This is a genomic window from Streptomyces sp. NPDC024687, from assembly GCF_055559055.1.
Map to the genome: position 1 here is coordinate 399214 of NZ_JBVHLJ010000001.1, position 459580 is coordinate 858793.

The 459580-nt window shown below is 70.7% G+C and carries 390 protein-coding genes, 4 tRNA genes, 1 other RNA gene and 12 pseudogenes (2 of these 407 running past the window's edge); 184 read left to right on the plus strand and 223 right to left on the minus strand.

Features of this window, described 5'->3' with window-relative positions; genetic code table 11:
- The 3 genes in view from ACZ39I_RS01780 to ACZ39I_RS01790 are tightly spaced (at most 58 nt apart) and all read right to left on the minus strand, a layout consistent with a single transcriptional unit that may run on beyond the window.
- Positions 1–227, minus strand: partial view of a GH1 family beta-glucosidase gene (locus ACZ39I_RS01780; protein ID WP_467241715.1) — the 5' end (the start) only. Its footprint begins 1096 nt before the window's first position; the window shows 227 of its 1323 coding nt (coding positions 1–227); the start codon lies at positions 225–227; its stop codon lies beyond the left edge, outside the window.
- 58 nt (positions 228–285) lie between these two features.
- Positions 286–552: a protealysin inhibitor emfourin gene (locus ACZ39I_RS01785; protein ID WP_352383775.1), complete on the minus strand. Its 267-nt coding sequence runs from the start codon at positions 550–552 to the stop codon at positions 286–288.
- A gap of 21 nt (positions 553–573) precedes the next feature.
- Positions 574–1641: a M4 family metallopeptidase gene (locus tag ACZ39I_RS01790; protein ID WP_467241718.1), complete on the minus strand. Its 1068-nt coding sequence runs from the start codon at positions 1639–1641 to the stop codon at positions 574–576.
- Between the two features lie 329 nt (positions 1642–1970).
- Here ACZ39I_RS01790 and leuA point away from each other — a divergent pair, with 329 nt between their 5' ends.
- From leuA to ACZ39I_RS01815, 5 genes are all read left to right on the plus strand, one after another.
- Positions 1971–3692 carry a 2-isopropylmalate synthase gene (gene leuA / locus ACZ39I_RS01795; RefSeq protein WP_352383771.1) on the plus strand — a complete coding sequence of 574 codons (1722 nt, stop codon included), beginning with the start codon at positions 1971–1973 and terminating at the stop codon, positions 3690–3692.
- Between the two features lie 186 nt (positions 3693–3878).
- Positions 3879–4574: a TerB family tellurite resistance protein gene (locus ACZ39I_RS01800; RefSeq protein WP_467241721.1), complete on the plus strand. Its 696-nt coding sequence runs from the start codon at positions 3879–3881 to the stop codon at positions 4572–4574.
- 474 nt (positions 4575–5048) lie between these two features.
- Complete coding sequence (locus tag ACZ39I_RS01805; RefSeq protein WP_467241723.1) at positions 5049–7124, plus strand: MMPL family transporter; 2076 nt, start codon at positions 5049–5051, stop codon at positions 7122–7124.
- Positions 7121–8413, plus strand: a complete 1293-nt coding sequence (locus ACZ39I_RS01810) for a sensor histidine kinase (RefSeq protein WP_467241726.1) — start codon at positions 7121–7123, stop codon at positions 8411–8413. The genes ACZ39I_RS01805 and ACZ39I_RS01810 overlap by 4 nt, the downstream gene beginning before the upstream one ends.
- Positions 8410–9081, plus strand: coding sequence for a response regulator transcription factor (locus tag ACZ39I_RS01815; RefSeq protein ID WP_467241727.1), 672 nt, complete (start codon positions 8410–8412; stop codon positions 9079–9081). Before ACZ39I_RS01810 ends, ACZ39I_RS01815 begins: the two co-directional genes overlap by 4 nt.
- Here ACZ39I_RS01815 and ACZ39I_RS01820 read toward each other — a convergent pair.
- From ACZ39I_RS01820 to ACZ39I_RS01880, 13 genes and pseudogenes are all read right to left on the minus strand, one after another.
- Positions 9075–13187, minus strand: a complete 4113-nt coding sequence (locus tag ACZ39I_RS01820; RefSeq protein WP_467241729.1) for a tetratricopeptide repeat protein — start codon at positions 13185–13187, stop codon at positions 9075–9077. The genes ACZ39I_RS01815 and ACZ39I_RS01820 overlap by 7 nt on opposite strands.
- Positions 13184–14899, minus strand: coding sequence for a toll/interleukin-1 receptor domain-containing protein (locus ACZ39I_RS01825; protein WP_467241730.1), 1716 nt, complete (start codon positions 14897–14899; stop codon positions 13184–13186). Before ACZ39I_RS01825 ends, ACZ39I_RS01820 begins: the two co-directional genes overlap by 4 nt.
- Positions 14896–16530 (minus strand): tetratricopeptide repeat protein, encoded by a 1635-nt coding sequence (locus ACZ39I_RS01830; protein WP_467241732.1) that lies wholly within the window; start codon positions 16528–16530, stop codon positions 14896–14898. Before ACZ39I_RS01830 ends, ACZ39I_RS01825 begins: the two co-directional genes overlap by 4 nt.
- A gap of 54 nt (positions 16531–16584) precedes the next feature.
- Entirely contained in the window at positions 16585–16842 is a 258-nt protein-coding gene (locus ACZ39I_RS01835; protein WP_467241734.1) for a hypothetical protein, read from the minus strand.
- Positions 16839–16985 (minus strand): hypothetical protein, encoded by a 147-nt coding sequence (locus ACZ39I_RS01840; RefSeq protein ID WP_467241735.1) that lies wholly within the window; start codon positions 16983–16985, stop codon positions 16839–16841. Before ACZ39I_RS01840 ends, ACZ39I_RS01835 begins: the two co-directional genes overlap by 4 nt.
- A complete protein-coding gene (locus ACZ39I_RS01845; RefSeq protein ID WP_467241737.1) occupies positions 16982–18523 on the minus strand; it encodes a hypothetical protein in 1542 nt (513 codons plus the stop codon). The genes ACZ39I_RS01840 and ACZ39I_RS01845 overlap by 4 nt, the downstream gene beginning before the upstream one ends.
- A complete protein-coding gene (locus tag ACZ39I_RS01850) occupies positions 18520–20004 on the minus strand; it encodes a hypothetical protein (RefSeq protein WP_467241739.1) in 1485 nt (494 codons plus the stop codon). The genes ACZ39I_RS01845 and ACZ39I_RS01850 overlap by 4 nt, the downstream gene beginning before the upstream one ends.
- A complete protein-coding gene (locus ACZ39I_RS01855; RefSeq protein ID WP_467241741.1) occupies positions 20001–21962 on the minus strand; it encodes an Hsp70 family protein in 1962 nt (653 codons plus the stop codon). Before ACZ39I_RS01855 ends, ACZ39I_RS01850 begins: the two co-directional genes overlap by 4 nt.
- Before the next feature lie 17 nt (positions 21963–21979).
- Positions 21980–22426, minus strand: a complete 447-nt coding sequence (locus ACZ39I_RS01860; protein WP_062043154.1) for a J domain-containing protein — start codon at positions 22424–22426, stop codon at positions 21980–21982.
- A gap of 205 nt (positions 22427–22631) precedes the next feature.
- Positions 22632–23144: a RipA family octameric membrane protein gene (locus tag ACZ39I_RS01865; protein WP_467241744.1), complete on the minus strand. Its 513-nt coding sequence runs from the start codon at positions 23142–23144 to the stop codon at positions 22632–22634.
- Positions 23145–23217: 73 nt separating this feature from the next.
- Positions 23218–23421, minus strand: a pseudogene (locus ACZ39I_RS01870) (dihydrodipicolinate synthase family protein); the annotation flags it as partial.
- A gap of 88 nt (positions 23422–23509) precedes the next feature.
- Positions 23510–24439: a hypothetical protein gene (locus ACZ39I_RS01875; RefSeq protein ID WP_467241746.1), complete on the minus strand. Its 930-nt coding sequence runs from the start codon at positions 24437–24439 to the stop codon at positions 23510–23512.
- Positions 24436–24963, minus strand: coding sequence for a SigE family RNA polymerase sigma factor (locus tag ACZ39I_RS01880; protein ID WP_467241747.1), 528 nt, complete (start codon positions 24961–24963; stop codon positions 24436–24438). The genes ACZ39I_RS01875 and ACZ39I_RS01880 overlap by 4 nt, the downstream gene beginning before the upstream one ends.
- Before the next feature lie 84 nt (positions 24964–25047).
- Between ACZ39I_RS01880 and ACZ39I_RS01885 the strand changes: the two genes are divergently transcribed.
- Positions 25048–25497, plus strand: a complete 450-nt coding sequence (locus ACZ39I_RS01885; protein ID WP_467241750.1) for a protein-tyrosine phosphatase family protein — start codon at positions 25048–25050, stop codon at positions 25495–25497.
- Positions 25498–25501: 4 nt separating this feature from the next.
- Here the strand turns inward: ACZ39I_RS01885 and bla are convergent, their stop codons facing one another.
- Entirely contained in the window at positions 25502–26416 is a 915-nt protein-coding gene (gene bla / locus ACZ39I_RS01890) for a class A beta-lactamase (protein ID WP_467243291.1), read from the minus strand.
- 96 nt (positions 26417–26512) lie between these two features.
- On the opposite strand from bla, the gene ACZ39I_RS01895 reads away from it, so the two are divergent.
- Positions 26513–27628, plus strand: coding sequence for an abortive phage infection protein (locus ACZ39I_RS01895; RefSeq protein WP_467241752.1), 1116 nt, complete (start codon positions 26513–26515; stop codon positions 27626–27628).
- Here the strand turns inward: ACZ39I_RS01895 and ACZ39I_RS01900 are convergent.
- Positions 27616–29088 carry an alpha/beta hydrolase gene (locus ACZ39I_RS01900; RefSeq protein ID WP_467241753.1) on the minus strand — a complete coding sequence of 491 codons (1473 nt, stop codon included), beginning with the start codon at positions 29086–29088 and terminating at the stop codon, positions 27616–27618. The genes ACZ39I_RS01895 and ACZ39I_RS01900 overlap by 13 nt on opposite strands.
- A gap of 192 nt (positions 29089–29280) precedes the next feature.
- Between ACZ39I_RS01900 and recO the strand changes: the two genes are divergently transcribed.
- On the plus strand, positions 29281–30030 hold the full coding sequence (gene recO, locus ACZ39I_RS01905) for a DNA repair protein RecO (RefSeq protein ID WP_020116258.1): 750 nt from the start codon (positions 29281–29283) through the stop codon (positions 30028–30030).
- A 61-nt stretch (positions 30031–30091) separates the two neighbouring features.
- Positions 30092–30940: an isoprenyl transferase gene (locus ACZ39I_RS01910; protein WP_352383751.1), complete on the plus strand. Its 849-nt coding sequence runs from the start codon at positions 30092–30094 to the stop codon at positions 30938–30940.
- Positions 30941–30974: 34 nt separating this feature from the next.
- Here the strand turns inward: ACZ39I_RS01910 and ACZ39I_RS01915 are convergent, their stop codons facing one another.
- The 5 genes from ACZ39I_RS01915 to ACZ39I_RS01935 all read right to left on the minus strand — a co-directional run bounded on the left by ACZ39I_RS01915 (position 30975) and on the right by ACZ39I_RS01935 (position 36622).
- Positions 30975–33374, minus strand: a complete 2400-nt coding sequence (locus ACZ39I_RS01915) for a M4 family metallopeptidase (RefSeq protein ID WP_467241756.1) — start codon at positions 33372–33374, stop codon at positions 30975–30977.
- A 150-nt stretch (positions 33375–33524) separates the two neighbouring features.
- On the minus strand, positions 33525–33941 hold the full coding sequence (locus ACZ39I_RS01920) for a Fur family transcriptional regulator (protein WP_062043125.1): 417 nt from the start codon (positions 33939–33941) through the stop codon (positions 33525–33527).
- Between the two features lie 58 nt (positions 33942–33999).
- Positions 34000–34902, minus strand: a complete 903-nt coding sequence (locus tag ACZ39I_RS01925; protein WP_467241757.1) for a metal ABC transporter permease — start codon at positions 34900–34902, stop codon at positions 34000–34002.
- On the minus strand, positions 34902–35678 hold the full coding sequence (locus ACZ39I_RS01930; RefSeq protein WP_467241759.1) for a metal ABC transporter ATP-binding protein: 777 nt from the start codon (positions 35676–35678) through the stop codon (positions 34902–34904). The genes ACZ39I_RS01925 and ACZ39I_RS01930 overlap by 1 nt, the downstream gene beginning before the upstream one ends.
- A complete protein-coding gene (locus tag ACZ39I_RS01935) occupies positions 35675–36622 on the minus strand; it encodes a metal ABC transporter substrate-binding protein (RefSeq protein WP_467241761.1) in 948 nt (315 codons plus the stop codon). The genes ACZ39I_RS01930 and ACZ39I_RS01935 overlap by 4 nt, the downstream gene beginning before the upstream one ends.
- 128 nt (positions 36623–36750) lie before the next feature.
- On the opposite strand from ACZ39I_RS01935, the gene ACZ39I_RS01940 reads away from it, so the two are divergent.
- The 4 genes from ACZ39I_RS01940 (at position 36751) to ACZ39I_RS01955 (ending at position 40650) form a co-directional block, all read left to right on the plus strand.
- Positions 36751–38133, plus strand: a complete 1383-nt coding sequence (locus ACZ39I_RS01940; RefSeq protein WP_467241763.1) for a glycine--tRNA ligase — start codon at positions 36751–36753, stop codon at positions 38131–38133.
- Positions 38134–38331: 198 nt separating this feature from the next.
- Entirely contained in the window at positions 38332–38943 is a 612-nt protein-coding gene (locus ACZ39I_RS01945; RefSeq protein WP_467241765.1) for a LysE family translocator, read from the plus strand.
- 62 nt (positions 38944–39005) lie between these two features.
- Positions 39006–40016 carry an aldo/keto reductase gene (locus tag ACZ39I_RS01950; RefSeq protein ID WP_467241767.1) on the plus strand — a complete coding sequence of 337 codons (1011 nt, stop codon included), beginning with the start codon at positions 39006–39008 and terminating at the stop codon, positions 40014–40016.
- Positions 40017–40062: 46 nt separating this feature from the next.
- On the plus strand, positions 40063–40650 hold the full coding sequence (locus tag ACZ39I_RS01955) for a TetR/AcrR family transcriptional regulator (RefSeq protein WP_467241769.1): 588 nt from the start codon (positions 40063–40065) through the stop codon (positions 40648–40650).
- A gap of 21 nt (positions 40651–40671) precedes the next feature.
- Here ACZ39I_RS01955 and ACZ39I_RS01960 read toward each other — a convergent pair whose 3' ends face one another.
- Complete coding sequence (locus ACZ39I_RS01960) at positions 40672–40887, minus strand: hypothetical protein (protein WP_451471381.1); 216 nt, start codon at positions 40885–40887, stop codon at positions 40672–40674.
- 109 nt (positions 40888–40996) lie between these two features.
- Positions 40997–42430 (minus strand): MFS transporter, encoded by a 1434-nt coding sequence (locus tag ACZ39I_RS01965; RefSeq protein ID WP_467241772.1) that lies wholly within the window; start codon positions 42428–42430, stop codon positions 40997–40999.
- 95 nt (positions 42431–42525) lie between these two features.
- Here ACZ39I_RS01965 and ACZ39I_RS01970 point away from each other — a divergent pair, with 95 nt between their 5' ends.
- From ACZ39I_RS01970 to ACZ39I_RS01980, 3 genes are all read left to right on the plus strand, one after another.
- The gene (locus tag ACZ39I_RS01970; protein ID WP_467241775.1) at positions 42526–43440 is read left to right on the plus strand and encodes an MmyB family transcriptional regulator; all 915 of its coding nucleotides are present in this window, start codon (positions 42526–42528) and stop codon (positions 43438–43440) included.
- Between the two features lie 137 nt (positions 43441–43577).
- Entirely contained in the window at positions 43578–44081 is a 504-nt protein-coding gene (locus ACZ39I_RS01975) for a hypothetical protein (protein WP_467241777.1), read from the plus strand.
- Positions 44082–44090: 9 nt separating this feature from the next.
- A complete protein-coding gene (locus ACZ39I_RS01980; protein WP_467241779.1) occupies positions 44091–48395 on the plus strand; it encodes an HAD-IC family P-type ATPase in 4305 nt (1434 codons plus the stop codon).
- 89 nt (positions 48396–48484) lie between these two features.
- Here ACZ39I_RS01980 and ACZ39I_RS01985 read toward each other — a convergent pair whose 3' ends face one another.
- Positions 48485–49930 (minus strand): MFS transporter, encoded by a 1446-nt coding sequence (locus ACZ39I_RS01985; protein WP_467241782.1) that lies wholly within the window; start codon positions 49928–49930, stop codon positions 48485–48487.
- A gap of 96 nt (positions 49931–50026) precedes the next feature.
- Here ACZ39I_RS01985 and dusB point away from each other — a divergent pair, with 96 nt between their 5' ends.
- Positions 50027–51181: a tRNA dihydrouridine synthase DusB gene (gene dusB, locus ACZ39I_RS01990; RefSeq protein WP_467241784.1), complete on the plus strand. Its 1155-nt coding sequence runs from the start codon at positions 50027–50029 to the stop codon at positions 51179–51181.
- A 301-nt stretch (positions 51182–51482) separates the two neighbouring features.
- On the opposite strand, the gene ACZ39I_RS01995 is transcribed toward dusB, so the two are convergent.
- The 3 genes from ACZ39I_RS01995 to ACZ39I_RS02005 all read right to left on the minus strand — a co-directional run bounded on the left by ACZ39I_RS01995 (position 51483) and on the right by ACZ39I_RS02005 (position 56767).
- Positions 51483–53213 (minus strand): LTA synthase family protein, encoded by a 1731-nt coding sequence (locus tag ACZ39I_RS01995; RefSeq protein ID WP_467241786.1) that lies wholly within the window; start codon positions 53211–53213, stop codon positions 51483–51485.
- Positions 53214–53381: 168 nt separating this feature from the next.
- Positions 53382–55319 (minus strand): amylo-alpha-1,6-glucosidase, encoded by a 1938-nt coding sequence (locus ACZ39I_RS02000; RefSeq protein WP_467241789.1) that lies wholly within the window; start codon positions 55317–55319, stop codon positions 53382–53384.
- Positions 55316–56767 (minus strand): MGH1-like glycoside hydrolase domain-containing protein, encoded by a 1452-nt coding sequence (locus ACZ39I_RS02005; protein WP_467241791.1) that lies wholly within the window; start codon positions 56765–56767, stop codon positions 55316–55318. Before ACZ39I_RS02005 ends, ACZ39I_RS02000 begins: the two co-directional genes overlap by 4 nt.
- A gap of 120 nt (positions 56768–56887) precedes the next feature.
- On the opposite strand from ACZ39I_RS02005, the gene ACZ39I_RS02010 reads away from it, so the two are divergent.
- Together ACZ39I_RS02010 and ppdK are read left to right on the plus strand one after the other, a co-directional pair.
- Positions 56888–58090 (plus strand): ROK family transcriptional regulator, encoded by a 1203-nt coding sequence (locus ACZ39I_RS02010; RefSeq protein ID WP_467241792.1) that lies wholly within the window; start codon positions 56888–56890, stop codon positions 58088–58090.
- A 405-nt stretch (positions 58091–58495) separates the two neighbouring features.
- Positions 58496–61216, plus strand: a complete 2721-nt coding sequence (gene ppdK, locus ACZ39I_RS02015; RefSeq protein WP_467241794.1) for a pyruvate, phosphate dikinase — start codon at positions 58496–58498, stop codon at positions 61214–61216.
- A gap of 139 nt (positions 61217–61355) precedes the next feature.
- Here ppdK and ACZ39I_RS02020 read toward each other — a convergent pair whose 3' ends face one another.
- Positions 61356–61751: an excalibur calcium-binding domain-containing protein gene (locus ACZ39I_RS02020; protein WP_467241796.1), complete on the minus strand. Its 396-nt coding sequence runs from the start codon at positions 61749–61751 to the stop codon at positions 61356–61358.
- Between the two features lie 177 nt (positions 61752–61928).
- Positions 61929–62420 carry an excalibur calcium-binding domain-containing protein gene (locus tag ACZ39I_RS02025; protein WP_467241797.1) on the minus strand — a complete coding sequence of 164 codons (492 nt, stop codon included), beginning with the start codon at positions 62418–62420 and terminating at the stop codon, positions 61929–61931.
- Positions 62421–62570: 150 nt separating this feature from the next.
- Between ACZ39I_RS02025 and ACZ39I_RS02030 the strand changes: the two genes are divergently transcribed.
- Complete coding sequence (locus ACZ39I_RS02030; protein ID WP_467241799.1) at positions 62571–63497, plus strand: oxidoreductase; 927 nt, start codon at positions 62571–62573, stop codon at positions 63495–63497.
- A gap of 4 nt (positions 63498–63501) precedes the next feature.
- Here ACZ39I_RS02030 and ACZ39I_RS02035 read toward each other — a convergent pair whose 3' ends face one another.
- The 4 genes from ACZ39I_RS02035 to ACZ39I_RS02050 all read right to left on the minus strand — a co-directional run bounded on the left by ACZ39I_RS02035 (position 63502) and on the right by ACZ39I_RS02050 (position 68490).
- Complete coding sequence (locus ACZ39I_RS02035; RefSeq protein WP_467241801.1) at positions 63502–64155, minus strand: LysE family translocator; 654 nt, start codon at positions 64153–64155, stop codon at positions 63502–63504.
- Between the two features lie 170 nt (positions 64156–64325).
- Positions 64326–64676: a nitrite reductase small subunit NirD gene (nirD, locus tag ACZ39I_RS02040; protein ID WP_352383697.1), complete on the minus strand. Its 351-nt coding sequence runs from the start codon at positions 64674–64676 to the stop codon at positions 64326–64328.
- Positions 64673–67276 carry a nitrite reductase large subunit NirB gene (gene nirB, locus ACZ39I_RS02045; protein WP_467241804.1) on the minus strand — a complete coding sequence of 868 codons (2604 nt, stop codon included), beginning with the start codon at positions 67274–67276 and terminating at the stop codon, positions 64673–64675. The genes nirD and nirB overlap by 4 nt, the downstream gene beginning before the upstream one ends.
- Positions 67276–68490: an NAD(P)/FAD-dependent oxidoreductase gene (locus ACZ39I_RS02050; protein ID WP_467241806.1), complete on the minus strand. Its 1215-nt coding sequence runs from the start codon at positions 68488–68490 to the stop codon at positions 67276–67278. Before ACZ39I_RS02050 ends, nirB begins: the two co-directional genes overlap by 1 nt.
- Before the next feature lie 419 nt (positions 68491–68909).
- On the opposite strand from ACZ39I_RS02050, the gene cpt reads away from it, so the two are divergent.
- Positions 68910–69455: a chloramphenicol phosphotransferase CPT gene (gene cpt, locus ACZ39I_RS02055; protein WP_467241808.1), complete on the plus strand. Its 546-nt coding sequence runs from the start codon at positions 68910–68912 to the stop codon at positions 69453–69455.
- On the opposite strand, the gene ACZ39I_RS02060 is transcribed toward cpt, so the two are convergent.
- Together ACZ39I_RS02060 and ACZ39I_RS02065 are read right to left on the minus strand one after the other, a co-directional pair.
- On the minus strand, positions 69439–70065 hold the full coding sequence (locus ACZ39I_RS02060; RefSeq protein ID WP_467241810.1) for a class F sortase: 627 nt from the start codon (positions 70063–70065) through the stop codon (positions 69439–69441). The genes cpt and ACZ39I_RS02060 overlap by 17 nt on opposite strands.
- Positions 70066–70177: 112 nt before the next feature.
- Positions 70178–70699, minus strand: coding sequence for a hypothetical protein (locus ACZ39I_RS02065; protein WP_467241811.1), 522 nt, complete (start codon positions 70697–70699; stop codon positions 70178–70180).
- A 276-nt stretch (positions 70700–70975) separates the two neighbouring features.
- Here ACZ39I_RS02065 and ACZ39I_RS02070 point away from each other — a divergent pair, with 276 nt between their 5' ends.
- Positions 70976–71557: an NADPH-dependent FMN reductase gene (locus ACZ39I_RS02070; protein WP_467241813.1), complete on the plus strand. Its 582-nt coding sequence runs from the start codon at positions 70976–70978 to the stop codon at positions 71555–71557.
- A 67-nt stretch (positions 71558–71624) separates the two neighbouring features.
- Here ACZ39I_RS02070 and ACZ39I_RS02075 read toward each other — a convergent pair whose 3' ends face one another.
- Entirely contained in the window at positions 71625–73280 is a 1656-nt protein-coding gene (locus ACZ39I_RS02075) for a M4 family metallopeptidase (protein WP_467241816.1), read from the minus strand.
- A 153-nt stretch (positions 73281–73433) separates the two neighbouring features.
- Between ACZ39I_RS02075 and ACZ39I_RS02080 the strand changes: the two genes are divergently transcribed.
- Complete coding sequence (locus tag ACZ39I_RS02080) at positions 73434–73856, plus strand: gamma-glutamylcyclotransferase family protein (protein ID WP_467241818.1); 423 nt, start codon at positions 73434–73436, stop codon at positions 73854–73856.
- A gap of 229 nt (positions 73857–74085) precedes the next feature.
- On the opposite strand, the gene ACZ39I_RS02085 is transcribed toward ACZ39I_RS02080, so the two are convergent.
- Together ACZ39I_RS02085 and ACZ39I_RS02090 are read right to left on the minus strand one after the other, a co-directional pair.
- Positions 74086–76167, minus strand: a complete 2082-nt coding sequence (locus ACZ39I_RS02085) for a molybdopterin oxidoreductase family protein (RefSeq protein WP_467241820.1) — start codon at positions 76165–76167, stop codon at positions 74086–74088.
- A gap of 114 nt (positions 76168–76281) precedes the next feature.
- The gene (locus ACZ39I_RS02090) at positions 76282–76968 is read right to left on the minus strand and encodes a SanA/YdcF family protein (RefSeq protein WP_467241822.1); all 687 of its coding nucleotides are present in this window, start codon (positions 76966–76968) and stop codon (positions 76282–76284) included.
- A 235-nt stretch (positions 76969–77203) separates the two neighbouring features.
- Between ACZ39I_RS02090 and ACZ39I_RS02095 the strand changes: the two genes are divergently transcribed.
- The 5 genes from ACZ39I_RS02095 (at position 77204) to ACZ39I_RS02115 (ending at position 84054) form a co-directional block, all read left to right on the plus strand.
- A complete protein-coding gene (locus ACZ39I_RS02095) occupies positions 77204–77977 on the plus strand; it encodes a sirohydrochlorin chelatase (protein ID WP_467241824.1) in 774 nt (257 codons plus the stop codon).
- Positions 77978–78019: 42 nt separating this feature from the next.
- Complete coding sequence (locus ACZ39I_RS02100; RefSeq protein WP_467241826.1) at positions 78020–79261, plus strand: deoxyguanosinetriphosphate triphosphohydrolase; 1242 nt, start codon at positions 78020–78022, stop codon at positions 79259–79261.
- Positions 79262–79417: 156 nt separating this feature from the next.
- Complete coding sequence (locus ACZ39I_RS02105; protein ID WP_467241828.1) at positions 79418–80683, plus strand: NAD(P)/FAD-dependent oxidoreductase; 1266 nt, start codon at positions 79418–79420, stop codon at positions 80681–80683.
- 29 nt (positions 80684–80712) lie between these two features.
- Entirely contained in the window at positions 80713–82617 is a 1905-nt protein-coding gene (gene dnaG / locus ACZ39I_RS02110; RefSeq protein WP_467241830.1) for a DNA primase, read from the plus strand.
- 147 nt (positions 82618–82764) lie between these two features.
- On the plus strand, positions 82765–84054 hold the full coding sequence (locus ACZ39I_RS02115) for an RNA polymerase sigma factor (RefSeq protein ID WP_467241832.1): 1290 nt from the start codon (positions 82765–82767) through the stop codon (positions 84052–84054).
- Between the two features lie 34 nt (positions 84055–84088).
- On the opposite strand, the gene ACZ39I_RS02120 is transcribed toward ACZ39I_RS02115, so the two are convergent.
- From ACZ39I_RS02120 to ACZ39I_RS02135, 4 genes are all read right to left on the minus strand, one after another.
- Positions 84089–86017, minus strand: a complete 1929-nt coding sequence (locus tag ACZ39I_RS02120; protein ID WP_467241834.1) for an ABC transporter ATP-binding protein — start codon at positions 86015–86017, stop codon at positions 84089–84091.
- Complete coding sequence (locus ACZ39I_RS02125; RefSeq protein ID WP_467241838.1) at positions 86017–87750, minus strand: ABC transporter ATP-binding protein; 1734 nt, start codon at positions 87748–87750, stop codon at positions 86017–86019. The genes ACZ39I_RS02120 and ACZ39I_RS02125 overlap by 1 nt, the downstream gene beginning before the upstream one ends.
- 165 nt (positions 87751–87915) lie before the next feature.
- Positions 87916–89352 carry an FGGY family carbohydrate kinase gene (locus ACZ39I_RS02130; protein ID WP_467241840.1) on the minus strand — a complete coding sequence of 479 codons (1437 nt, stop codon included), beginning with the start codon at positions 89350–89352 and terminating at the stop codon, positions 87916–87918.
- 102 nt (positions 89353–89454) lie between these two features.
- On the minus strand, positions 89455–89760 hold the full coding sequence (locus ACZ39I_RS02135; protein ID WP_352383661.1) for a YtxH domain-containing protein: 306 nt from the start codon (positions 89758–89760) through the stop codon (positions 89455–89457).
- A 192-nt stretch (positions 89761–89952) separates the two neighbouring features.
- Here ACZ39I_RS02135 and ACZ39I_RS02140 point away from each other — a divergent pair.
- The 3 genes from ACZ39I_RS02140 to ACZ39I_RS02150 all read left to right on the plus strand — a co-directional run bounded on the left by ACZ39I_RS02140 (position 89953) and on the right by ACZ39I_RS02150 (position 90347).
- A tRNA-Asn gene (locus ACZ39I_RS02140) sits at positions 89953–90025 on the plus strand.
- 6 nt (positions 90026–90031) lie between these two features.
- Positions 90032–90104, plus strand: a tRNA-Asn gene (locus tag ACZ39I_RS02145).
- A 169-nt stretch (positions 90105–90273) separates the two neighbouring features.
- A tRNA-Ile gene (locus ACZ39I_RS02150) sits at positions 90274–90347 on the plus strand.
- A gap of 346 nt (positions 90348–90693) precedes the next feature.
- Here ACZ39I_RS02150 and ACZ39I_RS02155 read toward each other — a convergent pair.
- The 10 genes and pseudogenes from ACZ39I_RS02155 to ACZ39I_RS02200 form a co-directional block, all read right to left on the minus strand.
- Positions 90694–90966: pseudogene (locus ACZ39I_RS02155) on the minus strand (LutC/YkgG family protein); the annotation flags it as partial.
- A 54-nt stretch (positions 90967–91020) separates the two neighbouring features.
- Positions 91021–91962, minus strand: coding sequence for an amidohydrolase family protein (locus ACZ39I_RS02160; RefSeq protein ID WP_467243292.1), 942 nt, complete (start codon positions 91960–91962; stop codon positions 91021–91023).
- Complete coding sequence (locus tag ACZ39I_RS02165) at positions 91937–93010, minus strand: aldo/keto reductase (RefSeq protein WP_467241843.1); 1074 nt, start codon at positions 93008–93010, stop codon at positions 91937–91939. The genes ACZ39I_RS02160 and ACZ39I_RS02165 overlap by 26 nt, the downstream gene beginning before the upstream one ends.
- Positions 93007–93765, minus strand: a complete 759-nt coding sequence (locus tag ACZ39I_RS02170; protein WP_467241845.1) for an SDR family NAD(P)-dependent oxidoreductase — start codon at positions 93763–93765, stop codon at positions 93007–93009. Before ACZ39I_RS02170 ends, ACZ39I_RS02165 begins: the two co-directional genes overlap by 4 nt.
- A gap of 29 nt (positions 93766–93794) precedes the next feature.
- Positions 93795–94646 (minus strand): fumarylacetoacetate hydrolase family protein, encoded by an 852-nt coding sequence (locus tag ACZ39I_RS02175; RefSeq protein ID WP_467241850.1) that lies wholly within the window; start codon positions 94644–94646, stop codon positions 93795–93797.
- Between the two features lie 26 nt (positions 94647–94672).
- A complete protein-coding gene (locus ACZ39I_RS02180) occupies positions 94673–95014 on the minus strand; it encodes an L-rhamnose mutarotase (protein ID WP_467241853.1) in 342 nt (113 codons plus the stop codon).
- Positions 95015–95116: 102 nt separating this feature from the next.
- On the minus strand, positions 95117–96001 hold the full coding sequence (locus ACZ39I_RS02185) for a carbohydrate ABC transporter permease (RefSeq protein WP_467243293.1): 885 nt from the start codon (positions 95999–96001) through the stop codon (positions 95117–95119).
- Between the two features lie 77 nt (positions 96002–96078).
- Positions 96079–96999 (minus strand): carbohydrate ABC transporter permease, encoded by a 921-nt coding sequence (locus ACZ39I_RS02190; RefSeq protein WP_467241855.1) that lies wholly within the window; start codon positions 96997–96999, stop codon positions 96079–96081.
- 12 nt (positions 97000–97011) lie between these two features.
- Entirely contained in the window at positions 97012–98376 is a 1365-nt protein-coding gene (locus ACZ39I_RS02195) for an ABC transporter substrate-binding protein (RefSeq protein WP_467241857.1), read from the minus strand.
- Between the two features lie 94 nt (positions 98377–98470).
- A complete protein-coding gene (locus ACZ39I_RS02200; RefSeq protein WP_467241859.1) occupies positions 98471–99586 on the minus strand; it encodes an enolase C-terminal domain-like protein in 1116 nt (371 codons plus the stop codon).
- A gap of 128 nt (positions 99587–99714) precedes the next feature.
- Between ACZ39I_RS02200 and ACZ39I_RS02205 the strand changes: the two genes are divergently transcribed.
- Positions 99715–100482, plus strand: coding sequence for a FadR/GntR family transcriptional regulator (locus ACZ39I_RS02205; protein WP_467241860.1), 768 nt, complete (start codon positions 99715–99717; stop codon positions 100480–100482).
- 281 nt (positions 100483–100763) lie between these two features.
- Positions 100764–103922 carry a DUF1349 domain-containing protein gene (locus ACZ39I_RS02210; RefSeq protein ID WP_467241862.1) on the plus strand — a complete coding sequence of 1053 codons (3159 nt, stop codon included), beginning with the start codon at positions 100764–100766 and terminating at the stop codon, positions 103920–103922.
- A 109-nt stretch (positions 103923–104031) separates the two neighbouring features.
- Here the strand turns inward: ACZ39I_RS02210 and ACZ39I_RS02215 are convergent, their stop codons facing one another.
- Positions 104032–104913, minus strand: a complete 882-nt coding sequence (locus ACZ39I_RS02215) for a radical SAM protein (protein WP_467241863.1) — start codon at positions 104911–104913, stop codon at positions 104032–104034.
- Positions 104914–105295: 382 nt separating this feature from the next.
- Between ACZ39I_RS02215 and ACZ39I_RS02220 the strand changes: the two genes are divergently transcribed.
- Entirely contained in the window at positions 105296–105688 is a 393-nt protein-coding gene (locus tag ACZ39I_RS02220; protein ID WP_467241865.1) for a nuclear transport factor 2 family protein, read from the plus strand.
- A gap of 73 nt (positions 105689–105761) precedes the next feature.
- Positions 105762–106187: a PPOX class F420-dependent oxidoreductase gene (locus tag ACZ39I_RS02225; protein ID WP_467241867.1), complete on the plus strand. Its 426-nt coding sequence runs from the start codon at positions 105762–105764 to the stop codon at positions 106185–106187.
- Between the two features lie 79 nt (positions 106188–106266).
- Here the strand turns inward: ACZ39I_RS02225 and ACZ39I_RS02230 are convergent, their stop codons facing one another.
- The 4 genes from ACZ39I_RS02230 to ACZ39I_RS02245 all read right to left on the minus strand — a co-directional run bounded on the left by ACZ39I_RS02230 (position 106267) and on the right by ACZ39I_RS02245 (position 112168).
- Complete coding sequence (locus ACZ39I_RS02230; protein ID WP_467241868.1) at positions 106267–106782, minus strand: MarR family winged helix-turn-helix transcriptional regulator; 516 nt, start codon at positions 106780–106782, stop codon at positions 106267–106269.
- A gap of 545 nt (positions 106783–107327) precedes the next feature.
- Positions 107328–109235: an RICIN domain-containing protein gene (locus tag ACZ39I_RS02235; protein WP_467243294.1), complete on the minus strand. Its 1908-nt coding sequence runs from the start codon at positions 109233–109235 to the stop codon at positions 107328–107330.
- Complete coding sequence (locus ACZ39I_RS02240) at positions 109124–110326, minus strand: MGH1-like glycoside hydrolase domain-containing protein (protein WP_467241871.1); 1203 nt, start codon at positions 110324–110326, stop codon at positions 109124–109126. The genes ACZ39I_RS02235 and ACZ39I_RS02240 overlap by 112 nt, the downstream gene beginning before the upstream one ends.
- A gap of 411 nt (positions 110327–110737) precedes the next feature.
- Entirely contained in the window at positions 110738–112168 is a 1431-nt protein-coding gene (locus ACZ39I_RS02245) for a glycoside hydrolase family 43 protein (protein WP_467241873.1), read from the minus strand.
- 313 nt (positions 112169–112481) lie between these two features.
- On the opposite strand from ACZ39I_RS02245, the gene ACZ39I_RS02250 reads away from it, so the two are divergent.
- The 3 genes from ACZ39I_RS02250 to ACZ39I_RS02260 all read left to right on the plus strand — a co-directional run bounded on the left by ACZ39I_RS02250 (position 112482) and on the right by ACZ39I_RS02260 (position 115502).
- Complete coding sequence (locus tag ACZ39I_RS02250; protein ID WP_467241875.1) at positions 112482–112622, plus strand: hypothetical protein; 141 nt, start codon at positions 112482–112484, stop codon at positions 112620–112622.
- Between the two features lie 357 nt (positions 112623–112979).
- Positions 112980–114416, plus strand: a complete 1437-nt coding sequence (locus ACZ39I_RS02255; RefSeq protein ID WP_467241877.1) for a carboxylesterase family protein — start codon at positions 112980–112982, stop codon at positions 114414–114416.
- Positions 114417–114479: 63 nt separating this feature from the next.
- Positions 114480–115502 (plus strand): alcohol dehydrogenase catalytic domain-containing protein, encoded by a 1023-nt coding sequence (locus tag ACZ39I_RS02260; protein WP_467241879.1) that lies wholly within the window; start codon positions 114480–114482, stop codon positions 115500–115502.
- Positions 115503–115550: 48 nt separating this feature from the next.
- Here the strand turns inward: ACZ39I_RS02260 and ACZ39I_RS02265 are convergent, their stop codons facing one another.
- Complete coding sequence (locus ACZ39I_RS02265) at positions 115551–116387, minus strand: helix-turn-helix domain-containing protein (RefSeq protein WP_467241881.1); 837 nt, start codon at positions 116385–116387, stop codon at positions 115551–115553.
- Positions 116388–116592: 205 nt separating this feature from the next.
- Positions 116593–119037, minus strand: coding sequence for a SpoIIE family protein phosphatase (locus ACZ39I_RS02270; protein ID WP_467241883.1), 2445 nt, complete (start codon positions 119035–119037; stop codon positions 116593–116595).
- 136 nt (positions 119038–119173) lie between these two features.
- On the opposite strand from ACZ39I_RS02270, the gene ACZ39I_RS02275 reads away from it, so the two are divergent.
- Positions 119174–120637 carry an aldehyde dehydrogenase family protein gene (locus ACZ39I_RS02275; protein ID WP_467241886.1) on the plus strand — a complete coding sequence of 488 codons (1464 nt, stop codon included), beginning with the start codon at positions 119174–119176 and terminating at the stop codon, positions 120635–120637.
- A gap of 674 nt (positions 120638–121311) precedes the next feature.
- Here the strand turns inward: ACZ39I_RS02275 and ACZ39I_RS02280 are convergent.
- Both ACZ39I_RS02280 and ACZ39I_RS02285 read right to left on the minus strand, forming a co-directional pair.
- On the minus strand, positions 121312–121734 hold the full coding sequence (locus ACZ39I_RS02280; protein ID WP_467241890.1) for a hypothetical protein: 423 nt from the start codon (positions 121732–121734) through the stop codon (positions 121312–121314).
- Positions 121735–121754: 20 nt separating this feature from the next.
- Positions 121755–121916 carry a hypothetical protein gene (locus ACZ39I_RS02285; protein ID WP_467241893.1) on the minus strand — a complete coding sequence of 54 codons (162 nt, stop codon included), beginning with the start codon at positions 121914–121916 and terminating at the stop codon, positions 121755–121757.
- Here ACZ39I_RS02285 and ACZ39I_RS02290 point away from each other — a divergent pair.
- From ACZ39I_RS02290 to ACZ39I_RS02300, 3 genes and pseudogenes are all read left to right on the plus strand, one after another.
- Complete coding sequence (locus ACZ39I_RS02290) at positions 121915–122622, plus strand: phosphotransferase (protein WP_467241896.1); 708 nt, start codon at positions 121915–121917, stop codon at positions 122620–122622. The two genes, ACZ39I_RS02285 and ACZ39I_RS02290, sit on opposite strands and share 2 nt — an antisense overlap.
- A 180-nt stretch (positions 122623–122802) precedes the next feature.
- On the plus strand, positions 122803–123762 hold the full coding sequence (locus tag ACZ39I_RS02295; protein ID WP_467241899.1) for a DUF1152 domain-containing protein: 960 nt from the start codon (positions 122803–122805) through the stop codon (positions 123760–123762).
- A 57-nt stretch (positions 123763–123819) separates the two neighbouring features.
- A pseudogene (locus ACZ39I_RS02300) lies at positions 123820–124088 on the plus strand (IS5/IS1182 family transposase); the annotation flags it as partial.
- Between the two features lie 44 nt (positions 124089–124132).
- On the opposite strand, the gene ACZ39I_RS02305 reads toward ACZ39I_RS02300, so the two are convergent.
- Both ACZ39I_RS02305 and ACZ39I_RS02310 read right to left on the minus strand, forming a co-directional pair.
- Complete coding sequence (locus ACZ39I_RS02305; RefSeq protein ID WP_467241901.1) at positions 124133–124873, minus strand: DUF4232 domain-containing protein; 741 nt, start codon at positions 124871–124873, stop codon at positions 124133–124135.
- 232 nt (positions 124874–125105) lie between these two features.
- Complete coding sequence (locus ACZ39I_RS02310) at positions 125106–126284, minus strand: aminotransferase class I/II-fold pyridoxal phosphate-dependent enzyme (protein WP_467241904.1); 1179 nt, start codon at positions 126282–126284, stop codon at positions 125106–125108.
- A gap of 184 nt (positions 126285–126468) precedes the next feature.
- Between ACZ39I_RS02310 and ACZ39I_RS02315 the strand changes: the two genes are divergently transcribed.
- Together ACZ39I_RS02315 and ACZ39I_RS02320 are read left to right on the plus strand one after the other, a co-directional pair.
- Positions 126469–126687, plus strand: a complete 219-nt coding sequence (locus tag ACZ39I_RS02315) for an acyl carrier protein (protein WP_467241908.1) — start codon at positions 126469–126471, stop codon at positions 126685–126687.
- A 23-nt stretch (positions 126688–126710) separates the two neighbouring features.
- A complete protein-coding gene (locus tag ACZ39I_RS02320) occupies positions 126711–127907 on the plus strand; it encodes a beta-ketoacyl-[acyl-carrier-protein] synthase family protein (RefSeq protein ID WP_467241912.1) in 1197 nt (398 codons plus the stop codon).
- Here the strand turns inward: ACZ39I_RS02320 and ACZ39I_RS02325 are convergent.
- Positions 127836–128714 carry an SDR family NAD(P)-dependent oxidoreductase gene (locus ACZ39I_RS02325; protein ID WP_467241914.1) on the minus strand — a complete coding sequence of 293 codons (879 nt, stop codon included), beginning with the start codon at positions 128712–128714 and terminating at the stop codon, positions 127836–127838. The two genes, ACZ39I_RS02320 and ACZ39I_RS02325, sit on opposite strands and share 72 nt — an antisense overlap.
- 90 nt (positions 128715–128804) lie before the next feature.
- Positions 128805–130109 carry a wax ester/triacylglycerol synthase domain-containing protein gene (locus ACZ39I_RS02330; RefSeq protein ID WP_467241918.1) on the minus strand — a complete coding sequence of 435 codons (1305 nt, stop codon included), beginning with the start codon at positions 130107–130109 and terminating at the stop codon, positions 128805–128807.
- Positions 130110–130520: 411 nt separating this feature from the next.
- On the opposite strand from ACZ39I_RS02330, the gene ACZ39I_RS02335 reads away from it, so the two are divergent.
- From ACZ39I_RS02335 to ACZ39I_RS02360, 6 genes are all read left to right on the plus strand, one after another.
- Positions 130521–131831 (plus strand): cytochrome P450, encoded by a 1311-nt coding sequence (locus ACZ39I_RS02335; RefSeq protein WP_467241921.1) that lies wholly within the window; start codon positions 130521–130523, stop codon positions 131829–131831.
- A 474-nt stretch (positions 131832–132305) separates the two neighbouring features.
- Complete coding sequence (locus tag ACZ39I_RS02340; RefSeq protein ID WP_467241924.1) at positions 132306–134684, plus strand: MMPL family transporter; 2379 nt, start codon at positions 132306–132308, stop codon at positions 134682–134684.
- 70 nt (positions 134685–134754) lie between these two features.
- Complete coding sequence (locus ACZ39I_RS02345; protein ID WP_467243332.1) at positions 134755–134925, plus strand: hypothetical protein; 171 nt, start codon at positions 134755–134757, stop codon at positions 134923–134925.
- A gap of 253 nt (positions 134926–135178) precedes the next feature.
- Positions 135179–135835: an SGNH/GDSL hydrolase family protein gene (locus tag ACZ39I_RS02350; protein ID WP_467243295.1), complete on the plus strand. Its 657-nt coding sequence runs from the start codon at positions 135179–135181 to the stop codon at positions 135833–135835.
- Positions 135836–135968: 133 nt separating this feature from the next.
- On the plus strand, positions 135969–137288 hold the full coding sequence (locus ACZ39I_RS02355; RefSeq protein ID WP_467241926.1) for a sensor histidine kinase: 1320 nt from the start codon (positions 135969–135971) through the stop codon (positions 137286–137288).
- Positions 137285–137941, plus strand: a complete 657-nt coding sequence (locus ACZ39I_RS02360) for a response regulator (protein ID WP_467241929.1) — start codon at positions 137285–137287, stop codon at positions 137939–137941. The genes ACZ39I_RS02355 and ACZ39I_RS02360 overlap by 4 nt, the downstream gene beginning before the upstream one ends.
- Here the strand turns inward: ACZ39I_RS02360 and ACZ39I_RS02365 are convergent.
- Together ACZ39I_RS02365 and ACZ39I_RS02370 are read right to left on the minus strand one after the other, a co-directional pair.
- Positions 137846–138526, minus strand: a complete 681-nt coding sequence (locus ACZ39I_RS02365) for a DedA family protein (protein WP_467241932.1) — start codon at positions 138524–138526, stop codon at positions 137846–137848. The two genes, ACZ39I_RS02360 and ACZ39I_RS02365, sit on opposite strands and share 96 nt — an antisense overlap.
- The gene (locus tag ACZ39I_RS02370; protein ID WP_467241935.1) at positions 138523–139248 is read right to left on the minus strand and encodes a class I SAM-dependent methyltransferase; all 726 of its coding nucleotides are present in this window, start codon (positions 139246–139248) and stop codon (positions 138523–138525) included. Before ACZ39I_RS02370 ends, ACZ39I_RS02365 begins: the two co-directional genes overlap by 4 nt.
- A gap of 123 nt (positions 139249–139371) precedes the next feature.
- Between ACZ39I_RS02370 and ACZ39I_RS02375 the strand changes: the two genes are divergently transcribed.
- Together ACZ39I_RS02375 and ACZ39I_RS02380 are read left to right on the plus strand one after the other, a co-directional pair.
- On the plus strand, positions 139372–140526 hold the full coding sequence (locus ACZ39I_RS02375) for a sensor histidine kinase (protein WP_467243296.1): 1155 nt from the start codon (positions 139372–139374) through the stop codon (positions 140524–140526).
- The gene (locus ACZ39I_RS02380; protein ID WP_467241938.1) at positions 140523–141173 is read left to right on the plus strand and encodes a response regulator; all 651 of its coding nucleotides are present in this window, start codon (positions 140523–140525) and stop codon (positions 141171–141173) included. Before ACZ39I_RS02375 ends, ACZ39I_RS02380 begins: the two co-directional genes overlap by 4 nt.
- Positions 141174–141194: 21 nt before the next feature.
- Here ACZ39I_RS02380 and ACZ39I_RS02385 read toward each other — a convergent pair whose 3' ends face one another.
- From ACZ39I_RS02385 to ACZ39I_RS02405, 5 genes are all read right to left on the minus strand, one after another.
- Positions 141195–142127, minus strand: coding sequence for an SDR family oxidoreductase (locus ACZ39I_RS02385; RefSeq protein WP_467241940.1), 933 nt, complete (start codon positions 142125–142127; stop codon positions 141195–141197).
- Positions 142128–142523: 396 nt separating this feature from the next.
- Complete coding sequence (locus ACZ39I_RS02390) at positions 142524–143003, minus strand: MarR family winged helix-turn-helix transcriptional regulator (RefSeq protein WP_467241944.1); 480 nt, start codon at positions 143001–143003, stop codon at positions 142524–142526.
- Between the two features lie 10 nt (positions 143004–143013).
- Positions 143014–144075, minus strand: coding sequence for an alkene reductase (locus tag ACZ39I_RS02395; RefSeq protein ID WP_467241946.1), 1062 nt, complete (start codon positions 144073–144075; stop codon positions 143014–143016).
- A gap of 60 nt (positions 144076–144135) precedes the next feature.
- The gene (locus tag ACZ39I_RS02400; RefSeq protein WP_467241947.1) at positions 144136–145041 is read right to left on the minus strand and encodes an NADP-dependent oxidoreductase; all 906 of its coding nucleotides are present in this window, start codon (positions 145039–145041) and stop codon (positions 144136–144138) included.
- Between the two features lie 230 nt (positions 145042–145271).
- A complete protein-coding gene (locus ACZ39I_RS02405) occupies positions 145272–147281 on the minus strand; it encodes an RICIN domain-containing protein (RefSeq protein WP_467243297.1) in 2010 nt (669 codons plus the stop codon).
- Between the two features lie 642 nt (positions 147282–147923).
- Between ACZ39I_RS02405 and ACZ39I_RS02410 the strand changes: the two genes are divergently transcribed.
- Positions 147924–148997: a LacI family DNA-binding transcriptional regulator gene (locus ACZ39I_RS02410; protein WP_467241951.1), complete on the plus strand. Its 1074-nt coding sequence runs from the start codon at positions 147924–147926 to the stop codon at positions 148995–148997.
- Between the two features lie 379 nt (positions 148998–149376).
- Entirely contained in the window at positions 149377–150870 is a 1494-nt protein-coding gene (locus ACZ39I_RS02415; RefSeq protein WP_467241954.1) for a ricin-type beta-trefoil lectin domain protein, read from the plus strand.
- A gap of 116 nt (positions 150871–150986) precedes the next feature.
- Here the strand turns inward: ACZ39I_RS02415 and ACZ39I_RS02420 are convergent, their stop codons facing one another.
- Positions 150987–151940: a L,D-transpeptidase gene (locus ACZ39I_RS02420; RefSeq protein ID WP_467241957.1), complete on the minus strand. Its 954-nt coding sequence runs from the start codon at positions 151938–151940 to the stop codon at positions 150987–150989.
- Between the two features lie 101 nt (positions 151941–152041).
- Here ACZ39I_RS02420 and ACZ39I_RS02425 point away from each other — a divergent pair, with 101 nt between their 5' ends.
- The 3 genes from ACZ39I_RS02425 to ACZ39I_RS02435 all read left to right on the plus strand — a co-directional run bounded on the left by ACZ39I_RS02425 (position 152042) and on the right by ACZ39I_RS02435 (position 154600).
- On the plus strand, positions 152042–152533 hold the full coding sequence (locus ACZ39I_RS02425) for a SigE family RNA polymerase sigma factor (RefSeq protein WP_467241960.1): 492 nt from the start codon (positions 152042–152044) through the stop codon (positions 152531–152533).
- Positions 152523–153140 (plus strand): L,D-transpeptidase, encoded by a 618-nt coding sequence (locus ACZ39I_RS02430; protein ID WP_467241963.1) that lies wholly within the window; start codon positions 152523–152525, stop codon positions 153138–153140. Before ACZ39I_RS02425 ends, ACZ39I_RS02430 begins: the two co-directional genes overlap by 11 nt.
- A 212-nt stretch (positions 153141–153352) precedes the next feature.
- Positions 153353–154600, plus strand: a complete 1248-nt coding sequence (locus ACZ39I_RS02435; RefSeq protein WP_467241965.1) for a SigE family RNA polymerase sigma factor — start codon at positions 153353–153355, stop codon at positions 154598–154600.
- Positions 154601–154621: 21 nt separating this feature from the next.
- Here ACZ39I_RS02435 and ACZ39I_RS02440 read toward each other — a convergent pair whose 3' ends face one another.
- From ACZ39I_RS02440 to ACZ39I_RS02450, 3 genes are all read right to left on the minus strand, one after another.
- A complete protein-coding gene (locus ACZ39I_RS02440) occupies positions 154622–156148 on the minus strand; it encodes an APC family permease (RefSeq protein ID WP_467241969.1) in 1527 nt (508 codons plus the stop codon).
- A gap of 114 nt (positions 156149–156262) precedes the next feature.
- Positions 156263–156856, minus strand: a complete 594-nt coding sequence (locus ACZ39I_RS02445; protein WP_467241971.1) for a hypothetical protein — start codon at positions 156854–156856, stop codon at positions 156263–156265.
- A 453-nt stretch (positions 156857–157309) separates the two neighbouring features.
- A complete protein-coding gene (locus ACZ39I_RS02450; protein WP_467241973.1) occupies positions 157310–157981 on the minus strand; it encodes an STAS domain-containing protein in 672 nt (223 codons plus the stop codon).
- 343 nt (positions 157982–158324) lie between these two features.
- Between ACZ39I_RS02450 and ACZ39I_RS02455 the strand changes: the two genes are divergently transcribed.
- Both ACZ39I_RS02455 and ACZ39I_RS02460 read left to right on the plus strand, forming a co-directional pair.
- A complete protein-coding gene (locus tag ACZ39I_RS02455) occupies positions 158325–159254 on the plus strand; it encodes an anti-sigma factor RsbA family regulatory protein (protein ID WP_467241977.1) in 930 nt (309 codons plus the stop codon).
- A gap of 157 nt (positions 159255–159411) precedes the next feature.
- Positions 159412–160290 carry an alpha/beta fold hydrolase gene (locus ACZ39I_RS02460; protein WP_467241980.1) on the plus strand — a complete coding sequence of 293 codons (879 nt, stop codon included), beginning with the start codon at positions 159412–159414 and terminating at the stop codon, positions 160288–160290.
- Between the two features lie 543 nt (positions 160291–160833).
- Here the strand turns inward: ACZ39I_RS02460 and fxsT are convergent.
- The 5 genes from fxsT to ACZ39I_RS02485 all read right to left on the minus strand — a co-directional run bounded on the left by fxsT (position 160834) and on the right by ACZ39I_RS02485 (position 169450).
- Entirely contained in the window at positions 160834–164754 is a 3921-nt protein-coding gene (fxsT, locus tag ACZ39I_RS02465) for an FxSxx-COOH system tetratricopeptide repeat protein (RefSeq protein ID WP_467241983.1), read from the minus strand.
- On the minus strand, positions 164751–166079 hold the full coding sequence (locus ACZ39I_RS02470; RefSeq protein WP_467241985.1) for a TIR-like protein FxsC: 1329 nt from the start codon (positions 166077–166079) through the stop codon (positions 164751–164753). Before ACZ39I_RS02470 ends, fxsT begins: the two co-directional genes overlap by 4 nt.
- Positions 166080–166168: 89 nt before the next feature.
- Positions 166169–166882 (minus strand): AAC(3) family N-acetyltransferase, encoded by a 714-nt coding sequence (locus ACZ39I_RS02475; protein WP_467243298.1) that lies wholly within the window; start codon positions 166880–166882, stop codon positions 166169–166171.
- 56 nt (positions 166883–166938) lie between these two features.
- Complete coding sequence (fxsBH, locus tag ACZ39I_RS02480) at positions 166939–169128, minus strand: radical SAM/SPASM protein FxsBH, inactivated beta-hydroxylase extension form (RefSeq protein WP_467241987.1); 2190 nt, start codon at positions 169126–169128, stop codon at positions 166939–166941.
- 157 nt (positions 169129–169285) lie between these two features.
- Positions 169286–169450, minus strand: a complete 165-nt coding sequence (locus tag ACZ39I_RS02485; RefSeq protein WP_467241990.1) for a hypothetical protein — start codon at positions 169448–169450, stop codon at positions 169286–169288.
- A 202-nt stretch (positions 169451–169652) separates the two neighbouring features.
- Between ACZ39I_RS02485 and ACZ39I_RS02490 the strand changes: the two genes are divergently transcribed.
- Positions 169653–170567 carry a DUF4231 domain-containing protein gene (locus tag ACZ39I_RS02490; RefSeq protein WP_467241992.1) on the plus strand — a complete coding sequence of 305 codons (915 nt, stop codon included), beginning with the start codon at positions 169653–169655 and terminating at the stop codon, positions 170565–170567.
- A 22-nt stretch (positions 170568–170589) separates the two neighbouring features.
- Here ACZ39I_RS02490 and ACZ39I_RS02495 read toward each other — a convergent pair whose 3' ends face one another.
- Positions 170590–171090 (minus strand): hypothetical protein, encoded by a 501-nt coding sequence (locus ACZ39I_RS02495; protein WP_467241995.1) that lies wholly within the window; start codon positions 171088–171090, stop codon positions 170590–170592.
- 315 nt (positions 171091–171405) lie between these two features.
- Here ACZ39I_RS02495 and ACZ39I_RS02500 point away from each other — a divergent pair, with 315 nt between their 5' ends.
- Positions 171406–172035 (plus strand): ScbR family autoregulator-binding transcription factor, encoded by a 630-nt coding sequence (locus tag ACZ39I_RS02500; RefSeq protein ID WP_467241997.1) that lies wholly within the window; start codon positions 171406–171408, stop codon positions 172033–172035.
- Between the two features lie 67 nt (positions 172036–172102).
- On the opposite strand, the gene ACZ39I_RS02505 is transcribed toward ACZ39I_RS02500, so the two are convergent.
- The 4 genes from ACZ39I_RS02505 to ACZ39I_RS02520 form a co-directional block, all read right to left on the minus strand.
- Positions 172103–173140, minus strand: a complete 1038-nt coding sequence (locus ACZ39I_RS02505; protein ID WP_352383545.1) for a rod shape-determining protein — start codon at positions 173138–173140, stop codon at positions 172103–172105.
- 176 nt (positions 173141–173316) lie between these two features.
- A complete protein-coding gene (locus ACZ39I_RS02510; protein WP_467242001.1) occupies positions 173317–175092 on the minus strand; it encodes a carboxyl transferase domain-containing protein in 1776 nt (591 codons plus the stop codon).
- Positions 175085–176530: an acyl-CoA synthetase gene (locus tag ACZ39I_RS02515; protein WP_467242005.1), complete on the minus strand. Its 1446-nt coding sequence runs from the start codon at positions 176528–176530 to the stop codon at positions 175085–175087. The genes ACZ39I_RS02510 and ACZ39I_RS02515 overlap by 8 nt, the downstream gene beginning before the upstream one ends.
- Positions 176531–176587: 57 nt before the next feature.
- Entirely contained in the window at positions 176588–177460 is an 873-nt protein-coding gene (locus ACZ39I_RS02520) for an ATP-grasp domain-containing protein (protein WP_467243299.1), read from the minus strand.
- Between the two features lie 125 nt (positions 177461–177585).
- Here ACZ39I_RS02520 and ACZ39I_RS02525 point away from each other — a divergent pair, with 125 nt between their 5' ends.
- Positions 177586–178644: a MerR family transcriptional regulator gene (locus tag ACZ39I_RS02525; protein WP_467242009.1), complete on the plus strand. Its 1059-nt coding sequence runs from the start codon at positions 177586–177588 to the stop codon at positions 178642–178644.
- Positions 178645–178770: 126 nt separating this feature from the next.
- Here ACZ39I_RS02525 and ACZ39I_RS02530 read toward each other — a convergent pair whose 3' ends face one another.
- From ACZ39I_RS02530 to pgfA, 10 genes are all read right to left on the minus strand, one after another.
- Positions 178771–179370 (minus strand): hypothetical protein, encoded by a 600-nt coding sequence (locus ACZ39I_RS02530; RefSeq protein ID WP_467242012.1) that lies wholly within the window; start codon positions 179368–179370, stop codon positions 178771–178773.
- On the minus strand, positions 179336–180169 hold the full coding sequence (locus tag ACZ39I_RS02535) for an FkbM family methyltransferase (RefSeq protein WP_467242015.1): 834 nt from the start codon (positions 180167–180169) through the stop codon (positions 179336–179338). The genes ACZ39I_RS02530 and ACZ39I_RS02535 overlap by 35 nt, the downstream gene beginning before the upstream one ends.
- A complete protein-coding gene (locus ACZ39I_RS02540; RefSeq protein WP_467242017.1) occupies positions 180166–180375 on the minus strand; it encodes a Trm112 family protein in 210 nt (69 codons plus the stop codon). The genes ACZ39I_RS02535 and ACZ39I_RS02540 overlap by 4 nt, the downstream gene beginning before the upstream one ends.
- Entirely contained in the window at positions 180372–181277 is a 906-nt protein-coding gene (locus ACZ39I_RS02545) for a hypothetical protein (RefSeq protein WP_352384349.1), read from the minus strand. Before ACZ39I_RS02545 ends, ACZ39I_RS02540 begins: the two co-directional genes overlap by 4 nt.
- A gap of 24 nt (positions 181278–181301) precedes the next feature.
- Positions 181302–182036 (minus strand): class I SAM-dependent methyltransferase, encoded by a 735-nt coding sequence (locus ACZ39I_RS02550; protein WP_467242020.1) that lies wholly within the window; start codon positions 182034–182036, stop codon positions 181302–181304.
- Positions 182033–183421, minus strand: a complete 1389-nt coding sequence (locus ACZ39I_RS02555) for a condensation protein (protein WP_467242023.1) — start codon at positions 183419–183421, stop codon at positions 182033–182035. Before ACZ39I_RS02555 ends, ACZ39I_RS02550 begins: the two co-directional genes overlap by 4 nt.
- Positions 183418–187611: a DUF3367 domain-containing protein gene (locus ACZ39I_RS02560; RefSeq protein ID WP_467243300.1), complete on the minus strand. Its 4194-nt coding sequence runs from the start codon at positions 187609–187611 to the stop codon at positions 183418–183420. The genes ACZ39I_RS02555 and ACZ39I_RS02560 overlap by 4 nt, the downstream gene beginning before the upstream one ends.
- A complete protein-coding gene (locus ACZ39I_RS02565; RefSeq protein WP_467242026.1) occupies positions 187608–188348 on the minus strand; it encodes a class I SAM-dependent methyltransferase in 741 nt (246 codons plus the stop codon). Before ACZ39I_RS02565 ends, ACZ39I_RS02560 begins: the two co-directional genes overlap by 4 nt.
- On the minus strand, positions 188345–189529 hold the full coding sequence (locus ACZ39I_RS02570; protein ID WP_467242029.1) for a glycosyltransferase family 4 protein: 1185 nt from the start codon (positions 189527–189529) through the stop codon (positions 188345–188347). Before ACZ39I_RS02570 ends, ACZ39I_RS02565 begins: the two co-directional genes overlap by 4 nt.
- Positions 189530–189722: 193 nt before the next feature.
- Complete coding sequence (gene pgfA, locus ACZ39I_RS02575; protein ID WP_467242031.1) at positions 189723–190712, minus strand: cell envelope lipid trafficking protein PgfA; 990 nt, start codon at positions 190710–190712, stop codon at positions 189723–189725.
- Between the two features lie 223 nt (positions 190713–190935).
- Between pgfA and ACZ39I_RS02580 the strand changes: the two genes are divergently transcribed.
- Positions 190936–191088, plus strand: a complete 153-nt coding sequence (locus ACZ39I_RS02580) for a hypothetical protein (protein ID WP_020116177.1) — start codon at positions 190936–190938, stop codon at positions 191086–191088.
- A 3-nt stretch (positions 191089–191091) separates the two neighbouring features.
- Entirely contained in the window at positions 191092–192315 is a 1224-nt protein-coding gene (locus tag ACZ39I_RS02585) for a PucR family transcriptional regulator (RefSeq protein ID WP_467242035.1), read from the plus strand.
- 25 nt (positions 192316–192340) lie between these two features.
- Here the strand turns inward: ACZ39I_RS02585 and ACZ39I_RS02590 are convergent.
- Positions 192341–193030: pseudogene (locus tag ACZ39I_RS02590) on the minus strand (TerD family protein); the annotation flags it as partial.
- 283 nt (positions 193031–193313) lie between these two features.
- Here ACZ39I_RS02590 and ACZ39I_RS02595 point away from each other — a divergent pair.
- Complete coding sequence (locus ACZ39I_RS02595) at positions 193314–194087, plus strand: IclR family transcriptional regulator (protein ID WP_467242037.1); 774 nt, start codon at positions 193314–193316, stop codon at positions 194085–194087.
- The gene (locus ACZ39I_RS02600) at positions 194084–194932 is read left to right on the plus strand and encodes an SMP-30/gluconolactonase/LRE family protein (RefSeq protein WP_467242038.1); all 849 of its coding nucleotides are present in this window, start codon (positions 194084–194086) and stop codon (positions 194930–194932) included. The genes ACZ39I_RS02595 and ACZ39I_RS02600 overlap by 4 nt, the downstream gene beginning before the upstream one ends.
- A gap of 20 nt (positions 194933–194952) precedes the next feature.
- On the opposite strand, the gene ACZ39I_RS02605 is transcribed toward ACZ39I_RS02600, so the two are convergent.
- Genes ACZ39I_RS02605 through ACZ39I_RS02615 form a run of 3 tightly spaced genes read right to left on the minus strand, consistent with a single transcriptional unit; the run spans position 194953 to position 198165 of the window.
- Positions 194953–196353 carry an NAD(P)/FAD-dependent oxidoreductase gene (locus ACZ39I_RS02605; protein ID WP_467242040.1) on the minus strand — a complete coding sequence of 467 codons (1401 nt, stop codon included), beginning with the start codon at positions 196351–196353 and terminating at the stop codon, positions 194953–194955.
- Positions 196346–197578 carry an MAB_1171c family putative transporter gene (locus tag ACZ39I_RS02610; RefSeq protein WP_467242043.1) on the minus strand — a complete coding sequence of 411 codons (1233 nt, stop codon included), beginning with the start codon at positions 197576–197578 and terminating at the stop codon, positions 196346–196348. Before ACZ39I_RS02610 ends, ACZ39I_RS02605 begins: the two co-directional genes overlap by 8 nt.
- The gene (locus ACZ39I_RS02615) at positions 197575–198165 is read right to left on the minus strand and encodes a toxin-antitoxin system, toxin component family protein (protein ID WP_467242045.1); all 591 of its coding nucleotides are present in this window, start codon (positions 198163–198165) and stop codon (positions 197575–197577) included. The genes ACZ39I_RS02610 and ACZ39I_RS02615 overlap by 4 nt, the downstream gene beginning before the upstream one ends.
- A 180-nt stretch (positions 198166–198345) precedes the next feature.
- Here ACZ39I_RS02615 and ACZ39I_RS02620 point away from each other — a divergent pair, with 180 nt between their 5' ends.
- From ACZ39I_RS02620 to arfA, 5 genes are read left to right on the plus strand one after another with little or no spacing between them, the layout of a single operon-like run.
- Positions 198346–199695 carry an extracellular solute-binding protein gene (locus tag ACZ39I_RS02620; RefSeq protein ID WP_467242048.1) on the plus strand — a complete coding sequence of 450 codons (1350 nt, stop codon included), beginning with the start codon at positions 198346–198348 and terminating at the stop codon, positions 199693–199695.
- On the plus strand, positions 199692–200642 hold the full coding sequence (locus ACZ39I_RS02625; protein ID WP_467242050.1) for a carbohydrate ABC transporter permease: 951 nt from the start codon (positions 199692–199694) through the stop codon (positions 200640–200642). Before ACZ39I_RS02620 ends, ACZ39I_RS02625 begins: the two co-directional genes overlap by 4 nt.
- Positions 200639–201499: a carbohydrate ABC transporter permease gene (locus ACZ39I_RS02630; protein WP_403666995.1), complete on the plus strand. Its 861-nt coding sequence runs from the start codon at positions 200639–200641 to the stop codon at positions 201497–201499. The genes ACZ39I_RS02625 and ACZ39I_RS02630 overlap by 4 nt, the downstream gene beginning before the upstream one ends.
- A gap of 11 nt (positions 201500–201510) precedes the next feature.
- A complete protein-coding gene (locus ACZ39I_RS02635; protein WP_467242054.1) occupies positions 201511–202476 on the plus strand; it encodes an arabinan endo-1,5-alpha-L-arabinosidase in 966 nt (321 codons plus the stop codon).
- 21 nt (positions 202477–202497) lie between these two features.
- Positions 202498–204015 carry an arabinosylfuranosidase ArfA gene (arfA, locus tag ACZ39I_RS02640; RefSeq protein WP_467242056.1) on the plus strand — a complete coding sequence of 506 codons (1518 nt, stop codon included), beginning with the start codon at positions 202498–202500 and terminating at the stop codon, positions 204013–204015.
- Between the two features lie 9 nt (positions 204016–204024).
- Here the strand turns inward: arfA and ACZ39I_RS02645 are convergent, their stop codons facing one another.
- On the minus strand, positions 204025–207012 hold the full coding sequence (locus tag ACZ39I_RS02645) for a glycoside hydrolase family 35 protein (protein WP_467242059.1): 2988 nt from the start codon (positions 207010–207012) through the stop codon (positions 204025–204027).
- A 110-nt stretch (positions 207013–207122) separates the two neighbouring features.
- Between ACZ39I_RS02645 and ACZ39I_RS02650 the strand changes: the two genes are divergently transcribed.
- The 7 genes from ACZ39I_RS02650 (at position 207123) to ACZ39I_RS02680 (ending at position 212674) form a co-directional block, all read left to right on the plus strand.
- Positions 207123–207581 (plus strand): RrF2 family transcriptional regulator, encoded by a 459-nt coding sequence (locus ACZ39I_RS02650; RefSeq protein WP_355737358.1) that lies wholly within the window; start codon positions 207123–207125, stop codon positions 207579–207581.
- Between the two features lie 122 nt (positions 207582–207703).
- On the plus strand, positions 207704–208234 hold the full coding sequence (locus ACZ39I_RS02655; RefSeq protein WP_467242063.1) for an RNA polymerase sigma factor: 531 nt from the start codon (positions 207704–207706) through the stop codon (positions 208232–208234).
- Complete coding sequence (locus tag ACZ39I_RS02660) at positions 208231–209049, plus strand: zf-HC2 domain-containing protein (RefSeq protein WP_467242066.1); 819 nt, start codon at positions 208231–208233, stop codon at positions 209047–209049. The genes ACZ39I_RS02655 and ACZ39I_RS02660 overlap by 4 nt, the downstream gene beginning before the upstream one ends.
- Before the next feature lie 32 nt (positions 209050–209081).
- A complete protein-coding gene (locus ACZ39I_RS02665) occupies positions 209082–209891 on the plus strand; it encodes an ABC transporter ATP-binding protein (protein WP_467242071.1) in 810 nt (269 codons plus the stop codon).
- Positions 209888–211285 (plus strand): hypothetical protein, encoded by a 1398-nt coding sequence (locus tag ACZ39I_RS02670; protein ID WP_467242074.1) that lies wholly within the window; start codon positions 209888–209890, stop codon positions 211283–211285. The genes ACZ39I_RS02665 and ACZ39I_RS02670 overlap by 4 nt, the downstream gene beginning before the upstream one ends.
- Positions 211282–211857 (plus strand): hypothetical protein, encoded by a 576-nt coding sequence (locus tag ACZ39I_RS02675; protein WP_467242077.1) that lies wholly within the window; start codon positions 211282–211284, stop codon positions 211855–211857. Before ACZ39I_RS02670 ends, ACZ39I_RS02675 begins: the two co-directional genes overlap by 4 nt.
- Before the next feature lie 166 nt (positions 211858–212023).
- Entirely contained in the window at positions 212024–212674 is a 651-nt protein-coding gene (locus tag ACZ39I_RS02680; protein WP_467242079.1) for a DUF4360 domain-containing protein, read from the plus strand.
- A gap of 45 nt (positions 212675–212719) precedes the next feature.
- Here the strand turns inward: ACZ39I_RS02680 and ACZ39I_RS02685 are convergent, their stop codons facing one another.
- Positions 212720–213490, minus strand: coding sequence for an intradiol ring-cleavage dioxygenase (locus tag ACZ39I_RS02685; protein ID WP_467242083.1), 771 nt, complete (start codon positions 213488–213490; stop codon positions 212720–212722).
- A 158-nt stretch (positions 213491–213648) separates the two neighbouring features.
- Here ACZ39I_RS02685 and ACZ39I_RS02690 point away from each other — a divergent pair, with 158 nt between their 5' ends.
- On the plus strand, positions 213649–213954 hold the full coding sequence (locus tag ACZ39I_RS02690) for a hypothetical protein (protein ID WP_020116160.1): 306 nt from the start codon (positions 213649–213651) through the stop codon (positions 213952–213954).
- A 179-nt stretch (positions 213955–214133) separates the two neighbouring features.
- On the opposite strand, the pseudogene ACZ39I_RS02695 reads toward ACZ39I_RS02690, so the two are convergent.
- Both ACZ39I_RS02695 and ACZ39I_RS02700 read right to left on the minus strand, forming a co-directional pair.
- Positions 214134–214226 (minus strand): annotated as a pseudogene (locus tag ACZ39I_RS02695) (nitroreductase/quinone reductase family protein); the annotation flags it as partial.
- Positions 214227–214246: 20 nt separating this feature from the next.
- Positions 214247–215092, minus strand: a complete 846-nt coding sequence (locus ACZ39I_RS02700; RefSeq protein WP_467242086.1) for an SDR family oxidoreductase — start codon at positions 215090–215092, stop codon at positions 214247–214249.
- 155 nt (positions 215093–215247) lie between these two features.
- Between ACZ39I_RS02700 and ACZ39I_RS02705 the strand changes: the two genes are divergently transcribed.
- From ACZ39I_RS02705 to ACZ39I_RS02735, 7 genes and pseudogenes are all read left to right on the plus strand, one after another.
- Complete coding sequence (locus ACZ39I_RS02705) at positions 215248–216198, plus strand: helix-turn-helix domain-containing protein (RefSeq protein WP_467242088.1); 951 nt, start codon at positions 215248–215250, stop codon at positions 216196–216198.
- Positions 216199–216301: 103 nt separating this feature from the next.
- Positions 216302–216646, plus strand: coding sequence for a DUF1330 domain-containing protein (locus ACZ39I_RS02710; protein ID WP_393599551.1), 345 nt, complete (start codon positions 216302–216304; stop codon positions 216644–216646).
- Between the two features lie 46 nt (positions 216647–216692).
- Positions 216693–216821: a hypothetical protein gene (locus ACZ39I_RS02715; RefSeq protein ID WP_467242092.1), complete on the plus strand. Its 129-nt coding sequence runs from the start codon at positions 216693–216695 to the stop codon at positions 216819–216821.
- Complete coding sequence (locus tag ACZ39I_RS02720; protein WP_467242093.1) at positions 216818–217339, plus strand: hypothetical protein; 522 nt, start codon at positions 216818–216820, stop codon at positions 217337–217339. The genes ACZ39I_RS02715 and ACZ39I_RS02720 overlap by 4 nt, the downstream gene beginning before the upstream one ends.
- Positions 217340–217407: 68 nt before the next feature.
- Entirely contained in the window at positions 217408–217938 is a 531-nt protein-coding gene (locus tag ACZ39I_RS02725; RefSeq protein ID WP_467242094.1) for an SUKH-4 family immunity protein, read from the plus strand.
- A 57-nt stretch (positions 217939–217995) separates the two neighbouring features.
- Positions 217996–218223 (plus strand): annotated as a pseudogene (locus tag ACZ39I_RS02730) (DUF3500 domain-containing protein); the annotation flags it as partial.
- A 118-nt stretch (positions 218224–218341) separates the two neighbouring features.
- Positions 218342–219298, plus strand: a complete 957-nt coding sequence (locus ACZ39I_RS02735; protein WP_403667041.1) for an arabinan endo-1,5-alpha-L-arabinosidase — start codon at positions 218342–218344, stop codon at positions 219296–219298.
- Between the two features lie 24 nt (positions 219299–219322).
- On the opposite strand, the gene ACZ39I_RS02740 is transcribed toward ACZ39I_RS02735, so the two are convergent.
- The 8 genes and pseudogenes from ACZ39I_RS02740 to ACZ39I_RS02775 form a co-directional block, all read right to left on the minus strand.
- Positions 219323–220990: a pyridoxal phosphate-dependent aminotransferase gene (locus tag ACZ39I_RS02740; RefSeq protein ID WP_467242097.1), complete on the minus strand. Its 1668-nt coding sequence runs from the start codon at positions 220988–220990 to the stop codon at positions 219323–219325.
- 175 nt (positions 220991–221165) lie between these two features.
- Positions 221166–222221, minus strand: a pseudogene (locus tag ACZ39I_RS02745) (aldose epimerase family protein); the annotation flags it as partial.
- Between the two features lie 58 nt (positions 222222–222279).
- Positions 222280–223524, minus strand: a complete 1245-nt coding sequence (mmsB, locus tag ACZ39I_RS02750; RefSeq protein ID WP_467242100.1) for a multiple monosaccharide ABC transporter permease — start codon at positions 223522–223524, stop codon at positions 222280–222282.
- The gene (mmsA, locus tag ACZ39I_RS02755) at positions 223521–225071 is read right to left on the minus strand and encodes a multiple monosaccharide ABC transporter ATP-binding protein (RefSeq protein WP_451474589.1); all 1551 of its coding nucleotides are present in this window, start codon (positions 225069–225071) and stop codon (positions 223521–223523) included. Before mmsA ends, mmsB begins: the two co-directional genes overlap by 4 nt.
- 41 nt (positions 225072–225112) lie before the next feature.
- On the minus strand, positions 225113–226219 hold the full coding sequence (gene chvE, locus ACZ39I_RS02760) for a multiple monosaccharide ABC transporter substrate-binding protein (RefSeq protein WP_467242104.1): 1107 nt from the start codon (positions 226217–226219) through the stop codon (positions 225113–225115).
- Between the two features lie 152 nt (positions 226220–226371).
- Positions 226372–227340 carry a hypothetical protein gene (locus ACZ39I_RS02765; protein WP_467242106.1) on the minus strand — a complete coding sequence of 323 codons (969 nt, stop codon included), beginning with the start codon at positions 227338–227340 and terminating at the stop codon, positions 226372–226374.
- A gap of 121 nt (positions 227341–227461) precedes the next feature.
- The gene (locus ACZ39I_RS02770) at positions 227462–228466 is read right to left on the minus strand and encodes a zinc-dependent alcohol dehydrogenase (protein WP_467242107.1); all 1005 of its coding nucleotides are present in this window, start codon (positions 228464–228466) and stop codon (positions 227462–227464) included.
- A complete protein-coding gene (locus ACZ39I_RS02775; protein WP_467242108.1) occupies positions 228463–229623 on the minus strand; it encodes a mandelate racemase/muconate lactonizing enzyme family protein in 1161 nt (386 codons plus the stop codon). Before ACZ39I_RS02775 ends, ACZ39I_RS02770 begins: the two co-directional genes overlap by 4 nt.
- A gap of 422 nt (positions 229624–230045) precedes the next feature.
- Between ACZ39I_RS02775 and ACZ39I_RS02780 the strand changes: the two genes are divergently transcribed.
- From ACZ39I_RS02780 to ACZ39I_RS02805, 6 genes are all read left to right on the plus strand, one after another.
- Positions 230046–231065 carry a LacI family DNA-binding transcriptional regulator gene (locus ACZ39I_RS02780; protein WP_467242110.1) on the plus strand — a complete coding sequence of 340 codons (1020 nt, stop codon included), beginning with the start codon at positions 230046–230048 and terminating at the stop codon, positions 231063–231065.
- A gap of 117 nt (positions 231066–231182) precedes the next feature.
- The gene (locus ACZ39I_RS02785) at positions 231183–232184 is read left to right on the plus strand and encodes an ABC transporter substrate-binding protein (RefSeq protein WP_467242112.1); all 1002 of its coding nucleotides are present in this window, start codon (positions 231183–231185) and stop codon (positions 232182–232184) included.
- 126 nt (positions 232185–232310) lie between these two features.
- Positions 232311–233849 carry a sugar ABC transporter ATP-binding protein gene (locus ACZ39I_RS02790; RefSeq protein WP_352383459.1) on the plus strand — a complete coding sequence of 513 codons (1539 nt, stop codon included), beginning with the start codon at positions 232311–232313 and terminating at the stop codon, positions 233847–233849.
- Positions 233846–234931 (plus strand): ABC transporter permease, encoded by a 1086-nt coding sequence (locus tag ACZ39I_RS02795; protein WP_467242117.1) that lies wholly within the window; start codon positions 233846–233848, stop codon positions 234929–234931. The genes ACZ39I_RS02790 and ACZ39I_RS02795 overlap by 4 nt, the downstream gene beginning before the upstream one ends.
- On the plus strand, positions 234931–235962 hold the full coding sequence (gene yjfF, locus ACZ39I_RS02800; RefSeq protein ID WP_467242121.1) for a galactofuranose ABC transporter, permease protein YjfF: 1032 nt from the start codon (positions 234931–234933) through the stop codon (positions 235960–235962). Before ACZ39I_RS02795 ends, yjfF begins: the two co-directional genes overlap by 1 nt.
- Before the next feature lie 144 nt (positions 235963–236106).
- Positions 236107–237012 carry an SCO2400 family protein gene (locus tag ACZ39I_RS02805; RefSeq protein ID WP_467242125.1) on the plus strand — a complete coding sequence of 302 codons (906 nt, stop codon included), beginning with the start codon at positions 236107–236109 and terminating at the stop codon, positions 237010–237012.
- A gap of 259 nt (positions 237013–237271) precedes the next feature.
- Here ACZ39I_RS02805 and ACZ39I_RS02810 read toward each other — a convergent pair whose 3' ends face one another.
- Positions 237272–237706 (minus strand): MarR family winged helix-turn-helix transcriptional regulator, encoded by a 435-nt coding sequence (locus tag ACZ39I_RS02810; RefSeq protein WP_467242127.1) that lies wholly within the window; start codon positions 237704–237706, stop codon positions 237272–237274.
- 92 nt (positions 237707–237798) lie between these two features.
- Between ACZ39I_RS02810 and ACZ39I_RS02815 the strand changes: the two genes are divergently transcribed.
- Both ACZ39I_RS02815 and ACZ39I_RS02820 read left to right on the plus strand, forming a co-directional pair.
- Positions 237799–238797 (plus strand): NADP-dependent oxidoreductase, encoded by a 999-nt coding sequence (locus ACZ39I_RS02815; protein ID WP_467242130.1) that lies wholly within the window; start codon positions 237799–237801, stop codon positions 238795–238797.
- Positions 238798–238904: 107 nt separating this feature from the next.
- A pseudogene (locus ACZ39I_RS02820) lies at positions 238905–239346 on the plus strand (organic hydroperoxide resistance protein).
- Between the two features lie 85 nt (positions 239347–239431).
- Here the strand turns inward: ACZ39I_RS02820 and ACZ39I_RS02825 are convergent.
- Both ACZ39I_RS02825 and ACZ39I_RS02830 read right to left on the minus strand, forming a co-directional pair.
- The gene (locus tag ACZ39I_RS02825) at positions 239432–240583 is read right to left on the minus strand and encodes a serine hydrolase domain-containing protein (protein ID WP_467242132.1); all 1152 of its coding nucleotides are present in this window, start codon (positions 240581–240583) and stop codon (positions 239432–239434) included.
- Positions 240584–240598: 15 nt separating this feature from the next.
- Complete coding sequence (locus tag ACZ39I_RS02830; protein WP_467242136.1) at positions 240599–243130, minus strand: M14 family zinc carboxypeptidase; 2532 nt, start codon at positions 243128–243130, stop codon at positions 240599–240601.
- Between the two features lie 172 nt (positions 243131–243302).
- On the opposite strand from ACZ39I_RS02830, the gene ACZ39I_RS02835 reads away from it, so the two are divergent.
- Positions 243303–244124: an EI24 domain-containing protein gene (locus ACZ39I_RS02835; RefSeq protein ID WP_467242137.1), complete on the plus strand. Its 822-nt coding sequence runs from the start codon at positions 243303–243305 to the stop codon at positions 244122–244124.
- Positions 244108–244590, plus strand: a complete 483-nt coding sequence (locus tag ACZ39I_RS02840; protein WP_467242140.1) for a GNAT family N-acetyltransferase — start codon at positions 244108–244110, stop codon at positions 244588–244590. Before ACZ39I_RS02835 ends, ACZ39I_RS02840 begins: the two co-directional genes overlap by 17 nt.
- On the opposite strand, the gene ACZ39I_RS02845 is transcribed toward ACZ39I_RS02840, so the two are convergent.
- Together ACZ39I_RS02845 and ACZ39I_RS02850 are read right to left on the minus strand one after the other, a co-directional pair.
- A complete protein-coding gene (locus ACZ39I_RS02845) occupies positions 244538–245785 on the minus strand; it encodes a pyroglutamyl-peptidase I (RefSeq protein ID WP_467242144.1) in 1248 nt (415 codons plus the stop codon). The two genes, ACZ39I_RS02840 and ACZ39I_RS02845, sit on opposite strands and share 53 nt — an antisense overlap.
- Before the next feature lie 75 nt (positions 245786–245860).
- Positions 245861–246820: a LysR family transcriptional regulator gene (locus tag ACZ39I_RS02850; protein ID WP_467242147.1), complete on the minus strand. Its 960-nt coding sequence runs from the start codon at positions 246818–246820 to the stop codon at positions 245861–245863.
- A gap of 49 nt (positions 246821–246869) precedes the next feature.
- On the opposite strand from ACZ39I_RS02850, the gene ACZ39I_RS02855 reads away from it, so the two are divergent.
- A complete protein-coding gene (locus ACZ39I_RS02855; RefSeq protein ID WP_467242151.1) occupies positions 246870–247259 on the plus strand; it encodes a RidA family protein in 390 nt (129 codons plus the stop codon).
- A gap of 24 nt (positions 247260–247283) precedes the next feature.
- On the opposite strand, the gene ACZ39I_RS02860 is transcribed toward ACZ39I_RS02855, so the two are convergent.
- Entirely contained in the window at positions 247284–247865 is a 582-nt protein-coding gene (locus tag ACZ39I_RS02860) for a TetR/AcrR family transcriptional regulator (RefSeq protein ID WP_467242155.1), read from the minus strand.
- 103 nt (positions 247866–247968) lie between these two features.
- Here ACZ39I_RS02860 and ACZ39I_RS02865 point away from each other — a divergent pair, with 103 nt between their 5' ends.
- On the plus strand, positions 247969–250401 hold the full coding sequence (locus ACZ39I_RS02865; RefSeq protein WP_467242157.1) for a beta-glucosidase: 2433 nt from the start codon (positions 247969–247971) through the stop codon (positions 250399–250401).
- A gap of 73 nt (positions 250402–250474) precedes the next feature.
- Here the strand turns inward: ACZ39I_RS02865 and ACZ39I_RS02870 are convergent, their stop codons facing one another.
- A complete protein-coding gene (locus ACZ39I_RS02870; protein ID WP_467242161.1) occupies positions 250475–251446 on the minus strand; it encodes an aldose epimerase family protein in 972 nt (323 codons plus the stop codon).
- Positions 251447–251456: 10 nt separating this feature from the next.
- On the minus strand, positions 251457–252341 hold the full coding sequence (locus ACZ39I_RS02875; RefSeq protein WP_467243301.1) for an SGNH/GDSL hydrolase family protein: 885 nt from the start codon (positions 252339–252341) through the stop codon (positions 251457–251459).
- 250 nt (positions 252342–252591) lie between these two features.
- On the opposite strand from ACZ39I_RS02875, the gene ACZ39I_RS02880 reads away from it, so the two are divergent.
- Positions 252592–253086 carry a DUF3145 domain-containing protein gene (locus tag ACZ39I_RS02880; RefSeq protein ID WP_352383431.1) on the plus strand — a complete coding sequence of 165 codons (495 nt, stop codon included), beginning with the start codon at positions 252592–252594 and terminating at the stop codon, positions 253084–253086.
- Positions 253087–253165: 79 nt separating this feature from the next.
- Here ACZ39I_RS02880 and fabF read toward each other — a convergent pair whose 3' ends face one another.
- The 5 genes from fabF to ACZ39I_RS02905 all read right to left on the minus strand — a co-directional run bounded on the left by fabF (position 253166) and on the right by ACZ39I_RS02905 (position 258092).
- The gene (fabF, locus tag ACZ39I_RS02885; protein WP_031055970.1) at positions 253166–254446 is read right to left on the minus strand and encodes a beta-ketoacyl-ACP synthase II; all 1281 of its coding nucleotides are present in this window, start codon (positions 254444–254446) and stop codon (positions 253166–253168) included.
- 85 nt (positions 254447–254531) lie between these two features.
- The gene (locus ACZ39I_RS02890; protein ID WP_062042561.1) at positions 254532–254780 is read right to left on the minus strand and encodes an acyl carrier protein; all 249 of its coding nucleotides are present in this window, start codon (positions 254778–254780) and stop codon (positions 254532–254534) included.
- Positions 254781–254858: 78 nt separating this feature from the next.
- Positions 254859–255854 (minus strand): beta-ketoacyl-ACP synthase 3, encoded by a 996-nt coding sequence (locus ACZ39I_RS02895; protein ID WP_467242171.1) that lies wholly within the window; start codon positions 255852–255854, stop codon positions 254859–254861.
- A 16-nt stretch (positions 255855–255870) separates the two neighbouring features.
- Positions 255871–256794, minus strand: a complete 924-nt coding sequence (locus ACZ39I_RS02900) for an ACP S-malonyltransferase (protein WP_467242174.1) — start codon at positions 256792–256794, stop codon at positions 255871–255873.
- Between the two features lie 89 nt (positions 256795–256883).
- Positions 256884–258092: a PucR family transcriptional regulator gene (locus ACZ39I_RS02905; RefSeq protein ID WP_352383423.1), complete on the minus strand. Its 1209-nt coding sequence runs from the start codon at positions 258090–258092 to the stop codon at positions 256884–256886.
- Between the two features lie 92 nt (positions 258093–258184).
- Between ACZ39I_RS02905 and ACZ39I_RS02910 the strand changes: the two genes are divergently transcribed.
- On the plus strand, positions 258185–258838 hold the full coding sequence (locus ACZ39I_RS02910; RefSeq protein ID WP_467242180.1) for a pirin family protein: 654 nt from the start codon (positions 258185–258187) through the stop codon (positions 258836–258838).
- Here ACZ39I_RS02910 and ACZ39I_RS02915 read toward each other — a convergent pair.
- Both ACZ39I_RS02915 and ACZ39I_RS02920 read right to left on the minus strand, forming a co-directional pair.
- The gene (locus tag ACZ39I_RS02915) at positions 258835–259650 is read right to left on the minus strand and encodes a serine hydrolase domain-containing protein (RefSeq protein ID WP_467242184.1); all 816 of its coding nucleotides are present in this window, start codon (positions 259648–259650) and stop codon (positions 258835–258837) included. The genes ACZ39I_RS02910 and ACZ39I_RS02915 overlap by 4 nt on opposite strands.
- Positions 259651–259669: 19 nt before the next feature.
- A pseudogene (locus ACZ39I_RS02920) lies at positions 259670–260138 on the minus strand (GNAT family N-acetyltransferase).
- 97 nt (positions 260139–260235) lie between these two features.
- Here ACZ39I_RS02920 and ACZ39I_RS02925 point away from each other — a divergent pair.
- The gene (locus tag ACZ39I_RS02925; protein ID WP_125191391.1) at positions 260236–260700 is read left to right on the plus strand and encodes a MerR family transcriptional regulator; all 465 of its coding nucleotides are present in this window, start codon (positions 260236–260238) and stop codon (positions 260698–260700) included.
- Entirely contained in the window at positions 260697–261713 is a 1017-nt protein-coding gene (locus ACZ39I_RS02930) for an aldo/keto reductase (protein ID WP_467242188.1), read from the plus strand. Before ACZ39I_RS02925 ends, ACZ39I_RS02930 begins: the two co-directional genes overlap by 4 nt.
- Before the next feature lies 1 nt (position 261714).
- Here the strand turns inward: ACZ39I_RS02930 and ACZ39I_RS02935 are convergent, their stop codons facing one another.
- The 3 genes from ACZ39I_RS02935 to ACZ39I_RS02945 are packed head-to-tail and all read right to left on the minus strand — an operon-like array spanning position 261715 to position 264538.
- Complete coding sequence (locus ACZ39I_RS02935) at positions 261715–262572, minus strand: DUF4429 domain-containing protein (RefSeq protein WP_467243302.1); 858 nt, start codon at positions 262570–262572, stop codon at positions 261715–261717.
- 58 nt (positions 262573–262630) lie between these two features.
- Entirely contained in the window at positions 262631–263848 is a 1218-nt protein-coding gene (locus tag ACZ39I_RS02940; protein WP_467242191.1) for an alpha/beta hydrolase, read from the minus strand.
- Positions 263849–263902: 54 nt separating this feature from the next.
- Positions 263903–264538: a TetR family transcriptional regulator gene (locus tag ACZ39I_RS02945; protein ID WP_467242195.1), complete on the minus strand. Its 636-nt coding sequence runs from the start codon at positions 264536–264538 to the stop codon at positions 263903–263905.
- A gap of 66 nt (positions 264539–264604) precedes the next feature.
- Between ACZ39I_RS02945 and ACZ39I_RS02950 the strand changes: the two genes are divergently transcribed.
- On the plus strand, positions 264605–266224 hold the full coding sequence (locus ACZ39I_RS02950) for an MFS transporter (RefSeq protein WP_467242198.1): 1620 nt from the start codon (positions 264605–264607) through the stop codon (positions 266222–266224).
- 252 nt (positions 266225–266476) lie between these two features.
- A complete protein-coding gene (locus ACZ39I_RS02955; RefSeq protein WP_352384341.1) occupies positions 266477–266788 on the plus strand; it encodes a small hydrophobic protein in 312 nt (103 codons plus the stop codon).
- 74 nt (positions 266789–266862) lie between these two features.
- Here ACZ39I_RS02955 and ACZ39I_RS02960 read toward each other — a convergent pair whose 3' ends face one another.
- A complete protein-coding gene (locus ACZ39I_RS02960; RefSeq protein ID WP_467242201.1) occupies positions 266863–267600 on the minus strand; it encodes a potassium channel family protein in 738 nt (245 codons plus the stop codon).
- A 79-nt stretch (positions 267601–267679) separates the two neighbouring features.
- On the minus strand, positions 267680–270427 hold the full coding sequence (gene aceE / locus ACZ39I_RS02965; RefSeq protein WP_467242204.1) for a pyruvate dehydrogenase (acetyl-transferring), homodimeric type: 2748 nt from the start codon (positions 270425–270427) through the stop codon (positions 267680–267682).
- Between the two features lie 372 nt (positions 270428–270799).
- On the opposite strand from aceE, the gene ACZ39I_RS02970 reads away from it, so the two are divergent.
- The 6 genes from ACZ39I_RS02970 (at position 270800) to ACZ39I_RS02995 (ending at position 275301) form a co-directional block, all read left to right on the plus strand.
- The gene (locus ACZ39I_RS02970) at positions 270800–271231 is read left to right on the plus strand and encodes a DUF3052 domain-containing protein (protein ID WP_020116104.1); all 432 of its coding nucleotides are present in this window, start codon (positions 270800–270802) and stop codon (positions 271229–271231) included.
- A 110-nt stretch (positions 271232–271341) separates the two neighbouring features.
- Complete coding sequence (locus ACZ39I_RS02975; RefSeq protein WP_467242208.1) at positions 271342–271800, plus strand: peroxiredoxin; 459 nt, start codon at positions 271342–271344, stop codon at positions 271798–271800.
- 126 nt (positions 271801–271926) lie between these two features.
- Positions 271927–272502, plus strand: a complete 576-nt coding sequence (locus tag ACZ39I_RS02980; protein WP_007381726.1) for a calcium homeostasis/redox stress adaptation protein — start codon at positions 271927–271929, stop codon at positions 272500–272502.
- Positions 272503–272626: 124 nt separating this feature from the next.
- Entirely contained in the window at positions 272627–273202 is a 576-nt protein-coding gene (locus ACZ39I_RS02985; RefSeq protein WP_352383402.1) for a TerD family protein, read from the plus strand.
- Positions 273203–273327: 125 nt separating this feature from the next.
- A complete protein-coding gene (locus tag ACZ39I_RS02990; RefSeq protein WP_467242213.1) occupies positions 273328–274476 on the plus strand; it encodes a DUF475 domain-containing protein in 1149 nt (382 codons plus the stop codon).
- 87 nt (positions 274477–274563) lie between these two features.
- Complete coding sequence (locus tag ACZ39I_RS02995) at positions 274564–275301, plus strand: TerD family protein (protein WP_280851750.1); 738 nt, start codon at positions 274564–274566, stop codon at positions 275299–275301.
- 6 nt (positions 275302–275307) lie between these two features.
- Here ACZ39I_RS02995 and ACZ39I_RS03000 read toward each other — a convergent pair whose 3' ends face one another.
- Positions 275308–276105: a TerD family protein gene (locus tag ACZ39I_RS03000; RefSeq protein WP_467242217.1), complete on the minus strand. Its 798-nt coding sequence runs from the start codon at positions 276103–276105 to the stop codon at positions 275308–275310.
- Positions 276106–276311: 206 nt separating this feature from the next.
- On the opposite strand from ACZ39I_RS03000, the gene ACZ39I_RS03005 reads away from it, so the two are divergent.
- The 3 genes from ACZ39I_RS03005 to ACZ39I_RS03015 are packed head-to-tail and all read left to right on the plus strand — an operon-like array spanning position 276312 to position 280792.
- Positions 276312–277475 carry an HpcH/HpaI aldolase/citrate lyase family protein gene (locus ACZ39I_RS03005; RefSeq protein ID WP_352383397.1) on the plus strand — a complete coding sequence of 388 codons (1164 nt, stop codon included), beginning with the start codon at positions 276312–276314 and terminating at the stop codon, positions 277473–277475.
- A 24-nt stretch (positions 277476–277499) separates the two neighbouring features.
- Positions 277500–279968 carry a phosphoribosyltransferase domain-containing protein gene (locus ACZ39I_RS03010; protein ID WP_467242221.1) on the plus strand — a complete coding sequence of 823 codons (2469 nt, stop codon included), beginning with the start codon at positions 277500–277502 and terminating at the stop codon, positions 279966–279968.
- On the plus strand, positions 279968–280792 hold the full coding sequence (locus ACZ39I_RS03015) for an HAD family hydrolase (RefSeq protein ID WP_467242223.1): 825 nt from the start codon (positions 279968–279970) through the stop codon (positions 280790–280792). Before ACZ39I_RS03010 ends, ACZ39I_RS03015 begins: the two co-directional genes overlap by 1 nt.
- Here ACZ39I_RS03015 and ACZ39I_RS03020 read toward each other — a convergent pair.
- Positions 280767–281393, minus strand: coding sequence for a DedA family protein (locus ACZ39I_RS03020; protein ID WP_467242225.1), 627 nt, complete (start codon positions 281391–281393; stop codon positions 280767–280769). The genes ACZ39I_RS03015 and ACZ39I_RS03020 overlap by 26 nt on opposite strands.
- 71 nt (positions 281394–281464) lie before the next feature.
- The gene (locus tag ACZ39I_RS03025) at positions 281465–281683 is read right to left on the minus strand and encodes an FmdB family zinc ribbon protein (RefSeq protein WP_467242227.1); all 219 of its coding nucleotides are present in this window, start codon (positions 281681–281683) and stop codon (positions 281465–281467) included.
- An 80-nt stretch (positions 281684–281763) separates the two neighbouring features.
- On the opposite strand from ACZ39I_RS03025, the gene ACZ39I_RS03030 reads away from it, so the two are divergent.
- Entirely contained in the window at positions 281764–283413 is a 1650-nt protein-coding gene (locus ACZ39I_RS03030) for an alkaline phosphatase D family protein (protein ID WP_467242230.1), read from the plus strand.
- A gap of 160 nt (positions 283414–283573) precedes the next feature.
- A complete protein-coding gene (locus ACZ39I_RS03035; RefSeq protein ID WP_467242233.1) occupies positions 283574–284938 on the plus strand; it encodes a carbohydrate-binding protein in 1365 nt (454 codons plus the stop codon).
- A 40-nt stretch (positions 284939–284978) separates the two neighbouring features.
- On the opposite strand, the gene ACZ39I_RS03040 is transcribed toward ACZ39I_RS03035, so the two are convergent.
- From ACZ39I_RS03040 to ACZ39I_RS03070, 7 genes are all read right to left on the minus strand, one after another.
- Positions 284979–286052, minus strand: a complete 1074-nt coding sequence (locus tag ACZ39I_RS03040) for a serine hydrolase domain-containing protein (RefSeq protein ID WP_467242235.1) — start codon at positions 286050–286052, stop codon at positions 284979–284981.
- Entirely contained in the window at positions 286049–286969 is a 921-nt protein-coding gene (locus ACZ39I_RS03045; RefSeq protein ID WP_467242237.1) for a DUF6895 family protein, read from the minus strand. Before ACZ39I_RS03045 ends, ACZ39I_RS03040 begins: the two co-directional genes overlap by 4 nt.
- Complete coding sequence (locus tag ACZ39I_RS03050; protein WP_467243303.1) at positions 286966–287904, minus strand: DUF6895 family protein; 939 nt, start codon at positions 287902–287904, stop codon at positions 286966–286968. Before ACZ39I_RS03050 ends, ACZ39I_RS03045 begins: the two co-directional genes overlap by 4 nt.
- Before the next feature lie 68 nt (positions 287905–287972).
- On the minus strand, positions 287973–288686 hold the full coding sequence (locus tag ACZ39I_RS03055; RefSeq protein ID WP_467242239.1) for a hypothetical protein: 714 nt from the start codon (positions 288684–288686) through the stop codon (positions 287973–287975).
- Positions 288687–288699: 13 nt separating this feature from the next.
- The gene (locus ACZ39I_RS03060; protein ID WP_467242241.1) at positions 288700–288888 is read right to left on the minus strand and encodes a hypothetical protein; all 189 of its coding nucleotides are present in this window, start codon (positions 288886–288888) and stop codon (positions 288700–288702) included.
- A gap of 141 nt (positions 288889–289029) precedes the next feature.
- Positions 289030–290490 carry a hypothetical protein gene (locus ACZ39I_RS03065; RefSeq protein WP_467242244.1) on the minus strand — a complete coding sequence of 487 codons (1461 nt, stop codon included), beginning with the start codon at positions 290488–290490 and terminating at the stop codon, positions 289030–289032.
- A gap of 80 nt (positions 290491–290570) precedes the next feature.
- On the minus strand, positions 290571–291341 hold the full coding sequence (locus ACZ39I_RS03070) for a DUF4097 family beta strand repeat-containing protein (RefSeq protein ID WP_467242247.1): 771 nt from the start codon (positions 291339–291341) through the stop codon (positions 290571–290573).
- A 234-nt stretch (positions 291342–291575) separates the two neighbouring features.
- Between ACZ39I_RS03070 and ACZ39I_RS03075 the strand changes: the two genes are divergently transcribed.
- A tRNA-Val gene (locus tag ACZ39I_RS03075) sits at positions 291576–291647 on the plus strand.
- A 49-nt stretch (positions 291648–291696) separates the two neighbouring features.
- Here ACZ39I_RS03075 and ACZ39I_RS03080 read toward each other — a convergent pair.
- Both ACZ39I_RS03080 and ACZ39I_RS03085 read right to left on the minus strand, forming a co-directional pair.
- Positions 291697–292035, minus strand: coding sequence for a hypothetical protein (locus ACZ39I_RS03080; protein ID WP_467242250.1), 339 nt, complete (start codon positions 292033–292035; stop codon positions 291697–291699).
- A gap of 541 nt (positions 292036–292576) precedes the next feature.
- Complete coding sequence (locus ACZ39I_RS03085) at positions 292577–293884, minus strand: MFS transporter (protein WP_467243304.1); 1308 nt, start codon at positions 293882–293884, stop codon at positions 292577–292579.
- A 203-nt stretch (positions 293885–294087) separates the two neighbouring features.
- Here ACZ39I_RS03085 and ACZ39I_RS03090 point away from each other — a divergent pair, with 203 nt between their 5' ends.
- Positions 294088–294513 (plus strand): DUF6003 family protein, encoded by a 426-nt coding sequence (locus ACZ39I_RS03090; protein ID WP_467242253.1) that lies wholly within the window; start codon positions 294088–294090, stop codon positions 294511–294513.
- A gap of 183 nt (positions 294514–294696) precedes the next feature.
- On the opposite strand, the gene ACZ39I_RS03095 is transcribed toward ACZ39I_RS03090, so the two are convergent.
- Positions 294697–295662 (minus strand): YihY/virulence factor BrkB family protein, encoded by a 966-nt coding sequence (locus ACZ39I_RS03095; RefSeq protein WP_467242255.1) that lies wholly within the window; start codon positions 295660–295662, stop codon positions 294697–294699.
- A gap of 60 nt (positions 295663–295722) precedes the next feature.
- Positions 295723–296271 (minus strand): YciI family protein, encoded by a 549-nt coding sequence (locus ACZ39I_RS03100; RefSeq protein ID WP_467243305.1) that lies wholly within the window; start codon positions 296269–296271, stop codon positions 295723–295725.
- Positions 296272–296413: 142 nt separating this feature from the next.
- On the opposite strand from ACZ39I_RS03100, the gene ACZ39I_RS03105 reads away from it, so the two are divergent.
- Positions 296414–297562, plus strand: coding sequence for an MFS transporter (locus tag ACZ39I_RS03105; protein ID WP_467242257.1), 1149 nt, complete (start codon positions 296414–296416; stop codon positions 297560–297562).
- 90 nt (positions 297563–297652) lie between these two features.
- Positions 297653–298165, plus strand: coding sequence for a GNAT family N-acetyltransferase (locus tag ACZ39I_RS03110; protein WP_467242259.1), 513 nt, complete (start codon positions 297653–297655; stop codon positions 298163–298165).
- Between the two features lie 26 nt (positions 298166–298191).
- Here ACZ39I_RS03110 and ACZ39I_RS03115 read toward each other — a convergent pair whose 3' ends face one another.
- Complete coding sequence (locus ACZ39I_RS03115; RefSeq protein ID WP_467242261.1) at positions 298192–299106, minus strand: ketopantoate reductase family protein; 915 nt, start codon at positions 299104–299106, stop codon at positions 298192–298194.
- A 117-nt stretch (positions 299107–299223) separates the two neighbouring features.
- Between ACZ39I_RS03115 and ACZ39I_RS03120 the strand changes: the two genes are divergently transcribed.
- Complete coding sequence (locus tag ACZ39I_RS03120; protein WP_467243306.1) at positions 299224–299454, plus strand: DUF2277 domain-containing protein; 231 nt, start codon at positions 299224–299226, stop codon at positions 299452–299454.
- A gap of 660 nt (positions 299455–300114) precedes the next feature.
- Here the strand turns inward: ACZ39I_RS03120 and ACZ39I_RS03125 are convergent.
- From ACZ39I_RS03125 to ACZ39I_RS03140, 4 genes are all read right to left on the minus strand, one after another.
- A complete protein-coding gene (locus ACZ39I_RS03125; RefSeq protein ID WP_467242263.1) occupies positions 300115–300678 on the minus strand; it encodes a DedA family protein in 564 nt (187 codons plus the stop codon).
- 163 nt (positions 300679–300841) lie between these two features.
- Positions 300842–301291 (minus strand): DoxX family protein, encoded by a 450-nt coding sequence (locus ACZ39I_RS03130; protein WP_467242264.1) that lies wholly within the window; start codon positions 301289–301291, stop codon positions 300842–300844.
- Between the two features lie 245 nt (positions 301292–301536).
- Entirely contained in the window at positions 301537–303207 is a 1671-nt protein-coding gene (locus tag ACZ39I_RS03135; protein WP_467242265.1) for an alkaline phosphatase D family protein, read from the minus strand.
- Positions 303208–303279: 72 nt separating this feature from the next.
- Complete coding sequence (locus tag ACZ39I_RS03140) at positions 303280–303924, minus strand: HNH endonuclease family protein (protein WP_007381691.1); 645 nt, start codon at positions 303922–303924, stop codon at positions 303280–303282.
- Between the two features lie 345 nt (positions 303925–304269).
- On the opposite strand from ACZ39I_RS03140, the gene ACZ39I_RS03145 reads away from it, so the two are divergent.
- Together ACZ39I_RS03145 and ACZ39I_RS03150 are read left to right on the plus strand one after the other, a co-directional pair.
- Positions 304270–304851 carry a TMEM165/GDT1 family protein gene (locus ACZ39I_RS03145; RefSeq protein WP_467242267.1) on the plus strand — a complete coding sequence of 194 codons (582 nt, stop codon included), beginning with the start codon at positions 304270–304272 and terminating at the stop codon, positions 304849–304851.
- Between the two features lie 190 nt (positions 304852–305041).
- On the plus strand, positions 305042–305710 hold the full coding sequence (locus tag ACZ39I_RS03150; RefSeq protein ID WP_467242270.1) for an HAD-IA family hydrolase: 669 nt from the start codon (positions 305042–305044) through the stop codon (positions 305708–305710).
- Here ACZ39I_RS03150 and ACZ39I_RS03155 read toward each other — a convergent pair.
- Positions 305698–305907: a hypothetical protein gene (locus ACZ39I_RS03155; RefSeq protein ID WP_467242272.1), complete on the minus strand. Its 210-nt coding sequence runs from the start codon at positions 305905–305907 to the stop codon at positions 305698–305700. The two genes, ACZ39I_RS03150 and ACZ39I_RS03155, sit on opposite strands and share 13 nt — an antisense overlap.
- 344 nt (positions 305908–306251) lie before the next feature.
- Entirely contained in the window at positions 306252–307196 is a 945-nt protein-coding gene (locus tag ACZ39I_RS03160; protein ID WP_467242275.1) for a peptidoglycan-binding domain-containing protein, read from the minus strand.
- A 161-nt stretch (positions 307197–307357) separates the two neighbouring features.
- Between ACZ39I_RS03160 and ACZ39I_RS03165 the strand changes: the two genes are divergently transcribed.
- Entirely contained in the window at positions 307358–309391 is a 2034-nt protein-coding gene (locus tag ACZ39I_RS03165) for an MFS transporter (RefSeq protein WP_467242277.1), read from the plus strand.
- 187 nt (positions 309392–309578) lie between these two features.
- On the opposite strand, the gene ACZ39I_RS03170 is transcribed toward ACZ39I_RS03165, so the two are convergent.
- On the minus strand, positions 309579–310067 hold the full coding sequence (locus tag ACZ39I_RS03170; protein WP_467242280.1) for a GNAT family N-acetyltransferase: 489 nt from the start codon (positions 310065–310067) through the stop codon (positions 309579–309581).
- 67 nt (positions 310068–310134) lie between these two features.
- Here ACZ39I_RS03170 and ACZ39I_RS03175 point away from each other — a divergent pair, with 67 nt between their 5' ends.
- The 3 genes from ACZ39I_RS03175 to ACZ39I_RS03185 all read left to right on the plus strand — a co-directional run bounded on the left by ACZ39I_RS03175 (position 310135) and on the right by ACZ39I_RS03185 (position 312058).
- A complete protein-coding gene (locus ACZ39I_RS03175) occupies positions 310135–310830 on the plus strand; it encodes a hypothetical protein (protein ID WP_467242282.1) in 696 nt (231 codons plus the stop codon).
- A 5-nt stretch (positions 310831–310835) separates the two neighbouring features.
- Complete coding sequence (locus ACZ39I_RS03180) at positions 310836–311489, plus strand: hypothetical protein (protein ID WP_467242285.1); 654 nt, start codon at positions 310836–310838, stop codon at positions 311487–311489.
- Between the two features lie 176 nt (positions 311490–311665).
- The gene (locus ACZ39I_RS03185) at positions 311666–312058 is read left to right on the plus strand and encodes a hypothetical protein (protein ID WP_467242288.1); all 393 of its coding nucleotides are present in this window, start codon (positions 311666–311668) and stop codon (positions 312056–312058) included.
- 26 nt (positions 312059–312084) lie between these two features.
- On the opposite strand, the gene ACZ39I_RS03190 is transcribed toward ACZ39I_RS03185, so the two are convergent.
- On the minus strand, positions 312085–312756 hold the full coding sequence (locus tag ACZ39I_RS03190; RefSeq protein WP_467242290.1) for an O-methyltransferase: 672 nt from the start codon (positions 312754–312756) through the stop codon (positions 312085–312087).
- Between the two features lie 86 nt (positions 312757–312842).
- On the minus strand, positions 312843–314207 hold the full coding sequence (gene proP, locus ACZ39I_RS03195) for a glycine betaine/L-proline transporter ProP (RefSeq protein WP_467242293.1): 1365 nt from the start codon (positions 314205–314207) through the stop codon (positions 312843–312845).
- Positions 314208–314516: 309 nt separating this feature from the next.
- Here proP and ACZ39I_RS03200 point away from each other — a divergent pair, with 309 nt between their 5' ends.
- Entirely contained in the window at positions 314517–316523 is a 2007-nt protein-coding gene (locus ACZ39I_RS03200) for a bifunctional glycosyltransferase 87/phosphatase PAP2 family protein (protein WP_467242296.1), read from the plus strand.
- Positions 316524–316758: 235 nt separating this feature from the next.
- On the opposite strand, the gene ACZ39I_RS03205 is transcribed toward ACZ39I_RS03200, so the two are convergent.
- Positions 316759–317997: a cytochrome P450 gene (locus tag ACZ39I_RS03205; RefSeq protein WP_467242299.1), complete on the minus strand. Its 1239-nt coding sequence runs from the start codon at positions 317995–317997 to the stop codon at positions 316759–316761.
- A gap of 265 nt (positions 317998–318262) precedes the next feature.
- Here ACZ39I_RS03205 and ACZ39I_RS03210 point away from each other — a divergent pair, with 265 nt between their 5' ends.
- Positions 318263–319432, plus strand: a complete 1170-nt coding sequence (locus ACZ39I_RS03210; RefSeq protein ID WP_467242302.1) for a steroid 3-ketoacyl-CoA thiolase — start codon at positions 318263–318265, stop codon at positions 319430–319432.
- A 35-nt stretch (positions 319433–319467) separates the two neighbouring features.
- Here ACZ39I_RS03210 and ACZ39I_RS03215 read toward each other — a convergent pair whose 3' ends face one another.
- A complete protein-coding gene (locus ACZ39I_RS03215) occupies positions 319468–319953 on the minus strand; it encodes a hypothetical protein (protein ID WP_467242305.1) in 486 nt (161 codons plus the stop codon).
- A 184-nt stretch (positions 319954–320137) separates the two neighbouring features.
- Between ACZ39I_RS03215 and ACZ39I_RS03220 the strand changes: the two genes are divergently transcribed.
- Together ACZ39I_RS03220 and ACZ39I_RS03225 are read left to right on the plus strand one after the other, a co-directional pair.
- Positions 320138–320593: a hypothetical protein gene (locus ACZ39I_RS03220; RefSeq protein ID WP_467242307.1), complete on the plus strand. Its 456-nt coding sequence runs from the start codon at positions 320138–320140 to the stop codon at positions 320591–320593.
- Between the two features lies 1 nt (position 320594).
- Positions 320595–321053, plus strand: coding sequence for a pyridoxamine 5'-phosphate oxidase family protein (locus ACZ39I_RS03225; protein ID WP_467242311.1), 459 nt, complete (start codon positions 320595–320597; stop codon positions 321051–321053).
- A 197-nt stretch (positions 321054–321250) separates the two neighbouring features.
- Here the strand turns inward: ACZ39I_RS03225 and ACZ39I_RS03230 are convergent, their stop codons facing one another.
- The 3 genes from ACZ39I_RS03230 to ACZ39I_RS03240 all read right to left on the minus strand — a co-directional run bounded on the left by ACZ39I_RS03230 (position 321251) and on the right by ACZ39I_RS03240 (position 325914).
- Complete coding sequence (locus ACZ39I_RS03230) at positions 321251–322147, minus strand: RNA polymerase sigma-70 factor (RefSeq protein ID WP_467242314.1); 897 nt, start codon at positions 322145–322147, stop codon at positions 321251–321253.
- A 73-nt stretch (positions 322148–322220) separates the two neighbouring features.
- Positions 322221–323450, minus strand: a complete 1230-nt coding sequence (locus tag ACZ39I_RS03235; RefSeq protein ID WP_467242317.1) for an NAD(P)/FAD-dependent oxidoreductase — start codon at positions 323448–323450, stop codon at positions 322221–322223.
- A gap of 223 nt (positions 323451–323673) precedes the next feature.
- Positions 323674–325914 carry a helix-turn-helix domain-containing protein gene (locus tag ACZ39I_RS03240; RefSeq protein ID WP_467242319.1) on the minus strand — a complete coding sequence of 747 codons (2241 nt, stop codon included), beginning with the start codon at positions 325912–325914 and terminating at the stop codon, positions 323674–323676.
- Positions 325915–326020: 106 nt separating this feature from the next.
- Between ACZ39I_RS03240 and ACZ39I_RS03245 the strand changes: the two genes are divergently transcribed.
- A complete protein-coding gene (locus ACZ39I_RS03245; RefSeq protein ID WP_403667271.1) occupies positions 326021–326854 on the plus strand; it encodes an alpha/beta fold hydrolase in 834 nt (277 codons plus the stop codon).
- Positions 326855–326881: 27 nt separating this feature from the next.
- Here ACZ39I_RS03245 and ACZ39I_RS03250 read toward each other — a convergent pair whose 3' ends face one another.
- The gene (locus ACZ39I_RS03250; protein WP_467242323.1) at positions 326882–327580 is read right to left on the minus strand and encodes a YoaK family protein; all 699 of its coding nucleotides are present in this window, start codon (positions 327578–327580) and stop codon (positions 326882–326884) included.
- A gap of 103 nt (positions 327581–327683) precedes the next feature.
- Here ACZ39I_RS03250 and ACZ39I_RS03255 point away from each other — a divergent pair, with 103 nt between their 5' ends.
- Entirely contained in the window at positions 327684–328952 is a 1269-nt protein-coding gene (locus ACZ39I_RS03255; protein WP_467242326.1) for an alpha/beta hydrolase family protein, read from the plus strand.
- 11 nt (positions 328953–328963) lie between these two features.
- On the opposite strand, the gene ACZ39I_RS03260 is transcribed toward ACZ39I_RS03255, so the two are convergent.
- From ACZ39I_RS03260 to ACZ39I_RS03290, 7 genes are all read right to left on the minus strand, one after another.
- Positions 328964–329383 (minus strand): aggregation-promoting factor C-terminal-like domain-containing protein, encoded by a 420-nt coding sequence (locus tag ACZ39I_RS03260; RefSeq protein ID WP_467242329.1) that lies wholly within the window; start codon positions 329381–329383, stop codon positions 328964–328966.
- 285 nt (positions 329384–329668) lie between these two features.
- On the minus strand, positions 329669–330511 hold the full coding sequence (locus ACZ39I_RS03265; RefSeq protein WP_467242331.1) for an ECF transporter S component: 843 nt from the start codon (positions 330509–330511) through the stop codon (positions 329669–329671).
- Positions 330508–332169, minus strand: a complete 1662-nt coding sequence (locus ACZ39I_RS03270) for an ABC transporter ATP-binding protein (RefSeq protein ID WP_467242333.1) — start codon at positions 332167–332169, stop codon at positions 330508–330510. Before ACZ39I_RS03270 ends, ACZ39I_RS03265 begins: the two co-directional genes overlap by 4 nt.
- Positions 332166–333266 carry a CbiQ family ECF transporter T component gene (locus ACZ39I_RS03275; RefSeq protein WP_467242336.1) on the minus strand — a complete coding sequence of 367 codons (1101 nt, stop codon included), beginning with the start codon at positions 333264–333266 and terminating at the stop codon, positions 332166–332168. The genes ACZ39I_RS03270 and ACZ39I_RS03275 overlap by 4 nt, the downstream gene beginning before the upstream one ends.
- Positions 333256–333900 carry an SCO2322 family protein gene (locus ACZ39I_RS03280; protein ID WP_467242339.1) on the minus strand — a complete coding sequence of 215 codons (645 nt, stop codon included), beginning with the start codon at positions 333898–333900 and terminating at the stop codon, positions 333256–333258. The genes ACZ39I_RS03275 and ACZ39I_RS03280 overlap by 11 nt, the downstream gene beginning before the upstream one ends.
- A complete protein-coding gene (locus tag ACZ39I_RS03285; protein ID WP_467242342.1) occupies positions 333897–335072 on the minus strand; it encodes a prenyltransferase/squalene oxidase repeat-containing protein in 1176 nt (391 codons plus the stop codon). Before ACZ39I_RS03285 ends, ACZ39I_RS03280 begins: the two co-directional genes overlap by 4 nt.
- A gap of 241 nt (positions 335073–335313) precedes the next feature.
- Positions 335314–336339, minus strand: coding sequence for an MBL fold metallo-hydrolase (locus ACZ39I_RS03290; RefSeq protein WP_467242344.1), 1026 nt, complete (start codon positions 336337–336339; stop codon positions 335314–335316).
- Positions 336340–336507: 168 nt separating this feature from the next.
- On the opposite strand from ACZ39I_RS03290, the gene ACZ39I_RS03295 reads away from it, so the two are divergent.
- The 3 genes from ACZ39I_RS03295 to ACZ39I_RS03305 all read left to right on the plus strand — a co-directional run bounded on the left by ACZ39I_RS03295 (position 336508) and on the right by ACZ39I_RS03305 (position 339387).
- Entirely contained in the window at positions 336508–337965 is a 1458-nt protein-coding gene (locus ACZ39I_RS03295; protein ID WP_467242346.1) for an aldehyde dehydrogenase, read from the plus strand.
- Positions 337966–337971: 6 nt separating this feature from the next.
- Entirely contained in the window at positions 337972–338205 is a 234-nt protein-coding gene (locus ACZ39I_RS03300) for a ferredoxin (RefSeq protein WP_467242349.1), read from the plus strand.
- 318 nt (positions 338206–338523) lie between these two features.
- Entirely contained in the window at positions 338524–339387 is an 864-nt protein-coding gene (locus tag ACZ39I_RS03305) for a tetratricopeptide repeat protein (protein WP_467242352.1), read from the plus strand.
- A gap of 100 nt (positions 339388–339487) precedes the next feature.
- Here ACZ39I_RS03305 and ACZ39I_RS03310 read toward each other — a convergent pair whose 3' ends face one another.
- Positions 339488–340111 carry a TetR family transcriptional regulator gene (locus tag ACZ39I_RS03310; RefSeq protein WP_467243307.1) on the minus strand — a complete coding sequence of 208 codons (624 nt, stop codon included), beginning with the start codon at positions 340109–340111 and terminating at the stop codon, positions 339488–339490.
- 254 nt (positions 340112–340365) lie between these two features.
- Between ACZ39I_RS03310 and ACZ39I_RS03315 the strand changes: the two genes are divergently transcribed.
- From ACZ39I_RS03315 to ACZ39I_RS03325, 3 genes are read left to right on the plus strand one after another with little or no spacing between them, the layout of a single operon-like run.
- A complete protein-coding gene (locus ACZ39I_RS03315; protein WP_467242355.1) occupies positions 340366–341766 on the plus strand; it encodes a glycosyltransferase family 4 protein in 1401 nt (466 codons plus the stop codon).
- A complete protein-coding gene (locus ACZ39I_RS03320; protein ID WP_020116038.1) occupies positions 341760–342494 on the plus strand; it encodes a class I SAM-dependent methyltransferase in 735 nt (244 codons plus the stop codon). Before ACZ39I_RS03315 ends, ACZ39I_RS03320 begins: the two co-directional genes overlap by 7 nt.
- Positions 342491–343561, plus strand: coding sequence for a prenyltransferase/squalene oxidase repeat-containing protein (locus tag ACZ39I_RS03325; protein WP_467242360.1), 1071 nt, complete (start codon positions 342491–342493; stop codon positions 343559–343561). The genes ACZ39I_RS03320 and ACZ39I_RS03325 overlap by 4 nt, the downstream gene beginning before the upstream one ends.
- A gap of 43 nt (positions 343562–343604) precedes the next feature.
- Here the strand turns inward: ACZ39I_RS03325 and ACZ39I_RS03330 are convergent, their stop codons facing one another.
- The 6 genes from ACZ39I_RS03330 to ACZ39I_RS03355 all read right to left on the minus strand — a co-directional run bounded on the left by ACZ39I_RS03330 (position 343605) and on the right by ACZ39I_RS03355 (position 349719).
- Complete coding sequence (locus tag ACZ39I_RS03330) at positions 343605–343898, minus strand: hypothetical protein (protein ID WP_028807437.1); 294 nt, start codon at positions 343896–343898, stop codon at positions 343605–343607.
- 40 nt (positions 343899–343938) lie between these two features.
- Positions 343939–344949: an LLM class F420-dependent oxidoreductase gene (locus ACZ39I_RS03335; protein ID WP_467242363.1), complete on the minus strand. Its 1011-nt coding sequence runs from the start codon at positions 344947–344949 to the stop codon at positions 343939–343941.
- Between the two features lie 114 nt (positions 344950–345063).
- Positions 345064–345936: a DUF5336 domain-containing protein gene (locus ACZ39I_RS03340; RefSeq protein WP_467242366.1), complete on the minus strand. Its 873-nt coding sequence runs from the start codon at positions 345934–345936 to the stop codon at positions 345064–345066.
- Between the two features lie 85 nt (positions 345937–346021).
- Entirely contained in the window at positions 346022–346915 is an 894-nt protein-coding gene (locus ACZ39I_RS03345; RefSeq protein ID WP_467242368.1) for an N-acetylmuramoyl-L-alanine amidase, read from the minus strand.
- A 36-nt stretch (positions 346916–346951) separates the two neighbouring features.
- Positions 346952–347602: a class I SAM-dependent methyltransferase gene (locus ACZ39I_RS03350; RefSeq protein WP_467242371.1), complete on the minus strand. Its 651-nt coding sequence runs from the start codon at positions 347600–347602 to the stop codon at positions 346952–346954.
- Between the two features lie 377 nt (positions 347603–347979).
- Positions 347980–349719, minus strand: coding sequence for an MFS transporter (locus ACZ39I_RS03355; RefSeq protein ID WP_467242375.1), 1740 nt, complete (start codon positions 349717–349719; stop codon positions 347980–347982).
- Between the two features lie 137 nt (positions 349720–349856).
- Here ACZ39I_RS03355 and ACZ39I_RS03360 point away from each other — a divergent pair, with 137 nt between their 5' ends.
- From ACZ39I_RS03360 to ACZ39I_RS03370, 3 genes are read left to right on the plus strand one after another with little or no spacing between them, the layout of a single operon-like run.
- On the plus strand, positions 349857–351290 hold the full coding sequence (locus tag ACZ39I_RS03360) for an MFS transporter (protein ID WP_467242378.1): 1434 nt from the start codon (positions 349857–349859) through the stop codon (positions 351288–351290).
- Between the two features lie 51 nt (positions 351291–351341).
- A complete protein-coding gene (locus tag ACZ39I_RS03365; RefSeq protein WP_467242382.1) occupies positions 351342–351881 on the plus strand; it encodes a SigE family RNA polymerase sigma factor in 540 nt (179 codons plus the stop codon).
- 29 nt (positions 351882–351910) lie between these two features.
- A complete protein-coding gene (locus tag ACZ39I_RS03370) occupies positions 351911–352681 on the plus strand; it encodes a hypothetical protein (protein WP_467242385.1) in 771 nt (256 codons plus the stop codon).
- Between the two features lie 13 nt (positions 352682–352694).
- Here the strand turns inward: ACZ39I_RS03370 and ACZ39I_RS03375 are convergent, their stop codons facing one another.
- Together ACZ39I_RS03375 and ACZ39I_RS03380 are read right to left on the minus strand one after the other, a co-directional pair.
- The gene (locus ACZ39I_RS03375; RefSeq protein ID WP_352384329.1) at positions 352695–353327 is read right to left on the minus strand and encodes a response regulator transcription factor; all 633 of its coding nucleotides are present in this window, start codon (positions 353325–353327) and stop codon (positions 352695–352697) included.
- Positions 353328–353427: 100 nt separating this feature from the next.
- Positions 353428–354795 carry a sensor histidine kinase gene (locus ACZ39I_RS03380; protein ID WP_467243308.1) on the minus strand — a complete coding sequence of 456 codons (1368 nt, stop codon included), beginning with the start codon at positions 354793–354795 and terminating at the stop codon, positions 353428–353430.
- Positions 354796–355112: 317 nt separating this feature from the next.
- Here ACZ39I_RS03380 and ACZ39I_RS03385 point away from each other — a divergent pair, with 317 nt between their 5' ends.
- From ACZ39I_RS03385 to ACZ39I_RS03395, 3 genes are read left to right on the plus strand one after another with little or no spacing between them, the layout of a single operon-like run.
- Positions 355113–355985 carry a MaoC/PaaZ C-terminal domain-containing protein gene (locus ACZ39I_RS03385; RefSeq protein ID WP_467242387.1) on the plus strand — a complete coding sequence of 291 codons (873 nt, stop codon included), beginning with the start codon at positions 355113–355115 and terminating at the stop codon, positions 355983–355985.
- A gap of 44 nt (positions 355986–356029) precedes the next feature.
- Positions 356030–357106 carry a Zn-dependent alcohol dehydrogenase gene (locus tag ACZ39I_RS03390; RefSeq protein ID WP_467242390.1) on the plus strand — a complete coding sequence of 359 codons (1077 nt, stop codon included), beginning with the start codon at positions 356030–356032 and terminating at the stop codon, positions 357104–357106.
- A 15-nt stretch (positions 357107–357121) separates the two neighbouring features.
- Positions 357122–358066 (plus strand): 3-oxoacyl-ACP reductase, encoded by a 945-nt coding sequence (locus tag ACZ39I_RS03395; protein WP_467243309.1) that lies wholly within the window; start codon positions 357122–357124, stop codon positions 358064–358066.
- 81 nt (positions 358067–358147) lie between these two features.
- On the opposite strand, the gene ACZ39I_RS03400 is transcribed toward ACZ39I_RS03395, so the two are convergent.
- Both ACZ39I_RS03400 and ACZ39I_RS03405 read right to left on the minus strand, forming a co-directional pair.
- The gene (locus ACZ39I_RS03400; protein ID WP_467242393.1) at positions 358148–358300 is read right to left on the minus strand and encodes a hypothetical protein; all 153 of its coding nucleotides are present in this window, start codon (positions 358298–358300) and stop codon (positions 358148–358150) included.
- A gap of 96 nt (positions 358301–358396) precedes the next feature.
- Positions 358397–359836 carry a hypothetical protein gene (locus tag ACZ39I_RS03405; RefSeq protein WP_467242396.1) on the minus strand — a complete coding sequence of 480 codons (1440 nt, stop codon included), beginning with the start codon at positions 359834–359836 and terminating at the stop codon, positions 358397–358399.
- A 187-nt stretch (positions 359837–360023) separates the two neighbouring features.
- Here ACZ39I_RS03405 and ACZ39I_RS03410 point away from each other — a divergent pair, with 187 nt between their 5' ends.
- Genes ACZ39I_RS03410 through ACZ39I_RS03420 form a run of 3 tightly spaced genes read left to right on the plus strand, consistent with a single transcriptional unit; the run spans position 360024 to position 362791 of the window.
- Positions 360024–360863: a Nif3-like dinuclear metal center hexameric protein gene (locus tag ACZ39I_RS03410; RefSeq protein WP_467242399.1), complete on the plus strand. Its 840-nt coding sequence runs from the start codon at positions 360024–360026 to the stop codon at positions 360861–360863.
- On the plus strand, positions 360860–361603 hold the full coding sequence (locus tag ACZ39I_RS03415) for a zinc ribbon domain-containing protein (RefSeq protein ID WP_352384323.1): 744 nt from the start codon (positions 360860–360862) through the stop codon (positions 361601–361603). The genes ACZ39I_RS03410 and ACZ39I_RS03415 overlap by 4 nt, the downstream gene beginning before the upstream one ends.
- Before the next feature lie 12 nt (positions 361604–361615).
- Positions 361616–362791 carry a bifunctional RNase H/acid phosphatase gene (locus ACZ39I_RS03420; protein WP_467242402.1) on the plus strand — a complete coding sequence of 392 codons (1176 nt, stop codon included), beginning with the start codon at positions 361616–361618 and terminating at the stop codon, positions 362789–362791.
- On the opposite strand, the gene ACZ39I_RS03425 is transcribed toward ACZ39I_RS03420, so the two are convergent.
- A complete protein-coding gene (locus ACZ39I_RS03425) occupies positions 362774–363400 on the minus strand; it encodes a bifunctional 4-hydroxy-2-oxoglutarate aldolase/2-dehydro-3-deoxy-phosphogluconate aldolase (protein WP_467242404.1) in 627 nt (208 codons plus the stop codon). The genes ACZ39I_RS03420 and ACZ39I_RS03425 overlap by 18 nt on opposite strands.
- A 74-nt stretch (positions 363401–363474) precedes the next feature.
- Positions 363475–364257, minus strand: a complete 783-nt coding sequence (gene yaaA, locus ACZ39I_RS03430; protein ID WP_467242408.1) for a peroxide stress protein YaaA — start codon at positions 364255–364257, stop codon at positions 363475–363477.
- A 64-nt stretch (positions 364258–364321) separates the two neighbouring features.
- Between yaaA and ACZ39I_RS03435 the strand changes: the two genes are divergently transcribed.
- From ACZ39I_RS03435 to ACZ39I_RS03465, 7 genes and pseudogenes are all read left to right on the plus strand, one after another.
- On the plus strand, positions 364322–365749 hold the full coding sequence (locus tag ACZ39I_RS03435; protein WP_467242411.1) for an RNB domain-containing ribonuclease: 1428 nt from the start codon (positions 364322–364324) through the stop codon (positions 365747–365749).
- A 153-nt stretch (positions 365750–365902) separates the two neighbouring features.
- Positions 365903–366481 (plus strand): Uma2 family endonuclease, encoded by a 579-nt coding sequence (locus tag ACZ39I_RS03440; protein ID WP_467242414.1) that lies wholly within the window; start codon positions 365903–365905, stop codon positions 366479–366481.
- Between the two features lie 48 nt (positions 366482–366529).
- Positions 366530–367357 (plus strand): helix-turn-helix domain-containing protein, encoded by an 828-nt coding sequence (locus ACZ39I_RS03445; protein WP_467242417.1) that lies wholly within the window; start codon positions 366530–366532, stop codon positions 367355–367357.
- A 51-nt stretch (positions 367358–367408) separates the two neighbouring features.
- Positions 367409–368158: pseudogene (locus ACZ39I_RS03450) on the plus strand (DMT family transporter); the annotation flags it as partial.
- Positions 368159–368336: 178 nt separating this feature from the next.
- Positions 368337–368754, plus strand: an RNA gene (rnpB, locus tag ACZ39I_RS03455) — RNase P RNA component class A.
- A 1011-nt stretch (positions 368755–369765) separates the two neighbouring features.
- Complete coding sequence (locus ACZ39I_RS03460; RefSeq protein WP_467242420.1) at positions 369766–370827, plus strand: protein NO VEIN domain-containing protein; 1062 nt, start codon at positions 369766–369768, stop codon at positions 370825–370827.
- A gap of 56 nt (positions 370828–370883) precedes the next feature.
- Entirely contained in the window at positions 370884–372743 is a 1860-nt protein-coding gene (locus tag ACZ39I_RS03465; RefSeq protein ID WP_467243310.1) for a DNA/RNA helicase domain-containing protein, read from the plus strand.
- 136 nt (positions 372744–372879) lie between these two features.
- On the opposite strand, the pseudogene ACZ39I_RS03470 reads toward ACZ39I_RS03465, so the two are convergent.
- Positions 372880–373164, minus strand: a pseudogene (locus ACZ39I_RS03470) (transposase family protein); the annotation flags it as partial.
- 199 nt (positions 373165–373363) lie between these two features.
- Positions 373364–373756, minus strand: a complete 393-nt coding sequence (locus tag ACZ39I_RS03475; protein ID WP_467242423.1) for a DUF6221 family protein — start codon at positions 373754–373756, stop codon at positions 373364–373366.
- Positions 373757–374139: 383 nt separating this feature from the next.
- On the opposite strand from ACZ39I_RS03475, the gene pglW reads away from it, so the two are divergent.
- The gene (pglW, locus tag ACZ39I_RS03480) at positions 374140–378528 is read left to right on the plus strand and encodes a BREX system serine/threonine kinase PglW (protein WP_467242426.1); all 4389 of its coding nucleotides are present in this window, start codon (positions 374140–374142) and stop codon (positions 378526–378528) included.
- Positions 378529–378570: 42 nt separating this feature from the next.
- Here pglW and ACZ39I_RS03485 read toward each other — a convergent pair whose 3' ends face one another.
- The 3 genes from ACZ39I_RS03485 to ACZ39I_RS03495 are packed head-to-tail and all read right to left on the minus strand — an operon-like array spanning position 378571 to position 381910.
- Positions 378571–380043: a hypothetical protein gene (locus ACZ39I_RS03485; protein WP_467242429.1), complete on the minus strand. Its 1473-nt coding sequence runs from the start codon at positions 380041–380043 to the stop codon at positions 378571–378573.
- Entirely contained in the window at positions 380040–381392 is a 1353-nt protein-coding gene (locus ACZ39I_RS03490) for a KGGVGR-motif variant AAA ATPase (RefSeq protein ID WP_467242433.1), read from the minus strand. Before ACZ39I_RS03490 ends, ACZ39I_RS03485 begins: the two co-directional genes overlap by 4 nt.
- Before the next feature lie 59 nt (positions 381393–381451).
- Complete coding sequence (locus ACZ39I_RS03495; protein ID WP_467242436.1) at positions 381452–381910, minus strand: hypothetical protein; 459 nt, start codon at positions 381908–381910, stop codon at positions 381452–381454.
- A 245-nt stretch (positions 381911–382155) separates the two neighbouring features.
- Between ACZ39I_RS03495 and pglX the strand changes: the two genes are divergently transcribed.
- Positions 382156–385917 (plus strand): BREX-2 system adenine-specific DNA-methyltransferase PglX, encoded by a 3762-nt coding sequence (gene pglX / locus ACZ39I_RS03500; protein ID WP_467242440.1) that lies wholly within the window; start codon positions 382156–382158, stop codon positions 385915–385917.
- A gap of 69 nt (positions 385918–385986) precedes the next feature.
- Here pglX and ACZ39I_RS03505 read toward each other — a convergent pair whose 3' ends face one another.
- Both ACZ39I_RS03505 and ACZ39I_RS03510 read right to left on the minus strand, forming a co-directional pair.
- On the minus strand, positions 385987–386178 hold the full coding sequence (locus ACZ39I_RS03505; RefSeq protein WP_467242444.1) for a DUF397 domain-containing protein: 192 nt from the start codon (positions 386176–386178) through the stop codon (positions 385987–385989).
- Positions 386175–387005: a helix-turn-helix domain-containing protein gene (locus ACZ39I_RS03510; protein ID WP_467242447.1), complete on the minus strand. Its 831-nt coding sequence runs from the start codon at positions 387003–387005 to the stop codon at positions 386175–386177. Before ACZ39I_RS03510 ends, ACZ39I_RS03505 begins: the two co-directional genes overlap by 4 nt.
- Before the next feature lie 192 nt (positions 387006–387197).
- On the opposite strand from ACZ39I_RS03510, the gene ACZ39I_RS03515 reads away from it, so the two are divergent.
- Positions 387198–387608, plus strand: coding sequence for an ATP-binding protein (locus ACZ39I_RS03515; RefSeq protein ID WP_467243311.1), 411 nt, complete (start codon positions 387198–387200; stop codon positions 387606–387608).
- Positions 387609–387625: 17 nt separating this feature from the next.
- On the opposite strand, the gene ACZ39I_RS03520 is transcribed toward ACZ39I_RS03515, so the two are convergent.
- Positions 387626–388732 (minus strand): hypothetical protein, encoded by a 1107-nt coding sequence (locus ACZ39I_RS03520; RefSeq protein ID WP_467242451.1) that lies wholly within the window; start codon positions 388730–388732, stop codon positions 387626–387628.
- Between the two features lie 324 nt (positions 388733–389056).
- Between ACZ39I_RS03520 and ACZ39I_RS03525 the strand changes: the two genes are divergently transcribed.
- The 4 genes from ACZ39I_RS03525 to ACZ39I_RS03540 are packed head-to-tail and all read left to right on the plus strand — an operon-like array spanning position 389057 to position 399178.
- Positions 389057–392962 (plus strand): BREX-2 system ATPase PglY family protein, encoded by a 3906-nt coding sequence (locus ACZ39I_RS03525; RefSeq protein WP_467242454.1) that lies wholly within the window; start codon positions 389057–389059, stop codon positions 392960–392962.
- Complete coding sequence (pglZ, locus tag ACZ39I_RS03530; protein ID WP_467242457.1) at positions 392962–395724, plus strand: BREX-2 system phosphatase PglZ; 2763 nt, start codon at positions 392962–392964, stop codon at positions 395722–395724. Before ACZ39I_RS03525 ends, pglZ begins: the two co-directional genes overlap by 1 nt.
- The gene (gene brxD / locus ACZ39I_RS03535; protein ID WP_020115996.1) at positions 395721–397052 is read left to right on the plus strand and encodes a BREX system ATP-binding protein BrxD; all 1332 of its coding nucleotides are present in this window, start codon (positions 395721–395723) and stop codon (positions 397050–397052) included. The genes pglZ and brxD overlap by 4 nt, the downstream gene beginning before the upstream one ends.
- Complete coding sequence (locus ACZ39I_RS03540; protein WP_467242465.1) at positions 397049–399178, plus strand: DEAD/DEAH box helicase; 2130 nt, start codon at positions 397049–397051, stop codon at positions 399176–399178. The genes brxD and ACZ39I_RS03540 overlap by 4 nt, the downstream gene beginning before the upstream one ends.
- Positions 399179–399440: 262 nt before the next feature.
- Here ACZ39I_RS03540 and ACZ39I_RS03545 read toward each other — a convergent pair whose 3' ends face one another.
- Together ACZ39I_RS03545 and ACZ39I_RS03550 are read right to left on the minus strand one after the other, a co-directional pair.
- A complete protein-coding gene (locus tag ACZ39I_RS03545; RefSeq protein ID WP_467242469.1) occupies positions 399441–401381 on the minus strand; it encodes a DNA/RNA helicase domain-containing protein in 1941 nt (646 codons plus the stop codon).
- A gap of 68 nt (positions 401382–401449) precedes the next feature.
- The gene (locus tag ACZ39I_RS03550; protein ID WP_467242474.1) at positions 401450–402013 is read right to left on the minus strand and encodes an ATP-binding protein; all 564 of its coding nucleotides are present in this window, start codon (positions 402011–402013) and stop codon (positions 401450–401452) included.
- Positions 402014–402289: 276 nt separating this feature from the next.
- On the opposite strand from ACZ39I_RS03550, the gene ACZ39I_RS03555 reads away from it, so the two are divergent.
- From ACZ39I_RS03555 to ACZ39I_RS03580, 6 genes are all read left to right on the plus strand, one after another.
- Entirely contained in the window at positions 402290–403576 is a 1287-nt protein-coding gene (locus ACZ39I_RS03555; RefSeq protein ID WP_467242477.1) for an ABC transporter substrate-binding protein, read from the plus strand.
- A 6-nt stretch (positions 403577–403582) separates the two neighbouring features.
- Positions 403583–404488 carry a carbohydrate ABC transporter permease gene (locus ACZ39I_RS03560; RefSeq protein ID WP_467242480.1) on the plus strand — a complete coding sequence of 302 codons (906 nt, stop codon included), beginning with the start codon at positions 403583–403585 and terminating at the stop codon, positions 404486–404488.
- Positions 404488–405420 carry a carbohydrate ABC transporter permease gene (locus ACZ39I_RS03565; protein WP_392665385.1) on the plus strand — a complete coding sequence of 311 codons (933 nt, stop codon included), beginning with the start codon at positions 404488–404490 and terminating at the stop codon, positions 405418–405420. The genes ACZ39I_RS03560 and ACZ39I_RS03565 overlap by 1 nt, the downstream gene beginning before the upstream one ends.
- A complete protein-coding gene (locus tag ACZ39I_RS03570; protein WP_467242485.1) occupies positions 405417–407051 on the plus strand; it encodes a beta-galactosidase in 1635 nt (544 codons plus the stop codon). Before ACZ39I_RS03565 ends, ACZ39I_RS03570 begins: the two co-directional genes overlap by 4 nt.
- A 65-nt stretch (positions 407052–407116) precedes the next feature.
- Complete coding sequence (locus tag ACZ39I_RS03575) at positions 407117–408043, plus strand: hypothetical protein (RefSeq protein ID WP_467242488.1); 927 nt, start codon at positions 407117–407119, stop codon at positions 408041–408043.
- A gap of 9 nt (positions 408044–408052) precedes the next feature.
- Positions 408053–409291 carry an ROK family transcriptional regulator gene (locus ACZ39I_RS03580; RefSeq protein ID WP_467242490.1) on the plus strand — a complete coding sequence of 413 codons (1239 nt, stop codon included), beginning with the start codon at positions 408053–408055 and terminating at the stop codon, positions 409289–409291.
- 168 nt (positions 409292–409459) lie between these two features.
- Here the strand turns inward: ACZ39I_RS03580 and ACZ39I_RS03585 are convergent, their stop codons facing one another.
- The 4 genes from ACZ39I_RS03585 to ACZ39I_RS03600 form a co-directional block, all read right to left on the minus strand.
- Positions 409460–410038, minus strand: coding sequence for a hypothetical protein (locus ACZ39I_RS03585; protein WP_467242493.1), 579 nt, complete (start codon positions 410036–410038; stop codon positions 409460–409462).
- Between the two features lie 248 nt (positions 410039–410286).
- Complete coding sequence (locus ACZ39I_RS03590; protein WP_467242496.1) at positions 410287–411219, minus strand: hypothetical protein; 933 nt, start codon at positions 411217–411219, stop codon at positions 410287–410289.
- A gap of 591 nt (positions 411220–411810) precedes the next feature.
- Positions 411811–412155, minus strand: coding sequence for a MazG-like family protein (locus tag ACZ39I_RS03595; RefSeq protein ID WP_467242499.1), 345 nt, complete (start codon positions 412153–412155; stop codon positions 411811–411813).
- A gap of 36 nt (positions 412156–412191) precedes the next feature.
- Positions 412192–412767, minus strand: coding sequence for a DoxX family protein (locus ACZ39I_RS03600; RefSeq protein ID WP_467242501.1), 576 nt, complete (start codon positions 412765–412767; stop codon positions 412192–412194).
- A gap of 128 nt (positions 412768–412895) precedes the next feature.
- On the opposite strand from ACZ39I_RS03600, the gene ACZ39I_RS03605 reads away from it, so the two are divergent.
- Both ACZ39I_RS03605 and ACZ39I_RS03610 read left to right on the plus strand, forming a co-directional pair.
- The gene (locus ACZ39I_RS03605) at positions 412896–413222 is read left to right on the plus strand and encodes a nuclear transport factor 2 family protein (protein WP_467242504.1); all 327 of its coding nucleotides are present in this window, start codon (positions 412896–412898) and stop codon (positions 413220–413222) included.
- 65 nt (positions 413223–413287) lie between these two features.
- Positions 413288–414268: an aldo/keto reductase gene (locus ACZ39I_RS03610; RefSeq protein ID WP_467242506.1), complete on the plus strand. Its 981-nt coding sequence runs from the start codon at positions 413288–413290 to the stop codon at positions 414266–414268.
- Positions 414269–414293: 25 nt separating this feature from the next.
- Here the strand turns inward: ACZ39I_RS03610 and ACZ39I_RS03615 are convergent, their stop codons facing one another.
- The 4 genes from ACZ39I_RS03615 to ACZ39I_RS03630 form a co-directional block, all read right to left on the minus strand.
- The gene (locus ACZ39I_RS03615) at positions 414294–414983 is read right to left on the minus strand and encodes an ABC transporter ATP-binding protein (protein ID WP_467242509.1); all 690 of its coding nucleotides are present in this window, start codon (positions 414981–414983) and stop codon (positions 414294–414296) included.
- Between the two features lie 43 nt (positions 414984–415026).
- The gene (locus tag ACZ39I_RS03620; RefSeq protein WP_467242512.1) at positions 415027–416490 is read right to left on the minus strand and encodes an ABC transporter permease; all 1464 of its coding nucleotides are present in this window, start codon (positions 416488–416490) and stop codon (positions 415027–415029) included.
- 343 nt (positions 416491–416833) lie between these two features.
- Positions 416834–417592, minus strand: a complete 759-nt coding sequence (locus ACZ39I_RS03625; RefSeq protein ID WP_467243312.1) for an SDR family oxidoreductase — start codon at positions 417590–417592, stop codon at positions 416834–416836.
- 45 nt (positions 417593–417637) lie between these two features.
- Positions 417638–418657 (minus strand): Gfo/Idh/MocA family protein, encoded by a 1020-nt coding sequence (locus tag ACZ39I_RS03630; RefSeq protein ID WP_467242515.1) that lies wholly within the window; start codon positions 418655–418657, stop codon positions 417638–417640.
- An 87-nt stretch (positions 418658–418744) separates the two neighbouring features.
- Here ACZ39I_RS03630 and ACZ39I_RS03635 point away from each other — a divergent pair, with 87 nt between their 5' ends.
- The 3 genes from ACZ39I_RS03635 to ACZ39I_RS03645 all read left to right on the plus strand — a co-directional run bounded on the left by ACZ39I_RS03635 (position 418745) and on the right by ACZ39I_RS03645 (position 422420).
- A complete protein-coding gene (locus ACZ39I_RS03635) occupies positions 418745–420046 on the plus strand; it encodes a multidrug effflux MFS transporter (RefSeq protein WP_467242519.1) in 1302 nt (433 codons plus the stop codon).
- A complete protein-coding gene (locus ACZ39I_RS03640; RefSeq protein ID WP_467242522.1) occupies positions 419998–421173 on the plus strand; it encodes a serine hydrolase domain-containing protein in 1176 nt (391 codons plus the stop codon). Before ACZ39I_RS03635 ends, ACZ39I_RS03640 begins: the two co-directional genes overlap by 49 nt.
- Before the next feature lie 254 nt (positions 421174–421427).
- Positions 421428–422420, plus strand: a complete 993-nt coding sequence (locus ACZ39I_RS03645; RefSeq protein WP_467242524.1) for a small ribosomal subunit Rsm22 family protein — start codon at positions 421428–421430, stop codon at positions 422418–422420.
- A 37-nt stretch (positions 422421–422457) separates the two neighbouring features.
- Here the strand turns inward: ACZ39I_RS03645 and ACZ39I_RS03650 are convergent, their stop codons facing one another.
- Positions 422458–422652, minus strand: a complete 195-nt coding sequence (locus tag ACZ39I_RS03650) for a DUF6243 family protein (RefSeq protein ID WP_467242526.1) — start codon at positions 422650–422652, stop codon at positions 422458–422460.
- A 107-nt stretch (positions 422653–422759) separates the two neighbouring features.
- Here ACZ39I_RS03650 and ACZ39I_RS03655 point away from each other — a divergent pair, with 107 nt between their 5' ends.
- Together ACZ39I_RS03655 and ACZ39I_RS03660 are read left to right on the plus strand one after the other, a co-directional pair.
- A complete protein-coding gene (locus ACZ39I_RS03655) occupies positions 422760–423389 on the plus strand; it encodes a TetR/AcrR family transcriptional regulator (RefSeq protein ID WP_467242530.1) in 630 nt (209 codons plus the stop codon).
- A 90-nt stretch (positions 423390–423479) separates the two neighbouring features.
- On the plus strand, positions 423480–424217 hold the full coding sequence (locus ACZ39I_RS03660) for a bifunctional DNA primase/polymerase (protein WP_467242533.1): 738 nt from the start codon (positions 423480–423482) through the stop codon (positions 424215–424217).
- 11 nt (positions 424218–424228) lie between these two features.
- Here ACZ39I_RS03660 and ACZ39I_RS03665 read toward each other — a convergent pair whose 3' ends face one another.
- The 4 genes from ACZ39I_RS03665 to efeO are packed head-to-tail and all read right to left on the minus strand — an operon-like array spanning position 424229 to position 428487.
- Positions 424229–425233: an SCO2278 family lipoprotein gene (locus ACZ39I_RS03665; protein ID WP_467242536.1), complete on the minus strand. Its 1005-nt coding sequence runs from the start codon at positions 425231–425233 to the stop codon at positions 424229–424231.
- Complete coding sequence (efeU, locus tag ACZ39I_RS03670; RefSeq protein WP_352383194.1) at positions 425193–426065, minus strand: iron uptake transporter permease EfeU; 873 nt, start codon at positions 426063–426065, stop codon at positions 425193–425195. The genes ACZ39I_RS03665 and efeU overlap by 41 nt, the downstream gene beginning before the upstream one ends.
- A gap of 3 nt (positions 426066–426068) precedes the next feature.
- Positions 426069–427325: an iron uptake transporter deferrochelatase/peroxidase subunit gene (efeB, locus tag ACZ39I_RS03675; protein WP_467242540.1), complete on the minus strand. Its 1257-nt coding sequence runs from the start codon at positions 427323–427325 to the stop codon at positions 426069–426071.
- 10 nt (positions 427326–427335) lie between these two features.
- Entirely contained in the window at positions 427336–428487 is a 1152-nt protein-coding gene (gene efeO / locus ACZ39I_RS03680; protein WP_467242543.1) for an iron uptake system protein EfeO, read from the minus strand.
- A gap of 157 nt (positions 428488–428644) precedes the next feature.
- Here efeO and ACZ39I_RS03685 point away from each other — a divergent pair, with 157 nt between their 5' ends.
- Positions 428645–429289 (plus strand): PhzF family phenazine biosynthesis protein, encoded by a 645-nt coding sequence (locus ACZ39I_RS03685; RefSeq protein ID WP_467242546.1) that lies wholly within the window; start codon positions 428645–428647, stop codon positions 429287–429289.
- A 228-nt stretch (positions 429290–429517) separates the two neighbouring features.
- Here the strand turns inward: ACZ39I_RS03685 and map are convergent, their stop codons facing one another.
- Positions 429518–430375, minus strand: a complete 858-nt coding sequence (gene map / locus ACZ39I_RS03690) for a type I methionyl aminopeptidase (RefSeq protein WP_467242549.1) — start codon at positions 430373–430375, stop codon at positions 429518–429520.
- 58 nt (positions 430376–430433) lie between these two features.
- Here map and ACZ39I_RS03695 point away from each other — a divergent pair, with 58 nt between their 5' ends.
- Positions 430434–430664: a hypothetical protein gene (locus ACZ39I_RS03695; protein WP_467242553.1), complete on the plus strand. Its 231-nt coding sequence runs from the start codon at positions 430434–430436 to the stop codon at positions 430662–430664.
- Here the strand turns inward: ACZ39I_RS03695 and ACZ39I_RS03700 are convergent, their stop codons facing one another.
- Together ACZ39I_RS03700 and ACZ39I_RS03705 are read right to left on the minus strand one after the other, a co-directional pair.
- Positions 430665–431963 carry an MFS transporter gene (locus tag ACZ39I_RS03700; RefSeq protein ID WP_467242556.1) on the minus strand — a complete coding sequence of 433 codons (1299 nt, stop codon included), beginning with the start codon at positions 431961–431963 and terminating at the stop codon, positions 430665–430667. It lies immediately after the preceding gene.
- 51 nt (positions 431964–432014) lie between these two features.
- On the minus strand, positions 432015–432617 hold the full coding sequence (locus ACZ39I_RS03705; protein ID WP_467242559.1) for a hypothetical protein: 603 nt from the start codon (positions 432615–432617) through the stop codon (positions 432015–432017).
- A gap of 315 nt (positions 432618–432932) precedes the next feature.
- Here ACZ39I_RS03705 and npdG point away from each other — a divergent pair, with 315 nt between their 5' ends.
- The gene (gene npdG, locus ACZ39I_RS03710; protein WP_059205912.1) at positions 432933–433640 is read left to right on the plus strand and encodes an NADPH-dependent F420 reductase; all 708 of its coding nucleotides are present in this window, start codon (positions 432933–432935) and stop codon (positions 433638–433640) included.
- 4 nt (positions 433641–433644) lie between these two features.
- Positions 433645–433880, plus strand: a pseudogene (locus ACZ39I_RS03715) (hypothetical protein).
- On the opposite strand, the gene ACZ39I_RS03720 reads toward ACZ39I_RS03715, so the two are convergent.
- Positions 433865–434632 (minus strand): site-2 protease family protein, encoded by a 768-nt coding sequence (locus ACZ39I_RS03720; protein ID WP_467242563.1) that lies wholly within the window; start codon positions 434630–434632, stop codon positions 433865–433867. The pseudogene ACZ39I_RS03715 and the gene ACZ39I_RS03720 sit on opposite strands and share 16 nt — an antisense overlap.
- A gap of 550 nt (positions 434633–435182) precedes the next feature.
- On the opposite strand from ACZ39I_RS03720, the gene ACZ39I_RS03725 reads away from it, so the two are divergent.
- On the plus strand, positions 435183–438560 hold the full coding sequence (locus tag ACZ39I_RS03725; protein WP_467242565.1) for an AfsR/SARP family transcriptional regulator: 3378 nt from the start codon (positions 435183–435185) through the stop codon (positions 438558–438560).
- Positions 438561–438579: 19 nt separating this feature from the next.
- Here the strand turns inward: ACZ39I_RS03725 and ACZ39I_RS03730 are convergent, their stop codons facing one another.
- The 6 genes from ACZ39I_RS03730 to ACZ39I_RS03755 all read right to left on the minus strand — a co-directional run bounded on the left by ACZ39I_RS03730 (position 438580) and on the right by ACZ39I_RS03755 (position 445944).
- Entirely contained in the window at positions 438580–439395 is an 816-nt protein-coding gene (locus ACZ39I_RS03730) for an ABC transporter permease (RefSeq protein WP_467242568.1), read from the minus strand.
- A complete protein-coding gene (locus ACZ39I_RS03735) occupies positions 439392–440417 on the minus strand; it encodes an ATP-binding cassette domain-containing protein (protein ID WP_467242571.1) in 1026 nt (341 codons plus the stop codon). Before ACZ39I_RS03735 ends, ACZ39I_RS03730 begins: the two co-directional genes overlap by 4 nt.
- A gap of 132 nt (positions 440418–440549) precedes the next feature.
- Positions 440550–441770, minus strand: coding sequence for an MFS transporter (locus tag ACZ39I_RS03740; protein WP_467242574.1), 1221 nt, complete (start codon positions 441768–441770; stop codon positions 440550–440552).
- A 103-nt stretch (positions 441771–441873) separates the two neighbouring features.
- Entirely contained in the window at positions 441874–442923 is a 1050-nt protein-coding gene (locus ACZ39I_RS03745) for an endonuclease/exonuclease/phosphatase family protein (RefSeq protein ID WP_467242577.1), read from the minus strand.
- Positions 442924–443120: 197 nt separating this feature from the next.
- Complete coding sequence (locus tag ACZ39I_RS03750) at positions 443121–443744, minus strand: TetR/AcrR family transcriptional regulator (protein WP_467242580.1); 624 nt, start codon at positions 443742–443744, stop codon at positions 443121–443123.
- A gap of 613 nt (positions 443745–444357) precedes the next feature.
- Positions 444358–445944, minus strand: a complete 1587-nt coding sequence (locus ACZ39I_RS03755; protein WP_467242582.1) for an MFS transporter — start codon at positions 445942–445944, stop codon at positions 444358–444360.
- A 205-nt stretch (positions 445945–446149) separates the two neighbouring features.
- On the opposite strand from ACZ39I_RS03755, the gene panB reads away from it, so the two are divergent.
- Together panB and ACZ39I_RS03765 are read left to right on the plus strand one after the other, a co-directional pair.
- Positions 446150–447016, plus strand: a complete 867-nt coding sequence (panB, locus tag ACZ39I_RS03760) for a 3-methyl-2-oxobutanoate hydroxymethyltransferase (protein ID WP_393599326.1) — start codon at positions 446150–446152, stop codon at positions 447014–447016.
- Positions 447017–447174: 158 nt separating this feature from the next.
- A complete protein-coding gene (locus tag ACZ39I_RS03765; RefSeq protein ID WP_467242586.1) occupies positions 447175–447708 on the plus strand; it encodes a VOC family protein in 534 nt (177 codons plus the stop codon).
- Between the two features lie 29 nt (positions 447709–447737).
- Here ACZ39I_RS03765 and ACZ39I_RS03770 read toward each other — a convergent pair whose 3' ends face one another.
- A complete protein-coding gene (locus tag ACZ39I_RS03770) occupies positions 447738–449780 on the minus strand; it encodes an NAD(+) synthase (RefSeq protein WP_467242589.1) in 2043 nt (680 codons plus the stop codon).
- Between the two features lie 146 nt (positions 449781–449926).
- Between ACZ39I_RS03770 and ACZ39I_RS03775 the strand changes: the two genes are divergently transcribed.
- Complete coding sequence (locus tag ACZ39I_RS03775; protein ID WP_467242592.1) at positions 449927–450355, plus strand: hypothetical protein; 429 nt, start codon at positions 449927–449929, stop codon at positions 450353–450355.
- 243 nt (positions 450356–450598) lie between these two features.
- Here the strand turns inward: ACZ39I_RS03775 and ACZ39I_RS03780 are convergent, their stop codons facing one another.
- The 3 genes from ACZ39I_RS03780 to ACZ39I_RS03790 form a co-directional block, all read right to left on the minus strand.
- Complete coding sequence (locus tag ACZ39I_RS03780) at positions 450599–452539, minus strand: S53 family peptidase (RefSeq protein ID WP_467242596.1); 1941 nt, start codon at positions 452537–452539, stop codon at positions 450599–450601.
- Positions 452540–452682: 143 nt separating this feature from the next.
- On the minus strand, positions 452683–453285 hold the full coding sequence (locus ACZ39I_RS03785; protein ID WP_467242599.1) for a DUF305 domain-containing protein: 603 nt from the start codon (positions 453283–453285) through the stop codon (positions 452683–452685).
- A gap of 11 nt (positions 453286–453296) precedes the next feature.
- Positions 453297–453959 carry a DUF3105 domain-containing protein gene (locus tag ACZ39I_RS03790; RefSeq protein ID WP_467242602.1) on the minus strand — a complete coding sequence of 221 codons (663 nt, stop codon included), beginning with the start codon at positions 453957–453959 and terminating at the stop codon, positions 453297–453299.
- Positions 453960–454298: 339 nt separating this feature from the next.
- Between ACZ39I_RS03790 and glnA the strand changes: the two genes are divergently transcribed.
- On the plus strand, positions 454299–455660 hold the full coding sequence (glnA, locus tag ACZ39I_RS03795) for a type I glutamate--ammonia ligase (protein WP_352383150.1): 1362 nt from the start codon (positions 454299–454301) through the stop codon (positions 455658–455660).
- A gap of 57 nt (positions 455661–455717) precedes the next feature.
- Here glnA and ACZ39I_RS03800 read toward each other — a convergent pair whose 3' ends face one another.
- On the minus strand, positions 455718–456152 hold the full coding sequence (locus ACZ39I_RS03800; protein WP_467242606.1) for a VOC family protein: 435 nt from the start codon (positions 456150–456152) through the stop codon (positions 455718–455720).
- Between the two features lie 40 nt (positions 456153–456192).
- Complete coding sequence (locus tag ACZ39I_RS03805) at positions 456193–456702, minus strand: pyridoxamine 5'-phosphate oxidase family protein (protein ID WP_403666532.1); 510 nt, start codon at positions 456700–456702, stop codon at positions 456193–456195.
- 167 nt (positions 456703–456869) lie between these two features.
- On the opposite strand from ACZ39I_RS03805, the gene ACZ39I_RS03810 reads away from it, so the two are divergent.
- Positions 456870–459580 carry the 5' portion of a bifunctional [glutamine synthetase] adenylyltransferase/[glutamine synthetase]-adenylyl-L-tyrosine phosphorylase gene (locus tag ACZ39I_RS03810; RefSeq protein WP_467242610.1) on the plus strand. 277 nt of this gene lie beyond the right edge of the window, so 2711 of the gene's 2988 nt are visible here — the first part of the coding sequence; the start codon lies at positions 456870–456872; the stop codon falls past the right edge of the window.

Below are 459580 nucleotides of genomic sequence, written 5' to 3' on the forward strand. Positions count from 1 at the left end.
ACGCCCAGGTCGGCCAGGAGGGAGACGTCCTCGCGGTAGCGGTGGTAGTGGTCGCAGGCCACCTCCGCCGTCGAGCCGTCCTTCACCCGTCCCGGTTCGGCCGTGAAGGTGTCCCACACGGACCGCTCGCGCTTGTCCGCCGCGCCCTCGACCTGATGGGCCGAGGTGGAGACGCCCCACAGGAAGCCGGCCGGGAACTGGGGGAGGGGATGCTCTTGAGTCGCCATGCGCCGGATCATCCGTACCGGCGGGTAGGGAAGTCAACGGGCAGGCGGGAACAAGCAGTTACGCGCCCTCTTTGAGTACTTTCGAGATCAGCTGCCGCTGCTCCTCCGTCAGCCGGGGATCGGCCGCGTAGACCGTCCTGCCGTCCACGGTGATCTCGTAGCTGAAGCCGTCCGGAACCCCGATGGGCCGGGTGCCCCGGCCGGCGGCGAGAGCCTTCTCGGCCAGGGCCTGCCATTCGTGGGCATCGGGCCGCCCGGAGGTGTCGACCTCCTTGTGCCGCTCGATGCCCGCGAACCCGCCCGTGCGCCGCACCTGAATACGCATGGGTCCCTGTCTAGTACGGACTCACAGGATCCGCACCCCGACCTGCTCCCAGGCCTTCGACACGGCCTGGAGTTCGTCGCCCTCGTTGAAGCGGGCCTTCGCCGCCGCGACCGTGAGCTTCGCGAAGTCGGTGAACAGGGCCCGCTCGGAGAGCTCGCCGCCGGTCAGGACGTCGTACCAGATCTGTCCCGCCTTCTCCCAGGCGTGCCCGCCGAGGGCGTTCGCGACCAGGTAGAACGCGTGGTTGGGGATGCCGGAGTTGATGTGCACGCCGCCGTTGTCGCGGCCGGTGCGGACGTAGTCGTCCATCGTCGCCGGCTGCGGGTCCTTGCCGAGCACGTCGTCGTCGTACGCCGTGCCCGGCGCCTTCATCGAGCGCAGTGCCTTGCCGGAGACGCTGGGCGCGAGCAGGCCCGCGCCGATCAGCCAGTCGGCCTCCGCGGCGGTCTGGCCGAGCGTGTACTGCTTGATGAGCGAGCCGAAGACGTCGGACATCGACTCGTTGAGGGCGCCCGGCTGCCCGTAGTACGTGAGGTTCGCCGTGTGCTGCGTGACGCCGTGGGTGAGTTCGTGGCCGATGACGTCGATCGGGATGGTGAAGTCGAGGAAGATCTCGCCGTCGCCGTCGCCGAACACCATCTGCTCGCCGTTCCAGAAGGCGTTGTTGTAGTTCTCGTCGAAGTGCACGGTGGCGTCGAGCGGGAGGCCGTCGCCGTCGATGGAGTGGCGCGCGTAGGCCTTCAGGTAGAGGTCGAAGGTGGCGCCGAGACCGGCGTAGGCGCGGTTGACCGTGGCGTCCTGGCCGGGCTCGGAGCCCTCGGCGCGGACCTTGCTGCCCGGCAGGCCGGTCCGGTGGCCGGCGTCGTACACGGTCCGCAGCGGCTGGTCCGACGGGGCCTTCGCCGTCGGCGCGGCCGCGAGGCTGAACTCGGTCGTCACGCGGCGGCGCCCGCGCAGCTCGCTGTCGCGCATCAGGGTGCGCCGGGCGGGACCGGAGAGTGCGGGGTCGTCGTTGCGGGCCAGCTTGTCCAGGACGTGTGGCGGTACGACGGTGCAGAAGACGGGCTCGAAGCCCCCGTGGGTCGTCATGCCCGGCACCCTTGCACTGAGTCATGACGGTGTCACTAGCCGCAACCATGATTGGTGAAATATGCGGACAGGGAAGCACACGCTCCGTGACGAAGTGGTATGGCGCACTTTTTGTCCGCTTCACTCCCTTTCGATTCCCTGGTCCCGCATACTGATACAGCACCCCGCACCGAGAGCGGCTCCGCTAGCATTCTGCGCATCATGCGTTTCGGGCTGCTTCTTCTTAGCTGCCGCGGCGAGGGCCTGTAGTCCAGGTCGACTCCCTCCCCGCGGAGCTTCGCGTTGCGTGTCGGCCGTCCTTCCCGGACATCCTGAGGAGCCCCGCAATCATGGCGAACCGCCAGCAGCCCACCACCATGCCGATCCACAAGTACGGCCAGTACGAGCAGGTCGACATCCCGGACCGCACCTGGCCGAACAAGCGGATCACCGTCGCCCCCCGCTGGCTCTCCACCGACCTGCGCGACGGCAACCAGGCACTGATCGACCCGATGTCGCCCGAGCGCAAGCGCCGGATGTTCGACCAGCTGGTCAAGATGGGCTACAAGGAGATCGAGGTCGGCTTCCCGGCCTCCGGCCAGACCGACTTCGACTTCGTACGCTCCATCGTCGAGGAGCCGGGCGCGATCCCCGACGACGTCACGATCTCCGTACTGACCCAGGCCCGCGAGGACCTGATCGAGCGGACCGTCGAGTCGCTGAAGGGCGCCAAGCGCGCCACCGTCCACCTGTACAACGCCACCGCGCCCGTCTTCCGCCGCGTGGTCTTCCGCGGCTCCAGGGACGACATCAAGCAGATCGCCGTCGACGGCACCCGCCTGGTGATGGAGTACGCGGAGAAGCTGCTGGGCCCGGAGACGGAGTTCGGCTACCAGTACAGCCCCGAGATCTTCACCGACACCGAGCTGGACTTCGCTCTGGAGGTCTGCGAGGCGGTGATGGACGTCTACCAGCCGGGTCCGGGCCGCGAGATCATCCTCAACCTGCCCGCCACGGTGGAGCGTTCGACCCCCTCCACGCACGCGGACCGCTTCGAGTGGATGCACCGCAACCTCTCCCGCCGCGAGTACGTGTGCATCTCGATCCACCCGCACAACGACCGCGGCACCGCCGTCGCCGCCGCCGAGCTGGCGCTGATGGCCGGCGCCGACCGCGTCGAGGGCTGTCTGTTCGGGCAGGGCGAGCGCACCGGCAACGTCGACCTGGTCACCCTGGGCATGAACCTGTTCTCGCAGGGCGTCGACCCGCAGATCGACTTCTCCGACATCGACGAGATCCGTCGTACGTGGGAGTACTGCAACCAGATGGAGGTCCACCCGCGCCACCCGTACGTGGGAGACCTGGTCTACACGTCCTTCTCCGGCTCCCACCAGGACGCCATCAAGAAGGGCTTCGACGCCATGGAGGCCGACGCGGCCGCCAAGGGCGTCACCGTCGACGACATCGAGTGGGCGGTGCCGTACCTGCCGATCGACCCCAAGGACGTCGGCCGCTCCTACGAGGCCGTCATCCGCGTCAACTCGCAGTCCGGCAAGGGCGGTATCGCGTACGTCCTGAAGAACGACCACAAGCTGGACCTGCCGCGCCGGATGCAGATCGAGTTCTCGAAGCTCATCCAGGCCAAGACGGACGCCGAGGGCGGCGAGGTCAAGGGCTCCGACATCTGGGCGGTCTTCCAGGACGAGTACCTGCCGAACCCCGAGAACCCGTGGGGCCGTATCCAGGTCAAGAACGGGCAGTCGACGACCGACACGGACGGCGTGGACACGCTGAAGGTGGAGGCCACCGTCGACGGCGTCGACACCGTCCTGACCGGCTCGGGCAACGGCCCGATCTCGGCCTTCTTCGACGCGCTGGCCAAGGTCGGCATCGACGCCCGGCTGCTGGACTACCAGGAGCACACGATGAGCGAGGGCGCCTCCGCGCAGGCCGCCTCCTACATCGAATGCGCGATCGACGGCAAGGTTCTGTGGGGAATCGGGATCGACGCGAACACGACGCGTGCGTCGCTGAAGGCGGTCGTCTCCGCCGTCAACCGAGCCGCTCGATAATCACTCTGACCGGCGGTTTCGGGGCCTTGGTCGCTGTATACGGCGATCAAGGCCCCGTCGTTTATCGGCCATCGGCGCGTGGAGGTCACGGGTAGGTCTCGTCGGGGGTGCTGACTCCGCCTCACTCATGTGGCTAACATCACGCAAGCGCGGCGATGTTGCCGCGGGGTTACGCGGAGGTGCGACGTGCTGCCAGAACGGGGACGAAACGGCCGTGCCACCAGGCCTGCGCGCCTCCTGGGTACCCGTACCGCGTGGACGACCGTCGGCGACGGCGAGTTCTTCTGCCCGGGCTGCGGGGGCGACCGCAACTTCCGGCGGCTGACGGGCCGTCGCCGCCTCGTGCTGCTGGGCGTGCCGGTGCTGCCGCGCGGCGACACAGGGCCGGTGGTGGAATGCGCGGCCTGCGGGCGCCACTTCGGCACCGACGTCCTCGACCACCCGACCACGACCCGTTTCTCGGCCATGCTCCGCGACGCCGTCCACACCGTCGCGCTCGCGGTCCTGGCGGCGGGCGGCACCTGCTCGCGCACCTCGCTGGAGACCGCGGCCGCCACCGTCCGCGCGGCGGGCTTCGACGACTGCACCGAGGGCCAGCTGGAGGCCCTGGTCGAGGCCCTCGCCGAGGACACCGGCCGGGTCTACGACCGCCCGTGCGGGGCCGGCCTGGCCATAGAGCTCCACGAGGCCCTCGACCCGCTCGCCCCCCACCTCGCCCCGGCGGGCCGCGAGTCGATCCTCCTCCAGGCGGCCCGCATCGCCCTCGCGGACGGCCCGTACACCCCGGCGGAACGGGACGTCCTCACGACGGTGGGCTCGGCCCTGACGATCTGCGCGGACGACGTGGCGAGGCTGTTGGCGGCGGCGCGGACGCCGTCCTGATACTCCAGTGCCGGGGCCCGCGAGTGGGGGCCTGCTGCGGACGGCCCGTGGGACCTCCTCACCACCGTGAGCTCGGTTTCGGCGACCCGGACGACGTGGCACGGCTCCTGGCAGCGGCGCGGACGCCGTCCTGATACGCCCGTGCCGGGGCCGCGAGTCGGGCGCCCGTTTCAGGCGGCCCATGGGGCCTCTTCACCGCCGTGGGCTCGGCCCTGGAGGCCCGGACGACGTGGCACGGCTCCTGGCAGCGGCGCGGACGCCGTCCTGACGCTTTTGCCGTGGGCTCGGCCCTGACGACGCACCCAGGCTGCTCGTGACGGGCCCGGACGCCCTTCTGATACTCCCCGGGGAGTAGTCCGCGCCTCGGGTCACCCGTGGCAGTAGCCCCCGACTCGCCCTCCCGCCCGACGAACCGCGGGCCTTGCGCCGGGAGTCTGGAAGCGATTCAGACGTCCGACCGGAGGGAGGCCCGTCATGGGGGCCGCAAAGATGAGCGCACGGCGGCGACGTGCCGTGCCCTGGCTCGTGCTGGGGCTGTGGATCGTCGTGCTGGCGGCCGTGTCGCCGTTCGCGTCGAAGCTCGCGGACGTGCAGCGGGACCGGGCCGTGGACTATCTGCCGGCGAGCGCGGACTCGACGCAGGTCGCGAAGATCCAGGAGCGGCTGCCCGGGGGCGAGGCCACGCAGATGGTCGTCGTCTATCACCGGGACGGTGGGCTGACGGCGGCCGACAGGGCGACCGCGGCCGGGCAGATCGGGCGGATCGCGGACGCGCACCCGCTCGCCGCCGAGCCGCAGGGCATTCCGTCCAAGGACGGGACCACCGTGATGTATCCCGTCGCCAGCACCGAGCCGGGCACCGACGAGAAGGCCCGCGACCTCCTCGTCAACGACGTGCGCGACATCGCGAAGGGCGGGAACGGGCTCGGCGTCGAGGTCGGCGGGGAAGGAGCCCTCGCCACCGATGCAGGCGAGGTCTACGACTCGCTCGGCGGCCCGCTGCTCTACACCACCGCCGCGGTGGTCGCCCTGCTGCTGATCGTCATCTACCGCAGCCCGCTGCTGTGGCTGGTGCCGCTCGGGGTCGCGGGCATGTCGGAGTTCCTGGCGCGGGCCGTCGCCTACGGCCTCCACCAGGGGTTCGGGACCGCCGTCACCGGTCAGAGCGGCGGCATCATGACGATCCTCGTGTTCGGCGCCGGCACCGACTACGCGCTGCTGCTCGTCTCCCGGTACCGCGAGGAGCTACGGCGCACCGAGCGGCCGTACGACGCCATGGCGGCCGCGCTGAAGGGTTGCGGGCCCGCCGTGCTCGCCTCCTCCGGGACCGTGGCCGCGGGACTGCTGTGCCTGCTCGCCGCCGACCTCAACAGCAGCCGCGGAATGGGCCCGTTGGGGACGGTCGGCGTGCTGGTCGCGCTCGCCGCGATGATGACGCTGCTGCCCGCGGTCCTGGTCCTGCTGGGGCGGGGCGTCTTCTGGCCGCTCGTGCCCCGCTACGGCAGCACCCCCAAGGTCCGCCGGTCGCTGTTCGCCGCGATGGGCAGCTCGGCCGGCCGGCGGCCGCTCACCGTGCTGGCCGGCGGGGCCGTGCTGCTCGGAGCGCTCGCGCTGGGCGTGCTGAACCTGCCCGGCAGCCTCAAGCAGGAGGACTCCTTCACCAGCAGGCCCGACGCCGTCGCCGCCATGGAGACACTCGCCGAGGCCTATCCGGAGCGGGGCACCCAGCCCATCACCGTCATCGCCCCGGCCGACCGCGCCGACGCGGCCCTCGCCGCGGCCCGCGGCACCGAGGGCGTCGACAGCGCGCGCAAGGGCCGTACCGGAGACGGCTGGACCGAGATCTCCGTCACCGCGAAGAACGCTCCCCAGTCCGCCGGGGAGACCGCGACCATCAAGGCCCTGCGGGACGGACTCGACGGCTCCTACGTCGGCGGGCCCAGCGCCGAGCAACTCGACCTGAAGGACACCAACGCCCGGGACCGGACGATCGTCGTGCCGATCGTCCTCGTCTCCGTGCTGCTCATCCTGATCGTCCTGCTGCGGTCCCTCGTCGCGCCGCTGCTCCTCGTGGCCGCCGTGGTCGCCGTGTGGGCCGCGGCCCTCGGCATCGGCGGACTGGTCTTCGGGCCGGTGTTCGGGTTCGAGGGCACCGATCCCGGGCTCGGGCTGCTGTCCTTCGTGTTCCTGGTCGCCCTCGGCGTCGACTACGGCATCTTCCTGATGCACCGCATGCGCGAGGAGTCCCTGGCCGGCGCCGAACCGGTCACCGCCGCCCTCACCGCGCTGCGGACCACGGGCGGGGTCATCGCCTCCGCCGGACTCGTCCTCGCGGCCACCTTCGCGGTGCTCACCAACATGCCGCTGGTCCAACTCGTCGAGCTGGGCTTCGTGATCGCGGTGGGCGTGCTCCTCGACACCTTCCTCGTCCGCACCTACCTGGTCACCAGCGCGGCCGTCGCGCTGCGGCGGAAAGTGTGGTGGCCGGGGGCACTGTCCCGGGCGCCCGAGCCGCCGGTCCGGACCGAGCCTCAGCCGGAACGCGTGTGACGAGGTCACTCCTGGGCGCCCTTCCCTCCCGGAAGGGCGCCTTCCGGCCCGACGTCCCGGAAGATGACACCGTGCAGGAGACCACGAGACCCCGGCTGGGCGAGCGGATCATGGCGGCCGTCAACCGCGACCCGCGGACCGCCCCGCACGGCACCCGCAACGACGCGCTGCTCGCCGTCGTGCTGGCGGTGGTCGCCGTGTGCTTCGGCCTGTTCATCGACGACGGCCGCCGCCCGGACGCCCTCGGCTGGGCGTTGTTGTTCGCCGCCCATGTGCCCCTGGTGTGGCGCCGCCGCCGCCCGCTGCTGGTGCTGGCCGCGATGGTGGCGCTGGTCGTGCCGTACCACGCCCTCGACAACAACCACGCCGCCCCGACTCCGGCCGCGTTCGTCGCCCTCTACACGGTCGCCGTCACCGGCCGCCCCCTGCGGACGGTACTGACGGGCGCCGTCGTCCTCGCCGTCGCCACGAGCGTCATGCTCACCGTCAGCGCCCATCAGGCCGTCGAACTGCTGCGGACCTCCGGCTGGATCATCGCGGTCCTCTTCTGCGGCATCGACGTCCGCTACTACCGCCAGTACGTCGCCTCCATCGTCGAGCGCGCCGTTCGCGCCGAACGCACCCGCGAGGAGGAGGCCCGCCGCCGGGTCGCCGAGGAACGGCTGCGCATCGCCCGCGACCTGCACGACCTGCTCGCCCACAGCATCACCCTGATCGGCGTGCAGACCTCCGTCGCCGCGCACGTCCTGGCCGCCGACCCCGAGCGCCTGGACCGGGAGGCGGTCGCCACCGCACTCGACGACATCTCCGAGACCTGCCGCACCGCGCGCGGTGAACTCCGTACGACGCTGGAGGTGCTGCGCGACCACGGCCCCGCGGACACCCGTGGCCCGCTGCCCGGCCTCGACGGTCTGCCCGACCTCGTCGCGGCGGCACGCCTCGCGGGCGCCCGCGTCGAACAGGACCTGAGCATCCGCGCGGACCCACCGCCCGCCGTCGGCGCCGCCGCCTACCGGATCGTCCAGGAGGCGCTCACCAACGCGGTCCGGCACGCGGGCCCCACCCCCGCCGTACGCCTGAGGCTGTACGACGAACCGGGCGCCCTGCGGGTGTCGGTGACCGACGACGGCACCGGGCCCGTCCCGGGCGGCAGCCCCGGCTTCGGACTGGTCGGCATGCGGGAGCGGGCCCGCAGCGTCGGTGGCACACTCGACGCCGGACCACGCCCGGACGGCGGGTTCGAGGTGACGGCGGCGCTGCCGCTCACCGTGGGGGAGGGAACCGTATGACCATCCGCGTGCTGCTCGCCGACGACCAGACCCTGGTGCGGGCCGCGTTCGCCATGCTCGTCGAGTCGGCGCGGGACATGGAGGTCGTCGCACAGGCGGGCAGCGGACGGGAGGCCGTGGAGGCGGTCCGCGCGGTGCGGCCCGACCTGGTGGTCATGGACATCCGCATGCCCGACCTCGACGGCATCGAGGCGACCCGGCTCATCGCGGCCGACGAGGAGCTCGCCGGGGTGCGGGTGCTCGTCCTGACCACCTACGACACCGACGAGAACATCGTCGAGGCGCTGCGCGCGGGGGCCTCCGGCTTCCTGGTGAAGGACACCCGGCCGGCCGAACTCCTCGACGCCATCCGCACGGTGGCGGCCGGCGAGGCGCTGCTGTCCCCGGGACCGACAGGGCGGCTGATCGAGCGGTTCCTGCGCAGCCCGTCGGTACCGATGGCGGGCGGGGGGCCCGAGTGCCTCTCCGACCGGGAGTGCGAGGTGTTGGCCCTGGTCGCGCGGGGCCTCAACAACACCGAGATCGCGGGCGCACTGGGCCTGAGCCCCCTCACCGCGAAGACCCACGTCAGCCGGATCATGGGGAAGCTGGGGGCGCGGGACCGGGCCCAACTGGTCATCGTGGCATACGAGTCGGGCGTGGTGACTCCGGGGACCCCGGGTCACTGAGGGCGCACGGTACGGAGGATCTCCGACAGCGCGGCCCGCTGCCCCTCGTCCAGGCCGGTGCCGCCCAGAACGTCACGCGCCTCGTCCGCGCACTCCGTCATGACCGTCTCGAACTCCGCGCGCAGGGTCCTGCGCCGGTGGCCGGAAGCGCTCTGCAACTGTTTGCGGAGCTCCCAGGCATGCCGGTACAGGGCGTTGACCAGCTGGTAGCGCGCCTCGGAGTTGTCGGGGTCCTCGGTGCACAGCTGCCGCAGGTCGGTGACGAGCGGACCGAACCCGTCCCGCTCGGCGCGGGACGCGTGCGCGGTCACCGTCGTGCTCACGACCAGCCTCCGGCGCAGCGCGACGGTCTCGTCGTCCGTCCAGCGGGCGAGGTCCTCGGCGACGGCCCGCGCCGACGGGACGTCCTTTCCGGAGTTGGTCCAGCGGATGTACGCGTCGATCATCAGCTCGCGCAGCCGCTCGTCGTCGGGGTCGGCCTCCAGCAGCGCGCGGATGCCCCGCACGGCATGGCTGTGGCGGCCGCGGTCGATGTCGATGCGGATGAACGACATCGCGAGCTTCTGCCGGCCACGCTCACCGAACGCCTCGTCCCGCGCCCTCGCCAGCACCTCCTCGGCCTCCTCGTACCGGTCGAGGCTGCTCAGGAGCCGGGCCAGCACGACGGCGGGACCGGTGGCCCCGGGCAGCCGGGCCACCCAGCGCTCCAGCGCCGTCACGGCGGCCGTCACGACGTCCCGATCCCGCTCGTCGGCCGGGGCACCGGACCTGTTCAGGATGTCGAACGCCGACCTGACGGAGGGGAAGTACAGCGCCTGCGGATCGTCCAGGAGGTCGACGTAGCGGTCGGGCACGGTGTTGCGGCCCCAGGACCGGCCGATGCGCCGGAAACGGTCGGCGAAGAGATCGGACGAGGACCGGGACGCGGCCTCCTCGACCGCCTCCAAGACACGGCTCACCGCGCGCTCGCAGGCGAGTTCGGTGAGCCTGTTGTTCTGCTCCACGAACGCCACCGGGTCGCCCGCGTAGCCCAGTTGCCGGACACCGGTCAGCACTGCCTCGTCCGCCGGGTCCAGGGCCAGCGCGTCGATGAGGCGCAGGTTCCCGATCACGTCGCCCGAGTACGCGGTGAGCGCCCATTCGGCCTCCGGGTCCTGCACGACGGCCTTGTTGACCGCCAGCTTCCACAGCACCCGGCGCCGCGCCCACTCCGTGTGCGTCTGCTCCTCGGCCTCGTCCCCGGGCCTGCGGGTGCGTCCCGTCGCCCGGGACGCCTCGTCGTACGCCTCCTCGACAAGCGTCACGCTCAGCCGCTCGAAGGGACCCCGCACCCGGGCCGGGAGCGCCGCCACGGCCGCGGTGACAGCGGCCGTACGGCGGTCCCGGGCGGCGGCGAGTTCCGCCTCCCCCACGGAGCGGCCCACGCCGAGCAGGAGCGTGGGGCTGCGGTGGGTCAGGAGGTGGTTCAGCTCCTCCAGGCGCAGATGCGCGGTGGCCGTCTCGACCTTGCCCCGGCCGGCCAGGACGGGCGGGATCAGCCGGGGGTCCTCGTCCAGTTCGCTGTTCGGTGTCATGCCCTGGAGCAGCGGCGCGGTGCCGAAGGAACCGGCCAGGACCCGGTGCACCTCGGCCCGTTCCGCGGCGCCGTGGCGGACGTCCCCGTGGAGCAGGGCCCGCAGATAGAGCGCTTCGAGACACTGCCGCCAGGCCTGGGCGGCATGGGCCAGATCGCCCGCCGAGGTGTGGGCCACCGCGAGGTTGCGCAGGACGGCCGGGTCCACCGGGTCGTCGGCGAGCATGGTGTTCCAGTGCCGTCGGGCCGCGGTCGTCCGCCCCAGCCGCAGCTCCGCCTCGGCCTGCTGTCCGCCGACATAGGAGCGCAGCAGGGTGACCGCCTCCCGGCGCCGCAGCTGGGGCGGATACGCCTCCAGCGTCGCCCAGGCCTCGGTGAAGTTGGCACGGAGGCGGTCCTCGGCCAGGGTGAGGGCGTGGGCGACCCGTTCGCGGGGGCCGGCGTTCTCCGGCGGCGGCGGAGGGGCGGTGGGCGTCTTCGCGGGCGCCGGGGCTTCGGCGTCCGCGGTCTCCTCGGCCGGCGGCTCCAGTTCTGCCAGCCGTGTCTGAAGTGCCCGCACCGCTTCGGACGGCGTGGGCCGCACCGTGGCGAACGCGCCCTGCACCGAGGCCAGTTTGCGTCCGACCCGCTTGGTGAGGATGTTCCGCAGACTGCCCGGTGACTGCTGAAGTCCCGTCTCGCAGTCCTCGAGCCGCTTCTGGAACTCCTCGAACGGCATGACGAGCCCGGCCGGTTCGACGGCCTTGAACATTCGGAGATCCTCCAGGCGGGCCAGCCGTACCCGCTCCCAGCGCTCCGCCAGGGCCATCAGGCCGCCGTGATCGCCCAGGACGCGGGCGAAGTCGGCCTCCTCCTCGACCGTCTTCCGCTGGAGGCCCTTGGCGTGACGGACGGCCTCCTCCAGAAGCCCGGTCAGCCGGGCCGCCTCCTCCTCGAACACCGCGAGCCGCTCGTCGGGGCCGGACGGATCCAAGGCGTCCAGCGGGGCGTCCACCGAGGCACGGCCCGCCAGCTCGGTCAGGCGCGCGTCGAGAGCCAGTGCCGCCGCGGAGGGTGCCGGTTCCACGCCCGCGAACTCGTCGCGGTGCCGACCGAGTGTGCGGGCCACCCGCTTGGTGAGGATGTTCCGCACGCTGCCCAGCGGCTCCTGGAACTCCGACTCGCACGCCTCCAGTTGCCCCTGGAACTCCTCGAACGGCATGACCAGACCTGCCGGTTCGGTCCCTTTGAAGCGGCCCAGCTCCTCCAGCCAGGACAGCCGTACGGTCTCCAGGCGGTCCATGAGGGCGGTCAGGAGTCCGTGGTCCCCGGAGATCCGCGCGTAGGCGGACCCGTCGGCGACCGCCCCTCGGGCCAGCTCCTTCGCATGGGCCTGGGTGTCCTTGCGGAGGTCCTGCAGCGCGTCCGCGAGGTTCGTGAAGTACGCCAGTCGCTCGTCGGGACCGACCGTCCGGGTCTCCTCGGGACCGGCCTGCGGCGGGGCGTCCGCCAGGGGAGCCGGGGGGCCTTCGCCCAGCGCCCGCCAGGCCGCCGCCAGAGCCTTCTCGTGCCGGTCCGGCTCGCCGTCGGTGAACGCCCTGGCCGCCGCGTGCGCGCCGAGGTCGGGGAGGCGCAGTGGCCGCCACAGCAGCCGCTGCCGGTGGATCAACGCGACCAGGACGTCAGGGAGGGAACGCTCCGCGAGACAGCTCGCGAGCCGGGCCGGGAGCTCGGCGAGGTCCGACTCGAAGAGGTCGCAGACCAGATGCAGCAGGCGGGTCGCGGGACCCTCGTCGGGCGGCAGGCGCTTCGCCAGCCGGCGTACGGTCGCGGGCGGGTAGCCGTACACCATCCACTGCACGGCGAGGACGGTGAACGAGGCCGTCCCGCCCGTGCGGCGGTCCGCCATGGCGCAGACGGCCTCCAGCTCGGCGTGGAGTGCGTCCCTGGTCCGCTCGGCGGTACGGCCGCGCAGTCGGCCGTCGGCCGTCATGTCGTGGACGCCGCTCCAGCGGCACTCCCCGGGCCGCAGCAGCGGCAGCGCGGGCTGTCCGTCCTCGTTACCGAAGTCGGCCAAGTCGCCCACGTCGGCCAAGTCGCCGAAGTCGTCCCGTCCTGTGCGGATCCGGTCGGCGATGTCGTCGGCCCGGACCCGGTGTTCGTCGGTGTAGCCGGGCGTGCCCGACCGCTCCTCGTCCAAGCCCCGGTACGCGAGGCCGAGATGGGCCCAGACACGGTGGTTGACGGGGGAGAGGGCGGCGGCGGCCGTCAGCCAGCGGACGGCTGGCCCGGGGAGGCCGTGGCGGAGGTAGAGCAGCCCCACGTGGTACGGATGCTTGGGGTTGGTGCTGTCCAGTCGGTGCGCGCGGGCCAGTAGGGTCAGGGCGGTCGCCGGGTCCGTGGCGGGGTGGACGCCGATCCGGAAGCTCGCCTCGACGACTGCGTCCAGCTGGCCCTGGGTGACGGGCCTGCCCTGTGCGATCTCGGACCACCAGTGCCCGGCGTTGCGCCACAGCACGTCGGGCCGGTGCTCCAGCCTCTTGTGCGCGGTCATGCCGGGGTACCCTCTCCGCCCAGTTCCGCCACCGGCAGCATCAGCAGACGCCGGCCGTCCGACACCACCGCCCGATCGCCGTCCGGGGACACGGCCAGAGGGTGGGGGCGGACGTAGGTGGTACGGCCGTCACGGACCAGGGCGTGGGAGCCGTCGGGATGCTCCACGACCAGCAGCCGCCCGCCCAGCGCGGAGCTCGCCAACTCCGCCCCCGGCACCGTGCGGAACCCGACCCGCACCGCCAACTCCACGTCGAAACAGACACCCTGGCCCTTGGCGTCGACGATCGCGGTCAGCTCCCCGCCCGGCAGGGCCCCGGTGACCGCTGTCACCGGCTGGGTCACCTGAAGCAGCTGGCGGCGGGACAGGTCCAGCCGGTGGACGCGTTGTTCGCCGACGACCAGGGCGAAGTCCCCCACCCGCGCGATGCCGAGCAGCACGGACTCCAGGGTGTGCGCCGCCACGCTCCGGCCCGCCACGTAGTCGGTGAGCTGCCCGTCGAGCCCGCCGACCAGCAGCCGCTCGCCGTCGGCCGCCAGCACCTGCACCCCGGCGGGATGGTGCAGCACCTGCTCGGGAGCGCCGAAGGCCCACACGGAACCCGACCACATGCCGATGTGCAGGGTGTCCCCGTCGAAGGAGAGGGCTCCGGGAACGTTCAGCCGCGTCCCCTCCGCCGGGGGGAGGTCCCGGATCTGCGTCCGCCCGTCCGGCCACGCCAGCACCACCCGCCCCGACCAGTCGGCCACGGCCAGACAGTCCCGCCCGCGCGCCCACAGCCGCGGCCGGTCCCTCAACTCGGCGGTGCCGCCGCTCTCGTACGACGATCCCGTCCAGGTGTGCACCGACAGCCGCCGCCCGTCCAGGACGGCCAGGGTCCGCCCGTCCGGGAAGAACACCGGCCGGCCGCGGACCTCCAGCACCGGCCGGTCCGCCGCGTCCCACGACGGCTGCTCGCGCGGGGCCCGCACCTGGAAGGGCGCCGACGTGGCCGGGGTGCAGCCTGGGGCGGTCGCGACCAGCCGTACCTCCGCCGCCGCGGCCGGGAAGGCGAGGTCGCCGAAGACGGCCGCACCGTCGGTGAGGGGCACGGTGAGCGTGCCGGTGAGTTCGGTCTCGGACGGCTGGGCGGCGAGGGTGACCGTGCCCTGGGCGGGCCCGGCCGCTGCGCCCGCCGGGGCGGCCGTCACGGTCAGCGGCGGCAGGGTGTGACCGGTGACCACGTCCCCCGCCGGGGTGTCGAAGCGCAGGTCGGGCCGGGCGACAGCGGTGCTCAGACCCAGGGCCTCGCGGACCTCGTCGATCCAGCGCGGTCGTGACGTGGGGATCCAGTTGATCCGGTTCAGGCCGTACGGCACCTTCTTGGCCGCGTTCGGATCCATCAGCAGCGGGACGAGTCCGATGTTCCTGGTCAGCCGCAGCTTGTACGCCTCGTGCAGTTCCCACTGGCAGACGTCCTTGTCGAAGTACGTCGGCGAGTACAGCGCCACGACATGGCGGGTGTTCTCCAGCGCGTCCTCCAGGAAGTTCTGCCAGTCCGCCCCCACGGGTGTGCCGGTGCGGGACACGTCGAGGTAGATGCGCGGTGCCCGGCCGTCCGCCGTCACGCATTCCAGCAGCGCGTCGTGCAGGTCCTTGGCCTGGATGTAGTCCTCGCGGGCGTAGCTGATGAACACGTCCCACTGATCGGTGGCGCGGTCCGTCGTCGTCATGCCAGCGTCCTCGAGATCAGCTCGATCAACTGATCGAGAGTGTGCCGTGCCTCCTGGGGCAGACCGCGCTCGCGGCGCAGCCGTCGCGCCTCCTGGAGGATCGCGCCGAGCTCGGCGCGCATCCGGTGACGATCGGTGCGACCCACCCGGTCCGGCAGCTCGTTGAAGCGCCGCACGAGATCGGAGACGGCCATCGACCGCTCGACCTGATCCAGTTCCGCGAGCCGTGCCGCGATCGCCTCGTCGAGCTGTTGGACGACCTCCGTGCCGACCTCGGAGCGGGTCTTGCCGCGCAGCTCGGGAATCCTTCGCCGAAGGTCGGTCAACCGGGCCCGCAGGGTGTCCAGATCCGCGGCCGTCACGCCGCCCCGCACGGCCTCCATGGTGTCCACGTAGGCCTTCACCGCGGGGTTGACGACCGAGGCCTCCTGCCAGTTGCGGACGGCCTCCAGCAGTTCGGGGGCCTGGGCGATGGTGGGGTCGCGCAGGGCGGTCTCGGCGCAGACGACAGCCCGGTCGGGGTTGTGGCCGAGGCGCAGAAGACAGGCGGCATAGAGGAAGTTGAGCCAACGGAAGCCCGGGACGAGGGACAGCAGGTGCGCCATCAGCCGCTCCGCCTCCTCGAGCCGGCCCACGCCCATCAGGCCTGCGGCGTGCTGGGCGTCGGACTCGGCGACCAGGGTGTAGAGGTCCTCGGCGCGCTCCTCCGGCAGGGTCTCGGCGTAGGACGGGCCGCGGGTGCCGCTGAGCAGGCGGCGGACGTGCTCGTCGAGGTCGTCGAGGACGCGGGTGCGGCGCCAGTGGGGGTCCATCGCGGCCAGCTCCTCGAGGGCCCGGCGCAGTGCGCCGGTCCGGAACGCCGTCAGCGCCGGCTCGGCGTGCGGGATCAGCAGCGCGAGTCTCAGCCTGCGGGCGTAGGCCGCGACCCGTTCCCTGTCGGTGTCCGCCTCCGCGGCTCCCCGCTCGGCGGTGTCCAGCGCCTCCTCCAGCTGTCCGGCGCGGGCCTGTCCCAGAGCGAGCAGGTAGGAGAGGGTGCCCTCCTCCGGGGCCAGCTCCAAAAACGCCGCGACCCGGTCGAGGGCGCCCTCGGGGTCGGAGTCGGCGGCCCCGGCGTACGCGGTGATCTCCGCCGGGGTCAGCAGACGGCGCAGTTCCCCGCGCAGCTCCCGCACCCGCTCGCGCAGGTCGTCCGGGAGCGGTTCGTCCCGCAGCGGGCGCAGGACGCGCAGAGCCTGCACGCGTTGGTCCCCGCCCAGGTGGAAGAGACAGAACGCCCGCAGATAGCGGGCCTCCTGGTGCTCCGGGGCGATCTCCAGATACTCCTGGAGCAGCTCCAGCGCGGTCGGGTAGTTGCCGTTGCCGACATTGGCGCGGGCGTCCTCCAACAGGTCCTCGCCGTCGTCGCCGAGCTGCAGCGTGATCTCGGTGAGGGCGGCCACGGGAACCGCCAGCAGCTGCGGGGTGCCGGAGGGCCGGGCCTTCTCCGCTTCACGGGCCAGCTCCGCCAGCCGACGGTCGTGGTCGTCGACGAGGTCCCCGTGCCCCCTGACCTCCTTGAGCTCGAAGGGCGGGGTGCGCAGTGCCTGTACGGGGCGCAGCTCCTGGAACGAGTGATCGCCGGTGGCGGACACGGTGCCCCTTCCGGGTGGGTGGACTTGGTCGGCACGGTGGATACGGCGGTGGTCTCAGCCCGACTCGCCCGGTTCGGGCACGCTGCCCAGGGCGTGTTCGGCCAGCTCTCGGCAGAGCCGGTACACGGCCTCCTGGTCGGCCCGCACCATCAGCAGCAACACCCGGGCGATCGAGGCCTGTTCGAAGAGCTGGTCCGCGTCCGGCGCGGGCTTGTGCTCCACGGGCGGAAGCCGGTCGAGGAGCGCCGCGTGGTCCACCGTGGGACGTCGTCGGGCGCGGAACCCGCGGGCGGGAAGAACGCTGGGGGTCATGGGCTGTCCTCGGGGAGGAGGGTCTGGGTGGTTCTGGTGGGGTCGGTGGTCCGGGTGTGGTGCGGGGGTGGGGCGGTCCTGCGCGTTGTGGTGGTGGGCGGGCCGTGGGGGGTGTGCCGGGCGGGGAGGTCACTGCTCGTCACGGGCTCTCCTCCGGCAGGAGTGTCTGGGCGGTCCTGGTGATGACGGCGATCTCGGCGCGGTGCAGACCCGCGGCGCCCTCGGCCGCTGTGACGGCGGCGTCGTCGAGTTCGGCGAGCAGATGGCGCAGGGCCCGCTTCGCGGGGGCGTCGTCGGGCAGGTCGCGGATCCTGGGCCAGACGATCAACTCGATCCGCCGGCGCAGGGCCTCCGCCTGGCGCTTGACGTCGTCCAGCGGCGCCCGCTGGTGCGGCACGGCCTCCTCGTCCAGGTCGTCCGCGGGCACGAACCGCTGGAACTTCTCCTTCAGACGCAGGAGTTGGGACCGGTCCTCGGCCGGGCGATCGGGCTCGGCCAGAAATTCCCCGAGCAGGATGAGGTAGCGGGACAGGGCGTTGCCCTCCCCGCCGAGCTCCCGCTCGCGTTCCATGAGGTTCAGCACCTCGGGCAGCATGACGGCCTTGGCCTTCAGCCGACCCGCCTCCAGGACGGCGAGTGCCTGTTCACGTTCCGGCTGGTTCAGGGCGAAGTAGTAGCGGATCAGCCCCTCGACGAGGTCGGCGTCCCCGAGCTCGGGATCGGCTTCGCGTACGGCGGTCAGCCGTCGGTCCAGTTCCCCGAAGTCGTACTGCGAGGGCGCCCCGGACAGCGCGGGCCGGGCCCGCCACTCCCGCACCAGGGCGAGCAGCCGCAGCAGGGCGACGCCGGTGCGCAGCCGGGCCGCGGTGTCGTCGTCCGCCGGGGGCTGCCGTTCCAGCTGGTGGCCCAACTCGGCCAGCCACTCGCCCAGTTCCACGGGATCGGCGTCCTGCCAGTCGCAGGCGAGCAGGCCCAGGTCCGCCTCCACGGTGGACAGCTGCTGCTCCGCGAAGCGTGTGCGTGCCGCCGCGAAGGCCTCGCGGGCTTCTTCCGTCCGCCCGTCGAACACCGCCTGGACGCCCTTGGCGAGCCGGAGGTCGTTCAGTTCGGTCGGGATCCGGTCGGTCAGTTCGCCGAGCTCGCGCACCCGGTCGAAGTGGTGCAGCGCACCGTCGGTCTCCCGGCGCCGCCAGTGGCTCGCGGCCAGCTGGAGGTGCGAGCCGGCGGTGATGCGGCGGCTGTCGGGGCGGGCGTCGAGCAGGTCCCGGTGCTCGGCGTACAGGTCGGTGACCCGGTCGTGGTTCTCCAGGCGGGCCTGGAGCCACAGCTCCAGGTAGGCGGAGTGCTCGGTGCGCCGGCCCTCCGCGCTGATCAGTTCGTCGAGGACGGTCGCGGCGGCGCCGAAACGGGACGGGTCGTAGGCTCCCAGCATCGCCCGCACATGCGCCTGCGCGAACCGCACCCGGTTCAGCGCCCGTCCCCGCGGCCCGGCGTTGACGGCCTGCCCGAGCAGCCCCTCGGCCCGCTCCAGTTCGTCCCGGTCGTCGCTGTCCAGCAGCGCGAGGGCTTCCTGGTAGGGCCTGCGCCAGCGCCCCGGCAGCACGACGAGGAAGTACGCGCCGCTCGCCGCTGTCGTCAGGAACAGCACCGGCAGGACGACCGCCAGCAGAATCGTGGTCATGCGCCGCCCTCCAGAAGCCGTCGGTCGAGTGCGGCCAGCCGCATGCCGTGCTCGTGGATCTCGCCCGCCGCCATCTCGCGGTTCTCCCGCACTCTGCGCAGCCCGGCCCTGACCTGCTCGGCGACCTGGACGGCGGCGTCACGGCGGCCGAGCAGCAGGAAGGTCTCGGCGTAGTCGAGCATGAGGTCGAAGCGCCACCACATCAGGGTGCCCTCGTCGTGCAGCCAGGTGTGCACGTGGACGTTGGCCTCGGCGTGGGCGCCCTGACCGATGAGACACCGGGCCATCTCGTGGGCGTACTCGCGCCGTTGCCGCTGCGGGAGTCGCCGGAAGGCCCTGCGTGCCGTGTCGTTCAGGCGCTGGGTGAAGGAGTCGTCGGCGGCCCGGGCGAGGCTGCCCTGAAGGACCGACCAGAGCCCGCCGATGATCGACAGCTGAGCCGTGTACGCCTCGGGCCGTCCCTCGTCCGCCTGGACCGCCCGCTCCAGCAGCGACAGTGCCTCCAGCGGCTCGCGCAGATCCTCGCGGGCGATGTCGGCGGCCAGAAGCAGGAGTTCGTAGCTGGGACGGTCGATCAGCGCGGCGTGGGCGAGACCGACGGCCATCCGCGGGTGGCCGGCGGTGCGCAGGGAACGTACGGCCGTGACGGGGTCCATCGCGTCACGGGCCACGTCGAGGGCGTCGGCGAGACGACGGGACTCCTCGACGCCGAGGTGCCCGGCGCCCGGTCCGGTGAGCTCGCGCAGCCGGTCGCGTACCGCCCGCACCGGTTCCACCCGGCGCATCCAGGGCGGCAGGCGCTCCTCGTCGGTGAACACCGCGGCGCACGCGGCGCGGTGGAGCAGTCGTTCGGGGGCCGCCTCGGGCAGGTTGCCGAAGCAGCGCTGGGCCGCGACCGCCAGGGCGTACAGCCCCGGGTCCCGGGCGAGGGCCGGCCGGCCGGCGGCCGCCTCGGGCGTGAGGTGGGCGATCCGGGCCGGATCTTCCGTCAACTGTTCCAGGGCCGGGGCACCCCAGGGTGGCAGGGGGAGCAGCAGGGGCCCGCGGTCCTCGGTCAGCACGATGTCCGCGGGCATCGGCACCAACCCCGCGCCGATCGCCTCGCGCCAGCCGGGGTACGCCCGCAGCGCGGACGCCACGGCCGCGACCCGGTTCGCCGGATCGGGGGCGTCGAGGGCGTCGGCGAGGCTGCGCCCCGCGTCGGTCTCGTAACTGACGACCTGATACCAGTGGCCGCCGATCTGCCGCTGCTCGCCCCGCTCCCCGGGCACCACGGGAACCAGGTCGCGGCGGCGCGGCCGGGTCTGCCAGCCGACCAGCTCCGACCGCTGTTCGCCGTTGATCTCCCCGGCCGGGACGATCCGGTACCAGCGTCGCCGCCGGGGCGCGCGATAGACCGAGCCCCACCATCCGACCCCCGCGTACTCGGCGTCGATCTCCTTCTCGACGGCCTTCGTACGCTCGTCGACCGCTGTCGTCACAGTTCGTCTTCGAGCCGGTCGGCCAGCTCGTCCAGGGTGTCCTCGTCCGCGCCCGCGCGCACCGCCGTCACGAAGGCGCCGAGGGCCTCGGTGAGCGACGGTCGTGGCTGCCCGTCACGAGCCGCACGCAGTGCCTTCTTGAACAGGCGGCGGTACTCGGCGGGGACGTCGGCGGGATCGAGGTCCGGGAGTGGGGCCGACACGGGGGCCGGGACGCTCACGGGGTCCGGCACGGAGACGGGGTCCGGCACGGAGACGGCCACCGGTTCGGGGACCGTGAACTCCGGTGTCGGTCCGCCGGGTTGGCGGGGCGTCGCCCGCGGCGTGGAGCCGTTGGTGAACAACTCGACCAGTGCCAGCCGCCGTTCGTCCAGCTCGTCGACCTTTCCGATGGTCGTGCTCTGGTCGAAGGTCGCCTGGTACTCCCGGCCGGTGTTGGTGTGGGTCACCTGCACCCCGAGCAGTCCGTTCACATCGAGTGAGAACTCGACCTCGAACTGGTGGTAACCCTCGGGCCGGGGCTCGATGTCATCGAGGTGGATCGTGCCGATCAGGGTGTTGTCGTAGACGTAGTCGCCCTCGCCCTGGTAGATCGCCGCCTCGATGCGGTCGGCCTGCTCCGGATTCGTGTACGTCTTCACCTGGCGGGCCGGGATCTTGGTTCCCCGCTCGATCAGCTGGTTGAACCGGCCCTGCTGGACGCCGACACCGAGGGTGTGCTCCGTGATCAGGGTGACGGTGTAGTCCTGCTCGTCGGCGGACCGCTCGGCGGTGGGCCGGGTGGTGATGTCGAAGGCGGGGGAGGGCTCGAAGCGGTTGGCGACGAGGGCCGCGCCCCGGGCGACCAGGGTGTCGGGGTTGGCGTCGCCGCGGACGAAGCCCTCGTCCTGGTCGAAGTGGTCGAGCAGCATCTGCCGCACCCGCGGGATCCGGGTCGAACCGCCCACCAGGAGCACCGCGTGGACGTCCTCGGGCTGGACGCCCTTCTTCTCCCGCGCGAACCGCAGCGCCTCGTCGACCTGGTGCAGGGAGCGCTGCAGGATCGGCTGGATCTCACGCTCGAACGTGGCCCGGTCCAGCTCCAGGGTGGGGATGCCGTCGCCGATGTCGACGGTGGTCGTGGAGCGCAGGGACAGTTCACGCTTGGCGGCCTCCGCCGCCGCCTTGATCCGCAGCCGCTCGGTGTCCTTGGGCAGGGCCTCGCCGAGCTCCCCGACGATCCACTGGGCGATCGCGTCGTCGAAGTCACCGCCGCCCAGGCGCTGGTCTCCGGCGGTGGCGATGACCTCGATCTGGTCGTCCCGGGTCTCGATGATCGACACGTCGAAGGTGCCGCCGCCGAGGTCGAAGACCAGGTAGACCTGCCGTTCGGACTCGGCGCGGTCGACCCCGTAGGCGATGGCCGCGGCGGTGGGCTCGGGGATCAGCTGGCGAGGGTAGAGGCCGGCCAGCAGAGCCGCCTCCTCGGTGGCCTTCTTCTGCCGTTCCATGAAGTACGCCGGAACGGTCACGACCGCGTCGTGGATCTCTCCGCCCAGCGACCGCTCGGCGATCCGTTTCATCTGCATCAGCACCAGGGCACTGATCTCCTGGGGGCGCAGCCAGTCGCCGCCGAGTCTGGCCCGTACCGGTTCGCCCTCCTTGTGGACGCCGGTCGCGCCGAAGCGCTCCAGCAGCTCCGCGGTGAACACCGCGCCCATCTCCCGCTTGATCTCCACGATGGTGTCGTCCGCGCCCCGGCCGCCGGTGCGGATCGCGTTCTTGGCGTCGTGCCCGACGACGAGCGCGCCGGTGGCCGTATCGAGGCGGACGACCGAGGGAGTGGCGACGGCGGCGTTCCCCTCACGTTCGGGGTCGGCGAGGATCTGGGGGGCGAGGTCGTCGGGGTGGTAGGCGGCGACGGCCGAGTAGGTCGTGCCGAGGTCGATGCCGACGACCCGGTGCAGCTGGTCATCCATGTGAGCTCCTCCGGGGATCACTCGTCGGCGAAGCCGTCGAGCAGATGGGTGCGGGTGAAGTCGCCGGTGAAATCGGTCCGGGTGGTGTCCGTGGGATGGTGCACGTCCTCGCCGGACGCCTTCAGGAAGGCCTCGATCTCCCGGCGCAGCACGGTCAGCCCGACGGCCCTGTCATCGAGCACGGGCTCCCAGGTCGGTTGCAGGCGCAGCAGAGGCAGCGGGGGGTGCCGGGCGTCGTGCGCGGCGCGGGCCTCGGCGCTCTCCAGGTTGACGGCGTGCGCGGCGGCGATCTCCTCGTCGCTCGCTCCCCGTGCCTGGAGCAGCGCGTCGTAGCGGGCGGCGGCCGCGCGGATCTCGTCCGGCGTGGCCTCCGGCGGAACACCGAGGCGGGCGTACTCCGTCGAGCGGGGCACGACCAGCGGCAGCCCGAAAAGCGCCCCGCCGTCATGGTCGACACCGGGCATGAGTAGAGCCCCCCGTTCACGAATGCGGCGTACTGGGGGCTGGTGGCCGCCCTGTTCCGACGCGGTACTCCAGTGACGCAACACGGCGGTGGAACGGCCATGATGTGGTGGCGACTAGGAGCCGGGATTGCGGTCGGTATCTCAACTCTTTGTAGTTACCCGTGAGTTGAAACCGTGACCCACGATTTTGGCCGAATCGGTGGGGTCAGAGGGCCAGCGAGGCGAATCCCAGCAGATAGGTCACCGCGAAGGTGACGGGGATCCACTGCTCGACATGGGTCAGCGGCAGGTAGACCCGCCAGTCGCGCCCCTCGGCCAGCGCCTTCCACTCGGCGGCCGAGAAGGCGCGGGCGGGCAACCGCTGCTCCATTGCCGCGATCACCTTGAACTTCCCCTCGTTCAGTTGCCGGTACGACCGGACGGTGACCCACCAGGTCGCGCATATCGCCAGCAGCACCAACAGGCCGGCCAGGAGCATCAGCACCGAGAGGTCGCCCTGGCGCGGCCGGGACAGCCAGACGCCCAGGAAGGTGACCAGACCGCTGTTGAGCGTCAGGAAGAAGGTGTTGGCCAGGTTGCGGCGCCCGCTGACCCGGTCGGCCATCTCCACACACAACCGGTACTGCTCGAACACCGTCGCCTGGTAGGGCGCGGGTGCCTCACGGAGGCCGGGTCCGGTGACGTCGTCGTTCCACAGCGAGTTGGCGATCTCCGTCATGTCGGCATCATTCCCCAGCGGTCACCGCCGCGACCGCGAATCCCGGAGATCGACCAAAACCCCGACCCCCCTGCTACAGCAGCCCGGTCCGGGCCAGAAACGCCCCCACCCGCTCCACCTCCGCCGCCGACAACGGCACCTGCGGCTCCGCCGTCGCCGGGCAGTCGATCACGCCGCGCAGATGCAGGGCCGCGTCCCGGTCGCCCGCGCGGCACAGGCGGTCGAGACGGACGTAGCCTTCGGGGTCGACGTTGGCGAGACCGGGCACCGCCCCGTTTCGGGGAGTGCAGACGGGCGGGACGGCTCCGGTCAGGGTGAGGGGGCGCCGACCTCTGTACGGCGCCCCCCTGTCCCGAGCCGTCCGGCTACTGCACTTGCTGGTACGACGTGTCCTCGGCGGAGTCGTAGATCAGCCGGCCGGCCTTGTCGTAGCCCTTGATGTGCGGGTTCCTGGTGACCTGTTCGGTCAGGGTGCCGGAGGCGACGAACCAGCCGTGGTCGAGGACGGCTTCGCTACTGGCGCCGCCGTAGGAGACGGTCACCTTGGCCACGCTCGGTTCGACCGTGCCGATGAAGCCCCAGCCGAACGGCAGCTTCCAGTTGCCCTTGTCCAGGAACGACTGCTGGTAGAGCTTGTTGCCGTTGATGTCGGCCAGCACGGGTGGGGAGTCCGGCTGCCGGTCGTTGCCGACGCTGGTGTTCAGTCCGGAGGCCTCGCCGTCCTTGATGTTGCAGATCAGCCGGGTCTGCGTCGGCTGCTCCTTCACGGCGACCACGAAGATGCCGTCACCGGGCGAGTTGGAGTCACCGGTGCTGTTCAGCGCCAGGATGATCCGGTACTCCTCGGGCTTGCCCAGGTCCGAGGAGGTGGCCAGGCCGCCGTGGGCCGCACGGTCCCGGTCATAGGCGAGGCACTTGTCGAGCCCCGCCGCTGCCTGCTCCAGCGTGATCCCGTCCCTGAGCTGCCCCGCCGTGGCCGGTCCCGCCGGACCGCTGGGCGTGGGGGAGGGGGTGGGTGTCGGTGTGGCGCTCGCCGACGCCGTGGGTGTCGTCGCCGTGTCGGCCGTCCCCGTTCCTGCGCCGCCCACCGCGAACGCCCCCACCGGCACCGCGGCCAGGGCCACCAGGGCCGCCCCGGTCACCGCCACCCGCCGCCGTCGCTCGACCACGCCCTGGCGGCGGATCCGCGGATACGGCACCGGCGAGGGCCGGATCGTGTACGCGTCCTCGGAGAGCAGCTCCCGCAGTCGCTCCTCGAAGTCCTGCTCCTCGAAGTCCCGCTCCTCTTCGCTCATTTGGTGCCTCCCTGCGGTGCGCGGTCCATGACCTGCGCGAGCCCCGGATACGTACGCAACTTCGCCAGTCCCTTGGACGCCTGACTCTTGACGGTGCCCTGTGAGCAGCCGAGCACCTCGGCGGCCTCCGCCTCCGACAGGTCCTCCCAGTAGCGCATCACGACCACCGCCCGCTGCCTGGGCGGCAGTTGGGCCAGGGCGGCCATCAGCACCCCGCGTTCGTCGACCCGGGCCACGGCCTCGTCGCGGCCCGCCAGCTCCGGTGGCGTGTCGGTCAGCGACTCCTTGACGCGCCGCTTGCGGAAGCGGTCGCTGTTGCAGGTGACGAGCATCCGGCGGACGTACGCCTCCGGGTTGTCGCTGCCCGCCACGCGCCGCCAGGAGCGGTACGCCTTCGCCAGCGCCGTCTGCGTCAGGTCCTCGGCGAGATGGGCGTCGCCGGTGAGCAGATAGGCGGTCCGCACGAGGTGCGACCACCTGGCTCTGACGAATTCCTGGAACCGGTCCTCTTGTTCGGCCTGCATCTTCTGGCACCCTCCCTCGCCCACCAGACCACGGAGGAGGCGGATTCGGTTGCCCGGCCCTCGATGACGGGTTCGAATGGGGTCATGAAGGGGTGGGACGAGAAGTGGGACCAGGAGTGGGACGAACACGACCCGGGCGTCCTGCGGCTGCCGTCCGGACGCCTGGTGCGCGGCCGCGGCCTGAGGCACCCGCTGGATCCGGCCGCGCCGGCACCGTCGTACGGCGTCTATCTGCTCGGTGGCACTCCGCCGGAGGTCCCCTGGGCCTCCCGCTGGGTCCGCTGGCCGGACTTCCGCCTGCCGGCGGACCACAGGGAGGCCCGCGACGTCCTGGTCGACGCCTGGGAACGGTCGGCCGCCGAACGGGTCGAGATCGCCTGCGGTGGCGGCCGCGGCCGCACCGGAACGGCCCTGGCCTGTCTGGCGGTGCTGGACGGGGTGCCCCCGGAGGAGGCGGTCGCGTACGTGCGCGAGCACTACGACCGCCGCGCGGTGGAGACACCCTGGCAGCGGCGGTACGTCCGGCGGTTCTGACCGGTCAGCCCAGGGTGCCGGCGACCACCGCGGCCGCGTCGGCGATCAGCGCGTCGACCCGTACGGCGTCCTGCGCGGGCATCGTCGACAGCACGGACAGGACGATCGGGTCACCGGCCTCCGTCCAGACGACACCGACGTCGTTGTTGGTGCCGTAGGAGCCGCCGCCCGTCTTGTCGGCGATGGTCCACGTCTTCGGCAGGCCTGCGTGGAAGCGGTCGACGCTGGTCGTGTTGCTCAGCAGCCAGTGCGTGAGCAGTTCCCGGTCCCGCCGGTCCAGCGCGTCGCCGAGGACCAGCCGGCCGTAGGTGCGGCCGATGGCGTACGGGCTCGTCGTGTCCGTGCGCCGCCACGGCTCGGCGGTGTTGAGCTCGGGCTCCCAGCGGTCGAGGCGGGTGATCCGGTCGCCGAGGGAGCGGGCGAAACGGGTGATCGCGGTGGGGCCGCCGAGTTCGCGCAGGAGGAGGTTGCCGGCCGTGTTGTCGCTGTAGGTGATGGCCACTTCGGCGAGCTCGGCGATCGTCATGCCCTCGGCGAGGTGTGCCTTGGTCTGGTCCGAGCCCGGGATCACCAGGTCGTCCGCGGTGTAGTGGATCCGCCGGGCGAGCACCTCGCCGTCGCGGTCGAGGTCGCGCAGGACGGCGGCGGCCGCGAGGGCCTTGAACACGGAGCACATCGGGAAGCGCTCGTCGGCGCGGTACCGGACGGACCGCCTGGCCGTGAGGTGGTGCGCGAAGACGCCGAGCCGGGCGTCGTACCGCTCCTCCAGGGCGCGCAGCCGGGTGGCGACGGCGTCCTCGGCGGCGTACGCGGTCGTGCCGGTCAGGACGGTGGCCGTGCCGGCGGCCAGGAGGGCGCGGCGGGACAGTTTTCCGGAGCCTAAGATCTTTCTCTCCTTCGCTCGGGGACGGAAGCCGATCTCTTCAGTGATCGACGCCCGCGGTCATCCCTTGGTTGCACCGCCGTAGACCATCGGCCGACGGACAGGCCCGCCCGCGGCCGACACAGTGGCGGCATGGAGAAGACAACGGGGATCAGCCGGGCACAGTTCCTGACGGGAGCGGCGGCGCTGGGGGCGGCGGCGGTGCTGCCGGCCGGCCGCGCGGAGGCGACCGGGCGCGGACTGGAGCGCCACGGCGTCGTCTACACCGTCGGCGCGGGCGAGACGTCCGCCACCGCCTGGAGCGCCGCCCGGATGCGCCGGGACATCCGGGCCATCCGCGAGGACCTGCACGCCGACACCGTCGACGTCACCGGCGACGGTGTCGAACGCCTCACCGCCACCGCCGCCGAGGTGGCCGAACGCGGACTGCACGTCTGGCTCCAGCCGACCCTCGGGGACGTCCCGCAGCGGGACATCCTCGACCACCTGGCGGAGTGCGGCCGGTTCGCGGAGCGGCTGCGCCGGCAGGGCGCGAGCGTCGAGCTCAGCGTGGGCTGCGAGTTCTGGCTGTTCGTGCCGGGGATCCTGCCGGGGGACACGGCCCTGGAGCGGATCGAGAACCTGAGGAACGGCACCTACGACCGGGTGCGGATGCAGCGCGAACTGGCCCGCTTCACCGCGAGGGCGGCCAAGGTGGGCCGCTCGGTCTTCCAGGGCCGCCTCAGCTACGCCGCCGCCCAGGACGACGAGGTCGACTGGAACCTGTTCGACGTGGTCGGCATCGACTACTACTCGTCCTTCCGCCGACCACAGGACTACGTACGCGAGTTGCGGCAGTACCAGCGCTTCGGCAAGCCCGTCGCCATCACCGAGTTCGGCACCTGCACCTTCGTCGGCGCCCCCGAGGCCGGCGGCATGGGCTGGGACATCGTCGACTACGACAAGGACCCGCCGGAGATCAAGGGGAACGTCGTCCGCAGCGAGCACACCCAGGCCGTCTACCTCACCCAACTCCTCGACGTCTTCCAGTCGATGGGCCTCTACGCCGCGATGGCCTTCGAGTTCCTCACCGCCGACGCCCCGCACCGCCCCGACGATCCGCTTCACGACCTCGACATGGCGAGCTACGGCATCGCCAAGGCGATCAAGGACCGCCCCGACGACCCGCGTTCACCCTGGCACTGGGAACCGAAGGAGGCGTTCCACGCGCTGGCCCGCCGGTACCGAGGGTGCGGTCAGCGGCAGTAGAGGTCCTTCGCGGGCCGTTTGCCGGTGGCCAGGAAGCGGGACACCGTGGCGTCGCCGCACGCGGTGCCGTTGTCGAGGTAGGCGTCATGGCCGGTGGAGTCGTTGGTGACCATGACGGCCCGCCGGCCGAGCGCCTCGCGGAGCTTGAGGGCACCGCTGAGCGGGGTGGCCACGTCCCGTGCGTTCTGCACCATCAGGATGTTGGACGGTCCGCGGTCGCCGACGTGCACGGGTGCCTCCCTCGGCTCCCACGGCCAGGCGGTGCACGGCATGGCGTTCCTCGGCATGCCCCCGGTCAGCGGGAACTCGGCCCGGCTCCTGGCCACGCCCTCGCGGTAGAGCGCCGGGTCGCCCGGCCAGTCGACGTCGTTGCAGATGGTGGCGGCGCCGACCGCGGCGACGTTCTGGAGGACGGCCTCGGGCGGGCCCGCCGGCGCGGGCGGCACCGTGCCCTTTTGGGCGGCGAGGATCAGCTTGGCGAGGGCCGGGTAGTCGTCGGGGTCGTAGAAGGAGTCGAGCATCGTCTGGCGCAGGACGTTGCCGTTCAGCTCCTCGGGGTTGGCGCCCGGCCAGGGGATCGGCTCGCGGTCCAGGCGGGCGGCGAGCTTCAGGAACAGGGGGCGGACCTCGGCGGCCGTGTCGGCGAGGCGGTCCGGGTTGCTCGGTGCCGAGGCCCACTCGGCGAATTCGGGGAAGTTGTCCTCGGCACCCCGCTCGAACGCGGCGAGCCAGGCGCGCTCCCCCAGCACCGGGTCCGGGTTGTCGTTGCTGTCCAGGACGACACGGTCGGTGCGCCGCGGGAACAGCTGGAGGTAGGCGTCGGTGACATAGGTGCCGTAGGACACGCCCCATATGGACACCTTGCGCTCGCCGAGCGCGGTGCGGACGCGGTCGAGGTCACGGGCCTCGTTGAGGGTGCTGATGTGCCGGACGAGCTCGCCGCCGTTGCGGGCGCAGGCCTCGGCGACGCGCTTCCCCGCGGCCAAGTTCGCGTCGACCGAGCCGTCCGGGGCGGCCCAGGGCAGCAGGGTCGTCCGGGCCAGGTCCCGGTGTTCGAGCCCGCAGTCGACGGCCGTCGAGGGCGCCATCCCGCGCGGCGCGAACCCGATCAGGTCGTAGGCCTCCCGCACCTTCTCCGGCAGCTTCTGCCCCTTCCCCGAGGGGTCGTTCATGCTGTCGCCGCCGGGCCCGCCGGGGACGAGCAGCAGGGCACCGCGCCGGGCCTCCGGGTTCTCGGCGGGAATGCGGGAGACGGCGATCTCGATCTTCGGTCCGTCCGGGTCGGCGTAGTCCATGGGCACGGAGACGGTCGCGCACCGCTGGCGCGGATCGAGGCCGCCGCCCTCGCACTCGGTCCACCGGAGACCACTGGTGGCGGACGCGCTGAGCGGTGTCAGGACGCCGAGGACGACACCGGAGGCGGCGGCGATCAGGGCGAGGCTCTTCGTCATCTGCTTCATGCCAGGAGCCTCGCGGATCACCGGCCCCGGCCCCATCCGGGCAACTGCCGTATTCCCAGGGGGGTTTACCCCAGGACGGCCACCCGTCGTCGCGGACTTCGACGACCACGGTTCCCGCGTAGGGGAGAATGGGTCCATGAGTCTGTTCCGCCACGACGGCGTCGCGCCGCGCACCCGGTGCGGAGGCGTGCGATGAGTCTCTTCCGGGACGACGGGGTCGTGCTGCGGACGCAGAAGCTCGGCGAGGCGGACCGGATCATCACGCTGCTCACGCGCGGGCACGGAAGGGTGCGGGCCGTGGCCAGGGGCGTGCGGCGGACCAAGTCGAAGTTCGGGGCGCGCCTTGAGCCCTTCTCCCACGTCGACGTGCAGTTCTTCGCGCGGGGCAGCGAGCTGATCGGCCGCGGCCTGCCGCTGTGCACGCAGAGCGAGACCATCGCGCCGTACGGTGGCGGCATCGTCTCCGACTATGCCCGGTACACCGCCGGGACGGCCATGCTGGAGACCGCCGAGCGGTTCACCGACCATGAGGGCGAGCCGGCCGTGCAGCAGTACCTGCTGCTCGTCGGCGCCCTGCGCACCCTCGCCCGGGGCGAGCACGCGCCCCACCTCGTCCTCGACGCCTTCCTGCTGCGCTCCCTCGCCGTCAACGGCTACGCGCCCAGCTTCAGCGACTGCGCGCGATGCGGCATGACCGGCCCGAACCGCTTCTTCTCCGTGGCCGCCGGCGGCTCGGTCTGCGTGGACTGCCGGGTGCCCGGCAGCGTCGTACCGTCACCGCAGACCCTGGAGCTCCTCGCCGCGCTGCTTACGGGAGACTGGGAGACCGCGGACGCGAGCGAGCCGCGGTACGTCCGGGAGGGCAGCGGGCTGGTGTCCGCCTACCTGCACTGGCACATGGAGCGCGGGCTGCGCTCCCTTCGGTACGTGGAAAAGTCGTAGAGCACCACAGTCGTAGAGCACCCCACAGTCGTAGAGCACCACTGAGGAGACGAGAAGCACCATGGCCGTAAACGGGATCCTGGGGCGCCGGCGGCGCGAGTACCGGGCGCCGGAGCCGCACCCCTCCGGTGCCCGCGCGCCCAAGCTCCCCGGTGAGCTGATCCCCGAGCATGTGGCGATCGTCATGGACGGGAACGGGCGGTGGGCCAAGGAGCGCGGGCTGCCCAGGACGGAAGGGCACAAGGTCGGCGCCGAGCGGGTCCTCGACGTGCTCCAGGGCGCGATCGAGGCCGGCGTGAAGAACATCTCGCTGTACGCCTTCTCCACCGAGAACTGGAAGCGCTCGCCCGACGAGGTCCGCTTCCTCATGAACTTCAACCGCGACTTCATCCGCAAGACCCGTGACCAGCTCGACGAGCTGGGCATTCGCGTCCGCTGGGTGGGCCGGATGCCCAAGCTGTGGAAGTCCGTCGCCAAGGAGCTCCAGGTCGCCCAGGAGCAGACCAAGGGCAACGACAAGCTCACCCTGTACTTCTGCATGAACTACGGAGGCCGGGCCGAGATCGCCGATGCCGCCCAGGCCCTCGCCGAGGACGTGAAGGCGGGCCGTCTCGACCCGTCCAAGGTCAACGAGAAGACCCTCGCGAAGTACCTGTACTACCCGGACATGCCCGACGTGGACCTGTTCCTGCGGCCCAGCGGCGAACAGCGCACCTCCAACTACCTGCTCTGGCAGAGCGCGTACGCCGAGATGGTCTTCCAGGACGTCCTGTGGCCCGACTTCGACCGCCGCGACCTGTGGCGGGCCTGTGTCGAGTTCGCCTCCCGGGACCGCCGCTTCGGCGGGGCCGTCCCGAACGAGGAGCTCCTCAAGATGGAGGAAGCGATGAAGGGCGAGCCGGAGGACTGACCTCCGACCCGCCCCGTTGTCGTCGTTCAGGGGATCAGCCCGTCGTCACCGCGGTGTCGTCGATCACGAAGCTGGTCTGGAGCGAGGAGTCCTCGACGCCCGTGAACTTCAGGGCGACCGTCTGACCGGCGAAGGCCGACAGGCTGAAGGACTTCTGGACGTACCCGGAGGCCGCGTTCAGGTTGGAGTACGTGGCCAGGGTCGTCGACCCGGCGGTCACGGTCAGCTTGTCGTACTGCGTGCTGGTGCCGGTCTCCGCCGTGTCGACGTGCAGGTAGAAGGTGAACTTCGTCCCCGTGCAGGCGCTCGGGACCGTCACCGACTGGGAGAGCGTGTCGGTGTGGGTGGAGCCGTAGCCGTCCAGCCAGGCCTTGTAGGAGCCGGTGCGGGCGGCCTGGCTGGTGGAGTTGGTGATCACTCCGCTGCTCGCGGTCCAGGTGGTGCTGCCCGACTCGAAGCCCTGGTTGCCGAGGAGCTGGCTCGAGGTGCAGCTGCCGCCGCCCGACGAGTTCACCGTCCAGATGAAGGACGCGGTACCGGTGGCTCCGGTGCTGTCGGTCACCGTGACGGTGCTGCTGTAGCTGCCGGCCGTGGTCGGGGTGCCGGAGATCACGCCGGTGGAGCTGCTGATCGACAGACCGGTGGGCAGTCCGGAGGCCGCGTAGGTCAGTGAGCCGCTGTTGGTGCTGCTCGCGCTGACCTGGAGGCTCACGGCCGTCCCGACCGTGGTGGTCTGGCTGCCCGGGTTGGTCACCGTCACACCGGTCGACGGCACGGTGATGTGGCTGCCGACGTTGATGCCCGCGAAGGCGTTGCCGACCCCGGCGTACTGCGCGGAGCTGGTGCCGTAGAGGGCGGCGGCCGCGTTCAGGGCGGCGGTGCGGGCGCCGGCGTAGTTGGTGCTGGACGTCATGTACGTCGTCAGCGCCTTGTACCAGATCTGCAGGGCGGCGGCCCGGCCGATCCCGGCGACGGCGACACCGTCGGAGGTCGTGCTGTTGTACGTGACCCCGTTGATGGTCTTGGTGCCGCTGCCCTCGGAGAGCAGGTAGAACATGTGGTTCGCGGGACCGGACGAGTAGTGCACGTCGAGGTTGCCGACCCCGGAGTACCAGCTGTCCGCCGAGCCGCCGTCCTTGCTCGGCTTGTCCATGTACCGCAGCGGCGTGCCGTCGCCGTTGATGTCGATCTTCTCGCCGATGAGGTAGTCGCCCACGTCGGAGGAGTTGTTGGCGTAGAACTCCACGCCGGTGCCGAAGATGTCGGAGGTGGCTTCATTGAGGCCCCCCGACTCACCGGTGTAGTTGAGCCCCGCCGTGTTGGAGGTGACACCGTGGCTCATCTCGTGACCGGCCACGTCCAGCGAGGTCAGCGCGTGGGTGCTGCTGGTGCCGTCGCCGTAGGTCATGCAGAAGCAGTCGTCGTCCCAGAAGGCGTTGACGTACGCCGAGCTGTAGTGGACGCGGCTGTAGGCGGCGACCCCGTCGTTCTTGATGCCGCTGCGGCCGAAGGTGTTCTTGTAGAAGTCCCAGGTGGTCTGGGCCCCGTAGTGGGCGTCCACCCCGGCGGTCTGGGTGTTGGAGCCGGAGCCGGTGCCCCAGACGTCGTCGGCGTCGGTCATCAGGGTGCCGGTGCCCGAGGTGCCGTTGTTGAGGCTGTACGTCTTGTGGCCGCCGCGCGAGGTGTCGTACAGCTGGTACGTCGAACCGGAGAGCGTGGTGCCCATGGTGACCGTGCCGCTGTACTGGCTGTTGCCGGTGCCGGTCTCGACGCCCTCGTAGCGGGAGAGCTCGGCGCCGGTCGTGGCGTCGGTGATCACGTGCAGCTTGCTGGGCGTGCCGTCGTCCTGGAAGCCGGAGACCACCGTCTCCCAGGCGAGCTTCGGGGTGCCCGAGCCGGCCCAGATCACCTTGCGGGCGCTCTGCGCGGCGGGCTTGTCGGCGTCGAGCGCCTTGGCCGTCCTGAGGGCCTTCGTCTCGGCGGCCGCCTTGCCGAAGGTGGCGGTGGTGGACTTCACCGAGACGGTACGGCGGTTGTTGTTGAAGGTCGCGCCGAGCGTGCCCGTCGCCTGTGCGGCCGGCGGCGTGTGCACGACCAGGTCGCCGCCGAGGACGGGCAGCCCGTCGTAGGTGCGCTCGTAGCGGGTGTGGACGGTGCCGTCGTTGTCCTTGACGACGTCCTTGACGACCAGTTTCTCCTTGGCGCCGAGGCCGAGGGAGTCGGCGGTCGTCCCGGCTTTGCCGGACGCGCTCTTGATCAGTGCGGTGCGCTGGGCGGGGGAGAGCTTGGCTTCCAGACCTCCGGTGCGCAGCGGACCGAGGTGGGGGGAGGAGGGCCCGGCGGCGGCGGGGACCGTCTGGACGCCTACGGCGAGGAGGGAGGCCGCGGCCACCAGGGACGCGGCGGCGGCTGATCTTCGTGGGGAGGGTCTCACTCGTACTCCTACTGCTACGACGGGGTGGAGGTGCCGTGCGGGAACTGCGTGAGAGCTGGGGGGAGCGTGGCACTGTTGACCCGTCCATGTCATGCAAAGGAGGCCGAGACAAGGGTTAACCCTCGACTCGGCTGTGAGACCCCTGTGGGGTCAGGCCTGGGCGGCCGCGCAGTCCGCGCAGGTGCCGAAGATCTCCACGGTGTGCGCCACGTTGACGTATCCGTGCTCGGCGGCGATGGCGTCGGCCCACTTCTCGACGGCCGGGCCCTCGACCTCCACCGCTTTGCCGCAGACCCGGCAGACCAGGTGGTGATGGTGCTCGCCGCTGGAGCAGCGGCGGTAGACGGACTCGCCGTCGGAGGTGCGCAGGACGTCGACCTCGCCCGCGTCGGCGAGGTTCTGGAGGGTGCGGTAGACCGTGGTCAGACCGACGGCGTCGCCCTTGTGCTTGAGCATGTCGTGCAGTTCCTGCGCGCTTCGGAACTCGTCGACCTCGTCGAGGGCCGCCGCCACGGCGGCCCGCTGCCGGGTGGCGCGACCCTTCACGGGCGGTCCTGCGGTCGTCACGGGTTCCTCCTTCGTTCGGCACCTGCCGGGCCATTGTGCCAGCCCGGCCTGTGCCCGGTCAGACGCCGACCGGGCCGTCCGCCTCCCGACTGGCCGGAATCACACACTCCGCGGGGTCCGGGGCGGGCTGCGCGGCGGCGGCCGCCCGGGCCCGTCGCCTGGCCAGCGGGGTCGCGAGACCCGTCAGCACGACGAAGGCTCCGATGGTCAGCAGCACGATCGTCGCGCCGGGCGGGACGTCCTGGTAGTACGAGGTCACAGTGCCGCCGATCGTCACCGTCACGCCGATCGCCACCGCGATCGCGAAGGTGGCCGCGAAGCTCCGGGTGAGCTGCTGCGCCGCCGCCACCGGCACCACCATCAGCGCGCTGACCAGCAGCAGGCCGACCACGCGCATCGCGACGGTCACCGTCACCGCGGCTGTGACCGCGGTCAGCAGGTTGAGCGCGCGCACCGGGAGACCGGTGACCCGGGCGAACTCCTCGTCCTGGCTGACCGCGAAGAGCTGCCGGCGCAGCCCCAGGGTGACGAGCACCACGAACGCGGCCAGCACACAGATCGCCGTCACGTCCGATGCGGAGACCGTGGACAGCGAACCGAACAGGTACGACGTGAGGTTGGCGTTCGAGCCGCCGGGCGCGAGGTTGATGAACATCACGCCGCCGGCCATGCCGCCGTAGAAGAGCATCGCGAGGGCGATGTCGCCCCGGGTCCTGCCGTACCAGCGGATCAGCTCCATGAGGACTGCGCCGAGGACCGAGACCAGGGTCGCCATCCACACCGGCGACCAGGAGAGCAGGAAGCCGAGGCCGACGCCGGTCATGGCGACATGGCCGATGCCGTCGCCCATCAGGGCCTGGCGGCGCTGGACGAGGTAGATGCCGACGGCGGGGGCGGTGATGCCGACCAGGACGGCGGCGAGCAGGGCCCGCTGCATGAAGGCGTAGTCGAGGAAGTCCATCAGCTCAGCAGTCCCGTACGGATCGGCTCGTGGTCGTGGGGGTGGACGTGGTCGTGGCCCGGCAGGGCGTGCTGGCCGACCGCGCGCGGGGGCGGGCCGTCGTGCTGGACACACCCGTCGCGCAGGACGACAGCCCGGTCGATAAGGGGCTCCAGCGGGCCCAGTTCGTGCAGTACGAGCAGGACCGTGGTGCCCTGGGCGACCTGCTCCCCGAGCGTGCGCGCCAGCACCTCCTGGCTGGCCAGGTCCACGCCCGCCATCGGCTCGTCCATGATCAGCAGTTCGGGTTCGGCGGCGAGCGCGCGGGCGATCAGCACCCGCTGGTGCTGGCCCCCGGAGAGGGCGTTGACGGAGTCCTTCGCGCGGTCCGCCATGCCGACCAGCTCCAGGGCACGGCGCACGGCTTCCTTGTCGGCCTTGCGGAGCACGCCGAAACGGGCGCGGGACAGGCGCCCGGAGGAGACGATCTCGGTGACGGTCGCGGGGACGCCGCCCGCGGCGGTGGTGCGCTGCGGGACGTACCCGACCCGGGCCCAGTCCCTGAACCGCCCGCGCGGGGTGCCGAAGAGCTCGATCTCCCCGGCGGACGCGGGGACTTGGCCGATGATCGTGCGGATCGCGGTCGACTTGCCGGAGCCGTTGGCGCCGAGCAGCGCGACGACCTCACCGCGGTGCACGGTGAGGTCGATGCCGCGCAGGACGGGCCGCGAGCCCAGGTCGGCGCGGACCCCGCGCAGCGCGATGACGGGCTCGCTCATGCCGTCCTCCGGTGTCATTTCGCTCCCAGGGCGCTCTGCAGCGCCTTGAGGTTGGCTTCCTGTACCGCGAAGTAGTCCTTGCCGCGGGACTTCTTGGTGATGCCCTCGATCGGGTCGAGGACGTCCGTCTTCAGCCCGGCGTCGGAGGCGATGGTCTTCGCGGTCCTGTCGCTGACGAGCGTCTCGTAGAACACGGTCGTGACGCCGTCGGCCTTCGCCATCTTCTCAAGGTCCCTGACGCGGTTGGCGCTCGGCTCCGACTCCGGGTCGAGGCCGTTGATGGCCTCCTCGGTGAGGCCGTAGCGCTCGGCGAGGTAGCCGAAGGCGGCGTGGGTGGTGATGAAGACCTTGGTGCCGGTGTTCTCGAGCCCGGTCTCGAACTTCGTGTTCAGGGCGTCGAGCTTCTTCACCAGTGCCGCGGTGTTGGCCTTGTAGTCGGCCGCGTGGTCCGGGTCCGCCTTCTCGAAGGCATTGCCGACGCCCTCGGCGACCTGGGAGTAGCGCACCGGGTCGAGCCAGATGTGCGGGTCGAGGCCGCTCAGTTCCTCGTCGGCGTGGTCGTCGTGCTCGGCCGCGTGGCCGCCGACCTCGTTGCCGTGCTTCTCCAGCTCGGTGAGGGAGGAGGCGTCGATCTTGGTGGTGATCCCGGACTGGTCCACCGCCTTGTCGACGGCGGGCTGGAGGTTCTTGAGGTAGAGCACCGCGTCGGACTTCTCCAGCGCCACGGTCTGCTTGGCGCTGATCTCCAGGTCGTGCGGCTCCTGGCCGGGCTGGGTGAGACTGGTGACGCTCACATGGTCCCCGCCGATCTGCTCGGCGAGGAAGGCCATCGGGTAGAAGGACGCGACGACGTCGAACTTGCCGGTGTTGCCGACGGCGGTGCTGTCGGTGGAGCACGCGGAGAGGGCGGCGAGGGCACCGGCGGCAGCGACCATGGGTATGAGGCGACGTCGTACGTTCATGACAGTCATTTTCATCAAATATGGAAACGGTTGTCAACAAAGTCCGGGGCGCGAACCGATTTGATACGAGGGGTGGCCGCGCCGGTAACCTGAGGCATTCGCTGCCGTCCCGTAATGAAGAGAGCACCGTGGCCGCCGACAAGATCGACACCATCGTCAGCCTGAGCAAGCGCCGTGGCTTCGTATTCCCCTGCAGTGAGATCTACGGTGGTCAGAAGGCCGCCTGGGACTACGGACCGCTGGGTGTCGAGCTCAAGGAGAACCTGAAGCGTCAGTGGTGGCGCTACATGGTGACGTCGCGCGAGGACGTGGTCGGTCTCGACTCGTCCGTCATCCTGGCCCCCGAGGTCTGGGTCGCCTCCGGTCACGTCGCCACCTTCTCCGACCCGCTCACCGAGTGCACCTCCTGCCACAAGCGGTACCGCGCGGACCACCTGGAGGAGGCCTACGAGGCCAAGAAGGGGCACGCCCCGGAGAACGGCCTCGCCGACGTGAACTGCCCCAACTGCGGCAACAAGGGCCAGTTCACCGAGCCCAAGCAGTTCTCGGGTCTGCTCTCCACCCACCTCGGCCCGACCCAGGACACCGGCTCCGTCGCCTACCTGCGTCCCGAGACCGCGCAGGGAATCTTCACCAACTTCGCCCAGGTGCAGACCGCTGCGCGCAAGAAGCCGCCGTTCGGCATCGCGCAGATGGGCAAGTCCTTCCGCAACGAGATCACGCCCGGCAACTTCATCTTCCGCACCCGCGAGTTCGAGCAGATGGAGATGGAGTTCTTCGTCAAGCCGGGCGAGGACGAGAAGTGGCAGGAGTACTGGATGGAGCAGCGCTGGAACTGGTACACCGGCCTCGGTCTCCGCGAGGAGAACATGCGCTGGTACGACCACCCGGCGGAGAAGCTCTCCCACTACTCCAAGCGCACCGCCGACATCGAGTACCGCTTCCAGTTCGGCGGCAACGAGTGGGGTGAGCTGGAGGGCGTGGCCAACCGCACCGACTACGACCTCACCGCCCACTCCAAGGCCTCCGGCCAGGACCTCTTCTTCTACGACCAGGAGGCCGGCGAGCGCTGGACGCCGTACGTCATCGAGCCCGCTGCCGGTGTCGGCCGCGCGATGCTGGCGTTCCTGCTCGACGCCTACGTCGAGGACGAGGCGCCCAACGCCAAGGGCAAGCTGGAGAAGCGCACGGTGCTGCGCCTCGACCACCGCCTGGCCCCGGTGAAGGTCGCGGTGCTGCCGCTGTCCCGCAACCCGGAGCTGTCCCCGAAGGCCAAGGGCCTCGCCCAGACGCTGCGCCAGAACTGGAACATCGAGTTCGACGACGCCGGCGCGATCGGCCGCCGCTACCGGCGCCAGGACGAGATCGGTACGCCGTACTGCGTGACGGTCGACTTCGACACCCTCGAGGACAACGCGGTGACGGTCCGCGAGCGGGACTCCATGAAGCAGGAGCGCGTGTCCCTCGACCAGATCGAGGGCTACCTGGCCGGGCGTCTCGTCGGCTGCTAGGTCCGCCGCCCGGGAGGTCCGGCGGCTGTGAGGTCCAGCGGCGGTCGGTGCGTCGTCGTCTGCGGACGCGTCGTGGCCGGCCGCGCAGTTCCCCGCGCCCCCAACGGGGCGCGCCGAGGGCGCCCCTGACGAGTGGCCCCCGATGCAGGTGCCGGTGTGGACCTGTATCGGGGGCCTTTCCGTGTTCAGGCTGGCCCCATGAGCCTCGCCTTCCTCCTCATCACGCTTGTCGTGGTCGCCACTCCCGGCACCGGCGTCGTCTACACGCTCGCCGCCGGGCTCTCCCGCGGCCGGCGCGCGAGTGTCGTCGCCGCGTTCGCCTGCACCCTCGGGATCGTGCCGCACGTCCTGGCCACGGTCACCGGACTCGCCGCGCTGCTGAACGCCAGTGCCGCGGCCTTCCAGGCGGTCAAGTACGCCGGGGTCGCCTACCTCCTGTACATGGCCTGGGCGACCGTGCGGGACGAAAATGTGATCGACGTCGACCACGACGGCGCGCCCCGGTCCGCGGGCCGCGTGATCGTCAAAGGGGTGCTGATCAACCTCCTCAACCCGAAGCTGACGATCTTCTTCTTCGCGTTCCTGCCCCAGTTCGTGAACCCGGCCCAGCCGCATGCCGTGCCGCGCATGCTGGCGCTGAGCGGGATCTTCATGCTGGCGACCTTCGTGGTCTTCGCCGGGTACGGGGTGCTCGCCGCCTCGGTCCGCATTCATGTGATCTCGCAGCCTCGGGTGCTGGCCTGGCTGCGGCGGAGTTTCGCGGCGTCCTTCGTGCTGCTCGGAGCCAAGCTGGCCACGACCGACGCATGAGGCTGACATATGACAGCTGACAGATATTGAAATCTGTCAGCTGTCATGGCAGGGTGGTCGCCATGACGATGCGAACCCGAACTCTCGGCACCACCGGTCCCCAGGTCTCCGCCCTCGGCCTCGGCTGCATGGGCATGTCCGGTATGTACGGCGAGGCGGACCGTGCCGAGTCGATCGCCACCATCCACGCCGCTCTGGAGGCCGGCGTCACCCTGCTGGACACCGGCGACTTCTACGGCATGGGCCACAACGAACTGCTGATCAGCGAGGCGCTGCGCACCGCTCCGGCCGCCCTGCGCGAGAACGCGCTGCTCAGTGTGAAGTTCGGCGCCCAGCGCGACCCGGACGGCGCGTGGCACGGCTACGACGCCCGCCCGGCCGCCGTGAAGACCTGGGCCGCGTACTCCCTCCAGCGCCTCGGCGTCGACCACATCGACGTCTACCGCCCCGCCCGGCTCGACCCGCAGGTGCCGATCGAGGAGACCGTCGGGGCGATCGCGGAACTCGTCGAGAAGGGGTACGTCCGCCACATCGGGCTGAGCGAGGTCGGACCGGAGACCATCCGCCGGGCCGCCGCCACCGCCCCGATCGCCGACCTCCAGATCGAGTACGCGCTCATCTCCCGCGGCCCCGAGCGGGAGATCCTCCCCGTCCTGCGCGAGCTCGGCATCTCCGTCACCGCGTACGGAGTGCTCTCCCGCGGGCTGATCTCCGGCCACCTCACGGCAGAGCGGCAACTCGCCACGAACGACTTCCGCGCCCACTCGCCCCGCTTCCAGGGCGAGAACCTCCAGCACAACCTCGCCCTGGTCGAGTCCCTGCGCAAGATCGCCGAACAGAAGGGCATCACGGTCGCGCAGATCGCCATCGCCTGGGTGGCCTCCCGGGGCGACGACATCGTGCCGCTGGTCGGCGCGCGGACCCGCGAGCGGCTCGGCGAGGCGCTGGGCGCCCTGGACGTGACCCTGGACGCCGCCGACCTGGCCGCCATCGAGGACGCCGTACCGGCGGACGCGGCGGCCGGCGAGCGGTACCCGACGCCGCAGATGGCCATGCTCGACAGCGAGCGATGAGCGGTGAGCGGCGAACGATGAACACCGTGCCGGGTACGGTCTAGGCATGCCCCCGACCACCGAGATCCTGACCGCCGAGCGCATCCTCGAAGCCACCGAGGAGGTGCTGCGCCGCCACGGCCCGGCCAAGGCCACCGTGGTCGACGTGGCACGCGCGCTCGGCGTCAGCCATGGCAGCGTCTACCGGCACTTCCGGACGAAGGCGGCGCTGCGGGAGGCCGTGACGAAGCGGTGGCTGGACCGGGCGACGGGCGTACTGGCCGCGATCACCGACGAGGACCGTGCCCCGGAGGCCCGGCTGCGGGACTGGCTCGCCGCGCTCTTCGAGGCCAAGCGCCGCAAGGCGGGCGACGATCCGGAACTCTTCGCCACGTACTCGGTCCTGGCCGGTGAGAACGGCGTGGCGGTCACCGAGCACCTCACCGAGCTGACCGACCAGCTGACCCGCATCGTCCAGGACGGCATCGACGCGGGCACCTTCACCGTCACCGCCCCGGCCACCACGGCCCGGGCCCTCTTCCAGGCCACGGCCCGCTTCCACGACCCCGGCTATGCCGGTGAGTGGGAAAAGCCGGGCGCCGAAGGGGAGTTCACGGCGCTGGTGGACCTGCTGGTACGGGGCCTCAAGGCCTGACCGCCACCACCGCCGCCCTCTTTACGTCTTCGACGGGTCCACCGTCGCCTGGTGGGCCTCCGCCAGATGCTCCTCCGCCTTCAGCCAGGGCAGGAACTGGGCCGCCTTGCGCCAACCACAGGTGTCACATCTGACCGTGCGCTGCGCGCCCTTGCGCTGCACCTGGACGACGTGCTCGCGGCCGTGCTGGTCCCAGCGGCTCACCTTGCTCGTGTTGCTCGTGCCGATCTGCGCCATGTGCCTCGCCTCCGGCTAGGAGTGTGCAGCAAGAACAACATCAACAGCAGTGGCAACAGCAGTATCTTCACGGGGCGTTCGCCAGGACCGAGCGCGGTCGGTGGCCCGGTCAGGCGACCGTCCGCGGCAGCCGCAGGCTCAGTACGCCGGTCAGCGCCACCCCGGCCAGCTGGACGAGGAGCGTCGTCACCAGGGCGTCCCGCATGCCCATGCCCGGCACCAGGGCCAGGAAGAGACTGCCCAGCGTGGCCACGCCCAGGGCCAGGGCGGACTGCTGGGTGGTGACCATCACGCCACTGCCCACACCGGCCCGCGCGGGCGGCACCTCGGACAGGACGATCCTGAAGATGACGGGCAGTTGGAGGGCCTGGCCGACTCCGGCGATCGCGCCGCCCGGCAGGAGAGGCAGCAGACCGAGGTCCGGCCACGAGGAGCGGGCCGCCAGGATCATCAGGCCCAGGCCGACCGCCTGGATCAGCGCGCCCGCGGTCACCACCCGGGTGCCGTAGCGGGAGATCAGGCGTGGCCCGGCGATCGACGTGCACAGGAACGTCACCGCGAGCGGCACCAGCGCGAGGCCCGCCTGCACGGGGCTGCGGCCCGCTCCCTCCTGGAGGGCGACCGCGATCACGAACATGAAGCCGGCGAAGCCCATGGAGAAGGGCAGGATCAGCAGCAGGCCGCGGCGCAGGGACACCAGCTCGAACAGGCTCGGGGGGACGAGCGGCGTACGGCCCTGGCGGTCCGCCCTGCGCTCCACCGCGAAGAACGCCCCCGCCAACAACGGGAACGCCGCCAGCGACAGCCACGTCCACAGCGGCCAGCCCGCCGCCCTGCCCTCGGTCAGCGGGGCGAGCAGCGAAAGCAGGGTCGCGGCCAGCAGGACCGTGCCCGGGCCGTCCACCGGCTCCGGGCGGGGAGAGCGGGTCTCGGGGACCGTACGGGCCGCGAGAACCAGGCCGGCCAGGACGACCGGGACGTTCACCAGGAACGCCGCCCGCCAGCTCGTGCCCGCGATGTCGGCCGCCACCAGGACTCCGCCGAGGATCTGCCCCGCCACCATCGCGAGGCCGGCGGTGGCGCCGTAGAGGCCCATCGCCCGTGCCCGGCGGGGCCCGGCCGTTGCCGACTGAATGGTGGCGAGGACCTGCGGCAGCATCGCGGCCGACGCGGCGCCCTGCGCGACGCGCGCCGCGACCAGCGTCCACGCGGTCGGTGCGAGCCCGCACGCCAGGGAGGTCAGCCCGAACGCCAGCATGCCGCCAAGGAACAGCCGACGCCGCCCGAAGAGGTCGCCGAGCCGGCCGCCGAGGACGAGCAGGACGGCGTACGCCAACCCGTAACCCGCCACGACGAGTTCGAGGACCGACTCGCTCGCGGACAGGTCGGCGCCGATGCTGGGCAGGGCGACGTTGACGATGAAGAAGTCGATGAGGGGCAGTGCCGCGGCGAGCAGCACCGTGAACAGTCCGAGGCCGCCCAGCTCGGACGGCGCTGCGGCACGGACGGGGTGTGGAGTGGTGGTTTCGGTCGTCACACCCATGAGCCTGCGCCCGCTCCCAGACGGGTACCAGAGTCTTCTTATCCTGGTAGAAGAACCACCTGGCAACAGGGTCCCGGTGCGGGCAGGCTGGAGGCATGACCACCATGGCCCAGGAGACAGCCGTACCGGAGACCGCATCCCTGTCGTCCTTCTCGTCCCTCTCGTCGATCCGGCGCCATGAGCTCGCCGCCTTCCTGCGCCACCGGCGTGAGCACATCACCCCCGAGCAGGTCGGACTGCCCCGCGGCCGCAGGCGGCGCACCCCTGGCCTGCGCCGGGAGGAGGTCGCCCAGCTCTCCGCGGTCGGCGTCACCTGGTACACCTGGCTGGAGCAGGCCCGGGACATCCAGGTCTCCGTGCAGGTCCTGGACGCCCTCGCCCGCGCGCTGCTGCTGGACCCGAGTGAGCGCTCGCACCTCTTCCAGCTCGCCGGGGCGGTCGATCCGACCCCGGCCACGGTCTGCCCGTCCATCACACCGGGATTGCGGGAGATCCTGGAGCAGCTGGAGCCGCTCCCGGCCTGTGTGCAGAACAGCCGGTACGACATCCTCGCCCACAACCGCACCTACGGCCTGCTGCTGTGCGACCTGGACGCCGTGCCGCCCGAGGACCGCAACTGCATGATCCTCTCCTACACCAACGACGACTGGCGCTCCTCGATCGTCCACCTGCCGGAGGTGCAGCGGCTGATGGCCGCCCGCTTCCGCGCCACCATGGCCGGCCACCTCGCCGAGCCCGGCTGTCAGATGCTCCTGAAGCGGCTGCGCACGGAGTCCCAGGAGTTCCGCGAGGTCTGGGACCGGCACGAGGTCATCGAACACCGAAGCCGCCGCAAGGAATTCATGAATCGCTACGTCGGCCATGTCAGCGTCGACCACACCGACCTCTGGCTCGGCCCCGAGGCCGGCCCGCGCCTGGTGACCTACGCCCCGGCGGACGAGGAGTCCCGGCGGCGGCTGGAGAGGCTGCACGCGATCGCCCTGGAGCGGAACCCCGCCCGCACGGCGTGAGCGCGATCTCGGCGCGACCTCTCCTATGACGCCGCCGAACCCCGCGCCTGACCTGTTGTCGCCGGTGGGGATGACCGTCCGAAGTGCGGGAACTCGGTCGGTCGGAAGTGAAAGACCCCCCACAGGCGAGGCGAGTCATGGCCGAGCAGAAGTCGTCGCAGCAGGCAGCAGAGTCAGGGTCACCGGCACCGGCACAGCAGCTTCCGCAGCCGCTGCGGGCGGCCGTGTCGGTACTGGGAAAGGTTCCCGGCGCCGGGACGGTGGGCCGGGTGGCAGAGGGAGCGCTGGACCGCGTCGGCGCGGTGTCGCCGCGTGGCCGACGGCTCGCGGTATACGCCGGGGCCGGGGTGCTCGGTGTCGCGGGCATCGTCGAGTGGCCCGTCGCGGTCACCGGGGCGGCGGTGGCGTGGCTGACACAGCCCAGGCAGGGGGAGGGGGCGGAGCCGGAGGACGCCGGCCGGCCCACACCACGGGTACTGGCGTCGTCCCACGGCACACCGCGCACCTCACCGGGCAGGCGGCCGGTCTCGTCCCCGGCAACGCCCTCCGACCGGCTCCCTCCCCATGAGACGACGGCGGAGCCACCCGGCCGACGCGGCCCCGGGGGCTCCACGGCAGGCCGTATCCGTTCCGGCGACTGAGGACGTGCGATGAACCGAGGACTCACGACGGCCGCCGCGGGCCTCGTCATGGCCGGCCCCCGCCTGCTCGCCCGGGGCACCCCCGCCGCGGTCGGCGTGGCCGCGGGGGCGGTGGCCGGAACGGCCCGGGCCGGCGTACGCACCGCGGACTTCGCGGCCCGCGCGACGAGGGCCGCCCGAGCGGCCCTGCCCGGCGCGCCCCAGCACTGGCGGGCGGGCCAACGGGTCCATGTGCCGCTGCGTACGGAGGCGGACGCGGGACACGGAGCACAGGGTGCCGCCACCGAACCGGCCACCGAACACGCCACCGGACACCGCGCCCGCCGCCTCGCCGTCGCGCTCGCCGAGCATCCCGACGTCGCTCTCGCCTACTGGGACCAGGGCCTCGGGCGGCTCGTCGTGACCGCGGTGGAGGAAGCGGCCACCGAGCGGGTCACGGAGCGGGTATCGGCACTCGCCGAGCGGTACGGCCTGGTGGCGGACGGCCAGGATGTCGAGGAGCTCGCCCACCCCGGTGACCCCGGCTCCATACGCACCGCCGCCCTCGCGCTCGCCGCCGACGCCGTCGGAGTCGCCGCCGCGTTCACCGGGTCCGCGGTGCGGCTGCCCGCCTCACCGCGGCCGGTGACCGCGGTCGCGACCCTGCTGCGGGAGAACCCCCGCTTCAGGGGCTGGCTGCGGGGACGGCTCGGGAGCGCCCGCATGGACGTGGCGCTGGCCGTCGCGAACGCCGCCGTGCACGGCGCCGGCCAGAGCCCCACCTCCCTGCTGCTCGACGGAACCCTGCGCACCTGCCAGCTGACGGAGGCGGTCGTACGGACGGCCACCTTCGAAGCCGTCCACGACGACCTGTGCGTCCCGGACCGGGACAGCCTGCCCGCCGACCTCGCCCTGCGCCCGCCCCCGCGCCCCTCACCCGCCCAGGAGTACGCGGGCAACGCCGCTGCCGGCAGCATCGCGGGCGCCGTCGCCGCGCTCCTCGTCAAACACGACGTGACCGAGGCCGCGGAGGCCGTCCTCGCGGGTTCCCCCAAGGCCGCGCGCTACGGCCCCGCCGCCTTCCACGCCGTACTGAGCACAGCCCTGTCCCGCTCCGGCGTCCTGGTGCGCGACCCGGACCGGCTGCGGCAGCTGGAGACCGTCGGCACCGTCCTGCTGCACCCGAGCGCCCTGCGCACCCCGGGCGCGGGCGCCGACCCCTGGGCCGAACCCGTGCTGGACGCGGCCCGGCGCGCCGGACTCCGCGTCGTCGTCGTGGACGACCCCGCCCTGGCCGACTTCACCGGCCTCGCCGACCAAGTCGTGGACGCCGGGCGGCCGTTGCGGGACATCGTCGACCAACTCCGCGACGACGACAGCGAAGACGAGGATGACGGGAACGGCGGTGGGGTTCTCACGATCGCCCGCCCCCAGGACGCCGACGTCGTCGCCGGACTCCTGCGCGGTGACGTGGCGGTCTCGCTCACCGACGGCGGCTGCGCGGTCGCCTGGGGCGCCGACGTGCTCGCCCCGCACGGACTCCCCGACGTCTGGCGGCTGTTGACCGCCGTACCGGAGGCCCGCGCGGTCGGCCACCGCTCCCAGACCCTGGCCCGCTCGGGCGCCGCCCTGTCCGGACTCCTCGTCGCCGTCGGCGAGTCCGGCCGCGGCCGACGCCGTACGCCACTCCCCGGCCTCCGGCACGCACCCGTCGACGCCGCCGCGGCCGCCGCCCTCTTCTCCGGCACCCGCGCCGCCCTCCGCGTGGCCACCGCGAGCCCCCCGCACCCGCGTCCCCGGGTCGCCTGGCACGCCCTGGACCCGGACGACGTACGCGACCGGCTCGAACAGGAGGCACCCCCGGAGCCGACGCTCGTCGAGCAGACGACCGAACGGGTCCGCGCCGCCGCCGTCACCGTCGTACGACTGCCCGTGCTGGCCCCCGTCAGGTGGTCGGCGCAGCTCGCCCGTGCCGTGCGCGGGGAGCTGGACGACCCGCTCACCCCCGTCCTGGCGGTCGGCTCGGCCGCGTCCGCGATCCTCGGGTCCGCGATGGACGCCCTGCTGGTGGTCGGTGCCCTCGACCTGAACGCCCTCGTCGGCGGACTCCAGCGGCTGCGCGCCGAGCGGGCCCTGTCCGGGCTGCTCGCCCAGCAGAAGCAGAAGGCCCGGGTCACGCAGGAGGACGCGGAACCGCAGGTCGTCGACGCCGCCAGGCTGAGCCCGGGTGACGTCATCGAACTCACGCTGGACGACGTCGTGCCCGCCGACGCCCGGCTGCTGTGGGAGGACGGCCTGGAGGTCGACGAGTCCGCGCTGACCGGCGAGTCCCTCCCGGTGGACAAGTGCACCGACCCGAGCCCGCGCGCCCCCGTCGCCGAACGGCACTGCATGGTCTTCGAGGGGACGACCGTGGTGGCCGGAAACGCCCGCGCGGTCGTCGTGGACACCGGCGACCGCACCGAGGCCGCCCGCGCCGTCACGCTCGCGGCGCGTACCCCGGCCGCCGCCGGAGTCCAGGCCCGGCTCCAGGAACTGACCCGCAAGGCACTGCCGTTGACGATGGCGGGCGGCGCCGCGGTCACCGGGCTCGCCCTGGTGCGCGGCACGCCCCTGCGGCAGGCGGTCAGCGGCGGGGTCGCGGTCGCGGTGGCCGCCGTACCGGAAGGGCTGCCGCTGGTGGCCACGGTCGCGCAGCTGGCGGCGGCCCGCCGGCTCAGCGCGCACGGCGTCCTGGTCCGCGCCCCGCGCACCCTGGAGGCGCTGGGCCGCATGGACACCATCTGCTTCGACAAGACCGGCACGCTCACCGAGAACCGGCTGCGCCTGGTCCGGGTCGCCGACGCGGAGGGCACGGTCCACCGCCTCGACGAGCCCGGCGCGGACGGCCCGCTGCGGATCGCGGCCCGCGCCTGCCCCCAGCTCGACGGCGACTCCGGGCAGCGCCCGGCCCACGCCACCGACGAGGCCGTCCTGGACGCGGCCGGCCCCGACGAGGAGTGGACCCAGCTGGAGGGCCTGCCCTTCGAGGCCGGCCGCGGTTACGCCGCCGCGGTCGGACATCCGGGCGACGGCTCCCCGGTCCTGGTGCTCAAGGGGGCCCCGGAGACCGTCCTGCCCGCCTGTGCCGACCTGCCCGCCGACGCCTCGGACCTGGCCCACTCCCTGGCGGCCGACGGCCTGCGCGTCCTGGCGGTGGCCCGGCGTCCGCTCGACGGTGACGGCGACGAGAAGGCCGTACTCGAAGAGCCTTTGCAGGACCTGGAGTTCGTGGGTCTCCTCGCCCTCGCCGACGTCGCCCGGGAGACCTCCCCGGCCCTCGTGCGCGGGCTGCGCGAGGCCGGCGTACGGCCCGTCGTGCTGACCGGCGACCACCCGCAGACCGCCCGCGCCATCGCCACCGACCTGGGCTGGCCCGAGGACGCCACGGTCGTCACCGGCGACGAACTGGCCGCCGCCGACCGCTCGGCCCGCTCCCGGATGCTGCGCGACGCCGATGTCGTGGCCCGGGTCGCGCCCGAGCAGAAACTCCAGGTCGTGGAGGCGCTCAGGGACGCGGGCCGGGTCGTCGGCATGGTCGGCGACGGCGCCAACGACGCGGCCGCCATCCGCGCCGCCGACATCGGCGTCGGCATCAGCGCCCGCGGCTCGGCCGCCGCCCGCAACGCCGCCGACCTCGTCCTGACCGGCGACGACCTCACCGTCCTCATCGAGGCCGTCCGCGAGGGCCGCGCCCTGTGGCACAGCGTCGCCGACGCCATCGCGATCCTGATCGGCGGCAACGCGGGCGAGGTGGGCTTCGGCATCCTCGGCACCCTCCTGTCGGGCGCCGCGCCCCTGTCCACCCGCCAGATGCTCCTGGTGAACCTCTTCACCGACCTGTTCCCGGCGATGGCCGTGGCGGTGACGCCGACGGAGAAACCGACGGAGGACGAGCCCTCGGTCGACACGATCCTGGGCGCCGCTCTGACCCGCCAGATCCGTGAGCGCGCGATCACCACCTGCCTGGGCGCCACCGTGGCCTGGTTGATCGGCCGCTTCACCCCGGGCACGGCCCGCCGCTCGACGACGATGGCACTGTGCGCGGTGGTGGGCACACAGCTGGCCCAGACCCTGGCCGACCGCCGGGAGAGCCCCTTGGTCCGCTTCACGTCCCTGGGCTCGGCGGTGGCGTTGTTCGCCGTAGTGGAAATCCCGGGCGTGAGCCAGCTGTTCGGCTGCACACCGCTGGGGCCGCTGGCGTGGGCGGGGGTGGCGGCGGCGATCGTGCTGGCGCTGGCGGGCCAGAGGTTTGTACCCGCTGTGGAGCGAACGGTACTGAATCAGCTGCGCTGAGTTGACGCACTGAGGGGCGCGGGGCTGGGTCGATGTGCGGCTACCGCCGCGTGGGCGCGAGCAACCCCCACCGGCTAGCAGCCGCCAAACTAGGCGCTGACCCCCGCCGCCTCGCGAACCTCAACCGACTCCAGCCGCTCAGCCGTCCGCTCAGCAGAACGCCGGGCCCACGGCCCAGTAGTCACCGCCCCGAGCACCAGCACAGAAAGCCCGCACCCGGCCAGAATCCACCACCCCGGCACCGCGGCGGACACGAACTTCTCCTTGTACGACGAGGAGCTCACCCCGGAAGCCAGCACCGCCCCGACCACCGCGACCCCGAGGGTCTGTCCCAGCTGACGGCTCGTGGACGCGACCGCGGCGGCAACCCCCGCCTGGGCCCGCGGCATCCCCGACACCGCCGTGTTCGTGATCGGCGCGTTGACGAACCCGAACCCGATGCCGAACAACAGGTACCCGAGGAACAGCGTCACATCGGACGTCTCCGCGTCGAACGCCGCGAAGAGCACCCCGCTCACCGTCATGGCGATCCCGGCGACCACCAACGGCAGCCGCGGCCCCCGGCTCCCCACCAGCCTCCCGGCGAGGGGCGCGCACAGGAACATCGGCACCGCCATCGGCAGCATCCACAGGCCGGCGTGCAGCGCGTCCAGCCCCCGTACGTTCTGCAGATACAGCGTCGACAGGAACAGGAACCCGCCGAGACCCGCGAACGCGCTGATCGCGATCACGGTGGCCCCGCTGAACGGCGCGGACCGGAAGAACCGCAGGTCGATGAGGGGCTCGTCACGCCGGGGCTCGTACCAGAGCAGCCCCGCCAGCGCGGCGACGGCGACGACGGCGAAGGGCAGGACGTACGAGAACCCCGAGGACGGCGCCTCGATGATCGCGTACGTCAGCGAGCCGAACAGCGCGATCACCAGGAGCTGTCCGACCGGGTCGGGGCGGCGGGCCCTGGGCGCCCGGGACTCGGGGACGTACCGCAGGGTGAGCAGCAGGGCCGCGAGCCCCACCGGCAGGTTGACCCAGAAGATCGAGCGCCAGCCGACCGAGTCCACGAGCACCCCGCCGACCAGCGGCCCCGCGGCCATGGAGATGCCGACGACAGCGCCCCACACGCCGATCGCCCGCGCCCGCTCGCGCGGGTCCGTGAACGTGTTGGTGATGATCGACATCGCGACCGGGTTGAGCATCGAACCGCCCACCGCCTGCACCATCCGGAAGGCGACCAGCGCCTCCAGGTTCGGCGCGGCCGAGCACAGCGCGGAGCCGATCGTGAAGACGATCAGGCCCGCCATGAAGACCCGCTTGCGGCCGATCCGGTCTCCCGTGGAGCCGGCCAGCATCAGCAGTGAGGCGAGGACCAGCGTGTACGCGTCGATCGTCCACTGGAGACCCGCCGTGCTCGCGTCCAGGCCGCGCTGCATGGCGGGGAGGGCGACGTTGAGGGCGGTGGTGTCGAGGCTCACGATCAGGAGGCTCATGCAGCAGATCGCGAGCACCAGCATGCGTCGGCGAGGACTGAGCTCGGGCATGCGCTCCATCGTACGCCGGTATCAATAGTGCGTCTAACTAATGGTCGCTACATGATCGATGTACGAGGCGTTCGCGCGGTGCGTGACAATGGGGGAATGTCCACGACCGCGCTCACCGAGAAGACGCCCCTGCGGATCGGCCCGCACACCGCCCAACCGCCCGTGGTTCTGGCCCCGATGGCCGGGATCACGAATGCTCCCTTCCGCACCCTGTGCCGGGAGTTCAGCGGGGGCAAGGGGCTGTTCGTCAGCGAGATGATCACGACCCGGGCGCTGGTCGAGCGCAACGAGAAGACCATGCAGCTGATCCACTTCGACGAGAGCGAGAAGCCTCGTTCGATCCAGCTGTACGGCGTCGACCCCGCCACCGTCGGCAAGGCCGTCCGCATGATCGCGGAGGAGGGTCTCGCCGACCACATCGACCTGAACTTCGGGTGCCCGGTGCCGAAGGTGACGCGCAAGGGCGGCGGATCCGCGCTGCCCTTCAAGCGGCCGCTGCTCCGGGCGATCCTGCGGGAGGCCGTGAGCGGGGCGGGGGATCTGCCGGTCACGATGAAGATGCGCAAGGGGATCGACGACGATCACCTCACCTATCTGGACGCCGGGCGGATCGCGGTCGAGGAGGGCGTGACGGCGATCGCGCTGCACGGTCGTACCGCCGCCCAGCACTACGGCGGCACCGCCGACTGGGACGCGATCGCCCGCCTGAAGGAACACGTGCCGGAGATTCCCGTCCTCGGCAACGGGGACATCTGGTCGGCGTCGGACGCGCTGCGGATGGTGGCGTCCACCGGCTGCGACGGGGTCGTCGTCGGGCGGGGGTGTCTGGGGCGGCCGTGGCTGTTCGCGGACCTGGTGGCGGCGTTCGAGGGGCGTAGGGAGGACATCGCGCGGCCTTCGCTGCGCGAGGTGGCGGATGTCATGGTCCGCCACGCCACGCTCCTCGGCGAGTGGATCGGTGACGAGTCCCGCGGTGTCATCGACTTCCGCAAGCACGTGGCCTGGTACCTGAAGGGCTTCGCGGTCGGCAGCGAGATGCGCAAGCGGCTGGCGATCACGTCCTCGCTGTCGGAACTGCGGTCCGGTCTGGACGAGCTGGACCTCGACCAGCCGTGGCCGACGGGCGCGGACGGGCCGCGTGGCCGTACGTCGGGCAACAACAGGGTGGTACTCCCGGACGGTTGGCTGAAGGACCCGTACGACTGCGCGGGGGTCGGCGAGGATGCGGAGCTGGACACGTCGGGGGGCTGAGCGGCTTTCGGCTGCGGGTTCGGCGGGGGCGGACGTCGTGCGCAGTTCCCCGCGCCCCTGAATGCCTGCGGCGGCCCGTGCGGCGCGTGGGGGCGGGTGTGTTCGCCCCCCACCCCGATCCCGTCCTGGCGCAGGTGACTGCAACCCCTTAGGGGCGCGGGGAACTGCGCGACCAGCCCCCACGGCCCCGCACTCGCCCGACAACCTGACCCGGCACCTCCTCAGGCGCCCCGTCCAAGCCCAGCGCAGCGGCACCGCGGGGAACTGCGCGACCAGCCCCGACCGGCCAACCCCTGAAGCGTCACCCCTTGGACGGATGCCGCGTCGAGCCGTACGCCGTCAGGAAGCGGTCTCGGAAGGAGCTCATCTTCCAGACCGGGGCGTTGTGCGCCGGCTTCAACCCGTCCGTCCAGTTCCAGGACGCGATCCTGTCGAGCACCTTCGGGTCCTTGGCGACGATCGAGATCGGTACGTCACGGCTGGCGTTCTCGCCGCTGACCCGGGCGATCGGCTGGTGGTCGCCGAGGAAGACGAGGACCGTGTCGTCGCTGCCGTAGCGCTCCAGCCACTGGGTCAGTGAGGTGACCGAGTACGAGATGGACTTGCCGTACTCCTGCTTGGAACGGGTGGAGTCGGCGATGATGTCGGACGGTTTGTTGCCCGCCTTCTGGATGGCTTTGAAGACCGAGCCGTCGCCCAAGTCGTTCCAGTCGACCATCTTCGGGATGGGCGCCCACGGCTGGTGGCTGGAGGTCAGGATGATCTCGGACATCAGCGGCTTGTCGCGCTTCTTGCCGTGGACCTGGCGCTGGTAGGCCTCCAGGGCGTACTGGTCGGGCATCGTCGACCAGCTGAACTTGGGCCCCCTGTAGCCGAGTTGGAAGGCGTTGTAGACCTTGTCGAGGTCGTAGTACTTCTGCTCGGGCCAGCCCTTCTGGACGCCCGGCATCACGCCGACCGTGTCCCAGGCGCCGGTCTTCTTGAAGGCCTTGGTGAGGCTGAGGTGGTCGCTGGCCATGACCGTGCGGTAGCGCTGCTGGTTGTCGATCCAGAGGCCGGAGAGGGTCGTCGAGTGGCCGAGCCAGCTGCTGCCGCCGTACGTCGCCGAGGTCAGCCAGCCGCTCTTCGCGTGGAAGCCGGCCTTCGCGAGGGCCGCGGTGCTGGCGCTGAGGGTCTTGTCGACGCCGGGCGCGATGGCCGGGTCCTCGACGGCGCTGCGGCCGTAGCTCTCGATGAAGGTGAAGATCATGTCCTTGCCCCGCAGGTAGGGCACCAGCTGGGAGCCCGGCGTGTTCCCGAAGGCGTCGACCTCGGCCACCTTCGCGAAGGCCGCCTCGTCCCGCACGGTCTGCAGCACCTGTTGGCCCTCGCGCGCGGTGAGCGCGGCGGTGTGCTGGGAGGCCAGCGGGACGCCGGCGATCTGGAGGCCGAGAGCGGAGCAGGTGACCCAGACGGTAGCGGCGAGGAGGGTTCCGCGGGTCGCGGTCCGGCGGTCCAGGACCAGCAGGCCGCTCAGTCTGACCATCGCCAGCGTCATGAGGGACAGCAGCAGGAGCACGAGGACGATGACGCCGATCACGGCTCCGACCGCCACGGCCCGGCCCATCGAGTCCGCGACGTACGACTGCGCGTCGTCGAGCAACTCCCAGTCGAGGACGGGATTGAAGGGCCGCCCGAGGTAGTCGTTGAACCCCATGTCGAGCAGGTTCAGGATCGTCATCACGCCGAGCGCCGCGCCGGACACGGCGGCCACCACCAGCCGGGGCCGACGCGGGAGCGCGAGCGCCACGGCCGCCCCGAGGATCGCCTCCGCCGGAATCCGCACGAACTCCCGCAGATGCAGATGGGTGAGCTTGTTCGGCAGGAGCAGGGCCCCGAGGACGAGAAGGGCGGCGAGGATGTTGAGGGCCCAGCGGATATTGCGTACGGCGGTGGGGTGCGCGGCCCGCCAGGAAGCCTTCCCGGCCGGCGGACCGTCCGTACCCGTCGCCTCGGCCTCGGGTGACGTGCTCTCTGCAAGGGTCTCGGACACCCGAGGGTCCTTCCGTACGGGTCCTGGGAGAAGGCGGATGCGATATGGGGTCTCGGATCCGCCACCGTCCCGTACGGAGGGCTCAGGTCCGGAGTTCACCGGTCAGGGCAAACACCGGGCCAACGCTTGGTCAACGGTCGGGTTCCGGCCTGCGGCCCATCCCTTCGCTCACGCGCCTCCCACCGCCGTCAGCAGGGCCAGCGGGGCCGCGGCGGACCGGGACTCCCGCACGCACGCGTGCGGGTACGGCACCGGCTCGCCGTGGGTGTCCCGCCCGTACCCCGCCAGCACCTCCGGCAAGCGGTGGCCGGTCGCCGTCGCCGCGTCCACCAGCCCGTGCGCCACCGCCCGCGCCTCGTCGTGCAGGCCGTAGCGGGCGAGCCCCAGCGTGATCAGCGCGTTGTCGTGCGGCCACACCGATCCCCGGTGGTACGACAACGGGTGGTACGCCGCCTGTCCGGCCGCCAGTGTCCGCACCCCCCACCCGGAGAAGAAGTCCGGCGCCAGCAGCCGCCGCCCCACCAGCTCGCCGTACTCCTTGTCGAGCAGGCCCGACCACAGCAGATGCCCCGCGTCGGAGGCCAGCGCGTCGACCTGCCGGCCCTCCCCGTCCAGGGCGAGCGCCGGGAACGAGCGGTCCGGCATCCAGAAGTCCCGCTGGAACCGGTCCCGCAGATCCGCCGCGGCCTGTTCGAGGAGCGCCGCGTACGTCTCGTCGCCCCACACCGTGCGCGCGACCGACGCGGTCCGGCGCAGCGCGTCGTACGCGTAGCCCTGGGCGCCCGCCGCCATCACCGGCCCGCCGGCCCGCGTTCCGTCGGCGCCGCAGATCGCGCCGGGGGAGTCCTTCCAGTTCTGGTTGGCGAGGCCGCCCTGGTCGGAGCGGTAGACGAGGTAGCCGCGCGAGGTGAGGCCGCCGTGGTCGAGCATCCAGCCGATCGCGGCGCGGGCGTGGGGCTCCAGGCGCCGGGCGAGCGAGACGTCCCCGGTGTGCTCCACATACGCGCCGAGCAGGACGAGGAACAGGGGAGTGGCGTCGACCGAGCCGTAGTAGCGGCCGTACGGCACCTGCTCGAAGTGCGCGAGCTCCCCGTGCCGTACCTCGTGCACGATCTTGCCGGGCTGGGCCACGGAGGCCGCGCCGGTCTCGGTGGCCTGGGTCGCGGCGAGCGCGGGGAGGGTCGCGGCGGCGAGCTGGGGACGGTAGGGCAGGGCGAAGAGCGCGGTGAGAAGGGCGTCACGGCCGAGGAGGGTGAGGAACCAGGGGGCACCGGCGGCCGGGACGCGCAGTTCCTCGCCGTCCGGGCCGGTCGCCGGGACCTGGAGCGAGGCGAGGTCCGCGAGACCGCGGGCACAGGCGGCCGCCAGCTCCGGCCAGCCGGTCGGGAAGGCGACCCCCTCCACGAACTCGCCCTCCATCGCGAGGAGTTCGCGGTTCAGGGCGGCGGGGGAACTCGGCACCCGGCGGGCCCGCCGGTCGCCGTGCGGGCGGGCCATCACCCGCAGGGTCAGCTCGGCCGTGCCGTGCGGCTCCAGGTCCAGCGTCCAGACCAGCCGCCTGGCCCCGGTGCCGGTCTCCTCGACACCGGCCGGGACGGGCTCGGCCGTCACCGTCGTGGAGGACCGCCATTCGCGGCGCTGGTAGCTGAACTCCACGCCGTCCTCGCGGACTTCGCGGAAGCGGGTCGCGCCGGTCTTCGGGTAGGTGCGGTGGTCGGAGCGGAGTTCGAACTGGTCGGTGAAGTCGGCGTCCGCGGTGACCGCGAGCCGGACCGTCGTCGGGACCGGGCGGTTGCTGGTGACCCGGAGGGATTCGACGAACGAGCCGTCCCCCACCGCCTGTTCGCGGAAGAGGGTGTGCGCCGGGGGTTCCTGACGGCCGCCCCGCGGGACCAGGACACAGCGCGCGGTGTCCCCGTCGGCGACCGGCGACAGGGTCTCCGGGACCGCCCCGTCGACGGTCAGCTGCCAGCGGCTCAGGTGCCGGGCGTCCCGTACGAACAACCCGTCCGGTGAGCTGCCGTTCCGGACACCGCTGATGTCCCCGCCGTCACCCACGGCAGCGAACGTCCCACCGTGCACAAGCAGATGATGCCGGTCCGTCATCGCCGGTCCCCTCCCTTGAGTCCCTTGAGTTCCATGTCTGCCGTGACCGTGGTGCCGAGCGTGACCGCGGTGTCGCTGTGCAGCAGGTCGAGCGCGAGCGCGGCGGTCCAGCTGAAGCCGGTCGCCCCGCAGGCCTCGCCGGTGTACGGGTCGACGTACTCCGCGAAGTCGGTGGCCCCGGCGAGTTCGAGGACCGACTCCCGCAGCGCGTCGGCCTGTCGGCGCCTGCCGTGGGTGCGCAGCCCCCGCTCCAGCAGCCAGGCGGTGTTGAACCAGGCCGGGCCGCGCCAGTAGCGGTGCGGGTCGAAGGCCTCGCCGAGGAGGTCGTAGCTGGGGAGCAGGCGGGTGCTGGTGCCCAGCCCGAAGTGGGGGCCGCAGACCGTCCGCACGAGCGTCGCGACGAGGTCCCGCGGGAGGTCGGGGAGCAGGAGCGGGATCAGGCCGGAGACCGTGCGCTCGGGGATGAGGGCGCCACGCCCGTCCGCGGCGGGCGCCCGCAGGTCCCGGCACAGGAACATCCCGCTCGCCGGGTCCCACAGCCGCTCGACCAGCGCCGCCGTGAGCCGCTCCGCGCGCGCGTGCCGGGCCGTGCCGGGAGCGCCCAGCTCGGCGGCGATCCGGGCGAGGGCGTGCTCGGAGGCGATGAGCAGGGCGTTGAACGCGGGGTCCTCGACGGCGAACTCGCCGCCGCCGTCGGCGTATCCGGCGTCCCGGTAGTCCGTCGCCAGTCGCACGTACCGTCCGTAGTCCAGGTCCGTGGGCCGGTCCTCGGCCGCCCCGTGGTCCAGGTCGGCGCGGCGGAAGGAGCGGGCCGGCGCCGGGGTGACGCGGGAGAGCGGGAGGTCCCAGGCGGGGCTGTTGTCCATACCCTGTTCCCAGGGGTGCACGACGGACGCGAGGCCCCCTCCGCCCAGGTCCCGGCGGTGCAGGAGATAGCGGTGCCAGGCGGCCAGGCGCGGGTACACCCGGGCGAGGAAGCCGCGCGCCCGCGACAGGCCGGGGTCGGCGCGGTGCACCAGCCACGCGGCCAGGGCGTGGACCGGTGGCTGCACGATGCCGGACGTCTGTACGGTGCGCGGGGCGCCCGCGGTGTGCCCCGCGGTCGAGGAGCGCCAGAAGTCGGGGCTCGGGAAGTACGCGTCGAGCGGCACGGAGGGGTTGAAGACGATGTGCGGGATCCGTCCGTCGCCCCACTGGGCCGCCAGCAGGGTCTCCAGCTCGGTCTGCGCCCGCAGCGGCGAGAGGTGGCGCAGGCCGATCGCGATGAACGCGGAGTCCCAGGACCACTGGTGCGGGTACAGACCGCGCGAGGGGACCGTGGAGGCGCCGGTCCAGTTGCCGTTCAGCACCCTCGCCGCCCCGACGTGCAGCGGATGTGACGAACCCGGCGGATCGTATGCGATCGAGCGTTCCGCGGAACGGGTGATGAGCTGGGCAGTGCGATCCACTCGGGGCTCCCCGAAAGACGTATGGCTGACCGGTTCGGTCAGGGCTACCGTAGGGTTACGTCTATTTAACACGCAAAACCCAGAATGTAATGCAGAGTTGAGAAACACAAGGGGGCGCGCATGACCGGACGGAGTCAGACCGGAGCCGGAGATCTGCTCGAGCTGGTCCGCAGCGGGCGAGCCGTCACGCGCGGAGCGCTCCAGCAGGCCACCGGACTGTCCCGGGCGACCGTCGGCCAGCGCCTGGACCGGCTCTTCCGCGCAGGCTGGCTGCGCGAGGGTGCCGGGGGCCCGGTGGACTCCCCGCTGGGCGGCCGCCCCTCCATCACGCTGGAGTTCGACGACGACCACGCGGTCGTCCTCGCCGCCGACCTGGAGACCCGGCACGCCCGCGCGGCCGTGCTGTCCCTGACCGGCGAGATATTCGCCGAGCACAGCGGCACCCTGGTCATCGAGGACGGCCCGGACGCCGTGCTCGGCGAGCTGGGCCGCTGGTTCGCCGAACTGGTGGAGAAGGCGGGGCACCGTGCGGAGGAGGTCTGCGGGATCGGGCTCGCCGTGCCGGGCCCGGTCGACCTGGAGAGCGGCCGGGTGGTCCAGCCGCCGATCATGCCCGGCTGGGACGGCTACGACATAAGAGGCCGCCTGGCCGGAGCCTTCAGCGAGCACACCGGGGCGGGCCCCCTCCCCGTGCTCGTCGACAACGACGCCAACCTCATGGCCTACGGCGAACAGCGCACGGCCTATCCCGACTGCTCGGCGTTCGTGCTGGTCAAGGTCTCGACCGGCATCGGCGCCGGAGTCGTGGTCGACGGCTCGGTCTACCGGGGCATCGACGGCGGCGCCGGCGACCTGGGCCACATCCGGGTGCCGGCGGGCGCGGAGGCGCTGTGCCGGTGCGGCTCCTACGGCTGCCTCGCCGCCGTCGCGAGCGGCGGTGCCGTGGCCCGCCGGCTGGCGGCGGCCGGGGTGCCGGCGGCCTCCGGATCGGACGTGCGGGACCTGCTGGCGTCCGGGCATCCCGAGGCGGCGGCGTTCGCGCGGGAGGCGGGGCGGCAGGTCGGGGACGTCCTGGCGACGGTCGTGACCCTGCTGAACCCCGGGGTTCTGATGATCGCCGGTGACCTGGCCGGAACCCCCTTCCTCACGGGGGTCCGGGAGCTGCTGTACCAGCGGGCGCTGCCGCGCTCCACCGCCCGCCTGGAGGTCGTCACCTCACGGCTCGGGGAGCGGGCCGGGCTGGTGGGGGCGGGCGCCCTGGTCGTGGAGCATCTGTACGCACCCGAGCGGGTCGAGGAGCGGTTGCTGGCCATGGGCGTATGACGTCCGTGTTTCTGTCCGCAGAGCCGTCCGCATGGTGAAATCCGCGCGTCTGTGGCAGCGTGATTCTCGCCACCCTTGAGAAGGCGTGCGCTCGGATGAGCGGATCATGAGCGAATGCACTTCTCCAAGGGGTGGCACTGAGTGCCACCCCTTGATCGTTCATCGATCGAAATCAAGCGTGCGAATCCTCGCTCAGGTGAGCGCCTCAACGGGGTTGTGAGGGTTGGCGTGTTCAAGAAGTGAAAACACTCGGGCCTCGTCGCTTGCCAAGCTTTGACTTTCGATCCGCTGGCAGACGACTGGTTACGGGCGTATGACGCCCGAGCAGACGTACCCAGAAGCCTTCGATCTGGGTATGTTCCTCGCCGTCAGGGCAGCCACCGCGTCCTCGAGGGAGTCGGACCCGTGTCGGAAAACAAAGAACCCCACGTAGCGAAGTTCGTTTACGACTTCACCGAGGGAAACAAGGACCTCAAGGACCTCCTGGGTGGCAAGGGCGCGAACCTCGCCGAGATGACCAACCTGGGACTCCCCGTTCCCCCCGGCTTCACCATCACGACCGAAGCCTGCAAGGTCTACCTCGACAGCGGCGACGAGCCGGCGGCACTGCGTGACGAGGTGAGTGCGCACCTCGACGCGCTGGAGCAGCGCATGGGCAAGAAGCTCGGCCAGGCCGACGACCCCCTCCTGGTCTCGGTCCGCTCCGGCGCGAAGTTCTCCATGCCGGGAATGATGGACACGGTCCTCAACATCGGGCTCTCCGACAAGTCGGTCCAGGGCCTCGCCCAGCAGGCCGGCGACGACCGCTTCGCCTGGGACTCCTACCGGCGCCTCATCCAGATGTTCGGCAAGACCGTCCTCGGCGTCGACGGCGACCTCTTCGAGGAGGCCCTCGAGAAGGCCAAGGAGGCCAAGAAGGTCACGGTCGACACCGACCTGGAGGCCGCCGACCTCAAGAAGCTGGTCACCGCCTTCAAGAAGATCGTCAAGAAGGAGGCGGGCCGGGACTTCCCGCAGGACCCGCGCGAGCAGATGGACCTCGCCATCCACGCGGTCTTCGACTCCTGGAACACCGACCGCGCCAAGCTCTACCGCCGTCAGGAGCGCATCCCGCACGACCTGGGCACGGCCGTCAACGTCTGCTCGATGGTCTTCGGCAACCTCGGCCCGGACTCCGGCACCGGTGTCGCCTTCACCCGTGACCCCGCCTCCGGCCATCAGGGCGTCTACGGCGACTACCTCCAGAACGCCCAGGGCGAGGACGTCGTCGCGGGCATCCGCAACACCGTCCCGCTCGCGGAGCTGGAGCAGATCGACAAGAAGTCGTACGACCAGCTGATGCAGATCATGGCCACGCTGGAGAACCACTACAAGGACCTCTGCGACATCGAGTTCACCATCGAGCGCGGTCAGCTGTGGATGCTCCAGACCCGGGTCGGCAAGCGCACGGCGGGCGCCGCCTTCCGGATCGCCACCCAGCTGGTGGACCAGGGCCTGATCGACGAGGCCGAGGCGCTCCAGCGGGTCACCGGCGCCCAGCTCGCCCAGCTGATGTTCCCGCGCTTCGACGAGAACACCAAGGTCGCGCAGGTCGGCCGGGGCATCGCGGCCTCGCCGGGCGCGGCCGTCGGCAAGGCGGTCTTCGACTCGTACACCGCCGTCAAGTGGTCGCGTTCGGGCGAGAAGGTCATCCTGGTCCGCCGGGAGACCAACCCCGACGACCTGGACGGCATGATCGCGGCCGAGGGCATCCTGACCTCACGCGGCGGCAAGACCTCCCACGCGGCCGTCGTCGCGCGCGGCATGGGCAAGACCTGTGTCTGCGGCGCCGAGGAGCTGGAGGTCGACACCAAGCGGCGCCGGATGACCGTGCCGGGCGGGCATGTGGTGGAGGAGGGCGACCTGATCTCCATCGACGGCTCCAGCGGCAAGGTGTACCTCGGTGAGGTCCCGGTCGTGCCCTCTCCCGTCGTGGAGTACTTCGAGGGCCGGATGCACGCCGGTGCCAACGACGCCGACGAGCTGGTGGAGGCGGTCCACCGGATCATGGCGTTCGCGGACCGCAAGCGCCGCCTCAGGGTCCGGGCCAACGCGGACAACGCCGAGGACGCGATGCGCGCCCGTCGCTTCGGAGCGCAGGGCATCGGCCTCTGCCGTACCGAGCACATGTTCCTCGGGGACCGCCGTGAGCTGGTCGAGCGCCTCATCCTGGCCGACACGGAGGCCGAGCGCGAGGAGTCGCTGAAGGCGCTGCTCCCCCTGCAGAAGCAGGACTTCGTCGAGCTGTTCTCGGCGATGGACGGGCTGCCGGTGACGGTACGGCTCCTCGACCCGCCGCTGCACGAGTTCCTCCCGGACATCACCGAGCTGTCGGTCCGCGTGGCCCTCGCGGAGTCCCGTCAGGAGCCGCACGAGAACGAACTGCGCCTGCTCCAGGCGGTGCACCGCCTGCACGAGCAGAACCCGATGCTGGGCCTGCGCGGCGTACGCCTCGGTCTGGTCATCCCCGGCCTGTTCACCATGCAGGTCCGGGCGATCGCGGAGGCGGCGGCCGAACGCAAGAACGCCAAGGGGGACCCGCGCGCGGAGATCATGATCCCGCTGGTGGGCACGGTCCAGGAGCTGGAGATCGTCCGCGAGGAGGCCGACCAGGTCGTCGCGGAGGTCGAGGCGGCGACGGGTGTGGAGCTGAAGCTGTCGATCGGCACGATGATCGAGCTCCCGCGCGCCGCCCTGACCGCCGGTCAGATCGCGGAGGCGGCGGAGTTCTTCTCCTTCGGCACGAACGACCTCACCCAGACGGTGTGGGGCTTCAGCCGGGACGACGTGGAGGCGAGCTTCTTCACGGCGTACCTGGAGAAGGGCATCTTCGGCGTCAGCCCCTTCGAGACGATCGACAAGGACGGCGTCGGTTCCCTGGTCAAGCTGGCCGCCGAGGCGGGCCGCAAGACCCGGCCCGACCTCAAGCTCGGCGTCTGCGGTGAGCACGGCGGTGACCCGGAGTCGGTCCACTTCTTCCACGAGGTGGGTCTGGACTACGTCTCCTGCTCGCCGTTCCGTATCCCGGTCGCCCGCCTGGAGGCGGGACGCGCGGCGATCACGGCGAACGGAAGCGACCACCGGTAGGCCGCCGGCCGCCTCCGACGGCCACTGGACCCCGGATCCGCCGCCCGTCCCCGACCCTCATCCGATGGGCGGCGGTTCCGGATCACGAAGAGAGGGGGGCGCCCTGTGCGGGGGTGCCCCCCTCTCCCGTGTCCGCGCCTCAGCGGGTGGCGCGGCGCCTGCGGGCCGACGACACCAGCGCACCGCCGGTGAGCAGGACGGCCGAGCCCGCGGCGGCGAGGTACACGGTGGTGTCGCCCCCGCTGCCGGTCTCGGCGAGGTGCGTGCCCTTCTTGCCGGTGTCCTCGGCCGCCGCCTTGTCGTCGTGGGCCTTGAAGCCCGCCGGCGGCCGGTCGCAGGCGATGCCGTCGCCGTCCCGGTCGAGATGGCTGCCGTAGTGCTCGTCGCCCTCCGGGATGTTCGCGTAGCCGGCGGCGTACGCCTCGGAGCAGTTCTCGAACGGGTGGTCACCGTCGTGTGCCGAGGCGGCGCCCGGCAGCACGGCCAGCGCCAGCGCGGCGACGACGACGGCGCCGGGCTTGCGGAGCAGGTTCACAGCAGGTCCTTCCGGGTTCATGGTGATATCCGCGCACATGATCAAGAAGTGACGATCAGCCGGATATGAGGTGACGAACCTAGTGAGGAGCGGATGCGGTGTCGGCGACATGAGAAACCCGTGATGCGAACGTGACGTGACCGGAAGGTAACTCTCCGCAAGATCGACGCCCATGGTTCAGCTGTCGCAGGCCACCCCGTCGTTGTCCCGGTCCAGGTGGGAGGCGTACCCCGGCTCACCGCGGTGGATGGGGGCGGCGCCGGCGGCGCGGGCCTCGGAGCAGTTGGCGTAGGAGACGCTGTCCGAGCCCTGGTCGGACCCGGAGTCGGGGTCCGCCTCGGCCTGTGCCGTGACCGTCCGGGTGACCTTGACCGTCTTGGTGGCGGTCACGGTCGGTGCCGGTTCCGGCTCGGGGGTCGCCGTGGCCGTTGCGGTCGTCGTCACGGTCACCGTCGGCTGCGGTTTGGCGGCGGCCGGCTTCGCGTCACTCGCCGTCTTGTTCTGGTCGTCGCCGCCGCCGCCGCTGCCTATGCCGACGCCGAGGAAGAGGGTGAGCGCGAGGGCGGGCAGGACGTACCGCTTGCGGGCCCACTTGGGGGCGGGTCGGGAAGTGGACGGAGGTGCCGGCTGCCACTGCGGTGCGGGCTGGGTGTCGTACGGGTTGGCCATGTCGTCCCCCTGGAGGCGTTACGTGAGGGGATGACCGTATTCCGGGTGTGGCATTTGTGGAGACGAAGTGTTCATTCCGTGACCATTGCATGTCAGGCGGTGGTGACGGAACGGATTACATCCGGTGCGCCGGGCTCGTAGGGTGGGGTCATGTCAGGCTGGAGCGCCGAGGATGTCCCCGAACAGGGCGGACGCGTGGCCGTCGTCACCGGGGCCAACAGTGGTATCGGGTACGTCACCGCCCGGGAGCTCGCCCGCAGGGGCGCCCACGTGGTGCTCGCGTGCCGCAGCGAGAGGCGGGGCACCGAGGCCCGGGGCCGGCTGCTCAGTGAAGTCCCGGGCGCGGACGTGGGGTTCGGCCGCCTGGACCTCGGGGACCTGGCCTGTGTGCGGCGGTTCGCGGCGGACCTGCCCCACGACCGCCTCGACCTGCTGATCAACAATGCCGGCGTGATGGCACTGCCGTACGGCACGACGGCGGACGGCTTCGAGACCCAGTTCGGCACCAACCACCTGGGCCACTTCGCGCTGACCGGCCTGCTGCTGCCGACGCTTCTCACGACACCGGCCGCGCGCGTCGTGACCGTCTCCAGCACGGCGCACGTGCTGGCCAACATCGACATCGACGACCTCAACAGCGAGCGCCGCTACCGGCGTTGGGTCGCCTACGCCCGCTCCAAGACCGCCAACCTGCTCTTCGTCCACGAACTGGCCCGCAGGCTGGGGGCTCACGGCTCGGACGTGATCGCCGCGGCGGCGCACCCGGGGTACGCGGCCACCAATCTCCAGACGGCGGGCCCGAAGATGGCCGGCCGCAGGGCGGCGGAACGCTTCATGCGGGTCGGCAACCGCTTCTTCGCCCAGTCCGCCGACGCCGGGGCCCTGCCCACCCTCTACGCCGCCACCGCCCCCGGCGTCCTCCCGGACTCCTTCACCGGCCCGTCGTGGGCCGGGTGGCGCGGTGCCCCGGTCCCCTCCTGGCGGGCCCCCTGGACCCGCGACGACCAGGCGGCCCAACGCCTTTGGACCGCCTCGGAGGAGCTCACCAGGGTGACGTACGACGCCCTGAAAGCCTGAGTCCTCAGTCCTTGCGGCCGGTCACCGCCACCGTCACACCCAGCCCGATCATGGTCAGCCCGCCGACCCCGCCCACCAGGGACAGGCGGCGCGGCGAGCGGGCGAACCAGCCCCGCGCGGTCGCCGCGACCAGCCCCCACACGGCGTCGGAGATCAGCGCGATGACGTTGAACACCAGCCCGAGCAGCAGCATCTGTGCGGTCACATGTCCCTGGCCGCGGTCCACGAACTGCGGCAGTACGGCGGCGAAGAACACGATGGTCTTGGGGTTGGTCACCCCGACCGCGAACCCCTCCCCGAACGTGCGCAGACCACCGTGCCCCGCCGCCGCGGCCGCCGTCACGTCCTCGGCGAACGCTGCGCGCAGCGAGCCGCGTCCGCGCCACGCCTTGACGCCCAGGTACACGAGGTAGGCGGCACCGGCGAGCTTGAGCGTGGTGAAGACCAGCACCGAGCGCTCCACGACCGAGCCGACCCCGAACGCCACGGCGAGCACCAGCACGTACGCGCCGACCGTGTTCCCGGCCACCGTGGTCAGGGCGGCCCGCCGGCCCTGCGCGAGCGCCCGGCCGATCACGAACAGCACGCTGGGTCCGGGCACCACGATCAGCAGGCAGGACATGGCCGCGAAGGCGAGAAGACGGTCGGTGGGCACCATGCCGTCCATGCAAGCACGGGGGCCCGGCGCCCTCCAGGGGATTTCCGCCGACGGTTCACCGTGTGCCGCTTCTCGGAGGCATCGGAGCCCTCGGCGGACACGGGGAAGGCCCCCGCCGGAGCAGGGGCCCAGCCTCGGCCGTGGGCCGTGAAACGGCCGTCGTGACCCCGTTACGCCGCCCGCACCTCGTACGTCGTGATCCTGACCGACTCGTCGTCCAGGCACTGCCCGGTCTCCAGGTCGAACCGCTGCTTCAGCAGCGGTGAGGCCACGAACGGGCGGCCCTGGTGGGTGCCGGTCAGGCCGCGGGAGAGGACCGCCGCGCCGCCGAAGGGGTCGCGGTTGTCGATGGCGTACAGATTGCCCGCGCGGTCGCGGAACAGGGCCGCCTGCCGACCGTCGGGCAGCAGGGCCGCCACCCCCCGGCCGGGGAGCAGGCGGGCCAGCTCGCAGACCGCGAACCAGTCGCCGTTCAGCTGGAGTTCGACCTTGAGGTCGGTGGTCTCGAGTGCCAGGGTCATCGCTGGGCGCTTCCTTCCAGGGGACGGTGGCCGATGGTCAGCAGCGGCAGGTCGGGCTTGATCTGCTCGCGCTCGGGGACGAAGCCGACGACCGGGTCGGGGGTGTCCGGGGCGTTCACGAAGGACACGAACCGGGCGAGCTTCTCGGGGTCGTTGATGGTGGTCGCCCACTCGTCGGCGTAGTGCGCCACGTGGGCCGCCATCAGGGACTCCAGCTCCTCGCAGATGCCGAGGGAGTCCTCCACGACCACGTCACGGACGTGGTCCAGGCCGCCGGGGATGCGCTCCAGCCAGGTCGAGGTGCGCTCCAGCCGGTCCGCGGTGCGGATGTAGAACATCAGGAACCGGTCGATCAGCTTGATCAGTTCGGCGTCGGTGAGGTCCTGGGCCAGCAGGTCCGCGTGGCGCGGGGTCGCGCCGCCGTTGCCGCCGACGTAGAGGTTCCAGCCGTTGGAGGTGGCGATCACGCCGAAGTCCTTCGACTGGGCCTCGGCGCACTCGCGGGCGCAGCCGGAGACCGCCGACTTGAGCTTGTGCGGGGAGCGCAGACCGCGGTAGCGCAGCTCCAGGTCGATCGCCATGCGGACCGAGTCCTGGACGCCGTAGCGGCACCAGGTCTGGCCGACACAGGACTTCACCGTACGCAGCGACTTGCCGTAGGCGTGTCCGGACTCGAAGCCCGCGTCCACCAACCGGGTCCAGATGAGGGGGAGTTGCTCGACGCGCGCGCCGAACATGTCGATCCGCTGACCGCCGGTGATCTTCGTGTAGAGGCCGAAGTCGCGGGCGATCTCACCGATCACGATGAGGCCCTCGGGGGTGATCTCACCGCCGGGGATGCGGGGGACGACCGAGTAGGAGCCGTTCTTCTGGATGTTGGCGAGGAAGTGGTCGTTGGAGTCCTGGAGGGAGGCCTGCTCGCCGTCCAGGACGTAGTTGCTCGCGCCGATCGTCGGGGCGAGGGAGGCGATGATCGAGCCGACCGCCGGCTTGCAGATCTCGCAGCCGTCGCCGCCCTTGGCACCGTCGCGGCCGTAGCGGTCCAGCAGGTCCTGGTAGGTGTTGATGCGCAGGGCGAGGACGATCTCGTAGAGCTCCTCGCGGGTCTGCGAGAAGCAGCCGCACAGGCCCTTGTCGACCTCGACGCCGGACGCCTCCAGCTCCGCGGTGACCAGCTGGCCGAGCACCTTGACGCAACTGCCGCAGGTCGTACCGGCCTTGGTGCACTTCTTCACCTCGGGCACGGTGGTGCAGTTGTGCTCGGTGACCGCGCCGCGGATCGTGCCCTTGGTGACGTTGTTGCAGGAGCAGATGATCGCGTCGTCCGGCAGCGCGGTCGGGCCGAGCTGGACGGACTCCCCGGCCCCGGCCGGCAGGACCAGCGACTCGGGCTTGACCGGCGGGACCGAACCGGTGAACGCCTTCAGCGTGCCGTACGCCTCCGCGTCGCCGACCAGGATGCCGCCGAGCAGCGTGCCGTCGCGGCCGATGACGAGCTTCTTGTACAGGCCCGCGCGGGAGTCGGAGTAGACGACGTCCAGGCAGTCCGCGGTCGCGCCGTGCGCGTCACCGAAGGACGCCACGTCCACGCCGAGCAGCTTCAGCTTGGTGGAGAGGTCGGCGCCCAGGAAGGCGGCCTCGTCGGAGGCGATGGTCGCCGCCGCCGTCTCGGCCTGCTCGTAACCGGGGGCCACCAGGCCGTACACCCGGCCGTCGGCGGCCAGCGCGCACTCGCCGATCGCGAAGACGTGCGGGTCGGCGACCGTACGGCACTGCTCGTCGACCGCGATGCCGCCGCGCTCGCCGACCGTGAGGCCGCAGTCGCGGGCCAGCTGGTCGCGGGGGCGGACACCGGCGCTGAACACCACCAGCTCGGTGGCGAGTTCGCTGCCGTCGGAGAGCTTCATGCCGGTGACGGCACCGGCCTCGTCGACCACGATCTCCTGCGTGCCCACTCCGGTGTGGACGCTCAGGCCCATCTCCTCGATGGTGCGCAGCAGCGCCGCGCCACCGCCCTCGTCGACCTGCACCGGCATCAGCCGCGGCGCGAACTCCACGATGTGGGAGGTCAGTCCGAGACCCTTCAGTGCGCCGGCCGCCTCCAGGCCGAGCAGACCGCCGCCGACCACGGCACCGGTGGTGCGGGTCTTCGCGTACTCCTCGATGGCGAGGAGGTCCTCGATCGTGCGGTAGACGAAGCAGCCCTTGGCGTCCTTGTTCGGGACCGGCGGCACGAACGGGTACGAGCCGGTGGCCAGGACGAGGGTCTCGTACGCGAAGACCTGCCCGGACTTCGCGGTGACCTTCTTCGCCTCGCGGTCGACCGCGACGGCCGGGTCACCGACGTACAGCTCGATGCCGTGCGTCTCGATGAACTCCATGTCCGTCACGGACAGTTCCTCGGGCGTCTTGCCCGAGAAGTACGAGGTGAGCGCGACGCGGTCGTACGCGGGACGCGGCTCCTCGCACAGCACGACCACGCGGTGCGTGGCGGTCATGCCGCGCTCGGCGAGCGCTTCGAGGAAGCGCTGGCCGACCATGCCGTGGCCGACGAGCACGATCGTGGGGGTGGCCTCCATGGCCTCCAGGTTGGCGGTCATCAGGAGCCTCCATCGTTGGTGAGCAGGTGGAGCAGCGGTCCGCCGGCGGAGGGCAGCGGCTCTGCTCCCTCCCAGGCGCGGGCGAGCGCGCCGACGGTGCCGAGTTCGCCGACGAGGACCCCGCCGACCAGGCGGTCGTCGCGGACGACGACCTTGCGGTAGGTGCCGCGGGTGGCGTCCGTGAGCTGGACGACGTCGTCGCCCGGGAGCGCCTCGGTCTCGCCGAACGCGGCCAGGTCGAAGGCGGTCTGTCCGGCGAGCGTGAGCCGGGTCAGCGAACGGGTACCGGTGTAGCGGGCGTTCGTTCGGCCGGAGAGCAACTCGGCCAGTGCGTCGGCCTGTTCCAGGGCCGGGGTGGCGAGGCCGTAGACGTTGCCGTCGTGCTGGGCGCAGTCGCCGATCGCGTGGATGTGCGGGTCGGAGGTGCGCAGTTCGTCATCGACGACGATCCCCTTGCGGACGTCGAGGCCCGCGGTCTGCGCCAGACCGATACGGGGGTGGACCCCGCAGGCCAGGACCACGATCTCGGCGTCCAGGGCGTATCCGTCGGCCATCTCGACCGAGCGGACCGCGCCGCCGACACAGCGCACGTCACGCACGCGCAGATCGGTGTGGACCTCGACGCCGAGGTCCCCGAGGTGGCGCCGGACGAGCTTGGACGCGCTCGGGTCGAGCTGGCGCTCCATCAGCCGCTCGGACTGCTGGGCCAGGATGACCTGGGCGCCGCGCTGGGCGAGCGCGCGGGCCGCGGAGACCCCGAGGAGCCCGCCGCCGATCACGACCGCCTTCACTCCCGGCCGGACCGCCTCGGACAGACCCAGGCAGTCGTCCATGGTGCGGAAGGCGTGGACGCCCCGCGGCAGCTCGTGGTCGGCGGTGAACAGGCCGCGCAGCGGCGGCAGTACCGGGTTCGAGCCGGTGGCCAGAACCAGCCGGTCGTATGCGATCTTCGAACCGTCCGCGCACTCGACGGTCCGTGCCCCGCGGTCGATGCAGGTGACCCGGGCACGGGTCAGCGCGGCCGGCGTCGGGAGCGCGATCACGTCGGGGGTGTACCGTCCGGCCAGCACCTCGGCGAGGAGCACCCGGTTGTACGGGCGGTGCTCCTCCTCGCCGATCAGCGTCACGGGCGTGCCGAGCTCGCCGAGCCGCCGGGCGAGCCGGACGCCCGCGAGCCCGGCGCCGATCACCACCACACGCGTATTCGAGGTCATGTCCACGAGCGTGCGTTGCGGGTGTTACCCGACCGCATCACCTCTGTTTCCCGCGAGGAACGCTGCCCTCAGCTGGGGCCGGGGGCGGGTGTGAGGGTTCGGGGCGCGCGGCGGGGGTGCGCTGTGAGGACGTCGTCCCCCGGGCGGGCCGGGTGGGTGGGACCTGCATGTATCCCGCAGCCCGGGGCCGCGATCACGCCCGACGGGCCGCTGACCGCGATCCGGTCCCGCTGCCCGGCCTCCCGGCCGCCGGGGTCGTCGGCTGCCGCACCGGCGCGGGAGCACCGGCGAGGTCCGCTCGACCGGGCGCCGTCCGGTCGCAGCCGGCCGCCGCGCCGGCCGCCCCGAGGGCCCTCGTCCTCGCACAAGTCGCGGATATTGCGTACGAACAACGGCTCCCCCGGCGCTACCGTGACGCCGTGACGACTCAGGTGATCGTGCTCAACGGCGGCTCCAGTGCGGGCAAGACAGCCATCGCCCGCTCCCTACAGGCCGTGCTGCCCGAGCCGTGGCTGGCCTTCAGCATCGACGACTTCGTCGACTCGATGCCCCCCGCCCTGCAGGAGTCGGACGCGGGCCTGGAGATCACGGCGGACGGCGGGGTGAGCGTGGGGGCGGACTTCACGCGGCTGGAGGCGGCCTGGATGGCGGGCCTCGCCGCGACCGCCCGCGCGGGTGCCCGGGTCGTCGTCGACGACGTCTTCCTCGGCGGTCCGCACTCCCAGGAACGCTGGCGACACGCCCTGGCCGGACTGGAGGTCCTGTGGGTCGGCGTGCGCTGCGAGGCCGCCGTCGCCGCGGGCCGCGAGCTCGCGCGGGGCAACCGGGTCCCGGGGATGGCCGAGAAGCAGGCGGAGAGCGTCCACCAGGGCGTGGTCTACGACATCGAGGTCGACACCAGCCGCACCGGGTCCCAGGACTGCGCGCGCATCATCGCCGAGGCGGTCGTCAGCGGCTCCCCGTGAGGTGCGCGAACACCACCACGTTCCCCCGGTAACCGGTCGAGCGCGAGTAGCCCCCGCCGCAGGTGATCACCCGCAGCTCGGGCCGCTTCGCGGCGCCGTACACCTTCTCGTCGGGGAAGTCCTTCGCGTCGTACACCTCGACCGCGTCCACCGTGAACACCGCGACGCTTCCGTCGCGCCGGTCCACCTCGATCGCGCTGCCCCGGCGCAGGGCACCGAGGTCGTAGAAGACGGCGGGTCCTTCGGCGTTGTCGACGTGCCCGGCGACGATCGCGGTGCCCGTCTCACCGGGGGCGGTGCCGGCCTCGTACCAGCCGGCGAGGTTCTTCTTCGCGGCGGGCGGCACGTCGAGGCTGCCGCTCGCCGTCAGGGCCAGGGCCGTCAGCGGCGCGTCCACACGGATCGCGGGGATACGGACACGGTCGGGCGGGGACGGCGGCAGGGCGGGCGCGGCGGACCGCCCGCTGTCCCCGCCCGCGTGCGCCTCGGCGGCCGACGGCTGCGGCGGGGGGTGCGTTTCGGCGCCGCTGCGCAGCAGCCACGCCCCGCTGCACAGGGCCATCACGGTGACGCCCGCTATGGCGGTGTTGCCGAAGCTGCGGTTGCGCACAGGAGCCTCCTCTACGGCTGGCCTGCCCGTCCCCCTCCGGGCCGCGAGGGGCGTCGGACCCGGAGGGGGAGGGGACATGCGGTACCGGCGGACGGACAGCGGAGGGTGTCCGTCAGATCCCGTCGCCTCTCGCCCGGCGATGCAGGAGCCAGGTACCGCCCGCGGCGGCGACGGCGAGAGCCGCCACGCCGGCCGCGGTCTGCACGGGATCGGGGCCCAGAGCGCCACCGACCCCCGTCTTCACACTTCCCCTGGGATACACCGGCTGACGCTGGGACGTCAGCGTGACCATCAGGTCACCGGTCACCCGCCGGTCGCCCTGCGCACAGGTCGCGACGATCTCGTACGTCCCCGGCTGCGCGCTCGGCGGCACCCGGAACTGCCCGATCGCGTCACCCTCGTGCGTGCCGGGCGCCAGCGTGAAAGTGCCCGCGCCCACCGCGCTGGCGTCCCCCGCCGCCGTACCGCCGTCCCCGCACGCCGCCGTGTTCACGGTGACCTGCCCGCCCGGCACCACGGAGGACGGGAACACCTCGAGCCCGCCCGTGTCCCCGGCGTACGCGGGCGCACAGACGAGGCCCGCGGCGGCGACGGCGAGCGCGCTGCCGGTCAGCAGGCGGGTGGTGCGGCGCATGGTGCTCCTTCGAGCTCTCGGAGGGTCCCTGTGCCTTCGAGGTAAGTGGCAGTGGGCCGAGTCCGCTCCCTGAGAGCACGTCAGAAATGCGGTGAATGGGTGTCAGATCGCTGTGCCCCGGGCCGGGTCGGCCGGAGTTTCAGCAGGTCATCGCCGTGCGGCGGGCAGGTCGCGGAAGAGAACCCGAAGGGCGCAGGGTGCGCGTGTGAACGGGTGACCCATCGGCCGCGGTCCGCGCTTGACCTCAACTTTGGTCGAGGTATCAGGCTGTCCCTCATGCAGACAGACACCGCACCTCTCCGCGTCACCCTGGTCATCGGCAGCAACCGCCACGGCCGCTTCGGTCCCGTGGTCGCCGACTGGCTCCTCGACCGACTCCGCGACCGCGACGACCTGGTCGCGGACGTCGTGGACGTGGCCGAGGCCGACCTGCCCATGTCCATGGCCCCGACCCCCGGGGCGGCCGCCGCACTCGCCTCGGTGACCCCCAAGCTCGCCTCGGCGGACGCCTTCGTCGTCCTCACCCCCGAGTACAACCACAGCTACCCGGCCGGCCTGAAGAACCTGATCGACTGGCACTTCACGGAGTGGCAGGCCAAGCCGGTGGCCCTCGTCTCCTACGGCGGCATCTCGGGCGGCCTGCGAGCCGTCGAGCACCTGCGCCAGGTCTTCGCCGAACTGCACGCGGTGACGGTCAGGGACACGGTGAGCTTCCACAACGCGGGGGGCGCCTTCACCGACGGCCGCCCGAAGGACCCGTCGGGCCCGGACGCGGCAGCCAAGACGATGCTGGACCAGCTGGTGTGGTGGGGGAGGGTGCTGAGGGCGGGGAGGGCCGACCAGCCCTACGGCAAGTGACGCTTTCCGGGTCCGACGGGAACGGCCGCCCCGGAATCCGGGGCGGCCGTGTCTCACGCGAGGGCTCTCAGTTCACGTTCACCGCGCTCCAGGCCGCCGCCACCGCGTTGTACTCCGTGCTGCCCGCGCCGTACAGGTCCTTCGCCGCGTTCAGGGTGGCCGTCCGTGCCCCCGCGTAGTTCGTCGAGGACGTCATGTAGACCGTCAGCGCCCGGTACCAGATGGCGCCCAGCTTGTCGCGGCCGATGCCGGTGACCGTGGAGCCGTTGGAGGTGGGGGAGTTGTAGCTGACGCCGTTGATGGTCTTGGGTCCGCTGCCCTCCGCCAGCAGGTACGCGAAGTGGTTCGCGACGCCGGAGGAGTAGTGGACGTCGAGGTTGCCGACCGAGCTGCTCCAGGAGTCCGCGGAGCTGCCGTCCTTGGAGGGCTTGTCCATGTAGCGCAGGGCGTCCCGTCCGAAGCCGGAGCGGACGATCTTCTCACCGATCAGATAGTCGCCGGCGTCCGAGGAGTTGGCCGCGTAGAACTCCACCAGCGTGCCGAAGATGTCGGAGGTCGCCTCGTTCAGCCCGCCCGACTCGCCCGAGTACGTCAGCGCCGCCGTCTTCGAGGTCACGCCGTGCGACATCTCGTGGCCGGCCACGTCCAGCGACACCAGCGGACCGAGCTGCGTCCCGTCACCGTCGCCGTACGTCATGCAGAAGCAACTGTCGTCCCAGAACGCGTTGTTGTAGTTGTTGCCGTAGTGGACGCGGTTGTAGGAGCCCTTGCCGTCCCCGCCGATCCCGTTCCGCCCGTGGACCTTCTTGTAGTAGTCCCAGGTGACGTCGGTCCCGTACTGCGCGTCCACCGCCGCCGTGGCGCGGTCGGACGTCGCCCCCGTGCCCCAGTGGTTGTCCGCGTCGGTGAACAGCGTCGCGGGCGCCCGGCTGAAGCAGATGTTCAGGAAGCACAGGTCGGTCTTGTTGGCCGCGTCGCCGGTGTACGTGTTCCCGCGCGTCGCGTCCTTGAGCTGGTACGACGACCCCGACTGCGTCGTCTCCACCGCGACCGTGCCGCTGTACAGCGACTTCCCGTCCCCGGCGGCCTGCTCGATGCTGTCCCAGGCGTCGATCTGCGCACCCGTGCGGGCGTCCGTGAGGACGGTGCGCGCGACCGGGTTGCCGAGGGAGTCCTGTGCGACGGCGTCGGTCCGCCAGGCCAGCTTCGGCGCCCCGTGCAGCGCGTCGACGACCAGCTGCGGCTTGGCGGTCAGCTTCTTCAGCGTCTCGCCGAGGTTGGCCGCCTTCAGCGCGTTCGCCGCGAGGTCGGCCGCCTTCGGGGCGGACAGGGCCGGAGTGACGCTCGACAGGGAGATCGCGCTCCTCGTGGCGCGCGAGGAGCTCTTGTACGCCCCGTCCGGCGCCAGGTGGACCACGAAGTCGCCGCCCAGCACGGGGAGTTGGCGGTACGTACGGTCGTAGCGGACGTGCTGTGTGCCGTCGGCGTCGACGATCACGTCCCGGACCTTGGTGCCCTGGGCGGAGGTGAGCCCCAGCGCCGGGGCCCGGTCGGCCAGGACGGAGGCGGCGTTCTCGAGCGCGGTGGCCCTGGTCGGCCTGTCTGCCGCACCGGCGGCGGGGGAGAGGGCGGCGGCCAGCAGGGTGGCGGCGGTGGCGGCCACTCCGGCGGTGGCGAGACGACGGGAACGGGCACCTCGGACGTACGGCCGTATCCGACTCATCGGTCTCCTCTGAAAGGCGCCAACGGGGCGCGTGGGGGTGGCGCGGACGTTGTCGAAGATTTAAGAGGTCATGACAAGCCGTGTCCATACCGCGTCACGTGCAGATGTGAGGGAGGAGAAAAGGGGGAGAGAAGGGAGGAGAGAATCATTTCTGTGACCCCTGCGAGACTCCCGTTCTTCGTCTACGGCACCCTCCGCCCCGGCGAGGCCAACCACGACCTCTTCCTGCGCGGCCGTATCAGCTCCGAGGAACCGGGCCGCCTCACCGGCGCGCTGCTGTACGACGGGCCCGGCTATCCGTACGCCGTCGAGGGGGCCGGGGGAGAGGTCATGGGGGAACTCGTCACCCCGCGGGCCGACGCCTACGCCGAACTCCTGGCCGTCCTCGACGAGTTGGAGGAGTACACCCCGGGCGACCCGCGCAACCTGTACGAACGGGTCGCACGCGAGGTGACCAGGACGGCCGACGGCAGGGCCGTGCGCGCGTGGGTGTACGTGGCCGCGCCCTGCGTCGCCGCCCGTCTGCGCACCCGCGGCAGACTCATCGAGAGCGGCGACTGGCTGTCCCGCCGCTGAGCGGTGCGAGCCGTGCGGGCTGAGTGCGTGAGCGGCCCGCACGGGGGCCACGGCCGGCCTCGACCGTCGCCGTCGGCCCTGACGAGAGGGCGCCGCCCCGGCGCACGGGCTCGGTGTCCACCCTGGCCCACCGGCTCGGCGTCCACCCCGGCGCACAGCCCCCGTGCACCACCGCAGCCCACGCCCAGCGGCTCACCTCCACCCCCGCGAGCCAACAGCCGCACACCGCCTACGACTTGACCGCCTCCACCCGCACCGCGCACGCCTTGAACTCCGGCATTCGGGATGTCGGGTCCAGTGCCGGGTTGGTGAGGGTGTTGGCGCGGCCCTCGCCGTACCAGTGGAAGGGCATGAAGACCGTGTCGGGCCGGATGCCGAGCGTGATGCGGGCCGGTGCCACGGCCCGTCCGCGCCGCGAGACGACGGCCACCGGGTCGCCCTCGGCCGCCCCGAGCCGCTCCGCGAGCCGCGGGTGCAGCTCCACGAACGGGCCCGGCGCCGCGGCGTTCAGCTCGTCCACGCGGCGGGTCTGCGCGCCGGACTGGTACTGGGCCACGACCCGCCCGGTCGTCAGCAGCACCGGGTACTCCGCGTCGGGCTCTTCCGCGATCGCCCGGTGCGAGACGGGGACGAAGCGGGCCCGGCCGTCGGGGTGGGCGAAGCGGTCCAGGAAGAGGCGGGGGGTGCCGGGGTGCACCGCCGTGTCCTCGGTCGGGCACGGCCAGAACACCCCGTTCTCCTCCGCCAGCCGCCGGTAGGTGATCCCGGAGTAGTCGGCCGGGCCGCCCGCGCTCGCCCGGCGCAGTTCCTCGAAGACCTCCTCGGGGTCGGTCGGGAAGCCCTTCTCCACCCCGAGCCGGTCGGCGAGTTCGTGCATGACGTCCAGGTCGCTGCGGATGCCGTCCGGCGGCGTGATCGCCTGCCGGCGCAGCAGCACCCGCCCCTCCAGGTTGGTCGTCGTGCCCGTCTCCTCGGCCCACTGCGTGACCGGCAGGACCACGTCCGCGAGGGCCGCCGTCTCCGACAGCACGACGTCACAGACGGCCAGGAAGTCCAGGGACTTGATGCGCTCCTCGATGTGCGCGGCGTGCGGCGCCGACACCACCGGGTTGGAACCCATCAGCAGCAGCGACTTGATGTCCGTGCCGAGCGCGTCGAGCAACTCGTAGGCGCTGCGCCCCGGTCCGGGCAGCGAGTCGGGGTCCACGCCCCACACCTCGGCGACATGAGCCCGCGCCGCCGGGTCGTCCAGCTTGCGGTAGCCGGGCAACTGGTCGGCCTTCTGGCCGTGTTCGCGCCCGCCCTGTCCGTTGCCCTGCCCGGTGAGACAGCCGTAGCCGCTGTACGGTCGTCCCGCCCGCCCGGTCGCCAGGCACAGGTTGATCCAAGCGCTCACGGTGTCGGTGCCCTTGGACTGCTGCTCGGGCCCGCGCGCGGTGAGCACCATCGCGGACTCCGGCTCGCAGAACATCCGTACCGTCTCCCGGAGTTGGGGCACCGGCACGCCGGTGATCCGCTCCACGTACTCCGGCCAGTGGGCCATCGCGGCGGCCCGCGCGTCCTCCCAGCCGGCCGTGCGCTCGCTGACGTACTCCTCGTCGACCAGGCCGTCCGCCACCACCAGGTGCAGCAGCCCGAGCGCGAGGGCGAGGTCCGTGCCGGGCCGGGGCATCAGATGCAGGTCGGCCTGCTCGGCGGTCTTGGTGCGGCGCGGGTCGATGACGATCAACGTGCCGCCGTTCTCCCGCAGTTCGGTGAAGAACCGCAAGGACGGCGGCATGGTCTCGGCGAGGTTCGAGCCGACGAGGATCACACAGCCGGACTTCGGGATGTCCTCCAGCGGGAAGGGCAGCCCGCGGTCCAGGCCGAACGCCTTCATACCGCCGGCCGCCGCGGACGACATGCAGAAGCGCCCGTTGTAGTCGATCTGCGAGGTGCCGAGGACGACTCGCGCGAACTTGCCGAGCGTGTACGCCTTCTCGTTGGTGAGGCCGCCCCCGCCGAAGACCCCGCACGCGTCCGGGCCATGCTCCGTGCGCGTGCGGGACAACTCCTCGGCGATCCGGTCCAGTGCCTCGTCCCAGGTGGCGGGCACGAGTGTGCCCCCGGAGCGCACCAACGGGGAGGTCAGACGCACCCGGGACGAGAGCACCGCGGCCGCGGTGCGGCCCTTGCCGCACAGCGCCCCCCGGTTCACCGGGAAGTCCCCGCGCTCGCTCACCTCGACGGTCCCGTCCGGAACGGGGGTCAGGTTCATGCCGCACTGCAGGGCGCAGTACGGGCAGTGCGTGGGCGTCACGGAGTTCTGCATGTATTTCAGCGTGCGTCGGCCGTGTTACGCCGGGGGAGGCTCCGTGTTACGCGCCCAAGACGGCGACCTCCCCCGTGACACCCCCGTGCGGTGAGGAACACGGCCCGCCCGAGGTCAGTGCGCCGAGGCCAGCGCGTTCGCCACGCCCGGTTCCTTCGGTCCCAGGAACCGCGGGTCCGGCCGGAACACCACGTCCACGGCCGCCTTGCCGGCCGCGAAGAGCTCCCGCGTACCGCCGTAGTACCAGGTGGCGTTGTGCTTGCCGGCCACGGCGACGCCGTACGACGTGATGCCCGCCGCCTGGCACAGCGCGACCGCGCGCCGGATGTGGAACCCCTGACTGATGAGGACCGCCCTGTCCACGCCGAAGATCTTCTTGGCGCGGACGCACGAGTCCCAGGTGTCGAAGCCGGCGTAGTCGCTGACGATCCGGGTGTCCGGGACGCCGTGCCGCGTCAGATAGGCGCGCATGGCGTCGGGCTCGTCGTAGTCCTCGCGGCTGTTGTCACCGGTGACGAGGACGACGTTGATCCGCCCGTCCCGGTACAGCGTCGCCGCCGCGTCGAGCCGGTGGGCGAGATACGGCGAGGGCTCGCCGTCCCACAGCCCGGCACCGAAGACCACGGCCACCTCGGTGCGGGGCGCGTCGGCCGTCGTCCGCAGCCGGCCGTCCGTCGCGACGTACATCCAGGTGGATGGCAGCAGCGCCAGCACACACCCCGCCATCACGGCCTGCACGAGCCTGCGCCGCCCGGTACGCGTGCGTGGCAGACGCGGTCCGCGTACCCTCGGCAGTCGCATCGGACGGCCCCTCCCGGTCGGTTGTTCGACAAGCAGAGACGTGTCGGCAGGCCGATCGGTTCGTCCGCCGGCGCGTGACCACGCTCACTCCTGAGAGCGAACCCCCAGGTCATGGCACGGGTCATGGCACAGGTCATGACGCCTCACATCCTGCCGCCCGCCCGCGTGAACCGTTGGAAAGGACGCGTCATTGCCAGGAAACGGGGAGGCAATCTCCGGCCGCGACCATCGATCCATGAACCGGATCAGCAGCCAGCCCAGTCTCGTCTCCCTCGACGACAGGCGCCGCGCCGAGCCGCCCGCGCTCGTCCTGGTGGCCCACGGCAGCCGTGACCCGCGCACCCTGAAGACGGTTCACGAACTCCTCGACCAGGTCCGCGAGCAGCGCCCCGGCCTGCCGGTGCACCTGGGCCACATCGAACTCAACGAGCCGCTGCTCCCGGACACGCTGGCGTCCCTGGGCACGGCGGAGGCGGTCCTGGTCCCGCTCCTGCTCTCCCGCGGCTACCACGTGAAGCGCGACATCCCGGAGATGGCGACGGCCTCCGCGGCACGCACCCGCGTGGCCGCCCCGCTGGGCCCGCACCCGCTGCTGGTGGAGACCCTGCACGCCCGCCTGACCGAGGCGGGCTGGAGCACGGACGAGGAGACTCGCCGTACCAGTGCGGTGGTCCTCGCGGCGGCGGGCTCCCGCGACCCGGACTCGGCCGTGGACACCCGCCGCACCGCTCACCTCCTGTCGGACCGCCTGGGCGTCCCCGTAATCCCGGCCTACGCCTCCGCGGCGACCCCGACGGTCGACACCGCGATCCGCGCACTGGCGGCGCGAGGCCGCGACAGGGTGGCGGTGGCGTCGTACTTCACGGCGCCGGGCCTGTTCGCGACCCAGTGCGCGCAGAAGGCGCCGTGGATCGCCTCGGCCCCCCTGGGCACGCACCCCGCGATGGCGGACCTGGTCCTGCACCGCTACGACCGGGCATGGGCGCGGCAGGCGACCGCGGCTGCCTGAGGGAGCAGGCGAATTGTCAGTCCGTGCCCGTACTGTCGAGGCATGCCGTACGACCTGCAGTCAACCGAACGCTGGGCCCCAGAACCCGACAAGCGCCCCGGCCGCACCGCCTTCCAACGCGACCGCGCCCGCATCCTCCACTCCGCCGCGCTCAGAAGGCTCGCCGGCAAGACCCAGGTCGTCACCCCGGGAACCCTCAGCCAGGCGTGGGACGCCAGCCCCCGCACCCGTCTCACCCACTCCCTGGAATGCGCCCAGGTGGGCCGGGAACTCGGCTCGGCCCTCGGCTGCGACCCCGACCTGGTGGAGGCCGCCTGTCTCGCCCACGACCTCGGCCACCCTCCCTTCGGCCACAACGGCGAACAGGCACTCAACGAATTCGCCGACGACTGCGGCGGCTTCGAGGGCAACGCCCAGTCCCTGCGGCTCCTGACCCGCATCGAGCCCAAGCGCTTCACCGAGGAGGGGTCGGTGGGGCTGAACCTCACCAGGGCCACCCTCGACGCGGCCACCAAATACCCCTGGCCCCGCGGAGGGCACCCGTCCCGCAAGTTCGGCGTCTACGAGGACGACCGCCCCGTCTTCGACTGGATCCGCAAGGACGCCCCCGGCGCCCTCACGACCTTCGAGGCCCAGGTCATGGACTGGTCCGACGACGTGGCCTACTCGGTCCACGACGTCGAGGACGGTCTGCACGCGGGCCACATCGACCCCAACTGCCTGCACGCCGAACCGGAACGCCGGGCGGTCTTCGAGGTCGCTCTCGGCAGGTACGTCCCCGAGGACACCGACCCCGCCGAACTCGCCGCGGCACTGGACCGCCTCCAGGAGCAGCCGTGGTGGCCGCACGGCTACGACGGCTCGGCCGTGGCCCAGGCCCGCCTCAAGGACGCCACCAGTCAGCTCATCGGCCGCTTCTGCCTGTCCGCCGAGGCCGCCACGCGCGAGCGGTACGGCACCGGAAGACTCACGAGGTACGGCGCCGAACTCGTCGTACCGCACGAGACCCGCCTGGAGTGCGCGGTCCTCAAGGCCGTCGCCGACCGGTACGTCATGCAGCGAGCCGAGCAGGAGCGGCTGCGGGCCGACCAGCGGATCGTGGTCGCCGAACTCGCCGAGGCGCTCACCGCCCGCGCCCCGGACGGCCTCGACCCGCAGTTCCGCGCGCTGTTCGACCGGGCGTCCGACGACCGCGCGCGCAAGCGGGTGATCGTCGACCAGATCGCGTCCCTCACCGACGCGTCGGCGCGTTCGCTTCACGCCCGTCTCACGGACCGCCTGTGATGCTTGCGGGACAGAAGTCATGCGGAGAAGTCCGGAGTGACATGAATCGTGCCCGAATGTGACCCTCCGTGGCCTGATCGGGCCACTCCCCCTTCCCCCATCACGCTCCGTGCGGGAGGCTCCCATGGGGGCGGCACCCTTACGAGGAGGAACCAAGTGGTCGACGCGGATCAGACTTTTGTCATCGTGGGAGGAGGTCTCGCCGGCGCCAAGGCGGCCGAGACACTCCGGACGGAGGGCTTCACCGGCCGCGTGATACTGATCTGCGACGAACGCGACCACCCCTACGAGCGCCCGCCGCTCTCCAAGGGCTACCTCCTCGGCAAGGAGGAGCGCGACAGCGTCTTCGTCCACGAACCCGCCTGGTACGCGCAGCACGACATCGAGCTGCACCTCGGCGAGACCGTGGACGCCATCGACCGTGCGGCGAAGACCGTCCGCTTCGGCGCGGACGGCACCGCCGTCCGCTACGACAAGCTGCTGCTGGCGACCGGCGCGGAGCCGCGCCGGCTGGACATCCCGGGGACCGACCTCGCGGGCGTCCACCATCTGCGCCGCCTCGCCCACGCCGAGCGCCTCAAGGGCGTCCTGGCCACCCTGGGCAGGGACAACGGCCACCTCGTGATCGCCGGCGCCGGCTGGATCGGCCTGGAGGTCGCGGCGGCGGCCCGGGAGTACGGCGCCGAGGTCACCGTCGTCGAGCCCCTGTCGACCCCGCTGCACTCCGTCCTCGGCCCCGAGCTCGGCAACCTCTTCGCCGAGCTGCACCGCGAGCACGGCGTCCGCTTCCATTTCGGGGCGAGGCTGACGGAGATCGTCGGGCAGGACGGCATGGTCCTCGCGGCCCGGACCGACGACGGCGAGGAGCACCCCGCGCACGACGTCCTCGCGGCGGTCGGCGCGGCCCCGCGCGTGGCCCTCGCCGAGGCGGCCGGGCTGGAGCTGGCGGACCGGGCGCACGGCGGCGGCATCGCCGTGGACGCACAACTGCGCACCTCCGACCCGGACATCTACGCGGCGGGCGACGTGGCCTCCTTCCACCACGCCCTCCTCGGCAACCGGCTGCGCGTCGAGCACTGGGCCAACGCGCTCAACGGCGGCCCGGCGGCGGCGCGCGCGATGCTGGGCCGCCAGGTGACGTACGACCGGGTGCCCTACTTCTTCTCCGACCAGTACGACCTGGGCATGGAGTACAGCGGCTGGGCGCCCCCCGGCTCGTACGACGAAGTGGTGATCCGGGGAGACGCCGGGAAGCGGGAGTTCATCGCCTTCTGGGTGCAGCAGGGCCGTGTGCTGGCCGGGATGAACGTCAACGTGTGGGACGTCACGGAGCCGATCCAGAACCTGATCCGATCCGGGGCTCAGGTGGACACGGAGGCGCTGGCGGACCCGCACGTTCCCCTCGTCAGCCTCGTCCCGTAGGTGTCAGTACCTCCCCGTAGACTTCACGCGTGGCAGGACGGATCAACGACGAGGACGTGAAGGCGGTACGGGACGCGGTCCCGATCGACGCCGTGGTGTCCGAGTACCTCCAGCTGCGCAACGCGGGCGGTGGCAACCTCAAGGGCCTGTGTCCCTTCCACGACGAGAAGTCGCCGTCCTTCCAGGTCAGTCCGAGCAAGGGCCTCTTCCACTGCTTCGGCTGCCAGGAGGGCGGCGACACCATCACGTTCGTGATGAAGGTCGACCACCTCACCTTCTCGGAGTCGGTCGAGCGCCTGGCCGCCCAGGCCGGCATCACCCTGCGCTACGAGGAGGGCGGCTACAACCCCTCCCACCAGCGCGGCGAGCGCATCCGCCTGGTCGAGGCGCACAAGATCGCCGCCGACTGGTACATGGAGCAGCTGGCCACCAGCCCGGAGGCCGACACCGGCCGCCAGTTCCTCGCCGAGCGCGGCTTCGACCAGGACGCGGCGCGGCACTTCTCCGTCGGCTACAGCCCCCAGGGCTGGGACCACCTCACCCGCTACCTGCGCGGCAAGGGCTTCACCGACAAGGAGATCCTCCTGTCCGGTCTGGCCCAGGAAGGCCGCCGCGGCCCCATCGACCGCTTCCGCGGTCGTCTCATGTGGCCCATCCGCGACATCGGCGGGGACGTCGTCGGCTTCGGCGCGAGAAAGCTCTACGAGGCGGACAACGGACCCAAGTACCTCAACACACCCGACACCGCGATCTACCGGAAGTCCCAGGTCCTCTACGGCATCGACCTCGCGAAGAAGGACATCGCCAAGTCCTCCCGCGCGGTCGTCGTCGAAGGCTACACCGACGTCATGGCCTGCCACCTCGCCGGCGTCACCACCGCCATCGCCACCTGCGGCACCGCCTTCGGCACCGACCACATCAAGATCCTGCGCCGGCTCCTCATGGACAACGGCTCGGCCCGCGTGATCTTCACCTTCGACGGCGACTCGGCCGGCCAGAAGGCCGCCCTGCGCGCCTTCGAGGACGACCAGAAGTTCGCCGCCGAGACCTACATCGCGATCGCCCCGGACGGCATGGACCCCTGCGACCTGCGCCTCGCCAAGGGCGACGACGCCGTCGCCGACCTGGTCGAACCCCGCACCCCGCTCTTCGAGTTCGCGCTGCGCCAGATCGTCGTCCGCTACGACCTCGACACCCCCGCCGGCCGCGCCGCCGCCCTGGACGAGGCCGCCCCGATCGTCGCCCGCATCAAGAACAGCGGCGCCCAGCACGAGGTCGCCGTCCAGCTCGCCGGCATGCTCGGCATCCTCGACACCCAGTTCGTGGTCAAGCGGGTGGCCCAGCTGGCCCGGTGGGCCCGCGACCGTGGCGGCAAGGGACCGGCCCCCTCGGGACGCGGCCCGCAGCAGCGGCAGTACGACACCGTCCACCGGCCCGCCGTCTCAGGCCCGGCCCTCACCCTGCGCAACCCCGTCTACGCCACCGAGCGCGAGCTGCTCAAACTCGCCCTGCAGCGCCCCGAACTGGTCTCCCCGGCCTTCGACGCGTACGGCATCGACGAGTTCACCGCCCCGCCCTACGCCGCCGTACGCCAGGCCATCATGGACGCCGGCGGCGCGGAGTACGGCGTCCAGGACTCCCAGGACTATCTCGTCCGGGTCCGCGAGGCCGCCCCCGACGACGCGGTCCGCGCGATGGTCACGGAGCTGGCCGTCGAGGCGATCATGCGGCGCACGGTCGACGAGAACTACGCCGGCGAACAACTGGTCACGGTCCGCCGCAGGGCCGTCGCCCGTCGGCTCACCGAACTCCAGGGCGTCCTGACCCGGCTCGGCCACATGGATCCGGCCCAGTCGGCCGCCGTCCAGAACGAGATGATGATCCTGACCCGCTACGACCGCGCCCTCCAGGACGAGGGCCCCTCCGCCCTCTGAGCCGTGCGCCACCCCTGATCAGCGGTTTCGCGTCCCGCAGGGCTGAGCACGCGCAGGGTGTAGTAACCACCCGGTCACGGACCGGACTCAAAAAGTCACCGCACGCCCCTCGTGGCGGTGATGTGTCGTACTCCACACTGGGTTCCGGTGCCTGAGTCCTCGGAGCGCGGCCGATCCGTCCCCAACGGGTCCCAGACCCCCGCGGTTCCGCTCATCGCGTACGGGACGGACAGCGGCGAGGCCGCCGACTCCGCCCCCGAAGTACCGCTGCCGCCCTCCTTGGCAGCGATCATCCTGGAGGTCGCCCCCGTGCAGACCCAGACCCTCACACAGACCCAGAACAGTACGGACGACACGACAGAGCAGGACGCCGAACCCGACGTTCTCGTCGCGGTGCCCCCGCAGAACCGTGTCGCGCACCACCCCGAGGCGGAACCGGACACCCCGCCCGCCGAAGTCCTCGCGAACGTGGAGACCGAACCGGTCGAACCGCCCGAGCCGCCCCGCGGCCGCGTAGACACCGGCGGCCCGTCCTCGGACCTGTTCCGCCAGTACCTGCGGGAGATCGGCCGCATCCCGCTGCTCACCGCGGCCGAGGAGGTCGACCTCGCCCGCCGGGTCGAGGCCGGTCTGTTCGCCGAGGAGAAACTGACCAACACCCCCGACCTGGACAGCCAGTTGGCGCTCGACCTGGACCGGCTGGTCGTGCTGGGCAGGATGGCCAAGCGCCGCCTCATCGAGGCGAACCTGCGGCTCGTCGTGTCCGTCGCGAAACGGTACGTCGGCCGCGGCCTGACCATGCTCGACCTGGTACAGGAAGGCAACCTGGGCCTGATCCGCGCGGTCGAGAAGTTCGACTACGCCCGCGGCTACAAGTTCTCCACCTACGCCACCTGGTGGATCCGCCAGGCCATGTCCCGGGCCCTCGCCGACCAGGCCCGCACGATCCGGGTCCCGGTCCACGTCGTCGAGTTGATCAACCGGGTCGTCCGCGTCCAGCGCCGCATGCTCCAGGAGCGCGGCTACGAACCGACCCCGGAAGAGGTCGCGAACCAGCTCGACCTCGCCCCGGAACGGGTCAGCGAGGTCCTGCGCCTGGCCCAGGAACCGGTGTCCCTGCACGCCCCCGTGGGCGAGGAGGACGACGTCGCCCTCGGTGACCTCATCGAGGACGGCGACGCGGCCTCACCGGTCGAGTCGGCGGCCTTCCTGCTGCTCAGGGAGCACCTGGAGGCGGTGCTGTCGACCCTGGGCGAGCGTGAGCGCAAGGTGGTCCAACTCCGGTACGGCCTGGCCGACGGGCGGGCGCGTACGTTGGAGGAGATCGGGCGGATCTTCGGAGTGACCCGGGAGCGGATACGGCAGATCGAGTCGAAGACTCTGAACAAGCTGCGGGATCACGCTTTCGCGGATCAGCTGCGGGGCTATCTGGACTGAGGAAAGGGGGCCGTTTCCCAACGGCCCCCTTCAGCTAGTCCACCTCCGCCACCGCCTGCGCGAACTGCGCCTTGTACAGGCGCGCGTACGCCCCGCCGGCCTCCAACAGGTCGGTGTGCGTGCCCTGTTCGACGATCGAGCCGTTCTCCATCACCAGGATGGTGTCCGCGTCGCGGATCGTCGACAGACGGTGCGCGATGACGAACGACGTGCGGCCGTGCGCCAGTTTGGCCATCGCCTTCTGGATCAGGACCTCGGTGCGGGTGTCCACCGAACTCGTCGCCTCGTCGAGGACCAGGATCACCGGGTCCGACAGGAACGCCCGGGCGATGGTGATGAGCTGCTTCTCACCCGCGCTCACCCCGCTGCCCTCGTCGTCGATCACGGTGTCGTAGCCCTCGGGCAGGGTCCGGACGAACCGGTCCGCGTGGGCCGCCCGGGCCGCCTCCTCGATCTCGCCCCGGGTGACCTCGCGCGAGGCGCCGTACGCGATGTTCTCCGCGATCGTGCCGCCGAACAGCCAGGTGTCCTGGAGGACCATGCCGATCCCGGCGCGCAGGTCGTCCCGGGACATCGTCGCGATGTCCACGCCGTCGAGCGTGATCCGGCCGCCCGAGACGTCGTAGAACCGCATGAGGAGGTTGACCAGGGTGGTCTTGCCGGCTCCCGTGGGGCCGACGATCGCGACCGTGTGTCCGGGTTCGACCTTCAGCGAGAGGTCCTCGATGAGCGGCTTCTCGGGCTCGTAGCGGAAGGAGACATGCTCCAGGGCGACCCGCCCGCGCAGTTCCTCGGGCTTCGCGCTCGGCATCGGGTCCGCCTCTTGCTCCTCCGCGTCCAGGAGTTCGAAGATCCGCTCGGCCGAGGCGACACCCGACTGCACGAGGTTCGCCATCGACGCCACCTGCGTCAGCGGCATCGAGAACTGCCGGGAGTACTGGATGAAGGCCTGCACGTCACCGATGGACAGCGAGCCGGAGGCGACCCGCAGCCCGCCGACGACCGCCACCAGCACGTAGTTGAGGTTCGAGACGAACATCATCAGCGGCTGCATGACCCCGCTGTTGAACTGCGCCTTGAACCCGGCCTCGTACAGCGCCTCGTTCTGCTCGGCGAACTGCGCCGCCGACTCCTCCTGGCGGCCGAACACCTTCACCAGGTTGTGCCCGGTGTACATCTCCTCGATGTGGGCGTTGAGCTTGCCCGTGGTGCGCCACTGCTGCACGAAGTGCGGCTGCGAACGCTTGCCCACGCGCGTGGCGACGACGAACGACAGCGGCACGGTGACCAGCGCGACCAGGGCCAGCAGCCAGGACACCCAGAACATCATCGCGAGCACGCCGATGATGGTGAGCAGCGAGTTGATCAGCTGGCCCATCGACTGCTGCAGGGTCTGGCCGATGTTGTCGATGTCGTTCGTGGCCCGGGACAGGACCTCGCCGCGCTGGCGCTTGTCGAAGTACGACAGCGGCAGCCGCGACATCTTCGTCTGCACGTCCTCGCGCATCCGGAACATCGTGCGGTTGACGGTCCGGTTGACCAGCCGCGTCGCCACGGCCATCAGCAGCCCCGCGACGAGGAACACCCCGACCGCGAACAGCAGGACATGGCCCACGGCGGTGAAGTCGATGCCCTCGCCGGGCGTGAAGTCGGTGCTGCGGAGCATGTCGGCGACCTGACCGTCGCCGCGCGCCCGCATCTGCGCGAGAACCTCTTCCTTGCTCGCGCCGGCCGGCATCTCCCGTCCGACGATGCCCGCGAAGACCAGGTCGGTGGCCTCGCCGAGGATCTTGGGCCCGACCACGTTCAGGCCGACGCTCAGCACGACGCAGAACAGCATCGCGTACAGGGTCAGCCGCTCCGGCTTGAACTGGGAGAGCAGCCGCCTGCCCGACACCTTGAAGTCGATCGACCGGTTCTCGGGACCGCCGCCCGCCATCATGCGCCCCATGGGCCCGGCCATCAGGCAGCCTCCGCTTCCGTGAGCTGGGAGAGCACGATCTCCCGGTAGGTCTCGTTGTCCGCCATCAGTTCGCGGTGGGTGCCGGTGCCGACGACCCGGCCCTCGTCGAGGACGACGATCCGGTCGGCCTCGCGGATGGTGGCCACCCGCTGCGCGACGATCACGACGGTCGCCTCCGAGGTCTCCTCGGCGAGCGCCGCGCGAAGGGCCGCGTCGGTCGCGTAGTCGAGGGCGGAGAAGGAGTCGTCGAAGAGGTAGATCTCCGGCCGCTGCACCAGCGTGCGCGCGATGGCGAGCCGCTGCCGCTGACCACCGGAGACGTTGGTGCCGCCCTGCGCGATGGGGGAGTCGAGGCCGTTCTCCAGTCCCTCGACGAAGCCCTTGGCCTGCGCCACCTCCAGCGCGTGCCACAGCTCCTCGTCCGTGGCGTCCGGATTGCCGTAGCGGAGATTGGTCGCCACGGTCCCCGCGAAGAGATACGGCTTCTGCGGCACGAGCCCGACGGTCTCGGCCAGCAGCACCGGCTCGATCTCGGCGACGGCCACCCCGTCGACGAGGACCTCGCCGTCGGTCGCGTCGAACAGCCGGGGGACGAGCCCCAGCAGGGTGGACTTGCCGCTGCCGGTCGAGCCGATCACGGCCGTCACCTCGCCGGGCCGGGCCACCAGGTCGATCGCCTTGAGCACCGGCTCCTCGGCGCCCGGATAGCGGAAGCCGGCGCCCCGGATCTCCAGATGTCCGTGCCGCCGCAGCTCGCGGACGGGGGCCAGGGGAGGCACCACGCTGGAGGAGGTGTCGAGGACCTCCTGGATGCGCTCGGCACAGACCTCCGCGCGCGGCACCATCATGAACATGAAGGTGGCCATCATCACGGACATGACGATCTGCATCAGATAGGCGAGGAACGCGGTCAGATCACCGATCTGCATCCCGCCGCTGTCGATCCGGTGGGCCCCGAACCACACCACCGCGATCGAGGACAGGTTCACCGTCGTCATGACCACGGGGAACATCAGCGCGAGCAGGTTGCCCGTCTTGAGGGAGATCTCCGTCAGATCGCTGTTCGCCTTCCGGAAGCGCTCCTCCTCGTACGAGTCGCGCACGAACGCCCGGATGACCCGGTTGCCGGTGATCTGCTCGCGCAGCACCCGGTTCACCGTGTCGAGACGCACCTGCATGGACCGGAACAGCGGTCGCAGCCGCCGTACGATCAACGTCACGCAGATGCCCAGCGTCGGCACCACGGCCACCAGCACCGCGGACAGCGGCACGTCCAGGCCGAGGGCCAGCACGATGCCGCCCACGCACATGATGGGCGCCGACACCAGCAGGGTGAACGTCATCAGGGCCAGCATCTGGACCTGCTGCACGTCATTGGTCGTACGGGTGATCAGCGTGGGCGCACCGAACTGGCCGACCTCGCGCGCCGAGAACGACTGCACCCGGTCGAAGACCGCCGCCCGCAGGTCCCGGCCGAGCGCGGCGGCGGTCCGGGCGCCGTAGAACACGGCCCCGATGTTGCACACCACCTGCGCCAGCGAGATGCCGATCATGAGAGCGCCGAAGCTGAGGATGTAGCCGGTGTCTCCGGTCACGACGCCGTGGTCGATGATGTCCGCGTTCAGCGTGGGCAGGTAGAGGGTGGCGCAGGTCTGCAGGAACTGCAGCAGCACCAGGATGGTGATGGGTTTCTTGTAGGGCCTGAGATAGGTCCGCAGAAGTCGTATGAGCACGCTACGTCTCTCGGAGTCGGCGACGGGGCGAGTGGTTGCCCCTGGCCCCTATCGTCGGACACTCCACCCGTGTTACCTCAACCGATTAAGCCGACAGCAGTGCTCCGTACGGCCTTCCGGGTCCTCGCGGCCCTCCGCTCCTACCGGAGTCTTACCTTCCGAGGTCTAGCGGAACGCCCCCGGATACGTCTGCTCCCGCACCGACACGTACTGCTGCCGCACCGCCTGCCCCACCGCCAGCTCCTCGCCCGGCTCCAGGACCTGCCCGGCCGGACCCTGCCACATCGGCGGGGTGCGCGGGTCGAGTGTGCCCTGCGACACCCCGAGCGCCCAGGCCGCCTGCCGGGCGGCACCGATCGCCGCGTAGTCCGCGGGCTGCGGCACGACGACCTGCGCACCGAACAGCGCGGGCGCGGCGGCCTGTACCGCGGACAGCTCGGCGGCCGCCCCCAGCAGGAAGACCCGCCGCACCTCGACCCCCCGGCCGCGCAGCACGTCGAGCGCGTCGGCGAGCCCGCACAGCATGCCCTCGAACGCGGCCCGCGCCAGATGCTCCGGCTTCATCGACTCGCGCCTGAGGCCGGTCAGCGTCCCCGCGGTGTGCGGCAGGTTCGGCGTCCGCTCACCTTCCAGATAGGGCAGCAGTACGAGGCCGTGGGCGCCCGGCGTCGACTTCATCGCCAGGTCGGACAGGCTCTCCAGGTCACCGAGGCTCAGCATCTCGGCGGCCCCGCGCAGGGTCCGTACGGCGTTCAGGGTGGTGACGACCGGCAGGTGCATCCCGGTCGCGTCGGCCAGGGAGGTGATCATCCCGGTGTTGTCGACGAGCGCCTCGGGGTGCACGGCCATCACGGACCCGGACGCGCCCAGCGAGACGACTGCGTCCCCGAGCCCGATCCCGAGACCGAAGGCGGCGGCCATGGTCTCCCCGGTGCCGGCGGAGATCAGCAGCCCCTCCGGGGTCGTACCGGCGGCGTCCGAGGGGCCGATCACCTCGGGGAGCATCGCCGGGTGGCCGAGGGCCATCTCGACGAGGTCGGAGCGGTAGGCGCCGGTGGCGGCGGACCAGTAGCCGGTCCCGGAGGCGCCGCCGCGGTCGGTGGTCCTTCGCACCGGCCGGCCGAGCAGCTGCCACACCAGCCAGTCGTGCGCCTGGAGGAGCACGGCGGTGCGCAGGGCGGCGTCGGGCTCGGTCTTGTTCAGCCAGCGCAGCTTGGTGACGGGCTGCGCGGCCTGTGGCACACATCCCACCGACTGCGCCCACGCCTCGCGCCCGCCGAGCGCGTCGACCAGGTCGGCCGCGGCGACCTGCGCGCGCTTGTCGCCGCCGACCATGGCGGGCCGCACGGTGTTGCCCTGGGCGTCCAGCGGCACCACGGCGTTCTGCTGGGCCGAAACACCGATGGCCTGCACGCCCTCCAGAAGACCGCCCCCGGCGGCCTCGCCGAGGGACAGGAGCCAGGCCTGGGGGTCGACGTCGGACGGGCGGCCTTCGATCGGGTGCGGCGCGTACCCCTGTTTGAGCACGGCACCCGTGTCCGCGTCGCAGACGACGATGCGAGTGAATTCGGGTGAGCTGTCCAACCCGGCGACTATCCCCATGGCGGAAATTCTATGGGCGTAGCGTCGCGATGGTGCGCGCGACCGCGGGGGCGGGACCGGCACTGCCGGTCCCGCCCCCGCGGAGGGGTCGCGTCACCGTGGTCAAGTGGTGCTCGTGCCCCAGTCGTCCTGTGCGGTGCCGTTCGGGTTGCGGTCCCGCAGCGAGCGCACCCGCTGGGTCACGGACTCCGGCACCCGGTCGCCCACCTTGTCGCTGACCGCGTGGTACGCCTTGCCGGCGAACTGGCGGCCCTGCTGGGCCGCCGTCTCAGCGGTGTTGCGGACGGCGGGGTTCTGGGCGACCTGACGGGCGGATTTCTTCAACTGTTCGTAGCGCTCGCGCCCGGCACGGGTGCCCAGCACGTAGCCCAGAGTCAGTCCGACCACGAACGTGAGCTTGTAACGCATGGCGGCCACCCTTCCTTGCGTAGGTATCCGGTGCGACGTCGGTGTCGGTATCGCTGTCGGTATCGGTCTCGGTCTCGGTCTCGGGGGAACCGATTGGCGGAGCACCCCCCTGCTTGCGCTAATGTATGTGTCGCAGCGAGCGCCCGCCCTCTGGCGAATACCCAGGGAGCTACGTTCGATGCAACGAGGCGATCCTCCGTAGCTCAATTGGCAGAGCAGCCGGCTGTTAACCGGCAGGTTACTGGTTCGAGTCCAGTCGGGGGAGCTTCGATCTTCCGTAGCTCAATTGGCAGAGCAGCCGGCTGTTAACCGGCAGGTTACTGGTTCGAGTCCAGTCGGGAGAGCAGGACGAGGAAGGACCCCCGATGGGGTCCTTTTTCATGTCCGACGGAACTGCCCAGGTCACAGCCGAGTCCTTGCGGGCAGGCGAAGTCGCCCCTGCGGAGCAGGAGATCGTATGAGCGGCTATGCTGCGGCAGACGGCGCGCACACATGTACGCGACACGCCGCTATGGGGCGGTAGCTCAGCCGGTTAGAGCAGCGGACTCATAATCCGTCGGCCGTGGGTTCGAGTCCCACCCGCCCCACTGCGCAGGCTTCTGACCTGCGGAAACGTTCTTTTTTGGGTGTCGGATCGTCAACTTTGCCTGGACGGACTGAATCCGCTGCGCGTGAGTTCAACGGTGTTGCCGCCACCTGGGAAGTTGTCGCATCCGGCCTCTGTGAGCGGCTGGGCGCCGTATTCGGGACGCCGGCAGGACGCAGGGAATCGGAAGGGGCTGCTCCGGTGCCATTCATCCCGAGACCGCAGAGGTGGGTGACGGAGTGCCGCCGACCGATCAAGGTGCCGTGCGGAGCCTTGGATCGTGGGCCAGGCGTCGACTGCGGTGCGGGAGAAACTGCCCGTACTGGAAACTGACCGAAGGAACGCTGCACGCCCTCCACCCGGTCCAGTTCGATGTCGCTGGTGGCTGAGGGACCGGAGATCAAGGTCAGCGGGCGGCGCGGGTGGAGCAGACTCAACGCCTCGGGTACTTCAGCGACGATCCGGCTCGCCCTGACCACGCAGACGTGCTGATCCGGGAGCAAGGTCAGCACAGGGCGTCCTTGTCCCGGTCCGCTGTCGAGGACGACGGTGCCGGTGCGGGCGATCGCTGCGGTGACGGTGGTGCGCACGGCGTCCGCCGCGTCTGGCTGTCGGACCGTGTGGCCGAGCCGTTCCAGTAGTTCCGTCACCGCGCGGCCGGTGCAGGGGGAACATCATGTCGTCGAAACAGGTGATGAAGAGAGCTGTGCGCATGGTGCGTCCTGGGCGGCCGGGGAGCCGGTGACGGTCAGGCCGTAGGTCCGCAGGGCCGTTCCGGTGAAGACCTCGTGGCGTTCGGCAGGATGGAGGGCGGCCGTCAACTCCCCTGCGGTGGCGGCGACTTCGGCGTAGGTGGCAGCCAGTCGGCAGACCGGCCAGTCGGAGCCGAACATCAGCCGTCGCGGTCCGAAGGCGTCCAGCACGGTGTCCGCGTAAGGCCGTAGGTCCTCGACGCTCCACTCGCCCCAGTCGGCCTCGGTCACCATGCCGGAGAGCTTGCAGACGGTGTTGGGCAACGAGGCCAGCAGGCGCACCGCGTCCGCCCACGGCCGCAGCTCGCCCGAGGCGATGGGGGGCTTGCCCGCGTGATCGAGTACGAAGGTGAGGCCGGGAAGCAGTCGGGCGGCCTCGTGCGCGGCCGCGAGCTGGTGGGGCCGGACGACCAGGTCGTACGCGAGTCCTGCCTCGGCCACCGCGGCCAGCCCGCGCAGTACGTCCGGCCGCATCAGCCAGCGAGGGTCGGGCTCGCCCTGCACCTGGTGTCGGATGCCCACCAGGTACTCGCCACCCGGCCTCTCCCGCAGCGCCGCGAGCGCGCGGGCGACATCCGGGGAGGTCAGGTCGGTCCAACCCACGACGCCGGCCACCAGGTCGCTGTCCTGGGCCAACGCCAGGAACTCGGGCGTCTCCTCCGGCACGTCGATCGTCTGGACCAGGACCGTTGCGGTGACGCCGCCGGCGGCCCGGGCCACGGGCTCCAGGTCGGCGAGCAGGAAGTCGCTGCGCAGCGGGGCGAGTTCCGGTCCGGTGATCCAGTTCTGGTCGCGGACGGAGAGGTCCCACACATGGTGGTGTGCGTCGATGACGCCCTCAGCCGTGTTCGCCTGCATGCCCATGGCGGTCACCTCCGCGACTCCTCGACTTCTCCATCGGCCGATCGGCTTCGTCGACCGGCGCGGCGGCAGGAACGGGGACGTGCGGGGGCAGCAGACCCTCGGCTCGGAGTCCGTCCCAGAGCTCGGCCGGTACCGTTCGCCGCAGCTGATCCACCGTGTCCCGGACCTCCTCGGCCGAACGCGCACCGGACAGTACGCTCGCGACCGCGGGATGGCCGAGCGGGAAGCGCAGAGCGGCTGCGCGCAGCGGTACCCCGTGGCGTTCGGCGACCGCCTTCATGCGCAGGGCCCGGTCGAGCACATGTGGTGGGGTGGGCGCGTAGTCGTACATGGCCCCGGGCTTGGGGTCGGTGAGCAGACCCGAGTTGAACACCCCTCCGACGACGACACTCCTGCCGCGGGCGGCGGCCTCCGGCAGTACCTCCGCCAGCCCTTCCTGCTCCAGCAGGGTGTAGCGGCCGGCGAGCAGCACCACGTCGATGTCGGTCTCGCGCAGGAAGCGGGCGGGGAGCGCGCACTGGTTCACGCCGATGCCGATCGCCTTGACGACGCCTTCGCCGCGCAGCCGTTCCAGCGCCGGGTAGGCCTCGGTGAGGGCCTGCTCGGCGTGGTGGTCCGGGTCGTGCAGCAGGGCGATGTCCACCCGGTCCAGGCCGAGGCGGTCCAGGCTCGATTCCAGGGAGCGCATGACTCCGTCGGAACTGAAGTCCCAGACTCGCCGGTGGGTGGCGGGCACGGCGAAGCCGTGTGCGAGATCGTCGCCGCGGCCACCCTCCGGGGTGGGTTCGAGCAGCCGCCCGACCTTGGTGGAGACGGTGTACGTGGCGCGGTCGCGTTCGCGCAGCGCGGCACCCAGGCGGCGCTCGGACAGCCCGAGTCCGTAATGCGGGGCGGTGTCGAAGGCGCGGATGCCCTCGTCCCAGGCCGCTTCCACCGCGGCGAACGCGGCCTCGTCGGTGACCGGGCGGAAGAGGTTGCCGATGCCGGCGGCCCCGAACGACAGCTCGGTGACCTTGACGTCGGTGGTGCCCAGCGTGGCCGTTCTCATGAGCCGGCCGCCGGGCGCAGCCGGAGTCCCTGCATGCCACCGTCGACGGCGAGGGCGATGCCGGTGACGGAGGCCGCGGTGGGGCTCGCCAGGTAGACCACGGCCGCCGCCACCTCGTCCGCGGTGACCAGGCGGCCCAGGGGCTGGCGTGCGTCGAGGGCGGCGCGTTCCGCCTCCGGGTCGTCGGCGGCATCCAGGAGCCGGGTCACCCAGGGGGTGTCGGCGGTGCCGGGGTTGACGCAGTTGACGCGGATGCCCTCACGGACGTGGTCGGCGGCCATCGCCAGGGTCAGCGACAGCACCGCGCCCTTGCTCGCGGAGTACAGGGCGCGTTGGGGCAGGCCCGCGGTGGCCGCGACGGAACAGGTGTTGACGAGCGCCGCGTGCGACGAGCGCCGCAGATACGGCAGTGCGGCCCGGGTGGTGCGCACCGTCCCGAGGAGGTTGACGTCGAGGACGCGGTGCCACTCGTCGTCGGGGTTGTCCTCGACGGTACCGATGGCGCCGATGCCCGCGTTGTTGACCAGGATGTCCAGGCCACCGAGTTGCTCGGCAGCGGCGTCCACGGCGATACGTACCGAGGCGTCGTCGGCGAGGTCGGCCTTGATGGCGATCAGCGGCTCGGGGGCGCCGGAGGGGTCGAGGTCGAGGACGGCCACCGTGGCGCCGTGCTCGGCCAGCATCCGGGACGTGGCCAGCCCGATCCCGGACGCGCCGCCGGTGACGACGGCCTTGAGCCCTGACAGGCCGCTCAAGCTGCTCAAGCTGTTCAAAGGGGCGCCTTTCACGCTTGGGCGAAGGTTTGGCGCTGGGCGCCGAGGCCGTCGATGGCGAGCTCGACGGTGTCGCCGGGGCGGAGGTAGGGGGTACCGGGAAGGCCCAGGGCCACGCCTGCGGGAGTACCGGTGTTGATCACGTCGCCCGGTTCCAGGACCATGTACTGGCTCAGGTAGGACACGAGGTGGTCGACCGGGAAGATCATGTCGCCGGTGTGGCCCTGTTGCCGTTTCACGCCGTTGACGCTCAGTTGCAGCGCGAGGTTCTGTGGGTCGCCGACCTCGTCGGCGGTGATGAGCCAGGGGCCGAGCGGGTTGAAGGTCTCGCAGGACTTGCCCAGGTCCCACTGCGACGAGTACTCGAGCTGGAACTCGCGCTCGGAGACGTCGTGGCTGATCGCGTATCCCGCGATCACAGCCCTCGCGGCCCCGGGGCCCTCGAGGTAGCGGGCCCGGCGTCCGATGACGACCGCGAGTTCGACCTCCCAGTCGGTCCTGGTCGAGCCGCGGGGGATCAACACCTCGTCGTACGGTCCGACGACCGTGCCCGGGTCCTTCATGAACACCACAGGCCGCGTGGGAATCGCCGCGCCGGTCTCGGCGGCGTGGTCGCGGTAGTTCAGACCGACACAGACGATCTTGCCGGGACGGGCTACGGGTGCTCCGATGCGCAGCCCGGCCGGGTCCAGCTCGGGCAGTTCAGCCGCCGTGACGGCCACCCGGGCCCGGTCGACTCCGCCCGAAGCCAGGAAGACGCCGTCGATGTCCGGCGTCACGGACGACAGGTCGAGCAGTCGGCCGTCGTCGGTGCGGACGGCGGGCCGCTCCTCGCCGGACGCGCCGACTCGTACGAGTCTCACTGGCTTCTCCTTGCCATGAGTGGTGGTCAGTCGGATGTCGCCGGGGAAGTCAGATGCCAGATCTCGGTCAGGTCCGACCAGCTGCCCCCGGTACCGGTATCGGCCCAGGGCTCCTGGCAGGGGCCGGTGAGCTCCCACCAGGCGCGAGTGGCCGCGTCCGCGCCGACAGCGGCCATGTCCGCCTCGAAGTCGTCGCCGTGGTACTCGAAGTAGCCGAACAGCGTGTCCTCGCGCAGAAAGATGCTGTAGTTGCGGATGTGCGCGGAGCGCAGCGCGGCCTCGACGCCCGGCCAGACCGCGGAGTGCAGGCGCAGATACAGGTCACGGTGCTCGGGCCGCAGGCGGATCGTCTGGGCAACCCGTTTCATCGGGGTCCTTCCGGTGAGGGTGGGCGGCGTAGCCAACAAGGCGGCGTAGCCACTACGGCGGTGTCGCCCCTACGGCGCGGCGCCGAGGGTGCGGCTGCTGCCTCACTCCTTTGTCGCGCCGGCGAGCATGCCGGCCACCAGAGCGCGTTGGGAGAAGAGGAAGACGATCAGGACCGGCACGATGGTCACCAGGGTGGCCAGCGCCAGTTCGGGTCGCATGATCTGGTTGCCCGTGCCGCTGGAGGTGTTGAACAGCGGCGAGGCGGCGAGCAGATTGTTCAGCCCCACTTGCGCCGGATACTGGGAGCTGTCGGGCAGCATCACGAACGGCAGGAAGAAGTTGTTCCAGTTGCCGACGAAGTTGAAGAAGCCGACCAGGGCGATCACGGGCTTGGCGAGCGGCATCGCGACGAGACGGAAGACCTGCCACTCCGAGCACCCGTCGATCCGTGCCGCGGACAGCAGGTCGGAGGGGACGTTGGAGGAGAAGTAGATGTAGGTGAGGTAGACCCCGAACGGGAAGAAGGAGAACGGCAGGATCACCGACCAGATCGTGCCGTCCAGGTGCACGGCGTTCATCCCCAGGTACAGGGGAAGCACCATTGCGGCCGTCGGCATGAGCATCACCAGCATGGTGATGGTCAGCAGCATCCGGCGCCCGATGAACTGGGTGAGCGCCAGCGCGTACCCGGCGGGGATCGATGTCACGAGGGTGATGGCCAGTGCGCCGAAGGTGTAGAGCGCCGAGTTCTTCAGCCAGGTGAGGATGGCGCCTTCCTGGAAGGCGTAGAGGTGGCGCCAGGCGTCGGCGATCGCGGTGAGGGAGCCGAAGGAGAACGGGTTGTCCCGCACGATCTGACCGTCGGTCTTGGTCGTGGCCAGCAGGAGCCACACCACCGGCACACAGAAGAACAGCACGGCCAGACCCATGACGATGAGCCAGGCCAGCCGGGCGGCCAGTGAGCTTGGGCGGCGCTTGTGGCGCATGGGCTTCCTCGGGCTGGTGCGGGCGCCGGCGGTACGGGGCGGCGGGTTTCGGCGGGCCGCGGTCGTGGGAGCTGCGGTCATCTTTCGTCCCTGTCGAACAGGCCGGTGCGGAAGACGACGAGCGCCGCGCACGCGAGGCCCAGGATGAGGAGGTCGACGGAGAGAGCCGCCGCGCCGTTGAAGTCGCCTGCCTGGAAGGCGTACTGGTAGGAGAGCTGGTTCGGTGACCAGCTGTCGGGGATCATGCCCCAGCTGGCGAGGGAGACCAGTTGCGGCTCGACGAAGAGCTGGGTGCCGGCCGCGAAGGCCAGGATCAGCATGTACGCGATCCACTTGGTGATCATCGGGATCTGGATGCGCAGGGCGATCTGGAGCGTACTGGCGCCGTCGATGCGGGCGGCCTCCAGGATCTCGTCCGGGATGCTGTTGAGCGCTCCGTACATGACCACGATCCAGCCGCCGGCCCCGGTCCAGAAGGCGATGACGGTGAAGAGCACCGGCAAGTGCCCGGGGGCGTTGACCTGGGCGAGGGTGTTCCAGCCGAAGCTCTTCAGCAGCCAGCCGACGGGACTGGCAGCCGGGTCGAGGAGGATCAGGAAGAGCAGTACGCTCGCCACCCCGGCGAGGGCACCCGGCAGGTAGAAGAGGAACCGCAGGCTGGTGGAGGCCCTGCGCATGCGGCCGTGCAGCATCAGGGAGAGCAGCACCACCAGGATCATCAGGCCGGCCAGCCAGACCACCAGGTACAGGCCGATGTGGAGGAAGGCCGGTCCGAAGCGGTAGTCGCTGAACGTGCGGGTGAAGTTGCCGATCCCGACGAGCTGGTTGCGGGAGTTGGACAGTGCCAGCCACACCGCGTAACCGGTGGGCAGGACGCCGAAGGCGAGCAGGAGGACGACGTAGCCGGAGACGAAGACGTATCCGGCGCGTCCGACCGGGTTGCGGACCGAACGGCCGCGTCGGCGGCCCCTGGGCTCCGTTGCGAGGTGGGTGGTCATTGGTCCGCTTCGCTAGTTGACGGTGTATCCGAGGGACTTGGCCTTGTCGGTGATGGCCGTCTGCCAGGTGCCCAGGGTGTCCGTGAGGGTCTTGCCGGAGTTCAGGGCCGGGATCACGGTGGAGGAGTAGATCGCCTCCTGGCTGTACTGGGTGGCGGACCAGCCGGGCCAGATGAGTTCCGCCGCCTCCTGGAAGACCGGGCCGACGTCCTCGGCGAAGTAGCCGGTCCTCTTCTGGCCGGCGAGCCAGGCGACGGCTGCCTTCTTGTACGCGGGGTAGGTGGCCGCGGTGGCCTGGTAGTCGTCGGAGGTCGTCATCCAGCTGACCAGGTCGGAGGCCGCCTTGAGGTTCTTGCTGTGGGAGGAGACGAACCACAGGCCACCGCCGACGTTGCCGGTGTAGTTCTTGTCGTCGCCCTCGAACTTCAGCGGTGAGGCGGCGGCGATCTGCCCCTTGGGGATCTTGAACGTCGAGTTGAAGAGCACCTGTCCGTACCAGGACGGGCCGGGGAGCATGAGGACCTTGCTCGCCTGGTTCTTGATGAAGCCGGCGCTGAAGACGGTGTCCTTGGAGACCGAGCCCTTGGCGATCAGGCCGTCGAGCAGCTTCGCCATCCGGGTGCACTTGGAATCCCGCAGGTCGACCTTGACCTTCTTGGCACCGGTCGCCGTGCCGGCCGGGCACTGGCTCGCCCAGAAGTACACCTCGGGGCTCCAGGCGTCCCCAGCGGTGCCGACCAGGTACCCGGGGTGCTCCTTGGCGACCTTCTCGCCGAGTGCCTGGTACTCCTCCCAGGTGGTCGGGACCTTGTACCCGAACTTGTCCATGAGGGACTTGTTGTACCAGAGCACGTTCTGGGCCAGGTCGTTCCGGAGGCAGTAGGTGTTGCCGTTGAAGGTGCAGGGATTCAGCGCGCCGTCCGCGAAGCCCTGCAGCGTGGACGGGGAGATCACGTCCTGGTTGACGGGCGCGGCGTAGGGCGTCCTGCCCTGGGAGGCCCAGGTGCCGTCGTTGACGTTGGCGCTGAAGGCGACGTCGGGCCACCCGCTGCCGGTCCGGTCGAACAGCTGCACCTTGGTCTGCAGGTCGTTGGCCCCGTTGGCGTCGCCGCTGTACGTGACGATCTTCAGCTTCACGTCGGGGTGCGCCTTCTGGTACGCCTGCACGCCGGGCACACGGGCGGCGTCCGCCCAGACCGTGATCTCGCTGCCTTCCTGCTGCGCGACAGGCTTGAAGGCGGCGGGGGAGGAAGTCGCCGTGGGCGTGGGGTCCGCGCTGCCGCAGGCGGCGAGTGCGAGCAGGGAGAAGGCGCCCAGGACGGCGACTGCCGTGTGTCTGAGCTGGCGGCGGGAGGAAACCGGAACGTCGTTGTTCATGTCTGACCTCGGATCTTGGGAAATGGCGCACAACAGGGAGAGGCGCCGCGTTCGGGGTGTTCGAGTCAGGCGGTCGGGCCTGCGGCTCCGGTCGTCAGGCCCGGGGCGGAGTAACGGTCTCCTTGTCGACAAATCCCTGAAGTGCGGGAGGGTAGTCCAAGCCCGCCGGAAGGGCGACGCCCGGACCGGTGGGGGCATGAACGAGGCCGTGGGCGTCGATGCCGCTTTCGCGACTGATGGGATTGCCCATGACCAGCGACTCGTAATACGTGGTGTTCGAGATGGCCATGCACAGGTGCCGGTTGGGGATCTCCGGCCCGTGCACCTCGGCGCGCAGCCGGTAGGCGTCGGCGAGGTGGGCGGTGCGCATCGCGCCGGTGAAGCCGCCGCGCAGTTGGGTGGAGGCGCGGACTCCGAAGGTGGCGGCGCCGGCCTGGATGAAGTCGGCCGAGTTCATGTGCGCCCCGTCGGAGGTCTCGGCCACGAGGAGGGGCACGGCCACCGCGTCGGCCAGGCGCTTGTACGCGGTGACACTGAACTCCCTCATCGGCTCCTCGTACCAGAGGTAGTCGGCGTCCGAGAGGGCGTGCCCGAGATGGATCGCGTCGGGGAGGTCGAAGCCCGCCGACCCGTCGAACATCAGCGGGATGTCGTCCCCCACGTGTTCACGCAGGGCCACCGACAGACGGGCGTCACGGCGGGCGTCACCCCAGGCGTGGAGCTTGATGGCGGGGTAGCCGAGCTCCAGGGCCTGGTCGGCGATGTCCAGGTACTCCTCGATGGAGGAGTAGGTGACAGTGGAGGCGTAGGCGGGTATCGAGGTGCGGTATCCGCCGAGCATCTGCCAGGTGGGCCGGTCGGCGAGGCGTCCGGCCAGGTCCCACAGCGCGGTGTCGACCAGCCCCAGCAGATAGAGCGGCAGCTCCTCCGTGCGGTCCAGCTCCCACATGCGGTGCCAGAGCCATTCCCGCTGCAGGGGGTCCTGTCCCACCAACTCCTTGCGCAGCACGCGGTCCAGCAGGTCCCTGAGGATGACCCCGCTGCCACGGCGGGGGGACATCGCCACCCCCTCGACCCCTTCGTCCGTGCGGATGCGCAGCACCGCGGCCTCGCCCTCGGACGGGCTGCCCAGGAGTCCGTCCCGCCAGACGAAGGGCGGACTGACTCCCGGCACCCGGACCGGATGGCACTCGACTTCGGTAACGCGCACGGCTTGCACCCCTTGGAGCGGGAAGTGATGCTGCGAAATTTTCGTGTAACGTAAGTCGTCATACGAATGCTGTCAAGAAGTCCGGCGCAGTAGAATCGCCGTCATCCGCACCAGCAAGGGGGACACACATGGCCCAGGACAGCGCCGGCAGAGCAGGAGAGCCGCCCGTTCTCAAGCCCTGGCCCAAGCGTCCGGCCCGACTGGCGCAGGCCGTCATGGAGAGCCTGACCGACACGATCGTGTCGGGCGCCATTCCTCCGGGATCGACCCTGCCCGTGGAACCCGAGCTCTGCGAGACGTTCGGCGTCAGCCGCATCACCATCCGCGAGGCCGTCAAGTCCCTGGAGGCCAAGGGGCTGGTCCTCGCCCGGCAGGGCTACGGCACCACCGTCACCCCGCCGGAGGAATGGAACCTCCTCGACCCTGTCGTGCTCGCTGCGACCGTCCAGCACGACGACCAGCTCGTCGTCCTCGACCAACTGGTCGACATCCGGTCGACGCTGGAGGCTCAGATGACGGCTCAGGCCGCGGAGCTGGCCACCGACGACGACCTACGGGACATCGAGCGGCTGCTCGCCCGGCTCGACGAGGAGACCGCCGTCCCGGCACGCTTCATCGAGACCGATGTGGCCTTCCACGACCGGATCCTGCAGGCGTCCCACAACAGGCTCGGCCGTTCCATCATCCGCATCCTCCATGCCCAGGCGCGCACGACGTACCTGTACAACGGCACACCGGACGCGACCGCGTGCGAGCGGGCCAACGTGGAGCACCGCGCAGTCGCCGAGCGGCTGCTGGCCCGGGACTCCGACGGGGCCGCGCAGGCCATGGCGGCTCACATCCAGACCGCGTGGAGCCGCCGCCGCCTGCCGAACGTGAGCTCCCCGGCCTCCTGAGTCCCCACGCCTCCTGACTTCCCAGGCCTCGTGAGTCGCCACGCCTCCTGAGAGCGCCCGCGCCGAACCTGCCCCCGAGCCGACAGGCCGGGGGCGTTCGCATGCCGGGCCGCCCACGCCCAACTCCGCCCGGGTCGGCAGGCGCGATCTCTTGACGAAATTCATATGACGTCTAATGTTACAGCCCTATTTCCCTTCCCCTCCTGTGCCTCTGGGCTCTCTCCTGCCCGCCACGGGCACCGCAGGTCCCAGGTCCCTCTGAACCACCCGGAAGGTGTCACGTGCGAACAGCCCGCATCCGTCCCGCGGTTCCCGAACGGCTCAGAACATGGCTGGCCACAGCCGCGGTGCTCACCGCCTCGACCGCCGCAGTCCTCGTCCAGGCGGGCCCCGCCTTCGCTGCCGGCACGACGCTCTACGCCTCGCCGAGCGGCTCCGGCACCACCTGCTCCGCGAGCCAGCCGTGCTCCATCACCCAGGCCAAGACCAACGTGCGGGCGCTCAACAGCTCCATGACGGCCGACATCACCGTCCAGCTCGCCGACGGCACCTACCGACTCTCCGCGCCGCTCACGTTCACGTCGGCGGACTCCGGCACCGGCGGTCACACGGTGAACTGGAAGGCCGCGCTGGGAGCCCATCCCGTTGTCACCGGAGCACAGAAGGCCACCGGCTGGACCGTGCAGGATCCGGCCAAGAACATCTGGAAGAGCAACGTCGGCACGGGCTTCGACACGCGCCACCTCTCCGTCGACGGCGTCCTGGCCACCAGGGCCCGCACCGCGGTCAACCGCTCGGACCTGACCGCGACCACCAGCGGCTACACCTTCACCAACAGCTCGCTGAGCTACCTCAACAGCCTCGCGCAGCCCGGCCGGACCGAGATCCACGGCATCGGATCCTTCACCGACCGCTACGCCCCGGTGACCGGCATCAGCAGCGGCACCATCACCATGGCCCAGCCCTCGTGGAACAACAACACGTTCGGCTACGACACCCTGACCAGCCCCTTCCGGGCCGGCCCCCTCTACATAGAGAACGCCTACGAGTTCCTCGACACGGCCGGTGAGTGGTACCTCGACACCGCTACCGGCACCCTGTACTACAAGCCGCTCTCCGGGCAGGACATGAGCACGGCCGACGTCGAGGTGCCGAAGCTGCAGTCGCTCGTCAACGTCGGAGGGACCTACCCCTCACCCGCCACCCACATCGCCTTCTCGGGCCTGCAGTTCTCGGGTACCAGTTGGCTGGACCCCACCACCGGCGGCTACGCCAGCCAGCAGACCGGCGCCTACCTCACCGGCACCTGGGACCGTCCGTCGGACGCGCTGACCTCCTGCCAGAGCGGCTGCCCGCTCTTCGAGGCGACACGCCCGCACTGGGAGCAGATGCCCTCCGCCGTCCAGGTCTCGGCCGCCGACCACATCACGTTCACCGGTAACCGGTTCACCCAGCTCGGACAGAGCGCCCTCGGTATCGGCAACGACGCCAACGCCCACACCACCGGTGTGGGACTCGGCGCCGACACCATCACCGCGACCGGCAACGTCTTCACCCAGGACGCGGGCGGCGGCATCGCCGTCGGCGGTCTTCAGGCGGACGCGCACCACCCCGGTGACAGCCGGATGACCAACCGGAACATCGCGCTGAGCAACAACCTCATCCACGACGTGGCGCTGGAATACCGTGACATGTCGGCCATCCTCGTCACCTACGTGAACGGCGCGACCGTCTCGCACAACGAGGCGTACAACCTGCCCTACTCCGGCCTCACCATCGGCTACGGCTGGGGCGCCAACGACATCGGCGGCAGCCAGGACTACGTCAACCGGGGCCTGTACAACTACCAGCCCACCTACACGACCGCGACCACCGCCGCCGACAACCACGTCACCGACAACTACATCCACGACCTCATGCAGCAGATGACGGACGGCGGCTGCATGTACACCCTGTCGGCGTCACCGGGCAGCACCTTCGAACGCAACTACTGCCACAGCAACGGCGGTTGGTTCGGCTTTTACCACGACGAGGGGTCCCGGAACTTCACGGACACCAACAACGTCTTCCGCAACACCGGCAGTTGGGGCCACGAGAACAGCAGCTCGACCAACAACACCGGCGCCCTGACCCTCACCGACAACTGGACGAACAACAGTTCCGCGAACATCACCAACACCAACGGCCGCGGCGACGTGGTCAGCGGCACCGTCGTCGTCGGCAACGGCAACTGGCCCTCGGGCGCCAGGACGATCATGGACAGTGCCGGCATCCAGCCGCTGTACCGCCCGCTGACCACCGACCCGGTCAGCTCGCCCTACAGTGCCTACTCCTCCACTCCGGCCAACACCGGTCAGGGCGGCGGCCGCTTCACCATCACCGACGCGGGCGCTGACATCTGGGGCGCCGGAGGACAGACCGACGACGCCTACGGCACCGTCTACCAAGCCGATGCGGCCGTCAGCGGTACCTCGGTGACCGCCCGGGTCGACAACGTGGACAACACCAACGGCTGGGCCAAGGCCGGGGTCGTCCTGCGCAACGACCTCACGGGCAGCGGCTCCTCCGCCGGATACGCGGCTGTGGTGGCAACCCCGAGCAACGGCGTCAGCTTCCAACGGGACTCCAACGCCGACGGCTACCTCGACCAGCTCACGTCCACCGCCGCCACCGTCAAGGCACCGGTCTGGTTGCGGCTCACCCGCACCGCCACCCAGGTGTCCGCCTACTACTCCACCGACGGATCCACCTTCACCCAGGTCGGCTCGACGGTGACCCTGCCGTCCATGGCGGCCACCCAGGACGCCGGCGTCATCCACACCGCTCACAGCACCACCACCGGCAGCGCGACCTTCAGCAACCTGCAGATCGTCACCTCTCCGTACAAGGCCTACAGTTCCACTCCGGCCGCGGTCGGGCAGCACGGTGGAGTGACCTCCCTGACCAGCGCGGGCATCGACGTGTGGCGCTCCGGCACGCAGTACGACGACGAGTACGCCGCCGCCTACCGGGCGGGGGCCGCAGGAACGTCCTCGACCGTCACCGTCCACCTCGACAGCCAGGACAAGACCAACAGTTGGGCCAAAGCCGGTCTGATGCTGCGCAACAACATCGCCGCCGCCTGCTCGTCCACCGGGTACCTCGTCCTCGCCGGCACCCCCGGCAACGGAATCGCCCTGTCGTCGGACTCAAACGGTGACGGCTACCTCGACACCAACACCCTCAAGACCGGAAGCGCCACCGTCGCCCCGGTCTGGCTCCGCCTGGTCCGGAGCGGCACGTCGGTCACCGGCTCCTACTCCGCCGACGGCACCACCTGGACCACCGTCGGCACCGCAACACTGACCGGCGCGAACAGCACACTGGACGCGGGCATGTTCTCCACGGCCCACGCCGGAAATATGGGCACCGCGAACTTCAGCCAGTTCTCCGTCAGCTGACGAAGCGGTTCGGGTCACGGTCTCCGGGCGGTGGTGCGGCTTCCGCGCCACCGTCCCCTCCCCAGCCGCGTGCCGACCACAAGCCCGGTCGGCCGCAGCAGCGTCGCCCTCACGCCTGGCCGGCCAGCCTCTGCCGCAGGGCGTCGTTGTCGTCGTGGTGGACGACCTCGTCGAAGCGCAGCCGCAGTCCGTGCTCGGCCAGCAGGCCGGTCACGATTGCGTCGAGTTGCTCGCGGTGTTCCCTGGTGCGGGCTTGTATATACGCCTCGCGCACCCCGTCGGGTTCGTCGGCGAGAACCTGGTCCATGCGCTCGCGGATGTATTGCTTGAGGTTGATGTGTTCCATGAACACCTCGGTGATGCCCGCTTCGACGAGCTGCCCGAAGAGGTGGTCCAGGAGTTCCGGCTGGGTGGCGAAGTGGGGCAGGAGCGGGCCGACGAAGGCGAAGGTGGGGATGCCGGCCTCGCGTAGTTCCGTGAGGGTGCGCAGGCGGCGGGAGGCGAGCGGGGCGCGGACCTCCAGCCAGCGGCTGACCTTGTCGTCAGCGGTGGTCACGGTCATGCCGACCTCGGCGCGGGGCAGGCTGGTGAGCAGGTCGATGTCGCGGGCGACGACCGGCGACTTGGTCAGGATGCGGACCAGGCCCGGGTACTCGACGGCCTTCAGCTCGCGCAGGATGCCGCGGGTGAGCCGGTACTTCGTCTCGTGGCCCTGGTAGGGGTCGGTGACCGAGCTGAGCAGCATCGTGCCGTGGCGCTTGCGCTCGGGCATCCTGGCCAGCTCCTTGCGGGCCAGCTCGACGGCGTTCTTCTTCACGTACAGGTAGTCGCCCCACTCCTTGGCCGACCGGCCGAACTGCCGCCCCGCGAAGGAGGCGAAGCAGTACGCGCAGCCCAGTACGCAGCCGGTGTAGGGGTTGATCACGTAGTCGTTCGACGGGGTCTTCGACTTCTGGATCAGGGTCTTCGCCTCGATCTCGACCGGTTTCATGACGGGCTTTCCTCTCTGCTGTCGGCAACCTGCATCACATGGAACAATAATCCCTGGAAGTTGATTCCATGGAATCTAAATGGTTTGCTGGGTCACCTGCCTCCGGCAGGTAGACCCCTGCTCTTGTCCCGATATGCCGGACTCTCAAGGAGTGAGTGCCATGACGTGCTCATGGAGCCGGTTTCCGACTCCGCCGGCTTCACCTTCGCCCGGCTGCGGGACGCGGCCGGCAACCCCTTCGGCGTCTTCTCCGTACCCACCCCCTGAACCGGACGCGCGGTCCGCCGCACGACACCGCCGCGTTCACCGAAGCCGGCCTCGCCGACCACCTCGACTTCGTCCGAGAGCCACACCCCGCACAAGAACCCAAGGAGCAAACGACATGACCAACTCGAACATCGACATCGCCCGCACCTACTTCCAGGCTGTCCAGACCGGAGACATGGCCGCTCTCGGGGAACTCCTCGACGCCGACATCGTCTGGCACCAGCCCGGCGCCAACCGGTTCTCCGGCGAGCACAAGGGCCAGGGCGCCGTCTTCCAGATGCTCGGCAGCATGATGGGGGCCAGCCGGGGCACCTTCGCCATCGACAAGATCCACTCCCTCATGGGCAACGGCGACCTGGTCGCCGCCACCATCCACTTCACCGGCAGCCGTGACGACGCGTCGATGGGCATGGACGGCGTCGACCTCCTGCGCATCGAGGACGGCAAGATCACTGAGATGTGGCTCTTCTCCGCCGACCCGGCCGCCGAAGACGCCTTCTGGGGCTAGAGCCCGTGGTGCCCGGGGCCTCCCGGCCCCGGGCACCCGCGAGTCGGTCCGTACGCACACGAAAGGCACCCACATGCGCAAGATGACCGAGCAGCAGTGGCGGGCGTTCGCCACGTACGGAACCCGTACCGGCAAGCTCTCCACTGTCCGCGCCGACGGCAGCCCCCACGTCACACCGGTCTGGTTCCTCCTCGACGGCGACGACATCGTGCTCACCACCGAGAAGAGCGGGGTCAAGGGCCGCAACCTCGCCCGCGACGGACGGTTCGCCCTCTGCGTCGACGAGGACCGGCCCCCGTACGCCTTCGTACTCCTTCAAGGCCGCGCGACGGTCTCCGAGGACCCGGAAGGCATGCTGCGCTGGGGAGGTCTCCTCGGTGCCCGCTACATGGGCGACGACCGTATGGAGGAGTACGCCGCACGCAACGGCGGCCCCGGCAACGTCCTCGTCCGGGGCCGTATCGACAAGGTCATCGCCTTCGCCGGCATCGCCGAGTGAATCGTGGGCTGACGGGCCGGGAGCTGTGCTCAACCGGCCCCGGCTGATCAATCCACGGGCACTGCCGAGCCGTCGCGGCTCACGATGCCGGTCGGCCGGGCTGCTTCCGCGCCCACACAACCGGCGCCGGCGTCTGCGCGGCGGCCTTCCGCTCCGCGGCCAAGGCGCGCCCGGCCGCCCGCAGCGTCCTGAGGACCGCGGTCACCTCACGCACGGACCGCTCGGGAATCACCGACCCGATACGCAGCTCAAGCTCCTCTTCGAACACCTTCAACGCCCCGTCCACCAACTTCCGCCCCTCGGGCGTCAGTTCGACGATCGAGGAACGGCGGTCGTTCGGATTGGCGCGCCGCTCGCACAGGCCCGCCGCCTCCAGGCGGTCGACCACCTTGCTCGTGCCGCCCACCGTGATCGAGAACTCCTCCGCGATGTCCTGGATCCGCCGCCCGGGCTGCTGCTGGAGCAGGTGCAGCACCTCGAACGAGGTCAGCGGCAGGTCGTACTCCGCCCTCAATCGCCCCTCAATGCCGTCCCACAGCTCGATCTCCAGCGAGACCAGCTCCCGGTACAGCAGTTTCAGGTCGGCGTCAGCCATCACTCATCTTCCGAAGAATTATCTTCCGTGGACAGTTAAATTGTAGGCTGCCGTTCCAGTCCTGTGGACCGGAACTGTGCCCTCCATGCGGCCTATCTGAGGTGAGCGTGCGGAGGGCGTCCTCGCCGCGAGCTGTCAGGAGCGCTCGCAGATGTGTATCGCGGTGGCGGGGGAGTGAGGGCAGGGGGCGATCTCTACGCAGTCCCCGCCCCCCCCGTCGAGGGTGTCACCAAAACCGTCGACCTGCTGCGCCGCGTCATACGCCTCGGACACGAGCGATGCGGAGTGGGCCTTGGTGCGGGATCTGCTGCCGTTCCCGGATGGTTGGCGGGCCGCAGGCCTGAGGGCTACTCGGCATGTCGGCGACTCCGACCTGTGCCGTGCCTCCCCGAGGCCGTCTGCCGCCTGCGCGCCTCGGGACGTCCGGATGAGAGCCGGCTCGGCATCCGGCCCGAAGTAACGGGATGTGCCCCAATGGCGACAACGTCGGCCGGGACCCGGAATTCCGGACCCCGGCCGACGGCCGTACCGCGGCGGACGGGCGGTCAGGAGTTGAACGGTGTGGATCCGTCGGCTGCGGCGATGCGCCACAGGTGGTCGGCGGTGCCGTTGTCGTCCCACTGGACGGCCTGGGCCCCGGTTGCGGTGGACATGTCCTGGATGCCCAGGGTCATGCCGCTGTTCTTGTTGATGATCTTGCAGTAGCCGCCGCCCGCGTCCACCACGGACCAGAGGTGGTCGGCGGTGAGCGTGTCACCCCACTGCAGTGCGGTGGCGCCGGCCGTCTTGGAGGCGTCCTTGATGCCGAGCACCTGCCCGCTGTTGGCGTTGAATATCTTGTAGTAGCCGTTCTCGGCGGGAACGATCTTCCACTGGTGGTTGGCCGTGGCGTTGGCCGTCTGCTGCTGGGCGGCGCCTCCCGCGGCGATCGAGGAGCCGGAGATGCCGAGCTCCAGGTTGCTGTTCTTGTTGACGATCTTCACGGCCGGTGTCTCCGGGTACCAGGACTCCAGCTCGGTGACGCCGACGAACTTCCCGGCCTGGGGGGTGAAGACGACCCGGAACTGGGAGGTCGTGATCGTCGGGAAGGTCACCTCGTTGGCGTTGTCGGCGACCGGGGTGGCAGGGCTCTTGGTCTGGTTCGGGACGTTCACCCACGAGCCGTTGCTGAGGTACTGGACGGTGTAGCTCGCCGGGACGCGGATGTTCGCGCCGTCGTCGTAGGTGTAGAACTTCACCTCGTTGATCTTCCGAGGGGCGCCGAAGTCGACGCCGAGGTGGTCGGTGGCGTTCGGCGAGCCGGAGTTGGCCCACCGGTCGTCGGGGATCTTGTCGTAGCGGATCCAGCCGTCGGTGGCCCGCAGCGGGGCGTCGAAGGTGGTGGGCTTGCAGGTCTGCCCGCTGTGGCAGTGCGGGCCGTTGGAGACGGTGTTGGTGTAGGAGGCGAAGGCCTTCGGGTAGGGCTGGGTGATGGTCCGGCCGAGCCAGTCCTGCTCGGCGGTCAGCGGGTTGGCCGCCACGTTCATCAGCCGGGTGGCCGGTGCCGGGGTGACGGGGGCGGCCACGTTCACGGTGGTGTTGGCGAGCGTCGACGACTGCTGGATGCGCTGGCCGTCCTGGAAGATCTGCAGGCCGCTGCCCTTGCCGTAGTGCGTGCCGTCACGGTCCCAGCGGATCGAGTAGGTGTGCCCGTGGTAGGGCAGGGACTCCACCGCGAACCAGTCCCAGGTGGACGGGACCAGCGGCTTCAGCACCAGCGTGTTGTTCGCCTGCGGCTTGATGCCCAGCAGACCGGTGAGCACCAGGTCGTTGAAGCTGGAGTGGTTGTAGTTCTCGCTGAAGTTGAAGCCGTCGTAGATCCACGCGCCGGTGTCGCCGTCGGCGGCCTCGGCGATGTAGGGCTTGCCGTCCTTGTGCTGGAGGTCGGCGAACTGGGCGAGCATGGTCGCGTAGTCGGCCTTGGTGACGTAGCTCTGCGCAGGGTAGTCCTGGAGCAGGTTCGCCATGCCGGTCAGGACCTGGCTCGTCTGGTACGGCCAGCTCGGGCCGTTCCAGTGGCAGCAGTTGGCGTCATCACGCTGCTGCGTGGCGGGGATCGCCTGGTAGTCGAAGTACGGGTTCGCCGTGATCCGGTCGAGTTCGGCGAAGCCGGTGCCCTTGGCGAACTTCAGCGTGTTGGCGCCGGCCTTCATCGGGACCTGCACGGTGACGGACTGCGACTCCGAGAACTTCTGCCAGGCCCCGGTGGGCGCGTAGCTGACCGTGATCGGGTTGGCGGTGTCGTCGTTCACGATGAGCTTGTGGGTCGACGTGCCGGTGGTGCCGTTGGCGTAGTGCACGGTCACCGGGTACGTCCCGGCGCCGGGCGCGTCCACGGTGAAGGTGACGTAGCTGTCGTCGAAGTCGATCTGCCCGACGTAATGCCCGTTGGAGGCGGTCGACGAGCTGAACAGGTTGGCGTGGTTGCGGGTGGCCTGCTCCGCCTCGTGGGTCCGAACGGTGCCTTGAACCGCTTGGAGTCGGTCAGGTACTTCCACGCCGACGAGTACTGCGCGTCGGGCAGGTTGAACGCCCACGGGGCGTAGCCCATCAGCTCCCGCCAGGTGGTCCTGGTCTGCTTCAGGGTGCCGTTGGTGGTGTCCGTGTTGTAGACCTGCATGAAGAAGTTGCGCTGCGGGTCCCACAGCGAGTTCTGCACGGCCGACTTGAGCTGCGCGGCCTTGGCGTCGTAATCGTTCGCGGTCGCCGTGTCGCCGTTCAGCGTGGCGATCTTGCTGATGGCCTGGGCGGCACTGAACATGTACGCGTTGATCGTGGGCCGGTAGCCGCGGCCGCCGCCGAACCAGTCGCTGCTGTGCATCGACGTCTCGGTGTACTCCGTGGCGTCGGACAGCGGGGTCTGGTGGTACAGATCGCTGGTGGACTGCGTGCCGTTCACCGTGACGTCGGTGGTGAAGTTCGAGTCCCAGCGCTTGTACAGCGCGATGAGGTGGGGGAGCGCGGACTTGATCTGGGCGGCGTCCCCCGTGACGAGATAACGCTGGTACGCGGCGCTCGTGATCCACTCGCTGAAGTTGCGGGCGCCCGAGTTGCCCGCCCCGCGCAGCCAGAAGTCCAGGTAGTCACCGGCGTAGTCCCGGTTGCGCAGCCAGCGCCCGTCCAGCAGGTGGTAGCCGGCGGCGTCCGGAAGGGCGGTGTACGGGTTCCCGGCATAGCCGATCGGCACGTCGTACTCGGTCGACACATAACCCGTGCCCGGCACCGTGTAGCGGAGCGCACGCTTGTAGGTGCTCCACCGGTAGTAGTAGACATCGTCGATGTCGTTGTCGGGGGTGTCGAGGAACGGGATGTTGTCCTTGTACCACTGCGGCTCGTCGAGCTGGTTGGCGGCGACGATCGCGTCCTTGTCGAGGGCGATCGCGTTGGGGTCGTCGGCCGCCTGGGCGGGGGTCGCCCCGGGTCCGCCGGTCAACAGGGCCATGGACAGCGTCGAGCCGCACAGGGCGGCCACCAGGCGGGTGCCGGGTCTGGGTCGATGACGCATAGAGGTGTCCTCCATTGGGCACTCATGCGAGATATTCGCTGTTCGAGATATCGAACAGCGTTCGAAATTCTGCCAGACGGTAATGACGGACGGGAGAGCAAGTCAATAGATCCGGCACAGCGAGCCGACAGCCCGGGGAAGGAATCGGCGCGGTCGTACCGCTGGTCGCGGTGCTGGCCACCACCTTCGCGCCCGACGCGCTCCCCGCTACGCGGAGTTCTTCACCTCGTGGATCGACCTCGCCATCCTGCGCAACACCCTGGTGTTCGGTGTGGAGCACGGCATCTACGGCCTCGACGGGCTGGTGTTCGTGCTGTCGCTGTCGCTCGGAGGCGGCCGTGTTGACCCGTAGTGCGACCAGAGGGGGGTGCCGGCGCTCTCCCCTGGAGGCGCCGGCATCCCGGTCTCAGGTCAGTTCGTCACGCGGAAGGTGGCGTCGCTGCGTGCTGTCGCGGTGGTGATCGGGTCGAGCTTCAGGTAGTAGGCGTAGTGGCGGATGTACCGGTCGGGGTGGTTGTAGGACTGGAACGACGACCAGCTCGAGTCGGCGAGGCCGGCGACCTGGCGGAAGGTCGCGTCCGCGGCGAACTGGGTGGTGCCGTCGTTGTAGGCGAGCCGGAAGTCGTAGTCGGAGTGCCGCAGGAAGTGTCCGGGGTAGTTCACCGACTCGAAGGAGACGGTGCCGGAGCCCGCCAGGCCGGGCCGCAGCCGGAACTGTGCGTCCGGGCCGGTGATGTTCTGATCGATGCGCACGTCGAAGTTGGTGTGCCGTACGTACCGGTCCTGGAAGTTGTACGACTGGAGCCGGTTGGCCGCGGTGTTGGGCCAGCGTGTGAGCACACGGCTCTCCTCGGCGGCCGTCAGGTTCATGATCCAGCCGTGGCGCTTCTTCGTGCCGCCCATGTTGTAGCTTCCCGACGCCGGCTTCTGGTAGGTCGCGGGGTTGGACGGGTCGGTCGTCACGACCGGCATGTAACCGCCGCTGGTGGCGTACTGGTCGAGGTAGAGCGCCCACTTGTTGGTGCCGTTGAACTTCATCCACATCGGGCCCTCGACCATCGACCCGGTCAGACCGATGCCGGAGAGGTTGCCCAGGTTCGTCCACGTCCCCAGGATCGAGTTGCTGCCCTCGAGGGTGATCTGCCCGTCGCCGGAGGCCCGCACGTAACGGTAGTTACCCACTCCGGAGGGCATCTCGATGATCTGGGTGTCGATGATTTCCTGGCTGCCGGGGCGGTCGATGTAGAGCTGCGGGGTGGTGATGGTGCGGAAGTCGCTGGTGCGGGCGTAGAAGATGCGGTGCTTCGTTGCGCCGTTGAGGGGCACGTTCGTCGCCCAGTACAGGACGTAGTCGTTGGTCTCGGGGTCCCAGATCGCCTCGGGCGCCCAGGCGTTGCGTCCGTCGGGGATCGCGCCGGCGACGTTGAGCAATCGCGGCTGCGACCAGGTGACCAGGTCCGTCGACTCCCACACCACCAGGTTGCGGCTGCCGTCGTTGATGGACTGACTCCACGTCTGCCCGCAGTCGATGCACAGGTCGGTCGCGATGATCCAGTACTTGCTGCCGTCGGGGGATCTCACGAATGCGGGGTCACGCACCCCCTGCGTGCCGACCGTGGAGCGCAGGACCATGCCGCCGCCGTTGAGGTCGTTCCAGTGCAGGCCGTCCGTGCTGTGCGAGAGGTACATCTGCTGGTTGGTCGCCCCCTCGCCGGTGAAGTGCACCATCAGGTAGCCGGGGTCGGCGGCGGCTGCCCGCTGAGGTGTGATCAGGGACTGGGAGGTGAAGAAGAGGCCGACGGCGACCAGTATCGCCGCGACCCGGGTGAGAACCCTTGCCATGTGCGTTTCCTGTCTTTCTGCGGGTGCCGGAACGGGGTGAAGGCGGAGTGTCAGGCGCGTGACCACTGGAGTCGGCGGACGGCCTGTTCCACACCGGCAGATGCGGGAGCAATGCTCATGACAGAAACATCCTTGTTATGTGCCGCGGAGCGGGAGCGGAGGCGAGCCAGAAGGTCCGGCGAGCACGCACATGGTTCGAAATCCCGGACACTGTTCGTAATTTTGGCGAAAAGTTAGGGCGCGGTAAGAGCGGGTGTCAAGAGGGAGAGCCGAGAGGAGCGGTGTTGGTCCGCTGCCCAGGGGCGCCGAGCGCGTGCTGCTGGTGTTCGCCGGTGATGTGACGTGGCTCGACGAGGCCGACGCGGCCGTCTTCGGGTTCGTCGTACGGCGCGTCACGGATGCTCCGATCGAGCAGGACCTTGCCCGACAGGGGCGGCGTAAAAGCTCCCGGTAGGGAGCCGGCGGGATGCTCGCCACGACCCGGTCACCGGCGCGGGCCGCCTCCTCGGGTGTCGCGGCGCGGGCTCGCCGGCCGCGGCGACAGCCATCCGGGCCAGGGGTGCCGCCTCCTGCGCATCTCCCTCGACTGCCAGGGAGTACAGCTCCGTAGCTCTCACCGCATGCGCTGTTGGAGGAGGAGCCCATCGCCTGCACCGAGATCTTGTTGCCGAAGTGTCACCTGGTGACCACTGGGTGACCGCCACCGGCCGGGCGTTTTGTCGGATCCGGGGAAACGATGGGGGACGTCACCGCGAGCAACCAGCCGCCGAAGTACCGCGCGAACGCCCGAACCGCGCTGGAAGGAGATGTCATGACCGCTACCGCTCCCAAGGCGCCGACTGCACCAGGGGTGCGGTCCTGGTGGGGGATCCCCTACGCCACCGCCGAGCGGTATTGCCGCCCCGTGGTCGCGGACTTCGATCCGGACCGACCCTATGACCGCAAGGGCGTCGTCTCCGTCCAGCCCGACAGCGGCGACTGGCTCGAAGCGGACAGCGGGATGGGCGAGGACTGTCTGAACCTGAACGTGTGGGCCCCTGAGCAGCCGGCCGACAAGGCGCTCCCGGTGACCGTGTACATCCACGGCGGCGGATTCGAGTACGGCGCGAACACCCAGATCACCTCCAACGCCGCCGGTCTCGCCGCGACGGGGCGCGTGGTGAGCGTGTCGGTCAACTACCGGCTCGGCGCCCTGGGCGCGCTCTCCCTCTCGCAATACGGCGGGCGACTCGCCGAGGCAAGCAACCTTTTCCTCCAGGACGTCATCGCCGCACTCACCTGGGTCAAGCGGAACATCGCCCACTTCGGCGGCGACCCCGACCAGGTCACTGTCTACGGCCACAGTGCCGGCGCCTACTCCACCTTCGGTCTGCTCGGCGCCTCCTCCGCCGACGGCCTGTACCGGCGACTGGCCGGGTTCTCCGGCGGGCCCGCTCGTAGCGTCCCGGCCTGGTGGGCCGAGGACCTCGCGCACCTGTTCGTCACCGAACTCGGCGTGGCGGACAATCCGGAGAAGCTGCTCGACCTCGACGCGGTCTTGCTGAGGGACGCCCTGCGCAAGGTCGCCCCGACGGATCTCGGAGTCCGCGGCGGGGTGGACAACAAGGCCACCGGCGTCGTCCTGGATATCGGGCAGCCCGGCGCGGTGGTGCACGCCCACCCCATGGACGTCCTCGCCTCGGGCGCGCACCGCGATGTCGACGTGCTGCTGAGCATGGCGAGCGACGACATGGGGTGGTGGGTGGCGAACGACCTCGACCGCTTCGACCCGCACACCCTCGACCGCGTCGTCGACGAGGTGGCGGGGTGGCGTATTTCCCGCTCCCGCGCGAAGAAGATCGTCGATGCCTACGACCAGGGCGGCCGTACCCCGGCCGAGGTCCGCGCCGCGGTCATGGCGGACTACCTTTTCGCGCTCCCGGCCGCCCGCGGCGCCCTGGCGCACGCCGCCGCGGGCGGCAACGCCCATCTCCTGATGATCGGGCCCGCCGAGGGCGCGCCCGCGGTGCACGGCACCGAAATGTACGCCCTGGTCGGCCAGGAACAGCCGGGCCGCAGCGCCGAACAGGCCGAGCGTGACACGCGGATCCGCGACATCGTGCTCGACTTCGCCACCGGTGAGCAGTCCCGTCTGTGGCCCGCCGTCACGGACGAACCCACCTCGGGCAGCGTCGGCAACCCGCCCTTCGAGGCGGCCGCCCACTACCAGAAGGTCCTCGGCCTGTGGGAGGGCATCGACCGTCCCTGACGGCTGGCGGGACACCATCCGGAAGAGTGCACCAAGGGGGCGAAACAGAGTGAGGAACTCGGTATGAGCCGACCGACAGCAGCCGGCGACGGCGCGCCGGCGACGATGCGGGCCGTCGTCGTCACCCGGCCCGGCGGCCTGGACGCACTTCAGATCAAGGACCTGCCGGTGCCGGTACGCAAGCCCGGCTGGGTGCGGATCAGGGTGAAGGCGTTCGGCGTCAACGAGTCCGAGGTCACCACCCGCAAGGGCGAGTCGGACGCGGTGGTCACCTACCCGCGGGTTCCCGGCATCGAGGGCGTCGGCCTGGTCGATGAGGCCGACGAGGACAGCGGACTGCGCCCGGGCCGGCAGGTGGCCACCATGATGGGCAACATGGGCCGCTCGTACGACGGCGCGTACGCCCAGTACGTCACCGTCCCCGCGGCACAGATCATCCCGTTCGAGACCACCCTGCCGTGGGACGTGGTCGGCGCCCTGCCCGAGATGTTCCAGACCGCTTACGGCTCCCTGACCCGCGGCCTGGACCTCAAGGCCGGACAGACGCTGCTGATCCGCGGCGGCACCTCCACGGTCGGGTTGAGCGCGGCGGCGATGGCCAAGGACATCGGCGCCACCGTCATCTCCACCACGCGTCACGCAGGGCGTGCCGACGAACTGCGGGCCATGGGCGTCGACCATCCGATCGTGGACGACGGACACATCGCCGAGAAGGTCCGGGACCTCGCACCACAGGGCGTGGACGCCGCGCTGGAACTGGTGGGCTGCACGGCCCTGCCGGACACCTTCGGATGCGTGCGCGTGCACGGCACCGTCTGCTTCACCGGTGCCCTGGGCGGCGCGTGGGCCATCCCCGACTTCACCCCGTTCATGATCCCCAGCGGGGTGCGGCTGACCAGCTACGCGGGCGAGGCCGCCGACCTCCCGGCCGACGTCTTCGCCGATCAGCTCCAGGCCATCGCGGAGGGACACCTCAAGGTCCCGATTGCGAAGGTCTACCAGGGCCTGGAGCAGGTCCGGGACGCCCAGGCCGACCTCGAATCCGGCACCACGCCGGGCAAGCACGTCGTCGTCCTGGACGACTGAGAACTGATGGCGGGAAGCGCCAAGGCCATCGCCGCGAGACCGCTGCCGTCAAGCGTCGGACCTCGCTTCGCGGGCCGCGAAGGCGGCCGGGGTGAGACCGGTGCGGTCGCGGAAGAAGCGGCCGAAGTTCGCGGGATCGGTGAAGCCGAGGTGGACGGCCACAGCCCGGGCATCCCATCGGGCACCTCCCAGCAGGCGCCGGGCTTCCAGGAGACGCCGCTCGTCGATCAGTTCACGTACCCCCTTGCCGGTGGCGTCCCGGGCGGCACGACTCAGGGTGCGGACCGAACAGCCCAGCAACTCGGCGTAATCCGCGGCTTGGTGCAGCTCGCGAAAGCGCAGCTCCAAGGCGTCCAGGAAGCGCCCGTACCTCTCGGCACGGCCCGCGCCGGCCGTGGCCGCGGCCGTGCCGATGGGGGCGATGCCCGGGGAGTTGGCCAGGCGCAGCAGCAGCGATTCGAGCAGGCTGCGCCGCAGGGCGTGGTGGATGTCGAGGGGGCGGCGCCCCAGTGCGCGGTGTTCGTCCAGGAGCTGGAGCGCCGTCTGCTGGAGCCAGGCGGCGTCGTCGGGGTGCGGGCTCAGCACGGCAGGGGCCTCGTGCGCGGTGAGCGGGGCCAGGAGACGGGCGACGTCGGGCCGCAGCACGTCCGGTTCGAACAGGACGAACGGGCCGCGAGCCACGCTCGGCGGATGCCAGCACTGCGCATGCCCGGGACGCACCCACAGCCACTGGCCGGGGGCGACCGTCCGCGTGACGTAGTCGACGTCATGCCGCAACTCACCCTCGGTGACCCCGATGAGGTAGTGGAAGGTGGCACGGCCCGGACGGGGCGGGTTCCACGGCCAGTCGCCGTGCTGGACGAAGAAATCCTCGACGGTACTCACCTCGAGGCCGTACGGAGTACCGACCGGGGGCTGGAAACCGTACAGCGGAACCGGAGCCGGTCCGGCCTGCTCGCTCAACCCCGAGTGTCGCTTCTCGACCATCACGTGTCCGCAGCCTACCCGCAACGGCTACGAAGCCCAGATCAGCGAACGGCTACGCCACTGGAACGCCCTGCGTGCCCGCCGACGCAGCGGCTGATGTCATTCAGGCCGTGGGGAGTGCCTGTTCGGCCCAGATGGTCTTGCCGTCGTAGGTCTGGCGGGTGCCCCAGCCCTGGGTGAGCTGGGCTACGAGGAGCAGGCCGCGGCCGCCTTCGTCGAAGGTGCGGGCACGGCGCAGGTGGGGGGCGGTGTTGCTGGCGTCGGAGACTTCGCAGATGAGGTTGCGGTCCCGGATGAGCCGGAGCTGGATGGGGGCGCCGCCGTAGCGGATGGCGTTGGTGACGAGTTCGCTGACGACCAGTTCGGTGACGAAGGCGGCCTCGTCCAGGCCCCAGGTGGCCAGCTGCCGACGCGTGTTCTTACGGGTCTCGGCGACCGCTGCGGGATCCGCCGGCACGTCCCAGGTGGCGACATGTGCAGCGTCCAGGGCGCGGGTGCGGGCTATCAGCAGCGCCACGTCGTCGGCGGGGCGGTCGGGGAGAAGCCTCCGGATCACGGTGTCGCAGGTGTCCTCCAAGGACGCGGCCGGCCGGGCCAGCACCTCGCGCAGCGCGTCGAGGCCTTCGTCGATGTCGCGGCCACGCTCCTCGACGAGACCGTCGGTGTACAGCGCGAGAAGGCTGCCTTCGGGCAGTTCGATCTCGGTGGCTTCGAAGGGCAGGCCGCCGAGCCCCAGCGGCGGACCCGCGGGGAGGTCGGGAAACTCCACGGTGCCGTCCGGCGTCGCCACCGCGGGTGCGGGGTGGCCCGCGCGAGCCATGGTGCAGCGTCGGGAGACCGGGTCGTAGACGGCGTACAGACAGGTCGCGCCGATGTCGCCGACGGTGTCGGCTGCGGTTTCGGCCTCGGCGGACAGGCGGATGACCAGGTCGTCCAGGTGGGTCAGCAGCTCGTCGGGCGGGAGGTCGACATCGGCGAGGGTGCGTACGGCGGTGCGCAGCCGCCCCATGGTGGCCGAGGCATGAATGCCGTGGCCGACGACGTCGCCGACGACGAGCGCGACCCGGGCGCCGGACAACGGGATCACATCGAACCAGTCGCCGCCGACGCCGGCCTGCGCGCTGGTGGGCAGGTAGCGGGAGGCGGCGTCGACGGCGGCCTGCGGGGGCAGCCGTTGCGGCAGGAGACTGCTCTGCAGGGTGAGGGAGGTGCGGCGCTCACGGTCGTAGCGGCGGGCGTTGTCGATGCAGACGGCGGCCCTGGCGGTGATCTCCTCGCCGAGGAGCAGGTCGTCCCGCTCGAAGGGTTCGGGGCGCCGGTGGCGGGAGAACGTCGCCACGCCGAGAGTGATGCCGCGGGCGCGCATCGGCACGGCCAGCACCGAGTGGAAGCCGTAACGCCGCATCCGTTCGGCCCGGTCCGGGGCCTGGGTCGCCACCTGGTCCATCGCGGGCGCGGTCACGTTCTCGATCAGCGGTCGCCCGGTGCTCAGGCACCTGGCCGCAGTCGACTCGTCCGGGTAGGCGGCCACTGTTCCGCGCTCCACCACGACCTCGGGGCAGCCCTCCAGCACCGACTGGTAGGCGACACGCCGCAGCATGACCGGGCTGGGCGGGGAGCTGGCGCGTGGGTCGTCGCCGCCTTCGATGGCGGGCAGCAGGTCGACGGTGACGAAGTCCGCGAGGTGCGGGATGGCGACGTCGGCCAGTTCCTGCGCGGTCCGGGCCAGGTCCAGGGTGCTGCCGATGCGGATACTGGCCTCGTTGAGCAGGGCCAGGCGCCGTCGGGCCAGGTGCTCCTCGGTCACGTCGGAGGCGGAAAGGAGCACGCCCCGTACCGTTCCCCCGGCGTCCTTCACGGGGGTGAGCGACGTCGACCAGATGCTCTCGCTCCTGTGGCCCGCCAGGCGCAGGACCTGCTGCAGATGCTGCTGCTCTCCGGTCTCCAGCGCCCGCCGCATGCACTGCTCCGTCCGGTCGCCCTCCGAGTCGACCACGATCTCCGACACCCGAAGCCCCTGCATCGCCGCTTCGGGCAGGCCGATCACCCGCTCCATGTCCGCGTTCGCCCGCCGCAGCCGCAGACCGGTGTCGTAGAGCGCCGACGTGGCCGGGGACTGGGTGAACGCCCACCTCAGCAGCGCGTTGTCCTGGAGGGGTGACGGCGGCCGGGCCAGGGGGGAGACCAGGAGCCACTCGTCGCCCCCGTCGTCCTCGGAGTGGGGTTCCCGGCGGTGGGCCAGCAGGTTCACTGTGAGGTGGTGGCCGTCCGAGTGCAGGAGAGTCGCCGCCCCGTTCCACCTCGGCAGCGTGTGCAGGGAGCGCAGCGCCTCGGCGGGCGGCTCCCCGGCGAGCAACGGCGCCGCGGGCCGGCCGATGACCTCCGCGGACCGGTATCCGAGCAGCCGCCGTGCGCCCTCGCTCCACCCGGTCACGACGCCGTGGGGATCCACCGTGGCTCTGGCCGTGGCGGACTCGTCGACGGGGTCCCCCGGCCGCCACGCCGCCCGGTCGTCGTCGGCGGCTTCAGAACCCGTCATCACGTTCATCCGCCCTCACCTCGGTCTTTCCACCGTGCGTCCCGGCCCGGCCACGAGCAAACCGACGGGGAAATGATTGAACATATAAGCTTATAAGGTCATAAGCCCCAAAAGGCTACCAATCCATCGATGATGGGGTCCTGCCATGACTGCCACCAGCGAGGGGACATGGCCGGACGCGGCCGATTGGACCGGGAAGATCTACAGCGGCGGCTGGCGGCAGTCCGGGGGCGGGACCCAGCCCGTGACCGAACCGGCGACGGGGGAGCGGCTGGCGGAGGTGGGTGTGGCGGCGCCCGCGGATGTCGCCCGGGCCGGTGCCCTGGCCGCCCGGGCTCAGCGGGCCTGGGCCGAGACGGCACCTCAGGAACGCGCCGAGGTGCTGCTCCGTACCGCCCGGGCACTGCGCGACCACAGCGGGGACGTCCGCCAGTGGATCGTCAGGGAGTCCGGAGGCGTCCCGGCGAAGGGCGACTACGAGATCGCGGCCGGACTCAGTCAGCTGTCGCAGGCCGCCGGGCTCGCCGCGCTGCCCCACGGCGAGATCCTGAGCCCGCCGACACCCGGCCCGGCCAGCTACGCGTGGCGGGTACCGCTGGGTGTGGTCGGCGTCATCAACCCCTGGAACGCCCCCCTGCTGTTCGCCATGCGGGCCCTCGCGCCCGCCCTTGTGCTGGGCAACGCCGTCCTGCTCAAACCCGATCCCCACACGCCGGTGTCCGGCGGCATCGTCGTGGCGCGGCTGTTCGAGGAGGCCGGACTGCCCGAGGGGCTGCTGCACGTTCTGCCCGGAGGCCCCGGCACCGGTGAGGCGGTCGTGGCCGATCCGCACGTCGCCATGGTCGTGTTCACCGGGTCCACCCGGGCGGGACGGGCGGTGGCCCGGGCCGCGGGCGACGGGCTCAAGCGGGTGGCCCTGGAACTGGGCGGCAAGAACTCGATCGTCGTGCTCGACGACGCGGACATCGAGGCCGCCGCGGCGGCCGGGGCGATGAGTTCCTTCGGCTATCAGGGGCAGGCCTGCGTCGCCGCCGGACGTCATCTGGTGCACGCCGACATCGTGGAGCCGTACACCGAGGCACTGATCGGACAGGCCGACGCGCTGCGGGTCGGCGACCCCCGCGAGGAGGGTGTGGCCCTCGGCCCCGTGATCAGTGAGCGTCAGGCGGCGAACATCGAACGCATCGTGGACGAGAGCGTGGCCGCCGGGGCACGGGTGCTGGCCGGCGGACGCCGCGACGGGCTGTTCTACCCGCCCACCGTCCTGGACCACGTCGCGCGGACCATGCCCGCCTTCACCGAGGAGATCTTCGGGCCGGTCGCCCCTGTCGTCGCCTTCCGTACCGACACGGAGGCCGTCGAGATCGCCAACGACACCGTGTACGGCCTCACAGCGGCCGTGCACTCCCGTTCGGTGTCGCGGGCCGCGGCCATCGCCGAGCAGTTGCGCACCGGCATGGTGCACCTCAACGACGTCTCCGCCAAGGACGCCGCGAACGCCCCCTTCGGCGGAATGGGAGCATCGGGCAACGGCTCCCGCATCGGCGGCACCGCCAATCTGGAGCAGTTCACCCAGTGGCGCTGGATGACGGTGGCCGAGGGGGTCTGACGGGCCGCTCGTTCGGCGGTCGGTGGCGGCGGCAGGGCTTGTGCCTGTAGGCCCAGAGGAGGCGGTCTCGTCGTCACGCGTCGGTAGGCGGCTTCCCGGCCGAGGCGGCGGTGGCCGGTTCGCAGAGACTCACCGATCACCGCCGAGGGCACCTTGACCAGGCTCAGTCCTTGCTCCGCGCGAGCGTCCCCGAAACGGCTGCCGGTGCGGTGACGGGCCATCAGCGTGGCCGGGGCGGTACGTGAGGAGACCCCGGTCTTGCGGAAAACGCGGAGACAGGGGTCTCCACGAGTTCGGCCATCTCCCGTTCCCGGGCGGTCAGGGTGGTCGGCCGCCGGGTGAGTTCGGCGCGCTCGGGTGACCTTACGGAGCTTTACGGAGCCTCGAAACCGCCACCGGGCGGACGGGTGGCGTCGGCGAGGCCGACCAGCACGCCGCGGCGCCCGCCTTCGCGCGCCGCGGCCCCCTGAGCCAGGCACGCACGGCGCCCCGGCCATGGCCCGCCGCCGCTTCCAATGGGGTGCCGAACAGCAGGGAGTTGACCTTCCAGAAGACCGCGCCGCAGCGGGCGCCTCGGAGCCTGTCTCTCAATTGCAAGGACGGGCGTTGCGGTAGCTGAAGTGATGTGCACGGTGACTTCGGCCTGCCGCAGCAGTCTCCCCCGGGCCCTTCCTTCAGCGACGCGGCGAGCCGGTGGACCTGGGGCATCCCGGCCGACCGCGGCCGGAGGCCCGGGCAGGCCGGGATCTCTGGACCCGGGCCTGCCCCCGCGGATATTTCCAGAGGTGTGTGCTCGCTCGTCGCTTTCTGAGTGCTCTGAGCACCCGCCAGACCAGGAGGACTTGGACGATGCCCGCGATCGCCTGCACGGAGGGTGCATAGGTGTCCGGACCGGGGCTGTGATCGCCGATGCCGAAGACCACCGTGGCGAGGAGAAACAGGACCGTCGTCACGACGCCCGAGGGAAAGGTGATGACGGAGAGGACGACGGCCGCGGCGTCCTTGCCCTGTTCGACGCTCAGGTAGTCGAGGGCGAACACCACCACCAGGTAGGCCAGGGCGAGCAGCACGACAGTTCTTGGGGACGGAAGGTTCACGGTTCTCTTTCTCGGGCCCGTCACGCGTCGCCCACGCTGTTGATGGAGGGGGTCAGGTCCTTGAGGCTACTGATGAGTTTGTCCCAGGTGCTCTTCGCCTTCTTCCGACAGTTGTCCTCGCCGACGAACCAGACGTCCACCCCGAGTGGGAGGTCGCCCTGCGACGGATACGGTCCCTGCATGCAGACGGGTGGGTTACTCGGCTCCGGCCGCAGCGCGGACGTGTTCGCCATCGATGATCACTGGGTCCTTCGCCGATACCGCGACGGCGGCGACGTCACCGCCGAAGCCGCTGTGATGGACTACCTCGCGGAACACGGATATCCGGTGCCCCGCCTCCACAACCCGGCGAGCGCCGGAGGCAGTACGGCGCCGCGAACCGACCTGGTGATGCAGCGGCTGCACGGCCCGTCCATGCTTCAGGCGCTGTTGCAGGGCATGATCACGGCCGAGGAAGCAGGAGCGGGGCTCGCCGATCTGCTGCACCGCCTGCACGCGGTTCCCGCGCGGGTCTCCGACGATCCCGCCAATCGGATCCTCCACCTCGACCTGCACCCGGACAACGTGATGCTCACCTCGGACAGGCCCGTGGTGATCGATTGGCGCAACACCCAGGAAGGGCCACCCGGACTGGACTGGGGAATGTCGGCCCTGATCCTGGCGCAGGTCGCTGTCGGCAACACGGCTCTGGCAGCGCCGGCCCGGGCAGTACTCGCCTCACTGCTGACACACCTCGGCCCCGCGATCAGCCTGGGCAGCACCGACTCCGGATGCCTCGCGGAAGCCAAAAAGAAACGGGCGGCCGACCCGTCAATGAGCGAGAGCGAGACGCGCCTTCTCGATGAAGCCATGGGGTTGACACTTGAGCTGACGCCCGCCCGACCTTGAACGACAAGCTCGGACCAAGCCCCTTGCCGGCATCCCTGCTCTCTCACCACGCAGAGCACTTCGATGCCCTCCCGCAAGCAGCGGTCGAGCCTGGAGGCCTTCGCCCTGTTGCTCTGCGGCTCCGTCGTCGCGTCGAGAACTCGGGAGCGCCCGGTGCCGGGTCCCGGGAGAATGATCGGTATGACGTCTCTCCACTCCAACCCGCTTTTCACTCGGCTTGCCGACGCCGAACGGATCCTCGTCTCGGGGGCGGGTGGAGGCTTCGACATCTACTCCGGCCTGCCATTGGCTCTTTCCCTCTTGCATCAGGGCAAGCAGGTGTATCTCGCCAACCTTTCCTTCAGCGCACTCGAGGGTCTTCCGATCGATGACTGGGTCGCCCCCGACCTGGCCGCTGTCACTCCCGACTCCGCTCTGCACCAGAGCTACTTCCCGGAGCGGACCCTCGCTCAGTGGCTGCACCGGCACGGCTACCCGTCCACCGTGTACGCCTTCCCCCAGACCGGGGTGCGTCCGCTGCGCGCCGCCTACCAAGCACTCGCCGAGCTGCACGGTGTCGATGCTGTGGTACTGGTCGACGGCGGTACGGACATTTTGATGCGCGGTGACGAAGCCGGGCTCGGCACTCCGGAAGAGGACTTGACCAGCGTGGCAGCACTGGCCGCGCTGGACGACATACCAACCCGCCTCGTCGTTTCAGTCGGCTTCGGTGTGGACGCGTACCACGGCGTAAACCATGTGCAGGTATTGGAGAACATCGCCGCGCTGGAGCGCGACGGCGCATACCTCGGTGCGTTCTCGATACCGCGTGCCACCCGTGAGGGCGCTCTCTACCTTGACGCGGTGACGCACGCTCAGCATCACACCCCGGAGTACCCCAGCATCGTGAACGGTTCCATTGCGGCAGCCGTGCGCGGCTCGTTCGGCGATGTCCGGTTCACCGACCGCACTCGGGGCAGCGAGTTGTTCGTGAACCCGCTGATGTCCCTGTACTTCGCCTTCGACCTCCCGGGCCTGGCAGCCCGCTGCCTCTACCTGGACCGGATCGAGGACACCCACCTGATGCGCCAAGTCCATTCACGGATTGCCGAGTTCCGCGAATCCACAGTGACTCGCCCGCCCCGCGGATTCCCGCACTGATGACCGGGCCGACAATGCGCTGCCCGCTCGGTCCGTGTCCTCCGGTACCGCGTCGAAGCGGTGGATCAGCACCCAGCGACCGTAGTCGATCGCCTCACCGCCGGACGGGCCGGTGACGCGCCCGCCTTCACCGACCTCATGGCCCGCCTGCGCTTCCCTCGTCGGGCGAGGCCGGCCCCGCACCAGGCCTGACCTGGTCCTGCCGATAGCGCGGACACCGGCTACGTCGGGGCAGCCGCGGCGGCAGGCCACCGGCCTTCGACCGCGACACGTACAAGCAGCGGAACACCGTCGAACGGTGCATCAACCACCTGAAGCAGTGGCGCCGCCGCACCACCTGAGGGCGTACGGCGGTCCCCCGCGCCACTGCTCAGAGCTGGATGATCGGGCGCATCGCCAGTCCCTCGGTGCCGGCCCAGCCGTTGACCCGCGCCGCGTCGTCGACGGAGACCGTGTCGAGACCGTCGGGCAGGTCGAAGATGAGCGTGCCGCTCAGTTCGGTGCCCTCGCCGGCGACCAGGGTGGCGGTGAAACGGTCGGACTGGTCGTACTGCGCCTCGCCGCCCTCGTCGTTGCCGAAGACGTACAGGCCTGCGTACGCCTTGCCGCCTCCCTCGACGACGACGGGTTCGGTGTCCGGTTCTCCGAGCGTATCGACGATCGGGGCGTCGTTGCCGGCCGTGAGCCGCACCTGCGGCGCGTCATTGAGGACGCACGGCGTCCTGGTGCTGTTGGTGACGGTCAGCAGGAAGTGGCGGGGGGTCTCCCCTGAACCGTCCTGAAGCTCGACCGCGGTGTTGAGCCCGGTGACCTGGCAGTCGGCGTACGCGGTGCCGTTGCCGCCGCCGGTCTCGCCGCCGTCCCCGGTCCCCGCGCCCGTCGTGCTGCTGCCGGTCCCGGAGTCGCCCGTGGGCTCGGTGCTCTCCGACGTACTCCCCCCGGCCGAGGCGGAGCCCGAGCGGGCGGCGGTCGGCGATGCGGCTGCCTTGTCGTCACCCCCGGAGGGCTGGCAGGCGGTGGTCGTCAACAGAGCCGCGACCATGGTCGCGCCCAGGACGACGCCCCGCAGGCCCCGACGCGATGAGCCTGCTCCGACCGTTTTCGCGTTCATGCCGTTTCCTCTTCCCCCGTGACCGACCGAAGTCGGCCGATGTGTACGCGACATGGCTAGTCTTGCCACTCGGGGAAGCCGGATGACCGTCGGCCCGCGTTTGTTACAGCCCTCGCACGAACCAGCAGCCGTGACGTGACCATGACTCCGAGAGCCGCTGCTGAAGATGAGAGTTGATCTGCCCGCACTCGGGCTGCGTGGCCATGGCAATGCTGCCCGGCGCACCCCCGCATCATTGAGGATGCCGTGCTTCGTTTCGCCCCACCGCCTCGAACGCGGCCAGTACCCGCATCAGTTGCTCGTCGGTGTGCGCGGCCGTCAGCGTGACGCGCAGTACCTCCCGGCCCGCCCTGACGGCGGGATAGGTCATCGGGGTGGTGAACACTCCCGCTCGGCACAACTCTCGCCACATGCGCAGGCACCGTTCACGCCCCTTGACGAGGACAGGCACGATGGGGGTGGCTGACCTGGGGGTGTCGTAGCCGAGCGCCCGCAGGCCGTTGTGGAGTTGTTCGGCAAGGTTGAGCACCCGTACGCGGCGCTCCGGTTCGCTCTGGAGGATGTCGAGTGCAGCCAGTGCCGCGGCGACGTTGGCCGGCGATGAGGCTGCGGTGAACATCGACGTCCGGGCGTGGAAGCGGAGGTAGTAAATGATTTCGGCGGGCCCGGCGATGACGCCGCCGACGGAGGCCAGGCTCTTGGAGAGGGCGCTGGTGACCAGCAGGGGCCGCAGTCCGAAGTGATCACCGGCACCCGCGCCGTTGGGGCCGAGCACCCCGAGATCGTGGGAGCTGTCCACCACGACGTGCGCGCCGTGACTGTCGGCCAGTTTCATCATGTCCGGGAGTTTGCAGAGGTCTCCGTCGACGGAGAAGATGCCGTCGGTGAAGATGAGTTTTCCGGCGTCTTCGGTTACAGACGCCAGCAGTTCTTCCAGATGGACCATGTGGCCGTGCAGGAATGTGCGTTCGTTTGCATCACCCAGACGGATTGCCTCATCCAGCGAGGCATGGTTCGAAGAGTCGCTGAAGACGTAACAGTCTTCCGCCAGCAGCGGAGCCAGCATCAGATTCGCCTGGAAGCCGGACGGCAGAACAGCAGCTGCCTCCTGCCCCAGGAAGCCGGCCAGTCGGCCCTCCAGTTCCTCGTGCAGGTCCAAGGAGCCGCAGGCCGCGCGTGATCCCCCCAACGAGGTGCCGAAACGCCGCACTGCATCGACGGCTGCTTCCCGTACCCGAGGGTCGGCTGAGAGACCGAGGTAGTCGTGGGAAGCGGCCATGATCACCCTGGCGCCCCGGAACTCGACCTCGGTGCCACCGGACGGACCACTGACGGTCTGGTAGTAGCAATCAGCGCCCGAATCACGCAGATGGCCGACCGCCCAAGAGCGGCATTTCTCCTGCACGTCCATCCGAATGATCTCCAGTTTCGGTCGAAGCGATACGGGCCGGCTCGGCAGGCAGATTTCTGCGCCCGTCGGCAATATGTCATCTCGGCGCTTCGGTGCACCAGTTCAGCTCTGGAGGAAGATGTGGAGGGGGGAAGCGGTGATATCTTGGCGCGCCTTGTTCCTGATTCCAGCCCATGGAGAATTCATGTCATTCGATGAACTGAAAAATATTATGATTTCTCTTGGGATTCCCGAGTCGGATATCAGGCTGGATGCCGGACGGGAGGACGCGGGCCTCGACTCCATCGGCGTGGTGGAACTGGCCTTGGTACTGCGCCGGGAGAAAGGTCTGTCGGTGACGGAGGATGAGATCAAAGCCGCCGACACGATCGCGGACATCGCGGCGCTCGTGGCGGCGCGGTGAGCTTGCGCAGAACCGTCCAGGACGTGTGCGTCACCGGCCTCGGCGTGGTGTCACCGGCCGGCGACGGCTGGCACGCCACCTGGGACCGGGTGTGCGAGGGAGCGCCCACTGCGGCACTGGGGCCGCCGACGCCGGTCCCGCACCTGGCCTGCTCCGTCCCGGACTTCGACGCGGCGCGCCTCGGCCAGGCCCGTTACCGTAGGCCCGATCGGTGCACTCAGTTGGCACTCCTCGCCGCACACGAGGCGCTGAGCGATGCCGGTCTGGATCCAGCGCGCTGGGACGGGGCTCGCGTCGCGGTGATCGTGGGATCGACCTACGGCGGAGCCGGGACGCTGGAGACCGAGCACCGCGTGCTGCTGGAAGCGGGCGCACAGGAGTTGTCGCCGTATGCGGTGCCGGCCTCCTTGGGCAACTCCGTCTCGGCGCAGCTGGCGATCGAATTCGGTGCCAGGGGGCCGAGCCATACGGTCAACACCGCGTGTGCGTCGGGGGCGACCGCCATCGGTGCGGCGCTGGACCTTCTGGCCCTGGGGCGCTGTGACGTCGCTCTGGTCGGTGGCGCCGATGCCATGATCCCGCCTTACTATGTCGCCGGTCTCGACCGGGTCGGTGCGCTGTCACATCGTTTCGACGACCCTGCGGGCGCTTTGCGTCCCTTCGACCTACGGCGTGACGGCCTCGTCATGGGTGAGGGTGCCGGGATGCTGGTCCTCGAGCGCGATCCCGACGCACGGGCTCGCGGAGCGAGGACGCGGGCCCGCATCAGGGGGTTCGGTGCCTCTTCGGACGCTCACCATGTGATGAAGCCCCACCCCGACGGTGCCGGTCTCGCGGCAGCCATGCGCGAGGCACTCGCCCGGGCCGGCGCATCGGCGGAAGACGTCTCGCACGTCAACGCCCACGGCACTGGTACGCGGCTGGGCGACAGGGTGGAAGCGGCCGTGCTGGCCGAGCTGTTTCCCCACCGTCCTTTGGTGACATCCACCAAGGCGGTGACCGGGCATCTGATGGGGGCGGCAGGTGCGGTGGAAGCGGCCCTCACCGTGCTGGCGGTCGAGCAGGGCCTCGTGCCGCCGACCGCCAATCTGGACGAGCTCGATCCGGCGGTAGCCCTGAACATCCCCACCAAGTGTCGGGAGAAGCCGCTACAGCTGGCACTCTCCGTGTCCGCGGGCTTCGGAGGCCAGAACGCCGTGCTCGCCATCACTCCCTGCTGACTCCGGCACTCGGGCACCCGGGCCGGCGTCTCCGAGTGCCACGGTCGTGAAGTCGTCGGCCAGGCCGGGCAGCGTCAGGATTCGTCGCGGAAGGTGCCGCAACAGACCGGTGATCAGTTTGTAGCGCAGGCTCGGCACGCAGACGACGGGCGGGCGGCGCCGGTGGAGGACCCGCACCACCCGCTCCGCGACGTACGGCGACGCGAGGGTCAGCAGCGGCGGCGAGGGAGCGATCCCCGCCAGTTCGTGGAACCGTGAAGTGGTGTGTCCCAGCACCAGAGCGGTCAGAGCGACCGGCGAAGTGCGCAGGCGGCGGGAGTAGGCCAGCGACTCGGTCAGTGCCAGGCCGAACGCCTTCGACGCCCCGTAGGTCGTCCCCTGCCAGACAGGACCGGTAGCGGCCACCGACGAGACGTTCAGGACCCGCCCGCGGCCTCGATCCAACATCCCTGGCAGCGCGGCGTGCAACAGGCGTACGGGTGCGACGACATTGAGCGTCAGCATCCGCTGCTCCTGGGTCCAGGCGGTGCGTTCGAAGGACGTTCCCAATCCGGAGCCGGCGTTGTTGACCAGGATGTCGACGTCGCGCACCGCCTCGGCCACCCGCTCAATATCGGCTTCGACTGCCAGGTCGGCATGCAGGGTACGCACCGTGACCCCGTGCGCGGACTCCAGGTCGGCGGCGAGCCGGTCGAGGGAATCCCCGCTGCGTGCGGCAAGGACGAGATCGTGTCCGCGTCCGGCGAGCGCGCGGGCGATGTCCGCGCCGATCCCGTAACTTGCGCCGGTGACCAGAGCCTTCGGCATTCCTGTCTCCCTCCGGCCACGGCCCGCACAGCGGCCGGCTCGCGGCAGTTCCCCTCATGGTGTGTGCGTGTCCTGGCGGGCGGGGTGGCGTCACGGTGAGGGCACGGTCGTCCGCCTCGGCTCATCGCGGCTGAGGGTGATGTCGTGGTGCAGGCGCTCCACCGCATCCGACCACAGGGCGACGAGGTGGCCGACCTCTTCCATGGCGCGATCAAAGGTGACGCTGACGACGACCTGGCCCTTGTGGGCGAGGAATGCCATCTCGAAGAGATCCTTGTGCACGAACGCGGTCGGCACCGCCGTCTCGATCGGGTCGTCCCCCATGGCGAGCCGGCCTGGGAGACGCATGAGACCGGACGTGGCGAGGCTGTCCTCGCTCTTCGCGGCGAGACTTCGGAAGATCCGGTAGACAAGCCACTCCGGCAGGCCCACCTGTGCACGCAGTGCGCGGCGCATGCCGTCGGTCGTGACCGAGCGAGTCGCCCGGGCGATGGCAGTGACACGGGCAGTCGGGGACTCCTCCCAGAACGACAGGGGGATACGGACGGCCGAGAGCCTGTTGCCCACGGTGAACCGTTCTTCCGGTGTGCGCGTGGAGACGGGCAGATGCACGTACAGTTCGCGGCTGCGCTGTTCGGGCGCGATCCGGCCCGCCGGCAGCCAGGTACGCAGAGCCTGCGCCAAAGCTGCCAGGCAGACGTCATTGGAGGTGCCCCCCAGCGCCCGTCCGGTGGCCCGCAGCCACGCCTCGGGCACAGCTGCCGATACGACGCGAGCCTCGCCGCTCGGAGTGTGCGGTGAGGACCACTTCACCGGAGCACGCAGGCTCTTCACCGCATCGGCCAGCATCCAGGCGACGGCGCGCACCGGGATCCGGCGCCTCCAGAACCGACCTGCCGGCGGTACGGCGAGGGACGCACGTTCCGGGGAGACGGGCGGCTCCGTTCCGAACAATGCTCTCAGCGCGTCCATCACCGCCTGCCCGTCCTGGGCGCCGTGGTGAGCGCGGTAGAAGAGCACGTACTCGCTGTCGGAATAGTCGTGGATCAGCCACACTCCCCAGCGCGGCACCTTCTCGTCCAGAGGGGAGCCGAGGAGCGCGTCCACCGCCTCGTCCAGGGCAGTCGGGCCCTTCGGGGTCCTGACCTCGTGAACGTGGTCGTACGGTGCGAAGGCCGGATCGGTCTCCCACACCGTCCGGCGTCCGCGCCTGACGACCCTGCACGCGAGCGTCGGCATCCGCTCGATGCGGGACGCGATCTGCTCCTGCACCCGGCTCAGTTGCGGTGCTCGGCCCTTGGCGTGCAGGACCATTCCGATGTCGGGGTGGAAGCCGCTCTGCTCTCGCTCATATCTGATGAAACATCCGTCGACAGCATTCGGACGCTGAATCACCGGTCCACCAAGAAGTAAGGCGACGGCGTACTGCAACACCCCCGCGACGGCACGAAATAACCCCAGGGGCTACGCAGGGCTAACAGCCCGCCCGGAGCAAAGGACACGATCCGATCGCTGATCCCCTACCTGCACAGGGACAGTCCCCGACAGGCCCACCGGCGCTCTGCGGTTCGTGCGTGTGACGTCAGGCCGCGGGGCGTGACATACGCGACGCCACCGCGTTGGCCAACACACCAGATCCCATGCGCCGACGCGCCACGGCCACGGCCGTCAAGCCCCCAGCACACGACGCCGTCGCGGCCCGTGTCCCAGCGGAGAGCCACCCGTATGCGAAGCGAAACCGACCCCGCGGCAGCTCGCTGCGGATCCGAGCCGGAGGCGACGAAAGTCCCGTCGCCCTCCTACACGATGACAGCCCTCCCAAGAGCACTGCCTCTGCTCGGCCATGCACCATGGTTCGCTCTCAAACCGCTCGACTTCCTGAAGTCGCTGTCCAGCCACGGTGATCTCGTGCGCGTCCGGCTGGGCACACTCACGGCGTACGTGGTGTGTCATCCCACGCTGGTCCACCAACTCCTGCTCAAAGACCGCACCTTCGACAAAGGCGGCCCTCTCTACGACAAGCTGCGGGAAATCGGGGGAAATGGCGTGGGAACCTGCCCCGCCTCGGCGCACCGGCGGCAGCGTCGACGGGTGCAGCCTGCATTCCACCGAGACAGGATGCCAGGCCACACCCAGGTGATGGCCGAGGAACTCGCAGCACTCACGGCGCCCTGGGAGAACGGTCAGACTCTCGACGTGCCCGACGCGATGCACCGGCTCACCACAGCGGTCCTCGTCCGGTGTCTGTTCGACCCCAGTGCCGACAACTCCGACGTCCCGGCACTGCCGTCGAGCATCGACGCCCTCGTCGACGGCATCACCCGCCGTATGACATGGCCGATGCCACTGCTCCACAGGCTCCCTACGCCGGGCAATCGCCGATACGAGCGTGCCCGCCTTCACGTGCGCCACCTCACGGACGCCCTGTTGTCGAACCTCCGTGCCACGGGGGCCCCTCCCGAGAATCTGATGTCCCTGCTGGTGGGCCCCGACGCGGAGGGTGTGTGCCTGAGCGATGCCGAGGTCCACGACCAGGTCATCACGTTCCTCCTCGCCGGAGTGGGCAGCACCGCCATCACCCTGAGCTGGGCCTGGCACCTGATCGGCACCCACCCCGACATCCGGACACGGCTGCACAGCGAGGTCGACTCGGTGCTCGCCGGCCGTCCTGCCCAGTTCACCGACCTGGGCGCCCTTGAGCTGACGAGCCACATCGTCACCGAAACGCTGCGCCTGTACCCACCGGACTCGCTCCTGCTCACCCGGACTACCGCCACTGACACGGAGCTCGGCGGACACCCGCTACCAGCCGGCACCACCGTTGTCTTCAGCCCCTACCAACTCCACCGACGTCCCGACAGCTACGTCGCCCCCGACGTCTTCGCCCCGGACCGCTGGGACGCCATCGAAAAGCCCGCACCCGGCACCTTCGTGCCCTTCGGGGCCGGACCGCGCAAATGCATCGCCGACACATTCGTCCGAACCCAGGCCACGCTCACCCTCGCCACCCTGGCAGCCCGCTGGCAGCTCCGCCCCGTCCCGGGCCAGACCATCCGCCCCGTCGGCCAAGCGGTCCGCGCACCGCACAAGCTCTCCATGCAACTGAACCAACGCTGATCTCCGCCCGACAGGGCAACCGAGGGTTGAGGCTGAGGCGTGGGCAGCACTTGATCACCGGATACCGCGGGACACCTCCCGTCGGCTGCCACGCCCCGGAAACCGGGTCGCATCCGGCGCTTCCAGGGGCTCCCGTCGGCCACCTGGTGTGTGCGTGACCGGACCCGCGCTCGTCGACACCGCCCGTCGTGAGCCGGTCGCGGCGACCCCGATCCGGGTGCCGGAGTGAGTTCCCGCTCGGCGCTGAGGTTGCCGTCGCGCTCTTGATCCACCAGGACCGCGCGGTGACGCAGGCGCGGCTGCCGCTCTTGCAGGCGTCGACCGGAACACGCTCCTAGTACTGGGGTACTAACCGGCCCCGCCGGATTCGGTTCCCCAGTACGGGATGGTCGCCCGATACCGCTCCTACGTTGAGGTCGCGGGTCAGTCAGGACCGGCTCACCCAATGATCTCTTCTCCTGGTGGGAGTACTCCGTGGCCACCTTCCTCTATCGGCTCGGCCGGCTGGCGTTCCGGCGACGACGGGTCGTCGTGATGCTGTGGGTCGCCGTCCTGGCCGCCATCGGCATCGGCGCCATGACCGCGCCCGGCACCTCCTCAGGGGCCCTGAGCGTTCCCGGCACCCAGTCGCAGCGGGCGATCGACCTACTGCGGAAGGAGTTCCCGCAGGCCTCCGCCGACGGCGCCACCGCGCGTGTGGTGTTCGAGGCGCCCAGCGGGCAGAAGCTCACCTCCGCCGCCAACAGGGCCGAGGTCGAGTCCCTGGTGGCGAGGCTGGAGAAGTCGCCGCAGGTGTCGGGCGTCACCGACCCCTTCAGCAGCGGCCTGGTCAGCAGGTCCGGAACCATCGCCTACACCCAGGTGTCCTACAAGGTCGCCCAGTCCGACGTCAGCGGGGCGGCACACGCCGTCCAGACCGAGATCGTCGCCCAGGGCGGGAAGGCGGGACTGAAGGTGAGCCTGGGCGGCAACGCCGTCGAGAACAAGGCCACCAGCAAGGCGGCCGAGCTGATCGGCGTCGGGGTCGCCGCCGTCGTCCTGGTGATCACCTTCGGCTCGATGATCGCGGCCGGACTGCCCCTGCTCACCGCGATCCTCGGGGTGGCCGCGGCCGTCCTGTCGGTCACGCTCGCCACGCACTTCTTCGACCTGGCCTCGTCCTCCACGACCCTCGCCCTGATGCTGGGCCTGGCCGTCGCCATCGACTACGCCCTGTTCATCGTCTCCCGCTACCGCAACGAGATCCGCGACGGCCGCGAACCCGAGGAAGCGTGCGGACGTGCCCTGGGCACGGCGGGGTCGGCGGTCGTCTTCGCCGGCCTGACCGTGATCGTCGCGCTCAGCGGCCTGAGCGTCATCGGCATCGGCATGCTCACCTCCATGGGCCTGGCCTCCGCCTTCGCCGTGGCCGTCGCTGTGATCATCGCGCTGACCCTGCTGCCCGCCGTCCTCGGCTTCGCCGGCCCGCGGATCATGAAGGGCAGGCTGCACACCCGCCGTATGAAGGCGCTGGAGCGCGGCGAGGGCGAGTCGATGGGTGTGCGCTGGGCGAAGTTCGTCACCCGCAACCCGGTCAAGGTGCTCGCGGTCTCGGTGGCCGCCCTGGCCCTGCTGGCCATCCCCACGATGTCCCTGAAGATGGCCCTGAACGACGACTCCGGAAAGCCCCCCGGCACCACCCAGCGCATCGCCTACGACACCCTCAGCAAGGGCTTCGGGCCGGGCTTCAACGGCCCGCTCACGGTGGTCGTCGACGCCCGGGGCAGCGACGATCCCAAGGCGGCCGCCCAGGACGCGTACACCATGCTGAGCAAGCTGGACGATGTCGCGGCCGTCCGTCCTCCCTCCTTCAACCAGGCCGGCGACGTGGCCCTGCTCGGCGCCGTCCCCAAGAGCGCCCCCACCAGCGAGGCCACCAAGGACCTCGTGGGCGAGATCCGCGACCACGGCACCACCCTGCACCAGGAATCCGGTGCCGACCTGATGGTCACCGGCCTGACCGCCGTCAACATCGACGTCAGCACCAAGCTCTCCGACGCCCTCGTCCCCTACCTGGCCATCGTCGTAGGGCTGGCCCTGATCCTGCTCCTGCTGGTCTTCCGGTCGATCGTGATCCCGCTCAAGGCCGCCCTCGGCTTCCTGCTCAGCGTGGTCTCGACCCTCGGTGTCCTGGTCGCGGTCTTCCAGTGGGGCTGGCTGAAGGACGTCTTCGGCGTCGACCAGACCGGACCCATCGTCAGCCTGCTGCCGATCGTGCTGATCGGCGTGGTGTTCGGACTCGCCATGGACTACGAGGTCTTCCTCGTCTCCCGGATGCGCGAGGAGTACGTCCACGGCGCCGAACCCACGCAGGCCGTCGTGGGAGGGTTCCGGCACAGCGGCCGGGTGGTCACCGCCGCCGCGGTCATCATGGTCTCCGTCTTCTCCGGGTTCCTCCTCGACGACGAGGTACTGATCAAGTCGATCGGGCTGGGGCTCGCCGCCGCCGTGTTCTTCGACGCCTTCGTCGTCCGGATGACCATCGTCCCCGCGGTGATGGCCCTGCTCGGCCACCGCTCCTGGACCCTGCCGACGTGGCTGGACCGCGTCCTGCCGAACGTGGACGTCGAGGGCGAGAAGCTGCGCCACGCGCTCGAAGTCGAGCAGCCGGACTCCGCGCCTGAACCCGTACTCACCGGTGTCGCCGCCGGGGTCCACGCGGGCTCGGACGACCACGGCACCTCCCACGCCTCCACCGGCGTCCGCGGTTCCGACGACACGGAGACGCAGGCACCCGCCCAGCAGGCCGGCTCGACGCAGTCGCAGGCACCGGCCCGCAGGAAGCTGCTGAAGAACCCCTTGCGCAGGAGTTGACGAGAGCGAGCCGCAGCACCGGCTTGTGCACCCCACGTGCCCGACCGGTGGTGGCCGGGGCCTGGTCGGCATGCGCGAGCGCGCCGCCCCCTACCGGGGCGAGGTCACCGCCGGCCCCAACCCGCACGGCGGCTGGACCGTCCACGTCGTCCTCCACGTGCTCGCCCCGTCCAGCACCGCCCCGACGACAGGAGAAAACCCATGGGAGCCTACGCACGCGCGGCTCTGGCCGGACTCGTGAGCTGCGGCGTTCTGCTCACCGCCGTCCTCGTCGGACGGCCGGACGGCAACCGGGACGGCTTCCGAGACGAGCGACCCCGGCCGGGGCCCTACGTCGCGCTGGGCGACTCCTACACCTCCGGCCCGAAGATCCCCCGACAGTCCGGGACACCGGCCGGCTGCGACCGCTCCGACCACAACTACCCCGCCCTGGTGGCACGCCAACTCGGCGTGCCGCCGCCGACTTCCATGACGTCAGTTGCAGCGGCGCCACCATCACGGCGCTCACCGCGCCGCAGAAGACGTCCGACGGCACCAACCCCGCCCAGCTCGCGGCCCTCTCGACACGGACGCGACTGGTCACCCTGGGCATCGGCGGCAACGACATCGGCTTCGGCTCGGCGGTCACGAAATGCGTCACGATGGGCGCGATGTACCGCGCGGCCGGCAGCGGTCGTCTCTTCTCCGACGACGCGCCCTGCGAGAAGCAGTACGTGGACGGCGGCACCGACGAAGTGACACAGAGGATCCGGGCAACCGGCCGAAGGCTTTCCGCGGCGCTGGCCGCCATCGAACGGCGCGCGCCGAAGGCCCGGGTCTACGTCGTCGGCTATCCGTCGATCCTGCCCGCCGAAGGGAAGGGCTGCGGCAGGGAGCTTCCCCTCGCACCCGGCGACGCGAACTACCTGCACGACAAGGGGGAGCAGCTCAACACCATGCTGCACGAGCAGGCCGAGGCCGCGGGAGCGACGTACGTCGACACCTACGCCCCGTCCGTCGGTCACGACGCCTGCTCCGCGCAGAAAACCCGCTGGACAGAGCCCCTCCAGCCCTCCAGCCCGGCCGCCGCCGTCCACCCGAACGCGCGCGGCGAGCAGGGCATGGCCGCTGCCGTGCTCTACAGGATCGCCTCATGGCAGCCGCGAAAATGACGCAACCCCGTACCGAAGTCCGGGCCCGGCAGGCCCGTCCACGCAGGACCTCTTACGATCACGGAAGAGGGATCGGTCCCGGTCGGCGCTCCGCCCAAGGCGCCGCCCGCCCGCACCGCGAAGGGCACAGACCTTGACCCCCACGCCGCCGCACGATTCCCGGCCCGAGCTGCCCGAGGCGCTGACGAACGACGCCGAGCAGCGTGTCATCGTGTCGATCATCGCGTGGCTGTCGTCCTGGCGGTGGGCGGACCGGGCCCACCCCCGGGTCCGGAGGTGGGGCGTACCGCTGTTCTGCGCCGCCCTGGGACTGCCGTCCGTGCTCCGTCCCGTCGGCGGATCCGGGGTCGCCGAAGAGCTGGTCCTCACCGTCGCCGTGGCCGTTCCGCTGCTGTGGCGGGAGCGCAGGCCCATGCTGGTCTTCGCGCTCGTCACCGCCGGCGCCGTGCTGACGGAGACCACCGGATCCCTGCACGGCGCCAACGCCAGTGCCGACGTCGCCCGCATGGTGGCCCTGTTCAACGTCGGCCGCTTCGCCACCCCCGGCCGGCTGCTCATCGCCGTCGCCGTCTCCCTGACACAGCTCGTCGCCTGGGCTGCCACGCTCTGGCGCGACGGGCGGCTGCAGTACGCCGCACGGCCGGAAATCCTCATCCTCCTGGGGGTGGTGACCGTGACGGCCATCGCCGGCCTCGGCCTCGCCACCCGCCTGGTCAACGTCGTCATCGCCGCCCTGCAGAAGGAGAAGGACCAGCAGGCCCGCCTCGCCGTCGCCCAGGAACGCGCCCGCGTCTCCAAGGAGATGCACGACATCCTCGGCCACACCCTCGCCGTGATCGTCGGTCTGGCCGACGGCGCCGCGGGCCTGACCGAGGCGAAGCCGCACCGCGGTGCCGAGACCCTGCGGATCATCGCCGGCAGCGGACGCAGCGCCCTCGCCGAACTGCGCCGCCTCCTCGCCGTCATCGGCGACGAGAGCGACCGGCCGCACGAGGCCCCGCTCGCCCCGCAGCCCGGCCTGGCCGACCTCGATCCGCTGATCGAACGGGTCCGCGCGGCCGGTACGGCCGTCACCCTCAGCACCGACGGCGACCTCACCGCACCGGCCCCCGGTCTCCAGCTCGCCGTCTACCGCATCGTCCAGGAAGCCCTCACCAACACCCTCAAGTACGCCGCCGCCGACACCTCCGTCAGCGTCCGGGTGGCCGTCGGTTCCGACACGGTCGAGGTCGATGTCGAGGACAGCGGCCCCCCGCGGACGCCCCGGTCCCGCAGACGGGGCACCGGAAGCGGCCGCGGTCTGGTCGGGATGCGCGAGCGCGCGGCCATCTACCAGGGCCGGGTCACCGCCGGGCCCAACCGCGAGGGCGGCTGGAGCGTCCACGCCCGCCTCCTGACCGCCCCGCCTGTCAACACGACCCCTACGACAACAACGGAGCACCCCCGCACATGACCACCGTGCTCATCGTCGACGACCAGGCACTGCAACGCCTCGGCTTCAGCATGCTCCTGGAACAGCACCCCGACCTCACCCTCATCGGTGAGGCCACCCACGGCGCCGAAGCCGTCCGCAAGGCCGCCGAGCTCAAGCCCGACGTCGTCCTCATGGACGTCCGTATGCCCGGCATGGACGGCATCGAGGCCACCAGACGCATCGTCGAGTCCGGCGGCCGCTCCCGCATCCTGGTCCTGACCACCTTCGACCTCGACGAATACGCCTACGACGCCCTGCGCGCCGGGGCCTCCGGGTTCCTGCTGAAGGACGCCATGCCCGACGAACTCGTCGCCGGCATCCGCGCGGTGGCCGCCGGGGACGCCGTCATCTCGCCCGGTCTGACCCGCAAGCTCATCGATGCCTTCGGCAGCCGGCTGCCGGGCCACACGCCCGAACAGCAACGTCAGCTGGCCCGTCTCACCAACCGCGAACGCGAGGTGCTCACCGCCATGGCGACCGGCTGGAGCAACACCGAGATCGCCGAACACCTGTCCCTCGCCGAGTCCACCGTCAAGTCACACGTGAGCAGCATTCTCACCAAGATCGGGGTCCGGGACCGGGTCCAAGCGGTGATCTTCGCCTTCGACACCGGCCTCGTCCGGCCTGCCTGACCATGTCCGCCACAGCAGGACGCCCCCGATCACCACCAGCGCGGCCAGGGCGAGGGCAGGGCCGCCCAGGGTGAGGACGCGCTGGAGAGAGGTCGCGGCGGCATATCCGACACCGGCTTCCGCCGTGGCCCATACACACGCGGCGACGACGCTGTACGGGGCGATGCGGCGGTAAGGCAGGCCGATGACGCCTGCGGAGTGCGGGGCGAGGGTGCGCACCACCGGCAGGAAGCGGGCCAGGAAGACCGCCCGGCCGCCGTGGCGCGTCATCAGCGTCTCGGCCCGGTGCCAGGCGGCGCCCGGTATTCGACGGCCCATCGGGCCCTGGCGCAGCCGGTCGCCGAGGAACCTGCCGGTGCGGTGGGCGAGGAGGTCGCCCGCCACCACGGCTCCGGCCGCGGCGGCGATGACGAGGGGAAGGCTGAAAGAGCCGGTGCGGGCCAGTGCGCCGGCTGTCAGGAGCAGGGCCAGCGTGGGGATGAAAGCGCCGACGAGAAGGACCGACTCGGCCAGGACGGCGGCGGCCACCACCGCGTACGCCGCGGTCGGCGGGAGGTCGCCGAGGAGGTCGGACAGCGCGTTCACGGCTTCGCCCCGTCGCGCTGCGGCTCGGGGCGCTCCGCGGAGAGGAGGGGACGTTGCAGGTGCCAGACCCAGGCCGGGGGCAGGTTGGCCCATACCGTCCAGCGGCCCGTGGCGTACGTCCGCTGGTAGGCGGCCATGATCTCGTCGACGGCGGCGTGCCTGCGGGCCTCGGCTCGCGATGCCGTCAGGGCGCGGGCCCTGCGGGTGCCGAGGTAGGCGAAGTAGGTCAGGGTGCCGCCGGGGTGGAGGAGCTCCAGGTAGCGGGCCATGATCCGCTCGACCTGCGCGGGCGTGAAGTTGGTCAGCGGGAGCCCCGACACGATGACGTCGTACCGCTGGTCGGTGTCGAGCTGCTCGACGTAGGTCTGATGCACGGTCACCTGCGCCGGACTGGCAGCCAGGTGCGGGTGCGTGGCGACGAGATGGCGCAGTCGCGCGGCGAAACGGGGGTTGGTCTCGACGATGTCCAGGCGGCTGCCGCGGGAGAGCCGCGGGATCAGGGCGCGGGTGACCGGACCGGTGCCGGCACCGGCCTCCAGCACCGCCAGCGGGCGGGGCGCCTGAGCCCGTACCGGCTCGGTGAGCGCGCGGGCCAGGGCCGTACCGCTGGGGGCTATGGCACCCGTGGTGCGCAGATCACGGGCCGCTTCGATCAGGAACATCCAGCCTTCGGCGTTGCGCTGCGCCAGGACACGGTCGTGGGAGGTGGTCCAGTCGTTCATGGAATCGACGCTAGAAAGCCGGGTCCGGCATCGGATCCGCAGTTCTGCGACGGCGTGCCCCTACGAAAGTAGGGGGTGAGCATCGTCGATCGCCGGACGGAACGGCACACCGGCCTGCCTAGCATGGGCCCGGTGAGCAGCAGAGAAGGCCACAGGTGGGCGGCCTACGGGCGGGGCGCACTCGTTGCGCTGTGCGTAGTGGCCGCCGCGCTGAACGACATGTCGTTCGACGGGCGCCACCTGGCCCCCGTCGTCACCGCGGCGCTGGTGTGCGGAACGGCCCTGCTCGTGCCCCGGCTGCGCTGGCCCGTCGCACCGCTGCTGGTCACCGTGGCCACGGCATGGTGGGGATGGCCGTTACTGCCGCTGCTGACGGTCGCCCTGTTCGACCTGGCCATGGATCGCCGGGCGCGGGTGGCGGTGGGATGTGCCGTCGCCGCCCTGGGCGCCAACCTGCTCAGCTACCGGGCCACCTCCCTGTGGACGGCACAGTCCTACGCGTCCACCCTGCTTCTTCCGGTGCTGGCCGTGCTCGTCGGGCTGTGGCGGGGTGGCCGGCGCCGCCTGGTCCAGGCACTGGCGGCCGACGTCGAGCACCTGCGCGTCGAGTCCCAGCTGCGCGAGGAAGCGGCCCGCATCGCGGAACGGTCCCGTATCGCCGCCGAGATGCACGACGTCCTCGCCCACCGCCTGAGCCTGATCGCCCTGCACACCGGCGTGCTGGCCACCAAGGGCGACACGCTGCCCGCCCCGGTCGTCGAACGACTCGGCCTGCTGCGCACGGCGTCCGTCGAAGCCCTCACCGATCTGCGCGACGTACTCGGTGTGCTGCGCGACCCCGACGCCACGCCGGCCGGAGCCGCGCTCCCGCCGGTGATGAGGGAGGTGGGGGAACTGGCGGACGAGGCCCGCGCCGCCGGCCAGCACGTCGAGCTGACCACCGACGGCCGTCCCGAACAGGCGCCCACCACCCACCGCCTGGCCGTGCACCGCGTCGTCCAGGAAGCACTGACCAACGCCCGCAAGCACGCCGACGGCGCTCCGGTGACCGTACGCGTCGACTACCGGCCGCCCGCCACCCTCGTCGAGGTCACCAACCCCGCCGGCACTCCCCGCACGGACACCGTCGGCAGCGGTTACGGACTCGTCGGCCTGCGTGAACGCGTCACCGCCCTCGGCGGCCATCTGAACGCCGGGCCGGCCGGCGCGGGCGCGTGGCGCGTGGCCGCGCGCATCCCCCACCCCCTCGGCACCGAGCAGAACGGCACCCCCACATGATCCGCGCCATGATCGTCGACGATGACGCCCTGGTCCGCCTCGGCCTGACCGACCTCCTCGAAGGCGATCCCGGCATCGAGGTCGTGGCCCAGGCCGCCGACGGACTGCAGGCCTTCGAGCTGGCCGTGGCACACCGCATCGACGTGGCCCTCGTCGACGTACGGATGCCCCGCATGGACGGCATCACGGCCACCACCCGGCTACGGGCCCTCCCGCACTCCCCGAAAGTGATCACACTGACCACCTTCGACCTTGACGAATACGTCTACGACGCCCTCGCCGCCGGAGCCGACGGGTTCCTCCTCAAGGACACCGACCCCACCGAGATCCTGCGGGCCGTCCACCTGGTGGCCGCCGGGTCGGCCATGCTCCACCCCACCGCTGCCCGGCGCCTCATCGACCGCTACCACGCCACGAAACAGCCCCAAGTCGCAGCCGCCCAGGCCCGGTTGGAGCGGCTCACACCCCGCGAACGGGACGTGCTCGCGCTGCTCGCCCAGGGCGACACCAACGCCGACATCGCCACCCGGCTCGCCATGCGCGAGAGCACCGTCAAGGCACACGTGAGCCGCATCCTGACCGCGCTGGAGGTCACCAACCGCGTCCAGGCCGCCCTCGTGGCCCGCGACGCCGGCCTCACCACCTGACCGCAACGGCATGCGGGCCCGTCACCGCTGCCGTGCCGTGCCCAGCTCGTCGGTGTACCGGGCGAGGGCGTCCTCGGCCGTGGGCACGGGGCCGAACAGCTGCTCCTGGCGGCGGGTGTCGGCGACGTAGCGGCCGGTGTCGAACCAGCTGAACATCGCGGCCATGTCCTTGACCAGGGGCAGGAAGCGGCCGGCGACGGCACCCGCGGCACGGGCGACGACCGAGGGCACGGCCCACACCTTGATCTTCTTCCCGGCCCGCCTGCCCATCAGGTCGGCCATCTCGCGCATGCTGACCGGACGGTCCCAGCCGATGTCGACGCGCTCACCGTCGGCGGCCTCGGCGTCGACTGCGGCGGCCAGGTACGCCGCGAGCTCGGAGGTGTGGACGAAGGTCAGCGGGACGGTGGCCTTGCCGATCCACGTCAGACGGCCCTTGACGATCGGGTCGCCCGCCATGGTCGCGATCTGGTCGAGGAACGCTCCCGGCCGCAGTGCGACGAAGGGGACGCCGAGCTGTTCGAGCCTGTCCTCGGCGAGCTTCTTGTGCCAGAAGTGCGGGACCTGGGGCGTCTGGTCGCTGGTGAGGATGCTGGTCAGGACGAACCGTCGGATGCCGGAGCGGTGGGCGGCCTCGGCGAGGTTGGCGTTGCCGACGGTGTCGATGTCGTTGGCGTTCTTGCCGCCGCGGGTGTAGCCGGCGGCGGTGGTGACGACGGCGTCGGCGCCGTTCATGGCGGCGACGAGGGAGTCGAGGTCGAGCATGTCGCCGCGGGCGATCTCGACACCCCGCTTTTCGAGCCTGCTCGCGTCGGTGGTCGGCCGGACCAGGGCGCGGACGTTCTTGCCGCGCCCCAGGAGTTCGTCGACGACCTTGCCGCCGAGGGATCCGGTCGCGCCGACGACGAGGACGGGGAGGGGGAGGGGGAGGGGGGTAGAGCCGGTGGTGGCCATGGATGCCTCATTTCCATCAGGTCAGTGGGGGGATGGGTGGGCGGGGCGGGGAGCCGCGGGCGTGGATGCCGTCGCCCGGGGTGCTCAGGGGGCGGGCCTGTGGTGGGCGGATCCGCGGTGGGGGTCACGGCCGGCCCGCAGCTTGGGGGGCCGGGGGGGGGCGAAGGCGCCCGGGACGCGGGTGATGCGGTTGTCCTCGATGTGAGGCCCGACCGCGGCGGGGAAGAGCCGCGGCCCCGCGGGGGGCGTTGCCCTGCCCCGTCATTCCGCCGGGACAGCTCGCGTCTGCCCCTGGCGCTGAGGCTCCGACCCCCGCGCTCCCGGCGTACGGGGGAGTTGGGGCGCGTGGCTCCGTTCAGCACGGGCCATCGTCAACTGCCGCACTGTCCGGTGGAGTTACTCGGGCTTTTCCGCCGCAGGGCCGCTGCTGTTGATCGCGTCCGTGATGGCGTAGGCGATGCGGACGAAGGACTCCGCCTGCTCCGCCGACAGGTCCCGTGCGGAGGCGACCTCCAGGGTCCGCCACATGGCTGCCAGGGGTTCGCGCAGGGCACGGCCCTTGTCGGTGAGGTGGACGACCATGACGCGCCGGTCGTGCGCGGCCGGCTCGCGCACGAGCAGGCCCGCCTCCTGCATGCGGCGCAGGGACTTGGAGACCGTGGAGTGGTCCAGGCCGACGCTGTCGAGCAGTTCGGACTGGGTCTGGCCGTCCCGGTCGAGGAGCTGCATCAGCAGCAGCTCCTGTCCGGGATGCAGGTCCATCTCGCGGAGCATGGCGGCGGCGCGGGCGCGGTGGGCGCGGGCGAGCTTGAAGATCGCGTAGCTCATCGGTCCCTCGCCGGCCGTCGTGGGAGTGCGGGGTGTCGGGGCGGCCATGGTTGGTTCCTCAGACGGTGTGGGTGGGGTAGTCGGTGTAGCCGGCCACTCCGCCGCCGTAGAAGGTCGACGGGTCGGGGGTGTTCAGCGGCGCGTCAGAGCGTAGCCGCTCGACCAGGTCGGGGTTGGCGAGCGCGAGGGCGCCGACGGAGACGAGGTCGGCCCTTCCGTGGTCGATGTCCCTGGCGCGGGTGGGCAGGTCGGTGCCCGCCCGGTTGAGGATCAGCGTGGTGGGCCAGAGGGCGCGCAGGGTGCCCAGCAGCTCCTCGTCGCCGGAGTGGAGGACGTGGAGGTAGGCGAGGCCGAGCGGGCTGAGGGCGCGCAGGAGTGCCGGGTACAGCTCGGCGGTGTCGGACTCGGCGACGTCGTTGTAGGGGTTGCCGGGGGAGATGCGCAGGCCGGTGCGGTCGGCGCCGATCTCGTCGGCCACGGCGGCGGCCACCTCTACGGCGAAGCGGATGCGGTTGTCGAGGGAGCCGCCGTACTGGTCGGTGCGCTGGTTGGTGTTGTCGGCGAGGAACTGGTGCACGAGGTAGCCGTTGGCGCCGTGGATCTCCACACCGTCGGCGCCTGCCGCGACGGCGGCCGCTGCGGCGCGGCGGAAGTCGTCGACGGTCGACTCGACCTCCTGCGTCGACAGGGCACGGGGTGTCGGCATCTCCTGGGGCCCGGACGCGGTGAACATCACGCCCTGCGGCTGGACCGCCGAAGGGGCGACCGGCTGACGGCCGTGAGGGGTGTTGTCGGGGTGGGAGATACGACCGGTGTGCATCAGCTGGATGACGATCCGGCCGTCGGCCGCGTGCACGGCGTCGGTGACCTTGCGCCAGCCGGCGATCTGCTCGTCGTTGTGGATGCCGGGGGTCAGGAGGTAGCCCTGGCCGTCGGCGTTGGGCTGGGTTCCCTCGGTGATGATGAGCGCGTGCGAGGCCCGCTGGGCGTAGTACTCGGCGTTGAGCTCGGTGGGGACACCTTCGGGCGTGGAGCGGTCACGGGTCATGGGGGCCATGACCAGGCGGTGCGAGAGGGAGATGGCGCCGACGGTGGTCGGTGTCCACAGGGCGTTCAGCATGAGTGGTCCTTGGGGGTGGTGAGGGTGGTCGGTGGGGTGCGGGTGTGGTGTCGGATGTGATCAGTCGACGGTGAGGACGAGCTTGCCGCGGCCGTGGCCGGCGTCGCTGACCTGCTGGGCCGTGGCCGCCTCGGCGAGGGGGTAGGCGGTGACGGTGGTGACGACCTTGCCGGTCGCGGCGTCCTGCGCCAGGGCGGCCAGGCGGGCGGCCGAGCGTTCCTGGCCACCGGTGGAGAAGGTGATGCCGAGCTGGTGCGCGCGGAAGTCGGCGATGGTGACGATGCGCTCGGTGCCGCCGCGCAGGGCGATGGAATCCTCCAAAGCTCCCTTCCCGGCCAGGTCGAACACCGCGTCCACGCCCTCGGGGGCGAGCGCCCGGACCCGCTCGACCAGGCCCTCGCCGTAGAGGGTCGCGGTGGCGCCGAGCGAGGTGAGGTAGTCCTGGTTGGCGGGGCCCGCGGTGGCGATGACGCGCGCTCCGCGGGCCGTGGCGAGCTGGACCGCCAGGGTTCCGACCGCGCCGGCCGCGCCGTGCATCAGCACGGTCTCCCCGGCGGTGACGCCGAGCAGGTTCAGCACCCGCTCGGCCGTCTCGCCCGCCACCGGCAGGGCGACGGCGTGCTGCCAGTCGAGGCCGGCGGGCTTGGGGGCCACGGTGGTGGCCAGCGCGTACTCGGCGTACGAGCCGGTGTCCGACCAGCCCAGGACCTCGTCACCGACCTGCACGTCCTGCACGCCCTCACCCAGGGCGTCCACCACGCCGGCGAGTTCGGCACCGGGGACGGCGGGGAGCGGGGTGGGGAACGCGGCCTCCATCGCACCGGAGCGGATCTTGCCGTCCAGCGCGTTCAGCCCGGCCGCCCTGACGCGGACGCGGATCTGCCCGGGGCCGGGCTGCGGGACTTCGATCTCCGCCTCGTGCAGCACGTCCGTGCTTCCGAAACGGTCGAACAGGATGGCCTTCATGACGACTCCTCCCGTGCCGCCGCCCATTTAGGTGGCTGGACACATAACTAACGTAACAGCAAACATGTGGCTAGCCAAGTATTTGCTGTCGTGGGTTGCGTCAGAGGGGTCGCGGGTGGCGTCGGTGTCCTGCTCGCGGGCGGAGCCTCGTGGTCGGCCGGCATGCGTCGGCGGACGGGCCGGCGAATCCGGTCCGTCCGCCGATCGGGGTCGGGCGGCGCGTCAGTCCGTCAGTTGAGCGTCCACTGCTGGTTGCTCCCGCTGTTGCACGTCCACAGGTCGATCTTCGTCCCGTTGGCGGTGCCGCTGCCGGAGGCGTCGAGGCAGAGCCCGGACTGGTTGTTGGTGAGGGTGCCGTTGGCGTTGACGGTCCACTTCTGGTTGGTGCCGCCGGTGCAGTCCCAGATGATGACCTTCGTGCCGTTGGTGGTGCCGCTGTTGTCGGCGTCGAGGCACTTGTTGCCGTAGACCACGATTTCGCCGCGAGACGCGGACGTGAAGGTCTGGTTGTGTCCGCCGACGCAGTCCCAGAGGGCGGCCTGGGTGCCGTTGGTGATCGAGTTCTTGGCGAGGTCGAGGCACCGGCCGGAGCCGGCTCCGACGATCTCGTTGCCGTTGGTGCCCGCGATGCCCTGAAGAAGGACGGCGTCGAGGTTGGGCGACCAGCCGCCGCTGTTGGAGAACTTCATGGTGTTGGCGCCCTTGGCCATACCGACCTGCACGGAGACGGTGCCGGGAGTGGTCCAGGAGCCGGTCGGCGGGAACGAGACCACCGTGGGCTGCTGGCCGTTGACCTGGAGCGTCGCCGTACGGGCGGTGCTGTCACCGTTGACGTAGGCGATGGTGGCGAGCTTCACGCCGGACGTCGAGGCGTTGACGTTCCTGAACGTCAGGGTGTTGGCGGAGCCGTTGCCGATCCAGCCGACCAGCGAGCCGCCCGAGCAGTTCGCGCAGGTGGCGTCGGCGGCGGTACCGGCAAGGGTGTTGGACGAGGACTCCGCCTCGTAGGTGGTGCCCGAGGCCTCGGTGCCGGAGACCGTGAGGAGTACCGCTTCGCCGGCCGGGACGCCGGTGGTGTAGCCGGTCCCGAAGATGCCCGCGTCGGTCCCGGTCCATACGTCGCGTACGGCGGCGGAGGCCGAGGTCAGGCCCAGATCGGTCCAGCGGGCCGTGACGGAGGCGGCGGCGGAGGTGCGGTTGAGCAGCAGCACCGCCCGCTTGCCGGTGCCCGACAGGACCTTGCTGTAGACCTGCAGGCCCTTGGTGTCCTCGGCGACCTTGACGCCCTGAAGGCCCCGGGCGTCCTGGTCGATGGCGATGACCTCGGGGTTCTTGAGGATCGACGCGGTCGTGGAGCTCATGGTGGCGAGGTTGTTGCCGGCCACCAGCGGGGCGCCGGAGATCGCCCACAGTCCCATGTGCGTGCGGTTCTGGGCGGCGCTGAAGCCGTTCATGCCGACCATCAGCATGTCGGGGTCGTTGTAGTACCCGGTGTGCTGGGACGAGGGGTGCAGCGTCTTGTCGAAGTTGGCCAGCATGTTGGCCGTGGACGGGCTGTTGCCCCAGAAGATCACGTCGGTGCTGGTGCGCCACATCGGGGCCGTGCCCGCGCCCCAGTTCCAGGGGTTGCCGGTGCCCCACTCGCAGAGCGACAGGACCAGTTTGCGGCCGGTGACCGCGGCGGCGGCGTCGTTGGCGGCGCTGATCGCCTTGTACGTCGTCTCCTGGTCGAGGCCCTCGGCGTTGCCGCCGCACCAGTCGATCTTGACGAAGTCGTAGCCCCACTCCTGGAACGTCTGCATGTCCTGCTGGTAGTGGCCCTCGCTGCCGGTGTTGGGCGCCGCGGGCCTGGTGGTCGGGTAGTAGTAGCCGCAGCCCTGCTTGCCGGCGTCGGTGTAGATGCCCGCCTTCAGGCCCTTGCTGTGGATGTAGTCCGCCATGGCCTTCATGCCACCGGGAAACAGGCTCTCGTCGGTGACGATCCTGCCGTTGCTGTCGCGGGCGCCCTGCCACCAGCCGTCGTCGATGTTGACGTACTTGTAGCCGGCGGCCGCCATGCCCGACGAGACGAGGGCGTCGGCCTGGGCCTTGATGGTGGCGTAGTCGATGCTGCTGGCGAAGCTGTTCCAGGAGGCCCAGCCCATCGGTGCCGACGGAACCGCGACCTGGTTGGTCGTCACCGCGAGCGGCTCGGTCCGGCCCAGGTCCGCCGACGCCGTCCGGCCACCGCCCATGACCATCAGCCCGGCGAAAGCCAGGCCGAGGACCGATGCCTGGACGGCCACACGTCGTGCCCAGTGGGACACGACGGTTCTCCCTGATGACACGGGATCAACCCTTTCCTCATGCGAATGAACGGTGGCAGCTGCGGATGTAAGGGCAACGCCTTGTCCAGGCGTGTGCCGTGAGCCGGCGCGGAGGGGAAGGTGGAGATTCGCCCGGTCCGGGCCCAGGGGGCCCACGGAACCTGACGACCGGAGCGCTCTCCGGGGCCCAGAAATGTTACCGTTCACAATTTTGGGCTCCGGGAGGGCTCGACGGCGGACGATGCGGCGGGAGGAGGTGATGCGGGAGGTGATGCGGGAGATGGCGGAGAGCTGCAGCAAGGCTGCTGCATCAGGGCGGCCACGAGGCGGACTCGGGGAACAGGGGACCCCGTCGGCCCCCGTCGTCGCCTGTGACGCGTCGGTGATGCAGGGGTAGTGTGAGCGGTAACATTTGCCCTCCGCAATACTCCTCGCGAACTTTCCTCTCGAGGACCGCCGTCGGCTACGGTCGGCTACCCGTTGACCACCTCGTCGTCCACACGCAGAGTGAAGGTCCTTGTCCGTTCAGGCAGTCGGTCCGGTTCGGGTGACAGGCATACGAGGAGCCCTCTCCACATGCACGAAGTGACCCCCGCCCCCCGGTCGGCCGGGGGACCGCAGACGTCGAAGGCCGTCAGCATCCGGGACGTCGCCAAAGAGGCGGGCGTGTCGCACCAGACCGTTTCCCGGGTCGTCAACGGTGACCCCAAGGTCAAGGTGTCGACCCGGGCCCGAGTCCTGGATGTCATCGCCGAGTTGGGCTACACGCCCAACCGGATGGCCCGGGCGCTGGCCGGCGGTGCGGTGCGTTCGGTGACCGTGCTGACCTCCGACACGTCCTTGTACGGTGCCTCGGCGACCCTGAAGGGCATCGAGGAGGCGGCGAGGGCGGCCGGCTTCGCGGTCGGGATCAGCGTGCTCGACGCAGGCTCGGCCCAGCAGCCCGCGGATGTCGCGGCCCGGATCAGCCGGCCGGGGGAGGCGGTGCTGGTGATCGCCTTCGACGCACCCGGCGTATCGGCATGGCAGGCACTGCCCGCGGCGTTCCCGGCAGCGGCGGCCGTGGAACGGCCCGAGGGCGGCCGCCCCGGCGACCGGCCCGAGCTCTGGCTGGACGACCGGGCGGCCGCGGCCCAGGCCACCCGTTATCTCCTCGGCCTCGGCCACGAGACCGTGCACTACCTGGCGATCCCGTCCTCCACCACCCGCATCGGCCAGCGTGGCGAGGGCTGGCGCGACGCCCTGAGGGCGGCAGGCAAGCCCGTCCCCGAACCCCTGGCCGCCGGCTGGAGCCCTCGCTCCGGCTACCTCGTCGCCCGCTCGCTGCTGGCCGACCCGTCGGTCACGGCCGTACTGTGCGGCAACGACGACCTGGCACTCGGCGTCCTCCGCGCGGCCAGGGAGGCGGGCCGTGATGTGCCGGGCGACCTGAGCGTGGTGGGCTTCGACGACGCCCCGCATTCCGCGTACGCCCACCCCGCCCTGACCACCGTCCGCCTCGACTTCGAAGGCCTCGGCCGGGGCTGCTTCGGCCTGCTCCACCGGCTCCTCGAGCCTGATACGGCCCCGGCCCTGCCCCTGTGGGCCGAGCCGGAACTGATCGTGCGGGAGAGCAGCGGCCCGGCTCCGTCCCGGCGGGACCGCGGTTGAGGGGTCGGGCCCGTTGGGCCCAGGTGACGGCCCTGTATGTCGTGGTCGTCGCCCGGGGCGAGGGAAGGCGGCCACCGGCAGGTGCGGGACGGCCCGTAGCGGAACCGGGTCGTCGGCGAGCGCGGCCCGTCAGATGGCCCCTGTAAGTGGAGCCGTGGCCACCGCCGCACCCCTGGATCAAGAAGTCCGTGGCATTTCGGAAGCGTCACATCTCTTGTCACCGGGGTCGGCACCGTGTCAGTGTCCGGCCATGGTTACGTAACCATGGCCGGTTTACACGGGTCCGAGTGGCTGTATCCGGACCCTGGTTCCTCACTGACGCGGCTCAGGTGACGAACCCGCACTCCGCCCTCCGCGCTTCCCGTCACTGGAGAACGACATGACCAAGACCCCGACGAGGTCGAGACGACTGGCCAGTGTGCTCATGGCCGGCTTCGGCGCGACCCTCATGGTGCTGACCGCCCCCGGCCCCGCCCTCGCCCAGCAGGCCCCCGAGACGCAGGCCGCCGCGCCCGCCTCTTATGTGTCGGGGAAGCCCGCGTCGAAGGGCGGTACCAGTGACTTCCGTGGCGTGAACTGGGCGGACCCGCGCGACAACTACGCCAGTGACGCGGTGGTGCCGAGCGGGCTTTCCGTGAAGGACAGCTACCGCACCGTGTACCGCACCACGAACAAGATGGTGCGCGGCTTCAAGAAGAACCTGGGCGCCAACACGCTGCGACTGCCGATCAACCCGGCGTCCGTGGGCACCGCTTGGTGGAAGTCGTACCGGGCGACGATCGACGCGGCCACGGCGAGCGGTGACAAGGTCATCGTCAGCTACTGGGAGGCCGACACCAGCAAGGACGGCCTGGTCGACGACACGGCCGCCTGGACGAAGATGTGGAACACCGTGGTGCGGGAGTACAAGCACAACCCGCGGGTCTACTTCGAGCCCATGAACGAGCCGCACGGCTACACCCTGGACCAGTGGGTGTCCGTCACCAGCGGCTGGCTGGCTCAGCACAAGGACGTCCCGCGCGGCCGTGTCGTGATCAGCGGTACCGGCTACAACGACAACGTCACCGGCGTCGGCGCGGCACCCGCACTGCGCGGAACGCTGCTGTCGCTGCACTTCTACGGCTTCTGGAACAGCTACACCAAGCAGTCGGACTGGACCGCCGACCTCGAGGCCCGCCTCGGCAAGTACACCGGCCGGACCATCATCGACGAGGCCGGCTCCCCGATGACCATCGGTCTGAACTACGGCGCCTGGAACGGCAACATCTACACCTCGTACCTCGCTTCCGTGGCCAACACCGCCCGCAGCAAGGGGATGGGGCTCGTGTACTGGCCGGGCCTGCGCTTCGGCGACTCCTACTCGATCGAGTCGCTGGACGCCGACGGCAACATGGTGGACAACAGCGCCACCGGCGTCGCCCTGCTGCGCTGGGGCTACGGCTTCGGCAAGACCCCGCCCGTCAACGACCTGCCGCCCGCGCCTCCCGGTGAGGTCCTGCGCGGAGTGGCCTCCGGTCGCTGCGTCGACGTACCCGGCTTCAGCACCACCAACGGCACCCAGCTCGACCTCTGGGACTGCAACGCCGGCGGCAACCAGACCTGGAACTGGAACGCGGACAAGCAGCTCACCGTCTACGGCAACAAGTGCATGACGGTGGGAGGCACCGGAACCACGGCGGGAGACCCCGTGGTCATCAGCGACTGCACCGGCGCGGCGGCTCAGCAGTGGAACGTGAACGCGGACCTCTCCGTGACCAGTGTCGCCAACCCGGCGCTCTGCCTGGACGCGTCCGGAGCGGGCACCGGCAACGGCACGTCGGTCGACGTCTGGTACTGCAACGGCGGCACCAACCAGCAGTGGGCCAGGAGCTGACGCCGGCTCCGATCCGAACCGCAGGCGCCGCCGCGCTTCGCTTCAGGGCGAGGCCGGCGGCGCTTCGGTGCTCGGGCGGCTCCGGTGGGTTCGCCGGGTTCGTCCGGCTCCCGGTTTCAGGACCGGCGCGACGAACTGCCCGCGAGCCACTGGTCCCAGGGGATGTTCCAGTCGCCGTAGCCGTTGCCGGGGGCGACAGTGTCCTCGGAGTGGACGACGCGGACGATGTCCCCGGGGATGACCTCGTCGAAGAACCGCCGGGCGGTGCCGTCGGTGGCGAGACCGACGCAGCCGTGGGTGACGTTCTGGAGGCCGGCGTAGCGGTCGGCCTTGGGATTCTCGTGGAGGTAGGTGCCGGAGGTGGTGAGGTGGACGGCGTAGCTGTAGTAGCCCTGGTAGGCGTCGCCGTAGCCGACGGTGCGCGAGTCCATGAAGACGCGGCGCTGTTTGTCGGCGACGACCATGGTGCCGTTCCAGGTGTCCATTCCCGGGGCGCCCGCGGTGATGGGGACGCGGCGGGTGACGCCGTCCTTGACCACGGTCATGGTGTGGGCGGCGACGTCCACGGTGGCGACCAGTGAACGGCCGATCGTGAAGTGGCGGGCAGCGGCCGAGCCCGCTCGGAGGGTGACGGCGGTGCCGGGGGCCCAGGGGGCGCGGGGACGGTAGTCGAGGCGCTGGCCGTCCAGGAGGTTGCGGTCCTTGATCCAGCTCCAGGCGCCCGTGACCCGCGGGGCGGTGGTCACGGTCAAGGACCGTTCCACGGCGGCCCGTTCTGCGCTCGGGACGGGACGGTCGAAGGTGAGCGATATCGGCATGCCGACGCCGACCGTCCGGCCGTCGGCGATGTTGACGTGCATGCCCTTGAGAGCCGCGGGCTCCGGTGCGGGTGCCGGCGTGGCCGTACGGGCGGACGGTGGCGCCGGTGTGGAGGTGGCCGGCGCCGGGCTCACGCCCGCCACCGGTCTCGCGCAGGCCGCGAGCGCGAGCGCGCAGGCGGCCGCCGCCGTCCAGGCCCGGGCCGCGCGACGAATCCTGGCCCCTGTGATCCCTGTGGTCCCCGTGGTCATCGGGTCTCCCCCTCGTTGTGCTTCGATGTACGCGACCTGTACGCACGGCGGGTCAGGTCGGGTTGCATGCGACGGCGGGAATCTTTCGGGGGCTGCGGGACATGACGGAGGACGAGTTCGACGTGTTCTACGCGTCGGCGTTCCCGCGGCTCGTGGGCCAGTTGTTCGCGATGACCGGTGACCACGGCGAGGCGCAGGACGTCGTGCAGGAGGCGTTCGTACGCGCCTGGGACCGGCGCGGCGACTTCCTCGCCGACCAGGCGCCGGAGGCGTGGATCCGTACGGTGGCCACCCGGCTGGCCGTGAGCCGCTGGCGTCGGGCGCGGCGCTGGCTGGAGCTCGTACGGCGTACCCCGCCGGAGGCGCACATGCCCGGGCCCGGGCCGGAACACGCCGCGCTGGTCGAGGCGTTGCGGCAACTGCCCGACGCGCAGCGGATCGCGATCGTGCTGCACCACCTGTGCGACCTGAGCGTCGAGCAGGTAGCCTCCGAAACCGGCGCCCCCGCCGGGACGGTCAAGGCCCGGCTGGCGCGCGGCCGGGCGGCGCTCGCCGGGCACCTGGTGGAGAAGGAGGACGGCCGTGTCCGATGACCGCGACCTCACCACCGCGCTGCGGGACGTCGCCGACGCCCACCAGACGCCCCCGCAGGTCTCCGGCACCGAGATCCGTCGCCGTGCGACCCGGCGCAGGCGTCGACGGCACGGGGCCCTGGCCGGAACCGCCGTCGCCGCCGCCGTGGCAGCGGTCGTCCTCGCCTTCACCACCGGCCTCGGCGGCGGCACCGAGCAGCGTCCGGCCACGGCGGCTTCGGCCACGCCCTCGCCCCGGCCCGCCGCCACGGTCGACCTCTCCCGGCGGCTGCTGACCATCGCCGGCCGCGAGCTCGCCGTCTCGTCGGGCACCGCCCGGCACCCCACGCCGACCGGGCTGATGACCGTGACGGCCAAGTTCCCCACGAAGACCATGGACAGCGCGGCGCTCGGCCTCGGCAAAGGGGACGGATACGAGATCACGCTGCCGTGGGTCGTCGAACTGCGCACGGCCGACGGGCGTACGAACTACGTCGTCGCTCTCAACTGGAACGAGAAGGCGCCCGGCAGGAGCGATGCCACGCAGGGCTGGATCGGGCTGCGGACGGCCGAGGCCAAGTGGCTGTACGCGAAGCTGAAACCCGGCATGGTGCTCAGCGTCGGCTAGAACGTATCCCTGGGAGGACTCCGGGTCGGGTGACCCCGCCGGGCCGGCCACGCGCCCCGTTGAACCGGACGCTAAAAATCCAAAACGTTTTGCACAACCCCGTCCCACGAGTCCCCGTCGTCCGGACCGGACGGGGGCCGAAAAAGTTGGACGGCTAAGGCAGTCGAACCTCCCTCCGCACCCGTCTCTACGGGGGAACGAGGGAGGGCGCATTGAACGCCGACGAGGAACGCCAGTTCCGCGAGTTCGTGGCGGCGCGGTCGAGATCGCTGCTGCACACGGCCTACCTGCTCACCGGCGACTGGGAACAGGGCCGGGATCTGCTCCAGACCGCGCTTGCCGCGACCGCTCGGCGCTGGTCGAAGCTGCGCGACCGGGAGCAGCCGGAGATCTATGTGCGCCGGGCGCTCTACCACGCCCAGGTGGACCGCTTCCGGCTGCTCAGCTGGGGACGGGAGACGGTCACCGACACCGTGCCGGACCGGCCGTCCGCGCAGGGCACCGACTGGGCCGAGACCGTGGTCCAGCGGCAGGACATCATGGCCGCGCTGCGGCGGCTGCCCAAGCGCCAGCGCGCGGTGGTGGTGCTGCGCTACTTCGAGGACCGGCCGGACGCGGAGATCGCCACGATTCTGGGGGTCGCCCAGGGGACGGTCCGCAGCCAGACCCACAAGGCCCTCGCCTCTCTCCGTGCCGCCCTGGCCGAGGCGGGGCCGTCGGCCGCCTCCTCCTCCACCGCCTCCGGAAGGGGGCTTCGTCGCATGAACGACTCGACCGAACACCCGCTGCACGACGCCCTGCACGCCCATGTCCGGGAGAACGGCGCTGACGCCGGTGTCCAGCTGGCCGGCCTCGCCGACGGCGCGCTGCGGATCGCCCGGCGCCGTCAGCGGCTGGCCCGCGCCGGGGTCGGCATCGTCGCAGCCGCGGCGGTGGCCACCGCCTGGGTGGCCGTCGCGGACGACGCGCCCCCGCGCGCGAACGTGATCCGGCCCGCGGGGGGCGACAGCACCGGGAACACCGGGAAGACGGCCCTGCTCTCCCTCCTGCCGATCACCTCAGCCACCGAGCAGGCCTGCAAGCAGGGCAGCGGCGGCTACCCCGTGCAGGCGAGCGCGAATCACCCGCCGTACTGCGTCCAGGCCGACCGGGCCAAGGGCATGACGGACATTCAGGTCGCCTCCGCGAAGGCCGACAAGAGCGGCGTGGACGGTACCTGGCAGGTCGAGGTGACCCTCGACTCCACCGACCGGGCCCGCTTCGCCGCCCTCACCGGCTCCATCGCGCCGGCCTCGTTTCCGCGCAACGGGATCGCCATCGTCATCGACGGCAAGCTCTGGGGCATGCCCTACGTAAGCGCCTCGATCACCGGGGGCCGTCTCGAGATCGTCGGGCCCGCCATCGGAGAGCTCACCGGCGCCACCGCCCAGGACCTCGCCACCCGCCTGGACCCGCACTGACAGCCGGTGCGGAACAGGCGGCTACGCGCCCGTCGCCGCCCTGCGCGTCGGCCTGCCCAGCGCCCAGAACAGGACGCCGAGGAGCATGAACCCGAGCAGCGGGAGCGCCTCGGTGAGGAGGTACTTCACCCGCTCGCCGTGATGCCAGCCGTCCGGTGCGTAACCCTCGCCGAACCAGTGGTCGCCGAGGCCCGGCGCGACCAGCTGCACACTCGCGAAGAGGACGAGTGCGGTGAGGACCACGCTGATGGCGAGGGGCGCGGGTGCTTTGTACGGGCGGGGCACGCCCGGGGCCTTGTACCGCAGTACCGCGAGCGCCGGGAAGATGCCCAGGTAGCTGACCAGGGTGGTGGAGATCGCCAGGCCCAGGACCGCGCCGAAGAGCTTCGCCGCGCTGCCCGAGGTGAGTTCGTGGGCCAGGACCAGCACGGCCGTGGAGACCAGACCGCTGAGGATGTTGACGCGGACCGGGGTGCCGAAGCGGCTGGAAATGACCCCCAGGAAGCGGGGGGCCGCGCCGTCGTAGCCGGAGACGGCGAGGGCGCGGTCGGAGCCCATCACCCAGGTCACACCCGAGGAGAGCACCGTGAGGATGAACAGGATCGCGGCCAGGTCCCCGAGCGCGCTGCCGGCGCCGCTGAGGGTGGCGGTGCCGTCGCCGGCGACATGGCCGCCGTAGACCGTGAAGACCTGGCGGATGGCGTCGATGAAGCCACCGAGACCGGTGATCGCCTTGACGGGCAGCACGAGCAGGATGCCGAGGATCGGCAGGGCGTACAGGAGTACGGAGAGGGCGGCGCTGCGGAAGACGGCGTACGGCACGTCCTTCTGGGCGTCGGTCATCTCGTCGCCCGCCGTGCTGGGCAGTTCGAAGCCGACGTAGTTGAACATCAGGACGGGCACCAGGGCGACGAAGCCCGCGTACGTCGGGGAGAAGTCACCGAGTCCGAATCCGTGCAGGCCGTGCCGGACGCCGTAGACGACGACCGTGGCGGTGAACAGGCCCAGCAGGAGGAAGCGGCTCCACGCGCCGATGGTGGGGATCCACTTGCCGACGTCGAAGGAGAGGATCGCGGCGAGGACCCCGATCCACACGAAGGCGAGCGTGAAGACGTAGAAGGCCGGGGTGCTCAGGTCCTTGCCGTCGTGGAAGAAGGTCGTGTACGCCGTGACGGCGGAGACGGAGAGGGTGCCGCCGAGCCAGACCGGATTGGTGATCCAGTAGAGGAAGTTGTTGACCGCGCCGGCCAGGCGGCCGAAGGCCCGGCTGGTCCAGATGTAGGGGCCGCCCTCGTCGGGGAACGCGGCGCCGAGTTCGGCGGTCAGCAGGGCCGAGGGGACGAAGAACACGGCGGCCAGCACGATGAGCCAGGTGAACGCCTCCGCGCCGGAGGAGGCCACCGTGCCGATGGTGTCCACGCCGACGATCGTGCACAGCAGGAAGAACAGGATGTCGAAGCGGCCGAAGTGCTTGCGCAGCTTCTCGCGTTCCGACCGGGCTGCCGACGGCGCGTCGGCCGGCTCTGAGGTGATGGGGCCAGCGGTCACCGGGGGCTCCTGCGGATGAGCGGGACAGGCGGAATTCGGCCAATGATCGGCGCCGCCCCACACACTCACAAGCGTTCATTGGGAAGTCTTGACCGGGTTTACCGAAAGAGGGCCCTAACCGTCCCGGAGCTCCGCGCGCAGGGTGTCGCGCAGTCGCCGCAGGTCGTCCGCGGGGCGGCCCAGGCCGTTGAGGCGCAGGCGGGCCGTCTCGGTGCGGTCGACGGGGCGGACGGTGAAGGCCAGGTTCATCGAGGCGCGCAGCATCCACAGGTCGTAGGCGAGCAGCCGGGCCGCGCGGGCCTGTGCGGCCACCAGGTCCGGGTCGGTGGTGCGCAGGTCCTGGAGGCGGGTGCGCAGCCGGTGCACGGTGATGCTCTGCAGCCCGCAGTCGCGTGCCGTCCCCCGTGATACCGGGCCCGGCTCGCCGCACGCGGCCACCGCCTCGTCGGCCGGACTCTGCGCGGCCACCGCCTCGTCCAGCACGGCGACGAGCGCCCGCAACTGGTCGGGGCGCGAGGGGCCGACGGGGGCGGGGCGCCGACGGGGGCGCAGAAGCGGGCCCAGGCGTGCCCCTACGGCGGAGAACTGCCGTACGGCCGAGAACTGCCGTACGGCGGCGAGCAGTCGGACGGCGGCGAGCCACCGTGGGACACCGGGCCCCCGCGCCGCTCGGGGCGCGGGCCGGTCCGGAGCTGTGCCTGTGCGCATGGCCCCTCCTGGCGTCCCTGGCGGCCCGGGCTCCCCCGGCAGGCCCTCGCGCGAACCGGCTTCCGGGCGCCGCGTCCCTCCAGTGTGCGCCTCGTGCGCGGCCCGGTGTTCCTGCGCTTCCTGCCGGACAAGGCGTGATCGGGCCTTCTCAGGGGTAGTTGTCCTCCCCCGGGAGTAGCGGAAGGCGGTGCGGTCGTCCCGGAGAGGCAGGGCAGGTGCCTCCGTGGGCACGATGTGCGGGCGGGTCTCGCAGACGAGGCTGGTCCGTGTCGGGGAACATGAATCCAGGCCCGAGGAGGGCGCCATGAACCGCCAGATCCGCGTTCGCGTCACCCGTCAACCCTCGTCCTCCCGTGACACCCGGCAGCCCGAGATCGACCGCCGGACCCCCTCGGGACGCCTGCTGCCGTACTGACGCCGCTCGGGACCCGGCGCTCCGGACCCGGCCGCCGGTCAGTTCAGACAGCGGTCGATCGCCCTCCGCAGCGCCTCGCGCAGCTCGGGCGGAGGCTGCGGGCCACCGCCCCCGGCGCCGGCCGTGACCACCGCGGCGACCTTGCGCAGCTTGGTGTTGGAGAGCTGTGACGCCTCCCGCAGGACGTTCCACGCCTCGTCCGGGGAACAGGCGTGGGTGGCCATCAGGACCCCGCGCGCCTGGTCGATGACCGGGCGGGTGAGGATCGCCTGCCGGAGCTGCTCGACCTCCGTGCGCAGCCGGTCCAGCTGCCGGGTGCGCTCCAGGACCACCGTGGAGGGCACCGGCTCGCGGCGCGTTGCGGGGCCGTGCAGCGGATCGTCGGGATCCAGACCGGCCATCTCCAGGACGCGGCGCGGCTGGTCGTTCCAGCCGGTCGCCGACACCCGTGTGCCACGGCGGCGGGCGTAGGTGTCGAGGACCTCCAGGAACTGCAGTCCCGTCGTGTCCATGAAGGTCACGCCGGTCATGTCCAGGTCGACCCGGTCGGTGTCGTCCGGCAGCCCGGCCAGGGTCCTGGCCAGGGTGTCCGCGCAGCCGTGGATCAGATCGCCGCGGGGGACGAGCACGGCCCTGCCCCCCTCCACGCTGCTGTCGATGGCCAGGGTGTCCAGCCGTCCTGCGAGCGATGTGTGTGTGGCTGAGCTCATGTCCGCCTCGCTGCTCCCCACAGTCGTCACGACGTTGAGTCACCGATCGCCGCCTGGATCCCGGCCCCGGCCGTGGGTGTGGCGGTGCGGGATCCGGCGGTGCTGGGATGCGCCTGCCCGGCGGGTCGGGGAGTACACCCGGCCCGCCGGGGCGTGGGGGCGCACTCCGGGGGTAAACGCGGTCTGGACCAGGTATCGACACGAGACGTTTCGGGAGGGGAGACGTATCGGAGGGTACGGAGTGGGTTCAGCAGTGGGGAGTCGGCGTGAGGACTGGGTACGAGGCACCACGGCGCCGTCGCCCTCGGGCGGGCGGCAACCCGGTGCGGCCGCTGTGAACGCCGTGGCCGAAGCCGCGGATCCGTTCGTGCATCCGGCGCTCTTCTACCGCGACGAGCGGGAGTACCTGGCCGCGGTCGTGCCGTTCGTGCACGAGGCGCTCGACGCCGGGGAACCTGTGGCCGTGGCCGTGCCGACCGAGAACCTGCGGCTGCTGAAGGCGGAGATCGGCGCCGAGAAGGCCGTACGGTTCCTCGACATGCGCGAGGCCGGGCGCAACCCCGGCCGGATCATCCCGGGGGTGCTGCGCGCCTTCGCCGACGCCCAGCCGCCCGGCACCCGGGTGCGGATCGTCGGCGAACCGATCTGGGCCGGCCGCTCGGCCACCGAGTACCCCGCGTGCGTCCAGCACGAGGCGCTGATCAACGCCGCCTTCCAGGGCCGTGCGGTCACCATCCTGTGCCCGTACGACACCCGGCGCCTGGATCCGCAGGTCGTCGCCGACGCCCACGCCACCCACCCCGTGGTCCTCGACGCCGGCTCCGGGCGCCGGGAGGAGAGCGGGCGGTACGACTTAGAGGGCGTGCACGCCCGCTACAACGCCCCGCTGCCCCCGGCCCCGGACGCGGCCGCCCACGCCTTCGTCTCCGATGTGCTCGGCGAGATCCGGCACTTCGCGTCCGACGCCGCCGAGCGGTTCGGGCTCGTGCGGCCCCGGCTCGACGACCTGGCGCTGGCCGTCGCCGAGCTGACCACCAACAGCGTGGTGCACGGCGGCGGTTCGGGTCTGCTGCGGGTGTGGGCCGAGGACGGGCACGTGGTGTGCGAGGTCCGTGACCGGGGACACCTCACCGACCCGCTGGCCGGGCGCCGGCCGCCCGCCCGGGACCAGCTCGGCGGCCGCGGCCTCCTCATGGTCAACCTCGTCGCCGACCTGGTGCGGGTGCACACCGGTCCGGACGGCACGACGGTCCGCTGCTGGTTCGCCTTCTGACGGCCCGCGCACCACGGTCACCGCAATGGCCGAACTGCGCCGGTCCTGTCGCCCCCACCCCTCCCTTGACCTGCGATTTCGTTTCGCCGTACGCCCGCGTGGGCAGGGTTCGGGCAGCGTGGCCCGGTCAAGGCCTCTGGTGGGGGGGAGCGCGACGGTGCCCGACCAAGTGTGTACGGCGGACGGACGACGGTTACGGGTGGAGGTCTCGGGGGATCCGCACGGACGCCCCGTGTTCCTCCTGCACGGCATGCCGGGCAGCCGGGTGGGACCCAAACCCCGCTCGATGTTCCTCCACCAGCGCGGCGCGCGTCTCATCAGCTACGACCGGCCGGGGTACGGCGGTTCGGACCGCATGCCGCGCCGCCGGGTGGCGGACGTGGCCCAGGACGTCGCGGACGTCGCCGACGCCCTTGAGCTGGACCGGTTCGCGGTCGCCGGCCGGTCCGCCGGCGCCCCGCACGCCCTGGCCTGCGCCGCGCTGCTGCCCGACCGGGTCACCAGGGCGGCGGCGATGGTGGGCTGGGCACCGCGCGACGCCGAGGGACTGGACTGGTACGCCGGAATGGCGCCGTCCAACGTCGCCGCCCTGAGCGCGGCCGCCACCGACCCCGAGCGTTTCGCCGCCGGGATCATCCCGCGCTCCGCCGCCATCCGCAGCGACCCCGCGCGCCTGCTGGAGGAACTGCGCGAGGACCTCACCGCCGACGACCGGCTGATCGTCTCGGACAACACCATCCGCTCGATGCTGCTGCGCAACTACCGCGAGGCGCTGCGCACTTCACCGTACGGCTGGATCGACGACGCCCTCGCCCTGACCGCGTCCTGGGGTTTCGACCCGGCGCGGATCAAGGTGCCGGTGCTGCTGTGGCACGGCAAGGACGACGTCTTCTCCCCGGCCTCCCACGCCTCCTGGCTCGCCGACCGCATCCCCCGCGCCACGGCCGTCCTGGAACCCACATCGGCCCACTTCGCCGCACTGAGAGCCCTGCCGGCCGTCCTGGACTGGCTCCTCACCGACACCCGAACGCGCTGAGGGCGGGGGCGTGGATGCATGCCTGCCCGGGTGCGCTGAGGGTGGGTACGTGGGCGTACGCGGGTGTGTTGCCCGGCCGAGTGCGTGCCCCTGCGGGTGCGCTGACGGGCGGGCCGTCACGCCGCACATGGCGGGCGGGGGGCGGAGGGGGCACGGTCACACGGGTGCATTGCCCCGCCGGGTGCGTGTTCGCGCGGGTCTGCTGACGGGGGGCGCGGCTACATGGGTGCATTGCCACGCGTGGCGCATGCCCCGGGGGGGGCTCCTCGGGCGCATGCCCGCGCGGACGCACTGAGGGTGGTTGTTGGCCCCTGCGGGTGTGTTGCCCGGCCGGGTGCGTTCCCGCGCGGAACGCTGCCGGGCCGGTGGGCCGCCACGCCGTGCGTGTTCGCGTACGGGCGCGCGGCTACACGGGTGCATTGCCCCGCCGGGCCCATGCCCAGGCCGGTGAGCCGACCGGCGGGGTGCCGTCACCCCCCCGTGGGGCCGGTGTGTCGGCGTTGTGGGCCCGGCGACCGGCGGTGCCGCCGCACCCGCGCTGGGTCACACCGACAGGGGCTCCAGGTCCCGGTAGATCCGTCGTTCGCGGCTTGCCAGCAGGGTGATGCCGTTGTCCTCTCCGAGCAGCAGGCGCAGTTCCGCCATCGCCTCCTCCCGTAGGGCCCGGGCCTCGCTGTCGCGGCCCAGGGCCCGCAGGGTGAGCCCCAGGTTGGTGACCACGGCGAGGGTCTCGGGGTGATGGCCGCCGAGGGCCTCGCGCAGCACCGGCAGCGCCGCCTCGTCCCGTTCCCGTGCCTCCTCGAAACGGCCCTGGTCGTACAGAACGTTGGCGTAGTTCACACTGGCGAACACGGCGTGCGGATGGTGCGCGCCCAGCACCTCCGCCATACGGGGCAGCACCTTCAGGAACACCGCCTCCGCCTCGTCCAGGTCTCCGCAGCCCCAGTGGAAGATCCCCAGGTTGTTCAACGCCGCCTGGGTGTACGGGTGGGCCTCGCCCGGCACCTTCATGTACTCGGCGAGCACCTCCCTGGCCACCTCGCGCGCCCGGTCCCGTTCGTCGGCCGCGAACAGGTCCGCCGCCAGGTTCAGTTCGCAGGCCAGCGAGTCGGGGGTCGGGGCCGTGTACTGGTCCTTGTACTGCTTGCGGGTCGCCTCGGTCAGCCGGCGGGCGTCCTCCAGCTGGCCGTTGCGGCGCAGCGACACCGCCAGGGACTTGGCGCAGCGCAGGGTGCCGGGAAACTCCTTGGTCAGGATCCGTTTGTGGGCCGCGTACGTGCGCGACAGGATCGACACCGACTCCGCGTACCGCCCGACCTCCCGCAGGTCGCGGCCGAGGCGTTCGGCCGAGGCCAGCGTGTACGGGTGGTCGGGACCGAGGACGGCCATGCGCCGGTCGAGCGTGTCCTGGTTGATGCCGCGTGCCTCGCCGTATTTGCCCACCATCTGCAGGGCGAGGGCAAGGTTGTTGGCCGCGCTGAGGGTGCGTCGGTGCGACTCGTGGAAGATCTCGCTGAAGCCGGCGTGCGCCTCCTTGGCCAGCTCGACCGCCTTGGTGTACTCGCCGAGCGCCGCCAGGTCGCTGGAGAGCCCGGACATGGTGGCGTAGGTGTGCGGGTGCTGCTCGCCCAGCTCCCGGCGCTGGCGCTCCAGCAGGTCCTCGCCGATCTCCCGGGCCTCCACGTAACGCCCTTGCGAGCGCAGCACGTTGGCGAGGTGGAAGCGCAGGTAGAGATAGTAGACGTCGTCCTCCCCGAGCACCGGCTTCCAGTCCTGGAGCAGGTCCTCCGCGAGGCGCCTCGCGGCCAGGAAGTCACCGCGTTTCCACTGGTAGCGGACCCGGTCGATGAGCAGCCTGCGGGTGTCGGGCTCACGGCAGTTGCGGGCGTCGGAGGCGGCCAGGTGCGGCCAGATGACGGCGAAGCGGGGCCAGGTGGTCGGGTCGTCTATGGGTTCGTCGCCGTCGGGCCGGGTGCCCGCCAGGACGGTGTGCACGGCGTGCCGGGCCTCCCGCTGCTTCTCCTCGGGCATCTGGGAGCGGATCACCGCCTGCACCAGCCGGTGCACCTGGAGGCTGTTGGTCTTCTGGTCGACCTTGGCGAGCGCGAACCGGCCGATCTCCCGGATGACCCGGCCGAGCAGCAGACTCTCCTGGAGCGAGGGGTCGTACGGCTTGAGTGCCGTGATCATCTCCTTGCTGTAGAGCAGTTGCTGGGAGATCGGCTCGGGCGCGAGGAAGGCGCACAGCTGCAGCAGCCGTACCGCCGCGGGTGATCGTTTCTCCAGCTGTTCGATCGAGACGTTCCAGGTCGCCGCGACCGTCCGCGGGTAGTCGGGCGGCTGGTTGAGGTCCAGGACCTCGGTGGTCTGGCGGGCCAGCTGCCGCAGGTAGTCCTCGATCGGCGTGGCGGTCTCGGCCAGCCAGGCCGCCGCCTGTTCGACCGCCAGCGGCAGATCGCCGACGGCCTCCGCCACCCGGTCGGCGTCCTCGGCCGTCAGGCCGCCCTCGGTGCGCCGGGTCAGGTGCTCGATGCTCTCCTGGCGCTCGAAGACGTCGATCTGCTGGGACGCCCCGTGCTGGGACCAGGCCTGGTTGCGGGAGGTGACGAGGATGTGCCCGCCGTCCCCGGTGGGGAAGTAGCGGGCCAGCTCCGCGGGATCGCCGGCGTTGTCGAAGACCAGGATCCAGCGCTTGGTCGGTAACCCCCGGGACAGCCGCTGCACGGCTTCCTGGCCGGCCTTCGTCATGTCCTCCTCGGTGCCCGTCGCGCCTATCAGCGGGGCGAGTTCGGCGAGCGAGGCGACGACGTCGTCGGTGTGCTCGGCGGACATCCACCAGACCAGGTCGTAGTCGGCCATGAACCGGTGCACGTACTCGATGGCCAGCTGGGTCTTGCCCACGCCGCCCAGTCCGAACAGCGCCTGCGGCTGCGGCGGCCCGGACAGCTCGCCCAGCTGGGTGCGGATCCGGTCCATGATCGGGGCCCGGCCGGTGAACGTCGTGTTGCGCTGCGGCGCGTTCCAGATGCCGGGGGTGATGCCGGGGAAGCGGGGGGCCGTCGGGCTGCTCTCCGCCTGCTGCAAAGGGAGTTCCAGCGCGCGCTGGAGCGCGGCCACGCACTCCGTCTCGTCGAGCCGGTGCAGGTCGGTGCACGGCTCCGGGAGCGGGACCTCCTCGACGCGCAGCGGCACCACCGAACCGCGGGCGCCGTCCGGGCTCCGCTCGCCGATGGCGCGCCAGACGGAGTCGGCGTACCGGGACTCCTGGAAGGTCTTCGACAGCAGCACCACGGTGTGGGCGGTGGTCTCCGCCGGCTCGACCGGGCCGGTGGAGATCTCGTGCAGCGTGACCTCGCAGCCCGCCCGCTTCAGGAGGTGCTCGACCCAGTCGGCCCACATCCGCTTCTCCGCCGCATACGCGACCACGACGTCGGCCACGCTGGTCAGTGGACGGCGCCTGAGGTACGCGTCCCGGCAGCGCAGCCGGAGCGGCTCGGGGATCTGCGGCAGCGAGGTGACCTCGCGGTCGGAGATGACGGCGGTGAGCCGCTCGAAGGCGGACAGCAGCGAGTTGGCGATGCCGCTCTCGTCGCCGACGGTGGCGAGCGTCTCCTCGTAGGCGTAGTAGGGGCGGTACGGGATCTCGACGCTGCCCCAGTAGGCGCTGAGTTCCTCCTGGCTCAGCGGCCGGCCGTCCGCCCCCTTGGGCAGCCCCTCGAACCGCATCCGGGCCAGCGCGCGACCGGCGTCGACCTTCTCCTTCTCGCCCTCGTCGATGCGCATCGGCACCGGCAGCACCCGTATCCGGCGCGGCCGGTAGCCCTCCTCGACACTGCGGGCGACGACCGCCGCGCCCTCCAGCGCCTGGTCGCTCAGGGTGAAGCAGTCCACCAGGACGTCGGGCATCTCCATGGTGCAGATGTCGGCGTTGTCCGACAGACCGGTGCGGCTGTCGATCAGCACGTAGTCGTACGTCGCCTTCATGCTGGCCCTGAGCGCCCTGAGGAAGGTGCCGCCGCCGAGGCGCTCGTAGAAGTTGTCCCACTCGAACGAGGTGACCGCCGCCGAGTAGGCCCGGTCCTGGCGGCCCGCGGAGAGGAAGTCCAGGGAGCCGCCCTCGGGGAAGTGCAGGTCGAAGCGCTCGGGGCGGATGGACACGGCGTGCTGCTCGACCTGGGCGTAGGGCAGGTGCCAGTCGTCGGGGCGCTGGGTTCCGGTGGTCGCGGCCCAGGCGTAGTCCTGGATGATGTTGATGACGCCCGGGGTCGCGGACAGCGCCTTGGGGTCGAGGAAAGGGTGGAAGAAGCGGTGCAGCCCCGGTGCCTCCAGGTCCCAGTCGACGGCGAGGACCCGTTTGCCGTTGGCGGCCAGGATCCAGGCGGTGTTGGCCAGCGCCATGGTGCGGCCCGTACCGCCTTTGTAGGAATAGAAAGTGATGACACGTCCGTCGCGCGGGCCCGTCATGCTTCTCCTCCGTGGTCGGGTCCGCCTTCCGGGTACGGCGGCTGGATGGGGCCCAGCAGACGGGGCCTGGGCACGAGCGGACCCGGCGGCGGATGGGCCTCCGCGTGTTTCAGGTACTGCCGGGTGGTGTGCGCCACGACGGTGGGCAGCACGTCGGTGAACGCCTTGAGCGTGGGGACGCCGTTGACCGCGCTACGGCAGTCGGTGCGTCTGCCGCGCTCGAGGAGCACGGGCAGCGTGCGCTCGAACTCCATGGTCAGGCGCTCTGCCTCGTCGCTGTGACACTGCACGTCGGCGCGGTTCCAGGGCACGACCGCGCTCACCCACGGCTGGGCCTGGGCGTCGAACGCCCTTAATCGGTGCCGCTGTTCCTCGTTCATCAGCGTCCAGCGGTCGACCAGCAGGATGCGCGGGCGGCCCGTCTTGCCGCCCTCCGCTCCGGGGTCGGCGGTGAGGGGGCCCTCGGTGTCCTCGTCGTCGAAGGAGGAGACCGTGGGCCGGTAGTCCAGCGAGCGGATCAGCTCCTCCGCCAGGGCGGGCAGCGGGCGCGTCGACTCGGAGTGGTACGGGTTCCAGTCCAGGGGGTCCTCGCCGTACGGGCGCGAGTCCCGGTCCGCGGGGACGCTGTCGAGGGTGGGGGCTGCCACCGTCAGATGGATGTGCCGGGGTTCCTCGCCGCGCGGCCGGAACGCGCTCGGGGTGGACTCGTAGTCGCGCAGCCGGCCCGGCGGCAGGGGTGACTCCTCGGCCACCTGGACGATGCGCTGGGCGAGGGTGAGGACGGTCTCCTCGTACTCGTCGCGCAGTCTGCTGAGCTTGATGAGCCCGTAGAAGCCGTTGGTCGCGTAACGGTCGCCGAAGGTCGTGCGGTCGAGGTGGATGTGACGTATGGAGTCCGGCAGTTGGTGGAAGTCGACGCGCGTCCACAGGGCCGGGACGATGGCGGACACCTCGCGTCCGCCGGCGGCCCTGGTGTGCAGGATGCGTTCGTTGAACGCGAACAGTTCCCGGCCGCACATCTCGCTGGTGAAGTAGCGCGGTGACAGCAGGGGTACGAAGACCCGGCAGCGGGCCAGGTTCTCGCTGAGCTTCCTCGGCCAGCCCACGCCGGAGCCCATCTCCCGGTCGATGAAGCCGACTTCGGCACCGGCGGGCAGGTCGGTCAGCGCCATGATGTGGTTGCACAGGTCCCGGTAGAGCTGGTGCACCCAGTGGTCGGGGTCGCCGCCGCCCGACCCCCAGGGCGGGGTGTGGGCGTAACTGAGGAAGAAATAGGGCTGCCCCGCGGCCGGGGCCTGCCCCCACTCCCCGTCAGGTATGTCCAACACGCCCCCCTGCGCGTCGATGACCCCGTGGCCCGAGCCACCTGGAACCGGAAGAACAATGTGCCCGACCGAGGGCCCGGGCGGTTCACTTAATTCAGGTCATTCCGGGAGCGATATCTGGACAGTTGATCGCATACGTCGTCGACGGCGGCCCTCATGTCGAAAAGCGTGACCGGCTTTTTGGCCCATTCCCGCCGTACGAGGAGTTCCTCCGGAAGCCGCGCGCCCGCCTTGGCGAAGTCGCTGTCGTCCAGGGTCAGATCCTCGTACGTGAACCAGTTTCCCTTGGTGCCCACCACACAGCGGTACCGCCGCCGGGGCGGTCTCGGGGTCATGCGGTACTCGGCGAGATGGAAGGCACTGCACACCTCGAACCCCACGCGCAGCAACAGCACTTGGGCGTCGGCGGCGTACAGCCGGGCGAGCGGTGAGCGCTCGCCGAGATGGCAGCGCGGGTCGTGCCCGGCGAGCAGCTCGCCCGCCCGCGGACCGATCGCGGCCAGCGAGGTCTGCGGGTGGTCACTGCGCACGGCCCCCGCAGTGGTCCGCACGCACTCGGCCAGCGCGCCCATCGACGGGCAGGGGGTGGCGTCCGGCACGAACGGAGGCATCGACGCACGGAACGCCTCGGCCTCCGCCGCACTCAGGTGCGCGACGAGGGCCCGGTGAGCACGGGAGGTGTCCGAGTTCTCGGGCGTGAAGGCGGGCACGACGAGCGTGCCGCGCGGCCCGAGGGCGTCGAGCAGGGCGTCACGGACCCGGGTGGGGGACAGGCCGGTACCGCTCAGGGAGGCGTGCACCATGAGGGGGGTGCCGGGGCGGACGGGCAACTCCGCCAGCAGGTCCTCCAGTTGGTTCGTCACGACCGCCCCGCGATCGCCGTCCACTCCTCGCGCAGCTCCGCGGCCAGTACCTCTCCGCTCTCGGTGAGGTCGTGGGACGGCAGTTCGGTCAGGGCGGCCAGGGCGCGTCCGGCCCGGGCCAGGGACTGCAGTCCCTCAGGGGTCTCAGGGCCCCAGTAGGCCACGCCTCCCAGGGCGTCGACGGCCTCGGTGAGCAACCGCCCTGCCTGGTTGCCCGGCACATGCAGATCGGTCGTCGCGCGCAGGGCGGCCAGCCGGGCCCGGCGCCCGAGGCGCGGCAACTCCCTGACGAACATGGTGGGTTCGAAGTCGACGGCCACACCGAGCCCGCCCAGACCGTCGACGGCGAGCCGCACCCCGGCTCCGGCGACGAGCGGGGTGACGGTGTCGACGCGCAGGGCGTTGCGGTCGTCGTCGGCCGCGGACCCCTGCTCCGCGCGGAGCTCGTAGGCCGTCCGCAACCGCTCGCGGAACGCGGCGAGCTCGTCCGGGTCCAGCGGGGCGGTGACGGGGGCCGGGTAGACCGCACGGCGGGGGTCGGCGTCGTCGATGAGCAGCGGCTCGGTGGCCGCCACCTTGAGAACCGTCAACGGTCGCCAGGCGTCGGTGGGTTGGTCACCGACGGTGAGGAGGGCCCCGTCGGCGGTGCGGACGTCGAGACCCCGCGCGCTCACCACGGCCTCCACCCGCCCCGGTGCGGGCAGGGTCAGGGTGCCCAGGGTCGGCAGGTCCAGCTCGCGGTCCGGCTGCTCCCAGGCGAGTCGCAACGGGGCGTGCGCGTGGACGGCGGCGGCCACGGCGGCGCGGGCGAAACGGGCGGCGGTGTTGTGTGCCGCCTCGGCATCGCGCAGGGCGGCCCGTAGGTAGGGGTGGGACAGCACCCGGTTGAGGTGCTCCGCGGTGCTCCGGTCCGCGTCCAGCCGGAGCAGTGCCAGCCAGGCCGCGTCCCAGTCGGGGTGTCCGGCCAGCCGCTCGTTGGCGTAGGCGAGGAGGGTCCGGTCCAGCGCCTGCCGGACGAACCGCAGGGCTTCGGGGTCCAGGACGGCGGGCGAGAGGGCGCGGTCGGTGATCCGCTCGGCGATCCCGTCGACCAGGGCGCGAAGATCGTGACAGAAAACCGACGGATTATCGAACTCACGTTCGCTGCTGTAGCGGTGGGCGTAGAGACCGCCACCGCAGGACTGCACGACCGGGCACTCGCGGCAGGTCTTCGACAGCCCGAGCAGACCGCGTTGCCGGGCCTGTACGCCGGGATGCCGGGCCACCTGCTCGAAGGTGTGCTCGTTGACGTGGTAGCCCGTGGCGGGGGCGCCGTCATAGGCCGTCTTGAGTGAGTCCACCTGCTCGAAGGAGCCGTCCGTCTCCACGACCGCCAGATCGGACGGGGCCAGGCCCATGGCCTCGGTCAGGCTGGGCCCGCCCCGCAGGGTGCTGAGCACCGAGTCGAAGGTCCGCACCCGCACCTTGCGGCCCTGTTCCGTCCAGCGGTCGAACACGGCGAGCAGCCAGTCGGCGTACGGGGTCGCCGAACCGGACGAGCCGCGCGGCGGCGGGGTGTCCCAGGTGGAATGGGGCAGCAGGTAGTCGATCCGGGGCGGCGACAGAGCGGACAGCGTGTCGTGCACGACGACGGGATCGTTCGCCACGTCCACCGTGCAGAGCAGTCCGCCGAAGAGGTGCCGGTACTCCTCGGTGCGCAGCAGGTCGATCGCGCGCAGGACGCGGTGGTAGCTGCTCCGGTACCTGCGGTCGAGCCGGTGCCGGTCGTTGGCCGCCTGGTCGCCGTCGAGCGAGACGCTCACGAGGACGCCGTACTCCCGGAAGACGTCCAGGTGACGGCGGCTCAGCTGCAAGCCGTTGGTGTGGATCTTCAGCTCGAGCTCGGTGACGCCGGCCAGTGCGGAACTGAATTCGGCGCAGATGGACCGCAGTCGGGCGGGACCGGCCAGCAGGGGCTCACCGCCGTGCAGGATGACGGTGACGGAGGCGAGGTCGTGCTCGCGTGCGTACGTGGCGAACCGTGCCGCGGTCCGACGGACCGTGTCCTGATCGATGACGACCGGGCGGGTCTTCCAGCTCTTGTCCGCGTGCTCGTACACATAGCAGTGGTCGCACGCCAGATCACAGCGACTGTGGATCTTCAGGACGAGTTGCTGGAGTGGGTGGTCCCCCGGAGAAACGGTCACTTAGCACACGCTACCGCGCGCCGTCACCCCCGCACGCCCTGAATCGGCCAATTGGGCTACCGCACACGTGTGTTGTGGTATCAGGGACCCGAATCCCGGGCGGATCGACCGCGCGCCGTCGTGGACGGAGCGCGCGGTCGCGGCCGGACTGTCCGCCCTACAGTGCGGAGTTGAAGGGTGTGGGACGCCTTCCCGGGCCACCCGTGACCCGGTCGGCGGCCTTCGTCGTGGCAGAGGAGTCGATCGCACCCAGCGGGGTGTGCTGACCGTGGGGGGCGGAACCGGCGGCCGTCGCGCGTTCCGTGACCGTCTGAGCCTTCATCTGTCTGATGTCTCCTTCCAGGGGGCCGGCATGTCCCCGGCCCACTGGGACCAGAGGCCCACTGTCGGATGCGCACCATGAGACAGAGACAACCCGGTTTTAGGCGGACGATACCTCAGCTGTCGGGCTCCGGAGCATGGCTGGGGGGCGCGTGCGCCCGCATACTCGGATGTCCGGGGGAGCCTGTTGTCGGGGGTGGGCCATGAGGGTCGGTATTCCGGGGCCGGGTGGCACGTGGAACGACGACGACCTCCCCCCGCTGTTCCGCGTTAACGATCAACTGGCGATCACCCATCAGGGTGAATCCTTCCGCGCCGTCCGTGCCCAGTTGGTCGTCCTGCTGGCGGCCACGACCTCGGCCATGCTGGCCGAGCGCCTGGACAGCCATGTCCCGGCGCTCCTGGCCGCGCTGCTGTACGCCCTGACCATCGGCATCGGTCTGCACACCACGCGCCGCCGTGCCCGCGCACGCTGGCAGGCCCATCGTGCCGTCGCCGAGATGCTGAAGTCCCTGGCGTGGCAGTACATGGTGCACGGGGGCATCTTCCACTCCCAAGTGGCCAACGCCGACGCGCTGTTCGCGGAGCGGGTCGAGGAACGGCTCAGGGAGATGCGCAAGGTGGGCTGGGAGGACTCCAGGAACGGCGCCCACGCCCGTGGCGAGGGCCAGATCACGCCGGTGATGCGGCGGGTGCGGGCGAAGCCCTTCGCGGTGCGGCGCGACGTCTATCTGCGCGAGCGGCTCATGGAACAGCACGCCTGGTACCGGCGTCGTGCCGCGCAGGCCCACCGCGCCTCCGTGCAGTGGTCGTCGGTGACCGCCGTACTGACCCTGCTGGCCCTGCTCGCCGCCGTGCTCAGGGCGGCCAGGATGCTCGGCGGATGGGACCTGACCGGGGTGTTCAGCGCGTCCGCGGCGGCCGGGGTGGCCTGGCAGGAGGTGCGCAGGCACCGGCCCTTGACCTACGCGCACTCGCTCGTCGAGCAGGATCTGGAGACCCTGCGGGTCGAGATGAGCACGACCGTGACCGAGGACCGGTGGGCCCTGGCGGTGGCGGAGGCGGAGCGGCTGGTGTCACCGCAGCACTCGGACTGGCTGGGCCGGTTCGGTAGTTGACGGGCAGTCAGGAAACGTGCCGTCAGGGCTCGCGGCGCACGTCCGGCTCCCACAGGACGGTCACCGGGACGCCCGTCCGGCGCGCGTAGGCCACCACGTCACCGGTGCCTCCCGGGCCCCGGGCCGGGAGCCCGTCCCACACGGCGATCAGACGGTCGCAGTGGTCGACGATCCAGCGGCCCGCCGCGAAGTACGCCTCCTCGTGCGTCGGCTCGGGCGGCAGCTGGACGCGGTGCGCGCAGGCGCCGAGGATCCTGCGGTACCCGGCGCGTGCCGCGTCGTCGTCGAGGTGGGCCTCGTAGTCCATGCCCGGGATCACCGCCGTCACCGGGACACCGCTCTCCATGGCGATGTCCGCGAAGATCTGGTCGGCGCCGGCCGCGAGACAGGTGAAGGCATCCAGGGCGCCGCCACCGAGCTGTCTGCGCATCTCCGCCCGTACGCCCGGCAGGACCGGTCCGGGGATGGAGCGGTGGCCGGTCACGCCGATCCGGGTGACGGAGACAGGAGCCGGCGCGGTCACGCTGGGACGCCTTGCGGCCTGTCGGGTCGTCGCGGTTCCGCTCGTCACAAGAGAGCCTCCCCCAGCCGTCGGAAACTACACCGTAGCGCCACCGGCGGGGAGCATGCAGGGGCGCACCTGCTCACACCGGGCTCGTCGGACGCGGTCCGCCGAAAATCGTTTGGCGCCGTGAGTGCCGGGAGAGGGATGGTGCGACCCCGTCCCGCCCGGCGTGCGCGCCGACGACTCCCCAGTACCAGTCGGTTGGTTTCCCGTGGAGCCGGGAAGACAAACTGATCACCAGAGCTCGTCGTGACACAGGCAGGGGTGGGACGCATGGCCAGACAGGAACGCGCGGAGGTCACTCGGTCGGCCATCCTCGACGCGGCGGCCCGTGCCTTCGACGCCGACGGGTACCACGGGACATCGCTGGGGGACATCGTGAAGGAGGCCGGGGTGACGAAGGGTGCGCTGTACTTCCACTTCGGCTCGAAGGAGGAGCTCGCCCAGGCCCTCGTCGACGAGCAGTTCTCCGCCCTGGAGTCCGTCACGGACACGGGCAGGCCCGGGGTGCAGACCGTCATCGACATCGTGCACTCCATGGCCCGGCGGCTGGTGGCGGACGTCCGGGTGCGGGCCGGCATCCGGCTGGTCGTCGACCAGAGCTCCAGGTCGGGCATCGTCAGCGAGCCGTACACCCGGTGGATCGAGCTCTTCCGGGAGTGCCTCGTCCAGGCCCAGCAGCGCGGGGACGTCAAGGCGGACCTCGACCCCGGGCGGGTGGCCCGGCTGATCGTCGGCTCCTGGACCGGACTGCAGCTCAGCTCCCAGGTCCTCAGCGGGCGGGCCGGCCTGACCGAGGAGACCACCCACATGTGGGAGATGCTGCTGCCGAGCATCGTGCCGCCGCGCCGGCTGGAACGGTTCCGCCCCGAGGGCACGGCGCTGGTGCCCGAAATGGTCTGACGGAGTCTGGCGGGGTCTCATGGGGGCGCGTGAAGATCTCCGTGGCGGCTGTCGCGCCCGTCGTGCCTCAGGTGGCCAGCGGGTCGAGCGACATCGGCTCGATCCGGCCCTCCAGCATGTACCCCAGTCCCTGTACGGCGCAGACGTCGGGCCGCTCGGCGATGTGCACCGGCATCCCGGTGGCCTGCCGCAGCATCTGGTCGAGCCCGGGGAGCAGGGCGGAGCCGCCGACCATCATGATCCCGCGGTCGGCGAGGTCGGCCACGAGGTCGGGCGGGCAGTTGCGCAGCACCCGGCCGATGCCGTCGAGCACGGCGGTCAGCGGGGTCTCGATCGCGTCCCGTACGGCGGCGGTGTCGACCCGCACGGAACGGGCCAGGCCGGTGGCGACGTCCCGGCCGTGGATCTCGGTGGAGGCGGGGCCCTGCGGGGTGAGGCCGTTGCCGGAGAGGGCGAGCTGAAGCGGTCGTACGGACTGACTGGGCAGCATCAACTCGTGCTCGTGACGCAGGTGCTGGACGATCGCGTGATCGACGGCCTCGCCGCCCACCGGGACGCGCTCTGCGGTCACGATCGACCCGAGCGAGAGCACGGCGACCTGCGTGGCGGCGGCCCCGCACACCATGATCATGGTGGCCTCGGGGCGCTCGACGGGCAGTCCGCAGCCGACGGCGGCGGCGATGAGGGTGTCCACGAGCTCCACGCGCCGCGCCCCGAGTCCCACCAGGGTCTCGATCGCCGCGCGCTGGGCCAGCGGGTCGGCGTCGTGCGGGGTGCAGGCGGCGGCCCGCAGGCGGGGCTTGCGGCGCAGATTGCGGCGGATCTTGTCGCCGAGGAGGTGGCGCAGCATCCGCTGGGCCATCTCGATGTCCACGACGGTGCCGCCGGAGACGGGCCGTACGACGCGGATGTAGTCGGGGGTGCGGCCCGTCATCTTCTCGGCGAACTCACCGACCGCGATCAGCGCGCCGGTACGGGTGTTCACGGCGGCGGCCGACGGCTGGTCGACGACGAGTCCGGCCCCCTTCACGTACACCCGCGTCCGCGCCGCGCCCAGGTCGACGGCGAAGTGGCAGCGGCGCAGCTGCTCCAGACTGGCGGTCATGGAGGTCCTCCCGAGAGCACAGACCGTGGGCCCCGCCGGGTGGCGGGGCTTAGTGGCATCGTGCGGGGGTGGGGGAGGGGGCGCCTTTATTAGGGGGCCGGGTGGGGTGCGGCTGAATGGGGGTTTCTGTCGTTTATGTCTTATGCAAGCTCCCCGTAAAGGCGGGTGATGTGAAGTCAGGGGGCCGGGGGTCTCTCATGACCGAGGTCTTTCTCGGGTAGCGCGACCACCCCGAGCTCCGCCAGATCCTGCGGCCGGATCCGCAACTGGTCCGCCGTCGACTCGGCCTCCTCCGGTGCTCGCTTCAGGATCGCCGCGGCCAGTTCCGGTGCGATGACGGAGAAGTAGCTGTCCGGTGTGGCGTACGTGGCCTCGGGTGCCGCCAGGGCGAGGGCGCCGCCGGAGCCGCCCTCGCCGATGAGGAGGGTGGTGATCGGGACCCGGGCGGAGGCGACCGTGGTGAACAGGTCGGCGATGGCCGCACCCGCGCCCTGGCGTTCGGCCTGCGCGTCGTTGGCCGCGCCCGGGGTGTCCACCAGGGTGAGCACCGGGATGCCGAGCCGGTCCGCGAGGCGGATCAGACGGGCGGCGGTGCGGTAGCCGGCGGGCCGGGTCGCCGTGCCGGTCTGGGCGGCGTAGGCGATGGTGCGGCCCTCGCGCTCACCGAAGCCGCACAGCATGCCCCGGTCGGTACCGCCGCAACGGTCACCGGACACGGCCGCGCGGTAGGTGAAGTAGGCGTCCAGGTACGCCTCCGCGCGCGGGCGCTCGGCGGAACGGGCCCGACGGACCGCGTCCCACCCGGTGAGGGGAAGGTCGGTCGCGCCGAGCGGGTCCGGGACGGGGGCAGGCTCGACGGGCAGCGCGGGGGGCGCCACGCGGGATGCGTACGGGGGCGCGGGGGCGGTGCCACCGGGCACCGACCACTCGGGGACGGGCGCCGCGTCGGCGGTACGACTGTGTGCGGTGCCGTCGCCGGGTGTGCTCGGCGGGGTGGCGGTACTGCTGTCCGCGGTGCCGTCGTTGGGTGTGCTCGGCGGAGTGGCGATGTGACCGTGCGCGGCTCTGTCGCCGGGTTCGCTCGATGGCGTGGTCGTGTGACCGTGCGCAGTGCAGTCGCCGGGTCCGCCCGACGCCGTGGCGGTGCGACTGTCCGCGGCCCTGTCGCCGGGGCGGCCCGATGGCGCGGCGGTGCGACTGTCTGCGGTGCCGTCCCCGGGGCGGCCCGATGGCGTGGCCGTGCGACCCTCCACCGTCCCGTCGCCGGGGCCTCCGCTCGACGGTCGCGCCAGCAGGCGCAGCCACCTGCCCAGCGTCTCCCGCAGTGCTTCCGGCCGTACGACCGCGTCCGCCGCGCCCGCCGCCACCTGTGCCTCCGCCGTGTACGCCGTCGGGTCCGCGTCCGGAGGCCGGACCCGGGAGCCCGCGAAGCCGACCTGGGCGCCGGGGAGGGCGAGGATCACGTCGGCGCCCGCGCCCAGGGTGGCCCAGCCGCCGCCCGTGGTCGGGTCGCGCAGTACCGCGATCTGGGGGAGGCCCGCCGCCCGGGTGAGAGCCGACTCGCGGGCCACGCGCTGGAGTTGGGTCAGGGCGAGCATGCCCTCCTGCATACGGCTGCCCCCCGTGGCCACCAACGGGACGACCGGCAGGCGGTGTTCGCGGGCGTACCGGTACGCCGCCTCCAGCCGGTCACCGGTGCGTTCGCCCAGCGAACCGCCGAGGAAGCCGAACTCGAAGGCGATCAGGACGGCCCGGGTGCCCTCGACGCGCGCGGTGCCGCAGATGACCGACTCCTGCTCGCCGGTACGTTCGGCGGCGCGGGCGCGCGAGGCGTCGTAGCCCTGCCAGGCGAGCGGCCCGTTGGGCCTCGACTGCCGTGCGGGGTAAGGGATTTCGGAGAAGTCGTCGGTGAGCAGCGCGACCGTCTCGCGGGCGGACAGACGCTCAGCCATGAAGGGCCCGCTTCATGATCTTCCCCATGTCGTTGCGGGGGAGGGAGTCGAGGTGGTGGACGACCCGGGGCCGCTTGTGCGGGGCCAGGCGGCGGGCCACATGGTCCGCCAATTCGTCGAGCGACGGCGGCGCTTGAGGGTCCGCCGCGACGATCCACGCCACGATCCGCTCGCCCAGGTCCGGGTCCGGCTCCCCGGTCACCGCCGCCTCCCGCACCCCCGGGTGCTCAAGGAGCGCGTTCTCGATCTCGCCCGCCCCGATCTTGTAACCGCCGCTCTTGATCAGGTCAGTGGCCTTCCGGCCGACGATCCGCACGTACCCGTCCGCGTCCCGCACCGCCATGTCCCCCGTACGGAACCAGCCGTCCGCCGTGAACGCGGCCGCCGTCGCGTCCGGCCGGTTGAGGTACTCGGTGAACAGGTTCGCCCCGCGCACCTGGATCTCGCCCACCGTCTCACCGTCGTACGACGTGATCGGCGCCCCGTCCTCCTCCACCAGCCGCAGCTCCACACCCGGCAGCGGTACGCCCACGGTCCCGGCGCGCGGCTCGCCGTCCGCACGCACACTCGTGTTCATCAGGGTCTCCGTCATGCCGTAGCGCTCGACCACCCGGCGCCCGGTCGCGGCCGCGATGCGCTCGTGGTCGTGCACCGGGAGCGCCGCCGAGCCGGAGACGAGGAGACGGGCACCGGCCAGGGCCCGCACCAACTCCGGTTCCTCCGCCAGGGTTTCGGCGATGCGGTGGTACATCGTGGGGACGCCGAAGAGCATGGTCGCGCCGTCGTTCAGCTCACGGGCGACCCCGTCCGTGCTGAAACGGCCCAGGTGACGGACCGAACCGCCGCGCCGGAGCGGGCCGAGGACGCCCAGCACCAGGCCGTGCACATGGAACAGGGGCAGGCCGTGCACGAGGGTGTCGTCCGACGTCCACTGCCAGGCGTCGGCCAGGGCGTCCAAGGTGGTGGCGACGGCCCGGCGGGGGAGTACGGCGCCCTTCGGGGGGCCGGTGGTGCCGGAGGTGTAGACGACCAGGGCGGGGTCGCCGTCCTGCGCCGAATTGCCGGGGGCGGGCTCGCCCGTGGCGTGCACGTCGATGTCGATGCGCGCCAAGTCGCCGAGGGCAGAAGGGAGTTCGGCGCCCGGCGCGGCGAGCAGAAGGCCCGGCGCGCTGTCGCCCAGGATGTGCCCCAGCTCCTGCTCGCCGGACTTCGGGTTGAGCGGCACCGCCGCGACACCGGCCTCCAGCGCCGCCACCACGGCCACCGCGGTCTCCAGCTCGGCGGTCGCCCAGACGGCCACCCGGTCGTACCGGGCGAGGCGGCCGGCCAGGGCACCGGTCGCGGCGGAGAGTTCCGCGTACGTCAGGGAGCGGTCACCGAACCGCAGGGCGGGACGGTCCGCCGCGGCACCGGTCAGGGCCGGGAAGAGAGAGGACACGCGTCGTACTCCTTGACTGTCGTTGCTGCTCGGGGTGCGGTCGGGAGCCTGCCCGGTCTACCGCCGGGCGGCCGCCAGCACCGCATCCACCACCGGCCGCAGCGACTCCGGGTGCAGGAACAGGAAGAGGTTCGGCTCGACCAGCTCGAGTTCCATCACCCGCGGCTGCCCGTCCTCCCCGTCGACGAGGTCCACGCGCGCGTACAGCAGCTCCGGCGCGTCCGGTACGGCGGCCAGGGCGCGCTCGGCGACGGCGCGTTCGGCCGGGGTCGGCGTCCAGGGCTCCAGACCCGGATGGGCGACCTTCGTGGCGTCGAAGGCCGTACCGGGAGCGAGGACGGCGCGCTTGCGGCTGGCGTGCAGCAGCCGGCCCCCGAAGAACTGCAGCGCCCGCTCACCGCCCGCGTCGATCGCCCGCATGTACGGCTGCACCATCGCGGTCAGCCCCTCCGCGTGCATGCGCTCCAGCTGCCGTACGGCACTGTCGTGCTGGTCCGGCGTGTAGCGCGCGGCGTACCGCGCGCCCGCCCCGGACGTGGGCTTGACGACGTACTCGTGGTCGCCGGGCAGGTCGACCGGGTCGCCGGGCGCGAGATAGCGGGTCGGCACCACCGGCACCCCCGCCTCCGCGAGCTCCCCGAGGTAGCGCTTGTCGGTGTTCCAGCGCACGACCTGCGCCGGATTGGCGAGCCGTGTCACCTTGCCGCACCGCTCCGCCCACGCCACGAACTCGGCCGCCCGCCAGGTGTAGTCCCAGGTGGACCGGATGACGGCCAGGTCGTAGCCGGCCCAGTCGACGTCACCGTCGTCCCAGAACACGGCATCCGCCTCCGCTCCGGCCTCGCGCAGCGCCGCCACCAGCACGGGCAGGTCGGCGTCCTTGCTGGGCTCCGGGTGGGGGTCGTAGGTGACGAGGGCGACTCGGGGCACGGCGGGGTCCTTTCCCATGGAGGCTCGTTCCGCAGGCTAACCGCAGCGGGGGAAACCGCGGCAACCTGTTTACCTTCCCCCTCGGTGAAGCCCCACCATCAGGAGCGAGGAACGGAGGAGGCCGTATGGAGTGGCTGACGATCGGGGCCTTCGCGCGGGCGTGCCGTCTGTCGCCGAAGGCGCTGCGGCTCTACGACGAGCTGGAGCTGCTGCGCCCGGCACGCGTCGACGCGGAGACGGGCTACCGCTACTACACCCCGGCCCAGCTCGAACAGGCCCGGCTGGTGGCGTGGCTGCGGCGGCTCGGCATGCCGCTGGCCCGCATCCGCACGGTGTGCGCGCTGCCGTCCACTGCCGCCGCCGGCGAGATCCGCGCGTACTGGGCGCAGGTCGAGGCGGAGACGGCCGTACGGCGGGACCTCGCCGCGTTCCTCGCCGACGAGCTGACGGCGACGCCGAGGAAGGACACCACCATGCTCGAACTGCGCTACTGCGCCCACTCGGACCCCGGCCGGGTCCGCCCCGCCAACCAGGACACCGCCTACGCGGGCGCCCGCCTCCTCGCGGTCGCCGACGGTTACGGCCCGGCGGGCGCCCCCGCCAGCAGCGCGGCCGTGGCGGCGCTGCGGTTCCTGGACAGCGCGGAACTCCCGGCCGGCAACGTTTTGAACCTCCTGGCGGATGCCGTGCACGGGGCGAGCGAGGCGGTGCGGGACGTGGCCGCGGGCACCGACGAGAACGGCACGACCCTGACCGCCCTGCTGTGGACCGGCTCCCGGCTCGCCCTGGTCCACATCGGCGACTCGCGCGCCTACCTCCTGCGCGGCGGCGCCCTCTTCCGCATCACCCACGACCACACGGTGGTCCAGTCCCTGGTCGACGAGGGCCGGCTGACGGCGGAGGAGGCCGTCACCCACCCCCGGCGCGCCCTGCTCCTCAAGGCACTCACGACCGCCGGAGGCACCCCCGACCTGAAACTGCACGACGCCGAACCCGGCGACCGCTACCTCCTGTGCTCCGACGGCCTCTCGGCCGTCGTCCCCGACACCACCATCCGCGACCTGCTCACCATGGCCCCCGCCCCCGACACGGCCGTCCACACCCTGATCGACGCGGCGAACACCGCGGGCGGCCCGGACAACGTCAGCTGCGTGGTGGCGGACGTGGTGGAGACGACGACCTGACTCGCCCGTTCCCGGGCACAGGCTGTGGGGTGGGTCTGACGTGGCGGGCCTCGGGGGGACCGGCCACCCTGGCGCGACGGCCGTATGGACCGCCCCGCCCTGGACACAGTTGCCCTGAGGGCACGATCAGCGCACCGCGAGCCTCTGCAGCAAGCCCCACGTGAACTCCGCCACCACCTCCCGGTGCACGCCCTTCCCGTCCGGGGCCGTGAATGTCAGGCCCCAGCGGGTCGGGGCCGTGCCCTCCAGGGGGCGGGCCGGGGGGAAGGCCCGGGCCGCCTCGTCCACCGTGCAGGACCAGGGGGTGAGGTCTTCCAGGGTGCGCAGGTCGGGGCCCTTGGATTCCGGCGCCCTGGCCAGCCACTCGTTCCACACCGTCGAGCCGTTCGGAGCCAGCAGGATCTCGAAGCGCAGATCGGGCCATAGCGGCACGGGCCAGAGCCAGGCCTCGCACTCCAGGTCGCCGACCTTGCGGGTGAGGACGGTCCCGGGGGTGCCGAGGACCGAGCGGTACCGGGACGCGGCGGCACGGGCCCGCGGGGAGCGGACCATCGCCTGCCAGCGTTTGTTCGCCTCCCGCATGTCCGCGATCGACACGCCCAGGGTGTGTCTGGCCTCCTCCACCAGGTCGGGGTTGTGGTCGGCCATGCGGCGCAGCAGGACCAGCTGGAAGTCGTGGACGGTGAAGGGGCTAGCCGGGGGCTTTCCGGAGGGCATGTTCTCCATCGTCCCCCACCGCACTGACACCCGGGCGGCGCCCGTCGGGCAGGAACAGCACCGAGTTGATGTACCGCGGGCGCTGGACGAAGGGCAGGACCCGGCGCAACAGCCCCTGGTTGACGACGTACGAGGCCGTCTCCTGGTGGGCCTCCAGGGGGAAGCCGGACAGCGGGACCCAGGTGGCGCGGGGCAGCACCCAGCCGTCGTAGCCGAGGAGGGACAAGTACGTCACCACCGGCGCGATCGGCTGGATCCGGGACTCCAGTTCGACGAAGAGCGCGGGCCGGTCGCGCGCGAGGATTCCCGTCGCCCCGCGCAGCACCGCCAGCTCGCTCCCGTCCACGTCGATCTTGATGAAACCGACGTCCTTCAGGCCCAGTTCGTCCAGCGTGACGCAGCGGACGTCCACCGCCCGGCCGTGGATGTCCCGTCGGACCAGGGAGGACACCCCGCGGTCGCCCGCGTCGCCGGGCGGCAGCCACAGCCGTGCGGTGCCCGGGCGGTCCGTGGCGGCGGCCTGGACGACCTGGACGTTCGCCGGGGCCGCCGAGGTCAGCAGCCGGGCCAGATGCGGGACCGGCTCCACGGTCACCACCTGCCGCGCCCGCCCGGCCAGCCGGCGCGTCCACGGCCCGTACCAGCCGCCCACGTCCACCGCCGTCCGGCAGTCCGCCGGGCACAGCTCGGCCAGGCGTGCCAGCTCCGGCTCGAAGCGCGGATACACCGCCCGGGCCGCCGCCGCGACGAGCCGGGTGGGCAGATAGGGGGCCACTCTCGCCGCCAAGGTACGGGCCGTTGCGGTCATGGAGTCATCCGTTTCAGGAAGTCTTCGTGTTCGTCGTCCGTCACCTGCTCACCGGAGGCCGGCAGCAGCTGCGGGATGCCGTCGACGATCGGGTAACGGCGGTGCAGCCGGGGGTTGTAGAGGACGTCGTCGGGCGGTACGAGGTGCAGGGGGCCCTTGTCGAGCGGGCACGCCAGGATCCGCAGCAGCGGGTCGTCGGGGTTCATGGGGGCGTCAACTCCTTGGCACCGATGGGCGGTTGGGGCGCCGGATCGTGCTTGGGCATGCTCAGCAGTACGCCGACCGCGAGCACCGTGCCCGCGAGCCGCAACGTGAGCCGCAGCGGATCGTGGGGCAGGGACTCACCGAACGAGAGCGTGCCGAGCACCGCGGTGTACAGGCAGGTCACCGTCGTGCACACCGGCACGATCAGCGAGGCCCGGCAGCGCTGCAGCGCCGCCTGCGACATCACCAGACCGAACGCCCCGGTGAACAACAGGAGATACGGATACGGAGAGGCCAACAGCTCAACTACCGCGCCGCCGAGCCCACTTGAGGTCAGATAACTCGACACGCCCTTGATCGCGAGCGAGCTGACCCCGTACAGCAGACCCACCGCCACGCCGTACTCGACACCGGTCGTCGGCATCCGGTGCCGGTGTCTCGTGCGCCGCTCGGCGGACCCGTACAGCCACACGCCCGCCGCCAGCGACGGCACGCACACCAGCAGGATCAGCTGGTACGGGGCGTCCCGGCTGACGTGTTCGGAGCCCTCCTTCAGGGACAGCACGACCATGAGCAGCGCGGCGAGGATCGCGCCCAGGGCGTACCGCTCCCGCCCGGTCGTCTCCTCGCCCAGCAGCCGCGCCGACAGCAGCACCAGCAGCACCAGGCCGGAGACGAAGATGCCCTGCGCGGCCGCGATCGGCAGGGTCCGGTACACCGCGAGCTGCGCCCCGAACCCGGCCGCCAGCGAGAGCGAGCCGCCGATCCACAGAGGGCTGCGGAGCACCAGTCCCAGCAACTTGACGGGTTGCCGGATCGTCACCTCCGGCAGGGAGGTGAGCGCCCGTTTCTCCAGCACGAATCCGACGCTGTACAGGGTGTTCGCCAACAGGGCCGCCGCCACTCCCCACCACATGGTCCACGCCCCCTAGGTCTTGCGCGCGTGCAGCAGCAGGATCGACGCGAGCGACGGTCTGGCACACGCCAGCCGGTCCAGGGCGCGCAGCGGACGCGGCACACCGTGGAAGGGCGCCCCCTCCAGCCGTACGACCTCGAAGCCGGCCGCCGCGACGAACTCCCGCAGCGCGCGGGCCGTGTACAGCCGCAGATGCCCTACGATCTCCCGCCCCGGCCGCCCGTGGATCGCCCGCAGGCTCACCTCCGAGAACACCGGCTGGACCCCGGCCAGCAGGAGTCCGCGGTTGTACCAGGCGGCCAGGTTCGGCGTGGACAGCATGAGATGGCCTCCCGGGCGCAGAATGCGGCGGATCTCGTCCAGTGCCGAGTCCGGGTCGACGAGATGCTCGACGACCTCGCTGAACAGCACGGCGTCGACCGAGGCGTCCTTGAACGGCAGCCCGGAGCCGCTGAGTTCACCGCGCACGGCGTACGGCAGCCTGGTACGGGCCCGCTTGAGGGCGTCCTGGGACCAGTCGACGCCGACGATGCGGTGGCCGGTGAGGAGCGGGGCCGCGGTGGCGGCCGCGGTGCCGTCGCCGCAGCCGATGTCCAGGACGGTGCGCGCGGCGGTTCCGGCCGTGCCGAGGGCCCCGGCCAGCATGCGGGCCTGGCGCAGGGAGCGGGGGGTGCCGGAGGCGACCGGGACGGCCGGGTCCTCGTAGAAGTCCCTGAGGCTGCGGCGCGGGGGTGCGGTGGTGTTCACGGGGCCACCTCCGTGGTGTGCAGGTAGTGCTCGAACAGGTCCCGCAGGTGGGCGCCGTCGCCGTGGCTGAGCAGGGCCCGTGACCAGCGCAGGGCGAGGTGCAGCCGGCCCGCGGTCGAGGCGGTCGTGACGGTCAGGCCGCGGGGCATCCTCGCCGGTGCCGAGAACCACACGGCGTGCGCGCGCCCGGCCTCCTCACCGAAGTCCAAGGGGTACGGGATGCGGCCGATGTTGCTGAGGAGCGTGGTGGAGGTCCAGGGGGCGGCGGCTCTGCGCAGGCCCCGGGTGAGGGCCGCCCGCCAGGCCACCGGGGTGACCGGGGCGGTCAGCAGGCCTGCGCCGTGGCCGAGTTGGGGGCGGGTGAGGGACTTGAGGGCGCGGGTGCGTTGTGCCGTGCGGTGCAGGAACGCGGGCATGTCGTCGGGGCCTTGCTGCAACTCGTCGGGCGCGAAGGGGACTTCCACCAGGCGGGTGCCGTTTCCTATCGGCATCGTCGTGTCCCTGGGGCGGTCGTCGACGGGCATCGTGATGCGGAGGGGGCGGGGGGATTGTCCGTGTTCCTTGTTCCAGTGGGCGATCGTCAGGGCCGTGGTGACCATGAGCTGGTCGTTGACCGTGTAGGGGGAGCCCTTGGGGCGGTGGGGGAGGGCGAGTTCGGTGACGAGGAGGCCGTTGCCGGGGGAGTTCTCGGGAGTGCCCTGCGCTACGCGGGCGGGGCGGGACCAGTTGGAGGGGGTCTCCGGTTGCTGGGGGGCGTCCGGGGCGCGCAGGGGTGGGGCGGCGGGGGAGTTGTCCTTGCCGCCGTAGATTTCGGCTGCCGTGGCGAGGATGCGGAGGCAGGCGGGGCCGTCGAGGGCGGTGTGGTTGATGGTGAGGAAGAGGACGGTCGTATTTCGGGCGCGGGCCGGTGGGGGCTGGTCGCGCTCCGCGGCGGAGCCGCTAATAGATGCAGCCCCGCGCCCCTTTATAGGTGGGTGCAGTCCGACTAGGTCTGTTGCTTCGCTGCCCTCCGCCGGGCCCGCCCCCTCCACCACCTCCAGTCGTATCGGTGGAGACAGCGACAGCGGGGGTGCCTCCACCAGGGCCCTCGTCCGCGCGTCCCGCAATGCGTCTCGCCCCGGCTCCGGGAAGGTCACCACCTCCACGTCCGGCTCCGTCGTCAGCTCCCACTCGTAGCGGCGGCGGTACCGACCCCCCGGGGCCTCCCGCATCAGGATCCGGGGGTGCCGGTGCAAGGCCTCCAGGAACGCCTTCCGGAGCCGTGACCGGTCCAGCCGTCCCGGCAGGTGCACCTCGATGTGGACCGTCTCCGGTTCCTCCTCCTGGAGGCAGTGGCGGGAGACCTCGTCGACCACCGGGAACGGGATGCGTGTCGGTGGGGTCATGTCGGTTCCGTCCTCCCCTTGCTCGCCTCGACCGGCGGCAGCTGCTGTGTCGGCGCCTCGGACCCGGGGGCTGTCTCACGCTCACCCACGCTCACCAGCGCCGCGAACAGGCCGATCAGCGCCAGCAGTTGGGCCACGTGGCCGAACGCCCCGTGCGCCGCGCCCACCGGCTCTCCCGCGCCCACCGCCGCGGCGATGCCCGCCCCCGCCAGGGCCGCGAAGGCGATCGGCACCAGGAACCCGTGCCGTCGGGAGGCGAGCAGCGCCAAGGCCGGCACCAGCAGCGCGAACCACCCGGCGATCACCACGCCCACCAGCGTGAGCGCCACCACCCCGAGCCACACCCCCGGCGCCGGAGGCACCGGCTGCGGCTCGTCGGGGTTCGGGGAGCGCCTGCGCCACAGCACCAGGCCCACCAGCGCCACCAGTGCGACCCCGCTGCCGATCAGCGCGCCGTCGTACGTCGTCGCGGGCTCGTACGACAGCTTCACCGTGCCGCCCGCCCCCGCGGGGATGCGCCAGCCCTGCTGCCAGCCGTCGAGCCGCAGCGGGGTGAGCGACTTGCCGTTCAGCGTGGCCTTCCAGCCGTCGTTGTAGTTCTCGTACGTCGTGAGGTAGGAGGCGGCGCCCGAGCCCACGCTCACCTCGCGCCGGTCGCCCAGCCAGTCCCGTATCCGCAACTCCCTGGCCAGGGAGGTCGGTTCGGCGATCGTGCCGCGGGTCAGGGTGATGTCGGTCAGGGCGAGCGGGCCGGCGTCGCCGCCCTCGACGACGTGCTCACCGGAGGGGAGGGACACCTCGGCGCCGGAACGGCCCGACTGGCAGAGCGTCACCGTCAGTTCCCGCCGTTCCGTCAGGTCGCGGATCCGGCCCGACACGCCCGTCTGGTAGAGCTTCCCGTCGATGGCCATCACCGGGCCCTTGCCGCACGGCAGGGAGAACGTCCGGTCGGCCTTCGGCTGCGGGGTCCGGTACTGGTCGAGGGCCGGGAGGTAGGCCTCCGTCAGTCCCACCGGCAGCTGGAGGTCCTCGTCGGCGACCGGGTTGTGCAGGACCAGCGGGGCCGTCTTGGTGATCGTGATGTCGAGACGGTCGGTCGTGATCGCGGGGAAGCGCACCGCGCCGTTCTCGTCGACCCCGGCCACCGTCGCGCCGTCGGGCGAGGTGATGTCCACCTCGGTGGGCCGGGTGGAGAGGCCGCCCGCGGCCGCCAGCACCACCTCGGATATGGGCTGTTTGCCGTTCCAGCTGAGGTGGATGGTGGGGCGGTCGCCCGCGATCCAGGCCGTCGTGAGGTCGCCGTCGGTGAGGTTGCGGGCGGACAGGCCGGTACCGAGGGTCGCCGTGGAGTCGGCGGTCGCGGTGATGCGGTTGCGCTGGTCGGGGGCGACCTCGTACAGCAGCCTGTCGAGCTCCTCCCCGGAGATCGGCACCGCGCCGGCCTTCACCGAGTACGTGCCCGAGGCCGCCGTGGTGAAGCGGCGGTGCAGGCCGGCCTCGGTGCCGGTCGGGGAGATCCCGGCCGGGTCGGGGACCCGGTGCAGGGAGACCACCTCGGCGGCGGAGTCCGCGCCGTCGGCATCGGTCGGCAGCCGCAGCAGCCGGGTCACCTGCACGTCCGGCAGGTCGATCTCGGAGAACCCGGCCCCGGCGAGCCCGGTCCGCCGCGCGACCGAGTCGACGATCGTCAGCTTCATCCAACCCGTCGTACCCGGAGGGGCCTTGACGCTCTGAGTCGACCCGTCGGCCCGCAGGAGGCTGGTGCGCGAGCCGTTCTCCGTCTCCACCCGCACCTTGGTCGCCGCCGACCGCACACTGTCCTGCGGCAACGGCGTCACCTTGAACGACGAGGGCATGTCGTACGCCGGATCGGAGAACCCGATCCGCAGCCACTGCCCGTCCGGCGAGCCGGCGACACCCTCAGCCCAGGCGGTGTCCGGGTTGCCGTCGAAGGCGTTGACCGGGTCGAACTGCGGGAGATGGAACAGCCAGTTGCCGTACGAGGAAGCCGTCACCGAGCGGGCGCCGCGCAGTTCCGCCACCGTCTGGTGGTCCTGGCCCGTCGTCGGCAGGATCTGGTGCGGTTTCTCACCGGCGTCCTGGGCGGCCCCGGAGGCGTTGCGCTCGTCGCTGGTGTACGTGTACGACGTGTTCGCGTTGACGAGCCCGAAGCGGGTGTCCGCGCGCCGCAGTCCGTCACCGACGATCTGGAGCGCCGGGGTGCCGAGCCCGGGGTGGTTGTCGCCGGTCAACACCGTGGCCCTGCCGCGCAGTTCGGCCGACAGTGGGAGCAGTGACTCGGGGCCGCCGGACACCTGGGCCGTGTCGGCGACGGGCAGCAGGCCGGCCTGTCCGGGCCGCGGCACGTCCTCGCTCGCCGGACGGTAGATCTCCACCGCCCGCTGCCTCGGGTACAGCCCCTCGATCTGGAGCGGGGTGTCGTTGGCGATCTTCCCGCCCGTCATGAGCGGCCCGAGGCCCGTCACCCGCTCGTAGCCGGACTGTTCGAGGGCCCGCTTGACGACCGAGGACGACACGGTGCCGATCTGGTCCGGGTCGAGGTCGTTGCGGACGACGACGTAGTAGACGCCGGCCCGGCTCAGGTAGTCGCCGAGGCCCGGGATCTCACCGCCGGTCAGCAGCGCCTGCTCGACCGCGTCCGTCGCGCGCCGGTTGCCGGGGGTGCCGAAGGGGACGTAGTCACGCTGCGCCCAGCGGGACTCGGCGAGGACGTCGAGGGGCTGGTCGATGGGGGAGCCCCAGGTGTAGATGCCGTGCGCGGTCGCGGGGACCACGAGAGCGCGCGAGTCGGGAGAGTACTTCTCCAGCCAGTCGGCCGTGGTGTGCCAGTACTTGGGCAGCTCCTGGAAGGAACCGGGGTTCAGGATCGAGCCGTTGAGGTACGGCCACATCAGGCCGGGCAGGACGAGGACCGCCGCGATCAGCGGGGCGTACCGGCGGCCCCTGACCGCTCTCGCCCCGCGCGGCTCGGAGGCCACCCCCACCAGATGGGCGAGGCCGAGCACCAAGGCGAGCGCCAGCCCCGGCTGGAACTTGTAGATGTTGCGGAAGGGCGCGAGACCGCCGTTCAGCCAGTCCTGCACCACCCCGTGGAAGGGGGCGCCGAACGCGCCGCCGTACCCGGCGAGCAGCACCAGGACGGCCGTCAGCGCGGTCAGCACCAGCCACCGCCGCTCCGGCAGGTCCCGCCGGGCCAGCCCCGCGAGACCGAGCCCGGCCGCGAACGCCGAGCCGAGGATCACGATCACCGAGGAGGCCACGGTCCAGCCGGCCGGCAGCCACGCCTCCCCCAGGTGCAGATACGCGACCCAGTTCCCGGCCCCGCGCAGGGCCTCCGTCGCCGACATCGTCTCCGTCGTGGTCCGCGCGCTCTCGACGTACGGCAGGAAGTTCTCGCCGTAGAGGCCGAGCAGCAGCAGCGGGATCACCCACCAGGCCGTCGCCAGGATCACGCCCGGCACCCACCAGGCGATCAGCTTGCGCTGCCGGGGTCCGGGTGGCCGGGAGAGGAGATACAGCCCGACGGGTAGCAGAGAGGCCAGGGTGGAGGCCGCGTTCACCCCGCCCATGAACGGGATGATCAGCGCCGAGCGCAGGGCCGCGATCCGGGCGCTGTGGCGCTCGCTCGTCAGCGGCAGCAGCACCCAGGGCAGGAAGGCGCCGGGCAGCGCGGCGGCGGAGGTCGAGCCGATGACGATGGTGAAGGTCGGCCACAGCGCGTACGCGACGGCGGCCAGCAGCCTTCCAGGACCGTTGCCGATGCGCAGCCGTTCGGCCAGCCTGAGCGCGCCCCAGAAGGCGACCGACACGATCAGCGACAGCCACAGCCGCTCCACCAGCCACACCGGCAACTGCAGGGCGTGGCCCAGCCAGTAGAACGGCAGCATCGGCCACAGATAGCCGACGTACTGGTCCTGGATGCCGCCGAAGGAGCCCTGGTCGTGCCACAGCTGCCCCAGGTCGGCGAGGAACCGCCCGGGGTCCGTGGTGACGCCCAGCTTGGTGTCGAAGGTCTGCCGGCCCGGGTGCACCGCGAGGAACAGCACGAAGACCACGGCCCAGAACCCCAGCAGCCAGCTCCGCGACCGCGGGCCCTCGGGAGGACCCGACATGACCGCGGTGCTGGGCACGGCTGCCGGAGGAGGGGCCTGGACCGTGGACGTCGTCATGGTGGACACCGCCGGAGGATGAGGAGGAGGTTCCAGGTGGCGATCTCGCGGATGCCGGGAGCCCGTACGACGGTCTCCGCGAGGAAGGGCCAGTAGCGGGAGCGCGCCGAGACGACCGTGACGTCGTCCCGGGCACGCACCAGCCGCAGGGTCGGGCCGATGTGCACGGCGAACAGGTTCTCGCCGAGGATGTGCTTGGCGGCCTTTCCGGTACGGCGCCGGTAGCGGGCGCGGGCCCGCTCGGCACCCAGGTAGTGCCAGGGCGCCCACTCGTGACCGCCCCACGGGGACAGCCAGTTGGTGAACGACACGTAGATGAGCCCACCGGGCCGGGTCACCCGGACGAGCTCGCTCAGGAAGATCTCCGGATCGGCCACGTGCTCGAGGACGTTGGAGGAGAAGGTGACGTCGGCGGCGCCGTCCCGCAGGGGGAGCAGGTAGCCGTCGGCGATCACGGTGGAGTCGGGCGGTTTCTCACCCAGTTCGCGGGCGTCCGGCTCGAAGAGGAACGCGTCGGCACCCCGGCTGCGGAACTCCTCGGTGAAGTACCCGCTCCCGCCGCCGACGTCCACGACGGTGCGGCCGGCGACGGGGCCGTCGTAGGCCTCGACCTGGTCGACGGCGTCGCGGGCGAGCAGCGCGTAGCAGGACTCGGGGTCGTCCTGCTCATGGAGGAAGGCCCGGAAGAGAGTGAGGGAACGCCGAAGGGAGGGGTCCTTCGCCCGAGGCCGTGTCACGGTCCCCAGCCCCTCACCGCCTCGGCGGCAACGGCCCGGAACTGTCTGACGGTCCGGTCCCAGCGATACCGGGCCGCCCGGTCCCGGGCAGCCTTGCCCATCAGCTCGCGGCGGTGCCCCGACAGGGCGAGGGTGCACCAGGCGGCGGCGAACGAGGACTCACCCCGCGCGAGCACTCCCGTCTCCCCGTCCACGACGGAGTCCCGCAGTCCGGGAACGTCGAAGGCGATGGTCGGCGTCTCGCGGGTGGCGGCCTCGGTGACCACCAGGCCCCACCCCTCGACGGCGGAGGGATGGAGCAGCAGCCACGCCTCGCACAGCAGCCGGTGCTTCTCGGCCTCCGTGACGTGCCCGGTGAACTCGACGCCGGGACCGGCGAGTTGCTCCAGCCGAGACCGCTCGGGGCCGTCCCCGACGATCACGAGCCGGCCGCCGGTGACCGGCCGCACCCGTTCCCAGAGTCTCAGCAGCAGGTCGATCCGCTTGTACTCGACGAGCCGGCCCACGGCCACGAACAGCGGTTCCGGCGAGCGGCGGACCAGGGGTTCCGGTTCCTCGACGCCGTTGTGCACGACCCGGATGCGGTCGCGCTCGACGCCGATCGCCCGCAGGGCGTGTGCCGTCGAGGGAGACACGGCGACCAGCAGACTCCGGTGCCGGGCCGCCGCACCGGCCAGCGCCCAGTGTTCGAGTCTTCGGCCGATCCGGGCGGCCGGCGCCAGAGGCCCGCCGAACCGCATCTTCCACAGGTCGGTGTGTACGTGGTTGACCAGGCACAGCGTGGGGCCGTGGTGCCACAGGGGCGCGAGATACGGCATGCCGTTGCAGACCTCGACCAGCAGGTCCGTCTCGCCGACCTGGCGGGCGAAGGCCGTACGGGCGCGCAGGTAGTGGCCGAACTCGCCACCCGCCGACACGACCCGGTAGTCCCGGTAGGAGGCCGGGCCGCCGCACAGCAGGGTCACCTGGTGGCCCAGGCGGGTCAGGCCGTCGGCGAGCCGGTCGACGAGGAGCTCGGAGCCGCCGGCGGCCGGATTGTCGAGGTCACGATGGGCGAGAAAAACGATTCGGCGCGGAGGTGGGGGGAGCGCCGAAGAGTGGTGCGGGCCGTGCGAAGAGGGTTGCAGCTGCGACGCCTGGGGAAGCGCGCTGTGCAGCTGGTGGGGCACGTGCTGGGGCATGGGTGCTCCAACTCGTCTCAGGGTGCGGAACTCAGCAGTGTCTTTCAGGCTGGTTGTGGGGGGACTGAGTGCTTCCTAGGAGGAGGGTGTGGACGGGTTGTGCTTGGGTGGGGTGGCACAGTTTTCGCCCACCCGTACGCCGTGGCTACTCACGTACGTGACAATTTCCGGGCTTATTAGAGCTGACGTCCAGTCACTTCGTGAGGACGGGCTCGGGCGTACCGCTCATATCGGTGGACTCGGGGCGCCTGCGTCCCCGTACCACCAAAACGCCCCCCACAGCAGCCAGTACGAATCCAGCCACAGCAGTCCCGATCGGCAACGTCTCGCCCACCGCGCGCAGTTGGCCGCTGTCCCGCTTGGCCAGCCGTACCGCTTCCTTCTGGGTCGCGGTGGTGAACGCGATCTTCGGGCTGTCCAGCAGGACCACGGCGTCCTTCTTCGCGCCGGGCGCCCGCAGGGTGCGCTTGGGGCCCACCTGTGCGTAGACCACCCGGCCGGTGCGCTGGTCGACGACCAGCTCGATGCCGTGGTTGGAGTACCACTCCTCGGCCAGCACCTGCGGCCGTCCGGGCTCGTCCACGATCGTGCCCGGCACGAGCCGTGTCCCGACCTTCGCCGGGGCGACCGTGCCGGTGAACCGGTAACCCGTGTACCCCTGAACCTTCTTCGTACCCTGGTAACGCAAAGTCACCGTCGAACCCAGGGAGTTGTCCCACCACTGGTAGGAGCGTCGCTGCACGTCGAAGGGGAACTTCAGGTAGGCCTCGCCCTCGATGTACGGCTTCTCGCCGCAGCAGTGCACCGGCTTGTTGGTCTTGCGGTCCATGACCCAGCGGTGCGGGACGAACTCCAGCGCGTCGTGCGGGTCGGAGGCCGGCAGCGACTTGTCCGTGTCGACGGTGGTGGTGACGTCCCACACCGCGGCTCCGTCGCTGCGTTCACTGTCCTCGACGTCGGCGCGCACCCGCTGCGTGACGGTGATCCGCTGGTCGGGAACCGTCTTCACTTTCTCGGTGTCGAAGACGCTGCCCGTCCCGCGGTAGACCGCGGTCTGGTCGATGTTGATCGGATTCACGGCCGCCCGCGGTGCCACGTACCACGCGAGCAACGGCGCCAGTACCAGCAAGAACGTGCCGAGTCCCAGCAGAATCAGGGAGATTGGAGAGGCTGTACGGCGCATCCGGACACTCCAGGGGCGTGAGATGACGGAGTTCGGGCCGCTCTATGGGCCGGAGACCGTATGGCGTTCTGACGCGGGCTGTCAATCTCTTGACGGATTGTCAGTCTCTTGTCGAGACTGGGCCGACAGGCAGGGTGGGTGCCGGGTCGGGGAACCCGATGGGTTCCGCGTTCCGGGTGGGGACGTACGCCGGATCGAGCCGCTCGAGAGAGGCGCCCCTGCGATGTCCAGACTGCTCGCCGCCGCACTGACCGTGGTGGTCGCCGCTTTGCTCGCCCTCGGTGCCGCGCTCGGCATCGTCGCGCTGCTGGAGGCGACGCCCGAGCAGCCCAACACACCCTTGATCACCTACGAGCAGACGGACCAGGGGAGTTGACCCGTGGCCGCCCGCCCGGCAGCCGTGAACGCCCGCTCGGCCTGGCATGACGTCCCGCGCCTCCAGGTCCGCCGTTTCGCGGCCATCGCCATGTCCGAGGCGCCGGCCCTCGCGGAGGAGATCCTGCGCGAGATCCGCCGCGAGTACCCGCATCTGCCGGTGGTCCTCGACGAGTCCGGCGAACCGATGGCGCTGGTCGGCATCCGCCGTGCGATCGAGGTCTTCGTCCAGCACCTGGAGACGGCGGAGGGCCGTCCGACGGTCCCTCCGGGTGTCTTCCAGGAGTTCGGCCGCGGCGAGGGCCTGAACGGCCGCAGCCTGGACTCGCTCCAGGCGATCTACCGCATGGGCGTACGCCTGGCCTGGCGCCGTTTCGCCGACATCGGCCAGCGCGTGGAGATCCCGCCGCCGGCGATGTACGAGCTGGTGGACGCGGGCTACGAGTACCTGGACGGCCTGGTCGACCAGTCGGTCCGGGGCTACGCGGAGGCGGCGGCACGCCAGGCGGGCGAGCGCCTGCGTCTCCAGCGCCGCCTGATGGAGTTACTCCTGGCCGAACGTCACCGGGGCGATCCGGCGGACGCGCTGACGGAACGCGCGGCCCGCATCGGCTGGCCCCTCCCGAAGAAGGTGGCGGTCGGCGTCCTCCTGCGTCCGGCGCGCGAGGCGGTCCCTCCCGCGGTGGGCCAGGGAGTCCTCCTGGACATGGACTACGAACAGCCCCGCATGGTCGTCCCGGAACCGGCCGCGGCGGGCCGCCCCGAACTCCTGCACCGGGCCCTGACCGGCTGGGCCGGCGCGATCGGCCCTCCGGTCGCGCTGGTGGACGCGGCGAAATCCCTCCGCTGGGCCGAGGCCGCCGTACGCCTCATGGAACGCGACTTGCTCCCCGCCGGGGACGTCCTCTACTGCACCGAACACACCGAGGCCCTGGTCCTGCTCCAGCCGGAGGAATTGATCGACGACCTCGCCCTGCGCTGCCTGGCCCCCCTCCGCCACTGCGGCCCCACCCACGGCCGCCGGCTCGCCGAAACCCTGCTCGCCTGGTTGGAGACCCGCGGCGGAGCCCCGGAGGTGGCGGCCCGTCTGGGCGTCCACCCCCAGACGGTCCGCTACCGCCTCCGCCAGATCCGCGAACTCTGGGGCGACGAGATAGACGACCCGGACCGCCGCTTCGAACTGGAGCTGGTACTGAGGGCTCGGCGGTTGCGGGGGGAGCTGGCGTGAAGGGCGGACCGCCGCCGCCCGTGGCTCACACCCTGGCCCGCTCCCTCACCCCCGTCCGCCGGGGCGCAGGACCGTCCAGGTGGACCATCACCGTGGAGTAGAAGCGGTGTACGGCGTCGTCGACGCTGCGGATGAAACTGGACTCGGCGTTGCCACGGCTGTTCCCCATGGTCTTGAGAAGGGACAGACGGAAACCGGTGATGGCCGCGCCGCCCTTCGGCAGCATGTCCGCCGGTTCGGGGCGCAGCCGCTCCAGCGTGCCCCGCGGGCCTCCCGCCTGGCCTTCCACCAGCGTCTCGACGTGCAAATCCGCCGGTGCCTCGGCGAGGCGGCGGACCAGACGCTTGGCCCAGGCCAGGGGGTAGCCCTGCTCGGGCGCGGGAATCTCGATGGAAGTGCGCAGTCTGCCGGTGCGCAGATCGGCGCCGATGGTGAGCAGGCCGGGCGCCTGCTCGACGCGCAGTTCCGCTTGAAGCCTGCCTTCCACGCAGAGCCGGTCGGCGAGCTGCAACCGGCGGGCCTCGGGATCGGTGCCTCGCCGGGCGCGCTGGGCCGGCAGCACCTTCTGCCCGAGTTCGCCGCCGAGCCTGAGACACACCTGGCGGACGAGCCGCTCCCAGCTCTGGACCACTTCGAGGGCACGCGGATCGCCCTGGCACAGGGTCTCGTCGCTGATGCCGTTGCGCACCGGCACCCAGGCCGAGCCCATGTTCTTCGACAGGGCAGTGTTCGACCCCTTGGTCATTTCAAGCACGAGATCCCCCCTGGAATCACATCCCCCAGAACACACCACGCAATGTGACGTGTCGCACACGAACACAGTAGTACCGGCGGCCCGCACCCGTGTCCATCCTGCGGAAACAGCTCCGATGAGGACTTCGTGACCCGCATGGCCATTGCCGGAGGAAACAGCCTGTCGCTAGCCTGTGTTCGTCATTCCGATCGTCTGTTGAGATTTCGAACACAGACGCCTTAGACGTAAAGGGAGGTGGCCGGTTGTGGGACGCCTCGTACCTGCCGTGACCCGGGCTCTCGACATTCTCGAGCTCTTCCTCGACGGAGACGGGACGCTCTCCGCCCCCGACATCGTGCGCAGGCTCCAGCTGCCGCGCACCACCGTGCACGAGCTGGTGACCACTCTCGCCGCCCGGTCGTACATCGTCCAGGTCCCCGGCCAGCCGGGACGCTACCGGCTCGGGGTGCGGCCGTACCAGCTCGGCAGCCGGTACGCCGAGCAGCTCGACCTCGCCGCCGAGGGGCAGCAGGTCGCCCGGTCCGTCGCCGAGACCTGTGACGAGACCGTGCACGTGGCGATCCTGGAGGGCACCGACGTCATCTACATCGCCAAGGTCGACTCGACGCACGCGGTGCGGATGGTGTCGGCCGCCGGCCGGCGCCTGCCCGCGCACTGCACCTCTGTCGGCAAGATGCTCCTCGCCTCCCTCCCCGAGCCGCAGCTCGCCTCCCGTATCCCGGAGGGCACTCCGCTCGTCGGCATGACGCCCAACAGCATCACCGACCCCGGCGCCCTGCGCGAGGCCCTCGACGAGATCCGGCAGCGCGGGGTCGCCGTCGAGAACCGCGAGTCCAACCCGGACGTGTCCTGCATCGCCGCCCCGGTCCGCGACCGCACCGGGCAGGTCGTCGCCGCGCTCTCCATCTCCGTGCCGATGATCCGCTGGAGCGAGGACCGCCGCGGCGAGCTGGAGGAGCTGGCCGTCAAGGGTGCCGCCGAGCTGTCCGAGCGCCTCGGTCACCGGAGCGTGGGATGACCCGCATGACCAAGTACGAGGTCGCGGTACGTGCCGAGGCCACCCTCGGCGAGGGGCCCACGTGGGACGGCGAGCGGCTGCTGTGGATCGACATCCTGGGCGCCCGGCTCCACAGCTACGACCCCGTCTCCGGCCACCGCACGGTCCGCGTCCTCGACCAGCACATCGGTGCCGTCAAGCCGCGCGCCGGGGGCGGACTCGTCCTCAACCTGCGGGACGGCGTGGCCCTGCTCGACCTCGACGACTCCTTGCGCTGGCTCCACCACGAGCCCGTCCCCGGCCGCCGGGCCAACGACGCCGCCGTGGCCCCCGACGGTTCGCTGTGGGCCGGCACCATGCGCTACGACGAGGCACCGGGCGGCGGCACCCTGTCCCGGATCACCGGTGACGGCACGCACCACACCGTCCTCGACGACGTGGCCGTCAGCAACGGCACCGGCTGGAGCCCGGACGGCCGGCTCATGTACTACATCGACTCGCCCACCCGCCGCGTCGACGTCTTCGACCACCACGACGGCCACATCGGAAAACGCCGGACCCTCGTCGAGATCGAGGACGGCGCCGGTTTTCCCGACGGCCTCACCGTCGACGCCGACGGGTGCGTGTGGGTCGCCCTGTGGGACGGGGGAGCGGTACGGCGGTACACGCCCGGCGGCGAGCTGGACCGGGTGATCACCCTCCCGACCTCACGCGTCACCGCGTGCGCCTTCGGCGGACCCGATCTCAGCGACCTGTACATCACCACGGCCCGGGTGGGACTGGACGCCCCGCACCCCGTGGCGGGCTCCCTGCTGGTGGTGCCGGGGGCCGGGAAGGGCGTACGGCAACAGCCGTTCGCGGGCTGAGCGGGGCTGAGCCGGGCCGGCTACTCGAGCCCCGCCTGCTTCAACTCCTCGGCGGTCAGCGGCGGTTCGGCCAACGCAGGTTTCAACGGCCCCACCGCCGCCGCCAGCAGGACACCCGGCGTCAGCAGCACCTCCGCCCGCCGCTCCAACGACGTGACATCGGTGACGCGGCGGGCGATCCGCCCGTTCCCGGTGGCGGTGTACATCAACCGGTCGACGTACGCGGCCACCACACGGTCCCGCAGCGTCGGTCCGTCCTGCGTGGCGCCCGGGTAGAACACGTCCTGCCCGATCGCCAGGTCCCACGCGGCCGAGACCGGCCGGGCGACCGCCTTCTGGATACGGCGGGACAGACCGGGCGCGCCCCAGCCGTGCCGTCGTACCACCGCCCGCAGGGCCACCGCGCCCTGCGCCGCCACCGACATGCCGTGCCCGTACACCGGGTTGAACGCGGCGACGGCGTCGCCCAGCACGGCGAAGTTCTCGGGCCACGCCGGCATCCGCTCGTAGAAGTGCCGGCGATTGGCCGTCGTACGCGTGAGGGCCACCTCCGTCAGCGGCTCGGCCCGGTCGACGAGGTCGGCGAGGACGGGGTGGCGCAGCTCGTTACGGGCGTACCGGGTGAAGTCGGCGGTGTCGGCGGTGGGTTCGCCGCCCCGGGTGCCGTACAGCGTCACCAGCCACTGCCCGTCCTCGATCGGCAGCAGCACACCGCCGCGCCCGGGCCGGCCGGAGCGCGCGTCGGGCTGGACGCTGACGACGGGGTAGCCTTCGCGGGCGGGTTCGGGGGCTCGGTAGCGGCGGCTGGCGTAGGTGAGGCCGGAGTCCACGGTCCGGCTCCGGGGGGCGGGCAGGCCGAGCTCGGTCAGCCACTGCGGGGTCCGTGAGGCGCGGCCCGTCGCGTCGACGACCAGGTCCGCGCGCAGGGTGCGTTCGGCACCGTCCACCCGGACCCGGACGCCGGTGACCGCCGCGCCGGTGCCGTCGAGCCCCAGCACCTCGGCGTCCTGCAGCAGCTCGATCCGGTCATCTGCCAGCACCTGGGCCCGCACCGTGGCGTCCAGCAGATCCCTGCTGGACAGCAGCATGAAGTGCGACTCGGTCCAGCGGCGGAACCAGCCCCGCGGGGACAGCGCCACCATGTCGGTGGTCACCGGCAGCCGGTGCGCCCCCGCCGCCCGCAGTCCTTGCGTGACCCCCGGCAGCAGTTCCTCCAGCGCGAGCGCCCCGCCGGACCAGAGCTGGTGGACATGGCGGGCCTGCGGAAGTCCCTTGCGGGGCGCGGGTCCGGCGGGCAGCGCATCGCGTTCCACGACGACGACCCGGTCGGCGAGCCCGGCCAGGGCGGCTGCCGCGAGCATGCCGGTGTGGGACCCCCCGAGGACGACGGCGACTCTGGCGGGGGAGGGGCTTTCAGTCATGCGCGGACATGCTCTCTGCCGGGACGGCCGCGCGGGCGCGCACCGCCGTGATCTCGTCGGGACTGCGCAGGGCCGCGGAGACGGCGTGGATCTCCTGCAGCAGGTAGGCGGTGTCAGGAGCCGTCGTGTCGTCGCCGTCCCCGGCGTGCCGCCCGGTCTCCACGGCGTCCAGGATCGTCACCGCGGCGGCGAGGGCCCGGGCCCGGCCGGGGTCGGCGCCGAGGGCGAGGGCGGCGTCGTGGGAGCGCCGCCGCAGGTCCTCGTCGAGGTGGCGGGAGAGCTGGAGGAGCGCGTCGCGGATGTAGGTCTCGCGGCGGATCAGGCGGATCTCGGGGGTGGCCTGCAGGGCGAGGGGCTCACGGCGGCCCGGCACGGCCCGCAGGAGGCGGGCCAGCGGCCTGAGGTTCCGGCGTCGGCGGCGGACCAGCCAGCGCTCCTGCAGGTACTGCCCGGCGTGCGGGACGATGACGCCGGTCGCGACCATGGTGGCGCCGATACAGGCGGCGGACGGCGCGATGTTGGTGTTGAGCCAGTCCAGGTCGTGTCCGGTCCACCGGGCCACGATGGCGGTGAACTTGGACACGCTGAACAGGAGGTTGGTGACATAGCCGACGGTCAGGAACCTGAGGCCCCAGCGCAGCCAGCCGTCGAGTCCCTCGGTGCGGATCCAGGTCCAGATGAGCCGGGCGGTGATCAGACAGGCCGCCGTGTGCACGATCAGATAGAGGAGGATCTCCTCGCGCATGAAGGGCGTGGTGGCGTAGTACGTGTCCAGGTCCCGGATCTGTTCCACCGGCACGTCGGCGAGGGCGAACAGGACCCACAGCGCGACCACCACGGCCGTGTAGACGCCGACCACCCAGCGGGTCGCACGCCGTGTCTGCGCACGGCGGTCGGTGTGGCCGTTGCGCCAGTGCACGACCAGCAGCAGCCAGGACGCGGACAGCGCGGTGATCAGGGAGTACACCCAGGGGGCCGCGATGTTCGGGACGCCGGTGACCCGGTTGGTCCAGGCGATGGTGCTCGGGGCCGCGAAGACGAACACCGCGCAGGCGAGCAGCAGCACACCGCCGACGGCACGCAGCAGGGGGTCACGCCACAGCTTGACGATGCTGGGCAGTTTGATCGCCAGGGCCGCGCCCAGGACCAGGCCCGGCAGCCAGAAGGAGATGTACAGGCCGGTGAAGAACGCGGTCGGTCCCTCGGCCAGTTGCTGAGGTGTCACAGCGTCCCGCCTCCGCGTCCGCGGTAGCCGAGCGACCTCTGGAGGGGGTCGGGGGAGGCCGTGTCGCCTCGCCCCACCTGCAGGAAGGCGGCCGCGAGCCGGTGCCCGAAGTCGTCGGCCTCGGCCTCGTCCACCTCCCGGGAGCCGTTGCGGGCGGCCACGGTCAGGGCGACGGAGTCCCAGCCGGGCCGTCCGGCGAGCGCGTCCGCCGCGGCCGCGTGATGGTGGGCGTGACCCGCGTGCAGATGCCACAACTCATGGCCCAGGATGACCAGTTGCTGCATCTCCTCGGCCCGCTCCTCGACGATGACGAGGTCGAAGTCCTCGAACTCCACCCACAGTCCGGTCACCGCGATCTCGTCGGGGAACCGCTCGAAACGCAGGTCGACGAGGCGGCCGCCGCGGCGCGCGCTCATCTCCTGGCACAGCATCCGGCACAGCTCGGGCACGTCGGCCGGGGGGCGGGGCCGGGCCCGGACCGCGTCGGTGAGGTCGGAGACCAGATCGCGCATGGCCGGGGTCGCACGGGTGCGTCGTAGCGCCGAGGCGATCCGGGCCGCACTCCTGCGCGCGCCCGCGATGTCCATCCCACCCCCTGAGCTCTCCCGCCGCCGTAGGACGGGCTGTTCGAGACTACGCGCCCCGAACTGTCCCGTCACGCGATCCGATTTTGCCTGCGCACCCCATTGACTAGAAAGCGCTTCCTGCCTACGGTCCCGTTCGAAGTTACGAGCGCAATTCGAGATCTCGAACAGATGGGGCAGGGAATGGGACGACCTGACCTGAGCCGCCGGCATCTTCTCGCCGCGGCGGGCGGCCTGACCGTCGCCGCGAGCTTCGGCTTCGCGGCCCTCGGCACCGGGGCCGACGCGCTCGCCTCCGGCGCGGACACCCGGGTGCGCTACTGGAACCTCTTCAGCGGCGGCGACGGCGCCAACATGATCGCGATGCTGGACGCCTTCCGTAAGGCGCATCCGGACATCGACGTGAAGGACTCCACCCTCCAGTGGGGCAACCCCTTCTACACCAAGCTCGCCATGGCGGCCGCGGGCAACCGCGCCCCCGACCTCGGCGTCATGCACATGGGCCGGGTCACCGGCTTCTCGCCGGGCCGCCTCCTCGACCCGTGGGACGTCGACCTGCTCGCCAAGTACGGCGTCCGCGAACAGGACTACAACCCCGCGCTGTGGAAGCGCGGCGTCATCGACGGCAAGCTCTACGCCCTCCCGCTCGACATCCACGTCCAGCTCTGCTTCTACCGCAAGGACGTACTGGGCAAGGCGGGCCTGCTCGGCGACGACGGCCGGATGATCCCGGTCACCTCCACCGACGAGTGGTTCGACGTCCTGAAGAAGGCCAAGGCCGCCCAGAAGAAGGGCCTCCAGACGATCGGCCTGTGGACCAACGACCAGAACTTCCAGTGGTGGTTCTTCGTCGCCTTCTACACCCAGCTCGGCGGCAAGTGGTTCAACCCCGACAACACCGAGGTCCTCTTCGACCCCGACAAGGCCACCCGGGTACTGGAGTTCCTCCGCAAGCACGTCACCGACGGGTACGTCATCCCCGGCGCCCCCACCGGCGAACAGTTCATCAACGGCGCCCCCTTCACCTGGGAGGGCAACTGGTCCGTGCCGGTCTTCTCCGGCGCGAAGCTCGACTACGGGGCGACCCCGCTGCCGCCCGTCTTCGGCAGGCAGGCCACCCACGCCGAGTCGCACGCCTTCGTCCTGCCGCACCAGGCCGGCCGCGGCGGCGCCACCAACGAGGGCGCCCACGAACTCGCCGCGTACGTCGTCACGCACGCCCTCCAGTGGGCGGCCGGCGGTCACATCCCCGCGTACACGCCGACGCTCTCCACGGCCGCGTACAAGAAGCTCACCCCGCAGAACGAGTACGCCGGCGCCATGGACCACCAGGCCACCGAGCCGAAGGTGTGGTTCGCGGGCTCCACCGGCGTGCTCGCCCAGGACCTCGGCCCGGTCGTCGTCTCCTCGACGATGGGCTCCGCCAAACCGGACAAGGTCGCGCAGACGATGAAGAGCCATCTCACCAAGCTCCTCGCCTCGAAGAACCCGATGGACGGCAGGACCGCCGCGCAGGGAGGTGCGGTCGCATGACGACCAGCGCTCACATGACGACCGGAGCCGTCGCCGCACCGGCCCGCGCCAGGACCGCGGCCGCGACGGCCACCGTCCGCCGCAAGCAGGGCTTCCAGCACGGGGGTTGGTTCGTCGCCCCGTTCCTGGCGCTCTTCGTGCTGTTCGTGATCTGGCCGCTGCTGCGCGGCGTCTGGCTCAGCTTCACGGACGCCAACATCTCCGGCGACGGCGCGAACTTCGTCGGCCTCGACAACTACCGCGAGGCCCTGGGCGACTCGGCGATGTGGGACGCGCTCGGCCACAGCGCGTACTTCACGCTGCTGGTCGTCCCCTGCATCACCGTCCTCGCCTTCCTGCTGGCGATGCTCGCCCACCACATCGAGCGCGGCAAGTGGCTGTGGCGGCTGTGCTTCTTCGTGCCGTTCCTGCTGCCCTCGACGGTCGCCGCCAACATGTTCCAGTGGCTGTTCACCCAGGGCATCGGCCTGATCAACGAGACCTTCGGGCTCGACACGCCCTGGCTGACCGACAAGTCGTACGCGATGCTCGCCATCGTCATCGAGACCCTGTGGTGGACCGTCGGCTTCAGCTTCCTGCTCTACCTCGCCGCCCTCCAGGGCATCCCCGACCACCTCTACGAGGCCGCGAAGCTGGACGGCGCGAACGCCTGGCACCGCATGGTCCACATCACGCTGCCGATGCTGCGCCACATCACCGGCCTGGTGATCGCGCTCCAGATCCTCGCCTCGCTGCAGCTCTTCGACCAGGCGGTCGTGATGATGGACTTCGGGCCGGGACCGGAGGTCAGCACGCGCTCCTTCGTGCAGTACACCCTCGAACAGGGCTTCACCAGCTACCGCGTGGGCTACGCCTCCGCGATGTCCATCATCTTCTTCGTGATCATCGCAGTCGTCGCCCTGTCGCGGATGTGGCTGCTGCGCAACCCTGAGGAGGGCGGCCGATGACCACCGCCGTACCGGCCCGCAAGAGCCCCCGTAAGCCCTGGACACCCAGCCAGATCGTCCTCACCCTCCTCGGCGTCGCCGTGTCCGCCGTGTTCGTGGCACCGATCGCCGCGGCCCTGTTCACCTCCCTCAAGTCCGAGGCGGAGGCGGCCGAGATCCCGCCGCACTGGCTGCCGAAGGTCTGGACGGTCCAGGCGTGGAAGGCGCTGTGGGAGACCGGCAACATCACCAACTGGTTCGTCAACTCCCTGGTGGTGTCGGTCTGCGTCACCTCCGTGGTCCTGACCGTCAGCGCCCTCGCCGGATACGGCTTCGCCCGCACGGAGTTCCGCGGCAAGAACGTGCTCATGGGCATCGTGATGTCGGGGCTGATGATCTCCCCGGCGGTCCTCGGCGTACCCCTGTTCACCACGGTCCAGCAGATGGGGATGGTCGACACGTACTGGGGCATGATCCTCCCGCAGTGCGCACCGGCCGCGATGGTCTACATCCTCTACAAGTTCTTCCAGGGCGTCCCGCGGGAACTGGAGGAGGCGGCCTTCATCGACGGCGCGGGCCGCTGGCGGGTCTTCTTCACGATCGTGGTCCCGCTGGCCCGTCCCTCCCTGGCGGCGGTCGGCATCTTCACCTTCATCGCCTCCTGGAACAACTTCCTGTGGCCCTACATGGTGACCAACAACCCCGACCTGATGACCATGCCGAACGGCATCGCGACCGTCATGAACTCCTACGGCATCCAGTGGGCCCAACTCATGGCCGGGGGCCTCATGGCGGGCCTCCCGCTGATCATCGTGTTCGTCTTCTTCCAACGCCAGATCGTGGCGGGGGTGGCCCACACGGGGTTGGCGGGCCAGTGAGGAGTCCGAGTGTGAAGCGCCTGAGGTACGTGACTTTCCTGACCGCCGCCCTCATCGCCCTGCTCCCGACCACGGCCCAGGCCGACCCCACCTACCCCGACCCGCTTCCGATCAGCGGTCAGCAGATCATTCATGACCCGGCCGTCATTCATCTCAAGTCCGGTGGGTACGTGGCCTATTCGACCGGCGGTGTGATCGGGGCCCGGCTGTCCAAGGACCTCACGCACTGGAGCGACGCGGGCAACGCCTTCGCCGAGGCGCCGGGTTGGTGGTACGAGTACAACGACACCGGTGACCCGTGGGCGCCGGACATCTCCTACCGCGCGGGCCGCTACTGGCTCTACTACGCCGTCTCCTCCTGGGGCACCAACCACTCCGCGATCGGCGTCGCCACCTCCCCGTCCGGTCTCCCCGGCACCTGGACCGACCACGGCAAGGTCTTCACCTCCGAAACCACCGACTCCTGGAACGCCATCGACCCGGCGATCGTCCGGGCGGACGGCAGGCTGTGGATGTCGTTCGGCTCGTACTGGACGGGCATCCGCATGGTCGAGCTCAGCCCGGCCACCGGCAAGGCCCTCCCCGGCGCCGGCGTCCACCACCTGGCCACCCGCCCCGACGCCCCGTACGCCGTCGAGGGCCCGGCCCTCGTGAAGCACGGCCGCTTCTACTACCTCTTCGCCTCCTACGACGCCTGTTGTGCGGGAGTGAACTCCACGTACAAGATCAGGGTCGGACGATCCACCAAGGTCACGGGCCCGTACGTCGACAGCACGGGCAAGCCGCTCCTCGAGGGCGGCGGCGACCTGCTGCTGGCAGGACACGGGAGGTACATCGGCACGGGAGGCGAGTCGGTCTTCCGCACCCGCGGCCAGGACTGGCTGGCGTACCACTACTACGACGCAGAGGACAACGGCACACCGAAGCTGGGCCTGAACAGGCTCGGCTGGGTGCGTGACTGGCCCGTTGTCAAGTAACTCCGTTCCTGAAAGGTCCCCATGAGCAAGTCCACCGCCCGCTTCACGCTCGACCCCGCCTTCAAGGTCGGCGAAGTAAACCCCCGCCTCTTCGGCTCCTTCGTGGAACACCTGGGCCGCTGCGTCTACACCGGCATCTTCGAACCCGGCCACCCCTCCGCGGACGAGGACGGCATCCGCACCGACGTCCTGGAACTCGTCCGCGAACTCGGCGTCACCGCCATCCGCTACCCCGGCGGCAACTTCGTCTCGGGCTACAAGTGGGAGGACAGCGTCGGCCCGGTGGAGGACCGCCCCCGCCGCCTCGACCTCGCCTGGCGCTCCACCGAGACCAACCGCTTCGGCCTCTCCGAGTACATCGACTTCCTGAAGAAGGTCGGCCCCCAGGCCGAGCCGATGATGGCCCTCAACCTCGGCACTCGCGGTGTCGCCGAGGCCCTCGAACTCCAGGAGTACGCCAACCACCCGGCCGGCACCGCCCTCTCCGACCTCCGCGGGGCCCACGGCGACAAGGACCCCTTCGGCATCAACCTCTGGTGCCTCGGCAACGAGATGGACGGCCCCTGGCAGACCGGCCACAAGACGGCGACGGAGTACGGCCGGATCGCCGCCGAGACGGCCCGTGCGATGCGCCAGATCGACCCCGGCGTCGAACTCGTCGCCTGCGGCTCCTCCAGCCAGTCCATGCCCACGTTCGCCGAGTGGGAGGCAACGGTCCTCGCCGAGACGTACGACCTCGTCGACTACATCTCCCTGCACGCCTACTACCAGCCCGAGAACGGCGACGTGGACTCCTTCCTGGCCTCCGCCGTCGACATGGAGTCCTTCATCGAGAACGTGGTCGCCACCGCCGACCACGTGGGCGCGAAGCTCAAGTCCAAGAAGAAGATCAACCTCTCCTTCGACGAGTGGAACGTCTGGTACATCTCGGAGTGGCACGAGATCGAGAACTCCGGCGCGCGGGACTGGGCGGAGGCCCCCCGCCTCCTGGAGGACAACTACAGCGTCCTCGACGCGGTCGTCTTCGGTTCCCTCCTCATCGCCCTGCTGCGGCACGCCGACCGCGTCACCGTCGCCTGTCTCGCCCAGCTCGTCAACGTGATCGCCCCGATCATGACCGAGCCGGGCGGCCCGGCCTGGCGTCAGACGACGTTCTTCCCGTTCGCCCAGGCCTCGAAGTACGGCCGCGGCGAGGTCCTCGACGTACGGGTCGACTCACCGACGTACGAGACGAAGAAGTACGGCGAGACGGACCTCCTGCACGCCACCGCCGTGCGCGCCGAGGACGGCACGGTCACCGTCTTCGCCGTCAACCGGAGCCAGGGCGAGTCCCTGCCGCTCGAAGTCGCCCTGAGCGGCCTCGACCTCACGGACGTCGTCGAGCACAGCGTCCTCGCCGACGCCGACCCGGACGCCCGCAACACCCTCGACGCCCCCGACCGGGTCGCCCCGCACACGGCCGAGGGCACCGCGCTGAAGGACGGCACCCTCACCGCCGTACTGGAGCCGCTGTCCTGGAACGTGATCCGGCTCGCGTGACCGACCGGGCTACCGGCCGGGGGAGTCCACCGGTGTCACCGGCACTCCTCCGGCCGCGGCCCCCAGCAGCGTCAGGCGTACGTCACCGGGCCCCGACTCCGTCGTCCCGTCGGACAGCACCGCGAGCGCCAGGGTGTTGGTGCCGCGGGTGCGCAGGATGCCGTTGGGCAGCACGAAGGTGTGCTGCGGGCCCACGTCGTTGACGTACTGGCCCATGTTCCAGCCGTTGAGGAAGATCTGGACGCGGTAGGCCCGCCTCGGGTCGTCGTCGAGGGTGAGGCCGATGGAGGCGTCGGTGCCGGTGTCCACGGCGAGCCGGAACGTCGTCCGGTACCAGGTGACCCCCTGACGCCGGTCGGCGCCGGGCAACTCGGCGGATTCCCAGTGCTTTTCGGCGAAGCCCGGCAGATGCCAGCCCTTGCGCTCCCCGTACAGTCCGCCGTTGTTGAGCGGCCCGCGCACCGGGTCGGGTGCCGTCTCGCCCTGGATACGCCAACTCGCCTCCGGTGAACCGCCCTTGAAGGTGACCTGCGTCAACCCCCGGGCCGCTTTGTGGGAGTCGGCGGACCCGCCGTCCATGTCGTGTGCCGTCCGCCGGACGAGGACGGACAGGACACGGGGCGAGGACCCGGAGGGCGGCGGCACGTCGAAGGTGGCCGTCGCCGTCCAACTCCCCTTGCGCGCCGAGCGCTTGTCCGGAACCGGCATCCGGTGCGTGCCCAGCGGCTCGCCGTCCAGCCACGCCATCAGCAGCCCCTGCGTGCCGGTGCTGTAGGACAGGGACACCGACTCCAGCTCGTCCGCGCCCGTCAGGTGCCCCCGGTACCAGACGTCGCCGTAGTGGAAGCCGTAGTCGTCGGCGAACAGGACCGGTCCGTCCTCGGGGACCGGGGTGACGCTGAACGAGCTCGTGCGGTCGGCCCGCGTCCAGCCGGAGTCGTCGTAGTCCGGGAGGGACTCGAAGTTCTCGGTACGGCGCCGCCAGCCGCCCAGCGCGGGCAGCCGCACCTCGCCCACGCCGGGGATCGGGAGCTGTCCGGGTGTGGCGGGCATGTCCGCCCGCAGGCTGCCCATGGGGGTGGCGGAGGTGCGCAGCGGGCGGCCGTTCCAGGTGATCCGGTCCATGCCGCGCGGCCCCCACACCTCCATGCCCGTGCCCTCGACGGTGTCTCCGGTCAGGTGGGCGGTCGCGCCGTCCAGGGTGACCCCGCGCACCAGCGACGGCCCGTACACCAGCACCGGTCCGGTCGGGGTGTCCACCGGGAACAGCCGCAGCGACCAGGGGTCGTCGGCGAAGATCAGCAGCAGCGGGGTGTCGCTGCCGCCGCCCTCGATCCGCACCCGGGCCGGGCCGCCGACGCCCATCGGCACGGTGATCCTGAGGACACCGAGGTCGTAGTTCCACGCGGGTTGCGCGTCGCCCCGGGTGACCAGCGGCTCCTCCGGGCACTCCAGCAGGACCTGGGCCATCTCGCCGTGCGGGGCGGTGAACACGGCGACGTCCATCCGCCCGACCTTCAGGTACATCATGGGCTGCGCGGTGGCGTACTTGAGGGTGTGTCCGCCCAACTGCAGGTTCGCGGCGAGCAGTCGGGCGTCATGAGCGGCGACGGTGAACGCCACGTCGATCCCGGCGTCCGGGATCGTGGTGGTGATCGGCGCGGCGGTGTCGTTGCGCGCGACGTACACGTGGGAGCCGGTGTCCGGGTTGGTCAGGTGGTACACCTTCAGCCGCTCGTCGGCTGCCCGCACCGCGTCGGCCCGGTCCAGCTTGGCGAAGTCCGGCACGGTCCGCAGGAGATGGCCGAGCTGGTGCGTCGGGGCGAGCTTCGGTGTCGGCCGGCGCGCCTCGTCGATCGCCGCCCCGTAGTCGTACGACGTGTAGACCTGCGGTGCGGGCAGCCAGCCCCACGAGGTGCCGCCGAAGGTCATGTAGACGTTGTGCACGGTGATGCCGTTGGCGAGGTTGGTGAGCTGGAAGCGCCGCTCGTAGGCCGCGTCCCGGGTCCGCCGCGCCTCGGCGTACCCCTTGCCGTCGAAGGTGGCCCCGCCCCACGGATCGAACCAGCCGCCGCCGAACTCCGGGATGAACCCGGGCGTCCTGGGGCTGGCCGTGGCCCCGCCCTTCAGTCCGCCCACACCGAAGTCGCCCCAGTCGGGCGGCACTTCGGACGGCGCGGGATACCCGTCGAAGCCGTAGAGCCAACCACGCTCCTCGCCGCCGGTGTTGAAGGACCCGGGCGTCCAGTAGCCGTTCCTGCCCTTGTCGTTGTGGAACAGCGGGACGTCGATCCCGTCGGCGCGCACCTTCTTGTACAGGTGGGACATGTAGTCGCGGCCGAGGCTCTCGTCGACGAAGGCGTCGTACTCGTTCTCGATCTGGTAGAGCAGGACCGTGCCCCTGCCCTTGGTGAACAGGTGCCGCACGGCGATGGCGTTGACCTCGGTCAGCCACTCGTCGGCGTACGACAGATAGGCCGGGTCGGAGGTGCGGGCCCGGCCGGCGGTCGCCGCGAGCCAGCCGGGGAAGCCGCCGCCGTCGACCTCGGCGTTGATGTACGGGCCCGGCCGCAGGATCACGTACAGGCCGGTCTCGGTGGCCGTGCGCAGGAACAGGTCGAGGTCGCGGACACCGGTGAAGTCGTACTGGCCCGGGCCCGGGGAGTGGTAGTTCCAGGCCACGTACACACTCACCGCGTTGAAGCCGTGGGCGCGCATCTTCTGCAGGACGTCCCGCCACAACGACGGACTCGGCAGCCGGAAGGGGTGCATCTCGCCGGACCACAGCACCAGGCGCCGGCCGTCGACCACCAGCGAGTACTTGTCGTAACCGACCTTGTGCCGGACCCGGTCGGCCGCCGGCGCGCCGGGCGCGGGCCCGGTGGGCACGCTGTGGGAGGCGTAGGCCCGGGTGGTCTCCCCACCGCTGCCGCTCAGCGCGAAACCGAGCGCCGTGGTGCCGGCGAGGGCGCTGAATGTACGTCTGCTCAGCTCCAAGGGAGCGCCTCCTGGTGGTGCCGCGCTAGCGCCAGTCCGTCCGTGGGTGTGGGTGGTGTGCCTATTGTGGCGTGACCATTGTCTACGCCCGCACACCGCACAATTGCCGTATGAGGATCTCTGCACGGGCGGACTACGCGGTACGGGCGGTGCTGGAGCTTGCCGTGCGGCAGGGCACGGAGCCGGTGAAGGCCGAGGCCATCGCCGCGGTCCAGGACATTCCGCACAAGTTCCTGGAGGGGATTCTCGGCGACCTGAGGCGCGGCGGGATCGTCGACAGCAGGCGCGGCGGGGGCGGCGGTTACCGGCTCGCGCGCGAGGCCTCGGCCATCACGGTCGCGGATGTCATCCGCGCGGTCGACGGGCCGATCGTGTCGGTGCGCGGCGAGCGGCCCACCGGTCTGGAGTACACGGGTTCCGCACAGCCACTCCTCCCGCTGTGGATCGCACTGCGGGCCAACGTCCGCAAGATCCTGGAGGGCGTCACCATCGCCGACATCGCGGGCGACGCGCTCCCGGAGCCGGTGCAGCGGCTCGCGGCCGAACCGGCCGCGTGGGAGAACCCCTGAGGTAGAGAGCCCACCGAGGAGCTCCGCCTGCCTGTGTGACGTGGATCACGGTCAGGGGAAAACCTGTCGCCGGGGCCGGGCGTCTAGCAGGTGTGAGATCAGTCAGAGCGACGCTGCACGAGATGGGCGAGGAGCGTCTCGTCCGGCTGGTGGCCAAAGGCGACCGTGCCGCGTTCGAGGAGCTGTACCGCCGTACGTCGCCGTGGATGGTGGTGCGGCTGCGCCGCCGGTGCGTGGACGAGCAGATCGTCGCGGAGGTCATGCAGGAGACCTACCTGGCGGTGTGGCGCGCGGCAGGTGCATTCGCCGGGACCGCTGTCGGGGGGACGGCCACCGGCTGGCTGTGGACGATCGCGGCACGCCGCCTGGTCGACGCGTTCCGGCGCAGGGCTCACCACGCGGAGCCGCCACCGGCCGCCGCCCCGCCCGACGCGGCACCCGCCGCCGAGGAGTTGGCGCTCGCGGAGACCGTCGGCGGTGACGTCGGGGACGCGCTGCGCAGCCTCGCACCGGAGCTGAGACAGGTACTGCAGGCGATGGTGCTCGACGGGCTGTCCGTCCGGGAGACCGCGGTCCTGCTCGGGCTGCCCGAGGGCACGGTCAAGACCCGTGCCCGCCGGGCCCGTATCGAGATGCGGAGGGCGCTGGCATGAGTGTCGAACACGCGTCGAGGCGAATCATCGAGGGATACGTACGCGGCGGCGCGGACCTCTCCGCCGACGAGGTGTGGGCCGTGGAGGCGCATCTGGAGCTGTGCCGGGTGTGCCGTGACCGGCTGTCCGCCGCGGTCGGTGCCGGGGCGCCCGACGTGGCACGGCTCGTCGACACCGTGTGGTCCGGCCTCGAACCCCGACTCGCGGTCACCGCCACGATGCCGCGCCGACGGCGCTGGTCGGCGCGGCTGTCGAGGTGGATGACCCCCACGATGCTGCCGTGGCTGGCCATGACCGTGGGCGTGACGCTGCTGACCCTGCTGCTCGACCTCGCCTACACCGGTTCCGGCGAGGTGTCGCTGGTGCTGCTGCTCGCCCCGGTGCTGCCCGTGCTCGGCGTCGCGGCGTCCTGGTCGCGCGGTCTGGACCCGGCCTACGAGCTGACGGCCTCGGTGCCCAGGAGCGGGCTCTATCTGGTGCTGCGGCGCACCGCGTCCGTGCTCGGTGTGGTGGTCCCCGCGCTGCTGGTGGGCGGCTGGGCGACGGGAGTGATGGTGGTGCAGTGGTTGCTGCCCTGTCTGGCCTTCACCTCGATGACCCTGGCGCTCGGCGGTGTCATCGGTGTGACCCGAGCCGCCTTCGTGCTGGCCGCTGTGTGGGCCGGTGCGGTCGTGGCGCCGACCCTGGCCACCAGCCGTACGACCTTTGCCCTGCAGACGGGCGGTCTGGCCGTGTGGGGACTGATCCTCGCGCTCGGTATCGGTGTCGTGATCGCGCGCAGAGGCGCGTACACCCTGCTGGGAGCTCATCGATGACCATCCGAAAGAACTCGGGAGAGGAACACCGCATGACGTCCGCCGTGAGCGCGGCCGACATCGCACCGACGCCCTACGCCTGGGAGATCCAGGCCACCGGGCTGAAGGTCAGGGTCGGCAGGAAACGGATGGCCGTCGACGGCCTCGACCTCTCGCTGGGCATCGGCGTCCACGGACTCCTCGGCCCCAACGGGGCGGGCAAGACCACTCTCATCCGGACTCTGGCCACCGTGCTGCGCCCCACCGAGGGCACCCTGGAACTGCTCGGCGAGCCCGTGGGCGGCCTGGGCGAGCACCGTGCGGTGCGCCGCCGAATCGGCTATCTGCCGCAGGAGTTCGGCTACTACAAGCGCTTCACCGTGCGCGAGTTCGTCGAGTACATGGCGTGGCTGAAGGAGGTGCCCAAGGCGGACATCCCCGCTGCGGTACAGCGTGCCGTGGAGCGGGTGGGTCTGGCGGACCGCGCCGACGAGAGGATGAAGGCCCTGTCGGGCGGCATGGTGCGCCGGGTCGGTATCGCCCAGGCCATTGTCAACGACCCGACGATCCTGCTCCTCGACGAGCCGACGGTCGGCCTGGACCCGGCGCAGCGGCTGCGCTTCCGCGAGCTGCTGCAGGAGTTGGGCACGGACACCTGCGTGCTCGTCTCGACCCACCTGGTGGAGGACGTCGCCGCCGCCTGCACCGACGTGGTGCTCTTCGCCGAGGGGCGGCTGGTCTTCAAGGGGCCTCCGGACGAACTGGCCTCGGTGGGTGGCCCGGAGCACGAGGGCGACAGCCCGCTGGAGCGCGGCTACTCGGCCATGCTGATCAACCCCGCGCAGTCAAGGGGGACTTGGTGAACTGCCGTGTTCTGCGCATCGAGTTGAGGCGTTCGGTCGCCCCGTGGGCCGGCGTCGCGGTCCTGGTGCCGGCGCTGGCGTTTCTGTACCTGTTCCCCGGACAGTGGTGGAGCGGCACCACGGCGTGGACGGCCCAGTGGACGTCCATGGCCCTGTGGACCCGCTCCCTGCTGTTCTACCTGTGGCCGCTTGCCGTGGGGCTCGGGGCGTTGCAGGGCCTGCGTGACCATCGCTCGAAGATGTCCGAGCTGCTGGCGACCACATCGCGGCCCGCCCGCCACCGCGCTGCCGTGCTGGCGGGCACGACGGCGATCACCCTGGCCTCGGCCTTTGCGCTTCTCGTCCTCGTGGGTGGGGTCCAGGTGCTCGCCCACACCGAGTACATGCACCTCGGCTGGTTGCCGATCTCGCTGGTGGGAGCGCTCTCGCTCGTCGCGGGGGCCGTGCTGGGCATGGGGGCCGGGCGGGCTCTGCCGTCGCCGCTCACCCCGCCCGCGCTGGCCATGGGCGCCTTCGTGTTCACGGCCCTCATGCACATGTCTGTGGGCAGGACGGAGACGACCACGGCGGCGGGGGTTCCGGCCACGGCGCCGAACCGGATCTCGCTGCTGTCACCGGCGGTTCAGGAGGTGCGGGATGCGCTCGTCACACTCTCCGCCTCCGTGCACGTCGGCCAGACGATCTGGCTGCTCGGCATGGCCGCGACCGGCGTCGCGCTGCTCGTCGCCGCGACCCCGCGCGCCCGGCTGATCGCCCTGACGCCCGTCCTGGCGGGCGCGGTGATCGCCCTGCTCGTCCTCCCTTCCGAGCCGCGCCGGATGTACGTCGTCGACAAGGCCGCCGCGGAGCTGGTGTGCGACGGCCCGGTGTGCGTGACTCAGACGCAACGGGCACGACTCGCGGACCTGGCGGGTCCCGGTGAAGAGGCGCTGCGCCTGCTGCGCGACGCCCTGGGCAGCCAGGCGCCGGTCTCGGTGCGGGAGAACACCGCCCTACTGCCGGAGGGCTTCATGCCGCGGTGGTCCCGCACAACCGTGCTTTTCGACTTCGACGACGACATCATCGCCACCGCGAAGGGCGAGGAGCTGACCCGGGCCCTGATCGCCAAGGGCATGGTGCCGGGATGCACCCCCACCGGCTGGAGCGGCTTCGGGAATGATGAATTCGCGCAGGCCGTCGCGCTGGGCTGGGTCCTCGGGGACCTCAAGCCGCTTCCTGGCACGTTGTCAGCAGGTTTGCGCCGCGAGGTCGACGCCGAGACCCGCCCCGTGTGGAACGAACTCAAGGCGCTTCCGCGGGCCGAGCAGCTCTCGCGGATCAACGCGATGCGCGCCGCGGCGCTGTCCTGCAAGGGCGACCCGTTCGACGCACTGAAAGGTGGCGCGTCCCGGTGAGATGGCTGACGCTGTACGCGCGCTCGCGTCAGGTACCCGCGGCGCTCGCCGCGGTGCTGATCGGCGCGGTGACCCTGTGGGCGCTCGCCCGGGACGGGAACGCGGAGCCCGGTGATCCGCGTATGCCCGTGCTCGTCCTCACCACAGGGGCGATGGCGGTCTCGGTCGGGCTCGGCGGGCAGGACCTCGCGCTGGACCGGACGGCCGCGATCCGCTGGATTCCCCGTAGAGCTGCGCACGTGCTGCTTGCCGGCGCGGCCGTCGCCGCGTCGCTGCTGACGGTGCAGGCCATGGGCGTGTCCATGGCCACCACCGCGTTCGTCGTCCGGGACAGCGCGGGCCTGATGGGTCTGGTCGCCCTCGGTGCGGCGCTCTCGGGCAGCCAGTACGCATGGACGCTGCCGTTCGCCTGGCTCTCGCTGGTGTTCCTCGCCCCGCCCCCGACGAGTACGCCGATGCACGTGGCGATGTGGATGCTGCTGCCTCCCGGCACGGCGGCGGCCACCTGGACGGCCCTGGTCCTCACGGTCGTCGGCACCACGGCGTACGCCGTCGCCGGTCCGAGGCGTTAGTAAGCCAACTGACCCTGTTTACACGTGAGTTCGGCCAACACCGGAATGGCTGGAGTTCGCCCTGGCGGTGTCACAGGGCGCTCCCTACGATTCGATCGCCGCGGTGCTTCACAGAAACCACACAGGTTCTCCACGCTTCAACAACAGCGCAGAGGAGAGACCCCCCATGGCAAGTGGACTGATTCTGGGCGGCGCCGTCGCCGCCCTTCTCACCGCGGCGGTGCCCGCGCACAACCCGTCCGGCGGGTTCGTCGACCCGCCCCCGGACAAGATCGTCATCGACGTCGCCACGGTGAACGGCTCCGGCTGTCGCGCCGGCACTGCGGCCGTCGCCGTCTCCGAGGACAACACCGCGTTCACGGTGACCTACAGCGACTACCTCGCCCAGGTCGGCGGCAACTCCGACCCCACGGCGTTCCGCAAGAACTGCCAGCTCAACCTGATCGTCCATGTCCCGCAGGGCTTCACCTACGCCATCGCCGAGGCGGACTACCGCGGCTTCGCCTCGCTCCAGGCCGGCGCGAGCGGCGTCCAGCGGGCCTCGTACTACTTCCAGGGCTCCTCGCAGACGGCCGCCAAGACCCACACCTTCCCCGGCGCCTACAACGACAACTGGCAGGCGACCGACACCACCGACTGGGCCCAACTGGTCTGGGCCCCCTGTGGAGTTCAGCGCAACTTCAACATCAACACGGAGGTCCGCGTGAACGCGGGCACCTCCTCGCCGTCCAAGGTCAGCTTCATGACGATGGACTCGACCGACGGCGACATCAGCACCGTCTACCACATGGCGTGGAAGGAGTGCCCGGGCAAGTGAAGGGGTGTCGCCCGCCGCTCTTTTGGGCGGCGGGCGACGCGTTGATCAGCGTTCGACGCCGAGCGTCAGGGTGCCGGAGTAGCCGGCCGAGGGGCTGCTGCCCAGGGCGGTCAGGGTCAGGAGGCCGGACGCGGCGCCGCCGTCGTCGTAGATCCCGTCCTGGGCGAGGGTGGTGCGGCGGACCGTGTTGGCCGAGTACGGCGAGAGGGCGCCGACCTTGGCGGTGACCGTCTCGTTGAAGAAGAGCTGGCCGGTGTGGAGTTCGGTGCCGCCGGTGAAGGAGCCGTCGGAGGTGAGGGTGACGTTCACGTGCACCTTCACGTGGATGTGGACGCAGCGGCCGATGTACCAGCCGGGGTAGACCGTCGTGATGCGGGCGACGCCACTGGAGTCGGTGAGCACGCCGCCGCGCAGGAAGGTGCCGCTGTCGGGCTCGTTGTGGCCGTTGTTGCCGACGTAGCCGGAGTACTCGCCGAGTGCGTCGCAGTGCCAGATCTCGACGAGGGCGTTGCTGATCGTGGCGCAGGTGTCGTCGTCGACCACGGTGAGGGCGAGTTTGAGCGGGAAGCCGGTCTTGCCCTCGGTGATGTCGGAGCGGACGTACTGGCCGTCGAGGTAGTAGGGGCCTTCGGTCATCTCCCGGGTGAGGGTGCAGACGGCCGCGGCGGCCACGGGGGCCGCGTCGGGGGACGCCTGGGTGTCGGAGGTGGCGGCGCCCACGGCGAGGCTCACCGCGGTCGCGCCGGTGGCGACCAGGACGGTGCGGCGGGCGATGGTGTCTCTCGTGGGGGTCTCATTCATGGGGGTGTCTGTCATGAACACGGCACCCTAGAAGCCGTTTCTGTTGATGGGCTGTCAGTTCGGCAAAGTGAGGGTCCGTCAAGTTTCTTGCGAGACAGCTTGCGGTGTCGGGTTGCGGTGTCGGCGGGGTGGGCGCGGTACCGTATCGGGGCGTATGCCGACAAGGAGGGTAAATGGGGCTTACCGTGCGGGTCGAACGGCGCATCGCGGAGGACTTTCCCGGCCGGGAGGGCGAGGTGGTCGGCGATCTCCTCACCGAACTGGTCAACCACCTGACCGACCGGGGCGACCAGGAGGACAAGGAGCGGATCGCCGCCGCGACGCTGCTGTGCGGACAGGGCCGGGTGGACCGGCTCCTGGACGCCGTCCAGCTGGCCAAGGAGGACTGGCGGGACGTGCTGGTGGGGGCGGGGCTGGCGGAGGCGGGGTGGAGGGAGCGGTTGGAGGCGGACTTCGGTCCGGCGGTCGCCTCCGGCTGACGTGGGGGTGTGGGCCCCACCGCGGCCGAGGTGGCGGTGGGGCCGCCGCCCTGCTGACTCCGGCCGACGGTGGCTTCACCGTGCCGCGGATCCCGGTCACCCAGGTTGTGAGCGCCGGGGTGCGTGTATGGACACCCACGTCGTCGATGCGGCAGCTGGGACCCCAGGGGGCGGCCAGGCCCCACACCCATGGAGGCGGCCACGGCGTGGACGCCGTCGTGCTCCACGCGCATCACCGGGGTCTTGCGGATCTTGCCGCTCCCGGCCCCCAGGGCTGGTCAGGACGGGTGACTCAGGCGTGGGCGTCGTCGTAGTCCAGGGCGCCGCCCAGTTCGCGGGAGGCCTCGGCCTGGGCGAGGAGTTGCTTCGCCTTGGCCTCGGCGGCCTCGATGGCGTCCGCGCCGGCGACGAAGCGCTCCAGGGGCTTGTCCTGGCCGGCGATGCTGAGCAGGGCGCGGGCGAGCTTGGCGGGGTCGCCGGGCTGCCGGCCGTTCATGCTCTTCATGCCCTCGACCCGCGGGGCGGTGCGCGGGGCGTAGTCCTCGATGGACAGCTCGGGCCAGATGGTGGAGCCGTCCACGAGGAGTTCGGTGCGGAAGTAGCCAGGCTCCACGACCGTGGTGCGGATGTTGTACGGCTCCACGTCGTGGCGCAGGGACTCCATCCAGCCCTCCTCCGCGAACTTGGAGGCCGCGTAGGCGGAGGTGAACTCCATTCCGACCAGGCCGGCGGTCGAGGTGATGGTGATGACGTGGCCGTCGCGCTGTGCCCGCATGACAGGCAGGACGGCGCGGGTGACGTTCATCGGACCGAAGAGGTTCGTCTCGAACTGCCGGCGCATCTGCGTGGGCGAGATCTCCTCGAAGTAGCCGGTGAAGAGGTTACCGGCGTTGTTGATCAGGACGTCGATGCGGCCGAAGCGGTCGACGGCGGCCTGCGCGGCGGCCTCGGCGTCCTCGAGGCTGGTGACGTCGAGCTTGGTGACCAGCAGGTCGTCCTGCGGTCCGCCCAAGGCCTTCTCGACCTCTTCGGGGCGGCGGCCGGTGGCGACGACCTGGTGGCCGGCGGCGAGGGCCTCGCGGGCGATGTCCGTGCCCAGGCCGCGTCCGGCACCGGTGACGAGAATGACCTTGCTCATGCGGAGTTTCCTTTCAGGTGCCGCGATCCGGCGCCCGGTGTGTGCGGGGGTGTGCGTGCAACAGAACCCGCTGTCACGCGCTGGTGGGAGTCCCTGATGAGGGGGTCACTGACAGGGACCCCCACCCCGGCGCAAGCGCTCGTAGAGTGAAGCCCATGGCAGGCAGAAACGACCCACAAGGCAGCAACCGCGACATCCGTGATGATTTCCGCGCGGAGATCCGGGAATTCCTCGGCACGCGACGCGCCAGGGTCACCCCCGAGCAGGCCGGACTGCCCCTGTACGGCGGAGAGCGCCGACGGGTCACCGGGCTGCGCCGCGAGGAGGTCGCCCTGCTCGCGGGCATCTCCAGCGAGTACTACACCCGGCTGGAGCGCGGCAACGCCACCGGTGTCTCCGAGAGCGTCATCGAAGGCATCGCGCAGGCACTCCAGCTCGACGAGGCCGAACGTCTCCACCTGAACGACCTCCTGCGCGGCGCCGGCACCACCCGCCCACCACGCCGCCGGCCCGCTCAGCAGCGCGTCCGGCCGACAGTGCGGCGCGTCCTCGACTCGATGGCCGGCACACCCGCGTTCGTCCTCAGCGGCCGCGGGGACATCCTGGCCGCCAACCACCTCGGGCGCGCCCTGTTCTCCCCGGTCTACGCCGACCCGCTGCGGCCGCCGAACAACGCCCGGTTCGTCTTCCTCAGCCCGCACGCGACCGAGTTCTTCCGCCACTGGGACGAGGTCGCCAACGACGCCGTCGCCATGCTGCGCGCCGAGGCCGGCCGTGACCTCTACGACCGGCGGCTCACGGACCTGATCGGGGAGCTGTCCACCCGCAGCGAGGAATTCCGGCGCCGCTGGGCCGCCCACAACGTCCGGATGCACACCACCGGAGTGAAACTCCTTCACCACCCGGTCGTCGGCGACCTCGACCTGCCCTTCGAGACCTTTCCACTGGGCGACGGCCCCAGCCAGTTCCTCCTCACCTACACCGCCGAGCCCGCGTCCCCCTCGCAGGACGCCCTGAACCTGCTGGCCAGCTGGGCCGCGAGCAACGACGACATCGAGCGGTCCGCCATGGACGACGGCTCCGAGCCGGCCGAGACGCCCGACTGAACGGATCGCCGTACGCACCGCTTACTTCCCGGGTAATCGACCCCGGTCGGCCCCGCCTGCCAGGCTTGTCCGCGTACGGAGCCCCACCGACCGGGAGGACGCCATGACCGCCTACGCCATAGCCCACCTGCGGGAAGCCGCGCCGCATCCGGAGATCGCCGAGTACATCGAGCGCATCACCGCCACCTTCGAGCCGTACGGCGGGCGCTTCCTCGTGCACGGCACGCAGCACGAGGTGAAGGAGGGCGGCTGGCCGGGACATGTCGTGGTGATCGGATTTCCCGGGATCGCGCAGGCGCGGTCCTGGTGGGACTCCGCCGCGTACCAGGAGATCGCGCCGCTGCGTTCGCGCCACATCGCGGGCGACATCATCCTCGTCGAGGGCGTTCCCGACGGCTACGACCCGGCGGTCACCGCGAAGGCGATGCGGGACGCGCTCGCTTCCTGAGCAGTTGAAGACTGGGGCGACTGACGTACGGAAGGGGGAGGTGCACGTGCCGGACGGACGTGAGGTGGACCAGGCGGAGTTGCTGGGTGCCGCCAAGGACGAGGACCGGGCCCGTAGCCTGCTCCGCGCGTTGCGCACCCTGAGTCGACATCGACATCAAGTGGTGGCCGGATGACTGGCGCGAGCCCGGCGTCGTCCCGTCTGATCGCGACGGTGGACGCCCTGCGGACGGCACTGGCTCAGAGCCCGGACGTGCTCTCGTTCACGCTCGGCGGGACGATCGACGAGGAGACGGCCGCCGCCGCGGAGGCGGACGGGGTGCCGCGGGAGTTCCTGGACTTCTGCCGGGTGCTCGACGGCGCGAGCTGCGGGCCGTCCGTGCAGCTCTTCGGCCTTGAGGAGGCGTTGGAGCACCAGTTCTTCTGCGAGCCGGTGGTCGACTCCCCGCTGCCGCTGTCCCCCGAGAAGCTCTACTGCGTCGGGATGATCCAGGAGGCCCCGGTCTTCCTCGACCGCGCGGGCGGCGGCGTCCTCGGAGCCCCGGAAGCAGGCCCGGACTGGGTCGACGAGGAGCGCTTCGAGCAGCTCGCGCCGGGCCTCGGGACGTTCTTCCTGGGGGGCCGGCCACTGCCGACGCGTACAAGCGGCTCGCGCTGGTCGACGACGAACTGGTGGAGTACGACGACTGGCTGAAGCTGCTGCGACGGGCGGGTCTCGCCGACTGATCCGCCCCTACGCTCACGGAGGGATGGCAGAGACGCATGGCCACCCATGACGAGATGACGGAGCTGTTCCGCGCGGACCGCGTGGTCACGCTGGACCGTGCCGTCGCCGTGGAGCGCGGACTGTCCGAGGCCGACACCGAGGTGCTGTGCGAGGCCGGTGTCCCCGTCTTCGTCGACGTGCTGTTCACCCTCGACACCGCCGAGGAGGGACCCGATCCCTTCACCGTGGTCCCGGTGACCGCGGGCGGCGACGAGACCCACATCCTCGTGCTGGGCGGCCCCACCGACGACCCGGCGATGCGGTACTGCCTCGACATGGACCGCGGCTACGTCATCCTCACGTCCTTCGACGCGGAGCCGCGCGCCGAGATCGTGAACCGCACCCTCCCCGACCTCGTCGAGTTCCTGTACCGCTTCGCGCTGCGCACCAGACACCTGGAGCAGGCCGCGCCCCAGGACCGCGCCCCGTACACCGACAAGCTCGTCGAGTACCTCAAGGCCCGCGACCCGTACGCGTTCGCCCAGCCGGACAGCTGGTGGTCGATGTTCTTCGAACAGGTCGGCTGAGACCCACGGAGCCGTGACCCCGGCGGCCCCTCACAGGCTCCGCCGGAGGACGACTCCGCCTTCTACTACCGCGTGCACAGCCCGGTGGTCCTCGTCGAGTACGACGCCCAGGCCCCGCCCTTCTACAAGGGCGACGCTTCGGCGACCCCCAGCACGAGCTCCGCCGCCGGAGGCCCCGGCGGCGGAACCCCGTCCCAGGAGCACATCCACACCATCATCCGCACCCCCAACGGCGGCGACTACGGAATCGATCTCCTCAAGCTGCACCTGGAGCAGGACCACTGACGGCGACCGAGGCGTGCGCGAACCATTGACGCGCAAGGGGTTCGATTCTACGGTCCGTCCGAAGCTCTGATCGGTGATCGCCATATCGAACACCTCCCCCCACTCAAGGAGCGTCGACGTGCGCCGCACCTCACTTCTGGCCGTCCCCGTGGCCTTCCTGCTGGCCCTGATCCCGGGCACCGCCTCCGCGTACCCCAACCCCGGAACCGTCACCGGTGCCACCACCATCCACGACCCGACGATGATCCGTACGTCGGCGGGCCGTTACCTGCTGTACGGCACCGGCGGCGGCCTCGGCTACCGCACCTCCACCGACCGGATCGCGTTCACGGCCGGCAGCGACGCCTTCTCCACCAAGCCGGGCTGGTGGTCGTCGTACGCCACCGAGGCCTGGGCGCCCGACATCTCCTACCAGGGCGGCAAGTACCTGATGTACTACGCCGTCTCGACCTTCGGCTCCAACAAGTCGGCGATAGGGCTGGCGACTTCGAGCACCGGTCTGCCCGGCTCCTGGAGCGACCAGGGCACCGTGTACACCTCCACCACCTCCAGCGACTACAACGCCATCGACCCGAACCTGTTCGTCGACGGCGACGGCAAGTGGTGGCTGTCCTTCGGCAGTTGGTGGACCGGCCTGAAGATGATCCAGATCAACCCGGCCACCGGCAAGCAGCTCTCCACCAACACGACCCGGTACTCGATCGCCTCCCGCCCGACCGGGACCAAGGCCGTCGAGGCGCCGTACATCGTCAAGCGGAACGGCTACTACTACCTCTTCGCGTCCTACGACACCTGCTGCGCCGGCACCAGTTCGACCTACAAGGTCAAGGTCGGCCGCGCCACCAGCATCACCGGGCCGTACGTCGACAAGAACGGCGTCTCGATGATGAACAACGGCGGCACGGCGGTCCTGGAGTCCCACGGCAGCATCATCGGCCCCGGCGGACAGTCCATCATGAACGACTCCGACGGCGACCTGATCGTCTACCACTACTACGACGGCAACGCCAACGGCACACCCAAGCTCGGCATCAACCTGCTGAACTGGAGCAGTGGCTGGCCTGTCGCCTACTGACCCGGTCGGACCCGTGGGCGCCGCTCAGCCGGTCTGGCCCATCCCCGCCGCGTTCGGCCAGCTCTGGGCGTTGGGCCACCCGGTGGCGGGCGCCTGGGACAGTTCCTGCGGAGCCCCGGGTGCCGGGGCGGTCATGCCCCGCACCTGTGCGGCCGTGAGCCCACCACGGGCCGGCACTCCCACCGGAGTCGGCCCGCTGGGCGGTGCGAAGGGCGCCGGAGCCGGCGGAGGCGTCGGCATCGGGGCCGGCGCGGGGGCGGGGGCGGGGGCTGGGTCAGGCATGGGTGCCGGCGCCGGCATCTGGGCCGGCATCGGCATCCCCGCGCCCATGGAGCCCATGGAGCCCATGGAGCCCATGGACGCAGCCGGCGCCATCGGCGCCGGCGCGGCCACCGCCATCGGCTGGGCGACCGGCATCGGCATGCCGACGCCTGCGCTCATCCCGCCACCGCCGACGGCCATCGCGGCCAGGTCCTGCATGCCCGCCCCGTTGGTCTGGCCGACCAAGCGGTCCACTGCCGCCGTACCCGAGCTGTAGCCGGTCCCTTGAGCGAGCTCGGGCACGACGGCTCCCCTCCTGGTCCCGTAGAGCACCTGTTCCAGGCCGGACACCAGGCGACGCACGTCCACCTGGGGGCGCACCACGAGACGCAGGAAGCGGCTTGAAGAGCCGATCTTGTTGCCGCACTCGCGGACGAGGATCCGGTGCTCGGTGAGCATCCGGTCCCGGACCACGGTGCCTTCGGCACCCACGGGCAGGCGCACGAAGAGGAAGTTCCCCTGGGAGGGGTAGACGGTCAGGCCGGGCAGCGCGGAGAGCTGGCTCGCCATGTCGAGGCGGTCCCGGCGGACCTGGTGGAGGCTCTGCGCGTACTCGGCGCCGTGCTCCTTGAGCATGAACACCACGTACTCGGCGAAGGCGTTGAGGTTCCACTTCGGCAGCATCGAGCGGACCCGGCCCGCCAGCGAGGGGTTGGCGACCATGTAGCCGAAGCGGATGCCGTGCAGGCCGAAGTTCTTGCCGAGGCTGCGCAGGACGATGACGTTCGGCCGGATCATCGCCTCCTGGACGACGCTCGGCTCCTGCTCGGCGTCCGCGAACTCCAGGAACGACTCGTCGATGACGATGAGGTCCAGATCGGCCATGGCGTCCATGAACTGCACGAGCGCGTGCTTGTGGAGGAAGCCGCCGTCGGGGTTGTTCGGGTTGCAGATGACCGCGACCCGCGTGCCCCGGGTGCGTATGAACTCGGCGTACTGCGCGAGGTCCAGGGCGAATCCGCTGGACTCCTGGAGCGGGAACATGTCGACCCGCTTGCCGGTCTCCATCGGCTGGTCGGTCCAGCGGCCGAAGGTGGGGACCGGGATGGCGAGGGACTCGCGGACCAGCAGGTGGTCGATCCAGGTGATCAGTTCGGTCGAGCCGTTGCCCATCGCCACGGCCTGCGGCGGGAGTTGGAGCAGGTTGCACAGCTCGGCGGTGATCGTGTCGGCGCTGGACGGGTAGTAGGTGATGATGTCCTTCAGCCGCGCGGCCATGGTGTCCATCATCGCCGGAGTGGGAAAGTAGGGATTGCAGGGGATACAGAAGTCCACCGGTCCCGTCCCGTCGCCGCCCTCGCGCGCCAGCGCCGCCATGGACGGGCTGTGCGCAGCCGTGCTGCGGAACAACGAGGTGACGTTGTCGGCCATCGAACCTCCGTATGGGGCGGACCCGGCGGGGACGACCGGGTCCGTCGTCATTGGGTGGCCCGCGCGGGGGAGCACGGGCCGCCCTTACATACGGACGCCTGAGTGGCGCTGTTCAACGGGTGTGAAAGAAGTGTGAGTTCGGGAACCCCGGGCCCGAAGTCGTCATCTCACCAGGTCAGACGCCGAACGAGTGAATCGTCGTGGTCCGGTATGTCCGGCCCGGACGCAGCACCGTCGAGGGGAACGACGGGTGGTTCGGCGAGTCCGGGAAGTGCTGTGTCTCCAGGCACAGCGCGTCGCCCTGGCGGTAGGTGTGACCGCCGGTGCCGGTGAGGGTGCCGTCGAGGAAGTTGCCCGAGTAGAACTGCAGACCCGGCTCGACGGTGGAGATCTTCAGCGAGCGGCCCGACGACGGGTCGCGCAGGGTCGCCACGTGCTCGGGCTCGGCCGTGACGCCCTTGTCCAGGACCCAGTTGTGGTCGTATCCCTTGGCGAAGACCTGCTGCTCGTGACCGGCGCGGATGTCCCGGCCGATCCGCTTGCCCTCGCGGAAGTCGAAGGGGGTGTCCGCGACCTCCGCCGGCTCACCGGTGGGGATCAGACCCGAGTCGGTGGGCGTGTAGCGGGAGGCGGCGATGCGCAGCTCGTGGTCCTCGATGGTGCCGGTGCCCTCGCCGCCGAGGTTCCAGTACACGTGGTTGGTCAGGTTGACCACGGTGGCCTGGTCGGTGGTGGCCTCGTAGTCGATCCGCCAGTCGCCGTGCCGGGTGAGGGTGTACGTCACCTTCACCTCGAGGGTGCCCGGGTAGCCCATCTCGCCGTCGACCGACGTGCAGTACAGGTGCAGGCCGACGTCCGAGCCCTCGGTGAACGGCTCGACGTCCCACACCCGCTTGTCGAAGCCCTGGGTGCCGCCGTGCAGGCTGTTGACCCCGTCGTTGACGGAGAGCTGGTGGCTCTTGCCGTCCAGGGTGAACTGCCCCTTGGCGATGCGGTTGCCGTAACGCCCGATCAGCGCGCCGAAGTACGGGGTCTTGGTGACGTAGTCCTCGATGTTGTCGAAGCCGAGGCAGACGTTCGCGTACCGTCCGTCCCGGTCCGGGATCTCCAGGGACTGCACGATCCCGCCGTACGACAGGACCTTCAGCCGGGTGCCGCCGTTCTCCAGCGACCACCGGTCGACCTCGGTCCCGTCGGCGAGCCTGCCGAAGAGCGTCTTCACCGGTCTTTCCTCTCCTCCCATGGGAAGGGCCCCGCCTTCAGGCGGGGCCCGATCCGTTCGGTCCGGTCTACGAACCGACCCTGCGCTTGTTCCACACGTCGAAGCCGACCGCCGCCAACAGGGCCAGGCCCTTGATGACCTGCTGCCAGTCGGTGCCGACGCTGAGGAGGTTCATGCCGTTGTTCAGCACACCGAGGACGAGACCACCGATGATCGCGCCGAGGACGGTACCCACACCGCCGCTCATGGACGCGCCACCGATGAACGACGAGGCGATGGCCTCGAGTTCGAAGCTCAGGCCCGCCTTCGGGGAGGCCGCGTTGAGGCGGGCCGCGACCACCAGGCCCGCCAGGGCCGCGAGCACGCCCATGTTCAGGAAGACAAGGAAGGTGACCTTCTTGTCCTTGACGCCGGACAGCTTCGCGGCCGGCAGGTTGCCGCCGATCGCGTAGATGTGCCGGCCGAAGACCGCGTTGCGCATGACGTAGCCGTAGCCGACCACCAGCACACCGAGGACGATCAGGATGATCGGCGCGCCCTGGTAGCTGGCGAGCAGCATGGTGACCGCGAGGACCGCCGCGGCGATCGCGACGAGCTTGAGCAGGAAGGCGTTCCTGGGCAGCACGTCCAGCGCGAACTCCTGCTGGCGCTTGCGGTCGCGGACCTCCTGGTAGACCACGAAGGCCAGCAGCGCGAAGCCCAGCAGCAGGGTGATGTTGTGGTAGTTGGTCTCCGGGCCGACCTCCGGCAGGAAGCCGTTGCCGAGCTTCTGCAGCCCGTTCGGGAACGGGCCGAGGGTCTGGCCCTCCAGGAGGATCTCCGTCAGACCGCGGAAGAGCAGCATGCCCGCCAGGGTGACGATGAACGACGGTATGCCGAGATACGCGATCAGGTAGCCCTGGACCGAGCCCGCGACCGCGCCCACCACCAGGGTCAGCACCAGCGCGAGCGGCCAGGCCACGTCGTGCTGGACCGTCAGTACGGCGGCGAACGCGCCCACGAAGGCGGTCAGTGAACCGACCGACAGGTCGATGTGCCCCGCGATGATCACCAGCATCATGCCGATCGCGAGGATCAGGATGTAGCTGTTCTGGAGCACCAGGTTGGAGACGTTGCGCGGCAGCAGCAGGTCGCCGTCGGTCCACACCGCGAACAGCGCGACGATCAGACCGAGCGCGATCAGCATGCCGTACTGCCGCATGTTGCGGCGCAGCCCGTTCAGCATCAGCTGGAGCAGGCCCCCGCCGGAGGACGACCCCCCGCCCTTGCCCGGCGGCGCCGCGGCCGGAACCTTCGTCACATCGGTGCTCATCGCGTTACCTCTTTGTCCTTCGTCATCTGGCGCATCAGCACTTCCTGCGTGGCCTCGGCCCGCGGAACCTCACCCGTGAGCCGTCCGGCGGCCATGGTGTAGATGCGGTCGCACATCCCGAGCAGCTCCGGCAGCTCGGAGGAGATGAAGACGACCGCCTTGCCCTCGGCCGCCAGCTGGTCGATGACCGTGTAGATCTCGTACTTGGCGCCCACGTCGATACCGCGCGTGGGCTCGTCCAGGATCAGCACCTCGGGACCCGCGAAGATCCACTTGCTGAGGACGACCTTCTGCTGGTTGCCGCCGGACAGCCTGCCCACCGTCTCGAAGACCGTCGGCGCCTTGATGTTCATGGATTTGCGGAAGCGCTCGGCGACCTTCCGCTCCTCGTGCTCGTCGACCACACCGTGCTTGGCGACCTTGTTCAGGGCGGTCAGCGAGATGTTGCGGTTGATGTTGTCGATGAGGTTGAGGCCGTAGTGCTTGCGGTCCTCGGTGACGTAGGCGATGCCGTGCTCGACCGCCTCCGCGACGGACTTCGTACGGATCTCCTTGCCGTCCTTGAAGACCTTGCCGCCCGCGTACCGGCCGTAGGTCCGCCCGAACACGCTCATGGCGAGCTCGGTACGCCCCGCGCCCATCAGGCCCGCGATACCGACGATCTCCCCGCGCCGCACATGGATCGACACGTCGTCGACGACCTTGCGCTGCTGGTCGATCGGGTGGTGGACGGTCCAGTCGCGGATCTCCAGTGCCGGGGCCGCGTCCGCCTCGCCCTGGTAGGGCGTGCGCTCGGGGAAGCGGTGGTCGAGGTCGCGGCCGACCATGCCCGAGATGATCCGGTCCTCGGTGGTCTCCGGGGCCTTCACGTCGAGGGTCTCGATCGACTTCCCGTCGCGGATGATCGTCACCGAGTCGGCGACCTTGCGGATCTCGTTGAGCTTGTGGGAAATGATGATCGAGGTGATGCCCTGCTTCTTCAACTCCAGGATGAGATCCAGGAGTTTGCCGCTGTCCTCGTCGTTGAGAGCCGCGGTCGGCTCGTCGAGGATGAGCAGCTTCACCTTCTTCGAGAGCGCCTTGGCGATCTCCACCAGCTGCTGCTTGCCCACACCGATGTCGGTGATCCGGGTCTCCGGGTGGTCGCTCAGACCCACCCGGCGCAGCAGCTCGGTGGCGTGCTTCAGCGTCTCGTTCCAGTTGATGAACCCGCCGGAGGCGTGTTCGTTGCCGAGGAAGATGTTCTCCGCGATCGACAGGAACGGCACCAGGGCCAGTTCCTGGTGGATGATCACGATGCCGTGCTGCTCGCTCGCCCGGATGTCCTTGAACTGGACGACGTCTCCCTCGAAGAGGATGTCGCCCTCGTACGTGCCGTGCGGATGGACGCCGGAGAGCACCTTCATCAAGGTGGACTTCCCGGCGCCGTTCTCACCGCAGATGGCATGGACCTCGCCCTGACGGACGGTCAGTGTGACGTCCGACAGCGCTTTGACGCCGGGAAAGGTCTTGACGATCGAGCGCATTTCCAGGACGGGTCCCGCCATGGTCGTGCCTTTCAATCAGAGGAATGTGCCGACAGAGCTGACTAGTTGAGCTCGCTGGCCTTGTAGTAGCCGGTGTCGACCAGTTCCTTCGTGTAGTTGCTCTTGTCGACGCTGACCGGCTGCAGCAGGTAGGCGGGGATGACCTTGGAGCCGTTGTCGTACGTCTTGGTGTCGTTGACCTCGGGCTTCTTGCCGTTGAGGACGTCGTCCACCATGGTCGAGGCGACCTCGGCGAGCTTGCGGGTGTCCTTGTAGACGGTCTGCGTCTGCTGGCCCGCGATGATCGACTTCACCGAGGCGAGCTCGGCGTCCTGGCCGGTGATGACCGGGAGCGGCTTGCTGGCGGAGCCGTAGCCGTCCGACTTCAGCGCGGCGAGGATGCCGATGGAGATGCCGTCGTACGGCGACAGGACCGCGTCGACCTTTCCGCTGCCGTACGTCGAGGTGAGGATGTCCTCCATGCGCTTCTGGGCGGTGGCGCCGTCCCAGCGCAGCGTGGTGACCTGGTTGATCTTGGTCTGGCCGGACTTGACGACGAGCTTCTTGCTGTCGATGTACGGCTGCAGCACGCTCATCGCGCCGCCGAAGAAGTACTTGGTGTTGTTGTCGTCGTTGGAGCCGGCGAACAGCTCGATGTTGAAGGGGCCCTTGCCGCTCTTCAGGCCGAGCTTGTCGACGATGTAGCTGGCCTGGAGCTCACCGACCTTGGTGTTGTCGAACGACGCGTAGTAGTCGACGTTCGGCGTGCCGAGGATCAGGCGGTCGTAGGCGATGACCGGGATCTTGGCGTCCTTGGCCTGCTGGAGCACGTTGTTCAGCGACTTGTTGTCGATGGCTGCGACGATCAGGCCCTTGACGCCCTGGGTGATCAGGTTCTCGATCTGGGAGACCTGCTGGTCGGGGTCGTCCTCGCCGTAGACCAGCTTGGTCTTGTAGCCCTTGGACTGGAGGTTCTTGACGACGTTGTTGCCGTCGGCGATCCAGCGCTCGGAGGACTTGGTCGGCATCGCGATGCCGATGGTGCCGCCCTTGGCGCTGCCCGTGCTCTCCTCGCTGCCGCCCTTGCTGTCCTGGCCACAGGCGGTGAGGGTGAGGGCGAGAGAGGCGGCGCCGGCTATGGCGGTGAGTGCGGCTCGACGAGTACGCATGATCATCATCCTTGATCTTGATGTCGGGAGGCCGGGTGCGGTCCGACGGTGAGGGTGCTGGGGGTGGTGCGGGGGAGCGACCGGGAGAGGTCGGGTCGTGTCGGAGTCTGTGCGACTGCGTCGGGTTTTGTGAAGGGGAGTTGTCCGGAACGTTATGCAGGCGTTTCGAACCGCTTCAGGGCGCCCGGCAGCCGGGAGCCGAGCGGAGCCATGTCGCCGTCCGCCCCGTGCCGTGCGAGCAGGTCCAGGGCGAGCCGTCCGCGCCGCACTCTCTCCTTGGCGGTGGACAGTGTGACATCGCGCATGTGGTGCCCGTACGGGTAGATCCCCGGGGCCTTCGACAGGCCGAACTTCAGATAGATCGGTGCGCCGCGCCGGATCAGCTCGGCGACCTCGTACATCCGTACATAGCCGCCGAGATCGTCGGGAGCCTCGATGTACATGTCCATCGGGGCGGCCGACACCCGCCGGATCTCGGTGAGGTGATCGAGCGTCAGATCGCTGGGCACGTTGATCGAGTCGCCGCCGAGGTTCTCGTAGACGGCGTACGCGGCCGGGTTCACCGGCCCGATCAGCGCCGACACCTTCAGCGTCGTGTCGGCCGGGATGATCCCGGCGCCCCGCGCCCGGTGCAGCGTCCACAGCACACCCTCGTCGGCGACGAGCAGGCACTGCACACCGAGCTCGGTGGCGCGGACGGCGTCCTCGACGCACCCGGCGACCGCGTCGTGGCCCCGGGCGCGCAACCCGCCCCCCCGGGAGTCGGTGCGGGCGGAGCCGCCGATGTCCCAGGTGCCGCGGGGGCCGGTGAACAGGCACAGCTCGATGTCACGCTCGGCGGTCGCCTCCACCATCTCGGTGATCTCGGCGTCGGTGAGCATCCATACGCCCGACCCCTGGCTGATCCGGTGGATCGGGACATCGAGCCGCGAGGACTCCTTGAGGACCACGCCGAGCGCCTCGGGGCCCTCCACGGAGGGCACCTCGGTACGCCAGCGCCCGCCCCCGGGGAAGGTGTGCGGGGACGCGTCGGAGGGGGCGAGAGCGGGCGCGCCCAGGCCCAGCGCGGCGAGTGCCTGCTCGCCGGGTCGTCGGGCCGCGCTGGCGGTGGTCTCGGTCACAAGCTGTCCTTCAGGTTCGGTATTTCGGACGACATTCGCGGCTCTCGGTACGCAAGGCTTTGGATGTACGCCGGTACGAAGTCGTCAGGTACCTCGTACCGGCGTACGGCTCAGCGGGGTGTCATGGCCGGAGGAGGACCTTTCCGACCTTCGGGTCGCCGGACCCGACCAACTCGATGGCATGAGTGAACTCCTCCAACGGCAACTCGTGCGTGACGAGCGGCAGCGGATCGAGCAACCCGGCCCCGAAGACCCGCACCGTGTGCGCCCAGGCGTCCGGCGGCGCCCCGAACACGGTGTGCACCTCCAGCTGCCGTACGACGAGATCGGTGGGGTCGAGTCCGTCGGCGCCCGGGGCCGGGAGGCCGGTGAGGACGAGCCGGCCACCGCGCCTGAGCAGCGCGGCGGCGGTGGTGGCGGCGGACGCGGATCCTGCGGTCTCGATGACGACGTCGAAGTCGTCCGGCAGCTCCTGGTCCCGGGTGCGGAAGTCGGTGGCACCGAAGGACCTCGAGAGCTCCGCCCGGTCCGGGCGGGCGCCCACCATCAGCAGCTCCGACGGCGAACCCGCCTTCAGGAACTGGACGGCGAACATCCCGAGCGTCCCGGTACCCACCACGGCGACCCGGTCGCCGGGCCGCGCGTTCGCCTTGAGGGTGGCGGCGGCGATGCAGGCCGCGGGTTCCAGGAGCGCGGCCGCCGTCAGGTCGGCGGCGTCCGGGAGGGCGTGCAGCAGCCGGGCCGGCAGGGTGAGCGTGGTGGCCATGGCGCCGGGCTCGGTGAAGCCCGTCTCCTCGTAGCCGGCCACGCACAGAGTGGTCTGGCCCGCGTGGCAGCGGTCGCACACCTGGCAGTTCCGGAAGCCCTCACCCACCACCTTGCGGCCGACGAGCGACGTCGGAACTCTGGCGCCCACCGCCTCGACCGTGCCGGACCACTCGTGACCGGGCGTGAGCGGGTAGCGGACGTATCCCTCGGGCCGGTTGCCCTGGTACACCTCACGGTCGCTGCCGCAGATGCCGACGGCGTGGACGCGGACCAGCGCCTCGCCGGCGGCGGGCTCCCGAGGAGTGTGCTCGACGAGGTGGTGCTCACCGGGCGCCTCGATGACGACCGCGAGGTTCACTCGGCGGCGCCCAAGGGCTTGCGCCGCTCCCAGCCCTCGGCCCACAGGTCGAACCGGGCCTGCTGCTGCGGGAACTCTGCGGCGGCGTCGACGTCCAGCTCGACCCCGAGGCCGGGGGCGTCGGAGAGGTGGAAGTAGCCGTCCACGACCTGCGGGGCACCCTTGACGACCTTCTTGATCTCCGCGTCGGCGAAGTCGTTGAAGTGCTCCAGGATCTTGAAGTTCGGCGCGGTGAAGCCGACCTGGAGGGAGGCGGCGGTCAGCACCGGCCCGCCCACGTTGTGGGGCGCCACCAGCACGTAGTGGGTCTCGGCGGTCGCGGCCAGCTTCCGGGTCTCCCAGATGCCGCCGATGTGGCCGACGTCGGGCTGGATGATGTCCACGGCCTGGCTTTCGAAGAGCTCGCGGAACTCGATGCGGTCATGGATCCGCTCACCCGTGGCGACCGGCATGTCCACCTTGGCGGCGACCTTCTCCAGCGCCTTCAGGTTCTCCGGCGGCACCGGCTCCTCGAGCCAGGCGGGCTTGAAGGGCGCGAGGTCCTTGGCCAGGCGGATCGCCGTGGCGGGGGAGAAGCGGCCGTGCATCTCCAGCATCAGCTCGGCGTCCGGCCCGATGGCGTCACGGACGGCCTCGATGAGCGAGACGGCGTACAGGCTCTGTTCGTGGTCGAGCTCGAAGTGCCCGGTGCCGAAGGGGTCGATCTTGAGCGCCTTGTAGCCGCGCTCCATGACCCCCTGGGCGGCCTTGTGGTAGGCCTCCGGGGTCCGCTCGGTGGTGTACCAGCCGTTGGCGTACGCCTTGACCTTGTCGGTGACCTTGCCGCCGAGCAGCTGCCAGACCGGAACGCCCAGGGCCTTGCCCTTGATGTCCCAGCAGGCCATTTCGATCACGGCGATACCGGACATCACGATCTCGCCGGCCCGGCCGTAGTCGCCGTACTTCATACGCTTGACGAGGTCCTCGACAGCGAACGGGTCCGAGCCGAGAATGTGGTTGGTCTTCGCCTCGTGCAGATAGCCGAGCAGGGCGTCGGTGTGGCCCAGCATGCGGGTCTCGCCGACGCCGGTGAGTCCCTCGTCGGTGTGCACCTGGACGTAGGTCAGGTTCCGCCATGGCGTCCCGACCACGTGCGTGCTGATTCCCGTGATGCGCACGTCAACTGCTCCCTAGGCGTTTCAAGCTGTTCGAAATTTCGGCTCACGTTCGAAATGCTGACACGACCGTAAAGACGACGTGGTCGGAGTGTCAATGGGTCGGATGGGCGAACGCGTAACGGTTTGAATGTGACCGCCCACATGCCCGCACATGGCGGGTGTACGGCCGCACGAAACCACCCAGCTCCTCGACTCCTGCAGGTTGTGGCGTTATTCAACCGTGACGACACTTCCCGCTGCAGCCCTCTTGACCGGCGGGAATTGTTAGCGCTCACAATGACCTCCGCACACACCGATCGGTGCCCGCCGGCATCCAAGGAGGCACGAGGTTGTCCGGAACCCCCGGAGTGACCCGGTCGGCGCGGAGTCGTCCGGCCACGACACAGGACCTGCCCACAAGCGATCGCCAAGGAGGTGCGGCCGTGAACCACCTACAGCTCCGACCGCCCACCATGGCCGATGTGGCCCGCCTGGCCGGGGTGTCCCACCAGACCGTCTCTCGTGTCCTGGGGAATCACCCCAATGTGCGGGACGAGACGCGTGCCAGGGTGCAGCAGGCGATCGAGGAGATGGGCTACCGCCGCAACTCCTCGGCACGGGCCCTGGTGACCCGGCGCACCCGGACTCTGGGAGTGGTCGCCTCCAACACCACCCTCTACGGACCGGCCAGCACGCTGTTCGCGCTGGAGGAGGCGGCGCGCGCCGCGGGGTACACGGTCTCGACGGTCAGTCTTCGCAAGCTTGCGGTGGAGACTCTCTCCGAGGCCCTGGACCACCTCAGCGAGGGCGGGGTGGAGGGGGTGATCGCCCTCGCTCCACAGCGGTCGGCGGTCGAGGCCCTCGCCGAACTCCGCCGTCCCTTCCCGGTGGTGACCGTGGGGACCGGCTCCGGCGCGGAGATCCCCAGTGTCAACGTGGATCAGTTGCTGGGCGGGCGGCTGGCCACTCGTCATCTGCTGGCCGCCGGCCACCGCACGGTTTGGCATCTCGCCGGACCCGAGGCCTGGCAGGAGGCGGCCGACCGGGCCGCCGGCTGGCGGGCGACCCTCGAAGCGGCGGGCATCGAGCCGCCGCTGCCGCTGCGGGGAGACTGGAGTCCGCTGTCGGGCTATCGTGCGGGCCAGCAACTGGCCGGCTGGGTGGGCCGCGGACTGACCGCCGTCTTCGTCGCCAACGACCAGATGGCACTGGGGGTGTTGCGGGCGCTGCGTGAGGCGGGCGTACGCACTCCCCAGGACGTCGCGGTGGTCGGCTTCGACGACATCCCGGAATCGGAGTTCTTCGCTCCACCGCTCACCACCGTCCGGCAGGACTTCGCGACGGTGGGCAAGCGGAGCATCGCCCTGCTGCTGGATCTCATCGAGGGCCGGGCACCCTCCGGGGCGCCCGGAGTCGTCATCGAACCCCAACTCGTCGTCCGGGCCAGCACGGCCCCCGACTGACGCGGCACCAGAAGCACGAACCGGCAATATTCGCACACCAGTGTGACCGGTATTTCGAATAATGATCGACAGGCTGGACGCAGTGCGATCGGTCCTGGCTCTTCAAAGGAGAAGAACATGCTCAACAGAAGGAACTTCCTCACTGCGGCGATCGGCGTGGCGGCGGCGGGCACCCTGGCGGCCTGCGCCAAGGACGACAAGGGGTCCAGCACCTCCGCCGACGGCAGCAAGGCGATCACCCTCGGCTTCTCCCAGGTCGGCTCCGAGAGCGGCTGGCGCAGCGCCAACACCGACTCGGTGAAGTCCGCGGCCAAGGAGGCGGGTTACAACCTGAAGTTCTCCGACGCCCAGCAGAAGCAGGAGAACCAGATCTCCGCCATCCGCAGCTACATCGCGCAGAAGGTGGACGTCATAGCCTTCTCCCCGGTCGTCGTCACCGGCTGGGACGCGGTGCTCAAGGAGGCCAAGGCCGCGAAGATCCCGGTGGTCCTCACCGACCGCTCCGTGGAGACCTCCGACCAGTCCCTGTACGTCACGCTGGTCGGCTCCGACTTCACCGACGAGGGCCGCCGCGCCGCCAGGATCCTGGAGAAGGTACTGACGAAGGCCGGTCACAAGGGCGCCGTGAAGATCGCCCAGCTGGAAGGCACCACCGGTGCCGCCCCCGCCATCGAGCGCGCCAAGGGCTTCAAGGAGGTCATGGACGCCGAGCACAAGGACGACTGGAAGATCGTCGTCAGCCAGACCGGTGACTTCACCCGCGCCGGTGGCAAGCAGGTCATGGCGGCCTTCCTGCAGTCCAACCCGGACGTCAACGTCCTCTTCGCGCACAACGACGACATGGCCATCGGCGCCATCCAGTCCATCGAGGCGGCCGGCAAGAAGCCCGGCAAGGACATCCTGATCGTCTCGATCGACGGCGTGAAGGACGGCTTCGTGGCCATGTCCGAGGGCAAGATCAACGCCATCGTCGAGTGCAACCCGCTGCTCGGCCCCCAGCTGATGGACGTCGTGAAGAAGGTCAAGAACGGCGACTCGGTCGAGCGCTGGATCAAGACCAAGGAGGGCGACTTCATGCAGGACCAGGCCAAGGCCGCGCTCCCCAGCCGCAAGTACTGACCGACCGCAGCACCGACCGACCGCACCCACCGTCGGGGAGCCTCCGGCAGGCCGAGCACACCTCGGCTCAAGGAGGCTCCCCGCGGGCCGTGAACGAGATTCGACGAATCCATGAGGAGCGCTGCCATGGCAGAGCCGCAGCCCGTCCTGGAGATGACGGGCATAGTCAAAGAGTTTCCAGGGGTAAGGGCTCTGTCGGGCGTCGACTTCCGGCTCTTCCCCGGCGAGATCCACGCCCTGATGGGCGAGAACGGGGCAGGGAAGTCCACCCTGATCAAGGTGCTCACCGGCGTCTACTCCCTGGACGGCGGCACCATCACCCTCGACGGCGAGGCCGTGCGGATCGACAGCCCGCTGCAGGCGCAGCAGGCCGGCATCAGCACGGTCTACCAGGAGGTCAACCTCTGCCCCAACCTGTCGGTGGCGGAGAACATCTTCATCGGACGTGAGCCCACCCGCGCGGGCCGCATCCAGTGGAAGCGCATGCGCAAGGAGGCGGCGGAGCTCGTCGACCGCCTCGGCCTCGACATCGACGTCACCGCGCCGCTGTCCTCGTACCCCCTCGCGGTGCAGCAACTGGTCGCGATCGTACGGTCGGTGGGCACCGGTGACAGTGACGGCGAGGGCTCCGGCACCAAGGTCCTGGTCCTGGACGAGCCGACCTCCAGCCTCGACCGTGACGAGGTCCTCGAACTGTTCCGCCTGATGCGGCAGTTGAGGGACGAGGGCGTGGCGATCCTCTTCGTCTCCCACTTTCTCGACCAGATCTACGAGATCTGCGACCGCATGACCATCCTTCGCAACGGCACCCTGGTCGGCGAGCACATGGTCCGCGACCTCGACCAGGTCGGGCTGATCGAGCTGATGATCGGCAAGGCCCTGGACCAGCTGGAGGAGCTGCACGACCAGCAACTCCACGCGGACGTGGGCGAGTCGCTGCTGAAGGCCGAGGGCCTCGGCAGGACCGGTGGCATCGCCCCCTTCGACCTGGACATCAAGAAGGGCGAGGTCGTCGGCCTCGCGGGACTGCTCGGCTCCGGCCGCACCGAACTGGCCCGGCTGCTCTTCGGCGCCGACCAGCCGGACAGCGGCACGGTGACCATCGGCGGCAAGCAGGTCTCCCTGAGCGCCCCGAACGACGCCATCGGCGCCGGGGTCGCGTTCTGCTCGGAGAACCGCAAGACCGAGGGTCTGGTACCGGATCTGACGGTCCGTGAGAACATCATTCTCGCCCTGCAGGCGGCCCGCGGCTGGACCCGGCCCATCCCCACCGCGCAGCGCGACGAACTCGTCGCCAAGTACATCAAGGCGCTGGACATCCGCCCCGCCAACCCCGAAGCCAGGGTCGGCCAGTTGAGCGGCGGAAACCAGCAGAAGGTGCTTCTCGCCCGCTGGCTGATCACCCAGCCGAAGCTGCTCATCCTGGACGAGCCGACGCGCGGCATCGACATCGGCGCCAAGACGGAGATCCAGAAGCTGGTGGTCTCCCTCTCCGAGGACGGCATGTCCGTGCTCTACATCGCGGCCGAGCTGGAGGAGGTCCTCCGCCTCAGCCACACCATCGGGGTGCTGCGCGACCGAAAGCTGGTGGCGCAGCTCACCAACGGGCCCGAGATCACCCCCAGCAAGATCCTCGAGACCATCGCGAGCGGAGCACACCAGTGACCACCACCTCCCGCTGGCGAGCTCTGACGCGCCATCACCTGTTCTGGCCGGTCGCGGTCCTGGTGGCCCTGCTGCTCGTCAACGTCCCCTTCACGCCCGACTTCTTCGCGATCCACATGACGAACGGCCACCTCTACGGCAGCCTCGTCTCGATCGTGCTGTTCGGCTCGCCCCTGATCCTGGTGGCGGTCGGCATGACCCTGGTCATCGCCACCGGCGGCATCGACCTCTCGGTCGGCGCCGTGGTCGCCATCACCGGGGCCCTCACCTGTTCGTACATCAGCGACCAGGCCGACCAGGGCGCCCTGTCCTCCGTGCTGCTCGCGATGGGCCTCGGCCTGATCGCGGCGGTGGTCTGCGGCCTGTGGAACGGCTTCCTCGTCGCCAGGATGGGCATCCAGCCCATCATCGCGACCCTCATCATCATGGTCGCCGGCCGCGGTGTCGCCCAGCTGATCACCGACGGCCAGATCATCACCATCAACAGCGAGCCGTACAGCCTCATCGGCGGCGGCTACTGGCTGACGCTGCCCTTCTCCATCTTCGTGGTGGCCGCGGTCGTGGCCGTCACCGTCCTGCTGACCCGCCGCACGGCCCTCGGTCTGCTCGTCGAGTCGGTGGGCGGCAACGCCGAGGCCAGTCGTCTGGTGGGCATCCGGTCGATGCGCATCAAGATCATGGTGTACGTGTTCTGCGCGGTGTGCGCGGGCATCGCGGGCCTGATGATCAGCTCCAACACCTCGGCCGCGGACGGCAACAACGCCGGCCTGTGGATCGAACTCGACGCGATCCTCGCCGTCGTCATCGGCGGCACCTCGCTGCTCGGCGGACGCTTCTCCATCGGCGGCACGGTCATCGGCGCCCTGGTCATCCAGACCCTCACGACGACGATCTACACCATCGGCGTTCCCACCCAGACCAACCTGGTCTTCAAGGCAGCCGTCGTCATCGTCGTGTGCCTGCTCCAGTCCCCGAAGTTCCGCGCCAAGGTCTTCGGCGGCCGCGCGAAGACCGCCGGCCCGGCAGCGCCCGCCGCGGTCGCCGAGCCCGCCGACCCCGCTCCCAAGATGGAGGTGTCGTGATGAGTACGACCACCAAGACTCCCGCGACACCCGGCGCGCCGGAGCGCCGTACGACGTCCAGGTCCGCCCGCCTGCTCGGCGACCGGCGGCTGCCCGTCCTGGTCACGGCCGGTCTGTTCCTCGTGATGTACATCGTCGGCCTCAGCCGCTACCAGAACTACGGCTTCGGCGACTCGCAGGTGTTCCTCAACCTGTTCATTGACAACGGCTATCTGCTGGTCGCCGCCGTCGGGGCCACCTTCGTCATCATGTCGGGCGGCATCGACCTGTCGGTGGGCTCGGTGATCGGCTTCACGACGATGCTGACGGCGTGGCTGGTACAGGACGTGGGCCTGCCCCTGCTGCTGGTGATCCCCATATCCCTGGCCGTGGGAGCGTTCGGCGGCTTCCTCATGGGCTATGTGATCCACAACTTCGAGATCCAGCCGTTCATCGTGACGCTCGCCGGTCTCTTCCTCTTCCGGGGCCTGTGCCTGGTCATCAGCAAGGAGTCGATCGCCATCGACGACTCCGACGTGAGCAGCCTTGCGCAGACGCGGGTGCCGCTGGGCGTGGGGGACTTGTCGATCGGCGCCGTCGTGGCCCTGGTCGTCCTCGCCGCGGCCTTCTACGTCCTGCACTACACCCGTTTCGGACGCCGGGTGTATGCCATCGGCGGCAACGAGCAGTCGGCCCTGCTGATGGGCCTCCCGCTGGGCGGCACGAAGATCGCGGTCTACACGATGAGCGGCTTCTGCTCCGCACTGGCCGGCCTGCTCTTCATGCTGTACATCCAGTCCGGTGACCCGCTGCACGCCGTGGGAATGGAACTCGACGCGATCGCCGCGGTGGTCATCGGCGGCACCCTGCTGACGGGCGGCTCCGGCTATGTCCTGGGCACCCTCTTCGGCGTCCTCGTCCTCGGCCTGATCAAGAGCATCATCCAGTTCGAGGGCACGCTCAGCTCCTGGTGGACGAAGATCGCCACCGGTGTGCTGCTCTGCGCGTTCATTCTGATCCAGCGCGTGATGACGGCCCGTAGGAAAAACTGAGCCGACGGGGAACCGGCGATGTCGGTTTCGATGCGATGGGAGTGGAACATCCTCGACTGCCGCACCGGAACGGCCGGTTCCCCACACAACCTTCACGACTGGCTCTAGGAACGCCACCGGTCCGGAACTTAATCTTCCCGCGTCATGGACTTCTGCCTCCCGTGCCGACGGCACCTCAACGGCGCCCTCGCCTGCCCGGGGTGCGGCACGCCGGCCCACCAACTGCACGCGTACGACGGCGCCGCGTATGAGACATACGGTGCCGAGGTGACACAGGGCGGCGGATACGCGGTCGCGTACGGGACCCCTCAAGTGGCCGCCTCGTACGAGAGCGGTCAGGCCGAGGCCGGCGTGGTGGCGGAGGCCGGGGAGAGTCACGACGAGGTCGAGCGGCCGGAGGCGGCCGAGGCGGCGGCCGAACCCGTGGGCGGCGGCCGGGCGGTGCGGCGACGCGCACGAGGCCGTGGTGGCCGGACCGCGCAGGCGCAGGGCGTTCCCGAGGACCACGACGACGCCGACGAGTTCGAGGTCGACGGCGAGGACCCCGACGGTTTCGCGGGCGGGGCGAGCCGGCGCGACCGCAAAGCCGCAGCGCACCGCCGGCGTCGTCGCCGGACCCTCCTGATCGCCGCCGGCTTCGTGCTCGCGGCCGGCGGTCTGAGCCTCGCGGAACTGGGCATGGACGCCCCGGGATCGTCCCCCAAGCCGGCCGCGGCGGGCGGGGAGTCCGCCGACGGCGGCACCTCCCCGGAGGCGAGTGCGTCGGCGTCGACGGAGGCCGACTCCGGAGGAGCCGTCCCCTCGAACTCGCCTTCCCCGTCCGGTTCCGAGTCCCGGTCACCCTCCGCGTCCAAGAGCGAGGAGGCCGACGCGAGCAAGAGCCCCGACGCCCAGTCGGAGCCCACCAGGGCTGCCGACGCGTCGACCCCCACCGCCACCCCCACGTCCACGAGCGGCGGTTCGGCCCCCACGGCCACCCCCACCACCGCGGCGCCGAGCCCGGACCCGTCCCCGACAGAGTGCGACCGCTTCCTGTGGTGGTGCACGTGAGCCATGCGCTCACGTAAAGGAAGATGTACGACCGGACCCCCAGGGGCGCGGGCCTGTGACCTCAGCGGCTCCGCCGCGGGGGGCGCCCAGCCATGACCAACTCCGAGCCGCCGGAAAGGCGGTACAGCCGAACGGTCGTGGCTGCGCCAACCCGAGGGGGCCTGGGCCTGTGACATCAGCGGCTCCGCCGCAGGGCGCGACCTGCCGCGACGAACCCGCAGTAACCGAACCGGCAAGGCCCCCCGAACCCCCGCCGCTCCTACGCGTCCCGCATCCGCCGCAGCAGATCCCGCAGTGACTCCCGCTCGCCGTGGGACAACCCGGCCAGCGGCTCCCGGGCGAACCGCAGCCCCTCGCGCAGGTCCCGGGCCACCTGGACTCCCGCCTCCGTCGCCGCCGCCACCTTCACCCGCCGGTCCGCGGGGTCGGGCCGCCGCTCCACCAGCCCGCGTGCCTCAAGACGGTCCACTATCCCGGTGACGTTCGACGGCTCGCACTTCAGTTTCTGGGCCAGCTTGCGCATGGGCAGCGCCTCCAGGGACAGCAGACTCAGCAGCCGCGCCTGCGCCCCGGTGAGGGCGTGCTCCGCGGCCGCGTCCTCGTAGTCCGAGTAGAAGCGGGCCACCACGTCCCCGATGAGCTCCACGACTTCCATGGTCAGCGCGTCGGGCCGGGTTCTGTGAGGAGTGGGCATGGGCTCCAGGGTACTCCTTTACTTGACAACCTGAAATATTCAGAGGCATGGTTGTTTCAGGTACTGAAATAAAATGGAAAGGTCCAGGCATCATGATCAACCGCGAATGGCACCTCCTGTCCCGCCCGGTCGGCTGGCCCAAGCCGGAGGACTTCGCCCTGGTCGAAGCCGAGGTCCCGACCCCCGGTGAGGGCCAGGTGCTGGTCCGGAACAAGTACCTCTCCGTCGACCCGTACATGCGCGGCCGTATGAGCGCCGCGAAGTCGTACGTCGCCCCCTTCGAGCTCGGCAAGGTCATGCAGGGCGGCGCGGTGGGCGAGGTCGTGGAGTCCAACGCCGAGGGCATCGCCGTCGGCGACCACGTCCTGCACTTCCTCGGCTGGCGTGAGTACGCGGTCGTACGCGCCGAGAACGCCGTCAAGGTGGACGCCGACCAGGCCCCCCTGTCGACGTACCTCGGCGTCCTCGGCATGACCGGCCTCACCGCCTACGCCGGCCTCCTGCGCACCGCCTCCTTCAAGGAGGGCGACTCGGTCTTCGTGTCCGGCGCCGCGGGTGCCGTCGGCAGCCAGGTCGGCCAGATCGCCAAGCTCAAGGGCGCCTCCCGGGTCATCGGCTCGGCCGGCTCGGACGAGAAGGTCAAGCTGCTCGTCGAGGAGTACGGCTTCGACGCGGCCTTCAACTACAAGAACGGCAAGGTCAGCGACCAGCTGCGCGAAGCCGCCCCGGACGGCGTCGACGTCTACTTCGACAACGTCGGCGGCGACCACCTGGAGGCCGCCATCGGCTCCCTGAACCAGGGTGGCCGGATCGCGGTCTGCGGCATGATCTCCGTCTACAACAACACCGAGGCCGCCCCCGGCCCGCGCAACCTCGCCCGTCTGATCCAGACCCGCGGCCGCATCGAGGGCTTCCTGGTCGGCGACCACTACGGCCTCCAGCCGGAGTTCGTCTCCGAGGTCGGCCCGTGGGTGGCGTCCGGAGAACTCAAGTACCGCGAGACGGTCGTCGAGGGCATCGAGAACAACCTGGAGGCCTTCCTCGGGGTTCTGCGCGGCGACAACACCGGAAAGATGATCGTCAAGCTCTGACCTCCGCGGTCCCCTGTGCTGAATTTCCGGCATGCGGTAACTTCTTTCCGAATTCCGCCGTCGATCGTGGGCGCGAGTCGCGGCGGACCGAGGAGGAAGACATTCGCATGCCGGAGATCCAGCAGTCCGACGTCCTGTACACCGCCGTCGCCACCGCCGAGAACGGCCGCGACGGCCGGGTCGCCACCGACGACGGCAGGCTCGACGTGGTCGTCAACCCGCCCGAGGAGATGGGCGGCAGCGGCAACGGCACCAACCCGGAACAGCTCTTCGCCGCCGGTTACAGCGCCTGCTTCCAGGGCGCCCTCGGTGTCGTCGCCCGCCAGGAGAAGGCCGACCTCTCCGGAGAAGGCCGACCTCTCCGGCTCGACGGTCACCGCGAAGGTCGGCATCGGCAGGAACACCGACGGCTTCGGACTGATCGTCGAGATCTCGGCGACCGTCCCGAACGTCGACACGCAGACCGCCCGGGCCCTGCTTGAGAAGGCCCACCAGGTCTGCCCGTACTCGAAGGCGACCCGCGGGAACATCTCCGTGACGCTCACCTGACGGAGCTCGTTGGTCGTACAGGCGGAGGCGGTACCCCTGGACGTGGGGTACCGCCTCCGCTCATGTCGTACGGCTCACCAACGGCTCACACGGCCAGAGCCGCCCGGTGCACGGCCCGCACGAACCGCTCGTTCTCCGGCGCCGCCCCTCCCGGGAACGCCATCCGGCGGCGGGTGTACCCGTAGGCCAGACCGCTGCGGGGGTCGGCAAAGGCCTGGGAGCCCCCGGCGCCGCTGTGGCCGAAGGAACCGGCGCCCAGGTAGGGGTGCCACATGTCGGCCGTGGCCTGGAAGCCGAGGCCGTAGGACTTGTGCGCACGGGCCACCAGGTCGTAGCCGACGGAGTGGATCTGACCCACCTCCGCGATGGTGTCCGGCTTCAACAGGGGCGGCCGGTCGGCCACTTCGCTGATCGCCGCCGCGTACATCCCGGCCAGGCCCCGCGCGGCCGCCACCCCGCCCGCCGACGCCGGCCCTTTCGCCCGTACGGCACGGGAGTTGGCGTATCCCACCAGGTCACCCGGGTCCGGCACCTGCTGGTTGAAGGCGATCGCGGCCAGGGTGTGCGGACCCGTCGGCGCCGCGTCCAGCAGGGCCTGCTGCTCGGCGGTCGGGGCCATCGGCTGCACGGAGCGGTACCGGGGCTCCAGGGCTCCGGGCAGCCCCAGGTGGAAGTCCAGCCCGTACGGCGCCCGGATGCGCTCCTCGTACACGTCCTGGAGCGAACGGCCCGTCGCCCGCCGCACGATCTCGCCGGTGAGCGCGCCGATCACGAGCGCGTGGTAGCCGAACGCCGTGCCGGGGCGCCAGAACGGCTTCTGGTCCGCGAGCCGTTCCGCCAGCGCCCGGTCGTCCGCCAGCTCCTGTGCCGAGAACCCGGCGTCGAGGCCCACCACTCCGGCCCGGTGCGCCAGCAGCTCCCGCAGGGTCAGCTGGCCCTTGCCCTCGGCGCCGAACTCCGGCCAGTAGTAGGTCACTTTGCGGTCCAGTTCCAGGGTGCCCTCCTGGACGAGGAGCGCGACTACCAGATGGGCGGCACCCTTGGTCGACGAGAACACGCCGTACAGGGAGTCCGGTCCGACGCCCTCACCGGCCCACAGGTCGACGACCCGCCTGCCGTGCACAAACGCGCTCAACTGCCCCTCGTAGTCGGGCCGTTCGCCCGCCACGAAAGCGGCGAACTCCTCGCGCACCGCCTCGAAGCCGTCCGCGACGGTGCCGTGGATCTCCTGCGTCATCCGCTCTCCTCAACTTCAGCCGCTGCTCGCGTGTGCCATGGTGAACAATGCCCGCCCGACCTGGGCGAACTCCCCCTTCGGGTGATCCCGGAAGAGGGGCTCGGTGCCGAACAGAACGGCTCGCGGGCCGCTGACGACCGAGGCCTGCCCGGCCGCGGCGGCGGGACCGCCGGTGCCGTCCGGCAGCGACCGCCAGTGCCCGGAGACCAGGGGGTTCCCGGTGGCGTACGACTGCTCCACCCGCACCCCCGGCCCGAGATCGGTGAACCAGACCGGCGCGTAGACAAAGCTGTGGTTCGGCGTCCCGGCCGCCACCGGCCCCGGACTCACCACCCGCACCACCCCGTTGGCGTCCCCGTTGCCCTCCACCGGCTTCGCGGCCAGCAGCCCCGTGTCCGCGCTCAGCCGGGCCCCGACGACCCCGCGCCCGACGAGGCCGTGCCCGGCGCCCAGGAAGGCTTCCAGGGCCGTCCGGGCGCCGCTGGTGAGGGCGTCGCGGTCCAGCCCCGCCGACACGAACAGCACGTCCACCGACGACCAGTCGAAACCGGCGTTCAGGACGGCCGTCGAGACCGGGGTGACCTCGAAGCCCATCTCCCGCAGCGCGAACAGCTCGCCGGGAGTCACGGCGGCGGCCACCCGGGTGCGGCGCAGTGGGGCCGTGCCCTTCTGCCCCGTCGCGTCGAACACCACGTCGTGGGTGCGAGCGGCCTCGGTGGCCAGGGCACGTGCCGACGCGGGCACGATCGCGCTGCCGTCGGCAGCCCGCCGTACCGGAACACCTTGCCGGAGAAGGGAGTTGAGCGCCGCGATCTCCTGCGGGTCGGTCAGCCGCAGTCGCAGGTCACCGCGCGGGGCCACCCGGCCGACGTGCGCGGCGGCCCGGACGGCCCTCAGGGGCGCACCGGCCAGGTTCCCGGACGTGACCGACACGACCGTCGCGCCCCACAGCCGTCCCAGGCTCCAGCCCGAGATGTCGTACATCACGGAGACCTTGTCGCTGATGGCCCGGCCGTCCGCGAGCAGCACGTTCGCCAGGCCCCGCTTCGGCTGGCGCATGTCGACGACGTACGAGCCCTTGGGGTACGTCCGTCCGCCGAGCCAAAAGTCCCGGCTCGCGCGGCTGACGCGGACGTCGTTGGCGAGAAGGTGGTCGACGAGACGGGCGGCGGCGGTGTCGGTCGTACCGGCCGGAATCACGTACGCGCGGGGGAAGCCGGCGGTGTACACGTCCTCGGGCCCGATGCCCGGCACCCCGGGGACCGTCTCCTCGGACACCGGCACCTGAGCGGCTCCCGCCGCCCCGCGCCGGAACACCTCGATCTGGTCGGCGATCAGCGAAGCGCGCCTGTTCCGGACGAAGTCGAGCGTCGCCCTGATGGCCGCGTCCGCCACCGCCGTGTTGACCGCGGACCGGCGCCGCAGCTCCGCCGCGGGCAGGCTGTCGTAGAGGGAGTTGTTGACGGCCAGCGGGATCTCGACCGTGTGCGCGGCGACCGCGCCGTGGAAGGCCGCGTACTGCGGGGTGAAGATCGGCGGCCAGTCGTCCCAGCCCTCCTCCTGGTCCCGGAAGGGGATCTGCGCGGCCTCGACACCGTCCTTCGCGGGTGTGTAACCGAGGCCGTTGACGGCGGCCTCCATGCCCAGGGCGTTGGCGTAGGTGTTCTTCAGAAAGAGGTCGTACTCGTAGTTCTCGCCGTGCGGGGGAGTGGTGGGCTCGATGAGTGTGCCGTTGACGTACCCGTGCAGGTCGAGCATCACGGCCGGCTGCTTGTCGATCTCGATCTGCCGCATGGCCCGCGTCTCGGGCTGCGAGGCGGTCACGAAGTCCCGGTTGAGGTCGAAGCCGTTGGCGTTCGCCCGGGTCCCGGCGATACGGCCGTCGGGGTTGGCGGTGATGTTGAAGTACAGCCGGGAATGGGCGAGAAGGTCCTTCGTGCGGGCGTCCTCGGCCGTCGCGAGCTGCTCGATCAGCTTCAGGGAGGCGTCGGTGCCCTCCCACTCGTTGCCGTGGATGTTGTTGTTGAAGAAGACCGGCGCTTTGTAACCCGCCTTGATCTCCCTCGACTTGGCGGCGGCCGCGGGCGCGTTCTCGATGAGTTCGCGCATCCGCTCCTGGGCGCGGGCCCGGGCGGTGGTCTCCGGGGCGGTCACGGTGACGAGGTAGAGCCGGTGCCCGCCCGCCGAACGCCCGGCGACCTCCACGCTCACCCGGTCGCCCAGTCGCTGCAGGGCGTTGAGCCTCGGCGCGATCGCGTGGTACGGCGTGAGGCCCAGCTTGACGGACTTGTCCGCCGGGTCGACGGGGTCCGGGGTGAGGACCTGCTCGCGGGGATAGCCGCGGGTGGTGTCCGTGAAGCCGGTGGTCGGGGCGGTGAGCGCCCGCCGGGTGGCGCTCTCCGGGGCCCGGGCCGGGGCCTGGTCGCCGGCGCTCTCGCGGGTCGGGGGTTCGGGATCCGCGGTCGCGCTGTTGGGGGTGAGAAGCAGTGCGCTCGTGAGGGCGATGAGCAGGACGGGTCTCGCAGGAACGGTTCTCGTGGTGTGCACGCGTACCTCCTCCTGGGCTTCCTGAGATCGGTACGGCGAGATGTACCTGTTCGACTCAACCGCAACAAGAGGGAGTTCGTGGCGCCGATGCCCCGGATGGCGCAAGTCGGGTGTCCGGACCGGGCACAAGGCCGTATCCGCAGCTCCGGAGGCACCCGATAGGGTGCGGGACATGCGTGATTTCGGGGCGGGGTTCCACTATCTCCTGAAGGGCCAGCGGTGGGTGGCCCGGCACGGCAAGCAGTACGGCTTCGGACTGGTCCCGGGCCTGATAACCCTGGTGCTGTACGTGGCGGCACTGGTGGCCCTGGCGACCTGGGGCGAGGACGCGGTGTCCTGGGCGACCCCCTTCGCCGACGACTGGTCGAGCCCGTGGCAGGGCCTGTTCCGGGGCTTCCTCACGGCTGTCCTGTTCGCGTTGGCCCTCCTGCTGTCGGTCCTGACCTTCACGGCGGTCACCCTCCTCGTCGGCCAGCCCTTCTACGAGAACCTCTCCGAGAAGGTCGACCGGGACGTCTCCCCGGACTGCACGGCCCCCGAGTCCGGTCTGCCGCTCTGGCGCGAGCTGTGGATCTCGGCGAGGGACAGCCTGCGCATCGTGATCCGGGCCGCCCTGTGGGCGGTCCTCCTCTTCGCCCTGGGTTTCGTCCCCTTCATCGGCCAGACCGCGATCCCGGTGATCGGCTTCTTCGTGACCGGCTTCTTCCTCACCGAGGAACTGACCGCGGTTGCCCTCCAACGCCGAGGCGTGGACCTCCGGGCCCGCCTGACCCTGCTCCGCTCCCGCAAGACCCTCATCTGGGGCTTCGGCACCCCGCTCGCCCTGGCCTTCGTGGTCCCCTTCGTCGCGGTGTTCCTGATGCCGGGCGCGGTGGCGGGGACCACGCTGATGGCACGGGAACTGCTGGGGGAGGAGACACGGGACGGGTCCGAGGAACCGGAGGGTTCCGACGAGTCCGACGGCGAGTCCGTGTCCGGTGAACTCGGCACCTGAGGCGACGGTCCGTCCGGCGACCGCCCAGGACGCGGACGCCGTCTTCCGCCTCCTCAGCGACTTCGCCACCACCTGTCGCCCCGACCTGGACCGCTTTACGACCGTCGCGTTTCCCGAGGCCCTCCGCGCCGCGGCCGAGGGCCGCGCCGAGTTCCTGGTGGCGGACCGGAACACCCAGGTGATCGGCTACGCCTACGCGGCCCGGATGCCGACCCTGTTCGCGGGCGGCACGGTCCTCGAACTCCTCGAACTCGCCGTGGACACGCCCCTGCGCGGCCGCGGCACGGGCTCCCGGCTCGTCCGGGCCATGCAGGACCGCGCGCGGCACGCCCAGGACGTGGAGATGACCGTGCCGACACGCAGGGCCGCCGACTTCTACCGCCGCCTGGACTTCACGGACACGGCGACCTACCTCAAGTGGCCTTCTCCACCGCGACCGTCAGAATCCCCCGCACCTGCGCGATGATGTCCAGCCGGTTGCGCACGAACCCCGGGTCGGTCACCGTCCCCGTCGCCGGGTCCGTGTTGCCGGTCCCGAACTCCAGCACCGGCGTGTGCACATGGCCGCCCGGCAGGACGTCGTGCAGCCCCAGCCGGTCCCGCAGCAGCGTGGCCCGGTACGCGATCTCGTTGGAGAGGTAGTCCCCGCCGCCCCCCGCCCGCGCGGTGGACCCCGGGGTCGGCCCGTCCGGACGGACCACGGGCTGCGTCCCTCCCGCGGGGACCTCGGTCACGCTGGTGTGGTCGTAGACGGGAAAGCGCCCGGTGTCCGCGTCCACGATCGCCTTGTACGGCAGTGTCGTCGTCGTCCACTGCGGCTGCGAGCCCGGGTCGGAAACCGGCACCAACCCCGTCACCCCGACGTTGTCGTTGTCGGCGAACCCGCCCCGCCAGGCCCCGTTGGTCCGCTCGATGTCGAACCGCCCGACCCGCCCCTGACTCACGGTCGTGAAGAGATCCACCCGCTTCAGATACGGCCGCAGCGCCCGTTCCACGGTCCGGTCCGTGAAGTCCTGCCACCGCACCGGGAACACCACGGTCTCCACCCGCGCCGGCCCGTTCGCCGTCCGGATCACCGTCCCGTCGAGCGCGAGCGCACTGGCCCCGGACGGGTTCGAGATCCGTATGTCCCGGTCCAGCGTGAACGGATCGAACCCGGTGACGAGCACCCGCTTCAGCCGGTCACCCCCGGGATACCGCACCGCGGTCTGCCCCCGCGAGGTCCGCTCCAACTCCCCGAGCAGAGATGTCCGTTGCGTGTCCGTCAGCCCGAACGGCGCCTGCCAGGTCCGCACTTCACGCGTCATCGCCAACCGCGCCCAGTACAGGGGCCGGTCGTCGTCCCGGCTGAGATCCCCGCCGGCCGGCCCCCGCCCCTGCGCCCGGTCGACGGCCCGCTTCCACAGCGCGGACCCCTGCCGCACGACGACCTTCCGCGCCTCCGCGTAGGAACGCGCCGACCCGAGCGCCCGAGTGAAGCGCAGCGGCACGACGTCGAATCCGGACCGTTCGAGGATCTCCCGCGGCACGGCCCGGTCGAGCCGCCGCTCCTCCACCGTGGGCGAGGGCACGTCCGCGGCCGCCGCCGGACTCACGGGGGCCGCCGACCCCGCCAGCAGGGCCAGTCCGAGAATGCCGATCCGAACACGTAGGGAAGTCAAGGGAGTTCAGGTCCTTCCGTCGCTGTGGGGCGCGAGTGGTACCGGACGACGGCAGTATCGCGTGACGGAAGTGGTCTACGCCATGGGGGGCGACGTGCGCGGAATCCGCCCCGCAGCCTCCCGCAGCGCCGCCACGAACGCCGCCACGGCCGGTGAGGGGGCCCGGCCCCGCGGTGTCGCCGCGTACACGGCCCGCGCCGGGGCCCCTTCGTCGAGCACCGGGAGCAGCACGACGTCCGGTCGTACGGCCTGCGCGGCGAGCGCCGGGACCAGCGTCACGCCGAGCCCGGCGGCGACGTAGCCCTGCTTGGCGGTCCACTCGCCGACGACATGCGCGATCCGCGGCCGGAAGCCCTGCCGCAGGGCCGCGTCGAGCAGCGTGCCCTCGGGCCGCGGACTCCCGGAGATCCAGTCGGCGTCCGCGAGTTGCCCCAGCCGTACCGGACCGGCGCCCACCAGCGGATGGCCGGCCGGGACGGCGACGTAGAGCGACTCGTCGAGCAGATGGCTCAGTTCGTAACCCGACAGCGGCGGCCCGCCGGTCGTGGAGACGACCGCGAGATCCAGCCGCCCCTCGGTGAGCCGGTCCAGCAACGACGGCGTGAGCCCCTCCTCGCGGGAGACCCGCACCCCCGGACGGCGGGTGCGGAAGGCGCCGAGTGCGTGCGGGACCAGTGCCGCGTCCGCCGTCGGGAACGCCCCGAACCGCAGCCGCCCGCCCGCCGCTTCACGCAGCGCCGCCAGCTCGCGCGCGGCCCCGTGCAGCGCCCCGGTGACGGTCTCCGCGTACGGCACGAGCACCCGCCCCGCCTCCGTCAGCCGGACCCCCCGCGGCAGCCGGTCGAACAGCGGCGCCCCGCCCAACGCCCCCTCCAGCGAGGAGATCTGCCGGGACACCGCGGACTGCGTCCAGCCCAGCGTGCGTGCGGCCACGGTGAACGACTCGTGCCGGGCCACCTCCAGGAAGACCCGCAGCCAGACGGTGGCGAGGTCGGGAGGTAGGTGCGTGCGATGCGGATTCGGCATGGCAGCCATGCTGGACATTCGCTTGTCGCATCGCAAGAGCGGACCTAGCGTCGACGGCATGCAGATCACCCTGGACAACCCCGCCGGCGCGCCCCAGCCCCTGAGCCCCTACTACTCCCAGGTGGCGCGCGTCCAACAGGCAGACGGCAGCGCCCTGTTGTTCGTCTCCGGCCAGATCGCCGAGGGTGCCACGCTCGCCGAACAGTCCCGGGGTGTCTTCGAGACCCTCGCCGCGCTGCTGGCGGCGCACGGGGCGAGCCTGGCCGACGTCATCAACATCCGCACCTACCTCACGGACATCTCCGAGTTGGAGCAGTACGGCGCCGTACGGCGGGAGTTCCTCACCGGCACCCCGCCCACCAGCATGACCTTCGAGGTGTCCCGGCTCTTCCGGCCCGAGGCGCGGATCGAGATCGAAGTCGTGGCAGCGGTGCCGGCGGCCGGGTGACATGACGGCCGGAGCCGGTGACCCTCATTCCGCCGGCTCGCCCAGCAGTCGCAGAAAGTCCCGGAACGCTCCCGGCATGTCCACCGACTCCGGGTCCAGCAGCCACTGGTACTGCAGGCCGTCCATGACCGCGACCAGCAGCGGTGCGGTGCGTTCCGGGCTCAGGCCGTTCGGGAGGCGGTCGCCGTACTCCGCGCGCAGGGCCAGCGCCATCGACGCGCGCACCCGGGTGTAGCGGTCGGTGAAGTACTCCCGTGCCGGATGCCCCTCCGTCACGCTCTCGCCGAGCAGTGCCGAGAAGCTCTGGATGATGCCGGGCCGCATCGCGTTGTAGTCGACGAGCGAGGCAAGCAGGTCGACGCGCCAGCTCCCGTTGGGCACGGCGTCCCACTTGTCCCGCTCCTCCAGCACCGCGACCAGCAGCGCGTCCTTCGTCGGGAAGTGGTGCAGCAGCCCCTGCTGGGTCAGCCCGACCCGCTCGGCCACCGCGGCCAGGCTCGCGCCCCGGTAACCGCGCTCGGCGATCACCTCCAGGGCCGCCCGGACGATCTCGGCCCGGCGTTCCTCGCTTCTGGTCCTGGCGCTCATGGCGTCACCGTACGACATCCCGACAAGGCAAATGTAACAGCAAAATAACGAAACCTACCGCTCACCAGGTAATCGATGCACGATGAGAGGACCGCACGGACTTCAACGAGGAGGCACCGCCATGGCGGCACCCGAGGAACCCGGCGACCAGGCCCGCGAGGCGGCCGTCGAGGCGGCACTCGCCGCGCTCGACCTCGACGCCAAGGCAAGGCTCCTGGCCGGCCAGGACATGTGGACCCTGCCCGCGCTCCCCGAGATCGGCCTGGCCTCCCTCGTCATGTCCGACGGCCCGATCGGCGTCCGGGGTGTGCGCTGGAGCGCCGACGACCCGTCGATCGCCCTGCCCTCCCCGACCGCGCTGGCCGCCACCTGGGACCCGGAACTCGCCTGCAGGGCAGGCACGTTGCTCGCTCAGGAGGCCCGCCGCAAGGGCGTCCACGTCCTGCTCGCCCCCACCGTCAACCTCCACCGCTCCCCGCTCGGCGGCCGCCACTTCGAGGCCTACAGCGAGGACCCCTACCTGACGGGACGGATCGGCGCCGGGTACGTGACCGGCGTACAGCAGGGCGGTGTCGGCACCACCGTCAAGCACTTCGTCGCCAACGACGCCGAGACCGACCGCTTCACGGTGAACAACCTGGTCTCCGAACGCGCCCTGCGCGAGCTCTACTTGGCACCCTTCGAGCACATCGTCGCCAACGCCCACCCGTGGGGCATCATGACCGCCTACAACACGGTCAACGGCACGACGATGACCGAGCACCACCACCTCGTCAACGAAGTCCTGCGCGGGGAATGGGGCTTCGACGGCTACAACGTCTCCGACTGGATGGCGGCTCGCAACACCAAGGGCGCCATCGAGGGCGGCCTCGACGTCGCCATGCCCGGCCCGACGACCGTCTACGGCGAGGCCCTCGCCCGGGCGGTAAGGGACGGGGAGGTGGAGGAGAGCGCGGTCGACACGGCCGTACGCAACGTCCTGCGGCTCGCCGCCCGCGTCGGCATCCTGGACGGCGCCGAGCCCGTCGTCACCGACCTCCCGGACACCGTCGACGGCATCGAACTGGCCCGCGAGATCGCCCGCCGCTCCTTCGTACTGGTCCGCAACCAGGGGGCGTTGCCGCTGCGCAAGGGCACGGTCGCCCTCATCGGCGCCGCCGCCCGTGACGCCCGGGTCCTCGGCGGCGGCTCCGCCACCGTCTTCCCGGACCGCGTCGTCTCCCCGCTCGACGGCCTCACCGCGGCCCTCCCCGAGGGCACCCTCACCTATGCCGTCGGCGCCGACCCCAGCACCGAACTCGCCGTCGCCGACAAGGGGTTCGACCTCCGGGCGGTCTGCCGGGACGAGGACGGGAACGTCATCGGCACGGCGTCCGCCCCCAACGGCCACATCCAGTGGATGGGTTCGGACCTCCCCGAGGGCGTCACCCACGACCGGCTGCACACGGTCGAGCTCACCGGCACCTTCACCCCGCGCGAGAGCGGCCCGCACACCTTCGGCATCAAGGGACTCGGCGCCTTCACGCTGACCGTCGACGGCACGACGTACTACGACGACGTCCAGCGCACCGACAAGGACGACCCCTTCATCTCCTTCTTCGGCGCCCCCGAGCCCCGCGCCGAGGTCGAACTCACCGCCGGCGAACCGGTCGAGGTCTCCCTGACGTATGGCGTCGTCATCCCGGAGGACGTCCCGATGAAGGTCGTCACGTTCTCCCTGGCCCACCAGGACCCGCGGCGCAACCCCGACGAGCTGATCGCCGAAGCCGTCGAGGCGGCCCGGAACGCCGACACGGCCGTCGTCGTGGTCGCCACCACCGAGCGCGTCGAGTCCGAGGGCTACGACCGCAGCGACCTCGCGCTGCCCGGCCGCCAGGACGAGCTGGTCCGCGCGGTCGCCGCCGCCAACCCGAACACCGTCGTGGTCGTCAACTCCGGCTCCCCGGTGGAACTGCCCTGGCGCGAGGACGTCGCCGCCGTCCTGCTCGGCTGGTTCCCCGGCCAGGAGGGCGGCGCGGCCCTCGCCGACGTGCTGACCGGCGCCCACGAACCCGGCGGCCGCCTTCCCACCACCTGGGGTTCCCTGGCCGACGCCCCGGTCACCCGGGTCGCTCCGGCGGGCGGCGAACTCCCTTACGGCGAGGGCGTGTTCATCGGTTACACGGCCTGGGAGAAGGAGGGCCGCACTCCCGCCTATCCCTTCGGCCACGGCCTCGGCTACACCGACTGGACCTACGAGTCCGTCGAGGTCCGGGGCACCACCGTCCGGGTCCGGCTGCGCAACTCCGGAGCCCGCGCGGGCCGCGAGGTCGTCCAGGTCTACGTGGCGCCCGCCGAACGCGACGCCGAGCGCCCGGCCCGCCGACTCGCCGGCTTTGCGGGGGCCGAGGCCGGACCCGGCGAGAGCGTCGAGGTCACCGTCCGGATCCCGCGCCGGGCCTTCGAGATCTGGGACGAGAAGACCTCATCGTGGTCGTATGTGAAGGGTTCGTACGAAATCCAGGTGGGTCGCTCGATCGGGGACCGCAGGGTCACCGCGACGATTAACGTCTGATCCCAGGGGGCACAGCCCTCACATGACCAGCCCCGGCCCGGGACCTGACCCCTGGGCCGGGGCTCGTGTGTGCTCAGCGCGTACCGAAGCCGTACACCGTCTCCGAACGGAACACCTCGCCCGGCCGCAGCACCGTGCTCGGGAACTCCGGGCGGTTGGGGGAGTCCGGGAAGTGCTGGGTCTCCAGTGCGATGCCGTCGCCGGGCGCGAAGGGCTCGGTGAGGTGGTCGGCGGTGTAGAGCTGGAGCCCCGGCTCGGTGGTCGCGACGGTCAGCAGCCGCCCGGACGCGGGGTCGTACAACTCGGCGACCTCGACGGCCTGTTCGGTGATCCCCTTGTCGAGCACGAAGTTGTGGTCGTAGCCCGCGCCGACCTTGCGCGACTGACGGAAGTCGAACCGGGTGCCCGCGACCTCCTCGACGCCGGTCGGGATCAGATCCGCGTCGACCGGCGTGAACCGCGAGGCGTCGATGCGCAGTTCGTGCCCGCCCGCGTTCCCGGACCCGGCCAGGTTGAAGTAGCTGTGGTTGGTGAGGTTGACGATGGTCGGGGCGTCGGTCACCGCCTCGTACGAGATCCGCAGCGCACCGGACTCGTCCAGGCTGTACGTCCCCGAGACCTCGAGGCGCCCCGGAAAGCCCTCCTCGCCGTGCGGGCTGACCCGGCTCAGCCGCACCCCGTGCTCACCGGCGGGCTCCATGTCCCACACCCGCTTGTCGAAGCCGCGCTCGCCGCCGTGCAGGGAGTTGGGCGCGTTGTTGGCCGCGAGCGCGTACGTCACCCCGTCCAGCTCGAAGCGGCCGCCCGCGATCCGGTTCGCGTACCGCCCGACGAAGGCGCCGAGATACGGGCCGGAGTGCTCCAGATACTCCTCGAGGCCGGCGAAGCCCAGCACCACGTCCGCCGTCCTGCCGTCCCGGTCCGGGACCTCGACCGACTGCACGATCCCGCCGTACGACAGGATCCGCACGCGGACACCCGCGCGCTCCAGGGTCCAGCGGTGCACCGGTGTGCCGTCGGGAAGTGCGGCGAAGAGTTCGTTCATGTGCGGAACTTTAGGACACCGACCTGACCTTGCGGTATGCGATCTCCGCCAGCCGCGCCTGTCCGTTCACACTCGGGTGGAACCAGTCCCAGTGGCTGAGCTGGTCCGTGCCGAACCGGTAGGCGTACACCGCGCCCCCGTCGTACCGGCACCGCTCGTCCTTGGCGCACACCTCCTTGAGCACGGCGTTGTACGCCTCCACCCGCTCCTGCACGGTGTCCCGCCGCTCGGTCGCCGCCGCGTCCAGAGCGTCCGCGTCCGCCAGCATCGACGGGCACACGCCCAGCTTCCACACCTGCTTGCCCAGCGGATTGGTCCGGCCCTGGGACCACAGCCGCTTGAGGTTCGGCACGCTCGCCACGTACACCTGCGCCCTGGGCGCCGACTTCCGCAGCACGCCGAGCGCGTCCTCGAAGCCGGCGCGGAAGTCGGACACCGACGTCATCGCCGCCGTGGAGTCCCGGCAGGCGTCGTTGGCACCCACCATCACGGTCACCAGGGCCGGCGTGCGCGAGGCCGCCTGGGTCATCTGGGCCGGCAGATCGGCCATCCGCGCCCCGGACACCGCGTAGTTCCAGCTGCGCCCGGCCGCCTTCGCCCTCCCCAGCAGCCGCACGGCCAGGGAGTCGACCTGGGTACTGCTCCCGGTGGCCCAGGACACGTCGGGGCAGTCCTTCAGGATCCCGCACGCGTCGAAGCCGCGGGTGATGGAGTCGCCGACAGCGGCCATCGAGCCCGGGCTGGTGTCCCACGCCGGGGTGGGCTTCGGTGAGGTCTTCGGCTTCCGGGTCGGTCCCGCCGAGTCGCCGCCCACGGCGTCACAGCCGGCGACGCCCACAAGAGCCGCCGTCAGGACGGCGACGACGGCCCGCGAGCGGTGGCCCTGCTTCCGCATCCGTGGTGTTCCCCTCATGAAATGGTGGTCCTCTCATCACAACGCACGGGAGTTCCCGGGGGCCGCGAGGGAACGATCGACACCCGTACTAGCGTCCTGCCGAGTGAATGGCGGGCGTTTCCGGGCACCGGGACCGACGGTACGTCACACTCCTTGCCCCGCCGCACGGTAGCCTCGCCATCAACGTGGCCGGTCGGCATCGCCGCCATGCCGGCCGGCAAGACCTGTCCCGCTCAGCCCGGAGGTCCCGGTGACGACACGTGGAGTCCTGTACGTGCACTCCGCGCCGCGCGCGCTGTGCCCGCACGTCGAGTGGGCCGTCGCCGGGGTGCTCGGCACGCGCGTGAGCCTCGACTGGATCCGGCAGCCGGCCGCGCCGGGCACCTGGCGCTCGGAGTTCTCCTGGAAGGGCGAGGCGGGCACGGCGTCCAAGCTCGCGTCGGCCCTCAGAGGCTGGCACCTGCTGCGCTTCGAGGTCACCGCCGAGCCCTGCGCCACCGCCGAGGGCGAGCGCTACAGCTGCACCCCGGAGCTCGGCATCTTCCACGCCGTCACCGGCATCCACGGCGACATCCTGATCCCGGAGGACCGCCTGCGCGCGGCCCTGACCCGCTCGCAGCGCGGCGAGACGGACCTGGAGGCCGAGCTGGCCAAGCTCCTCGGCAAGCCCTGGGACGACGAACTGGAGCCCTTCAGGTACGCCGGCGAGGGCGCCCCGGTCCGCTGGCTGCACCAGGTGGTGTGAGCCCCCGTACAACTCCCCCCGTACACGTGAAGGGCCCCCACCGACCGGTGGGGGCCCTTCCGTTGCGTACAGACGGTCCTCAGACCGTACGGAACGCCAGTACGACGTTGTGCCCGCCGAACCCGAACGAGTCGTTCAGCGCGGCGATACGGCCCTCCACGGGCAGCTTGCGGGCCTCGCCGCGGACGACGTCGGCGTTGGCCTCCGCCTCCGGGTCGAGGTTCTCGACGTTGATGGTCGGCGGAGCCACCCGGTGGTACAGGGCGAGCACCGTCGCGACCGTCTCCACGCCGCCCGCGCCACCCAGCAGGTGACCGGTCATCGACTTGGTGGCGGACACGGCCATGTGGTCGGCGTCGTCCCCGAACACCTTCCGCAGCGCCTTGAGCTCGGCGATGTCACCGGCCGGGGTCGACGTGGCGTGCGCGTTGACGTGCACGATCTCCGCCGGGTTCAGGTCGGTGCGGTCCAGCAGGTTCTGCAGGGCGTGCGAGATACCGCGGCCCTCCGGCTCCGGCTGCACGATGTCGTGGGCGTCGGCGGAGATGCCCTGCCCGACCGCCTCGGCGTACACCCGCGCACCGCGCTTGGCGGCGTGCTCGGCGGACTCCAGGACGACGACACCGGCGCCCTCGCCGAGGACGAAGCCGTCCCGGGCGACGTCGTAGGGACGCGAGGCGCCCTCGGGGTTCTCGTTGTTCTTGGACATCGCCATCATGTTGCCGAACGCGGCGATGGGCAGCGGGTGGATCGCCGCCTCCGTGCCACCGGCGACGACGACGTCGGCGCGGCCGGTACGGATCATCTCGATGGCGTAGCCGATGGCCTCGGCGCCCGACGCGCAGGCGGAGACCGGGGTGTGCACACCGGCGCGGGCGCCGACGAGCAGACCCACGTTGGCGGACGGGCTGTTGGGCATCAGCATCGGCACGGTGTGCGGGGAGACGCGGCGGACGCCCTTCTCCTTGAGCACGTCGTACTGGTCGAGCAGGGTCGTCACGCCGCCGATGCCGGAGGCGATGACGGCGCCGAGACGGTCGGGGTCGACCTCGCCGACCGAGCCGTCCTCACCGGCCTTGCCCTCGAAACCGGCGTCGGCCCACGCCTCCTTGGCCGCGATCAGCGCGAACTGCGCCGAGCGGTCCAGGCGACGGGCCTGCGGCCGGGGAATGACCTCGGTCGGCTCCACGGCGATCTGTGCGGCGATGCGGACCGCCTGCTCGGCGGCCCACTCCTGCTCGAGGGGCTTGACGCCGGACTTGCCGGCGACCAGACCCTCCCAGGTAGAGGCTGCGTCGCCACCCAGCGGTGTGGTTGCGCCGATACCGGTGACGACCACGGTGCGATTGGTCGGGCTCACGGGAAATCTTTCTCCAACGGTACGAGGATTAAGCGGCGCCACCGCCGGGTGGCGGGGCCGGTCAGCGTCCGGCCCAAGCAGTGGCTCAGGCCTGGTGCTTGAGGATGTAGCTGGTCGCGTCGCCGACCGTCTTGAGGTTCTTGACGTCGTCGTCCGGGATCTTGACGTCGAAGCGCTCTTCGGCGGCGACGACGACCTCGACCATGGACAGCGAGTCGACGTCCAGGTCGTCGGTGAAGGACTTGTCCAGCTGGACGTCCTCAACCGGGATGCCGGCGATCTCGTTCACGATGTCGGCGAGACCGGCGACGATCTCTTCCTGAGTGGCGGCCATGGTGGCGCTCCTTCGTTTTCTTGTTCAGAGGGTTGGCAGTGCTTCCCGTCCCGGACCGGATGATCCGGCACGGAGTGCCTAGGGGAGGGTAACGACAGTGGCGGCGTAGACGAGACCCGCCCCGAATCCGATGACGAGCGCCGTGTCGCCGCTCTTCGCCTCACCGGTCGCCAGGAGCCGCTCCATCGCGAGCGGGATCGAGGCGGCCGAGGTGTTGCCGGTGGTGCGCACGTCACGCGCGACCGTGACGTGCTCCGGCAGTTTCAGCGTCTTCACCATCGAGTCGATGATCCGCTCGTTGGCCTGGTGGGGAATGAAGACGTCCAGGTCGTCCGGGCTGATCCCGGCCGCGTCCAGCGCCTGCTGAGCGACCTTCGCCATCTCGAACACGGCCCAGCGGAACACCGCCTGGCCCTCCTGCGTGATCGCGGGGAACTTGCCCGAGGAGTCGTACTCGGTCCACGCCACGGTCTGCTTGATCGTCTCGGACTTGTCGCCCTCGGAGCCCCAGACGGTGGGGCCGATCGCGGGTTCCTTCGACGGGCCGACGACGACCGCGCCGGCGCCGTCGCCGAACAGGAAGGCCGTGGCCCGGTCCTCGAGGTCGGTCAGGTCGGACAGCCGCTCCACGCCGATGACGAGGACGTACTCCGCGCTGCCCTCGACGATCATGCCCTTGGCGAGAGTGAGACCGTAGCCGAAGCCCGCGCAGCCGGCCGAGATGTCGAAGGCGGCGGCCTTGTTCGTGCCCAGCTTGTCGGCGATCTCCGTCGCCACGGCCGGGGTCTGCTTGAAGTGCGAGACGGTCGAGACGATCACGCCGCCGATCTGCTCGGCGGAGATCCCGGCGTCGGCGATCGCCTTGCCGGACGCCTCGATCGACATCGCGGCGACGGTCTCCTCGGCGTTCGCCCAGTGCCGGGTCTGGATGCCGGAGCGCGAGCGGATCCACTCGTCGGACGAGTCGATCGTCTCGAGGATCACCTCGTTCGGCACGACCCGGGTCGGGCGGTAGCCGCCGACACCGAGGATGCGCGCGTACGCGGCGCCCTTGCTGGGCTTGATCTTCGACATGCTCTCGTGCTCCTTCTCAGGCACTGTGCTCGGCGATGAGCTCGCGAGCAGCGTCGAGGTCGTCCGGGGTCTTCAGGGCCAGCGTCTTGACGCCGGGCAGCGCGCGCTTGGCGAGGCCGACCAGCGTGCCGCCGGGGGAGACCTCGATCAACGCGGTGGCGCCGAGCTCCTTGAAGGTCTCCATGCACAGGTCCCAGCGGACCGGGTTGGCGACCTGGCCGACCAGCCGCTCCAGCACCTCGGCGCCGGTGGCGACGGCCCGGCCGTCCTTGTTCGAGACGTACGTGAGCGTCGGGTCGGCCGGCGCCAGATCGGCGGCGGCCTTGGCCAGCGCGTCGACCGCGGGGGCCATATGGTGCGTGTGGAAGGCGCCGGCGACCTTGAGCGGGACGACCTTGCGGACGCCCTCGGGCTTGTCCTCGTTCAGGACGGCGAGCTGCTCCAGCGTGCCCGCGGCGACGATCTGCCCGGCGCCGTTGACGTTCGCCGGGGTCAGGCCCAGCTTCTCCAGGTGCGCGACGGAGACCTCGGGGTCCCCGCCGAGCAGCGCCGACATGCCGGTCTCGGTGATCGCGGCGGCGTCGGCCATGGCCAGACCCCGCTTGCGTACGAGGGTGAGGGCGGCGGTGTCGTCCAGCACGCCCGCGAAGGCCGCGGCGGTGATCTCACCGACACTGTGCCCCGCGACCGCGCCGGGGGAGATGTCGTCGAGGGCACCGAGTGCCGAGGCCGACAGGATCCCGGCCGCGACCAGCAGCGGCTGGGCCACGGAGGTGTCGCGGATGGCGTCCGCGTCGGCCTGAGTGCCGTAGTGGACAAGGTCCAGTCCGATGACGTCGGACCACGCGGCGACGCGGTCCGCGGCACCGGGGAGTTCGAGCCAGGGGGTCAGGAAGCCGGGCGTCTGGGCGCCCTGGCCGGGAGCGACGAGTACGAGCACTCTCACACTCTCTCTTGTGGGCGGCCCAAGCCGCCCGTGGGGACAGGGACGAAGAACGGGAGGGGGTTTTGTGGGCCCCCGACAAAAGCCTAGGGCTGGAGATCCCCGTCGGCCAGACGCCCCAGGATGAGCGCGATGCGCAAGGTGAAGGCCGAACGTACGTCGGAGGGCGACCAGCCGGTGACATCAGTCACACGTCGAAGCCGGTAGCGCACGGTGTTGGGGTGCACGAACAGCATCCGGGCCGCCCCCTCCAGACTGGACGCCTGTTCGAGGTAGACGGAGAGTGTCTCCAGGAGCGCGGATCCGGCCTCCTCCAGCGGTCTGTAGATCTCCTCCACCAACTGCTCGCGCGCGCTGGGATCACCGGCCATCGCACGCTCCGGAAGCAGGTCGTCCGCCAGCACCGGGCGCGGGGCGTCCTGCCAGGCGGAACACGCCTTGAGCCCGGCGGCGGCCGCCTGCGCGGACCGGGTCGCGGCCAGCAGGTCGGGGACGACGGGCCCGGCCACCACGGGTCCGGCCGCGTACGGCCCGATCAGCGACTTTGCCACGGCGAGGGGGTTGTCGCTGCCGCCCGCGATGACGACGAGCCGGGCCCCGAGCACGCCGGTCAGCACCTGGAGCTTGGCGTGCCGGGCGGCCCGCCGGATGGCCTCGACGGTCAGCTCGGAGTCGCCCTCGGGGGCGGGGCCGAGGACGACGCACACGTGCTCGGGAGCGTTCCAGCCCAGCGCGGCGGCCCTGCTCACGGCTCCCTCGTCGGCCTCACCGCTGAGCACGGCGTTCACGACCAGCGACTCCAGCCGGGCGTCCCAGGCACCGCGTGCCTCGGCGGCCTGGGCGTAGACCTGCGCGGTGGCGAAGGCGATCTCACGGGCGTACACGAGCAGCGCCTCGCGCAGCACGGACTCGTCACCGGGGGCCGCGACCTCGTCGATCGCGCTCTCCATGACCTCGATGGTGGTGCGCACCATCTCCACGGTCTGCCGCAGCGTGATGGCCCGGGTCAGCTCACGGGGAGCGGTCCCGAACACGTCGGTGGAGATGGCCTGCGGGGCGTCCGGACGCCGGAACCACTCGGTGAAGGCGGCGATGCCGGCCTGGGCGACCAGCCCGATCCAGGAACGGTTCTCCGGCGGCATGGCCCGGTACCACGGCAGCGTCTCGTCCATGCGCGTGATGGCCTGCTGCGCGAGAGACCCGGACGACTTCTCCAGCCGCTTCAGGGTCGCGGCATGGGCGTGGACGCCGCGGGGCGCGTCGGGGTCGGACTTGCGGTGTTCGGGTTCGGGCACGGGGACAAGACTGCCTTATCGGGACGTCAGCGCGTGCCGCCGGGTACCGACGAGTCCCCGCCGGCAGGCAGCCCTGGCACTACCGTGGTCCCGTGACGGACGTACGGCGCGCAGCGGAGCGCTACCCAGGCGGGGACCCCGGGACCGGAATCGAGTCGTGGCACGCCTTCTCGTTCGGGCCGCACTACGACCCCGACAACCTGCGGTTCGGCGCGCTGATCGCCTGCAACGAGGAGCGGCTCGTGCCCGGCGCCGGGTTCGACGAGCATCCGCACAGCCACACCGAGATCGTGACGTGGGTGGTCGAGGGGGAGCTGACGCACCGGGACTCCACCGGGCACGAGACGGTCGTGCGGCCCGGTGACGTGCAGCGGCTGAGCGCCGCCGCGGGCGTCCGGCACGTCGAGCGCAACGACGCCGGGACTCCGCTGACCTTCGTGCAGACCTGGCTGGCGCCCCTGGAGCCCGGCGGTGAACCGTCGTACGAGATCGTCCGCGGGATCGCCGACTCGACGCCGTACGCCGTCCCGGAGGCGGGCGCGATGCTCCATGTGCGGCGGCTGGCGGCGGGGGAGCGGACCGCGGTGCCCGACGGGCGCCACCTGTACATCCATGTCGTGCGCGGCGAAGTGCGCCTGGACGGCGAGGAGTTGGGGGCCGGTGACGCGGCCCGGGTCACCGACGCCGAGGAGCTGGACGTGGTGGCGGTGACCCCGGCCGAACTGCTGGTGTGGGAGATGTCCTAGAGGCCGGCGAGCACCGCGTCGGTGAACGCGGGCCACGCCTCGATCGCCCAGGGCCCGAACGCGCGGTCGGTCAGCGCCACGCAGGCCGCTCCCGCGTCGGGGTCGATCCACAGGAACGTGCCGGACTGGCCGAAGTGCCCGAAGGTGCGCGGCGAGGACGAAGAGCCCGTCCAGTGGGGGGACTTGGAGTTGCGGATCTCGAAGCCGAGGCCCCAGTCGTTGGGGTTCTGGTGGCCGTAGCCGGGCAGCACGCCCTTCGTGCCCGGGTACTGGACCGTCATCGCCGCCGCGACCGTCCGCGGATCCAGCAGCCGGGGCGCCTGGACCTCCGCCGCGAACCGGAGAAGATCCCCGACCGTCGACACACCGTCCTTCGCGGGGGAGCCCTCCAGCGACGTCGACGTCATGCCCAGCGGCTCCAGCACGGCTTGCCGCAGATACTCCGCGAACGGAATCTCCGTCGCCTTGGCGACATGGTCGCCGAGCTGCTCGAAGCCCGCGTTCGAGTACAGCCGCCGCTCCCCGGGGGCGGCCGTCACCCGGTGCTCGTCGAAGGCCAGACCCGAGGTGTGCGCGAGCAGGTGCCGCACCGTCGATCCGCTCGGCCCGGCCGGCTCGTCGAGCTCGACGGCCCCCTCCTCGTACGCGACGAGGACGGCGTACGCGGCGAGCGGCTTGGTGACCGAGGCCAGCGGGAAGCGGTGATCGGTCGGACCGTGGGTCCCGAGGACCGTACCGTCGCCGCGCACCACCCCCGCCGCAGCGGTGGGAACCGGCCAGTTTTCGATCAACGCGAGGCTCTGCAAGGACATGCCGTCGAGCGTAAGCGGCTCAGAGCCCGAGAATCATCGTGGGGTCCGGCTTCCGGACGAACCCGAGCGAGACGTAGAGCGGCTCGGCCTCGGGGGACGCGGTCAGCATGACCTGCCCGGCGCCCCGCTCGCGGAACCACGCCAGCAGTTCGTCCATGCACGCGCGCGTACCCGCGCCGCCGGGCGTCCGGATCGGTGGCGACGCTGAAGACGTACCCGGCCAGGCCGTGCGGATTGGACGCCTTCCCGATCCGGTAGTCGACCGTCCCGACGACCAGCGCGGCCAGCGCCCCCGGCCGGTCCGGGTGGTCGACGACGAAGGCCGCGAAGTCCCCGTCAGCCTCGGCCAGCTTCTCCCGCAGCGACGGCAGCGCCTCCGTGTGCCACGCTGTGGAGCCGTCCCCACCGGGCAGGGAGTCGATCATCACCTGACGCAGCCGCAGTACTTCTTGGGCGTCCTCGGTCGTGGCACGGCGTACGAGACTCATGCACCGCACGGTAGCGATCGCAGCCAAGGGGCGTCCTGCCGATTTCTTACCGGTACCGCTTGCTTGGAGTGCACTCCAAGGCCATAGCGTTGGGGTCATGACGGTGATGGAGACCACGGGTACCAGGACCGACAGCTGCGCCGCCCCGCCGCACCCCCACCGGCGGCCGGCGGGCCAGGACAGCTACACGATCAGCGAGGTCGTCGCCTTCACCGGCCTGACCGCGCACACCCTGCGCTGGTACGAGCGCATCGGCCTCATGCCGCACATCGACCGCTCGCACACCGGCCAGCGCCGCTACAGCAACCGCGACCTCGACTGGCTCGACCTCGTCGGCAAGCTCCGGCTCACCGGCATGCCGGTCGCCGACATGGTGCGGTACGCGGAACTGGTGCGCGAGGGCGACCACACGTTCACCGAACGGTTCGAGCTCCTGGAGACGACCCGCCGGGACGTCCTGTCCCGGATCGCGGAACTCCAGGACACGCTCGCCGTTCTCGACCGGAAGATCAGCTTCTACGCCGAAGCCGGTCGCGCCTACGAATCGGAGAAGGCCGGATGACGGACCGCACGATCCCCACCGCACAGCTCGGCGACACCGGCCCCACGGTCGGCGTCCAGGGGCTCGGCTGCATGGGCATGAGCTTCGCCTACGGCCCCACGGACGCGGAGGCGTCCCGGGCCACCCTGGAGCGGGCCCTGGAGCTCGGCGTCACGCTCTACGACACGGCGGACGCCTACGGCCAGGGGGAGAACGAGAAGTTCCTGTCCCCGTTCTTCAAGGCCCACCGGGACGAGGTCGTGATCGCCACCAAGTTCGCCCTGGCGATACCCCCGGACGACCCGACCCGGCGGATCATCCGCAACGACCCGCCGTACATCCGCCAGGCGGTCGAGGCGAGCCTGAAGCGCCTGGACGTCGACGCGATCGACCTCTACTACATGCACCGGCGCGATGTGAACGTCCCGATCGAGGAATCCGTCGGCACCATGGCCGAGCTGGTGCGCGAGGGCAAGGTCAAGCACCTGGGCCTGAGCGAGGTCACCGCCTCGGAGCTGCGTGCGGCGCAGGCCGTGCACCCCATCGCCGCCGTGCAGTCGGAGTGGTCCCTGTTCAGCCGCGACATCGAGGCCAAGGTGGTCCCGGCGGCCCGCGAGCTGGGCGTGGCCCTCGTGCCGTACTCCCCGCTCGGCCGCGGATTCCTCACCGGGTCCTTCACCAACGCCGACAAGGACCTCACCGCCGACGACTTCCGCCGCCAGCAGCCCCGCTTCACGGGCGACAACGCGGCGGCGAACGCGGCCCTGCTGGAGCCGGTCCGCACGGTCGCCGAGGCCCATGGCGTCTCCCTGGGCCAGATCGCCCTGGCCTGGGTCCAGCAGCAGACGGCGGTCCACGAGCTTCCGGTGATCCCGATCCCGGGCACCCGCAAGCCGGGCCGCGTGGAGGAGAACGCGGCGGCCACGGGCATCGAGCTCACCAAGGAGGAGCTGGAGCTGCTAGAGCCGATCGCGGCCCAGGTGGCCGGGGACCGGTACGCGGACATGCGGTTCTCTTCAGCGGGCCGGGAGTGAGCTAGAGCTCCGCCAGCAGCTCCGCCTTCTTCACGGAGAACTCCTCGTCGGTGACCAGTCCGGCCTGATGCAGCTCCCCGAGATGGCGGATCCGTTCGGCGATGTCGGCGGGGTCCCGGCGCGGCGCGGTCGCGGCCGGGATCACCGCCGCGGGCCCTCGCTGCCGTACGGCCGCCAGGACCGCCGCCGCGAACGGCAGGGACTCATGGACCGGCCCGTACCCGAGCCCGAACACCACGGCCGCCGGATCCTGGTCGGCCTGCACCGGCCCCGGCTCGCCGCGCAGCAGCCGCAGGTGCCCCTCGAAGACCTCCGGTGACCGCCACTCGACACCCGTCAGCTCGGACACCGGGAAACTCTGGTCGCCGGCCTTCCACTTCGCCGAGGACGCTCCCGTCCAGAACCAGCGGAACCGCACGGTACGGCCGTCGAAGGACGCCTTCCCGTCGTACGCCTTGAACTGCAACGGCACCTCGGGCGCCGGCACCAGGAAACGTTCCGCCGGCTCGGCGTCCTCCTTCAGGAGTGCGCGCAGCTCGTCCGCGTAGTACTCGGCGAGCGTCTCCTTGTCCGCCGGCAGCACGAGCCGGTACGGATCGCACCCCTCCTTCAGCTGCCCCGCCGCCGCCTCCATGAGCGGATCCGCCCCGGGCCGCGGCTCGGCCTGCAGTACCACCGTGCCCCGCTTGCCCGGCGTCAGCGTCACACCGGAGATCGCCTCCAGGGGGATCCGTCGTTCCCCCAGCGCCTGGAAGACCTTCGGAGTGCGAATCCCCCTTTCGTAGCGGATGAGCACGGAGTCGGACTCGAACTCCCAGGCGGCATGAAATCCGGCCAGTACGTCACCCATGCGGGTCATCGTATTCGGCACGAGCTCCTTCGTCCCCTCCTCGCGCAGACCGCGATTCCTGCGGTCTCTACGCGCGTCCGGCCGTGGCCGTGCCGGACAAACCGGCGCGACAGGCTTCGTCCTCGTGGGCGCAGTGCACCGAGCGGTACGCGCCAATGCCGATCTCGGCGAAGTTGAGCAGACTCTCCGTTCCGGGTTCGAAGTAACCGGCGTGCCCGTCCGCACCCCGCGCGGACAGCACACGCGCGCCGAACGCGGAGGACACCGGGTCGGCGCCGTGGCCGAGCCCGCCCACCTCCATGTACGGCACGTCCTGGATCCAGTCGTCGGCGTCCCGCATCGACCACACGTGCGCGGTGGTGCGCAGGTGGGAGGCGTTGGCGACCCGCATCCCGGGGCTGCCGGCCACCGCGATGTCGGCCACCCGGCCGGGCAGGGCGTGCGCGGCCACTCCGCACACCACGGAGCCGTAGCTGTGGCAGAACAGGGAGACGGGCGAGCTGCCCGGCAGTGCGCGCACCAGCGCGTTCAGCCGGACCGCGCCCATCTCGGCACGCATCGCGGTGGCCGAGTCGATGCCGAGTCCGGCGGGTGCCGTGTAGTCGGCCCAGGCGATCACCGCCGTACGCGTGGCCGGGCTCGCCTCGCGCTCGGCCCGGTAGAGGGACTGAGCCATGCCGACCGGCGCGGAGTAGGTCCGCCTGGTGCGCTGGAAGGTGAGCACGTCGGTGTCCACGCCCGGCACGACCACGGAGATCCGCTCCGCCGTGCCGAGATCGCCGAAGACCTCGGCGACCCGGCCGGAGCCGTCGGGGTCGAAGGCGAGGATGTGGCGCTCCGGGGCGGTCAGCGACTCGAAGCGGTGCATACGGCGGCCCGCCTCCTGCTGACCGGCCGGGCTGAGCCGGGTGTCGTGCATGCGGGTGCGCTCGACGGTCCGGGCCTGGAGCAGCGCGAGCCGGTTGGCCTGGTAGCGCAGGGCGACGGGGGCACCGTTCATGTTGCCGACCGCGAGCGGGTAGCGCTGGGCGAGGCGGACCCGCTCCTGGGAGGAGAGGGCGGCGAAGAACCGAGTGAGCCGGTCGGGGTCGGTGTCCGGGTCCGGCAGCGGGTGTCCGTGGAGGCGGCCGTGCGCCCAGGACTGCAGCGAGGCCTGGAGCGGGCCGGCCTCCCTGTGGTTGCGCAGAGCGGTCCAGCCGGTGGTCGCCAGCATCACGAACACCACGGCCAGCGCGAGCAGTGCGCGCCAGACGTTGAGTTGCGGGGAGGTGTCGAAGGAAGTCACTGAAAGGACACACTAGGAGAACGAGACGGTCTCGGGTTAATCGAGTGACAGGGATCACGTTTCGGTGTAGGGGAACCACTTTCCGGTCAGGGCGGGACCCAGCAGTTCGAGGTGGGAGACCGTCAACGCGCGCATGGCCTCCAGGCTGAACTCCCCGTCGGCCGACCACTGCCGTTCCGTCACCCGCATCACACCGCTGAAGACGGCCACCAGCAGCATGGGCCGCGGGTCGGTGGCCGGGTCGAGGCCCTCGCGTTCGGCGAGCACGCGCGTGAGCACCTCCTCGACCTCCGCCGAGCGCCGCAGATGCGCGGCGAGCAGCACGGGCGTCGACTCGATCACCCGGTACATGCTCAGGAACCGCTCCACCGGGACGATCGACTCGACGACCTCGTGCAGCGTGTCCCAGCCCTGGAGCACGGCCTGGCGCAGGGCCTCCAGCGGGGGTTCGTGCGGCGGGCGGGCGCGTACGGCCTCCACGAAACGCGTCACCGTCATCGCGTCGAGCCCGAGCGCCGCGTCCTCCTTGCCGGCGAAGTAGCGGAAGAAGGTGCGCTGCGAGACCCCCACGGCGTCGGCGATGTCGTCGACGGTCGTCTGCTCGTAGCCCCGGGTGGTGAAGAGCTCGATCGCGACCCGTAGCAGTGCCTCACGGGTGCGCTGCTTCTTGCGTTCGCGCAGTGTTTCCATTGGTGTCAGTTACCGACTTGTGAATTGGTTTGTCAATTGTCAGTGGCTGTCACTAGCCTCGAACACATGACTAGTCAGACCACCATCGATACGACGGGGGCGGGGGACGGCGCGTCGCGGTCCCCGTCGGATCAGCCGCCCGCCTCCGGGCTGCGCGGCCACCCGTGGCTCACCCTCCTGACCGTGGCTGTCGGCGTCATGATGGTGGCCCTGGACGGCACCATCGTGGCCATCGCCAACCCGGCCATCCAGGCCGACCTCAAGGCGAGCTTCGCGGACGTCCAGTGGATCACCAACGGCTACTTCCTCGCCCTGGCGGTCGCCCTGATCACCGCGGGCAAGCTCGGTGACCGCTTCGGCCACCGCCAGACCTTCCTGATCGGTGTCGTCGGCTTCGCCGCCGCCTCGGGCGCGATCGGGCTGTCCAGCAGCATCGCCGCGGTCGTCACCTTCCGTGTCCTGCAGGGCCTGTTCGGTGCCCTGCTGATGCCGGCCGCGCTCGGTCTGCTGCGGGCCACCTTTCCGGCCGAGAAGCTCAACATGGCCATCGGCATCTGGGGCATGGTCATCGGCGCCTCCACCGCCGGCGGGCCGATCCTCGGCGGTGTCCTCGTCGAGCACGTCAACTGGCAGTCGGTGTTCTTCATCAACGTGCCGGTGGGTGTCCTCGCCCTCGCCCTCGGTGTGCTGATCCTCCTCGACCACCGCGCCGAGAACGCCCCGCGCTCCTTCGACATCCTGGGCATAGCCCTGCTGTCCGTCGCCATGTTCTGCCTGGTGTGGGCGCTCATCAAGGCCCCGACCTGGGGCTGGGGCGACGGACTGACCTGGACCTTCATCGCCGCCTCCGCCGTGGGCTTCGCACTGTTCGCCTTCTGGGAGACGAAGGTCAAGGAACCGCTGATCCCGCTCGCGCTGTTCCGTTCGGTGGCGCTGTCGGCGGGTGTGGTCCTCATGGTCCTCATGGCGATCGCGTTCATGGGCGGCCTGTTCTTCGTGACCTTCTACCTGCAGAACGTGCACGGTATGAGCCCGATCGACGCCGGTCTCCACCTGCTCCCGCTCACCGGGATGATGATCGTCGGTTCCCCGCTCGCGGGCGCGTTGATCACCAAGCTCGGCCCGCGGATCCCGCTGGCGGGCGGCATGGCGGCCACCGCGATCGCCATGTACGGCATGTCCACGCTGGAGACGGACACCGGCAGTGCCCTGATGTCCCTCTGGTTCGCCCTGCTCGGCCTCGGCCTCGCGCCTGTGATGGTCGGCGCCACCGAGGTCATCGTGGGCAACGCGCCCATGGAGCTCTCCGGTGTGGCCGGCGGTCTCCAGCAGGCCGCGATGCAGATCGGCGGCAGCCTCGGTACGGCCGTGCTCGGCGCCGTGATGGCCTCCAAGGTGGACGGCGACCTCGCGGCCAACTGGAAGGACGCGGGTCTGCCGGCGCTCACGCCGGCCCAGCTGGACCAGGCCTCGGAGGCGGTCCAGGTGGGGGTGGCGCCCGTCGCCAAGGGCACCCCGCCGGAAATCGTCGCGAAGATCACGGACGTCGCCCACGACACCTTCATCTCCGGGATGAGCCTCGCGTCCCTGGTCGCCGCGGGTGTCGCCGCGTTCGCCGTCCTCGTCGCCCTGCTCACCAAGCGCGGCGAGAACGCGGAGGCGGGCGCGGGCGTCGGTCACATCTGACGAGACTTCAGTGTTCTTCCCCTATCAGGGTGAAGAGGCTAAAGATTTCTCGCCCTCGGTACGCGCCGCAGGTCACAGTAAGTCAAGTCCTCCGCACGGCACGCTCGTGCGGCGCGGAGGACGGACGGCGCTGCGGCGCGCTGCCGGAGGGGGGCGGCGCGCCGCAAGGCCGGAGGATTAACCGCCGGGACCGGGGTACTCGCATCGTTGAACCCGAGACGAACCCAACCAACCAAGGGTGTCAGGGAGTTGATGATGGCGGGCTACGGACACGGAACGCGCAAGTACCCCCGATCACGTGGCCGGACGTGGTCACGGAGCGGGCCGGATCGCGCGACGCTCGGAATCATCGGAGTCATCTGTGCGGTCGCGGGCTTCTTCGTGCTGGGGATCATTCTGGGCCCCGTCGCGATGGTCTGCGGTTGGCTTGCCATGGGCCGCACCTGGTCGGGCGGCAACCGTGCCTGGCCTGCTCTGGTCGCCTTCGTTCTGGGCGCCATCGACACGCTCCTGGCGATCATCTGGCTCGTCGGAGCGGCCACCCCGGGCAGCGGTCTGTTCTGACCCGGGGCGCGTGAGGGAAGGGCCCCCGGTGGGACGACCGGGGGCCCGCCCACGTCTTCGGACCGGAGTTCGTGTCACCCCCCGACGGACGTCTTGCGCAGGGCCGCGACCTCGGCGCGCAGGGCCCGTACTTCCTCCGTCAGGGCCTGGATCGCCTCCGTCTGCCGGCGTTCCTCCACGTCGTCCTTCTCGAACCGCTCGATGAACCAGGCGGCGATGTTCGCGGTCACCACACCGAGCAGGGCGATGCCGGACAGCATCAGCCCGACCGCGATCATGCGGCCGAGGCCGGTGGTCGGGGCGTGGTCGCCGTAGCCCACGGTCGTCATGGTGGTGAAGGACCACCACACCGCGTCACCCAACGTGCGGATGTTCCCGTTCGGCGCGTCCCGTTCCACCGACAGCACCGCCAGCGACCCGAACATCAGCAGTCCCACGACCGCCCCCGCCACATACGTCGTCACCCGGATCTGCGACGCCATCCGGGCCCGCTGCCCCACCAGCAGCAGGGTGGAGACCAGGCGCAGCAGCCGCAGTGGCTGTATGAGCGGCAGCAACACGGCACACAGGTCCATCCAGTGCCGCCGTACGAATCCGCGGCGGTCCCGCGAGAGCGACAACCGCATGAGGTAGTCGACGGCGAACACCCCCCACACCGCCCATTCGACCCCCGTGCACACCGCCGTGAGCGACCGTCCCGCCGAGGTGTCCACGATCGGTACGGCATAGGCGACGGCGAACAGCACCGCGAGCGCCAGAAGGGGCCGCTGGGTGTGCTGTTCCCAACGGACCTGCGCCGACTGTTCCTTCATGACCGCATCGTAAGGAAACGGTAAGGGCGGTGGATCCACAGCTCCACCGCCCTTCGTCCGTTCCGGCCGAGCGCAGCGCTTACGCGTCGCCGCCCGCGGCCCCCGGGTCGGCCGCGGAGACATCCAGCAGCTGGTACCGGTCGATCGCCTGCTTCAGCACCGACCGGTCCACCTTGCCCTCCCGCGCCAGCTCCGTCAGCACGCCCACCACGATCGACTGCGCGTCGATGTGGAAGAACCGCCGCGCCGCGCCCCGGGTGTCGGCGAACCCGAACCCGTCGGCCCCCAGCGACTGGTACGTGCCCGGCACCCACCGCGCGATCTGGTCGGGAACCGCCCGCATCCAGTCGGACACGGCCACGAACGGACCCTGCGCCCCGGCCAGCTTCCGCGTCACGTACGGCACCCGCTGCTCCTCCTCCGGGTGCAGCAGGTTGTGCTCCTCGCAGGCCACGGCCTCGCGCCGCAGTTCGTTCCAGGAGGTCGCCGACCAGACGTCCGCCTTGACGTTCCACTCCTCGGCGAGGATCTTCTGCGCCTCGACCGCCCACGGCACGGCCACCCCGGACGCCATGATCTGCGCCGGGATCGAGCCCGAGGTGCCCTCGGAGAACCGGTAGATGCCCTTGATGATGCCCTCGGCGTCCACGTTCTCCGGCTCGGCCGGGTGCCGGATGGGCTCGTTGTAGACGGTGAGGTAGTAGAAGACGTCCTCACCCACCTTGCCGTCGGCGGTCGGCCCGTACATCCGGCGCAGACCGTCCTGCACGATGTGCGCGATCTCGAACCCGAACGCCGGGTCGTACGCCACACACCCCGGGTTGGTCGAGGCGAGCAGCTGCGAGTGGCCGTCCGCGTGCTGGAGTCCCTCACCGGTCAGCGTCGTGCGGCCCGCGGTCGCGCCCAACACAAATCCGCGCGCCAGCTGGTCCGCCATCTGCCAGAACTGGTCGCCGGTGCGCTGGAAACCGAACATCGAGTAGAAGACGTAGACCGGGATCAGCGGCTCGCCGTGCGTGGCGTACGCCGAACCCGCCGCGATGAGGGAGGCCGTGCAGCCCGCCTCGGAGATGCCGTCGTGCAGCATCTGGCCGGTCGGCGACTCCTTGTACGCGAGCAGCAGTTCACGGTCCACCGACTCGTACTGCTGACCGAGCGGGTTGTAGATCTTCGCACTCGGGAAGAACGAGTCCATGCCGAAGGTGCGGTACTCGTCCGGTGCGATCAGTACGAACCGCTTGCCGAGCCCCTTGTCCCGCATGAGGTCCTTGAGCAGTCGCACGAAGGCCATGGTGGTGGCGATCGACTGCTGTCCGGACCCCTTCTTCACACTCGCGTACGTCTTGTCCTCCGGCAGCGCGAGCGGCTCGGCACGCACGACACGCGTCGGGACGTAACCGCCCAGACCCAGCCGGCGGTCGTGCATGTACTGGATCTCCTCCGAGTTCCGGCCCGGGTGGTAGTAGGGCGGCGCGCCCGACTCCAGCTCCTTGTCGGAGATCGGCAGGTGCAGCCGGTCGCGGAAGCCCTTGAGGTCGTCGACCGTCAGCTTCTTCATCTGGTGCGTGGCGTTGCGGCCCTCGAAGTTCGGGCCCAGCGTCCAGCCCTTGACGGTCTTGGCGAGGATGACCGTCGGCTGGCCGGTGTGCTCCACGGCCGCCTTGAACGCGGCGTAGATCTTCTTGTGGTCGTGACCGCCGCGTCCCAGGTGCAGGATCTGGTCGTCGGTCATGTTCTCGACCATGGCGCGCAGCCGGTGGTCGTCGCCGAAGAAGTGGTCGCGGATGTAGGCGCCGGACTCCGTGGCGTAGGTCTGGAACTGGCCGTCCGGGGTGGTGTTCATCCGGTTGACGAGGATGCCGTCGCGGTCCTGCGCGAGCAGCGGGTCCCAGGTCCGGTCCCAGATGAGCTTGATCACGTTCCAGCCGGCGCCGCGGAAGACCGACTCCAGCTCCTGGATGACCTTGCCGTTGCCGCGCACCGGGCCGTCGAGGCGCTGGAGGTTGCAGTTGACGACGAAGGTCAGGTTGTCCAGGCCCTCGCGCGCGGCGATGGTCAGCTGGCCGAGCGACTCGGGCTCGTCCATCTCGCCGTCGCCGAGGAACGCCCACACATGGGACTTGCTCGTGTCGGCGATCCCGCGCGCGTGCATGTAGCGGTTCATCCGCGCCTGGTAGATCGCGCCGATCGGGCCGAGGCCCATCGACACGGTCGGGAACTCCCAGAAGTCCGGCATCAGCCGCGGGTGCGGGTACGAGGACAGCCCGTGCGGCGCCTTCGACTTCTCCTGGCGGAACGCGTCGAGGTTGTCCTCGCTGAGCCGGTCGAGCAGGAACGCGCGTGCGTAGATGCCGGGCGAGGCGTGTCCCTGGAAGAAGACCTGGTCGCCGCCGTCGCCCTCGTCCTTGCCGCGGAAGAAGTGGTTGAAACCGACGTCGTACAGGGACGCGGAGGACGCGAAGGTGGCGATGTGGCCGCCGACGCCGATCCCGGGACGCTGGGCGCGCGAGACCATCACGGCCGCGTTCCACCGGGTGGCGTTCAGGATCTTGCGCTCGATCTCCTCGTTGCCGGGGAAGAACGGCTCCGCTCTGGTCGGGATGGTGTTCACGTAGTCCGTGCTGCGCATCTCGGGCACGGCCACGCGCTTCTCGCGGGCCCGCTCGATGAGCCGCAGCATCAGATAGCGGGCCCGCTCCCGGCCGCGCTCGTCCACGGCGGCGTCGAGGGAGTCGAGCCACTCCTGGGTTTCCTCGGGATCGAAGTCAGGAACCTGACTCGGAAGGCCGCCAATGATGATCGGATTGCGATCGGATCCGGAAGCCACGCTGTTCCTTACCTGTCAGAGGGCCGTATTTCTGTATGTCTGCACCGCTCCCCATCGTGTACCTCGGGGGGCCAAACGTCATCTCTACTCCGGGGTAACCCCAGGTCCCGTACCCGGGTATGGTTCCCAAACACGCAAAGAGGGCAGAAAGGTGTGGCATGCGTCACGACGTGACCGCGATGATGTGCCTGGAGTTGGGGTGACAGTCCCGGAACGTCACCGTTTCGGCGGTCTGAAACGCCGGGTACTTGCGCGATCCGCCCCGCCCGTGTGGACTACGGCCAATGCTTCGCGCACGCGCGTGGCTGAGACTCCCCCCGAGCCGACGGCCTGGAGGGACCCCCAATCAAAGACAAGACCAGGAGGCAACCCGTGAGCGCGACCGCGGACCACGCGGAGACGAGCCCTGCCGTGAGGCTGGGGTTCCAGCCCGAGCAGGTGGTCCAGGAGATCGGCTACGACGACGACGTAGACCAGGAACTCCGCGAGGCCATCGAGCAAGTCATCGGCAGCGACCTTGTGGACGAGGATTACGACGACGTCGCCGATGCCGTGGTGCTCTGGTTCCGTGACGAGGACGGCGACCTGACCGATGTGCTGGTGGACGCCACCACGTACATCGAGGAAGGTGGCTCGATCCTGTTGCTGACGCCGAAGACCGGCCGGGACGGCTACGTGGAGCCGAGTGACATCTCCGAAGCCGCGACGACGGCAGGCCTGTCCGCCTCCAAGAGCGTCAGCGTGGGCAAGGACTGGAGTGGCAGCCGGCTGGTGACACCCAAGGCGGCCAAGTCCAAGAAGTAGCCCTGTAGAACCGGACGGGCCGGCGCGACCGGCCCGTCCGCTTTCCTGTGGTGATCGCTGCGTAGGGTGGTCGCGTCACTCGAACAGCCCCCCGAAGGGACATCCACGCGATGGCGATCCAGGTCGGCGAAAAGGCCCCCGACTTCGAGCTCAAGGACAACCACGGCCGGACCGTGAAGCTGTCCGACTTCCGTGGCAGCAAGAACGTCGTGCTGCTCTTCTACCCCTTCGCCTTCACCGGCGTGTGCACCAATGAGCTGTGCGAGCTGCGTGACAACCTTCCGCAGTTCTCCGACCGCGACACCCAGCTGCTCGCCGTCTCCAACGACTCCATCCACACCCTGCGCGTCTTCGCCGAGCAGGAGGGCCTGGAGTACCCGCTGCTCAGCGACTTCTGGCCGCACGGCGAGGTCTCCCGCGCCTACGGCGTCTTCGCCGAGGACAAGGGCTGCGCGGTGCGCGGCACCTTCGTCATCGACAAGGAGGGCGTGGTCCGCTGGACCGTCGTCAACGCCCTGCCGGACGCCCGCGACCTGAACGAGTACGTGAAAGCGCTCGACACCCTGTGATTGTTCGCCTCCAGGGACTGCGTGGGCCGGGAACCCGTCACTAGGATCGAATCGTTGATCCGACAGCATCCGACATCGCACGCACTGTGGGGCTCCCGGCCCCCGGACACCAAAAATGGAGGACTCGTGGGAGTCAGCCTCAGCAAGGGCGGCAACGTATCGCTGACCAAGGAGGCCCCGGGCCTGACCGCGGTCATCGTCGGTCTGGGGTGGGACGTCCGCACCACGACCGGCACCGACTTCGACCTGGACGCCAGCGCACTGCTGCTGAACGCGGCCGGCAAGGTCGCCAGTGACGCGAACTTCGTCTTCTTCAACAACCTCAAGAGCGCGGACGGCTCGGTCGAGCACACCGGCGACAACATCACCGGTGAGGGCGAGGGCGACGACGAGCAGATCAAGGTCAACCTCGCCGCGGTCCCGGCCGACGTCGACAAGATCGTCTTCCCGGTCTCGATCTACGACGCCGAGAACCGCCAGCAGTCCTTCGGCCAGGTGCGCAACGCGTTCATCCGCGTCGTGAACCAGGCCGGCGAGGCGGAGATCGCCCGCTACGACCTCTCCGAGGACGCGTCCACCGAGACCGCCATGGTCTTCGGCGAGCTCTACCGCAACGGCGCGGAGTGGAAGTTCCGCGCCATCGGCCAGGGCTACGCCTCGGGCCTGCGCGGTATCGCCCAGGACTTCGGCGTCAACGTCTAGGACCCGTTCACCGGGCCGGTCCTCGGACCGGCCCCGGCTCTCTTCGTCCGGCGCCGCGCGGTTTGCGTGCGGCGCCGGACGTGCAGGACAAGCACAGAAGCACACTTTCGGGGAGGGACAGCACATGGGCGTCACGCTCGCCAAGGGAGGGAACGTCTCCCTGTCCAAGGCCGCACCCAACCTCACCCAGGTGATGGTCGGACTCGGCTGGGACGCGCGCTCCACCACCGGAGCCGACTTCGACCTCGACGCCAGCGCCCTGATGTGCAGCAGCGGGCGGGTCCTGGGTGACGAGTACTTCATCTTCTACAACCAGCTCAAGAGCCCGGACGGCTCGGTCGAGCACACCGGCGACAACCTCACCGGTGAGGGCGAGGGCGACGACGAGTCGCTGCTGATCGACCTCTCCAAGGTGCCGCCGCAGTGCGACAAGATCGTCTTTCCGGTCTCCATCCATGACGCCGACAACCGCGGCCAGACCTTCGGCCAGGTCAGCAACGCCTTCATCCGCGTGGTCAACCAGGCCGACGGCCAGGAACTGGCCCGCTACGACCTCTCCGAGGACGCCTCCACCGAGACCGCGATGATCTTCGGCGAGCTCTACCGCTACCAGGGCGAGTGGAAGTTCAGGGCGGTGGGGCAGGGGTACGCGTCGGGCCTGAGGGGCATCGCCCTGGACTTCGGTGTCAACGTCTCATAACGCGATATGAGCAAAAGCCGGGGCCGGGTGGGGCTTCGAGGGTGCCCGACTACACTTCGCTTCAAAGTTTCGTAAAGCCGAGTGCGGCACGGGGGAACCCCGTACACGTACGGATTGGGTAGCCAGTGGTTCTCAAAACCTTCGGCTGGTCGTTCGCGGTCACCGCGCTCGGCCTGGTCGCTGCGGTCCTCTACGGGGGGTGGGAGGCCTTCGGCATCGTGGCGATCCTCTCCATCCTCGAGATCTCCCTGTCGTTCGACAACGCGGTGGTCAACGCCGGAATCCTGAAGAAGATGAACGCCTTCTGGCAGAAGATCTTCCTCACGGTCGGTGTCCTGATCGCCGTCTTCGGCATGCGGCTGGTCTTCCCCGTCGTCATCGTCGCGATCAGCGCCAAGATGGGGCCCATCGAGGCGGTCGACCTCGCGCTCAACAACAAGGACCGCTACCAGGAGCTGGTGACCGACGCGCACCCGTCGATCGCCGCGTTCGGTGGCATGTTCCTGCTGATGATCTTCCTCGACTTCATCTTCGAGGACCGGGACATCCAGTGGCTGCGCTGGATCGAGCGACCGCTGGCCAAGCTCGGCAAGGTCGACATGCTGTCGGTCTGCATCGCCCTGGTCGTCCTGCTGATCACCGCCTTCACCTTCGCCACCCACGCCCACCAGCACGGCGGCGCGCATGTCGACAAGGCGCAGACCGTCCTGATCTCCGGCATCGCGGGTCTGATCACCTACATGATCGTCGGCGGGCTCTCCGGCTACTTCGAGGACAAGCTCGAAGAGGAGGAGGAACGCGAGCACGAGGACGAGGAACGGGCCGAACGCGAGGGCAAGCCCAAGTCGGCGGTCCTGATGGCCGGCCAGGCCGCGTTCTTCATGTTCCTGTACCTGGAGGTCCTGGACGCCTCCTTCTCCTTCGACGGCGTGATCGGCGCGTTCGCCATCACCAACGACATCGTCCTGATGGCGCTGGGCCTGGGCATCGGCGCGATGTACGTCCGTTCCCTGACCGTGTACCTGGTCCGCCAGGGCACCCTCGACGACTACGTCTACCTCGAGCACGGCGCGCACTACGCGATCGGCGCCCTCGCCGTGATCCTCATGGTCACCATCCAGTACGAGATCCACGAGATCATCACCGGCATGATCGGTGTCCTGCTGATCGCCTGGTCCTTCTGGTCCTCGGTGCGCCGCAACAAGGCGCTGGCGGCCGCCGAGGGAAAAGCCGCGGGCTCGGACGAGAAGACTGAGGTCTCGTCCGGGGTGTGACACCCTTCCTGGTGAGGAACGCTCTGAGCGGGGCGGCCGGCCTCCGGCCGCCCCGCCGGTTTCTCCAAAGTGAACATGGGGGCGGGAATGGGCTTCTTGGACGGACTCCGGGGCGGCCGTGAGGTCGACTTCGACTCGGGCAGCGCGGCCAGCAACGCGATCGAACTGACCAAGCGGCACAACCGGGTCTCGCTCACCAAGCAGGGCGCGGCGACCGGCAACCTCCGCATCAACCTCACCTGGCGGATGCGGACCTCCGACATCGGGGGCTCACAGCGCGAGTCGCTGCTGCGGCACCCCTTCAAGGCCCTCAAGCCGCCGGAGGTCCTCGGCCACAGCCAGAGCATGGTCAACGTCGACCTCGACCTGGGGTGCCTGTACGAACTGGCCGACGGCACCAAGGGGGTCGTCCAGCCCCTCGGCGGCCTGCTGGGGGACGTGAACGCGCCGCCGTACGTGAAGCTCAGCGGGGACGACCGGTTCGGGTCGGCGTCCGGCGAGACGATGTACGTCAACCTCGATCACCGGGACCAGATCAAGCGGCTGCTGGTCTTCGTGTACATCTACGACCAGACCCCGGCGTTCGACCGTACGCACGCCATCGTGACGCTGTACCCGAGCAACGGACCGCGGATCGAGATAGGCCTCGACGAGCGGCACCCCCAGGCCCGGTCGTGTGCGGTGGTGATGATCGAGAATGTCAAGGGCGAGCTCGTCGTGCGCCGTGAGGTGCAGTTCGTGTACGGCTTCCAGGGCGAGCTGGACCGGTTGTACGGGTGGGGGCTGCAGTGGGGGCGGGGCTACAAGGCGAAGGCGGACCGGTGAGCGCCGCTACCGCCCGATGAACTGCGGGCCCTGGGGCGGCATACGGAACTCCGCCGCCGCCGGGACCGGAGCCATCGGGTGCGGGTAGCCGTAGCCCGACGCCGCCACGGGAGCCGTCGCCGGGGTCGCCTGCTGGGGGTAGCCGTAGGCGGGCTGGGTCGGGACCGAGGCCGCCGACTGCGTCGGCTGTTCCGGGGGCAGGGGGAACGACGTGGGTTCGGGCTGGGGCTGGGTCTGCGCGGAGTCGGACTCGTCCACGACGATGCCGTAGTCCGTGGCGAGGCCCTGCAGGCCCTGCACATAGCCCTCGCCCAGGGCGCGGAACTTCCAGCCCTCGCCGCGGCGGTACAGCTCACCGCAGATCAGGGCGGTCTCCTGGCCCGTCTCCGGCTTGATGTCGAAGGAGATCAGCGGCTCGCCGTCGGCGGCCGAGGCGTCGTACAGCAGGATGCACAGGCCCTGCACGCGGCCGAAGGTGGCGTTCTCCACCGACGAGTCGTCCACCGAGGCGACCAGGAGAATCTGGCTGACGTCGGCCTCGACACCGGCGAGATCCGTCTGGATCGTGTCGGTGGGGCCTTCGGCGACGCGCTTCTTGCCGAGGAGCCAGACCTGCCCGGAGGGGTGCCGGGGCTGGTTGTAGAAGACGAAGTCCTCGTCGGATCGCACACGACCGTCGGGGCCGAGGAGCAGCGCCGAGGCGTCGACGACCGGGACCCCCTGCCCGGGGGCCCAGCGCAGCACGGCGCGTACCGTGGTGGCTTCCAGTGGGACGTTCGACCCCTTCAGCATGGCGTGCGTCATGCGGTCATCCTGCCCTCTCGGTCCTGATCACGACAATGCGGGGGTACGGGACACCGATTCATGTCGTACCGGTGTCGACATGGCCGTGTTTGTCTGCGTTACCTGAAATTCATGCCCGGTGGGAACCTCGGACATGGGTACCTACGTACTATTACCGGCCACCTGTGAACCCTTCACAGGCGGCACAGCTACCACGGGGGAGTCATATGCGGCATTTCGGGCACATCACCCCTGAGGTGCGTCAGCGCCTCTTCCACCAGGAGCCCTGCGAGTTCACCTCGGACTCCCCGGCCCGGCTGCTCTCCGCGGCCCTGGGCGCCACGCTCTACAGTCCGGCCACGCGGCCGCGCCTCGCCGACGACATCGTCAAGCAGGCAGGGCTCGGCGTGGTCTCGATGGTGCTGTGCCTGGAAGACTCGATCGGTGACGACGACGTCGCCGAGGGTGAGGAGAACCTCGTCCGGCAGTTCACGGACCTCGCGGAGCGGCAGGTGGACCCGCCCCTGCTCTTCATCCGGGTCCGCCACCCCCGGCAGATCCCCGATCTCGTACGACGGCTCGGTCCCGCCGTCCGGCTGCTGTCCGGATTCGTCCTCCCGAAGTTCACCGAGGAGCGCGGCATCCCCTTCCTGGAGGCCCTCTCCGGCGCCGAGGTCGCGAGCGGGCACCGGCTGTTCGCCATGCCGGTGCTGGAGTCGCCGGAGCTGCTCTACCGGGAGACGCGCGTAGAGACCCTGGAGGGCATCGCCCGCGCGGTCGACAAGTACCGCGACCGGGTGCTGGCGCTCCGCCTCGGCGTCACCGACTTCTGCTCCTCCTACGGCCTGCGCCGCGCCCCCGACATGACCGCCTGGGACGTCCAGATCGTCGCCTCGGTGATCGCCGACGTGGTGAACATGCTGGGCCGCGCCGACGGCACCGGCTTCACCGTGACCGGGCCGGTCTGGGAGTACTTCCGGGTCCAGGAGCGCATGTTCAAGCCGCAGCTGCGCCGCAGCCCCTTCCTGGAGGGCCAGGCCGAGGAGCTGCGCGAGGCGCTCATCGAGCACGCCATGGACGGCCTGCTGCGCGAGATCACCCTCGACCAGGCCAACGGCCTGCTCGGCAAGACCTGCATCCACCCCACCCACGTGCTGCCCGTGCACGCACTGTCCGTGGTCAGCCACGAGGAGTTCAGCGACGCGCAGGACATCCTGCGGCCCGAGCGCGGCGGCGGCGGGGTGCTGAGGTCGCAGTACACGAACAAGATGAACGAAGTGAAGCCGCATCGCGCCTGGGCCGAGCGGACCATGCTGCGCGCCGAGGTCTTCGGGGTGGCCAACGAGGACATCGGCTTCGTGGAGCTGCTCGCCGCCGGAATCTCCGGCTGATCATCAGTGGACACCAAGGGACGTATGAACAAGGCAGTGAACGACGGGACGCCGGGCGAGGTCTGGTCGGGGACGTGGGTCGCCGACCGGCTCGGCGTCGAACTCGTGGGCGACAGCCGGCTGACCGACCTGCTGGGACTGGCCCTGCGCCGCAACCCCAAGCGGGCGCATCTGCTGGTCTCCAACGTGCTGGGCAAGCACGTCCCGCAGTCACCGTCGGTGGTCCACGGCCACGGCTTCGCACTGGGCCGCAGGGTCCGCGACCTGCTGGGCGACGAGGAGGCGGCCCGCACGGTCGTCCTCGGCTACGCGGAGACGGCGACGGGCCTCGGCCACTGCGTCGCCGACGGCATCGTCCTGGCCCCCTACCTCCACTCCACCCGCCGCCCGGTCCCCGGCGTGACCCCCGCGGGCGGCTTCGAGGAGTCCCACTCCCACGCCACGAGCCACCTTCTGCTGCCGGAAAACCCGGCCCTGCTGGCCGGCGACGGCCCCCTGGTCCTGGTCGACGACGAGTTCTCGACGGGCAACACGGTCCTGAACACGATCAGGGATCTCCACGAGCGCTATCCGAGGGACCGGTACGTGGTGGTCGCCCTGGTGGACATGCGGTCGGAGGCGGACGCGGGGCGGCTGGAGGATTTCGCGCGGGAGATCGGCGCACGGGTGGACTTGGTGGCGGCGGCATCCGGCACCGTAAAGCTGCCGGAGGGGGTGTTGGAGAAAGGGCAGGCCCTTGTAGCGAGGTTCGAGGAAACCCACCCAGGGGCGCGGGGAACGGCGCGACCAGCCCCCACGCACCCGCACCCGGCACTCAACCGCGTGGACCTGATGTGGCCCCGAGACCTCCCGGACGGCGGCCGCCACGGCTTCACCCCGGCACACCGAATACGCCTGCAATCCGCGCTCCCGGAACTGACCGCACGGCTCGCCGACGCGCTGCCGCAAGACGCGCACCGCGTGCACATCCTCGGCTTCGAAGAGCTGATGTACGCCCCCCTGAGACTCGCCCGCGAGCTGGAACAGGTCACCGAAGGTCTCGAGGTGACCTACTCCACCACCACCCGCTCCCCAGTACTCGCGGTGGACGACCCCGGTTACGCCATCCGCAGCCGCCTCGTCTTCCCCGCGCACGACACCCCGGCCGACGGCCCCGGCGACCGCTACGCCTACAACGTCGCCGGTGCCGGTTTCGACGCGGTGATCGTGGTCGTCGACTCCGCCGCCGACACCCCCGAACTGCACGCCCCCGACGGCCTGCTGGCCCAACTCGCCGCGCACACCCGGCAGGTCGTCCTCGCCGTCGTCCCCAGCTACACCCCCGAAAGGCCCCCCATGCTCCCCGAGCCCCTCCGCGGCCCCGCCTTCTCCTCGTACGCCCCCGAGGAGGTCGGCTGGCTGCTCCAGGACCTCTCGGACGTCACCCTGGAGGCGCCGACCGAGGAGCGCGAGGAGGCCATCCAGAGCGGCGGCGCGCACTACGCGGAGTCGCTGCCGGTGGAGTACCAGCCGAGCGACCAGTACCAGGAGCTGTTCCACACCGCCCTCAAGGAGTCCTCCGCGCGGCTCGCCCAGGCCGTCGGCGCCGTCACGGAGCTCGTGCTCCAGGAGCGCTCACCGCGCCCCGTCCTCGTCTCCCTCGCCCGCGCCGGCACCCCCGTCGGCGTCCTGATGCGCCGCTGGGCCGGGTTCCGCCACGGGCTGGAACTGCCGCACTACGCCGTCTCGATCGTCCGCGGCCGCGGCATCGACGCCAACGCCCTGCGCTGGCTGGCCGCACACCACGACCCCGCCGACGTCGTCTTCGTCGACGGCTGGACCGGCAAGGGCGCGATCACCCGCGAACTCACCGAAGCGGTACGGAAGTTCGAGGCCGAGGGCGGTGCCGCGGGCTTCGACCCGGAGATCGCCGTACTCGCCGACCCGGGCTCGTGCGTACGGACGTACGGCACCCGTGAGGACTTCCTCATCCCCTCCGCTTGCCTCAACTCCACGGTCTCCGGGCTGATCTCGCGTACGGTCCTGCGCGCGGACCTGGTCGGCCCGCACGACTTCCACGGCGCCAAGTTCTACCGCGAACTCGCGGGCACGGACGTGTCGGTGGACTTCCTGGACGCCGTCGCCGCCCGGTTCCCCGAGGTCGTGGACGCCGTCGACGCCACCGTGAAGGAACTGCTGGCCGGGGACCGCGAGCCCACCTGGGAGGGCTGGGCCGCCGTCGAACGCATCAGTGAGGAGTACGGCATCCACGACGTCAACCTCGTCAAGCCGGGCGTCGGCGAGACCACCCGGGTGCTGCTGCGCCGGGTGCCCTGGAAGATCCTCGCCAGGGCAGGCGCGGGCGCGGACCTGGACCACGTACGCCTGTTGGCCGAGCAGAGAGGTGTCCCGGTGGAAGAGGTCGCCGAACTCCCGTACACCTGCGTGGGGTTGATCCACCCGAAGTACACGCGGGGCGCGACGGGCGCCGACGGCAGGGCGGTGGCCCTCTGATGCCGACGCAGCCCCTGGTGCTCGTGGCGAGCGACCTCGACCGCACGCTCATCTACTCCGCCGCCGCCCTCGCGCTGACCATGCCGGACGCGCGGGCGCCCCGGCTGCTCTGTGTCGAGGTGCACGAGAGCAGGCCGCTGTCGTACATGACGGAGACCGCGGCCGCACTGCTCTGCGAACTCGGGGACGAGGCGGTCTTCGTGCCGACGACGACCCGCACCCGCAAGCAGTACCAGCGCATCAACCTGCCCGGCCCCGCGCCCACGTACGCGATCTGCGCGAACGGCGGCCATCTGCTGGTCGACGGCGTCACCGACCCCGACTGGCACGCGCGGGTCACGGCCCGCCTCGCCGACGAGTGCGCCCCGCTGGACGAGATCGCCGCACACCTCCAGGAGACGGCCGACCCCCTGTGGGTGCGCAAGCACCGGATCGCCGAGGACCTCTTCGCCTACCTGGTCGTCGAGCGCGAACTGCTGCCCGAGGAATGGGTGAAGGAACTCGCGGTGTGGGCCGAGAGCCGCGGCTGGACGGTCTCCCTTCAGGGCCGCAAGATCTACGCCGTCCCCAAGCCGCTCACCAAGAGCGCCGCCGTGCGCGAGGTGGCCCGGCGTACCGGGGCCCCCCTGACGCTGGCCGCGGGCGACTCGCTGCTGGATGCCGACCTGCTCCTCGCGGCCGACCGCGGCTGGCGGCCCGGGCACGGGGAACTGGCGGACGAGAACTGGACCGCTCCGGCGATCAGCGCGCTGCCGGAGCGGGGAGTGCTGGCGGGGGAGCGGATCCTGCGGGAGCTGCTCAGGACGGCTCGGACGCCTCAGTAGACGAGGGCCGCCGCAGCAGTCGTACGGCGACGAACGCCACGACCGCGAGCGCGGCGGCCACGAGGACGGCCTTCGAGTACGTGGACACGACGTCGGTGACCTGGGTCCAGTTGGCGCCCAGGGCGTGGCCCGCGAGGACGAACGCCGTGTTCCACAGGGCGCTGCCCAAGGTGGTCAGCGTCAGGAACACCGGCAGCGGCATGCGCTCGACACCGGCCGGGATCGAGACGAGGCTGCGGAAGACCGGGATCATTCGGCCGAAGAACACCGCCTTGGTGCCGTGCCGCGAAAACCAGGCCTCGGTCCTCTCGATGTCCGAGACCTTGACGAGGGGCAGCCGGGCCGCGAGCGCCACCGTGCGGTCCCGGCCGAGGAGCGCGCCGACGCCGTACAGCGCGAGGGCGCCGATCACCGAGCCCGCCGTCGTCCACAGCAGCACAGCGGCCAGGCTCATCCGGCCGGTGCTCGCCGCGAAGCCCGCGAGCGGCAGGATCGCCTCGCTCGGAATGGGCGGGAAGAGGTTCTCCAGGGCGATGGCCACCCCGGCGCCGGGCGCGCCGAGGGTGTCCATGAGGCCGTTGACCCAGTCGATGGCTGACATGGGCCCACGCTAGGGAAGTCGACCTGAAGGCAGGCTGAAGAGGCTTCCGGTAAAGGCTTTCGGTAAGGCGGTCAGCCGCAGCAGCCTCCGCCGCAGCAGCCGCCGCCACCAGACTGGGGGGCCGGGGCGGCCGAGGCGGACGCCGAGCCGCCCACCGCCACCGTCGACAGCAGCTTCACGGTGTCTTCGTGGCCTGACGGGCAGTCGGCGGGGGCGGAGGACTCGGCCATGGGACGGCTCAGTTCGAAGGTGTCGCCGCAGGTCCGGCAGCGGTACTCGTAGCGAGGCATGTGCACAGGTTAACCGGCGGCCCGGCGGGCATGTCCGAATTCTGAACTTTGTCTGGTTAACATGCTGGGGTTCTCCGCCGATGATCAACCGTGGGAGGAACCCCTTGGACCAGCGACACGACCCCGAACTGCGGTCAGCCGCACGGCACTTCGGGCGACGCCGCTTCCTCACGGTCACCGCGGCGGCCGCCGCCCTGGCGTTCGGTACCCATCTGCCGGCCCGGGGTGCGGCGGGCTCCAGGGAACTCGACGCGGCGAGGATCGACAGCGATCCCTTCACCCTCGGCGTCGCCTCCGGGGACCCGCTGCCCGGCTCCGTGCTGCTGTGGACCCGGCTCGCGCCCGCCCCCTTCGAGCCCGACGGCGGCCTGCCCCAGCAGTACGTCGTCGTCCAGTGGGAGATGGCCTCCGACGAGAGCTTCGGCGCCCCCGTCCGCAGTGGGACGGCCGTCGCCTACCCGGAGTACCACCACACCCTGCACGTCGACGTCGACGGCCTCGAACCCGACCGCGTCTACTACTACCGGTTCAAGGCCGGGACATGGATCAGCGAGACGGGCCGTACCCGCACGGCGCCGGCCACCAGCGCCGCGGCCGCGTCGCTCACCTACGCCGCCGTCTCCTGCCAGGCCTACCACGACGGGTACTACACGGTGCACCGCCATCTCTCCCAGGACGACGTCGACGTGGTCCTCCATCTCGGCGACTACCTCTACGAGTACGCCGTCAACTCCGTGGGCGGCCAACGCGCCTACACCGACCGGAAGCTGCCGGCCCTCTTCAACCGCGAGACCATGACACTGGAGGACTACCGGCTGCGCTACGCCCTCTTCAAGAGCGACCCGGACCTCAGGGCCGTGCACGCGGCGCACCCCTTCGTCGTCACCTGGGACGACCACGAGACCGAGAACAACTACGCGGGCGCCGTCAGCGAGAACGACGATCCGCCGGAGGAGTTCCTGCTGCGTCGCGCCGCCGCCTACCGGGCCTACTGGGAGAACCAGCCGCTGCGCGTCGCGCAACAGCCGACCGGCCCCGACGCCCGGCTCTACCGCCGGCTCCAGTGGGGCACCCTCGCCCAGTTCGACGTCCTCGACACCCGGCAGTACCGCTCCGACCAGGTGTACGCGTCCACCAAGCACTCCGGCGGTCCCCTCCAGGACGACCCGGCGCGCACCATCACCGGGGCCGCGCAGGAGAGCTGGCTGATCGACGGCTGGCGTGCCTCGCAGGCCCTGTGGAACGTGCTGCCGCAACAGGTCTGCTTCTCCCAGCGCAAACTCGACCTCACGTCGGAACCCCTGATGTCCATGGACGCCTGGGACGGCTACCGGGCCTCGCGGCGCAGGATCCTCGACGGCGCGAAGTCGGCCGGGGTGGAGAACCTGGTGGTGATGACCGGGGACGTGCACGTCTCCTACGCCTTCGACATCAAGGACGACTTCGACGACCCGGCCTCGAAGACCCTGGGCACGGAGTTCACCGCCACGTCGGTCACGAGCGGACGGGACGGCGCCGAGCGGCCCCCCACCTGGGACACGTATCTCAAGGCCAACCCGCATCTGAAGTTCTACGACGGGCGCCGCGGCTATGTGAAGGTCACCCTCGACCGGCAGAAGGCGCGGGCCGACTTCAGGACCGTGTCCGCCGTGACGACACCGGGCGCCCCGATCGCGACCGCCGCGTCCTTCGTGACGGAGGCGGGCAACCCCGGCATCCAGCCCGGCTGACGTACCCGGTGTGCCGTCCCGCCGCCATCCGTTGCTCCGCCGGGCGGCCCTTTCATGTCGTCCGATGCGCGGAACGAACGGGAAACGGACATCCGCTGAGCCGTTTTCGGCAAAACCTAGGGATTCGAGGCCTTTGTTCCCCTACCCGAGGAGACGCCTGATGGTCCACAGACCCGCTTCAGCCGCTTGCGCCGCATTGACGGTGCTCGGTGCACTCGTGCTCACCGGGCTGCCCGCCGCGGCGGCCGTCGAGCCGTCCGCGCCGACGCCGGCCCCCTCCGCCGCCGAGACGCTCGGCGCGAACAGCCCCTCACCCGTGGTCCTGCGGGCCCTGGAGCGCGACCTGCGCCTGACCGAGACGCAGGCCAGGACGCGCCTGGTGAACGAGGCCGAGGCCGGCACGCGGGCCGGCCGGCTGCAGAACGCGCTGGGCAAGCGCTTCGCGGGAGCGTGGGTGAGCGGTGCCACCTCCGCCGACCTGACGGTCGCCACCACCGACGCCGCGGACGGCCCGGCCATCGAGGCCGGGGGAGCACGGGCGGTGGTCGTCAAGACCCCGCTGAAGGACCTGAGGAAGGCCAAGCGGAAGCTGGACCGTTCCGTGACCGGCAAGGCCCTCGACACGCCGGTCCGGTACATCGACGTACGGACCAACCGGGTGACGGTGCAGGCGACGAGCCGTGCCGCCGCCGACGCGCTCGTCAAGGCCGCCGGAGTCGACAGCGCGATCGTCGCCGTCAAGGTGTCGGCCGACCGGCCGCGCGCCCTGTACGACATCCGGGGCGGTGACGCCTTCTACATCGACGGCACGGCCCGCTGCTCCATCGGGTTCGGCGTCACCAAGGGCGACCAGCAGGGGTTCGCCACGGCTGGGCACTGCGGGAAGGCGGGGGCGACGACCACCGGCTACAACCAGGTCGCCCAGGGCACTTTCCAGGCGTCCGTCTTCCCCGGGCAGGACATGGCCTGGGTGGGCGTCAACAGTGACTGGACCGCGACGCCCGCCGTCAAGGGCGAGGGCGACCAGGACGTTCTGACCGCCGGATCGGTGCAGGCCCTGACCGGGGCGGCGGTGTGCCGGTCAGGTTCCACCACGGGCTGGCACTGCGGCACGATCGAGCAGCACGACACGAGCGTCAACTACGCCGAGGGCACCGTCGAGGGCGTGACCCGTACGACGGTGTGCGCCGAGCCGGGTGACTCCGGCGGCTCGTACATCTCGGGAGTCCAGGCGCAGGGCGTCACGTCCGGGGGTTCCGGCGACTGCACGAGCGGCGGCACGACCTTCTACCAGCCGATCAACCCGGTGCTCAGCACCTACGGCCTCACGTTGAAGACCAGTACGAGCGAGAGCGGCACATCCGCACCCGAGGACGGCCAGCAGGGTTCCTGGGCCGCGGGCCGGGTGTACGAGGTCGGAGCCCGGGTGACCATCGACGGAGTCACGTACGAGTGCCTCCAGCCCCATCAGGCGCAGGCCGCGTGGCAGCCCGCCCTCGCTCCGGGGCTGTGGCAGCGCGTCTGAGGACGCGGTGACGTCGGCGATGCCCGAGTTCGTCGGCCGGCTACATCTCTGCCAGCAGGGTGTAGGCGGTCGGCACGAAGGCATCGCCGGCGCGGAAACGGCGGGTGCACACGGCGGCCAACGCCGTGCCGATGTCGGGCCGGAAGCCCAGGAAGGCCTGCTGACCGAGGGTCGCCCCGCCGTGGAAGTACATCGGACCGCACTCCGTGGGGTGCTGGAACCAGGCCACCGTGTGCACATGCCGGTGCCCGAGACCGCGCCGGAGCACCGGGCGTTGCACCGCGCACAGCGCGTCGGCCAGCGGGCGGCCCGCCGGGTCCAGATGTGCTTCGAGGAACGTGAGCAGGTCGTGCGGGGTGGCCCGGACGGCCCCGGCCGCCTCGAAGCCCCCGACAACCAGCGGGGGCACGGGCGTCGTACCGTCCTTGCGACGGCCGGTGGCGTCGGTGTCCGGGCCGCCGGGGACGAGGGTGGCTCTCAGCCCGAGCGGGCCCAGCACCTGGCCGGTGAGCAGCTCGTCCCACGGGGTGGCGGTCGCCGCCGTGAGGGCGTGACCGAGGACGGCGACACCGAAGTTGGAGTAGTGCCAGCGGGTGCCGGGCCGGTGGCGTCGCCGGTGGCGCAGGAAGGCGTCGACCACGCACTCGGCGGGATAGCGGGCGTAGGGGTTGGTGCGCCACGCCGGGAGCGCCCGGACGAAGAAGTCGGCGGGCAGGGCGGGCAGTCCGGAGGTGTGGGTGATCAGGTGGGCGAGGGTGACCGGGTCCTCGCCGGGGCGCCGGGCCGGATCCAGCAGGGCGGCGGCGGGCTCGCCCGCGGACAGCCGGCCCGTCTGGGTCAGCTGGGCCAGCAGCAGCCCGGTGAACGTCTTGGAGGCCGAACCCATCTCGTAGCGCAACCGCTCGCGGGCCACGGGCGGGGGCGCCGCGGTGCCTCCGGTGCGCACGGTGCGGCGACCTTGCCGGGACAGGGCGAAGACGACGTCGGGCGCGTCCACGGCGTCGACGGCCGCGTCGAGCCGCCGCCGTACCGTCTCGTCGTCGAGGGGTGCCTGCTTCGACGTCACGCCGGTGACGTCGGCCGGACTGCCCGGCCACCGTGCCGGGGCTGTCATGACGGCGTGTGCGCCAGCTGTGTCAGGGCGCGGGACGTGGCCAGGACGGAGGCGAAGGCGGCGACCAGCGTCGGGTGGTAGACGACGTCGAAGACCTCGTCGGGTCCGCCCGGCGGCATCTCGCGTACGGCGGGCATCGCGCCGTCGGGCTGCTGGGCGGCGGCGAAGCCCTCCCAGGCCCGCTCGTCGAAGGTGGGACGGGGCAGACAGGCGTCGACGACGAGCAGTTCACCGAGCAGGTCCCAGCGCTGCAGGTCGAGCCAGTCGTCCAGCCAGACCGGCAGCCAGTCCGCGAGGTAGCCGGCGATCCCGGCGGGCAGGCCGTCGGGGTTCTCCCCCCAGTCGGTGAGGTGGAAGACGGTGTGGGTGATGTCGTAGGCGATGTGCCCCTCCACCGTCCAGGGTTCGGGTGCGCGCCCCAGCCACGTCGCTCCGACGATGTCGGCCTCCGGGACCCGGGGCGGCAGGCCGAAGCGGCGCTGGAAGGCGGACAGGCCCAGGCGCCGCACCGGTGACATCTCCAGGGCGGCGAAGCTGTCCAGCCGCTGGTTGAGCCGGAAGGCCCGCTCGGCCTCGGGGTTGCTGTAGCCCAGTTCCCTGAACGGCAGGTACACCTCGAAGGGGATCGGCGAGATGGGCTCGGTGCGCTGGCCCAGCACCAGCATCCGGCCGCCGTCCAGCGTGTGACGCCAGGCGTGGTCGATCAACTGGCGTGCCAGCGTGGCCTGCCGGGACCCGGCCACGCCTTCGCGGAACAACACCTTGCAGATCAAAGCCAGTTCGCCGACCGGCTTGAAACGCTCAAGGAAGCCGACCTCCGGATCGACGTCCAACTCCAGCCGGAATCCGTCACGGTGGGCGTGCAGCCACTCCAGGGCGCCGAGCCCGACCTGGTGGATGAGACGCGTGGAGGTCATCCCGGCACTCCCTGTCCGTCGGCCGCCGCCTCCGACTCCGTGGCGTCCCCGGCCGCCTCGCGCAGCCGGTTGACGGTCAGCACGGCGGCGAAGGCCGTCATCAGCGTCGAGTGGTAGCAGTCGAGGAAGGCGGGCGCGGTCGTAGGGCTGCCTCGTCCGCCGACCTCCGGGACGGCTCCGGAGTCGTCCTGGGCCACCGAGAGCCTCGCCCACGCCTCCTCGAACAGGGCGCGCTCCGGCGGGCCGGGCAGACTGCTCGCCACGGCCAGCAGTTCGCAGCTGAGGTCCCACTGCTCGTCCTCCAGACAGGTGTCGAGCCAGGGGGTGAGCCAGTGCCGCAGATAGGCCGCGACCGGCGGGGGGACGGCCTGCGGGGTGAGGCCCCAGTCGGTGAGATGGAAGATCACATGGGTGAGCGTGTAGCCGGCGGCCAGTTCGAACGTCCACGGTTCCGGCAGGCCGGCGAGCCAGGTGCGGTCCAACGCCCGCGCCATGTCGCCGTGTTGGGGTAGGCCGCTGCGGCGCTCGGAGTTGAGCACGCTCAGGCGCCGGTTCGGTTCCTGCTCCGTCACGTGCCAGCCGCGGGTACGGGCCACCGTCGCGGTGGCGCGTTCGTAGCCGGCATGACGCAGGCCCGCCGACGCGAACGCCGCGTACACCTCCAGCGGATACGTCGCGAAGGGTTCCAGGCGCTGCAACTCCGTGAACAGGGCACCGCGCCCGGTCTGTTGCCACGCGAACGACAACAGGTCGGACGCCATCACGTGGAGCGGGTCGGCCGGATCGGTGTGCCGTCGTACGCAGACGCACACCTGGGCCAGCTCGCCGAGGGGCTTCCAGGTGGTGTTCACGTTGCCGTGCTCGGCGAGCGCGTCGTCGCCGAACGCGAATCCGTCGCGGTGGGCGCTCACCCAGGCCAGTGCGGCCTCGCCCAGAGCCCGGACGTCGCGCGCTGCCGGGACCTCGCTCGCCGCCCGGACCTGGTGCGCCGCCTGGTGCGCCGTCACACCAGCACCCCGGTCCGCATCAGCTGGGCGGCCTCGACCTGGAACGCCACGCGGGCGTCCTCGCCGCCCATCTGGGCCACGAACTCCAGCCCGGTGTCCAGACCCAGCGTCCGCGGCACGCCGTCGAGGACGGTCAGCCAGCGTCCCGCTCCGGCCGCCTGCAGCCAGTCGCGGCGGCGGACCGCCCGGACGAATCCCCGGGCGACGTCGACCGGGCGGCGGCGTGCCGCACGGGCCACCGCGCAGTCCTCGCCGGGCAGTGCGAGCGGGGCGAGCACGGCGAGTTGATGGGTCAGGAACTGCCACGGCACGTCGTCGAGCCAGGCCGCTTCGGGCTCGGCGTCGTCGTCCCAGTCGCCGTCGAGGGACGCGTCCAGCCGCAGCAGGGCCCGCCGCATGGCCCAGTGGCTCCACACCGAGGTGGGAGGGGCTCCGGCGGGCGGCGGATAGGCGTGTACGGCTCTGCCGAACACGGCGAGGTCGTCCCCGTCCGGGGGCGGGCAACACAGCAGGACGCTCGGCAGGACGACGTCGGCCCCCACCACCCGTACGGCGGCGAGGGACGGATCGGCGGTCGTCCCGGGGGCGTGCCCCTGCGCGACCGTGCCCGCGAGCCGGAAGCGGTCTCCGCTCCGAAGAGCGGAGACCAGTTCCGACGTGAGGCCCTGCACCGCGCCCGCGAGGCGGGTCGAAGTGCCTGACTGCTCCATACGGATTCTCCCGTCAGCCCTTCTTCGGCCGTGGCGTCGGAGGCGACAGCAGGAGGTTGCTCGACGAGGACGTCAGAGCAAGCGCCGCGCACTGGCGGCTGTCGCGGTAGCAGCCGTCGGCCTCGACGGGGTCGAGAGCCGCTTCGACGTCGGTGCCGGGAACCTCGGTGAGGTCCTCGAGCTGGAACTCGGTGGAAGACATACCACCATCTCCTTTTGCGAGAGATATGCGGGTCTTAGTCCATGTCACCGTATTGGCGCGATGTATGCAAAAAAGGTCGATTTGTCTAGTTCGTGCGAGCTTCAATTTCCTGCTCGCAAGTAGTTGACGGCTGACGCACCCTCAGTGCGCGCCCCCGCGCTCCTCACGGATCTGCGAGACCACCCGGGCCACCGTCTGCCGTACCGCTTCCGTCTCGGTGAGGAAGTGCCAGTAGTCGGGGTGGCGGCCCTCCAGGGTGGTGATCGCCCGGTCCAGGCGGGCCACCGAATCGTCCAGGGGGCGCGCGTGCCGTGGGTCGGGGGTGGTGCGGCCTGTCATGGCCAGGCGCTGCGCGTCGCGGATGGCGAAGCGGGTGCGGTCGATCTCCTGCTGGGGGTCCTTCTGCACGGCGTTCAGCTGGCGCAGCCGGTCGCCGGCGGCGGAGACGGATTCGTCGGTGGTGTTGAGCAGGGCGCGGACCGTGGAGAGCAGGGAGGTCGCGTCCGGCCAGCGCTGTTCGTCGCGTGCCGCACGGGCCTCGCGGAGCTTCTGCTCGGCCTGCCGGACGTTCTCGGCGGCGTGGTCCGGGACGTGCTGGAGGTCCTGCCAGCAGGCGGCGGTGAACCGGCGGCGCAGTTCGCTCAGGACCGGATCGACCTGGCCCGCGCGGGTGGTGAGGGCTTCGGCGCGGGTGCGCAGGGAGACGAGCCGGTGGTCGATCTCGGCGGCCCGCTCCGGCAGCCGCTCGGCCTCGACCCGGATCGACTCGGCCTCCCGGGCCACCCGTTCGGCGCGCTCCAGGGTCTCCGGCACGCCGTGCTGCCCGGCACCCTGGTTGAGCTTGGTCAGGTCGGCTCCGAGGGCGGCGAGCCGGGCGGCGAGGTCGTCCGCCTTCAGCCCCGACTCCCGTACGGTGTCCAGGGCGTTGGAGGCGGCCAGCAGTCCCTGCCGGGCCCGCTCGACGGCCGGGGCGAGGCGGGCCAGCTGGGTCTCGGCCTTGCCGAGCAGAGGGCCGAGGCTGTCGCCGAAACGGTCCAGCTCCTTCTTGACGTTGCCGAGGTCGTCCTTGGCCCGGGTGAGCTCGGCGCGCGCGTGTGCGGCGACCGACGCCTCCAGGTCGTCCCGGTCGAGGTCATGGGCGTCGACGGCCTCGATGTAGCGCCCGCTGGCCTCGTCGATCCGCCCGCTGATCGCCTGGAAGTCGGCGACCGCCCGCCGGGCGGCGGGGGAGTCGTCGACGGCCGTGATGGTCTCTATCGAGATCCGCAGATCCCGCTGGGCGGTGTCCAGTTCGTAGAACGCGGCCGCGGCGGCGTCCTTCGCGGCCTGTGCCTCGGCCCGCTGGCTCTCCGCGCGCCCGCCGAACCAGCGCCGGGTGCCGCCGCCGGCGAACGCGGCCGGCAGCACGAGAGCGGCGAGCAGGGGCAGGCCGACGAGAGTGAGGGTGTCCTTGAACGCCTGACGGTGTGCCTGCGGTACCGACGACTGGGTCCGCGGGACCGAAGACTGTGCGCGCGGCACCGAAGACTGTGCGCGCGGCACCGAAGACTGTGCCGGCGGCACCGACGACGACGAGTACGGCTGCGATGGTGTCGCCGTCACATCCCTCTCCCGTGCTGTGGTCCGTCCTGGCGGTGCCCGGTGTCATTCTCCCACCGGTAAGGGACGAACACACGGGCCGATCAGTTCGCGGTTCGCACGGTGACCTTTCCGTCTCCGCTCTGGGCGGACACGACGTGGTCACTGGAGTCGGACCGGGGCACGGACACGTCGACGCCTCCGTCACCGGTCTTCGTGTCGACGCGGTAGGTGGCCTTCGGCAGCTCGACGGTCACCGAGCCGTCGCCGCTGCGGGTCTGCACCCGGTCCGGTACGGCGCCGAGTTCCAGGTGGACCGAGCCGTCGCCGGTGCGGGCGGTGACGCGGCGGGAGGTGACCTCCGCGCGCATCGAACCGTCGCCGGTGTGCAGCTCCAGCGGCCCGCTGGAGTCGGTGACCCGCACGGAACCGTCCCCGGTGCTGATGCTCAGCGGCCGGGTGAACCCCCGGGCCCGCACACTGCCGTCGCCGTCCTTCACCTTCACGCTGATGTCCCGCGGCACCTCGATACGGTGCTTGGCCGCGCAGTCGGCCACGACGCCGCTGCACTTCATCCGCAGCACCAGCCGGTCGTCCTTCATCGACCAGGTCACCTCGGGGTCCTTGCCGACGGCGACGGTTCCCTGGAACCAGCGGGTGACCTCGACCGTCCCCGACTTGTTCGAATCGGCGGCGACGATCTCCAGCGCCGAGTCGTCGGAGTCGACGGTCAGGGTGCGGCCCTGGAGTGCGAAGGCCTTGTGGTCGGGGGTCTTGTCGTCCCCGGCGGAGGCACCGCAGGCGGTGGCCCCCGCGACGAGAAGCGCGACGACCCCGGCCGCGGCGGCGGCACGTGCGGGAACGGTACGGAACATGATGATCTCCCCCTGAATCAGCCCTCACCGAGCTCTGATCGAGCCCTGGGCGGGCGGCCGCGGGCACTCCGCGACCCTGCTTCGACCCTAGGGACCGGGGCGCCCGCGGGGGATCCGGGCCGCTCCCGGATCGGGGGTGGGGTTTTCCCCCGTACCGACCCTGACTTCTCCGGGCCCCCGGGGTAAGGGTTTGCAGGGGAGGGCTCTGGGCAAGGTAGGCTGTCGACTCGTCTCGGGTGCGTAGCTCAGAGGTAGAGCGCCTGCCTTACAAGCAGGATGTCGGCGGTTCGAAACCGTCCGCGCCCACATAGTCAGGACAGGACCCCGGCCGATCTCGGCCGGGGTCCTTCGTCGTTCAGCCCGCTTCCCGCGTGGCGGTCGCGTGCTTCAGTCTGGTCCGGGCGTCCACGCGGTCCGGTGTCTCCACTTCCGTCCAGAACCGGTGCGTGGTGACGAAGACCGCGAGTTCGTGCTCGCGTCGCCGGAGCTTCTCCACCTCGGCCTGTTCGTCGGGGGTCCAGCCGGGGGAGGCGGGGCGCTCCACCTTCCGCCAGCCGTTGTCGTCGCTGAAGCCGTCCAGAGGCGCGACCGACCAAGGAAGCCGCTTGAGCAGGGCCGACAGCTCGGCCCGGACCTGATGCAGCTCCTCCTGACCGGCGAGGAGGTCACTCGGAAAGTCATAGGTCTTAGCCACGACACAATGCTACGCCTGTTCGATTTTGGGTGGCGAGTGGCTTCGGGAGGTTCATGCGAATGGGGTGGTGGGTGGGTGGGCTGAGTGGAGGCGGCGACGGTCGTTTCGGCGGGTGGCGGGCGGTCTGAGGGTGGGCGGGCGGTTTGGGCGGACGGTTGGTCGTGGTGGTGGATGGTCGGGGCGGGCGGGCGTGGCGCGGACAGTCCGTGTGGGCGGGCGGTTGGTGGTCGTGCCGGCCGTGGGTGTGGGGGGCGGACGAGTGGTCTCGTGACGGATGGGCGGTGTGGGTCGGCGGCTGGCGGTCGGTCTGGGCGGTTTGTGGCGGGCGGGTGGACTGGGCGCAGTGGTCGTCGCCTCCGCTCCCGAAGGCCTCGCGGCGCTGAGAGGTTCGCGACCGGTGACGCGCGGCGGGCGTCGAGGCGGTGCGGGTGGACGAAGGTCGACTCCGGGGCGGGCAGACCGGGGTCGCGGCGGGCGGGCGGGTGGTCGGTCTGGGCGTCGGACCCGTCGTCCTCGCGGCAGGCCGTCGGTCCCGCCGGAATCAGTCGGACGCGAGGTCGGTGTGCCCCACGTGGGCCGGGAGCGTCCGTCCCAGCTGGGCGAGCGGGGACAGGGCCATTAGCACCGGCGACAGCATCATGCCCGCGGCCGTCACCAAAAGACTGGCCCGCAACCCCCACTCCTGCGCGAGATACCCGCCGAGCAGGGAGCCGAGCGGGGTCAGGCCCATGCCGACGAACGTGATCGTGGCAGCCACGCGGCCCTGCATCCCGTCCGGGGTGACCGCCTGCCGTACGGCCATGACCGTGACGTTCACCAACTGGCCGCCCGCCCCGAACACGAAGCCGACCGCGAGGAGCGCGGCGACCGTCACCGCGGAGGAGCCGTGCAGCGCGGGCACCCACAGGAACGCGCCGTCGCCGAGCACCGCCGCGGACACCAGCACCACGCCATGACCGAACCGGCCCGGCAGACGGGCGGCCAGCAGCGCCCCCAGGAGCGCACCCGGCCCCGTAGCCGCGAGGCACAGTCCCACGACCGCGCCCGACAGATGCAGTTCCCGCGGCAGGAAGAGCAGATAGACGGTCATCAGCGCGGCGAAGGAGAACTGGAAGGCCGCCGAGGCGAGGCACACGGTCCGCAGGGAGGTGTCGCGCACGACGAAACGGAGGCCCTCCTGAATCCGCCGCCCTGTGCGAGGGGAACGTCCCGAGTGCTCCGGTATCGACTCGCCGCGACGGATCCCTCGGATCGACAGGAACGACAGTGCGAAGAAGAGCGCGCCCGCCGCGGCGGCGACCGGTGCCGACAGCCAGGACACCAGCGCACCACCGAGAGCGGGACCGCCGATCTGTGCCGCGGACCGGCTGCCCTCGAGCGCGCTGTTGCCGCGCACCAACTGGTCGCGTCCCACCAGCCGCACGAGAGACGACTGGTAGGCGACGTCGAAGAACACGGACAGGACCCCCACGGCGAAGACGACCGCGAACAGCGCGGGCAGACCGAGCAGCCCGAGGAGCCCGGTCAGGGCGGCGGCACCCAGCGCCAGGGCCCGACCGGCGTCCGACAGGACCATCACCGTGCGGGTGCGCCACCGGTCCACCCACGCGCCGACGAAGAGCGAGAGCAGCAGAATCGGCGCCTGCCCCACCGCTCGCAGGACACCCAACTGGCCGGCACCGGCGTCGAGGGTCAGGACGGCAAACAGCGGCAACACCAACAGGCTTGTCTGATCGCCGAGTTGGGAGGCGGTCTGGCCCACCCAGAGGCTACGGAAGTCGCCGTTCCGCCACAGGCTCGACGGGGTGGGGCGACCGGAATCGGACACGTTGGAGGAAGCGGACGGCACAAGGATCCCCGGATCGAAGGCTTGCTGTGCCACACCGTCAGGGGCGGCACGCGATGACAGGCCGGACGGCCTACGACGTCAACGCGTGCTGGGAAGACCGGGCATGTCCTCACTCCTCCGGGGTCATCCACCGAACCTGAACATTAGCCGGGCGAGGCGGGGTAAGGGGAGCTCGATCGACCCCTGGTGTGAAGGAGCCGAGGATGACCGACGACGCCTACCTGTTCCTGCTCGACAACGCGTCCGCGCGGCTGGGCGTGGCCCCCGCCGCCGTCGGCGAGCTCGCGTGCATGGAGACGCCCGCGGTCCGCGCCTGGCTGGACGCCCAGGGAGCCACATTGACCTCCCCGCATCTGCGTCTGCTGCCGCCGGAGGAGACCGCCGCCGTGCCCGAGGGGGCGGAACGGCTGCCCGTGCCGCTGAGCGACGAGGAACTGAGCCGGGTCCGCCACCACTTGGCGCCGGAGTCCCTCGCCGGGGTCGAGGAGGAACTGCTCACGTACCGCGACTACGCGGACGGCCGGGACGACCTGATCGGCCGCGCGCTGGCCGCCGGCGTACCACCGCACCGCATCGTCGAACTGACCGGCGTCGACCCCGCGACGGTCACGGCCGCCGCGGAAGGCTGACAGCGGGGACTGCGGGCGTACTCCGGCTCACCTCCCGGGGCCGGGATCCGGGTGTACGGCGCCGGTATGCCGTCGCACCCCGCGTCACATCGCTCCCGGGTGGCCTCACGCCCGGGGGCGGGGATCTGGGGGTACGGCCCCGGTGTGCCGCCGTATCCCGCGTCACATCGCTGCCCGGTGGCCTCAGACCCCCGGGCCCGGATCGGGGTGTACGGCCGACTCGATGCCGGCGCGGGCCGCTTCCAGTTGGGCGGCGAACGCGATGCCGAGGAAGAGGGCGACAGCGGTGAGGTTGGCCCACAGCAGCAGGGCGATGAAGGCCGTGAGCGGCCCGTACACGGCTCCGAAGGCACCGCTCTCCTCGACGTACAGCGCGAGCAGCCACGTGGCCGCCACCCACAGCAGCAGATGCACGGCCGAGCCGAAGGCCAGCCAGGTGTAACCCGGCTGCACCCGGCGCGGTGACCAGCGGAAGATCACGGCGGAGGCCACCCAGGCCAGCGCGAGCCCCACCGGCAGGTCCAGCACACCCCACCAGCGCGGCCCGCCGCCCTCCCGGCCCGCGGACTCGGCCACCGCGTCGCCCACGGCCTCTCCGGCGACCAGCACGACGAACCCCAGCACCAGCGGCAGACCGGCGGCGAGCGCGAGCACGATCCCGCGCGCGTACTTGCGCGGGAAGGGGCGGTCGCGCTCGATGCCGTAGATCCGGTTCGCGCCGCGCTCGATCTGGCCCATGGCCGAGGCGAGGTTCAGCAGCGCGAAACCCAGACCGAGCCACAGGGCGAGCGTGCTCCAGGCGCTGCCGTGCGCGGTGCGGCGCGTCCCGTCGAAGGCGTCCTTCACGACATCGGCGCTCGCGCCCGGCACGATCCGGCCGAGCGTGAGCTCGATGATCCGGCCCACGCCCTCCGTGTGCACCGACGTGGCCAGACCGACCAGCGCCACGGTGCACGGAACCAGCCCGAGCACCACCTGGAAGGCGAGAGCACGCGCGTTGGTGAAGCCGTCGGCGTAACGGAACCGCGCGAAGGAGTCGGCCAGCAGCCGCAGCCCGCCGTAGTGGCGCAGGGCGGTGAACGCCTCGTCTCCGGAGAGTTCGTCCCCGATCATGTCCCGGGTCTGCGGCACGTGGACGGCGGTACCCATGGCGTGGACGCTCCTTGTTCGTGCGGCTGGTCCCTGTGCGGTTGCCCCGAGAACGGGTTGTCAGCGTCGTCCGCCGAACTCCCACTCGTGGACCTCTACCACGGCATATCGGTCTGCGGTCAGCACGGCCCGCGCCCGGCCCGGATCCGGGGCGCGGACCAGGGCCGCGGTGCCCAGCCAGGCGCCGGCGTCGTCGGACAGGAGAGGACCGTAGGCGATCAGGTCGTCCTTGTCGGCCGGTACGGCGAGGTCGGCGGCCTCTCCCGCGCCGAGACCGAGCACCAGGTACCGGTCGCTGCCGGTCCGGCCGCCGGGGAAGTCCCACACGGTGCGGCCCAGCAGGTTGTGCCAGCGGCGCAGCAGTACGTCCCGGTACGCGCCGGCCTGGTAGTTGGGCTCGTCGAAGGCGAACGCGCGGGCGGCCGCCGGATCGGGCAGGTCGACGATGTGCACGCTGCCCGTCGGTGTCTCCCCGTCGGCGGCGAACGTCGGGCCGCGGGCGATCAGTTCGGCCTCGTACTGGTCCATGTAGGCCCAGTGCGTTTCCGTCAGTTCCTCCCGCAGGGGCAGGGAGCCGGGCCGGTCACGGTGGTAGCAGAAGAACTCCATGAGGAACATCGTCCCTGCTTTCGTCCAAGCGTCGTCGCCGCTTTGTCCATGGACCGGTCCGTGGTCGGGACGCGAGGGTCGGTCCATGAGCGCGGATCTTGGGGATTGCCATTCGCCCAGCCCGGCGATCGAACGGCGACGGATGCCGAGTGGGCTCGTGGCGCTGGCCGTCGGTGGGTTCGGCATCGGGCTGACCGAGTTCCTGATCGCGGGGCTGCTGCCGCAGGTGGCGTCGAGTTTCGCGGTGTCCGAGGCGGCCGCGGGACGTCTGATCTCCGGATACGCGCTGAGTGTCGCGGTCGGCGCGATCGCCCTGACGGCGGCGACCGCGCGACTGCCCCGGAAACACGTCCTGGTCGGCCTGGTGGTCCTGTTCGTCCTCGGCAACCTGCTGTCCGCCGTCGCACCGAGCTACCCGGTGATGCTGCTCGGGCGGATGGTCGCCGCGCTGTGCCACGGCTCGTTCTTCGGCATCGGCTCCCTCGTCGCGCGCGGCCTGGTCGCACCGGAGCGCAAGTCCCGCGCGGTGGCCGTCATGTTCGCCGGGCTCACGGTCGCGAACGTGCTCGGTGTGCCGTTCGGCGCGCTGGTGGGGGAGCGCTGGGGCTGGCGGTCCGCGTTCTGGGCGGTCACCGGGGTCGGCCTGCTCGCGCTCGCGGGGATCGTCGCGTTCGTGCCGGGCGGTCACGGGGAGACACCGACGGCTCCCACCGCCCTGCGCGCCCAGCTCGGCGCGTTCCGGTCCCAGCAGGTCTGGCTGACCCTGGTGGCCACCGCACTCGGCTACGGCGGAATGTTCGGCGCGTTCAGCTACATCGCCTACACGCTCACCGAGGTCGGCGGCTTCTCCCCGGCGGATGTCGCCTGGCTGCTCATGGTGTACGGCGCCGGCCTGGTCGTCGGCAACCTGGTCGGCGGTCGGGCCGCCGACCACGACCGGGACCGTGCGCTGCTCCTCGCCCTGGCCGGTCTCACCGTCACCCTGGCCCTGTTCGGGCTGCTCGCCACCGGCGCCACGGCGTCGGTGGTGCTGCTGTTCCTGATGGGCGTGTTCGGGTTCGCCGGCGTGCCCGGCATGATCACCCGCGTCACCGACTACGCCCAGGGCGCGGCACTGGCCGCCAGCGCCAACGTGTCCGCGTCCAACATCGGCAACGCGCTGGGCGCCTGGGCCGGAGGCCTCGCGATCACGGCGGGACTCGGCTACACCGCACCGCTCTACGTGGGCGCCGGCATCGTGCTGACCTCCGTGGTCGTCATGGCCGTCGCCGTGCATCGGGCGACGCGATGATTTTGGGGCGCGGACCGGTCTCAGGAGTTGCCGGTTCGGCAGATCCGCAGGCCGGGGGCGTTGTCAGACCCGGTGCCTAAGGTGGTCGGCATGGATACGGAGCAGGTGCGGCTGGTGCCCTGGGCGGAGGGCGACTTCTGGCTGCTTCAGCGGATCAACAGCCCTGAGATGACCGACCACTTGGGCGGGCCCGAGAGCGAGGAGCAGCTCGTCGCACGGCACCGGCGGTACATCGGGCTGTCGTCCGGGCGGATGTACCGGGTCACGCTCGCGGACGGCGGGGAGACCGTCGGCTCGGTGGGGTTCTGGCAGCGTGGGTGGCGGGACTCCCTGATATGGGAGACCGGGTGGGGGATCCTGCCGGAGTTCCAGGGGCGGGGGCTGGCCGCGCAGGCGGCCCGCGCCGTCGTGGAGGAGGCACGGGCCGCCGGCGGGCACCGGTATCTGCACGCGTTCCCGAGCGTGGAGCACACCGCGTCGAACGCCGTCTGCCGTCGGGCGGGCTTCACGCTGCTCGGACAGGCCGAGTTCGAGTATCCGAAGGGGCACTGGATCAGGTCGAACGACTGGCGGTTCGACCTGACGGGCGGCCACGGCGACTGAGGGGGGCGCGCGTGAGGGTGTGCGCGTCAGCGGGTGGCGTCCGCCACCTCCCGTACCACCCGGGCCGCGACGGGCACCTTCACGCCGTGCCGGTCCGCCGCGCGCAGCAACGCCCCGCCGATCGCGTCCAGTTCGAGGGGGCGGTCCGCCTCCGCGTCGCGCTGCATCGAGGACTTCGTGCCGGGCGGGAAGGCGTCGTAGCGGGCGAGTGCCTGGGCGGCGTCGGCGGGGCCGCCGCAGGCCGCGCTGACCGCGGCGGTCTCCTCGACCAGCGCGGTCAGCTCCTCGCGGTGGCGGGTGCGCACCTCGCCGAGGGGGAGGGCGTGCAGGGTGGTGAGGAGGGCGAAGGGAGCGAGGAAGGACATCTTGGCCCACAGGGTGGCCGTCTCGTCGTCCAGGACACGGGTCGCGGGGCCGGCCGCGGTCAGGGCGGAGGCCAGTGCGTCGAGGCGCTCGCGGGGGACGCCGTCGCCGGTCAGGTCGAGCTCGGCGAAGGGGCTGCCGTGTTCGATGACGCCCGGTGCGACCCTCGTCGACTCGACGCGGATCACCGCGGGGGCGACCCGGTCCGGGCGGTAGCGGGTGCGCAGGGTCGCCGGGTGTTCGACGCCGTTCAGGAGCGGGACGACCAGACCGTCGCCGAGGGCGCTGGGCGGGACGCGGTCGAGGGCGGAGTGCAGGGAGGTGTGCTTGACGGCGATCACACAGGCGTCGACCGGTTCGCGCAGCTCGGTGTCGGCCTCGACGGGGGTCGTGAAGTCGCCGAAGGTGTTGCTGCGGACCTGGATGCCGGCCGTGCGCAGGGTGTCCGCCGTGTCCTCGCCGGCCAGGCAGATCACTCGGTGTCCGGCGCGGGCCAGGAGGGCGGCGAGGAGGCCGCCGGTGCCGCCCGGGCCCAGGACGGCCACGGTGGGTTTACGGTGCGCGGAGTCGTGCGCCATGTCGGGGTGTTCCTCTCGTCGGTCGGCCCCGGGGTCGGTGGCCGCCTCGGCGAGGATCATGGCATTCGGAACGGGCGGGCGGAAGCGCCGATCCGCTCGGGGAGGGAGACTGTCGGTATGTGCCGCAGTATCAAGACGCTTCGTCCGCCTGTGTTGCCCGAAGAGGCGACGGAGGAAGAGATTCGGGCCGCCGCGCTTCAGTACGTGCGCAAGGTGTCGGGCTTCCGGGCCCCCGCCGCCCACAACCAGGAGGTCTTCGACCGGGCCGTGGAGGTGATCGCGGAGGCGACGGCGGAGCTGCTGGAGGGACTGGAAATCCGCGGAACAACTCGACGCGAGGCGAGCTGACCGGGGTCGGGGAAGTGCCGGGTGCGGGGGTGACCGGGGGTAGATCCGTCAGCCACCGACCGGGCGGAGCTGCACCTACCGGGGGATGCGGGACCGTCCCGATACACAGCTCTCCCGCGCGGCTTCGACCGGTCCCCGCCGACCCGTAGCCGAGGCGCGTCCCGCCGTCGCAGTCCCGGACGCGGTCGCGGTCGTCGTCACCGTGCCTCCGGGCGTGGCCGCAGCCGGCTCTACCGGGGGGTGGGAGACCGTGCCGATATGCGGCTCTCCGGCGCGGACGCGACCAGTCCCTGCCGACCCGTAGCCGAGGCGCGTCCCGCCGTCGCAGTCCCGGACGCGGTCGCGGTCGTCGTCACCGTGCCTCCGGGCGTGGCCGCAGCCGGGCCCTACCGGGGGGTGGGAGACCGTGCCGATATGCGGCTCTCCGGCGCGGACGCGACCAGTCTCTGCCGGCCCACAGTCGACGTGAGTCCCGCCGTCGCAGCCTCGGACGCGCTCGCGGTCGTCGTCACCTGTGCCTCCGGGCGGTGTCGCAGCCAGACCTACCGGCGGCGGGGCCGTACCGATACGCGGCTCACCGCGCAGATGCGACCAGTCCCCGCCGACTCGTAGCCGACGCACGTCCCGCAGTCGCAGTCCCAGCCGCCGACGCAGTCCGCGTCAGCGCGCCCCCGCCGCCCCCGTACGTGGCCGCATCACATAGGCCGCCGCCGCGCCCGCTCCGAAGAGTGCTGCCACCGACACCGCCGTCGCCAGCCAGGTCGCTCCCAGCCAGTGGGCGCCGAAGTAGCCGAGGGCCACGCTGTAGGCCGCCCAGGACAGGCCCGCGAGGGCGGACCAGGGGAGGAAGTCGCGGGCTCGGCGGTGGGCGGTGCCGGCCAGGAGGGAGACCACCGAGCGGCCGGCGGGCGCGAATCGGGCGAGCACGACCAGGGCCCCGCCGCCCGCGGAGAGCGCGTCGCCGAGACGTTCCTGCGCCGTGGTGAGTCGGCGTGAGCGGGCGATCGCGCGGTCGAGGCGCGCACCGCCCCGGAAGGCGAGGCGGTACGCCGCCAGGTCGCCCAGCACGGAGGCGGTGGTCGCGCAGAGGATCAGGGTCATCACATCGGGGACCTGTCCGGTCGCCGCGCTGCCCGCGGCCGCGGCCGTCGCGGCCGTGATGACCAGCACCCCGCTGGGCAGCACCGGCACGAACACGTCGAGGAGCACCGACAAAGCGACCATGGCGTAGATCCATGGACTGCCGGTCAGTGACCCCAGGCTCTCCAACACTGCGACTCCCCGTGATTCCCCCGTAGACAGCCATACAGCGTACGCGTCGGCCGGGACAGGAGATTCACGGGGGGCGCATGGGATGAACTCGGTATGTTCACCCGGCTGCTTCGCCTCAGACGGCCACCGGCTCCGCCGCCGGCTTCCGTTCGTCCGCCGAGCGCTTCGCGAACAGCCGGTCCAGGCCGAACGCGCCGGACCCGGTGAAGACGAGCAGCAGGAAGGCCCAGCTGAACATCGCCGAGGCCTCACCGCCGTTCTCCATGGGCCACAGGGCCATCGGCTGGTGGACCTTGAAGTACGCGTACGCCATGGATCCCGCGGCGATGAACGCGGCGGCGCGCGTGCCCAGGCCGAGCAGCACGAGGGCGCCGCAGACGAGCTGGATCACGGCCGCGTACCAACCGGGCCAGGTGCCCGCTTCGAGAGTGCCGCCGTTGGTACCGGCGGCACCGCCGAGGACACCGAAGAGGGAGGCGGCGCCATGACAGAGGAAGAGCAGGCCGACGACGATGCGGAAAAGGCCGAGGGCGTATGGCTGGGCGCTGTTCAGGCGTCCGGTCATTGTGGGGGACTCCTTCGGTCGGGTCGGTCCCACAGGGGGGTCTCCCCAGGGGGATGGAACCGAGTGAAGCCATCCACGGTAGGGGCGCCCCAGCAATGCTTTCAAGTTCAACATTTAGCCATCGGTTTGCCTCTGCTGCCCCTTCCGTTTCACCCCCACCTGCACGTGGGCGGCTTGTGGGTCACCGCATCGGCGTCCGAAAGCGTGTCCGAATCCACACCCGGCGCCGTTCTGCGGGGGCCCGGCTAGCGGGTGAGCCGGGAGGCCTCGCGTCCGCTCCGACCGGTGAGTTCGGACTCCGAGAGCGTCACCAGCCGCGCCCGTCCCTCGCCCGACTCCCGCGCATGGTCCAGCCGCAGCCGCGCCGAACGGCCCTTCAGCGTCAGCGTCATGAGCTGGTTGCCGAACCAGGGGCCGCCCGTGTGGCGCCACGAGACCGGCGGTCGCGCACAGCCTCCGTGCCGGGCGAGCCCCCGACCGAGTGTCCGCGCCACCGCGCTCCAGCCGAAGCGGAAGCCGAACCGCATGTAACTGGGCACGGAGTTGTGGACGGGAGAACACGTGAGCTGGAGAACGCGGGCGTCCGGTCCGCCGGAGCGCCACTTGGGCTCGGCCACGTACGCGTGGTGCACGTCCCCCGACAGCACCAGCACCGTCGCCGGCGCCTCGGGACCGGAACCCACCTCGGCGATCAGATCCGCCAGCGCCGCGAAGGACTCCGGGAACGCCGCCCAGTGCTCCAGATCCGCCTTGCGCCGCAGACCCTCCCCGAACCGGGCCCAGCGCGCCCCGCGGTCCCCCCGGCACAGCGCGGCGTCCCACGCCTCGGCGTCGTGCACCAGATGCGGCAGCAGCCAGGGCAGCGAGGTGCCGATCAGGAGGTGGTCGTAGGAGGCGCGCTCCTCCAGCGCCTGTTCGCGCAGCCATTCGGCCTCGCCGGGGTCCAGCATCGACCGGTTCTGCTCGTCGAGGACGCGGGCCGCGCGGGAGTCCACCATGAGCAGCCGCACCCGGCCGAAGTCGCGCCGGTAACTCCAGCGCACGGAGGCCGCGTCGGCCTCGGCCCGGCAGGCGAAGTCGCGCAACTCGTCGGTGCCGTCGGGCGATCGGCGTACGGCGGCGTAGAGCGGGTCGGCGGCCAGCTCGGCCGGGGCGAGATTGCCCAGGTGCTGGTAGACCCAGTACGACATCAGCCCGCTCAGCAGCCGCTCCCGCCACCACGGGAGGGCGCGCATGTCCTCGACCCAGGCGGCGGAGGTGTTCCAGTCGTCGATGACGTCGTGGTCGTCGAAGATCATGCAGCTGGGCACGGTGGACAGCAGCCAGCGCACCTCGGGATCGAGCCAGGACTCGTAGTAGAGGTGGGTGTACTCCTCGTAGTCCGCCACCTGGCTGCCCGGCGGGTCGCTCAGATCGCGGCGTGCGGCGAGCCAGCTCTGCGTGGCCGGGGAGGTCTCGTCGGCGTAGACCTGGTCGCCGAGCAGGACGAGGACGTCCGGCCGCTCGCCCTCCGGCTCGGCGGCGATACGGGACGCGAGCGTGTCCAGGGCGTCGGGGCCCACCGGGTCCTTCTCGCCCTCCGGGGGCGCGGCCCAGCGGCAGGAACCGAAGGCGACGCGGACGGGCGTCTCCTCGGTGGGCGTGCGGATCACGGAGGGCGGGAAGGGCGAGTCGGGCAGCGGCCACACGCGTGTGCCGTCCAGGAACACCTCGTACGACCGCTCGGTGCCGGGGGCGAGGCCGTCGACCGGGACGAGGGCATAGTGGTGGCCCTCGATCTGGAAGGTGGGGGCCTCACCCCCGGTGCCGTCCGAGCAGCGCACCTCCGTGGTGCACGGACGGCTCGTCTCGACCCACACGGTCGCGGACGAGCCGTCGACGTACCTGAGCAGTGGTCCGACCCGCAGATCGTTCACGTGATCCTCCTCCGTCGCCCCGTACGGTACGGAACGACCGAGGCCTGCGGGGAGATTCCGCCACGGAATCGGTCAGCAGTTGGCGAGGTAGCTCGTGAGAGCGCTCTTCTCGGCGGAGTCGACGGAGAGGTCGTAGTAGTACTTCACCTGGACCCAGGCGCGGACGTAGGTGCAGCGGTACGAGGTGACCGACGGCATCCACTCGGCCGGGTCCTGGTCGCTCTTGGACTGGTTCACATTGTCCGTGACGGCGATCAGCTGCGGGCGGGTGACGTCGTTGGCGAAGGCCTGGCGCTGGGCGGTGGTCCAGGCGCTCGCGCCGGAGTCCCAGGCCTCGGCGAGCGGGACCAGGTGGTCGATGTCGAGGTCGGAGGCGGCGGTCCAGGTGGCGCCGTCGTACGGGGAGTACCAGCTGCCGCTGGTGGCGGTGCAGGCGGAGTTGGTGACGACGTTCGAGCCGTCCCGCTTGAGGATGTACTCCCGGGTGTTGCAGGTGCCGCTGATGGTGATCCACGTCGGGAACAGGTCCCGGGCGTAGCCGGTGCGGTTCTCGGTCGCCACGGTGAGCGAGGCGAGGTAGGTGCGGGCGGTGGCGGCGCTGACCGGGGTGGGGAGGGCGGCGGAGGCGGTCGGGCCGTTGAGAACCGCGACGGAGGCTATGAGCGCGGTGAGCGCACCGAGTATGCTCAGCCGTCGACGCGCGTAGAACTTCGGCATGCGAACTCCCTTGGGGGACGGGGGCGTTGGAGTACGAGCGGTCGAATGCTCGCGGCTCCGTGTTGCGGGGAGATGTGCGTACGGTGAGAAGTTAGTGACGCGTACATGACACGACAAGATGTGCGGCGAAACGATCACGTACGATGGACGGCGTTGAAGGGGAGTAGCTCTTCGCCGGACCGTCGACATACTGCTCAGCTCGTCTGAGCCGGCGCCCGGAGGCAGGTCCTCACGGATCGGCCAGCGAGACCTTCGGCCAGTAGTGCACTGACTGTGTGCTGCCGTGCCGAGGCGTCGTTTCGCAGGAACACTCTCGGTGGGGCGGCCCCGACCGATTGAGGACCCTTGATCAGCTTCGCCGTGACGGCCGTCGTGTTCGGCGTCGTCTTCCTCGCCGAACTGCCCGACAAGACCGCGCTCGCCGGTCTCGTCCTCGGCACCCGTTACCGTGCCTCCTACGTCTTCGCGGGCGTCGCCGCCGCCTTCGCGCTGCATGTCGCGCTCGCCGTGGCGGCCGGCAGCGTGCTGACCCTGCTGCCGCAGCAGATCGTGCAGGCGGTGACCGGCGTGCTCTTCCTCGGTGGCGCGGCCGTGCTGCTGTTCAAGAAGGACGACGGCAACGAGGAGATCCGCAAGCCGCGGGACCAGTCCTTCTGGAAGGTCGCCGGCGCCGGGTTCATGCTCATCCTGGTCGCCGAGTTCGGGGATCTGACCCAGATCATGACGGCGAACCTCGCGGCCCGCTACGACGACCCGCTCTCCGTGGGCCTCGGCGCGGTGCTCGCGCTGTGGGCGGTGGCGGGTCTCGGGATCGTCGGCGGAAAGGCCCTGATGAAGCGGGTTCCGCTGAAGCTGATCACCAAGGTGGCGGCGCTGCTGATGCTGGGGCTCGGGCTGTGGAGCCTGTGGGAGGCCGTGTCCGGATGAGCTGAACGCCGGGTGAACTGTTCCGGGCGGTATCCGGGGGTGGTGGCGGGAACCGGCCCGGTTTTGTACCGTAGAGAAACAAAGTGGCCTCCGCCCGTTCTCCCTGACCGGCGGGCGGGGCCGCCTTGTCCCTCCCGGGGTGCGGGGGAGACACCTCCGAAGCCCCACGTCCCGCGTCCTGGAGCTGCCAATGACGGCCACCGCCGCCCCCACCGTGCTCACCGCCCGCGCCCTCCTGCTCGACATGGACGGCACCCTCGTCAACTCCGACGCCGTCGTGGAACGCATCTGGCGCCGCTGGGCCGAACGTCACGGGCTGGACGGCGACGAGGTCATGAAGGTCGTCCACGGCCGCCAGGGGCACGCGTCGATGGCGGTCCTGCTGCCCGACCGGCCCGTGGAGCAGAACCTCGCGGACAACGCGCGCATGCTCGCCGAGGAGACCGCGGACATGGACGGCGTGGTGGCGATACCGGGGGCGCCGGAGTTCCTGGCCTCCCTGCGGGGGCTGCCCCACGCGCTGGTGACCTCGGCCGACGTCCCGCTGTCCACGGCCCGGATGGCGGCGGCGGGTCTCGAACTGCCCGATGCCCGAGTCACCGCCGAGTCCGTGGGGGCGAGCAAGCCCGACCCCGAGGGGTTCCTCAAGGGCGCGGCGGAGCTGGGCGTGGCACCGGCGGAGTGCGTGGTCTTCGAGGACTCCGGGGCGGGGATCGCGGCGGGTAAAGCGGCCGGGATGCGGGTTGTGGGAGTCGGTCCCCGCGCGGGCGCGCACGGGCCGGACGTCGTGGTGCGGGACCTGACACAGGTGAGGGTGGAAGCGGGGGGCGACGGCACGCTGGAGATCTACGTCGGGTAGGTGTCCCTGGGAGGGGCGGGGTCCGCTGCGGCTGCCGCGCGGCGGCGCAGCCAGGCGGTGGTGCAGGCGTCGAGGGTGCCGCCGAGGACGGTTGCCCGCCTCGTCGGCAACGCCGCACAGGCCGGCACGGCACCGACCGCCCGCGCCGCCCTGCTCGCCGCACTCGCCGGACCGGTGCGCGTGGACGCGACCGCCATCGTCTCCGACTCCGCCACGTGGGCGCGCGACCAGCCTCCACAGGATCTGTGCCCGAGGAGCGGCCTAGGGCTCTGTCGTCTCCGAGTCCAGCCACTGCCGGGTCGTCAGGCAGTGCCCGCCTGTCCGGGGCCGGGGGCTCTGGTGCGTCTGCGGCTCCGCCGCGCGGGACGCGACCGGGTGGGCGTGATCAGTGGCCCCCAGATCCGTGTCCGGAGAACCGCCTGGGGCTCTGTCGTCTCCGACCCCCAGGCGCTGCCGGGTCGTCAGGCAAGGCCCCGCCTGGGTTACGGCTCCGCCGCGTGGGCGTGACCGGCCGCCACCGGATTCGTGCCCGGAGAACCCCCTAAGGTTCTGTCGTCTCCGACTCGAGTCGCTGGCGGGTCGTCAGGTCGTACACCCCGTGTTCCGGTACCTGGATCCCCCGCTGCCACTGATACGTGGCGACCGCGTCCTCTACTCCCTCGTTGTACTGCCCGCTCGCCTTGCGCGAGTACAGGCCGACCTGGGTGAGCCGTAGTTCGAGTTCGACCACCTCGGGGCCCTCGGCGCCCCGGCGCAGGACCGGCGGGTTCGCCTCGTGTGCCGCGTCGGCTCCGGCCGCCGGAGCCGTCGTGGCGGGGGCCGACGGGGTCGCCGAGGGTCCGGCCGACCGGGACGGGCTGGGGGAGGCGCTGGACCTCGACGGGGACGGGGAGGCCGACGGGCTCGCGCTCGCCGTGGCGGAGGGGGACGCGGAGGACGGCCGTACCGATGCCGAAGCCGTGGACGGGGACGCCGACGCCGCGGTCGTCGTCGCGTCCGGGACCGCCGGCCGTACGTCCCGCGGCGCGGCCTCGTCCCGCGACGGCGACTCGTACGCGAACAGCCCACTGGCGAACCCGGCCGCGGCGACCACGGCCACGACCGCCCCGGCGGCGAGCAGGGCGGTACGGCGTCGGACGCGGCTCGGGTGCGGAGCGTGCGGGGTCGAGCGGGATGCGGAGGAGTTCCCTTCCGCCTCGAACAGGTTCAGGTCGGTGGGGCTCGGGGTGGCCGGGGGCGGTGTCAGCGAGCGCAGCGGCATCGTGGCGTCCGATGCGGGCACCCGGTGCACCGGCGCCGTCTCGTCGTCCAGTTCCACGTACGGCCGTATGCGCAGCGGATCGAAGTCCTCCGCCGCGGCCGCCTCCGCCGTACGCGCGTCCCGCAGGGCGTCCGACGCGCGCTGGTTGCACCCGCAGGACGGGGTGTTGTCGGCCCCTCTCGGTGCCCCGCACTCCGGGCACAGATGACCGTTCGACTCCGCCATGGTGTTCGTCCCTCCCCTCACAAACTCCAGAGATTATGCAGACCCCCTCCACAGCCGACTTTCGGAAGCCCCCGGAATATCGGCTTCCAACAGGACTCAACAGGCCGTAAGCGGTCACACCGACCACGATGGAGAAGTAACGACAGCCTCGGGAGGTCTTCATGGCCGCGGATGCGCACGGCATGACGAAGGACGTGCGGGACACGAGAGAACCCCACGTGTCCGGAAATGTCCTCGTCTCGATCGGGGCCCTGCTGCTCGGCATGCTGCTCGCCGCGCTGGACCAGACGATCGTGTCCACCGCGCTGCCCACCATCGTCAGCGACCTCGGCGGCATGGAGCACCTGTCCTGGGTGGTCACCGCCTATCTGCTGGCCTCCACGGCGGCGACCCCGCTGTGGGGCAAGCTCGGTGACCAGTACGGGCGCAAGCGGCTGTTCCAGACCGCGATCGTGATCTTCCTGATCGGGTCGGCGTTGTGCGGCATGTCCCAGGACATGACCCAGCTGATCGCCTTCCGGGCTCTGCAGGGGCTGGGCGGCGGCGGGCTGATGGTGCTGTCGATGGCGATCGTCGGCGATCTCGTCCCGCCGCGCGAACGGGGACGGTACCAGGGGCTGTTCGGGGCGGTGTTCGGGGCGACGAGTGTGCTCGGCCCGTTGCTGGGCGGACTGTTCACCGAGCATCTGAGCTGGCGGTGGGTGTTCTACGTCAATCTTCCGGTCGGTGTGGTCGCGCTGGCCGTGATCGCCGTGGTGCTGCGGATTCCCCGTAAGTCGACGAAGCACGTCATCGACTACCTGGGGACCTTCCTCATCGCCGCCGTCGCCACGTGTCTGGTGCTGGTGGCCTCGCTGGGCGGGAACACCTGGGGCTGGGGCTCGCCCCAGATCGTCGGGCTCGCGGTGCTGGGCGTGCTGCTGGCGGTCGCGTTCGTGGCGGTCGAACGGCGGGCCGCCGAGCCCGTGCTGCCGTTGAAGCTCTTCCGGGTGCGGACCTTCACCCTGGCGGCCGTCATCAGCTTCATCGTCGGGTTCGCGATGTTCGGGGCCATGACCTATCTGCCCACCTTCCTCCAGGTGGTGCAGGGAGTCTCGCCGACCATGTCCGGTGTGCACATGCTGCCCATGGTGTTCGGGCTGCTGCTGTCCTCGACCGTCTCCGGGCAGATCGTCAGCCGTACCGGGCGGTGGAAGGTGTTCCCGGTGGCCGGTACCGCGGTCACCACGCTGGGACTGCTGCTTCTGCACCGGCTCGACGAGAACAGTTCCACCTGGGTCATGAGCATCTGCTTCTGCGTGTTCGGGCTGGGGCTCGGTCTGGTCATGCAGGTGCTGGTGCTGATCGTGCAGAACGCCGTCTCGTACGAGGATCTCGGCGTCGCCACGTCCGGTGCCACCTTCTTCCGGTCCATCGGGGCGTCCTTCGGGGTCGCCATCTTCGGGACGGTCTTCGCCAACCGGCTCGGCGACAAGCTGGCCGAGGCCCTGCAAGGGGCGCAACTGCCGCCCGGCGTCTCGGTGTCGGGGATCGAGGCCGACTCCCGGGGGCTCGCTCGGCTGCCCGGCTCGGTGCGGCCCGAGGCGCTGCACGCGTACGCCTCGTCGATCACCGACGTCTTCCTCTACGCCGCGCCCGTCGCGTTCCTCGGGTTCGTGCTCGCGTGGTTCCTCAAGGAGGACCGGCTGCGGGGATCGGTCACGGCGCCCGACGTCACCGAGACGCTGGCCAGCAATCCCGTGCAACGGTCGTCGCACGACGAGGTCTGCCGGGCACTGTCGCTGCTCGGGACCCGGGAGGGGCGGCGGGAGATCTACCGGGAGATCACCGCGCGGGCCGGGTACGACCTGCTGCCCGCGTCGAGCTGGCTGATCCTGCGCCTGCGGAAGTACGGGTGGGTGGAGCCGGCGATGCTCGCCGAGCGCACGTCCGTGCCGCTGGGCGCGGTCATCGCGGCGGCGCGGCAGGTGGAGGAACGGGGGCTGGCGACACGGCAGGGTGTCGGGCTGCTGCTCACCGAGCAGGGGCGGGAGGTCGCGGTGCGGCTCGCGGCGGCGCGGGAGGAGTCGTTGGGGGAGCTGCTGGGGGACTGGTGGGGCCCCGACCGGTCCACGGATCTCGCCCAGCTGGTGAAGGAGCTGACCGACGAGCTGTGCGGATCGGATCGGGAGCAGCCGGTGCCTCCGGCGGTTTGACGGGGTGCCTGCGGCGGCCTGTTGCGCGTTGGTGGGGGCGGGTGTTTTGCGCAGTTCCCCGCGCCCCTGGATGCCTGCGGCGGCCCGTTTCTCGTTGGTGGGGGCGGGCGTTTTGCGTAGTTCCCCGCGCCCCTGGATGCCTGCGGCCGGCGTCGCAGGCGGACATCCCCCGGCCCGCCCGTCGTCGTTACAGGGACTTGCCCAGTGTGTGGTCCGCGTAGATGTCGTCGCTGTACGGGGCGATCTCCTGGTAGCCGAGCTTCGCGTAGAGGGAGAGGGCCTCGGTCAGGTCCGCGCGGGTTTCGAGGATCAGGCGGGTGGCGCCGAGGGCTCGGGCCGCGGACTCCGCCGCTTCGACGAGGAGGACCGCGCCGCCCTTGCCGCGCATCTTCTCGTGCAGGTAGACCCTGGTGAGCTCGGCGCTCCCGTCGGGGCGCAGACGTATGCCCGCCGTGCCGGCCGGTTCTCCCGCGTATCTGGCCACCAGCAACAGGCCGGTCGGAGGGGCGAGTTCGCTGCCCGTGCCCTTCGCCACCTCCCTCTCCAGCTCGGCCGGATCCGTTCTGCGGTTCTCGTGCAGGAGGTAGTAGCGGTCGCTGACCTCTGTGTAGTAGGCGCGCCAGAGTGCCGCTGCTGTGGGGGAGCCCGGGGCTTCGGGAGTGACGGTCCAGGTCATGGCGCGATTGTCGCCTACACATATGCGGAGACGGTTTGAATAAAACGTTCGAGGCAACCCGACAGATATGTCAACTGGCCTGATCATCGCTCTGATCGTGATCGTGGCGGCCGTCCTCATCGTGGCGGCCGTCCTGACTCTGCGTGGCCGGGGCCCGCAGCACGGCCGGGGCCTGAAGCGACGCTTCGGGCCCGAGTACGACCGTACCGTGGCCCGGCACAACGGGGACGAGAAGGCCGCCGAACGTGAACTCACCGAGCGCGTGGAGCGGCATGGATCCCTGCGCGAGCAGCCCCTCGAACCGGCGGAGCGCCAGCGGTACGAGGACCGCTGGACGGCCGCCCAGGAACGCTTCGTCGACTCCCCTCGGGAGGCCGTCGCCGAGGCCGACCGGCTGCTCGCCGAACTCGCCGAGGCCCGGGGTTTCCCGGGCGGCGGGCAGTACGAGGAGCAGTACAACGCGCTGTCCGTGCACCACGCGCACCGTGTGCACGGCTACCGGCGGGTGCACACGGTGGCGAGTGCCCGTACGGACGCCCGGCAGGACGGCGACGGACGGACGGACACGGAGGACATGCGCGCCGCCATGGTGGAGGCACGGGCCCTCTTCGAGGAGCTCGTCGGCCCGCCGCGGAGCCGCGAGGAGTCCCGGACATCCACCCATGAGTCCCACGAGCGCGCGGGCCAGGCCCGCGACGGCCGCAGCGACAGCCGCGGACACCTGCCGTGGGCATTCAACAAGCGTCACGCGAAGGGGAGTTGAGTGACATGACGGATGCCACGAGCAGGCCGGGCGCCGACGGCACCCGGGGGGAAGGCAAGACCGGCAGGGCTACGACCGGTGACCCCGCGGGGTCGCACAGTCCCCTGGTGACTCCCACCGAGAGCGAGGCGCCGGGTCTGGACCCGGTGGCCGGACGCCCGGCGGGTACGACCGGCTCCGGTGACCGGTCCCGTGAGCAGTCCCGTGATCAGGGTGGCCTCGGTCGAGGTCAAGACTCGGCTGTCGGCCCCGGCCACGACAAGACCTCCGGACTCGGCCGCGAGACCGACCGGGAGCGGGAGCGGGGCGCCGGTTCCGACGCCGTCGGCGGTGTCGGTCCGGGTGTGGGCGGAGTCTCGGGTCACGAGGCCCGGCTGCTGCCGCACGACGAGAGCGACAAGCTCAGCACACGGCTCCAGCACGCCGTCGCCGGGTTCGTGGACGAACCCCGGTCCGCCGTCGAGGAGGCCGACCAGGTGCTGGAGGAGGTCGCCGCCCGGTTCGCCGACGCCGTGAAGCAGCGTCGGCGCACGCTGCGCAACTCCTGGCAGACCGGCGACGGCGGCCAGGACAAGGGCGTCGGCGCCGGCGACACCGAGCAACTCCGGCTGGCGCTGCGGGACTACCGCGAGCTGACGGAGCGGCTGCTGCACAGCTGACCCGTCGTCCGTACGTACGACCGGCCTGTCGCCCGCACTCGGGTGGCGGGCCGGTCCTGGTTTGCGGACCGGTCTTGGGTTGCTTGCGCCGGACACCGCCGTGCCGGGCGAATTATCATGCGGCGGCGGCAGGTCAACGGGGTTGCCGCGCAAGGAACCTTTCAGGAGGAGCGCACGTGCTCGAACTCACCATGGCCGTCGTCACCGCGGCGGAGGAGGGTGCCACGGCCGGGATGCAGATGGCCGACGCGCCCAGTGACCCGGGCACCGTGCTGCGGGTGGGCCGGGACAAGTCCGTGTGCCGGCTGGCGACCCCCGACGACTGGCTGTTCGTCTCCCGGGTGCACCTGGAGTTCCTGTGCGGGCCCGAGGGCGTCTGGCAGGTGACCTGGCTCCAGGGCTCGCAGCCCGATCCCTCGTCCGAGGTGCAGTTGGTGTCCGGGGCCTACGCGCAGCCCCTGATCTACGGCGGCTCCGTGACGCTGCCCCGGGGCGGGAACGGCGAGATCATCATCCGCGACCGCACCGCCCCGCGCAGCGTCAACGTCGGCTTCTACCACGAGGCCTGAGCCGGACGGGCTATGAGCGGGACGGGCTACGGCAGGACGCGGGCCAGCGCGAAGCCGTCGTAGCCCTTGCTGCCGACCGTCTGGATCGCCGTGGCGCTCAACCTCGGGTGCCCTCCGATCAGTTCGAGCGCGGTGCGGGTGCCCTGGACATCGGGGGCCGGGTTGCCGGGGTCGGCGACCCGGCCGCCCCGTACGACGTTGTCCACCACGATCAGGCTGCCCGCGCTGGTGAGCTTGAGCGCCCAGTCCACGTAGTGCGGGTTGTTGGCCTTGTCGGCGTCGATGAAGACCAGGTCGAAGGGGGGCGGGTTCTCGTCGGCCAGCCGGGGCAGCGACTCCAGGGCCGGGCCGACCCGCACCTCGGCGACCTTGTCGAGACCCGCGCGGGCGATGTTGCGGTTGGCGACCTCGGCGTTGGCCGGGCTGTACTCCAGTGAGACCAGACGGCCGTCGGCGGGCAGGGCGCGGGCCAGCCAGATCGTGCTGTAGCCGCCGAGCGTCCCGATCTCCAGGATCGTACGGGCGCCCTGGATCTGGGCCAGGAGCTGCAGGAGCTTGCCCTGCGGTGCCGTCACGGCGATGGACGGCAGGCCGGCGGCCTCGCTGTCGCGCAAGGCCGCCCGGAGCACGTCGTCCTCCGGGGCCAGATGGGTGGTGAAGTAGTCGTCGACGTCGTCCCAGAGCTGCGACTCGCTCATGCACCTGTGCCTTTCGTATGGCTAGTTAGAGCAGCTAACTAGTTGCGCTAACGAATATAGTCCGGCACCCGGTCCCTGTCAGCGGATTACCGCTGCGGCGGCGAGCCCGGCAGGGGCCTGCCCGCCGACTCCGTCATGAACCACACCGCCACACCGCCGATCACGGCCGCGGCCATCATGTAGTAGGCGGGCATCATCATGTTCCCGGTCGCGCCGATCAGCGCGGTCACCACCAGCGGGGTCGTGCCGCCGAACAGGGACACCGAGATGTTGAAGCCGACCGAGAGGGAGCCGTAGCGCACCCGGGTCGGGAAGAGGGCCGGCAGGGCGGCCGGCATCGCCGCCGTGAAGCAGACCAGGAGCAGGCCCAGTGCGCCCATGCCGAGCCCGATCGCGAACAGGCTGCCCTGGCGGATCAGCAGCAGGGCCGGGACGGACAGGAAGAGGAAGCCCGCGCAGCCCGCGGCGATCACCGGGCGGCGGCCGACACGGTCGCTCAGGGCGCCCGCGAAGGGCTGGACGACCATCATCAGCGCCATCACGGCGAGGACGACCAGCAGACCGTGTGTCTCGTCGTACTTGAGCTCGCTGGTCAGATAGCTCGGCATGTACGACAGCAGCATGTAGTCGGTGACGTTGAAGACCAGGACCAGGCCCACGCACAGCAGCAGGGCCTGCCACTGGCCGGTGATCATCTCGCGCAGCGGGACCTTGCGGCGGTCGGCCTCGGCCTTCTCGGTCTCGGCCGTGAACGCCGGGGTCTCCTCCAGGCGCAGCCGCAGATAGAGGCCGATGACACCCATCGGGCCCGCGATCAGGAACGGGATCCGCCAGCCCCAGGACACCAGGTCCTCGGTGGACAGCAGGGCCGTCATCACCGTGACCAGACCGGCGCCCGCGATGTAGCCGGCGAGTGTGCCGAACTCCAGCCAGCTGCCGAGGAAGCCGCGCTTCTTGTCGGGCGCGTACTCGGCGATGAAGGTGGAGGCGCCCGCGTACTCGCCGCCGGTCGAGAAGCCCTGGACCAGGCGGGCGGCCAGGAGCAGCAGCGGGGCGCCGACGCCGATCGTGGCGTACGACGGGATCAGGCCGATGGCGAAGGTACCGGCGGCCATCATGATCATGGTCACGGCGAGGACCTTCTGGCGGCCCACGCGGTCGCCCAGCGGGCCGAAGACCAGGCCGCCGAGCGGGCGGACCAGGAAGGCCGCGGCGAAGGCGCCGAACGTCGACAGGAGCTGGGCGGTCGGATTGCCGGAGGGGAAGAAGACCTTGCCCAGAGTGACGGCGATGTAGCTGTAGACGCCGAAGTCGAACCATTCCATCGCATTGCCCAGCGCGGCGGCCTTCACGGCACGCTTCACGAGGGCCGGGTCGACGCGGACCGCCTCGGGGGTCCCGGGGTAGCGAGGGGGGTGGACGGGGTGAGCGGGGGCGGGGGCGCTCGGCAAAACTTCGCTCGCCTGCCTTTCGACGGGGACATGGGCAAAAAGCGACCATAGGCGGACTTGCCGGGCTTACGTCATGCTCGGGCCCGGTCACGGAGCGTACATAAACGTGCTGTATGCAGGTATTCTGCGCCCGATCATGGACGGCCTTTCCCTCGACGCGTGTGATCCATCTCGCGCCCTGCTGCACGAGGAGCCTACCGGCGGACTATCGTCATTCGGGCAAAAGTGGACAGACCGGGTGAAGTCGGGGTTGTCTGCGTCCTTCCTCCCGGACGCATGGCACGACCGGAACCGAGAGGCCGACGCGGCGTGGCGAACGCGGAGCACAGTGGGACCACCGAGGTCCAGGCGCGGCTGCTCGCGGCAAGGCTCGCCTTGTGGCTGGTGGCGGCCGTCCTCGCCGCACGAGAGGTGGCCGTCGTCCTCCGCACCCCCAGAGGCGAGCGGCTGACGGACCTGGAGACCTGGGTCGGCCCGGACGGCGTCCTGCATGTGAAGGGCTCGCTGTACGACTCGACGCTGTTCACCGGTACCCCGTTCGGGGGACTCGTCCTGAAGCCGCTCACCCGCGCCGCGGAACAGGCCCTCGGCTGGGGCTGGACCTTCGGCACCTTGCTCCTGGTCGTCGCCCTCGGTCTCGTCGCCGCCCGCGCCCTGCCCCGGCCCGTCGGCCGCCGCACCGCCCCGCTCGCCGCGCCGGTCGCGATCAGCCTCCTCATGCTGTCGCTGCCCGTGCGCAACACGCTCTACCTCGGGCAGACCAGCATCATCCTGGTCCTGCTGGTCCTGGTCGCCTGCTTCGTCGTCCGGGGCGAGCGGGTCAGCGGACTGCTCATCGGACTCGCCGCCGCCCTCCAGCCCACGGTCCTGCTCTTCGCGGCCCTGCTCTGGTTCACCGGCCGCCGCCGGGGCGCCCTCACCTCGGCCACGGCCTTCGCCGCCGGCACCGCGCTCGCCTGGGCCGCGCTGCCGCACGACTCGTACACCTACTGGGTGCACCACATCGCCGGCACCGGCCTCGGGGCTCCCGCCGACGACCTCGCCAACCAGTCCCTGCACGGCCTGCTGCTGCGGCTGGGCGTGACGGGGCCGCTGGAGATCTCCCTCTTCCTGGCGCTCGGCGCGGCCGTCGCCGCGCTGGGCGTGCGCCGGGCCGTGCGCTACGCCCGCGACGGCCAGCTGCTGCTCGCCGTCGCGATCACCGGCTGTGCGGCGATCGCCGTCTCACCGACCACCTGGCAGCACCAGCTGCTGTGGGTGCTGCTCGCGGTCGTCGGACGGGCCGGCAAGCGGGCCTCCGACCGGTATGTGTGGCCGGTCGCCGTCGTCGTGGTGATGACCCTCCCGGCGACGACGATGCTGCCGCACATCTCGGCGCTGTACACCCTGCGGGACAACCTGGTGCTGCTGGCCGCGCTCGCCGCCGCCACGGTGATCCCCTTCTTGTCGCGCACCTCGCCGTACTACCAGGCACCGATCCCCACCGAGTACGCCGCTCCGGTGCCCGCGCGCTTGCGCCGGGTGCCGCTGCTGCCGTTCCTGCGGCGGGTGCCGACCCGGCCCAACCTGCTCCTCGAACTGCTGCTGATTCGAGTCACCTACGCCGCCTACCAGCAGGTCAGACTCGCGGCGACCGGCGGCAGCAACTCGGCCGGGCGGGCCACCGCCGAGAAGCACGGTCAGCAGATCTTCGATCTGGAGCGGCTGCTGCACCTCGACATCGAGCACTGGGTCAACCACGCGGTCGTCGAGGTCGACTGGCTGCGGGACTTCTTCGACTTCTACTACGAGTCCTTCCACTTCGTGGTCCCGCTGAGCGTGCTGGCCGTCCTGTACTGGCGGCTGCCGGTGGACTACCGGTGGGCCCGGGCCTCGCTCGGGTTCGCGACCCTGTTGGCCCTCGTCGGGTTCTGGCTCTATCCGCTCGCCCCGCCGCGCCTCATGCCGGCGCTCGGGATCATCGACACCGTGCACGGGGTGCAGGACTTCTCCAAGCCGGAGTACGGCACCCTGACCGCGCTGACCAACCAGTACGCGGCGATGCCTTCGCTGCACTTCGGGTGGTCGTTGTGGTGCGGGGTCGTCATCGTGATCATCGCGCCCCGGTGGTGGATGAAGGGGCTGGGCCTGCTGCATCCGTTCTTCACCGTCTCGGCGATCGTGGCCACCGGGAACCACTGGGTGCTGGACGCGGTGGGGGGCGCGGCTGTCGTCGCGGGCGGGTTCGGGTTGTCGTATCTCTTCCAGGGGCCGCGGGCCCGGATGGTGGCCGCTGCCGCGGAAGCCGATGAGGAACGGGTGCCGGCGAAGCGGTGAGGGACGCCGCCCGGGGGGCCGGAGTTCGGGGCGGGCGGCGAGAGTTGGCCGGCGGGCCGGTGCGCGAGGTGGCCGACGTGGTGCGCTGCACAGGGTCCCGGCCGCGCCCATCGTGGCGGATGGGAGCCGGTGTGGCGGCGGTGGGCAGACTGGTTTGGGCTCCCTGGGGTGGCCGCCCGCACCGGGACGGGCCGGCGGCCTGGAGGGACCGTCGGCCCGGGCGCCGGGGCGGGAGTCAGCTCAGGGTGACCTGGAGCTCCTTGACGCCGTTGATCCATGCCGAGCGCAGGCGGCGGGGGTCGCCGGCCGCGCGGAGGCCGGGCATGGCGTCGGCGATGGCATTGAAGATCAGGTCGATCTCCAGGACCGCGAGGGACTTGCCGAGGCAGTAGTGCGGGCCTCCGCCGCCGAAGCCGAGGTGGGGGTTGGGGTCGCGGGTGATGTCGAAGACGTCCGGGTTCTCGAAGACCTCGGGGTCGTGGTTGGCGGCGGCGTAGAAGATGCCCACCCGGTCGCCCTTCTTGATCTGCTTGCCGCCGAGTTCGGTGTCCTGGGTGGCCGTGCGCTGGAAGGAGTTGACCGGCGTGGCCCAGCGGACGATCTCCTCCGCCGCCGTCGAGGGGCGCTCGGCCTTGTAGAGCTCCCACTGGTCGGGGTGGGTGAGGAAGGCGTGCATGCCGTGGGTGATGGCGTTGCGGGTCGTCTCGTTGCCGGCGACCGCCAGCATCAGCACGAAGAAGCCGAACTCGTCGGAGTTGAGGTTGCCTTCGTCCTCTGCGGCCACCATGGTGGTGACGATGTCCTTGGCCGGGCACTGCTTGCGGTCGGCCGCCATGTTCATCGCGTAGGCGATGAGCTCCATGGCCGACTCCTGGCCGACCTGCTCGCTGATCGCGTACTCCGGATCGTCGTACGAGATCATCTTGTTGGACCAGTCGAAGATCTTCGCCCGGTCGTCCTGCGGGATGCCGATGAGCTCGGCGATGGCCTGCAGCGGCAGTTCGCAGGCGACCTGGGTGACGAAGTCGAAGGACTCGCCGGGCAGGCTGCGCGCGGTGTCGACGATCGACTGGGCGCGGTTGCGCAGGCGTTCCTCCAGGGCGCGGATGGCCCGGGGGGTGAACACCCGTTGGACGATCCCGCGGACCCTGGTGTGCTCCGGCGGGTCCATGTTGAGCAGGATCAGCCGCTGCGCGTCGATCGCGTCGCGCTCGATGCGTTCGTTGAACCGGATGATCGCCGTGTTGAGGTACGACGAGAAGATCTCCGGGTGGGTGGAGACGTACTTGACGTCCGCGTGCCGGGTGACCGCCCAGTACCCCTCGTCCTGGAAGCCGGCGACATTGGCCGGCTGGGGGATCCAGCGCACCGGTTCGGCCCGCCGCAGTTCGGCGAACTCCGGCAGCGGTACGCGACTTTGCAGCAGGTCGGGGTCGGTGAAGTCGAACCCGTCGGGGAACGCTGGACAGGTCATCGGCAACTCACTCCAGCTCTCTGGAAGCCTCCGGCTGGAAGCTTTCTGACGGTCCATCAGGAACAGAGCTGCCGTGAAGGTAGTAACGGGTTCTACAAGTGGCAAGGGGCGCGGAGCCCCCAATTGCGTGCACGACCCTTGCGGTGGTGGGTGGCCCGTCCGCAGACTGCAGAGCAGCGCGAAGTAGAACACGTACTAGTTCTGTCCAGTTCTGCGTGTTCCACGGAAGTTCCATGGATCCGTTCGGAGGAGAGGACCCGCACCCATGGCCGCCGAACCCGTGATCGTCGAAGCCGTCCGCACCCCCATCGGCAGGCGCGGCGGCGCGCTCGCCAATCTGCATCCCGCCTATCTGCTGGGCGAGACCTACCGTGAGCTCCTCGGCCGCGCCGGCATCCCCGCCGACGCGGTGGAACAGATCGTCGGCGGCACGGTCACCCACGCCGGAGAACAGTCCATGAACCCCGCGCGCACGGCCTGGCTGACCGTCGGGCTGCCGTACGAGACCGCGGCGACGACGGTCGACTGCCAGTGCGGCTCCTCGCAGCAGGCCTCCCACATGGTCGCCAACATGGTCGCGGCCGGGGTCATCGACGTCGGCATCAGCTGCGGTGTCGAGGCGATGTCCCGGGTGCCGCTGGGGTCGGGCTCGAAGCACGGGCCGGGCAAACCGTTCCCGGACGAGTGGAACGTCGACCTGCCGAACCAGTTCGAGGCGGCCGAGCGGATCGCGCGGCGCCGGGGGCTGACCCGGGAGAACGTCGACTCGCTCGGTCTGATCTCGCAGGAGCGGGCGGCCGTCGCCTGGTCCGAGGAGCGCTTCAAGCGGGAGACGTTCGCGGTCCAGGTGCCGACCACCGAGGACGAACAGCGCGCCGGGCAGGGCATGTGGCGGCTCGTCGACCGGGACGAGGGACTGCGCGACACGTCCATGGAGGCACTGGCGGGCCTCAAGCCGGTCATGCCGACGGCGATCCACACGGCGGGCAACTCCTCCCAGATCAGCGACGGCGCCGCGGCGATCATGTGGGCGTCGAAGCGGATGGCGCGGGCGCTGAAGCTGAGGCCGCGCGCGCGGATCGTGGCCCAGGCGCTGGTCGGCGCCGACCCGCACTTCCACCTCGACGGACCGATCGACGCGACCCGCGCGGTGCTCGGCAAGGCGGGCATGTCCCTGAAGGACATCGACCTCGTCGAGATCAACGAGGCCTTCGCGTCCGTGGTGCTCAGCTGGGCCCAGGTCTTCGAACAGGACCTGGAGAAGGTCAACGTCAACGGCGGCGCGATCGCGCTCGGTCACCCGGTGGGGGCGACGGGGGCCCGGCTCATCACGACGGCCCTGCATGAACTGGAGCGCAGGGACAAGGAGTTCGCGCTGATCACGATGTGTGCGGGGGGCGCGTTGGCCACCGGCACGATCATTCAGCGGTTGTAGATGGCGAGGTGACGGTGGTTTCGCGGGCCGGTTCCCTAAGGCAGGGAGGGACTCGGCGGCTTGGTGCAGGTCGACATGGCGCTCAGCGCGAGGGCGCCGGCGGCCGAAGAGTGCTGATCCGCCGTCTCGCCCGGAAGGGGGCCGACACCTGTGATGGCGTCCCAGCCGCCCGACTCCAGGAAAGTGACGCCGTCGGCATCCACCTCGCCGCGTAGGCGCCATCCGCGCTCCTTGAGGCGGTTGACCACGCGCAGCAGGTCCTTCTCGCCGGGCTCGGTCCGGGAGAAGGCGGTGGAATCCGCCACGCATTCACGGTTCATGGGGTCTTTGACCACCGTCAACCCCAGGTCGAAGGACTTGGTGGCATAGCGGAAATCGCTGATCACCTCGTCCCGGGTCTTTGCTCCTGGGGATGGCGAGGCCGCGAGTCCGGCGGTGGCGGAGGCCTCGGATCGCGACCGCGGTGCGGCAGCCGGGTCCGAGCTCTCCTGGCAGGCCGTGGCGAGCAGTGCGGCCGTCATGACCACCGCGGTCCGCGCATGCCGGAATACGTTCAAGGCTCCCCCCCAAGGAATGACCCGGCGCCGGGAGCCGGGCGAAGCACCACATCCTGCCATGGTCATGATTCTGTGTTCGAGGAGTCGGTGGCTCGCACCGATGAATTCGGACCGCTGTCGCCGTCCTTACTCGCAGGAGGTGGTCGCGGTGGGCGTGACGGTGCGGGAAAGGGCTCTTCGGCGGTTGGACTCCCTCGTCGGGGAGTGGGTGGTGGAGGCCGAGTTTCCCGGGCAGGCGGTCGGGGCCGGGCGGAGTGTGTTCGAGTGGGCGCTGGACGGGCAGTTCCTGGTGCAGCGGACCGAGGTCCCGGCCCCCGCGCCGGACAGTACGGCGATCGTGTCGGTCGAGCCGGAGACGGGGGCGTACACGCAGCACTACTTCGACGCGCGGGGGGTCGTACGGCTGTACGCGATGACCTTCGACGGTGAGGTGTGGCGGTTGCTGCGTGAGGAGGAGGACTTCTCCCCGCTGTCCTTCCGGCAGCGCTTCACCGGGCGGCTGAGCGCGGACGGCGACAGCATCCACGGCGTGTGGGAGCAGTCGAAGGACGGTTCGGCGCAGTGGGAGACGGATTTCGGGCTGACGTACCGGAGGAACCGCTGACATGAGGCCTACGGCGGAGAACGCCCGCGGGATCGTCGACGCGAGCCGGTACCTGGTGCTGGCCACGGCGGACGCGCAGGGGCGGCCCTGGAGTACGCCGGTCTACTTCGCGCATGTGGGGTGCCGGGAGTTCTTCTGGGTGTCCTCGCCGGACGCGGTCCACTCGCGGAACATTGCGGTGCGGCCCGAGGTGGGGATCGCGGTCTTCGACTCGTCGGCGGAGATCGGCACCGGGCAGGGGGTGTACGTGTCCGCCGTCGCCGCCGAGATCGTGGAGGGAGCGGAGGGGGCGCTGGAGGTCTTCTCCCGGCGGTCACTCGGGCACGGCGGGCGGGTGTGGACCCTCGACGACGTGCGGGGCGACTCCGGGATGCGGCTCTACCGGGCGGTGGCCGAGGAGCACTCGATGCTGGCGAAGGACGGGCGCCCGGATCACCGGGTGGCGGTGGATCCGGGCTGAGGGTGCAGGACGGGGCGGGTGATCCGCCACCCGGGCGCCAGGCCAGGATCGCGGCGAGTACGTACAGCATCGACGCGCCGTACATCACGCGCGATCCGAGGTGGTGCACCTCCCCGGCCAGGGGCGAGGTCAGCAGCATGCCGGCGGTGGCCGGTTGTGGTGTGCGGTGATGGACGGGTGTTTCGGAGCCGTTGGCGTCAGCGCAAGGTGAGCAGGGTCTCGGAGGTGACGCGGGACAGCTTCTCGGGGTTGCGCACGAAGTAGAGGCCCGTGATACGGGCGTCCTCGACGCGGACGGCCATGACGCCGTCGAACTCGCCGTCCACGTGTACGGCGAGTGCGGGGCTGCCGTTGACCACGGTGGGCTCCCAGGTGATGGTGGCCTCGACCTTGGCGGAGCCGCCGATATAGAAGCGGACGATCTTCTCGGCGCCGATGACCGGACGCAGCGCGGCCTTCTTGACGCCGCCGCCGTCGCTGAGCAGAACGACATCGGGGGCGAGTACGTCGAGGAGGTCCTGCGGGTTCCCGGTCTCGATGGCGCGCCGGAAGGATTCCAGAGCCGCCCGGGTCTCACTCGGAGAGGCCGTCCGGCGGGGCCTGCGGGCGTCGACATGCCCACGGGCGCGGTGCGCGATCTGCCGTACGGCCGCCGGGGTCTTGCCGACAGCCTCGGCGATCTCGTCGTAGTCGACCTCGAAGACCTCGCGCAGCACGAACACCGCCCGCTCGGTCGGGGAAAGGCTTTCCAGGACGAGCATCATCGCCATCGACATGCTCTCCGCGAGTTCGATGTCCTCGGCCACGTCCGGCGTGGTGATCAGCGGCTCGGGCAGCCACTGGCCCACGTACGCCTCGCGACGGCGCTTCATGGTGCGCAGCCGGTTGAGCGCCTGCCGGGTCGTGGTCCGCACCAGGTACGCCCGCTGGTCGCTCACCTCTCCCAGGTCGACCTTGACCCAGCGTAACCAGGTCTCCTGGAGGACGTCTTCGGCGTCGGCCGCCGACCCGAGCATCTCGTAGGCGACGGTGAACAGCAGGCTGCGGTGGGCGACGAACGCTTCGGTCGCCGGGTCGGTGGCGTGGTCGGTCATCTCTCGGTCCCTCTCCCTCGGATGCCTGGTCAGGCTGCCCATCCTCGCGATGGCCGACGCCGTGCCGTGTTTCTCAGCCAAAGGTGGCTCCGCCGTTTTCCAGGGGTAGGGCCGTCTTTCCGACGGACAGATCCGGCGCGGCGGCCAGGCGGCGCTTGCGCGTGGGCAGGCCGAAGGTCGGGTGCGAGGCGCCCCACAGCGACATCCTGACGATGCCCGCCTTGATCCGCGCGGCCTTCCGGCCGCCCACGTACTTCGGCTTTGCCCGCCCTTCGGCATCGACCATCTGCAGGATCCCGTCCTGCCGCCCGAGGCTGATGTGGTTGCCCAGGTACTCCAGCTTGGTGTTCGGGACCTTGCCGCCTGTCAGACGTCCCACGATCGCGTCCGCGGCCTGTCGGCCGGTGTAGCCGGCCGAAGCGCAGGACATCGGCAGCGGCCGACCGTTGTCGCCGATGGCGTAGGCGCAGTCGCCGACCGCGTAGGCGTTCGGGTGCGAGACCGACCGCATGGTGCGGTCGACGACGATCCGGCCGCTCTCGGTGACCTCCAGCCCGCCTGCGGCGGCGATGGGGCCGACCGTGAACCCGGCCGTCCACACGGTCGCGTCGGACGCCAGAACCCTGCCGTCGGCGCACAGCACCCGCGTCGCCTCGACGGCTTCGACGCTGGTGTGCTCCAGGACGGTGATGCCCAGCCGGTCGCAGGCCTGGCGCAGGTGGCTGCGGGCTCCGGCGGAGAGCGGGGCGCCGAGCTCTCCGCGGGCGACCAGTGTCACCGACAGGCCGGGCCGGGATTCGGCGATCTCGGTGGCGGTCTCGATGCCGGTCAGCCCGTCGCCCACGACCAGCACACTCCCGCCTTCGTCCCGCCTGCCCAGGCGGTCCAGGCGCTCGCGCAGGCGCAGCGCGGAGGGCCGACGGGCGACGTCGAAGGCATGCTCGGCCACGCCGGGGACGCCGTGGTCGGCGCCGTGGCTGCCGAGCGCGTAGAGAAGCGTGTCGTAGCCGAGCTCGCCGCCGCCGTCGGCGTCGGCCACGGCGACGACCCGGCGCTCGGGGTCGACGGCGGTGACACGGGCCAGGCGCAGCTGTACTCCCGTGCCTGCGAAGACGTCGGTGAGCTGTGGAGCCTCGATCTCCCGACCGGCCGCGAGCTGGTGCAGCCGCAGCCGCTGGACGAAGTCCGGCTCGGCGTTGACCACGGTGATCTCGGTGTCCGCCGGGGACAGCCGGCGGGCCAGGGTCCCGGCCACGTAGGACCCGGCATAGCCGGCACCGAGGACGACGATGCGGTGCTTCATGAGTTGCTCCTGTCGGCTCGCTCGCTCCCCGTGAATGGGGTTCGGCCTCAAGACACCGCGCGACTGAGCGCTGTGACAGCCTGTGAGTCAGATCACTCCACAGGTGTGGGCTCGGCACCAAGTTCGCCGGTACATCGATTCCCCGCAGGCCGGCGAGGGCGGTCGGCGGCCGCTCGCCGGGGTGAGCAGAAGCGCCGACGGTTCGGCGCGCGGGGTCACCGATTTACCCGAGGCGCTCGATCGCCGTCGCTGTCTCCGCCGCCGACGCCGTGTCGCCGACTGCCGTGAACAGTTCCTGTGCCCGGGTGAGGTGTTCGCGGGCCTCGGGGAGTTCGCCGCAGTGGCGCAGGGCCGTGGCGAGATTGGTGAGCGCCTGGGCCAGGTAGCGGTCGAGGTCGCCGCGGGCGAGGGGGGTGATGACGGTGCGGTAGGCCGCCACCGCCTCCGGCCATCGTTCGAGGGCCAGCAGATCGTTCGCGATCTCGTGGCGGAGAAGGACCTGGATGAACTCGTTCAGGCCCGGAACATCCCCGGCGGAGGTGTCCAGCAGGGCCCGGTGCAGGGCCAGCGCCTCCTCGGCACGGCCGGATTCGCGCAGCGCCCTGCCGAGGACCCGCTGGGAGACCGCCTTCCCGGCGCTGTCGCCGACGGCCTCGAAGAGCCGGGTGGCCTTGGCGGCGGCCTCCGCGGCCTCTGCGGGCCGCAGGGCCAGACAGGCCCCGCTGATGTAGGCCCACGCCCAGGCCTGCTGGCCCTCGTCACCGGTCTCGATCGCCAACTCCAGTGCCTGGCGGGCGAGTTGTTCGGCCTGTTCGTACTGGGACGCGCCGACGCTGTGGGCCCAGGCGAGGCAGTTGAGCTGGTGGGCCTCGGCCGCCCGGTCCCCGACGGCCGCCGCGGACCGGGCGCCGTACGAGAAGAGGGTCCGCCACTCGGGCCACTGGCTCCAGCGGTCGGAGAACCAGTACAGGGTGCGCGAGGTGTGGAGGATCTCCGTGTGCCGGTCCGCCGCGTACATCAGGGGCAGGGCGCCGGCCCAGTTGGACCGTTCGGCGATGAGCCACTCCTCCGCCTCCTCGGCGGACCCGGGGGCGAACGCGGGGACCGTCCCCGCCCATGGCTCGGGCGCGCCCGGTGCCTCGAACATGCGGCCCGCCGCCGAGGCAGACCGCAACAGCCAGTCCGCCATGCGCAGGTGGACCTCCCCGGTCACCGACTCGGGCTCCTCGGCGTCGAGTCGCTCGCGCGCGAAGAGCCGTACGAGGTCATGGAGGGCGTAGCGGCCGGGTGCGGTCTCCTCCAGCAGGCCCCGGTCGACAAGGAGGTCGAGGACATCCCCGGTGGTGAGCGGGTCCTCGCCGGTCAGCACGGCGGCGAGGTCGGGGCCGGTGTCATGGCCGGGGGTGAGCGAGAGCCGGCGCAGCAGCAGCCGGTGCGGTTCGGTGAGTTGGCCGTAGGAGAGGGCGAGGGCGCCGCGTACGGCGAGGTCGCCCGCGACCAGTCCGCTCAACCGGCGCCCCTCGTCGGCGAGTTGGCCCACCAGGTGGGCCGGGGTCCAGCTCGGGCGGCTGGAGAGGCGGTTGCCGACGATGCGCAGGGCCAGCGGGAGGTGGCCGCACAGCTCGGTCAGCCGGGTGATCGCCTCGGACTGGCCGTCGGTGCGCGGGGTGCCGAGGATGCGCTCCAGCAGCCGCGTCGACTCCCCGCCGCTGAGCCCGCCGAGTCTGATCCGGCGTACGCCTTCGAGACCGGCCAGCGGACGTCGGCTGGTGACCAGCACGAAACTGCCCTCGGCGTCCGGCAGCAGCGGCCTGGTCAGGGTCTCGTCGGCCGCGTCGTCGAGGACGACGAGGGCCCGCCGGCCGGCGAGCGCGGCCCGGTAGACGGCCTCGCGGGCGACGGGGTCCACCGGGATCCGGTCCGGCGGGTGCCCCAGTGCCGTCAGCAGGAGGACCAGCGCCTCGGCGGCCGGCAGCGGGGAGTCGCTCATGCCGTGCAGCTGGACGCAGACGCTGCCGTCCGGGAAGGCGCCGGACAGGCGTCGTACCGCCTCCGCCGCGAGCGTCGTCTTGCCCTGTCCGCCCGGCCCGAACAGCACCACCGCACGGGTGCGCGTGCCGGTGGCCAGGGACTCCAGCTCCGTCAGCTCCTGCTCCCGGCCGGTGAAGTCCGGGACGGTCCGCAGGAGGTACGGCGGTGTCGGTGCCCCGCCGCGTTCCCGGCCGGTGCCGGCCAGCCGCTGCACGCGCTCGCGCTGCTCGTCGTCGAGCCCGAGCGCGGCGGCGAGGGCGTCGACGGTACGGCGCTGCGGTCCGCGGCTGCGACCGCGCTCCAGGTCGCCGAGTGCGCGGACGCTGACTCCGGAGGCTTCGGAGAGTTCCTCCAGGGTCAGCCCGGCGGCCCGGCGCAGGGAGCGGAGCGTGCCGCCGAAGGGGGTCGCGGGGGGAGAGGTGTGACTGGTCATCATGACAATTAGAACAAGCGCTCTCTACTTCCGCCTGCACTTCTGCCTGGTGACCTCCCGCGACCCGTGGTGAGCTGGAGACTCCATTTCGAGAGGACGAAACGACATGCCGTACATCACCGTTGGCGAAGAGAACAGCGCGCCGATCGAGCTCTACTACGAGGACCACGGCACCGGACAGCCCGTCGTGCTGATCCACGGCTACCCGCTCGACGGCCACTCGTGGGAGAAGCAGCTGCCCGCGCTGCTGGAGGCCGGCCACCGGGTCATCACCTACGACCGCCGCGGCTTCGGCCGCTCCTCGCAGCCCACCACCGGCTACGACTACGACACCTTCGCCGCCGACCTCGACAAGGTGCTCACGACCCTGGACCTGACCGACGCGGTGCTCGTCGGCTTCTCGATGGGTACCGGCGAGGTGGGCCGCTACCTGGGTACGTACGGCTCGGGCCGGGTCGCGAAGGCGGCCTTCCTGGCCTCCCTTGAGCCCTTCCTGCTGAAGACCGACGACAACCCGACCGGTGTGGACCAGTCGGTCTTCGACGGCATCCTGGAGGCCGTGACCAAGGACCGGTACGCCTACTTCGACGCCTTCTACCAGGACTTCTACAACCTGGACGAGACGCTCGGCAGCCGGATCAGCGAGGCGGCCGTGCGGGGCAGCTGGAACGTGGCCGCGGGTGCCTCGGCGCACGCGTCGGTGGCCTGCGTGCCGACCTGGATCACCGACTTCCGGGCCGACGTGGCGAAGATCGACGTACCGGCGCTGATCCTGCACGGCACCGGCGACCGCATCCTGCCGATCGACGCGACCGGCCGGCCCTTCCACGCGCTGCTGCCCGCCGCCGAGTACGTCGAGATCGAGGGCGCCCCGCACGGCCTGCTGTGGACCCACGCGGAGGAGGTCACCTCGGCGCTGCTGGCCTTCCTGGCCAAGTAGCCCCTGGAGAGCTCCTGGACAGGGGGCTCACTCGCGCCCCGAGGCGGCCACCGCCAGCAGGGCCACCAGCCCCGCCGCGATCGCCAGCGGAATGCCGAGGCCGTGGTGGAGCACCAGCCACGCGCCCAGCGCGGCCCCGGCGACCATCGCGATCACGGACGCCGTACGGCGCGGCGAGCGGGTGCCGGGGCCGCCGCCGGCCCGGGAGTCGGCGGCGAGGCCGGTCAGCGTCATGGTCAGCACGGTCGTCGTCAGGTCAGGGACGCCGAGCCTGCGGACCGTGGCGTTGCGCAGGCCCATGGCGAAGGCCGTGACGGCGATGAGGGTGTAGGCGGTGGCCGGGGCGCCGGGCGCGGCGAAGGCGACCACGGCCGACACCCCCAGAAGCACCGCCTCGGCGGCGAGCGTGAGCCGGGCCCAGGTGCGGCGGGAGCCGGAGCCGAGCCGTACGGCGACCCGGCCACCCGCCACCGCGCCCACCACGAACGACGCCAGCGAGGTCAGCGTGTGCTCCACCGAGAAGCCGGGCGCCCCGGCCGCGGCGAACCCGAGCACGACCACGTTGCCCGTCATGTTCGCGGTGAAGACGTGTTCGAGGCCGAGATAGCTGACGGCGTCGATCAGTCCGCTGACCACCGTCAGCCCCAGCAGTACGGCCACCAGGCGCAGTCCGCGCGCCTCGGGATCGTCGGCCGCCTTCGTGTCGGTGCCGCTCTGTTCGCTCATCGATTCTCCGGACGGCCGGACGGACGGGGTGCACCCAAGTCCACCACGGAGGCGGGGGATTCTCGGATGTCGGGGCGACCCGCGCGTCCGTAGCGTCGAGGACATGAGTGATGAGACGTACAAACCCTGTGGAACAAGGGCGAGTCGGCACACGCGGAGGGGGCTCGCCGCAGCGGCGGCCCTGCTGCTCGCCGGGCTCGCGGCGGTCCCGGCGGCAGCGGCCGCCGACGAGCGGACGCAGCAGGCCGGGCGGACGCAGCAGGCCGGGCGCGGCGACCTGGTCGCCGTCACCCCGGTCGCCGACCGGGACGCGGGGGCCGTCCGGGCGTTCCTGGACGGGCAGGACGTCGCCACCGGCTCCGTGCGGTACGGCGTACGGGCCTACCGGCTGACGTACCGGACCGTCGATCCGCACGGCCGGCCCACCACCGCGACCGGACTGCTGACGCTCCCCAGGGGCGGCGGCCACCGCCTCGACCTGGTCTCCGACACCCACGGCACGATGGTCCACCGCGACTACGCGCCCTCGGCGAGCGAGGACTTCGGGCGGGTGCCGTCGTATCTGCACGCGAGCGCGGGCCGGGCCGTGGCCGCCCCCGACTATCTCGGCCTCGGCAGGGGCCCGGGCCGGCACCCGTACATGGACACGGCCTCGTCGGTGACCGCCTCCCTCGACATGCTGCGCGCCGCCCGGACGGCCGCGGACCGGCTCGGGCGTCCGCTCACCGGGGACGTGTACGCGACGGGCTTCTCACAGGGCGGTCAGGTCGCGATGGCGCTCGGCAAGGCGCTGGACGCGGGCGCCGACCGGCAGTTCCGGCTGAGGGCACTCGCGCCGGTCAGCGGCCCGTACGACCTGGAGGGCCAGGAGATGCCCGCGCTGTTCGACGGTCGGGTCAACGACACCAGCGGGGTCCTCTACATCGCGTACTGGCTGGTCGCCCAGAACCGCCTGCATCCCCTCTACAAGGACCCGTCCGACGCCTTCCGCGCGCCCTACGCGAGCCGGGTCGAGGGCCTGCTCGACGGGAGCCACGAGCAGGAGGACGTCGTCACAGGGCTCGCGCCCTCGGTGGAACAGCTGCTCACGCCCGCTTTCTACGAGCGTCTGCGGCACCCGTCCGGCGCCGTGCTGGACGCGATGCGCGCCGCCGACCACACCTGCGACTGGAAGCCGGAGGTGCCGGTGCGGCTGTACGCCGCTGCCGGTGACACCGACGTGACCGTCGGCAACACCCGGACATGCGCCCGCACCCTCGCAGGTCAGGGAGCGAGGGTGCGGGTGGTCGAGCAGGGAGCCGTGGATCACTTCGGCTCCCTCGCCGTGTCGGCCCCGCAGGTGGTGCGGTTCTTCGACGGCGTCCGGGGGTGATGCGCGGCGGCTCAGTACCAGCCGTTGGCCTGCCAGAAGGCCCAGGCGGCGGTCGGGCTGCCGTAACGGGAGTTCATGTAGTCCAGGCCCCACTTGATCTGGGTCTTGGCGTTGGACTTCCAGTCGGAGCCGGCGGAGGCCATCTTGGAGCCGGGCAGGGCCTGGACCAGGCCGTAGGCGCCGGAGGAGGAGTTCGTGGCGTCGACGTTCCAGCCGCTCTCGTGCTCGACGATCTTGCTGAACGCGTTGTACTGCGCGGCGTTCGGGATCATCTTGTGCGCGATGGCCTTGGCCTGGGCGGACGAGCTGGTCGTGGCCGCCTGGGCCGGCGCCGCGGTCAGGACCAGGCCGGCGGTGGCGGCGGCCATCGCGACGGTGGTGATGGCCTTCTTCGGAGAAGCGATGCGGCGGGCGATGCGGGAGACGGACACGGAGAACCTTTTCTTCGGGGACGGTGGTGCCGCTCGCGGTCCCGGGGGACATGCGGCGGCGCCGAGGCCCGTGGGCTTGTCGGCGCCGTGCGACGTCGTCTACAGAAACAGGCTCGGAAGATGTCCGCAATGACCCCTTTTACTAGTTGTGGCCGAATCACCGGGAAAGGGCATCCGTGTGATCCGGCTCTCAATGCGCAGGTCAGGAGGGGTGCATGTTGGGCATTATGTCGGAATTGTTCCTACTGTTCCCGTTAGTAGGTGAGCTGGGTCATGTGGGGCGCTTCACCGCTCGGGCGCCTCGAATGTGACCTGGGCCTCGAAGGCCGCACGGCGGGTGGCCCGGCGCAGCCCCCTGAGGAGGGCCGGGCCGAGGGTGAGTGTCAGGACGACGGTCACCAGGGCCCGGCCCAGGTCCCAGCCGAGCGACGTGGCCAGGCAGTACGCGAGGAAACGGGCCAGGTTGGCGGGGACACCGGCGTGCGGGTCGAAGGCGATGTCCGAGGCGAGGGCGCCCATGAAGGGCCAGCCGGCCATGTTCATGGCGGTGCCGTAGGCGAAGGCGGCGAGGAAACCGTAGGCGGCCAGGAACCGGACCTCCGTACGGGCCCGCGCGCGGGCGGGCACCGGCAGCAAACCCGCGCCCATCGTGAACCAGCCCATCGCCAGCATCTGGAACGGCATCCACGGCCCCACCCCGCCGGTGAGCAGGGCGGACGCGAACATCGTGACGTTGCCGAGCACGAAACCGAACCCCGGGCCGAGGACCCGGCCGCTGAGCACCATCAGGAAGAACATCGGCTCGATACCGGCGGTGCCGGCGCCGATCGGCCTGAGCGCGGCGCCGGTCGCGGCGAGTACGCCGAGCATCGCCACGGCCTTGGGGCCGAGCCCCGACTCCGCGAGCGCCGCGGCGACCACCGCGACGAGCAGGACGAGCAGTCCGGCGAAGAGCCAGGGGGCGTCCTGGGTGTGGGTGCCGACCTGGGAGGTGGGCGGGGCGAGGAAGGGCCAGCCGAAGGCGACGACGCCCACGGCGCTGACCAGGGTGAGGGCGAGGAGGGAGCGGGGGCCCAGGGGTACGGCTCGGGCCGTCACACGGGGTGCCATCGCGGGGTCCCGGGTCATGACAGGGCCTTCCTCACCTCGGCGACCGTGAGCCACCGCTGCGGGGCGAGGATCTTGCTGACCTGCGGGGCGAAGGAGGGGGAGGACGTGATCACGTCCGTCGCCGGGCCGTCGGCGATCACCTCTCCCTCGGCCAGCAGGACCACCCGGTGGGCGAGCTCGGCGGCGAGCTCCACGTCATGCGTGGCCAGCATGATCGCGTGACCGGTGGCGGCCAGTTCCCTCAGCAGGTCGACGAGACGGGCCTTGGCCGCGTAGTCCAGGCCGCGGGTCGGCTCGTCGAGGAGCAGGAGGGGCGGGCGGGCGGCCAGGACCACGGCGAGGGCGAGGGCGAGCCGCTGGCCTTCGGAGAGATCACGGGGGTGGGTGTCGTCGGTCACGCCGGGGAGGAGGTCGTCGACCAGTGCACGGCAGGTGCCGGGTGCCGCGCCGGCGTCCTGATCGGCGGCCCGGCATTCCGCGGCGACCGTGTCGGCGTACAGGAGGTCCCGGGGTTCCTGGGGGACGAGGCCCGCTCGGCGTACGAGGTCCCGCGGGGTGGTGCGGTGGGGCTGGGCGCCGCCGACGTGGACGGTTCCCGCGGAGGGTTCCACCAGGCCGACCAGGGTGTTGAGGAGCGTGGACTTCCCGGCGCCGTTGCGGCCCATGAGGGCGATGGTCTCGCCGGGGCGGACGGTGAGGTCGATGTGGGTGAGGGCCCGGACGTGGGCGCGGCGGACGGAGAGGGCGGTGACTTCGGCGAGGTGGGGTGTGGCGGCAGGGGTGGGGCGCTCGCGGCGCGTGAACCGGCGGGCCCGGTGCACCTGGGGGCCGGTCTCGCCGTCGGCGGCTGCGGGTGCCTGTGCGGCGAGTCGGTCTCGTAGAGGTCCTGCCTGGCGGCGGGCGTTGCGGACCGTCAGGGGTAGCGGGGACCAGCCTGCCAGCCGGCCCAGGTCCACCACCGGCGGATACACCGGGGACACGGCCATCATCTCGGCCGGGGTGCCCACGAGCAGGCGTGCGCCCGGGGCCGGGAGGAGGGCCACCTGGTCGGCGTACTGGATGACGCGTTCCAGGCGGTGTTCGGTCATGAGGACCGTGGTGCCCAGGTCGTGGACCAGGCGTTGGAGGACGGCGAGGACCTCTTCCGCCGCCGCCGGGTCCAGGGCCGAGGTCGGTTCGTCCAGGACCAGGACCCGGGGGTGCGGGGTGAGGACCGAGCCGATCGCCACGCGCTGCTGCTGGCCGCCGGAGAGGGTGGCCAGCGGCCGGTCGCGCAGCGGAGCCAGGCCCAGCAGGTCCAGGGTCTCCTCCACCCGGCGGCGCATCACCGCCGGGGGCAGGCCCAACGACTCCATCCCGTAGGCGAGTTCGTCCTCCACGGTGTCCGTCACGAAGTGGGACAGCGGGTCCTGGCCCACCGTGCCGACCACGTCGGCCAGTTCGCGTGGCTTGTGGGTGCGGGTGTCGCGGCCCGCCACGGTGACCCGGCCGCGCAGGGTGCCGCCGGTGAAGTGCGGGACGAGCCCGCTGACCGCGCCGAGGATCGTGGACTTGCCGACCCCCGACGGGCCCACGAGCAGCACGAGTTCACCCTCCGGCACCTCGAAGTCGACGCCCTGGACGGTGGGTTCGGGCGCCCCGTCGTAGGTCACGGAGACGTCCTCGAAGCGGATCACGACAACGGCTCCTCGGGGGCTGGCGCCGGGGCGGGGGCGAGGAAGGCCGGCAGCAGGCCCAGGAGGACCGCCGCGGCCGGCCACAGGGGGAGGGCGGGGGCGACGAGGGGCACCACACCGGGGTGCAGGGCGGCCGGATCGGTGACGCTCGCGAGGAACATTCCCGCCGCCACGGCCGCACCGGAACCGGCGACCAGGAGGGACCGGGCGGTCCAGCGGTCCGGACGGTAACGGGTGCGCGGAGTACGGCGGCCGCCCAGACGCAGACCCGCGAGGGCGGCGGCGAGGCCGGCGAGGAGCACCGGGACGCCGTACGTGCCGCCCTCGGCGGTGAGCAGTCCGTACGTTCCCGCGCAGACGCCGAGCAGTCCGCCGAGGGTGAGCGCGGTGGTCGTACGGCGGACCCCGGGCGGGACCTCGGCCGTACGGCCGTAGCCGCGGGCGTCCATGGCCGCGGCGAGGGCGACCGAACGTTCCAACGCGCCCTCCAGGACCGGGAGTCCGACCTGGAGGAGGCCGCGCAGGCCGGTGTCCGGGCGGCCCCGGAGGCGGCGGGCGGCGCGCAGGCGCTGGACGTCGGCGATGAGATGGGGGGCGAAGGTCAGGGCCACCACCACGGCCACGCCGAGTTCGTAGAGGGCGCCGGGCAGGGACTTCAGGAGCCGGTGCGGGTTGGCGAGGGCGTTCGCCGCGCCCACGCAGATGAGGAGGGTGGCCAGCTTGAGGCCGTCGTAGAGGGCGAAGACGAGGGACTCCGCGGTCACCCGGCCGCCCAGGCGGATGCCCTGCGCCCAGCCGGGGAGCGGGAGTTCGGGCAGGGCGACGAGCACATGGGTGCCGGGTACGGGGGAGCCGAGGACGATCGTGAAGAGGAGACGCACGAGGAGGACGGCGAGGGCGAGTTTGAGGAACGCGGTGTACGAGCGGGCCCAGGGAGTGTTCCGGCGGCAGGTCGCGACCACGTAGGCCGAGGTGACGACGAGGAGGGTCAGGAGGAGAGGGTTGGTGGTGCGGGTGGCCGCTGTGCCGAGGCCCAGGGACCAGAGCCACCAGGCGCCGGGGTGGAGAGGCATGGTCCGGCCTGAGCTATGCGGCATTGCCGCGCCGCCTCGCCCTCGCCCGCCACACCGCCGCCGCTCCCAGTACGGCGATCGCTCCCAGGCCCGCGAACAGGCCCACGGACGGCCCGCCGTCCGACCCGTCCGGCCCGCTCTCCTCCGAGCCCGTCTTCTTCCCCGCCACCTGCTCCCCGCAGCCCGTCTCCGGATATCCCGCGATCGCGCACAACAGCGCGTTGGTGTTGTAGCGGAGCGGCTTGGCGGCCGTCGCCAGGGCTTCCGCCGTGGTCGCGTCGCGGGACACCACCGCGCACGCGGTGCGGCTCGCCGGGGGCTTCGCACCGGACGGGGCGTCCGAGGCCGTACCGAAGTCGATGACCAACGCCACGCGCTTACGGCCGTCCCGCGCCGCCGTGTCTGCGCAGATCGCCGTGAACGACGCCGTCCCGCGGGGCTTGTCCGCGTCCGCCGAGTCCTCGCTCACCGCGAAGCGGAAGCCCTGGACGTCGCCGTCGGAGGGGACCGCGGTCGAGGGGCCCTGGGTGGCGTACGTCCAGGTCGTGCCGGTGCGGTCCCAGAAGGACCAGTAGCGGTATCCGGCGGCGTGGGCCGGGCTCACGGCGGCCAGGAGGAGGCCCGTCAGGAGGGAGAGGAGGACCGCCCTGCGGATCACGGCTGCTTCCTCTTGTTGCGGCTGCTGAGCAGGAAGCCGATCCCCGCGCCGGCGGCGAGACCCGCGCCGACCGTCCACCACACGGAGGTGCCGGAGTCGTCCTGGGACGCGGTGGCCGGCGCCGGTCCCGTCGCGGTCAGCTGCTCGACCAGGTCCGTGCCGCCGAAGTCGCGCGGGTCGGCGCCACCCGCCTCGGCGGCGAGAATCAGCTGGGCGTATGCCGCCGGGCCGTTCTGCCCGGCCCACTCCGCGGAATTCCGCTCCAGCCACGCCAGGGGCTCGCGCGCGGCCACGGAACCGCCCTGGACGGCGAGCGCGACGACCGCGTCGGCCGTGTTGCCGTAGTCGGGCTGGTTCTCGGAGCCGGGGAGGGCGGAGGTCAGGTGGCCGTCCTTCGCGACCGCCTTCGCCAGGTACGCCGCGCCGTTGGCCGCCGCCTGCGGGGGCGTCGGGCGAGCCGCGGCGGCGCAGCCGGCGGCCGCCTTGCCGCCGGCCTTCGCCGACACCATGTCCTGGCCCAGCACGCCGACGACAGCCGCCGCGGTGGCGTCCGCGTTGGCCGTGAGCGTGCCCTTCTTGTCCGGCTGGTAGGCGAAGGCGCCCCCGTCGGCACACGGCAGCGCCAGCTTCAGCAGGGCGTCGTACGGCGACCTGCTGCCCTTGAGGGTCTTGGCGGGGTCGTCACCGGAGGCCTTCAGCGCGCCGATCGCCACGGACGTCGAGTTGGCGTCGCTGGCCCCGCCGGAGGAGAAGCCCCAGCCGCCGTCCTTGTTCTGGACGGACTTCAGCCAGGTCACCGCCTTCGTGACCGCGGTGCCGTGCCCGCCGACCGTGGACAGGGCCTGCGCGGCGGCGGCCGTGCTGTTGGTGTCGACCATCAGCTTGGCGTCGCAGGCCTTGGCCGGGTCCACGCGGAACGCCGGGAACGCCCCGCTCGCGCACTGCTGCCCGGCCAGCCAGTCGACGGCCGCGGCGGCGGGCTCCACGTCCACCCGGTGCAGGGCGATCAGGGCGAGGGACTGCCGCCAGACCCCGTCGTACGTGGGGTCGCCGCTGCCGTACAACCCCGAGGGCAGGGACGGCGACGGAGACGGCGAGGCGGCGACGGCGGGCGTGGCCGTGCCGATCACGACGGTGGCGGCCAGGACCGCGGCACTGCGGCGGACGTTCATGATCGGCTAAAGCCCTTCTCCCTGCGGGGAGCCGGGCAGCGCGGGAGGACCCCCGGGCGGCTCGGCTCCGTATACCTCGACGGTGCCGCGCACCGGCCGGTCTCCCAGGCCCTAGGGCCCTTCGGGAGGGGACGTGCCGGAATTGCACCGGCTTCCCCCCGTACGGCATGTGATGACGACCTGGCTACTGTACTCGCCCGTAGGGAAGCGGCTGAGGGCCGGGGGAGCCTCGGGGCCCGGGCTAGACGGCCACGTACGTCACCGGATCGCTCCCCGTCACCGCCTCCGCCCGCCCCAGCTTCACCAGCCGCCGCAGATGCGCCTCGGCCTCCGAGACCGCGATGTTCCGTGAGCCGTAGGGGATCTGGTCCCAGGGCCGGTTCCACTCCATGCGCACGGCGAGCTGCCAGGGGGTGAGGGGCTCGGCGAGCAGGGAGCGCAGGTCGGTGAGGCGTTCCTCGTGGTGGGCGAGCAACTCCCGTACCCGAGCGCTCGCGTCGGTGAAGACATGCTGGTGGGCGGGGAGGATTTCGGCGGGGGCGAGCCGTCCGACGCGCTCCAGGGAGTCGAGGTAGTCGCCGAGGGGGTCGGTCACGGTGGCGTCGTCGGGGTCCTCGTACAGGCCGATGTGCGGGGTGATCTCGGGGAGCAGATGATCGCCGGAGAACAGCCGCCCATGGCCCGGCAGCCGGGCCGGGTGCTCCTCCTCCAGGTGCAGGCAGACATGGCCCGGCGTGTGCCCCGGGGTCCAGATCGCGCGGAGTCTGCGGCCGGGGAGGTCGAGGAGTTCACCGGGGACGATCTCGCGGTCGGGCAACGCGGGGGAGAAGCCCGGGAGTTGGCGGCGGCGGGCGGTGCGCAGCGGGGCCACGTGGTCCTCGGGGGCGCCCGCGGCCACCAGCTTGGCCGTCATGTAGGTGAACCAGCGCTCGGCCCGGGTCTCCCGAGTGCGCCGCACGATCGCGGAGTCCGCCGCGTGCATCGCGATCCAGGCGCCGGAGGCCTCCCGCACCCTGCCCGACAGCCCGTGGTGGTCGGGGTGGTGGTGGGTGATGACCACGCCGTGGATCTCACCGACGTCGGTCCCGCACGCGGTCAGCCCCTCGGCGAGGATGTCCCAGGAGTCCGGGTCGTCCCAGCCGGTGTCGACCAGCACCGGCCCCCGGTCGGTGTCGACGACGTACACCAGCGTGTGGCCGAGGGGGTTGTCTGGGATGGGCACCTGGACGGACCGGACGCCGCCGCCATGGTCGTGCACCTGCGCCATGAGTTCCCCAATCACCGGCTTCTCGCCACTATAACTAGAACGGGTTTCGACGGTAGCCCGAGGTGACCAACAGTCGCGGTGTGCGGCCCGTGGACTCCTCCGGGGGGAACTGGTATCAGTTCCGTATCTGATGGTTCGTCAGCAAGCCGCCCCTGGGAGGCGTTCGCCATGACCGAGCTCGTGGAACACGGACAGCTGTTCATCGGCGGGGAGTTGACCGACCCCCTGGGCGAGGACGTCATCGAGGTGATCTCCCCGCACACCCAGGAGGTCATCGGACGGGTGCCGCACGCCTCGCGCGCGGACGTGGACGCGGCGGTCGCCGCCGCCCGCACCGCCTTCGACGAGGGACCCTGGCCGCGGATGACGCTCGACGAGCGCATCGAGGTCGTCACCAGGATCAAGGACGCGATCGCGGTCCGGCACGAGGAGATCGCCCGCGTGATCTCCTCCGAGAACGGCTCCCCGTACTCCTGGAGCGTCCTCGCGCAGGCCCTCGGCGCGATGATGGTCTGGGACTCGGCGATCACCGTCGCACGGAACTTCACCTACGAGGAGCGGCGCGACGGAGTCCTCGGCCGCATCCTCGTGCGCCGCGAACCGGTCGGGGTCGTGGCGGCCGTGGTCCCCTGGAACGTCCCGCAGTTCGTCGCCGCCGCCAAGCTCGCGCCCGCGCTGCTCACCGGCTGCACGGTGGTGCTCAAGCCGTCGCCCGAGTCGCCGCTGGACGCGTACATCCTGGCCGAGATCACCAAGGAGGCCGGGCTGCCGGAGGGCGTCCTGTCCATCCTCCCGGCCGATCGGGAGGTGAGCGAGTACCTGGTCGGGCACCCGGGGCTCGACAAGGTCTCCTTCACCGGGTCGGTGGGCGCGGGCAAGCGCGTGATGGAGGTCGCCGCCCGCAATCTCACGCGCGTGACCCTGGAGTTGGGCGGCAAGTCGGCGGCCGTGGTCCTCCCGGACGCGGACATCGAGGCGGCCGTAGCCGGGATCGTCCCGTCCGCCTGGATGAACAATGGCCAGGCCTGCGTGGCCCAGACCCGCATCCTGCTGCCCCGCTCCCGCTACGACGAGTTCGCCGAGGCCCTTGCCGCGGCGGCGAGTTCCCTGGTCGTCGGCGACCCGCTCGACCCGGCCACCCAGGTCGGCCCCCTGGTCGCCGAACGCCAGCAGCGCCGCAACCTCGACTACATCAGGATCGGCCAGGAGGAGGGCGCCAAGATCCTCACCGGCGGCGGACGCCCGGCCGGCCTGGACCGCGGCTGGTACGTCGAACCGACGCTCTTCGGGGACGTCGACAACTCGATGCGGATCGCGCGGGAGGAGATCTTCGGCCCGGTGATCTGCCTCCTGCCCTACGGCGACGAATCCGAGGCCGTGAAGATCGCCAACGACTCGGACTACGGCCTCTCCGGCAGCGTGTGGACGGCCGACGTCGAGCGCGGCATCGAGGTCGCCCGGCAGGTCCGTACCGGCACCTACAACGTGAACACCTTCAGCCTCGACATGCTGGGCCCCTTCGGCGGCTACAAGAGCTCCGGTCTGGGAAGGGAGTTCGGGCCGGAGGGCTACGGCGAGTACCTGGAGCACAAGATGATCCATCTGCCGGCCGACTGGGAGGGGTGACGGGCGATGGGGGACCGCTGGCACGTCGAGGTCGACCGCTCCCTGTGCATCGGCTCCGCGCAGTGCGTCCACACCGCCCCCGACGGCTTCCGCCTGGACACCGCCCGCCAGTCCCACCCCGCCGACCCGGACACCGACGCCAACGAGAAGGTCCTGGCGGCGGCGGAGAACTGCCCGGTGGAGGCCATCACGATCACGCTGCTGGAGAGCGGGGAGCCGGTGTTCCCGCCCGAGGAGTAGGGGTCGAGAAAATCATGGCGTGAGGGGGTTCATTTCGGGACGAGTGTTCTATTCTGGACATAGGCCTACGAGGCGAGTGAGGGAGTCCGACCGAAGTAGCCGACTCAGGCGAGATGTGAAAGCTTCCGCCAGGGCCGACGTCGACGGTAGGGCTGAGAGGCCGAAGAGCAGCGGGAAGGCTCGACGGCGACCCCGAGAACCTGATCCGGACCATACCGGCGAAGGGAACCCGCCCCGTAGGTCCCTCATGTGCTCCCCGCCGGTGCGAGGGCTTACGCTCCTGCGGTCGTCGTCAGGACATCGCAGGGGTGGGCAAGGGTGGACAAGTCCGAGGCCAGGAAGCTGATCAAGCAGGCGCGTGCCGCCTGGGACGCCGAGGAGTGGCTGAGCGCCGCCGAACTGTACGAGCGGGTGCTCGCGCACTTCCCGGACCTGAAGGCGAGCGCGGTGTGGTGGTACGACGCCGCGCTCGCCCACAAGTTCCTGCGGAACTGGGCCAAGGCGTACGAGCTGGGCAAGGAGGCCGCGGCCCGCTCCCCGCGCGGCGAGGGCGATCCGGCGTACTGGAACCTCGGCATCGCGGCCACGATCCAGCGCGACTGGGCGACCGCGAGGGACGCCTGGGCCGGCTTCGGCATCGAACTCCCGGACGGTGAAGGGGAGATCGAGGCCCGCCTGGGGTACGCCTGCGTGCGCCTCGACACCGTCGGCGAGCGCGAGGTCGTCTGGATCGAGCGGCTGTGCCCGACCCGGGGCCGTGTCGTCAGCGTGCCCGTCACGGGCGGACGGCGCTACGGCGAGATCGTCGTCCACGACGGCGAACCGAAGGGCGAGCGGACCGTCGAGGGCTCGGCCTACCCCGTCTTCGAGGAACTCCTGCTCTTCGAGGCGTCCGAACTGCCCACCCTGGAGGTCACGGTGGCCGCGGGCGAGGCCGCCGACCTGGAGGCACTCGTCGAGCTGTTCACCGGTCACGGCTTCGGCGCCGAGCCCGCGAGCAGCGTGCGCATGCTCTGCGCCTGCTGCAGCGAGGGCACCCACGCACAGGAGCGTGCCGTCGAGGCGGGCGCCCAGCAGGTCTCCCTCGCCGCCCCCGAGGAGGAGGCCCGGCGGCTGCTGGAGCAGTGGGCGGCGCAGACGGTGACCGGACGGAGCTGGAGCGGACTCGCGGCCGTCGGCTAGGGCCGGGGCAGGCGAGGTTCGCCCGGTCGCGACGCCCGGCCCGCCCTCTCGCCGGCACGCCGCGAGCAGGGGCCCGGGCGCAGCTTGTGAACGGCCGACGTCACGTGCTGGGGTGCCGGTCCCGCGGTTCCGTGAGGTCGATCAGCCGGCACACCGTCTCGATGTCGATCTTCACCTGGGCGATGGAGGCGCGGCCCGAGAGCCAGGTGATCAGGGCCGAGTGCCAGGTGTGCTCGATGACGCGGACCGCGGAGAGCTGCTCGGGCGTCGGGTCCTCAAGACCCATGGCGTCCAGGACGATCAGCGTGGTCTGGTGGGAGACCTGGTCGACCTCCGGGCTCACGCTGCGATCCGCGAAGATCAGCGCCCGGACCATCGCGTCGGCCAGGTGCGGTTCGCGCTGCAGGGCGCGGAAGGCCCGCATCAGGGTCTCCGCGACCCGCTCGGCCGCCGTCTCGCCCTGCGGCGGCTTCTTGCGGAGCGTGCCGTGCATGTGTTCCAGCTGGTCCTGCATGGTGGCGACCAGCAGATGGATCTTGGAGGGGAAGTAACGGTAGAGGGTGCCGAGCGCCACCTGCGAGGACTCCGCGACCTCCCGCATCTGCACCGCGTCGAACCCGCCGCGGCTGGCCAGCTGCGCGCTCGCGTGCAGGATGCGGCGGCGCCGCGCCTCCTGCCGCTCGGTCAGCGGTGGCGCGGCGGGTAGTGCGCTGCTGGCTTCCATTCCGGCCGGCTTGGCCACCTTGTCCACCTTGGCTTCCGTGACAGTCCGTGAGGGCTCGCGATCACACAGCATGGCAGGATGCCGGGCCGGTGCGCGGTCGCGGTGTTCGTGGCGTGAATCACCTGATCCACCGCTCACAGGACCCCTACCTGCCGGTAGATTCAGAGCCTCCTGAACGATCAAGTCTGAAACTTGTTCTAGATTACCGTCTCGTCGTAATCTCGCGGGACAGTGCAGTCAGAAGGGGGCGCAGAGTGACCGCTGAGGCCAGTCAGGCCGGGGCCTTCGAGGACCTGGCAGTCGACGGCGAGCGACCGCTCCGTATCGCGCTCCTCACTTACAAAGGGAACCCGTTCTGCGGCGGCCAGGGCGTCTATGTACGGCACCTCTCGCGCGAGTTGGCCCGTCTCGGCCACCGCGTCGAGGTCATCGGCTCCCAGCCGTACCCGGTCCTCGACCCCGGGTACGACGGTCTGAGCCTGACCGAGCTGCCGAGCCTGGACCTCTACCGTTCCCCGGACCCCTTCCGCACCCCGAGGCGCGACGAATACCGCGACTGGATCGACGCTCTGGAAGTCGCCACGATGTGGACCGGCGGCTTCCCCGAGCCGCTCACCTTCTCCCTGCGGGCCCGACGCCATCTCCGGGCCCGCAGCGGTGAGTTCGACGTGATTCACGACAACCAGACCCTCGGCTACGGCCTGTTGGGCGATGTCGGCGCGCCGCTGGTGACCACCATCCACCACCCCATCACCGTGGACCGGCAGCTGGAGCTGGACGCGGCCGAGGGCAGGTGGCAGCGGCTGTCCAAGCGCCGCTGGTACGCCTTCACCCGCATGCAGAAGAGGGTGGCCCGCCGCCTCCCCCAGGTCCTCACCGTCTCCGGCACCTCCCGCCAGGAGATCGTCGACCACCTGGGCGTCCGCGACGACCGCATCCACGTCGTCCACATCGGCGCCGACACGGACCAGTTCTCGCCGGATCCGTCGGTGCCCGTGGTGCGGGGCCGGATCGTCACGACCTCCAGCGCCGACGTCCCCCTCAAGGGCCTGGTCTTCCTTGTCGAGGCGCTCGCGAAGGTGCGCACCGAACACCCCGGGGCGCACCTGATAGTTGTCGGCAAGCGACCGGCCGAGGGCCCGGTGGCGCAGACCATCGAGCGCTACGGCCTCGAAGGCGCCGTCGACTTCGTCAAGGGCATCTCGGACGCCGAACTGGTCGACCTCGTCCGCTCGGCGGAGGTCGCCTGCGTGCCGTCGCTCTACGAGGGCTTCTCCCTCCCGGCGGCGGAGGCGATGGCGACGGGCACCCCGCTGGTCGCCACGACGGGCGGCGCCATCCCCGAGGTCGCGGGGCGCGACGGCGAGACCTGCCTCGCGGTACCGCCGGGGGACCCGGGCGCACTGGCGACCGCCCTGAGCCGCCTCCTGGGCGACCCGGACCTGAGGGCGCGACTCGGCCGGGCCGGACGTGAGCGGGTACTGGCGAAGTTCACCTGGGCGAAGGCCGCGGAGGGCACGGTAGCCCGGTACCGCGAGGCGATCGCCTCCTCCGCCACCACGCTCCCCGGCCGCCCCGCGGCCTCTCGGGGTGTCGAGTGCGCACCCCCGACCACAGACACCGGTGTCTATCCCGAAAGCAGGGCCACGTGCTGACCGTCGACTTCTCCCGGTTCCCGCTCGCGCCGGGCGACCGCGTCCTGGACCTCGGCTGCGGGGCCGGCCGGCACGCCTTCGAGTGCTACCGGCGCGGCGCGCAGGTCGTGGCCCTGGACCAGAACGCCGACGAAATCCGTGAGGTCGCCAAGTGGTTCGCGGCGATGAAGGAGGCCGGGGAGGCACCGGAAGGGGCCACCGCCACGGCCATGGAGGGGGACGCCCTCGCGCTGCCCTTCCCCGACGAGTCCTTCGACGTCGTGATCATCTCCGAGGTGATGGAGCACATCCCCGACGACAAGGGCGTACTCGCCGAGATGGTCCGGGTGCTGAAGCCCGGCGGGCGGATCGCCGTCACCGTCCCGCGCTACGGCCCCGAGAAGGTCTGCTGGGCCCTGTCCGACGCCTACCACGAGGTCGAGGGCGGCCACATCCGCATCTACAAGGCGGACGAACTCCTCGCGAAGATCCGCGAGGCCGGCCTGAAGCCGTACGGCACCCACCACGCGCACGCCCTGCACTCCCCGTACTGGTGGCTGAAGTGCGCGTTCGGCGTCGACAACGACAAGGCGCTGCCGGTGCAGGCGTACCACAAGCTGCTGGTCTGGGACATCATGAAGAAGCCGCTGGCCACCCGGGTCGCCGAACAGGCGCTCAACCCACTGATCGGCAAGAGCTTCGTGGCCTACGCGACCAAGCCGCACCTGCCGCGGGTGGACGCCAAGTGACCACTCCCCGGACAGAACACCTCGTCCTGCCCGGGGTCCTCACCGCCGAGCAGGCCGCCGCGACCGTCGCCGGAATCCTGGCCGCGCAGCGCGAGGACGGGGCGATCCCGTGGTTCCGCGGGCACCACCTGGACCCGTGGGACCACACCGAGGCCGCGATGGCACTGGACGCCGCGGGCGAACACGAGGCGGCCGAGCGGGCCTACGAGTGGCTCGCCCGGCACCAGAACGAGGACGGGTCCTGGTACGCCGCCTACCAGGACGGGGACTTCGCGGACGTCACCGACCGCGGGCGCGAGACCAACTTCGTCGCCTACATAGCCGTAGGCGTGTGGCACCACTACCTGTCCACCGGCGACGACACCTTCCTCGACCGCATGTGGCCGACCGTGTACGCCGCGATCGAGTTCGTCCTGGGGCTCCAGCAGCCGGGCGGCCAGATCGGATGGAAGCGGGAGGACGACGGCAGCGCCCTCACCGACGGGCTGCTCACCGGATCCTCCTCCGTCCACCACGCGCTGCGATGCGCGCTCGCGATCGCCGAACAGCGCGAAGAGCCCCAGCCCGACTGGGAGTTGGCGGTCGGTGCACTGCGGCACGCGATCCGCCGGCACCCCGAACGCTTCCTCGACAAGGACCGCTACTCCATGGACTGGTACTACCCGGTCCTGGGCGGCGCGTTGACCGGCGCGGAGGCCAAGTCCCGTATCGAGGAGGGCTGGGAGCGGTTCGTCGTACCCGGCCTCGGGGTGCGCTGTGTCGTCCCCAACCCGTGGGTCACGGGCGGCGAGTCGGCCGAACTCGCCCTGGCCCTGTGGGTCATGGGCGAGTCCGACCGGGCCCTGGAGATCCTCCAGTCGATCCAGCACCTGCGAGACGCGGAGAGCGGCCTGTACTGGACCGGGTACGTGTTCGAGGACGGGGCGGTGTGGCCGCAGGAGCTGACCACCTGGACGGCGGGGTCGCTGCTGCTGGCCGTCGCCGCCCTGGGCGGCCACGAGGCCACCTGTGCGGTGTTCAGCGGGGAGCGTCTGCCGCTGGGCCTCGCCCCGGACTGCTGCCCCTGAGAACCCGGTCGGGTCTCGGTGACGGTGGCCCGGTCAGGCGGCCTCAGTGGCGGTGGGCCCGGTTGGCGATGGCGTGGCCCACGAACAGGTAGACCACCGCGGCCAGACCGTAGCCCGCGACGACCCGGGCCCAGGCCTCGTCGAACGTGAAGAGGTCGTAGGACCAGCCGGCGAGCCAGCGAGCGGCATCGTGGATGAACTGCACGAAGTCGTTCGCACGGTTGGCGTCCAGCAGGTACATCAGGATCCACAGGCCCAGGATGAGGGCCATGATGTCGGCGACGACCGCTATGACCGTCCCGGCTGAGTTGGCACCACGGCGCGTATGAGTGGACATGGTGTTCGAATGGCCGCGAATTCTCCGGCGAAACCTGGCGTCATGCGTTGAGCTCCGCCAGCACCCGCAGCGACTCCCGGTCCGGAGCCAGCGCCAGCAGGTCCGTCACCGGCCCCTTGCGCCACGACTCCAGCCGCTCGGCGATGCGTTCGCGCGGGCCGACCAGGGAGATCTCGTCGGCGAACGCGTCCGGCACGGCGAGCACGGCCTCCTCGCGACGGCCTTCCAGGAACAGCCGCTGGATCCGGCGCGCCTGCTCCTCGTACCCCATGCGGGCCATCAGATCGGCGTGGAAGTTGCGGGCCGCGTGTCCCATCCCGCCGATGTAGAAGCCGAGCATCGTCTTCACGGGCAGCAGTCCCTCGGCCACGTCGTCGCAGACCCGCACCTGGGCCATGGGGGCGACGAGGAAGCCCTCCGGTGCTTCGGCGAGCGAGGCCTCGTAGACCTCGGGCCGGTTCGGCGACCAGTACAACGGCAGCCAGCCGTCCGCGATCCGGGTGGTCTGGGCGACGTTCTTCGGTCCCTCGGCGCCCAGGAGGATCGGCAGATCGGCGCGCAGGGGATGGGTGATCGGCTTGAGCGCCTTGCCGAGCCCGGTGCCGTCCGGGCCCCGGTAGGGGTGGGAGTGGAAGCGGCCGTCCAGCTCGACCGGCGCCTGCCTCCTGAGGACCTGCCGTACGACGTCGACGTACTCCCGGGTCGCGGTCAGCGGCGACTTGGGGAACGGGCGGCCGTACCAGCCCTCGACGACCTGCGGCCCGGACAGCCCGAGACCGAGCATGACCCGCCCGCCGGAGAGATGGTCCAGCGTGAGGGCGTGCATGGCGGTCGTGGTGGGCGAGCGGGCGGCCATCTGGGCAACGGCCGTACCCAGCCTGATCGTCGACGTCCGCGCCGCGATCCAGGTGAGCGGCGTGAACACGTCCGACCCCCACGACTCGGCCGTCCACACCGAGTGATAGCCGAGCCGCTCCGCCTCCTGGGCCAGCGGCACATGGTCGGGGGAGGGGCCACGGCCCCAGTAGCCGAGTGCAAGGCCGAGTCGCACGACGCCTCCTGACGGTATGTCAGTTCTTCGAGCCGCTCGCGAATGTACGGCAACGGCCCCCCGCCCGGAAGGGGCGAGGGGCCGTCCTACGACCTTGGGGACCGCGAGGTTGGATCAGCCGCGCTGGATGCCGCTCGTGTCCTGCAGCACGCCACGGCGGCCGTCCTGCGTCTGGGCGACCAGAGCCGGACCGCGCTGCTCGACCGCCAGGTACCAGGTGCCCGGGGCGAGTTCGGCGATCGGCGTCGGCGAACCGTCCTCCGCGAACAGCGGACGCGGCACCGGCACCGCGAACCAGAACGGCGAGAACTCCGCCGCCGGCGGCTGCGGGGCCTGCGCCTGGGGCTGCGGCTGCGGCTGCGCGCCGAAGGGCTGACCCGGCTGCGGCTGACCGCCGTACGGCTGCTGACCCTGCTGACCCTGCTGACCGGGCTGGCCCGGGTGCCCCTGCTGTCCCGGCTGCTGGGCACCGGGGTAGCCGTAACCACCGGGCGGCTGGGCGCCGTAGGGCTGCGGCTGGGGCGGCTTGGGGGCCGGGACGAGACCGGCCTGGAGGGCGGGGACGAGAGGCGTGGCGACGGCTGCCGCGGCCATCACCAGGGTGGCGACGAGAGCGAGGATCAGGCCGATGCCGGCGCTGACGGTGTCCGAACTGGAGCCGTAGTCCGCGGCGCTCAGCGGGTCGAAGACGTTCCCGAGCGCGCTCCAGGCGGCGAACACCGTGAACGCGGCGCCCACTTGGCCGAGGTCGAGGCCCGCCACCTTGGGGAGCTGCGGCAGGCCGCGCGACAGGACGACGAGGGCGGCGCCGATGATGCCCGCGAGCACCACCCCCATCACGACCGGGCCGCTCGCCCAGGCAGTGGGAAGGTCGGCGTCGTCGGGGGCGCCGTCGACCGAGTACAGATCAAGGAACGACGCGATGAACAGCACCACCGCTGCACCGATCACCACGCCGTCGCCTCGAGTGAGGGAGCGGATATTCACTTCAAGTCCTTCGTAGGTCGTCTCGTCGTCGGTAGACCCTATCGCCCGCCCGGCGGAGCGTACGACGGGATTCGCGCGCTGATCGTCACCCGCGCAGGAAACTCACCAATCCCTCAGAGATTCCTTGCGCGGCCTTCTGTCGCCAGGCCCCGCTCGTGAGCAGGGCCGCGTCCTTGCTGTCCCGCATGTTGCCGCATTCGATGAACACCTTGGGAACCTTTGACAGGTTGAGGCCGCCCAGATCCGTGCGGGTGTCCAGGCCGGTGCCGTGACCGATGTAGTTGGAGGGGGCGGTGCCCGTCTTGCGTCCGAAGTCGTGCGCGATGCGCTTGCCGAGTGCGGCGGAGGGGGCGACGATCCGGCGGGTGTCGGCGATGCCCTGGTGGACGCGGCCCGGGAGGATCACGTGGTAGCCGCGCTGCCCGGCGCCCGCGCCGTCCGCGTGGATCGACACCACCGCGTCGGCCTTCGCCCTGTTGCCGATCCTGGCCCGCTCGTCCACACAGGGGCCGTAGGGCCGGTCGCCGTCCTGCGTCAGCTTCACCGTCGCGCCCTGCTGCTCCAGCAGCGTGCGCAGTCGGCGGGCGACGTCGAGGGTGAACTTGGCCTCGGCGTAACCGGAGTTGGTGGACGTCCCCGTGGTGTCGCACTCCTTGCGGGTCGTGCCGATATCCACCTTGCGGTTGATCTCGGCCGGGTGCCGGAAGTTGGTGAGGTTGTGTCCGGGGTCGATGACGACAACCTTGCCCCGGAGCGAGCCGAGCGGTTTCTTGTCCTCGACGGTGGTGGAGGAGACGGTCGGCGGTGCCGTTGTGGACGCGGCCGTGGTCCCGTTGTTGTCGGCCGCTCCGCTCACCCCCGCGTACACCAGCCATCCGAGCAGCGCGCCCGGCACGAGCACGGCGAGAGCGAGAGTCAGCGGCCGGCGCCGGGGGCGGCGGGGCTGGGGGGAACCGAATTCAGGGCCTGCGTACGACACGTCTGCGACTCTAACCCTGCCCTTGCCGCCCCGCTCTCAGATCCCCGCCCGCATCCGCCGCAACACCCGCAGCGAATCGGTCGCCGAGACCTCCGTGAAGGCGCCGGAGGCGAGGGCCCGGAGGTAGATCCGGTAGGGCGCCTGCCCGGTGAACTCGTCCTCCGGCTCGGGGAACACGTCGTGGATGACGAGCAGCCCGCCCTCGGCCACGTGCGGGGCCCAGCCCTCGTAGTCGGCGGTGGCGTGCTCGTCGGTGTGACCGCCGTCGACGAAGACCAGCCCGAGAGGGGAGCCCCAGACCTTCGCGATCTGCGGAGAACGGCCGACCAGGGCGACCACGTGCTCCTCCAGCCCGGCCCGGTGCAGGGTCCTGCGGAAGGTGGGCAGCGTGTCCATCAGCCCGAGCTCGGCATCCACCGTCTCCGGGTCGTGGTAGTCCCATCCCGGCTGCTGCTCCTCGCTGCCGCGGTGGTGATCGACGGTCAGCGCGGTGACGCCGGCCTCGCGGGCGGCGTCCGCGAGCAGGATCGCGGAACGGCCGCAGTACGTACCGACCTCCAGGAGCGGCAGTCCGAGCCGCCCGGCCTCCAGAGCGGCCGCGTAGAGGGCCAGCCCCTCACCCAGGGGCATGAACCCCTTGGCGGCCTCGAAGGCGGCGAGGATCTCGGGCTTGGGAGCCGCGGCCATGGGGGTTCCTCTCGGTCGTACGGATCGGTCGTGCGGGCGGGCAGACGCCGGACGCCCATGCTGCCGCACGCCCCCTTCGCAGAGGGACAGGGGGTGCGGGGGCGGGGAAGCCGCTGTGGGGTGCGGGTGTTCGGAGCCCTCCGGGGCAGGTGGCGATGGTCGTTCGCCGGGCGGCCGCATGTCCTGGGTGGCCTGGTCGGCCTGGTCGGCCTGGTCGGCCTGGTCGGTCTCACGGTCGCGCCCGGCGCTTCGCGGGGTGGGCCCGGGGGCCGGGGGGGTTGCGCGCTCTGCGCCGGGCCTACGGTCCTGGGCACGCCCTGGTACGACACACCCCCGCCCTCGGTGTCGGGCGGGGGTGTGGTTCAGCTGAGCGGTCGTCAGGCCGTGACCGTCTCGGTCTCGCCCGGCAGGGCCAGGTCGAGGGCGATCGCGCGCTCGTCGCCCGCGTGGGTGGCGGAAGAGGCCAGGGGACCGTGGCCGGCGGCCCGTGCGGCGAGCACGTACGCGCCCCCGCTCGGCACCCCGAGTACGTACGTGCCGTCCTCGTCGGACAGCGTCGCCCCCGCCTGCCGACCGCGCCGGTCGATCAGCGTGACCTTGGCGCGGGCGACCGGAGCACCGGAGGCGTCGAGGACACGGCCCCGGAACCCTCGCAGGACCGCCTCCGCCCGCTCCAGGTTCGCCTCCTCCTCGCTGCTCGCCCGCAGCTGCGGGGCACGGTTCGGCTTCGGCAGGAACAGGGCCATCAGCAGCCCGACCGCCACCGCGCCGGTCGCGATCAGGAAGGACACCCGGAACCCGTGCATGGTCGGTACCGCGACGCCCCCGACGTTGTTCGCCGTGTTCGCCAGCACCATCCCGATCACGGCGCTCGACACGGACGTACCGATGGAGCGCATCAGCGTGTTGAGCCCGTTCGCCGCACCCGTCTCCGAGGCGGGGACCGCGCCGACGATCAGGGCGGGAAGGGAGGAGTACGCGAGACCGATGCCCGCGCCCAGCACCACCGCGATGACCAGGCTCTGCCAGGCGGCGCTCATGAGGCCGAGGCCCGCGCCGTAGCCGATCGCGATGATCAGCATGCCGAGGATGAGGGTGACCTTGGGGCCGTACTTCGCCGACAGCCGGGCGTACACGGGCGCGGTGAACATCATCGTCAGGCCCAGCGGAGCGACCAGCAGACCCGCGACGACCATCGACTGACCGAGGCCGTAGCCGGTCGCCTTCGGGAGCTGGAGCAGCTGGGGAAGGACGAGCGAGACGACGTAGAACGAGACACCGACCATGATCGACGCCAGGTTGGTGAAGAGGACCGCGGGGCGGGCCGTGGTGCGCAGGTCGACCAGGGGGGCCTTCACGCGCAGCTCCATGACGCCCCACAGGAGGAGGACGACGGCCGACGCGGCGAACAGGCCGAGCGTGGTGGCCGAGGTCCAGCCCCAGTCGCTGCCCTTGGTGATCGGGAGGAGGAAGAGGACCAGGCCGATGGAGAGGCCGATCGCGCCCAGGACGTCGAACGTGCCCTCGGCGCGCGCCGGGGACTCGGGGACGACGAGCAGGGTGAGGGCGATGGCGAGCACGCCGATGCCCGCGGCGCCGTAGAAGAGGGCGTGCCAGTCGGCGTGCTGGGCGATCAGGGCCGCGAGGGGCAGCGCGAGGCCGCCGCCGACGCCGATCGAGGAGCTCATCAGGGCCATGGCCGAGCCGAGCTTCTCGCGGGGCAGCATGTCGCGCATCAGGCCGATGCCGAGGGGGATCGCGCCCATCGCGAAGCCCTGGAGGGTGCGGCCGGCGATCATCGTGAGCAGGTCACTGGTGAGGGCGCTGACCAGGGCGCCCACGACCATCACGGCGAGGCTGAAAATCAGCAGGCGGCGCTTGCCGTACAGGTCGCCGAGGCGGCCCATGATCGGGGTGGCGACGGCGCCCGAGAGCAGGGTGGACGTCAGGACCCAGGTGGCGTTGCTCGGCGCGGTGTCCAGCAGCTGCGGCAGGTCCTTGATGACCGGGACGAGCAGGGTCTGCATCACCGCGACCACGATGCCCGCGAAGGCGAGCACGGGGACGACAGCGCCGGACGCTCTCCGGGTGGGCTGGACGGTCGGCGTGTGCGTCATGTGAGGGAGGCCTCCGGGCCTGGAAGATCGGGTTACGTGCGGCTTGAACTACGTATGCATGGGCAACTATTCCGATGCTTCGGCGTACTAACGATTTCTTTATATTCTCTTGGGGAAGTGGAGGCCGGGTTGAGAGCATGGCGGCCATGCTCGAAGCCGCTGAAGTCGCCCGCAGACCCCGCCGTCCCCGGTCGGCCCCGCCCGCCTGGGTGGTGGTGGCGCTGGCGTGCGCGGGCCAGTTCCTCGTCGTGCTCGACGTGTCGGTGGTCAATGTGGCGCTGCCGTCCATGCGCGCCGACCTGGGCATGACCGAATCCGGACTGCAGTGGGTCGTGAACGCCTACTCGATCGCCTTCGCCGGGTTCATGCTCCTCGGCGGCCGGGCCGGTGACCTCTACGGCCGCAAGCGGATGTTCCTGGTCGGGCTCGGGCTGTTCACCGTGGCCTCGCTGGCCGGCGGGCTGGCCCAGGGGGACGCCGAGCTGCTGATCGCGCGGGCCGTGCAGGGGCTGGGCGCGGCGGTGCTGGCGCCCGCGACGCTGACCATCGTCACGTCGGCCGTCCCGGAGGGGGCCGCGCGGGCGCGGGCCATCGCCACCTGGACGGCCGTGGGAGCGGGTGGCGGAGCCGCGGGCGGATTCGTCGGCGGACTCCTGGTGGACACCCTGTCCTGGCGCTGGGTGCTGCTGATCAACGTGCCCGTCGGCGCGCTGGTCCTCCTGGGCTCCCTGCTGTGGCTGACCGAGAGCCGCAGCGGGGATGGGCGACGCCTCGACCTGCCGGGAGCGCTGCTGATGACCGGGGGACTGGCGGTCCTGGCGTACGGCATCTCGCAGACCGAGGCCGAGGGGTGGACGGCGGCCGCGACCGTGGTCCCGCTGGCCGTCGGGCTCGCGCTGGTAGGGGCCTTCCTCGTCGTCGAGTCCCGTACGGCCGCCCCGCTGATGCCGCTCGGACTGCTCAGGGTGCGGGCGGTGGCGTCGGCGAACGCGGCGATGTTCCTGAGCGGTGCCGCCCTGTTCTGCACGTGGTACTTCATCACGCTCTACGCCCAGAACGTCCTCGGGTACTCCCCGCTCCAAGCCGGACTCTCCATGTTGCCGAGCTCCCTGGCGATCGTGCTCGGCTCCAAGCTCGCGCCCCGGCTCATGCACCGGCTCGGGGCGCGCCGGGTGGCGGCTCTGGGGACGCTCGTCGCCCTGACCGGTTACGGCTGGCAGTCGACGATGACCTGGGACGGCGGCTACGTCACCTCGATCATGGGTCCCGGGATCCTGATGATGCTGGGCGCGGGTCTCGCCTCGACCCCGCTCGCCTCGCTGGCCACGTCGGGGGCGGCGCCGGGGGAGGCCGGGCTGGTGTCGGGACTGGTCAACACCTCGCGCACGATGGGCGGCTCGCTGGGGCTCGCCGTCCTGTCGACGCTGGCGGCGGCACGGACGGGGGGAGCGGGTTCGCCGGAGGCGCTGACGGAGGGGTACGCGCTGGCGTTCCGGGTGGGGACGGGGGTGCTGCTCTGCGGGGTGGCGCTGATGCTGGCGTGGTTGCCGAGGAAGATCTCGGCGAACTGAGGCAACGGTCCGGGCGGCTCATGGACTCCTTCAATCATCTAGGAGGTGCCCATGGGGGATCGGAATCAGGCTCGGGACGAGGAGTTCCAGAGCTTTGTCATCGGCCGCTGGCCACGGCTGATGCGAACGGCATTTCTCCTCACGGGGGAGCAGCACGCCGCGGAGGACCTGGTCCAGTCGACCCTCGAACAGGCCTACGTGGCCTGGCGCAGGGTCGGCTCGGCGGACGATCCGGAGGCGTATGTACGGCGCGTGATGATCAACGCGCACGCACGCAAGCACCGCAGGAAACTCAGGGAGTTCCTGGCGCGGGGGGACGACTCGGGCTTGGTGCGCGAGGTCGCCGACACCGGTGACCGCATCGCCCAGGCCGACGACCGCGGCGCCCTGCTGACGGCGCTGGCCCAACTGCCGCCGCGGCAGCGGGAGGCGGTGGTCCTGCGGTACTGGGAGGACCTCACCGAGACACAGACGGCCGAGGCGATGGGCTGCTCGGTCGGCTCGGTGAAGAGCAACGCGGCCAAGGGGATCGCGAAACTTCGCGCCATACCCGCACTGGCCGACATGGCGACCCAGGGAGGGCGGAAGTGATGAGCGCGGACCGGGAGAAGAGCCACGACATGAGTGACAGCGACATCGCCCTCCTGCTGGCCGACGCCACCGACGAGGTGGAGATCGGCATAGCCCCCTACCAGGCGGTACTCCGTGGTGGCCGCAGGCGCCGGGCCCGCCGCTGGGCGGTGGCCGCGGCCACGGCACTGGTCCTCGCGGGCTCCTCGGCGACGCTCGCGGTGGCGGGGCTGCCGGGCGGGGACGGCGGGCAGGTGGCGAGCCGGCCGTCCGCTTCGGCCGACGCCGACCCGTCCAGGGTCCTGAGCACCACACTGGCGACCGGTACCGACCAGGGCACCAAGTGGCGGGTTCTGCTCGACATGTGGCCGGCGCCGCGTGACGAGCGACAGGCCGATTCCCAGTTTGCCGTCATGGCGCTGCGAGGTGAGACACCGCCGGATGCCCACGAGCCCTCCGATCTGATCGGCAAGATCACCTACTTCGTCTACCGCGACTACGGCGGCCGGACGACGAAGGTCATGGAGAACACGGTCCCCAGGACGGACACCCTCACCGGCACGGATCTCATGTCCGGCTCCCTCCCCCTCGAACCCGGCGGCACGCAGGACGTCCGCCTCGTCATCGGCTACGTCGCCAAGACCGCCCAGCGCGTCAACTGCACCTGGACCGACGACACGGCGACAGTGGTGGAGAAGGCCGGCTCCGGTACGGGCACCGACGTCCTGGCGATCCGGTCGGCGGAGGGCTCCCCCTACAACTGGTTCGTGTGCCTGGCGCCCAAGGGCACCGAGTACAAGACGGCGGAGGTGGTCGGGTAGGGAGCGGCCGGGCTCACAGCCACCCCTGCTGCCGGGCCGCCCGTACCGCCTCCATCCGGTTGCGGGTGCCGGTCTTGCCGATCGCCGAGGAGAGGTAGTTGCGGACGGTGGACTCGGACAGGTGGAGCCTGTCGGCGATGTCGGCCACCGTCGCGCCGTCCGTGGAGGCCCTGAGGGCATCGCACTCGCGGGCGGTGAGAGGGTTCGGGCCGGCGCTGAGGGCGGCCGCGGCGAGGGCGGGGTCGATCACGGTCTCGCCGGTCAGCACCCGGCGGATCGAGGCGGCCAACTCCTCGACGGGACCGTCCTTGACGAGGAAACCGGCGGCACCCGCCTCCATGGCCCGGCGCAGATAACCCGGTCTTCCGAAGGTGGTCAGGATCAGCACCCGGCAGTCCGGCGCCTGGTCGCGCAGTTCGGCGGCGGCGTCCAGTCCGCTCATCCCCGGCAGTTCGATGTCGAGCAGCGCCACGTCGGGGCGGTGCGTGAGGGCCGCGTCCACGATCGCGTCCCCCGCCGCGACCTGGGCCACGACCTGGATGTCCGGTTCCATGCCGAGCAGCAGCGCGAGCGCCCCACGCATCATCCCCTGGTCCTCGGCGAGCAGCACGCGGATGGACTTGGCGGGCCGGTGGTCCCGGGGCATCTCGTTCACGGCCCCAGAGTAGGGGGACGGCGCGCCGGAACCTTGAGAACTGAAGAGTGGCGTGCACAGGGGAAACGGGGAGTCGGCGGCCCGTGCCGCGTCACCGGGCCGCGTCACCGATCCGGGATACGCCGGCGGCCCCCGCCCCCGCGCCCGCAGGCTCATCGGCTCGCACCGGTTCCACCGACTCGACCGGCAATTCGGCCCGCACCACGAACCCTCCCCGTGGCCCCGGCCCTGCCTCCAACCATCCACCGGCCGCCGCCAGCCGCTCGGTGAGCCCCTTGAGACCGGTGCCGCCGATGACCGGGTCATGCACGGTGCCGGCGTCGTCAGGGGCGGCGCGCTCACCCACGCTCGGCCCCGTGGTCGCCGCCCCCGGGCCGTCGTCCCGAATGCTCAGCCGCACCCGTTCCGCCGAGCCCCGCACGGAGATCTCGCAGCGCTCCGCCCCGCTGTGCCGGACCGCGTTGGTCACCGCCTCGCGGACCACCCAGCCCAGCAGGGCCTCGGTCTGGGCGGTGAGCGGGTGACCGGAGCGGTGGACGACGGGCTCGATGCCCGCGGCGCGCAGGGCCGAGGCGGCCCGGTCGAGGTCCGTGCTGAGGCTGCCCTCGCGGTAGCCGGTCACCGCCTCGCGGATCTCGGTGAGGGCCTGGCGGCCGACCGATTCGATGTCGCAGACCTGGACGAGCGCCGCGTCCAGATCGCGGGAGGCGAGGCGCCGGGCCGCCTCCGACTTCACCACGATCACCGACAGCGTGTGCCCGAGCAGATCGTGCAGATCGCGGGAGAACCGCAGCCGTTCCTCCTCGACCGCACGCCGGGCCAGTTCCTCGCGGGCCTCCCGCAACTGCCGTACCGCTTCGGACAGGGACAGGATCGCGGCCGTCACCATCGTGGAGATCCAGGTGGCGTAGGCGGTGTCGAGTCCGCCCCAGCCGTCGCGGAAGACGGAGGCCGCGCCGGCGACCACGGTCACGACGGCTCCCACCCACCGCAGGTGCGGCAGCCGCACGACCGCGCCCGTGGCGAGCCCGAGCAGGGGGAAGAACAGCAGCCAGTTGCCGCCGTACCCCATCGCCAGACCGCAGGTGACCAGTCCCATCAGCACCAGGGCGACTCGGGTGGAGACCGCCTCCCGGGTCTCCTTGTGGAAGGCGCGGAAGGCGACGTAGACGTAGAGCGAGTTGAACGTGAGCAGCCCCAGGCCGCCGATCCAGGGGTTCGCGGCCTCGCCCTGGAAGAGGTTGGAGAAGGCGCCCATCCCCAGCAGCAGCCACGGCAGCAGACCGAACCCGCTGCCCAGGCCCGCCTTCGTGTGGACCTCTCCGGCCTCCTGTGCGGCCTTGTACTCGGCCTTGCAGCGTGCCTTGTTCGCCTTCCAGTCCCGCTGGTGCCTCCGCGCCTCGCGGACCCCCTCGCGGACCTCGCCCATACGGCGCGAGAGCTTGCGCGACCAGACCATGACCGTTCCCCCGAACCCGCTCGTGTCTCCCGTTGTCATACCCAAGACGCTACGGATCGCGGAGTCCCCCCGGCAGGTGTGCGTGTACGGACTTGGGCAGTACAAATGTCACGGCGCCGGAAGCCGGGGAGCCCACCCGACACTCACCTGACACACCGTCAGGAGCCTTCACAAGTGCGGTGGGCTCGGCTATACAGAGGGCGCCGGACTGGAACGCGTTCTAGGTCGGCCCGCGACGACCTCGGTGCGGCCGACGGTGCGGACGGCCGTACCGAGGTCTTGATCGAGGTCTTGACCGAGCCCCTGTCAGGAGCCGTATGCCCATCGACGCAGCCAAGGCCCTCGCCGCCGAACCCCGGACCGGCGAGATCTCCTGGAACACCAAGGACGTCCAGCTCTACCACCTCGGCATCGGGGCGGGCTCGCATCCCGACAAACCCAGCCCCGCCACCGACCCCGACGAACTGCGCTACACCCTCGAATCCCGGCTGCACGTCCTGCCGAGCTTCGCCACGGTGGCAGGCTCGGGATCGCCGGGAGTGATCAGCGGACTGTCCATGCCCGGCATCGACGTCGACCTCGCCAAGGTTTTGCACGGCGGCCAGTCACTGATCGTCCACCGCCCGCTCCCCGCCCAGGGCACCGCGACCGCCACCCACCGCATCGCCGCCGTGTACGACAAGGGCAAGGCGGCCGTCCTGGTCCTGCGGACCGAAGTCGCCGACACCGAGGGCCCGTTGTGGACCAACGACGCCCAGATCTTCGTACGGGGAGAGGGCGGCTGGGGCGGCGACCGGGGACCCTCCGCCCGCCTCGAACCCCCTGCCGGCGAACCCGACCGGACCGTGGAGCGCCCCGTCCGCGAGGACCAGGCCCTGCTCTACCGCCTGTCCGGCGACTGGAACCCGCTGCACGCCGACCCGGAGTTCGCCAAGGTCGCCGGGTTCGAGAGGCCCATCCTGCACGGGCTGTGCACCTACGGCATCACGCTCAAGGCGGTCGTCGACACGCTGCTCGGCGGGGACGTGACCCGGGTGCGGTCGTACGTCACCCGGTTCGCCGGGGTCGTGTACCCAGGGGAGACCCTGCGGATCCGTATGTGGCACACCCCGCGGTCCACCCGGGTCGCCGTCACCGCCGTGGAGCGCGACGACGCGCCCGTCCTCGCCGACACCGTCGTCGACCACTGAGAACACTCCTGAACCCAGAACGCCGTACGAGGGGAGCCCGCACCATGCGCGCAGCCGTACTGCACGAGATCGGCCAGGAAAAGCTCGAGGTCCTCGATGACGTCGAGGCGGTGGGCTTCGGACCCGGCAGGGTGCGGATCCGGATACGGGCCACCGGACTGTGCCACTCGGACCTGTCCGCGATGGCCGGGGTCCTCCCGCAGCCGGCGCCCTTCGTGCCCGGACACGAAGGCGCGGGAGAGATCGTCGAAGTCGGTGAAGGCGTCAGCCACTTGAAGGCGGGCGACCGGGTCGTCGTCTGCTGGCTGCCGGCCTGCGGCGTCTGTCCCGCCTGCAAGCGGGGCCAGACCGAACTGTGTCTGGCCGGCTTCATGAACGCCGGCACCCCCAACTTCCGGCGCCCGGGCGGCGATGTGTTCGGCTTCGCGGGCACCGGCACCTTCACCGAGGAGGTCGTCGTCGACGCGGGCTGCGCGGTGCCGATTCCCGACGACGTGCCCTTCGACATCGCGGCGCTCATCGGCTGCGGGGTCACCACCGGGCTCGGCGCCGCGCTCAACACCGCGGACGTGGAAGCCGGTTCCTCGGTCGCCGTCATCGGCTGCGGCGGCGTCGGCATCTCCGCCGTCCAGGGCGCCCGCCTCAAGGGCGCCGCGGAGATCGTCGCCGTCGACCCGGTCGCCTCCCGCCGCGAGGCCGCCCTGAAGTTCGGCGCCACCCGGGCCGTCCCCCCGGACGAACTGGCCGACGCCAAACAGCAGGTGACCGCGGGCGAGGGCTTCGACTACGTCTTCGAGGTCGTCGGCAAGTCCGCGACCGCCAGGACGGCGTACGAGACCACCCGGCGCGGCGGCACCCTCGTGATCGTCGGCGCGGGCGCCATGGACGACAACCTCCAGCTCAACATGTTCGAGCTGTTCTTCGACGAGAAGCGCATCCTGCCGTCCCTGTACGGCGGCGGGGACGTCCTGCGCTCCTACGAGCGGACCATCGCCCTTTGGCGGGCCGGCCGCGTCGACCTGGACGGCCTGATCACCCACCGGGTGCCGCTGAGCGAGATCAACGAGGCGCTGGACCAGATGCGCTCGGGGACCTCACTCCGTACCTGCATCGAGATCTGAGGGCCCGCGATGACCCTGCCACTGCCACTCGACGGGCTCGCGGCGATCGTCACCGGCGCCGGCCGGGGTCTTGGCCGCGCCGAGGCGCTGGAGCTGGCCCGGCTCGGCGCGGCCGTGGTCGTCAACGACTTCGGACAGCCCGGCCGGGACGGTTCCGGCGAGGCATCCGCGGGCCCCGCCGAGCAGGTCGCCGAGGAGATCCGGGCCGCGGGCGGACAGGCCGTCGCCCACACCGGGGACGTGGCCGACCACCAACAGGCGCGGGAACTCGTGGAGTTGGCGATCGAGGAGTTCGGCAAGCTCGACATCCTCGTCAACAACGCGGGCATCCTGCGCGACCGCATGATCTTCTCCATGACCGAGGGCGAGTGGGACGCGGTGATCCGGGTCCACCTCAAGGGCCACTTCAACACGACCCGCTTCGCGTCCGCGCACTGGCGCGAGCGGTCCAAGGCGGCGGGCGGGCCGGTGTACGGCCGTATCGTGAACACCTCCTCGGAGGCGTTCCTCGCCGGGTCCGCCGGACAGCCCAACTACGCGGCGGCCAAAGGCGGGATCGTCGGACTCACCACCTCGACGGCCCTCGCGCTCGCCAAGTACGGCGTCACCACCAACGCCATCTGCCCGCGCGCCCGCACCCGGATGACCGAGGACGTCTTCTCGGGAGCCGGCTTCGAGCGGCCCGAGTCGGGACTCGACCCCCTCGCCCCCGAGCATGTCGCCCCGCTCGTCGGCTACTTGGCCTCACCCGCCGCCGAGCGCGTCAACGGCCAACTGCTCGTTGTCCACGGAGGGATGGTCACCATCGTCGAACGACCGCGGGTGCAGGCGAAGTTCGACAGCAAGCAGGACACCTTCACCTACGACGAACTGGACGCCCTGCTCACCCCCCACTACGCGCGGCGCCCGGCGGGGGAGACCTTCGCGGCGGCCGAAGTGCTGGGACTCAAACGGGAGTAAGTGCTGGGGCTAAAACGGGAGTAGACGCGCAACGGCCCTGTCTCCCGTAAGGAAAACAGGGCCGTGTGTCGTCGTCCGACCTCAGGCCGCGGCCTCGGTCTGCTCGGCCGACTTGCGGTGACGGCCGCGGGGGGCCGTGTCGCTGTCCTGGACCGAGACCGGACCCCGGTGCCTACCGTGGCCCGTGGACTCCTGGACGTCGGCGGTCGACTGGTTCCTGCTGGCGTCGCTCATGGAAGTAATTCACCCCGTCAACATGATCTTTCTTACAGCGGGGGGAGTTTAACCGGCACACCACAGGGCGAATCCAGGCGGCCGGACCAACCGGCACTACTTCGTTACAAGACTGCCCAACGGGGCTTGCTGCAGGGGCACAGGGCGTGCCACGACGGGCTCCGGAGGACCCGGTTCGGGTGACTGCGCGACCGTATCGCTACCGTCGCCACGGCCACTGCTGCCGTCGCCGCCACCGCCCTCCGGATCCTCCGGGCCCGCGCCCCACGCCCCCGCGTCCCCCGTTCTCCCCGTTCCCCCCGCTTCCCCTGTGAGGGCCCCGTTCCCCGATGCCGCCGCCCACCGCGCCACCCCGCACGGCGCGGTCGGCGTGGCGTACGGCAGGAGCAGCTCCCCGTCCTCGGTCCACAGCCCGGCACCCGCCAACCACCCCTCGGGCGCCGGAAGATGCAGGACCTGCCGTGCGGCGGGCCGCCACACGCCCAGCCAGCTGCCCATCGAGCCGTCGACGCGCAGCGCCACCCCGCAGCTCTCCGGCATCAGCACCTGCCCCGGCTGGATCGCGAACGGCGTCACCGCGCAGCCCGGCACCCGCAGGCACTCCGGGAAGCGCACCGGCAGCGTGCTGCCCAGCACCCCCCAGCCCAGCCGCGCGCACCCCGGCGACGGCGCGTCCGAGGAGATCAGCAGCAGCCCGCTGTCCGGGTCGGCCAGCAGCAGCCGGTCGTCGCTACCGTCGGCGATCTGCAGCAGCGGCGACACCTCCCCGCCCCGCTCCAGATCGACCACGACCGCCTTGGTCCGCCCGCCGGCCTCCCGGTCCAGGGCCAGCATCCGCCCGGCCCGGTCCAGCCACACCCCGCCCGAGCAGCGCCCCGGGACCTCCGCGAGGTGCTCCGGCCCGAAGGCACCGCCCGCCACCAGCCACACCGCACTGGAGTACGGGCCCACGGCGAGGGCGTACGCCTTCTCACCGCCCGGCGCCGGCGGCAGCAGCCGTAGGACCGTCCCCGCGTCCGGGCACTCGACCGCGCCCAGCGGCAGTTCGCCGGTCTGCGGCCCGGTCGGGTAGAGCAGCGAGAAGGCGTGCCGCCGGTCCGCGAACCGCCTGATCAGCACCCGCCCGTCGCCCATCGGCTGCACCTCGGTGCCGGGCTCCTCGGGCTGGTTGCCGGGCAGCGGCACCGCGTAGGGCTCGGGGCCGTCGAGGGTCCAGCGCTCCGGGAACCAGGAGTCGCCGTGCCCGGCGAGGCGGGCCGCGTAGGAGCCGTCGACGGTGATCACACACCCCGCCCGCGGGGTTACCCCGTTCCCGGTCCGGGGTGTCATCCCGTTCCCGGTCTCCGGCGTCTGCGCGTCGTTCCCGGTCCCCGGCGTCTGCGCGTCGCTCCAGCTCCGCGGTGTCTGCCGGTCGTTCCCGCTCCGCGGTGTCTGCCCGTCCTCGGTGATCGCGTCCTCCGTCCGCGGGATCTCCCCGTCCGCGTGCTCGGCGTTCTCCTCGTTCGCCGCCGCAGGTTCGATGGCACAGGCCGTCATCGTCCGGTCACCTCCGGCGACGAAACTAGTTTTCGCACGCACAGTCGTGGGACGGGCGGGCCGCCGCTTCACACAAAGGGATGGCCCAGGAACGATTCGCCTGAGGAAACCGGGGCGACTGTGCTGAGCGGGACAGCCGTGGGCAGCGCGGGTTCAGCGGGACAGACCAGGCAGGTAGCCTTTCCCCGTGCCCCGTCTGTCTGAAGTCATCGCCGCGCTGGAGAACCTGTGGCCCGCCGAGCGGGCCGAGTCCTGGGACGCGGTCGGCACCGTCGTGGGCGAACCCGACCAGGAGGTCACGCGGGTCCTCTTCGCCGTCGACCCGGTCCAGGAGATCGTCGACGAGGCGGTGAAGCTGGGCGCGGACCTGCTGGTCACACACCACCCCCTCTACCTGCGCGGTACGACCACCGTGGCGGCCTCGCACTTCAAGGGCCGGGTCGTCCACACCCTCATCAAGAACGACATCGCGCTGCACGTGGCCCACACCAACGCGGACACCGCCGACCCGGGCGTCTCGGACGCGCTCGCCGGCGCGCTCGACCTCCGTGTCGTAGGGCCGCTGGTGCCGGATCCCACGGACCCGGAAGGGCGCCGGGGGCTGGGCCGCGTATGCGAGGTGGACCCGCCGACGACCGTGCGCGAGCTCGCCGTGCGAGCCGCCGCACGCCTGCCGGCCACCGCCCAGGGCATCCGCGTCGCCGGTGACCCCGAGGCCACCGTCCGCACGGTCGCCGTCAGCGGCGGCTCCGGCGACAGCCTCTTCGACCAGGTCCGCGCGGCCGGCGTCGACGCCTTCCTCACCTCGGACCTGCGCCACCACCCCGTATCCGAGGCCCGCGCCCACAGTCCTCTCGCGCTGCTCGACGCGGCGCACTGGGCCACCGAGTGGCCCTGGTGCGAGCTGGCCGCCGCCCAGCTCGACGAGATCTCCGACCGCCACGGCTGGAACCTGCGCGTGCACGTCTCCAAGACGGTCACCGACCCCTGGACCAGCCACTCCCCTTCACCTGGAGCCCCCAACTGAACGCCGCGCCCGCCGACCAGATCCGACTCCTCGACGTCCAGGACCTCGACGTCCGCCTCCAGCAGCTCGCCCACAAGCGCCGGTCGCTGCCCGAGCACGCCGAGATCGAGTCGCTCACCAAGGACGCCACCCAGCTGCGCGACCTGCTCGTGGCCGCGCAGACCGAGGCGAGCGACACCGCCCGCGAGCAGACCAAGGCCGAGCAGGACGTGGACCAGGTCCGCCAGCGCGCCGCCCGCGACCAGCAGCGCCTGGACTCCGGGGCCGCGACCTCGCCCAAGGACCTGGAGAACCTCCAGCGCGAGATCACCTCCCTCGCCAAGCGCCAGGGCGACCTCGAGGACGTCGTCCTGGAGGTCATGGAGCGCCTGGAGTCCGCCCAGGAGCGGGTGGCCGAACTGACCGAGCGGGTCGCCTCCGTCCAGTCGAAGATCGAGGACGCCACCGCCCGCCGGGACGCGGCCCTCCAGACGCTCGACGGCGACATCGCCTCCGCGACCAAGGAGCGCGAGGTCATCGCGGCCTCCGTCCCCGCCGACCTCCTCAAGCTCTACGACAAGCTCCGCGCGCAGCAGGGCGGCATCGGCGCGGCCAAGCTGTACCAGCGCACCTGCCAGGGCTGCCGCCAGGAGCTCGCCATCACCGACATCAACGAGATCCGCGCGGCCGCGCCGGACACCGTGGTGCGCTGCGAGAACTGCCGCCGCATCCTGGTCCGCACGTCCGAGTCGGGTCTGTAGGCGGTCGTCGGCGTGCGGGAGTTCATCGTCGAGGCGGACGGCGGCTCGCGGGGCAACCCCGGGCCGGCCGGCTACGGCTCCGTGGTGCGGGACGCGGCGACGGGGGAGACGCTGGCCGAGACGTACGAATACCTCGGCATCGTCACCAACAACGTCGCCGAGTACCGGGGACTCCTGGCGGGCCTGCGTGCCGCACACGACCTCGATCCCTCGGCCCGCGTCCACGTGCGCATGGACTCCAAGCTGGTCGTCGAGCAGATGTCGGGGCGCTGGAAGATCAAGCACCCCGACATGAAGCCGCTCGCTCTGGAGGCGGGGCGGGTCTTTCCGCCGGAGCGGGTGACGTACGAGTGGATCCCGAGGGAGCAGAACAAGCACGCGGACCGGCTGGCGAACGAGGCGATGGACTCGGGGGCGTCGGCGAGTTCGGTACGGAAGCTGTCGTCTTCTGCTGTTTCTTCCGCTGCTTCTGCTTCTGCTTCTGCTTCTGAGGTCAAGGCTGAGGCTGATGTGCGTGCTGCCAAGGCGGTCGCCAGCCCCGGGTGGGCGCCCGCCGACATGGGGGCTCCGGCCACCTTCGTCCTCCTGCGGCATGGTGAGACGCCCCTGACCCCCCAAAAGCGGTTCTCGGGCAGCGGCGGCACCGATCCCGCCCTCTCCGAGATCGGCCGGGAACAGGCGGAACGCGCGGCGGCGGCGCTGGCCCGCCGAGGCACGATCCAGCACATCCTCGCCTCGCCGCTGACCCGTACCCGGCAGACCGCCGAGACCGTGGCCGACCGGCTCGGTCTCGAGGTCACCGTCGAGGACGGCCTGATCGAGACCGACTTCGGCGCCTGGGAGGGCCTCACCTTCGGCGAGGTGCGCGAGCGCTACCCGGACGACCTCACCACCTGGCTCTCCGACCCGGAGGCCGAACCCACCGGCGGCGGCGAAAGCTTCGCGGCCACGGCGACCCGGATCGCGGCGACCAGGGACAAGCTCGTTGCCGCCTACGCGGGCCGTACGGTCCTGCTCGTCACCCACGTCACCCCGATCAAGACGTTCGTACGCCTCGCGCTGGGCGCCCCACCCGAGTCCCTGTTCCGCATGGAACTCTCGGCGGCGTCCATGTCGGTGGTCGCGTACTACGCCGACGGCAACGCGAGCGTACGGCTCCTGAACGACACGTCACACCTGCGCCCGTAGCCCCGTCGCCGCGCGGGCCAGCGCCTCTACCCGTGCCCAGTCCCGCGCGGCGATCGCATCCGCCGGAAGCATCCAAGTCCCGCCCACGCAGCCGACGTTGGGCAGCGACAGGTACTCGGGGGCGTTCTCGGCCCCGATCCCTCCCGTGGGACAGAACCGCGCCTGCGGCAACGGCCCCGACAGGGACTTCAGATACGCCGTCCCGCCGGCGGCCTCGGCCGGGAAGAACTTCATCTCCCGCACTCCCCGCTCCAGCAGCGCCACGACCTCCGAGGTCGTCGACACCCCCGGCAGGAACGGCACCCCGGACCCCCGCATCGCCTTCAGGAGTACGTCCGTCCAGCCCGGGCTGACGAGAAAACGCGCACCGGCGGCCACTGAGTCCTTGACCTGCTCCGGCGCGATGACGGTCCCGGCCCCGACCACAGCCTCTGGCACCTCTCCGGCGATCGCCCGGATCGCGTCCAGCGCGACCGGCGTCCGCAGGGTCACCTCGATCGCGGACAGCCCGCCGGCGACCAGTGCCCGGGCGAGCGGCACGGCGTCGGAGGCGTCCTCGATGACGACGACGGGCACGACGGGGGCAAGGTCCAGGAGCGAGGGGGCCATGGCGTCATCCTGCCCGCAGTGTGCAGCATGCGCAAAGGTCGTTGCACATGCTGCAACCAACTGTTTGGGGAGGCTCAGTGAACCTCGTCCACCAGCACATCCAGCGTCCAGGCGGCCCCCGCCTTCGCAGGCGCCTCGGCCTCCACCACGTACCCCAGCTCCCGCAGCACCTCCACCAGCTCGGCCGGCCCCTTCGGCGAGACCCCCGCCGCCAGCAGACTCCGCACCATCCGCCCCTTCGTCGCCTTGTTGAAGTGGCTGACGACCTTCCGCGTCGGCGCGTGCAGCACCCGTACGCTCGCCGTCCGCCCCGCGACCTCACCCTTCGGCTTCCACGCGGCCGCGTAGGCGGAGGACCGCAGGTCGAGCACGAGCCCGTTCCCGGCGGCCTCGGTGAGCACGGAGGCCATCGGCTTGCGCCAGTGCGCACCCAGCGCCCCGAGCCCCGGCAGCTTCACCCCCATCGAGCAGCGGTACGACGGAATCCGGTCCGTCACCCGGACCGCTCCCCACAGCCCCGAGAACACGAGCAGCGAACGCCCCGCACGCCTCTTCGCAGCCGCGTCGAGAGAAGCCAGGTCGAGGGCGTCGTAGAGCACCCCCGTGTAGATCTCCCCGGCGGGCCGTGCCCCCGCGGTCCTCAGCTCGACGTTCTTCGCGACCTCGCCGGCCAGCCCCTCACTCAGCCCCAGCACGTCCCGCGCCTTCTGCTCGTCCCCGGCGCACAGCTCGACGAGTGCGTCGAGGACCGCCTCACGGCTCTCGTTGAGCCCCGGCAACGACAGCGACTCCAGCTTCAGCGGGGCGCCACGACCGGAGGACGCCTTGCCTTCGGAGGGAGGCAGCAGGACAAGCACGGAACATCTCCTTCTGTTTGAGCTCCGGACAGCGTACGGGGCCCGATCTGCTTACCCTCGCTGTATGCCTCGCCGTCGCATCCGCGTGACCGACGCCTCGCTCCGGACCGCCTTCGCCGCCCTGCGCACCGAACTCGACGTGCCGTCGGACTTCCCGTCCGAGGTGACAGCGGAGGCGCAACGGGCGGCGCCTGTGCCGAAGGGGTACGAGGACGCCACCGACATCCCCCTCTTCACCATCGACCCGCCCGCCTCCACCGACCTCGACCAGGCCATGCACCTCTCCCGGCAGGGCACCGGCTACCGCCTCCGGTACGCCATCGCGGATGTCGCCGCCTTCGTCGTCCCGGGCGGCTCCCTCGACGCGGAGGCGCACCGGCGGGTGATGACCCTGTACTTCCCGGACACGCGCATTCCGCTCCACCCGCCGGTGCTGAGCGAGGGCGCCGCGAGCCTCCTCCCGGACCAGGTCCGCCCGGCCGCGCTGTGGACGATCGACCTCGACGCGGAAGGCCGTACGACGGCGGCCGACGTCCGCCGGGCCCTGGTCCGCAGCCGGGCCAAGCTGGATTACGAGGGCGTGCAGCGAGCGATCGACTCCGGCACGGCCGAGGAGCCGCTGGAGTTGCTTCGCGTCGTCGGCGAGCTGCGGGAACGGCTGGAGGTCGAGCGCGGCGGGATCTCCCTGCGGATCCCCGAGCAGGAGATTGCCGAGCGGGACGGCACGTACGAACTGTCGTACCGCGCCCCGCTGCCCGCCGACGGCTGGAACGCCCAGATCTCCCTGCTCACGGGCATGGCGGCGGCGGACCTGATGCTCGGACACGGCACGGGAGTGCTCCGCACCCTGCCCGCCGCACCGGACGGCGCGGTGGGACGGTTGCGCCGCACCGCGCATGCCCTGCACATCGACTGGCCACACCATGTGTCGTACGCGGCGCTGGTGCGTTCCCTGGACCCGCGGATCCCCCACCACGCGGCCTTCCTCCAGGAGTGCACGACCCTGCTGCGGGGCGCGGGCTACACGGTGTTTCGGGACGGGGTCCTGCCGGCCATCACCACCCATGCGGCGGTCGCCGCCCCCTACGCCCACTGCACGGCCCCGCTGCGGCGCCTGGTCGACAGGTACGCGTCGGAGATCTGCCTGGCTGCGGTGGCGGGGGAGCCGGTGCCGGAGTGGGTGCTCGCCGCTCTCGATGCGCTGCCTCGCGAGATGACCGAGGGCGGTCGGCTCGCTGCCAAGGCGGAACGGGAGTGCGTCGACCTGGTCGAGGCGGCCCTGCTGAAGGACCGGGTGGGGGAGGTGTTCGACGGCTGTGTGGTGGACGTCGACGAAGACCGACCGACGGTGGGGACCGTGCAGTTGGAGACGCCGGCGGTCATGGGCCGGATCGACGGGGAGGGTCTGTCGCTGTCGCTGGGCGAACGCCTCAGGGTGAAGGTCGTTCAGTCGGATCCGGGAACCTCGAAAGTGCGCTTCGCGCCCGCTTGATCGCAGGGTGGTGGGTCCGGCGGGTGAGGGGCGGCCTCGGTGACTGACGTCGCTCATCTTCATGTGCCACGATCGAGGGAACGGTTCCCGATCTCTCGGGCAGGTGATCTTCCGATGTCCCAGTCTGGCGAGCGACAGAAGGAGGGGCGTGACATGACTGCCATGGCCCACGAGCCGCTCACGCAGGAAGAGGTCCTGCTGGAGGGTTTTCTCGCCCTGGACACCCCGGAGGGTTTCCGGGCGGAGCTGATCGAGGGGGAGATCGTTGTGACGCCGCCGCCGGACGGGGAGCACGAGAAGTACATCAGCAGGCTCGTGCGGCAAGTGATCAAACAGTCCCGGACGGACATGGACTTCTCCGGGAACAAGGGTCTCCTACTGAAGAGCGGCGATGCCTGTCCGAAGAACCACGTGGTTCCGGATGTCACGTTCGCGCCCCTTGACCTCGACCTTTTCGCGCATGCCGGATCCTGGATGCGTTGCAACGGTGTCGCCATGGTCTTGGAAGTGGCGTCCACGAAGCCCCAGGCAGATCGTGAGGCCAAGCGCCGCTGCTACGCACGCGGCGGCATTCCCCTCTACCTTCTGGTCGACCGGGACGCAGCCTCGGTCACGCTGTTCGGCGACCCGGAGAAGGACGACTACCGCGGACACTGCACCCGGCCCTTCGGCAAGCCAGTCACTCTCCCCGAACCGTTCGCCTTCGACCTGGAGACCGCGGACTTTCTCTGACCGCCGCGGCGTTGCATCCTCTGAGCAGGACGGACAGGGGGACGGACCGTGGCGGATGAGGCACTGTGGACCAGGGCACGGCTGGGCCGTTGCGGCCCCCCGCTCGATCTCCTGACCGCCCGCTTCGACCGCCACGTCTACGCCGCGCACACGCACGAGCAGTTCAGCATCGGCATCTGCGTCGGCGGCTCCGAGGTCATCGACTACCGGGGCGACCACCTCCGCCCGGGCCCGGGCTCCATCGTCGTACTGGCCCCAGGTGAAATGCACACAGGTCGCCCCGCCGCCCCCGACGGCGGCTACGCCTACCGCGCCCTGTACCCCGACCCCTCCCTCCTCACCGAAGGCACCCTCGGCGGCGGCCTCCCGTACTTCCGCGAACCCCTCCTGGACGACCCCGAACTCGCCACCGCCTTCATTCGCGCCCACGCCGAACTGAGCGTCTGCCCCGACCCGCTGGAGACGGAGTCCCGCCTCCCATGGCTGCTGACGGCACTGGCCCGCCGACACTCCACGGCCCGTGCTTCCGACGATGCGCTGCCAGGCGCCGCCCACATCGCCCACGCGGTACGGGACCGCCTGGCCGACGACCTCCTGGAACCCCCCTCCCTCGCCGAACTCGCCACCGCTCTGGGCCTGTCCCGCTACCAACTCCTCCGAGCCTTCCGTACGACGATGGGGATACCGCCGTACGCCTGGCTGGCGCAGCACCGGGTACACCGAGCCCGCGGACTACTGGAGTCCGGCCTGAAGCCGGCCGAGGTCGCGGGCCTGGTGGGCTTCGCGGACCAGGCACACCTGACGCGCTGGTTCCGCAAGGTGCTCGGGGTGACCCCGGCGGCGTACCGCAACAGCGTTCAAGACGCGGGCCGCTGACGCGCCGAGGATGGGCGCATGACTGCACGCGGCTGGTTTCTGTTCTCCCTGATGGGAGTGGTCTGGGGCATCCCCTATCTGCTGATCAAGGTGGCGGTGGACGCCCCGCTGTCCCCGTCGATGGTGGTGTTCACGCGCTGTGCGCTGGGCGCGGCCCTGCTCCTGCCCTTCGCGATACGGCAGGGCGGCCTGCCCGCCACGGTGCGAACCCACTGGCGCCCGATGCTGGCCTTCGCGTGCATCGAGATCATCGGCCCGTGGTGGACCCTGACCGACGCGGAACGCCACCTGTCCAGCTCGACAGCGGGCCTGCTGATCGCGGGCGTCCCGATCGTGGGAGTGGCCCTGGCCCGTTTCTTCGGCGAGACGGAGAGGCTGGGAGTGCGGCGCGTTGTCGGGCTCGGCCTGGGCCTGGCCGGCGTAGGAGTCCTCACGGTCCCGCACCTGACAGGCGGGGACGCCCGCTCCCTGGCCGAGGTGCTGATAACGGTGATCGGCTACGCAACGGCCCCCCTGATCGCAGCGCGCTACCTCAAAAACATCCCCACCCTCCAGCTCATCGCCCCCTGCCTGGCCCTCGCGGCCCTGGTCTACGCCCCGGCGGCGGCGATGACCTGGCCGTCGGCGATGCCCTCCGCCTCGGTCCTGGCCGCGCTGGCCACCCTGGGCGTGATCTGCACAGCGGTCGCCTTCGTGGCCTTCCTGGAGCTGATCAAGGAGGCCGGCCCGACGAGGGCAACCGTCTTCACGTACGTCAATCCGGCGGTAGCGGTGGCAGCGGGCGCGATCTTCCTGTCCGAGCCACTGACGGCGACCATCGTCGTGGCCTTCACCCTGATCCTGGCGGGCTCGGTACTGGCGACCGCGTCCGGGGCCGCCACTTCCCCGGCGCCGGGTCCCCCGAGGGGCGAGGCCGCGGGCGGGGCCCCGGCCGGACAGAGGCGGGGCGTGCGCCCGGTAACATGGTCGACACGGCAGACGAGCCGGGCGGACGGCCGCGTGAAGTCCCCTCTTGGAGGGCTTCCCGAGGAACGTCCGGGCTCCACAGGGCAGGGTGATGGCTAACGGCCACCCGGGGTGACCCGCGGGAAAGTGCCACAGAAAACAAACCGCCGGGGACTTCGGTCCTCGGTAAGGGTGAAACGGTGGTGTAAGAGACCACCAGTGCCCAGGGCGACCTGAGCAGCTAGGTAAACCCCACCCGGAGCAAGGTCAAAAGGGAGTTCCTTCCAAGGATAGGAAAGGGCTCCTGCGCGGACGTTCGAGGGCTGCCCGCCCGAGTCCGTGGGTAGACCGCACGAGGCCGATGGCAACATCGGCCCTAGATGGATGGCCGTCGCCGAGGGGGCCGTGAGGCCCCCTCGGAACAGAACCCGGCGTACAGCCCGACTCGTCTGCCAACAGAGCTTTGACCTGGTCTTATGGCATGGTCAGGGCCCTCTGTTGTGTTCGGGTGGTTTCCGCCTCTACCCGCGAGTTCTCTGGAGTTCCGCGCAAGTGTGCACGCGTTGTGCACTGGGGCATGCTGCTGGACGGCGGGCTCGATGAGTACCGGCACTGGGCCCCAGGGGGAACTCGGCGAATTCCAGTGATCGCGCAACAAGTAGTCGGTGGGTCAGGCAGCGAGCAGTCTAGACAGAGGGGGTGCGGCTGGAGTTTCCCAGCCCAGCGTCTTGCATGGGCGACTCTCCGTTTGACAGCGAGGCGCCGAGGCCCGCGCGGGTGTGGGTGGACATTTCGGTGCTCTTGGAGAAGTACTGTCGCAGCAGCTCGTTCGTGTTCTCGTTGGAGCCGCGTTGTCAGGGGGCTGGCCGGGGGCGCGTAAGTAAACCAGGACATTGGTAGCGACGGTGAACTCGTAGTTGGCGGCCACCTCGGAGCACTGATCCCGCGTCAGGGACCGCTTCAGATGCGGCGGCAGGGCTTGCATGGCGGAGCCGTTCTCCCTGCCGACGATCAGGTCGCACTCGCAGGGACAGGGAACGGCCCGGACAGCGGCCTCGGCCGGACCCTTGCTGATTATGACCATTGGCTGCGACAAGCACTTCTGGCGCTGGAGTCGCTGCTGGGTCTGGTCATGGGGTCCGCGAAGAGCCGTCGTCGTCGGCGAAGGTGTGCACCTCGTTTGTCAGGACAGCCCTAACACTGCCCAGCAGGTGGGCGTGATCCGTCTTCGGGGTCTGAGGCACTGGGCGTGTGTGGATGCGGGGCGCCATTTTGAGTAGCGCGCCTTGAGCAGGTCGGGGTAGAGCGCTGAGGCGTCCTCCCGTCCGGTGTCTGATTTGTGCTGCCAACTCGCCTACCGTTGGCTTTAGTTGTATGAAAATCTTACTGCCGTGTGGCATGGTCATGGGCTCAGTCGATCGTTTGGGATCGGCGCAGAGGTAGGCGGTCACGGAGGAAGGCACTTGGCGAGGCACGAGGACAGCCGCAAGGGCGACGATCCTGCTCCCCTCCACGGTCTCTCGCGGACCGCCTCGTTCGTGATGGTCCACGTAGGCCAATCGACCGGAAACCAGCGCAACCTGCAGTACGGGATCGAAACCCGGTCGTGGGGGTTCCCTGTGTGGAGGCCCGAGTACCGGTCCGCGCGCCCGCGCTTCGCCGTGCTGGCCACGGGAGTCGGTCCGCGCGTACAACTCGACGTATGGAGTACCAAGAAGATCACTCTGTACCTGTTCGAAGTACGTGAGAACTTCTACGAGGCAGAGGCCCCTCACTGGCCGGACGAGGAAGCCGAGAATGCCATCAAGTACCCGGTGCGCTTCGGCATCGAGCCGTTGGCTGTACTCCACGACGTCCGTCTCGATGAGGACGGACCGCTTGGAATGGCCGCCAGTGACGCCATACGTGTTTCGGGGACTCAACGAGGCGTAGGCATGGTCGTCGACATGGATCCGCAGCCGTTGCTCGATGCGGCCGGGATTCCAGCGAACTGGTCGGAAGAGCAGACGGTGGCTCTGAATCGCGCGCCCGGCTTCACCGCGGAGCAGGTGAAGCCGCCCAAGCCACCGAAGCGGCCCTCCAATGGAGCGGGCTTCGTCTCCGACCCCAAGAAGCGCAAAGCCATTGAACTGCACGCGGAGGACATGGCAGTCGCTCACTACGAGGGGGAGGGCTGGACGGTCGAACGCCTTGGCAAGCCGTACGACCTCCACTGCACCCGTGACAGGGAAGAGCGTCGCGTAGAGGTGAAGGGCACAACGGGAGCGGCAACGAGCGTCGACCTGACGATTAACGAGGTCGAGCATGCCCGGGACCCGCAGAACACCGTGGACCTATTTGTGGTCAGTGACATCAAGGTGGACTTGCGGATCGACAAGTACACAGCGAGTGGCGGCAGGGTGTCGCACCTCCATGACTGGACGCCGGCTGAGGAGGACCTGAGGCCCAGGAGCTTCGAGTACCGCCTACCGCTCGCTGACTGCCGAGATGCACCTTCAGGGGTTCCGGGAGCAAGCCCCCGCTAGCCCCCTTGCCTTCGAGTCCACCGCCCTTACGGAGATCTTCCGTGCCTCTTCTTCGCATGTCCGCACGCGCGCTGTTCGATCAATGCAGTGACGGAGCCCTCTCTGAGCGGCTCGCCCAGAAGTACCGCTCGGCGCTCTTCCAGAGCCCTTCGCCCAGTGAACGCCGCTCGTGGGAGAACAGCATCCCGGCCCTGGCAGAGGTTCTGTGCGATGCAGGGCTTGATGACGTCGAGGTGCTGATAGAGCACCGATTACCCCTCACCAGCCTTCGCGCGGACATCATCCTTGCTGGCTCCCACCCCGCGACGGGCAGACCGTCCTACGTCATCGTCGAACTCAAGCAGTGGAGCGAAGCGCGCCTCGTTCCTGGCACTGACAATTTATGTCTAGTAGCGAGAATGGGCAATCGGCCGGCTCTGCATCCCGTGGCCCAGGTGCGCCGCTACTGCGACTACCTGCAGGATTTCACCAATGTGCTGAGTGATCAAGAGGACGCCGTCGCGGGCGTGGCCTATCTGCACTACGCAGCCGATCAAGATGTCAGTGAACTGTTAAGAGTGCCCGACGTGAAGGCGCAACTCTTCACGGATACATCCCGCGGAGAACTTATTAAGTATCTACAGACCCGCCTTTCTGCCCTGGATGGTTCGGTAGAGGCTGATTATCTCCTGGGTAGCCCCCGTGCTCCCGGCCGTCAACTAATGCGTGCCGCTGCTGCCGAGATAATCGATGGCGGTGAGTTCCTCCTGATGGATGAGCAAGAGGTGGCGGCCCGTTTGGTGAAGCGGGCGGCGGACCTGTCGCGACAGTCGGACCAAAAGGAAGTCATAGTGATATCCGGGGGCCCTGGTTCGGGTAAAAGCATCATTGCGCTGCATCTGATGGGACACCTTGGGAGGAACGGGCGAAGTGTTGTCCACGCCACCGGGTCCAAGTCCTTCACTACGACTCTTCGGCATGTCGTCGGTGCTAAGAACGGCCGAATTCCAAAGCTCTTCCGTTATTTCTTCGACTTCACAAGTGCTGAACGAAACGGGCTGGACGTCTTGATCTGTGATGAAGCCCACCGCATTCGCCAGCGGTCGTCGAGGCAGGGCGCTTACGCCGGGCATCGGAGCGGTCGAAGCCAAGTGGAGGAACTCATCGACGCAGCCAGGGTCCCCGTCTTCCTGATCGACGAGCATCAGGTCGTGAGGCCCGGGGAGATGGGAAGTGTCGAGACCATCGACGAGGCTGCTCACGCGCGCGGGTGCATTGTTCGCCATGTCGATCTCAACAGCCAGTTCCGGTGCGGCGGAAGCCGTGCCTACGAACATTGGGTCCTCCGTCTCCTCGGCCTTGAATCCGGTGGTCCGATTCAGTGGCAGCCCGAGGCAGATTTCGAGTTGCTCGTCGCCGAATCGCCCCAGGCCATGGAGAGCTACCTACGCGGTCGGCAGGAATCCGGCTATACCTCTCGCATGACGGCAGGATTCTGCTGGCCGTGGAGCGATCCGCGAATTGACGGCAGCCTCGTCGATGACGTGGCTATTGGGGAATGGCGCAGGCCCTGGAACCTCAGAGGTGAGCAACCTGTAGGAGGGGCACCCGTTTCCTCGCTGTGGGCCACTGATCCGTCAGGCTTCGGGCAGATCGGGTGCATTTACACGGCCCAAGGATTCGAGTACGCCTGGAACGGAATGATCTTCGGTCCCGACTTAGTGTGGCGCGGAAATGAGTGGCGTGCTGTTCCTGGAGAGAGCAAAGACCACGCCGTGAAAAAGGCGGAGCCAGGAGCCTTCGGTCGCCTTATTCGAAATACCTACAAAGTGCTACTCACGCGGGGGATGGTCGGTACCGTACTTTACTCAACCGATCCCGAGACTCAGGCCATGCTGGCTAGCCTGGTCCCGACTGGAATAGAGCAGGGCCCATGAGTGGGCAACCTTCGCCTTCCACTTGGTTCGCCGGTGCCGACTAGGAGCCAGGCGACGCCTACCTGCGCATAGTCCCGGCAGCGGCAAGCGCGAGGGTTTTTGCCGTTCGAGGACAAACGGTTCTCAGCGAGCGTTTTCAGCGTCGCCTCTCCAGGGTGAGGACGGCCTGGCGGCGACGGTCATGCGGTTTGGGGCCGATGCGGGATCGGCGGAAGATCTGGCAGAAACGTCAGTCGTGCCATGCCACGTTCGACAGGCGCTCGTACCTGGGTGAGGGCGCGGTTGAGGGTGCGCTGCGTGGGGGTGAGTTCACCGCCGGGTGGGCGTCTGCGGCTTGCCGAGGTGCCCCGGGGGCCAGCGCCCGTGTAGCCACGGTCAGTGAGGATCGGGACGCCTTGTCGCTGCAGATCCGGACGATCTTGCCTCCAGGGCAAGCATCCGGGCCGTCTCCTCGTTCCCCAGGCCGTAGCCCCAAGGCCTGCCTCAGGTCCTTCGGGAGGCCCCTGAGCGTCGCGTCGAGACCGTCGAGGTCTCGTCAAAGCGTGCCGTTTCAGCCCTTCCTGGCGCCACCTCGGGCTCATGGCGCTCCTCATCGTCACGGGCCCTCGGTCTCCTGCGGGTCACGCAGTGCGAGCCATCGGGGTGCCCTCACGTGGCTCGTACTCATCCTCGACCTCGACCAGCCGCCACGCAGGGTGGAAGTCGCGATGGCCGTCGTACGCCGCAACGAGTGCGTGGATCACCGGGCTACGGAAATCCCGCGAGAGTCCGGCCCACAACTTCCCTGCCGCCCTCTTCCAGAGGACGCGCTCCTCGTTGTCCGCCACCCTCCGCGGGAACTCCTCCACCCAGTCCATGAGCCGGCGCTTCGCCTCGACGTCGGCGAGGACCTGGGCCTGCAACTTTGCCGCATCCTGGTTCTTGCCGGGCTTCAGTGCGCGAGCCGCGGTTTCGTCCTCGTGAAGACGGGCCCAGAGGAACTGCATCATGGCCGCGAATTCGTCGTCTCTCATCGCATTACCCCCTATTCGGCGTTGAGAGGCCATCATCCACCACAGTCCGTGAGCTTTTTCAGCGTGGGCCACTGTGTGACGCAGGTGAGGTGGTATAGGGGGTGCAACGCCCGAGGGTCCTGTGCCGTTGAGGGAGGCGTTCGAAGTCGCAACCCATCGGCGCTCGCGGGGCCGGGTCGTGGTGTCGGACTGGCGGCACCCCTGCCGACGGCCGTCATTCCTGCCCAGCAGCATCCCACCGTCCTTGCCATGACCGAGCCGTGAAACAAGACGGATCCGGCCTGTCGGTGGGGCACGGTAAAGTCGGCCAGGGGATTTCGCCGTGAACAAGGCGAGAAGCGGACAGCGGAGGTCGGACGGTGACGGCAGCAGGATCGCGTCCGGTGCCCAAGCCCGGACCGCCGCGTCCGGCGCAGCAGTGGTTCCAGGATCGGCCATCGCCGTACCCCTGGGAGCAGGATGCTCTCGACCATGTACGTCGCCTGATGCCTGCCGCCGAGCCTTATCGTGCCTGGGCCACGTTCTCCTTCACAGCGCAGTCGGGCCGTATCAACGAGTGCGACCTGCTGATCGCGGTGCCCGCGGGTTTGTACCTGGTCGAGATCAAGAGCCATCCAGGGCGGCTGGAGAACAACGGATCCACCTGGAACTTCCGAGGCTCCGACCGCACCAGGACGATCAACAACCCGCTCCACTTCAACGACGCCAAGTCGAAGGACCTCAAGAGCAGACTCCTTTGGGCGGCGCGCAAGTTGGGCATCCCCGAGCGCTCCGTGCCACGCGTGGAACCGGCGATTTTCCTCTCGGCTCCGGACCTCGAGAGCCATCTTGACGATGTCCAGAGAGTCAAGGTTTACGGGCGCGACGACCGCCGTACCGGTCTGAAGCGCATCTGGCAGGAGTTCCTCGGGCTGCCGCCGGATCGCCCCGACCGTCGCATCACGCCCGACTTCTCCCGGGACACTCTGCCGCGTCTGCTGAAGGCCATCGGCGTGCAGCAGTCCACGGCCCATCTCCGGTTCGGCGACGCCTGGAAACTGCAGCCGCATCCCCTGGACCGCGGGCAGTCCTGGGAGGACCGCCTGGCAACGCGCGACGACGGACTTGTCCAGGAGGAGGGCCGCGTCCGCATTTACCTGGTCGGCCACATGGCCACCGAGGCGGCGAAGAAGTCGACCGATCGCGCGGCCCGCCGTGAGTACCAGGTACTGCAGGGCATCACGCACCGCGGGATCGTCGAGGCCGTCGAGATCCGGGAGCACCAAGGCGGACCGGCGATCCTCTTCCGTCACAAGCACACGGACCTCCGGCTTGACCAGTATCTGGCCACCTACGGTGGCAAGCTCACCCCCGAGATCCGCCTCGATCTCGTACGGCAGCTCGCCGAAGCGGTCCGCTACGCGCACAATCGCGCCCTCTACCACCGGGCCCTGGCGGCCAGTTCCGTCTACGTCTCCTTCCGCTCCGACGGGACGCGCCCCGAACTGCGCATCACCGACTGGCAGACAGCGGCCCGTGACTTCGACAGCAACGCCACCTTCTTCCGGTCCATCGGCGGCTCAGCGCTCGACGCCGCTCTTATCGAGGACGCGGCCCGCCTCTATCTCGCCCCCGAGACCGACCAGCCGTACGCCGATCCGGCCGATCTGGACATGTTCGGGCTCGGCGCGGTCGCGTATCTGATCCTCACCGGCCAGCCTCCCGCCACGCAGCGAAGTGCCCTGAGTGAGCGGCTGCGCACCGACTCGGGCCTGCATCTGTACGCGGTCGCCGACGGCTTCTCGGACGCGCTCGACGAGCTGGTCTTCAAGGCGACTCGCTCCGACGTCAACGAACGCCTCGGCTCAGCCGAAGAGTTCCTCGACCTGCTGGACAGGGCAGAACGTGCCAGCGTGCTGCCGGAGGCGCCCACCGCCGTCGGCGTCGACCCGCTGGAGGCACTACCCGGCCAGTCGCTCGACGCGGAATGGTCCGTACGGCGTGTCCTCGGCACCGGCGCCACGGCCCGCGCCCTTCTCGTGGAGCGTGCGGTCGAGGACGAGGACGGTCACGTACAGATCGACGAGTGGGTCTTCAAGGTCGCCCTGGACGAGCAGAAAGCGGAACGGCTGCGTGCCGAGGCGGGCGTCCTCAAGGAGGTGGGCGGCGGAGCGATCGTGCAGCTGCGGGGCGAGGGGCTGCGCGAGATCGGTGGACGGACCGTCCTGCAGCTCGAGTACGCCGGTGAGCAGTCCCTGGGTGCCCGGCTCCGCGGCAAGGGCAAGCTGACCTACCACGAGCTGGAGCGCTTCGGCGACGACCTTTTCAGGGCGATGGACCAGCTGGCCGCCAACGGAGTCCTGCACCGCGACCTGAAGCCCGACAACTTCGGTATCCACCACAGCAAGGACCGCATCTGGCGTCTGAAGCTGTTCGACTTCTCCCTCGCCGACGCCTCCGAGCGTGACATCAAGGCGGGCACGCGCGGCTACCTCGACCCGTTCCTCGGTTCCCTGCGGCGCCCGTACTACGACGACCACGCCGAGCGGTACGCGGCGGCCGTCACCCTGCACGAGATGGCCGGCGGAGAGCGCCCCATGTGGGGCGACGGACAGGTGGACCCGCTCACCAACGAGTCAGCCGAGCTGTACATCGCCTCGGAGTTGTTCGAGCCGGCCCTCAGCGACGGCCTCACGTCCTTCTTCCGACGGGCGTTGCACCGCGATACCGAGCACCGCTTCGACACGTTGCGGCAGATGCACGACGAGTGGCGCGAGGTGTTCCGGGCGGCCGACGCGACCAAGCCGGCCACCACCCCGGCCACGGTCGGCACCCAGGCCGAAGACGCCGAGGAGGCCCGCGACGCCGCCGCGGAGGCCGCGGACGCGGAGACTCTGCTGGAGGCAGCGGGCCTGTCACCCCGGGCCGTGTCCGTCGCGCACGGGCTGGGTGCCACCAAGGTGGGGGAACTGCTCAACGTCCAGCCGTACGCGATCTCGAAGGCGCGGGGCGCCGGTGCGCTGGTACGCAAGGAACTCAACCGGCGCCGCAAGCAGTGGGCGGTCGCCCTGCGGCAGCCCGGCGGGGCCGATGCCCGACCTGCCGTACCGGCCGCGCGCAGGGACGGCGACTCCGACACGGACGGGCCGCTGGTCCTGTCGATAGACGATATGGCCGCCCGGCTCACCCCTGAGCCCGGTCGCAAGGGTTCCCACCGTGCGTCCGTGGTCCGGCTCACGCTGGGCCTGCCGCCCGAGGAGGGCGGGCTGTCGCCGTTGGGCCCCTGGCCGGTCCAGGCCCGCGTCGCCGACCACCTCAAGATCAAGCAGCCGCCGGTCTCCCGTCATCACCGCGTCGAGATCAAGCAGTGGGCCGAGGTGGACTGGCTGGGGCGGGTGCGCGACGAGCTCGTCGAGATCGTGACGGCGGCCGGGCGAGTCATGACCGCCCAGGAGGCCGCCGCCGAGCTGCGCGTCCGGCACGGCGCGGGCGACGACACGCCCGAACGCACGCTCGCGAGGGCGCTGGCCGTCGTACGGGCCGCCACCGAGGCCGAGTTGTGGGACGGCGAGGGCGCGGAGCAGCACGAGCCGCGCCTGGCCGTGCACCGGCGAGGAGACACCGTACTGATCGCTGGGGAGTCGCTGCCCGGGACAGACGACCCCAGCCCCCGCGAACTGGCCGACTATGCGGCCGAGTTGGGGACGGAGGCGGAACGTCTGGCACGTCAGGAGCCGCTGCCGGGGCGGGCCGCGGTGGTCCGCGACCTGCGTGCGGTGCCCGCCCCGGAGGGCTTCGCCCCGCTCGCGGACACCCGGTTGGTCGCCCTCGCAGCCGCTGTCGCCGTGGGGACCGAGGCCACTCCGCGCCTTGAGCTGTATCCCCGTGACCTCAGCCTGGACCGCGCCCTGCGGATCTCGCAGGCAGGGGCGGGGGTGCGACGGGACCGCGGCATCACGGTCGCCGAGTTGCTGGCCAGGCTGCGCGCGCGGTTCCCGGTGCTCGACGCGCTCTCCGGGGATCGGGAGCCGACGTACGTCGAGCTGGAGGACCCGCTCCGGGAGGCGCGCTTCGAGCTCCGGTACGACACCAAGCTGGAGCGGTTCTTCCCGCCGGCCCTGGAGGCGGTCGGCCAGTGGACGTCCACCGGGACGGGCACCAGCTACCTGTCACCCGGGCATGGCGTCCCGGCGGTCGCGGAGGTGGACGGGGATCCGCATGCCGCCACCCGTGCCAGGCTCGCCTCCTGCGTGCAGCGCGGTGGGTTCCTCGCGCTGACGGTGAAGGGCAGCCGGCTGCCGGGTGCCGCCGAGGCGGTGGCCGCGGCGTTCCCCATCGAACGTGTCGACCTGGGGCGGGAGTTCCTCGCCGAGTTCCGCGCGCTGGCGGCGGAGAAGGGGCAGGACTGGGAGAAGGTCCTGCGCGCCGACGCGGGCTCCGCGCCGGGGCACATCAAGCGGGGCCTGGCTTCGTTCGTACGCGCGGTGTGGGTGCGTCTGGAGGCTGCCCTGCTGGAGCGGGCCGCAGCGCCGCGTACGGTCCTCTTCCTGCATGACGCGGGGTTGCTCGCCCGGTACTGGGACGAGGGCGGTCACGACCTCCTGGTCCGGCTGCAGACGGCGGCTCGCCGACCGGCCGACGACCCGCACGGGCTGTGGCTGCTCTGCCCCGTGGACACGCGGACGCAGGTCCCTCACCTGGACGGGCGGACGGTCGAGGTGATCGGCGGGGACGGGGAACGGGCGTACCTCGACGGCGACTTCCTGGCGGCGGTGGCTGCGGCTGCGGCCTAGACCCGCGCCCACCGCCAAGGGGTGCGCGGGCCCAGCCGGTCGTCAGTGGGCGCGCCTGGAAACGCCGCCCTTGCGGCCGATTCCGAAGGCCAGGCGGTAGACGTCGGGGATGTCGACCGCGTAGTCGCGCAAGTCGGTGGCGCCCGCCGCGCGCCGTGTCATCACGCCGAGCCTTTCCAACTCGTCGATCAGCTCACGGTGGTTGTCGACGTCCTCGGGGCCGCTGCCCTGCGAGCCGTTCGCCAGAACCTCGCGCAGCTTCACGGAGAGGGAGGCGTCCCGCCAGTAGGCGAGGACCACGGACGGCTGCATCGGCACCTGGCCGCCCCGCAGTTGCTCCACGGCGACCGCGGCCCAGCGGATGTCCTCCGTGATCTCGTCCACGCGGATCTGGGAAGCGGTACTCACGGACGCCCGGATGGCGTCGTAGTGGAGAGCGTGCTCGTGCGTGGGATGCCGGTCCCGGGTGATTGTCGCCGCGGTGGAGACGGCCTGGAGCAGAGTGCGCGGACTCACCTGGCCCCGGCCGTCCTGAAGGTGGTTGGGAAGCCAGGTGTACGTGTAGCCGCGGCGGTGGCTCGTGCCCATGTACTGGCCGGCCATCGTGACGAACAGCTCGTGTTGGCGTTGTGGAGTCGCGATGACGTCGACGGGGGCGATGAACCGGCCTTCGCCCTCCCTGTTCCAACTGCCGGTCTCCACCCGGAACTTCTCGGCCTCGGGGATGGGGTGATTGCCGAGCTGGTGGTAGAGCAGGCCGTACAGGTTTTCCGTGGTCCAGGTCAGCTCGGTCGCGTTGGCGCCGAGTTTCGAGGCGTCGGGGAAGTGCTTGGGGGCACTCTCGTACATGTCTGGGCGGACGAAAATCTTCGCCCGGATAGCGCTGGTGCTCATCCGGAGGTCCAGCGCCACCTCGAAGAGGCCGGACACCAGCCGGTCGACGACCGGCCGGTCGTTGTGGAGGTGCTCCAGGGCGTCGAAGATCAGCAGGAGGGTGCGGCCGCTCTTGCGGGCCTCCTGGTCGATCGTCCACAGGGCGCGTTCGTAGGACTCCATGTGGTCGGCGACCCAGCGGACGCGTTTGTCCCAGCCTTCGATGCGCAGGATCTCCGGGGCCCGGAGTCCGGTCAGGACGACCGCGGACCAGAGGTGCTGAGGTGTGACTCGGGGATCCTCCAGCAGCTTGCTGATGACGTTCTTGCTGGGGTGGTACAGGTTGGGCTCGCCGCCCTTCGCGTGGCCCGTGGCGACCGTCATCCGGTCCAGCCGGGGCATCATGTACGAGGCCGCCGCGATCTCGCGCATCCGGTCGTCGCTCAGAACCTTGGTCCACACGGTCTTACCGGAACCGCGTGCGCCGCGCACCACCGTCACGTCGGGGTCCAGAGCGCGCCGGTGGCTCGACGGAGTGAACAGCCGTGTGACGTCGGGGCTCACGGTGTCGGCGTCGAAGGCGCTGCCGGGGGCGGTGGCAAGCAGTGTCCGGTACTCGTCGGTGGACAGCGGGTCCGTCATGACAGCTCCTCGCTCGGGAAGACGAGTTGTTCGACCTCTTTGAGGAACCTCTTGTACGCGGCTTCCACGAAGGGCAGTTCGGGCCAGTCGCGGTCTTGGAGCGGGTCGAGGCCGATCAGGTCGTGGCTGAAGAGGATCGGGATGGGCGTGTGCGGGGCCTGGTTGTCTTCCAGAGCTGGGTGGTACGCCTCCAGGTCCGCGCCCTCCGCGTCGTCGTAGAGCGTGTCGGCGAACATCTTCTGGGCGTTGTCGCGGAGCTTGTGCAGGCGCTGTATGTCCCCGGCGGACCGGAACATGGCGGCCACGATACGGAGGCGCTCGCGCAGGTCGACCGCCCGGTCCGGATGCTGCTTCCACTGGGAGAGCAGCATGCCGTAGCCGTACCAGGTGGACGGGTTGTCGACGGCGAAGAGGAGGGAGAGCCCGCTGAGCTGGGTGAGGGTGACGGCGGCGATGTCGTGAATGCCGGCGCGGCTGTCGAGCAGGACCACGTCCGGCTGCCGCGAAATCCCGGCCACCTGGGCCTCGCAGGCGGCGATGGCCTCCTCCAGCCGTACGCAGAACGGCTTGGGGGCGCCGCCCGGTTCGGCGGCCGGCAGGTCGCTGTAGATGCGGTTCAGCTTCGCGAGGTAGTCATAGTCGTCGCGGGGACGGCCTCCGGCGGGCGCCAGCCAGATCTCGCCGTTGCCCTGGGCGGGCACGAAGAAAGAGCTCTGAGTGACGAGTTCCAGCCCTTCGGCGTTGCCGACGCCGGCTTCGACCAGGTGATCGACGATGCCGTGATCGGGTAGTTCGTCGAAGCTGTGCAGGAGCGAGGAGACTCCCGGGGACTCCAGGTCAAGGTCGACTACGAGTACGCAGTGGCCCTTGTCGGCGAGGTGGCGTGCGAGGACGGCAGTGGCGGTGGAGCGCCCGACGCCGCCCTTGAACCCGTACAGGGCGACGCGTCGCTCTCGCACCTCGGGCCGCGGCGAAGCGCCCGGTGCGGCCTCCCGGGCCCAGTCGGCGCCCACAACGGTCCGTTCGAGTACGGCGACCCGGCCGCGGCTTCCCGGCTCGCCCTCGTCCTGCACGATGAGTTCGGGAGAGGCGAAGAACATTTCCGGCGCGAACATCGTGGACGCGACCTGGACGGGCTGTGAGCCTGCGAAGGCCTGGGTGTCGCGTCGGAACTCCTCCGTGAGCGACGCCAGTTCCTCGGCAGACAGCGGCTCGTCCTCGTCGTCGAGGAGGAGCGACGCACGCCCGAACAGGTCGCGTACGAGCACGGTGTCCCGGCCGGTTGCGGCGGCTCGGTGGGCGTGGCCTAGGGCGGCGGTCCACGCGGCGTCGAATCGGGTGGGGTTCATGGGGTGGGCGCCTGCTTTTCCACTTCGGCTGCGTCTTCTGCTCGGGCTGCTTGCTTGGGCTACTTCGCCTGCTGGTAGGCGGCGATGACGGTACGGGCCGCGGCGAGGTGACGTTTCACGCGCTGCTCGGATATCTGGCCGCTGTCACGGTAGCGGTGGGCCACGTCCCACTCGTCGGTGGATTCCCGGAAGGGGTTCTTCTGGGGGATCTGCGCGAGGACAGTGGCGCCACGGTGGCCGTTGGCGAGCAGGAGGAGTTGGTCCCAGACGCGCGGCAGGTGACCGTGCTCGGAGGCCTTCCGCACCTTCTCGGCCTGTCTGTTGCTCTGTGTCGGTGTGTTCCTGATCGCGGGGCTGTACGGAATGCCGAGCGGGGAGTCCTGTCGGGAACCGAAGAAGTCGAGGAGCATCGCCTTGATGGCGCACTCGGCGGCGATCCCAGCGAGATGGTCGGCGGAGCCGAAGAGCTGGGGCGAGGTGGCGAGTTGCGTTGCCGCGTCGAAGTGGCAGCGGCCCACCTCTAAGAAAGAGTGTTGGTGGGCGGGTGCGGGTGCCGGCGTGGATGCCGCGGGTGTGTTCGGGGCCGCCGGGACCGGAGGAGGTGTCTGAGCCGTCACGGTGATCACCTTAGCGGCGTGATCATGGCAGATGAGAGTACTTTGCGATGACTCCTGCGGGATCTGTTGCGGTCCACGGTGCTGGCAGGATTGGGATGCGAAACCGTATGGCGATGTGCGGTGGGTGACGTGGTGCTGCGAGAGGGATGCGAAGAGTGACGGTCACGGGCCAGGATGCGCGGGCGGCGCTGGACCAGGCGGCGCTGCTGAAGGATCTGCGGCGGCAGGTCGTTGTTCTTGAGGACGATCTGCGGGCCCGTAGTGAGTCCGAGGAGGAGTACCGCGTCCGGCTGGAGTCCGAGTACCGGCGGGCTCGGGAGGCGCAGCGTACGGCGGCGACGTATGGGGCGTGGCGGGACGAGCGGGTGACTCAGGCTGCGGTGGCTTGGGTGCTGGCCTGTGTCTTCGTACGATTCTGTGAGGATCACGGCCTGATTGAGGCGCCGTTCATCGCCGGGCCGGGGGAGCGGTTGGTCGAGGCGGAGGAGCGGCACGAGGCGCACTTCCGTGAGCATCCTGATCACAACGACCGTGACTGGCTGCTTGCGGCGTTCGAGCATCTTGTGGGCGCCCATGAGACGGTGGCCGGTCTCTTCGACCGGGCGCACAATCCGCTGTGGGAGTTGATGCCGAGCTATGAGGCCGCGACGGAGTTGTTGCGGTTCTGGCGGCGGTGGGACGCGGACGGGCGGATCGTTTACGACTTCTCGTATCTGGGCTGGGATACGCGGTTCCTTGGTGACCTGTATCAGGACCTGAGTGACCACGCCCGGAAGACGTACGCGCTGTTGCAGACGCCGGAGTTCGTCGAGGAGTTCATTCTCGATCTGACGCTGGAGCCGGCCGTCGCGGAGTTCGGGCTGGACCCCGTGATGGAGGGGCTGGGGGGCGTTGAGCGGCGCGGGCTGCGGACGATCGACCCCGCGTGCGGGTCCGGGCACTTCCTGCTGGGCATCTTCGAGCGGCTCGTGGAGAAGTGGCGGGAGGCGGAGCCGGGCGCGGATGAGTGGTCGGTGGTGCGGAGGGCTCTGGAGTCCGTTCACGGGTGCGACAAGAATCCCTTCGCGGTGAGTATCGCTCGGTTCCGGTTGTTGGTTGCGGCTATGCGGGCTGCGGGGGCTGAGCGGCTAGCGGATGCGCCGGTGTTTCCCATCAATGTGGCTGTGGGGGACTCGTTGCTTCATGGGCGGGATGCGGCGGGTATTCAGACGGATTTGGGGACGTTGTTCACGGAAGTGGAGGGGGGTGACTCTGGGGGTGGGGGCGCTTTTGCTTACTCGACTGAAGATGTGAGGGGGTTCGCCCTCGAGGTTGACCTACTGGGGCGCGGGTCGTATCACGTAGTGGTGGGGAATCCGCCGTATATCACGGTGAAGGATGATCAGGAGAAGAAGAACTATAAGAAGGGTTACGACGCCTGTACAGGGCTATTTGCTTTGTCTGTTCCATTCGCGCAGCGGCTATTTGAACTTGCGGTGAAGGGTGCCGGCGGGAGTAAGGGTGGTGGTGGGTTTGTCGGGCAGATCACTGCAAACTCCTTCATGAAGCGTGAGTTCGGTAAGAAACTAATTGAGGTGGTCTTCCGGGAGCGAGTCGAGCTCTCGCATGTCATCGACACGTCAGGAGCGTTTATCCCGGGGCATGGGACGCCTACGGTGATCCTGGTAGGGCGGAACCGGGTACCTAGTGACAGCCGGGAGATCCGGGCGGTACTCGGAGTGCGTGGAGAGCCGTCACAGCCAGTCATCGCCTCTAGCGGTGTCGTCTGGCGAGCTATTGCTGAGCAGGTTGGGAAACCAGGTAGCGAGTCTGACTGGGTATCCGTGGCCGACTTGGCTCGGGAACGGTTCGCTCACGCGCCCTGGTCGCTGAGCGGAGGTGCTGCTGCTGATGTGTTTTCACGTCTGGCAACGCAGGAGCGGACCTTGCTTGCGACTCGCGTGCGGCTCATCGGGCGCACCACTCATACGGGGGCGGATGAGGCGTACTTTGCCCCGCCGGGTAACTGGGTGCGCTTTGGTGTCGGCACTTCGCGGGTGGTTCCGCTTGTGGAAGGCAACGTAATCAGAGACTGGGACCTGTCTCCCGAAACAGAAGCACTCTTTCCGTACTCAAAGGAACTGATTGCCGATCTCTCTGACCCCGCTTCGGGGCGGCTTCTCTGGCAGCATCGGAGCATCTTGAGGAGGCGAAGGGAGCCGGGTGGTACGCACGAAGAAATCGGCTTGACTTGGTTTGAGTGGAGTCGTTGGCATCCGGAGCGCTTTGCGATTCCGCTAGGAATCGCGTTTGCGTTTGTAGCGACACATAACCATTTCGTGCTGGACCGTGGCGGGAAGGTGTTTAACCGTTCCGCGCCGGTGATCAAGTTGCCGGAGGGGACGGGGGAGGATGAGCATCTGGAGTTGTTGGGAGTTCTGAACTCGTCGACGGCTTGCTTCTGGTTGAAGCAGGTGAGCCACGACAAGGGGAGCCAGTCAGGTACGGGCGGGTTCATGCATGATGAATGGGAGAGGTTTTATGAGTTTACTGGAACGAAGCTCCAGGAATTCCCATTGCCTGAAGATTTGCCGCTAGTCCTGGGGCGCGTGTTGGACTCCCTAGCCCAGGAACTGGCCAAGGTTGAGCCCTCGACACTTAGCGATGAGGAAGTTCCTAATCGTGCTGCTCTCAACGCTGCCTGCATCGAAAATACCCGTCTTCGTGAACGCATGATTGCCCTACAAGAGGAGCTGGACTGGCAGGTGTATGGGCTGTACGGTCTGCTGTCCGAGACTGACGTGGCGCGGGTCGCTCCATCGTCGTCGACCCAGATGGCTATTCCCGAAGTGCGCCTCGGTGAGCGAGCCTTTGAGATCGTGCTGGCGCGGAAGGTGGCTCATGGAGATACGGATACCGTATGGTTTGATCGGCATGGATCTGAGCCTATTACTGAAATCCCGAAACGCTGGCCGGCCTCGTATCGCAATATTGTCCAAGCTCGTATCGATCTAATCGAGAGCAGGCGAGACATTGGGCTTATTGAGCGGTCTGAGTTCAAGCGGCGGTGGTCCGTCGAGCCTTGGGAGAAGAAGGAGAAGGCTGCTCTGCGCGCCTGGTTGCTGGACAGGTGTGAGGACCCATCGCTGTGGTTCAGCCTGCGTGACAGTGTGAAGCAGCCTCGCACACTGACGGTCAACCAGCTTGCGGATGCCTTGAGCTCCGATTCGGACTTCAACGCCGTTGCCATGCTGTACGCGAGCGATCACCTCAAGAAGCCGGACCTCCCACTCGGGCAGGTGCTGACAGAGGTTGTTGCCGATGAGCACGTGCCGTATCTCGCGGCCTTGCGCTATAAGGATTCTGGTCTCCGTAAGCGTGCGCAGTGGGAAAAGGTTTGGGAGCAGCAGCGGGAGGAAGACCGCAGTGGGCAGCGGCTGGACATCCCGGCACCGCCCAAGTACACGTCGGCTGACTTTCTTAAAGTTTCCTACTGGTCTAACCGCGGTAGGCTCGACGTACCAAAGGAGCGGTTCATTTCTTACGTGGAAGCCAGCCCCGACGCGGACCCAACAGTTCTGCTCGGGTGGGCCGGATGGGATCACAAGGATCAGGCCCAGGCGCTCATCAACCTCATTGAGGACCGTACGGAGCAGAGCGGTTGGGACACCGAGCGGCTCACGCCGTTGCTTGGCGGGCTGTACGAGGTCATGCCCTGGGTGCGGCAGTGGCACGGTGAGTACGACGCCGAGTGGGAGTCCGTGCCGGCGGAGGACTGCGATGCCTTCCTTGATGAGCAGCTGGGCAAGCATCGGCTCAGCGCGACGGATCTCAAGGCATGGCGGCCCGTGAAGCGGGCGCGAGGGCGTAAGGCCGCCGCCTCGAAGAAGGCGAGTGCCCCGGAGCAGCCCGCCCTCGACATCGAGTAGGCACAACGTGGCAGCAGGGCTGACGGAGTCCAGAACCTCGGCAGCCCCACGGGCGTTGGGCGAGCGGTGTCAGACTCGGGCGTCTGCCGCGTACGCGACGAAAATCGACCACGTGGTCCGGGAGAGGGCGAGCTGTCCGCCCTCCTTGTCCTTGGAGTCCCGCACGCGGACGGCCTCAGGGCAGTCGGCGAGCTCAACGCAGTTGTCCCCCTCGCTACCGCTGTAGCTGCTCTTGAACCACGCCGGTTCGGTGGTGGTCATAGCGCTCCTCGCATGTGTTCCAGCAGGCTCACCGTGGCCCTGCAATCGAGGGCCTGCGCACGCAGCTTGCCATAGCGCTGGAGCAGGACGCTCACGTCCTTCGATGCCGTGATCAGAGTGCTCGAACGCTGACCCTCGGTGTAGCCGATCCACTGGTTGTCGGGAGTCTCCGCCAGGTACATCTGGCCGTCAACGCCCACGTGGTCCTCCTGTCGGAGGGTCATGAGCTGGATCTCCACGTTGCGGAGCTTCCCGACCTCCAGGAGATGGTCGATGAGGGCACTCGTTACGCCCACTCCACCCACCCGCCGTTCCAACAGCGCCTGTTCGATGACGAAGCTGAAGGCCGTGTTCGGCTTCTGCGTCAGGAGCTGCTGTCGCTCAAGCCGGGCCGCAGTCTCACGTTCCAGTTGCTCCTCGGTGACCGGCGGCAACCTCCGATCAAAGATCGCCCGGATGTAGGTCTCTGGCTGCAACAACCCAGGAATGGCCCGGCACTCATATGCATAAGGCGAGATCGCCTCCTCCTCGATCCCCGCCCACTGCACAAACCACGAGGCCAGCCCCTGCCTCCGCGTCAAATGCCGCGCCGCCGCCTTGAGCACCCTCGGTGCCTCAAGGGCCGCCCCGGCCCGCTCGATGAACCTCACCGACGGGAACCGTTTCCCCTGCTCCAGCTTGGCCACCGCATGCACCGAGTACCGCACCAGCGGCGCGAACTCCTCCTGTGTCAGACCCGCTTCCTCCCGCAACGCCTTCAGGACCGCGCCGAAGCTCTTGAGGCCGTCCGACACTTCCGGTTCACTGCTCGCGATGCCGTCCAACACGCCCGGCCCACCTCCCACGTACGCCACCGGGACATCAATCCACCCAGGGTTACGGACCGTCACTCACCCTGTCCACTCAGTGAACCCACCCAGTTGCGGCTGTACCAGTGTCGTGCCTGTTGAGGCACTCTCCCTCCCGCGACGCTGGACCGCATGACCACACCTCAGGCCCAACCAGTCGTCACCGTACGTATGTTCTTCCAGCGGCTCAGCGCCACCCGGCGCGGCGCCCGCCTCGCCCGCCACCTCGCCACGCATCAACTCGACGTCTGGGGCATCCCGTTCGGCTCGGACCTCTCCGACGCCGTGGCCCTCGCCGTCGCCGAACTGGCCTCCAATGCTGTACTCCACGCACGCGTACCGGGCCGGGACTTCGCCCTCTGCCTTGAGCACCGTGCGGACGCGCTCCGCATCGAGGTCGCCGACGCCCGAGGCGACCGCAGCCCTGTCGCCGCAGCGCCGACGACCACAGACACGACGACCGACTACGACCACGGTCGTGGTCTCGTCATCGTCGATGCCCTGGCCTCCCGTTGGGGCGTCACCGACCGCCCCGGGCCCGGCAAGATCGTCTGGGCCGAGATCGACCTCCGCCGAAGCTGAAATACCACCAGTAACCGTCACGGCGTCGGAACCGCCGGCGGGCTCGCCCGCTGCCAGTAATGCAGCACCGGAGGATGCGCTACCTCCTCCGCAAGATCGGAGGTCAGAAGATGATGCCGGGCGACCGCGTCATCGACGATCTGCCGCCACCACTCCAGCCGGTCCCGGCCCGCGTCGGCCGAGATCAACTCGTCGTGCAGCGCGTACAACTCGCACGTGTTGTGCCGCTGCGACTCCCGCACATCGGCGTTGCTCTCGCTGAACCGCGACAACTCCGCGCCCTCGCACACCGCGCACCCGCACGTCCACGGATCGACGCGCGTGAACCAGTTCTGGAGCACCTCCACCCGGTGGTACTTCAGCAACTCACGGACGAGCACCACCGGATACGGCCGCCAGCCCCGGCCCTTGCGGCGCGGGTCCATGCCGTGACGGAGCATGGCGGTGACCCCCACCGCCGTGCCCAGCGCCCCGTGCGCCAGCGCGTCGAACGCCGCCAGGTCGGTGCGCCACAGCAGCATGCGCGGGCACGACCGGCACAGCACGCGCAGTCCCTCGGCCACACCCACCCGCTCCAACGGGTCCTTATAGTGCTGCATGATCAGCGCCACGGGATGCCGGCTGGCCCGTACCGCCTTCACCAGGTGCAGCAGCGACTCGTCCTGCAGCCAGCGGTAGCTGCACGGCAGCAGGACGACCGTGTCCGTCCGCTGCAGCCGGTTGGCCTGGGTGATCACCGCACGCAGGACGCGGGCGTCGCCGTCCTCGTCCGGTGGTATGAAGCAGGTCGGGGTCACCGCGAACGCCGCCTTGTTGGCCAGCTGGCCGTTCAGGACCTCTTCCAGACCGGAGAAGTCGAGCGCGTGCCAGCCGTCGGCCGCCTGATAGCCGAAGGGCCGGTCGACGGTCGCGATCCGGTGCTCGTGGCCGCCGTAGTCGACGGCCACGACCGTGTCCGGGTAGCTGTTGCGTATGTTCCGGCACCGCGACGCCGCATCGACACCGGTGAGAAGCAGGCCGCCGGCGTTTCCGTCGATGTGCGGCAGCAGGCCGATCGCCGACCTGTCGTTCACCATGATCAGTAACCGGTCGCGCAGTAAGCCTTCGATCCCGTCGCCCCCCATGGGGTCCCCCTCAGGGTCATGAAGCACGTCCCGCTGGTCACGAGTGTCGGAGCCGGTCGAAAAGGAGCGCAAGACGGTCGTATGCGGGCGTAAGCGGTTCTCGGCCAGGCCGTCGGCAGGGCCGCGTCCAGGTGAATGTCACGGTGAGGTGCCCATCTGTTGCGTTCCGCGATGATTTCGTCCGTGCGAGTCGCTCAACGTGACACTCACGTCACGGAACTTGCGCCTGGCCTGGGCACAAGGCATGGCAAGACTGGCAAGATTGGATGTCGCGCGTGAGATCAGCGCGCTCCGATTGCTGCCGAGCGAGGGAACGAGAGCCGGATGCCCACCAGCGAGCTCTTCCTGAAGGATGTCATCGACATCAAGGAAGACGTCCATGCCGGCGATTTCAAGGTCGAGCTGTCCGGTGGGTTCACCGAAACCGATGCCCGCGTCGCGGAGTACGTGGTCACCGAGCAGCTACAAGGGGCCTTCCGGAGCGCGCTCGGGCTGGTCGGGGCGGCGGTCAGGTCGGGGAACTCGCACGCCGCCTACCTGCACGGATCGTTCGGTGCCGGTAAGAGCCACTTCCTGACCGTGCTGCACGCCGTCCTGAACAACAACGCGGCGGCCCGCTCCAAGCCCCGGTTGCAGGAGGTCATCGCTGAGCACGACGACTGGCTGCGCGACAGCCGGTTCCTCATGGTGCCGTACCACCTCGTTGGCTCCACGGACCTCGATTCGGCCATCCTCGGCGGGTACGTGCACGCGGTGCGCTCCCAGCACTCGGACAAGCCGACCCCCGCCGTCTACCGGGCCGACTCCGCGCTCGTGGACGCGCGCAGGCAGCGGGAGTTCCTCGCTGACGACGCGAAGTTCGTGCAGTGGCTCGGGGACGGGGCCGCCGCGGTGGCTCCAGGCGGTGGTGCCGTCGGCGCGGACGGCGATGACGACGACCTCGACCTGCTCGACGCGGACGACGCGGCCCCGGCGGCGGGCAGCTGGACCTCCGCCGACCTGAACCGTGCCTTCGACGCGCCCGCCGGAGACCCGTACCGCGAGGCGCTCGTGTCCGCGCTGCTCTCCGGGCCCATGGCTGCGTACGCGCAGGGCGCCCGCGGCGACAAGGACGCCTTCGTGCCGCTGGAGAACGGGCTGTCCGTCATTTCCCGGCACGCCAAGTCCCTCAACTACGACGGCATCGTGCTGTTCCTCGACGAGTTGATCCTGTGGCTCCAGGCGCACATGGGCGAGCAGGACTTCGTGCGCGACCAGGTGCAGCGGCTGGTCAAGCTGATCGAGTCCGGGGACACCGACCGGCCTGTGCCGATCGTGTCCTTCATCTCGCGTCAGCGTGACCTGTCGCAGCTCATCGGCTCCGACGTGGCAGGCGCCGAGGTGCAGAACCTGGAGCAGCAGATCGAGTATCTGGCCGGACGCGTTGACGTCGTGAACCTGGAGGACAGCAACCTCGTCGAGATCATCAAGCGCCGTGTGCTGGAGCCGAAGCCCGGGATGGAGTCGGCCCGCGACGAGGCGTTCACGCTCGTCGAGTCGTCCAAGGACGAGGTCCGGCAGGTGCTGCTCGACGCCCACGGGCGGACCTCGGCGACCTGGGACGACTTCCGCACCCTGTACCCGCTGTCACCCGCGCTGCTCAACGTCCTCGTGGACCTCTCCGGAGCGCTCCAGCGGGAACGCACCGGTCTGAAGCTCGTCCAGGAACTGCTACGGCGCCGTCGCGACGACCTGAAGATGGGGGAGCTGATCCCGCTCGGCGACCTGTGGGACGTCATCGCGTCGGGCACCGGCGAGGCGTTCACCGCCAAGCTGCGCCGGGAGTCCGAGATCGCGCACCGCTTCCACGCGCGCGTACGGGCCCATCTACTGGAGAAGTACGGGTCAGTCGACGATCCGCGCTACCGGCGGGACGACCGGCTCGTCAAAACGCTTCTGCTCGGCGCGCTCGCACCCAATGTGCCCGCTCTGGCACGGCTGACCGGCGGACGGCTAGCCGCGCTCAACCACGGCACGATCCGGGCACGGGTGGGATCGGCGGGATCGATCGCGGTGAAGGCGCTGCGGGACCTCCAGGCCCAGGGATTCGGAGAGTTGAGGAGCGAGGGCGACGCCGACCCGGTGTTCCATCTGCACCTGTCCGACCTGGACGTCGAGCCGCTGCTCGAAGAGGTCCAGGGGGTCGCGGACAAGGTCGGGCAGCGGCGGCAGTGGGTCAAGGACCAGCTGTGGGAGGCCTTCGGCATCCGAGACACCCAGGCATTCGTGTGCGAGCGCGAGATCGTCTGGCGGGGCACCAAGCGGACCGCCGAGTTCGTCTTCGGGAACGTGCGCGATCCGCATCTGCCCGACGAGCAGTTCGAACCGCAGATGGACGGCAACATCCGTTTCGTCCTGGACTATCCGTTCGACGAGCCTCAGCGCTCGCCCATTGAGGACGTTCAGCGGATCGAGACCCTGAGGCGGTCAGGTCGGACGGGGAGCACCATCGTCTGGCTGCCCGACTTCTTCTCCGAGCAGCGGGCCCGGCAGCTCGGACGGCTGCTAAAGATCAACTATCTGCTTGAGCGTGACCGGCTCGACGACGTCACCGCCACCCGCTCGACCGAGGAACGGATCCAGATCCGTCACCAACTCAAGGCGCAGAGCGACAACCTCACCACCCAACTCTCCGCCGTTCTGGAGCAGTTGTACGGGATCAGCAAGGCGGAGGCCGCGAACGTCGGAGCCGAGGTCCCGGCGGACCAGCACCTGTGGTCGCTGCGGCCCGGCTTCACGCGGAAGAAGCCCGAGCCCGGAGTCGGCTTCGAGAAGAACCTCTACGCCCTCGCCGACGAGATGTTCGCCGTGCTGTACCCGAAGCACCCCGACTTCGATCCCGCCCTCACCCGCAAGCCGGTCACCCTGCGCGAGCTGAAGACGGCGCTCGAATGGATCGGCCGGGCCATGGAGAGCGGCGAGCGCCGGGTCGTCGTCGACAGCCACCAGCTGGCCATGGTGAAGAAGATCGTGCACCCGCTGGGGTTGGGCGAGGTGTACGACGGTCCGCTGAACGTCAGCCGCGACTGGCGGCTGCGGATCAACCAGAAGGCCGCCGACGGCCACGCCGGGACGGACCTGTCCGTCGAGGACGTCCGTAAGTGGATCGGCCAGCTCGGGTTCACCGGCCTGGAGAAGAACGTCAGCAACCTGATCATCGCGACGTACGCGCTGCTCGACGACCGGACGTGGGTGTACCAGACCTCGCCGCTGCAGCAGGCGCCGGAGCTGGAGCGGATCGGCCCCGGGTACGGTCTGCGTGCCGTCGAAAAGCCGACCGACGAGGAGTTCGCGACCGCGCGTGAACGGGCCGGCAGGATCTTCGGGGTTGCCGTGCCGCCTGCACTCATCGCGCTGAACGTGGCCAAACTCGCCACCGGTGTAAAGGAAGTGGCCGAGAGGCACCGGGACGCCGTGAGCGGGGTCCGGTCCGTGTTGCAGAGGCGGGCCGAGGAGCTGGGACTGCGAGGTCCGCAGGGAGCGGACGCTCCTCGTATGAAGTCCATGAAGGCCGCGGCGGACCTGGTGGCCCGGCTCGCCCGCAGTCACGATACGGCCGTGGTGGTGCGCGAGCTCGCGGCGGTGGCCTACGACGTGACCGACCCGGAGATCGGGGCAGCCCTCAAGCAGGCGCCTGAAGTGCTGGCTGCGCTCGACGACACCAACTGGAAGCTCCTCGACAGCGTGCGCGGCTTCGCCGGGCGGGACGACAGCGTGGGGGACCGGGCGGCGCGGCTGATCCGCGTCGTCGAGGAGACAGCGAACGACCACGAGCAGGCCCGTTCGCTCGTCCCGGTGCTCGACCAGCTCCAGGACCGGGCCCTGGCCCTCATCAACGACGTGGCACGCCTGGCGCAGGTGGCCCAGCCGGTGGCACCGCTAACGCAGCCGACCGTGGACGACGTCAGCCTCACGGAACACGGGCAGCCGGTCGTCCAGTCGGGGTCTGGCGTGACGGAGGGCGCGCCCCAGCGGTCCGACGGTGGCGAACGGACTGCCGACGTACCTGCTCAGGACGTACGACCGGGTGCTCCGCATGTCGTCGAGCCCACTCGACTCGAAGCAACTCTCGCCGCCACAGTCGCCGATGTGGAGGAGGAGATCAGGTCGTACCTCGCCGCCCATCCGGGCACACGCATCCAGGTCACCTGGCGTCCCGTGCCCGCGGACGGCCAAGAGGCCGGTCACTGATGGCCGCTCTGCCCCAGGTGGGCCGCCGCACCATCGAGGCCCTGCTCGCCACGCACGCCTCCGGGCTCGCAGACCGGCGGCTCATCCTGGTACACGGGCGCTACACGACCGGCGCGCCCGAGGAGTTCACCGTGCGGACCGGGGAGGAGACGCGGCGAGTTCGCGTCAGCCATCAGGCGTCCGTCCTGGGCATCCTGGAGGAGTGGACGAAGCACCGGGACAAGGCGGCTGGTGCGGACCTCCTCGTTGTCACCACAGGCGTCGACGACGGCCAGATCGGCTGGGACCTGCGCGGACAGGCGGTACGGCGGCAGACGCTCACGGTGGAGAACGCGGAGATCGTCATGCAGCGCTTCGGCGCCGCCGGACTCGACCCGCGTATGTACGACGAGGGGTGGCTGCTGGAGGCGTTGCTCGACGCCGAGCCCTCGCAGGGCTGGAAGCGTGCGGGCTCCGTCCTGACGCGGGACGCGGCCCTGCGCGCGCTGGTCGTGGCGCGACTCGGGCTGGGCAACGGCGATGTCGAGGCGGGCCCGACGGCAGGAGCCGTCGTCGATCTGGACGCACTTCTCACGTGGTCCCGTACACCCGCGGGGCCCCTTCGCTTCGCGGAGCTGGACAAGATCGAACGGGACGAGCTGAAGAAGTGGCTCGGTGAGACCGCCGGCCCGGCGGCACCGGTTCTGATGTCCCTGGCGGAGACCGGGCGCGGACAGGACGCGATGCCGCTCGGTCTGCTGGGAGCGGTCCTGCGCGATCCGGCAGTGAGCCCGGACGTGGTGCTCGCCGTGGGCGGGCTGTTCGGGCAGGTGATGCCGCGCCGGACCGAGCTGCAGTCCTTCACCGAGGCGGTCGAAGGCGCCCTCATCCGCTGGATCGGTGAGGCTCGGCACAACGCCGAAGCCCGGACCCGGGTCTTTGCCGTCCTCAACCGCGCCGACCAGCTCGCCGAGGGCGCCGGACTCACCACTGCCGTCGAATCCAACCGCTTCCTGCCGTCCAGCTTCACGGCCCAGCTGCGGCACGTGGCGGCAGCGGCCCGCACCTCCCCGGCAGCGGGGGAAGCCGCCCTGGCCGAGCTGAACGCGCACATGCTGGCCCGGCTGAACCCAGAACGCGTCGGCGTGGCCGAGATGGCCGTACGGGTCGCCCGCTGGCTGGCTCTCCCGCGGCCCGCCGTGGCGTCGGTGGCAGCCGGGGTACGGGATCAGGTAGGGGACTGGGGCTGGGTGGACCGGGCGCTTGCGGTGCTGTGGGCCGGAGACCCAGACGGGGACACCGCCACGGGCGAGGACCTCCGTGCCCTGTACGAGGCGGCACGGGAGTGGCGCGAGCGGCTGGACGAGGAGTTCGCGCGGAGGCTGGTGTCCTGGACGCCGAATGCCACCGCTCTCCATCCCGGCGGCTGTCTGGTCGTCGAGAACGTGCTGGCCGAAGCGGTCAGGCCGCTGGCCGGCGAGACGGCTCCGCTCGTCCTGGTGCTGGACGGCATGAGCTGTGCTGTCGCGGCCCAGCTCGGCGAGGAGGTCGAGCGCGAGGGCTGGACCGAGATCGTGCCCAGCGAGGCGGGCTCGGCGGGTGCGCCACAGCGGATGGCCGCGGTGTCCATGCTCCCCTCGGTCACGGAGGTCAGCCGCGCGTCCCTGCTCACCGGTACGGCGGTCAAGGGCGGGCAGACGAAGGAGAGTTCGGGCTTTGCCGCTTTCTGGAGGCAGCGGCGACTCGACGCAATGCTCTTCCACAAGGCCGGGATAGAGGGAGGAGCGGGAAGGTTCCTCTCCGAGGAGATCATGGCCGCACTCGCCTCGGAGGCGGTTGTCGGCGTCGTGCTGAACACCATCGACGACGCCCTGGACAAGGGACAGCAGGGGCGGCGTACCCAGTGGAGCCTGGGTGACGTCACATACCTGCGGGAACTGCTGTCGGCGGCCAAGGGGTACGGGCGCCCGGTCGTGCTCGTCGCAGATCATGGGCATGTGCTGGAGCGCGGTGCGAGTGAAGGACCCGTGGGGGACGAGGGCGAGGGGCCCGGCTCGGCCCGATGGCGTACGGGCGCGGCGAAGGACGGCGAGGTTCAGCTGTCCGGGCCACGCGTACTGGAGGGCGGCGGCACCATCGTCGCGCCCTGGCGGGAGGACATCCGTTACACCGGTCGCCGGGCCGGGTACCACGGAGGAGCCTCGCTCGCGGAGGTCACCGTGCCGCTGCTCGTCCTGGTGCCCGACCGCGACCTGGTGCCGAGGGGATGGGAGGCCCTGCCTCGGGAGCAGGCCGTCCCGCAATGGTGGGCTCCTCACAAGGGCGGGCAGCCCGGGAACGTTGCCATGCAGGAGGCACCGCGGAAGCCGAAGCGGGGGAAGCCGAAGGAGCAGCCGGCCGGCGAAGGTCTCTTCGCGACCGACGACCTCGTGGCACCTGCCGCGGACGGAGCCGCCCCCGCCACCCTGGGCGAGCGAGTGGTCGCGAGCGAGGTGTACGAGGCGCAGAAGGAGTACGTACGCAAGGCCCCCGAGAGCAAGGTCGTGGCGGCCGTCATCGACGCGCTGGCCGGGGCGGGCGGCACCATGTCACCGGCCGCGCTCGCCGGGGCCATCTCGGCGACTGGGCGGGTGCGGCGCAACATCGACGGGTTCATCGCCACCGTGCAGCGGCTGCTCAACATCGAGGGCTATCCCGTCCTGGGCTTCATCGACGCCGGCCACACGGTGAAACTCGATGTGACCCTGCTGCGCGACCAGTTCTTCCCGAAGGAGAAAACGTGACGTCGTCGCCCGACGTGAGCGCGGTCCGGCGGCGGGAAGTCGTCGACGCACTGCGCCGGGGCACCGTGCCGCACTCCGGGCTCGACCTCTTCGCGGTCGGCCTCGACCGGTTCACCAGCGCCCTCGACGAGGATGTGGCCACGGTGGCGAGGGGCGGAGCCGCCTTCCACGCCATCCGTGGCGAGTACGGATCCGGCAAGACCTTCTTCGCACGCTGGCTCGCCGAGCGGGCCAAGCGCGCCGGGCTCGCCACGGCCGAGGTACAGATCTCCGAGACGGAGACACCTCTGCACCGGCTGGAGACGGTGTACCGCCGGCTCACCGAGCGGCTGTCCACGGCGACCCACCAGCCCAGTGCGCTGCGCGCGATCGTCGACTCCTGGTTCTACACGTTGGAGGAGGAGGTCCTCGATAACGGGGACGTGGACGAGGAGGACGAAGCGGCGCTGGGTGAAGCTGTCGACGCGCTGATGGAGCGTCGGCTCGCCGAAGTGGCCCGCACCACACCGGCGTTTGCCGCGGCCCTGCGCGGATACCGGCGCGCGGTCGCGGCCGACGACGCGGCGACTGCGGAAGCCCTCATCGCCTGGCTCGGCGGTCAGAAGTCCGTCGCCGCATCAGCACGCCGGGCCGCCGGGGTACGGGGCGACCTGGACCACTTCGCGGCGCTCGGCTTCCTGCAGGGTCTGCTCACCGTGCTGCGGGACTGCGGCCACCCCGGTCTGCTGCTCGTTCTCGACGAGATCGAGACACTTCAGCGGGTGCGCGGTGACGTACGGGAGAAGGGACTCAACGCACTGCGGCAGCTTCTCGACGAGATCGACGCGGGACGCTTCCCAGGGCTGTTCCTCGTCATCACCGGGACGCCGGCCTTCTACGACGGCCAACAGGGTGCACAGCGGCTTCCGCCGCTCGCGCAGCGGCTGGCGACCGACTTCACCACCGACCCGCGCTTCGACTCCCCGCGAGCGGTCCAACTGCGGCTCGCCGGCTTCGACCTGGAGCGGCTCGGCGAATTGGGCAGGCGCGTGCGCGACCTGTATGCGGGCGCCGCCCGGCATCCGGAACGAGTCGAGCAGCAGGTGGACGACGCGTATCTCATGGAACTCGCCACTGCCGTGACCGGCGGACTCGGGGGCAAGGTCGGGGTCGCGCCCCGCGTCTTCCTGCGCAAACTCGTCGCCGATGTACTCGACCGGGTGGACGAGTTCCAGGACTTCGATCCGCGTAAGCACTACGCGCTCACCATCACGGACGGCGAGCTGACCGAAGTGGAACGCAACGCGGCAGCCGCGCGCGCGGAAGACATCGACTTGGAGATGCCGTGAGCGGGATCGACGATCTCGAACCCGCACTGGTCCACCATGTCGTCAACACGCTCGGCTGGCCCGGACTGCGCCCCCTGCAGGAGGAGGCCATCGGGCCGCTGCTCGCGGGTGACGACGCGATCCTTCTTGCGCCCACTGCCGGAGGCAAGACGGAGGCCGCGTCCTTTCCGCTCCTGTCGAAGATGGTGCAGCAGAAGTGGTCGGGGACGTCCGTCCTCTACGTGTGTCCGCTCAAGGCGCTGCTCAACAACCTGTTGCCCCGGCTGGAGACGTACACCTCGTGGCTCGGGCGCACGGCCGCTCTATGGCACGGGGACGTCACCTCCGGCACGCGGAAGCGAATCCTGGCCGCGCGGCCCGACATCCTGCTCACCACGCCGGAGTCGCTGGAGGCGATGCTGGTGAGCGCGAATGTTGATCACCCGTCCTTCTTCTCCGGGCTGCGCACCGTGGTCGTCGACGAGGTGCACGCCTTCGCCGGAGACGACCGGGGCTGGCATCTGCTGGCCGTCCTGGAGCGGCTACAGCGTGTCGTCGGACGTCCCATCCAGCGAGTCGGACTGTCCGCGACGGTGGGAAACCCGGACGAGCTGCTGCTGTGGCTGCAGGGGTCAGGAGCGGGGAAGCAGCCGTCTGCGGTGGTGGCACCGCACCTGACAAATCCGAAGCCAGAGACATCGGCAGCGGCGTCGCCGGCCCCGGCGGACATCCAGCTCGACTACGTGGGCTCCGTCGACAACGCCGCCACCATGATTGCGGCTCTGCACCGCGGCGAGAAACGGCTCGTCTTCTGCGAGTCCCGCAGGCTCGTCGAGGAACTGGGCGAGAAACTGCGCGCCAAGGGCGTGACCACCTTCCTCTCCCATGCCTCCCTCTCCGTCGACGAACGCCGTCGCGCGGAACAAGCATTCGCCGAGGCCCGTGACTGCGTCATCGTCTCCACGAGCACCCTCGAACTCGGCATCGACGTCGGGGACCTGGACCGGGTCATTCAGATCGACGCCCCGCTCACCGTCGCCTCCTTCCTGCAACGGCTCGGCCGTACAGGACGCAGGTCCGGAACGTCACGCAACTGCCTGTTCCTCGCGCTGGACCGTGATGGACTGCTCGGCGCGGCGGCTCTTCTCATGCAGTGGTCGCGCGGCTGGGTGGAGCCCGTCGTCGCCCCGCCGGAGCCGCGGCACATCGTGGCCCAGCAGCTTCTCGCGCTGTGCCTGCAGGAACCGCAGGTCGGGGACCGTCTCTGGCGGGAGTGGTGGAACGGCCTCGGCCCGTTCGGCCAGTCCGCCGAGCCGATCGTCCGGCACCTGGTCGACAACGGCTACCTGGACCAGGACGGCGGACTCCTGTTCATCGGCCCGGAGGCCGAACGGCGCTTCGGGCACCGGCACTTCATGAACCTCACGGCGGTATTCACCGCGCCTCCGCAGTTCACCGTGCTGCAAGGCCGCAAGGAGATCGGCAGGACGGATCCGAGCCTGCTCACCGAACGGATCGACGGACCACGGCGGTTGCTCCTGGCCGGGCGGAGCTGGCAGGTCACGTACATCGACTGGAAGCGCAAGCGGTGTTTCGTCGAACCCGTCGACGGCGGCGGCAGAGCGAAGTGGAGTGGCGCCGGACTCGACTTCGGCATCTCCTTCGAACTCACGCGCGCAGTACGAGAAGTGCTCCTCGGGGCGAACCCGCCGGTGGACCTCACGGCGCGTGCGGAGAAGTACCTGGCCGAAGCACGGGAGCACTTCATGGAAGAGGTGCATCCAGGAGGCACGGTGATCATTCGTGGCTCGGGTGGATACGTGAGGTGGTGGACATGGGCCGGGCATCGGGCGAACGCCACGCTCGCGGCGACGCTCGCCGAGGTCGCCGTGCCTGCCCAGCAGATCAACGACTGCTGGATCCGCCTGCGTGAGGACCTCAGCCCGAATGATTGGAAAGAGGCTTCGGCCGCTGCCCCAGATCACCTGTGCCTGCCAAAGGTCGACGAGCGGGCGGTCAAAGGACTGAAGTTCGCGGACGCACTGCCACCTAGGCTCGCCGAATCGACGCTGGCGAGGCGGCTGGCGGATCTGCAGTCGGCAGCGCAGGTGCTCTCCGAACCTGTGCGCTTCGTTATGCGCCCATGATGAGTAGCTGGTCCCCGTAGTGCAGTTGCGTCAGGCCCAGAGCGACGGTTGATCACCGCACTCTTTGCCGAGAGCATCCGTATTCGACTCAGCGTACGAGCAGAGCTTCCGGTGACTGCCCCCCAGCATTTGTCATCGCAGGTCGGCCATCGCGTGCGCGAAGCGGGGGACCCTGTTTCACGAGCAGCGTGGCGGGCGGCCACACACCCCCTGCGCTGCGCAGCCAGCTCACGAGAGATGACCACCTCTCGCGCCCGCTGAACTACACGAGCGCCGGCATCTCGGCCCGAGATACCGGATGAATGAGCGACCGCAGCTTCTCGCGGGTCTCCGCGTCTGTCGAGTAGAGGATTGTCCCGACCATTCCCCGGGTCAGCAGCACCTTGTACGTGTTGCGGATGAGCCGGTCGACGTCGTCGTCCGGCGTGGTCTTCGTGAAGGACGGGTCCTTCGACGCCGAGCGGTCCACGACCCAGCGGTCCGTTCGCCAGACCAGGTCGGGGCCGATGATCACGCCGGACCAGTCGTACTCGAATCCCTGCGCGGTGTAGACGCAGCCGACCTGGCCGAAGCCGGCCGGGTCGGTGGCCCAGAGGGGGGCGGGTGGTGCGCCAAGGGCGGAGCGGTCGCCGTAGAGGTTCCAGGGGCGGGACCATTGGCCGATCACGACGTCTTCGGGGAGGGTGGTCATGTGGGGCGTGATCTTCGTGGTCCACTTCCAGCAGTAACCGGCCGACATGCGGGCGCCGTATCCCTCCTCCCGGCGTGCGACGAGGAAGTCCTCCAGCTCTTGCGGGGTTTCGGCGGTCAGTAGTTGCAGCTTGCCGTCGGGCTCCCACTGGCTGGGTGTGCCGCCGTCCAGGCCGAGGAGATCGATGACCCACTTCTCGTACGCGTCGCTCCCACCGCACCTGAACTGGCCGTCCAGTTCCACCACCGTGCAGTCGAGGCCCTCTGCGGCGGCGGCCCGTTCGATCTCCTGTCGGGTCCCCATCTCGCCGGGGCGCACCACTTGGTGCTGGTCGAGCAGGAACACGGGGACCCGGGCCGCGTCGATCAGTTCCGCCACCTGGGGACGTCCGGTGCGGAGTGCGGCCTTGGTGTAGCGATTCGCGGAGGTCTTCCGCAGACGGTGGGCCTCGTCGCAGATCAGCACGTCGAGGTCGTTGGGCTCTGCGTCCATGAAGCTGTTGAAGTACATGAACAGCTGCTGCACTTCACGTTTCTTGTGACCCGCGACCCTGCGCATCGTCTTGGTGAACGACGCGGAGCCGGTCGCGTGCAGCGCGGGTACTCCGCGGCGGAACAGCTCGCCCAGGACTGACAGAGCGATGACGCTCTTGCCTGATCCGGGACCGCCGGTCACCACGATCACCTGCTTATGGTTGCCGCGCTTGGCCTTGCGGACGGCGGACATCACCTTCTCGTACGCCACCCGCTGTTCGGCGATGAGCACGAACTGCTCGCGGTCGCGGATCTCGGCTGCCGCTACCGACATCAGCTGCTTCGACGGCCGTACCTTGGCGTCGAGCAGTACGTCGGCCACGTGCGCGCCGGGCTTCGCGGCGAGCCGCGAGCGCAGGAAGTCGAGGAAGGCGCCGCGCTGTTCCCCGGTGTACATCCGACCGTACTGGTTCTCCTCGACGGTCCTCAGCCCCGCGATCTGGAACTCGGTCGCGTTGTGTAGGAACGCCACGCCGGCCAGCGAGTTGGGCATCCGCTCCAACGCACCGTTGAACGACTGCAGATACTCGCAGTAGCCCCGTACCTGCTCGATCGGGTTGAGGATGGGCTGAGCGTACGCGTCGATCCGGCACAGCAGCGGCTCGTCCTCCTCCGGGTAGGCCGCGCTCCACTGCTTGAGTTCGACGACGACGTACGACGGCTCGCCTGTGGTCGGATGCACGCCGGCGAGTACGGCGTCCGCGCGCTTGCTGGTGAGGGGGAGGCTGTACTCGACGAGGACCTCCACGTCGTCGAGTCCGGCCTCGATGAGTGCATTGACGAGGGCGGGAAGGCTGCGTTCCCAGGACCGTATCTCCGCCTGTGCGGGCCTCCGGCCGTGCTGGTGACGGAAGTTCTCGGTCAGATGCAGCGCCAGCGACCCTTCGAGGATGCGGGCGGCCACGGACGCCGCAGACTCACGGAACAGCAAGAAAATGCCCCCAGGCAGCACGAAGAAGACTCGTGCGGGTGGGGGCATGTCCTCCGATGTCCGCCGCGCGGGCGGATCAGGAAGCCCGTCGGGCCGCTGAGATGGTGCTCGCCATCCTAGGTGAGCGAGTCGATCACGGGGAGGGGACGGTGAAGGGGGCGGTCAGGTGGAGTCTCGCGAACCGCGACCACTTCCTTGCCGATCGCCGTCGGCCGGACGGACCACGCGGAGGCAAACTCCCGGACGAGCAGCAGTCCGAGACCACTGCCCGTCAACTCATCCACCGACCTCTCCACAGAGCGTGCCCGGACCCTGGAGACATCCCGTCCCGCGTCATGGACCCGCAATACAGCCACGTCCCGGTAGATCTCCACCCGCATGCAGTCCGGTCCGCCGGCCGGGTGTCTGAGCGCGTTGCCCACGAGCTCCGAGGCGATCAGGACGGCGTCGTCGACCCGCTCTGGCGTGGCGCAGCTTTCGAGGAACTCTCGTACGTGTCTGCGTGCAAGCCCTGAAGGCTCGGTGTGCCTCCCCGCGCCCGTGCCGCGGCGGTACGCCGCGCCTCCGCCGCTTCGCGCGCCGTCGGACGGTGGACGAACGGCGTGCTGACGGCGTACCGCCGTCGACTGCCCCCGGCCAGGCTCTTCGTCGAGGCGTCGGTCCTCGACGTCTCGGCTCACCTGGCCGGAGGTCGGGCGAATGAGTAACAGCGCGAGGCAGACCGCAGTGACCTGACCTGGTCTGATGGCCGGTCAGCGCCCATTGTCATGTTTGGCTACCGCTACCCCTCCTATCTGAGGATTCGCGAGCGCTCCCGCCGGACCCAGTTGAAACTCGCATGAAACAAGCCCTTGCCCCCGACTTAAAACGACGGTTAGTTTAACCGCCATTCGAAGCCCGACCTGATCACCCGGGCGTCTCCACGGCGTGTGCATGCTTCAAGGAAGGGCAGTGCCATGACGCTTGACAGGGCGCAGTTTTCGCGTCGGGGTTTTCTGGGTCTCGGAGTCGCGGCGGGGGTCATCACGCTCACGGCGTGCGGCTCCGGCGCCGGGTCGAGTGATGACCCGCTGGTGATGACCGTGTGGGGTGGGGAGACCGACCGGGCGACGTACCAGAAGCGCATCAACCTGCTCGTCAAGAAGTACCCCGAGCTGAAGGTCAAGCTCCAGCTGATCCCGTCGGAGTCGTATCCGCAGAAGGTGCAGACGATGATCGCGGGCGGCAACGGCCCGGACATCATGCAGGTCGCGGAGAACGTGAATGTGTACTCCAGCAAGAACCAGCTTCGGCCGCTCGACGACCTCGCCAAGAGCGCGGGGCTGGACCTGACGCAGCGGTTCGGGACGATCGGGTCGCTCTACTCGTACGAGGACAAGCTCTACGCGATACCGGACCGGTCCGGCGCGATGATCGTCTACTACAACAAGACCCTCTTCGAGAAGAAGGGCATCAAGGCTCCTACTGCCGAGTGGACTTGGGACGACACCCTCGATGCCTTCAAGGAGCTGACGGAGAAGGGGAAGACCTGGGGCTACGGCGGCGCCGGCTGGTGGCCGCAGTGGTGGAGCATGGCGTACCAGAACGGTGGCGCCATCATCGACGCCAACGGGAAGCCGACGGCGGACAGTGACGAGGTCGTCGAGGCGCTGCAGTGGGTCGGTGACCTGACCTTCAAGCACGGCGTGGTGCCGACGAAGGCGCAGTACGCCGACATGGGCACGGACGTCGGCGGCGACCAGGCCTTCGCGGCCGGCAAGGTCGCGGTCAACGCCACCGGGTTCTGGGCCATCGCGGGCCAGGCGGAGTCCAAGTTCGAGTGGGACATCGCGCCGATGTGGCGCGGCAAGAAGCAGGCCGTGGCCTCCTTCGGCAGCGGTCTCGCCATCTCCCGTACCGCGAAGAACCCCGACAACGCCTTCAAGGCGATCGACTTCCTCACCTCGCCCGCGACCCAGCAGCAGATCATCGCCGCCGCCGAGGACGTGCCGGCCAACCTCGAGGTGCAGAAGAGCGAGGCGTTCCTCAAGCCCGCCTGGATGAAGTCCGATGTGAACATGGGTGTGTTCGCCGAGTCCAGCGAGTTCCTCTTCAAGGCGCCGTTCATCCCCGAGTGGAACGAGATGCTCGCGGCCATCGACACCGCGACGGCCGACTTCTGGCTCGGCAAGGAGCGCAGCGCCAGGAAGGCGCTCACCGCGCTCCAGAAGAACCTCGAGTCCATCATCAAGTCCGCGGGATGACCGCCCATGGCCATGTCGAGGTTGCGGCGCCGTGAGGCGCTCTGGTTCTACGTCTTCGTCTCACCGTGGGTGATCGGGTTCCTCGCGTTCCTGCTCGGGCCGATGATCTCCTCGATCTACTTCTCGATGACGGACTGGGACTCCTTCACCCCGCCCAAGTGGGTCGGCTTGGACAACTACACCAAGTTGCTGACCGACGATCCCATCTTCTGGAAGGCCCTCGGGAACACCCTCTTCTACGCAGCGGTCTCCGTTCCGCTGGGACTGCTCGTGGGGCTGTGGCTGGCCAATCTGCTCAACAAGCAGGTCCGGGCCCGCAAGTTGTTCCGCACCCTCATCTACCTGCCGACACTCGTCCCCCTGGTCGCCGCGTCACTGGCCTTCCGGGTCGTGCTCGCCCCGTCCGGCCCGCTCAACGACGTCCTCGGGTGGGTCGGGATCAAGGGGCCGCAGTGGCTGCTCGACCCCAGCTGGGTGAAGTTCGCGCTCATCCTGCTGTCGATGTGGGGCGCCGGCAGCGCGACCGTCCTGCTGCTCGCCGCCATGAAGGGCATCCCGCGGGAGTTGTACGAGGCCGCCGAGATCGACGGCGCCGGACCGGTGAGGCAGTTCTGGTCCATCACGGTCCCGCAGTTGACCCCGGTCATTTTCTTCAATCTGGTGATGGGGCTCATCGCGGCCTTCCAGGTCTTCTCGCAGGTGTACATCCTCATGCCGAAGGCCTCCCAGCCCGGCACCTACAACGCCAGCCAGACGATGGTGCCTTACCTCTTCGACCAGGCCTTCTCCTACTACCACATGGGCTACGCCTCGGCGATCTCATGGCTGCTGTTCGCCGTGATCCTGGTGTTCACCCTGCTGGCCTTCCGCACCACCCGCCGCTGGGTGTTCTACGAGACCGAGGTGAAGTGATGGCGACCCTCGCACCCACCGTCGCACCCCAACAGGGCGGCCAGGCCGACAAGGACGAGGAGCCCGAGGGCGGTACGAGTCGCGTTCTCGGCGTCTTCAAGGCGACCCCCTTCACCTACGCGACCCTGATCATCGTCTCGGCGGTGCTGTCCGTGCCGCTGGTGTTCGCCGTGTCGATCGCCCTGTCGACCGACCACACCGTGACCACCAACGCGTTCACGATCTTCCCGCACGAGTTCGAGTGGCGGAACTTCACCAAGGTCTTCGAAGGCGACCTGCCGATGGGCCGGTTCCTCGTCAACTCCCTGATCATCGCGCTCGGTTCGGTCATCGGCCAGATGGTGTCGAGTGGACTCGTGGGCTATGCGTTCGCGCGTCTTCGGGCTCCCGGCAAGAACGTCATGTTCCTCGTCGTCATCGCGACGATGATGATCCCGACACAGATCACGATGATCCCGCAGTTCATCCTGTTCAAGGACCTGGGCTGGGTCAACACCTACCTCCCGCTGATCGTGCCGAACTTCTTCTCCAACGCCTTCAACGTCTTCCTGGTACGGCAGTTCGTCTCCCGCCTGCCCAGCGAGCTCGACGAAGCCGCCATGGTCGACGGGCTCGGATTCTTCGGCATCTACCGGCGCATCATGCTCCCGATGCTGTGGCCCGTGCTGATCGCGATCGGCATCTTCACCCTGACCTACAACTGGGGTGACTTCATGGGGCCGTTGATCTACCTCAACGATGATTCGAAGATGCCGCTGGCGCTGGGCGTGCAGTACATCACCACGACGGCCGTGGCGGGCCAGCCGCCACCGTGGAACCTGGTGATGGTCGGCTCGATCCTGCTCACCCTGCCGATGATCGCCGTCTACTACCTGGGCCAGCGGTACCTGTACGAAATGGACATCAGCGGCGGAAGCGCGGGAGTCAAGTGAGCCACTCAACCATCGCGGGCACCGGCATCGACCTGGATGCGCGCGGCATCCGGATCGAGGGCACCGAGCGTGTCGTGCTGTGCGCGTCCCTGTTCTACTTCCGCCTGCCGCGGGAGCAGTGGCGCGCCCGGCTCGAACAGGTCCGGGACTCGGGATACACCTGCGTGGACGTCTACCTGCCGTGGAACTTCCACGAGTTGGCCCCCGGCCGCTGGTCCTTCGAGGGCCGGCGCGACGTCGCCGCCTTCCTGGACCTCGCGCAGGAGACCGGACTGTACGTCATCGCCCGCCCCGGACCGTACATCTGCTCCGAGTGGGACGGCGGCGCGCTGCCGGCCTGGCTGGGTCTCGATCCCGACCTCCGTGTACGGCAGCACGAGCCGCGCTTCCTCGCCCAGGTCACCGCCTGGTTCGACCAGGTGCTGCCGTTGCTCGCCGAGCGCCAGCACCCGGCCAACGGCCCCGTCATCATGGTGCAGTTGGAGAACGAGCTCGACTTCTTCGACTGCGAGGACCGCGCCGGTTACCTGACCGCCCTGCGCGACCAGGCCCTGCGTCACGGCATCACCGTGCCCCTCATCGCCTGTTCCGGGCAGGGCGACATCGAGGGAGCCACCGGCGACGTCCCTGGAATCATCCCCGCCTGCAACTTCTACCCGGACGACGACTCCCCGGACATCGAGCCCGAAGTCCGTCGATACGCACAGGTGTTGGCCGACCGCGACCTGCCCCTGCTCATCACCGAGACCAACCGCCGTCACCGCACACTGCGGCGGCTCCTGGCGAGCGGCGCCTCGCTGATCGCGCCCTATCTCCAGTCGTCCGGCTGGAACTTCGGGTACACCCCGTCCACCGGGAACTGGGGCGACCCCGCCAACTTCATGAGCCACGGCTACGACTTCGGCGGCTACGTCTCCTCCACCGGCGCCGAACGCCCCGAGTACGCCCAGGCCCAGCTGCTCGCGCGCGTGATCGACACTCTGGGCTCGCGGCTGGCACTCGCCGGCTCGTCCGTGCCCCGCGTACCGGTCACCGCCGACTTCCCGACCAGCTCCTCACCGTCGGCTCGGGACCTCGACGGAGGCGGGCAGCTCATCGCCGTACCGCATCTCGGCACGGCAGGTACGGCACCGGGCACGGCGGTCGTGAACGGCGTACCGGTCGCCGTCGCCGCGGACTCGTGCCCGCTGATGCTGACGGACGTGCCGCTGCGGCCCTGGGGCTACGACGGGACGCTCACTCTGGCCTCCGCGGATCTGGTGGCCGCGTCGGACGGTGTGCTGACGTTCTCCTCCGAGGTGCCGGTCACCGTCGTCCTCGGCGGCAACCGGGTCGAGATCCCGGCTCCGGCGGTCGGCGTGCCCGAGCGGGTGACGGTCGAGGGGCTGACCCTTGTCGCGCTGGCGCCGGGGGACGCCGTACGACTGCGGGCGACGGAGCGCGACGGAACGGTGCGCTTGGCCGACGCGTCGCCCCTGCCGAGTGCGGCGCTGTCCGTCGAGGTACGGGACGTCCGGCGGCGGGCGGCCGGGGCCCACGAGGAGCCGGCCGGGGCCCATGAGCTGCCGCCCGCGCTGGAGGCACTCGGTGTGTATCGGGGGCGGGGACCTACCGAACCACCCTTGAGCTGAAGGGAGTTGACGAACTGCTGCTCGTCGGCGCCGCGGACATCGTCGACCTGTCGGTCGGCGGCCGGGTGCATCCCACGATCGCCGGGTTCGGCGCGGCACAGCGGATCGACGTCCAGGAGGCGGGGGGCCGGGTCAGTGTCGAGGCCGTCGTGGAGATCTGGGGGCACGCGAACTTCGACGACGCGCGGCTTCCGGCTCTCCGGCTCGGCGCGCTGCGCGGGCTCGGCTCGCTGTGGACGGTCCGGGACGTGACGGACGTGTCGGCGCTGTGGACGGTGCACGGCCACTGGGCGGGCCTGCCCGCGCCCGTCCGCGGGCTCGGCGGCTGGAGCAGCACCCGGGTCGGCATCCCCGTCACCTACCGCCGCGAGATCCGGTCGGCCACCGCGTCGGCGCTGCACCTGCGGGGCGTGGTCGAGCCGGTGCGGGTGAGCGTGGACGACGGCGAGCCGCGCACCGTCCACACCGAGGACCCCTGGGTCCTGCTTCCCGCCGGAACCCACCGGGTCTCCGTCACGCTGCCGCACCACCCCAGCGGCGGGGGCCTGCGCGCCGAACTGCTCGGCCTGGAACCGGTGACGGGCTGGACCTGCGCCGTCCAGAACGACGACGTACTGACGAGGTTCGCTGCCGAGGCCGACCCCGCCGACCCCGCCGACCCCGCGGCCCTCGAGCGCTACGACATCCGGCTGCCGCTGGCCCTGGAACCGGGCGAGGAGGCCTGGCTCGACGTCGATCTGTCGCATCTGCCGCCGTCCGACAAGGGCTTCGCGGTGCGGCCGGCCGGGACGCAGATCCGCATGACCGGATGGGCCGCGGGGGAGTGCCTGGGCCGGATCTGGGCCGACGGTCGGCCCGCCTTCTCCGGCGGGGACTCGAACATACTATGGATACCGCCAGGCTGGTCCGGCCTCACCCTGCTGGTGCGGGGCACCGCCGGACCGGGCAATCCGGAGCTCCGCACACTGCGGCTGGAGTATCCAGACGACTGAGGGAGCGCGGTGGCGCGGCACACGGCCCGGGATCTCCGGAGCGAGAACCGTTTCGAGGTTCTGCACGCTTTGTTCGAACTCGGGCCTTCCACCCGGCAGGAGCTCGCCCGGCACACCGGACTCAGCCCGGCGACCGTGGCGACCATCGTCACAGAGTTCCTCTCCGAAGGTGTCCTGTGCGTCGCCACGGTGGAGAACAACACCGGTGGACGGCCGCAGGAGCGGCTCACCATCGACCCCGAGCGCGGCCGCATCGTCGGCGTCGACGTGGCCGAGACGTACGTCGACGCCACGGTGTACGACCTCGAACTCGGCGTGCTCGGGCATGGCGAGGTCGCACTCGACGAGCACCAGAACGACCCCTCGTACGTCGTCGACGGAATCGTCCGCGCGATCGAGGCGGCCGTCGCGGACGGGGGAGTCGAGCAGAAGCGCATCCTCGGCGTCGGGGTCAGCATGCCGGGGCATGTCCATCCCGACGCCGGCGTCTCGGTCTTCGCGCCGAACTGGGACTGGCACGACGTGCGCATCGAGGAACTGCTGGAGAAGGTGCTCCCGGTCCCCGTGTACGTCGACAACCCGCTCAAGGCGGTCGTCCTGTCGGAGATGTGGTTCGGTGTCGGGCGCGTCGTCGACAGCATGGCCGTCGTCAACCTCGGCACCGGCGTCGGCGCGGGCATCGCCATCGACGGGTCACTGATGCGCGGCGCCACCAACAACGCCGGGGAATGGGGCCACACGCTCCTCCGGCTGGACGGCAGACCGTGCCGGTGCGGCCGGCGTGGCTGTGTTGAGGCGTACCTCGGCGCCCCCGGTCTGCGCACGACGCTCGCCGAGATCGACCCGGAGCACCCCACGCTCGGGCAGTCACGGCAGCGCGACTTCGTCGAGGCGGTCGCCGACGGTCTCGCCGCGGGCGACCCTGCGCTGAAGGAACTGGCCCTGCGCACCTCGCGCTACCTCGCGGCGGCTGTCGGCGACCTGGTGAACCTGCTCAACATCCCTAGCGTCACCCTCACCGGCTGGACCTCCACGGCCCTGGCCCGGTGGCTCGTCCCCGCCGTGCGCGCCGAACTCCCCGACCACGTCATGCCGGGTTCCCTTCCGGGCCTCACCGTGGAGCCGTCCCGGGTCCCGGGCAACGCCGTGGCCCTCGGCATGGCAGCCTTCACCCTGCAGCGGTTCCTCACACGGCTGGGGCTGGGCAGCCCGGCGGGTACACGGCCTCGGCCGGACCCGGAGCCGTAGAGGGGGAACCAGGCTTTTCGACGTCCGGGGCGTCCGGGCGTCGGCGCGACGGAAGCGGACACGCCCGAACTCGCAGCCACAGCGACCATCGAGCACGAGCCTCAGTAGCGACAGGTACCTTCGAACGCATCGTCAATGCAGCCCGGCCATGTTCTCCCCGCGTCCAGATCAGCGCACCCGCTCCCACGCATGCAACACCGCCTGGGCATACGCGACGCGGACGTCCAGCCGCTGGGGCTCGTAGTGGTAGACCTTGTTGATTCCCCGGTAGTCCAAAGCCGTGCCGACTCCACCCGTACGCCATTGCGTTCGGGTCGGACCGTCGAGGCTGGTGTCGGTCGTGTCGCCTTCGAACAGCGAGTAGATCAGCATGAAGAGGAAGAAGAGCAGCCAGACCGGAGAGGTCAGGACGTACAGCAGCCAGATGTACCCGCTTCCGACCTTCCCCGTGAAGGCCCGTGGCGCGCCGCTGAGTTGTACGGTCCACCGGACACGGCGGGGCCAGGGGAGGAACCGGCCCGCGCGGCGCGTGATGCGGGCCAGAGGCGTGCCGTCGGCGGCGTACACGTCGTGGACGTCCGGGCCGGCCGGTTGGATCGAGCACATCAGCCCACCCCCGCCTCCGCCGTGGATCCAGAAGGGAATCGGAGACCGGCGACTCCACCGCTCCGTCGTCCGCCGCTCGAAGATCTCCGCCGCGGGGGCGGCCTCACGCTGAGCACCCGTCAACTGGATCGTCGAGCTCATCTCGACATCGCGCTGAGAGCCTGTCGGGACAGGGTTGTTCGCTTTGACCACGAACGTGTAGCGGGTCTGCGGCGACTGCATCGGCGCGGAAAAGGCCGAAGAGGGCTGCTCCTGGGGAGTGGGGTGCATTCTGGTCTCCGGCTCCGGGTGAGATACGGATGCGCTCGATTGATCAGGTCATTCGTACATGCGTAGAGGACGTAGAGGATACGGCCGCCGTTGACGCGGGGCTGGAGGTGCCGACCGGCTCAACCGAAGGGATTTGCGGCAGCTGCGCGGTCGGCGAACTCCCCGGCGGCATGACGCGCCCTGTCGACGCTCTCGTGGAACTTCTCGGACGCGTACTGGACGTCCTCCGTGACAAGACGGGCGCCTTCCGTGTAAAGACCCTTCGCCCCGACCACCGCTTCGTAACCACGTGCCGTCCATGACCTGGGATCGACGTAGTGGGAAACCGTGTTGCCCGCGCTGTCGACCACGGGCCTGACGGAGTCCGCGATCGCTGGAATGCGACCCAGAGGTGTGTTCTCGACCAACGTCGGCATGAGTCGTTGAAACGGCTTGTCCAACAGTCCGGCACCCGCCCGGTACAAGGTGGAGTCCCCGAACTCCTTGGCGACGGCAACCGCAAACCGATCTTTGAGAGTGTCGGCGGTGACGTGAATGGCGTGCGCCTTCGAGCCGAGCTCACCCCAGTTCCTCATCACCCATTTCTCGGCGTCCTCGCCGAGCTTCGCGGTTCCGCCGACACTCTCGACGATGTCACCCGCGCGCTTCCAGGAGTCGGCGGCCTTCACTCCGAAGTCGAGGACGTTCATGGGGATTTTGACGCCGGTGAACGTTCCCTTCGCCACCTTCCCGACGCGCGCCAGGTCACCGAAGGGGATGAAACCGGCGAGGTCGAGACCGATGTCCATCCAGTTGCCCTTTTTGGAGCCGGCCGCCCAGCCGACTCCGTGAAAGGCGAGCGCCCCGCCGTTGAGCACCATGCCGATCGCCTCGAAGGCGATCGCACCGATCACCGTTTCGGAGAAGACGACGGCCAGGACGTCGCACGCGGCGCTGGCGTATCCGAGCCAGTCACCGATCTCGTAGATCGTGTCGGCGTGCTCCTGTATCCATTTCCAGACGTCACCGGCGAGATCCTTGATCTTGTCGCCGAGGCCATCGAGGGCGTCCATGAAGCGGTCGAAGAGGCCCGGTTCGTCAGGGGCGCCCTCGGCGGCCCTGCGAATGGCCTCGGCGGCCGCCCGCGCGGCCTGCTCGTGCTCACTGAGCAGGTCTTGGGCTCTCTTGACTATGGCGTTGAGGTCGCCGGTAGCCTCGTCGACGCGTTTGACAGCGTGGTCGAGCGCCTTCTGGGCGTTGTCCAGGGCGGCCTGTGTGTCGAAGGTCCGGCCCGCCAGCCGGAGGTCCGGGTTGGCCTCTGCCTCCTTGAGCGCACGGCGAGCCTCTTCCGCCTCCCTCTCGTATCGGGCGGCAAGAGTCTGGAAGTCGGTGAGTTGCGTGTGCCAGGTGTTCAGGGCATGCGCGGCCTCGATCAGCGATGCGTGTCCGTCGGCGAGGTACTTCGGCAGTTCCCCGACCTTGCCAGGCCCTCCTCGGTGGTGTCCCTGCCGCCCATGTCATGCGGGCCGCGTAGTCCTGGTCTGCGAAGTAGGCCGGGTGCCGTTCATGGCGCTCCTCCGACCGCCACCGCCGCCCTCCGGTTCATCGTCCGAGGAGTGCGGCGAGGCGGGGAGCCCGGGGCGTAGGCCGACCGGGTGACGGAGTCACACGGCCCCGGGCCCCAGCGAACGCTCCGTCACCCCCTTCAGATGGCGATAGAAGACCTCCCGCGTGTCCGGTGTCAGCGTGCGCAGCGCCACCAGTGCCGTGATCACCACGTCGCACAGCTCGCCCTGCACGTCGTCCCAGGTGTGGCTGACGCCCTTGCGGGGGTTCTGGCCGATCGCCCCGATGACCGCCTCGGAGACCTCGCCGACCTCTTCGGAGAGTTTCAGCATCCGCAGGAGGAGACCCTCGCGGCCGTTCACCGGCTGATCCCTCTCCAGCCAGGTCCACAGGGCGTCGACGGATGTCCACAGGTCCTCGCGGGACGTGCCGTGATCACTCATGCGGAGCAGCTTCCCACGGCCTGCAGTCCCCCTCGCCTACTCCGCGAACAACGCCTCTTCCTCCTCGAACAGCGTCGCCTGTCCGTTGTCGCCCGCACCCTCCTTCTCCCGCAGCCGCCGCCCCCGCGCCCCCACGACCGCCGCGGTCACCAGCCCCGTCGCCGCGAGCGCCACCGGTACCATCCACCCGCGGTTCACCGTGTGGCCGAGCGCGTGGTCCAGGGACAGGCGGCCCGGTCCCGTCACCGCGAGGCCCGCTGCCGTGAGGCCCAGGCTGGCCGCGTACTCGTAGCCGCCGCCGGTGTTGAAGAAGCCGTTGGGGGCGTGTATCGCGGAGGCTCCGGCCATCGCGCCGGCCGCCGCCGCACCCGCCGCCGGGGTTGCCAGACCCAGCGCCAGCAGCGTGCCGCCGCCCGCCTCGGCCAGGCCCGCCGCGGTGGCGCTGGCCTTGCCCGGCGCGTAGCCGACGGACTCCATGAACTGGCCGGTCCCTTCGAGGCCACCCCCGCCGAACCAGCCGAGCAGTTTCTGCGCGCCGTGGGCGGCCAGTACACCCCCGGTTCCCAGCCGGAGCAGCAGCAGGCCCAGATCGCGTCGGTCGTAAGCGCTCACGATGACTCCCAGCAGAAGTGGAAAGAGACCCCCCTCGCGTTTCCACCGTCGCATCGCTCACACCTGCCCGAAAACTCGGGCCGCCGTTCGGGTGGCGGGTGTGGGGGAGCGGTGTGAGTCTGGCTGGCATGACGATTCAGACCGCGAGGCTCAGCGACCCGGCCGTCCGTGCCTTCGTCTCCGCCGTCAACGCCCATGACCGCGAGGCCTTCCGGGCCCTGCTCGCGCCCGGGGCGACCATGGCGGACGACGGCAGCGACCGTGACCTCGACGAGTGGGTCGAGCGGGAGATCTTCTCCTCCCACGGCCATCTCGACGTCGACAACGAGTCCAACGGCGGCCGTTCCCTGCTCGCCCACTACTGCAACGACGCCTGGGGCGAGATGCGCACCCGCTGGGACTTCACGGTCGGGGAGGACGGCAGGATCTCCCGCTTCGAGACCGGCCAGGCATAAGTTTTTCGCCCAGCCCCTTGCGTTCGTGTGCGCTCCAACTCCTAGCGTTCTCACCCATGGAGATCATGGAGACCACACGCACTCTCGGCCGTTCCGGCATCGAGGTCAGCGCGCTCGGCTTCGGGTGCTGGGCGATCGGCGGCGAATGGCAGGACGCCGACGGACAGCCCCTCGGCTGGGGCAAGGTCGACGACGAGGAGTCCGTACGGGCCGTCCGGCGCGCCCTCGACCTCGGCATCACCTTCTTCGACACGGCGGACACCTACGGCGCCGGACACAGTGAGCGGGTGCTCGGAAGGGCGCTGGGCAAGCGGCGGGACGACATCGTCCTCGCCACCAAGTGGGGCAACGTCTTCGACGAGGACACCCGCACCCTCACCGGCTCCGACCACACCCCCGAGTACGCCCGCCGCGCCCTGACCGCCTCCCTGGGACGTCTGGGCACCGACCACATCGACCTGTACCAGCTCCACCTCTCCGACCTCGACCCGGCACTCGCGGCCGAACTCCGTGACCTGTGCGAGGAGTTCGTGAGCGAGGGGCTCATCCGCGCCTACGCCTGGAGCACCGACGACCCGGCCCGGGCCGCGGTGTTCGCGCGAGGGGAGCACTGCACGGCCGTACAGCACGCGCTCAACGTGCTGCAGGACGCGCCCGACATGCTGTCCCTGTGCGAGGAGTTGGACCTGGCCGGCATCAACCGCAGCCCGCTCGCCATGGGGTTGCTGGCCGGCAAGCGCCAAGGGCCGAAGGACGCCGGTGACATCCGCAGCAAGCCCCCGGCCTGGCTCCAGGGCTTCGGTGACGGTACGTCCGCCGACGCGGAGTGGCTGTCCCGGATCGACGCGCTCAAGGAGATCCTGACGAGCGACGGCCGTACGCTCGCGCAGGGCGCCCTGGCCTGGATCTGGGCCCGCAGCCCCCGCACGGTTCCGATTCCCGGCTTCCGGTCGGTGGCCCAGGCCGAGCAGAACGCGGGCGCGATCGAGAAGGGACCGCTCACCGCCGAGCAGGTGACCGAGATCAACAAGCTTCTGGAACGGTGAGCGGCCCCTCCCGGGCGAGCGACTGCTAGCCCTGAGCCAAGGCCTGCTCGGTCAATGTGATCTGCCCCGCCTTGATGGTCGCCAGCCGTGGCGCCCGCCGGGCGATCGACGAGTCATGCGTGACCAGGACGAACGTCAGCCCGTACTCGTGCCACAGCCCTTCCAGCAAGGCCATGATCTCGTCGCGCATCGACTCGTCGAGGTTGCCGGTGGGCTCGTCCGCGAGCAGCACCTTCGGCTTCTTGACCAGCGCCCGCGCGATGGCCACCCGCTGCTGCTGGCCGCCGGACAGCTCGGCGGGCGCGTGGGTGAGCCGTTCGCCGAGGCCGACGGACTTGAGAGCCTCCGCCGCGCGCTCGCGCCGTTCGGCCGGCTTCACGCCGAGCGGCACGAGGGCCGTCTCCACGTTCTCCTGCGCCGTCAGCGTCGGGATGAGGTTGAACGACTGGAAGATGATGCCGACCTTCTCGGCCCGCAGCCGGGTCAGCTTGGCCTCGCTGATTTTCGCGAGGTCGACGCCGTCCAGTTCGACGCTGCCCTCGGTGGGGCGGTCCAGGCCGCCGATCATCTGGAGCAGCGTGGACTTGCCGCCGCCCGTGGGGCCCTGGATGACCAGTTGGTCGCCGTCCTCGATGGTGAGGTTGACGCCGCGCAGTGCCTCGACCGTCTCCTTGCCGCGCGTGTAGCGCTTGGTGACGCCGGTGAGTCTGTACATGAGAGCTCCGTTGCGAATTCCGTAGCGATGAAGTGAGGGGGTGTTACGACACGCTGCGCAACGCGTCCGCCGGCCGCATCCGGGACGCCCGCCACCCGCCCATCGCACCGGCGATCAGCCCGCCGGTCACCGCGAGGCCCACCGCGAGCGCGATGGTGGTCATCGAGACCGGCGCGGACAGCGCGATCTCCATGGTGTTCTGGGTGGCCTGCCGGCCGGGACCGCCCCCGCCGGGGCCGCCCGCGCCGCCCCCGCCGGTGTTGCCGAGCTGCGCGGTCAGCTTGGGGCTGATCGCGGTCACCGTGTACGCGGCCGCGAGGCCCAGGCCGATGCCGAGGGCGCCGCCGAGCAGGCCGTTCACGATCGACTCGCCGACGACCTGCCGGGTGACCCGGCGGCTCGGCCAGCCGAGCGCCTTCAGGGTGCCGAACTCGCGCACCCGGCGGGAGACCGCCGAGGAGGTCAGCAGCGCGGCGACCAGGAAGGCGGCCACGAGCACGGCGACGGACAGCCACTTGCCCACGCTGGTCGCGAGGTTGGAGGCGGTGGACAGGGACCCGGAGACGGTCTCCGCGAGATCGGCGGAGGTCGTGACGGTCGTACCGGAGATGTTCTTCTGGATCGCCGCCTTGACGGAGTCGATCTGCTGCGAGTCGGTGGCCTTGACGTAGATCGTGGTGACCTGGTTCTTGGCGTCGGCCAGTGTCTGGGCCTGCTTCAGCGGCAGGTAGACGTCGGTGGTGGACTCGCTGCTGTCGGGCGTGGCGATACCGATGATCGTGTACTTGGTGCCGGAGATGGTCAGGGTCTTGCCGACCTTGAGGGAGTTCTCCTTGGCGTACGCCTTGCTGACGACCGCGACCTTCGCATTGGTCTGCGCGGCGGTGAAGGTCTTGCCGGTGGTGATCTTCGAGCCGGCCAGCGGGCCGAGCGTCTGGTCGGTGACGTCCACGCCGGCGACAGAGTAGGAGTTCACGTCGAAGTTGGCGCCGCCGCCCTGGACCTGGGGCGCGGCGGTGCTGCCACTGCTGCCGCCGCCCGGACCGCCCTGGCCGCCGTTCCCGGTGTTTCCGCCGGAACTCTGCGCCTTGCCCTGGGTGAAGGAGCCGTCGACCTTGGTGACGTTGAGCGTCAGCGCGCCGACCGCACTGGAGACGCCCTTCTGTGCGGCGACCTTGGTGACCACACTGGACGCCAGGGCCTGACCGCCCTGGGTCATCACGCGGTCCGAGCTCTGCGTGTCGTCGCTGTCGTTGGAGTTGGCGTCGAACTGGAAGTTCGGTCTGCCCGAACTCCCGGACGTGGGGGCCGACCTGGTCTTGGTGACGGTCATGTCGGTGCCGAGCCCGTACAGCGACTTCAGGACCTTGTCCTGAGCCTGAGTCATGCCGGCCGACACCGAGTTGACGGTGATGACCAGCGCGATACCGAGCGCCAGACCCAGAGCGATGACCAGGGCCGCCTTCTTGCGCCGACCCAGCTCGCGCTTGAGATAGATGCCAAACATCCCGTTCCTCGAAGGTTCTTGGCGCCCGCTGTGGGCGCGCCCTCAACGTAGGGACGCTGCATTGCGGGGCCGTGAGGAAGGGATATGCGCAGGCTGAGAAGGGATGTGCGTGAGCTGAGAATGTGCGCGGCGGCCGTCCAAGGACCGGTGCGTACCTCGCGGTCCCACGCGAGATCCACCCCCACCCGGTCCATGGATGGCCGCCGCGCTCCCCCCTCGGATGCGGTCGTCGGAACGCCACTCCTCAAGTGTGAAGCTCTTGTGGAGGACGCGTGATGAGCATAAGCCGCCAACCGGCCGCAGTGGGGTGGAATATCAGATTCCGTTTGTGGTAATCGGCTGCTCAGCCACGCCCCACATAGGGCATCGCCGTCGCCAGTACGGTCGCGAACTGCACGTTCGCCTCCAGCGGCAGCTCCGCCATGTGCCGCACCGTGCGCGCCACATCGGCCACATCCATCACAGGTTCCGGCACGACCTCCCCGTTGGCCTGCAGCGCCCCGGCCCCCATACCCGCCGTCATGTCGGTCGCCGCGTTCCCGATGTCGATCTGCCCGACCGCGATGCCGTAAGCCCGCCCGTCCAGCGACAGCGACTTGGTGAGGCCGGTGAGGGCGTGCTTGGTCGCGGTGTAGGCGACGGAGTGCGGCCGGGGCGTGTGCGCCGAGATCGAGCCGTTGTTGATGATCCGGCCGCCCCGCGGGTCCTGCTCCTTCATCTGGCGGTACGCGGCCTGCGCGCACAGGAACGCCCCGTTGAGGTTGGTGTCCACCACGTGCCGCCACGCGTCGTACGGCAGCTCCTCCACCGGCACCCCGCCGGGCCCGAAGGTCCCCGCGTTGTTGAACAGCAGATCCACCCGCCCGAACCGCTCCACCACGGCGGCGAACAGCGCGGCCACGTCGTCGGGTTGCGAGACGTCCGTCCGTACGGCGAGATGGGCGCCCTCGGGCACGAGGGCCGCCGTCTCCTCCAGGGTCTCGGTGCGCCGCCCGGCCAGCGCCACCGACCAGCCCGTCCGCAGCAGTTCCACGGCGACCGCGCGGCCGATCCCGGAGCCCGCGCCGGTCACCACGGCGGTCTTCACGTTCTTGGTGTCCATGAACTTCTTGGTGTCCATGAACCCGCAGCGTAGGTGAGGCAGGGTTCAGGCCGGCGTGACGATCCCGGCGGTCTCTCCCGGGTAGCGCACGCCGATCCGGTCCCGTACCGCGTCCAGCGTCCGCATCACCGCGAGGGTGCCCTCCAGCGGCACCAGCGGGGACTGGGTCTCCCCGGCCCGCAGCGCGCGCATCACCTCAAGGGCCTCGTGCTTGAGGCTGTTGCGGGGCCCGTCGGCCGGGTCGGCGACGAACTCCTCCGGGTCACGTCCGTCCCGGTGCAGCACGAAACGGTCCGGGTGGAAGAAGCCGTTGGGGATGTCGATGCGGCCCAGCGAGCCGGTGACCGACGCGATCGTGGCGGTGCCGCCGGTCAGGGAGCAGTGCAGGGAGGCGAGCGCCCCGCTGTCCCAGGACAGCAGCGCGCCCGTCTGCAGATCGACGCCCTCCTCGGAGAGCACCGCCTTCGCCGTGACGTCCGAGGGCTCCCCGAGCAGCAGCTGCGCGAACGACACCGGGTACACGCCGAGGTCGAGCAGTGCGCCCCCGCCCTGCGCCGGGTCCCGCAGCCGGTGCGCGGGCGGGAAGGGCCCGGCGAGCCCGAAGTCGGCCTGCACCGTGCGGACCTCGCCGATCGCGCCGTCGTCGACGAGGGCCTTGAGCCGCCGGACCAGCGGGTTGCAGTACATCCACATGGCCTCCATGAGGAAGCGGTCGTGCTCCTTCGCGAGCGCGACGAGCTCCTCGGCCTCCCGCGCGTTCAGCGTGAACGCCTTCTCGCACAGGACATTGCGCCCGGCGCTCAGACACAGCCCGGCGGCCGCGCGGTGCGCCGCGTGCGGGGTGGCGACGTACACGACATCGATGTCCGCGTCCTCGGCCAGGGCGCCCCACTCGCCGTACGCCCGCTCGATCCCGAACCGCTCCGCGAACGCCTTCGCCGAGGCCTCGGACCGGGAGGCCACCGCGACCACCTCCGCGTCCGGCAGATCCACCAGGTCCGCGGTGAACGCGGCCGCGATCCCGCCCGTCGCCAGAATCCCCCAGCGCACGCTCTGCTCCGTCATCCCGGCTCCACCCTCGCTCACATGACCCTCGCCACTCTGTACGAGCTGAGAGCATAGGTGTCGGATCACGTGGAGAGGGAGGGGCACATGCCCGAGCAGGGGCACCTTGAGCAGCGGGGGCACGTCGAGAGGGCGGACGTACCGAAGGCGGAACCACCGGCGGCCGCCGTACGGCGCACCGGTCTGCTCGTCACCCTCCTCCTCGGCGGCCTCACCGCCACGCCGCCGCTGGCGATGGACATGTACCTGCCGTCGCTGCCGCAGGTGACCGACTCCCTGCACGCGCCCGCCGCCACCGTCCAGCTCACCCTCACCGCCTGTCTGCTCGGCATGGCGCTCGGGCAGCTGGTGGTCGGCCCGATGAGCGACCGCTGGGGCCGCCGCCGTCCGCTGCTCGCCGGTCTCCTCGCGTACGTCGTCGCCACCGCGCTGTGCGCCCTCGCGCCGACCGTGGAGTTCCTGGTCGGCTTCCGGCTGGTGCAGGGGCTCGCGGGCGCCGCGGGCATAGTGATCGCCCGGGCCGTGGTCCGGGACCTGTACGACGGCGTGGCGATGGCCCGGTTCTTCTCCACCCTCATGCTGATCGGCGGGGTCGCGCCGATCGTGGCGCCGCTCATCGGCGGGCAGATCCTGCGGGTCACGGACTGGCGGGGCGTGTTCGTGGTCCTCACGGTCATCGGGGCGCTGCTCGCCGCGCTGGTGTGGGCGAGGCTGCCCGAGACCCTCCCGGCGGCCGAGCGGCACACCGGCGGTGTCGTCGAGGCCCTGCACTCCATGCGCCGACTCCTCGCCGACCTGCCGTTCACCGGCTACATGCTCACCGGCGGCTTCGCCTTCGCCGCGCTGTTCGCCTACATCTCGGCGTCCCCGTTCGTGATCCAGGAGATCTACGGCGCCTCCCCGCAGACGTTCAGCCTGCTGTTCGGCGTGAACTCGGTCGGCCTTGTCGTGGTCGGCCAGATCAACGGCAAGGTGCTGGTGGGCAGGGTCAGCCTGGAGCGGGTCCTGGGCGTGGGCCTGCTGACCGTGACTGCGGCGGCCACGGCCCTGCTGCTGATGACGACCGGGGTCTTCGGCGAGGTGGGCCTGTTCCCCGTCGCCGCCGGCCTCTTCGTCCTGATGTCCGCGATGGGTGTCGCCCTGCCCAACGCCCAGTCCCTCGCCCTCCTGCGCACCAAGCACTCCGCCGGTTCCGCGTCCGCCCTGCTCGGTACGTCCTCCTTCCTCATCGGCGCGATCGCCTCCCCGCTGGTAGGAATGGCCGGAGAAGGCACGGCGGTCCCGATGGCGGTCGTCCAGCTGGTGGCCGCACTGGTAGCGCTGCTGTGTTTCATGGCAATGTGCCGTCCTTGGAACAGGCGTGCGACTGTGGAGGGAGCAGAGAACTGAGCGCACCGAGACTGCGCACCGACACACCGGAGCGGGCCGGGCTCGACCCCGGGGAACTCCGGCATCTCGTCCGGGACTTCCGCGCCCTCACCACCGGCGAACGTCCCTGGGCTCCCGGCGCCGTCCTGGTCGCGGGGCGCGGCCCGGTGATCGCGGTGGAGGAGTCGTCGGGCTGGGCGGTCCGTTACGCGTCCTACGACCCCGCAGCCGACGCGGGGGTGGAACTGCCCCCCGGGGCGCGCGTCCCCGCCCGGGTGGACACCCCCTTCGACCTGGCGTCCCTCACCAAGCTGTTCACGGCCGTGGCGGCGGTGCAGCAGATCGAGCGGGGCACGCTGGGCATCGACGCCCGGGTGGGCGCCTACCTGCCCGACTTCACGGCGGCCGTGACCCACGGAATCACCGTCCGCGAACTGCTCACCCACACCTCGGGACTGCGCCCCGAACTCCCGCTCCACGACTGCGACGACGACGAGGACCGGCTGAACCTCCTGCGCGCCGAGCCGCCCGTCGGGGTCCCCGGCACCTACACCTACTCCGACCTCAACCCGCTCCTCCTCCAGCACGTCCTGGAACGCATCACCGGCCGCCCTCTCGACGTCCTTGTCCACGAAGGCATCACCCGCCCCCTCGGCATGATGTCCACCCGCTTCGGCCCCTGTCCCGAGGCGGCGGCCACGGAGGACCAGCGCCGGCCGTGGGCCAAGGCGGACCGGGGGATGCTGCGGGGCCAGGTCCACGACGAGAACGCGTGGGCACTGGGCGGGGTGGCAGGCCACGCGGGCCTCTTCTCGACCGCGCACGACCTCGCGATCTTCTGCCGGACCCTGCTGGCGGGCGGCGCGTACGGCCCCGCCCGCATCCTCGGCCCGGACTTCGTGGAGCTCCTGCTGACGCCACCCGGGCTGGGGTTCGCCATCGACCAGAAGTGGTTCATGGGGGAGCTGGCGGGCCGGGGAGCGGCGGGCCACACGGGCTTCACGGGCACGTCCCTGGTCCTCGACCCGGCGACCGACACCTTCGTGGTACTCCTGGCCAACACCGTCCACCCGAGAAGACGCCCACCGGACAACCGTCCGCGAGCGGAGGCGGCTACGAGGGTGGCGCGGGCGGTGCGGGGGGCGTGAGCGGCTTCGCTCTCACACCGGCCCGGGCGATCCCGGCCCGACCGGCGTTCGAGAACGTGGCCCTCGGGGCTGGTGGGGCTGACGTCTGGGGCCGCAGCCCACGGGCGGGCTCGTAGGGGCGGCAGCCCCTGAAGGACGGTACGGACAGGGACCGCGGGAGGGGGGAACCCGCGCGGCCCGCCGCCGCATGGCGAGGGCCACCGCCCCCGCACCACGAGGTCCGCCCTCGCCCCGGCCGCCCATAGAATCACCGGGTGACCGCCCCCGCACCCCCGGCCGAGACCCTCCGTAGCGCCCTCGGCGCCCTCCTCGACGGCCTTCCCCCGAAGCAGGCCGCCCAGGCGGTGGATCGTCTGATCGCCACCTACCGCGGAGCCACCCCGACCGACAGCCCCATCCTCCGGGACCGCGCGGACGTGGCCGCCTACGCCGCCTACCGCATGCCCGCCACCTTCGAGGCGGTCCACGCGGCCCTGGAGGCGCTCGCCGACGCCGTCCCCGACTGGAGTCCCGCCGGCCACACCGACGTCGGCGGCGGCACCGGTGCCGCGACCTGGGCCGTCGCCGCCACCTGGCCGGGCGACCGGGCGGTCACCGTCCTCGACTGGTCCGAGCCCGCGCTCGCCCTCGGCCGCGAGATCGCCGCCGCCAACCCGGCCCTGAAGGAGGCCCGCTGGCAGCGCGCCAGGATCGGCCAGGACCTCGCCCTGCCCGCGACGGACCTGCTCACCGTCTCGTACGTCCTCAACGAACTCGCCCCGGCCGACCGCACCGCCCTCGTGGACACCGCGGCGGCGTCGGCACAGACGGTCGTGATCGTCGAGGCCGGCACCCCCGCCGGGTACGCCCGCGTCATCGAGGCCCGCGACCGTCTCGTCGCCGCCGGTTTCCGCGTCGCCGCGCCCTGCCCCCACAGCGCCGCCTGCCCGATCACCCCCGGCGAGGACTGGTGCCACTTCTCGGCGAGGGTCAGCCGCTCCTCCCTCCACCGCCAGGTCAAGGGGGGCTCCCTGCCGTACGAGGACGAGAAGTTCAGCTACGTCGCCGCGACCCGGCTCCCCGCCACCCCGGCGCCGGCCCGGGTGATCCGGCGTCCCCAGATCCGCAAGGGCCAGGTCCTCCTCGACCTCTGCGAGCCGGACGAGCAACTGACCCGCCGCACGGTCACCAAGCGCCACGGCGACCTGTACAAGGCGGCGAGGGACACGGCGTGGGGCGACGCCTGGCCCCCGCCGCAGAGGCCGTAACCCCGAACTGCCGTAACCCCGATCCGCGGTAGCCCCCTCACACGGACGCTTCCCCCGCCGCGTCCGCGTCCCGCTTCTCCTGCAGTTTCCGCAACAGCTCACGCTTGTGCGCCTGCGGGTCCCGCGCGCCGCCGATCCGGCCGCCACGGCCGTCCCCGCGCAGGGCCTTGCGGCCGATGTTGCTGCGCGTACCGCCGACTCCGAGCATGCCGCCCGATCCACCTCGTGCCATGACCTGCTCCTTTCACGCCTCCCACTCCAAACGAGACGTCTCGTCTCGCTAACTGACTCCACTCTCCAGCGAGACGCAGCGTCTTGTCAACCTGGTAAGTTCGCTTCATGGCCACCCACAACCCCAAGCAGCCCGCCCCCGACACCACCCGCCGCAGCGAGCGCTCCCGCCGCGCCATCTACGACGCCGCCCTCGACCTCGTCGCCGAGGTCGGCTACCCCAAGACCACGATCGAGGGGATCGCCGCCCGCGCCGGTGTCGGCAAGCAGACGATCTACCGCTGGTGGTCGTCGAAGGCGGAGGTCCTGATGGAGGCGTTCCTCGACCTGGGCGAGCAGGCGGCCCGCGAGGCCGGCCCCGAGGCGGCGTACACCATCCCGGACACCGGTGACCTCGCCGCCGACCTCAAGGCCGTACTGCGGCTCACCGTGGACCAGCTCAAGGACCCCCGCTTCGAGGCCCCCTCCCGTGCCCTGGCCGCCGAGGGCGTCGTCAACGAGGAAGTGGGCCGGGCCTTCATGACCAAGCTCCTCGAACCGTCGCTCCAGCTGTACGTCGACCGGGTGCGCGCCGCCCAGGAGGCCGGCCAGGTGCGCCCCGAGATCGACCCCCGCATCGCCCTCGAACTCTGGGTCTCCCCCCTCGCCCAGCGCTGGCTCCAGCACACCGGCCCGATCAGCTACGACTACACCGACACCCTCGTCGACTACGCGCTCCACGGCATCGCACCCCGCTGAGTGCCCCACGTCGGTTCCGGACCCCCGAAGCCGTGGAAAGTGGGACCATGAGGCATGCTGTTCCGCACGACAGCGAGGCGAGGGTGGTAGATGAGCGCGGAGTCGGGGGGCCTGACCGGCCTGCAGGGCAAACTCTCCCAATGGCTGCGCGGACGCCGGTCGAAGGAGGCCGACGCCGGGGACGAAGGCGGTCGTGAGGCTCTGCTGCTGGCCGCCGCCTCAGCGGGGCTCCCGCTCGCGCCCGCAGCGCATCCCGCCCCCGGATACCGGTGTTCCTGCGACCGGGTCGGCTGTCCCACGCCCGCCCGTCACCCCGTGTCCTTCGCCTGGCAGACCCAGTCGACCACCGACCGCGCGCAGATCGAGCGCTGGGCCCGGAATCAGCCGCAGGCCAACTTCATCACCGCGACCGGCATGGTCCACGACGTCCTGGACGTCCCGCTGGAGGCCGGCCGGGAGGCCCTGGAGCGGCTGCTGGCCTCCGGCATCGAGGTCGGCCCGGTCGCCGAGAGCGACGACGGGCGGCTCCTCTTCTTCACCCTCACCCGCGGCACCCCCGAGGACGAGGACGAGTGGTGGCCGTGCGAACTGGACTGCCACCCCGAGACCGCGGACGAACACCCCGGCCTGCGCTGGCACTGCCGCGGCTCCTACGTCCTCGTACCGCCCGCCCGGCTGCCCGGCGACCAGACCGTGCACTGGGTCCGCGGCCTCGAACACCCGCTGCCCGACCCGCTGAGCCTCCTGGAAGTCCTCACCGACGTCTGCGCCCGCCACGTGGGCGAGGAGCCGGACCACACCAACACGGCCTGGCCCCTGCGCCGATAGCGTCCCGAGCGCTACGAGCCCTGCGCGGACGTCAGGCCCTGGATCCGGCCGATCACGTCGACCTGTTGGTCGTCCGCGCCCTTCGGCGGGTCGAGCGCCACCTCGTTGGAGACGAACTCCATCATCAGCGACTGCTTGATCTCACCGGTCGTCAGCGCGAGCACGGCCGCACCGGGACTGGGGACCGACGTACCGGAGTGTGCGGTCTCCTTCACGTAGTGGTGCGTGGCGAAGAACACCAGCGCCCCACCGTCCTTCGTGCGCAACGCCAGCGGCGCGTACGCGTCGTTCGCCAGCGGCGCGTCGATGTACTGCGTGGCAAGGCCCGGCCTGATGGCGTCCTTGGCCCGGTCCGCCCGCCACACGCTGGTGTGGGTGCCGTCCGCGAAGACGTCGTCCGCGCCGCTCTTCAGATAGCTCGCGTAGTCCTTGCTCAGGTCCCCGGGCTCGGCGGCCAGACCGGTCGAGTTCGCCGGAACCGCCTCGGCCCAGCCGTCCGCGTCCTTCTTGAACTCCGGCACCTTGCCCTCGGCCACCAGCGTCAGATACGCCACCTGGAACGGCTCGTTCAGACGGTCACGGGTGAACACCAGCAGCCAGCGCGCCGTACCGCCCTTGTTGCCGGCCGCGTCGGCGACGAACCAGCGCGGCCAGCCCGCCTTCTTGGGGATGGTGTACGTCACGTCCGACAGCTTCAGCGGAGTGTGCGAGGCGTTCCCGCTCGGGCTGTTGGCCTTGCCGGCCTTCAGCCGTGCCGCGTCGATGGCACCGAGCGCGCCGGTGACATGGGCGGCGTCCAGCGAGCTGTCGTACGCCTTGTCCGCCGCGTTGTACGCGTTCGTGAACTGCTGGAGCGCCTTGGCGGCCTCCGCCCTGGTGGTCGCGGGCAGCACCTCCCGCTCGCCGTGCACCACCACGCATCCGCTCGCCGTCATCGACAAAACGGTCACAGTGGCTGCTGTCAGTGCGCTCCGGTCAAGCCTGCGGAGCCTTCGAGGGCCGCGATCCCTGCTCATCAGGTGCCTTCACCTTCCCCTTCCCGGAGGCGAACCCTACCGGGGCGAGGAACAGCGCGAGCGTCGGGATCAAGTACAGCAGCCACACCGTGACCTGAAGGACGGTCGGGTCCGGCTGGAAGTTGAACACACCCTTGAGGAGCGTGCCGTACCAGCTGTCCGGCGGGATGGTGTCACTGATGTCGAAGGCCCTGTCGTTCAGGCCGGGCAGCCAGTCGGCCTCCTGGAGGTCGTGGAAGCCGTACGCCAGCACACCGGCGGCCACGACGACCAGCATCCCGCCGGTCCAGGTGAAGAACTTGGCGAGGTTGATGCGCAGGGCGCCCCGGTAGAACAGCCAGCCCAGGAAGACCGCCGTGGCGATACCGAGGGCCGCGCCGATCAGCGGGCGCGGGGTGCCGTCGCCGGCCGCGTGCACCGACGCCCACACGAACAGGGCGGTCTCCAGGCCCTCCCGGCCCACCGCGAGGAACGCGGTGGCGACCAGGGCGGCGGTGCCCATCTGCAGGGCGGCGTCCAGCTTGCCGTGCAGTTCGGACTTCAGGTGCCGGGCGGTGCGCCGCATCCAGAAGACCATCCACGTCACCAGGCCGACCGCGAGCACCGACAGGGAGCCGCCGAGCGCCTCCTGCGCCTCGAACGTCAGCTCCTGCGAGCCGAATTCGAGCGCGCACCCGAAGCCGAGGGCGAGCGCGACCGCGACGCCGATGCCGGTCCAGATGGGCCGCAGGGCGTCCCGGCGGCCCGTCTTGACCAGGTAGGCGATGAGGATGCAGACGACGAGAGACGCCTCCAGGCCCTCGCGCAGACCGATCAGGTAGTTGGAGAACACGGGTCAGGCCTCCTCGGGGAACAGCGTGCTGCCCCACCAGTCGTCCTTGTCACGGACGCCGGGCGGGACGGCGAAGACCGCCGAACCCACGTGCTGGATGTACTCGTTGAGCGCGTCGGTGGCCAGATGACGCTGGATACGGATGAAGCCCTCCCGGACGTCCTTCATGTACGCCAGGAAGAACAGCCCCGCATCCAGCCGGCCGAGGCCGTCCGTGCCGTCGGTGAAGGAGTAGCCGCGCCGCAGGATCGTCGCCCCGCCGTTGGAGTCGGGGTGCGCGAGCCGTACGTGCGCGTCGGGCTTCATCGCCGGCAGGAACGGCTTGTCGCGCTCCTTGGCCTTGCCGACCGGGGCGCCTTCGCCCTTGTCGCGGCCGAAGATGTCCTCCTGCTCCTGGAGGGAGGTGCGGTCCCAGGTCTCGATGTGCATGCGGATGCGGCGGGCCACGAGGTAGGAGCCGCCGTTCATCCACGGGGCGTCCTTGGTGTCCTTGGAGTCCACCCACACGAACTTCTTCAGACGGTCCGTCTCCGTGCCCGCGATGTTGCGGGTACCGTCCTTGAAGCCCATCAGATTGCGCGGGGTCTGGGCGTCGGGCGTGGTGGACGAGGTCTTGCCGAAGCCGAGCTGCGACCAGCGGATGACGACCTTGCCGAAGCCGATCCGGGCGAGGTTGCGGATCGCGTGCACGGCGACCTGCGGGTCGTCCGCGCAGGCCTGGACGCACAGGTCGCCGCCGCTGCGGTTCTTGTCGAGGTTGTCCCCGGCGAACTGGGGGAGGTCGACGAGCGCCTCGGGGCGCTGGTCGGCGAGGTCGAACTTCCCGAACAGGGACGGCCCGAAGCCGATCGTCAGGGTCAGCCGCGACGGCTTGAGCCCCAGCGCCTCGCCGGTGTCGTCCGGCGGCGCCTCGGCGAGACCGCCGTACGCCCCTTCCCCGACCGCCTTCCCCTCGGCCATCCGCCGGGCCGCGGCCGTCCAGTCCTTGAGCATCTGCACGAACTCGGCGCGGTCGTCGGTCGTCACGTCGAACGCGGCGAAGTGCAGCCGGTCCTGCACCGGCGTGGCGATGCCCGCCTGGTGGGTGCCGTGGAACTCCACGGCGGCACCGGCCTCGGCGGCGGTCGGGGTGATGTCGTCCCCGGTGCGGGTCATCGCGACCGCGCCACCGGCCGCGGCGGCACCGAGCGCGAGCCCGGCCCCGCCCCAGCCGATGAGCGCGCGGCGCGAGGGAGCCGTGGTGTTCTCTGCGTCCGTCATGGCCCCTGCCTCAGGAGGACTTGGTGACGACGGCGGCGGCGAGCTTGGACAGCGGCTCCGCGAGCGCGTTGACCCCGTCCGACAGCTGCTTGCGATCGCCGTCGCCGACCTTGTCGTACGAGGTGAAGTCGTACGACGTCTTGTCGGCGCGGTACTTGTCAAGGAGCGTGTTCAGCGCCGCGAACTGCTTGTCGAGCTCGGTGACCAGGGCCGCGTCGTTCTCCTTGGCGACGGGCTTGAGCAGCGCGTACGACTTCTCGGCGCCCTCGACGTTGGCCTTGAAGTCGACGAGGTCGGTGTGCGAGTAGCGCTCCTCCTCGCCGGTGACCTTGCCGGTGGCGACCTCGTCGAGGAGCTCCTTGGCGCCGTTGGCCATGGAGGTCGGGGTGATGTCCGCCTTGCCGACCCGGTTCTGCCAGTCGGTGAGGTCGGTGATCAGCTGGTCGGCGAGCGTCTTGTCCTCGGCGGTGATCTTCTTGTCCTGCCAGAGGGACTTCTCCAGCCGGTGCCAGCCGGTCCACTTCTGCCCGTCCTCAAGGCCGTCGGCCCGCACGTCGACCTTCGGGTCGATGTCCCCGAAGGACTCGGCGACCGGCTCGGTGCGCTCCCAGCCGATGCGGGAGGGGGCGTACGCCTTCTTGGCGGCCTCCAGGTCGCCCGCCTTGACCGCGGCGGCGAAGGTCTTCGCGAGCGGCAGGGTGGCGTCGGCCTGCTCCTGCGCGTACTTGCGGTACGCGGCGACGGCCGCGTCCAGCCGCGGGTCGCGCTTGGCCGCGGTGCCGCCGGTGGCCTTGACCTGCTGGCGGATGCCGTCGCCCTTCATGCCGGGCTTGCAGGCGATCGTGTAGTCGCCGGCCTTCACCTCGGCGGTGACCTTCTGCTTGGTGCCCGGGCCGATGTTCTCGCGCTCGGTGACGATCCGGTCGTCCGGGAACAGGACGTAGACCTCGGTGACCTTGGAGCCCTTGTTCTCGATCGCGAGCTCCACGTGGCCGGCCGGGAACTCCTTCTTGGAGATCTCGCACTTGCTGTCCGTGGCGGTCACATTGATCACGCGGTCGCTGTCGCCGGAGCCGGAGCTCGCTTTCTCCGTGCATCCCGTGACGGCGGTCAGGGCCGCCACGGCGGTGACGGTGACGACGGACAGTCTGGCGGCGCGCATACGAGCTCCTGAGGGTTGGATAGGCTCGCCTAACTTATCTGAGGCTTATCTATGTATGGCCCAAAGCAATTGCCAAGTAAGGGTCAAGTCGGAGTCAAAGACTCAGCTCCGGAGGCACGTGGAGGTACGGGACCTGCGCGGATGCTTCAATTCCCCCGTGACTGACTACGACGTGCTGCGCGTCTTCTGCGCGCCGAACGGCGGCTACGGCAATGAGCTGGGGGTCGTCCGCGAGGGGTCCGCGATCCCGGACCCGGACGAGCGACAGGCGTTCGCCGCGAAGCTCGGGTTCAGCGAGACCGTGTTCGTCGACGACCCCGAGCGGGGCGTCATCGACATCTACACGCCCTCCGTACGGCTGGCCTTCGCCGGATATCCGTGCGTCGGGGCCGCCTGGTTGCTCGACGTGCCCGAACTCGTCACACCCGCAGGCGTCGTCGGTACCCGGCTCGACGGGGAGTTCAGCTGGATCGAGGCGCGGGCCGAATGGGCCGCGCCTCGGACGTTCCGGCAGTACGCCACCGCCGCCGAGGTGGACGATCTGGCCGTCCCTTCGACGGGGGACTGGATCTACGCCTGGGCCTGGGAGGACGAGGCCGCCGGGCGGATCAGGGCCCGCGGCTTCCCCGGCCGGGGTGACGGTGTCGAGGAGGACGAGGCCACCGGTGCCGCCGCTCTCCAGCTCACCGCCGAACTGGGGCGCGCCCTGAACATCGTCCAGGGCGCCGGCTCCCAGATCCTCACGGCTCCGCAGCCGGGGGACTGGGTCGAGGTGGGAGGCCGCGTCCTCCTGGAACGCTGAGGCTCACGCGTCTCACGCGGCTCACGCGGACAGCGGGAACGTCTCGGCCGAGTGCCCGGAACATCCCGCTGTCCAGCGCGAGGGCCCTCTTGGACTCGCCACGATGCGGACAGGTTCGACCGCCGCTGCGGTCCCCGCAGATACGCCAGGTCCCGCTCCAGCGCGCGCCACCGGGCCGACGCCGCGTACCCGAAGCGCCGTCACTCGGTCGGCCACCCGGGAACAGGACTACGGCAGCGTCAGGATCTCCGCGCCCGTCTCCGTCACCACCAGCGTGTGCTCGAACTGGGCCGTCCGCTTGCGGTCCTTCGTGACGACCGTCCAGCCGTCGTCCCACATCTCGTACTCGTGCGTCCCGAGCGTCAGCATCGGCTCGATCGTGAACGTCATGCCGGGCTGGATGACCGTCGTCGCGTGCGGGCTGTCGTAGTGCGGGATGATCAGGCCGCTGTGGAAGGAGGAGTTGATGCCGTGGCCCGTGAAGTCGCGGACGACTCCGTAGCCGAAGCGCTTGGCGTACGACTCGATCACGCGGCCGATGATGTTGATCTGGCGGCCCGGCCTGACCGCCTTGATCGCGCGGGCCAGCGACTCCCGGGTCCGCTCGACCAGCAGCCGGCTCTCCTCGTCGACGTCACCCACCAGATACGTCGCGTTGTTGTCGCCGTGCACCCCGCCGATGTACGCCGTCACGTCGAGGTTGATGATGTCGCCGTCCCGGAGCACGGTGGAGTCCGGAATGCCGTGGCAGATCACCTCGTTGAGGCTGGTGCACAGGGACTTCGGGAAACCCCGGTAGCCGAGCGTCGACGGGTAGGCGCCGTGGTCGCACATGTACTCGTGCGCCACCTTGTCCAGTTCGTCGGTCGTCACCCCGGGAGCGATCAGCTTCGCGGCCTCCGCCATCGCCCGCGCCGCGATACGGCCGGCGATCCGCATCGCCTCGACGGTCTCCGGGGTCTGCACCTCCGGCCCTGTGTACGGCGTCGGCGCGGGCTTGCCGACGTACTCGGGGCGACGGATGTTTCCGGGCACGGAACGGATGGGGGACAGGTCCCCGGGCACGAGCAGCGACTGGCCAGACATGGCGACGAGTCTATCCAGCGGCGATGGGGGAACATGTCGGAGGCGAGAGGAGCAGGTCATGTCCTTGTTCAAGAAGCGCACGGTCGGCAAGCCGGGCGAGTGGTACTACTGCCTGGAGCACAAGAAGGTCGAGGAAGGGCCCGAGTGTCCGGCCAAGGACCGGTTCGGGCCGTACGCGAGCCGCAAGGAGGCCGAGCAGGCCATGGAGACGGCCCGCGAGCGCAACCTCGAGTGGGAGAACGACCCCAAGTGGCACGACACCCCGGCGGCGGGCCGGGAGGACGACTGATCACACCTGGGCCGCGGTCCTCTGGTCCCGCACCCGGGCCGCGTGCTCGTCGGTCCGGGCGTCGTACGTCATCAGCTTCGGCAGGCACAGGGCCAGGAGGCCCACCGCCCCGGCGCACAGCACCCCGCCCGACCAGACGGACGTCCGTACGCCCCACCACGCGGCGAAACCACCGCTGCGGACCTGGCCGACGGTCGGGCCCACGGAGTACGACAGCAGTTCGATCCCGGCGAGCCGCCCGCGCAGCTCGTCCGGGATCGTCTGGTTCCACATGATCCCCCGGAAGATCCCGCTGACCATGTCGCAGCCTCCGGCCACGGTCAGGAACAGCAGCACCAGCCAGACGTTGCTCATGGTCCCAGCCGCCGCGATCGCCAGGCCCCACAGAGCCGCCGCGAGGACCACCATCCGCCCGTGCCGGTGGATCCGCGCGGTCCAGCCGCTGACCAGGCTCACCAGCAGCGCGCCGAGCGGGACGCTCGCGTACATCAGGCCCAGCGACCACTCGGCGTCCAGCTCGTCCGCGAGGAACGGCAGCACGGCCAGCGGCATCGCCAGGAACATCGCGGCGAGGTCGACGGCGTAGGTGCCGAGGAGTTCCTTGCGGCTCCAGGCATAGCGCGCGCCCTCCGCGATGGCCCTCAGCGACGGCCTGGCCGCCTCGTGGGAGGCGGGGGACGCCGCGATCCGTACGACGAGGACGACGGACACGGCGAAGGTCAGCAGGTCCGCGCCGAACGCCCAGCCGAGGCCCGCGTAGGCCACCACCACGCCTGCCAGCGCCGGGCCCGCGACCCCGCCGACCGTCCAGCGGAAGGAGTTCAGCGAGGCCGCCGCCGGCAGGTGCTCGTGGGCCACGATCCGGGGCCAGAGGGAGTCGAGCGCGGGACGCTGCACCGAGACCAGGGCGGAGGACAGGGCGGCGACGACGTACAGCGGCCAGACGGCGGGGTGCGGGAGCAGCGCGTTGAGCAGCAGGGCCGCGCTCAGCAGGCCCTGCCCCGCCTCGGTCCACACGATCAGCTTCCGCTTGTCCCACGCGTCCGCGAGCGCGCCGCCGTACAGCCCGAAGACGAGGAGGGGGAGCAGTTCCACGGCCCCGATCGCGCCCACCGCCGCCGCCGAGTCCGTCAGGTCCTTCAGCTGCACCGGCAGTGCCACGAAGGTCAGGAAGCTGCCGAAGTTAGAGATCAGCCCCGAGTACCACAGCCGCCGGAAGTCTTGGGAGGCCCGCCAGGGGGCGAGGTCCGGGAGCATCGCGCGAAGGCCGGAAGGGGGTGCGGGGGCGTCGTCGGTCACGACTCGCCATGGTCCGGGGAGGCCTCCCGGTGCGGCAACTGCTTTTCGCGGCTACCAGCGGGCCGGAGGCGGCGCCGTCAGCTGGTCGGCCAGTCTCGACAGCCGGTCCCGGAACCGCCGCCGGCCCCTGGGCGTGGGCACGGCGTTCTCGCCGGCCGCCGCGCTCACCAGGTGCTGCACGGTGTCCAGATCGAGGTCCGTGCCCTCCGGCACGGCCAGCGACTCGTGGGCCATCGCGGCGAGTTCGCCCTCACCTGGGCCGAGGGAGAGGACCGTCGCGCCGGCCCGCCGGGCGTCATGGACCTGCTCCAGAAGCGGGGCGCCCGGCCGGTCCGGGGACACCACCAGCAGGGTCTCGCCGCGCCGGGCCGCCGTGAGCCGGCCAGGACCGACCGACAGATGCGCGGGGTCGGAGGGGCGCGCGTCGTGGCGTACGAGGGTGGGGGCCAGCTCCGGTGTGCCCGACCAGGCGGCCTCGTCCACCAGATGGGCCGCCAGGTGCCACGGCTCGTATTCCGGCGTGCCTACCAGGAGCAGTCCGCCGCCGTGCGAGACCACCGACCCGCGCAGCACGCCCGCGAACCGCCGCGTGGCTCCCAACCACTCGGTCCCGGCGAGCACTTCGCGCAGCAGCGCGACCCGTACGGCGTCCATGGGGTCGCATCCTGCCGCAAGCGGACGTGCGCGGCCGGTGGTTCGGCCCGGATTCGCCCGAACCGGGCAGAGCGGCACCGAGGACGACGGCCCCCCGAGGCCCGGCGCGCATCGCCGAAGGCCCGTCCGCCGCCTGCTGCGAGCTCCGGCCCGGATCGGGCGCTCTGACCTGTCCCGGGTCGACGCCCGCCCGTCGGGCTCCGCGACGAGGCCGGGGATCTCGGCGCCCGTGAGCGGATCCCCCCTCGGGCGGGTGCCCGTGACGCCGCTCACCCGACCGGCCGGGGCTGCCGGGGCGGACGTAAAGTCGGGCCCATGACCTCTACCGACAGTGCTGCACAGAAGGCTCCCGCCAAGGACCCCTGGGACCTTCCCGACGTCTCCGGGCTCGTCGTCGGCGTGCTCGGCGGGACCGGGCCGCAGGGCAAGGGCCTCGCCTACCGGCTCGCCCGCGCCGGGCAGAAGGTGATCATCGGCTCCCGCGCCGCCGACCGCGCCCAGGCCGCCGCCGACGAACTCGGGCACGGGGTCGAGGGCGCCGACAACGCCGAGACCGCGCGCCGCAGCGACATCGTGATCGTCGCCGTGCCGTGGGACGGCCACGGCAAGACGCTGGAGTCGCTGCGCGAGGAACTCGTCGGCAAGCTCGTTGTCGACTGCGTCAACCCGCTCGGCTTCGACAAGAAGGGCGCCTACGCGCTGAAGCCGGAGGAGGGTAGCGCGGCGGAACAGGCGGCGGCCCTGCTCCCGGACTCCCGGGTCACCGCCGCCTTCCACCATCTCTCTGCCGTGCTGCTCCAGGACCCGGAGGTCGAGGAGATCGACACCGACGTCATGGTGCTCGGCGAGGAGCGGGCCGACGTGGAGATCGTGCAGGCGCTGGCCGGCCGTATCCCCGGTATGCGCGGCATCTTCGCGGGCCGGCTGCGCAACGCCCACCAGGTGGAGTCGCTGGTCGCCAACCTGATCTCGGTCAACCGGCGGTACAAGGCGCACGCGGGGCTGCGGGTCACGGACGTGTGAGCCGATGGGGGACACTGGACGCCGTAGCGCAGCAGTGTCCCCCGACAGGAGCCCGATCCCATGCCCCGCCTCGCCCTCTACGCCCTCGTCGTCTGCCTCCTCGCCGTCGCGGCGGCGGTCGTGTCCTTCGTCCAGGGCAGCTGGCTGGGGATCGTGTGGGTGCTGCTGGCGGGGCTGTCGTCCAACATGTGCTGGTACTACGTCAAGCGCGGCAGGATCGACGCCTACCAGAAGCGGTAGAGGCTCCAGCCGTTCGACGCCTCCAGGTCGCTGACCCCGAGTCCGTTCAGGACCGCGTGGACCAGGTCGAAGAACACGCTGTTGACCTGCGGCACCCACAGCAGTGCGAAGACGAACAGCAGGCCGAAGGGGGCGAAGGGCTCGATCTGCCGCTTGACCTCGTACGAGAGCCAGGGCTCGAGGACGCCGTAGCCGTCCAGTCCCGGGACCGGGAGGAAGTTCAGGATGGCGGCGGAGACCTGGAGCAGGGCGAGGAAGGCCAGCGCGTAGAGGAACACCGGCGGTACGCCGTCGAGGGCGTCCAGCCAGAACGGGGCCGTGCAGACGACGGCGAACAGGACGTTCGTGAGCGGACCCGCCGCGGAGATCAGGCTGTGCCGCCAGCGGCCGCGGATCCGGTCGCGCTCGATGAACACCGCGCCGCCGGGGAGGCCGATGCCGCCCATGATCACGAAGATGACGGGGAGCACGATGCTGAGCAGGGCGTGGGTGTACTTCAGCGGGTTCAGCGTGAGGTAGCCCTTGGCGCCGATCGTGATGTCGCCGCTGTGCAGGGCGGTGCGGGCGTGGGCGTACTCGTGCAGACAGAGGGACACGATCCAGGCGCCGGTCACGAACAGGAAGACGGCGATGTCCGTCCGCTCGGCGAATCCGGTCCAGGTCGCCCAGCCCGTCACCGCCGTCACGGCGCAGATGCCGACAAAGACGGGGCTGATCCGCCGGTCGCTGTGGCGGGTGGTGGCGGTGGTCATGGGGCTCCCTGAACTGGACGAGCACGCGGCGGGACGGCCCGACGGTACCGGGCACAGGTGAGAACGTCTTGGGGTGGGGCGGAGGTTCCATGGGGGGTGGGGGGTGCGCATGCCTGCGGCGCTTGTGGGGGTCGGGCGGGCGGGGCTGGTGCGGGGGTTGGGGTGCGTGGTGGGTGGGGGCCCAGGTCGGCCGGGGGCCCGACCTGGCCGGCAACCCGGTCCGCCGGGCGGCCAGATACGGCCGGCGAGCCGACCTGGCTGGGGACCAATGCGGCTGGCGGCCCGATCTGCCCAGCGACCCCGCCCGTACGGCGGTCCGACCTGGCCGGGGCCAGATCCATGCGGCGATCTGGCCTGGCCGGCGGCCAGATGGGGCTGGCGAGTCGACCTGGCTGGGGGCCCGACCCGGTTGAAGAGCCGATCCGCCCGGTGACCTGCCCCGCCTGACAACCCGTCCCGCCTGACAACCCGCCCCGCCCGACGACCCGACCCCGCCCGACGACACCCCGCTGAAGTAACCCCGTGACCGGCCCCGACCTCACCGGAGACAATGGACCCCGTGCGCTATCGCATCCTCGGCACCACCCAGGCACTCCGTTCCGACGGTACGTCCGTCCCCGTCGGTGGCACGCGGCTGCGCGCGCTGCTGACCGTTCTCGCTCTGCGGCCCGGCCGTACCGTCCCGGTGAGCCTTCTCGTGGACGAGGTGTGGGGTGGCGACCCGCCGGCCGACGCGACCGGTGCGCTGCAGGCGCTGGTCGGGCGGCTCAGGCGGGCGCTCGGGGCGGACGCGGTCGCCTCGGTGGAGGGCGGCGGCTACCGGCTCACGGCGGGGCCGGACGACATCGACCTGCACCGTTTCGAGCGGCTCGCCGGTGACGGCATGCGGGCGCTGGCCGACGGCGACCCCGCGAAGGCGGCCGTGGTCCTGGACGACGCCCTCGCGCTGTGGCGGGGCCCGGCGCTGGCCGATCTGCCCGACCGTACGGCCGAGGCGGCGCGCGTGCAGGCCCGCCGGCTGGATGCCCTGCGCGCCCGTCACACCGCCGCGCTCGCCCTCGGCCAGGCCGATCAGTCTCTGCCCGAACTGACCGCCCTGTGCGACACCCACCCCCTCGACGAGCCCCTCCAGGCCCTCCGCCTGCGCGCCCTGCGCGACACGGGCCGCACGGCCGAGGCGCTGGCCGCCTACGAGTCCGTACGACAGCTGCTCGCGGACCGGTTGGGAGCCGACCCGGGAGCCGAACTGCGGGCGCTGCACGGAGAGTTGCTGCGACCGGAGCCGTCCCGCGAGGACCGGGGGGCCGCTGCGGCAGCACCCGCGGGTGAGGCGGTTCGCGGCACCGACGGTGGCGCCCGCACAAACGCCCCGGCCGCGACGCACGCGACCGCACCCTCGCCCCCCGGCAACCTCCGCGCCCGTCTCACCTCGTTCGTCGGCCGGGAAGCCGACATCGAGGCGATTCGCGGAGACCTCGCCGGCGCGCGGCTGGTCACGCTGCTCGGGCCGGGCGGGGCCGGGAAGACCCGGCTCTCGCAGGAGGCCGCCGAGGCCGTGGGGGACGTGGTCCGGGACGGGGTGTGGCTGGCCGAGCTCGCGCCGGTCGACGATCCGGGCGCCGTTCCCGAGGCCGTACTCACCGCCGTAGGCGCCCGCGAGACCGTGATGTACGGCGCCGGTGCCGAGGCGATGCGCGCCGCCGGGAGCGAGCGGCTCGACGACCCCGTGGAGCGGCTCGCCGAGCACTGCGGTCGGCGCAGCATGCTGCTGATCCTCGACAACTGCGAGCACGTGGTCGACGCGGCGGCCCGGCTGACGGAGACGCTCCTGGAGCGCTGTCCGGGGCTGACCGTCCTCGCCACCAGCCGTGAACCCCTCGGTGTACCGGGGGAGTTGCTGCGACCCGTGGAGCCCCTCCCCGAGCCGGTCGCGCTGCGGCTGCTCGCCGACCGGGGTGCCGCCGCCCGGCCCGGATTCCGGGTCGACACCGACGAGGAGACCGCGGCGGCCTGCGCCGAGATCTGCCGGCGTCTCGACGGGCTGCCCCTCGGCATCGAGCTCGCCGCCGCCCGGCTACGGATGCTGAGTGCACGTCAGATCGCCGACCGGCTCGACGACCGCTTCCGGCTGCTGACCTCCGGCAGCCGTACCGTGCTGCCCCGCCAGCAGACCCTGCGGGCCGTCGTCGACTGGTCCTGGGACCTGCTCGACGAGGAGGAACGGGACGTCCTGCGGCGGCTGTCGGTGTTCGCCGGCGGGTGCGACCTGGCCGCCGCCGAGGCCGTGTGCGGTCCCGTCGCGCTGGACGCGCTCGGCTCGCTCGTCGACAAGTCCCTGGTGGTGGCGGCGCCTTCACCGGGTCAGGGGGACGGCGAGATGCGCTACCGGCTCCTGGAGACCGTCGCCGAGTACGCCGGCGAGCGCCTCGACGAGGTGGAAGGACTGCGCGCCGACGCCGAGCGCGCGCATCTGACGTACTACCGTGAACTCGCCCGTACCACTGACCCGTTGCTGCGCGGGCCCTGCCAACTCGCCGCCATCGGCCGGCTGGAGCGCGAGTACGAGAACCTCCGCACCGCCCTGCGCCGGGCCGTGGCCGACCGAGACGAGCAGGAAGGGCTGTGCCTGGTCCTGTCGCTGGCCTGGTACTGGCAGATGCGCGACCTGCGCATCGAGGCCCGCAACTGGTCCCGTGACGTCCAGGGCCTGGGCCCCGACCCCTTCACCGAGCCGGTCCGCCCGGCCGCGCCGGTGTGGGAGCGCTGCACGGACACCCCGCCGCCCTGGACCGGCGAGGTGCTGCAGGAGGCCCGGCGCGGCGCCCATCTCGTTCATCTCGCCTGCATGGACACCGAGTTGGACGCCTGGCAGAACCAGCACGCGCAGACCAAGCTGCGGTCCATCGCCGCCACCTATGAGCCGGGCATGGCGCAGACCTGCCGGATGCCGGGCTCCCTGTGGTTCTTCGCCATCATGCTCACCGGGGACCTGGAGCGGCTGCGGAAGGTCATCCAGGCGACCGTCGACACCTGCCGGACCACCCCGGGTTACGACTGGGAGCTCGCCGCGGCCCTCCAGTGGCGGGCCAATCTGCTCGCCAACCGCTCCGACTGGGCCGGGGACGCCATCCAGGACGCCGAGGAGGCGCTGGAGATCTACGAGCGGATCGGCGACCTGTGGGGCACCGCCGAGGCGCTCTCCGCGCGCGCCGAGGCCCATGAGCGCAAGGGTGAATGGCACGAGGCCGCGGCCGACTACGAGCGGGCGATCGAGCGGGCCGAACAACTCGGCGCCCGCGCCCAGAAGTCCGTGCTCAACGCCCGGCTGGGCAGCGCGCTGCTGGAGACGGGGGAGGCCGAGCGCGGCGAACTCCTGCTGCATGAGGTGATCGCCGATCAGGACGGCGCCCGCAACGAGGCGATGCCCGCCGCCCGGATGTTCCTGGCCGGCCGGCTCGGCATGACCGGCCGCATTCCCGAAGCGCGCGAACAACTCCAGCTGCTGCGCCAGCAGTTCGGTATCGCTCACTTCGTCATCTTCGACGCCTTCATCCTCGGCTCGGAGGCCTGGCTGGAGGCCTGGGACGGCCGCTACGAGAAGTGCCTGACCCTGACCCGCCGGGCGCTGGAGAAGTCCGAGGACCCGCTGGCGCTGACCATCGCCCCGCAGATGCGCACCATGTACCTTCACACCGCCGGGCTGGCCCTCGCCGGGGCCGACGGCGGAGCCCGCGCCCGCGACGGAGCCCGCTGCCTCAGGGCGGGGGACGCGCTGCTGCCGCCCAGCCACGCCCCGACGACCATCGAGCGCACCGTGCGCGGCAGGGCCGAGCGGGAGCTGCGCGCGGTGCTGGGCGACGCGGCCTACGAGTCGGCGTACGCGGAGGGCGACGGCCTCTCCCCGCAGGAGGCCGCCGCCCTGGTGTGACGCGCACGCAGGGTGAACGTCAGCTCTTCGTACGGAACTTGTGGATGGCGATCGGCGCCATCACCGCCGTGATCGCCGCCGACCAGCCGAGCGTCAGCCACACGTCGTGCGCCGCCGGACCGCCCACCATCAGCCCGCGCGCGGCGTCCGCGAGTGCGGACAGCGGGTTGTAGTCGGTGAAGTTCTGCAGCCAGCCCGGCATCGACTGGGTGGGTGCGAAGATCGACGAGCCGAACTGCAGCGGCATCAGCACCAGGAAGCCCATGGCCTGCACGGACTGGGCGCTCTTCATCACCACGCCGAGGGTGAGGAACACCCACATCAGGGCCGAGCCGAAGACGGCGGACAGCCCCACCGCCGCGAGCAGACCACCCCAGTTGGTGATGTCGAAGCCCACCAGAACACCCACGACCATCAGGACCGCGGTCGCGAACAGCATCCGCATCAGCTCCACCGCGATCTTGGCGAACAGCACCGAGCCGCGGCCGATCGGCAGGGACCGGAAGCGGTCCATGACACCGGAGTTGAAGTCCGTGTTGAAGCCGGTGCCGACGCCCTGGGCCATGTTCATGCCCATCATGGCCATCAGCCCGGGCACCACATACTGCACATAGGCCTGCTGGCCGCCGCCGAGGGACTGGCCGATGGAGCCGCCGAAGACGTACACGAACAGCAGGGTGAAGATGACCGGGAACAGGATGGCGTCGAACATCGACTCCGGGTCCTGCTTGATCCACAGCAGGTTGCGGCGGATGAGGGCGCCGGTGTGGCGCAGATGGCCGCGCAGCGGGATACGGGCGTCGGCTTCCGTGGCGGTAAGGGTGGCGGCGCTCATACGGCGACCTCCTCGCGGGTGTCGGTGGGGACGGTGTCCTGCGGGGCACTGGCACGGTGGCCGGTGAGGGACAGGAACACCTCGTCCAGGCTGGGCAGTTCGGTGGTGATGGAGGAGAGGGTGATACCGCGCGCGGTGACCGCGCCGACCACGGCGGTCAGCTGCTCGTCGCTGAGGATGGGGACGATGAGGGCGCCGCCGTCGGTGTCCACCGTGCTGGTGGCCAGCCCGGTGATGCCGAGCTCGTCGATCCACCCGGCGAGCGGCCGCAGCTGCAGCGGATCGACGGGCCGTACCCGCAGCGAGCGGCCGCCGACCTTCGCCTTGAGCTCCTCGATGGCGCCGTCGGCGATGACCTTGCCGTGGTCCACGACGGTCAGCTCGGAGGCGAGCTGCTCGGCCTCCTCCATGTACTGCGTGGTCAGCAGGACGGTCACGCCCTCCCCGACCATCCGCTTGACCTCGTCCCACACCTCGTTACGGGTGCGCGGGTCGAGACCGGTGGTCGGCTCGTCCAGGAACAGCACCTGGGGCCGGCCGATCATCGAGGCGGCGAGGTCGAGCCGGCGCCGCATACCGCCGGAGTAGGTGCTCGCCGGCCGCTTCGCCGCGTCCGTGAGCGAGAACCGCTCCAACAGCTCGTCGGCCCGGGAGCGGGCCTCCTTGCGGGGCAGGTCGAGCAGCCGCCCGATCATGTACAGGTTCTCCCAGCCGGGCAGCTTCTCGTCCACCGAGGCGTACTGCCCGGTGAGCCCGATCACCCGCCGCAGCTGCCGGGGCTGCCGTACGGCGTCGTAACCGGCGACCGTGGCCTGTCCGGAGTCCGGGGCGAGGAGGGTGGAGAGAATGCGTACGAGGGTGGTCTTGCCGGCGCCGTTCGGCCCGAGGACACCCATCACGGTGCCCTCGCGCACGTCCAGGTCGACGCCGTCCAGCGCCTTGGTCTCGCCGTAGTGCTTGACCAGCCCCCGCACGGAAACGGCGGAGTCCCCGCTCTTGGGGTTCTTGTCGATTCGCGTCATACCGAGGACGGTGCCAGCCGCCACCGACAAACCACCGACAGGCCGCCTACAGGGACCTACAGCCCACCGACAGAGCACAAAAAAGGGGGGCGCCCGGCGTTCACCGGGCGCCCCTTCTCGTCGTACGGCCGCTCAGTGCCGTACGGCCTCCGCGTGTTCCGGCAGATGGGTCGCGACCACGCGCTCGCGGCCGGCCGGGACGGCCACGCGCCGCCGGTCCACGACCGCGGCCACCGCGGCGACCCCGAGGCCGAGCACCGCCAGGGCGGCGCCCGTCAGGGCCGGGGACGTCGCGCCGAGGCCCGCGGCCAGGGCGAGACCGCCGATCCAGGCGCCGCCGGCGTTGGCCAGGTTGAAGGCGGCCTGGTTGGCGGAGGAGGCCAGGGAGGGGGCGGCGGACGCCTTCTCCATGACCATCAGCTGGAGCGGCGAGCCGGTGACGAAGGCCGCCGTGCCCAGCAGGACGACCGCCACCGCCGCGCTCCACTGCGTGGACATCAGCACCGGGAACAGGGCCAGGACCACGACCAGCGCGGTCAGGCCGCCGAACAGGGTGCCGCGCAGCGAGTGGTCGGCGAGCCGTCCGCCGACCAGGTTGCCCGCCGTCGCGCCCACCCCGAACAGGGCGAGCAGCAGCGTCACGCTGGAGCCCGCGTAACCGGCCGCGTCCGTGAGCATCGGCGTGATGTAGCTGTACGCGGCGAACAGCGCGCCGAAGCCGGCGACCGTCGTGCCGAGCGCCAGCCAGACCGGCAGCGACTTCAGTGCGACCAGTTCGCGGCGCAGGCCCACCGCGGGGGCGTGTGCGTGGTCGCGCGGGATGAGGAGCGCCAGGGAGGCTATCGCCGCCAGGCCGATCGCGCTGACGCCGAGGAAGGTCGCCCGCCAGCCCAGGTGCTGGCCCATGAGGGTGGCGACGGGCACGCCCGCGATGTTGGCGAGGGTCAGGCCGAGGAACATCAGGGACACCGAGCGGGCCTTGCGCTCCGGTGCCACCATGCCGGTGGCGACGACCGCGCCCACCCCGAAGAAGGCACCGTGCGGCAGCCCGCTCAGGAAGCGGGCCGCGAGCAGCCAGTGCTCGTCGGGGGCGAAGGCGGACAGCGCGTTGCCGGCCACGAACAGTCCCATCAGGCCGATGAGGACCACGCGACGGGACATCCGGGCGGTGACCGCGGCGAGCAGCGGGGCGCCGATCACCACGCCCAGCGCGTACGCGGACACCAGATGTCCGGCGGTCGGGATCGAGATGCCGAGGTCGTCCGCGACATCGGGCAGCAGGCCCATCATCACGAATTCGGTGGTGCCGAGACCAAAAGCGCCGACGGCCAGAGCGAGCAGGGCCAAGGGCATGAAGAGCCGAGCCTTTCAGGGGAGAGCGGAGTTCCGTACGAGTGTATGTTCAAGTACGGAACAAATACTCCCGGGCCCGGTATTCCAAGGGACGTCCGGCGGGTTACGACGAGGTGGCGAGGTTCACACGGGCCGCCACCGGCAGATGGTCGCTGCCGGTCGCGGGCAGCGTCCACGAGCTCAACGGCTCCACGCCCTGCACCATGATCTGGTCGATCCGCGCCATCGGGAACGACGCCGGCCAGCTGAACCCGAAGCCGCTGCCCGCCGCGCCCTGCGTGGAGCGCATCTGGGAGGTGACGGCGTTGAGCGCGCGGTCGTTCATCGTGCCGTTGAGGTCGCCGAGCAGGATCTTCCGGGAGAGCTTCTCGTCGGCGATGGCCTCGCCCAGCGCGTCGGCGCTCTTGTCGCGCTGCCGGGCGGTGAAGCCGGCCGCCATCTTCACCCGCACGGACGGCAGATGGGCCACGTACACCGCGACCTGTCCGTCCGGGGCGGCCACCGCGGCGCGCATCGCACGGGTCCAGCCCAGCTTGATGTCGACCGGCTTCACGCCGCTGAGCGGGTACTTGCTCCACAGCCCGACGGTGCCCTCGACCGCGTGGTACTTGTACGTCGACGCCAGCGCCTTCTCGTACACCGGCACCGCCGAGGCGGTCAGCTCCTCCAGGGCCACCACGTCCGCGCCGGAGGCGGCCACGTCCCGGGCGGTGCCGGACGGGTCGGGGTTGTCGGCGTTGACGTTGTGGGTGGCCACCGTGAGGTCGCCGCCGGTGGCGGACTTGTCGGAGAGCAGCCCGCCGAAGAGGTTCAGCCACACGACCGCCGGGAGCAGCACCGCGATCAGCGCGGTCGCCGACCTGCGCAGGAAACCGAGCAGGAGCAGCACCGGGACGAACACGCCGAGCCACGGCAGGAAGGTCTCGGTGAGACTGCCCAGGTTGCCGACGGCGTTCGGGATCTGCGCGTGCAGCAGCATCACCAGGGCGATGAGCAGCGCGAGGGCGGCCAGGACGACACCGCGGCGCCAGATCCGACGATCACCGCGCCAGCCGGAGAGCGGGCGGCCGAGCAGGCGCCGGAGCCGGTCTCTCTGGCGTTCGGGTCCCGAGCCGCCGTCCGCCGTCTCCGTCACGTATGCCTGCTGCGCCATACCGTCGCCTCACTACCTGCCGTGCACACCGTTCACCCCGTTGCCGTGGGGCGCCAGACGCCCCGTACGACCCTAGGGGATGTTCGGGTTCTCTCTCGTCGTCCCATGACGACCGTACGGGGGCGTTGACGTACAAGTCGGCTTCCCGAGTTCCCTGCTGCGGCTCGGAAAGCGCCCTCTGTGACGAAACGCGCACACTAGGAACTGACGGGGCGTAGGCCTTCGAGGACGGTGTCGACGATCTGTTCGGAGAGGCCCTCCAGCAGGTCGGCGTTGGGCTGCATGATGGTGCGGAACAGCATGGGGCCGACGATCAGGTCGTTGACCAGCTCGACGTCGATGTCCGTGCGGAGCTCGCCGTTGGCCTGTCCCCGGCGCAGGATGGCGATCTGTCTGCGGCGCCGGGGCGCGACGACGAGCGTGTGGTAGGCGTCCCACACCTTCGGGCTGCTCTTCATCTGGGCGAAGACACTGTGCAGCAGCGCCGAGGAACGGGTCATCAGCCCGCGCTGCCGCAACTGCTCGAGCAGCGCCACGAGATCGTCGCGCATCGAGGTGCCGGGCAGTTCGGCGTCCGGGGGCTCGGCGGTGCGCACGACGTCGACGAAGAGCTCCTCCTTGCCGCTCCAGCGGCGGTAGATGGTGGCCTTGCCGACGCCCGCGGTCCGGGCGATGCGCTCGATGGACAGCTCGGCGAGCGGCACGCCGTCCTCCAGCAGCTTGATGACGGCCTCGATGATGGACCGCTCCACGGCCTCACTGCGGGGCCGCCCCCGTACGGCCCCCGACTGCCTGGCCTGACCCTCCGCGAGGCCGCTCACGTCGCCTGGTCCTCTCTGTGGGATGGGTGATTCTCCCTGGTCTACGGTCTACGGCGGTGCAGGGGGCCGGGGTTGGGCCGGGGCCGCGTGGTGGGGGCGGCTGGGGCTTCTGCGCGGTGCAGGTGGTTTTTGGTCGTCGCCGGTGCGGGTGGCGTCGGGCGCCCGCCTGCTGCTGCTGCCGCTGCTGCTGCCGCTGCCGTTGTCCGGTCGTCCCGTCCCGCACCGCTGCCTCAGGTTTCCCCGGCGTCACTCCCTCGGGGCGCCACTGCTCCCGGCCCTTCACCCGGTGCCGGTGACTCCTGGTGTCCTGCTGCAGCTACAGCCGTTGCCCGGTAGTCCCGTCCGGCACCGCCGCCTCGGGCCCTTTGCCCCGTGCCGGTGGCTGGGCTGGCGTCCTGCCGCTGCCGCTGCCGCTGCCGCTGCCGCTGTCCCGTCGTCCCGTCCCGCACACCCGCCTCCGGTCTCTTCGGCACCGCTTTTCCCGGCCGTTCGCCCGGTGCCGGTGACTCCTGGTGTCCTGCTGCAGCTACAGCCGTTGCCCGGTAGTCCCGTCCGGCCCCACCGCCCCAGACCCCTGGGCCAGTTGGCCGGCCCGGGGGTCAGGCTCGTCAGGTCACTCCGACGCAGGGACCAACTTCTCTTCCTCCTGGCCCTGCTGAGGTTCCTTCGGGCGGCCCGGCAGGTACAGCGCCACCACTACCGCGCCCACCACGGCCACGCCCGCTCCCCACAGCGCGGTGACGTGCATCGCGTGGAGGAAGGCGTCGTTGGCCGGGCCGACCAGGGCGTCGCCCCGGGGGCCGAGCTTCGCGGCGACGCCGAGAGTGGCCTCGATGGACTCGCCCGCGGTGTGCCGTACGCCCGCCGGGACCTGGCCCAGGTGGGACTCGATGCCGTTGCGGTAGGCCGTGGAGAGCACCGAACCGAGGACGGCGATGCCGAGCGCGCCGCCGACCTGCCGGAAGGTGTTGCTGAGGGCGGACGCGGAGCCGGCCTTCTCGCGCGGCAGGGCCTGCATGATGACGACGCTGGTCGGCGTCATGATGTGCGCCATGCCGGTGCCCATGAGGAAGAAGATCACCTCGAGGAGCCAGATCGGCGTGTCCGCCTCCAGCGCGGCGAACGCGCACAGCATCGCGGCGATCAGCAGCATGCCCCCGGTCGTCGTCGCCCGGTTGCCGAAGCGATCCACGACCAGCCGGGCGCGCGGCGCGAAGATCAGCTGCGCGGCGGCCAGCGGGAGCATCAGCAGACCGGTCTGCAGCGGCGAGTAGCCCCGCACGCTCTGGGTGTAGAAGACCGAGAAGAAGGTCACGCCCATCAGCGCGAAGAACACCAGCCCTATGGCACCGATCGCGGCCGAGAAGACCTTGTTCTTGAAGTAGGTGACATCGATCGACGGATGGTCGCTGCGCTTCTCGAACACGACGAACGCGACGAGCACCGCGAGACCGGCACCGATGGTGGCCAGCACCGTCGCGTCCGTGAAGTCGGCGAGCTGACCGCCCTTGATGATGCCGTAGACGAGCAGGACCAGTCCGATGACCGACAGCACGACACCGACGGGGTCGAGACGGCCCGGGTTCGGGTCGCGCGAGTCGGGTACCAGCCACAGCATCAGCGCGAGTGCGAGCACCACGATCGGCACGTTGATGAGGAAGACCGAGCCCCACCAGAAGTGGTCGAGCAGCACACCGCCGGTGATCGGCCCGATGGCGATGGCGAGCCCGACGCCACCCGCCCAGATGCCGATGGCCTTGGGCTGCTCCTCGCGCTCGAACACGTTCATCAGGACGGCGAGCGTGGCCGGCATGACGAACGCGGCGCCGAGGCCCATCAGCGCGCGGAAGGCGATCAGCTGGTTCGGCGAGTCGGAGAACGCGGCGAGGGCGGAACCGGCGCCGAACACGAACAGCCCGCCCAGCAGCACCTTCTTGCGGCCCAGCCGGTCGCCGAGCAGGCCCGCGGTGAACAGGAGACCGGCGAAGACCAGGGTGTAGGCGTTGATCGCCCACTCCAGCTCACTCTGGGTGGCGCCCAGGCCGGTCGGCGCGGGAGTCGAGATCGTCTTGATCGCGACGTTCAGAATGGAGTTGTCGAGCACCACGATCAGGAGGCTCAGCATCAGTACACCGAGGATCGCCCAGCGGCGCCGGTGCACCGCCTCCGGTACCCGGGAGTCAGGGGCTGCGGTAGTCATGCCTCCGAGACTAACCCCATTACGATACGGTACCGTCTCGTATCGTTAATTATTTACCCAGCTCTTACTCATCCTGGCGGCCGTCCGAGCCGTGCCTGAACGGTCACACCGACCACCTCTGGCCCTGACCGGGAGGAGGTGCCACCATGGACGTGATCCGGGGACGCCGTGAGGGCGCCTCGAGATGACGTAAGGAGCCGTTGCAATGACGCAGCTTTCGGCTGCCCACACCAAGCCCTCCGACGGCAGCAAGACGCTGTACGGGGGAAAGGGCACTCGCCGCATCACCGTCCGGGACATCACCCTCGCCAAGGAACGCGGCGAGAAGTGGCCCATGCTCACCGCCTACGACGCGACGACCGCCTCCGTCTTCGACGAGGCCGGCATCCCCGTGATGCTCGTCGGCGACTCGGCGGGCAACTGCCACCTCGGCTACGAGACCACCGTGCCCGTCACCATGGACGAGATGACCATGCTGTCGGCGGCCGTCGTACGGGGCACCTCCCGCGCCCTGATCGTCGGCGACCTGCCCTTCGGCTCCTACCAGGAGGGCCCGGTGCAGGCGCTGCGCTCGGCGACCCGGCTGGTCAAGGAGGCCGGCGTCGGCGCCGTGAAGCTGGAGGGCGGCGAGCGCTCCCACGAGCAGATCCGTCTCCTTGTCGAGTCCGGCATCCCGGTCATGGCCCACATCGGTCTGACCCCCCAGTCCGTCAACGCCATGGGCTACCGCGTCCAGGGCCGCGGCGAGGAGGCGGCCCAGCAGCTGCTGCGCGACGCGAAGGCCGTCCAGGACGCGGGCGCTTTCGCCGTCGTCCTGGAGCTGGTCCCGGCGGAGCTCGCGGCCGAGGTCACCCGGGTCCTGCACATCCCGACGGTCGGCATCGGCGCGGGACCGGAGACTGACGCGCAGGTCCTCGTCTGGACCGACATGCTCGGCCTCACCGGCGGCCGGGTCCCGAAGTTCGTCAAGCAGTACGCCAACCTGCGCGAGGTCATGGGCAACGCGGTGAAGGCCTTCGCGGAGGACGTCGTCGGCGGCACGTTCCCGCTGGACGAGCACTCCGTCCACTAGGGCCTTAAGGCCCGCCAGAGCCACAGCGGCACCACAGCGCCCCGCCGATCTTCCCCCGTCGGCGGGGCGTTCCGCATCCAGAACAGGCTTTAGGACAGGAACATGCCTATTGGGTGCCTACGGTCGTCGAGACAGCCGACGTGAGCGAAGGAGCCGACATGTCCGAGCAGACCAGCGCCGCGCCCGAGGGCTACACCACCGTCGCGCCCTGGGTCGTGACCGACGACACGGGAGCCTTCCTCGACTTCGTCACCGAGGTGTTCGAAGGCGACGAGCTCAGCAGGGTGGCCACCGAAGACGGATCGATCGGCCACGGCGAGATCCGGATCGGCGACACGGTCGTCCTGGCCTTCGACCGGCGCGCGGACTGGCCGGTCATGCCGAGCCTGCTGCGGGTCTTCGTCACGGACGCGGACGAGGCCTTCTCCCGGGCGGTCGCGGCCGGCGCCCACGTAGTCACGTCCCTGGGAGACAGCGCCTTCGGGCAGCGTGGCGGCCGGATCAAGGACCCTTTCGGCAACATCTGGTGGGTGGTCGCCCAGGTCGAGGACGTTGCCGAGGAGGAGATGTGGAAACGGCTGAGGATGCCGGAGTACGTGGAGGCGATGAAGGTGGCGCAGGAGACCTTCGACGCCGAGATGACCGGGCGGGGGAGCGGGCGCAGCAGCGCACCGGTCATGACGGACGGCTGACCTCCGTAGCCGCCCGCCCTCCCACCGGCCTAGTCGAACCGCTCCAGATCCCGCAGCCAAGCCTTCGCCGAGCTGTCCGACGGGGCCCGCCAGTCACCGCGCGGTGACAGGGAACCGCCCGCCGAGACCTTCGGTCCGTTCGGCATGGCCGAGCGCTTGAACTGCGCGAACGCGAAGAAGCGGCGGCAGAACACCTCCAGCCAGCGCCGGATCTCCGGCAGGTCGTACGTCCCGCGCTTGTCCTTGGGGAAGCCCGGGGGCCACGCCCCGGCGTCGACGTCGTGCCAGGCGTGCCAGGCCAGGAAGGCGATCTTCGAAGGCCGGAAGCCGTAGCGCAGCACATGGAAGAGCGTGAAGTCGTGCAGCGCGTACGGCCCGATCTTCGACTCGGTGGACTGCATCTCCTCGCCCGGTACGAGCTCCGGGCTGATCTCGGTGTCGAGGATCGCGGTGAGGATCTCACCGGTCTCCGCGTCGAACTGCTCGCTGCTGACGACCCAGCGGATCAGATGCTGCATCAGCGTCTTCGGCACGCCCGAGTTGACGTTGTAGTGGCTCATCTGGTCGCCCACGCCGTACGTGGACCAGCCGAGCGCCAGCTCGGAGAGGTCACCGGTGCCGAGCACGATCCCGCCGCGCTGGTTGGCCAGCCGGAACAGGTAGTCGGTGCGCAGGCCCGCCTGGACGTTCTCGAAGGTGACGTCGTACACCGGCTCGCCGGAGGCGAAGGGGTGGCCCATCTCCTGGAGCATCAGCCGAGCGGTCGGCGTGATGTCCAGCTCGGCCGCGGTGACGCCGAGGGCACGCATCAGACGGTGGGCGTTGGACTTGGTGTGGTCGCTGGTGGCGAAGCCGGGCAGCGTCCAGGCCAGGATGTCGCTGCGCGGCCGGCCGGCCCGGTCCATCGCGCGGGCGGCGACGATCAGCGCGTGCGTGGAGTCCAGGCCGCCGGAGACACCGATGACCACCTTCGGGCCGCCGATCGCCGCGAGCCGCTGCTGGAGCCCGGCGACCTGGATGTTGTAGGCCTCGTAGCAGTCCTGGGCGAGCCGCTCGGCGTCGGCAGGCACGAACGGGTAGCGCTCCAGACGGCGCCTGAGACCCAGGTCACCCGCCGGCGGGTCGAGCTCGAACGCCACCGTCCGGAAGTCACCGGTGCGTGTGAGATGGGTCCGCCGGTTCTCGTCGAACGTGCCCATCCGCATCCGCTCCTGCCGCAGCAGGTCCAGGTCCACGTCGGCCACCGCGTACTCGTCGCCCTGCGGGAACCGCTCGGTCTCCGCCAGCAGGACGCCGTTCTCGTAGACCATGGCCTGGCCGTCCCAGGACAGGTCGGTCGTCGACTCGCCGAGTCCGGCCGCCGCGTAGACGTAGGCGGCGAGGCAGCGCGAGGACGCCGAGCGGCACAGCAGCTTGCGGTCCTCGGCCCGCCCGACCGTGATCGGGCTGCCGGAGAGGTTGACCAGGACGGTCGCGCCGGCGAGGGCGGCCTCCGCGCTGGGCGGCACCGGCACCCACATGTCCTCGCAGATCTCCGCGTGCAGCACGAGACCCGGGACATCTCCCGCCTCGAACAGCAGGTCCACGCCGAACGGCACGCTCGCACCGCCGACCCGGATCGAGCCGCCGCGCTCGTCGGCACCGTCGCCGATCTGCCGACGCTCGTAGAACTCGCGGTAGTTGGGCGGGTACGACTTCGGTACGACACCGAGGACCCGGCCGCGGTGCACGATCACCGCGCAGTTGTAGAGCCGGTTGCGGTGGCGCAGCGGGGCGCCGACGACCAGCACCGGGAGCAGGTCGGCCGACCCTGCGACCACGTCCGCGAGCGCCGTCTCGACCTCGTCGAGCAGCGCGTCCTGCAGGAGCAGGTCCTCGATGGAGTAGCCGCACAGCCCCAGCTCCGGGAAGACGGCGACGGCGACCCCCTCCTCGGAGCACCGGCGCGCGTGACGCAGTACCGCTTCGGCGTTGGCGGGCGGGTCCGCGATGACGGTGTGACCCGTACACGCGGCGATGCGTGCGAACCCGTGCTGATAGATGGACCAGAAGTTCGAGGCAGTCACGGGCATCAGTGTAATCGTCAGAGCGACGCGATGGGGGAGGGGGCCTGCGCGGTGCGGGACGGTCTGCCCGAAGCCAAGTCTGTGTGTTGGCCGGGTCATGATCCTTTGATGCCCCTTGCCGGATTGTCATGACCTTGCCTTCAATGAACGGTATGAGCGGCATAAATGGCATGAGCGGCACGCGAGATGAAGGCCCGGGCCGTGCGGCGGGATGGGGCTGGTTCCTGGCCTGGCTCCTGGTGGGAGCGTGCGCCGGCATCGGCCTCGCGGCGATCCTGACGGTGGGCGCGGCCTTCGTCGTACTCGCCGCGGTGGCCGCGGTGTTCCTGCTCCGCAGCGGACCTCGACGCGCTGTCCTGGGCGGCGTCTCGGGAGTGGCCCTGCCGCTGTTCTACCTCGCGTACCTGAACCGGGGCGGCCCGGGGGAGGTGTGCCACGCGGTGCCCGGCGGGCAGTCCTGCACCGACGAGTACACGCCTGTTCCGTTCCTCGTCGCCGGGGTGCTCGTACTGGTGGCGGGTTGCGTGATCCACGCGATGACCGGCCGCCGCGAGGGAGCGGGCCGCGTGTCGGAGAGCTAGGGCCCTCCTGATGGATCTCCGCGGCGTCGCGACGCCCGGCACGCACGCTCACCGCACGGCGCGCAGGGCCAGGTGGCTCCGCCACATGACCCTCAACGCCGCACGCCGATCGCACGCACCGAACGCCGCTCCGTCTTCCACGGAGATCCATCAAAAGGGCCCTGGCCGGGCGGGACATGCGCGAGGGCCCGGCCCCGGAGGTTCTCACCTCCGGGACCGGACCCCTGTGGACGCGCGTCCGGATCAGTGCTTGCCGAACGACTGCACGTAACCGTTCGCGGGCGTACCCACGCCGGTGACGTCGTCGTAGCCCTTGACGGCGGACAGCGAGCTGTCCTTGCCGAGGCTGCGGACCGAGACGGTCAGACCACCGCTGGCGTCATAGCCGTTGACGAAGTCGGTGCGGGCCACCGCGAGTCCGGACCCCGTGGGGTTGTCCGTGATGTCGTGGAAGGCCTTCGAGCCGTACTTCGCGTAGATCGACGGGTTGGCGAAACCGATCGCCTTGCCGCCCCGCGCCTGCTGGGCGAGCGCCTGCACGGCCGCGATCACCGGCGAGGCCAGCGACGTGCCGCCGATGCGGTACTCGCTGTACTGCTGCGAGCCGTCGGGGAAGGTCTGCGTCTGCCCCACCAGGAAACCGGTGTTCGGGTCGGCGATCGCGGAGATGTCCGGGACGACACGGTTGCCCGCGGCGTTGTTGGCCGTGGCGAGCGCGTTCGGGACGACACCCTTCTGGTAGAAGGGCTCGGCGACCGTCTTGCTGGTGCCGCCGCCCGCACCGGAGGTGAACGCGCCGGGGAAGTTGGTCCAGCTCTTGCCGTCCGCGGACAGCGTGGCCTTCTCGGTGCCCCAGCCGGTCTCCCACAGGTACTTGTCGCCCTTGCCGACGGCCAGCGAGGTACCGCCGACCGCCGTCACCCACGCCGAGTTGGCCGGGGTGTCGACCTGCTTCGTCCCGGTGTTGGCGACCTCGTCGCCGTTGTCGCCGGAGGAGAAGTAGAAGCCGATGCCCTCGACCGCGCCGAACTGGAAGACCTGGTCGTAGGCGGCCGCGAGATCCGGCGTCTGGTTGGCCTCGATGTCGCCCCACGAGTTGGAGACGATGTCGGCCAGGTGGTTGTCGACGACCTTGCTGAGCGAGTCGAGCAGATCGTCGTCGTAGCAGGACGCGGCACCCACGTACGTGATGTTCGCGTCCGGCGCGACCGCGTGCACGGCCTCGACGTCGAGGGTCTCCTCGCCGTACCAGCCGGCCGCCCCGCACTCCTCGGTCTTCGTGTAGTTCTTCGGCAGGACCTGCTTCAGCTGGCCGCTGGTGTAGGCGGCGTCACCGTTCTTCTTCGCGTACGTGGCCGCGTCGAAGGCGATGGTCGGGGAGGCGTAGGCGTCGGTGATGGCGACGCGCACGCCCTTGCCGGTGTACGTGCCCGCACTGTAGGCGGCGCGCAGCTGCTTGCCCGTGTAGCCCTTGATCGCGTACGGGATCTTCGAGCCGTAGGCCGCGGGCAGCGTGCTCGCGGTCTTCGAGCCGTAGTACGAGGAGAACGGCCCGGCGTTCTTGAACACGGCGTCCGGCGGCGGCAGTTGGTCCTTGCTGCTCGCCTTGTGCGGTGCGTTGTCCAGGCCGGTGACGGTCAGGACCGCACCGTCGAGGGCGGCCGGCGCGGAGGCGGCCTTGGCCGGGGCGTGGTAGGTCTTCGAGCCCTTGGCGTAGTTGTGCAGCTGGGTCCCGAAGGCCTTCTCGACGGCGGCCACGTCACCGCTGACGGCGACGTAGTGCTCGGTCACGTCCGTGACCTTCAGTCCGGCGGACGTCAGCCAGGACTTGACCGCCGAGACCTGGGCGGCGGTGGCGCCGAAACGCTGCTTCGCCTGCTGTGCGCTCAGGTACTTGCCGTACGACGCCGAGCTCGGGTCGGCCACGGCCTTCGCGTAGGCGGCGAGCCCGGTGGCGTCCTTGCCGGCGAGGTAGACCCGGGCGGAGACCTTGGAACTGTCCGCGGTGGCGCCCTTGTCGGCCTTGGCGGTGGCCCACGCGGGCTTGGTCCCGGCCAGCGTGTCACGGTTCGGGCTGTCCGCGGCGTGGGCCGCGGGTATACCGAGCGCCAGCGCGCCCGCGAGCATCGGCAGCGTCGCCGCCATGCTCACCCCGGCGCGGAGTTTGGCGCGGTTGGATCTCATGGAACCCCCTGGATGCGGTTCGTCGCGAGTGATCACTCGACGGTGTGGCCACTCTTGCGACGAACGGTTCATGCAAGGGGAATGCGCATGCCAAGAAGAGCCCAATTAACCTAATGAAAAAGGCTTGTTCGAGGGTTAACCCTCTATGATCGGGGTTTTGCGCCCCGCTCCTTCAGCATCCCCGCCATCAGGTCGATCTCCGACTGCTGCGCGGCGACCATCCCCTGCGCGAGCCGCTTCTCGACGCCGACCGTGCATTTGTCCACACAGCCCTTCGCCATGTGGACGCCGCCCTGGTGATGGTCCGTCATCAACTGCAGATAGAGGATCTCGGCCTGTTTGCCGTTCAGCGTGCCCAGCTTCTTCATCTCGCTGTCGGTCGCCATGCCCGGCATCAGCGAACCCTCACCGGCCGACGGCATGTCACCCATGCCCATCCACGTCATCGGCGGATCCGCCGACACCTTCGGCAGCCCCCACAGATCCAGCCAGCCCAGCAGCATGCCGCGCTGGTTGGCCTGCGTCTGCGCGATGTCGTAGGCGAGCCGTCGCACCTCGACGTCCTTGGTACGGTCGCGCACGATGTACGACATCTCGACGGCCTGCTGATGGTGCACGGCCATGTCGCGCGCGAAACCGGCGTCCGCGGACTCGGCGGACGGGGTGTCGGCCGAGCCGCCGTCCTCGGCCACGGCGTAGGTGATCGCGCCGGCCGCGACGAGCACGCCCGCCACGGCCACGGCCACTCCTGCGAACCTCACTGACCCAGACCACCCGTGCACGCCGCGCCCGGCTCGGGCGTCTGCTCGCCCTGCACGAACTTCTCGAAGAACTTGTCGACGTTCGGGTCGCTCGCCCCCGTCACGGTCCGCTGGTGGCCCCACGCCGACAGCACGATCGGGTCCTTCTGCTTGTCGTCGGGGCTCATCAGCGTGTACGGCGTCTTCTTCACCTTCGCCGCGAGCGCGTCCACGTCCGCCTTCTTGGCCTTGGCGGTGTACGTCACCCAGACCGCGCCGTGCTCCAGCGAGTGCACGGCGTTCATGTTGTTGAGCGCCTTGGTGTAGACGTCGCCGTTGCAGTTCATCCAGACCTGGTTGTGGTCGCCGCCGACCGGGGGCTCCATCGGGTAGCTCACGGTCTTGACGACGTGGTTGCGGCCCAGCGTGCCCTTCCAGGTCTTCACGCCGTCCGAGCCCGTGACGAAGTGCCCCTTGCCCTTGCCGTCGGCCGCCGTGCTGTCGTCGTCGGACTGCGACTGCACCAGCACGATGCCGCCGGCGACCAGACCGGCGACGACGACCACACTCGCGGCGATCGTGAGGATCCGGTTGCGGCGCTCGCGGGACTGTTCGGCGCGCCGCATCTCCTCTATGCGCGCCTTGCGTGCCGTGGCGGTGCTCTTCTTGGCGGAACCCATGAGGTGTGTCCTTCTGGGGGAAAGGGGCGGGACGGATGGTGACGATCGGTCCGCTGATCGTAGTGGGGCGGGGGTGACTTCTCGTAGGGAGGCCATAGGAAACCGGGGCGCGGGGTGAGACGGGGCGGGCCGGGCATTACGTATGTCAGTCCGAGCAGGCAAGATGGGCAGCGGAGCAGTACATCCACCGGACGTGAGGCGTTCATTCCCGGGCCGCCGGGACGATCAAGGTCGGCAACGCGCACGAAATGCTGTTGTGGTGTGATGCTCAGGTGCCCGACCGCCTCCTGCGGGATACGGAGACAGGCGGCCTGACCAGCAAGGATGGGGAAGCGGAAGATGGACAAGCAGCAGGAGTTCGTGCTCCGGACCTTGGAGGAGCGCGACATCCGGTTCGTACGCCTGTGGTTCACGGACGTGCTGGGCTTCCTCAAGTCCGTCGCCGTGGCCCCGGCCGAGCTGGAACAGGCCTTCGACGAGGGCATCGGCTTCGACGGCTCGGCGATCGAGGGATTCGCCCGCGTATACGAATCCGACATGATCGCCAAGCCGGATCCGTCGACCTTCCAGGTCCTGCCCTGGCGCGCGGAGGCCCCCGGTACGGCCCGGATGTTCTGCGACATCCTCATGCCGGACGGCTCCCCGTCCTTCGCGGACCCCCGGTACGTCCTCAAGCGTGCCCTGGCCCGCACGTCCGACCTGGGCTTCACCTTCTACACCCACCCGGAGATCGAGTTCTTCCTCCTGAAGGACCGCCCGCTGGACGGCTCACGCCCGACCCCGGCCGACAACTCCGGCTACTTCGACCACACCCCGCAGAACATCGGCATGGACTTCCGCCGCCAGGCGATCACCATGCTGGAGTCGATGGGCATCTCGGTCGAGTTCTCCCACCACGAGGGCGCCCCCGGCCAGCAGGAGATCGACCTCCGCTACGCCGACGCGCTCTCGACGGCCGACAACATCATGACGTTCCGCCTGGTCATGAAGCAGGTGGCGCTGGAGCAGGGCGTCCAGGCCACGTTCATGCCGAAGCCGTTCTCGGAGCACCCCGGCTCGGGCATGCACACCCACCTGTCCCTCTTCGAGGGCGACCGGAACGCGTTCTACGAGTCGGGCTCGGAGTACCAGCTCTCCAAGGTCGGCCGCTCCTTCATCGCGGGCCTGCTCAAGCACGCGGCGGAGATCTCCGCGGTCACCAACCAGTGGGTCAACTCCTACAAGCGCATCTGGGGCGGCACCGAGCGCACCGCCGGCGCCGGCGGCGAGGCCCCCTCCTACATCTGCTGGGGCCACAACAACCGCTCGGCCCTGGTCCGCGTCCCGATGTACAAGCCCGGCAAGACCGGCTCGGCCCGTATCGAGGTCCGCTCCCTCGACTCCGGCGCCAACCCGTACCTGGCGTACGCCCTCCTCCTGGCCGCCGGCCTCAAGGGCGTCGAGGAGGGCTACGAGCTCCCGCCGGGCGCCGAGGACGACGTCTGGGCCCTGTCCAACTCCGAGCGCCGCGCCATGGGCATCGAGCCCCTGCCCCAGAACCTGGGCGAGGCCCTCACCCTGATGGAACGCAGCGACCTGGTCGCCGAGACCCTGGGCGAGCACGTGTTCGACTTCTTCCTGCGCAACAAGAAGAGCGAGTGGGAGGAGTACCGCAGCGAGGTCACCGCCTTCGAGCTGCGGAAGAACCTGCCGGTGCTGTAGAGCTTCGCCGTAGGGCGCGGGGACTGTCGCTCAGTTCCCCGCGCCCCTGGCGGTCGGCTACTGCTGTGCCAGCTTCGCCAGTACCTGGTGCAGCGGCTCCGTCTCCCTGCGCTTGTACTCCTGGATCGCCCAGCCGTTGCCGTCCGGGTCCTTGAAGTACATGAAGGTGGCGCCGTCCTGCGGGGCGAACTGCACCGGTTCGCTCACGTCCAGGCCACGCGAGGTGAGCTCCTCGTACGCCGCCTTCGCGTCCGTCACACACAGCTGCATGCCGTGGTACGTGCCGGGCTGCGGGGTTCCCGTGGGGGCCTGGAGGCCGTCCACCAGGGCGATGGAACAGCCCGAGCCGGGCGGGGTCAGCTGGCAGATGCGGACGCCCTCCATCACCTCGCCGTCCAGGGCCACGTGGAAACCGACCTTGTCGCGGTAGAACTCCTTGGCGCGGTCCACGTCCGTGACCGGCAACAGGATGACCTCGAGGCTCATGTCCATGGCGTGACTCCCTTGTCGACGTCTGTACAGAGGGCCGTTCTCAGAAGCGCCACCGCGTCTGGCTGAACGGCTGTCCCTTGCCGAAGCCGAAAACCGTCCGCGGCGCCACCGCATAGACGACAGCGTGTCCCGGTCCGTGATGGAAGTAGCCGTCCCGTACCTCGAAGCGCCAGAAATCGCCGTACTTGGCCTCCCACGCGGCGGCGAGCTCCCGGAGACGAGCGTCGTCGGACACCCGCACCGCCTCGCCCTCCACCACCAGGTCGTAGCCCTTGTCCCAGATGTTGGTGCCGGTCGTCAGCGTCACGTGCGCGTTGTGCGCGAGGTTCTTCGCCTTGCGCTCCTCGGGGCCGGTGCAGAAGTGCAGCGCCCCGTGGGCCCACACCGCCGGCAACGGCGTGACGTGCGGGCGCCCGTCCGGTCGTACCGTCGAGATCCAGAACAGCTCGGCGGAGGCCAGCAGCGACTCCGCGTCGGCCCAGGCGTGCGCGGTCGCGTCGGGATCGCTGTAGCGCGGGTCGAGCTGGGTCTCGGGTTCCATCTCGGTCATCACAGGGCCTCCGGCTCGGGAACACCCGGGCCACCGCGGCGGTCCGGCTCGACACCCCCAGTCTGCCGAAGGCGTTCCCCGAATGCGGGGCAAGACGACGAGGGCGCTTCTCCCCAGCTCTCCGGTTAGGCTCGATCGGTACGACCTTGATCGGACGGGAGGCCGGGATGACGGCGGCGCCGGGGCGCAGGAGCAGTACCTTCACGCGGCTGCTGCGGCACGGTTTCACCGATCCGTCGGCCGCCGAGCGGCTGCTCGACAGCGCGGAGCTGAGCGGCGTACGCAATGATCCGGTGCTCCTCGAGGCGCTCGGCGCGACCGCCGACCCCGATCTCGCGCTGCTCGGGCTCGTCCGGCTCCTGGAGGCGCAGCCGGGCCGGGAACTGCTCGACACGGTGATAGCGGCGAAGCCGTTCCGTGACCGGCTGCTCGGGGTGCTCGGCGCGTCCGCCGCCCTCGCCGAGCACCTCGCCCGGCACCCCGGCGACTGGCACGCCCTCGTCACCTACGAGCCCCGCGACCTGCACCCCGGCGTCGAGGAGTTCGAGCGCGGGCTCGCCGAGGCCGCCGACCCCGTCGCGCTGCGGGTCGCCTACCGGCGCTGTCTGCTGTCGATCGCCGCCCGTGACGTGTGCGGCACCACCGACCTCGCCGAGACCGCCGCCGAACTCGCCGACCTCGCCACCGCGACCCTGCGCGCCGCGCTCGCGATAGCGCGGGCGGCCGCCCCCGAGGACGCGGCGCTGTGCCGGCTCGCGGTGATCGCGATGGGCAAGTGCGGTGGCCACGAACTCAATTACGTCTCCGACGTCGATGTGATCTTCGTCGGGGAGGCGGTGGACGGGGCCGACGAGGGCAAGGCCCTGCGCGCCGCCACCAAGCTCGCCTCGCACATGATGCGCGTCTGCTCCGAGACCACCGTCGAGGGGTCCATCTGGCCCGTCGACGCCAATCTGCGGCCCGAGGGCAGAAACGGTCCGCTGGTACGCACCCTCGCCAGCCACCTCGCCTACTACCAGCGCTGGGCCAAGACCTGGGAGTTCCAGGCCCTCCTCAAGGCTCGCCCGGTCGCCGGCGACCTGGAGCTCGGCGAGGAGTACGTCGCGGCCCTCGAACCCCTCGTCTGGAAGGCTGCCGAGCGCGAGAACTTCGTGGCCGACGTGCAGAAGATGCGCCGCCGGGTCGTGGAGAACATCCCCGTCGCCGAGCTCGACCGGCAGCTGAAGCTCGGGCCCGGCGGTCTCAGGGACGTCGAATTCGCCGTACAGCTCCTGCAGTTGGTGCACGGTCGCGAGGACGGCTCGCTGCGCAGCGGCACCACCCTCGACGCCCTGCAGGCCCTCGCCGCAGGCGGCTACGTCGGCCGGGCCGACGCCGCCCAGCTCGACGACGCCTACCGCTTCCTGCGCTCCATGGAGCACCGCATCCAGCTCTACCGGCTGCGCCGCACCCACCTCGTCCCCGAGGACGAGGCCGATCTGCGGCGTCTCGGCCGCTCCCTGGGCCTGCGCGCCGACCCGGTGACCGACCTGAACCGCGAGTGGAAGCGGCACTCCTCCGTCGTACGACGACTGCACGAGAAGCTGTTCTACCGGCCGCTGCTGGACGCCGTGGCCCAACTCGGGCCCGGCGAGGCCCGGTTGAGTGCCGGGGCGGCGCGGGAGCGGCTGATCGCGCTCGGGTACGCCGACCCCGCCTCCGCGCTCCGCCATCTGGAGGCCCTCGCCTCCGGAGTCAGCCGCAAGGCCGCCATCCAGCGAACCCTCCTTCCCGTTCTGCTGGGTTGGTTCGCCGAGTCGGCCGACCCGGACGCCGGGCTGCTCACCTTCCGCAAGGTGTCGGACGCGTTGGGCAAGACCCCCTGGTATCTGCGGCTGCTGAGGGACGAGGGCGCCGCCGCCGAGAACCTCGCGCGCGTGCTGTCCGCCGGGCGCCTCGCCCCCGACCTGCTGATGCGCGCCCCCGAAGCCGTGGCCCTGCTCGGGGACGGCGACGGCGGCGGGCTGGCTCCGCGCGGGCGGGCCGGTCTCGAGCAGGAGATACTCTCCGCGGTCGGCCGCGCGGACGGCGCCGTCCAGGGCGTCACGGCGGCCCGTGGAGTGCGCCGCCGCGAGCTGTTCCGTACGGCCGCCGCGGACATCGTCGGCTCCTACGGCACCGAGACCCAGCCGGCCGAACCGGACCAGGGCGCCCTGGTGGAGCGCGTCGGCGCCGCCGTGTCCGACCTGACCGCCGCCACCCTCGCCGGTACCCTGCGCGCGGTCGTCCGGGAGGGCTGGGGCGACACCCTGCCGACCCGGTTCGCCGTCATCGGCATGGGCCGCTTCGGCGGTCACGAACTCGGCTACGGCTCCGACGCGGACGTCCTGTTCGTGCACGAACCGCGCGAGGGCGTCGAGGAACGGGTGGCTTCCGAGGCCGCCAACAAGGTCGTCTCCGAGATGCGCCGCCTGCTCCAGATCCCGAGCGCCGACCCCCCGCTGCTCATCGACGCCGACCTGCGTCCCGAGGGCAAGTCCGGGCCGTTGGTGCGCACCCTGACGTCGTACGCGGCCTACTACCGCCGCTGGTCACTCGTCTGGGAGGCGCAGGCGCTGCTGCGGGCCGAACCGGTCGCCGGCGACGAGGAGCTGGGCCGCCGCTTCGTCGAGCTCATCGACCCCCTGCGCTATCCGGTGGCCGGCCTCGGCGACGACGCCGTACGCGAGATCCGGCGGCTGAAGGCGCGCATGGAGTCCGAGCGGATGCCACGCGGCGCCGACCCCAAACTGCACACCAAGCTCGGGCCCGGCGGCCTCTCGGACGTCGAGTGGACGGTCCAGCTGCTCCAGATGCGGCACGGGGCGCAGGTGCCGGGGCTGCGCACGACCCGTACCCG

Excerpts from the sequence above, each read along its gene's own strand:
- ACZ39I_RS01785 (WP_352383775.1), bottom strand. The coding sequence starts at position 552 with ATGCGTATTCAGGTGCGGCGCACGGGCGGGTTCGCGGGCATCGAGCGG.
- ACZ39I_RS01790 (WP_467241718.1), bottom strand. The coding sequence starts at position 1,641 with ATGACGACCCACGGGGGCTTCGAGCCCGTCTTCTGCACCGTCGTACCG.
- leuA (WP_352383771.1), top strand. The coding sequence starts at position 1,971 with ATGGCGAACCGCCAGCAGCCCACCACCATGCCGATCCACAAGTACGGC.
- ACZ39I_RS01805 (WP_467241723.1), top strand. The coding sequence starts at position 5,049 with ATGGGGGCCGCAAAGATGAGCGCACGGCGGCGACGTGCCGTGCCCTGG.
- ACZ39I_RS01815 (WP_467241727.1), top strand. The coding sequence starts at position 8,410 with ATGACCATCCGCGTGCTGCTCGCCGACGACCAGACCCTGGTGCGGGCC.
- ACZ39I_RS01820 (WP_467241729.1), bottom strand. The coding sequence starts at position 13,187 with ATGACCGCGCACAAGAGGCTGGAGCACCGGCCCGACGTGCTGTGGCGC.
- ACZ39I_RS01825 (WP_467241730.1), bottom strand. The coding sequence starts at position 14,899 with ATGACGACGACGGACCGCGCCACCGATCAGTGGGACGTGTTCATCAGC.
- ACZ39I_RS01835 (WP_467241734.1), bottom strand. The coding sequence starts at position 16,842 with ATGACCCCCAGCGTTCTTCCCGCCCGCGGGTTCCGCGCCCGACGACGT.
- ACZ39I_RS01845 (WP_467241737.1), bottom strand. The coding sequence starts at position 18,523 with ATGACCACGATTCTGCTGGCGGTCGTCCTGCCGGTGCTGTTCCTGACG.
- ACZ39I_RS01855 (WP_467241741.1), bottom strand. The coding sequence starts at position 21,962 with ATGGATGACCAGCTGCACCGGGTCGTCGGCATCGACCTCGGCACGACC.
- ACZ39I_RS01860 (WP_062043154.1), bottom strand. The coding sequence starts at position 22,426 with ATGCCCGGTGTCGACCATGACGGCGGGGCGCTTTTCGGGCTGCCGCTG.
- ACZ39I_RS01865 (WP_467241744.1), bottom strand. The coding sequence starts at position 23,144 with ATGACGGAGATCGCCAACTCGCTGTGGAACGACGACGTCACCGGACCC.
- ACZ39I_RS01875 (WP_467241746.1), bottom strand. The coding sequence starts at position 24,439 with ATGAGCGAAGAGGAGCGGGACTTCGAGGAGCAGGACTTCGAGGAGCGA.
- ACZ39I_RS01880 (WP_467241747.1), bottom strand. The coding sequence starts at position 24,963 with ATGCAGGCCGAACAAGAGGACCGGTTCCAGGAATTCGTCAGAGCCAGG.
- ACZ39I_RS01885 (WP_467241750.1), top strand. The coding sequence starts at position 25,048 with ATGAAGGGGTGGGACGAGAAGTGGGACCAGGAGTGGGACGAACACGAC.
- ACZ39I_RS01895 (WP_467241752.1), top strand. The coding sequence starts at position 26,513 with ATGGAGAAGACAACGGGGATCAGCCGGGCACAGTTCCTGACGGGAGCG.
- ACZ39I_RS01900 (WP_467241753.1), bottom strand. The coding sequence starts at position 29,088 with ATGAAGCAGATGACGAAGAGCCTCGCCCTGATCGCCGCCGCCTCCGGT.
- recO (WP_020116258.1), top strand. The coding sequence starts at position 29,281 with ATGAGTCTCTTCCGGGACGACGGGGTCGTGCTGCGGACGCAGAAGCTC.
- ACZ39I_RS01910 (WP_352383751.1), top strand. The coding sequence starts at position 30,092 with ATGGCCGTAAACGGGATCCTGGGGCGCCGGCGGCGCGAGTACCGGGCG.
- ACZ39I_RS01925 (WP_467241757.1), bottom strand. The coding sequence starts at position 34,902 with ATGGACTTCCTCGACTACGCCTTCATGCAGCGGGCCCTGCTCGCCGCC.
- ACZ39I_RS01930 (WP_467241759.1), bottom strand. The coding sequence starts at position 35,678 with ATGACACCGGAGGACGGCATGAGCGAGCCCGTCATCGCGCTGCGCGGG.
- ACZ39I_RS01935 (WP_467241761.1), bottom strand. The coding sequence starts at position 36,622 with ATGAACGTACGACGTCGCCTCATACCCATGGTCGCTGCCGCCGGTGCC.
- ACZ39I_RS01945 (WP_467241765.1), top strand. The coding sequence starts at position 38,332 with ATGAGCCTCGCCTTCCTCCTCATCACGCTTGTCGTGGTCGCCACTCCC.
- ACZ39I_RS01950 (WP_467241767.1), top strand. The coding sequence starts at position 39,006 with ATGACGATGCGAACCCGAACTCTCGGCACCACCGGTCCCCAGGTCTCC.
- ACZ39I_RS01955 (WP_467241769.1), top strand. The coding sequence starts at position 40,063 with ATGCCCCCGACCACCGAGATCCTGACCGCCGAGCGCATCCTCGAAGCC.
- ACZ39I_RS01960 (WP_451471381.1), bottom strand. The coding sequence starts at position 40,887 with ATGGCGCAGATCGGCACGAGCAACACGAGCAAGGTGAGCCGCTGGGAC.
- ACZ39I_RS01965 (WP_467241772.1), bottom strand. The coding sequence starts at position 42,430 with ATGGGTGTGACGACCGAAACCACCACTCCACACCCCGTCCGTGCCGCA.
- ACZ39I_RS01970 (WP_467241775.1), top strand. The coding sequence starts at position 42,526 with ATGACCACCATGGCCCAGGAGACAGCCGTACCGGAGACCGCATCCCTG.
- ACZ39I_RS01975 (WP_467241777.1), top strand. The coding sequence starts at position 43,578 with ATGGCCGAGCAGAAGTCGTCGCAGCAGGCAGCAGAGTCAGGGTCACCG.
- ACZ39I_RS01980 (WP_467241779.1), top strand. The coding sequence starts at position 44,091 with ATGAACCGAGGACTCACGACGGCCGCCGCGGGCCTCGTCATGGCCGGC.
- ACZ39I_RS01985 (WP_467241782.1), bottom strand. The coding sequence starts at position 49,930 with ATGCCCGAGCTCAGTCCTCGCCGACGCATGCTGGTGCTCGCGATCTGC.
- dusB (WP_467241784.1), top strand. The coding sequence starts at position 50,027 with ATGTCCACGACCGCGCTCACCGAGAAGACGCCCCTGCGGATCGGCCCG.
- ACZ39I_RS02000 (WP_467241789.1), bottom strand. The coding sequence starts at position 55,319 with ATGACGGACCGGCATCATCTGCTTGTGCACGGTGGGACGTTCGCTGCC.
- ACZ39I_RS02010 (WP_467241792.1), top strand. The coding sequence starts at position 56,888 with ATGACCGGACGGAGTCAGACCGGAGCCGGAGATCTGCTCGAGCTGGTC.
- ACZ39I_RS02025 (WP_467241797.1), bottom strand. The coding sequence starts at position 62,420 with ATGGCCAACCCGTACGACACCCAGCCCGCACCGCAGTGGCAGCCGGCA.
- ACZ39I_RS02030 (WP_467241799.1), top strand. The coding sequence starts at position 62,571 with ATGTCAGGCTGGAGCGCCGAGGATGTCCCCGAACAGGGCGGACGCGTG.
- ACZ39I_RS02035 (WP_467241801.1), bottom strand. The coding sequence starts at position 64,155 with ATGGTGCCCACCGACCGTCTTCTCGCCTTCGCGGCCATGTCCTGCCTG.
- nirD (WP_352383697.1), bottom strand. The coding sequence starts at position 64,676 with ATGACCCTGGCACTCGAGACCACCGACCTCAAGGTCGAACTCCAGCTG.
- nirB (WP_467241804.1), bottom strand. The coding sequence starts at position 67,276 with ATGACCGCCAACCTGGAGGCCATGGAGGCCACCCCCACGATCGTGCTC.
- ACZ39I_RS02050 (WP_467241806.1), bottom strand. The coding sequence starts at position 68,490 with ATGACCTCGAATACGCGTGTGGTGGTGATCGGCGCCGGGCTCGCGGGC.
- ACZ39I_RS02065 (WP_467241811.1), bottom strand. The coding sequence starts at position 70,699 with ATGCGCCGCACCACCCGCCTGCTGACCGGCAGCGCGCTCGCCGTCGCC.
- ACZ39I_RS02070 (WP_467241813.1), top strand. The coding sequence starts at position 70,976 with ATGCAGACAGACACCGCACCTCTCCGCGTCACCCTGGTCATCGGCAGC.
- ACZ39I_RS02075 (WP_467241816.1), bottom strand. The coding sequence starts at position 73,280 with ATGAGTCGGATACGGCCGTACGTCCGAGGTGCCCGTTCCCGTCGTCTC.
- ACZ39I_RS02085 (WP_467241820.1), bottom strand. The coding sequence starts at position 76,167 with ATGCAGAACTCCGTGACGCCCACGCACTGCCCGTACTGCGCCCTGCAG.
- ACZ39I_RS02090 (WP_467241822.1), bottom strand. The coding sequence starts at position 76,968 with ATGCGACTGCCGAGGGTACGCGGACCGCGTCTGCCACGCACGCGTACC.
- ACZ39I_RS02095 (WP_467241824.1), top strand. The coding sequence starts at position 77,204 with ATGAACCGGATCAGCAGCCAGCCCAGTCTCGTCTCCCTCGACGACAGG.
- ACZ39I_RS02100 (WP_467241826.1), top strand. The coding sequence starts at position 78,020 with ATGCCGTACGACCTGCAGTCAACCGAACGCTGGGCCCCAGAACCCGAC.
- ACZ39I_RS02120 (WP_467241834.1), bottom strand. The coding sequence starts at position 86,017 with ATGGCCGGGCCCATGGGGCGCATGATGGCGGGCGGCGGTCCCGAGAAC.
- ACZ39I_RS02130 (WP_467241840.1), bottom strand. The coding sequence starts at position 89,352 with ATGGGGATAGTCGCCGGGTTGGACAGCTCACCCGAATTCACTCGCATC.
- ACZ39I_RS02135 (WP_352383661.1), bottom strand. The coding sequence starts at position 89,760 with ATGCGTTACAAGCTCACGTTCGTGGTCGGACTGACTCTGGGCTACGTG.
- ACZ39I_RS02160 (WP_467243292.1), bottom strand. The coding sequence starts at position 91,962 with ATGGGCATGCAGGCGAACACGGCTGAGGGCGTCATCGACGCACACCAC.
- ACZ39I_RS02165 (WP_467241843.1), bottom strand. The coding sequence starts at position 93,010 with ATGAGAACGGCCACGCTGGGCACCACCGACGTCAAGGTCACCGAGCTG.
- ACZ39I_RS02180 (WP_467241853.1), bottom strand. The coding sequence starts at position 95,014 with ATGAAACGGGTTGCCCAGACGATCCGCCTGCGGCCCGAGCACCGTGAC.
- ACZ39I_RS02185 (WP_467243293.1), bottom strand. The coding sequence starts at position 96,001 with ATGCGCCACAAGCGCCGCCCAAGCTCACTGGCCGCCCGGCTGGCCTGG.
- ACZ39I_RS02190 (WP_467241855.1), bottom strand. The coding sequence starts at position 96,999 with ATGACCACCCACCTCGCAACGGAGCCCAGGGGCCGCCGACGCGGCCGT.
- ACZ39I_RS02195 (WP_467241857.1), bottom strand. The coding sequence starts at position 98,376 with ATGAACAACGACGTTCCGGTTTCCTCCCGCCGCCAGCTCAGACACACG.
- ACZ39I_RS02205 (WP_467241860.1), top strand. The coding sequence starts at position 99,715 with ATGGCCCAGGACAGCGCCGGCAGAGCAGGAGAGCCGCCCGTTCTCAAG.
- ACZ39I_RS02215 (WP_467241863.1), bottom strand. The coding sequence starts at position 104,913 with ATGAAACCGGTCGAGATCGAGGCGAAGACCCTGATCCAGAAGTCGAAG.
- ACZ39I_RS02220 (WP_467241865.1), top strand. The coding sequence starts at position 105,296 with ATGACCAACTCGAACATCGACATCGCCCGCACCTACTTCCAGGCTGTC.
- ACZ39I_RS02225 (WP_467241867.1), top strand. The coding sequence starts at position 105,762 with ATGCGCAAGATGACCGAGCAGCAGTGGCGGGCGTTCGCCACGTACGGA.
- ACZ39I_RS02230 (WP_467241868.1), bottom strand. The coding sequence starts at position 106,782 with ATGGCTGACGCCGACCTGAAACTGCTGTACCGGGAGCTGGTCTCGCTG.
- ACZ39I_RS02240 (WP_467241871.1), bottom strand. The coding sequence starts at position 110,326 with ATGCGTCATCGACCCAGACCCGGCACCCGCCTGGTGGCCGCCCTGTGC.
- ACZ39I_RS02245 (WP_467241873.1), bottom strand. The coding sequence starts at position 112,168 with ATGGCAAGGGTTCTCACCCGGGTCGCGGCGATACTGGTCGCCGTCGGC.
- ACZ39I_RS02255 (WP_467241877.1), top strand. The coding sequence starts at position 112,980 with ATGACCGCTACCGCTCCCAAGGCGCCGACTGCACCAGGGGTGCGGTCC.
- ACZ39I_RS02260 (WP_467241879.1), top strand. The coding sequence starts at position 114,480 with ATGAGCCGACCGACAGCAGCCGGCGACGGCGCGCCGGCGACGATGCGG.
- ACZ39I_RS02270 (WP_467241883.1), bottom strand. The coding sequence starts at position 119,037 with ATGAACGTGATGACGGGTTCTGAAGCCGCCGACGACGACCGGGCGGCG.
- ACZ39I_RS02275 (WP_467241886.1), top strand. The coding sequence starts at position 119,174 with ATGACTGCCACCAGCGAGGGGACATGGCCGGACGCGGCCGATTGGACC.
- ACZ39I_RS02290 (WP_467241896.1), top strand. The coding sequence starts at position 121,915 with ATGCAGACGGGTGGGTTACTCGGCTCCGGCCGCAGCGCGGACGTGTTC.
- ACZ39I_RS02285 (WP_467241893.1), bottom strand. The coding sequence starts at position 121,916 with ATGCAGGGACCGTATCCGTCGCAGGGCGACCTCCCACTCGGGGTGGAC.
- ACZ39I_RS02295 (WP_467241899.1), top strand. The coding sequence starts at position 122,803 with ATGACGTCTCTCCACTCCAACCCGCTTTTCACTCGGCTTGCCGACGCC.
- ACZ39I_RS02305 (WP_467241901.1), bottom strand. The coding sequence starts at position 124,873 with ATGAACGCGAAAACGGTCGGAGCAGGCTCATCGCGTCGGGGCCTGCGG.
- ACZ39I_RS02310 (WP_467241904.1), bottom strand. The coding sequence starts at position 126,284 with ATGGACGTGCAGGAGAAATGCCGCTCTTGGGCGGTCGGCCATCTGCGT.
- ACZ39I_RS02315 (WP_467241908.1), top strand. The coding sequence starts at position 126,469 with ATGTCATTCGATGAACTGAAAAATATTATGATTTCTCTTGGGATTCCC.
- ACZ39I_RS02325 (WP_467241914.1), bottom strand. The coding sequence starts at position 128,714 with ATGCCGAAGGCTCTGGTCACCGGCGCAAGTTACGGGATCGGCGCGGAC.
- ACZ39I_RS02335 (WP_467241921.1), top strand. The coding sequence starts at position 130,521 with ATGACAGCCCTCCCAAGAGCACTGCCTCTGCTCGGCCATGCACCATGG.
- ACZ39I_RS02345 (WP_467243332.1), top strand. The coding sequence starts at position 134,755 with ATGCGCGAGCGCGCCGCCCCCTACCGGGGCGAGGTCACCGCCGGCCCC.
- ACZ39I_RS02360 (WP_467241929.1), top strand. The coding sequence starts at position 137,285 with ATGACCACCGTGCTCATCGTCGACGACCAGGCACTGCAACGCCTCGGC.
- ACZ39I_RS02370 (WP_467241935.1), bottom strand. The coding sequence starts at position 139,248 with ATGAACGACTGGACCACCTCCCACGACCGTGTCCTGGCGCAGCGCAAC.
- ACZ39I_RS02375 (WP_467243296.1), top strand. The coding sequence starts at position 139,372 with ATGGGCCCGGTGAGCAGCAGAGAAGGCCACAGGTGGGCGGCCTACGGG.
- ACZ39I_RS02380 (WP_467241938.1), top strand. The coding sequence starts at position 140,523 with ATGATCCGCGCCATGATCGTCGACGATGACGCCCTGGTCCGCCTCGGC.
- ACZ39I_RS02385 (WP_467241940.1), bottom strand. The coding sequence starts at position 142,127 with ATGGCCACCACCGGCTCTACCCCCCTCCCCCTCCCCCTCCCCGTCCTC.
- ACZ39I_RS02390 (WP_467241944.1), bottom strand. The coding sequence starts at position 143,003 with ATGGCCGCCCCGACACCCCGCACTCCCACGACGGCCGGCGAGGGACCG.
- ACZ39I_RS02395 (WP_467241946.1), bottom strand. The coding sequence starts at position 144,075 with ATGCTGAACGCCCTGTGGACACCGACCACCGTCGGCGCCATCTCCCTC.
- ACZ39I_RS02400 (WP_467241947.1), bottom strand. The coding sequence starts at position 145,041 with ATGAAGGCCATCCTGTTCGACCGTTTCGGAAGCACGGACGTGCTGCAC.
- ACZ39I_RS02405 (WP_467243297.1), bottom strand. The coding sequence starts at position 147,281 with ATGGTCATGGGCGGTGGCCGGACGGCGTCGGCGGACCTGGGCCGGACC.
- ACZ39I_RS02410 (WP_467241951.1), top strand. The coding sequence starts at position 147,924 with ATGCACGAAGTGACCCCCGCCCCCCGGTCGGCCGGGGGACCGCAGACG.
- ACZ39I_RS02415 (WP_467241954.1), top strand. The coding sequence starts at position 149,377 with ATGACCAAGACCCCGACGAGGTCGAGACGACTGGCCAGTGTGCTCATG.
- ACZ39I_RS02420 (WP_467241957.1), bottom strand. The coding sequence starts at position 151,940 with ATGACCACGGGGACCACAGGGATCACAGGGGCCAGGATTCGTCGCGCG.
- ACZ39I_RS02425 (WP_467241960.1), top strand. The coding sequence starts at position 152,042 with ATGACGGAGGACGAGTTCGACGTGTTCTACGCGTCGGCGTTCCCGCGG.
- ACZ39I_RS02445 (WP_467241971.1), bottom strand. The coding sequence starts at position 156,856 with ATGCGCACAGGCACAGCTCCGGACCGGCCCGCGCCCCGAGCGGCGCGG.
- ACZ39I_RS02450 (WP_467241973.1), bottom strand. The coding sequence starts at position 157,981 with ATGAGCTCAGCCACACACACATCGCTCGCAGGACGGCTGGACACCCTG.
- fxsT (WP_467241983.1), bottom strand. The coding sequence starts at position 164,754 with ATGACGGGCCCGCGCGACGGACGTGTCATCACTTTCTATTCCTACAAA.
- ACZ39I_RS02475 (WP_467243298.1), bottom strand. The coding sequence starts at position 166,882 with ATGGTGCACGCCTCCCTGAGCGGTACCGGCCTGTCCCCCACCCGGGTC.
- ACZ39I_RS02485 (WP_467241990.1), bottom strand. The coding sequence starts at position 169,450 with ATGAAGGCTCAGACGGTCACGGAACGCGCGACGGCCGCCGGTTCCGCC.
- ACZ39I_RS02490 (WP_467241992.1), top strand. The coding sequence starts at position 169,653 with ATGAGGGTCGGTATTCCGGGGCCGGGTGGCACGTGGAACGACGACGAC.
- ACZ39I_RS02500 (WP_467241997.1), top strand. The coding sequence starts at position 171,406 with ATGGCCAGACAGGAACGCGCGGAGGTCACTCGGTCGGCCATCCTCGAC.
- ACZ39I_RS02505 (WP_352383545.1), bottom strand. The coding sequence starts at position 173,140 with ATGACCGCCAGTCTGGAGCAGCTGCGCCGCTGCCACTTCGCCGTCGAC.
- ACZ39I_RS02510 (WP_467242001.1), bottom strand. The coding sequence starts at position 175,092 with ATGGCTGAGCGTCTGTCCGCCCGCGAGACGGTCGCGCTGCTCACCGAC.
- ACZ39I_RS02525 (WP_467242009.1), top strand. The coding sequence starts at position 177,586 with ATGGAGTGGCTGACGATCGGGGCCTTCGCGCGGGCGTGCCGTCTGTCG.
- ACZ39I_RS02530 (WP_467242012.1), bottom strand. The coding sequence starts at position 179,370 with ATGGAGAACATGCCCTCCGGAAAGCCCCCGGCTAGCCCCTTCACCGTC.
- ACZ39I_RS02535 (WP_467242015.1), bottom strand. The coding sequence starts at position 180,169 with ATGACCGCAACGGCCCGTACCTTGGCGGCGAGAGTGGCCCCCTATCTG.
- ACZ39I_RS02540 (WP_467242017.1), bottom strand. The coding sequence starts at position 180,375 with ATGAACCCCGACGACCCGCTGCTGCGGATCCTGGCGTGCCCGCTCGAC.
- ACZ39I_RS02555 (WP_467242023.1), bottom strand. The coding sequence starts at position 183,421 with ATGACCCCACCGACACGCATCCCGTTCCCGGTGGTCGACGAGGTCTCC.
- ACZ39I_RS02560 (WP_467243300.1), bottom strand. The coding sequence starts at position 187,611 with ATGACGACGTCCACGGTCCAGGCCCCTCCTCCGGCAGCCGTGCCCAGC.
- ACZ39I_RS02570 (WP_467242029.1), bottom strand. The coding sequence starts at position 189,529 with ATGCCCCAGCACGTGCCCCACCAGCTGCACAGCGCGCTTCCCCAGGCG.
- pgfA (WP_467242031.1), bottom strand. The coding sequence starts at position 190,712 with ATGCGCCGTACAGCCTCTCCAATCTCCCTGATTCTGCTGGGACTCGGC.
- ACZ39I_RS02580 (WP_020116177.1), top strand. The coding sequence starts at position 190,936 with ATGTCCAGACTGCTCGCCGCCGCACTGACCGTGGTGGTCGCCGCTTTG.
- ACZ39I_RS02600 (WP_467242038.1), top strand. The coding sequence starts at position 194,084 with ATGACCCGCATGACCAAGTACGAGGTCGCGGTACGTGCCGAGGCCACC.
- ACZ39I_RS02605 (WP_467242040.1), bottom strand. The coding sequence starts at position 196,353 with ATGACTGAAAGCCCCTCCCCCGCCAGAGTCGCCGTCGTCCTCGGGGGG.
- ACZ39I_RS02615 (WP_467242045.1), bottom strand. The coding sequence starts at position 198,165 with ATGGACATCGCGGGCGCGCGCAGGAGTGCGGCCCGGATCGCCTCGGCG.
- ACZ39I_RS02620 (WP_467242048.1), top strand. The coding sequence starts at position 198,346 with ATGGGACGACCTGACCTGAGCCGCCGGCATCTTCTCGCCGCGGCGGGC.
- ACZ39I_RS02625 (WP_467242050.1), top strand. The coding sequence starts at position 199,692 with ATGACGACCAGCGCTCACATGACGACCGGAGCCGTCGCCGCACCGGCC.
- ACZ39I_RS02630 (WP_403666995.1), top strand. The coding sequence starts at position 200,639 with ATGACCACCGCCGTACCGGCCCGCAAGAGCCCCCGTAAGCCCTGGACA.
- arfA (WP_467242056.1), top strand. The coding sequence starts at position 202,498 with ATGAGCAAGTCCACCGCCCGCTTCACGCTCGACCCCGCCTTCAAGGTC.
- ACZ39I_RS02650 (WP_355737358.1), top strand. The coding sequence starts at position 207,123 with ATGAGGATCTCTGCACGGGCGGACTACGCGGTACGGGCGGTGCTGGAG.
- ACZ39I_RS02655 (WP_467242063.1), top strand. The coding sequence starts at position 207,704 with ATGGGCGAGGAGCGTCTCGTCCGGCTGGTGGCCAAAGGCGACCGTGCC.
- ACZ39I_RS02660 (WP_467242066.1), top strand. The coding sequence starts at position 208,231 with ATGAGTGTCGAACACGCGTCGAGGCGAATCATCGAGGGATACGTACGC.
- ACZ39I_RS02665 (WP_467242071.1), top strand. The coding sequence starts at position 209,082 with ATGACGTCCGCCGTGAGCGCGGCCGACATCGCACCGACGCCCTACGCC.
- ACZ39I_RS02680 (WP_467242079.1), top strand. The coding sequence starts at position 212,024 with ATGGCAAGTGGACTGATTCTGGGCGGCGCCGTCGCCGCCCTTCTCACC.
- ACZ39I_RS02685 (WP_467242083.1), bottom strand. The coding sequence starts at position 213,490 with ATGACAGACACCCCCATGAATGAGACCCCCACGAGAGACACCATCGCC.
- ACZ39I_RS02690 (WP_020116160.1), top strand. The coding sequence starts at position 213,649 with ATGGGGCTTACCGTGCGGGTCGAACGGCGCATCGCGGAGGACTTTCCC.
- ACZ39I_RS02700 (WP_467242086.1), bottom strand. The coding sequence starts at position 215,092 with ATGAGCAAGGTCATTCTCGTCACCGGTGCCGGACGCGGCCTGGGCACG.
- ACZ39I_RS02705 (WP_467242088.1), top strand. The coding sequence starts at position 215,248 with ATGGCAGGCAGAAACGACCCACAAGGCAGCAACCGCGACATCCGTGAT.
- ACZ39I_RS02710 (WP_393599551.1), top strand. The coding sequence starts at position 216,302 with ATGACCGCCTACGCCATAGCCCACCTGCGGGAAGCCGCGCCGCATCCG.
- ACZ39I_RS02720 (WP_467242093.1), top strand. The coding sequence starts at position 216,818 with ATGACTGGCGCGAGCCCGGCGTCGTCCCGTCTGATCGCGACGGTGGAC.
- ACZ39I_RS02725 (WP_467242094.1), top strand. The coding sequence starts at position 217,408 with ATGGCCACCCATGACGAGATGACGGAGCTGTTCCGCGCGGACCGCGTG.
- ACZ39I_RS02740 (WP_467242097.1), bottom strand. The coding sequence starts at position 220,990 with ATGGCCGACAACGTCACCTCGTTGTTCCGCAGCACGGCTGCGCACAGC.
- mmsB (WP_467242100.1), bottom strand. The coding sequence starts at position 223,524 with ATGAGCACCGATGTGACGAAGGTTCCGGCCGCGGCGCCGCCGGGCAAG.
- mmsA (WP_451474589.1), bottom strand. The coding sequence starts at position 225,071 with ATGGCGGGACCCGTCCTGGAAATGCGCTCGATCGTCAAGACCTTTCCC.
- chvE (WP_467242104.1), bottom strand. The coding sequence starts at position 226,219 with ATGCGTACTCGTCGAGCCGCACTCACCGCCATAGCCGGCGCCGCCTCT.
- ACZ39I_RS02785 (WP_467242112.1), top strand. The coding sequence starts at position 231,183 with ATGCTCAACAGAAGGAACTTCCTCACTGCGGCGATCGGCGTGGCGGCG.
- ACZ39I_RS02790 (WP_352383459.1), top strand. The coding sequence starts at position 232,311 with ATGGCAGAGCCGCAGCCCGTCCTGGAGATGACGGGCATAGTCAAAGAG.
- yjfF (WP_467242121.1), top strand. The coding sequence starts at position 234,931 with ATGAGTACGACCACCAAGACTCCCGCGACACCCGGCGCGCCGGAGCGC.
- ACZ39I_RS02805 (WP_467242125.1), top strand. The coding sequence starts at position 236,107 with ATGGACTTCTGCCTCCCGTGCCGACGGCACCTCAACGGCGCCCTCGCC.
- ACZ39I_RS02810 (WP_467242127.1), bottom strand. The coding sequence starts at position 237,706 with ATGCCCACTCCTCACAGAACCCGGCCCGACGCGCTGACCATGGAAGTC.
- ACZ39I_RS02815 (WP_467242130.1), top strand. The coding sequence starts at position 237,799 with ATGATCAACCGCGAATGGCACCTCCTGTCCCGCCCGGTCGGCTGGCCC.
- ACZ39I_RS02825 (WP_467242132.1), bottom strand. The coding sequence starts at position 240,583 with ATGACGCAGGAGATCCACGGCACCGTCGCGGACGGCTTCGAGGCGGTG.
- ACZ39I_RS02835 (WP_467242137.1), top strand. The coding sequence starts at position 243,303 with ATGCGTGATTTCGGGGCGGGGTTCCACTATCTCCTGAAGGGCCAGCGG.
- ACZ39I_RS02850 (WP_467242147.1), bottom strand. The coding sequence starts at position 246,820 with ATGGCTGCCATGCCGAATCCGCATCGCACGCACCTACCTCCCGACCTC.
- ACZ39I_RS02855 (WP_467242151.1), top strand. The coding sequence starts at position 246,870 with ATGCAGATCACCCTGGACAACCCCGCCGGCGCGCCCCAGCCCCTGAGC.
- ACZ39I_RS02860 (WP_467242155.1), bottom strand. The coding sequence starts at position 247,865 with ATGTCGTACGGTGACGCCATGAGCGCCAGGACCAGAAGCGAGGAACGC.
- ACZ39I_RS02865 (WP_467242157.1), top strand. The coding sequence starts at position 247,969 with ATGGCGGCACCCGAGGAACCCGGCGACCAGGCCCGCGAGGCGGCCGTC.
- ACZ39I_RS02870 (WP_467242161.1), bottom strand. The coding sequence starts at position 251,446 with ATGAACGAACTCTTCGCCGCACTTCCCGACGGCACACCGGTGCACCGC.
- ACZ39I_RS02875 (WP_467243301.1), bottom strand. The coding sequence starts at position 252,341 with ATGCGGAAGCAGGGCCACCGCTCGCGGGCCGTCGTCGCCGTCCTGACG.
- ACZ39I_RS02890 (WP_062042561.1), bottom strand. The coding sequence starts at position 254,780 with ATGGCCGCCACTCAGGAAGAGATCGTCGCCGGTCTCGCCGACATCGTG.
- ACZ39I_RS02895 (WP_467242171.1), bottom strand. The coding sequence starts at position 255,854 with ATGTCGAAGATCAAGCCCAGCAAGGGCGCCGCGTACGCGCGCATCCTC.
- ACZ39I_RS02915 (WP_467242184.1), bottom strand. The coding sequence starts at position 259,650 with ATGTCCTTGCAGAGCCTCGCGTTGATCGAAAACTGGCCGGTTCCCACC.
- ACZ39I_RS02925 (WP_125191391.1), top strand. The coding sequence starts at position 260,236 with ATGACGGTGATGGAGACCACGGGTACCAGGACCGACAGCTGCGCCGCC.
- ACZ39I_RS02930 (WP_467242188.1), top strand. The coding sequence starts at position 260,697 with ATGACGGACCGCACGATCCCCACCGCACAGCTCGGCGACACCGGCCCC.
- ACZ39I_RS02935 (WP_467243302.1), bottom strand. The coding sequence starts at position 262,572 with ATGACCCGCATGGGTGACGTACTGGCCGGATTTCATGCCGCCTGGGAG.
- ACZ39I_RS02945 (WP_467242195.1), bottom strand. The coding sequence starts at position 264,538 with ATGGAAACACTGCGCGAACGCAAGAAGCAGCGCACCCGTGAGGCACTG.
- ACZ39I_RS02950 (WP_467242198.1), top strand. The coding sequence starts at position 264,605 with ATGACTAGTCAGACCACCATCGATACGACGGGGGCGGGGGACGGCGCG.
- ACZ39I_RS02955 (WP_352384341.1), top strand. The coding sequence starts at position 266,477 with ATGATGGCGGGCTACGGACACGGAACGCGCAAGTACCCCCGATCACGT.
- ACZ39I_RS02960 (WP_467242201.1), bottom strand. The coding sequence starts at position 267,600 with ATGAAGGAACAGTCGGCGCAGGTCCGTTGGGAACAGCACACCCAGCGG.
- ACZ39I_RS02975 (WP_467242208.1), top strand. The coding sequence starts at position 271,342 with ATGGCGATCCAGGTCGGCGAAAAGGCCCCCGACTTCGAGCTCAAGGAC.
- ACZ39I_RS02985 (WP_352383402.1), top strand. The coding sequence starts at position 272,627 with ATGGGCGTCACGCTCGCCAAGGGAGGGAACGTCTCCCTGTCCAAGGCC.
- ACZ39I_RS02995 (WP_280851750.1), top strand. The coding sequence starts at position 274,564 with ATGGGCTTCTTGGACGGACTCCGGGGCGGCCGTGAGGTCGACTTCGAC.
- ACZ39I_RS03000 (WP_467242217.1), bottom strand. The coding sequence starts at position 276,105 with ATGACGCACGCCATGCTGAAGGGGTCGAACGTCCCACTGGAAGCCACC.
- ACZ39I_RS03005 (WP_352383397.1), top strand. The coding sequence starts at position 276,312 with ATGCGGCATTTCGGGCACATCACCCCTGAGGTGCGTCAGCGCCTCTTC.
- ACZ39I_RS03010 (WP_467242221.1), top strand. The coding sequence starts at position 277,500 with ATGAACAAGGCAGTGAACGACGGGACGCCGGGCGAGGTCTGGTCGGGG.
- ACZ39I_RS03015 (WP_467242223.1), top strand. The coding sequence starts at position 279,968 with ATGCCGACGCAGCCCCTGGTGCTCGTGGCGAGCGACCTCGACCGCACG.
- ACZ39I_RS03020 (WP_467242225.1), bottom strand. The coding sequence starts at position 281,393 with ATGTCAGCCATCGACTGGGTCAACGGCCTCATGGACACCCTCGGCGCG.
- ACZ39I_RS03025 (WP_467242227.1), bottom strand. The coding sequence starts at position 281,683 with ATGCCTCGCTACGAGTACCGCTGCCGGACCTGCGGCGACACCTTCGAA.
- ACZ39I_RS03030 (WP_467242230.1), top strand. The coding sequence starts at position 281,764 with ATGATCAACCGTGGGAGGAACCCCTTGGACCAGCGACACGACCCCGAA.
- ACZ39I_RS03035 (WP_467242233.1), top strand. The coding sequence starts at position 283,574 with ATGGTCCACAGACCCGCTTCAGCCGCTTGCGCCGCATTGACGGTGCTC.
- ACZ39I_RS03040 (WP_467242235.1), bottom strand. The coding sequence starts at position 286,052 with ATGACAGCCCCGGCACGGTGGCCGGGCAGTCCGGCCGACGTCACCGGC.
- ACZ39I_RS03045 (WP_467242237.1), bottom strand. The coding sequence starts at position 286,969 with ATGACCTCCACGCGTCTCATCCACCAGGTCGGGCTCGGCGCCCTGGAG.
- ACZ39I_RS03055 (WP_467242239.1), bottom strand. The coding sequence starts at position 288,686 with ATGGAGCAGTCAGGCACTTCGACCCGCCTCGCGGGCGCGGTGCAGGGC.
- ACZ39I_RS03060 (WP_467242241.1), bottom strand. The coding sequence starts at position 288,888 with ATGTCTTCCACCGAGTTCCAGCTCGAGGACCTCACCGAGGTTCCCGGC.
- ACZ39I_RS03070 (WP_467242247.1), bottom strand. The coding sequence starts at position 291,341 with ATGTTCCGTACCGTTCCCGCACGTGCCGCCGCCGCGGCCGGGGTCGTC.
- ACZ39I_RS03090 (WP_467242253.1), top strand. The coding sequence starts at position 294,088 with ATGACCGACGACGCCTACCTGTTCCTGCTCGACAACGCGTCCGCGCGG.
- ACZ39I_RS03095 (WP_467242255.1), bottom strand. The coding sequence starts at position 295,662 with ATGGGTACCGCCGTCCACGTGCCGCAGACCCGGGACATGATCGGGGAC.
- ACZ39I_RS03100 (WP_467243305.1), bottom strand. The coding sequence starts at position 296,271 with ATGGAGTTCTTCTGCTACCACCGTGACCGGCCCGGCTCCCTGCCCCTG.
- ACZ39I_RS03105 (WP_467242257.1), top strand. The coding sequence starts at position 296,414 with ATGCCGAGTGGGCTCGTGGCGCTGGCCGTCGGTGGGTTCGGCATCGGG.
- ACZ39I_RS03110 (WP_467242259.1), top strand. The coding sequence starts at position 297,653 with ATGGATACGGAGCAGGTGCGGCTGGTGCCCTGGGCGGAGGGCGACTTC.
- ACZ39I_RS03115 (WP_467242261.1), bottom strand. The coding sequence starts at position 299,106 with ATGGCGCACGACTCCGCGCACCGTAAACCCACCGTGGCCGTCCTGGGC.
- ACZ39I_RS03120 (WP_467243306.1), top strand. The coding sequence starts at position 299,224 with ATGTGCCGCAGTATCAAGACGCTTCGTCCGCCTGTGTTGCCCGAAGAG.
- ACZ39I_RS03125 (WP_467242263.1), bottom strand. The coding sequence starts at position 300,678 with ATGGTCGCTTTGTCGGTGCTCCTCGACGTGTTCGTGCCGGTGCTGCCC.
- ACZ39I_RS03130 (WP_467242264.1), bottom strand. The coding sequence starts at position 301,291 with ATGACCGGACGCCTGAACAGCGCCCAGCCATACGCCCTCGGCCTTTTC.
- ACZ39I_RS03140 (WP_007381691.1), bottom strand. The coding sequence starts at position 303,924 with ATGCCGAAGTTCTACGCGCGTCGACGGCTGAGCATACTCGGTGCGCTC.
- ACZ39I_RS03150 (WP_467242270.1), top strand. The coding sequence starts at position 305,042 with ATGACGGCCACCGCCGCCCCCACCGTGCTCACCGCCCGCGCCCTCCTG.
- ACZ39I_RS03155 (WP_467242272.1), bottom strand. The coding sequence starts at position 305,907 with ATGGCGGTCGCGTCCACGCGCACCGGTCCGGCGAGTGCGGCGAGCAGG.
- ACZ39I_RS03160 (WP_467242275.1), bottom strand. The coding sequence starts at position 307,196 with ATGGCGGAGTCGAACGGTCATCTGTGCCCGGAGTGCGGGGCACCGAGA.
- ACZ39I_RS03165 (WP_467242277.1), top strand. The coding sequence starts at position 307,358 with ATGGCCGCGGATGCGCACGGCATGACGAAGGACGTGCGGGACACGAGA.
- ACZ39I_RS03170 (WP_467242280.1), bottom strand. The coding sequence starts at position 310,067 with ATGACCTGGACCGTCACTCCCGAAGCCCCGGGCTCCCCCACAGCAGCG.
- ACZ39I_RS03175 (WP_467242282.1), top strand. The coding sequence starts at position 310,135 with ATGTCAACTGGCCTGATCATCGCTCTGATCGTGATCGTGGCGGCCGTC.
- ACZ39I_RS03180 (WP_467242285.1), top strand. The coding sequence starts at position 310,836 with ATGACGGATGCCACGAGCAGGCCGGGCGCCGACGGCACCCGGGGGGAA.
- ACZ39I_RS03190 (WP_467242290.1), bottom strand. The coding sequence starts at position 312,756 with ATGAGCGAGTCGCAGCTCTGGGACGACGTCGACGACTACTTCACCACC.
- ACZ39I_RS03205 (WP_467242299.1), bottom strand. The coding sequence starts at position 317,997 with ATGACCTGTCCAGCGTTCCCCGACGGGTTCGACTTCACCGACCCCGAC.
- ACZ39I_RS03210 (WP_467242302.1), top strand. The coding sequence starts at position 318,263 with ATGGCCGCCGAACCCGTGATCGTCGAAGCCGTCCGCACCCCCATCGGC.
- ACZ39I_RS03215 (WP_467242305.1), bottom strand. The coding sequence starts at position 319,953 with ATGACGGCCGCACTGCTCGCCACGGCCTGCCAGGAGAGCTCGGACCCG.
- ACZ39I_RS03225 (WP_467242311.1), top strand. The coding sequence starts at position 320,595 with ATGAGGCCTACGGCGGAGAACGCCCGCGGGATCGTCGACGCGAGCCGG.
- ACZ39I_RS03230 (WP_467242314.1), bottom strand. The coding sequence starts at position 322,147 with ATGACCGACCACGCCACCGACCCGGCGACCGAAGCGTTCGTCGCCCAC.
- ACZ39I_RS03235 (WP_467242317.1), bottom strand. The coding sequence starts at position 323,450 with ATGAAGCACCGCATCGTCGTCCTCGGTGCCGGCTATGCCGGGTCCTAC.
- ACZ39I_RS03240 (WP_467242319.1), bottom strand. The coding sequence starts at position 325,914 with ATGACCAGTCACACCTCTCCCCCCGCGACCCCCTTCGGCGGCACGCTC.
- ACZ39I_RS03245 (WP_403667271.1), top strand. The coding sequence starts at position 326,021 with ATGCCGTACATCACCGTTGGCGAAGAGAACAGCGCGCCGATCGAGCTC.
- ACZ39I_RS03250 (WP_467242323.1), bottom strand. The coding sequence starts at position 327,580 with ATGAGCGAACAGAGCGGCACCGACACGAAGGCGGCCGACGATCCCGAG.
- ACZ39I_RS03255 (WP_467242326.1), top strand. The coding sequence starts at position 327,684 with ATGAGTGATGAGACGTACAAACCCTGTGGAACAAGGGCGAGTCGGCAC.
- ACZ39I_RS03265 (WP_467242331.1), bottom strand. The coding sequence starts at position 330,511 with ATGACCCGGGACCCCGCGATGGCACCCCGTGTGACGGCCCGAGCCGTA.
- ACZ39I_RS03275 (WP_467242336.1), bottom strand. The coding sequence starts at position 333,266 with ATGCCGCATAGCTCAGGCCGGACCATGCCTCTCCACCCCGGCGCCTGG.
- ACZ39I_RS03285 (WP_467242342.1), bottom strand. The coding sequence starts at position 335,072 with ATGAACGTCCGCCGCAGTGCCGCGGTCCTGGCCGCCACCGTCGTGATC.
- ACZ39I_RS03290 (WP_467242344.1), bottom strand. The coding sequence starts at position 336,339 with ATGGCGCAGGTGCACGACCATGGCGGCGGCGTCCGGTCCGTCCAGGTG.
- ACZ39I_RS03295 (WP_467242346.1), top strand. The coding sequence starts at position 336,508 with ATGACCGAGCTCGTGGAACACGGACAGCTGTTCATCGGCGGGGAGTTG.
- ACZ39I_RS03300 (WP_467242349.1), top strand. The coding sequence starts at position 337,972 with ATGGGGGACCGCTGGCACGTCGAGGTCGACCGCTCCCTGTGCATCGGC.
- ACZ39I_RS03310 (WP_467243307.1), bottom strand. The coding sequence starts at position 340,111 with ATGGAAGCCAGCAGCGCACTACCCGCCGCGCCACCGCTGACCGAGCGG.
- ACZ39I_RS03330 (WP_028807437.1), bottom strand. The coding sequence starts at position 343,898 with ATGTCCACTCATACGCGCCGTGGTGCCAACTCAGCCGGGACGGTCATA.
- ACZ39I_RS03350 (WP_467242371.1), bottom strand. The coding sequence starts at position 347,602 with ATGGCCGCGGCTCCCAAGCCCGAGATCCTCGCCGCCTTCGAGGCCGCC.
- ACZ39I_RS03355 (WP_467242375.1), bottom strand. The coding sequence starts at position 349,719 with ATGACGCACACGCCGACCGTCCAGCCCACCCGGAGAGCGTCCGGCGCT.
- ACZ39I_RS03360 (WP_467242378.1), top strand. The coding sequence starts at position 349,857 with ATGGCGGCCATGCTCGAAGCCGCTGAAGTCGCCCGCAGACCCCGCCGT.
- ACZ39I_RS03365 (WP_467242382.1), top strand. The coding sequence starts at position 351,342 with ATGGGGGATCGGAATCAGGCTCGGGACGAGGAGTTCCAGAGCTTTGTC.
- ACZ39I_RS03370 (WP_467242385.1), top strand. The coding sequence starts at position 351,911 with ATGAGTGACAGCGACATCGCCCTCCTGCTGGCCGACGCCACCGACGAG.
- ACZ39I_RS03375 (WP_352384329.1), bottom strand. The coding sequence starts at position 353,327 with ATGCCCCGGGACCACCGGCCCGCCAAGTCCATCCGCGTGCTGCTCGCC.
- ACZ39I_RS03380 (WP_467243308.1), bottom strand. The coding sequence starts at position 354,795 with ATGGTCTGGTCGCGCAAGCTCTCGCGCCGTATGGGCGAGGTCCGCGAG.
- ACZ39I_RS03385 (WP_467242387.1), top strand. The coding sequence starts at position 355,113 with ATGCCCATCGACGCAGCCAAGGCCCTCGCCGCCGAACCCCGGACCGGC.
- ACZ39I_RS03390 (WP_467242390.1), top strand. The coding sequence starts at position 356,030 with ATGCGCGCAGCCGTACTGCACGAGATCGGCCAGGAAAAGCTCGAGGTC.
- ACZ39I_RS03400 (WP_467242393.1), bottom strand. The coding sequence starts at position 358,300 with ATGAGCGACGCCAGCAGGAACCAGTCGACCGCCGACGTCCAGGAGTCC.
- ACZ39I_RS03405 (WP_467242396.1), bottom strand. The coding sequence starts at position 359,836 with ATGACGGCCTGTGCCATCGAACCTGCGGCGGCGAACGAGGAGAACGCC.
- ACZ39I_RS03425 (WP_467242404.1), bottom strand. The coding sequence starts at position 363,400 with ATGGCCCCCTCGCTCCTGGACCTTGCCCCCGTCGTGCCCGTCGTCGTC.
- ACZ39I_RS03435 (WP_467242411.1), top strand. The coding sequence starts at position 364,322 with ATGCCTCGCCGTCGCATCCGCGTGACCGACGCCTCGCTCCGGACCGCC.
- ACZ39I_RS03440 (WP_467242414.1), top strand. The coding sequence starts at position 365,903 with ATGACTGCCATGGCCCACGAGCCGCTCACGCAGGAAGAGGTCCTGCTG.
- ACZ39I_RS03465 (WP_467243310.1), top strand. The coding sequence starts at position 370,884 with ATGTCCGCACGCGCGCTGTTCGATCAATGCAGTGACGGAGCCCTCTCT.
- ACZ39I_RS03475 (WP_467242423.1), bottom strand. The coding sequence starts at position 373,756 with ATGAGAGACGACGAATTCGCGGCCATGATGCAGTTCCTCTGGGCCCGT.
- ACZ39I_RS03485 (WP_467242429.1), bottom strand. The coding sequence starts at position 380,043 with ATGACGGACCCGCTGTCCACCGACGAGTACCGGACACTGCTTGCCACC.
- ACZ39I_RS03490 (WP_467242433.1), bottom strand. The coding sequence starts at position 381,392 with ATGAACCCCACCCGATTCGACGCCGCGTGGACCGCCGCCCTAGGCCAC.
- pglX (WP_467242440.1), top strand. The coding sequence starts at position 382,156 with ATGCGAAGAGTGACGGTCACGGGCCAGGATGCGCGGGCGGCGCTGGAC.
- ACZ39I_RS03505 (WP_467242444.1), bottom strand. The coding sequence starts at position 386,178 with ATGACCACCACCGAACCGGCGTGGTTCAAGAGCAGCTACAGCGGTAGC.
- ACZ39I_RS03515 (WP_467243311.1), top strand. The coding sequence starts at position 387,198 with ATGTTCTTCCAGCGGCTCAGCGCCACCCGGCGCGGCGCCCGCCTCGCC.
- ACZ39I_RS03520 (WP_467242451.1), bottom strand. The coding sequence starts at position 388,732 with ATGGGGGGCGACGGGATCGAAGGCTTACTGCGCGACCGGTTACTGATC.
- ACZ39I_RS03525 (WP_467242454.1), top strand. The coding sequence starts at position 389,057 with ATGCCCACCAGCGAGCTCTTCCTGAAGGATGTCATCGACATCAAGGAA.
- pglZ (WP_467242457.1), top strand. The coding sequence starts at position 392,962 with ATGGCCGCTCTGCCCCAGGTGGGCCGCCGCACCATCGAGGCCCTGCTC.
- ACZ39I_RS03545 (WP_467242469.1), bottom strand. The coding sequence starts at position 401,381 with ATGCCCCCACCCGCACGAGTCTTCTTCGTGCTGCCTGGGGGCATTTTC.
- ACZ39I_RS03555 (WP_467242477.1), top strand. The coding sequence starts at position 402,290 with ATGACGCTTGACAGGGCGCAGTTTTCGCGTCGGGGTTTTCTGGGTCTC.
- ACZ39I_RS03560 (WP_467242480.1), top strand. The coding sequence starts at position 403,583 with ATGGCCATGTCGAGGTTGCGGCGCCGTGAGGCGCTCTGGTTCTACGTC.
- ACZ39I_RS03565 (WP_392665385.1), top strand. The coding sequence starts at position 404,488 with ATGGCGACCCTCGCACCCACCGTCGCACCCCAACAGGGCGGCCAGGCC.
- ACZ39I_RS03585 (WP_467242493.1), bottom strand. The coding sequence starts at position 410,038 with ATGAGCTCGACGATCCAGTTGACGGGTGCTCAGCGTGAGGCCGCCCCC.
- ACZ39I_RS03590 (WP_467242496.1), bottom strand. The coding sequence starts at position 411,219 with ATGGACGCCCTCGATGGCCTCGGCGACAAGATCAAGGATCTCGCCGGT.
- ACZ39I_RS03595 (WP_467242499.1), bottom strand. The coding sequence starts at position 412,155 with ATGAGTGATCACGGCACGTCCCGCGAGGACCTGTGGACATCCGTCGAC.
- ACZ39I_RS03605 (WP_467242504.1), top strand. The coding sequence starts at position 412,896 with ATGACGATTCAGACCGCGAGGCTCAGCGACCCGGCCGTCCGTGCCTTC.
- ACZ39I_RS03610 (WP_467242506.1), top strand. The coding sequence starts at position 413,288 with ATGGAGACCACACGCACTCTCGGCCGTTCCGGCATCGAGGTCAGCGCG.
- ACZ39I_RS03615 (WP_467242509.1), bottom strand. The coding sequence starts at position 414,983 with ATGTACAGACTCACCGGCGTCACCAAGCGCTACACGCGCGGCAAGGAG.
- ACZ39I_RS03620 (WP_467242512.1), bottom strand. The coding sequence starts at position 416,490 with ATGTTTGGCATCTATCTCAAGCGCGAGCTGGGTCGGCGCAAGAAGGCG.
- ACZ39I_RS03625 (WP_467243312.1), bottom strand. The coding sequence starts at position 417,592 with ATGGACACCAAGAACGTGAAGACCGCCGTGGTGACCGGCGCGGGCTCC.
- ACZ39I_RS03630 (WP_467242515.1), bottom strand. The coding sequence starts at position 418,657 with ATGACGGAGCAGAGCGTGCGCTGGGGGATTCTGGCGACGGGCGGGATC.
- ACZ39I_RS03635 (WP_467242519.1), top strand. The coding sequence starts at position 418,745 with ATGCCCGAGCAGGGGCACCTTGAGCAGCGGGGGCACGTCGAGAGGGCG.
- ACZ39I_RS03650 (WP_467242526.1), bottom strand. The coding sequence starts at position 422,652 with ATGGCACGAGGTGGATCGGGCGGCATGCTCGGAGTCGGCGGTACGCGC.
- ACZ39I_RS03655 (WP_467242530.1), top strand. The coding sequence starts at position 422,760 with ATGGCCACCCACAACCCCAAGCAGCCCGCCCCCGACACCACCCGCCGC.
- ACZ39I_RS03660 (WP_467242533.1), top strand. The coding sequence starts at position 423,480 with ATGAGCGCGGAGTCGGGGGGCCTGACCGGCCTGCAGGGCAAACTCTCC.
- ACZ39I_RS03665 (WP_467242536.1), bottom strand. The coding sequence starts at position 425,233 with ATGAGCAGGGATCGCGGCCCTCGAAGGCTCCGCAGGCTTGACCGGAGC.
- efeB (WP_467242540.1), bottom strand. The coding sequence starts at position 427,325 with ATGACGGACGCAGAGAACACCACGGCTCCCTCGCGCCGCGCGCTCATC.
- efeO (WP_467242543.1), bottom strand. The coding sequence starts at position 428,487 with ATGCGCGCCGCCAGACTGTCCGTCGTCACCGTCACCGCCGTGGCGGCC.
- map (WP_467242549.1), bottom strand. The coding sequence starts at position 430,375 with ATGTCTGGCCAGTCGCTGCTCGTGCCCGGGGACCTGTCCCCCATCCGT.
- ACZ39I_RS03695 (WP_467242553.1), top strand. The coding sequence starts at position 430,434 with ATGTCCTTGTTCAAGAAGCGCACGGTCGGCAAGCCGGGCGAGTGGTAC.
- ACZ39I_RS03705 (WP_467242559.1), bottom strand. The coding sequence starts at position 432,617 with ATGGACGCCGTACGGGTCGCGCTGCTGCGCGAAGTGCTCGCCGGGACC.
- npdG (WP_059205912.1), top strand. The coding sequence starts at position 432,933 with ATGACCTCTACCGACAGTGCTGCACAGAAGGCTCCCGCCAAGGACCCC.
- ACZ39I_RS03720 (WP_467242563.1), bottom strand. The coding sequence starts at position 434,632 with ATGACCACCGCCACCACCCGCCACAGCGACCGGCGGATCAGCCCCGTC.
- ACZ39I_RS03725 (WP_467242565.1), top strand. The coding sequence starts at position 435,183 with ATGGACCCCGTGCGCTATCGCATCCTCGGCACCACCCAGGCACTCCGT.
- ACZ39I_RS03730 (WP_467242568.1), bottom strand. The coding sequence starts at position 439,395 with ATGAGCGCCGCCACCCTTACCGCCACGGAAGCCGACGCCCGTATCCCG.
- ACZ39I_RS03735 (WP_467242571.1), bottom strand. The coding sequence starts at position 440,417 with ATGACGCGAATCGACAAGAACCCCAAGAGCGGGGACTCCGCCGTTTCC.
- ACZ39I_RS03740 (WP_467242574.1), bottom strand. The coding sequence starts at position 441,770 with ATGCCCTTGGCCCTGCTCGCTCTGGCCGTCGGCGCTTTTGGTCTCGGC.
- ACZ39I_RS03745 (WP_467242577.1), bottom strand. The coding sequence starts at position 442,923 with ATGGCGCAGCAGGCATACGTGACGGAGACGGCGGACGGCGGCTCGGGA.
- ACZ39I_RS03755 (WP_467242582.1), bottom strand. The coding sequence starts at position 445,944 with ATGACTACCGCAGCCCCTGACTCCCGGGTACCGGAGGCGGTGCACCGG.
- panB (WP_393599326.1), top strand. The coding sequence starts at position 446,150 with ATGACGCAGCTTTCGGCTGCCCACACCAAGCCCTCCGACGGCAGCAAG.
- ACZ39I_RS03765 (WP_467242586.1), top strand. The coding sequence starts at position 447,175 with ATGTCCGAGCAGACCAGCGCCGCGCCCGAGGGCTACACCACCGTCGCG.
- ACZ39I_RS03770 (WP_467242589.1), bottom strand. The coding sequence starts at position 449,780 with ATGCCCGTGACTGCCTCGAACTTCTGGTCCATCTATCAGCACGGGTTC.
- ACZ39I_RS03775 (WP_467242592.1), top strand. The coding sequence starts at position 449,927 with ATGAGCGGCATAAATGGCATGAGCGGCACGCGAGATGAAGGCCCGGGC.
- ACZ39I_RS03780 (WP_467242596.1), bottom strand. The coding sequence starts at position 452,539 with ATGAGATCCAACCGCGCCAAACTCCGCGCCGGGGTGAGCATGGCGGCG.
- ACZ39I_RS03790 (WP_467242602.1), bottom strand. The coding sequence starts at position 453,959 with ATGGGTTCCGCCAAGAAGAGCACCGCCACGGCACGCAAGGCGCGCATA.
- glnA (WP_352383150.1), top strand. The coding sequence starts at position 454,299 with ATGGACAAGCAGCAGGAGTTCGTGCTCCGGACCTTGGAGGAGCGCGAC.
- ACZ39I_RS03800 (WP_467242606.1), bottom strand. The coding sequence starts at position 456,152 with ATGGACATGAGCCTCGAGGTCATCCTGTTGCCGGTCACGGACGTGGAC.
- ACZ39I_RS03805 (WP_403666532.1), bottom strand. The coding sequence starts at position 456,702 with ATGACCGAGATGGAACCCGAGACCCAGCTCGACCCGCGCTACAGCGAT.